Annotated in this window: 425 protein-coding genes, 9 tRNA genes, 1 other RNA gene, 9 pseudogenes and 1 riboswitch (2 of these 445 running past the window's edge); of the genes and pseudogenes, 232 read left to right on the top strand and 212 right to left on the bottom strand. The window is 70.7% G+C overall.

Annotated elements, in window-relative coordinates:
• The 4 genes from ACFYZZ_RS22230 to ffs form a co-directional block, all read right to left on the bottom strand.
• Positions 1-1,692: the 5' portion of a hypothetical protein gene (locus ACFYZZ_RS22230; RefSeq protein ID WP_389178551.1), read on the bottom strand. It extends 153 nt beyond the left edge of the window; only the first 1,692 of its 1,845 coding nucleotides appear in the window; the start codon lies at positions 1,690-1,692; its stop codon lies off the left edge, out of view.
• Between the two features lie 276 nt (positions 1,693-1,968).
• Positions 1,969-3,255, bottom strand: a complete 1,287-nt coding sequence (gene purD / locus ACFYZZ_RS22235; protein WP_389178554.1) for a phosphoribosylamine--glycine ligase — start codon at positions 3,253-3,255, stop codon at positions 1,969-1,971.
• A 129-nt stretch (positions 3,256-3,384) separates the two neighbouring features.
• Positions 3,385-5,703, bottom strand: coding sequence for a DNA polymerase III subunit gamma and tau (locus tag ACFYZZ_RS22240; RefSeq protein ID WP_389178557.1), 2,319 nt, complete (start codon positions 5,701-5,703; stop codon positions 3,385-3,387).
• Between the two features lie 63 nt (positions 5,704-5,766).
• An RNA gene (gene ffs, locus ACFYZZ_RS22245) (signal recognition particle sRNA small type) lies at positions 5,767-5,861 on the bottom strand.
• Between the two features lie 98 nt (positions 5,862-5,959).
• Here ffs and ACFYZZ_RS22250 point away from each other — a divergent pair.
• Positions 5,960-6,047, top strand: a tRNA-Ser gene (locus ACFYZZ_RS22250).
• Positions 6,048-6,118: 71 nt separating this feature from the next.
• On the opposite strand, the gene ACFYZZ_RS22255 is transcribed toward ACFYZZ_RS22250, so the two are convergent.
• The 5 genes from ACFYZZ_RS22255 to ACFYZZ_RS22275 form a co-directional block, all read right to left on the bottom strand.
• Entirely contained in the window at positions 6,119-7,156 is a 1,038-nt protein-coding gene (locus ACFYZZ_RS22255) for an endonuclease/exonuclease/phosphatase family protein (RefSeq protein WP_389178560.1), read from the bottom strand.
• Positions 7,157-7,301: 145 nt separating this feature from the next.
• On the bottom strand, positions 7,302-7,685 hold the full coding sequence (gene gcvH / locus ACFYZZ_RS22260) for a glycine cleavage system protein GcvH (RefSeq protein WP_386580374.1): 384 nt from the start codon (positions 7,683-7,685) through the stop codon (positions 7,302-7,304).
• 108 nt (positions 7,686-7,793) lie between these two features.
• Positions 7,794-8,102 (bottom strand): sulfurtransferase TusA family protein, encoded by a 309-nt coding sequence (locus ACFYZZ_RS22265; RefSeq protein ID WP_389178563.1) that lies wholly within the window; start codon positions 8,100-8,102, stop codon positions 7,794-7,796.
• Positions 8,099-9,358 (bottom strand): MFS transporter, encoded by a 1,260-nt coding sequence (locus ACFYZZ_RS22270; protein WP_389178566.1) that lies wholly within the window; start codon positions 9,356-9,358, stop codon positions 8,099-8,101. The genes ACFYZZ_RS22265 and ACFYZZ_RS22270 overlap by 4 nt, the downstream gene beginning before the upstream one ends.
• Before the next feature lie 287 nt (positions 9,359-9,645).
• Positions 9,646-10,320 (bottom strand): ArsR/SmtB family transcription factor, encoded by a 675-nt coding sequence (locus tag ACFYZZ_RS22275; protein ID WP_389178569.1) that lies wholly within the window; start codon positions 10,318-10,320, stop codon positions 9,646-9,648.
• Positions 10,321-10,464: 144 nt separating this feature from the next.
• On the opposite strand from ACFYZZ_RS22275, the gene ACFYZZ_RS22280 reads away from it, so the two are divergent.
• Together ACFYZZ_RS22280 and ACFYZZ_RS22285 are read left to right on the top strand one after the other, a co-directional pair.
• Positions 10,465-11,835, top strand: a complete 1,371-nt coding sequence (locus ACFYZZ_RS22280; protein WP_389178571.1) for a rhodanese-like domain-containing protein — start codon at positions 10,465-10,467, stop codon at positions 11,833-11,835.
• Positions 11,832-13,130: an MFS transporter gene (locus tag ACFYZZ_RS22285; RefSeq protein ID WP_389178574.1), complete on the top strand. Its 1,299-nt coding sequence runs from the start codon at positions 11,832-11,834 to the stop codon at positions 13,128-13,130. The genes ACFYZZ_RS22280 and ACFYZZ_RS22285 overlap by 4 nt, the downstream gene beginning before the upstream one ends.
• On the opposite strand, the gene ACFYZZ_RS22290 is transcribed toward ACFYZZ_RS22285, so the two are convergent.
• Genes ACFYZZ_RS22290 through ACFYZZ_RS22315 form a run of 6 tightly spaced genes read right to left on the bottom strand, consistent with a single transcriptional unit; the run spans position 13,069 to position 19,695 of the window.
• A complete protein-coding gene (locus ACFYZZ_RS22290) occupies positions 13,069-13,686 on the bottom strand; it encodes a poly-gamma-glutamate hydrolase family protein (protein ID WP_389178577.1) in 618 nt (205 codons plus the stop codon). The two genes, ACFYZZ_RS22285 and ACFYZZ_RS22290, sit on opposite strands and share 62 nt — an antisense overlap.
• Before the next feature lie 5 nt (positions 13,687-13,691).
• Positions 13,692-15,500 (bottom strand): copper resistance CopC/CopD family protein, encoded by a 1,809-nt coding sequence (locus ACFYZZ_RS22295; RefSeq protein WP_389178580.1) that lies wholly within the window; start codon positions 15,498-15,500, stop codon positions 13,692-13,694.
• A 57-nt stretch (positions 15,501-15,557) separates the two neighbouring features.
• Positions 15,558-16,319, bottom strand: coding sequence for an SDR family NAD(P)-dependent oxidoreductase (locus tag ACFYZZ_RS22300; RefSeq protein WP_389178583.1), 762 nt, complete (start codon positions 16,317-16,319; stop codon positions 15,558-15,560).
• The gene (locus ACFYZZ_RS22305) at positions 16,316-16,792 is read right to left on the bottom strand and encodes a cupin domain-containing protein (protein WP_389178586.1); all 477 of its coding nucleotides are present in this window, start codon (positions 16,790-16,792) and stop codon (positions 16,316-16,318) included. Before ACFYZZ_RS22305 ends, ACFYZZ_RS22300 begins: the two co-directional genes overlap by 4 nt.
• Entirely contained in the window at positions 16,779-17,393 is a 615-nt protein-coding gene (locus ACFYZZ_RS22310; RefSeq protein WP_389178589.1) for a GNAT family N-acetyltransferase, read from the bottom strand. The genes ACFYZZ_RS22305 and ACFYZZ_RS22310 overlap by 14 nt, the downstream gene beginning before the upstream one ends.
• Complete coding sequence (locus ACFYZZ_RS22315) at positions 17,386-19,695, bottom strand: penicillin acylase family protein (protein WP_389178592.1); 2,310 nt, start codon at positions 19,693-19,695, stop codon at positions 17,386-17,388. The genes ACFYZZ_RS22310 and ACFYZZ_RS22315 overlap by 8 nt, the downstream gene beginning before the upstream one ends.
• Positions 19,696-19,778: 83 nt before the next feature.
• Between ACFYZZ_RS22315 and ACFYZZ_RS22320 the strand changes: the two genes are divergently transcribed.
• The 7 genes from ACFYZZ_RS22320 to ACFYZZ_RS22350 all read left to right on the top strand — a co-directional run bounded on the left by ACFYZZ_RS22320 (position 19,779) and on the right by ACFYZZ_RS22350 (position 23,761).
• Positions 19,779-20,501 (top strand): siderophore-interacting protein, encoded by a 723-nt coding sequence (locus ACFYZZ_RS22320; RefSeq protein WP_389178595.1) that lies wholly within the window; start codon positions 19,779-19,781, stop codon positions 20,499-20,501.
• Positions 20,502-20,525: 24 nt separating this feature from the next.
• Positions 20,526-21,119 carry an HhH-GPD-type base excision DNA repair protein gene (locus tag ACFYZZ_RS22325; RefSeq protein WP_389178598.1) on the top strand — a complete coding sequence of 198 codons (594 nt, stop codon included), beginning with the start codon at positions 20,526-20,528 and terminating at the stop codon, positions 21,117-21,119.
• Between the two features lie 90 nt (positions 21,120-21,209).
• On the top strand, positions 21,210-21,878 hold the full coding sequence (locus ACFYZZ_RS22330) for an HdeD family acid-resistance protein (protein ID WP_389178601.1): 669 nt from the start codon (positions 21,210-21,212) through the stop codon (positions 21,876-21,878).
• Positions 21,879-21,979: 101 nt separating this feature from the next.
• Positions 21,980-22,303 carry a hypothetical protein gene (locus tag ACFYZZ_RS22335; RefSeq protein ID WP_389178604.1) on the top strand — a complete coding sequence of 108 codons (324 nt, stop codon included), beginning with the start codon at positions 21,980-21,982 and terminating at the stop codon, positions 22,301-22,303.
• Positions 22,304-22,349: 46 nt separating this feature from the next.
• Positions 22,350-22,478: a hypothetical protein gene (locus tag ACFYZZ_RS22340; RefSeq protein WP_386580347.1), complete on the top strand. Its 129-nt coding sequence runs from the start codon at positions 22,350-22,352 to the stop codon at positions 22,476-22,478.
• Between the two features lie 249 nt (positions 22,479-22,727).
• A complete protein-coding gene (locus ACFYZZ_RS22345; protein WP_003999914.1) occupies positions 22,728-23,024 on the top strand; it encodes a type II toxin-antitoxin system VapB family antitoxin in 297 nt (98 codons plus the stop codon).
• A gap of 98 nt (positions 23,025-23,122) precedes the next feature.
• Positions 23,123-23,761, top strand: coding sequence for a LytR C-terminal domain-containing protein (locus ACFYZZ_RS22350; protein WP_389178607.1), 639 nt, complete (start codon positions 23,123-23,125; stop codon positions 23,759-23,761).
• A 36-nt stretch (positions 23,762-23,797) separates the two neighbouring features.
• Here ACFYZZ_RS22350 and upp read toward each other — a convergent pair whose 3' ends face one another.
• Positions 23,798-24,433, bottom strand: a complete 636-nt coding sequence (upp, locus tag ACFYZZ_RS22355) for a uracil phosphoribosyltransferase (protein WP_386580343.1) — start codon at positions 24,431-24,433, stop codon at positions 23,798-23,800.
• Between the two features lie 105 nt (positions 24,434-24,538).
• Here upp and ACFYZZ_RS22360 point away from each other — a divergent pair, with 105 nt between their 5' ends.
• From ACFYZZ_RS22360 to ACFYZZ_RS22400, 9 genes are all read left to right on the top strand, one after another.
• On the top strand, positions 24,539-24,739 hold the full coding sequence (locus ACFYZZ_RS22360) for a hypothetical protein (protein ID WP_389179737.1): 201 nt from the start codon (positions 24,539-24,541) through the stop codon (positions 24,737-24,739).
• Between the two features lie 333 nt (positions 24,740-25,072).
• The gene (locus tag ACFYZZ_RS22365) at positions 25,073-25,609 is read left to right on the top strand and encodes a hypothetical protein (protein WP_389179740.1); all 537 of its coding nucleotides are present in this window, start codon (positions 25,073-25,075) and stop codon (positions 25,607-25,609) included.
• A 56-nt stretch (positions 25,610-25,665) separates the two neighbouring features.
• On the top strand, positions 25,666-26,097 hold the full coding sequence (gene tadA / locus ACFYZZ_RS22370; protein ID WP_389178610.1) for a tRNA adenosine(34) deaminase TadA: 432 nt from the start codon (positions 25,666-25,668) through the stop codon (positions 26,095-26,097).
• 45 nt (positions 26,098-26,142) lie between these two features.
• A tRNA-Ser gene (locus ACFYZZ_RS22375) sits at positions 26,143-26,227 on the top strand.
• A 166-nt stretch (positions 26,228-26,393) separates the two neighbouring features.
• Positions 26,394-26,573, top strand: coding sequence for a hypothetical protein (locus ACFYZZ_RS22380; protein ID WP_386580340.1), 180 nt, complete (start codon positions 26,394-26,396; stop codon positions 26,571-26,573).
• A 31-nt stretch (positions 26,574-26,604) separates the two neighbouring features.
• Positions 26,605-26,898, top strand: a complete 294-nt coding sequence (locus ACFYZZ_RS22385; protein ID WP_386580338.1) for a Dabb family protein — start codon at positions 26,605-26,607, stop codon at positions 26,896-26,898.
• A 181-nt stretch (positions 26,899-27,079) separates the two neighbouring features.
• Positions 27,080-27,964 (top strand): RNA polymerase sigma factor SigF, encoded by an 885-nt coding sequence (locus ACFYZZ_RS22390; RefSeq protein ID WP_389178614.1) that lies wholly within the window; start codon positions 27,080-27,082, stop codon positions 27,962-27,964.
• A 312-nt stretch (positions 27,965-28,276) separates the two neighbouring features.
• Complete coding sequence (locus ACFYZZ_RS22395; protein ID WP_386580337.1) at positions 28,277-29,203, top strand: RNA polymerase sigma factor SigF; 927 nt, start codon at positions 28,277-28,279, stop codon at positions 29,201-29,203.
• A 266-nt stretch (positions 29,204-29,469) separates the two neighbouring features.
• Positions 29,470-30,006: a hypothetical protein gene (locus ACFYZZ_RS22400; protein WP_389178617.1), complete on the top strand. Its 537-nt coding sequence runs from the start codon at positions 29,470-29,472 to the stop codon at positions 30,004-30,006.
• A gap of 21 nt (positions 30,007-30,027) precedes the next feature.
• Here ACFYZZ_RS22400 and ACFYZZ_RS22405 read toward each other — a convergent pair whose 3' ends face one another.
• Positions 30,028-30,225, bottom strand: coding sequence for a hypothetical protein (locus ACFYZZ_RS22405; RefSeq protein WP_386580333.1), 198 nt, complete (start codon positions 30,223-30,225; stop codon positions 30,028-30,030).
• A 204-nt stretch (positions 30,226-30,429) separates the two neighbouring features.
• On the opposite strand from ACFYZZ_RS22405, the gene ACFYZZ_RS22410 reads away from it, so the two are divergent.
• The 4 genes from ACFYZZ_RS22410 to ACFYZZ_RS22425 all read left to right on the top strand — a co-directional run bounded on the left by ACFYZZ_RS22410 (position 30,430) and on the right by ACFYZZ_RS22425 (position 34,932).
• Entirely contained in the window at positions 30,430-30,924 is a 495-nt protein-coding gene (locus tag ACFYZZ_RS22410; RefSeq protein ID WP_389178620.1) for a MarR family winged helix-turn-helix transcriptional regulator, read from the top strand.
• A 13-nt stretch (positions 30,925-30,937) separates the two neighbouring features.
• The gene (locus ACFYZZ_RS22415; RefSeq protein ID WP_389178623.1) at positions 30,938-33,472 is read left to right on the top strand and encodes an MFS transporter; all 2,535 of its coding nucleotides are present in this window, start codon (positions 30,938-30,940) and stop codon (positions 33,470-33,472) included.
• Positions 33,473-33,574: 102 nt separating this feature from the next.
• Positions 33,575-34,396: a YceI family protein gene (locus ACFYZZ_RS22420; RefSeq protein ID WP_389178626.1), complete on the top strand. Its 822-nt coding sequence runs from the start codon at positions 33,575-33,577 to the stop codon at positions 34,394-34,396.
• 68 nt (positions 34,397-34,464) lie between these two features.
• Positions 34,465-34,932 carry a PPOX class F420-dependent oxidoreductase gene (locus ACFYZZ_RS22425; protein ID WP_389178629.1) on the top strand — a complete coding sequence of 156 codons (468 nt, stop codon included), beginning with the start codon at positions 34,465-34,467 and terminating at the stop codon, positions 34,930-34,932.
• Here the strand turns inward: ACFYZZ_RS22425 and ACFYZZ_RS22430 are convergent, their stop codons facing one another.
• The 9 genes from ACFYZZ_RS22430 to ACFYZZ_RS22470 all read right to left on the bottom strand — a co-directional run bounded on the left by ACFYZZ_RS22430 (position 34,933) and on the right by ACFYZZ_RS22470 (position 44,918).
• Positions 34,933-35,688, bottom strand: a complete 756-nt coding sequence (locus ACFYZZ_RS22430) for a TetR/AcrR family transcriptional regulator (RefSeq protein ID WP_389178632.1) — start codon at positions 35,686-35,688, stop codon at positions 34,933-34,935.
• 122 nt (positions 35,689-35,810) lie between these two features.
• The gene (locus ACFYZZ_RS22435) at positions 35,811-38,048 is read right to left on the bottom strand and encodes an ArnT family glycosyltransferase (RefSeq protein WP_389178635.1); all 2,238 of its coding nucleotides are present in this window, start codon (positions 38,046-38,048) and stop codon (positions 35,811-35,813) included.
• Positions 38,045-39,523, bottom strand: a complete 1,479-nt coding sequence (locus ACFYZZ_RS22440; RefSeq protein ID WP_389178637.1) for a glycosyltransferase — start codon at positions 39,521-39,523, stop codon at positions 38,045-38,047. Before ACFYZZ_RS22440 ends, ACFYZZ_RS22435 begins: the two co-directional genes overlap by 4 nt.
• Positions 39,524-39,537: 14 nt before the next feature.
• Positions 39,538-41,178, bottom strand: a complete 1,641-nt coding sequence (locus ACFYZZ_RS22445; protein WP_389178640.1) for an ATP-binding protein — start codon at positions 41,176-41,178, stop codon at positions 39,538-39,540.
• On the bottom strand, positions 41,175-41,915 hold the full coding sequence (locus ACFYZZ_RS22450; RefSeq protein WP_389178643.1) for a response regulator transcription factor: 741 nt from the start codon (positions 41,913-41,915) through the stop codon (positions 41,175-41,177). Before ACFYZZ_RS22450 ends, ACFYZZ_RS22445 begins: the two co-directional genes overlap by 4 nt.
• A gap of 100 nt (positions 41,916-42,015) precedes the next feature.
• Complete coding sequence (locus tag ACFYZZ_RS22455; protein ID WP_389178646.1) at positions 42,016-42,384, bottom strand: antibiotic biosynthesis monooxygenase family protein; 369 nt, start codon at positions 42,382-42,384, stop codon at positions 42,016-42,018.
• A gap of 94 nt (positions 42,385-42,478) precedes the next feature.
• Positions 42,479-43,351, bottom strand: a complete 873-nt coding sequence (locus tag ACFYZZ_RS22460) for a DUF2797 domain-containing protein (protein ID WP_389178649.1) — start codon at positions 43,349-43,351, stop codon at positions 42,479-42,481.
• 136 nt (positions 43,352-43,487) lie between these two features.
• The gene (locus ACFYZZ_RS22465; RefSeq protein ID WP_389178652.1) at positions 43,488-44,486 is read right to left on the bottom strand and encodes a BRO family protein; all 999 of its coding nucleotides are present in this window, start codon (positions 44,484-44,486) and stop codon (positions 43,488-43,490) included.
• A 66-nt stretch (positions 44,487-44,552) separates the two neighbouring features.
• A complete protein-coding gene (locus ACFYZZ_RS22470; RefSeq protein ID WP_389178654.1) occupies positions 44,553-44,918 on the bottom strand; it encodes an HGxxPAAW family protein in 366 nt (121 codons plus the stop codon).
• 81 nt (positions 44,919-44,999) lie between these two features.
• Here ACFYZZ_RS22470 and ACFYZZ_RS22475 point away from each other — a divergent pair, with 81 nt between their 5' ends.
• The 3 genes from ACFYZZ_RS22475 to ACFYZZ_RS22485 all read left to right on the top strand — a co-directional run bounded on the left by ACFYZZ_RS22475 (position 45,000) and on the right by ACFYZZ_RS22485 (position 47,538).
• Complete coding sequence (locus tag ACFYZZ_RS22475) at positions 45,000-45,491, top strand: MarR family transcriptional regulator (protein WP_389178657.1); 492 nt, start codon at positions 45,000-45,002, stop codon at positions 45,489-45,491.
• Between the two features lie 93 nt (positions 45,492-45,584).
• Complete coding sequence (locus ACFYZZ_RS22480; RefSeq protein ID WP_389178660.1) at positions 45,585-46,166, top strand: hypothetical protein; 582 nt, start codon at positions 45,585-45,587, stop codon at positions 46,164-46,166.
• Between the two features lie 361 nt (positions 46,167-46,527).
• Positions 46,528-47,538, top strand: coding sequence for a helix-turn-helix domain-containing protein (locus tag ACFYZZ_RS22485; protein ID WP_389178662.1), 1,011 nt, complete (start codon positions 46,528-46,530; stop codon positions 47,536-47,538).
• Between the two features lie 423 nt (positions 47,539-47,961).
• Here the strand turns inward: ACFYZZ_RS22485 and ACFYZZ_RS22490 are convergent, their stop codons facing one another.
• The 7 genes from ACFYZZ_RS22490 to ACFYZZ_RS22520 form a co-directional block, all read right to left on the bottom strand.
• Positions 47,962-49,737 carry an IS481 family transposase gene (locus ACFYZZ_RS22490; protein ID WP_389179743.1) on the bottom strand — a complete coding sequence of 592 codons (1,776 nt, stop codon included), beginning with the start codon at positions 49,735-49,737 and terminating at the stop codon, positions 47,962-47,964.
• Between the two features lie 481 nt (positions 49,738-50,218).
• Positions 50,219-50,824: a GNAT family N-acetyltransferase gene (locus tag ACFYZZ_RS22495; protein ID WP_389178665.1), complete on the bottom strand. Its 606-nt coding sequence runs from the start codon at positions 50,822-50,824 to the stop codon at positions 50,219-50,221.
• A gap of 56 nt (positions 50,825-50,880) precedes the next feature.
• Entirely contained in the window at positions 50,881-51,303 is a 423-nt protein-coding gene (locus tag ACFYZZ_RS22500) for an STAS domain-containing protein (RefSeq protein WP_389178668.1), read from the bottom strand.
• Positions 51,304-51,563: 260 nt separating this feature from the next.
• A complete protein-coding gene (locus tag ACFYZZ_RS22505) occupies positions 51,564-51,725 on the bottom strand; it encodes a hypothetical protein (RefSeq protein WP_389178670.1) in 162 nt (53 codons plus the stop codon).
• Between the two features lie 5 nt (positions 51,726-51,730).
• Positions 51,731-52,333, bottom strand: a complete 603-nt coding sequence (locus ACFYZZ_RS22510) for a DUF5994 family protein (protein ID WP_389178673.1) — start codon at positions 52,331-52,333, stop codon at positions 51,731-51,733.
• Between the two features lie 190 nt (positions 52,334-52,523).
• Positions 52,524-52,691, bottom strand: a complete 168-nt coding sequence (locus ACFYZZ_RS22515; RefSeq protein ID WP_389178676.1) for a hypothetical protein — start codon at positions 52,689-52,691, stop codon at positions 52,524-52,526.
• Positions 52,692-52,726: 35 nt separating this feature from the next.
• Positions 52,727-53,083, bottom strand: a complete 357-nt coding sequence (locus ACFYZZ_RS22520) for a PRC-barrel domain-containing protein (RefSeq protein ID WP_389178679.1) — start codon at positions 53,081-53,083, stop codon at positions 52,727-52,729.
• An 890-nt stretch (positions 53,084-53,973) separates the two neighbouring features.
• On the opposite strand from ACFYZZ_RS22520, the gene ACFYZZ_RS22525 reads away from it, so the two are divergent.
• The 3 genes from ACFYZZ_RS22525 (at position 53,974) to ACFYZZ_RS22535 (ending at position 57,238) form a co-directional block, all read left to right on the top strand.
• Positions 53,974-55,203, top strand: a complete 1,230-nt coding sequence (locus ACFYZZ_RS22525) for an ice-binding family protein (protein WP_389178682.1) — start codon at positions 53,974-53,976, stop codon at positions 55,201-55,203.
• Between the two features lie 348 nt (positions 55,204-55,551).
• Positions 55,552-56,103 (top strand): DUF5819 family protein, encoded by a 552-nt coding sequence (locus ACFYZZ_RS22530; RefSeq protein WP_389178685.1) that lies wholly within the window; start codon positions 55,552-55,554, stop codon positions 56,101-56,103.
• Between the two features lie 79 nt (positions 56,104-56,182).
• Entirely contained in the window at positions 56,183-57,238 is a 1,056-nt protein-coding gene (locus ACFYZZ_RS22535; RefSeq protein WP_389179746.1) for an HTTM domain-containing protein, read from the top strand.
• Between the two features lie 498 nt (positions 57,239-57,736).
• Here ACFYZZ_RS22535 and ACFYZZ_RS22540 read toward each other — a convergent pair whose 3' ends face one another.
• Both ACFYZZ_RS22540 and ACFYZZ_RS22545 read right to left on the bottom strand, forming a co-directional pair.
• Complete coding sequence (locus ACFYZZ_RS22540; RefSeq protein WP_389179749.1) at positions 57,737-58,207, bottom strand: NUDIX domain-containing protein; 471 nt, start codon at positions 58,205-58,207, stop codon at positions 57,737-57,739.
• A 2-nt stretch (positions 58,208-58,209) separates the two neighbouring features.
• Positions 58,210-58,953, bottom strand: coding sequence for an XRE family transcriptional regulator (locus ACFYZZ_RS22545; protein ID WP_389178688.1), 744 nt, complete (start codon positions 58,951-58,953; stop codon positions 58,210-58,212).
• Positions 58,954-59,072: 119 nt separating this feature from the next.
• On the opposite strand from ACFYZZ_RS22545, the gene ACFYZZ_RS22550 reads away from it, so the two are divergent.
• The 5 genes from ACFYZZ_RS22550 to ACFYZZ_RS22570 all read left to right on the top strand — a co-directional run bounded on the left by ACFYZZ_RS22550 (position 59,073) and on the right by ACFYZZ_RS22570 (position 62,670).
• Positions 59,073-59,303: a hypothetical protein gene (locus ACFYZZ_RS22550; RefSeq protein WP_389178691.1), complete on the top strand. Its 231-nt coding sequence runs from the start codon at positions 59,073-59,075 to the stop codon at positions 59,301-59,303.
• A gap of 247 nt (positions 59,304-59,550) precedes the next feature.
• Complete coding sequence (locus ACFYZZ_RS22555; protein WP_389178694.1) at positions 59,551-59,994, top strand: glycine-rich domain-containing protein; 444 nt, start codon at positions 59,551-59,553, stop codon at positions 59,992-59,994.
• Positions 59,995-60,064: 70 nt separating this feature from the next.
• A complete protein-coding gene (locus tag ACFYZZ_RS22560) occupies positions 60,065-60,901 on the top strand; it encodes a protein kinase (RefSeq protein WP_389178697.1) in 837 nt (278 codons plus the stop codon).
• A gap of 175 nt (positions 60,902-61,076) precedes the next feature.
• A complete protein-coding gene (locus tag ACFYZZ_RS22565; RefSeq protein WP_389179752.1) occupies positions 61,077-61,550 on the top strand; it encodes a tyrosine-type recombinase/integrase in 474 nt (157 codons plus the stop codon).
• Between the two features lie 631 nt (positions 61,551-62,181).
• A complete protein-coding gene (locus ACFYZZ_RS22570; RefSeq protein ID WP_389178700.1) occupies positions 62,182-62,670 on the top strand; it encodes a hypothetical protein in 489 nt (162 codons plus the stop codon).
• Positions 62,671-63,045: 375 nt separating this feature from the next.
• Here the strand turns inward: ACFYZZ_RS22570 and ACFYZZ_RS22575 are convergent, their stop codons facing one another.
• The gene (locus ACFYZZ_RS22575; RefSeq protein WP_389178703.1) at positions 63,046-63,783 is read right to left on the bottom strand and encodes a GntR family transcriptional regulator; all 738 of its coding nucleotides are present in this window, start codon (positions 63,781-63,783) and stop codon (positions 63,046-63,048) included.
• 186 nt (positions 63,784-63,969) lie between these two features.
• Here ACFYZZ_RS22575 and ACFYZZ_RS22580 point away from each other — a divergent pair, with 186 nt between their 5' ends.
• The 7 genes and pseudogenes from ACFYZZ_RS22580 to ACFYZZ_RS22610 all read left to right on the top strand — a co-directional run bounded on the left by ACFYZZ_RS22580 (position 63,970) and on the right by ACFYZZ_RS22610 (position 68,741).
• Positions 63,970-64,479, top strand: a complete 510-nt coding sequence (locus tag ACFYZZ_RS22580) for a hypothetical protein (protein WP_389178706.1) — start codon at positions 63,970-63,972, stop codon at positions 64,477-64,479.
• Complete coding sequence (locus ACFYZZ_RS22585) at positions 64,476-64,691, top strand: hypothetical protein (protein ID WP_389178709.1); 216 nt, start codon at positions 64,476-64,478, stop codon at positions 64,689-64,691. Before ACFYZZ_RS22580 ends, ACFYZZ_RS22585 begins: the two co-directional genes overlap by 4 nt.
• Before the next feature lie 26 nt (positions 64,692-64,717).
• Positions 64,718-66,106: a replication initiator protein RepSA gene (gene repSA / locus ACFYZZ_RS22590; RefSeq protein ID WP_389179754.1), complete on the top strand. Its 1,389-nt coding sequence runs from the start codon at positions 64,718-64,720 to the stop codon at positions 66,104-66,106.
• Positions 66,103-66,309, top strand: coding sequence for an excisionase family DNA-binding protein (locus ACFYZZ_RS22595; RefSeq protein WP_389178712.1), 207 nt, complete (start codon positions 66,103-66,105; stop codon positions 66,307-66,309). The genes repSA and ACFYZZ_RS22595 overlap by 4 nt, the downstream gene beginning before the upstream one ends.
• Positions 66,306-66,617: pseudogene (locus ACFYZZ_RS22600) on the top strand (site-specific integrase); the annotation flags it as partial. The gene ACFYZZ_RS22595 and the pseudogene ACFYZZ_RS22600, both read left to right, overlap by 4 nt.
• 216 nt (positions 66,618-66,833) lie before the next feature.
• Positions 66,834-67,532, top strand: a complete 699-nt coding sequence (locus ACFYZZ_RS22605; protein WP_389179757.1) for a site-specific integrase — start codon at positions 66,834-66,836, stop codon at positions 67,530-67,532.
• A gap of 645 nt (positions 67,533-68,177) precedes the next feature.
• Positions 68,178-68,741 carry a hypothetical protein gene (locus ACFYZZ_RS22610; RefSeq protein WP_389178715.1) on the top strand — a complete coding sequence of 188 codons (564 nt, stop codon included), beginning with the start codon at positions 68,178-68,180 and terminating at the stop codon, positions 68,739-68,741.
• A gap of 320 nt (positions 68,742-69,061) precedes the next feature.
• Here ACFYZZ_RS22610 and ACFYZZ_RS22615 read toward each other — a convergent pair whose 3' ends face one another.
• From ACFYZZ_RS22615 to ACFYZZ_RS22630, 4 genes are all read right to left on the bottom strand, one after another.
• Positions 69,062-70,294 carry an MrcB family domain-containing protein gene (locus ACFYZZ_RS22615; protein ID WP_389178719.1) on the bottom strand — a complete coding sequence of 411 codons (1,233 nt, stop codon included), beginning with the start codon at positions 70,292-70,294 and terminating at the stop codon, positions 69,062-69,064.
• Positions 70,295-70,515: 221 nt separating this feature from the next.
• A complete protein-coding gene (locus tag ACFYZZ_RS22620; RefSeq protein ID WP_389178722.1) occupies positions 70,516-71,832 on the bottom strand; it encodes a hypothetical protein in 1,317 nt (438 codons plus the stop codon).
• Between the two features lie 554 nt (positions 71,833-72,386).
• A complete protein-coding gene (locus ACFYZZ_RS22625; RefSeq protein WP_389178725.1) occupies positions 72,387-73,064 on the bottom strand; it encodes an AAA family ATPase in 678 nt (225 codons plus the stop codon).
• Complete coding sequence (locus ACFYZZ_RS22630) at positions 73,061-73,819, bottom strand: GntR family transcriptional regulator (protein WP_389178728.1); 759 nt, start codon at positions 73,817-73,819, stop codon at positions 73,061-73,063. The genes ACFYZZ_RS22625 and ACFYZZ_RS22630 overlap by 4 nt, the downstream gene beginning before the upstream one ends.
• Before the next feature lie 683 nt (positions 73,820-74,502).
• On the opposite strand from ACFYZZ_RS22630, the gene ACFYZZ_RS22635 reads away from it, so the two are divergent.
• The 14 genes from ACFYZZ_RS22635 (at position 74,503) to ACFYZZ_RS22700 (ending at position 84,922) form a co-directional block, all read left to right on the top strand.
• Positions 74,503-74,766, top strand: coding sequence for a DUF6284 family protein (locus ACFYZZ_RS22635; RefSeq protein WP_389178731.1), 264 nt, complete (start codon positions 74,503-74,505; stop codon positions 74,764-74,766).
• On the top strand, positions 74,763-74,933 hold the full coding sequence (locus ACFYZZ_RS22640) for a hypothetical protein (protein ID WP_389178734.1): 171 nt from the start codon (positions 74,763-74,765) through the stop codon (positions 74,931-74,933). Before ACFYZZ_RS22635 ends, ACFYZZ_RS22640 begins: the two co-directional genes overlap by 4 nt.
• On the top strand, positions 74,930-75,790 hold the full coding sequence (locus ACFYZZ_RS22645) for a protein spdB (RefSeq protein WP_389178737.1): 861 nt from the start codon (positions 74,930-74,932) through the stop codon (positions 75,788-75,790). The genes ACFYZZ_RS22640 and ACFYZZ_RS22645 overlap by 4 nt, the downstream gene beginning before the upstream one ends.
• Positions 75,787-76,149 carry an RRQRL motif-containing zinc-binding protein gene (locus tag ACFYZZ_RS22650; protein ID WP_389178740.1) on the top strand — a complete coding sequence of 121 codons (363 nt, stop codon included), beginning with the start codon at positions 75,787-75,789 and terminating at the stop codon, positions 76,147-76,149. Before ACFYZZ_RS22645 ends, ACFYZZ_RS22650 begins: the two co-directional genes overlap by 4 nt.
• A gap of 13 nt (positions 76,150-76,162) precedes the next feature.
• Entirely contained in the window at positions 76,163-76,480 is a 318-nt protein-coding gene (locus ACFYZZ_RS22655; RefSeq protein ID WP_389178743.1) for a hypothetical protein, read from the top strand.
• A gap of 2 nt (positions 76,481-76,482) precedes the next feature.
• Positions 76,483-76,782 (top strand): hypothetical protein, encoded by a 300-nt coding sequence (locus ACFYZZ_RS22660; RefSeq protein ID WP_389178746.1) that lies wholly within the window; start codon positions 76,483-76,485, stop codon positions 76,780-76,782.
• A gap of 98 nt (positions 76,783-76,880) precedes the next feature.
• Positions 76,881-78,995, top strand: coding sequence for an ATP-binding protein (locus tag ACFYZZ_RS22665; protein ID WP_389178749.1), 2,115 nt, complete (start codon positions 76,881-76,883; stop codon positions 78,993-78,995).
• A gap of 207 nt (positions 78,996-79,202) precedes the next feature.
• Positions 79,203-79,667 carry a hypothetical protein gene (locus ACFYZZ_RS22670; RefSeq protein ID WP_389178752.1) on the top strand — a complete coding sequence of 155 codons (465 nt, stop codon included), beginning with the start codon at positions 79,203-79,205 and terminating at the stop codon, positions 79,665-79,667.
• An 85-nt stretch (positions 79,668-79,752) separates the two neighbouring features.
• Positions 79,753-80,493, top strand: coding sequence for a DNA methylase (locus ACFYZZ_RS22675; RefSeq protein WP_389179760.1), 741 nt, complete (start codon positions 79,753-79,755; stop codon positions 80,491-80,493).
• Entirely contained in the window at positions 80,490-81,413 is a 924-nt protein-coding gene (locus tag ACFYZZ_RS22680) for a bifunctional DNA primase/polymerase (protein ID WP_389178755.1), read from the top strand. The genes ACFYZZ_RS22675 and ACFYZZ_RS22680 overlap by 4 nt, the downstream gene beginning before the upstream one ends.
• 80 nt (positions 81,414-81,493) lie before the next feature.
• Positions 81,494-81,835 (top strand): hypothetical protein, encoded by a 342-nt coding sequence (locus ACFYZZ_RS22685; RefSeq protein ID WP_389178758.1) that lies wholly within the window; start codon positions 81,494-81,496, stop codon positions 81,833-81,835.
• On the top strand, positions 81,832-83,202 hold the full coding sequence (locus tag ACFYZZ_RS22690; RefSeq protein WP_389178761.1) for a phage/plasmid primase, P4 family: 1,371 nt from the start codon (positions 81,832-81,834) through the stop codon (positions 83,200-83,202). The genes ACFYZZ_RS22685 and ACFYZZ_RS22690 overlap by 4 nt, the downstream gene beginning before the upstream one ends.
• A 239-nt stretch (positions 83,203-83,441) precedes the next feature.
• On the top strand, positions 83,442-83,639 hold the full coding sequence (locus tag ACFYZZ_RS22695; RefSeq protein ID WP_389178764.1) for a helix-turn-helix domain-containing protein: 198 nt from the start codon (positions 83,442-83,444) through the stop codon (positions 83,637-83,639).
• Entirely contained in the window at positions 83,639-84,922 is a 1,284-nt protein-coding gene (locus ACFYZZ_RS22700) for a tyrosine-type recombinase/integrase (RefSeq protein ID WP_389178766.1), read from the top strand. Before ACFYZZ_RS22695 ends, ACFYZZ_RS22700 begins: the two co-directional genes overlap by 1 nt.
• 83 nt (positions 84,923-85,005) lie before the next feature.
• Here the strand turns inward: ACFYZZ_RS22700 and ACFYZZ_RS22705 are convergent.
• A tRNA-Arg gene (locus tag ACFYZZ_RS22705) sits at positions 85,006-85,078 on the bottom strand.
• A 236-nt stretch (positions 85,079-85,314) separates the two neighbouring features.
• A tRNA-Ser gene (locus tag ACFYZZ_RS22710) sits at positions 85,315-85,405 on the bottom strand.
• A 183-nt stretch (positions 85,406-85,588) separates the two neighbouring features.
• Here ACFYZZ_RS22710 and ACFYZZ_RS22715 point away from each other — a divergent pair.
• A complete protein-coding gene (locus ACFYZZ_RS22715) occupies positions 85,589-86,158 on the top strand; it encodes an SSI family serine proteinase inhibitor (RefSeq protein ID WP_389178769.1) in 570 nt (189 codons plus the stop codon).
• Between the two features lie 264 nt (positions 86,159-86,422).
• Entirely contained in the window at positions 86,423-91,069 is a 4,647-nt protein-coding gene (locus ACFYZZ_RS22720) for a PAS domain-containing protein (protein WP_389178772.1), read from the top strand.
• Between the two features lie 22 nt (positions 91,070-91,091).
• Here the strand turns inward: ACFYZZ_RS22720 and ACFYZZ_RS22725 are convergent, their stop codons facing one another.
• On the bottom strand, positions 91,092-91,676 hold the full coding sequence (locus ACFYZZ_RS22725; protein ID WP_389178775.1) for a TetR family transcriptional regulator: 585 nt from the start codon (positions 91,674-91,676) through the stop codon (positions 91,092-91,094).
• Positions 91,677-91,802: 126 nt separating this feature from the next.
• Between ACFYZZ_RS22725 and ACFYZZ_RS22730 the strand changes: the two genes are divergently transcribed.
• Positions 91,803-93,011, top strand: a complete 1,209-nt coding sequence (locus tag ACFYZZ_RS22730) for an MFS transporter (RefSeq protein WP_389178781.1) — start codon at positions 91,803-91,805, stop codon at positions 93,009-93,011.
• 108 nt (positions 93,012-93,119) lie between these two features.
• Here the strand turns inward: ACFYZZ_RS22730 and ACFYZZ_RS22735 are convergent, their stop codons facing one another.
• The 8 genes from ACFYZZ_RS22735 to ACFYZZ_RS22770 form a co-directional block, all read right to left on the bottom strand.
• Positions 93,120-94,775: a long-chain fatty acid--CoA ligase gene (locus ACFYZZ_RS22735; RefSeq protein WP_389178785.1), complete on the bottom strand. Its 1,656-nt coding sequence runs from the start codon at positions 94,773-94,775 to the stop codon at positions 93,120-93,122.
• 115 nt (positions 94,776-94,890) lie between these two features.
• Positions 94,891-95,448, bottom strand: a complete 558-nt coding sequence (locus ACFYZZ_RS22740) for a SigE family RNA polymerase sigma factor (protein ID WP_389178788.1) — start codon at positions 95,446-95,448, stop codon at positions 94,891-94,893.
• Positions 95,449-95,597: 149 nt separating this feature from the next.
• Positions 95,598-96,764, bottom strand: a complete 1,167-nt coding sequence (locus ACFYZZ_RS22745; RefSeq protein ID WP_389178791.1) for a lipid-transfer protein — start codon at positions 96,762-96,764, stop codon at positions 95,598-95,600.
• Positions 96,761-97,204 (bottom strand): MaoC family dehydratase, encoded by a 444-nt coding sequence (locus tag ACFYZZ_RS22750; protein WP_389178794.1) that lies wholly within the window; start codon positions 97,202-97,204, stop codon positions 96,761-96,763. The genes ACFYZZ_RS22745 and ACFYZZ_RS22750 overlap by 4 nt, the downstream gene beginning before the upstream one ends.
• Positions 97,194-98,333 (bottom strand): acyl-CoA dehydrogenase family protein, encoded by a 1,140-nt coding sequence (locus ACFYZZ_RS22755; protein WP_389178797.1) that lies wholly within the window; start codon positions 98,331-98,333, stop codon positions 97,194-97,196. The genes ACFYZZ_RS22750 and ACFYZZ_RS22755 overlap by 11 nt, the downstream gene beginning before the upstream one ends.
• Position 98,334: 1 nt before the next feature.
• A complete protein-coding gene (locus ACFYZZ_RS22760; protein ID WP_389179762.1) occupies positions 98,335-99,255 on the bottom strand; it encodes a bifunctional MaoC family dehydratase N-terminal/OB-fold nucleic acid binding domain-containing protein in 921 nt (306 codons plus the stop codon).
• Between the two features lie 8 nt (positions 99,256-99,263).
• Complete coding sequence (locus ACFYZZ_RS22765) at positions 99,264-100,415, bottom strand: acyl-CoA dehydrogenase family protein (RefSeq protein WP_389178800.1); 1,152 nt, start codon at positions 100,413-100,415, stop codon at positions 99,264-99,266.
• Between the two features lie 203 nt (positions 100,416-100,618).
• Positions 100,619-100,930, bottom strand: coding sequence for a hypothetical protein (locus ACFYZZ_RS22770; protein WP_386572538.1), 312 nt, complete (start codon positions 100,928-100,930; stop codon positions 100,619-100,621).
• Between the two features lie 371 nt (positions 100,931-101,301).
• Between ACFYZZ_RS22770 and ACFYZZ_RS22775 the strand changes: the two genes are divergently transcribed.
• Positions 101,302-102,174, top strand: a complete 873-nt coding sequence (locus ACFYZZ_RS22775; RefSeq protein ID WP_389178804.1) for a bifunctional DNA primase/polymerase — start codon at positions 101,302-101,304, stop codon at positions 102,172-102,174.
• 31 nt (positions 102,175-102,205) lie between these two features.
• Here ACFYZZ_RS22775 and ACFYZZ_RS22780 read toward each other — a convergent pair whose 3' ends face one another.
• The 3 genes from ACFYZZ_RS22780 to ACFYZZ_RS22790 form a co-directional block, all read right to left on the bottom strand.
• Positions 102,206-102,901: a hypothetical protein gene (locus ACFYZZ_RS22780; protein WP_389178807.1), complete on the bottom strand. Its 696-nt coding sequence runs from the start codon at positions 102,899-102,901 to the stop codon at positions 102,206-102,208.
• A 233-nt stretch (positions 102,902-103,134) separates the two neighbouring features.
• Positions 103,135-103,221 (bottom strand) — tRNA-Ser (locus ACFYZZ_RS22785).
• Between the two features lie 154 nt (positions 103,222-103,375).
• Entirely contained in the window at positions 103,376-104,878 is a 1,503-nt protein-coding gene (locus ACFYZZ_RS22790) for a trypsin-like peptidase domain-containing protein (RefSeq protein ID WP_389178810.1), read from the bottom strand.
• A 295-nt stretch (positions 104,879-105,173) separates the two neighbouring features.
• On the opposite strand from ACFYZZ_RS22790, the gene ACFYZZ_RS22795 reads away from it, so the two are divergent.
• The 3 genes from ACFYZZ_RS22795 (at position 105,174) to ACFYZZ_RS22805 (ending at position 107,953) form a co-directional block, all read left to right on the top strand.
• Positions 105,174-106,001, top strand: coding sequence for a glycerophosphodiester phosphodiesterase (locus ACFYZZ_RS22795; protein WP_389178813.1), 828 nt, complete (start codon positions 105,174-105,176; stop codon positions 105,999-106,001).
• A gap of 172 nt (positions 106,002-106,173) precedes the next feature.
• Positions 106,174-106,815: an ATP-binding protein gene (locus ACFYZZ_RS22800; protein ID WP_389178816.1), complete on the top strand. Its 642-nt coding sequence runs from the start codon at positions 106,174-106,176 to the stop codon at positions 106,813-106,815.
• Positions 106,816-106,990: 175 nt separating this feature from the next.
• The gene (locus ACFYZZ_RS22805; RefSeq protein ID WP_386572545.1) at positions 106,991-107,953 is read left to right on the top strand and encodes a DUF5926 family protein; all 963 of its coding nucleotides are present in this window, start codon (positions 106,991-106,993) and stop codon (positions 107,951-107,953) included.
• A 245-nt stretch (positions 107,954-108,198) separates the two neighbouring features.
• Here the strand turns inward: ACFYZZ_RS22805 and ACFYZZ_RS22810 are convergent, their stop codons facing one another.
• Both ACFYZZ_RS22810 and ACFYZZ_RS22815 read right to left on the bottom strand, forming a co-directional pair.
• Positions 108,199-108,867, bottom strand: a complete 669-nt coding sequence (locus ACFYZZ_RS22810) for a hypothetical protein (RefSeq protein ID WP_389178819.1) — start codon at positions 108,865-108,867, stop codon at positions 108,199-108,201.
• Positions 108,868-108,923: 56 nt separating this feature from the next.
• Complete coding sequence (locus ACFYZZ_RS22815) at positions 108,924-109,589, bottom strand: bifunctional DNA primase/polymerase (RefSeq protein WP_389178822.1); 666 nt, start codon at positions 109,587-109,589, stop codon at positions 108,924-108,926.
• A 606-nt stretch (positions 109,590-110,195) separates the two neighbouring features.
• On the opposite strand from ACFYZZ_RS22815, the gene ACFYZZ_RS22820 reads away from it, so the two are divergent.
• From ACFYZZ_RS22820 to ACFYZZ_RS22830, 3 genes are all read left to right on the top strand, one after another.
• The gene (locus ACFYZZ_RS22820) at positions 110,196-111,632 is read left to right on the top strand and encodes a PP2C family protein-serine/threonine phosphatase (protein WP_389178825.1); all 1,437 of its coding nucleotides are present in this window, start codon (positions 110,196-110,198) and stop codon (positions 111,630-111,632) included.
• Between the two features lie 157 nt (positions 111,633-111,789).
• Positions 111,790-113,277: an aminopeptidase P family protein gene (locus tag ACFYZZ_RS22825; protein WP_389178828.1), complete on the top strand. Its 1,488-nt coding sequence runs from the start codon at positions 111,790-111,792 to the stop codon at positions 113,275-113,277.
• Between the two features lie 93 nt (positions 113,278-113,370).
• Positions 113,371-114,735 carry a PLP-dependent aminotransferase family protein gene (locus ACFYZZ_RS22830; protein ID WP_389178831.1) on the top strand — a complete coding sequence of 455 codons (1,365 nt, stop codon included), beginning with the start codon at positions 113,371-113,373 and terminating at the stop codon, positions 114,733-114,735.
• Between the two features lie 18 nt (positions 114,736-114,753).
• Here ACFYZZ_RS22830 and ACFYZZ_RS22835 read toward each other — a convergent pair whose 3' ends face one another.
• From ACFYZZ_RS22835 to ACFYZZ_RS22845, 3 genes are all read right to left on the bottom strand, one after another.
• On the bottom strand, positions 114,754-114,978 hold the full coding sequence (locus ACFYZZ_RS22835; RefSeq protein ID WP_389178834.1) for a hypothetical protein: 225 nt from the start codon (positions 114,976-114,978) through the stop codon (positions 114,754-114,756).
• 119 nt (positions 114,979-115,097) lie between these two features.
• Complete coding sequence (locus ACFYZZ_RS22840) at positions 115,098-115,661, bottom strand: GNAT family N-acetyltransferase (RefSeq protein ID WP_389179765.1); 564 nt, start codon at positions 115,659-115,661, stop codon at positions 115,098-115,100.
• A gap of 53 nt (positions 115,662-115,714) precedes the next feature.
• Positions 115,715-116,158, bottom strand: coding sequence for an ATP-binding protein (locus ACFYZZ_RS22845; RefSeq protein WP_386572556.1), 444 nt, complete (start codon positions 116,156-116,158; stop codon positions 115,715-115,717).
• 243 nt (positions 116,159-116,401) lie between these two features.
• Between ACFYZZ_RS22845 and ACFYZZ_RS22850 the strand changes: the two genes are divergently transcribed.
• The 9 genes from ACFYZZ_RS22850 (at position 116,402) to ACFYZZ_RS22890 (ending at position 126,266) form a co-directional block, all read left to right on the top strand.
• Positions 116,402-117,229 (top strand): hypothetical protein, encoded by an 828-nt coding sequence (locus tag ACFYZZ_RS22850; protein WP_389178837.1) that lies wholly within the window; start codon positions 116,402-116,404, stop codon positions 117,227-117,229.
• A gap of 176 nt (positions 117,230-117,405) precedes the next feature.
• Positions 117,406-118,149, top strand: coding sequence for a YcnI family protein (locus tag ACFYZZ_RS22855; protein WP_389178840.1), 744 nt, complete (start codon positions 117,406-117,408; stop codon positions 118,147-118,149).
• Between the two features lie 91 nt (positions 118,150-118,240).
• Positions 118,241-118,894 (top strand): SCO family protein, encoded by a 654-nt coding sequence (locus ACFYZZ_RS22860; RefSeq protein WP_389178843.1) that lies wholly within the window; start codon positions 118,241-118,243, stop codon positions 118,892-118,894.
• Positions 118,891-119,352, top strand: coding sequence for a copper chaperone PCu(A)C (locus tag ACFYZZ_RS22865; protein WP_389178846.1), 462 nt, complete (start codon positions 118,891-118,893; stop codon positions 119,350-119,352). The genes ACFYZZ_RS22860 and ACFYZZ_RS22865 overlap by 4 nt, the downstream gene beginning before the upstream one ends.
• 13 nt (positions 119,353-119,365) lie before the next feature.
• The gene (locus ACFYZZ_RS22870) at positions 119,366-121,351 is read left to right on the top strand and encodes a copper resistance CopC/CopD family protein (protein ID WP_389178849.1); all 1,986 of its coding nucleotides are present in this window, start codon (positions 119,366-119,368) and stop codon (positions 121,349-121,351) included.
• A gap of 8 nt (positions 121,352-121,359) precedes the next feature.
• Positions 121,360-122,643 carry an iron uptake transporter deferrochelatase/peroxidase subunit gene (efeB, locus tag ACFYZZ_RS22875; RefSeq protein WP_389178852.1) on the top strand — a complete coding sequence of 428 codons (1,284 nt, stop codon included), beginning with the start codon at positions 121,360-121,362 and terminating at the stop codon, positions 122,641-122,643.
• Positions 122,644-122,724: 81 nt separating this feature from the next.
• Entirely contained in the window at positions 122,725-123,657 is a 933-nt protein-coding gene (gene pheA / locus ACFYZZ_RS22880) for a prephenate dehydratase (protein ID WP_389178855.1), read from the top strand.
• A gap of 531 nt (positions 123,658-124,188) precedes the next feature.
• A complete protein-coding gene (gene serS, locus ACFYZZ_RS22885) occupies positions 124,189-125,466 on the top strand; it encodes a serine--tRNA ligase (protein WP_389178858.1) in 1,278 nt (425 codons plus the stop codon).
• Positions 125,463-126,266 (top strand): HAD family hydrolase, encoded by an 804-nt coding sequence (locus ACFYZZ_RS22890; protein WP_389178861.1) that lies wholly within the window; start codon positions 125,463-125,465, stop codon positions 126,264-126,266. Before serS ends, ACFYZZ_RS22890 begins: the two co-directional genes overlap by 4 nt.
• Positions 126,267-126,365: 99 nt before the next feature.
• Here the strand turns inward: ACFYZZ_RS22890 and ACFYZZ_RS22895 are convergent.
• The 6 genes from ACFYZZ_RS22895 to ACFYZZ_RS22920 all read right to left on the bottom strand — a co-directional run bounded on the left by ACFYZZ_RS22895 (position 126,366) and on the right by ACFYZZ_RS22920 (position 130,554).
• Positions 126,366-126,450 (bottom strand) — tRNA-Ser (locus ACFYZZ_RS22895).
• Positions 126,451-126,725: 275 nt separating this feature from the next.
• Entirely contained in the window at positions 126,726-126,968 is a 243-nt protein-coding gene (locus ACFYZZ_RS22900; protein WP_389178864.1) for a hypothetical protein, read from the bottom strand.
• A gap of 78 nt (positions 126,969-127,046) precedes the next feature.
• Positions 127,047-127,766 (bottom strand): ABC transporter permease subunit, encoded by a 720-nt coding sequence (locus ACFYZZ_RS22905; protein WP_389178867.1) that lies wholly within the window; start codon positions 127,764-127,766, stop codon positions 127,047-127,049.
• A gap of 10 nt (positions 127,767-127,776) precedes the next feature.
• On the bottom strand, positions 127,777-128,688 hold the full coding sequence (locus tag ACFYZZ_RS22910) for an ABC transporter ATP-binding protein (RefSeq protein ID WP_389178870.1): 912 nt from the start codon (positions 128,686-128,688) through the stop codon (positions 127,777-127,779).
• Entirely contained in the window at positions 128,685-129,602 is a 918-nt protein-coding gene (locus ACFYZZ_RS22915) for an ABC transporter permease (protein WP_389178873.1), read from the bottom strand. The genes ACFYZZ_RS22910 and ACFYZZ_RS22915 overlap by 4 nt, the downstream gene beginning before the upstream one ends.
• Positions 129,592-130,554 (bottom strand): ABC transporter ATP-binding protein, encoded by a 963-nt coding sequence (locus ACFYZZ_RS22920; RefSeq protein WP_389179768.1) that lies wholly within the window; start codon positions 130,552-130,554, stop codon positions 129,592-129,594. Before ACFYZZ_RS22920 ends, ACFYZZ_RS22915 begins: the two co-directional genes overlap by 11 nt.
• Positions 130,555-130,794: 240 nt before the next feature.
• Between ACFYZZ_RS22920 and ACFYZZ_RS22925 the strand changes: the two genes are divergently transcribed.
• The 6 genes from ACFYZZ_RS22925 to ACFYZZ_RS22950 all read left to right on the top strand — a co-directional run bounded on the left by ACFYZZ_RS22925 (position 130,795) and on the right by ACFYZZ_RS22950 (position 136,955).
• A complete protein-coding gene (locus ACFYZZ_RS22925; RefSeq protein ID WP_389178876.1) occupies positions 130,795-131,637 on the top strand; it encodes a M24 family metallopeptidase in 843 nt (280 codons plus the stop codon).
• Entirely contained in the window at positions 131,634-133,388 is a 1,755-nt protein-coding gene (locus ACFYZZ_RS22930) for an SDR family oxidoreductase (protein ID WP_389178879.1), read from the top strand. The genes ACFYZZ_RS22925 and ACFYZZ_RS22930 overlap by 4 nt, the downstream gene beginning before the upstream one ends.
• 31 nt (positions 133,389-133,419) lie before the next feature.
• Complete coding sequence (locus ACFYZZ_RS22935) at positions 133,420-134,367, top strand: MerR family transcriptional regulator (RefSeq protein ID WP_389178882.1); 948 nt, start codon at positions 133,420-133,422, stop codon at positions 134,365-134,367.
• 121 nt (positions 134,368-134,488) lie between these two features.
• Positions 134,489-135,028, top strand: a complete 540-nt coding sequence (locus ACFYZZ_RS22940) for an RNA 2'-phosphotransferase (protein ID WP_386572581.1) — start codon at positions 134,489-134,491, stop codon at positions 135,026-135,028.
• 43 nt (positions 135,029-135,071) lie between these two features.
• Positions 135,072-135,983, top strand: a complete 912-nt coding sequence (locus ACFYZZ_RS22945; protein WP_389178886.1) for an LLM class flavin-dependent oxidoreductase — start codon at positions 135,072-135,074, stop codon at positions 135,981-135,983.
• 84 nt (positions 135,984-136,067) lie between these two features.
• Complete coding sequence (locus tag ACFYZZ_RS22950; RefSeq protein ID WP_389178889.1) at positions 136,068-136,955, top strand: HAD hydrolase family protein; 888 nt, start codon at positions 136,068-136,070, stop codon at positions 136,953-136,955.
• Positions 136,956-137,015: 60 nt separating this feature from the next.
• On the opposite strand, the gene cydD is transcribed toward ACFYZZ_RS22950, so the two are convergent.
• The 3 genes from cydD to ACFYZZ_RS22965 are packed head-to-tail and all read right to left on the bottom strand — an operon-like array spanning position 137,016 to position 143,155.
• Positions 137,016-140,561: a thiol reductant ABC exporter subunit CydD gene (cydD, locus tag ACFYZZ_RS22955; RefSeq protein WP_389178892.1), complete on the bottom strand. Its 3,546-nt coding sequence runs from the start codon at positions 140,559-140,561 to the stop codon at positions 137,016-137,018.
• A 59-nt stretch (positions 140,562-140,620) separates the two neighbouring features.
• Entirely contained in the window at positions 140,621-141,631 is a 1,011-nt protein-coding gene (gene cydB, locus ACFYZZ_RS22960; protein ID WP_389178895.1) for a cytochrome d ubiquinol oxidase subunit II, read from the bottom strand.
• Positions 141,632-141,646: 15 nt separating this feature from the next.
• Positions 141,647-143,155, bottom strand: a complete 1,509-nt coding sequence (locus tag ACFYZZ_RS22965; RefSeq protein WP_389178898.1) for a cytochrome ubiquinol oxidase subunit I — start codon at positions 143,153-143,155, stop codon at positions 141,647-141,649.
• A gap of 209 nt (positions 143,156-143,364) precedes the next feature.
• On the opposite strand from ACFYZZ_RS22965, the gene ACFYZZ_RS22970 reads away from it, so the two are divergent.
• On the top strand, positions 143,365-143,739 hold the full coding sequence (locus tag ACFYZZ_RS22970; protein WP_389178901.1) for a cyclophilin-like fold protein: 375 nt from the start codon (positions 143,365-143,367) through the stop codon (positions 143,737-143,739).
• A 73-nt stretch (positions 143,740-143,812) separates the two neighbouring features.
• On the opposite strand, the gene hisC is transcribed toward ACFYZZ_RS22970, so the two are convergent.
• Positions 143,813-144,892, bottom strand: a complete 1,080-nt coding sequence (gene hisC / locus ACFYZZ_RS22975; protein WP_389178904.1) for a histidinol-phosphate transaminase — start codon at positions 144,890-144,892, stop codon at positions 143,813-143,815.
• A 431-nt stretch (positions 144,893-145,323) separates the two neighbouring features.
• On the opposite strand from hisC, the gene ACFYZZ_RS22980 reads away from it, so the two are divergent.
• From ACFYZZ_RS22980 to ACFYZZ_RS22990, 3 genes are all read left to right on the top strand, one after another.
• Positions 145,324-146,436 carry a LacI family DNA-binding transcriptional regulator gene (locus tag ACFYZZ_RS22980; protein ID WP_386572592.1) on the top strand — a complete coding sequence of 371 codons (1,113 nt, stop codon included), beginning with the start codon at positions 145,324-145,326 and terminating at the stop codon, positions 146,434-146,436.
• A 386-nt stretch (positions 146,437-146,822) separates the two neighbouring features.
• Positions 146,823-147,899 carry a metallophosphoesterase gene (locus ACFYZZ_RS22985; protein WP_389178907.1) on the top strand — a complete coding sequence of 359 codons (1,077 nt, stop codon included), beginning with the start codon at positions 146,823-146,825 and terminating at the stop codon, positions 147,897-147,899.
• A 182-nt stretch (positions 147,900-148,081) separates the two neighbouring features.
• Positions 148,082-148,945, top strand: a complete 864-nt coding sequence (locus ACFYZZ_RS22990) for a hypothetical protein (RefSeq protein WP_389178910.1) — start codon at positions 148,082-148,084, stop codon at positions 148,943-148,945.
• Positions 148,946-148,947: 2 nt separating this feature from the next.
• Here the strand turns inward: ACFYZZ_RS22990 and ACFYZZ_RS22995 are convergent, their stop codons facing one another.
• The 3 genes from ACFYZZ_RS22995 to thiC all read right to left on the bottom strand — a co-directional run bounded on the left by ACFYZZ_RS22995 (position 148,948) and on the right by thiC (position 152,985).
• Entirely contained in the window at positions 148,948-150,051 is a 1,104-nt protein-coding gene (locus ACFYZZ_RS22995) for a hypothetical protein (protein WP_389178913.1), read from the bottom strand.
• Between the two features lie 52 nt (positions 150,052-150,103).
• Positions 150,104-151,120 (bottom strand): hypothetical protein, encoded by a 1,017-nt coding sequence (locus ACFYZZ_RS23000; protein ID WP_389178916.1) that lies wholly within the window; start codon positions 151,118-151,120, stop codon positions 150,104-150,106.
• 80 nt (positions 151,121-151,200) lie between these two features.
• On the bottom strand, positions 151,201-152,985 hold the full coding sequence (thiC, locus tag ACFYZZ_RS23005; RefSeq protein ID WP_389178919.1) for a phosphomethylpyrimidine synthase ThiC: 1,785 nt from the start codon (positions 152,983-152,985) through the stop codon (positions 151,201-151,203).
• Positions 152,978-153,151, bottom strand: a riboswitch (TPP riboswitch). Its footprint overlaps the gene before it by 8 nt.
• A gap of 80 nt (positions 153,152-153,231) precedes the next feature.
• Between thiC and ACFYZZ_RS23010 the strand changes: the two genes are divergently transcribed.
• A complete protein-coding gene (locus ACFYZZ_RS23010) occupies positions 153,232-154,671 on the top strand; it encodes a YibE/F family protein (protein WP_389179771.1) in 1,440 nt (479 codons plus the stop codon).
• 107 nt (positions 154,672-154,778) lie between these two features.
• On the opposite strand, the gene ACFYZZ_RS23015 is transcribed toward ACFYZZ_RS23010, so the two are convergent.
• From ACFYZZ_RS23015 to ACFYZZ_RS23030, 4 genes are all read right to left on the bottom strand, one after another.
• A complete protein-coding gene (locus ACFYZZ_RS23015) occupies positions 154,779-155,216 on the bottom strand; it encodes an SsgA family sporulation/cell division regulator (protein ID WP_103813611.1) in 438 nt (145 codons plus the stop codon).
• A 98-nt stretch (positions 155,217-155,314) separates the two neighbouring features.
• A complete protein-coding gene (locus ACFYZZ_RS23020) occupies positions 155,315-156,229 on the bottom strand; it encodes an IclR family transcriptional regulator (protein WP_389178922.1) in 915 nt (304 codons plus the stop codon).
• Positions 156,230-156,432: 203 nt separating this feature from the next.
• Positions 156,433-156,645 carry a DUF5326 family protein gene (locus tag ACFYZZ_RS23025; RefSeq protein ID WP_389178925.1) on the bottom strand — a complete coding sequence of 71 codons (213 nt, stop codon included), beginning with the start codon at positions 156,643-156,645 and terminating at the stop codon, positions 156,433-156,435.
• A 166-nt stretch (positions 156,646-156,811) separates the two neighbouring features.
• Entirely contained in the window at positions 156,812-157,129 is a 318-nt protein-coding gene (locus tag ACFYZZ_RS23030) for a cupin domain-containing protein (protein WP_094218692.1), read from the bottom strand.
• 60 nt (positions 157,130-157,189) lie between these two features.
• Here ACFYZZ_RS23030 and ACFYZZ_RS23035 point away from each other — a divergent pair, with 60 nt between their 5' ends.
• From ACFYZZ_RS23035 to ACFYZZ_RS23055, 5 genes are all read left to right on the top strand, one after another.
• On the top strand, positions 157,190-157,567 hold the full coding sequence (locus ACFYZZ_RS23035; RefSeq protein WP_389178928.1) for a phage holin family protein: 378 nt from the start codon (positions 157,190-157,192) through the stop codon (positions 157,565-157,567).
• A gap of 7 nt (positions 157,568-157,574) precedes the next feature.
• Positions 157,575-158,066 (top strand): low molecular weight protein-tyrosine-phosphatase, encoded by a 492-nt coding sequence (locus ACFYZZ_RS23040; RefSeq protein ID WP_389178931.1) that lies wholly within the window; start codon positions 157,575-157,577, stop codon positions 158,064-158,066.
• A complete protein-coding gene (locus ACFYZZ_RS23045; protein ID WP_389178934.1) occupies positions 158,063-159,211 on the top strand; it encodes a cystathionine gamma-lyase in 1,149 nt (382 codons plus the stop codon). Before ACFYZZ_RS23040 ends, ACFYZZ_RS23045 begins: the two co-directional genes overlap by 4 nt.
• 217 nt (positions 159,212-159,428) lie before the next feature.
• Positions 159,429-160,334, top strand: a complete 906-nt coding sequence (locus ACFYZZ_RS23050) for a LysR family transcriptional regulator (protein WP_389178937.1) — start codon at positions 159,429-159,431, stop codon at positions 160,332-160,334.
• A gap of 87 nt (positions 160,335-160,421) precedes the next feature.
• Positions 160,422-160,904, top strand: a complete 483-nt coding sequence (locus ACFYZZ_RS23055; RefSeq protein WP_389178940.1) for an NUDIX domain-containing protein — start codon at positions 160,422-160,424, stop codon at positions 160,902-160,904.
• A 14-nt stretch (positions 160,905-160,918) separates the two neighbouring features.
• On the opposite strand, the gene ACFYZZ_RS23060 is transcribed toward ACFYZZ_RS23055, so the two are convergent.
• Both ACFYZZ_RS23060 and ACFYZZ_RS23065 read right to left on the bottom strand, forming a co-directional pair.
• Positions 160,919-162,400 carry a globin domain-containing protein gene (locus tag ACFYZZ_RS23060; RefSeq protein WP_389178943.1) on the bottom strand — a complete coding sequence of 494 codons (1,482 nt, stop codon included), beginning with the start codon at positions 162,398-162,400 and terminating at the stop codon, positions 160,919-160,921.
• Positions 162,401-162,715: 315 nt separating this feature from the next.
• Positions 162,716-163,351 carry an HAD family hydrolase gene (locus tag ACFYZZ_RS23065; RefSeq protein WP_389178946.1) on the bottom strand — a complete coding sequence of 212 codons (636 nt, stop codon included), beginning with the start codon at positions 163,349-163,351 and terminating at the stop codon, positions 162,716-162,718.
• A 163-nt stretch (positions 163,352-163,514) separates the two neighbouring features.
• Between ACFYZZ_RS23065 and ACFYZZ_RS23070 the strand changes: the two genes are divergently transcribed.
• Positions 163,515-164,381 carry a GNAT family N-acetyltransferase gene (locus ACFYZZ_RS23070; protein WP_389178949.1) on the top strand — a complete coding sequence of 289 codons (867 nt, stop codon included), beginning with the start codon at positions 163,515-163,517 and terminating at the stop codon, positions 164,379-164,381.
• A 77-nt stretch (positions 164,382-164,458) separates the two neighbouring features.
• Here ACFYZZ_RS23070 and ACFYZZ_RS23075 read toward each other — a convergent pair whose 3' ends face one another.
• Together ACFYZZ_RS23075 and ACFYZZ_RS23080 are read right to left on the bottom strand one after the other, a co-directional pair.
• A complete protein-coding gene (locus ACFYZZ_RS23075) occupies positions 164,459-164,878 on the bottom strand; it encodes a heme-binding protein (protein ID WP_389178952.1) in 420 nt (139 codons plus the stop codon).
• Positions 164,879-165,006: 128 nt separating this feature from the next.
• Positions 165,007-166,215, bottom strand: a complete 1,209-nt coding sequence (locus ACFYZZ_RS23080; RefSeq protein ID WP_389178955.1) for an MFS transporter — start codon at positions 166,213-166,215, stop codon at positions 165,007-165,009.
• 141 nt (positions 166,216-166,356) lie between these two features.
• Here ACFYZZ_RS23080 and ACFYZZ_RS23085 point away from each other — a divergent pair, with 141 nt between their 5' ends.
• A complete protein-coding gene (locus ACFYZZ_RS23085; protein WP_145878917.1) occupies positions 166,357-166,815 on the top strand; it encodes a MarR family winged helix-turn-helix transcriptional regulator in 459 nt (152 codons plus the stop codon).
• A 9-nt stretch (positions 166,816-166,824) separates the two neighbouring features.
• The gene (locus tag ACFYZZ_RS23090; RefSeq protein ID WP_389178958.1) at positions 166,825-167,277 is read left to right on the top strand and encodes a GNAT family N-acetyltransferase; all 453 of its coding nucleotides are present in this window, start codon (positions 166,825-166,827) and stop codon (positions 167,275-167,277) included.
• A 60-nt stretch (positions 167,278-167,337) separates the two neighbouring features.
• Here ACFYZZ_RS23090 and ACFYZZ_RS23095 read toward each other — a convergent pair whose 3' ends face one another.
• Entirely contained in the window at positions 167,338-168,726 is a 1,389-nt protein-coding gene (locus tag ACFYZZ_RS23095; protein ID WP_389178961.1) for a serine hydrolase domain-containing protein, read from the bottom strand.
• A 62-nt stretch (positions 168,727-168,788) separates the two neighbouring features.
• Positions 168,789-170,264 carry a replicative DNA helicase gene (gene dnaB / locus ACFYZZ_RS23100; protein WP_386572619.1) on the bottom strand — a complete coding sequence of 492 codons (1,476 nt, stop codon included), beginning with the start codon at positions 170,262-170,264 and terminating at the stop codon, positions 168,789-168,791.
• A gap of 458 nt (positions 170,265-170,722) precedes the next feature.
• Here dnaB and ACFYZZ_RS23105 point away from each other — a divergent pair, with 458 nt between their 5' ends.
• Positions 170,723-172,060 (top strand): MATE family efflux transporter, encoded by a 1,338-nt coding sequence (locus ACFYZZ_RS23105; protein WP_389178965.1) that lies wholly within the window; start codon positions 170,723-170,725, stop codon positions 172,058-172,060.
• A 113-nt stretch (positions 172,061-172,173) separates the two neighbouring features.
• Here ACFYZZ_RS23105 and rplI read toward each other — a convergent pair whose 3' ends face one another.
• From rplI to rpsF, 4 genes are all read right to left on the bottom strand, one after another.
• On the bottom strand, positions 172,174-172,620 hold the full coding sequence (rplI, locus tag ACFYZZ_RS23110; RefSeq protein WP_067000461.1) for a 50S ribosomal protein L9: 447 nt from the start codon (positions 172,618-172,620) through the stop codon (positions 172,174-172,176).
• 18 nt (positions 172,621-172,638) lie between these two features.
• Positions 172,639-172,875 carry a 30S ribosomal protein S18 gene (gene rpsR / locus ACFYZZ_RS23115; protein WP_003949403.1) on the bottom strand — a complete coding sequence of 79 codons (237 nt, stop codon included), beginning with the start codon at positions 172,873-172,875 and terminating at the stop codon, positions 172,639-172,641.
• Between the two features lie 40 nt (positions 172,876-172,915).
• Positions 172,916-173,497, bottom strand: coding sequence for a single-stranded DNA-binding protein (locus ACFYZZ_RS23120; protein WP_389178969.1), 582 nt, complete (start codon positions 173,495-173,497; stop codon positions 172,916-172,918).
• An 80-nt stretch (positions 173,498-173,577) separates the two neighbouring features.
• Entirely contained in the window at positions 173,578-173,868 is a 291-nt protein-coding gene (gene rpsF / locus ACFYZZ_RS23125) for a 30S ribosomal protein S6 (RefSeq protein WP_003956532.1), read from the bottom strand.
• A gap of 263 nt (positions 173,869-174,131) precedes the next feature.
• Between rpsF and ACFYZZ_RS23130 the strand changes: the two genes are divergently transcribed.
• The 3 genes from ACFYZZ_RS23130 to ACFYZZ_RS23140 all read left to right on the top strand — a co-directional run bounded on the left by ACFYZZ_RS23130 (position 174,132) and on the right by ACFYZZ_RS23140 (position 176,865).
• Complete coding sequence (locus ACFYZZ_RS23130) at positions 174,132-174,449, top strand: hypothetical protein (RefSeq protein WP_389178972.1); 318 nt, start codon at positions 174,132-174,134, stop codon at positions 174,447-174,449.
• Positions 174,450-174,628: 179 nt separating this feature from the next.
• The gene (gene femX, locus ACFYZZ_RS23135) at positions 174,629-175,750 is read left to right on the top strand and encodes a peptidoglycan bridge formation glycyltransferase FemX (RefSeq protein WP_386572623.1); all 1,122 of its coding nucleotides are present in this window, start codon (positions 174,629-174,631) and stop codon (positions 175,748-175,750) included.
• Positions 175,751-175,833: 83 nt separating this feature from the next.
• The gene (locus tag ACFYZZ_RS23140) at positions 175,834-176,865 is read left to right on the top strand and encodes an alanine racemase (protein ID WP_389178975.1); all 1,032 of its coding nucleotides are present in this window, start codon (positions 175,834-175,836) and stop codon (positions 176,863-176,865) included.
• 69 nt (positions 176,866-176,934) lie between these two features.
• On the opposite strand, the gene ACFYZZ_RS23145 is transcribed toward ACFYZZ_RS23140, so the two are convergent.
• Together ACFYZZ_RS23145 and ACFYZZ_RS23150 are read right to left on the bottom strand one after the other, a co-directional pair.
• Positions 176,935-178,464, bottom strand: coding sequence for a glycosyltransferase family 87 protein (locus tag ACFYZZ_RS23145; RefSeq protein WP_389178978.1), 1,530 nt, complete (start codon positions 178,462-178,464; stop codon positions 176,935-176,937).
• 129 nt (positions 178,465-178,593) lie between these two features.
• Positions 178,594-181,236 carry a transglycosylase domain-containing protein gene (locus ACFYZZ_RS23150; protein ID WP_389178981.1) on the bottom strand — a complete coding sequence of 881 codons (2,643 nt, stop codon included), beginning with the start codon at positions 181,234-181,236 and terminating at the stop codon, positions 178,594-178,596.
• Positions 181,237-181,599: 363 nt separating this feature from the next.
• Here ACFYZZ_RS23150 and ACFYZZ_RS23155 point away from each other — a divergent pair, with 363 nt between their 5' ends.
• The 3 genes from ACFYZZ_RS23155 to ACFYZZ_RS23165 all read left to right on the top strand — a co-directional run bounded on the left by ACFYZZ_RS23155 (position 181,600) and on the right by ACFYZZ_RS23165 (position 184,840).
• Positions 181,600-182,280 (top strand): PadR family transcriptional regulator, encoded by a 681-nt coding sequence (locus ACFYZZ_RS23155; protein ID WP_389178984.1) that lies wholly within the window; start codon positions 181,600-181,602, stop codon positions 182,278-182,280.
• Between the two features lie 43 nt (positions 182,281-182,323).
• On the top strand, positions 182,324-183,406 hold the full coding sequence (locus ACFYZZ_RS23160) for an inositol-3-phosphate synthase (RefSeq protein ID WP_389178987.1): 1,083 nt from the start codon (positions 182,324-182,326) through the stop codon (positions 183,404-183,406).
• A gap of 123 nt (positions 183,407-183,529) precedes the next feature.
• The gene (locus ACFYZZ_RS23165; RefSeq protein WP_389178990.1) at positions 183,530-184,840 is read left to right on the top strand and encodes an MFS transporter; all 1,311 of its coding nucleotides are present in this window, start codon (positions 183,530-183,532) and stop codon (positions 184,838-184,840) included.
• A 44-nt stretch (positions 184,841-184,884) separates the two neighbouring features.
• Here the strand turns inward: ACFYZZ_RS23165 and ACFYZZ_RS23170 are convergent, their stop codons facing one another.
• Positions 184,885-186,327, bottom strand: a complete 1,443-nt coding sequence (locus ACFYZZ_RS23170) for a CCA tRNA nucleotidyltransferase (protein ID WP_389178993.1) — start codon at positions 186,325-186,327, stop codon at positions 184,885-184,887.
• A gap of 257 nt (positions 186,328-186,584) precedes the next feature.
• Here ACFYZZ_RS23170 and ACFYZZ_RS23175 point away from each other — a divergent pair, with 257 nt between their 5' ends.
• The 7 genes from ACFYZZ_RS23175 (at position 186,585) to trxA (ending at position 196,367) form a co-directional block, all read left to right on the top strand.
• Positions 186,585-188,951 (top strand): DUF6049 family protein, encoded by a 2,367-nt coding sequence (locus tag ACFYZZ_RS23175; protein WP_389178996.1) that lies wholly within the window; start codon positions 186,585-186,587, stop codon positions 188,949-188,951.
• A 46-nt stretch (positions 188,952-188,997) separates the two neighbouring features.
• On the top strand, positions 188,998-191,364 hold the full coding sequence (gene murJ / locus ACFYZZ_RS23180) for a murein biosynthesis integral membrane protein MurJ (protein WP_389178999.1): 2,367 nt from the start codon (positions 188,998-189,000) through the stop codon (positions 191,362-191,364).
• A 118-nt stretch (positions 191,365-191,482) separates the two neighbouring features.
• Positions 191,483-193,180, top strand: coding sequence for a serine/threonine protein kinase (locus ACFYZZ_RS23185; protein WP_389179002.1), 1,698 nt, complete (start codon positions 191,483-191,485; stop codon positions 193,178-193,180).
• Between the two features lie 22 nt (positions 193,181-193,202).
• Complete coding sequence (gene sigM / locus ACFYZZ_RS23190) at positions 193,203-193,928, top strand: RNA polymerase sigma factor SigM (RefSeq protein ID WP_389179005.1); 726 nt, start codon at positions 193,203-193,205, stop codon at positions 193,926-193,928.
• Positions 193,925-194,860: an anti-sigma factor family protein gene (locus tag ACFYZZ_RS23195; RefSeq protein WP_389179008.1), complete on the top strand. Its 936-nt coding sequence runs from the start codon at positions 193,925-193,927 to the stop codon at positions 194,858-194,860. The genes sigM and ACFYZZ_RS23195 overlap by 4 nt, the downstream gene beginning before the upstream one ends.
• A 170-nt stretch (positions 194,861-195,030) precedes the next feature.
• Positions 195,031-195,996 (top strand): thioredoxin-disulfide reductase, encoded by a 966-nt coding sequence (gene trxB, locus ACFYZZ_RS23200; RefSeq protein ID WP_389179011.1) that lies wholly within the window; start codon positions 195,031-195,033, stop codon positions 195,994-195,996.
• A complete protein-coding gene (trxA, locus tag ACFYZZ_RS23205; RefSeq protein ID WP_386573115.1) occupies positions 195,993-196,367 on the top strand; it encodes a thioredoxin in 375 nt (124 codons plus the stop codon). The genes trxB and trxA overlap by 4 nt, the downstream gene beginning before the upstream one ends.
• Before the next feature lie 77 nt (positions 196,368-196,444).
• On the opposite strand, the gene ACFYZZ_RS23210 is transcribed toward trxA, so the two are convergent.
• From ACFYZZ_RS23210 to rpmH, 9 genes are all read right to left on the bottom strand, one after another.
• Positions 196,445-197,062, bottom strand: a complete 618-nt coding sequence (locus ACFYZZ_RS23210; RefSeq protein WP_389179014.1) for a GNAT family N-acetyltransferase — start codon at positions 197,060-197,062, stop codon at positions 196,445-196,447.
• Between the two features lie 318 nt (positions 197,063-197,380).
• Positions 197,381-198,481, bottom strand: a complete 1,101-nt coding sequence (locus ACFYZZ_RS23215) for a ParB/RepB/Spo0J family partition protein (RefSeq protein WP_389179017.1) — start codon at positions 198,479-198,481, stop codon at positions 197,381-197,383.
• Entirely contained in the window at positions 198,478-199,551 is a 1,074-nt protein-coding gene (locus ACFYZZ_RS23220) for a ParA family protein (protein WP_386573116.1), read from the bottom strand. Before ACFYZZ_RS23220 ends, ACFYZZ_RS23215 begins: the two co-directional genes overlap by 4 nt.
• 256 nt (positions 199,552-199,807) lie before the next feature.
• Positions 199,808-200,524 (bottom strand): 16S rRNA (guanine(527)-N(7))-methyltransferase RsmG, encoded by a 717-nt coding sequence (rsmG, locus tag ACFYZZ_RS23225; protein WP_386572643.1) that lies wholly within the window; start codon positions 200,522-200,524, stop codon positions 199,808-199,810.
• A gap of 117 nt (positions 200,525-200,641) precedes the next feature.
• Entirely contained in the window at positions 200,642-201,154 is a 513-nt protein-coding gene (locus tag ACFYZZ_RS23230; protein WP_386572644.1) for a protein jag, read from the bottom strand.
• A gap of 15 nt (positions 201,155-201,169) precedes the next feature.
• Positions 201,170-202,447, bottom strand: a complete 1,278-nt coding sequence (gene yidC / locus ACFYZZ_RS23235) for a membrane protein insertase YidC (RefSeq protein WP_389179021.1) — start codon at positions 202,445-202,447, stop codon at positions 201,170-201,172.
• A 3-nt stretch (positions 202,448-202,450) separates the two neighbouring features.
• Positions 202,451-202,816 carry a membrane protein insertion efficiency factor YidD gene (yidD, locus tag ACFYZZ_RS23240; RefSeq protein ID WP_381780634.1) on the bottom strand — a complete coding sequence of 122 codons (366 nt, stop codon included), beginning with the start codon at positions 202,814-202,816 and terminating at the stop codon, positions 202,451-202,453.
• The gene (gene rnpA, locus ACFYZZ_RS23245; RefSeq protein ID WP_389179025.1) at positions 202,813-203,184 is read right to left on the bottom strand and encodes a ribonuclease P protein component; all 372 of its coding nucleotides are present in this window, start codon (positions 203,182-203,184) and stop codon (positions 202,813-202,815) included. Before rnpA ends, yidD begins: the two co-directional genes overlap by 4 nt.
• 21 nt (positions 203,185-203,205) lie before the next feature.
• Complete coding sequence (gene rpmH / locus ACFYZZ_RS23250) at positions 203,206-203,343, bottom strand: 50S ribosomal protein L34 (RefSeq protein WP_015659252.1); 138 nt, start codon at positions 203,341-203,343, stop codon at positions 203,206-203,208.
• A 398-nt stretch (positions 203,344-203,741) separates the two neighbouring features.
• On the opposite strand from rpmH, the gene dnaA reads away from it, so the two are divergent.
• The 9 genes from dnaA (at position 203,742) to ACFYZZ_RS23295 (ending at position 216,814) form a co-directional block, all read left to right on the top strand.
• Complete coding sequence (gene dnaA / locus ACFYZZ_RS23255; RefSeq protein ID WP_389179028.1) at positions 203,742-205,724, top strand: chromosomal replication initiator protein DnaA; 1,983 nt, start codon at positions 203,742-203,744, stop codon at positions 205,722-205,724.
• 1,210 nt (positions 205,725-206,934) lie between these two features.
• On the top strand, positions 206,935-208,065 hold the full coding sequence (gene dnaN, locus ACFYZZ_RS23260; protein WP_389179031.1) for a DNA polymerase III subunit beta: 1,131 nt from the start codon (positions 206,935-206,937) through the stop codon (positions 208,063-208,065).
• Between the two features lie 154 nt (positions 208,066-208,219).
• Positions 208,220-209,095: a phosphogluconate dehydrogenase (NAD(+)-dependent, decarboxylating) gene (gene gnd, locus ACFYZZ_RS23265; RefSeq protein ID WP_386572650.1), complete on the top strand. Its 876-nt coding sequence runs from the start codon at positions 208,220-208,222 to the stop codon at positions 209,093-209,095.
• 53 nt (positions 209,096-209,148) lie between these two features.
• Positions 209,149-210,270, top strand: coding sequence for a DNA replication/repair protein RecF (recF, locus tag ACFYZZ_RS23270; protein WP_389179034.1), 1,122 nt, complete (start codon positions 209,149-209,151; stop codon positions 210,268-210,270).
• Entirely contained in the window at positions 210,267-210,812 is a 546-nt protein-coding gene (locus ACFYZZ_RS23275; RefSeq protein WP_389179037.1) for a DUF721 domain-containing protein, read from the top strand. The genes recF and ACFYZZ_RS23275 overlap by 4 nt, the downstream gene beginning before the upstream one ends.
• A gap of 364 nt (positions 210,813-211,176) precedes the next feature.
• Entirely contained in the window at positions 211,177-213,246 is a 2,070-nt protein-coding gene (gyrB, locus tag ACFYZZ_RS23280; protein WP_389179040.1) for a DNA topoisomerase (ATP-hydrolyzing) subunit B, read from the top strand.
• Between the two features lie 42 nt (positions 213,247-213,288).
• The gene (gyrA, locus tag ACFYZZ_RS23285) at positions 213,289-215,883 is read left to right on the top strand and encodes a DNA gyrase subunit A (RefSeq protein WP_389179042.1); all 2,595 of its coding nucleotides are present in this window, start codon (positions 213,289-213,291) and stop codon (positions 215,881-215,883) included.
• Between the two features lie 19 nt (positions 215,884-215,902).
• A complete protein-coding gene (locus ACFYZZ_RS23290) occupies positions 215,903-216,628 on the top strand; it encodes a DUF3566 domain-containing protein (RefSeq protein ID WP_389179044.1) in 726 nt (241 codons plus the stop codon).
• A gap of 112 nt (positions 216,629-216,740) precedes the next feature.
• Positions 216,741-216,814 (top strand) — tRNA-Ile (locus ACFYZZ_RS23295).
• 219 nt (positions 216,815-217,033) lie between these two features.
• Here ACFYZZ_RS23295 and ACFYZZ_RS23300 read toward each other — a convergent pair.
• Both ACFYZZ_RS23300 and ACFYZZ_RS23305 read right to left on the bottom strand, forming a co-directional pair.
• A complete protein-coding gene (locus ACFYZZ_RS23300) occupies positions 217,034-221,158 on the bottom strand; it encodes an AAA family ATPase (RefSeq protein ID WP_389179047.1) in 4,125 nt (1,374 codons plus the stop codon).
• Positions 221,159-221,572: 414 nt separating this feature from the next.
• Positions 221,573-222,049, bottom strand: coding sequence for a hypothetical protein (locus ACFYZZ_RS23305; RefSeq protein ID WP_389179050.1), 477 nt, complete (start codon positions 222,047-222,049; stop codon positions 221,573-221,575).
• 169 nt (positions 222,050-222,218) lie between these two features.
• Here ACFYZZ_RS23305 and ACFYZZ_RS23310 point away from each other — a divergent pair, with 169 nt between their 5' ends.
• Both ACFYZZ_RS23310 and ACFYZZ_RS23315 read left to right on the top strand, forming a co-directional pair.
• Positions 222,219-222,689, top strand: coding sequence for a hypothetical protein (locus tag ACFYZZ_RS23310; RefSeq protein ID WP_389179052.1), 471 nt, complete (start codon positions 222,219-222,221; stop codon positions 222,687-222,689).
• A gap of 223 nt (positions 222,690-222,912) precedes the next feature.
• On the top strand, positions 222,913-223,137 hold the full coding sequence (locus ACFYZZ_RS23315) for a ferredoxin (protein ID WP_389179055.1): 225 nt from the start codon (positions 222,913-222,915) through the stop codon (positions 223,135-223,137).
• Here ACFYZZ_RS23315 and ACFYZZ_RS23320 read toward each other — a convergent pair.
• From ACFYZZ_RS23320 to ACFYZZ_RS23330, 3 genes are all read right to left on the bottom strand, one after another.
• Positions 223,119-223,877 carry a glycosyltransferase family 2 protein gene (locus tag ACFYZZ_RS23320; RefSeq protein WP_389179058.1) on the bottom strand — a complete coding sequence of 253 codons (759 nt, stop codon included), beginning with the start codon at positions 223,875-223,877 and terminating at the stop codon, positions 223,119-223,121. The two genes, ACFYZZ_RS23315 and ACFYZZ_RS23320, sit on opposite strands and share 19 nt — an antisense overlap.
• A gap of 8 nt (positions 223,878-223,885) precedes the next feature.
• Positions 223,886-224,533, bottom strand: coding sequence for a UTRA domain-containing protein (locus tag ACFYZZ_RS23325; RefSeq protein ID WP_389179061.1), 648 nt, complete (start codon positions 224,531-224,533; stop codon positions 223,886-223,888).
• 171 nt (positions 224,534-224,704) lie between these two features.
• The gene (locus ACFYZZ_RS23330; RefSeq protein ID WP_389179064.1) at positions 224,705-225,043 is read right to left on the bottom strand and encodes a DUF6344 domain-containing protein; all 339 of its coding nucleotides are present in this window, start codon (positions 225,041-225,043) and stop codon (positions 224,705-224,707) included.
• 349 nt (positions 225,044-225,392) lie between these two features.
• On the opposite strand from ACFYZZ_RS23330, the gene ACFYZZ_RS23335 reads away from it, so the two are divergent.
• Together ACFYZZ_RS23335 and ACFYZZ_RS23340 are read left to right on the top strand one after the other, a co-directional pair.
• Entirely contained in the window at positions 225,393-225,521 is a 129-nt protein-coding gene (locus ACFYZZ_RS23335) for a DLW-39 family protein (RefSeq protein WP_003999697.1), read from the top strand.
• A 298-nt stretch (positions 225,522-225,819) separates the two neighbouring features.
• Positions 225,820-227,082 carry a hypothetical protein gene (locus ACFYZZ_RS23340; protein WP_389179067.1) on the top strand — a complete coding sequence of 421 codons (1,263 nt, stop codon included), beginning with the start codon at positions 225,820-225,822 and terminating at the stop codon, positions 227,080-227,082.
• Here ACFYZZ_RS23340 and ACFYZZ_RS23345 read toward each other — a convergent pair.
• Both ACFYZZ_RS23345 and ACFYZZ_RS23350 read right to left on the bottom strand, forming a co-directional pair.
• On the bottom strand, positions 227,046-228,401 hold the full coding sequence (locus ACFYZZ_RS23345) for a serine/threonine-protein kinase (RefSeq protein ID WP_389179069.1): 1,356 nt from the start codon (positions 228,399-228,401) through the stop codon (positions 227,046-227,048). The genes ACFYZZ_RS23340 and ACFYZZ_RS23345 overlap by 37 nt on opposite strands.
• Before the next feature lie 139 nt (positions 228,402-228,540).
• Positions 228,541-229,089 (bottom strand): helix-turn-helix domain-containing protein, encoded by a 549-nt coding sequence (locus ACFYZZ_RS23350; RefSeq protein WP_389179072.1) that lies wholly within the window; start codon positions 229,087-229,089, stop codon positions 228,541-228,543.
• Positions 229,090-229,272: 183 nt separating this feature from the next.
• Between ACFYZZ_RS23350 and ACFYZZ_RS23355 the strand changes: the two genes are divergently transcribed.
• From ACFYZZ_RS23355 to ACFYZZ_RS23365, 3 genes and pseudogenes are all read left to right on the top strand, one after another.
• Positions 229,273-229,345 (top strand) — tRNA-Ala (locus ACFYZZ_RS23355).
• A pseudogene (locus ACFYZZ_RS23360) lies at positions 229,309-229,716 on the top strand (hypothetical protein); the annotation flags it as partial. The gene ACFYZZ_RS23355 and the pseudogene ACFYZZ_RS23360, both read left to right, overlap by 37 nt.
• Before the next feature lie 70 nt (positions 229,717-229,786).
• The gene (locus ACFYZZ_RS23365; protein WP_389179075.1) at positions 229,787-230,026 is read left to right on the top strand and encodes a hypothetical protein; all 240 of its coding nucleotides are present in this window, start codon (positions 229,787-229,789) and stop codon (positions 230,024-230,026) included.
• A gap of 77 nt (positions 230,027-230,103) precedes the next feature.
• Here the strand turns inward: ACFYZZ_RS23365 and ACFYZZ_RS23370 are convergent, their stop codons facing one another.
• From ACFYZZ_RS23370 to ACFYZZ_RS23380, 3 genes are all read right to left on the bottom strand, one after another.
• Positions 230,104-230,454: an ArsR/SmtB family transcription factor gene (locus tag ACFYZZ_RS23370; protein WP_386572670.1), complete on the bottom strand. Its 351-nt coding sequence runs from the start codon at positions 230,452-230,454 to the stop codon at positions 230,104-230,106.
• Positions 230,455-230,613: 159 nt separating this feature from the next.
• Positions 230,614-230,898, bottom strand: a complete 285-nt coding sequence (locus ACFYZZ_RS23375) for a zinc ribbon domain-containing protein YjdM (protein ID WP_389179775.1) — start codon at positions 230,896-230,898, stop codon at positions 230,614-230,616.
• Positions 230,834-231,322, bottom strand: coding sequence for a hypothetical protein (locus tag ACFYZZ_RS23380; RefSeq protein ID WP_389179078.1), 489 nt, complete (start codon positions 231,320-231,322; stop codon positions 230,834-230,836). The genes ACFYZZ_RS23375 and ACFYZZ_RS23380 overlap by 65 nt, the downstream gene beginning before the upstream one ends.
• Before the next feature lie 51 nt (positions 231,323-231,373).
• Here ACFYZZ_RS23380 and ACFYZZ_RS23385 point away from each other — a divergent pair, with 51 nt between their 5' ends.
• The gene (locus ACFYZZ_RS23385) at positions 231,374-232,147 is read left to right on the top strand and encodes a methyltransferase domain-containing protein (protein ID WP_389179081.1); all 774 of its coding nucleotides are present in this window, start codon (positions 231,374-231,376) and stop codon (positions 232,145-232,147) included.
• Between the two features lie 142 nt (positions 232,148-232,289).
• Entirely contained in the window at positions 232,290-232,643 is a 354-nt protein-coding gene (locus tag ACFYZZ_RS23390) for a hypothetical protein (protein ID WP_389179084.1), read from the top strand.
• Between the two features lie 28 nt (positions 232,644-232,671).
• On the opposite strand, the gene ACFYZZ_RS23395 is transcribed toward ACFYZZ_RS23390, so the two are convergent.
• Entirely contained in the window at positions 232,672-233,955 is a 1,284-nt protein-coding gene (locus tag ACFYZZ_RS23395) for a beta-ketoacyl-[acyl-carrier-protein] synthase family protein (RefSeq protein WP_389179087.1), read from the bottom strand.
• 247 nt (positions 233,956-234,202) lie between these two features.
• Here ACFYZZ_RS23395 and ACFYZZ_RS23400 point away from each other — a divergent pair, with 247 nt between their 5' ends.
• Together ACFYZZ_RS23400 and ACFYZZ_RS23405 are read left to right on the top strand one after the other, a co-directional pair.
• A complete protein-coding gene (locus tag ACFYZZ_RS23400; protein WP_389179090.1) occupies positions 234,203-234,988 on the top strand; it encodes a helix-turn-helix domain-containing protein in 786 nt (261 codons plus the stop codon).
• 233 nt (positions 234,989-235,221) lie between these two features.
• Positions 235,222-235,899, top strand: a complete 678-nt coding sequence (locus tag ACFYZZ_RS23405; RefSeq protein WP_389179093.1) for a LuxR C-terminal-related transcriptional regulator — start codon at positions 235,222-235,224, stop codon at positions 235,897-235,899.
• A 49-nt stretch (positions 235,900-235,948) separates the two neighbouring features.
• Here ACFYZZ_RS23405 and ACFYZZ_RS23410 read toward each other — a convergent pair whose 3' ends face one another.
• Positions 235,949-236,926 (bottom strand): aldo/keto reductase, encoded by a 978-nt coding sequence (locus ACFYZZ_RS23410; protein ID WP_389179095.1) that lies wholly within the window; start codon positions 236,924-236,926, stop codon positions 235,949-235,951.
• 87 nt (positions 236,927-237,013) lie between these two features.
• Between ACFYZZ_RS23410 and ACFYZZ_RS23415 the strand changes: the two genes are divergently transcribed.
• The 10 genes from ACFYZZ_RS23415 (at position 237,014) to ACFYZZ_RS23460 (ending at position 245,092) form a co-directional block, all read left to right on the top strand.
• Complete coding sequence (locus tag ACFYZZ_RS23415) at positions 237,014-237,601, top strand: hotdog fold thioesterase (RefSeq protein WP_389179098.1); 588 nt, start codon at positions 237,014-237,016, stop codon at positions 237,599-237,601.
• Positions 237,598-238,614, top strand: coding sequence for an AvrD family protein (locus ACFYZZ_RS23420; protein WP_389179101.1), 1,017 nt, complete (start codon positions 237,598-237,600; stop codon positions 238,612-238,614). Before ACFYZZ_RS23415 ends, ACFYZZ_RS23420 begins: the two co-directional genes overlap by 4 nt.
• Entirely contained in the window at positions 238,611-239,612 is a 1,002-nt protein-coding gene (locus ACFYZZ_RS23425) for a beta-ketoacyl-ACP synthase III (protein WP_389179104.1), read from the top strand. Before ACFYZZ_RS23420 ends, ACFYZZ_RS23425 begins: the two co-directional genes overlap by 4 nt.
• Positions 239,613-239,702: 90 nt before the next feature.
• On the top strand, positions 239,703-239,966 hold the full coding sequence (locus tag ACFYZZ_RS23430; RefSeq protein ID WP_389179107.1) for a phosphopantetheine-binding protein: 264 nt from the start codon (positions 239,703-239,705) through the stop codon (positions 239,964-239,966).
• A 4-nt stretch (positions 239,967-239,970) separates the two neighbouring features.
• A complete protein-coding gene (locus ACFYZZ_RS23435; RefSeq protein WP_389179110.1) occupies positions 239,971-240,663 on the top strand; it encodes a histidine phosphatase family protein in 693 nt (230 codons plus the stop codon).
• Positions 240,660-240,953, top strand: a complete 294-nt coding sequence (locus ACFYZZ_RS23440; RefSeq protein ID WP_386572684.1) for a putative quinol monooxygenase — start codon at positions 240,660-240,662, stop codon at positions 240,951-240,953. The genes ACFYZZ_RS23435 and ACFYZZ_RS23440 overlap by 4 nt, the downstream gene beginning before the upstream one ends.
• 15 nt (positions 240,954-240,968) lie before the next feature.
• Complete coding sequence (locus ACFYZZ_RS23445; RefSeq protein WP_389179113.1) at positions 240,969-242,522, top strand: FAD-dependent oxidoreductase; 1,554 nt, start codon at positions 240,969-240,971, stop codon at positions 242,520-242,522.
• Positions 242,523-242,555: 33 nt separating this feature from the next.
• Positions 242,556-243,110, top strand: a complete 555-nt coding sequence (locus tag ACFYZZ_RS23450) for a carboxymuconolactone decarboxylase family protein (protein WP_389179116.1) — start codon at positions 242,556-242,558, stop codon at positions 243,108-243,110.
• A gap of 35 nt (positions 243,111-243,145) precedes the next feature.
• The gene (locus tag ACFYZZ_RS23455) at positions 243,146-244,126 is read left to right on the top strand and encodes an aldo/keto reductase (RefSeq protein WP_389179119.1); all 981 of its coding nucleotides are present in this window, start codon (positions 243,146-243,148) and stop codon (positions 244,124-244,126) included.
• 18 nt (positions 244,127-244,144) lie between these two features.
• A complete protein-coding gene (locus ACFYZZ_RS23460; RefSeq protein ID WP_389179122.1) occupies positions 244,145-245,092 on the top strand; it encodes a 3-oxoacyl-ACP synthase III family protein in 948 nt (315 codons plus the stop codon).
• A 62-nt stretch (positions 245,093-245,154) separates the two neighbouring features.
• Here ACFYZZ_RS23460 and ACFYZZ_RS23465 read toward each other — a convergent pair whose 3' ends face one another.
• From ACFYZZ_RS23465 to ACFYZZ_RS23485, 5 genes are all read right to left on the bottom strand, one after another.
• A complete protein-coding gene (locus ACFYZZ_RS23465) occupies positions 245,155-246,015 on the bottom strand; it encodes a helix-turn-helix transcriptional regulator (protein WP_389179125.1) in 861 nt (286 codons plus the stop codon).
• Positions 246,016-246,137: 122 nt separating this feature from the next.
• The gene (locus tag ACFYZZ_RS23470) at positions 246,138-247,574 is read right to left on the bottom strand and encodes an MFS transporter (RefSeq protein ID WP_389179128.1); all 1,437 of its coding nucleotides are present in this window, start codon (positions 247,572-247,574) and stop codon (positions 246,138-246,140) included.
• 96 nt (positions 247,575-247,670) lie between these two features.
• Positions 247,671-247,991 (bottom strand): YqcI/YcgG family protein, encoded by a 321-nt coding sequence (locus ACFYZZ_RS23475; protein ID WP_389179131.1) that lies wholly within the window; start codon positions 247,989-247,991, stop codon positions 247,671-247,673.
• Positions 247,992-248,001: 10 nt separating this feature from the next.
• Positions 248,002-248,826: an SDR family oxidoreductase gene (locus tag ACFYZZ_RS23480; protein WP_389179133.1), complete on the bottom strand. Its 825-nt coding sequence runs from the start codon at positions 248,824-248,826 to the stop codon at positions 248,002-248,004.
• Between the two features lie 207 nt (positions 248,827-249,033).
• Positions 249,034-249,735 carry a DUF5324 family protein gene (locus tag ACFYZZ_RS23485; RefSeq protein ID WP_389179136.1) on the bottom strand — a complete coding sequence of 234 codons (702 nt, stop codon included), beginning with the start codon at positions 249,733-249,735 and terminating at the stop codon, positions 249,034-249,036.
• Positions 249,736-249,978: 243 nt separating this feature from the next.
• Between ACFYZZ_RS23485 and ACFYZZ_RS23490 the strand changes: the two genes are divergently transcribed.
• Together ACFYZZ_RS23490 and ACFYZZ_RS23495 are read left to right on the top strand one after the other, a co-directional pair.
• Entirely contained in the window at positions 249,979-250,512 is a 534-nt protein-coding gene (locus tag ACFYZZ_RS23490) for a peptidylprolyl isomerase (protein WP_389179778.1), read from the top strand.
• A gap of 123 nt (positions 250,513-250,635) precedes the next feature.
• Positions 250,636-251,520: a rhomboid family intramembrane serine protease gene (locus ACFYZZ_RS23495; protein ID WP_389179138.1), complete on the top strand. Its 885-nt coding sequence runs from the start codon at positions 250,636-250,638 to the stop codon at positions 251,518-251,520.
• A gap of 260 nt (positions 251,521-251,780) precedes the next feature.
• Here ACFYZZ_RS23495 and crgA read toward each other — a convergent pair whose 3' ends face one another.
• Positions 251,781-252,035 (bottom strand): cell division protein CrgA, encoded by a 255-nt coding sequence (gene crgA, locus ACFYZZ_RS23500; RefSeq protein WP_067299185.1) that lies wholly within the window; start codon positions 252,033-252,035, stop codon positions 251,781-251,783.
• 140 nt (positions 252,036-252,175) lie between these two features.
• Here crgA and ACFYZZ_RS23505 point away from each other — a divergent pair, with 140 nt between their 5' ends.
• The 6 genes from ACFYZZ_RS23505 to ACFYZZ_RS23530 are packed head-to-tail and all read left to right on the top strand — an operon-like array spanning position 252,176 to position 256,464.
• Complete coding sequence (locus tag ACFYZZ_RS23505) at positions 252,176-252,964, top strand: DUF881 domain-containing protein (RefSeq protein ID WP_386572717.1); 789 nt, start codon at positions 252,176-252,178, stop codon at positions 252,962-252,964.
• A gap of 22 nt (positions 252,965-252,986) precedes the next feature.
• Positions 252,987-253,676, top strand: coding sequence for a class E sortase (locus tag ACFYZZ_RS23510; protein WP_389179143.1), 690 nt, complete (start codon positions 252,987-252,989; stop codon positions 253,674-253,676).
• Between the two features lie 16 nt (positions 253,677-253,692).
• A complete protein-coding gene (locus ACFYZZ_RS23515) occupies positions 253,693-253,890 on the top strand; it encodes a hypothetical protein (RefSeq protein ID WP_186581498.1) in 198 nt (65 codons plus the stop codon).
• Positions 253,887-254,525 carry an aminodeoxychorismate/anthranilate synthase component II gene (locus tag ACFYZZ_RS23520; protein ID WP_093500774.1) on the top strand — a complete coding sequence of 213 codons (639 nt, stop codon included), beginning with the start codon at positions 253,887-253,889 and terminating at the stop codon, positions 254,523-254,525. The genes ACFYZZ_RS23515 and ACFYZZ_RS23520 overlap by 4 nt, the downstream gene beginning before the upstream one ends.
• Positions 254,522-255,697 (top strand): class E sortase, encoded by a 1,176-nt coding sequence (locus ACFYZZ_RS23525; RefSeq protein ID WP_389179146.1) that lies wholly within the window; start codon positions 254,522-254,524, stop codon positions 255,695-255,697. The genes ACFYZZ_RS23520 and ACFYZZ_RS23525 overlap by 4 nt, the downstream gene beginning before the upstream one ends.
• A gap of 14 nt (positions 255,698-255,711) precedes the next feature.
• On the top strand, positions 255,712-256,464 hold the full coding sequence (locus tag ACFYZZ_RS23530) for a class E sortase (protein WP_389179149.1): 753 nt from the start codon (positions 255,712-255,714) through the stop codon (positions 256,462-256,464).
• 110 nt (positions 256,465-256,574) lie between these two features.
• Here ACFYZZ_RS23530 and ACFYZZ_RS23535 read toward each other — a convergent pair whose 3' ends face one another.
• The 7 genes from ACFYZZ_RS23535 to ACFYZZ_RS23565 all read right to left on the bottom strand — a co-directional run bounded on the left by ACFYZZ_RS23535 (position 256,575) and on the right by ACFYZZ_RS23565 (position 265,588).
• On the bottom strand, positions 256,575-257,231 hold the full coding sequence (locus tag ACFYZZ_RS23535) for a restriction endonuclease (protein WP_389179151.1): 657 nt from the start codon (positions 257,229-257,231) through the stop codon (positions 256,575-256,577).
• Positions 257,232-257,428: 197 nt separating this feature from the next.
• Entirely contained in the window at positions 257,429-259,408 is a 1,980-nt protein-coding gene (gene pknB, locus ACFYZZ_RS23540) for a Stk1 family PASTA domain-containing Ser/Thr kinase (RefSeq protein WP_389179154.1), read from the bottom strand.
• A 172-nt stretch (positions 259,409-259,580) separates the two neighbouring features.
• Complete coding sequence (locus tag ACFYZZ_RS23545; protein ID WP_389179156.1) at positions 259,581-261,062, bottom strand: penicillin-binding transpeptidase domain-containing protein; 1,482 nt, start codon at positions 261,060-261,062, stop codon at positions 259,581-259,583.
• Positions 261,059-262,504, bottom strand: coding sequence for an FtsW/RodA/SpoVE family cell cycle protein (locus tag ACFYZZ_RS23550; RefSeq protein WP_389179158.1), 1,446 nt, complete (start codon positions 262,502-262,504; stop codon positions 261,059-261,061). The genes ACFYZZ_RS23545 and ACFYZZ_RS23550 overlap by 4 nt, the downstream gene beginning before the upstream one ends.
• Positions 262,505-262,528: 24 nt before the next feature.
• A complete protein-coding gene (locus ACFYZZ_RS23555) occupies positions 262,529-264,070 on the bottom strand; it encodes a Stp1/IreP family PP2C-type Ser/Thr phosphatase (RefSeq protein ID WP_389179161.1) in 1,542 nt (513 codons plus the stop codon).
• 140 nt (positions 264,071-264,210) lie between these two features.
• Positions 264,211-264,729, bottom strand: a complete 519-nt coding sequence (locus ACFYZZ_RS23560) for an FHA domain-containing protein (protein WP_386572729.1) — start codon at positions 264,727-264,729, stop codon at positions 264,211-264,213.
• A gap of 10 nt (positions 264,730-264,739) precedes the next feature.
• The gene (locus ACFYZZ_RS23565) at positions 264,740-265,588 is read right to left on the bottom strand and encodes an FhaA domain-containing protein (RefSeq protein ID WP_386572730.1); all 849 of its coding nucleotides are present in this window, start codon (positions 265,586-265,588) and stop codon (positions 264,740-264,742) included.
• A gap of 387 nt (positions 265,589-265,975) precedes the next feature.
• Between ACFYZZ_RS23565 and ACFYZZ_RS23570 the strand changes: the two genes are divergently transcribed.
• From ACFYZZ_RS23570 to ACFYZZ_RS23610, 9 genes and pseudogenes are all read left to right on the top strand, one after another.
• A tRNA-Leu gene (locus ACFYZZ_RS23570) sits at positions 265,976-266,059 on the top strand.
• 416 nt (positions 266,060-266,475) lie between these two features.
• Complete coding sequence (locus ACFYZZ_RS23575; RefSeq protein WP_389179164.1) at positions 266,476-266,712, top strand: hypothetical protein; 237 nt, start codon at positions 266,476-266,478, stop codon at positions 266,710-266,712.
• A pseudogene (locus ACFYZZ_RS23580) lies at positions 266,655-267,469 on the top strand (glycosyltransferase); the annotation flags it as partial. The gene ACFYZZ_RS23575 and the pseudogene ACFYZZ_RS23580, both read left to right, overlap by 58 nt.
• Positions 267,445-267,708: pseudogene (locus ACFYZZ_RS23585) on the top strand (undecaprenyl-diphosphate phosphatase); the annotation flags it as partial. The pseudogenes ACFYZZ_RS23580 and ACFYZZ_RS23585, both read left to right, overlap by 25 nt.
• A gap of 100 nt (positions 267,709-267,808) precedes the next feature.
• Positions 267,809-267,937: pseudogene (locus ACFYZZ_RS23590) on the top strand (DNA-binding response regulator); the annotation flags it as partial.
• Between the two features lie 236 nt (positions 267,938-268,173).
• The gene (locus ACFYZZ_RS23595) at positions 268,174-269,607 is read left to right on the top strand and encodes a DUF2252 domain-containing protein (protein WP_389179167.1); all 1,434 of its coding nucleotides are present in this window, start codon (positions 268,174-268,176) and stop codon (positions 269,605-269,607) included.
• Positions 269,608-269,647: 40 nt separating this feature from the next.
• Positions 269,648-270,124 (top strand): hypothetical protein, encoded by a 477-nt coding sequence (locus tag ACFYZZ_RS23600; RefSeq protein ID WP_389179170.1) that lies wholly within the window; start codon positions 269,648-269,650, stop codon positions 270,122-270,124.
• A gap of 49 nt (positions 270,125-270,173) precedes the next feature.
• Positions 270,174-270,986 (top strand): hypothetical protein, encoded by an 813-nt coding sequence (locus tag ACFYZZ_RS23605; RefSeq protein ID WP_389179173.1) that lies wholly within the window; start codon positions 270,174-270,176, stop codon positions 270,984-270,986.
• A gap of 49 nt (positions 270,987-271,035) precedes the next feature.
• Positions 271,036-271,365: a rhodanese-like domain-containing protein gene (locus tag ACFYZZ_RS23610; RefSeq protein WP_389179781.1), complete on the top strand. Its 330-nt coding sequence runs from the start codon at positions 271,036-271,038 to the stop codon at positions 271,363-271,365.
• 18 nt (positions 271,366-271,383) lie between these two features.
• On the opposite strand, the gene ACFYZZ_RS23615 is transcribed toward ACFYZZ_RS23610, so the two are convergent.
• The 6 genes from ACFYZZ_RS23615 to paaA form a co-directional block, all read right to left on the bottom strand.
• On the bottom strand, positions 271,384-272,517 hold the full coding sequence (locus ACFYZZ_RS23615) for an acyl-CoA dehydrogenase family protein (protein ID WP_389179176.1): 1,134 nt from the start codon (positions 272,515-272,517) through the stop codon (positions 271,384-271,386).
• 131 nt (positions 272,518-272,648) lie between these two features.
• Positions 272,649-273,713 (bottom strand): 2Fe-2S iron-sulfur cluster-binding protein, encoded by a 1,065-nt coding sequence (locus ACFYZZ_RS23620; protein ID WP_389179179.1) that lies wholly within the window; start codon positions 273,711-273,713, stop codon positions 272,649-272,651.
• Positions 273,713-274,240, bottom strand: coding sequence for a 1,2-phenylacetyl-CoA epoxidase subunit PaaD (gene paaD / locus ACFYZZ_RS23625; RefSeq protein WP_389179182.1), 528 nt, complete (start codon positions 274,238-274,240; stop codon positions 273,713-273,715). Before paaD ends, ACFYZZ_RS23620 begins: the two co-directional genes overlap by 1 nt.
• A complete protein-coding gene (gene paaC, locus ACFYZZ_RS23630; protein ID WP_389179185.1) occupies positions 274,234-274,953 on the bottom strand; it encodes a 1,2-phenylacetyl-CoA epoxidase subunit PaaC in 720 nt (239 codons plus the stop codon). Before paaC ends, paaD begins: the two co-directional genes overlap by 7 nt.
• Positions 274,950-275,237 carry a 1,2-phenylacetyl-CoA epoxidase subunit PaaB gene (paaB, locus tag ACFYZZ_RS23635; protein WP_094218582.1) on the bottom strand — a complete coding sequence of 96 codons (288 nt, stop codon included), beginning with the start codon at positions 275,235-275,237 and terminating at the stop codon, positions 274,950-274,952. Before paaB ends, paaC begins: the two co-directional genes overlap by 4 nt.
• A complete protein-coding gene (gene paaA, locus ACFYZZ_RS23640; RefSeq protein WP_389179189.1) occupies positions 275,234-276,235 on the bottom strand; it encodes a 1,2-phenylacetyl-CoA epoxidase subunit PaaA in 1,002 nt (333 codons plus the stop codon). The genes paaB and paaA overlap by 4 nt, the downstream gene beginning before the upstream one ends.
• Positions 276,236-276,544: 309 nt before the next feature.
• On the opposite strand from paaA, the gene ACFYZZ_RS23645 reads away from it, so the two are divergent.
• The 3 genes from ACFYZZ_RS23645 to ACFYZZ_RS23655 are packed head-to-tail and all read left to right on the top strand — an operon-like array spanning position 276,545 to position 279,329.
• Positions 276,545-277,351 (top strand): DUF5819 family protein, encoded by an 807-nt coding sequence (locus tag ACFYZZ_RS23645; protein ID WP_389179192.1) that lies wholly within the window; start codon positions 276,545-276,547, stop codon positions 277,349-277,351.
• Positions 277,348-278,577 (top strand): HTTM domain-containing protein, encoded by a 1,230-nt coding sequence (locus tag ACFYZZ_RS23650; protein WP_389179195.1) that lies wholly within the window; start codon positions 277,348-277,350, stop codon positions 278,575-278,577. Before ACFYZZ_RS23645 ends, ACFYZZ_RS23650 begins: the two co-directional genes overlap by 4 nt.
• Positions 278,574-279,329: a TrmH family RNA methyltransferase gene (locus ACFYZZ_RS23655; protein WP_389179198.1), complete on the top strand. Its 756-nt coding sequence runs from the start codon at positions 278,574-278,576 to the stop codon at positions 279,327-279,329. The genes ACFYZZ_RS23650 and ACFYZZ_RS23655 overlap by 4 nt, the downstream gene beginning before the upstream one ends.
• Here the strand turns inward: ACFYZZ_RS23655 and paaN are convergent.
• Positions 279,326-281,020 (bottom strand): phenylacetic acid degradation protein PaaN, encoded by a 1,695-nt coding sequence (gene paaN / locus ACFYZZ_RS23660; protein WP_389179201.1) that lies wholly within the window; start codon positions 281,018-281,020, stop codon positions 279,326-279,328. The genes ACFYZZ_RS23655 and paaN overlap by 4 nt on opposite strands.
• 160 nt (positions 281,021-281,180) lie before the next feature.
• On the opposite strand from paaN, the gene ACFYZZ_RS23665 reads away from it, so the two are divergent.
• Both ACFYZZ_RS23665 and ACFYZZ_RS23670 read left to right on the top strand, forming a co-directional pair.
• Positions 281,181-282,698 (top strand): 3-hydroxyacyl-CoA dehydrogenase, encoded by a 1,518-nt coding sequence (locus tag ACFYZZ_RS23665; RefSeq protein WP_389179204.1) that lies wholly within the window; start codon positions 281,181-281,183, stop codon positions 282,696-282,698.
• Positions 282,695-283,282 carry a TetR/AcrR family transcriptional regulator gene (locus ACFYZZ_RS23670; protein ID WP_389179207.1) on the top strand — a complete coding sequence of 196 codons (588 nt, stop codon included), beginning with the start codon at positions 282,695-282,697 and terminating at the stop codon, positions 283,280-283,282. Before ACFYZZ_RS23665 ends, ACFYZZ_RS23670 begins: the two co-directional genes overlap by 4 nt.
• Before the next feature lie 2 nt (positions 283,283-283,284).
• Here ACFYZZ_RS23670 and ACFYZZ_RS23675 read toward each other — a convergent pair whose 3' ends face one another.
• Complete coding sequence (locus tag ACFYZZ_RS23675; protein ID WP_386572751.1) at positions 283,285-283,779, bottom strand: Lrp/AsnC family transcriptional regulator; 495 nt, start codon at positions 283,777-283,779, stop codon at positions 283,285-283,287.
• 175 nt (positions 283,780-283,954) lie between these two features.
• Here ACFYZZ_RS23675 and pdhA (ACFYZZ_RS23680) point away from each other — a divergent pair, with 175 nt between their 5' ends.
• Genes pdhA (ACFYZZ_RS23680) through ACFYZZ_RS23700 form a run of 5 tightly spaced genes read left to right on the top strand, consistent with a single transcriptional unit; the run spans position 283,955 to position 289,685 of the window.
• Positions 283,955-285,100, top strand: a complete 1,146-nt coding sequence (gene pdhA / locus ACFYZZ_RS23680) for a pyruvate dehydrogenase (acetyl-transferring) E1 component subunit alpha (protein ID WP_389179211.1) — start codon at positions 283,955-283,957, stop codon at positions 285,098-285,100.
• Positions 285,097-286,101 (top strand): alpha-ketoacid dehydrogenase subunit beta, encoded by a 1,005-nt coding sequence (locus ACFYZZ_RS23685; RefSeq protein ID WP_389179214.1) that lies wholly within the window; start codon positions 285,097-285,099, stop codon positions 286,099-286,101. Before pdhA (ACFYZZ_RS23680) ends, ACFYZZ_RS23685 begins: the two co-directional genes overlap by 4 nt.
• Positions 286,101-287,402, top strand: coding sequence for a dihydrolipoamide acetyltransferase family protein (locus ACFYZZ_RS23690; RefSeq protein ID WP_389179217.1), 1,302 nt, complete (start codon positions 286,101-286,103; stop codon positions 287,400-287,402). The genes ACFYZZ_RS23685 and ACFYZZ_RS23690 overlap by 1 nt, the downstream gene beginning before the upstream one ends.
• Before the next feature lie 43 nt (positions 287,403-287,445).
• Positions 287,446-288,336: an NTP transferase domain-containing protein gene (locus ACFYZZ_RS23695; RefSeq protein ID WP_389179220.1), complete on the top strand. Its 891-nt coding sequence runs from the start codon at positions 287,446-287,448 to the stop codon at positions 288,334-288,336.
• The gene (locus tag ACFYZZ_RS23700) at positions 288,333-289,685 is read left to right on the top strand and encodes a molybdopterin molybdotransferase MoeA (protein ID WP_389179223.1); all 1,353 of its coding nucleotides are present in this window, start codon (positions 288,333-288,335) and stop codon (positions 289,683-289,685) included. The genes ACFYZZ_RS23695 and ACFYZZ_RS23700 overlap by 4 nt, the downstream gene beginning before the upstream one ends.
• Positions 289,686-289,761: 76 nt before the next feature.
• On the opposite strand, the gene ACFYZZ_RS23705 is transcribed toward ACFYZZ_RS23700, so the two are convergent.
• Positions 289,762-290,004, bottom strand: coding sequence for an SCO4226 family nickel-binding protein (locus ACFYZZ_RS23705; RefSeq protein WP_389179226.1), 243 nt, complete (start codon positions 290,002-290,004; stop codon positions 289,762-289,764).
• 151 nt (positions 290,005-290,155) lie between these two features.
• On the opposite strand from ACFYZZ_RS23705, the gene ACFYZZ_RS23710 reads away from it, so the two are divergent.
• Positions 290,156-291,136 (top strand): NAD(P)H-quinone oxidoreductase, encoded by a 981-nt coding sequence (locus ACFYZZ_RS23710; RefSeq protein ID WP_389179229.1) that lies wholly within the window; start codon positions 290,156-290,158, stop codon positions 291,134-291,136.
• 13 nt (positions 291,137-291,149) lie between these two features.
• Here ACFYZZ_RS23710 and ACFYZZ_RS23715 read toward each other — a convergent pair whose 3' ends face one another.
• Positions 291,150-291,779, bottom strand: coding sequence for a hypothetical protein (locus ACFYZZ_RS23715; RefSeq protein ID WP_389179232.1), 630 nt, complete (start codon positions 291,777-291,779; stop codon positions 291,150-291,152).
• Positions 291,780-291,943: 164 nt separating this feature from the next.
• Here ACFYZZ_RS23715 and ACFYZZ_RS23720 point away from each other — a divergent pair, with 164 nt between their 5' ends.
• Positions 291,944-292,480 (top strand): bacterial proteasome activator family protein, encoded by a 537-nt coding sequence (locus ACFYZZ_RS23720; RefSeq protein WP_389179235.1) that lies wholly within the window; start codon positions 291,944-291,946, stop codon positions 292,478-292,480.
• Positions 292,481-292,620: 140 nt separating this feature from the next.
• On the opposite strand, the gene ACFYZZ_RS23725 is transcribed toward ACFYZZ_RS23720, so the two are convergent.
• The gene (locus ACFYZZ_RS23725) at positions 292,621-294,261 is read right to left on the bottom strand and encodes a protein kinase (RefSeq protein ID WP_389179238.1); all 1,641 of its coding nucleotides are present in this window, start codon (positions 294,259-294,261) and stop codon (positions 292,621-292,623) included.
• A 343-nt stretch (positions 294,262-294,604) separates the two neighbouring features.
• Between ACFYZZ_RS23725 and ACFYZZ_RS23730 the strand changes: the two genes are divergently transcribed.
• The gene (locus tag ACFYZZ_RS23730; RefSeq protein ID WP_389179241.1) at positions 294,605-296,227 is read left to right on the top strand and encodes a protein kinase; all 1,623 of its coding nucleotides are present in this window, start codon (positions 294,605-294,607) and stop codon (positions 296,225-296,227) included.
• Positions 296,228-296,278: 51 nt separating this feature from the next.
• Here the strand turns inward: ACFYZZ_RS23730 and ACFYZZ_RS23735 are convergent, their stop codons facing one another.
• Positions 296,279-297,322 (bottom strand): phosphotransferase, encoded by a 1,044-nt coding sequence (locus ACFYZZ_RS23735; RefSeq protein WP_389179244.1) that lies wholly within the window; start codon positions 297,320-297,322, stop codon positions 296,279-296,281.
• A gap of 765 nt (positions 297,323-298,087) precedes the next feature.
• Here ACFYZZ_RS23735 and pdhA (ACFYZZ_RS23740) point away from each other — a divergent pair.
• From pdhA (ACFYZZ_RS23740) to ACFYZZ_RS23750, 3 genes are read left to right on the top strand one after another with little or no spacing between them, the layout of a single operon-like run.
• Positions 298,088-299,299, top strand: coding sequence for a pyruvate dehydrogenase (acetyl-transferring) E1 component subunit alpha (gene pdhA, locus ACFYZZ_RS23740; RefSeq protein WP_386572762.1), 1,212 nt, complete (start codon positions 298,088-298,090; stop codon positions 299,297-299,299).
• 2 nt (positions 299,300-299,301) lie between these two features.
• Positions 299,302-300,288: an alpha-ketoacid dehydrogenase subunit beta gene (locus ACFYZZ_RS23745; RefSeq protein ID WP_145879113.1), complete on the top strand. Its 987-nt coding sequence runs from the start codon at positions 299,302-299,304 to the stop codon at positions 300,286-300,288.
• Positions 300,289-300,299: 11 nt separating this feature from the next.
• A complete protein-coding gene (locus ACFYZZ_RS23750) occupies positions 300,300-301,724 on the top strand; it encodes a dihydrolipoamide acetyltransferase family protein (protein ID WP_389179249.1) in 1,425 nt (474 codons plus the stop codon).
• A gap of 72 nt (positions 301,725-301,796) precedes the next feature.
• Here ACFYZZ_RS23750 and ACFYZZ_RS23755 read toward each other — a convergent pair whose 3' ends face one another.
• Positions 301,797-302,762, bottom strand: a complete 966-nt coding sequence (locus tag ACFYZZ_RS23755; RefSeq protein ID WP_389179252.1) for a Bro-N domain-containing protein — start codon at positions 302,760-302,762, stop codon at positions 301,797-301,799.
• A gap of 217 nt (positions 302,763-302,979) precedes the next feature.
• Here ACFYZZ_RS23755 and ACFYZZ_RS23760 point away from each other — a divergent pair, with 217 nt between their 5' ends.
• Both ACFYZZ_RS23760 and ACFYZZ_RS23765 read left to right on the top strand, forming a co-directional pair.
• Complete coding sequence (locus tag ACFYZZ_RS23760; RefSeq protein ID WP_389179255.1) at positions 302,980-303,729, top strand: hypothetical protein; 750 nt, start codon at positions 302,980-302,982, stop codon at positions 303,727-303,729.
• Positions 303,730-303,842: 113 nt separating this feature from the next.
• Entirely contained in the window at positions 303,843-304,742 is a 900-nt protein-coding gene (locus ACFYZZ_RS23765; RefSeq protein WP_389179258.1) for an alpha/beta fold hydrolase, read from the top strand.
• Here the strand turns inward: ACFYZZ_RS23765 and ACFYZZ_RS23770 are convergent.
• The 3 genes from ACFYZZ_RS23770 to ACFYZZ_RS23780 form a co-directional block, all read right to left on the bottom strand.
• Positions 304,739-305,197 carry a hypothetical protein gene (locus ACFYZZ_RS23770; RefSeq protein ID WP_389179261.1) on the bottom strand — a complete coding sequence of 153 codons (459 nt, stop codon included), beginning with the start codon at positions 305,195-305,197 and terminating at the stop codon, positions 304,739-304,741. The two genes, ACFYZZ_RS23765 and ACFYZZ_RS23770, sit on opposite strands and share 4 nt — an antisense overlap.
• A complete protein-coding gene (locus ACFYZZ_RS23775; RefSeq protein WP_389179264.1) occupies positions 305,194-305,736 on the bottom strand; it encodes an RNA polymerase sigma factor in 543 nt (180 codons plus the stop codon). Before ACFYZZ_RS23775 ends, ACFYZZ_RS23770 begins: the two co-directional genes overlap by 4 nt.
• 66 nt (positions 305,737-305,802) lie before the next feature.
• On the bottom strand, positions 305,803-306,708 hold the full coding sequence (locus ACFYZZ_RS23780) for a D-alanyl-D-alanine carboxypeptidase family protein (RefSeq protein WP_389179267.1): 906 nt from the start codon (positions 306,706-306,708) through the stop codon (positions 305,803-305,805).
• Between the two features lie 188 nt (positions 306,709-306,896).
• Here ACFYZZ_RS23780 and ACFYZZ_RS23785 point away from each other — a divergent pair, with 188 nt between their 5' ends.
• A complete protein-coding gene (locus tag ACFYZZ_RS23785; RefSeq protein ID WP_389179270.1) occupies positions 306,897-307,547 on the top strand; it encodes a GntR family transcriptional regulator in 651 nt (216 codons plus the stop codon).
• Complete coding sequence (locus tag ACFYZZ_RS23790; protein ID WP_389179273.1) at positions 307,544-308,839, top strand: nitrate/nitrite transporter; 1,296 nt, start codon at positions 307,544-307,546, stop codon at positions 308,837-308,839. The genes ACFYZZ_RS23785 and ACFYZZ_RS23790 overlap by 4 nt, the downstream gene beginning before the upstream one ends.
• A gap of 547 nt (positions 308,840-309,386) precedes the next feature.
• On the opposite strand, the gene ACFYZZ_RS23795 is transcribed toward ACFYZZ_RS23790, so the two are convergent.
• Complete coding sequence (locus ACFYZZ_RS23795) at positions 309,387-310,211, bottom strand: maleylpyruvate isomerase family mycothiol-dependent enzyme (protein WP_389179275.1); 825 nt, start codon at positions 310,209-310,211, stop codon at positions 309,387-309,389.
• 181 nt (positions 310,212-310,392) lie between these two features.
• Between ACFYZZ_RS23795 and ACFYZZ_RS23800 the strand changes: the two genes are divergently transcribed.
• On the top strand, positions 310,393-311,187 hold the full coding sequence (locus ACFYZZ_RS23800) for a carbon-nitrogen family hydrolase (RefSeq protein ID WP_389179278.1): 795 nt from the start codon (positions 310,393-310,395) through the stop codon (positions 311,185-311,187).
• 15 nt (positions 311,188-311,202) lie between these two features.
• On the opposite strand, the gene ACFYZZ_RS23805 is transcribed toward ACFYZZ_RS23800, so the two are convergent.
• Together ACFYZZ_RS23805 and ACFYZZ_RS23810 are read right to left on the bottom strand one after the other, a co-directional pair.
• Complete coding sequence (locus ACFYZZ_RS23805; protein ID WP_389179281.1) at positions 311,203-311,697, bottom strand: LURP-one-related/scramblase family protein; 495 nt, start codon at positions 311,695-311,697, stop codon at positions 311,203-311,205.
• A complete protein-coding gene (locus tag ACFYZZ_RS23810; RefSeq protein ID WP_389179283.1) occupies positions 311,694-312,734 on the bottom strand; it encodes a GlxA family transcriptional regulator in 1,041 nt (346 codons plus the stop codon). The genes ACFYZZ_RS23805 and ACFYZZ_RS23810 overlap by 4 nt, the downstream gene beginning before the upstream one ends.
• Before the next feature lie 51 nt (positions 312,735-312,785).
• Here ACFYZZ_RS23810 and ACFYZZ_RS23815 point away from each other — a divergent pair, with 51 nt between their 5' ends.
• The 3 genes from ACFYZZ_RS23815 to ACFYZZ_RS23825 all read left to right on the top strand — a co-directional run bounded on the left by ACFYZZ_RS23815 (position 312,786) and on the right by ACFYZZ_RS23825 (position 316,064).
• Positions 312,786-313,172 (top strand): cupin domain-containing protein, encoded by a 387-nt coding sequence (locus ACFYZZ_RS23815; RefSeq protein ID WP_386572779.1) that lies wholly within the window; start codon positions 312,786-312,788, stop codon positions 313,170-313,172.
• Positions 313,173-313,320: 148 nt separating this feature from the next.
• Positions 313,321-314,172: a calcium-binding protein gene (locus ACFYZZ_RS23820; RefSeq protein ID WP_389179287.1), complete on the top strand. Its 852-nt coding sequence runs from the start codon at positions 313,321-313,323 to the stop codon at positions 314,170-314,172.
• Positions 314,173-314,237: 65 nt separating this feature from the next.
• Entirely contained in the window at positions 314,238-316,064 is a 1,827-nt protein-coding gene (locus ACFYZZ_RS23825; RefSeq protein ID WP_389179290.1) for an NHL domain-containing thioredoxin family protein, read from the top strand.
• Positions 316,065-316,085: 21 nt separating this feature from the next.
• Here the strand turns inward: ACFYZZ_RS23825 and ACFYZZ_RS23830 are convergent, their stop codons facing one another.
• The 4 genes from ACFYZZ_RS23830 to ACFYZZ_RS23845 form a co-directional block, all read right to left on the bottom strand.
• Positions 316,086-316,340, bottom strand: coding sequence for a DUF6458 family protein (locus ACFYZZ_RS23830; protein ID WP_389179293.1), 255 nt, complete (start codon positions 316,338-316,340; stop codon positions 316,086-316,088).
• A 101-nt stretch (positions 316,341-316,441) separates the two neighbouring features.
• Positions 316,442-316,912, bottom strand: a complete 471-nt coding sequence (locus ACFYZZ_RS23835) for a hypothetical protein (protein WP_389179296.1) — start codon at positions 316,910-316,912, stop codon at positions 316,442-316,444.
• 218 nt (positions 316,913-317,130) lie between these two features.
• Positions 317,131-318,429, bottom strand: a complete 1,299-nt coding sequence (locus ACFYZZ_RS23840; protein WP_389179299.1) for a M18 family aminopeptidase — start codon at positions 318,427-318,429, stop codon at positions 317,131-317,133.
• Between the two features lie 93 nt (positions 318,430-318,522).
• Positions 318,523-320,349 carry an acyl-CoA dehydrogenase gene (locus ACFYZZ_RS23845; protein ID WP_389179302.1) on the bottom strand — a complete coding sequence of 609 codons (1,827 nt, stop codon included), beginning with the start codon at positions 320,347-320,349 and terminating at the stop codon, positions 318,523-318,525.
• A gap of 141 nt (positions 320,350-320,490) precedes the next feature.
• On the opposite strand from ACFYZZ_RS23845, the gene ACFYZZ_RS23850 reads away from it, so the two are divergent.
• The 4 genes from ACFYZZ_RS23850 (at position 320,491) to ACFYZZ_RS23865 (ending at position 325,398) form a co-directional block, all read left to right on the top strand.
• Entirely contained in the window at positions 320,491-320,964 is a 474-nt protein-coding gene (locus ACFYZZ_RS23850; protein WP_386572788.1) for an SseB family protein, read from the top strand.
• A gap of 213 nt (positions 320,965-321,177) precedes the next feature.
• On the top strand, positions 321,178-323,118 hold the full coding sequence (locus ACFYZZ_RS23855; RefSeq protein WP_389179306.1) for an Ig-like domain repeat protein: 1,941 nt from the start codon (positions 321,178-321,180) through the stop codon (positions 323,116-323,118).
• A gap of 111 nt (positions 323,119-323,229) precedes the next feature.
• Positions 323,230-324,207 carry a pirin family protein gene (locus ACFYZZ_RS23860; protein WP_386572790.1) on the top strand — a complete coding sequence of 326 codons (978 nt, stop codon included), beginning with the start codon at positions 323,230-323,232 and terminating at the stop codon, positions 324,205-324,207.
• Positions 324,208-324,351: 144 nt separating this feature from the next.
• Entirely contained in the window at positions 324,352-325,398 is a 1,047-nt protein-coding gene (locus ACFYZZ_RS23865; protein ID WP_389179310.1) for an AI-2E family transporter, read from the top strand.
• Here ACFYZZ_RS23865 and ACFYZZ_RS23870 read toward each other — a convergent pair.
• Positions 325,368-326,044, bottom strand: a pseudogene (locus tag ACFYZZ_RS23870) (SpoIIE family protein phosphatase); the annotation flags it as partial. The gene ACFYZZ_RS23865 and the pseudogene ACFYZZ_RS23870 overlap by 31 nt on opposite strands.
• Before the next feature lie 76 nt (positions 326,045-326,120).
• Here ACFYZZ_RS23870 and aspS point away from each other — a divergent pair.
• Both aspS and ACFYZZ_RS23880 read left to right on the top strand, forming a co-directional pair.
• Positions 326,121-327,884 carry an aspartate--tRNA ligase gene (aspS, locus tag ACFYZZ_RS23875; RefSeq protein WP_389179313.1) on the top strand — a complete coding sequence of 588 codons (1,764 nt, stop codon included), beginning with the start codon at positions 326,121-326,123 and terminating at the stop codon, positions 327,882-327,884.
• A gap of 122 nt (positions 327,885-328,006) precedes the next feature.
• On the top strand, positions 328,007-328,876 hold the full coding sequence (locus tag ACFYZZ_RS23880) for an intradiol ring-cleavage dioxygenase (protein ID WP_389179315.1): 870 nt from the start codon (positions 328,007-328,009) through the stop codon (positions 328,874-328,876).
• A gap of 8 nt (positions 328,877-328,884) precedes the next feature.
• On the opposite strand, the gene ACFYZZ_RS23885 is transcribed toward ACFYZZ_RS23880, so the two are convergent.
• Positions 328,885-329,592, bottom strand: coding sequence for a nucleotidyl transferase AbiEii/AbiGii toxin family protein (locus ACFYZZ_RS23885; protein WP_389179318.1), 708 nt, complete (start codon positions 329,590-329,592; stop codon positions 328,885-328,887).
• Positions 329,593-329,684: 92 nt separating this feature from the next.
• On the opposite strand from ACFYZZ_RS23885, the gene ACFYZZ_RS23890 reads away from it, so the two are divergent.
• Positions 329,685-330,035 carry a DoxX family protein gene (locus ACFYZZ_RS23890; protein WP_389179321.1) on the top strand — a complete coding sequence of 117 codons (351 nt, stop codon included), beginning with the start codon at positions 329,685-329,687 and terminating at the stop codon, positions 330,033-330,035.
• 76 nt (positions 330,036-330,111) lie between these two features.
• Here ACFYZZ_RS23890 and ACFYZZ_RS23895 read toward each other — a convergent pair whose 3' ends face one another.
• From ACFYZZ_RS23895 to ACFYZZ_RS23920, 6 genes are all read right to left on the bottom strand, one after another.
• The gene (locus ACFYZZ_RS23895) at positions 330,112-330,849 is read right to left on the bottom strand and encodes a hypothetical protein (RefSeq protein ID WP_389179324.1); all 738 of its coding nucleotides are present in this window, start codon (positions 330,847-330,849) and stop codon (positions 330,112-330,114) included.
• Between the two features lie 318 nt (positions 330,850-331,167).
• Positions 331,168-332,883, bottom strand: a complete 1,716-nt coding sequence (gene metG / locus ACFYZZ_RS23900; RefSeq protein WP_389179327.1) for a methionine--tRNA ligase — start codon at positions 332,881-332,883, stop codon at positions 331,168-331,170.
• A 170-nt stretch (positions 332,884-333,053) separates the two neighbouring features.
• Positions 333,054-334,736 carry a VWA domain-containing protein gene (locus ACFYZZ_RS23905; protein WP_389179330.1) on the bottom strand — a complete coding sequence of 561 codons (1,683 nt, stop codon included), beginning with the start codon at positions 334,734-334,736 and terminating at the stop codon, positions 333,054-333,056.
• 122 nt (positions 334,737-334,858) lie between these two features.
• The gene (locus tag ACFYZZ_RS23910) at positions 334,859-336,799 is read right to left on the bottom strand and encodes an FUSC family protein (protein ID WP_389179333.1); all 1,941 of its coding nucleotides are present in this window, start codon (positions 336,797-336,799) and stop codon (positions 334,859-334,861) included.
• 38 nt (positions 336,800-336,837) lie between these two features.
• Positions 336,838-337,797 carry an endonuclease/exonuclease/phosphatase family protein gene (locus tag ACFYZZ_RS23915; protein ID WP_389179335.1) on the bottom strand — a complete coding sequence of 320 codons (960 nt, stop codon included), beginning with the start codon at positions 337,795-337,797 and terminating at the stop codon, positions 336,838-336,840.
• 9 nt (positions 337,798-337,806) lie between these two features.
• The gene (locus ACFYZZ_RS23920; RefSeq protein WP_389179338.1) at positions 337,807-338,595 is read right to left on the bottom strand and encodes an alpha/beta fold hydrolase; all 789 of its coding nucleotides are present in this window, start codon (positions 338,593-338,595) and stop codon (positions 337,807-337,809) included.
• 127 nt (positions 338,596-338,722) lie between these two features.
• On the opposite strand from ACFYZZ_RS23920, the gene ACFYZZ_RS23925 reads away from it, so the two are divergent.
• Entirely contained in the window at positions 338,723-340,048 is a 1,326-nt protein-coding gene (locus ACFYZZ_RS23925) for a PLP-dependent aminotransferase family protein (protein WP_389179784.1), read from the top strand.
• Positions 340,049-340,198: 150 nt separating this feature from the next.
• Here ACFYZZ_RS23925 and ACFYZZ_RS23930 read toward each other — a convergent pair whose 3' ends face one another.
• Both ACFYZZ_RS23930 and ACFYZZ_RS23935 read right to left on the bottom strand, forming a co-directional pair.
• A complete protein-coding gene (locus tag ACFYZZ_RS23930; RefSeq protein WP_389179341.1) occupies positions 340,199-341,143 on the bottom strand; it encodes a hypothetical protein in 945 nt (314 codons plus the stop codon).
• 255 nt (positions 341,144-341,398) lie between these two features.
• Positions 341,399-341,842, bottom strand: coding sequence for a hypothetical protein (locus tag ACFYZZ_RS23935; RefSeq protein ID WP_389179344.1), 444 nt, complete (start codon positions 341,840-341,842; stop codon positions 341,399-341,401).
• A gap of 164 nt (positions 341,843-342,006) precedes the next feature.
• Here ACFYZZ_RS23935 and ACFYZZ_RS23940 point away from each other — a divergent pair, with 164 nt between their 5' ends.
• Together ACFYZZ_RS23940 and ACFYZZ_RS23945 are read left to right on the top strand one after the other, a co-directional pair.
• Positions 342,007-343,149, top strand: coding sequence for a PP2C family protein-serine/threonine phosphatase (locus ACFYZZ_RS23940; protein ID WP_389179787.1), 1,143 nt, complete (start codon positions 342,007-342,009; stop codon positions 343,147-343,149).
• Positions 343,150-343,212: 63 nt separating this feature from the next.
• Positions 343,213-344,271, top strand: a complete 1,059-nt coding sequence (locus tag ACFYZZ_RS23945) for a hypothetical protein (protein ID WP_389179347.1) — start codon at positions 343,213-343,215, stop codon at positions 344,269-344,271.
• 5 nt (positions 344,272-344,276) lie between these two features.
• Here ACFYZZ_RS23945 and ACFYZZ_RS23950 read toward each other — a convergent pair whose 3' ends face one another.
• The 3 genes from ACFYZZ_RS23950 to ACFYZZ_RS23960 form a co-directional block, all read right to left on the bottom strand.
• The gene (locus ACFYZZ_RS23950; RefSeq protein ID WP_389179350.1) at positions 344,277-346,274 is read right to left on the bottom strand and encodes an Ig-like domain repeat protein; all 1,998 of its coding nucleotides are present in this window, start codon (positions 346,272-346,274) and stop codon (positions 344,277-344,279) included.
• A 119-nt stretch (positions 346,275-346,393) separates the two neighbouring features.
• Complete coding sequence (locus ACFYZZ_RS23955) at positions 346,394-347,635, bottom strand: amidohydrolase (protein WP_389179353.1); 1,242 nt, start codon at positions 347,633-347,635, stop codon at positions 346,394-346,396.
• A 46-nt stretch (positions 347,636-347,681) separates the two neighbouring features.
• Complete coding sequence (locus ACFYZZ_RS23960) at positions 347,682-349,247, bottom strand: LCP family protein (protein ID WP_389179356.1); 1,566 nt, start codon at positions 349,245-349,247, stop codon at positions 347,682-347,684.
• 213 nt (positions 349,248-349,460) lie between these two features.
• Here ACFYZZ_RS23960 and ACFYZZ_RS23965 point away from each other — a divergent pair, with 213 nt between their 5' ends.
• The 4 genes from ACFYZZ_RS23965 (at position 349,461) to ACFYZZ_RS23980 (ending at position 353,008) form a co-directional block, all read left to right on the top strand.
• Entirely contained in the window at positions 349,461-350,309 is an 849-nt protein-coding gene (locus ACFYZZ_RS23965; protein ID WP_389179359.1) for a Scr1 family TA system antitoxin-like transcriptional regulator, read from the top strand.
• Positions 350,269-350,529 carry a DUF397 domain-containing protein gene (locus ACFYZZ_RS23970; RefSeq protein ID WP_389179362.1) on the top strand — a complete coding sequence of 87 codons (261 nt, stop codon included), beginning with the start codon at positions 350,269-350,271 and terminating at the stop codon, positions 350,527-350,529. The genes ACFYZZ_RS23965 and ACFYZZ_RS23970 overlap by 41 nt, the downstream gene beginning before the upstream one ends.
• A 457-nt stretch (positions 350,530-350,986) precedes the next feature.
• Positions 350,987-352,330, top strand: coding sequence for a tetratricopeptide repeat protein (locus ACFYZZ_RS23975; protein ID WP_389179790.1), 1,344 nt, complete (start codon positions 350,987-350,989; stop codon positions 352,328-352,330).
• Between the two features lie 168 nt (positions 352,331-352,498).
• On the top strand, positions 352,499-353,008 hold the full coding sequence (locus ACFYZZ_RS23980) for a hypothetical protein (protein ID WP_389179365.1): 510 nt from the start codon (positions 352,499-352,501) through the stop codon (positions 353,006-353,008).
• Here the strand turns inward: ACFYZZ_RS23980 and ACFYZZ_RS23985 are convergent.
• From ACFYZZ_RS23985 to ACFYZZ_RS23995, 3 genes are read right to left on the bottom strand one after another with little or no spacing between them, the layout of a single operon-like run.
• Positions 352,986-354,596: a transglycosylase domain-containing protein gene (locus ACFYZZ_RS23985; RefSeq protein WP_389179368.1), complete on the bottom strand. Its 1,611-nt coding sequence runs from the start codon at positions 354,594-354,596 to the stop codon at positions 352,986-352,988. The genes ACFYZZ_RS23980 and ACFYZZ_RS23985 overlap by 23 nt on opposite strands.
• Entirely contained in the window at positions 354,593-355,264 is a 672-nt protein-coding gene (locus tag ACFYZZ_RS23990; RefSeq protein ID WP_389179371.1) for a hypothetical protein, read from the bottom strand. The genes ACFYZZ_RS23985 and ACFYZZ_RS23990 overlap by 4 nt, the downstream gene beginning before the upstream one ends.
• A complete protein-coding gene (locus tag ACFYZZ_RS23995) occupies positions 355,261-355,827 on the bottom strand; it encodes a sigma factor-like helix-turn-helix DNA-binding protein (protein WP_389179375.1) in 567 nt (188 codons plus the stop codon). The genes ACFYZZ_RS23990 and ACFYZZ_RS23995 overlap by 4 nt, the downstream gene beginning before the upstream one ends.
• A 115-nt stretch (positions 355,828-355,942) precedes the next feature.
• On the opposite strand from ACFYZZ_RS23995, the gene ACFYZZ_RS24000 reads away from it, so the two are divergent.
• Positions 355,943-356,446 carry a SigE family RNA polymerase sigma factor gene (locus tag ACFYZZ_RS24000; protein ID WP_386572827.1) on the top strand — a complete coding sequence of 168 codons (504 nt, stop codon included), beginning with the start codon at positions 355,943-355,945 and terminating at the stop codon, positions 356,444-356,446.
• Positions 356,436-357,191: a L,D-transpeptidase gene (locus tag ACFYZZ_RS24005; RefSeq protein WP_389179378.1), complete on the top strand. Its 756-nt coding sequence runs from the start codon at positions 356,436-356,438 to the stop codon at positions 357,189-357,191. The genes ACFYZZ_RS24000 and ACFYZZ_RS24005 overlap by 11 nt, the downstream gene beginning before the upstream one ends.
• Before the next feature lie 14 nt (positions 357,192-357,205).
• Here the strand turns inward: ACFYZZ_RS24005 and ACFYZZ_RS24010 are convergent, their stop codons facing one another.
• Positions 357,206-357,988 (bottom strand): hypothetical protein, encoded by a 783-nt coding sequence (locus tag ACFYZZ_RS24010; RefSeq protein WP_389179380.1) that lies wholly within the window; start codon positions 357,986-357,988, stop codon positions 357,206-357,208.
• A gap of 363 nt (positions 357,989-358,351) precedes the next feature.
• On the opposite strand from ACFYZZ_RS24010, the gene thrS reads away from it, so the two are divergent.
• From thrS to ACFYZZ_RS24025, 3 genes are all read left to right on the top strand, one after another.
• Entirely contained in the window at positions 358,352-359,626 is a 1,275-nt protein-coding gene (gene thrS, locus ACFYZZ_RS24015) for a threonine--tRNA ligase (RefSeq protein ID WP_389179383.1), read from the top strand.
• Positions 359,627-359,666: 40 nt separating this feature from the next.
• Positions 359,667-360,632, top strand: a complete 966-nt coding sequence (locus ACFYZZ_RS24020; RefSeq protein WP_389179386.1) for a nucleoside hydrolase — start codon at positions 359,667-359,669, stop codon at positions 360,630-360,632.
• A gap of 112 nt (positions 360,633-360,744) precedes the next feature.
• Positions 360,745-362,391 carry a glycoside hydrolase family 13 protein gene (locus tag ACFYZZ_RS24025; RefSeq protein WP_389179389.1) on the top strand — a complete coding sequence of 549 codons (1,647 nt, stop codon included), beginning with the start codon at positions 360,745-360,747 and terminating at the stop codon, positions 362,389-362,391.
• Here the strand turns inward: ACFYZZ_RS24025 and ACFYZZ_RS24030 are convergent.
• Positions 362,388-363,140 carry a DUF4142 domain-containing protein gene (locus tag ACFYZZ_RS24030; protein WP_389179792.1) on the bottom strand — a complete coding sequence of 251 codons (753 nt, stop codon included), beginning with the start codon at positions 363,138-363,140 and terminating at the stop codon, positions 362,388-362,390. The genes ACFYZZ_RS24025 and ACFYZZ_RS24030 overlap by 4 nt on opposite strands.
• Before the next feature lie 252 nt (positions 363,141-363,392).
• On the opposite strand from ACFYZZ_RS24030, the gene ACFYZZ_RS24035 reads away from it, so the two are divergent.
• From ACFYZZ_RS24035 to ACFYZZ_RS24050, 4 genes are all read left to right on the top strand, one after another.
• Entirely contained in the window at positions 363,393-364,079 is a 687-nt protein-coding gene (locus ACFYZZ_RS24035; RefSeq protein WP_389179391.1) for a DUF6445 family protein, read from the top strand.
• A 120-nt stretch (positions 364,080-364,199) separates the two neighbouring features.
• Complete coding sequence (locus ACFYZZ_RS24040) at positions 364,200-364,616, top strand: hypothetical protein (protein ID WP_389179394.1); 417 nt, start codon at positions 364,200-364,202, stop codon at positions 364,614-364,616.
• Positions 364,617-364,739: 123 nt separating this feature from the next.
• Positions 364,740-366,014 carry an NAD(P)/FAD-dependent oxidoreductase gene (locus ACFYZZ_RS24045; RefSeq protein WP_389179397.1) on the top strand — a complete coding sequence of 425 codons (1,275 nt, stop codon included), beginning with the start codon at positions 364,740-364,742 and terminating at the stop codon, positions 366,012-366,014.
• Positions 366,015-366,018: 4 nt separating this feature from the next.
• Positions 366,019-366,912 carry an RNA polymerase sigma-70 factor gene (locus tag ACFYZZ_RS24050; RefSeq protein WP_389179399.1) on the top strand — a complete coding sequence of 298 codons (894 nt, stop codon included), beginning with the start codon at positions 366,019-366,021 and terminating at the stop codon, positions 366,910-366,912.
• Here the strand turns inward: ACFYZZ_RS24050 and ACFYZZ_RS24055 are convergent.
• Complete coding sequence (locus tag ACFYZZ_RS24055) at positions 366,848-367,336, bottom strand: DUF2871 domain-containing protein (RefSeq protein WP_389179401.1); 489 nt, start codon at positions 367,334-367,336, stop codon at positions 366,848-366,850. The genes ACFYZZ_RS24050 and ACFYZZ_RS24055 overlap by 65 nt on opposite strands.
• 124 nt (positions 367,337-367,460) lie before the next feature.
• On the opposite strand from ACFYZZ_RS24055, the gene ACFYZZ_RS24060 reads away from it, so the two are divergent.
• Positions 367,461-368,387 carry a LysR family transcriptional regulator gene (locus ACFYZZ_RS24060; RefSeq protein ID WP_389179404.1) on the top strand — a complete coding sequence of 309 codons (927 nt, stop codon included), beginning with the start codon at positions 367,461-367,463 and terminating at the stop codon, positions 368,385-368,387.
• 138 nt (positions 368,388-368,525) lie between these two features.
• A complete protein-coding gene (locus ACFYZZ_RS24065) occupies positions 368,526-371,093 on the top strand; it encodes a hypothetical protein (protein WP_389179407.1) in 2,568 nt (855 codons plus the stop codon).
• A gap of 28 nt (positions 371,094-371,121) precedes the next feature.
• Here the strand turns inward: ACFYZZ_RS24065 and ACFYZZ_RS24070 are convergent, their stop codons facing one another.
• From ACFYZZ_RS24070 to ACFYZZ_RS24080, 3 genes are all read right to left on the bottom strand, one after another.
• A complete protein-coding gene (locus tag ACFYZZ_RS24070; RefSeq protein WP_389179410.1) occupies positions 371,122-371,616 on the bottom strand; it encodes a cupin domain-containing protein in 495 nt (164 codons plus the stop codon).
• Between the two features lie 68 nt (positions 371,617-371,684).
• Positions 371,685-372,116: a VOC family protein gene (locus ACFYZZ_RS24075; RefSeq protein ID WP_389179413.1), complete on the bottom strand. Its 432-nt coding sequence runs from the start codon at positions 372,114-372,116 to the stop codon at positions 371,685-371,687.
• Positions 372,117-372,125: 9 nt separating this feature from the next.
• Positions 372,126-372,635 carry a nuclear transport factor 2 family protein gene (locus tag ACFYZZ_RS24080; protein ID WP_389179416.1) on the bottom strand — a complete coding sequence of 170 codons (510 nt, stop codon included), beginning with the start codon at positions 372,633-372,635 and terminating at the stop codon, positions 372,126-372,128.
• Positions 372,636-372,753: 118 nt separating this feature from the next.
• Between ACFYZZ_RS24080 and ACFYZZ_RS24085 the strand changes: the two genes are divergently transcribed.
• Together ACFYZZ_RS24085 and ACFYZZ_RS24090 are read left to right on the top strand one after the other, a co-directional pair.
• Complete coding sequence (locus tag ACFYZZ_RS24085) at positions 372,754-373,617, top strand: LysR family transcriptional regulator (protein WP_389179420.1); 864 nt, start codon at positions 372,754-372,756, stop codon at positions 373,615-373,617.
• 556 nt (positions 373,618-374,173) lie between these two features.
• Entirely contained in the window at positions 374,174-376,339 is a 2,166-nt protein-coding gene (locus ACFYZZ_RS24090) for a hypothetical protein (protein ID WP_389179423.1), read from the top strand.
• 104 nt (positions 376,340-376,443) lie between these two features.
• Here ACFYZZ_RS24090 and ACFYZZ_RS24095 read toward each other — a convergent pair whose 3' ends face one another.
• The gene (locus tag ACFYZZ_RS24095; RefSeq protein WP_389179426.1) at positions 376,444-377,307 is read right to left on the bottom strand and encodes a DUF4396 domain-containing protein; all 864 of its coding nucleotides are present in this window, start codon (positions 377,305-377,307) and stop codon (positions 376,444-376,446) included.
• A 339-nt stretch (positions 377,308-377,646) separates the two neighbouring features.
• Here ACFYZZ_RS24095 and ACFYZZ_RS24100 point away from each other — a divergent pair, with 339 nt between their 5' ends.
• The 4 genes from ACFYZZ_RS24100 (at position 377,647) to ACFYZZ_RS24115 (ending at position 380,755) form a co-directional block, all read left to right on the top strand.
• A complete protein-coding gene (locus ACFYZZ_RS24100; protein ID WP_389179429.1) occupies positions 377,647-378,180 on the top strand; it encodes an NUDIX hydrolase in 534 nt (177 codons plus the stop codon).
• A gap of 60 nt (positions 378,181-378,240) precedes the next feature.
• Positions 378,241-378,966 carry a DUF4328 domain-containing protein gene (locus ACFYZZ_RS24105; protein WP_389179431.1) on the top strand — a complete coding sequence of 242 codons (726 nt, stop codon included), beginning with the start codon at positions 378,241-378,243 and terminating at the stop codon, positions 378,964-378,966.
• Positions 378,967-379,037: 71 nt separating this feature from the next.
• Positions 379,038-379,703, top strand: a complete 666-nt coding sequence (locus ACFYZZ_RS24110; protein WP_389179434.1) for an SDR family NAD(P)-dependent oxidoreductase — start codon at positions 379,038-379,040, stop codon at positions 379,701-379,703.
• Between the two features lie 95 nt (positions 379,704-379,798).
• The gene (locus ACFYZZ_RS24115; protein ID WP_389179437.1) at positions 379,799-380,755 is read left to right on the top strand and encodes an MIP/aquaporin family protein; all 957 of its coding nucleotides are present in this window, start codon (positions 379,799-379,801) and stop codon (positions 380,753-380,755) included.
• A gap of 50 nt (positions 380,756-380,805) precedes the next feature.
• Here ACFYZZ_RS24115 and ACFYZZ_RS24120 read toward each other — a convergent pair whose 3' ends face one another.
• The 3 genes from ACFYZZ_RS24120 to ACFYZZ_RS24130 all read right to left on the bottom strand — a co-directional run bounded on the left by ACFYZZ_RS24120 (position 380,806) and on the right by ACFYZZ_RS24130 (position 383,112).
• Entirely contained in the window at positions 380,806-381,159 is a 354-nt protein-coding gene (locus tag ACFYZZ_RS24120; RefSeq protein WP_389179440.1) for a transcriptional regulator, read from the bottom strand.
• A complete protein-coding gene (locus tag ACFYZZ_RS24125) occupies positions 381,156-381,620 on the bottom strand; it encodes a hypothetical protein (RefSeq protein ID WP_389179443.1) in 465 nt (154 codons plus the stop codon). Before ACFYZZ_RS24125 ends, ACFYZZ_RS24120 begins: the two co-directional genes overlap by 4 nt.
• A gap of 124 nt (positions 381,621-381,744) precedes the next feature.
• Positions 381,745-383,112 carry a hypothetical protein gene (locus tag ACFYZZ_RS24130; protein ID WP_389179795.1) on the bottom strand — a complete coding sequence of 456 codons (1,368 nt, stop codon included), beginning with the start codon at positions 383,110-383,112 and terminating at the stop codon, positions 381,745-381,747.
• 134 nt (positions 383,113-383,246) lie between these two features.
• Between ACFYZZ_RS24130 and ACFYZZ_RS24135 the strand changes: the two genes are divergently transcribed.
• Complete coding sequence (locus ACFYZZ_RS24135) at positions 383,247-384,518, top strand: molybdopterin-dependent oxidoreductase (RefSeq protein WP_389179446.1); 1,272 nt, start codon at positions 383,247-383,249, stop codon at positions 384,516-384,518.
• A 364-nt stretch (positions 384,519-384,882) separates the two neighbouring features.
• Here the strand turns inward: ACFYZZ_RS24135 and ACFYZZ_RS24140 are convergent, their stop codons facing one another.
• The 3 genes from ACFYZZ_RS24140 to ACFYZZ_RS24150 form a co-directional block, all read right to left on the bottom strand.
• Positions 384,883-385,764, bottom strand: a complete 882-nt coding sequence (locus tag ACFYZZ_RS24140; RefSeq protein ID WP_389179448.1) for a class I SAM-dependent methyltransferase — start codon at positions 385,762-385,764, stop codon at positions 384,883-384,885.
• Entirely contained in the window at positions 385,761-386,378 is a 618-nt protein-coding gene (locus ACFYZZ_RS24145) for a DUF2064 domain-containing protein (protein WP_389179451.1), read from the bottom strand. The genes ACFYZZ_RS24140 and ACFYZZ_RS24145 overlap by 4 nt, the downstream gene beginning before the upstream one ends.
• 138 nt (positions 386,379-386,516) lie before the next feature.
• Positions 386,517-387,236: a glycosyltransferase family 2 protein gene (locus tag ACFYZZ_RS24150; RefSeq protein WP_389179453.1), complete on the bottom strand. Its 720-nt coding sequence runs from the start codon at positions 387,234-387,236 to the stop codon at positions 386,517-386,519.
• A 113-nt stretch (positions 387,237-387,349) separates the two neighbouring features.
• On the opposite strand from ACFYZZ_RS24150, the gene ACFYZZ_RS24155 reads away from it, so the two are divergent.
• Both ACFYZZ_RS24155 and ACFYZZ_RS24160 read left to right on the top strand, forming a co-directional pair.
• Positions 387,350-388,111, top strand: a complete 762-nt coding sequence (locus tag ACFYZZ_RS24155) for a response regulator transcription factor (protein ID WP_389179456.1) — start codon at positions 387,350-387,352, stop codon at positions 388,109-388,111.
• A gap of 1 nt (position 388,112) precedes the next feature.
• Positions 388,113-389,225 carry a sensor histidine kinase gene (locus ACFYZZ_RS24160; RefSeq protein ID WP_389179459.1) on the top strand — a complete coding sequence of 371 codons (1,113 nt, stop codon included), beginning with the start codon at positions 388,113-388,115 and terminating at the stop codon, positions 389,223-389,225.
• A gap of 7 nt (positions 389,226-389,232) precedes the next feature.
• Here ACFYZZ_RS24160 and ACFYZZ_RS24165 read toward each other — a convergent pair whose 3' ends face one another.
• Positions 389,233-390,702 carry an FG-GAP-like repeat-containing protein gene (locus tag ACFYZZ_RS24165; RefSeq protein ID WP_389179462.1) on the bottom strand — a complete coding sequence of 490 codons (1,470 nt, stop codon included), beginning with the start codon at positions 390,700-390,702 and terminating at the stop codon, positions 389,233-389,235.
• A 173-nt stretch (positions 390,703-390,875) separates the two neighbouring features.
• A pseudogene (locus ACFYZZ_RS24170) lies at positions 390,876-391,046 on the bottom strand (SAM-dependent methyltransferase); the annotation flags it as partial.
• On the opposite strand from ACFYZZ_RS24170, the pseudogene ACFYZZ_RS24175 reads away from it, so the two are divergent.
• A pseudogene (locus ACFYZZ_RS24175) lies at positions 391,039-391,176 on the top strand (nucleotidyltransferase family protein); the annotation flags it as partial. The pseudogenes ACFYZZ_RS24170 and ACFYZZ_RS24175 sit on opposite strands and share 8 nt — an antisense overlap.
• A 4-nt stretch (positions 391,177-391,180) precedes the next feature.
• Here the strand turns inward: ACFYZZ_RS24175 and ACFYZZ_RS24180 are convergent.
• Positions 391,181-392,170, bottom strand: coding sequence for an NAD-dependent epimerase/dehydratase family protein (locus ACFYZZ_RS24180; protein WP_389179465.1), 990 nt, complete (start codon positions 392,168-392,170; stop codon positions 391,181-391,183).
• An 88-nt stretch (positions 392,171-392,258) separates the two neighbouring features.
• The gene (locus tag ACFYZZ_RS24185; RefSeq protein ID WP_389179467.1) at positions 392,259-393,320 is read right to left on the bottom strand and encodes a PucR family transcriptional regulator; all 1,062 of its coding nucleotides are present in this window, start codon (positions 393,318-393,320) and stop codon (positions 392,259-392,261) included.
• A gap of 234 nt (positions 393,321-393,554) precedes the next feature.
• Here ACFYZZ_RS24185 and ACFYZZ_RS24190 point away from each other — a divergent pair, with 234 nt between their 5' ends.
• The gene (locus ACFYZZ_RS24190; RefSeq protein ID WP_389179810.1) at positions 393,555-393,740 is read left to right on the top strand and encodes a hypothetical protein; all 186 of its coding nucleotides are present in this window, start codon (positions 393,555-393,557) and stop codon (positions 393,738-393,740) included.
• 575 nt (positions 393,741-394,315) lie between these two features.
• On the opposite strand, the gene ACFYZZ_RS24195 is transcribed toward ACFYZZ_RS24190, so the two are convergent.
• The 4 genes from ACFYZZ_RS24195 to ACFYZZ_RS24210 form a co-directional block, all read right to left on the bottom strand.
• A complete protein-coding gene (locus ACFYZZ_RS24195) occupies positions 394,316-394,570 on the bottom strand; it encodes a PLD nuclease N-terminal domain-containing protein (protein ID WP_389179469.1) in 255 nt (84 codons plus the stop codon).
• A gap of 111 nt (positions 394,571-394,681) precedes the next feature.
• Positions 394,682-395,245, bottom strand: coding sequence for an HAAS signaling domain-containing protein (locus ACFYZZ_RS24200; protein WP_389179472.1), 564 nt, complete (start codon positions 395,243-395,245; stop codon positions 394,682-394,684).
• Positions 395,246-395,258: 13 nt separating this feature from the next.
• The gene (locus tag ACFYZZ_RS24205; RefSeq protein ID WP_389179474.1) at positions 395,259-395,612 is read right to left on the bottom strand and encodes a PadR family transcriptional regulator; all 354 of its coding nucleotides are present in this window, start codon (positions 395,610-395,612) and stop codon (positions 395,259-395,261) included.
• 119 nt (positions 395,613-395,731) lie between these two features.
• Positions 395,732-396,520 (bottom strand): amidohydrolase family protein, encoded by a 789-nt coding sequence (locus ACFYZZ_RS24210; RefSeq protein ID WP_389179477.1) that lies wholly within the window; start codon positions 396,518-396,520, stop codon positions 395,732-395,734.
• 99 nt (positions 396,521-396,619) lie between these two features.
• Between ACFYZZ_RS24210 and ACFYZZ_RS24215 the strand changes: the two genes are divergently transcribed.
• Positions 396,620-397,057, top strand: a complete 438-nt coding sequence (locus ACFYZZ_RS24215; protein WP_389179480.1) for a MerR family transcriptional regulator — start codon at positions 396,620-396,622, stop codon at positions 397,055-397,057.
• On the opposite strand, the gene ACFYZZ_RS24220 is transcribed toward ACFYZZ_RS24215, so the two are convergent.
• Positions 397,026-397,220 carry a hypothetical protein gene (locus ACFYZZ_RS24220; protein ID WP_389179483.1) on the bottom strand — a complete coding sequence of 65 codons (195 nt, stop codon included), beginning with the start codon at positions 397,218-397,220 and terminating at the stop codon, positions 397,026-397,028. The genes ACFYZZ_RS24215 and ACFYZZ_RS24220 overlap by 32 nt on opposite strands.
• A gap of 512 nt (positions 397,221-397,732) precedes the next feature.
• Here ACFYZZ_RS24220 and ACFYZZ_RS24225 point away from each other — a divergent pair.
• A complete protein-coding gene (locus ACFYZZ_RS24225; RefSeq protein WP_389179486.1) occupies positions 397,733-398,086 on the top strand; it encodes a hypothetical protein in 354 nt (117 codons plus the stop codon).
• 4 nt (positions 398,087-398,090) lie between these two features.
• Here the strand turns inward: ACFYZZ_RS24225 and ACFYZZ_RS24230 are convergent, their stop codons facing one another.
• Positions 398,091-398,864 carry a VOC family protein gene (locus ACFYZZ_RS24230; RefSeq protein WP_389179489.1) on the bottom strand — a complete coding sequence of 258 codons (774 nt, stop codon included), beginning with the start codon at positions 398,862-398,864 and terminating at the stop codon, positions 398,091-398,093.
• A 194-nt stretch (positions 398,865-399,058) separates the two neighbouring features.
• Positions 399,059-399,424, bottom strand: coding sequence for a winged helix-turn-helix transcriptional regulator (locus ACFYZZ_RS24235; RefSeq protein ID WP_389179492.1), 366 nt, complete (start codon positions 399,422-399,424; stop codon positions 399,059-399,061).
• A gap of 118 nt (positions 399,425-399,542) precedes the next feature.
• Between ACFYZZ_RS24235 and ACFYZZ_RS24240 the strand changes: the two genes are divergently transcribed.
• The 4 genes from ACFYZZ_RS24240 to ACFYZZ_RS24255 all read left to right on the top strand — a co-directional run bounded on the left by ACFYZZ_RS24240 (position 399,543) and on the right by ACFYZZ_RS24255 (position 405,239).
• Positions 399,543-400,193 (top strand): FMN-dependent NADH-azoreductase, encoded by a 651-nt coding sequence (locus tag ACFYZZ_RS24240; RefSeq protein WP_389179495.1) that lies wholly within the window; start codon positions 399,543-399,545, stop codon positions 400,191-400,193.
• A gap of 203 nt (positions 400,194-400,396) precedes the next feature.
• Positions 400,397-401,425, top strand: coding sequence for a tyrosinase family protein (locus ACFYZZ_RS24245; RefSeq protein WP_389179498.1), 1,029 nt, complete (start codon positions 400,397-400,399; stop codon positions 401,423-401,425).
• Between the two features lie 120 nt (positions 401,426-401,545).
• The gene (locus ACFYZZ_RS24250; protein WP_389179501.1) at positions 401,546-402,001 is read left to right on the top strand and encodes a hypothetical protein; all 456 of its coding nucleotides are present in this window, start codon (positions 401,546-401,548) and stop codon (positions 401,999-402,001) included.
• A gap of 175 nt (positions 402,002-402,176) precedes the next feature.
• On the top strand, positions 402,177-405,239 hold the full coding sequence (locus tag ACFYZZ_RS24255; RefSeq protein ID WP_389179504.1) for an FG-GAP-like repeat-containing protein: 3,063 nt from the start codon (positions 402,177-402,179) through the stop codon (positions 405,237-405,239).
• Between the two features lie 60 nt (positions 405,240-405,299).
• Here the strand turns inward: ACFYZZ_RS24255 and ACFYZZ_RS24260 are convergent, their stop codons facing one another.
• Positions 405,300-406,124, bottom strand: a complete 825-nt coding sequence (locus ACFYZZ_RS24260; RefSeq protein WP_389179507.1) for a hypothetical protein — start codon at positions 406,122-406,124, stop codon at positions 405,300-405,302.
• Positions 406,117-406,740: an RNA polymerase sigma factor gene (locus tag ACFYZZ_RS24265; protein ID WP_389179798.1), complete on the bottom strand. Its 624-nt coding sequence runs from the start codon at positions 406,738-406,740 to the stop codon at positions 406,117-406,119. Before ACFYZZ_RS24265 ends, ACFYZZ_RS24260 begins: the two co-directional genes overlap by 8 nt.
• Before the next feature lie 464 nt (positions 406,741-407,204).
• Here ACFYZZ_RS24265 and ACFYZZ_RS24270 point away from each other — a divergent pair, with 464 nt between their 5' ends.
• The 4 genes from ACFYZZ_RS24270 to ACFYZZ_RS24285 all read left to right on the top strand — a co-directional run bounded on the left by ACFYZZ_RS24270 (position 407,205) and on the right by ACFYZZ_RS24285 (position 414,123).
• Positions 407,205-407,822 (top strand): hypothetical protein, encoded by a 618-nt coding sequence (locus ACFYZZ_RS24270; RefSeq protein ID WP_389179510.1) that lies wholly within the window; start codon positions 407,205-407,207, stop codon positions 407,820-407,822.
• Positions 407,823-407,840: 18 nt separating this feature from the next.
• On the top strand, positions 407,841-410,282 hold the full coding sequence (locus ACFYZZ_RS24275) for a glycosyltransferase (RefSeq protein ID WP_389179513.1): 2,442 nt from the start codon (positions 407,841-407,843) through the stop codon (positions 410,280-410,282).
• Positions 410,283-410,303: 21 nt separating this feature from the next.
• The gene (locus ACFYZZ_RS24280; protein WP_389179516.1) at positions 410,304-412,616 is read left to right on the top strand and encodes a transglycosylase domain-containing protein; all 2,313 of its coding nucleotides are present in this window, start codon (positions 410,304-410,306) and stop codon (positions 412,614-412,616) included.
• A gap of 181 nt (positions 412,617-412,797) precedes the next feature.
• Positions 412,798-414,123, top strand: coding sequence for a M64 family metallopeptidase (locus ACFYZZ_RS24285; RefSeq protein ID WP_389179519.1), 1,326 nt, complete (start codon positions 412,798-412,800; stop codon positions 414,121-414,123).
• 18 nt (positions 414,124-414,141) lie between these two features.
• Here the strand turns inward: ACFYZZ_RS24285 and ACFYZZ_RS24290 are convergent, their stop codons facing one another.
• On the bottom strand, positions 414,142-414,576 hold the full coding sequence (locus tag ACFYZZ_RS24290) for a nuclear transport factor 2 family protein (protein WP_389179521.1): 435 nt from the start codon (positions 414,574-414,576) through the stop codon (positions 414,142-414,144).
• Between the two features lie 61 nt (positions 414,577-414,637).
• Positions 414,638-415,558, bottom strand: coding sequence for a zinc-binding dehydrogenase (locus ACFYZZ_RS24295; protein WP_389179523.1), 921 nt, complete (start codon positions 415,556-415,558; stop codon positions 414,638-414,640).
• A 140-nt stretch (positions 415,559-415,698) separates the two neighbouring features.
• On the opposite strand from ACFYZZ_RS24295, the gene ACFYZZ_RS24300 reads away from it, so the two are divergent.
• Positions 415,699-416,664 carry a LysR family transcriptional regulator gene (locus ACFYZZ_RS24300; protein WP_389179526.1) on the top strand — a complete coding sequence of 322 codons (966 nt, stop codon included), beginning with the start codon at positions 415,699-415,701 and terminating at the stop codon, positions 416,662-416,664.
• A 30-nt stretch (positions 416,665-416,694) separates the two neighbouring features.
• Here ACFYZZ_RS24300 and ACFYZZ_RS24305 read toward each other — a convergent pair.
• The 5 genes and pseudogenes from ACFYZZ_RS24305 to ACFYZZ_RS24325 form a co-directional block, all read right to left on the bottom strand.
• A pseudogene (locus ACFYZZ_RS24305) lies at positions 416,695-416,880 on the bottom strand (SDR family NAD(P)-dependent oxidoreductase); the annotation flags it as partial.
• 113 nt (positions 416,881-416,993) lie between these two features.
• Positions 416,994-418,091: a CU044_5270 family protein gene (locus tag ACFYZZ_RS24310; RefSeq protein WP_389179529.1), complete on the bottom strand. Its 1,098-nt coding sequence runs from the start codon at positions 418,089-418,091 to the stop codon at positions 416,994-416,996.
• The gene (locus ACFYZZ_RS24315; RefSeq protein WP_389179532.1) at positions 418,088-418,744 is read right to left on the bottom strand and encodes an RNA polymerase sigma factor; all 657 of its coding nucleotides are present in this window, start codon (positions 418,742-418,744) and stop codon (positions 418,088-418,090) included. The genes ACFYZZ_RS24310 and ACFYZZ_RS24315 overlap by 4 nt, the downstream gene beginning before the upstream one ends.
• Before the next feature lie 161 nt (positions 418,745-418,905).
• Complete coding sequence (locus ACFYZZ_RS24320; RefSeq protein WP_389179535.1) at positions 418,906-419,397, bottom strand: MarR family winged helix-turn-helix transcriptional regulator; 492 nt, start codon at positions 419,395-419,397, stop codon at positions 418,906-418,908.
• Between the two features lie 156 nt (positions 419,398-419,553).
• Positions 419,554-420,759, bottom strand: a complete 1,206-nt coding sequence (locus ACFYZZ_RS24325; protein ID WP_389179538.1) for a PP2C family protein-serine/threonine phosphatase — start codon at positions 420,757-420,759, stop codon at positions 419,554-419,556.
• Between the two features lie 77 nt (positions 420,760-420,836).
• Here ACFYZZ_RS24325 and ACFYZZ_RS24330 point away from each other — a divergent pair, with 77 nt between their 5' ends.
• The 3 genes from ACFYZZ_RS24330 (at position 420,837) to ACFYZZ_RS24340 (ending at position 422,026) form a co-directional block, all read left to right on the top strand.
• Entirely contained in the window at positions 420,837-420,911 is a 75-nt protein-coding gene (locus tag ACFYZZ_RS24330) for a 50S ribosomal protein bL37 (RefSeq protein ID WP_099895366.1), read from the top strand.
• A gap of 80 nt (positions 420,912-420,991) precedes the next feature.
• On the top strand, positions 420,992-421,279 hold the full coding sequence (locus ACFYZZ_RS24335; protein ID WP_389179541.1) for a hypothetical protein: 288 nt from the start codon (positions 420,992-420,994) through the stop codon (positions 421,277-421,279).
• Between the two features lie 222 nt (positions 421,280-421,501).
• Entirely contained in the window at positions 421,502-422,026 is a 525-nt protein-coding gene (locus tag ACFYZZ_RS24340) for a hypothetical protein (protein ID WP_389179544.1), read from the top strand.
• Between the two features lie 70 nt (positions 422,027-422,096).
• Here the strand turns inward: ACFYZZ_RS24340 and ACFYZZ_RS24345 are convergent, their stop codons facing one another.
• The 6 genes from ACFYZZ_RS24345 to ACFYZZ_RS24370 form a co-directional block, all read right to left on the bottom strand.
• Positions 422,097-422,447 (bottom strand): YciI family protein, encoded by a 351-nt coding sequence (locus tag ACFYZZ_RS24345; protein WP_389179547.1) that lies wholly within the window; start codon positions 422,445-422,447, stop codon positions 422,097-422,099.
• Positions 422,448-422,539: 92 nt separating this feature from the next.
• Positions 422,540-425,557: an NHLP bacteriocin export ABC transporter permease/ATPase subunit gene (locus tag ACFYZZ_RS24350; protein WP_389179550.1), complete on the bottom strand. Its 3,018-nt coding sequence runs from the start codon at positions 425,555-425,557 to the stop codon at positions 422,540-422,542.
• Positions 425,554-427,836 (bottom strand): NHLP family bacteriocin export ABC transporter peptidase/permease/ATPase subunit, encoded by a 2,283-nt coding sequence (locus ACFYZZ_RS24355; protein WP_389179553.1) that lies wholly within the window; start codon positions 427,834-427,836, stop codon positions 425,554-425,556. Before ACFYZZ_RS24355 ends, ACFYZZ_RS24350 begins: the two co-directional genes overlap by 4 nt.
• A gap of 12 nt (positions 427,837-427,848) precedes the next feature.
• Positions 427,849-428,661: an HlyD family efflux transporter periplasmic adaptor subunit gene (locus tag ACFYZZ_RS24360; protein ID WP_386572909.1), complete on the bottom strand. Its 813-nt coding sequence runs from the start codon at positions 428,659-428,661 to the stop codon at positions 427,849-427,851.
• 22 nt (positions 428,662-428,683) lie between these two features.
• Positions 428,684-430,393, bottom strand: coding sequence for a SagB family peptide dehydrogenase (locus ACFYZZ_RS24365; protein ID WP_389179556.1), 1,710 nt, complete (start codon positions 430,391-430,393; stop codon positions 428,684-428,686).
• A gap of 21 nt (positions 430,394-430,414) precedes the next feature.
• Positions 430,415-432,691, bottom strand: a complete 2,277-nt coding sequence (locus ACFYZZ_RS24370) for a TOMM precursor leader peptide-binding protein (protein WP_389179559.1) — start codon at positions 432,689-432,691, stop codon at positions 430,415-430,417.
• A 220-nt stretch (positions 432,692-432,911) separates the two neighbouring features.
• Here ACFYZZ_RS24370 and ACFYZZ_RS24375 point away from each other — a divergent pair, with 220 nt between their 5' ends.
• Positions 432,912-435,536, top strand: a complete 2,625-nt coding sequence (locus ACFYZZ_RS24375) for an ATP-binding protein (RefSeq protein WP_389179801.1) — start codon at positions 432,912-432,914, stop codon at positions 435,534-435,536.
• Here the strand turns inward: ACFYZZ_RS24375 and ACFYZZ_RS24380 are convergent.
• Genes ACFYZZ_RS24380 through ACFYZZ_RS24395 form a run of 4 tightly spaced genes read right to left on the bottom strand, consistent with a single transcriptional unit; the run spans position 435,523 to position 437,615 of the window.
• Positions 435,523-436,248: a VOC family protein gene (locus ACFYZZ_RS24380; protein WP_389179562.1), complete on the bottom strand. Its 726-nt coding sequence runs from the start codon at positions 436,246-436,248 to the stop codon at positions 435,523-435,525. The genes ACFYZZ_RS24375 and ACFYZZ_RS24380 overlap by 14 nt on opposite strands.
• Positions 436,182-437,123, bottom strand: a complete 942-nt coding sequence (locus ACFYZZ_RS24385) for a hypothetical protein (RefSeq protein ID WP_389179565.1) — start codon at positions 437,121-437,123, stop codon at positions 436,182-436,184. The genes ACFYZZ_RS24380 and ACFYZZ_RS24385 overlap by 67 nt, the downstream gene beginning before the upstream one ends.
• 3 nt (positions 437,124-437,126) lie before the next feature.
• A complete protein-coding gene (locus tag ACFYZZ_RS24390; RefSeq protein WP_389179568.1) occupies positions 437,127-437,393 on the bottom strand; it encodes a hypothetical protein in 267 nt (88 codons plus the stop codon).
• Positions 437,394-437,444: 51 nt separating this feature from the next.
• Positions 437,445-437,615 carry a hypothetical protein gene (locus ACFYZZ_RS24395; protein WP_389179571.1) on the bottom strand — a complete coding sequence of 57 codons (171 nt, stop codon included), beginning with the start codon at positions 437,613-437,615 and terminating at the stop codon, positions 437,445-437,447.
• 425 nt (positions 437,616-438,040) lie between these two features.
• Here ACFYZZ_RS24395 and ACFYZZ_RS24400 point away from each other — a divergent pair, with 425 nt between their 5' ends.
• The gene (locus ACFYZZ_RS24400; RefSeq protein ID WP_389179574.1) at positions 438,041-438,985 is read left to right on the top strand and encodes a LuxR C-terminal-related transcriptional regulator; all 945 of its coding nucleotides are present in this window, start codon (positions 438,041-438,043) and stop codon (positions 438,983-438,985) included.
• Positions 438,986-439,228: 243 nt separating this feature from the next.
• Positions 439,229-441,235, top strand: coding sequence for a carbamoyltransferase C-terminal domain-containing protein (locus tag ACFYZZ_RS24405; protein WP_389179577.1), 2,007 nt, complete (start codon positions 439,229-439,231; stop codon positions 441,233-441,235).
• Positions 441,236-441,300: 65 nt separating this feature from the next.
• Here ACFYZZ_RS24405 and ACFYZZ_RS24410 read toward each other — a convergent pair whose 3' ends face one another.
• From ACFYZZ_RS24410 to ACFYZZ_RS24440, 7 genes are all read right to left on the bottom strand, one after another.
• Complete coding sequence (locus ACFYZZ_RS24410) at positions 441,301-442,071, bottom strand: alpha/beta fold hydrolase (RefSeq protein ID WP_389179580.1); 771 nt, start codon at positions 442,069-442,071, stop codon at positions 441,301-441,303.
• A complete protein-coding gene (locus ACFYZZ_RS24415; RefSeq protein WP_389179583.1) occupies positions 442,068-443,042 on the bottom strand; it encodes a Rieske 2Fe-2S domain-containing protein in 975 nt (324 codons plus the stop codon). Before ACFYZZ_RS24415 ends, ACFYZZ_RS24410 begins: the two co-directional genes overlap by 4 nt.
• Positions 443,043-443,044: 2 nt before the next feature.
• A complete protein-coding gene (locus ACFYZZ_RS24420) occupies positions 443,045-444,292 on the bottom strand; it encodes a flavin monoamine oxidase family protein (RefSeq protein WP_389179586.1) in 1,248 nt (415 codons plus the stop codon).
• Positions 444,292-445,566, bottom strand: a complete 1,275-nt coding sequence (locus ACFYZZ_RS24425) for a cytochrome P450 (RefSeq protein WP_389179589.1) — start codon at positions 445,564-445,566, stop codon at positions 444,292-444,294. Before ACFYZZ_RS24425 ends, ACFYZZ_RS24420 begins: the two co-directional genes overlap by 1 nt.
• Positions 445,567-445,663: 97 nt before the next feature.
• Positions 445,664-446,542: an ABC transporter permease gene (locus tag ACFYZZ_RS24430; RefSeq protein ID WP_389179592.1), complete on the bottom strand. Its 879-nt coding sequence runs from the start codon at positions 446,540-446,542 to the stop codon at positions 445,664-445,666.
• Complete coding sequence (locus ACFYZZ_RS24435) at positions 446,539-447,564, bottom strand: ABC transporter ATP-binding protein (protein WP_389179595.1); 1,026 nt, start codon at positions 447,562-447,564, stop codon at positions 446,539-446,541. Before ACFYZZ_RS24435 ends, ACFYZZ_RS24430 begins: the two co-directional genes overlap by 4 nt.
• Before the next feature lie 40 nt (positions 447,565-447,604).
• A complete protein-coding gene (locus tag ACFYZZ_RS24440; protein WP_386572924.1) occupies positions 447,605-447,973 on the bottom strand; it encodes a hypothetical protein in 369 nt (122 codons plus the stop codon).
• Positions 447,974-448,262: 289 nt separating this feature from the next.
• Here ACFYZZ_RS24440 and ACFYZZ_RS24445 point away from each other — a divergent pair, with 289 nt between their 5' ends.
• A protein-coding gene (locus tag ACFYZZ_RS24445; RefSeq protein WP_389179598.1) for a cytochrome P450 crosses the window boundary here: on the top strand, positions 448,263-448,867 show its beginning. Its footprint extends 817 nt past the window's final position; the window shows 605 of its 1,422 coding nt (coding positions 1-605); it begins with the start codon at positions 448,263-448,265; its stop codon lies off the right edge, out of view.

Raw genomic sequence — 448,867 nt, forward strand, 5'->3', positions numbered from 1 at the left:
CCAGTCGAGACCGGGGGCCGCCCCGGCCGTGTCGACGGCGGCGCAGCACACCATCGCCGTGACGTGATCGGCGAGCAGGTCACGGGCGGTACGCGGGGGCTGCAGCGGGAACAGGGGGAGCGCGCCGTCGTCCCACAGGGCGCTGTCGGGGCCCTGGCCGGTGGCGGTCGCGCCTCTCGGCACGGCGGCCTCCTCGCGGGCCAGAGCGGCGGTCAGGACTGCGGCGAGGGCGGCGCTGCGTTCCGTGCCTGGGTCTTCTGCCGGGTCCGCCTCGGCTTCGCCTCCGGCAGGGATTTGGTTCCCACCCGCACCACCTGTGCGGGTTTCGTCGTCGGGTGCGGGTGGCCCCTGTGGGAGGTGCTCGCCGTCGGCGGCCTGCGGGGGGTTCTGTGCGGGGGGCTCGGTCAGGTGGTCCAGGACGCGGGCCAGCGTGGGGCCGGCGGGCTCGGGGGCCGTGGGGTCGGCGGTGGGGCGGACGCCCAGGGAGTCCAGGACGCGGTGCAGGCGGGCCGCGTCGGCGCGCCAGGTGCGGTCGACGACCTCCTCCGGGTACGCCTGCCAGTCCACCGGGGCCCAGTCCGGGCCGCACTCGGCCGGGCCGCCGTGGAAGAGGCGGGCGGCGAGCAGGGAGGCGGCCTCGTCCACCGCGCCGGGCTCCTCCAGGAGGTCGCAGGCGGGACGCTCGCCGAGGCGGGAGGCGAAGCCCTCGGCCAGCCGGTCGCGGCGGGACAGCTCGGTGAGCGCGGCCACGACGCCCGCGTCCAGCCGGGCGGGCCAGCGGCCCATGCGCCAGGCGGGCAGCGCCACCCGGGTCAGCAGCCGGTCCCAGCCCGCGTAGGCGAGGCCGACCTGCTCCTGGGCGACGATCCGCAGTCCGTAGTCCACGGCCTGCGCGCGCTCGGCCGCCGCCGCCGCGACCCCGCGCTCCATCAGGGCCGCGTGCTCGCGGCAGCCGCGCAGCATCAGCCGGGCGACCCAGCCGACGGCCGCGCACACGGCCCGGGTGAGCGGGCAGCGGCCGGGCGTCGAGGCCACGCCGACCGCCGCGTCCAGACCGCGCACGAAGCGGCGGGCGGCGGCTATGTCCGGGTGCGCGGAGGGGCCCGTACCGGCGACGACCGGGGCGAGGACCGCGCGCAGCTCGCCGACCCGCATCCACCACAGGAACGGGGAACCGATGACGAGGACCGGGGCGGTGACTGCCCGGCGGTGAGTGCCGAGACCGGGTCCCTGGCCGGGGCCCGCCAGCTCGTCGTGCACCGGTCGCGGGGGCGGGCCGTGGGCCGGGTGGGTGCGGTCCTCCAGCCAGCTGTCGCAGTCCGGGGTGAGCGCTATGGCCGAGGGGGCGGGGACTTCGAGCCGGTCGGCGAGGTCGCGCACCAGCCGGTACAGGTCCGGGGCGGAGTCCTCCGGGATCGGGACCGTGGGGGTCACGGCGGGGCGGGCGCGGGCCACGACCAGGGCGATACCGGCGGCGGCCAGCAGCACGGCCACGGCCAGCACGCCGACGACCCAGCGGGCGGCGGACCAGACCGGGCCCACGAGATGGCCGGTGGAACCGCCGGTCAGCAGGATCACCTCGGCAGCCGCCGGCAGCACGGCCACGGCCAGCGCCCGGCCACGGATGCGCAGCACGGCGAGGGCCCGCGAGCGCGCGGCCTGCGCACCCACCTCCACACCGATTCCGGTCACGAGCGGACCTCACCCCCTCCCTGCGGATCCGACGCTGTCCTGGCGTTGCTCACTCCCCCACTGTGGCACCCGGCACCGACATCGCAATGCCGGTGGGCCAAGTGCCGGAATGCTTGCGCCGCACCCTAGTTGGGGCCTCGGCCCCCGTCAGCCGGATGGACGATTGCTCACTCGATGGAATGGCTTTGGTCAGAGGTGGATGACAGACAGCAAAGATCAGGCCCCGGATTTTCGTCCGGGGCCTGAGTGGGTACGGAACGCACGCGACCGGCGGCTTTACGCCTCCGCCGACTCCCCGGCGGGCTCGGCTTGATTTGCGCCCGCAGCCTTCGCCGCGATGTCCGTGCGGTGCTGCGAACCGTCCAGGCGGACGCGGGCCACCGCCCGGTACGCCCGCTCGCGGGCCGCGGCGAGATCCTCGCCGGTCGCCGTGACGGACAGCACCCGGCCGCCCGCGCTGACGATCGCGTCGCCGTCCCGCTTCGTCCCGGCGTGCAGGACGTAGGCGTGCGGGGCGTCCTCGGCGGCCACCTCGTCCAGGCCGGTGATCGGGTCGCCGGTGCGCGGGGTGCCGGGGTAGTTGTGCGAGGCGATGACCACCGTGACGGCCGCGTCCTCGCTCCAGCGCAGGGGCTCCAGGTCGTCGAGGGTGCCCTTCGCCGCGGCCAGCAGGACGCCGGCCAGCGGGGTCTTCAGGCGGGCCAGCACGACCTGGGTCTCGGGGTCGCCGAAGCGGGCGTTGAACTCGATGACCCGGACGCCGCGCGAGGTGATCGCGAGCCCGGCGTAGAGCAGACCCGAGAAGGGCGTGCCACGGCGGCGCAACTCGTCCACCGTCGGCTGCAGCACCGTCTCCAGCACCTCTTCGACCAGCTTCGGGTCCGCCCACGGCAGCGGCGAGTACGCGCCCATGCCGCCGGTGTTCGGGCCCTGGTCGCCGTCCAGGGCGCGCTTGAAGTCCTGCGCGGGCTGGAGCGGCACGACGGTACGGCCGTCGGTGATGGCGAACAGGGACACCTCGGGCCCGTCGAGGAACTCCTCGATGACGACCCGCTCGCAGCCGGCGGCGTGAGCCTTGGCGGCCTCGAGGTCGTCCGTGACGACGACACCCTTGCCGGCGGCCAGCCCGTCGTCCTTGACGACGTAGGGGGCACCGAAGGCGTCGAGGGCCTCGGCGGCCTCCTCGGCCGTGGTGCAGACGTACGACCGGGCCGTGGGCACCCCGGCCTCCGCCATCACGTCCTTGGCGAAGGCCTTGGACCCCTCGAGCTGCGCGGCCTGCCCAGAGGGGCCGAACACCGGGATGCCCGCCTCGCGCACGGCGTCGGCGACACCGGCGACCAGCGGGGCCTCCGGGCCGACGACGACGAGGTCGGCTTCGAGCCGCCCGGCCAGCGCGGCCACGGCCTTGCCGTCGAGCGCGTCGACCTGGTGCAGCTCGGCGACCTCGGCGATGCCGGCGTTGCCGGGAGCGCAGTGGAGCGCGGTGACGTCGGGGTCGAGGGACAGGGAGCGGCACAGGGCGTGTTCGCGGGCGCCGGTACCGATGACGAGGACCTTCACGGGGGTCAGCCTAATGGCAAGGTTGCCGAAGGTCGGGTGGCGGGGAAGCTGTGCGTTCCTACGAACGGGGTGGTGCCGGTGCGGGCCGCGGCCCCTCGTGCAGCACGCGCCTACTCGTTCCCGCTCGTCCTACTCGTTCGAGAACTCCTCCACCACCGTCGCCCCCAGCTCCCGCACGATCAGTTCGTGACCGGACATGGCCGACTCGTTGAGGTCGGGGTCGTCGTCCTCGGGGATGTCGTCCTCGGGGGCGACAGGGGGCGGCTCGGAGGCCGAGACGGGCTGCGGGGCGGCGGGTGCCTGGTACTGCGGCTGGGCCGGGGCGGGTCCCTGGGGTGCGGCGGGCCCGGGGGCCGACGGCTGGGGTGCCGTGGGGCGAGGTGCGGCGGGGGCGCCGTAGCCACCACCGGCGGGCGCGCCGCCGTAGCCCGCACCGCCGCCACCGCCGCCGAAGCCCGAGGAGCCGCCGGACGCCGGGGGCGCCGAGCCGCCCGAGGGGTCGACGACCGCCTCGATCTTCCACTGCACGTTGAACTGCTCGGCCAGCGCCTGTCGCAGTACGTCCTCGCTGCCGCTGCTCGCGAAGTTGTCGCGGGCGCCGGCGTTGACGAAGCCGAGCTGGAGGGTGGTGCCGTCGAAGCCGGCCACATGGGCGTTCTGGCTGAGCAGGATCCAGGTGAAGCGGCGGCGGTTCTTGACGGCCTCCAGGATGTTCGGCCAGAGCATGCGGGGGTCGAGGCCGCCGGTGGGGGCGGCGCCCGGAGCCGGGGCCGGGGCCGGGGGTGCCGCTGAGGCAGCAGGTGCCTGGGGCTGGGGCTGGGCCGGCGCCGGGCTCTGCGGGGCGCCGCCCGCGGGAGCGGCCGTGGGCCAGCCACCGGGACGCCGGCCGCTGCCGGCCTGGGCGGCGGTGGGCCAGGCGCCGGGGGCGGGAGCGGCGGGAGCGGCGGGAGGAGCCGAGGCCGCCGTAGGGGCAGGGGTTGCCGGAGCAGGCGGTGCCGGGGCGGGGGCAGCCGGAGCAACCGCTGCCGGGGCGGGCGCAGGGGGTGCCGGAGTCGGTGCCGGGGCGGGCGCAGGGGCAGGCGCAGGGGCCGTGGGCGCCCCTGCAGCCGGACCACCGGAGCCGGCCGGGCCAACTGGTCCACCCTGCACACCCGAGGCCCGTACGGCCGCACGAGCGGCGGCGGGCCCACCGCCGGGCGGCACGGGCGCACCGCCCTGGGCCATGCCCGCGTGGGCCTCGGGTCCGGGAACGTACCCCATGGCGGGTGCGGCGCTCGCGCCCACGAAGTTGACGCCGCGCTCAAGGCGGTCGAGGCGGGCCATCACGGACCGCTCGTCCCCGTAGGCGGCGGGGAGCAGGACGCGGGCGCAGATGAGTTCGAGCTGGAGGCGGGGCGAGGTGGCGCCGCGCATCTCGGTGAGGCCCTCGTTGACGAGGTCGGCGGCGCGGCTCAGCTCGGCGGCGCCGAAGGTGCCGGCCTGGGCCTGCATGCGCTCCAGGACGTCGGCCGGGGCGTCGATGAGCCCCTTCTCCACCGCGTCCGGCACTGCGGCGAGGATCACCAGGTCCCGCAGCCGCTCCAGCAGGTCGGCGACGAAACGACGCGGGTCGTTGCCGCCCTCGATGACCCGGTCCACGACCTCGAAGGCGGCGGCGCCGTCACCGGTGGCGAAGGCCTCGACGACGGAGTCGAGGAGCGAGCCGTCGGTGTAGCCGAGGAGGGAGGTGGCCATGGCATACGTCACACCTTCTTCCCGCGCACCGGCGAGGAGCTGGTCCATGACGGACATGGAGTCACGCACGGAGCCTGCACCGGCCCGCACGACGAGCGGCAGCACGCCCTCCTCGACGGGGATGTCCTCCCGCCCGCACACCTCGGCGAGGTAGTCGCGCAGCGTCCCCGGCGGCACGAGCCGGAACGGGTAGTGGTGGGTCCGCGACCGAATGGTCCCGATGACCTTCTCGGGCTCGGTGGTCGCGAAGATGAACTTGAGGTGCTCCGGCGGCTCCTCGACGACCTTCAGCAGCGCGTTGAAGCCGGCCGACGTGACCATGTGGGCCTCGTCGATGATGTAGATCTTGTACCGGCTGGAGGCGGGCCCGAAGAAGGCCTTCTCGCGCAGTTCACGGGCGTCGTCCACACCACCGTGCGACGCTGCGTCGATCTCGATGACGTCGATGGACCCGGGCCCGTTCCTCGCCAGGTCCCGGCACGACTGGCACTCCCCGCACGGGGTCGGCGTGGGACCTTGCTCACAGTTCAGGCAGCGCGCCAGGATCCGTGCGCTGGTCGTCTTGCCACAGCCACGCGGCCCGCTGAACAGGTACGCGTGATTGACCCGGTTGTTCCGCAGCGCCTGCTGCAGCGGGTCGGTGACATGCTCCTGCCCGATGACCTCGGCAAAGGTCTCCGGGCGATAGCGGCGGTACAGCGCGAGAGACGACACGCATACGAGGTTATAGGCGCCCACTGACAACCAACCCCGCCGAAGGCTCCCGCCCCCGCAAACACAAGGGCCCCCCACGCACCCGCCAGAGCCAACCTACCCTTGCTGCCTTCCGGCCCTGGGGGAGTTCAGTCAGATAGCGCCGCGTGAGGGGCTGGGCCCCACAGTACCCGATCGCGGCCCGGGCCCTGCACCCGATGACGGCCTGCGGGAACGAGTTCGCGAGCACTCCCCTCGGTCATGTAATGTTTCCGGCGGAGGATTCGCCTAGAGGCCTAGGGCGCACGCTTGGAAAGCGTGTTGGGGGCAACCCCTCACGAGTTCGAATCTCGTATCCTCCGCCAGTGCCTCACCGGGCACGTTGTCGAAGGGCCCCACTGTTCGCAGTGGGGCCCTTCGACGTTGTCCGTCTCATTTATTTGAGGCGCAGCCCTACCGCCAGGCCGGCGTGATCGGACGGCCACAGGCCCGTGGGAGTCCGGTCCCTCACCTTGTCTCCGATCAGGTGGGCGGAGGCAGCCGAGAGGTGTGCGGGCTGGTAGAAGACGTAGTCGATGCGCGAGCTGAGTTTGGACGGCAGGTTGCGCAAGTCAGGGTCCTGAACGGCGGTGAATCCGTCCCCGGGGCCGTGGATGGTCCGCCAGGCGTCGTCGTAGCCACCGGTGGTGAAGGTGCCGTACGGACCGGGCGCCTCGGTGGGCAGGGCGTTGAAGTCGCCAAGAGCCGTGACGGGATACGGCGACTGTGCCAGCGCGGCGTACAGCTCCTGGGCCTGGGCGTTTCGAACGACCGGCACCCCTGGCTGCAGGTGTGTGGTGGCCACCCGCACCCGTGCCGGCTTGCCCTTGAGGACGACGTCCACCGCGGACCAGCCCCTACGGGCGGTGAAGGTGACTCCGAACGGGGTGGTGAAGACGGCCTTCGCGGCATAGAGGTGCGACTGCGCGTTCGTCACCGGGAGTCCGTCCTGTACCAGGATCGCATCCCGGTCCGTGAAACTCGCCTGTTCGGTGGTGCTGATCGGCAGGGTGGTGCTGCCGGTGGTGTCGACCGCGGCGGCCCGGTAGTGGAGACCGGCCCTGCGCAGCTCGCGGAGCAGGATGTCCAGGAAGTCGTACGTGGTGTGGAGGGAACCGCCCAGCGGGCCCTTCTTCCAAAGGGCCACCTCCTGCAGGCCGATGACCTCGGGGCGCTCCTGCCTGAGCAGGCGCGAGATGGCCCGGGCGCGGGAGGGGAAGTCGGTGGCGACCACCTGGTCGTAGGCGATCCCGGCTCGCGCGACGAGCTCCTGCGGAGTCTGTGCCAGGACCAGAGGCTCGAGGTCGGCGCCCAGATAGATGTTGTACGTGGCGACCTTGAGCTGCCGCGTTCCGGCCTGAGCCGGCGCGGCCAGGCCCAGTGCCGCGGCAACCAGCCCCACGGCGACCAGAAGTGCCGCCCATCTGCGAGCCATTCGCTTCTCCTTGTCCCGAACAATCCAATAACGTCCAGTAATCACATGATTACGCGGACGTGAGTGCGAGAGCCCATGGGTTGGACAGCGCCGCTCAACATCACTCGTTTTCGTGACAGCGACAGCAGCAACACCGCTGCGCGGGTCACTCGCCGATCGCGGTTTTGTAGCCGGCGGCGTCGAGGAGGCGGTCGAACTCCGACCGGTCGGACGGCTTGAGCTTGAAGATCCAGCTGTCGTAGGGCTCCTCGTTGAGCAGCTCAGGGCCGTCGGACAGGTCCTCGTTGACCGCGATCACCTCGCCGCCGACCGGCGCGTAGACCTCCGTCGCGGCCTTCACCGACTCCACGACACCGGCTGCCTCGCCCGCCTCGAAGACCTTGCCGACGTTGACCAGCTCCACGAACACGACGTCGCCGAGTGCCTTCTGGGCATGGTCGCTGATGCCCACCGTGATCGTGCCGTCCGATTCCTTGCGGGCCCACTCGTGCGTATCGGCGTACCGAAGCTCGGCCGGAATGTGCGACATACGTGCTCCCCTGAAGCCGTAGGTGATCAACACGGCCATCCATGCCCGGGACCGGACGGTGCGGGACGTGGTTTCCCCCGCATGGCTCACAAACCGCACGGCTCGGGCTCAGTCGCCCCTGTCGCCCCTGTCGGCCCGGTGCCATGGTGCGTCGGGGCGGGTGGACCGGGCGGCGGCGGTGAGGCGGAGGGCGTAGGTCGGCCGGGGGGCGGAGACCGGGCCGAGGTAGGTGTGGCCGGTCAGGTGGCACCAGGCCGGGAGGTCGAGCGGGGCTGCCGGGTCGGTGGCGATGACGTGGACCACGCTGCCCGGGTCGGCCCCGTCGATCGCCTTGCGGAGGCGGAGCAGCAGCGTGACGCAGAGGAGGCCGGTGCCGTCGACCGTGAGGGCCGGGGCGGGCGGCACGTCGGCCGTCATCGGCGGTACGCGGTCGCCGCGACGGCGGGCAGGATGGCCAGGGCCAGGACGCCGGCGGTGAGGGCCAGGGTGGGGTAGCCGGCCGCGGTGGCGATGACGCCGGAGCTGATACCGCCGGTGGCGCCGGCGATCGCTATGGAGACGTCCACCATGCCCTGGGTCCTGGCGCGGGTGGCGAGGGGCACCGTGTCGGTGATGATCGCCGTGCCCGACACCAGGCCGAAGTTCCAGCCGAGTCCCAGGAGGGCCAGGGCGAGCGCCAGCAGCGCGACGGAGTCGGCGGGGGCCAGGGCGGCGAGGATGCCGGCGGCCAGGAGGGTGAGGCCGGAGGTGGCGGCGATCTTCATGCGGCCGTAGCGGTCCACCAGGCGGCCCGTCAGCGGTGACGGCAGGTACATGGCGCCTATGTGGATGGCTATGACGAGGCCCGAGGCCGCTGTGCCGTGGCCGTGGTCGTGCATGTGGACGGGTGTCATCGTCATGATCGCCACCATGACGAGCTGGGTGAGCACCATGACGAGTGCGCCCAGGGCCACACCGCCGCGGCCCTCATGCGCCGAGGCCGCGGGTGCCTTCGCCCGGTCCGCCTGCTCGGTGGCGGCGAGGGCGCGGGCCGTGAGCAGCGGGTCGGGGCGCAGGCTGGTGGCCAGGACCACGGCCGCGAGAGCGTAGGCCGCTCCGGACAGCAGGAAGGGGCCGGCCAGGTTCGGGATGCCCAGGGTTTCGGCGAAGTCGCCGGTGGGCGCGGCGAGGTTGGGGCCGGCGACGCCGCCGAGGGTGGTGGCGACCAGGACCGTGGAGACGGCGCGGGCGCGGTGGGCGGGGTCGGCCAGGTCGGCTCCGGCGTAGCGGGCCTGGAGGTTGGTGGCGGTGCCGGCGCCGTAGACGAACAGGGCGAGGAACAGCAGGACGGGACTGTCGAGTACGGCGGCTGTGATCACGCCGGCGCTGCCGACGGCTCCGGTGAGGTAGCCGATGGCCAGTCCGGGGCGGCGGCCGCGGGCCTGGGAGATACGGCCCACGGCGACGGCCGTGAGCGCGGATCCGGCGGTGAACAGGGCGCTGGGCAGTCCGGCGAGGCTGGTGGTACCGAGCATGTCCTGGGCAAGCAGGGCGCCGACGGTGACACCGGCGGCGAGACCGGCACCGCTGAGGATCTGGGAGGCGACCAGGACACGCAGGATGCGGCGCTGTGCCCGGGCGGCGTCGGGTATGCCGGACAGGGAGGCAGGGGCGGCGGGTTCGGCTCGGGTCATGTCTCTCTTCCGGTGGCAGTGGATGGCGTGCGTCAGGGGGCCGTGGTGGCGCTGCAGCCCAGGTGGACCGGCCTGCCGGCCGGCCCCGGGTGTACGGCGGTCATGCCAGGTCTCCGGCGTCGGCAGGGGCGCGGGCAGACGGTGGCAGGTGCACGGCCGTCGCCATCCCCAAGTCCCCCGCGTCGGCAGGGCCGGTGACAGCCGGCGCCAGGTACACCACAGCCGTCATCCCACGTCCCCGGCATCAGCAGCGATGGAGGCAGCCTGCGCCGGGCACACAGCAGCCGTCACCCCAAGCCCCCCACATCCACCGGCAGTTCGGCCAGGCGCCACTCCAGCATCCCGTCGTCGAGGCGGATCGCGCGGCGGCCGCGGTCGGTCAGGAGCCGTACCGCGTCATAGGCGAGGACGCAGTACTCACCGCGGCAGTACACGACGATCTCCGTCTCCTCGGGCAACTCGTTGATCCGGTCGGCCAGTTCGTCGACCGGGATGGAGCGCGCGCCGGGGATGTGCCCGGCCTGGTACTCCTCCACCGGCCGTACGTCCAGCACCACCACGTCGCCCGCCGCCACGCGGGCGCGCAGCTCCTCGCGGCCGACCGGTGCCGCACCGTCCTCGCCGAGGTAGGCGTCGCGGGCCGCGGGGACGGCGGCCTGATGGGCCTCGGCGACCTTGCGCAGCAGTGCGAACAGCTGGGCCACGTCGTCGCCGGCGAGCCGGTAGTGGATGCGCACGCCTTCGCGGCGGGTGATGACGAAGCCGGCCTGTTTGAGGGTCTGCAGGTGCGCCGAGGCCGTCGTCAGGTTGAGCCCCGCCGCCTTGGCCAGGGCGTCGACGGTGCGCTCGCCCTGGGCGAGCAGGTCGAGCAGTTCCAGGCGCTTTCCGCTGGCCAGCGCCTTGCCGCTGGCTGCGAACGCGTCGTACAGCTGCGCCTTCGCACCGGCCGTCGTCTTTCCCATCGCACCCATCCCACCCGTCTGCCATCCTCCATAAATCCATGGAATAGTGTAGATGACGCCGGGAGTCGTGACCACAGGCACGACCACAGGCATGACCAAACGCGTGACCACACGTCCGCCGGCATCCGCACCCTGGAGGACCTGATGGGCTTCGCCGACGACCATCTGATACCCCTCGTCGACACCGGGCTCGGCAACAGCGCGTACCTCGTCGACCTCGGCGACGGCCGTGCCCTGGCCGTGGACGCGAGCCGCGACCTGCGTGCGCTGCGGGCGGCCGCCGAGCGGCGCGGCCTGGCCGTGGCGTACGCGGCGGACACGCACCTGCACGCGGACTTCCTGTCCGGCGCCGTCCAGCTCGGTCACGACGCCGGGGCCACCGTGCTGGCCTCCGCCGCCGGACACCGTGCGTTCGCGCACCGCGGCCTGGCCGACGGCGACGAGGTCGACCTGGGCGGCCTGACGCTGCGGGCCCTGGCCACCCCCGGCCACACGGACGAGCACCTGTCCTTCCTGCTCCGGGACGGCGACCGCGCGCTCGGCGTCTTCACCGGCGGATCGCTGATCGTGGACTCCGCCGCCCGCACCGACCTCCTCGGCGCCGACCGCACCGAGGAACTCGCCCGCGCCCAGTACCACTCGCTCAGGCGCCTCGCCGCGCTGCCGGACGAGGTCGCGGTCTGGCCCACGCACGGCGCCGGGTCCTTCTGCTCGGCCCCGCCCGGCGCCGAGCGCACCTCCACGATCGGCGCACAGAAGCGGACCAACCCGCTGCTGGCGGCCCCGGACGAGGACACCTTCGTACGACGCCTCGTGGCCGGCCTCGGCAGCTACCCGGCCTACTTCGCCCGGCTCGCCGAGGCCAACCGGCGCGGCCCCGCCGTCCTCGGCTCCGCCCCGCCGCTGCCCGCCCTCGACGCCGGACAGGTCAAATCCCTACTCTCGGAGGGCGGCCAGGTGGTCGACGTGCGCCCGGCCGCCGACTACGCGGCCGGCCACATCCCCGGCGCGCTGTCCATCCCGCTGCGCGGCCAGTTCGCCACCTGGCTGGGCTGGCTGCTGCCCGACACCGCCCCACTCGTCTTCGTCACGGGCGACGGCCAGGATCTGGACGAGATCGTCTGGCAGGCGGCCAAGATCGGTTACGAGCGCCTCGCCGGACGCCTCGCCGGCGGCATGCCCGCCTGGACGGCCGCCGGCAACCGGCAGGCCGGCACCGCGTTCGTCACCGCCGACCGCGCGGGCGACCGCCCCTACGTCGACGTACGGCAGGAAGCGGAGTTCGCCGCCGGGCATGTGCCCGGAGCCGTGCACATCGAGCTGGGCGGCCTCGCCGCGCACGCCGGGGACGCGCCCGAGGGGCCGGTGGTGGCCTGCGGCCACGGCGAGCGCGCCATGACCGCCGCAAGCCTGCTCGAACGCGCGGGCCGCACCGACATCACCGTCCTCGACGGCGGACCGGCCGAGTACGCGGCGGCCCACGGCCGGCAGCTCACCGAAGGCGGCACCAGGTGAGCGTCGCAACCGGGGCCGCGGCCCGGCCCGTCCGCCTGGGTCTGCGGGAGAACTGGCTGCAGTTCACCCTGCTGGTCGTCGTCAACGTCTGCGTCGGCGGCCTGGTGGGCCTGGAACGCACCACCGTCCCGCTCATCGGCAGCCACGTCTTCGGACTCACCAGCGACCTGGCCGTCTTCTCCTTCATCATCGCCTTCGGCGTCACGAAGGCGATGACCAACCTCGCAGCAGGCGCCCTGACCGCATGCTTCCGCCGCAAGCAACTCCTCGTCACCGGCTGGCTGATCGGCGTGCCCGTGCCCTTCGCGCTGGCCTGGGCGCCGTCCTGGGGCTGGATCGTCGCCGCGAACGTCCTGCTCGGTGTCAACCAGGGTCTGACCTGGTCGATGACCGTCAACATGAAGATCGACCTGGTCGGCCCCGCCCGCCGCGGCCTGGCCACCGGTCTGAACGAGGCCGCCGGTTACACCGCCGTCGGCGCCACCGCCCTGCTCACCGGCTACCTCGCCACCACCCACGGTCTGCGCCCCGTCCCCGAACTCATCGGGGTCGTCTTCGTCGCCGCCGGCCTCGCCCTGTCCCTCGTGGTCCACGACACCGCCGACCATGTCGCCCTCGAACTCGCCCAGCACCCCAGGCCGTTGCCCTCCGGCGAGGACACGACCCTGGCCGCCACCTTCGCCCGCACCTCCTGGCACGACCGCTCCCTGCGCGGCGCCAGCCAGGCCGGCCTGGTCAACAACCTCAACGACGGCCTGACCTGGGGCGTCTTCCCCCTGCTCTTCACCGACCACGGCCTCGGCCTGGCCGCCGTCGGCCTGATCAAGGGCCTCTACCCGATCCTGTGGGGCCTCGGCCAGATCCCCACCGGCCACCTCGCCGACCGCATCGGCCGCAAACCCCTCATCGTCCACGGCATGCTCGTCCAGTCCGCCGGCTTCGTCCTCGCCCTCGCCCTGCTCGACCGCCCGCTGCTGGCCGGGGTCCTCTCCGCGGTGTTCCTCGGTATCGGCACCGCCATGGTCTACCCGGCACTGATCGCCTCGGTCTCCGACCACGCCCACCCCGCCTGGCGGGTGGGCGCCCTCGGCGCCTACCGCTTCTGGCGCGACATCGGCTACGCCGCCGGCGCCCTGGTGGCCGGCATCCTCGCCGACGCCCTCGGCCTGAACGCCACGGTCGTCGCGGCCGCCGCACTCACCGCGGCCTCCGGACTGCTCGCGGCCCGCTGGATCACCGAACACCCCGCTGAGCACCGGCCGAAGTCTCCATCAGCCGCTGCACCCCGGCCGTGAGCGCCGCGGTCACCGTCGGCGGAGGCACGTCCGGGGCTCCGAGGGTTCTTCGGGGTCCCTGGGTCCGGGCGCTCAGGGGGAGTTCGAGCTGGACTCCGCCGGCCGGGGTCAGGTTCACCGGGTTGCGGGGGCCGAGGCCGCGCAGGCCGGGTGGGATGTGGTTCAGGTCGGTGACGGGCTCGAAGGCCGGGGCGAGGAGGGTGAGGCTGTGGGCCAGGGTGTCGGCCGCTGCGCGGTTGGCGCCGCCCAGGAAGATCGCGCGGGGGGTCTCGGGTCTCAGGTGGCCGTGCAGGGAGATCGTCAGGGTCACGTGGGACAGGAACTGCCGCAGGGCCCCACAGGTGGGGACGGACATGCGGTGCGAGGGGATGTGGACCGGGTCGCCGGTGGGCTGGGTGAAGACCAGACAGCTGGCGCCCGTGCGGGCCGCGACCTCGTGGGCCAGTTCCGCCGTGCCGCCCTCCCTGCTGCCGTGCAGGGCCAGCAGGCCGATGTCCGACCGGATGGTCAGGGCGGCGGCGAACTCCACGCCCTCGATCACGACGCGCTCGGTCACCACCGTCAGCGCACCACCCGCACGGTCTTCGACACCGTCACCTGGTCCACCTCCGACACCCGCACCGTCACTTTCATCGTCCATGTTCCCGGGATCGGCAGGTTGAAGGCGTCGGCGGCCCAGTAGCCGCCCCGGTCGGTGACCTTGGTGTCCAGGGGGCCGATCCGCTGGGCCGGGAGGGTGAAGGTGACGCGCAGTTCGGGGACCGCGGAGAGGCCGCCGTCGGGGCCGTAGACCACCGCCTGGACGGAGTTCGTGCCGACCCGGCCGGGGTCCAGGGTGATCTGCACCCTGCCGTGGCCGCCGGGGGTGCCGACGTCGAAGGGGATCGTGGTGACCGAGGCTGCCCGGATGCCGGCCGGAGCCGGTGCCGCCTGAGCCGCCTCGGCCGCCGCCCGGCCGGGCAGCGTGCTCGTCAGGAGGGTTGTCAGGACGAGGACGAGGGTGCCCACCGCCATCTCGGTCAGCACCCAGCGGCGGAGGTCGTGGGGGTGGTGCGGGGAGGGGGCGGGGGTGGCAGTGGCGGTGGGGGTGGGGTTCGGGTCCGGGGGGAGCGGGGGACCGCCGGCCGGTTGTGGGACACGGGTCCGTTCACGTGCCGCAGGCCGGGTCGCCAGGCGGGTCGTCCAGCGGCGGGAGCGGGACGCGGCCGCGAGCAGGAGGGTGACCGCTGCGAGCTTCGCCAGCAGGAGACGGCCGTACGTCGTGTCGGTGAGCGCCTGCCAGGAGCCGAGGCCCCGCCAGGACTGGTAGACACCGGTCGCCACCAGGACCGTCACGGAGGCGAAGGCCAGGCGGGAGAAGCGGGTGACGGCCTGGACCAGCGGTGCGGCCGGGCCCGGTGCGGGGCGGCGCAGCGTCAGCACCAGGGCCGTCAGGCCGCCCAGCCAGGCCGCCATCGCCAGCAGGTGGAGCGTGGCGGAGGTGATCGCCAGGGGGACCTGGAGGCCCGCCGAGGCGTGTTCCGAGGCCGCCCAGGTCAGGGCGAGGGCGACGGAGAGGGTCGCGGCGGTGGCGAGGGCGGCTCGGCGGGGGATCCGGCGGCGCCATCTGCGCAGGGCCAGTGCGCAGGCTCCGGCCAGGAGCAGCAGGGCCAGACGGGTGAGGAGGAGTTCGCCGGGGCGGGTCGAGGCCGTACGGGTGAGGGAGGAGAGGGCGAACGCCGTCGTCGGGGCGGTGCCCTCCTCGTACGGGGCTCTCAGGAGGAAGAGGGCGATCGTCGAGGCGAACAGGGTGCCCCAGGCCGCCGCCACCGGTGTGCGCAGGTGGGCCGGCCCCGGCGGGCGGCAGTACGCCACGAACGCCGCGGGGCCCAGCAGGAGCGCCACGGCGAGGTAGGCGAGGTAGCGCGCGATGTTGTAGAGGCTGGTCGTCGCCGGGTTCTCCGCACGGTCCGGGAGCACGCTCGTCGCCGTCGCCGTGCGCTTGCCGACCGAGAAGGTGAGCGCGCCGGACACCGGGTGGCTGTCGGCCGACACCACCCGCCAGGCCACCGTGTAGGTGCCGGGGCCCAGCTCGGCGGGCAGGGAGACCCGGACGGTGTCGGAGCGGCCGGCGGCGTGGTCGGCCTCGCCCGTGCGGACGCGTTGGTTCTCGGGGTCGTAGACGCGCAGGGAGTCGGTCAGCAGGCCGACCGACTCCGTGAAGGTGAGGGTGACCTCGCGGGGCGCCGACTTGAGGACCGTCCCGTCGGCGGGGTCCGTCCCGCGCAGGGCCGCATGGGCCGAGGCGGGGGCGGTCGCGCCGAGGAGGAGCAGGAGCAGGCCCGCGCCGAGGACGGTCAGCCGTCGCAGCCACCGGTGTTCGTCGCGCACCTCACCCCTCCGTCCCACTGCCCCTCCGTACAGGTACGCGAGGATCGGCCGCCGCGCTCACCACGTCGGCCGTGCCGACACCCCGCCGTCCACCACCAGATCGTGGCCGGTGATCCAGGAGGCGAGGGGCGAGGCGAGGAACACGCAGGCGTCGGCCACGTCCCGCGCACGGCCCAGGCGGCCGGTGGGGACGGCGTCGAGCCAGCGGCGTACGCCGTCCGGCCAGGCCTGGGCCAGGCCCTCCCGGTCGATGAGGCCGGGCGAGACCGAGTTGACGCGGATGCCGTGGGGACCGTACTCCAGGGCGGCCGCGCGGGCGTGCATGACGACGGCGGCCTTGGCGGCGCTGTAGTGGGCGTGGCCGGGGGCGGGCCGGCCGGCCTCGACGGAGGCGATGTGGGTGACGGTGCCGCCGCCGTGCTCGCCCATGTGGGCGGCGGCGGCCTGGGTGCAGGCGAAGACGCTGCCGAGGTTGGTGTCGACCACCGTGCGCCACTGCGCCGCCGTCATCCCGGCCAGCGGCTGGACGGGCTGGACGGCCGCGTTGTTGACGAGGGCCGTGAGGCGGCCGCCGGACCAGTCGGTCGTCTCGCGGACCAGCCGGTGGCATGCCGCCTCGTCCGTCAGGTCCGCCCGCAGGACGACCGCATCGCCGCCCAGCTCCCGGATGCGCGCGGCGACTTCACCGGCCGCCTGCACCGACGTACGGCAGTGCAGGGCCACCGCCGCGCCCTCCTCCGCGAAGCGCAGGGCGAGGGCGGAGCCGATGCCGCCGCCCGCGCCGGTCACCAGGGCGGTCTGTCCGTCGAGGAGGCTCATGGGCGGCACAGTTGCGCGATCCGGGCGGCCTCGGCCGGGTAACGCGCCGTGAGGACCTCCGGGTCGCCGTGTTCGTACCCCTCGTAGGTGAATCCGGGTGCCATCGTGCAGCCGAAGAAGGTCCAGGCACCGCCGGGGGCCACCCGGGCGCCCATCCAGGTGCCGGCGGGCACGGTGAGCTGGAGGTGCTGGCCGTCCCGCAGTCCGGGGCCCAGGACGGTGCTACGGGTCGTGCCGTCGGGGGCGAGCAGCAGCAGGTGGAGCGGGTCGCCCAGGTAGTGGTGCCAGACCTCGTCGCTGGGCAGGCGGTGCAGGGCGCAGAAGTCGTCCGCGGTGAGCAGGGCCACTATGGCGGAGCCCTCGGGGCGGCCGTCCGGGCGCTCGGGCCCGGCCCAGGTGCGCCGGAACAGGCCGCCCTCGCGGGGGATCGGCTCCAGGTCGTAGTGGGCGATCAGCTCGTCAGGCGTGGTCACCCGGGAAGGCTACCCCCCGCTCCAGAAAGGCCAGTTGGGCACGCTTCTCGGGCAGGTACACGTCCGGGATGTCGATCTCGGGGAGGACCACCTCGGGGCCGCGCCGGAATCCCTGGCGTTCGAAGCGGGCGATCGCCTTGGTGTTGCGCACGTCCGGGTCGACCACGACCCGGCGGCGGTCCAGGTCCAGCAGGACGTACGACGTCATCGCGGTCAGCAGGGCCGCGGTCCAGCCGGGTCGCGGGCCGCCCGCGGCTGCGGGCGCCAGGAGGAGGTGGACGCCGATGTCGCCGGGGCGGACCTCGTAGCACTCGCCGACCCGGTCCGCGTCGGGCTCGTAGGTCTGGAGCAGGGCGGCCGGTTCGCCGTCCTTGGAGACGAGGTGGGCGTGGTGGGTGTCGAGGCCCGCCATGTGGACGTAGATCTCGGCCACTTGGGCCCGGGTGAGGCCGGTCATGCCCCAGAACGCGGCGCGTTCGTCGCTCACCCAGGCGTGGACCACCTCCGCGTCGGCGGCCGGGTCGAGGGGGCGGATGCGGACGGTGCCGAAGCCGTCGATCACCTGTTCGTGGACGTGTTCACGGACGTGCGGGTCAGACATCGGTCTCCTTCTCCAGGCGGTCCCAGTCGGTGACGACGGGAACGAGCTGTCCCCCGAGCCACAGGGGGAGTTGGTCACGGTGGTGCGGTGAGCCGGGGACTCCGGACGCGCCGAAGGGCACCACCCACCGGCTGTCCTCACGGCGGGCCAGGTCCCAGACGAAGCGGGCCGCCGGGCCGCGGGCCGCGAGGTCGGTCAGACCGGGCACGGCGGAGGTGCACAGCACACAGTCGTGGTCGCCGGACAGGCCCGGTTCGTCGTACGACTCGTCGGGCAGTGCCCGCCAGGAGGCGAGGCGGTGGCCGGCGCCCCACGAGCCCGTCGGCGTCCCGGCGGCGACCTCCTCTACGGCGGCGCGCACGGCGGCGGGCCGGTCGATTCCGTACAACTCCTCGGCGCTCAGCAGGTGTTCGAGGGCGAAGCCGATGCGCGGGAGGAGGGCGAGCCAGGGGAGGAGGACCTCCGGGTAGGCGGGCACCTCGGTGAGCGCTTCGAACGCCGGGTGTGCGGCGAGCTGTCGTACGACCGCGCCGCGCACCGCCGAGTACGCCGCCGCGTCGGCGCTGTCCGCGTCCATGTGGCGGTTCCAGGCCAGGAGGCGGTCCCTGAGCCGGGCGGCCTCGGGGGTGAGGCCGTCGAGTTCGGCCAGGTGGTCCAGGAGGGGCGTGGCGGAGGCGAGGTGGGTGTCCATGTGGATCGCGGGCTGGTCGGCGGCGGACCAGGTGGGGCGCGCTTCGAGGAGGGTGCGGATGCGGGTGGCTCGGTGCGGTGGGGCGAACTCGGTGCCGAGGGGGGTGGCCGGGCCGCGCTGGTTGGCCATCACCGCGATGCCGTCGGTGAGGCCGGCTCGGGGCATCTCGTGCCAGCCGTGCCATTCGTGGCCGGGCTGCCAGGCGGGGACCAGGCGGGTGCGGTTGGCCTCCGAGCGGACGGGTACGCGGCCCGCGACTCGGTGCAGGGTGGCGCCCTCGGTGTCGGCTGCCTGTACGACGTTGACGGGCTCGGCCCAGGTGTCGAAGGCGGCGTCGATGTCGGCGACTCGGCGGGCTCGGAGGAGGGGGAGGAGGCTGCTGAAGCCGAGGTCTTCCGTGACGCGGGGTGGGTAGCGGAGGGCCAAGGCCGCGGTTGCCTCCGGGTGTGGCTGCGGGCCCGCCTCGGCTTCGCCATCGGCGGAGATCCGGTTCCCACCCGCACCCCCCGTGCAGCTTCCGTCGTCGGGTGCGGGTGGCCCCTGTGGGGCGTCCTCGTCGTCGGCGGCTCGCGGCTCGTCCTTCGCGGGCTTCGCCTCGGCTCCGCCGTCGACGGCTCGCGGACTGCCGTCTGCGGGCTCCACCTCGGATCTGCCGTCTGCGGCTCGCCGCGGTTCCGTGGTTTCCAAGCCCTCCGGGCCCCCGGCGATCACCGGGCCCCGGTTCGTCTCGATGATCTCGATCTCCAGGGGGGTCTCCCCCGCGATCTCCACGGTCTCCGTGTGGCGTTGGGCGCGGTGCCAGGTGCCGTCGGGGCCGAGGGCCTCGACGCCCGCACCGGTGCGGCGGAGGCGTTCGCGGTAGAGGTCCTGGTAGTCGGCCATGGCGTTGGTGATGGACCAGGCGACCGTGCCGGTGTGGCCGAAGTGGGCGATGCCCGGGACTCCGGGTACGGCCAGGCCGACGACGTCGAACTCGGGGCAGGAGAGGCGGATCTGCTGGTAGACGCCGGGGTCCTCGATGAAGCGGTGGGGGTCGCCGGCGAGGAGAGGCAGGCCGGTGACCGTGCGGTCGCCCGAGAGGAGCCAGCCGTTGCTGCCCGCCGTGCCGGGGCCGTCGGTGGCGAACAGGCCGACCGCTTCCGGGCCGAGGTGCCGTATCGCCTCCTCGCGCCACAGCTTGGCCGGGAAGCCCGCGAAGAGGATGTGCGTGCCGAGCCAGATGCCGAGGGGGGTCCAGGGGTGCCAGGGGGCGGGGGTGAGGCCGGTCCGGGTGAACTCGGGGGCTCGGCGGGCGCCTTCCGCCAGGCCCTCGTTGACGCCGTCCACGTACGCCCGGACCCAGTCCGCCGTCTCCGGGTCCCGGCTGTCCAGCGCGGCGAAGCAGCGCCTCGCGGTGTCGTCGAGGCGGGCGCGGCGGGCGAAGACGTCCCAGGGCAGGGCGGCCGCGCCGAGGAAGGCGGCCGAGGTGCCCTGGGAGCGGTGCCGTTCGACCTCCAGTTGCCAGGCGCGGTCCAGGGCGGTGACACGGCCCTGGGCGTGGGAGAGGGCACGGACGCCGGCAGCGCGTAGGTGGGGGATGCCCCAGGCGTCGCGGTAGGTCTCGGTGGTCACCCTGGGACACCCCTTCATTTTAGGTTAGCCTTGCCTAAGTATCCGTACTGGTGCGGGAATCGTACGCGAGGGGTGGAGACGCGATGGGGCAGGGGCGGGGCTGGGAGGGAGCGGTCCTACGACTGCTGCGCGCCAAGGACTTCGTGTGCACGGTCACCGAGGCCGAGGACGTCACCCCGCACTACCGGCGGCTGCGGCTGACCGACGGCGGGCTGCTCGCCGCGACCGGCGTCCACCCCACGATGTGGATACGTCTGTGGTTCTCCGACGCCGGCCGCCCGCACCAGCGGGCCTACACCCTGGTCGCCCCGGACCCCGCGACCGGCACCTTCGGCCTGGAGTTCGCCCTTCATGACGGGTGCGCCGCCGACTGGGCGCGGGCCGCGCGGCCCGGGGACACCATCGAGGCGACCGTCCAGGGCACCGGGTTCCAACATCCGGATCCCGCCCCCTCGCACGTCGTCGCCATCGGCGACCCGGCCTCGCTGCCCGCGATCAACTCCCTGCTCGGCGCTCTGTCTTCCGCCCCGGCGACGATCTGGTTCGAGGGCGTCCTGGACGGCCTCCTCTGCCACGCCGACCCGGCCCGCCACGAAATCCGCGAGGTGCCCCGCCGCGACGCGGGCGCCCACCTCGCCGAACGGGTCCGCGCCGAACTGCCCGTCGTACTCGACGGCACCCCCGACCCGTACGTCTGGATCGCCTGCGACACGGCCACCACCCGCACGCTGGCCGCGTACGTACGCAAGGAACTGGGCCTGCCGAAGACCCGGGTGCACGCCCTCGGGTACTGGCGCGCGTCCTGACGCCGCACGCGCGATCATCGACCCATGGACGTCACTCTGCACCTCGCCCAGGACCCCGAGGCCGACGCGCTGCTCGGGCGCAGTCCGCTCGCCGCGCTGACCGGCATGCTGCTCGACCAGCAGGTTCCGATGGAGTGGGCGTTCAAGGGGCCGGCGACCATCGCCCGCCGGATGGGCGCCGAGGACCTGGACGCGCACGAGATCGCCGTCATGGACCCGGAGGCGTTCGCCGCGCTGCTCTCCGAGAAGCCCGCCGTGCACCGCTACCCGGGCTCGATGGCCAAGCGGATCCAGCAGCTGTGCCAGTACCTCGTCGACCACTACGACGGAGACGCCGAGCTGGTCTGGAAGGGCGTCGCGGACGGGAAGGAGCTGCTGAAGCGGCTCCAGGACCTGCCCGGGTTCGGCAAGCAGAAGGCGCAGATCTTCCTCGCACTGCTCGGCAAGCAGCTGGGCGTCGCACCCACGGGGTGGCGGGAGGCAGCCGGGGCCTACGGCGAGGCGCAGTCCTTCCGGTCCGTCGCCGACATCACCGGGCCCGAGTCACTGGCCAAGGTGCGCGCCCACAAACAGGAGATGAAGGCGGCGGCCAAGGCCGCGAAGACCGCAGGGAAGTAAGGCTCGGCCGGGGGGCAGGAGCCGGGCGGCGGCTCAGCCACCTGGCCCACCCAGGTGGCCGGACGAGCCCGGGCGGTCCAAGCATGGAGCATGACCGAGGCACCCGGCGGTGACCCCTCCTGGGGTCGCGAGTACGACGACCGCAACATCCACGCGGGTGGGGCCCCGCAGGCGCACCACGAGCCCGAGCCGCCCTTCGAGGGCCCCCTGCACGCCCTGTCCCGGGCCGCCTGGCAGGTCGTCCTGCTCACCGGCATCGCCTCGCTGGTCCTGGGCATCCTGGTACTGATCTGGCCGGGCCCCTCCCTGGTCATCGTGGGTGTCCTGTTCGGCGTCTACCTCCTCGTCAGCGGCATCTTCCAGCTGGTCTCCGCCTTCGGCACCCACCGGACGACCTCGCTGCGCGTGCTCGCCTTCATCAGCGGCGCCCTGTCGATCGTGCTGGGCCTGTTCTGCTTCCGCGGGCCCATGCAGTCGATCCTGCTGCTCGCCCTGTGGATCGGCATCAGCTGGGTGATCCGCGGGATCACCCAGACCGTGGCCGCCGCCTCCGACAACCGCATGCCCGCCCGGGGCTGGCAGATCTTCCTCGGGATCGTCACCTTCATCGCCGGGATCGTGCTGATCGACTCGCCGTTCCGGTCGGTCGCCGTGCTGACCCTGGTCGGCGGCTGGTGGCTGGTGATCGTCGGCGTCGTGGAGATCGTCACCGCGTTCCGCGTCCGCGGCCGCGCCCGGCAGGTTCCGCACACGGTGTGATCCCCGTGGTACGGCACGGTGTGACCCCCTCGGTACGCCGAGCGGGCGAATCTCGCGGGCCGCGCGATGCGGTAAGGCTGCCGGGCGGGCACAGAACCGCCGTGAGCAGGACCCCGAGCCCCACCCGGAGCCGTACCTGGCTGCGGGTGTTCGTGCTGCTCCTCGCCCTGTGGGTGCCCGGCGCCCATCTGCAGGCCCAGGCGGCGCCCACCCCGGCCCTGTCCGCCGAGACCGCCGAGCACGACGTCCTCGACGCGCTGCTACGGCCGCCCGCGCGCGCCCTCCACCAGACCGACGCGCCCGAGCGCACCGCACCCCTGCCCGACCCGCCGGCGCCCGTCCGTCCGGCCCTGCGCCCGTGCCCCGCCGCACCCCGGCCGCCGTACGCCGTACCGCTGCTCCGGACGGTGGTCCTGCGCTGCTGACCGTGCCCTGCCCCCAGGACAGTCAGCTCGACGCAAGGAACCGACCATGCCCACAGACCCGTACGCGGTCCTGCGCGCCCTGCTGCGCGCGGAGGCCAGACGCAGCGCACCGCCCCAGCCGGAGCGCAAGAGCCCGCAACCACAGCAGCCGGCGGCGAAGGACGACGGCCGCTGAGCCCCCGGCGGGGGCGGCCACCGCCTCCGCCGGTACGCCGACTCGCGATCCACAGCCTGTGTACAACGTCCGTTCAGCCCACCCCTTTCGAGCGAATCAGGCGCACGGGCGGGCAGCGTTTCGCTGTCGCTCTTCTCCGGCCCCTGTTCCCGATAGACCCCGCTATGATCCGTTTCGACACGGCTTTTCCAGCGCCGCACTCCGTCGCCTTGGCTGCGCCCGGAACGTCTTGACCGGTAGGCTTTCCGTGTGATCTTCAAGCGCATCGGAAACGGCCGGCCGTACCCCGACCACGGCCGGGAAAGCACCCGGCAGTGGGCGGACGTCGCGCCGCGCCCGGTCCGCCTCGATCAGCTCGTGACGACCAAGGGGCAGCTCGACCTGGAGACCCTGCTGGCCGAGGACTCGACGTTCTACGGCGACCTCTTCGCGCATGTCGTGAAGTGGCAGGGCGACCTGTACCTGGAGGACGGCCTCCACCGCGCGGTCCGCGCAGCCCTCCAGCAGCGCCAGGTGCTGCACGCGCGCGTGCTCGAACTCGACTGACCGCGGCACGACACGGCGTTGACCCTTTCGGGTTCCGCTGAGCGGCGTCTACTGATCATCTAATAGGCATCGCCGCCCAGGCGCACTACGCTGCGCCCATGAGCATGCTGACTCCCCCCGGCATGGGCGGCCAGTACCGGATCACGGGGGACAAATACCCTCGGATGCGCCCTCCCCGGCGACGCGGCAGGCTCGTGTTCGCCGTAGTGGCGTCCGCCGCCGTGCTCGGCCTGATCGGCTGGGGCACGCTGCAGCTCATCGACGTCTTCACCGGCGGCGACAAGAAGACCTCGGCGTCCGGCACCAAGGCGCACTGCCGCACGAAGGCGACCACCACCACCGCCCAGGTGAAGGCGCTGCCCCAGCCCGGCGAGATCACCGTGAACGTCTACAACGCCACCGCGCGCACCGGGCTCGCCAAGAGCACCGCGGACGAGCTGAAGAAGCGCGGCTTCAAGATCGGCGACGTGGGCAACGCGTCCAAGGAGTTCGACAAGAAGGTCAAGGGCGCCGGGATACTCCTCGGCCCCGCCGCCGCGCTGAACACCTCACTGCCGGTGCTCGCCACCCAACTGCCCGCCGCCGAGCACCGCACCGACGCGGCCCGCAAGGGCACCGACCTCGACCTGATCATCGGTGACGGCTTCAAGACCCTCACCCAGCGAACGGCCGCCGACCAGGCCCTGGCCGTGCTGACCAACCCCGAGCCGGCGGCTTCGACGAAGCAGGGCTGCTGAGGGCCGGCCTCCCCTGCGGCGCCCCGCGGCGAGCGCCTACTCGGCCGCGCCGTACAGCCGGTCTCCCGCGTCCCCGAGCCCGGGCACGATGTACCCGTGCTCGTTGAGGTGGTCGTCGACGGCCGCCGTGACGACCGTCACCGGCGTCCCCGCCAGCTCGCGCTCCATGACCTCGACGCCCTCGGGCGCGGCGAGCAGGACCACCGCGGTCACGTCGTCGGCACCGCGCTTGATCAGCTCCTGGATGGCCGCGACCAGCGTGCCGCCGGTGGCCAGCATCGGGTCCAGCACGTACACCTGGCGGCCCGAGAGGTCCTCAGGCATGCGCGAGGCGTACGTGGAGGCCTGCAGCGTCTCCTCGTTGCGGATCATGCCCAGGAAGCCCACCTCGGCGGTCGGCAGCAGCCGGACCATGCCGTCCAGCATGCCGAGACCGGCGCGCAGGATCGGCACGACCAGCGGACGCGGGCGGGCGAGCTTGACGCCGGTGGTCTGCGCGACCGGCGTCCGGACGTCGACCTGCTCGGTGCGCACGTCCCGCGTGGCCTCGTAGGCGAGCAGGGTGACCAGTTCGTCGGCGAGCCGCCGGAAGGTCGCGGAGTCGGTGCGCTGGTCGCGCAGCGTGGTGAGCTTGTGGGCGACCAGGGGGTGGTCGACGACGTGGAGACGCATGCCCCTAACAGTAGCCGCGCTCGGCACCCCCTCGCTCTGGCGTCAAACCGCCCGTCCGAGGGAAAGTGGGAGGGACGGACCGGGGGTGGTGTGACTGTGCCTGACCTGCCTGACCGTAAGACCGACGCCGCCAAGAACGCCGTTGGGCCGGAACAGCCCGAGACCGACGCCGAGCGCCGGCGCCGCCGCGCCCAGTTCCTGCGCGACCTCGCCGAGGCCCGCGCGCTGCGTGAACGCGTTCAGCCCCGACGCGCCAAGGCCGCCCGACTGCGCCACGCCATGCGCATGCGGACCTTCCGCTGGTAGGCGAGGCCCGGTGAACGGGCGACGTCAAGGTGGGATCCGGGTGAGGAAGATCCGTGCCGGCTCCGGCGTTTGGGCGGTGGGCCGTGCGTGGGCGTTTGGAAAAGCCGCGTACGATCCGCAGGTGGCGGCAACGAGTGCGCTGGTGAGTCCTTTCCCCCGGGATGCGGACACACGATCAAAACAGCCAGACACAGGGAGCCGAAGACGTCCCCTGAACGCCTTGTTTCTGCCACGATTCCGAGTGGGTGGGGCTCGGAGCACAGCTCTCCCCGCCCAGAACCTCCGCCGGGGGGACCCCCAACCGGCACGCCTATGACCAGTGGGAGAGTCACGGTGTACTTCGCCGCACTGCTCGCGCGCACCGAAGACGGGTGGGAAGCGAGCGACACAGAGCTGGACGATGTGGAGACCCTGTCGGATCTGGCCGACCTGGCCCGGGAAGCCGCTCCCGACGAGGACACGGTGTTCGTCCTGATCGAACAGGAGGACTCCTGGTTCGGTCTCGTCCGCGTGGACGGCGAGGAGGACCCTCGCATCTTCGTCTCCGACGCGGCCGCCGCCGCCCGCAGTGCCTACGGCGAGCTGCTGCTCACCGACGAGCTGCTCGGCCGGGATCCCGGTGCCGACGACGGCACCGACGTGGACTCCCTGGACCTCGACGGCACCGAGGACGGCGAGTCCGAGGACGAGGACGACGACGAGGAGACCGCCGCCGCAGGCGCGGTGCCGCACGGCCCGGTGGGCGACGGCAGCATCCTCGACGACCTGGGCATCAGCGAGAAGGAACTGCGCGGCCTGGACCCGAACGAGGCGCTGGCCGAGATCGCCGAGGCCCTGGGCGCCTCGGAGGTGCTGGAGACCGTCCGCTGACCGCTTCGCACACGGAAGGCGCGCCGGACCCGGTACGCGACCGCTGGCGGGCCGCGATGCGGCTCGCCCTGGACGAGGCCGAGCTGGCCGTCCGGGGCGGGGACGTCCCCGTCGGCGCCGTCGTGCTGTCCCCGGACGGTACGACGGTGCTCGGGGCCGGGCACAACGAGCGCGAGGCCACCGGCGACCCCACCGCCCACGCGGAGGTCCTCGCGATCCGGCAGGCCGCGGCCAGGCTCGGCGAGTGGCGGCTGACCGGCTGCACGCTGGTGGTCACCCTGGAGCCCTGCACGATGTGCGCGGGCGCGCTCGTGCAGTCCCGCGTGGACCGGGTGGTCTACGGCGCCCGCGACGAGAAGGCGGGGGCGGCCGGCTCCCTCTGGGACGTCGTACGCGACCGGCGGCTCAATCACCGGCCCGAGGTGATCGAGGGCGTCCTGGCCGAGGACTGCGCCCGGATGCTCACGGAGTTTTTCCGGGGCCGCTGAATACCGATTTCAAACCATGCCCCACCTTGCTGTAAGGTCTCCCTCGGTAGCGTGTCCGAGCGGCCGAAGGAGCTCGCCTCGAAAGCGAGTGTGGCGCAAGTCACCGAGGGTTCAAATCCCTCCGCTACCGCTGCAGAAGGGCCCCGTCGCGAGACGGGGCCCTTCGTGCATGACCGGGCAGGGCCCGGCAAAGAACCTCGGCGGGCGGGCCGTTGGTCCCCACAGGGGGCGTGAAGGTTACACTCGCCGCCGGCAACAGGGGTCCCACGGGGCACACAGGCACAGGGGAGGCCGCGGTGACGGTGAACGCCAAGAAGATCGCCGTGTACGTGCTCGTGGTCTTCGCGCTGTACGTGATCATCACGGATCCGGCCAGGGCGGCCGACTACGTCCAGATAGCCTTCGAGGGCATATCGGACGCGGCCAAGGCCATAGGCGACTTCATGACCTGGCTCGCCAACGGAGCAAAGAGCTGAGCGGAAAGCCGAGAGAGCTGAGGTACGCCCCATGATCCGCCACCTGGTCCTCTTCAAGCTCAACGAGGGCGTCGAGCGCGACGATCCGCGGGTCGTCGAGGGCGTCGCCGCCTTCCGGGCGCTCGGCGGCCAGATCGAGGAGCTGCGCTTCTGGGAGTGCGCCTGGAACATCAGCGACCGGCCGATCGCCTACGACTTCGCGATCAACTCGGCGGTCGAGGACACGGACGCCCTCAAGCGCTACCTGGAGCACCCGGCCCATCAGGCGGGTGTCGCACTGTGGCGGGAGTTCGCCACGTGGGTGATCGCCGACTACGAGTTCTGAGCCCCTCGCTCCGGGAGCCCTCCGCCGGGAACGGCGGGGGGCTTTCGTGCGTCTTGAGACCCAACTTGGCGCTGTCTGACCACAACACGGTGTTATCCGGTGCTTGCACACAGTGCACATGTCTTGTGATGCTATGACCGCTTTTGACGGATGATTGACCGATGAAGAGGTGGCGTTGACCGTGTCGGCCAGTACTGCGCCGCCCCAGGACGAGGCGCCCGCCCCAGCCCCCGCCTCCGTTCCTCCCGGCCCCGCCACAGCTCCTCCCGGCCCCGCCACAGCCCCTGCCGCCCCCGAGAAGCGCCGCGGCGCCGACACCCGCGCCCTGACCCAGGTGCTCTTCGGCGAGCTGAAGGACCTCAGGCCGGGCACCCCAGAGCACAACCGCGTACGGGGAGCGCTCATCGAGGCCAACCTCCCGCTCGTGCGCTACGCGGCGGCCCGCTTCCGCTCGCGCAACGAGCCGATGGAGGACGTCATCCAGGTCGGCACCATCGGCCTGATCAACGCCATCGACCGTTTCGACCCCGACCGGGGAGTGCAGTTCCCGACCTTCGCGATGCCGACCGTCGTGGGCGAGATCAAGCGGTACTTCCGGGACAACGTCCGCACGGTCCACGTACCGCGCCGGCTGCACGAGCTGTGGGTGCAGGTCAACAGCGCCACCGAGGACCTCACGACGGCCTTCGGGCGCCAGCCGTCGACCGCCGAGATCGCCGAGCGCCTGCGGATCAGCGAGGACGAGGTGCTCTCCTGCATCGAGGCCGGGCGGTCGTACCACGCGACCTCCCTGGAGGCCGCACAGGAGGGCGACGGGCTGCCGGGCCTGCTGGACCGCATCGGCTACGAGGACCCCGCCCTGGACGGCGTGGAACACCGCGACCTGGTCCGCCATCTCCTCGTCCAACTCCCCGAACGCGAACAGAGAATCCTTCTTCTGCGCTACTACAGCAATCTCACTCAGTCTCAGATCAGCGCGGAACTCGGCGTGTCCCAGATGCACGTCTCCCGACTACTCGCACGTAGCTTCCAGCGGCTGCGTTCCGCGAATCGGATCGAGGCATAACCGGCGCACGGGGGCACAGCTCGGAACACACCAGCTCGCAGCGGTTCGCAAGCAGGATCGATCGGTAACCGGTGAGAGCGAATCGCCCACCAGGGCGGTTCCCGACAGTTGTGCGCCGAAAGACCGTCAGACCCCTTCTTTCCAGGGCCGATTCGTAACTCACGTGTCGACATGTCACTACAGCGTGTTGCCGACATGTGACATTCTGCGGGAAGCGCGTTTGCCGGGCCTCCGGCACCGGTATTCAGGTGAAGGCTGCGTTGCTCGAAAGGCATCGCCGCCGCGACCGTCCCGCGACCCAAAGGGGGTGGCATGTCCGCAGACCAGGGCAGCTCGAAGGTGCTCACGCCCACGAGCGAGGCAGCGCCCAAGCAGCTCGACGCCATCGACGTGCTCGACGACGTCACGTCACTCGAGACCGTGCCGGCCCCGCCCGTCCAGGCCCCCGATGCCGCACCGGCCGTCCCGGCCACGGCGGACATCGACACCCGCACCCTGTCCCGCTCCCTGTTCCTGCGGCTCGCCGCACTCGACGAGAACAGCCCCGAGCGCGCCTACGTCCGGGACACCCTGATCGAGCTGAACCTCCCGCTCGTGCGCTACGCAGCGGCTCGCTTTCGCTCGCGCAACGAGCCGATGGAGGACATCGTCCAGGTCGGCACCATCGGCCTGATCAAGGCGATCGACCGCTTCGACTGCGAACGGGGCGTGGAGTTCCCGACGTTCGCGATGCCGACGGTCGTGGGCGAGATCAAGCGCTTCTTCCGCGACACCTCGTGGTCGGTGCGGGTCCCGCGCCGGCTCCAGGAGCTGCGCCTGGCCCTCACCAAGGCCAGCGACGAGCTGTCCCAGAAGCTGGACCGCTCCCCGACGGTGACCGAACTTGCCGCGGTCCTCGGCGTCTCCGAGGAGGACGTGGTCGACGGCCTCGCGGTCGGCAACGCCTACACAGCCTCCTCGCTCGACTCCCCGGCCCCCGAGGACGACGGCGGCGAGGGCTCCCTGGCCGACCGGCTCGGCTACGAGGACACCGCGCTGGAGGGCGTGGAGTACCGCGAGTCCCTCAAGCCCCTGCTGGCCAAGCTGCCGCCCCGGGAGCGCCGGATCATCATGCTGCGCTTCTTCGCCAACATGACCCAGTCCCAGATCGGCGAGGAGGTCGGCATCTCCCAGATGCACGTCTCCCGCCTGCTGACCCGCACCCTGGCCCAGCTGCGCGAGGGGCTCATCTCGGACTGAGGCTTCCTATCTGACGAAGCGTCAGCCACCATGGCCGGATGCTTCGTACCCGGATGCCTGGTACCCGGACGATTCGTCCCCGGACGCTTCGCACGACGACATGGACACAGGGCCGCCGAGGCGCCGTCACGGCAGCGTCGGCGGCCGTCGTGTGTCTGGGCGTGGCCCTGGCCGCGTGCGGTGGCGGGGGCCGGGACGGATACGTGGCGGTGGGCGGTGTACCGAGCCCGGCAGGTTCGCCAGGGGCACCGACGGGAGCGGTACGGATGGTCCCGCTGGACGAGCCGACCGCGGCCACGGCCGCCAACTCACCGTCGAGCACCGCCCCTTCGGGTCGGCCCTCGGATGCGACCCCGCCAAGCACCCCGTCGACCGACGACAGCACCACACCAGATCCCGCGCACACCTCACCGAGCAGCACCGGCGAGGGCACGACGGCCCCGGGGCAGCCGCCGTCCCCCACCCCAACTCCCAGCCGCACCAGGCCTCCCGCACCCGCCGACCTCAGCTGGGGCGACCCCTTGCAGAAGGACACGGACGAGCGGTGGTGCGAGAAGGTGACCGTCGGCTTTCACAACTCCGGCGGTACGGCGGTGCGTTCGGGCACGGTGACGTTCGGGACGCACATCATCGGCGCGCTCGGCATCGACTGGGGGACGGTCGAGTCGACCGTGGACCTCCCGGTGCCGATCGGACCGAAGGCGCGCACGGACCACACCTGGACGGTGTGCGTCGACGCCTGGCGCGTCCCGCTGGGCATGCACATCGAGACGCGGGACGTGTCCGTCCAGTGGAGCGAGTGACCCCCGCCGGGGGTCGCGCCCTTACTTGATCGCCAGCCAGGCCACCGCGGCGACGACCGCCACGGCGACGACGACGCCGATGATCAGGCCGATGCGCGGGCCGGAGGAGGCGGCCGCCTGCTGTCGGCCTCCCTGGGGAGCCTCGTCGACGAACGCGCGGAACATCTGGGTGCTGCCGGCGGGGTCGTAGTTGCCCTGGGGGCCCTGGGTGTTAGCCATGGCCCGAGACACTAGCGAATCCAGGTGACCGGCCCAAGTGCGGGGCCACCGGTACAGAGGGGGGCAGGCCACCCGCCGCCACCTGCGCATTTACGGTTGCAATACTTGCCTTTGCCAAGTTTTTGCGCCAGCCCGCCCCGATTTGTTTGCCTGCAGCAACCAACTGGTCTATGGTTGCCCCAAGCAACGAATACGGGAGGTGTGATGGCCGGGCAGGCGCAGTACGAAGAGCTGGCGCGTCAGCTCAGTGCCTTCGGAGCCGTGAAACGGGACATGGGGCGGATCCTGCCGCCCGAGTGCCCGGCCGGCTCGGCCGCCGTGCTGACCCTGCTCGGTCGCCACGGCGACATGCGCATGAGCAAGCTCGCCGAGCTGCTCGCCGTGGACATGTCAGTCACCAGCCGGCATGTCGCGCACGTCGCCGCGCGCGGCTGGATCGAGCGGTCACCGGACCCCGCGGACAAGCGCTCGCGCATCCTGCGCCTGACGCCCACGGGCCTGGAGCAGCTCGACGAGCTGTCCCGGCGGACCACCCATCTGCTCGCCGACCGGCTGAGCGACTGGACCGACGAGGAGGTCGGCCAGCTCATCCGGCTGATGACGCGCCTGCGCGCCAGCTTCGGCGACTGCCGGTCCGCCCCACCACGGCTGCCCGCGCCCGTAGTCGAAGAGATCACCCGTACACCCGCAAGCACGTAAGAAAAGGAAGCCCATGGCAACGACCACACCAGCCGGTGTGCGGGCTCACGCCAAGCACGGGGGAGGCTCCCAAGGCGCCTCCGGGCACGCCCCGATGTCCCACCGGCAGATCATGGAGGCGCTCTCCGGGCTGCTGCTCGGCATGTTCGCCGCCATCCTGTCGTCCACCATCGTCTCCAACGCCCTGCCCGAGATCATCCAGGACCTCGGCGGCGGACAGAGCGCCTACACCTGGGTCGTCACGGCCGCGCTGCTGGCGATGACCGCCTCGACCCCGCTCTGGGGCAAGCTCGCCGACCTGGTCAGCAAGAAGGCGCTCGTCCAGATAGCCCTGGTCATCTACATCGCGGGCTCGGTCGTCGCCGGTCTGGCGCAGAACCCGGGCATGCTGATCGGCGCCCGGGTCATCCAGGGCCTCGGCGCCGGCGGTCTGACCGCGCTGGCCCAGATCATCATGGCCGCGATGATCTCCCCGCGTGAGCGCGGCCGGTACTCCGGCTACCTCGGCGCGACCTTCGCCGTCGCCACCGTCGGCGGCCCGCTCGTCGGCGGCGTCATCACCGACACCGACTGGCTCGGCTGGCGCTACTGCCTGTTCGTCGGTATCCCCTTCGCGCTGATCGCGCTGCTCGTGCTGCAGAAGACGCTGCACCTGCCGGAGACCAGGCGCGAGGTCAAGGTCGACTGGGCCGGCGCCTTCTTCATCACCGCCGCCGTCAGCCTGCTGCTGGTCTGGGTCACCTTCGCCGACGACAAGTACGACTGGCTGTCCTGGCAGACCTACACGATGGTCGGCGGCGCGCTCCTGCTCGCGCTGATCTTCCTCTTCGTGGAGACGAAGGCCGCCGAGCCGATCATCCCGCTGCGCCTCTTCAAGAACCGCACCATCGCGCTGGCCTCGGTCGCCTCCCTCTTCGTCGGCATCGCGATGTTCGCCGGCACGGTGTTCTTCAGCCAGTACTTCCAGCTGGCGCGCGACAAGTCCCCGACGATGTCCGGTGTCATGACGATCCCGATGATCGCCGGCCTGTTCGTCTCCTCCACCGTCTCCGGCCAGGTCATCACCAAGACCGGCAAGTGGAAGGCCTGGCTGGTCACCGGCGGTGTGCTGCTGACGGCCGGTCTGGGTCTGCTCGGCACCATGCGGTACGACACCGACTACTGGAAGATCGCGATCTTCATGGCGGTCATGGGCCTCGGCATCGGCATGATGATGCAGAACCTGGTCCTGTCCACCCAGAACCAGGTCGCCCCGCACGAACTCGGCGCCGCCAGCTCGGTCGTCACCTTCTTCCGCTCCCTCGGCGGCGCGGTGGGCGTCTCGGCGCTCGGCTCCGTGATGTCGACCCGGATCACCCACTACGCCAAGGACACGATCGGCCAGCTGAGCCCCAAGGAGCAGCTGGCGGCCGCCAAGGCCAGCGGCTCCGGTCAGCTGCCGGACATGGACCTGCTGCCCGCGCACATCCGCACCTGGCTGGAGGGCGCGTACGGGCACGGCATCGCCGACATCTTCCTGTACGTCGCGCCGATCGCCTTCCTCGCCTTCCTGGTCACCCTGTTCATCAAGGAGGTCCCGCTGCGCACGACCGGCGCCCTGGCCCAGGCCGCCGAGGCCGACAAGGCCGAGACCCCGGCCGTCGCCGTCGCGCAGACCGCCCCCGCCGAGGAGAAGGTGCCCAGCTGGGCCGCCCCGGTCGTGGACCCGCAGGACGGCACGGAGGCCACCCCCACCGATCAGTTCACCGCCGTCGCCACCCTGCCCGCCCCCGACGAGCCGGCCTCCGGCGGCACCCCGGTCCACGGCTTCGTGCGCGGCGCCGAGAGCGCCCCGGTCCCACAGACCGCGGTCACGCTGATCTCCCTCGGCGGCCGCCAGCTGGGCCGCGCGGTCGCCCAGGCCGACGGCTCCTACGGGCTGAGCGCACCGGGCACGGGCTCGTACGTGCTCATCGCCTCCGCCGACGGCTACCAGCCGCAGGCCTCCACGATCGTGGTGGGCGAGGAGCCGCTGTCGTACGACATCCTGCTCAGCGGCACCAGCGGGCTGAGCGGTGTGGTCCGGGCGGCCGGGAGCGCGCTGCCGGTCAAGGACGCGATGGTGATCGTCACCGATGTGCGCGGGGACCTGCTGGCCACCGCGGCCAGCGGTGAGCAGGGCGAGTTCGCCTTCACCGAGCTGGTGCCGGGCGTGGTGACCGTCGCGGTGAACGCGGCCGGGTTCCGTCCGCGCGCCCTGCCGGTCGAGATCGGCGCCACCGGCGTCACCCGGATCGAGCTGGACCTGGACGCCGGCGCCCAGCTGCAGGGTGTCGTACGGGCCCCGCACGGTCCGCTGGCCGACGCCCGGGTGACCCTCGTGGACGCGGCGGGCAACGTGGTCGGCACCGCCACCACCGGGACGGACGGGGCGTACGCCTTCGCCGACCTGGACAACGGCGAGTACACCGTCATCGCGACGGGCTACCCGCCGGCGGCCACCGCCCTGACCGTCTCCGGCACCGGAGTCGACGGCCACGACATCGAACTCGCCCACTCCGGCGAGTAGTTCGGCCCCGGCCCGTGGTGCGCGCACCGCCATGCGCGCACCACGGGCCGGTTTCATACGACCAATGTGTAAGCCTTTGTAATTCCTTGGGGAGAAAACGGGATGGGACTGACCGCGAGGATCCGCACCCGGGACGGATGGGCCGTGTCGCACGCGGTCGTCACGGTGACCGACATGACCGGTACGCAGGTGCTGCGGGCCGAGGCGGACGCCGAAGGTGCCGTACGGGACGCCACCGAGTTGGCGCCCGGGGCGTACACAGTGATCGTGACCGCCGTCGGATACGCGCCCGCCGCCTCCAGCGCGATCGTCACGGCGAGCGGGCGGGCCGAGGTCGGCACGGTGACCCTGGCCCGGCAGGGCGGCGCCGAACTGCCGCCGCCCGGCCCCTGGACCATCGACCCGGTGCACTCCTCCGTCGCCGCCGTCGCCCAGCACCTGGGCATCTCCAGCGTGCACGGCCGGTTCAAGGAGTTCGGCGGATCCATCGAGATCGCCCCCGACGACGTCACCAAGTCCCGCGTGGAAGCGGTGATCCGGGCGGCCTCCGTCGACACCGGCAACGGGATGCGCGACACGCACCTGCGGTCCGCCGACTTCCTCGACGTCGAGCGGCACCCGGAGATCACGTTCCACTCCACCGGCCTGGCCCAGGCCGGCCCGGACCGCTGGACGGTCCACGGCGAACTGGCGATGCACGGAGTCGTACGGCCGGCCGACCTGGACCTGGCCTACCTCGGCACCGGCGCCGACCCGTGGGGCGGCACCCGCGCCGCCTTCCGAGCCACCACCGAACTCCACCGCGAGGACTTCGCGATGAACTACAACCAGGTCCTCCAGGCGGGCATCGCCGCCATCGGCACGACCCTCAAGGTCGAGCTGGACATCCAGGCGGTCCAGGGCGAGGCACTGCCCGCCGCCTGAGGCACGCCGGTGAGCCTGAGCCCGGCAGGGTCAGGCTCACCGGGCCCTGCTCGTCCTAGGCTGCGCCCATGGCACCCAACATCGCGACGAACACCCGCGTCTCGTCGGCCGAACTGCTGGACTTCGTACGCCCCCGCCACCGCGCCATCCTGCTCACCCGCCGCACCGACGGCAGCCCCCAGGGCTCCCCGCTGACCTGCGGGGTGGACGACTCGGGCCGGATCGTGGTCTCCACCTACCCCGAGCGCGCCAAGACCCGCAACGCCAAGCGCGACCCTCGGGTCAGCCTGATCGTCCTGAGTGACGAGTGGAACGGCCCCTGGGTCCAGATCGACGGCACCGCCGAGGTCGTCGACGCCCCCGACTCGGTCGAGCCCCTGGTCGAGTACTACCGCAACATCGCCGGCGAGCACCCCGACTGGGACGAGTACAGGGAGGCGATGATCAAGCAGGGCAAGTCGATCATCCGGATCACACCGGAACGGTGGGGGCCGGTGGCGACCGGTGGCTTCCCGGCGCGGCTGGTCTCGGAGTAGTCAGCCGCGCTCGACCATCGCCTCGATCCCGGCCACCATCAGGTCCAGGGCGAAGGTGAAGTCACGGTCCAACATCTCGGCGACCGTGTCGCCGCCGCGGGCGTCCATGATCTCCTTGGTCTCCTGGAGGTAGTCCGCGGCCTCGGGATCCTGCCGGGCCGAGGTCATGGCCTGCCGGAAGTAGTCGTCCGGGGGCAGCCCGGAGTCCGCGATCCGGGACAGGAAGTGGCCCTCCAGCGTGCCGTAGCCGTACACGAACTGGAACACGGCCGAGATGGCGCTCGTCACCCGGTGCGCGGGCAGCCCGGCGCGCCGGATGACCCGCTGCACGCTGCGCGAGAAGGCGAGCGACGCGGGGCCGATGTTGAGGTACCGGCCGGCCAGCGGTGACATCCAGGGGTGGCGCACCAGCAGCGCCCGGTACTCGGCGGCCAGCGCCCGCAGCTGCTCCCGCCAGTCCGCGCTGTCTTCCGACACGGGTAGCCGCAGCTCGCCGTAGGCCGCGTCCAGGGCGAGTTCGAGCAGGTCGTCCTTGGTGTCGACGTACCAGTACAGGGACATCGCGGTGACGTTCAGCTCACCGGCGAGCCGCCGCATGGAGAACTTCGCCAGCCCCTCGGCGTCCAGCAGCCGCACGCTCACGGCGGTGATCCGCTCCCGGTCGAGCCCCGAGGGCTGCGCGCTGCGCCCGCCATGCCGCGTCTTCCCCTCCAACCACACACTGGCCCGCACCGACCGCGCATCGCCCTTCGCCATCGACGCACCTTTCTCGCACTACGGCCACTTTCAAGGATGCTAGATGTGCAAACGGACATGCTGTACACCGCATAGTCGTCGCCATGCGGTGTACAGCAGGTTTGCGTCCGCTGCCGGCCCGCTCAGTCACCGGCCTTCTGGGTGAGGTCGTAGAAGGTGGCCGAACCGACCGTCACCTTCTTGAAGTTGCTCTCGACCCACGAGGTGATCCGGGACGACGTACCGCTGTTGCTGCCGCCCATGCCACCGCCCATACCGCCGCCGGCGATGAAGTAGTGGATCTTTCCGTCCGCCACGTACTTCTTGAACTGGGCCGGCGTCGGGGACGGGTCGGTGCCGTTGAAGCCGCCGATCGCCATCACCGGGTCACCGGTGGCCAGCTGGTAGCTCGCGGCGTTCTGGGAGCCGATGGAGGCGGCGACCCAGGTGTAGTCGCCCGCGTCCTTCTCCAGCAGCTTCTTGGCCACGGAGCTGACGTTCGCGCCGTTCAGCAGGCCGCCGGCGCCACCGCCGCCGCCCATACGGCCGCCTTCGCCCAGCCGGCCGCCGCCCGGGAAGCCGTTGCCGTTCTGCTGGTTCTGGCCCTGCCCCTGGCCCTGGCCCTGGCTGTTGCCGTTCTGGCCGGGCATACCGCCACCGGGGAAGCCACCGCCGGGGAAGCCCTGGCCCTGGCCGCCGGGCATGTTCCCGTTGCCGTTCTGCTGGCCCTGCTGACCTTGCTGGTTCTGCTGGCCCTGCCGGCCCGGCACTCCGCCGCCGAAGCCGCCGCCCAATCCGCCAGGACGGCCGCCGCCGCCGAAGCCCATCATGCTCGCGCCCGCCGGACCGGCCGTCGGGATGGAGCCGGTGTGCGCGGAGTTCACCGTGCTGAGGGTGTACGCCGTCGGACCGGCGAGCGCGGCCACCAGGCCCACCGCCGCCGCTCCGAGGGCGAACCGGCGCGAGATGCGGCCCGCGAAGATCAGTCCGAACGCGGCCGCGAGCCCGCCGATCAGGACCAGCCACTTCAGCCAGGGCAGGTAACTGGAGGTGCGGTTGAGCAGGACGTAGCCCCAGGCGGCCGCGGCCACCACGGCCGCGGCGAGCGTGAGCGACGCCCAGGTCTCCTTCCGCTTCTCCCACAGCAGCCCGGCGCCCATGCCGGTGACGGCCGCGATGTAGGGGGCGAGGGCCACCGTGTAGTACTGGTGGAAGATGCCCGCCATGTAGCTGAAGACCACCATGGTGATCAGCAGCGAGCCGCCCCACACCAGGAACGAGGCGCGCGTGGCGGACGTACGCTGTGCCTTGCGGGTCGCCCACAGGCCCGCGACCAGCAGGATCAGCGCGGCCGGGAGCAGCCAGGAGATCTGGCTGCCGATCTCGGAGCTGAACATCCGATCCCAGCCGGTCGCGCCCCAGCGGCCGGAGCCGTTGCCGCCGCCACCGCCGCCGACGCTGCCGGTCTCGTCGCCGTTGATCCGGCCGAGGCCGTTGTAGCCGAAGGTCAGCTCCAGGAAGCTGTTGTTCTGCGAACCGCCGATGTAGGGGCGGGAGGCGGCCGGCCACAGCTCGACGATCGCGACCCACCAGCCGCCGGCCACGACGAGCGCGACGGTCGCCAGGCCCAGCTGCACCAGCCGCCTGCGCAGCCTCACCGGACCGCAGACCGCGTAGACGACGGCCAGCGGCGGCAGGATCAGGAAGGCCTGGAGGGTCTTGGCGAGGAACGCGAAGCCGATCGCGGCTCCCGCCCACACCAGCCACCCGGTCCGCCCGTCCTCGACGGCGCGGACGACGAAGTAGCAGGCCAGCGCCATCAGCAGGGCCAGCAGCGCGTCCGGGTTGTTGAACCGGAACATCAGCGCCGCGACGGGGGTGAGCGCGAGCACCGCGCCCGCGATCAGACCGGCCGCGGGGCTGAACCGGCGCCGTACACCCGCGTACACGACCGCCACCGTGCCGACGCCCATGAGGACCTCGGGGGTGAGGATCGCCCACGAGTTCAGGCCGAAGATCCGCACCGACAGCTCCATCGGCCACATGAAGGCCGAGGGCTTGTCGACGGTGATGGCGTTGCCCGCGTCCAGCGAGCCGAAGAAGAACGCCTTCCAGGACTTGCTGCCCGCCTGGACTGCCGCCGAGTAGAAGGAGTTGGCGTAGCCGGAGGCGCTCAGGTTGTACAGGTAGGTGACGAGGGTGAGGGCCAGCAGGCCGAGGAAGGCCGGGCGTGCCCAGCGCGGGTCCTCGGGGCGACCGCGCCACAGTCTCCGTACGAGGGGCTGCCGCACCTCACCGGCCTGCGGGGGAGCGGTCGGTGGCGGGCCCCAGGCGCCGGGGCTGTCCTGCTCGGTCGTCGGCTGATCGTGGTGGGTGGTCATCGGGGGTCCCCCGGGTCGGTGTCGTGAGGGCGCACCGGCTGCAGCCGCATGGTGGCGTCCCTCCAGCTGCCGTCCGCGGCTTCACCGGCGCGGACCTGGGTGGTCTGGTAGGGCTGCTGGTACGGCACCGGGCGCTGCGGGAGCGGTGCGTACGGAGCCGTCGTGCTGTAGGTGGGCGAGGACGGATGGTGCGCCGGCTGGTGTGCCGCGACCACCGTCGATTCCCGGCCGGACTCCCGGCGGTCCGGGAACACCCAGGCGCGGAAGAGCAGGAAGCGCAGGACGGTCGCCGCGAGGTTGGCGGCGACGAGCACCGCCAGCTCGGTGGAGTGCGCCGGGTCGCCGGTGGCCGCGTTCAGGGCGGCCAGGGAGCCACTGGTCAGGGCGAGTCCGATACCGAAGACGACCAGGCCCTGTGCCTGGTGCCGGACGGCGCCGCCCCGGCCGCGCACCCCGAAGGTCAGCCGGCGGTTGGCGGCCGTGTTGGCGATCGCCGAGACCAGCAGGGCGAGCGCGTTGGCGACCTGCGAGCCGGAGAACTGCCGGAAGACGCTGTAGAGCACGAGGTAGAAGAGGGTCGACAGGCCGCCGACCACACAGAACCCGACGAGCTGGCGGGCCAGCCCCCTGGGCACGTCCTGGATGTCGCGGTCGCGCGGGTCGTCGCCGAAGGGCCGGGTGAGCCGGTCCAGCGGCAGCGAACCGCCGGCCAGCGCCTTGCCGATGCGCCACACGCCCTTGAGGTCGTCGGTGGCCGTCTTGACGATGTGCACGGTCGAGTCGGGGTCGTCGACCCAGTCGACCGGCACCTCGTGGATCCTCAGCCCCGCCCGCTCGGCGAGCACCAGCATCTCGGTGTCGAAGAACCAGCCGGTGTCCTCCACCAGGGGCAGCAGCACTTGAGCCACATCACGCCGGATGGCCTTGAAGCCGCACTGCGCGTCCGAGAAGCGGGCCTGCAGCGAGCCGCGCAGGATCATGTTGTAGGCCCGGCTGATGAACTCACGCTTGGGGCCGCGCACGACCCGGGAGGTACGGGCGAGCCGGGAGCCGATCGCGAGGTCCGAGTGGCCCGAGATCAGCGGCGCCACCAGCGGCAGCAGGGCGTTGAGGTCGGTGGACAGGTCGACGTCCATGTAGGCGAGGATCGGCGCGTCGGACGCGGACCACACGGTCCTCAGGGCGCGTCCGCGGCCCTTCTGCTCCAGCCGGAAGCCCGCGACCTCGGGGACCTCCGCCGCCAGCCGCGCCGCCACCAGCGGGGTGCTGTCCGTGGACGCGTTGTCCGCGATCGTGATGCGGAAGGCGTACGGGAAGGTGCGCGTGAGGTGATCGTGCAGTCTGAGCACGCACGGCTGGAGGTCCTTCTCCTCGTTGTAGACGGGGATCACTACGTCCAGGACAGGCGTACCGGCGTTTCCGGCCGGGAGGTGCTCCCGCGCCGGCAGGGTGCCGGGAGAAGAGTCGGTTCGCATGGAACCGACTCTCGTCAGGCGCCCTGTTGCACCCATGTGGTGGCGCTGTGCCGTGCCTGTGAGTGCTGTTGCCGGCTCATTTCCGGCTGCGGCTGGGGCTGCGGGGCGAGCGCCGGCAGATGCACCGTGAACACGGTCCGTCCGGGCACGCTGTCCACGGTCACGGCACCGCCGTGCGCGGAAGCGACGGCCTGCACGATGGCGAGGCCGAGCCCCGTGGAGCCGGTGGCACGGGAGCGTGCGGAGTCCCCGCGCGCGAACCGCTCGAAGACGTGCGGGAGCAGTTCGGGCGGAATCCCCTGCCCGTTGTCCTCGACGTCGATGCACATCCAGGGCCCGCGCCGCTGCACGCGCGCGGTGACGGTCGTACCCGGCGGGGTGTGGTTGCGGGCGTTGCCCAGCAGATTGACCAGCACCTGTTGCAGCCGGGCCGCGTCCGCGGACACGAGCGCGGGCTCGTCGGGCAGGTCGAGCCGCCAGTTGTGGTCCATGCCGGCCGCGCGGGCGTCGCTGATGGTGTCCACGACGAGCGGGATGAGGTCGGTCTGCTCGAACTGCAGCGGCCGGCCGGCGTCCAGCCGGGCAAGGAGCAGCAGATCCTCCACGAGGAGGGTCATCCGCCCGGCCTCGGACTCGATCCGCCCCAGCGCGTGCCGGGTGTCGGGCCCGATCTGCTCCCGTCCGCGCCGGGTCAGTTCGGCATAGCCGCGGATGGAGGCGAGCGGAGTCCGCAGCTCGTGGCTGGCGTCGGCGACGAACTGCCGTACCCGCGTCTCGCTCTGCTGGCGGGAGCGCAGGGCGCCGTGCACATGGTCGAGCATCCGGTTGAGCGCGGCGCCGACCTGGCCGACCTCGGTGTGCGGATCGCACTCCGACTCGGGGACCCGCTCGCTCAGGTTCACCTCGCCGGTGTGCAGGGGGAGTTCGGAGACACGGGTGGCGGTGGCGGCGACCCTGCGCAGCGGGCGGGTGGCCACGCCGACGATGACGAAGCCGGCGAGGGAGGCGGCGAGCAGCCCCGCCACGGTGACGCAGACCTCGACGACGATCAGGGTGTCGATGTTGTCGTCGACGTCCTTGGTGGGCAGGGCGACGTAGTAGGCGTCGCCGCCGTCGGGACTCACCTTGTACTCGGCCTGGTAGTCCCCGAGCCCGGGCAGCTCCACCGTGTGCGCTTTGCCGTCCTTCGGCACCGTGGCCAGCGCTCGCTTCTGCGCGGCGGTGAGATCGACGGCGCTCATCTTGCGGAACCGGTTGTAACTGTCGTTCAGCTGCACGGCCTTGCCGGCGCTGGCGATCGAGCCGTTCTGTACGTACGCCGCGACGGTGTTGGGCTGCGTCGGGCCGAAGGTCAGGAGGTGCTCGATCCGATCGCTCGGCGTGGTGCTGGTCTCGGACGGTGAGGCGGGTGCCGTCGGGTCGCCCGGTTCCGTACCGCCCGGCAGCCGGCCGCCCGCCGCACGGCCGGCGATTTCGTCGACCTTGCCGTTCAGCTGGTCGTACAGATGGGTGCGCAGCGCGAGCGTGGTCACGGTGCCGATCACCGCGCAGACCACGGCGATCAGCACCACGGACGCGACGACGAGCCGCGTCCGCAGGGTGCGCGGTTGTCCCGCTCTTCTCTTCTGCGGACGCGGCCGTCGTCGCCCGCTCATGACACGGCGGGCTTGATCAGGTAACCGGCCCCACGCCGGGTGTGGATCATGGGGTCGCGCCCGGCGTCGATCTTCCGCCGCAGGTACGAGATGTACAGCTCGACCACGTTGGCCTGTCCGCCGAAGTCGTACGACCACACGCGGTCCAGGATCTGCGCCTTGCTGAGCACCCGCCGCGGATTGCGCATGAGGAAGCGGAGCAGCTCGAACTCGGTGGCGGTGAGGTGTATGGAGTCCCCTGCCCGCGAGACCTCGTGGCTGTCCTCGTCCAGGGTCAGGTCCCCCACGACGAGCACGGAGTCGGAGCGCCGGTCGGCGGCCCCGGACCGGCGGATGAGCCCCCGCAGCCGTGCCACGACCTCTTCCAGGCTGAAGGGCTTGGTGACGTAGTCGTCGCCGCCGGCGGTGAGGCCGGCGATACGGTCCTCGACGGCGTCCTTGGCGGTGAGGAAGAGGACGGGCACGTCGGGCAGTTCGCGGCGCAGCCGCCCGAGGACGGTCAGCCCGTCCATGTCCGGCAGCATCATGTCCAGCACGACGGCGTCGGGCCGGAACTCACGGGCCGTCTGGACGGCCCCCTGGCCGTCCCCCGCACTCCTGATCTGCCAGCCCTCGTATCGAAGGGCCATGCTCAGCAGTTCGGTGATCGACAGCTCGTCGTCCACCACAAGCACTCGGACGGGGCTCCCGTCCGGCCTCAGCAGTTCGGTGCGCCCCTGGGGCGAGGTCGTGGTCATGGTGGACACCATGTCGGGGTCCTCTGAGAACACGCTTTCACGAGTCTGTGATTTCCCTAAGAAACGCACAGGCGCCTCTCAGGGAATGCCTGGGAACCACTCACGCACGCGCGAACCCGTGACTGCTCTCGACCCGGGCGATGTGGATCACGTACCGCTCGTACCACCGCTCCCGCCCACGCCACTTGGCGTCCAGGTGCTCGGGGTGCCGACGCCACTCATCGATCCCGGCGAGATCCCGGAAGTAGGCGACGGAGATCGCGAGCCCGCCGGGGGTGTGGGCGAAGTCCTCACCGAGGAAGCCGGGAATGCTCCGGACAAGGTCGGAGAGGTGACGGGCGGTGTCGGTGTAGCCGTCGGGGTCGAGGTCGGTGCGGGTGGAGGTGAACACGACGGCGTAGTAAGGGGGTTCGACGGGAGGGGTAGTGCTGGGGACGGGGGTGACAGGGGCAAGGTGGTTTTCGCTCATGTCGGCCACGATGCCCGTGGGCGGTGGCGGGGGTCCATGGACCTTGCCCAAAGGGATCCGTACGGGATCCAAGTCTTGACCTTCGAGCCACGGGTCAGAAGAGCCCGTCCTGTTCCCTCCTGAACTCCCTTACAGGGACGGTGAAAGCGCTGCCCTCGCTCGGCAGCGGCATCAGCTCCCACCCGGTCATGAGCCGCGTGTCGAGGACGACGACCCCACGCCCGTCGACCGCCAGATGCAGATCGGGCCCGGCGGCAGCGACCAGCTCACCACTGACGGCCCCGCCCGGAACCAGCTCGACGACATCACCGACGGCGGTCTGAAGATGGGAGAGCCCGAAGTGGCCGACGTGATCGACGGGTTGACACGGCTCGCGAGTCAACGACTCGGGCCATCCGCTGAGTACGACAGCACGCGCATGCAACTCCCGTACCTCCTGAGCCCTCTCCTCCCCCGTCTCCTGCAGCACCGCCCGCACCGCACGCTTCTCGGCGTACGGAATCCGGTCCGGGACCTGAAGGGCGGCGCGCAGCAGCTCCTCGGCGCGCCGGGCCGCCATCAGCGGACCGCTGCCCAGCCAGCTGAAGCAGACGGCACCCTGTTCGAGCAGCCGCGCCGAACCGCGCTCGACGGCGGTGATGCCGACCTTGACCATGCCGGGCCCGAACCAGGCCAGATAGACGTGGTACGGCCGCGGATCATCGGCCATGGTGTCGGCGGCCACCGAGTGCGCCCGGTCCAGCCGCGCACACTCCTCGCACCGGGCCCCCGTGCTCCGCCCCGACACCACGGCCCCCACCGGACACACATGCCCCCGAGCCCCCACGCACCGCCGCGCCGAGCCCTCGGCGACACCGAACGCGACCCGCTTCCCCCACGGCAGCGCACTGCGCCGCCCGCCGTCCCACACCAGCACGGGGCCGTCCGGCGTCCAGCGCAGGCCGGAGCATTTCCACATGTGTGCCATCACTCTTGAGGGTAGAAGGGGGCACTGACAACGCCCCGCGGGCGGCTGGGAGGGGTACGGTGCAGGAAGGCCCGAAGCCGCAACCTCGCGATGCGACTTCGGGCCTGTCTTCGTGTTCCGGCTGTGTGCCTGCGTCCTAGGGCAGGACGTACACCAGCGTCCCGTCCGCAGCGCTCGCGGTCTGCCGCATGCAGCCCCGCTTGATCAGCATGCGTACACAGTCGTGCACGCGGTCGAGGGTCAGCCCGGTGCGCTCAGCGACCTCCTCCATCCGACAGTAGGCCGCACCGCGCACCAGCGTGGGAGCGAGGTAGGCAGCCACGGCGTGGACGTCGTCCGTGACGACGAGGTTCTTCGCCCGCCAGGCGGCGAGGAGCTGCTGGGGCGTGATGGTCGGGGGCGGGGCGGCGACCTGGGCGACGGGCGGCCGCAGCCGGTCGGCGATCAGGTCGAGGGTGTCGGCGATGCGACCGAGCACGTCGTGCACCCCACCGACGCGCTCACCGAGCACGCCCAGCTGGTCGTTGGTACGCGCCAGCCTGTCGCTGATACGGCGCATCTGCTCGAGCCGCTCCAGTTGCGCGACCGCCAGCGCCTCGTCCGCCCGGATGTTCCGCTCCTCCAGCCGGACGATCGCGTCGGCGACCTGCTGGGGCATGAGGTAGGCAGTGCCGCCGGCGGGGGCGGGTTGTACGGGGGCGGGGTCGAGGGTGTAGGAGCCGTCGCGCTGGATGGTTTCGATGACCTCGCAAACCCATGCCTTGAAGGGTGCGCACTCGGGCTTGGTGCAGCCGTTGACGAGCTGGATGAGGCCCCTGAGGTTGACCATCTTCATCGACCTCTGCAGCCTGTGAGCTGCGAGTTTGCTCAAGGCGTCGCCTGTAGCGACGCCTTGTGCAATCTCACCCAGGCTCCTCTGCAAACTGCTGTCAACGTGCAACCTGAGGGCGTGGCGCGTGTTGGAGTACCCCAGCTTGGCCGCCACGTCCGCCGCCGGAAACCAATGCTCCCCATCCGGCAGAGTCAGCCTCCGCACCCGCGCCCCCGTGGCCGCGAACACGAAGTCGTTGATGTCGATCGCGTCCTGCTTCCGCTCCGCCGACTGCTCCGGCGGTGTGTCCTTGTGCTCGTACATCGAGCATCACCTCCACCCCGGAAGCTAGGGGCGACGATCACCAACTGCAGTTCGCAGAAAGTACGTTCACTCGATAGGTGACAGAGGTATCGATTCGGCGCGAACCTCGCCCTGCGCCACGGGCACCGGCGCCGCGGTCCGCCCCCGCCCCGCCAGCCGACAGCTCACGCACCCGGCGTGCCCCTCGCGGGCTCGGGTGTCGCGGACCCGCATTCCCCACTGGTCCCGTGGCCGTACCCCCGGCGGTTTGCCCCAGCCGGACAGGTGGAGGAGCCAGGTGACCAGGGCGCTCACAGCCACGATCGCCAGTCCGACCACGACGGCCGGCACGGAGGCCGTGCACACCCCCACCCCCACCCCGCTGCCTCCGACGGCAGCGATACCGACACCGGTCCAACCGGCGATCGTGTGACCCTCGTCGTACAGACTCATGGAACCGCCTCCAGGGCAAGATCCCTCACGGGCTAAGACATTTACCCACCGAATATCTCACGAGCTAAGGGATTGCGAAAGATGGACGGCACACCCCGACCGCCCGCCACCCCGGCCCAGGCGCTGTCGGCGATGGACCACCTCATCGCCGCCCACCTGATCGGACAACAGGAACTGGCCCGGCGGCTGGGACTGAACGTCACCGACCTGACCTGCTTCGCCTTCGTCCTGGAGGCCGGCGAGGACCTGCTCACGGCCGGCGACCTCGCGGCCCGCGCCCACGTGACCACGGGCGCGGTGACCGGCATCCTCAACCGCCTCGAACGCGCCGGCTACGTCACCCGCCGCCCCGACCCCGCGGACCGCCGCCGGGTGCGCGTGGCCGCCGTACCGGCGGCCGTGACCCGCGTCGAGGCCGTGTACGCGGGCCACTACAAGCGCCTCACGACCCTGTTCGCCGACTACTCCCCCGAGGAGCTGGCGGTCATCACGGACTGGTTCACCCGGGCGACGGCGCTGGCCCACGAGTACCTGGGGAAGCTGAACCGGAACGACCCGGAAGAGGAGTGCTGAGACCCGCTCCCCCCCCGCATTCCAGCCTTGACTCAAAATCGTCTTTAGGTGAGCCTTACCTAAGTCAAGCTGTGAATGCCCAAGGAGTCGTCTGTGTCCGTGCTGCCCTCGGAGCCCTCCGTGTCCCCTCAGGCGGCGCCTCTGCGGCGACTGGGTCTGTACGACACCTGGTGGACGGTCGCGGCCGCCGCACTCGCAGCCTGCCTCGGCCTCGCGGCCTGCGCATGGATATCCGCGCACCTGCACGTGGACGCCGCCCTGCACACCATGGCGCTCTTCGCCCACCTGGCCTCGCTCGTCCTCGGCTTCGGAGCCGTCCTGGTGGCCGACTACTGGGCACTCCTGTGGCTGACCGGCCGGTGCACCCTGCACGACGCCCTCACCAGCACGGCCCGCCTCCACGTCCCGATCTGGACCGGCCTGGCGGGGCTCGTGGTCAGCGGCGTGATGCTCCAGCCGGACCTCGGCTCCGCCCCCACCCGGATCAAGCTGGGGCTGGTGCTCGCCCTCACCCTCAACGGCCTGCAGGCCGGACTCCTCAACAGACGCATGACGCAGCAAAGCACCACAGCGCTCACCCCGCGCCTCCTCGCCCGGGCAACCACGACGGCCCTGGTCTCCCAGGCCTGCTGGTGGGGCGCCGTGCTGATCGGCTTCCGCAACAGCCAACACTGACGAGTTGGCCCGCTGCAGCCAGGGGCCGGCCAGGAGTGGGGGACGAGCGGCCCGCGTCGCACGAACGCGGCGGGCGGGCAGCCCGGTCGAACGGCTGCACGGTGGCTCGCGGCCTCGAATGCCAGGTCAGCGGACGGGAGTTGCCCGGCCGCGAGCCGTCCCGAGACGGCCGACGCCGTCCCGCATACGGACGGGACATCCCTGAGACGGCCGGGTAGAGGGTGAGGAGGGACACGGGAAGAGGGGAGAGCCACGCCCGTGCGGCTGATCGTCCCCCTTCACCTACGCGCGATAATCTCCCCGCTCAACTGCACTGACAGTGACCGAAAGCTGATCGTGACCGAAACAGGGGGGACAACTGATGTCTGGTGATCAGGGGGGTGGCGGCGAGCCGTCCGGCAGAGAACGGCTCGCCGCCGAGATGCGGCGACTGAAGCAGGAGTCCGGGCTCAGCTTCGGGCGGTTGGCCGACCGGACCCACTACAGCCGTTCGTCCTGGGAACGCTTCCTGAACGGGAAGCAGTTGCCGACCTCGGTCGCCCTCCAGGAGTTCGCGGCCGTCATGGAGGCGGACGCGGAGTACCTGACGGGGCTGCTGGAACAAGCCACGGGAGCGGGAGACTTCGGCGCCGAGACCGCGGTGGACGAGAGTCCTCCCGAAGGGGCCCCGCCGGCCGGGACACCGCCGATCGCCGCCACCACCACGGACAACGAGACCTCGCCCGCCGGGACCTCCGCCGACAAGGCCCCGGTGGAGGACACCACGGCGGACGGTCCGCCACCAGAACCGACCTCCGAGCCCGAGCCCGAGCCCGCCGACCGGGACGGCGGCAAAGCCACCACCCGCACCTGGCGGGCCAACCTCCACCGGGTCGGGCTCGTCGCCACCGGGGCCCTCGCGGGCAGCCTGGTCACCATGGCCGTGTTCACCGGAGTGCAGGCCACCTCCCGCTCGGACGGCACGGACTCCGCCTCCAGCGGGGAGAACCTCGCCCAGCACAGCCCGAAGCCCCCGCGCGCCGGCTGTTCCCATGACACCTGCCTGCGACGCGACCCCCAGGCCATGGACTGCCAGTGGGACGCGACGACCGCCCGGGAGACCTGGCTGCGCGGCATGCACATAGAGCTGCGCTACAGCCGGGCCTGCGGTTCGGTCTGGGGGCGCATCGAGAACGGCGCGGTGGGCGACTCCGTCACCATCAAGGACAAGTACGACCTCCAGCAGTCCGCCACGATCCGCGTGGACCGCGACACGTACACGAGCATGCTCGCCGTGACCGACGAGGCGCCGCCCACCACGATCACCATCTGCGGCACGATCCCGAAGTACCACGCGATGGAGTGCTCGCCCGAGGGCTCGATCCAGCCCTGACCTCCACGACGGCGTCCTGGCGCGGCGAAGGGCCCGGAGTCTCCCCTCCGGCCCGTTCGCCGTCAGCGGTGGGTGTTTGACACCTGATGATCGACCAGGGCCGAATCGGTCGACGTCACACCAACGGGGAGGGCTCATGCCTCTCACCTGTGTGCACTCGGCAGGATTCGAACCTGCAACCTTCTGATCCGTAGGATCGGGCAGGCTACTGGGCGGGGGCTCCGCCTTCCTCCCGGCTGAGCGCTGATGGTCGTGACTAACAGCCTCTGTGTGCCGTCGTTGCCGTCAGGCCTGCCGTCAGCGCTGAACAGTGGCACCGGCTAGCGCCGACTCGCAGCGTGCGCAGGACTTCAGGCCCAGCCCAGCTGTCAAGTCTCAGTTGATGGTTGACGGGTTGGCGTCGGGTGATGCTTGACGTCTGCCCTAGACGATCTTCCGACGGTTGTGTTCGCCGGACTTGCGGACCACCACCTCCTTCCTGGTGACACGCGGGACAGTGGTGATCAGCTCCTGACCGTGGAAGACCCTGATTGTTTCCTCGTCCAGGTGGGCGGTGACGACCTGATGGGCATAGCCGCGGCCGAGCTGGATGCGCTGTCCGGCGACCATGAAGCCGCCGACACTGCTGACCGTCCGCTCGGCGATCTGCTCGGCGGGCGGGGGCAGCAGCGGTGGTGGACCGGCCGGACGGCCACCCTGCAGGCGTCCGCAGGCTGAGGGCGGCAGGGGGCTGGGCAGGGTGGCTTGCAGAACACGCTGCTCGTCCAGGACCTGCAGGACTTTGCCGTCGAGCCGGAGGGTGACCCGCTGTCCGGCGAACGGCCAGCCGATCAGGACCTTGTCGCCGCCCAGGCCGACGTAGCCGACCGCATTGACGGTCCGATCCACTTCCACCACGCCGTCAGCGGTCTGGGCTGGGCCGGGGTCGTCCGCCCATGGCGCGGCGGGACGGGCCCCTCCGCCTGTCAGCAGGGCTTTGAGGTCCCGCCCGGACAGCTTCGAGGGCAGCGTCTTGTGCCGCCCGCCGGCGATGAGGACGTGCAGCCGGTTCACGTCGATCCGCAAGGTCACCGTGATGCCGGCCAGGGCCGGGCCGAACCAGATCTGCTGCCCGCGCAGGCTCAGGTTCCCCGACGCGGGAACCACCCGCTCCAACTCGATCGCACCGACCTCGCCGTCGGCCATAGGCCAGGCCACGGCCACCGGCTCGGGCGCAGGCTCAGGGGCGTCCAGAGCGGGGACCGGGTCGAGGCGGGCGGGCAGGACCACCGGCAGTGCATCCTGCTCGGACCGCGGCCTGGGAACGAACCGGCTGGCCGGGACGGCCATGTCCAATGCCTGATGCGGCCGCATCCGGTTGTAGTCCTCCAGCCAGGCATCCACCACCGTCTGCGCGGTGGCCAGGTCGACGAACGGTGCATGCCCGTCGAGGAGTTCACGCCGCAGGGTCTGGTGGAAGCGTTCGATCTTCCCCGTGGTCGTCGGGGACTGCGGCTTCGTCAGCCGGTGAGCGATGCCGTTCTCCCGGCAGATCCGGTCGAACATCGTCTCGCCCGGCTTGCCGGGACTGAAGCGGGCGGTGAACTGCTTGCCGTTGTCCGTCAGCACCTCGCCAGGCACTCCGAACCGCACCAGTGCCTCGCCGAAGGCCAGACACACCGCCCGAGCCGTGGCCCGCTGCACCACCTTCGCGATCACCATGAACCGGGAGTGGTCGTCGATCCCGGTGACCATCTTGCACTCGCTGCCATCTGCCAGCAGGACCCCGCCGACAATGTCCATCTGCCACAGCTCCATCGCCGTCGACCGCTCCCACCTGCGGTAATCCGACCGGCGCCGCTTACGCACTCCCGGCTCGACCAGACCATTGCGGACCAGGACCCGGTAGACCGTCGCCCGGGACGGCACCGGCGTGATGCCTCTGCGTTCCAGCTCGTGCACCAGCCTGCGCGGACCCCAGCCTGGATGCCGGCGCCGTAACTCACACATCAGAGCCTCCACCTCCCCGGCGATCCGGTGCGGACACGAGGCCGGCCGGTGCGACCGGTCCGCCAGCCCCGGCAGACCCGACTGCTCGTACTTGCGCACCCAGGAGTGCACCGACTGCCTCGACACCCCATACCGGGCCGCGACTTGAGTGACCGGAACCCCCGCGGCGACCTCCATCACCGCGTGATACCGCTGCTCGACCACGCTCAACTCCACCAGCACGGCCCCGGCCCTCCCTGCACGCGGATCAGACGCGCACAGCCAAGCCGAGGCAAGCGGTGTCAAGCATCAGGTGAAGCCACAACGTCAAGCATCAACCGAGACAAGACACAGGCCCAGCCCAGCTGAGAGTTACAACTTTCTCTACAGGTTCAAGGCGGCTCGCTCCGCTCACCGCGCGCGGCCCGACCCCCGGCCGGGCCTGCGCTCCAGTCTCCGCCCCGCTCCAGCCCGGCCGGCGCCCGTGCCGCGCTCTAAGCGTTCGGCCGCCTGACGTCAGAGAAGGGGTACGTCGTGGCTGGGACGGTCGGCTCCACGGCTTTAGGCAGCCACGTTGGCGCGAGCCCGAAGCCGCTCCGCCGACCTCACCGTTATGGCCGACCTGCGACTCATGCCCTGCTCGCAGCAGATCGTCTTTCCTGGGAGCGGAGGCTGCTGCCGTGCGGCCCGGTTCGGGCCCCGCGCGTGGCGGCTATGCGGGCCGCTGCGTCCCCGCATTGTGCGCAAGGCCGTCCGGGTTGGTCGCTGCTCGCCTCCCGAGGGGAAGAACAAGCGTTCGTAACACCGCCGGGCCCGGGTCGAGCGGCCGGTGTACTTCTCCGATGACCTGCCATCCCCAGGACTGGAAGGCGGCACGGGCTGCATCGTCGGCCACGGGTACGAGGGTGGCGCCGAGCGAGGCATGGTGGTCGACGAGCAGCCGTTCCTGCAGGCGGCGGGCGAGGTCACGGTCCCTCTGGTGCGGGTGGACCACGATTCCGGTGACGGCGAAGACATGCCCGGATGCCGTGAGTTGCTCGATGTTCCGGGGGAGAGTCGCGTCGAATCCCTGCCACCAGGAACCGTCGCGACCTACGGGAGATCCGAAGGCGCACCCGACCAGCGTGGTGGTCTCCGCGACCAGCATCGCGAACCCCGGCCTCCGGACGTCGTCCGTGAGGCGTCGCAGGAAGTCCTGGCGATCGTGGTACCCCTCGCCGGCGGCCGTGTCGGAGGACTCGACATACAGATCGGCCAGGTCCTCTTTCAGGCTCTCGGTCTGCCAGCGGTTGAGTCGGCGCAGACGGACCGCGTCCATGGCGGACGGCTCATGGCCACTGGGTTTCTGCGGTTGCCCCGTCCTGCATCGCTCCCTCACCACACACGCTCCGGTAGGGCCGGCGCGGCAGAAGCGATCCGGTGCGGGGGCCCCGGATCAGACACATGCCGCAGGGCCGCCCGGCTCACGGGGAGGTCGCCCGGGAGGCCGAGGAGCAGGGTGCCACTGCCGGTGAGGGCGATGATTCGAGCCAGTACCTGTGGTGGGTGGTGCAACCGCAGGGATCCGCCGGCCACGGCGAACGCCCGCGCCGCATGCAGGAAGGCGTTGAGGCCGGTCACATCGCAGAAGGTGACGGTCGTCAGGTCGACGTCGAGGGTGCGGATGCCGTCCCGCAGGCATCGCCCCAACCCGTCGCGCACGAGGTGCTCTGTTGCCAGGTCGATCTCACCGGCCAGGGTGATCAACGCCCGGCTGTGCCTGTCGTGCCGGTAGAGGGTCAGCTGTGGGATGGACATGGCGCCTCGGTTCAGAAGACCGGCCGGGCAGCGCCGTACGGGCCGGATCCCCGGCTCTTCCTGCGCTCCGTACACGGTCGTGCTCTCGTGCAGAGAGGCGAACGGCCGGTCCAGCGGCCTGTGTTCCAGGCGCAGGGCCAACTGGTTCCCTCGGGGGATGCGCTGGGCGATCGGACGGAGTCCGCTACCGCAGGCAACGCGCATCGGAATCTGGGACTTCGACGTCTCTGCGCGGCACAGTCGCGATGGTGCAGGCAGGTTCACTTCTCTGTGCGGTGCCGCGTCCATAGCCGCCACCGCCGGGGACGGCCGGAGGGCAAGGTCGCCAGACGATCGTCGTGGCTCGCGGTGAACAGCTGAATCACGATCACGCCCAAGGCGATCATCGCGAGGAGCACACTCACCGTCACGAAGGTGTCCATGCCTCTCACACTCCTTCCGCCGGGGTCGGCACGTGACCGATGACCGATCCGTCAGGGTGTGAGTCCGGGTGGCGGGCGTCATGTCCGCCTTCGGAGTCCCAGAACGCCTCCCGGAACGAGTCCGAGTCGGCCGCTGCCTGTGCCGCGGCCCGGAAACGTTCGGCCTCATGGATCAGGCCGGTCGCCGTGAGGCTCCGCGACGGGTCGGTGGCCGTGGCCATGAGCCGGGCCGCGGTGGCCGGCTCTGTCTCCGGTGGGATCACCAGCAGGTCCCAGCGGCCGACGGTGTAGGAGAGCAACAGCAGCTTGTGCGGGTCTTGCTCGGCCTCAAACCAGCCGACGTGCACCACGTGCCCGTGAACGGGCACCTTTCGTGGGATGACCGGCCAGAACGCGGGGTTCACCGTTACCCGGGTGATCCGCCCCCACAGCGGGTCGAGGACCTCGATGAGCGCCGGAAGCTCCGCCGCCAGGTCTCGGGAGCGGGGCCACCAGGCACCGTCGATCAGGGCCGGAGCGGTGTCGGCGGGTGCCAGCACGAGTCGGGGCGGCGACGAAGAAGGAATCCGGTCTTCGACCGCGGGCGTCAACACAATGGTCGCAGTCATGATGCGGACCCAACCCCGGGCCGCTCACGGCCGGCCCGGTTGTCATGAATCGCCGAGAACGACCCGGCGTGGAAGCCGGTGTACGAGATGCTCTCGGTAATCACCAGGATACTCCTCGTCGAGGCCCGGCGGACCGATGCGGAGCGACGGGTTGAACGGAACACGAGGCCCTGGTCGTCCGCCGCCGGAGTCAGCGGAGATGCCGACGGGAGCGCCGGGACAACCGCACGGCGGCGAGGGCCAGGTCGGCCACGAGGAGCACGATGCCGATGACCAGCAGGTAGCTGAGCCCCGCCACTGTCGCCCCGACGAGTCCCAGCACGACAGCCACGAGGACGATCAACAGGAAGACCGCCATGAGTGGAACGCCTCCCTTGGGCTGGGCGCAGCTTGTCAGCGGCGCGCAAGTTGCCGTTCGCCGCCGGCCCCTGGCTGGTAGGCCATGCCGTAGTAGTGGAAGATCGCTTCCTCCTGGTCGGCGGGCAGTACGTCGTCCGTGCCGATCGAAGGGGACTTCCTCACCAGTGCCTTGGCGTAGGAGACCTTGGCGTAGCCCGGCCCGAGGACTGCCTCGTCGAGGGGGACGAAGACCAGGTGCTGGCGGGTGGGCAGGCCGGTCCGGACGGTGGCCATGGCCGGTTGGTCGGTGGTGGTGTCCACGTAGATCGCCTCGAGCACTCCGATCTTGTGGCCCTTCGGGTCGATAACGTCGTGGTTGCGCCACTCGCGGATGTCGGCTGCCTGGATCATGCCCTCTCCCTGCTGAGCGAGGTGCCGCTCGGCGCGAGCCGTTCCACGGAATGTGGCAGCGCAGCTGCTGGACCGGGAGCCCCGTACACGCCGAGGTCGCTCTTCCGGGCGGTTGCACGTGAGAGTGCATCTGCCCAAAGTCCATGATACTTCCGTATCTTCCGCTCGGACACGGCCTGAATATCGCGTCAGCCGTGCTCTTCCTCCTCGGCGCCTCCATGCGCCGCACGCCTTGGTGCGTCCGGGCGACCCTTGCCGGCGCCCCAGTCGACCTTGATCAGGCCCTCACCCGAAAGTTAAGTGCAGGCTGTGGTCAAATCCTCTTCGCATATCCCGGGATAGTGACGCGCAGAAGCCGGTCGCCTTCCCTGGCCTCACGCAAAGCCTTCATGACCTTCTGGCGGTACACCTTCCGCTCCGCCATTGATACGACTACTGCTCCGGAGAGAACCGCGGAGCTGCTTATGTACTCAACACGCCGGTGAGATGCCGGGTGTCGAATGGGGGCGGTATCGGCCCAGGGGCTACGGATGTATGCATTTCGTCGCCGCCTGGGCCGACCAGGCAAGTGACGTCACCGTGTCGCCCGCCTCAACTAAGCAGGAACGACCATTCAGCCCATTAATAATTTTCTGAGCATTTGCGATCAGCTCGTCAGGTTCGGCGAAATCACGCGCATGAATCGTAACCCGGCACTTGCTCCTGAGTAATATGCCAGCGACAGAAGCAGGCGATTCTGCGTGACTGAGAACCGCCAAATACGTCTCCATCCCCTCACAGGAGTTGGCCCTTCCATGACGCTCAATATCCCTGTGGCGCCTCTACGGCGCACTTTGTCGGTATGGACCGCGGCGGTACTTGCCGTGGTGATCTCCGCTGTCGTAGTCGCCGTGACGTCGACACAGGCAAGTGCCCTCGCCACGTTTGTGGATCTGGGTAGGGCGGACAGCTTCGCGGTTCTGGCCGGTTCGGCAACCACCAACACCGGCCCCTCGGTGATCACCGGAGATGTCGGAGTGTCTCCGGGAACGTCCATCAGCGGATACGGGCCGCCCGCCGTGGTGAACGGGACCCAGCACTCTGCGGACACCGAGGCTCAGGATGCCCAGACCGACCTGATCGCGGCGTACGACGATGCCGCCGGACAGGCATCCAACGGGGCGCTTCCCCCGGACGCCGGTGGCCTTACGCTGGCTCCGGGCGTCTACACCTCCTCCTCCACTCTCGGGCTCACCGGCACCCTCACCCTGGATGCCAAGGGGGACCCCAACGCCGTCTGGGTGTTCCAGATCGGTTCGGGTCTGACGACGGAGTCCGGCAGCAGCGTGTCCCTCATCAACGGCGCCTCGCCGTGCAATGTGTTCTGGCAGGTCGGCAGTTCAGCCACCCTCGGCACCAGTACCGCGTTCGTGGGCAACATCCTGGCCATGACCTCGATCACTGCCACCACGAGCGCGACCATCGAGGGACGGGCGCTGGCCCGTACCGGTGCCGTGACGCTGGACACCAACACGATCACACGGCCGGAGTGCGCGTCCGGCACTACCGGTGGAACTACGGGCACCACGACCGGCGGGACCACGACCGGCGGCACCACCGGCACCACAGGCACCACCACCGGCGGCACCACCACCGGTGGCACCACGACCGGCACCACGACCGGCGGCACCACCGGCACCACAGGCACCACCACCGGCGGCACCACGACCGGCGGCACCACCGGCACCACGACCGGCGGCACCACCGGCACCACGACCGGCGGCACCACCGGCACCACCACCGGTGGCACCACGACCGGCACCACGACCGGCGGCACCACCGGCACCACCACCGGCGGCACCACGACCGGCGGCACCACCGGCACCACGACCGGCGGCACCACCGGCACCACGACCGGCGGCACCACCGGCACCACCACCGGCGGGAACGGCCACGGCTGCAAGCCCGGGTTCGGCGACAAGCCCGGGTACGGCTGCAAGCCCGGGTACGGCTGCAAGCCCGGGTACGGCGACAAGCCCGGGTACGGCGACAAGCCCGGGTACGGCTGCAAGCCCGGGTACGGCTGCAAGCCCGGGTACGGCGACCAGCCCGGCGGTGGCTACGGCTGTGATCCTGCCTAGCGTGCACGGCCCGCTCCGGCGAGGTGAGTGCTCGGAGGCAGCCGCCCACATGCGCGAGTAGGACGGGCGGCGTGCGGCGCGAATCGTCGCCGATTCCGCCGCACGCCGTCGGCGAAAGCTCAGGAGAACCAGGTGAGAGAAGTCGGGGCAGAAAGACCGGATGGAGCCGTGCGGGGTGGCGTTGCATCAGCGGATGCCGACGAGTCGGACCAGGCCGGCGCTGGGCTGACCGCGCAGCAGGGGGGCGGGAGACCGCCTGCGTTCCCAGCATCTTCGGAGCCGCCCGTCGCCCTGAAGGCCGGCGTACAAGTCGCCGTGACCCTGTGTCTGGCGGCGGCCCTGGTACACGTGCTCCTGGTATTCCTGCAGGTGGCACCACCGAATCCCATCTCCCGGCAGTACAGCCGACAGGTCAACGCCTGGGTCTTCCCCTTGTTCGAACAGAACTGGCGGCTCTTCGCCCCGGACCCGGAGTCGGTCAACCGGCAGATTTCGGCAAGGACCATGCGCACCGCCCCGGACGGCACCGTCCAGGTCAGCGGCTGGTTCGACCTGACTGCCGTCGACACATCCGCAGTGAAACACAACCCCTTCCCGAGCCACACAGCACAGAACATGTTGCGCCGGGCCTGGACTTCCTACCTCGAAACGCACGGCGGCGACGACCATTCGCGCTCGCAGCGCGCCCTGATGATCCAGCAATACCTACGCAACATCGCGGCGGATCGCGTCGCCGCCCACCGCCACGGCAGATTCGAGTCCATCCAGCTGCGGGTGATCACCCTGCCCATCACCGCGCCGCCCGCTGCGGGTGGCCCCGGTCCCGGCGCGGCCGCACCAGGGCCCGTCGACACCCGCTATCTGCCCTGGTGGAAGGTGGCCCGCAATGCAACAGGCTGAGCAGACATCGGTCGCGGCGGCCACGCCGACGCGCCCCGGACACGGCACCGAGCGAGCGAGCGCACCCGCGCCGCAGCAGATGCCGGCCCGTATCGCCACGCTCCTCACCCTCCTGCTGGAGCAGCCGATCTCCCTGTACGCCGCGGCGGTTCTGCGCATCGGGTACGGGTTCCTCTACTTCACCTTCCTGCTGCGCGAGTTCCCCCACCGCGACGCGATCTGGGGTCCCGGCTCACCGTGGACTCCGGCACTGGCCAGGCAACTCTTCGACCAGACCGGGTGGGTCAGCATCCTCACCCTGTCCGACAGCCGGGCCTACTTCGAGGTCTGCTACGCGGCAGCCATCGTCACTTCCGCACTGTTCATGCTGGGCTGGCGGACCAGAGCGGTGTCCATGCTGTTCGCGGTCGTAGTGACGTCGTTCCACGCCAGGGCGATCTACATGGCGGACGGAGGGGACAACCTCATCCTGCTCATGGCCCTCTACCTCGTCGTCACCGCATGCGGCCGACGCTGGTCCCTCGACGCGCGCAGGACCCGGCTCCGAGCATCTGCCGGCATGACAGTCCGGCTTCCGCTGGACCAGGCATCCGGCGAGCTGCGACGCCACCTCCGCGACGCGCGCCTGACAGTGATCACCGTGCTGCACAACTGCGGCATGCTCGTCATCGCCGCCCAGGTCTGCTTCCTCTACGGATCCGCGGGCCTGTACAAGGTGCAGGGCGCCTCCTGGGGCAACGGCACCGCCCTCCATTACGCCCTGAATCTCGACCTGTTCCAGCCCTGGCCCGAGCTCTCCGCCATGGCGGACGAACACGACGTACTGATCGCCATCGCCTGCTACCTGACAGTGCTGTTGCAGGTGGCCTTCCCGTTTGTCCTGTTCGGCAGGCTCAAGTACCCCGTCCTGACGATGCTGCTGGGCATGCACGTGGGTATCGCGGTGTTCCTGGGCCTGCCGCTCTTCTCCGGCGCGATGATCGTCGCGGACGCCGTGTTCCTTCCCGACCGCTTCTACCGGTACCTGGGACAGCCGTGGCGGCGCGTTGTCCCGTGGGCCGATGTCGGGGAGGCGCGGACTCCGACCCCCACTGAGGCTGCACTGGTGCCTGCGCAGTCGGGACCGGTCGGCTGAGGCCGGCACCTGGTACCTCTGTACGGCGGCCGGAATTCCCTCCCCCCGGAGCAGGGTGACGATCCCATCGCGAACGGAGTGGGCGCCCTCGCCAGACCCCAGCGTTGTCGGTCGGACAGGCGTGGACTGGTGCCGCGACCGTGAATCTGCCCTGATGTCCAACCCACGGCTGATGGGCGTGTACCGCAGCCGCCTGCGCCATGGCTCCGCCTCGACGCAGAGGACGCGCCGGTCTCGTCTGAACGGCCGCGAACGGCACTGAATGAGACGGAATTTGAGACGGCCGGACTCGTTGGCATGCGTACCCACCTCGCCGATCAACCGGCTCATGGACCCAGGTGAACGCCCCCAACCGCACCCCTCACCGCCACCAACAGACTTGGAAAGCGTGTTGTGAGAAAGCTCTGCCTTTCTCCGAATGACCGATGATGGTCGTGATCAACGGCCTCTGCGTGCCGTCGTTGCGATCAGGGTTGGCGTCACCGCATTTTAAGGAGGTCAGCCGAGATAGGGCCGCTCACGGTGCTCCAGGAAGTGACGGATCCGGAGCCGCTGCGTGTGGTGCATCGGCAGTTGATCAATCTCCTCCGGCTGGACGAACCGCAGCTCCGTGGACTCGTCCGAGATCGCGAGTCGGCCGCCGACCACACGGGCGGTGAAGCAGACGTTGAACTGTCTGCGCACCTCGCCGTCCGAGTAGGCGATGATGTGGCGAGGGTCGGTGTACGTGCCCACGAGCCCGGTGATCTCTACGTCCAGACCCGTTTCCTCCTTCACCTCGCGGACGGCCGTTCCTGGGAGTGAGTCGGTCATCTCCATGCCGCCACCGGGGAGCGCCCAAAGATCGTTATCCCGCCGGCGCTGAAGGAGAATGCTCCCTTCGCCGTCGGTAACCACGGCGGACGCGGCGACAACCAAGCTGTTCGGCTCAGGTGCCGCTGGGTCGTCGTAGTACTCGGTCCGTGCCATGGTCAGCCTTCTCCTACCGGCGTCGCGGTCTCCCACACCGCGTCGAAGCTGCTGGCGTAGGTGTCGAACATGCCGCCCTCTCCGCTGCGCCGAAGATGCCACACGGGAGCACCGTAGGCGTTCACGCCCCAGACATGGGCATTGACCATCGCCTGGTCATCCGCACGATAGATCGAGTTGTAGAGCGTGGTGGCATGGGTCCGCACGTCGATGCCGGGTACCCCGGCAAGGGGGCGATAGTGCATGAGGGCGAGTCGGCAACGGGACTCGATCCCGTGGCCGAACCTCTCTTCCTGGCCGCGCTGTTGGACATTCGCGCTGTCCGGGTCGCCGATCGCGATACGGACCACACATCCGTCGGCAGCTCGCTCTCGCAACAAGTCGTTGAGCCGCGGGTACGCCTCGTGCAGGAAGACGGCCGCATACACCAACACGTCGATGTGCTCGCGGGCCTGGGTCAGCATGTCCACGAAGGTGGACACGGGGATGTCCGCGCGCTGGTCGTAGAGAGCCACAAGTTCCGGACTGACGGCGCGGGCGGGGCGTGCCTGCCGGAGCGCGGGCCATAGAGCGTGCACGTCTTCTCCTAGCGTTTCCGCTGCCAACATGGCGGTGGCACGGCGCGGCGTACGTCCCAGATTGACCCATCGTTCGATGGACTTGGGATCGACTTCGACTTTTTCCGCGAGGGCGGAGTACGTCCAGCCGCCGACCGCCATGGCAGCACGTAACCTCTCGTTCGGCATTCCAATCTCTCCTAACACCGGGGGACGGCACTAGGGACGTTCTACCCGACGCGGGACGTCCCGAAGTGGGGTTTGTCGGAGGTTCCGACGTCCTGTTGGACGGCAGGATGCTCGTGCCCATGGCGAGCAACCAGCAGACCAGACCAGGCATTGGTGAACTGGCGAAGGACACAGCCAGTGGACGTATCGGCGTCGTCATGGGTGAGGTCGGCGCCCGGGTGCAGATAAGGCCCATCGGTGGCGGCGTCGAGTGGGACGCCAAGCCGGGCAACGTGGTGGCGCCGGCTGCGCGGGAGGAACTGACTGCCCGCCTGGCCATCAAGAACGGCAACAGCCGGGACGGCCTGTGATGCGCGCCATCGGCTGGTACGCGGGGGTCCTGTTCATCATCATGATCAGCGGCTCGTGCGGCCTGGTGATCGGCATGGCCCTCGGTATCAGCCAGTAGACCGGCCGCCCCGAACGGGGTGCCACCTTCCTTGACTCCCCCTTCCCCGTTCGGGGCTGGCCTTCCATTCCCCGGTCGTCATAGGCGGTGCCTCGGCGACCGATGCGGGCGCAAGTGCCAGAGCACAGCGACACTCAAGGAGTATTCGCATGACAGCAACGGCCAACGACCAGAGGACCGGTCGCGCGGTGGCTGGTGAGGGGCTGTTCGACAGCCTCACCCACTTCGTGATCGTCCACAACGGGCAGTCCCGCGAGCGGGCCGAGCGGATCGCGGACCAGGCGGTGGCCTTCGTGGTCACCGCAGCGACTGCCACCGTCCCCATGGTCCCGTCGGACGACGTGGACCTCGGCCTGCACGCGCTGATCCTGCACACGAAGGAGTACGCCGCTCTGTGCGAGCGGTACGCGGGCCGCTTCCTGCACCACAACCCGATGCCGGGTGGAGGCGCCCGCGACCTGGAGAAGGTCGCCGCCTCGGCACACGCCATGAAGACGGCCGGGTTCATGGTCTTCGACGACCTCTGGACCGTGGACGGCACGAACCTCGCGCAGTGCGACTCGGACTGCGGCCGACCGTACGGTCAGGCGTAGCACAGGACAGCAGCGACGCGGCCGGCCTCGACTCGCGGCCGGCCGTGTTCGCCCGGAAGGAGAAGAGACGTTGTCCGGGTCACCCGCTGAACTGCCCATCGTGGTGCTCGACGCGCTCATGCCCACGGCTCAGCGCCTGGTCGTGAACCGTCGGGGTTCCATGGTCTGGGAGGTCGAAGGCAATCGGGGCCACTACGCCGTGAAGCTCGGCTACCCGATCGAAGCCACGGCCGACTGGCCGGCCCAACCCTGGACCGCGCTCGCGCCCGCGCGCGAGGGGACTGTCCTGCATCGCCTCGGGTTCGATGACTTCGCGTACGGCGAGTGGGAGCGCGGAACGTGGAACTTCCAGCCCTGGCATGAAGGGCCCGATCTATACCAATTGTGGGAGCCCTGCCGTGGGCGAGAGTCCACCGTCGAACCGCACACCAGTGTGGCGTTGGGCTGTGTGGAGGCGTTGGCCGAACTCCATTCCAAGGGCTGGGCACACGGCGACGTGCAGCCCGCCCACTTCATCATCGGGCCGGAACGGACGCACCTCATCGACCTGGCTCTTGCCCGAGGCGGGCACGTTCCCGAGAGCTATGACTTCCCGTTCCGCGGCTGCCTCGTCCACTACGAAGCGCCGGAGATCGCGCGCAGCGTGCTCGCAACCGGAGAAGCCGAAGCGACGCAGGAAGCCGACATCTATGCCCTTGGCGCTTCGCTGCTGATCTCCGCCACGGGCTGGCGGGCTGTCGAGTACGCGGACGACGCTCCTCGTCCCGTACAGAGGGAGGCTGTGGCGGCCGGAAGGCGTCGGCCGGTGAAGGTGCCTGGCGAGATGGGCGAACTGATCGACGCCATGCTCAGCCACGCTCCCAAGGACAGGCCCACGATCTACGAGGTGGGCAAGGCGCTGAGCTGATCCCGAGACGCCCCTTCATCCGGCGTCGCTCGGGCCGCCACGGCCGACAACGCCAAGACCGGACCACCCCTCAGCCTGGACAGCATTCCGGGTGGTCCGGTCGCGGAATCCCTGATCAGGACCCCGGTGCCGATGGTACCGGGGCAGTTGGCGTGCTTTCGGCGGCGAGCTGCTGATCGTCGCGCCGAAGACTCAGCGCTCGGCGCGGCGCGTAGCCCTGCCGGCCGAATGCGTGACCGCGCTCCGCGCTCAGCGCGCCCAGCAGACTGCTGACAGGAAGGCCGCGGGCAACAGCTGGAAGGGCACGGGTCAAGGCCTCGTCTTCACCACGAAGAACGGGACCCCCATCGAGCCGCGCAACCTGAACCGATCCTTCGAGGCGCTGTGCGCCCGCGCCGGAGTCCGTAAGGTCCGCTTCCACGACCTGCGCCACACCTGCGCCTCGCTTCTCCACGAACAGGGAGCCGACGCCCGCATGATCATGGAAGTCCTGGGCCACAGCTCGATCCGCGTGACCATGGACATCTACACCTTCGTACGGCTCGACTCCCAGCGCTCCGCCTTCGACCGCGTCGGGGACGCACTGAGGGGTGACGGCAGCAGGCGGGACGATGACGACGGCGCGGCCGGTGTCCCCGTAGGCGTCTGATCCGCCCTGCGCCCGCCTTCTGAGGCGGTTGCCGTCAGACACTGCCGTCAAGGCAAAAGCCGGAGGCCCTGTGGATCGCTCCACAGGGCCTCCGAACTGTTGTGCACTCGGCAGGATTCGAACCTGCAACCTTCTGATCCGTAGCTCTATGTGGATCGGTCGGTGAAGGTCATACCGGTCGCGCTACGGCCTTACGAGGTCGCCGCCGGACGGGGTCGGTTGCTGTGGTTGCTGTACTTCGCTGCTGTACTGCGACGGTCCAGGGCTGCAGGCTCAGTCTTTGCGTGTGATCGAGTGGAGGAGCGCCAAGACTCCTACGCCGACGAGAATGGCAGCGCCCCAGGTGGGCTTCACCGCTGCCATCCACGTGCACCCGCCTGCGATGACGAGCAGCAGTAGTGCCCGCGTGCTGAGCAGGTCGTCGGGCGGCTCCGATGAACCCCCCGAACGCTGTGGGCGGGATCGGCGTACAGTCATCTATGTGTCCTTCTGGCAGCTTGACGGACGTCGGAGGGTGTAGAGCGGCCTCTCGTTGCAGCGAGGGGCCGTTCGTCGTTGCAGCGACGAACCAAGGCTCTAGTGACTATGGTCCTCGGCTACATGTGAGGAAGCGTCAAGATAGCCTTGACACATGATGAGGCCTTGGAAGTGGCTGTCGATCACTCGCCCGTATTGGCACGAGGCGCTCAGGTCCAAGGCCGCACGTGGGGTGCGTCTCGCCATTGAAGAGGCAATCGACGATTACGAGACCATCGTCTACCCGGGGTGCGATAAGAGAGCGGCCTTGATCGAGGCGATCCGGGCGGTCGAAAGCTTGCGGGGTCAGCTCAATGAGGAGTTGCACCTACTCGTCGCCGAGGCTCGCCACGAAGGCGTGAGCTGGGGACAAATTGGCAAGCATCTGGGTTGTTCGCGTCAGGCGGCTCACCAGCGCTTCGGCGGCGGACTCAGCCCTGAGCGGCTCAAAGCCCTTGACGAGCAACTCGCCCATGCTCGGGATTGGGCTGAGTCGATGGACCTTCAGTACGGAGATGACGAGAGCTTCGACAGGGCCATCAACTTCTTGGAGCAGCAAGAGGAGCTGGATCAAGAGCCGCGTGCCCGCAAGCGCTCTTCGTAGGTCGGTGGAGCGGCTTTGGGCTGGAGCTGCTTTGGCGCGAGTGATCATGGCCCCGTAAGCTTCCGGCGCGTCGGGCAGTCTGTGGACCTGCCCGGTAAAGCACGACGTTGGGGCCATGATCTTCGAGGCTCGCGCCAAAGTGGCTGCCTAAAGCCGTGGAGCCGACCGCCCCAGCCACGACGTGTTCTGACTTCATGCACTGTGTGCCTGCCTCTTGGGCGGGCGCGGGCGGCCGGCGGTGCCGAGCGGGGCGGAGACATGAGCGCGGGCGCCGCCGGCCGCCCGCGCCCGCCCGGAGGAGCGACGCGACGACGGGTGCTTGATGAGGTAGAGAAACCTGTAACCGGCTCACAGCCGCGCGGCCCGTGGCTTGCGCTACTCCAGGTCGTAGTCGGCGGCAAGCTCTCGGTCTGGCCCCATGAAGTCGCGGGCGTACTCGGTGACCTGTCCGTACTGGTCCCAGTACGTGTTAGCCATGGTCAGCGCCAGGCTCCCCGGTTGAAGATCCAGGAGTAGAGCCACATCTTCTGGCACGGGTCGAATCGACACGACGTCGCGCCGCTTGACCGCCCGACGTCCTGTCCGGTCCTCGATCAGGCCGAAGGTCATCTTCGGCAACGGTCCCGTAGACGTAAGCTCTGGAGCGGCTTCCCCCAACTCCCCCGGCAGCCATGACGTGGAGAGCGCAACTACCCCGTCTTCGTCCAGGTAGCGTCGGCGCCGCTGGACTACCGAGCTCCCCTCGTCGACCCCGAGGGCATCGGCCACTTCCGTGTTCGCTGGCACTACTTCGGCACTCACGATCTCGACTCGCTCGCCTGGCCGGAAGCCGCTCCCCGTAGTCCGCTGGAGCTGGAGTCGATCTGGGCCGGTTGTGATCTTGCTGGGCATGCGCGCCACCGTTCCAATCCCCGGGATGGTCTCTGCATAGCCCTCTGCCCGCAGCACTGCTGCGACTCGGGTAGCCGTGGCGACCGATACCCCCTCATCGCGAACGATGTCTCGGACAGACGGGATGCGGTCGCCCGGACGAAGCTCGCCACGCTCGATCTGCCCTTTGATCTGCGCGGCAATGCGCTGGTAGGGCGGCAAGGCGGGCGCGGATCCGGGCATGTCTTCAGCTCCTGTTCTAAAGCACTTCAGAACACTCCTTGACGTAGGAGGTGCTCTAAAACACTATAGAGCTGTACCCGCTGCTCCAACAGGGCGGGAACCAGCACATGCCATTTGCCCGGGGGCGGCGCTCCTACCGCCAAGCAGATTCGCCGCCCCCTTCGTCCCGTGAAGGGAAGCTCCATCATGCCCGCAACGCTGGTTGCCCCGCAGGCCCCGACCACCGAGTTAGCCGAAGAACTGTCTGGCATGGAGCGCGCGGTTGCGCTGTATGCCTCGGACATGCCGAGTCGCTACCGCCTTCAGGGGCCGGTGGACACGACCTTGATCGGCTGGATCGCCCAGGGCGCTGCTCGGCTCGGCCGTGAGGAGATCCGACGGCGCGCGTCCTACCTGGCTGGCCACCGGAAGCTGTGGCTGCGTGACATGACGACCCCGGAGATCGACCGCCGTCACAAGGAGCGCTTCCCCTCCAAGCGGCGTCTCGGTGTCGCCGAATCCATGGCGTCGACTTCCCTCTTCTGGGCCCCAGTTACCCCGGCCGCGCGGGAGCTCCCGGCCGCGATCGACGGTCCGTGCCCGAAGTGCGACGACGCCGGAAAGCTCTGGGGCAACTGGGTCATCGATGACGCCTCCGACTGGTACGAGGAGGGCTACCGCCCCTGCTGGCTGTGCCAGAACGGCGGTGCCGCGTGAGCGTCTTCCCTTCCTGCCTGGACCTGCTTGAGCGGCCGACGACTTGCCCCGGGTGCCGCACGCGCGCCCCGCGCTGGGCCTGGGTGTCCGTCGACGGGCTGCGGGTGCTGACCCATGACGGTGACGTGATCTGCCCGGCGGATCCGACGTTCGGTGCCCCGGCCGTTCCCGAACCGACACCCGTGACCGAGTTCGCGGGGGTGGCTGCGTGACGGTCTTCCCCGTCGCCCCTGAGGCCGTGGCCAGTGCTGCGGCCTCCTTGGGCACCGACCCGATCACCCTCGCCGACCTGCTGCGCGTGGCGAACTCGCCCGGCTTCGACCGCTGGCAGGAACAGATCCGCCGCACTGGCGGCTGTGCTCACCCGATCCGGCTGCGGGGCGAGACCGTCACCCGTGACGCCAAGAGCGGTGACGTCCTTTACTCCTACAGCACCGAGCGGGAGCCGGGCGGCATGCTCCGGGTGGCCTGCGGCAACCGGCGGGCCTCCCGCTGCCCTGCCTGCGCCTGGACGTACGCCGGGGACACCTATCACCTGATCCGGGCCGGGATCACCGGCGACGAACGCAAGGACGTGCCCGCCACGGTTCGGGATCACCCCCGTGTCTTCGCCACCCTCACTGCCCCGTCGTTCGGTCCCGTGCACAACCGGCCCGACTCCGGCCGCTGCCGCTGCGGGAGCTCCCACTCTGACAACGACCCGGCGCTGGGCACGGCGCTCGCTCCCGGCCGGTACGACTACGCGGGCGCGGTGCTGTGGAACAACTTCGCCGGGGACCTGTGGCGCCGGTTCACGATCTACCTCCGCCGGGAGATCGCCGCCCGTGCGGGCCTGACCCAGTCAGACCTGAAAGAGGTGTGCCGGGTCTCCTTCGGCAAGGTCGCCGAATTCCAGAAGCGCGGTTCCGTGCACTTCCACGCGGTGGTGCGGCTGGATGGTCCGGACGGCCCGGACACCACCCCGCCGGCATGGGCCACGGTCGCGCTCCTGGACGACGCCATCAAGGCTGCCGCCGCTCGCGTCTCCGTACCCGTCCCAGCCTCCGGCGACCACCCGGCGCGCACCCTTCAGTGGGGGTCGCAGGTTGACGTGCAGCCCATCGGCGCCCTGGGGCAGGAGGAGCTGACCGAGCAGGCCGTGGCTTCCTACGTGGCCAAGTACGCCACCAAGGCAGCCGAGACCACCGGCACCGTGGACCGCCGGATCGGGGAGCTGGCCGAACTCGACAAGCTGCCGCTGCCCGCCCACACCCGGCGCCTGCTCGAAGCCTGCTGGGACCTCAACGACGCTTACCCGGAACGGCTGCTGGCCCGCTGGGCTCACATGCTCGGCTTCCGCGGCCACTTCTCCACCAAGTCCCGCCGCTACTCGACCACGCTCGGCGCCCTCCGCCAGGTCCGCGCCGACTACCGCGCCCGCCAGGAGCGCCGCGAACGCGGGCTCTCCGAAGACCTCGACGATTCGGAGGGTTCCACGCTCGTGCTCGCCCACTGGACCTATGCCGGACAGGGCCACACCCCCGGCGAATCCTGGCTCGCCGCCACGATCGCCCGAGACCTCCGGCTGAACCGAGAGACAGCACGCGAAGCACTGCAAGAACTCGAATGGGAGGAAGCCGCAGCATGACCACGCCCGTGATCCAACCCAAGTGGCACACGACGGCGGAGGTCGCGGCCATGCTCAAGTTCAGCCTGTCCAAGACCAAGATGTTGGTGCTGACTGGAGAGATCCGTTCGGTGAAGGTCGGCCGCAACCGCCGCATCCTGCCGGAGTGGGTTGATGAGTACGTCGCGCGTGTCACCTCTGGAACCGGGGCGGTGTCGGCATGAGTGGCAAGCGCGCCAACGGCGAAGGCTCGATCTACCCGTACAAGAACGGCTTCGCGGCCTACGTCTGGGTCGACACTCCGGAGGGCAAGCGCAAGCGGAAGTACGTCTACGGCAAGACTCGCGACGAGGTTCACGACAAGTGGATCGCCCTGCACGCCGAAGCGAAGAAGGGGCCGGTCGCCACTCGCCACCGCACCCTCGCGGTGTTCCTCGCCTACTGGCTAGAAGAGATCGTGAAGCCGAATCTCGCCCCGCTGACGTACGTCTCCTACGAGGGCTCCGTACGGCTCTACATCAACCCGCATCTTGGCTCGAAGCGACTCGACAAGCTCACCGTTCGCGACGTCCGGGAATGGATCAACAAGCTCACCCGCACCTGCCAGTGCTGCGCCCAGGGCAAGGATGCGAAGCGCGGTCCGGCACGACAGCGGTGCTGTGCGGTCGGTGAGTGCTGCGAGACGTACACCTCCCGCCGCGTCGTCCAGGCGGCCCGCGATGCCCTTCGTGCGGCCCTCACCCACGCCGTGGCCGAAGAGGAGATCGGCAAGAACGTGGCCTCCCTGGTGAAGGTCCCGAAGCCTCGACGTCGGAAGATCAAGCCTTGGTCGGTTGCCGAAGCGGGCCGGTTCCTCGCCGATTGCGCCGCCCGCGACGATCACCTCTTCGCGGCCTGGATGCTCGTGCTCTGCCTCGGCCTCCGGCGGGGTGAGGTGCTGGGGCTCACCTGGAAGTCAGTGGACTTCGAGACCGGCGAGATCTACGTGGATCACCAGATCCAGCGTGCCGGGCGGCAGATCTTGCACCGGGAGACCAAGACCGAGGAGTCCGACGACTTCCTTCCTCTGCCGGCGCTCTGTGTGAAGGCGCTCCGGATGCGCCGTGCACAGCAGAGCGGCGACCGGAAAGCCGCCGGGGAACTGTGGCAGGGCAGTCATGATCTGGTGTTCACGACCAAGTACGGCACCCCGATCGAGCCGGGCAACCTCACCCGCATGTTCGCCCTCCGGGTCCGCCGCGCTGGCCTCCGAGTGATCCCGCTGCGGAACACTCGGCACACGTGCAGCTCGCTCCTCGTCGCTCTCAAGGTGCACCCGAAGGTGGCACAGCGGATCCTCCGCCACTCGCAGATCGCCATGACGATGGAGGTCTACGCCGAAGCGAGCGAGGAGGAGGTGCGGGCCGCGCTCGGCAAGCTCTCCGATGCCATGGGCGGTACCGGCTAAGGCGGTTGCTGTACTTCGCTGCTGTACGCCCCCGAAACGCAAGAGGCCCCGGATCTCTCCGGGGCCTCTTACCTGTGTGCACTCGGCAGGATTCGAACCTGCAACCTTCTGATCCGTAGGCGCGTTCACCCCGGATTCATGCGGCGCCGACCAGCCGCGAAGCACCGTCAATCCAGGGCTGGGGGCCGATGCTGGTCCACTGTCGTGCGCCGGCGTACGTGGCTGTTGATGTCAGGCATTGATGTCAGAGTGCCATCCCATTCCCGCTGGTCAAGTCGCCGTTAGCGTCTACCTCTGGTTGCTGGTGCGGCACTTCGCGGAGCGTTGCCAACGGGGACGGCGATCCCGATCGACAGCTGGCGGTCGCGGATGTGGCTGGATACCTGGGTGTAGCTGGACAGATGCATCACCACGGACCGGCAAGCTGCTGTGCCGTCGTGGTCGTTGTTGGTTGGTCGCGGCCGTCGTCGGTCTCCCTCGGACGGCCCGGGGACGGCCCAGTTCATCGACGCTTCGTCTAGCGGTGCATCAACGCAGTGGTCCGGCCCGTCGCTCCAGAATGGCCCCATGCTCTGACTGCGGGGCGGCGAACTATAGGCCCCGGAGTCGTGGTCAGCGCCACGGCTGCGCTCAGAGAATGGATGCATGGATCAAGGGGCAGCAGCAGTGTTCGCTGGTGTGGCTGGGCTCATCGGAGCTGGAATCGGTGGACTGGCCACTGCGTACGGGGCGCGCATCGGAGCACAAAAATCTATAGAAGCTGTCGGACTGCAGGTTCAGCGGCAGTCCGCAGCAGAGCATGGCCACTGGGTCAGGGAGCAGCGCAGAGAGGTGTGTGTCTCCTTCATCGATGCTTTCGTGCGATACGCGAAGGGGCTGGTCGACTGCTCGAAATTCGTCAATACACGCACTGTTGTGCCCTCGGACACAGCAGCAGACCTATCCGACTCGCGGAACTCTCTCATCATCCTGCGGGGTCATCTACAGCTCTGGGGACCTCAGGCCGTAGTAGATGCAGCGTTCGCACTGACAGACGCTGTGAGGGCTACGTACGACTGGGTCGAAGAATGGTACGAAATACTTGAATCAGGAGATGAGTCGCATATCGACTCACACATAGCAAGAGACCAAGAGCTAACGACTTCCTTGGGGGCCGCTCGGCTGGCGTTCGTAGCCACCGCTAGAGACGTCCTCGGGACGCCGACCTGAGCAGCATCTGGATCACACACGGCCCAGAGACGGCCCACGACGCCTAGTCCGGCCCCGACCACAGACAAACGCCTGGTCGGGGCCCTAAGCGGCCGCACCGCGCAGACTTCATCTACTTCTGGCCGCTGTACACGGGCACGGCGATCCCGATCGACAGTTGGCGGTCGCGGATGTGGCTGGACACCTGGGTTTAGCTGTGTGGACCTTGCACGAGGGCGCGGCCGGCGGCCGTGCCCTCGTGGTCGATGCTGGTCGTCATTGGCTGTCGCTGGCCGCCCTCGGACGCCCCAGAGACGGCCCAGCGAGATGAGCCAGCAGATTTACAGCGGGCCCTGTCCACCATCGGTGACCTGCGGTTCTTTCTGTGCACGCCGCTGCTGGGGGACGCCTGGGGGAACCAGGGGCGAATTCCTAGTCGCCTCACCGGACTGTGGACTGCCGACCCGCGTCCGATACGCGTACGAGATCACCGTGAGATCTGCGTCTTCCACAACCCACGGTGAGGTGCAATGGAGAACGCCCCCAGATGTCGCCGGCTCCTCCCCCGTGCGGTCCAACTCGATCGAGTGCACGACGACCAAGGCGTTGTCTGGGTAGTACTTCCGCTGCTTCTCAACCTCTGCGCGCGTGAGAATCACCTCCAGCCCTGCGGAGGTCGTTCCCTTGACCTCGACGTGCAGCCGCCGTTCGCCCCTTGTGAGCAGAAGGTCGAAGGACTCCTTGTCACCGACGTCCTTGACCTTCCACCCTTGTGCCTCAAAGTGCTCAGCGGTCATGCGGACACTGTGGCGCTCGATGGCTCGCCGCTCGCCAGACGTGAGCAGAAAGCCCTGCCCCGACCTGCCCGGCCGTGAACCGCTGCGGGTGCGCCGGCCAGCGGTCTTCGCCGCGCTCTGCTCAGCCTCTACCACCTCCGGGGTCGGATCCCCCGGGACGTAGGGAGCCAGCCGCTCGGCCTTGTAAAGGGTGCCGAGCAGACCCGCCATGAAGCGCAGGTCTTCCAGCAGGGTCTCCTGTGGGGGCATCTGATCGCGCTCGTACCCGATGGCCAGCACGTTCCCGGGCTCGTAGCCCCTCCCGAGAGGGGTCCTGGCGTCCAATTCGATAGTCCCGCACAGGTCCGGACGCTCGGTCGTGGCTTCCGCCAGTTGAGGCAATGCCCAATCGACACGGGCCCGGAGGTCTTCGAGCCTGCGCGGCTTGAAGACACCTCCTGTCCAGATCGTCGTCCCTTGGTTTAGAGACAGGTAGACCCTCCGGCCGGAGGCACTGAACAGGTAGACCACATACCACCCGATGGTCGAGCTCGGAGACTCCTCACGCCCGAACACACGAACCCACGGGATCTCCGACTTGAGCCCCGTTCCGTCGCGACCCTCGACACCCAAGTCATCCAGGGAAATGCCGAGCGCAGTCGACAGACGGTCCCCATCCGCCCGTAATAGATCAGGCAACAGCTGCCGAACGATGACACCTCGTTCCTGCATCTTCTCCGTGTTCGCCGCCGTCCAAGACGGCTGAAGCTCAAGGACCTTACCCAGGAGATCATCCACGCTCGGCAGAGTAGTCCTGGGCACTGACAACGGACGGCGGGCCGTAGTTCCTGCTCAAGCGCTCTGATCAGGGCATGATCCCGACGCGCTCGGGGCGTCCTGAGTACTCGCACGTAGGACTCATACCTCTTACGTTGCATGTCGGGGGTTCGAGAGGTCAGATCACTGTCATTCCATGATTCAGCCCACATGACCCTCGGGACCCTCGGGTAGCTTCCGAGTTACGCCGGTAGCTTCAAGTCGGAATCTTGGTCAATGACTCTGTTCTCCTCTAGGAGGAGACGAACGACCTCGATTACCCGACGGCGAGATTCTGGGTTATGGGAGTTATAGAGAGCCCCTGCCAGGTCGCCGATGTCATGTACCGAAACCGGAGTTCCGTTCTCCAGAAGAAACAGCACCAACTCGCCATCAAGTTTAAGCTGCCAATCGTCATCTAGTGCATCGACTTCTTTCGCCATCTCCGTCCACGTGTGACGTACGAGATTTCCGTCAGAAATCAGCACCGCTCGGCGATTCACCAAGCGGACAATGAAGTCGATTACATTTGACCACGGAAATGGCTTTTCTGGATCATGAAGGAGCTCATTACTGCGAGTGTCTCGGGTGACGGAGGCAGCTTTGCATATCAAATCGTGGACACTGAATTCTCCGGGATGCTCCGTAACCTGCTTCTCCATCTCTTGGTAGACGGCGGTGCGCACTTCTTGAAATGGCCCGAAGTTTCCCTCGTGGCGCAGAATGTCAATGAATTGATCCGACTTCCGAATCCTACTTCCATGGGCGGGGGAGCCGCCTGAAGGCGTACGCGATAGGCCGACCCTTCCACCTCTTCCGCCAACCTGACGCGAGCCCGTGGCAGTGCCTTCCGGTAGCGCAGCTCTTCCGGTCGCGGTCAAGGCAATCAGCTGCCCAGGCTCCTCTCCTATTACCTCCACGAAGCCGCGCTTGCGCGCCAGGGATAGCAGTACAGAGACGAACCCCGCTTTTGACGTAAACTCGCTGTACCCCTTGTCAAAGCGCGGATCCCGTGCCGCAAGGCGAGGGCGAAGGCTCGTTTTGTGCATCGGGCTCGGCGCGTCAGCCAACGCAGATATAACCGCGTCTACCGCTTCCTCCTCTGGCATAAATGTCTCGTCCCACCTAAGAGGCTCACCAGGGAGTCCTCCCTGGGAGTATCGGTTCAGGGGTTCAAAATGGATCCTACCGGGATATTGTGTATTCATATAAAGAACCCTCTCCTTCACGTTCGCGTGAAATGAGAGGATCTTGACGGTCTCGCCGCGCGCAAGGATTTGCTCTACTTGCTGAGCCACAAAGTTCTCCACGCCGACGGCGTTAGTGAAATTCGGAACATTCGCCACGTCGGCTGCAGGTGTTGTGGGTGCCCCGCGCTGAACTGCTGGCAATTGGCGGAGGAGGCAGATGACCTTGAAAGTTCCGGGTGAAAGGCGGTTCTGATCCACTACGGCTGCCAGGACGTCCCCCTCGGTGCCCGCCCAAGCTCTAGTTAGGTCTATAACCCACTTCTGAGTCATGATTCTCACTCACCCTGTAGTCGATAGGTCAGCCCAGGGAATCCTGTGGCTGACCTATCATCGCCGCTACGTCTCTATCCGCGAGACAGAAGCCAAGCGATTACGCTCCACATATTCCTCCACACCTCATGGGCGAGCACTCCCAGAGTCACCTCAAAGGTGATGTCTGGGTAGTGCATGTACGCCACCAGTGCGGCAAGAACGAGGAATGCGCCGAATAGTCTGTACTCTTCCATGCACAGTCTCTTTCACCTCGTTTTTGAACAAGGGGCGACTGGGACTTCATGACTTGAGGACTTGACCTGATCGGCGTGTGACAAAGACAGGGTCTGACTGTTCTCGACTGAATGGCATTTAGACGTCGACTCAGCGACGGCTGGCGGGGAAAGGAGAACCCGCCGGCGGACTGCAGGCTCTCAAGCCCGCATTTATCAACGTATCGCCGTGCCGTGGCCCTGTCTACCGGAGACGTTGCGTGAACGCGCAGGCATGGCGAGGCGGTTGTATGAGCGGCTCGACCGCCCCCTAGGCAATGAACGGGGGCGGGCCAAGAGTCAGGAGCGGGCGGCTTCCAGTGCCCCGATCACGGCCTCAGGATCGCCGCTGTACCTGAAATGCGGTTCGTCCGACTCAGGCGGCACGAAGCGTGTGCGGTAGCGCTGAAGATCGCTCTCAGAGAAGTAGATCGCGTTGGGGTCGTGAGCGTGGGCTTCGTTGCGCTTGCTGATTCGCGACCAGAGTTCGCCGTGACTTGCTGCGAGATATACAAGCACCGGAGTTGCGCTGGCTTCGGTGGCGATGGCTCGCCACCGAGCACGGTCATCCGGGGTCCAGAAGCCATGGTCAACCACGACATCGTGTCCCGCCTTGAGCTGGTCGCGGAGCTCAACCGCCACATCCTCAAGGACCGGACGCTCAAGGGTCGGGAAGGTGCCCCGTGGGAAGTCCACCCCGTACACGCCGTGACGGCGGTACATCTCCTCGTCCGGGCACAGGCGCACGAATCCGCGAGCGGTCAGGGCCCGGGAAAGGGTGGTCTTGCCCGAGCCTGGAAGGCCGGCCATAAGGACACAGAACGGCGGACGTGAGGGCATCGGTCTCGTCAGGGTTTGGGAGATCGCAGACATCTCCGCTTCGGCTTCTGGAGTGAGCGGGCCAGCACGGTGAGCGGCAAGCAGAGCCTCCAGGCGATCTTCAAGCACGCTCATCAGCGTGTCGTCGAGGGTCGTCACTGGGAAACCTCCGATTCCGTCCGCCATGTGCGGCCGGGGCCCCCGAGGTCGACACCGTACTCCACGACGTTCCCCTCACTGTCGACGAACTTCGCTGTCATCACGACCACGGGTTCCGTCGGCGGGTTCTCAGGGTCCAGCTCCAGAAGCTGGGCGTCCTCCGCCGTCAACAAGCGCGCTGAGGCGGTGTCAATGCGATGACTGATCGGAAGACCAGTCACCTCGGCGATGAGCTGGAGCGAGGTTCCCCCGGCCAACCGCTCGCTCTTTGCCAACTGTGGGATCAGCCTCCCGTACTGAGCCGGGATCCAAGACGTACTGTGCGCCACGATGCCGTGCCGGTCCCTGTACACCCGACGCCGGCGGATCACGTCGGAGCGAGGCTCGATGCCCAGCGCCTGCGCCACCTCCGGGGGCGCGGAAACCACAGCGGCCTGGTGTGAGTCGGACCTTTCGCCTGATCCCCAACTTGATCCGGTACGGCGACCCCGGTCCTGACGCTGAGATCCCGAAGACATTGGAGCGGGCCGGTCCAGGACTTCCGTCCCAATGCCGTGAATCCCCCTGACCAGACCCTCATTGCGCAGCTTGCGCAACGCCTTCTCGGCCGTTGCGGTGCTCACGCTCCACTCCTCCGAGAGGTTCTTGATGCTCGGCAGGAGTGATCCCGGCGGTAGCTGGCCGGACTCGATCAGCTCCGCGTAGTGGGCGGCAATCTTCGCGTATGGCGCTCGATTGTCGGCCTGACCTGCCATCTCGTCAGCTCCCTCGTCTCCAGTTCCCTGCGGTTCCCTAGCCTACCGCTTGACACCACAGGGAACCCTAGGGAACCTTAGGGATGTGCCCGCCGGTCGGAGCATCGCCCGAGGGTCACCGTGCCCCGGTATGCCCGCATTGAAGGCGCGGGTACCGGCTCGGAGCAGCACCCACGCCCGGAGGAAAGCCCGCGAGGGTGAGTACGAAGGCAGCGGCAGTTGGTTGAGAATTCAACAGGGGTTCAAGTTCGACGGGGTGTGAGCCCCGTCCCCGGAACGGCCCGGGTGATGGCCGTCGGCGGCCACTTCGAGGCGGGTGCACCTGTCCCGCCCTGCGTGCCAGCTCTGGAAGACACCCGTGGGGATCATCCATTCATTTCTGGAGGTCAGCCCTCGGGTGCCACCTGGTACGCGCCGCCCTGCTGGCGTCAGAGCAGTGAGGATGACGCGCCCGATTCCCGGCTCGGGACTGGTGCTCCGTGGCAACGGCGCACCGGTGAAGCCCGGTCTCGCTTCTTCCTGGCTTCGCAGTGTCGATCGCTGCGGCTGGCTGCCTCCGCTGCTCGTCTCGCACGAGCAGCGCTGAGGGGAGCCGGATGTTCCGACTTCAACGGCGCGCACCCCCGGAGCGGCAACTCCGGGGGTGCTGTTCGGGCCGTTCCTGTGTGAGAGGAACCTGACCCATGGAGCACATCGGTGCTGCTCAGGCGGTTGTTACCGTCGACGACTTCGACCGCGAGCCGACGTTCGCGGAGCTGAACGCGATCGAGCTGGAGTCTCCGCTGATCCTGGCGGAGGTCGACCTCCTCGACGCGCAGATCATGACCCTTGACCGCACCCCGAACGAGGTGGACCAGCAGCGCATCCGCCGGGCTCGCAACCGGGTGTTGGCCGCCCGGTGCGCGCTGGCCAACCGCACCACCAATGCGACGGGGGGCGCGGCATGACACGCATCCGCAGGGCGCTTCTGCGCCTGCTCGACCGCCTCTTCCCTGTGCAGGACTACGACCCGCTCCCGGTCGTGCCGGACTACGGGGACGACGAGGAATGGTCCGGCGGCGGGTTCATCTGGGAGCCCGGCGACCTCGACGACGACGAGGGGGCCGGCCGATGAAGGCCAAGACCGTGCTGCCCGCCGTTGCGATGACGGCGGTGTCCATGGTCCTCACCCTGGCCGTGGTCGTGATGTGGCTGGGCACGGCCGTGCCGTGGCCCGTCGCGCTGGTCGTCGGTCTCGGGATCGACGGCGGATGGCTGGCCACCCTCGCCTACGAACGCCGCCTGGCCTCTCAGGGCGACCACAGCCACGTGGTGACCGGCGTCGGCTGGTGCTTCGGCATGCTGGCGGCTGGCGTCCTGGTGACGCACGCACTCACCGCCGGAAGCTCTGCCGGCGCATGGCTGGCCGTGGCGTGGCTGCCGATCGCAGCCAAGGCTCTGTGGCTGGTGCACGGGCTGTGGGAGCGGACCGCACTCACCCCGGCGGCACTGGACGCCATCCGGGGCATCCAACAGACGGCCCGCGACGAAGCGGCCGTCGCCCGTGCCCGGCTGCGGGCGGAAGCCTCCAGCGAGGAGACCCGCCTTGCGGCCGTGACGGGGGCCGGGGCCCGCGTCGCACGCGTCCAGGCCAAGACCGCACAGACCCTCGCGGGAGCGTGGTCGACGCTGGAGACGGCGCGGGCAGGCGAGGAGACCAGCAGGGCGCTGGCCAGCGTGACGGCCAGCGTCACGCCCGGTGTCACGCCCCGCTGGGAACTGCCGGTCTGGGGCCCTATGGAGCCGGTTGCCGCGCTCCCGCCCGGGGGACCGGCGCTCACCGATGAGGCGCTGGACGCGCTGGTCGACGAGATCCGCCACAGCGAAGAACCGGCCCTGTCCTACCGGGAGATGGCCGCGCGCTTCCGGGCGGCCGGCCACTCCGCATCCGAGGTCCGCCTGCGCGCCGCATGGAAGCGCGTGGTGGCGTGAGCGTCCGGTTCTGGGATCCGGACGGCGCCACGTACGGCATCCCCACCTACCCGCTCCACATGGCCCCGGACGGGATGGCCACGCGCCGACAGCTGCGGGCGCGGGGGCTTCGGCCGGGCGGTCAGCAGGTGGCGGCGCAGTTGATGTGGCGCTACCCGCGCGGCATCGCCGTCGCCTACCTCTACCGCCTCGACCTGGCCAAGCCCGTCCGCCCGATGACCCCCGGCCGGTGGCGGGCGCACGAAGCGATGATGCGCCCCCGCCGGATCTGCCCCGAGTGCGGCAAGGACGTGGGCTACGTCATCCGCACCTCCCTCGGTACCTGCGAACCCTGCGATCCCACCCGCACGGCCGCCTGACAGAAGGACTGACATGGGCAAGCCCGAGACCCGTCGCCTGGACAAGGCGATACAGCAGACCAACCGCAAGCTCGACGCCGTCAGGAACCGCGAGACGTGGCCACTGGACGGCCGGGAGCGGCGCGCGGTGCTGTCCGCGCTGGCCTCCGGCTCCTACCGCATCGTCCGGGGCAACAGCCCCGCCCGCGCGGAACGGAACCTGGACACCGCGTGGCAGTCGGCCGAGACCCGCCTGATCACGGAACTCGCCGCCCTGCGGGCCGAGCGGCAGCGCGTCGTGCGCGAGGCCGCCGCCGAGCGGGCCGCGAAGAAGTCCTCCGGCTGGTGGTGAGCATGGAGACCCGCTGTCCCGCCGCCCACCCGGACGACCCGACCCCCTGCACCGGCCCGATAGCCGTGACCGTGCTCGACACCATCAACGCCGGGGCCGACGGCTGTGAGCACCACGCCGCCCGGCTGCTGGCCTCCCTCGACGGCGGACGCGTCTACGCCCTGCCCGACGCCCCGCCTGGCGCCGCCCTGCGCGTGTTCACGGCCGCCGACGGCATCCGCCCGTTCTGCTGGCTCGACGGCCCGCGCATCGACCCGTCCCAGCTCAGCCACGCCGAGAATCGCGCCCGGCACAGCCGCTGAACCGCGCGAAACCCCGCCCGCGCTCGTGCCGGGCGGGGCCACCGACTTCCTCCTCAACATTCCGGCCCCTGCTCGGGCCAGTCAGGAGTCTTCCCGTCATGAGCGGCAATGTCGTTCACCTGCACAAGGACACCGACCCCCCGGCCGAAGCATCCGCCGTGACCACGCTGACCGTGGTCCCCGATCCGCCGACCGCGCCGACCGCGCCGCTGTGGGTGCGCTCCGGCCGCGCCATCAAGACCGCCATCACCCACGACACCACCAAGACGACCGCCCGCACGGTCGCCCGGCACTCCCTCTACGTCGCCGGCGGCGCCCGGATCGTGGGCCGCCGTGCCTGGGACGGCCGTACTGCCGCCCGCTACGAGCGCTACATGCGCACGGCGGAAACCGCGGGGAACTTCGAGGCGGCCGCCGAGTGGGAGGAGCGCGGGCAGCGCTACCGCGAGGCCCGCCACCGCCGCCGCATGGACCTGCTGCACTCCCCGGTCGACGCGGCCAAGGGCGCGCTGGTCACCACCGGTATGGGCATCGGCGGACTGGTCCTGCTCGGCATCGCCATGGCCGTTGCCACCAAGGACGCGACCGACGTCGTCACCCCGCTGATGGCGGTCATCAAGTTCATCAACCTGATGATCACCATCGTGCGCGTGGTTTGGGGACCGGCCATCACGATCGGCCCGTTCCTGGCCCTGCTCGCGCTGTGGGCGGTCGGCAGCAAGCAGCAGGCCGCGCCGCACTGGGCGCTTCCTGCCAACGTCCGCAACGGTGAGGGCGAACCCATCACCCCGTCGATCGTGGTCAAGGCCCTGCGCGACCTGGGGGTGCCCACGCTGCGCAAGGCCATCACGGAGATGGGCGACGCCGGCGCGTCGATGCTGTCCCCGATCGTCATCGCCGGATGCGGCGTCGAGGTCGACGTCACGCTCCCGTCGGGGGTGTCGACCAACGAGGTGCAGGGCAAGCGGCGCAAGCTCGCCGAGAACCTGTCCCGGCACGAGCACGAGGTGTTCATCACCATCCCGACCGCCGCCCGCACCGTCCGGCTGTGGGTCGCCGACTCCGGCGCCCTGGACGAGCCGATCGGCCCGTCCCCGCTGGTCACCGACGAGTCGATGACCGCCGACTACGCCAAGGGCCGCGCCCCCTGGGGTCAGGACCTGCGTGGCGATGCGGCGGCGCTGAGCGTGTATCAGCGGCACCTGCTCATTACGGGTCTGTCGAACCAGGGCAAGACGGCCGCGCTGCGGGCGATCGCTCTGTGGCTGGCGCTGGACCGGTCGGTGGAGTTCTGGCTGGGCGACCTCAAGGGCGCCGGCGACTGGAACATGTTCGACGGACTCGCCACCCGACTGATCCAGGGCCCCACCGACGAACACGTCATCCAGGTCACCGAGATGGCCGAAGATGCCGTCGAGGAGATGAACCGCCGCCTTCAGGCGCCGCCCGGTACCGAGTTCCCACCGCTGATCGTCATCGTGGACGAAGCACAGGTCGCGTTCATGTGCCCGGTCAAGGACGAGGACAAGCGCCCCTACGGCGGCTCCAGCTCCAACTCCCGGTACTTCATGGCCGCCCGCAAGATCCACAACCAGGGTCGTGCGGTCAACGTGCTGCTGTTCCAGGGCACGCAGGACCCCACCGACCAGAACCTTCCCAAGCTCGTGCGCGAGGGCGCCCACACCCGCGCCTCCCTCGCACTGGGCACGGAGTCGCAGGCCCGCATGGCCCTCGGAGACAAGGCCGTGGACGGCGGCGCGGCCCCGAACCTGCTGCGCCCGGGGCTGGACAAGGGAACCCTGGTCGTCGCCTCCGACGGGATCGAGATCCCGAAGGGGCAGTCGTCCATCACGGTGCGCACGCACTACATCAGCACCGACGACGCGAAGGTGATCGCACAGCGGGCCAAGGCACTGCGCGACGGCATCACCACCCTGCACGTCATCGAGCGGGGCGAGGACCGCGACCCGCTCGCCGACATCGCGAGCGTCCTCGGCGACGCGGCCCGGGTGCGGACCAAGGACGTCCTCAGCCGACTCGCCGCACTCAACACCGACGCCTACGGCGGCTGGTCCTTCCTCGACCTCACCCGCGTCCTGGACGGCACCGGAGCCGAGCCGTACAAGTCCGACGGCGTCATGGTCATCAGCCGCGACCGCCTCGCCCGCGCCCTCGCCAACCGCGACGACGACAGTTCCGCTTCCACCTCCTGAACCAGGGAGGAACACCCCGCGCGGGCCAGGGAGCCAGGGAGAACTCCCTGAACCCCTCCCTGGCCCGCCTCCCTGGCCATGACCTGCGCAGATGATCCATCAGGGAGTCAGGGAGGCGCGCAGGTCAGCACCCCTGAAACGCCCTCCACACGGCACCCTCAAGGGGGTGCCTCCGCCTCCCTGACCGAGCACCGGAAGGGATTCCGCATGCACCCTGAACCGACCCGCAACGGGCCCACCGGACGGGCCGTCGAGGTCCACCAGCCCACCCCGATCACCCCCGCCGCCGTCATGCGGGCCCCGGTCGTGCCGGTGCAGCCGGGCAGCGTCCCGGCGGTCGCGAGCATCGTGTTGCCCGACGGCCGCGTGGTCACCGGCTACGCCATCAGCCCCCTGCAGCCCGAACCGGTCGCGGTCAAGCCGCCCGTGTCCCGCGCGGCAGTGAATGTCGCCCTCGGGGGCGTCGGGTTCCTCGCGGTGTGCGGCGGGCTGCTCCTGCTCACCTCGTTCATCACCGCCCTGACCGCACTGATCACCCAGCTCATCGTCCTAGCCGCCGTCGTCTTCGGCGGCTGGATCGCCGTCCAGGTCTTCACCGCCAAGGGGCACCAGGGCGGGACCACGGTCAACATCCGCAAGGCCATCTTCAAGCGCAACCACTTCCACGGCTAGCTACGCCAAGGGCGGCCCCCTCACGCCAATGAATCGGGCCGCCCTGACCAACCAGCACCCCATCAAGGAACTGGAGACACCCAGCATGACCCAACCCACCGACAACGGGCGAGCGTTCACGCTGGACCGGCCGTTACGGATCCTGGACGCCTACTGCTGCATCGGCGGCGCCACCGAGGGCTACCGGCGCGCCTTCCCCGGCTGCCACATCACCGGCGTGGACATCGAACCGCAGCCGGACTACCCGGGCGACGCCTTCCACCAGGGCGACGCGGTGGAGTTCATCCGCGCCCACGGCCACGGGTTCGACTTCATCCACGCGTCCTGCCCGTGCCAGGGAGAGGGCGCTCCCACGAAGGGCACCAACAAGGCGCGCAACGCCGCGATCGGCCGCACCTACCCCCGGCTCATCGCGCCGACCCGGGCCGCGCTGGAGGCGACGGGCCGGCCGTACGCGATCGAGAACGTGGCCGGCAGTGAGGTCCGCAAGGACATCCGCCTGTGCGGCGAACAGTTCGGCCTCACCGTGCTCATGCACCGCTACTTCGAACTCGGCCGCTGGACGGCTGTACAGCCCCCGCACCCCAAGCACCGGGGCAGGGTCCGCGGGTGGCGGCACGGCGAGTACCACGACGGCCCCTACGTCGCCGCCTACGGCAAGGGCGGCGGCAAGGCCACCACGGAGGAGATCCGTGCCGCCAAGGGCATCGACTGGTCCACCGACCACTTCCGCCTGCGCGAGGCACTGCCCCCGGCCTACACCGAATGGATCGGCCGAGCCTTCCTCACCGACCGGCTCACGGTAGGCCTGGGGGTGGCGGCGTGAGCACCCTCGCAAGCACCGACCTCACGCGACTGGGTCTGCTGGCATGGGCGACACAGGCCACCCAGCGTGGTTGGCACGTCATCCCGCTCCGCCCCGGCGACAAGCGGCCAGCCGGTCACGCCGAGAAGTACTGCCCCGGCACCGGCCGCTGCACGGACGGGCACAAGACGCCGGAGCAGCGCGCCACCACCGACACCGAGTTGCTAATCGCCGCGTGGGCGCAGCAGCCCTACAACGTCGGCATCGCCTCCGGCCCGTCCGGGCTGCTGGTGGTGGACCTGGACACGCTCAAGCCCCAAGAGCGAGAAGGAACGCCTGACGGCGTCACCAACTTCAAGGCGCTCTGCGAGCGCGCCGGGCAGGAAGAACCCGACACCTACCGCGTGCGGACCGCGCGCGGTGGCCAGCATCTGTACTTCACACAGCCGCCCGGCGTCCGGCTGCACTCCACCGCCGGACGGCTCGCGAAGAAGATCGACACACGGGGCTGGGGCGGGTACGTCGTCGCCCCCGGCAGCACCACCCCCGACGGCACCTACAGCGTCCTGGACGACCGGGAACCAGCCCCACTGCCCGACTGGCTCCATGAGGCTCTGAAACCCCGCCAACGGCCCGCTCAGGGCGGCGTGGTGGCCATCACCACCCGCGCGAGCGGGTACGCCGCAGCAGCGCTGCGGAACGAGGCGAACAACGTGGCCACGGCCGCCGACGGAAACCGCAACGCCACCCTTCTCCGGGCCGCCCGCGCCCTGGGGCGGCTGATCACGTCCGGCGACCTCACCCGGTCCGAGGTCGAGGAGGCTCTTAGTAGGGCGGCGGCGGGCAACGCCACACAGTCCCAGCACTACTACGACGACGTGATCCGCCGTGGGCTCGACTGGTCCATCACCCACAACACCGCCTGCGGGAGGGCGGCATGAGGGATCCCGCCTCTTCTAAGAGCCTCCTGGACCCCACCGACCGCCCGCAGACCGCTCCACAGCCTGTGGACACGGCGGCCGTGGGCGGGCCGACGGTCGCCGCCCGTAAGGGCGTCCTTTCTGTTCTTCACTCTGACCGCTTCCGGTCCGACGAGGCACGCCACGGCACGGAAGCCCCGACGCCGGACCGGCCCGGTATCCGCATCTACGCGCCACCGGTCTACCGCCATCACTGGGACGGGGCCCGCTGGTCCAAGCGCTACGGCGACACCCCCAGCGCCGCCTACGCCTGCACCTGCGGGCAGGCCAGCGCTGCCACCGGACAGCACTCCGTGGCCGCCCTGGTCGCCGAGTACGAGGCGCACAAGCACTCCTGCACTGGGGCGCCCGCCCCGCACATCGAAGGGAGGAACGCCGCATGACCGGCATGGAAGGGCTGCCCGCACCCTCCAACCCGCTCGCAGTCGCCCGCCGCTTGCTGCCCGACTGGCAGACCGAGAACGGACAGCTCATGTGCCGGCGCTGGCGCGGTTCGTGGATGCGCTGGAACGGCACCTGCTGGCGCGAGATCGACGAAGCCCAGGTGCGCGCCCACATGTACGAGCGTCTTGAGCACGTGGTCTACCAGGCGCCCGGCAAGGACGGACAGACCGAGGAACGCGAGTGGGCCCCGACCAAGCAGAAGATCAGCAATCTCCTGGACGCGCTCGGGGCGATCACGCTCCTGCCCACCGACACCGACGCCCCCGCTTGGCTGGGTGGCGAGCAGGACGGTGGGCCGATCGTGGCGTGTGAGAACGGGCTGCTCAGGATCCGTGACAGGGCGCTGCTGCCGCACACGCCCGGTTTCTTCAACCTCGTGTCCGTCCCCTTCGCCTACGACCCCGCCGCCACGGCGCCGACCTGGGAGCGCTTCCTATCCCAGATCTGGCCCGACGACGCAGACGCGATCACCGCACTACAGGAGTGGTTCGGCTACGTCCTGTCCGGCCGCACCGACCTACAGAAAATCCTGCTGATCGTGGGTCCCTCCCGCTCCGGCAAGGGCACCATCGCGCGGGTACTGAAGGCACTGGTCGGCAAGGAGAACCTTGCCGGGCCCACGTTGGCTGGCCTGGGCACGAACTTCGGACTGGCCACCCTGATCGGCAAATCGCTGGCGGTCATCTCCGACGCCCGGTTGTCCGGCAACGACAACAGTCAGGTGGTGGAGCGGCTGTTGACCATCTCCGGTGACGACACGATCGACGTGGACCGCAAGTACCGCGAGCAGTGGACCGGCAAGCTGCCGTCCCGGCTAATGATCCTGTCCAACGAGCTGCCGCACTTCGGCGACTCCTCAGGCGTCATCGCGAACCGGTTCATCCTGCTCAGCATGCGGGTGTCGTGGCTGGGCAAGGAAGATCCCACCCTCACCGACCGCCTCACCGCCGAGATGCCCGGCATCCTCAACTGGGCCCTGGAAGGACTGGCGCGCCTGCAGCGCACCGGCCGGCTCACGGAGCCTGCCTCCAGCCGTGAGGCGGTCACGACGATACGGGACACCGCATCGCCCACCAGCGCGTTCGTCCGTGAGCGCTGCAGCACCGGGCCGACGTGCACCGTTGCCGTGGACGACCTGTGGGCGGTCTGGCGGGAGTGGGCCGAGGACAACGGCGTACGGGCCGGTACGAAACAGCTCTTCGGCCGCAACCTCTTGTCCGTGATCCCCCAGCTCAACCGCACTCGCCCTCGCGCCCCCTCGGGCGAGCGGATCGCCACCTATAACGGGATCGCCCTCACCGGTTGAGCCCACTATCCGCCGGGTCGCGGCCCATCGCGGCCCACCACGCCTGAGCTGCGGTTTTCCCGCCCTCCATCATCGGCCCATCGCGGCCCACCCCCTGATCGGGTTGGGCCGCGATGGGCCGCACACGACCGCCACAAAGATGCAGGTCACAGGCTTGGGCCGCGATGGGCCGCGACCCGCAGCACTGTGACGTCAACCGCACCCCGCCCGGTCCTCCCACCCCGAGGAGAGATCACCGCATGACCACCGCCCTGCCCCCGAGCCCCGAGGCGCTCAAGGTCCCCGAGGTCATGACCGCCCTGCGCCTCAGCCGCAGCAAGGTCTACGACCTTATCCGCTCGAAGCAGCTCGAAAGCTTCACGGCCGGCCGTGCACGACGCGTCCCGGTCGACGCCGTACGCCGTTACATGCAGAACCGCATCGAGGAGACCGACTGATGGCCAAGCGTCGTGCCAACGGCGAAGGAACGATCACCAAGCGGGCGGACGGCCGTTACCAGGCTGCTGCCTACGTCTACCGCCCTGACGGGACCCGCACCAGGAAGTTCGTCTACGGCAAGACACGGCAGGAAGTGGCCGAGAAGCTAACGCAGTTGCAGGAGAAGACCCGTCAAGGCATTCCGGCCGCCGAGTCCACCATGGCGTTCGGCGACTACCTCACCTACTGGCTCGCCACCATCGCGCCGCAGCGGCTCAAGCCGTCCACGCTGAACAGCTACGAGGGTCTGACCCGTCTGTACCTCCGGCCCGCTCTCGGCAAGAAGCGGCTCAACCGGTTGTCGCCGGCAGATGTGCGCCGGTTCCTCGCGGAGTTCAAGGACGCCTGCCTCTGCTGCCTGCGGGGCGCGGACGCTGAACGCCCGGAGGGCAAGCGCTCGTGCTGCGCCGTGGGCCGCTGCTGCGAGCGTCGCCCCTCCGCCCGAACCGTCCAGTACATCCATGCCGTCCTCCGGTCCTCGCTTCAGCAGGCGATCCGAGAGGAGCTGATCGCACGGAACGTCGCGCGGATCGTGGAGACCCCCACTGTTACCCGCAAGGAGGTGCGTCCGCTGGACGCCGCAGAGGCTCGCCTCATGCTCAAGACCGCCCGCTCCCACCGCCTCTACGCGCTGTGGCTGCTGCTCGTGTCCACAGGCCTGCGGCGGGGCGAGGCGCTCGCCCTCACCTGGGCGGATGTCGATCTCACGAACGGTCAGCTCCGTGTCCGCCGGAACGTCCAGCGCATCCGGCGTGAGCTGATCTTCGGCAGTCCCAAGACCATGCGCTCCATCCGTACGGTGTCCCTCCCGAAGCACTGCATGCGGGCACTCGTGCACCATCGAGCCCAGCAGGAGCGGGAACGCAAGGTGGCGGGGAAGAGGTGGCAGCCGACACCGGGGCAGCCGGACGGGCTGATCTTCACCACAACGACCGGTCGCGTCACGGACCCCCGCAGCCTGAACCGGATGCTGACCATCCTGTGTCGGGATGCCGGCGTACGACGGGTGCGGGTGCACGACCTCCGGCACACGTGCGCGTCGCTCCTACTGGCCCAGGGCGTGGACGCTCGCACGATCATGGAAACGCTCGGGCACAGCACGATCACGATGACGCTGGACACCTACGCGCACGTGATGAGTACGACGCTCAAGGCCGCCGCCGACCGGATGGACGACGCGCTCGGACTGGATGAGTCGAAAGAGGAAGCCGACGGCGAACAGGAGCCGCACGCCGAGGAGTGATCAGCGGCGCTTCGGGGCGCGTTGATGTCAGCCGTTGATGTCAAAAGCCCTCCGGGATGATCCCGAAGGGCTTTTGACCTGTGTGCACTCGGCAGGATTCGAACCTGCAACCTTCTGATCCGTAGTCAGATGCTCTATCCGTTAAGCTACGAGTGCTTGTTTTTCGTCTTCGCTCCCGGCCCTTTTGACCCGCTCGCGGCGACAGGAAGAACATTACATGACTGCCGCCGTCATGTGAAATCCGATTCGCATACCCGTTGTGACCTGCGGAAACGTGGATCAGGCGGGGATGGCGAGGATGGGGAAGATCCTCGGGTGGCTGGGGAGCAGCCGAGGAACACCCCGGGAACGCCGAAGCCCCGGTCCTGGGGACCGGGGCTTCGGGATCGGTGCGGAGGCGGAGGGATTTGAACCCTCGATGGGCTTTAAGGCCCAAACCGCATTAGCAGTGCGGCGCCATAGACCGGACTAGGCGACGCCTCCAGCACAACCACTCGCGCGAGCGCGCGATTGGTGCGTGCAGATGATGACACAGTCGAGCGGGGTGTCACCAATCGGCTCCCACGGTACTAGGCGCGGGGGCCGCAGGGCAAAGGGCTTCGCCCGGCGGGGCGGCAGGCCCGGGGCCTGGCGCAACGTCCGGGGCGCGTGAGCGTTGGGCAGGGCATGGTCTCTGTCCTGTCGGTCGTCCCGCGGGGCGCACTGGCGGTGCCCCGCACTGCCGCCGCCTCGGTCTCGCTCTCGGTCCTGTCACTGGTCGGATTGGTCGGCCTGGTCGGCCTGGCCGCCGTACCCGCCGCCGCTGCCGCGTCCACCACGCCCGCCACGCCCGCCCTGCCCCCGCCCGTGCGGCCCGAGGACCGGGGTGGTGATCACCTCACCGTCGTCGTGGAGCACGCCGGCGCGGGGCGGGACGGGACGTACGAGGTGTCCTGTCACCCCGGGGCCGGGAATCACCCGGACGTGGCGGGGGCCTGCCGGGTGCTCGACTCGAACACGCGCTGGGGGCGGGACACCTTCGCCCCGGTGGCCTCCGGCGGCAGCTGCACCATGCTCTACGGCGGCCCGGCCACCGCCCACGTCACCGGCACCTGGGCCGGACGCCCGGTCGACGCCTCGTACGACCGCAGCGACGGGTGCGAGATCGGGCGGTGGGACCGAATGGTGCCCCTGCTGCCGAGGGTCGGTTCGGCTTCGGGTTCCGCTTCGGGTCCGTCCTCGGATTCGCCTCAGTAGGGGCTTCGGTGCTTCTCATGTGTTTCTTGGCGGAATCACCGGCCTCGTAAAGGTCCCGCGAAGGTCCTGGGGAGCCGGGGCCGGAACCGGGGCGCCCGCCGGGCATACGGTCACATGTTCGCCGTCACTTCCCCGTGCGACCTCCCTCTCATCCGGCGTCGCGAGCGCAACCCGTGCCCTTAGACTCCCTCGCGTGACACGCTGCGGGCCGGTTGGCAAGATGGCCCGAGCGGTCGGAAAGCGGTAACAGGGAGGAAGCGTCTCGTGAGCAGCAGGCCATCCCGAGGCGCTGCTCGCCTCGCAGCCATACTCGACGCGCTGCCCGACGCGTTGGTGCTGGTCAACGCCAACGGAACCGTCGTCAACGCCAACACCATCGCCCTGGAGGCCTTCGAGGCCCCGGGCACCGCCCTCGTCGGGCGCGGGCTGCTCGATCTGCTGCCGCAGTTCGACTCCCGACTCATCCCCGGCTCCATGCGGCGCCCCGATCACATGGATCCGCACGGCCGGACCAAGCCCACGCGGATGATCGCGCGGCGGACCGACGGGTCCGAGTTCCCGGTCGAGGTCACGAGCGCGAACCTGGAGAACGGGCAGCAGGCGTACGACGGTTACGGCTACACCGGCGACGAGCTGCTCATGATCGTCGTCCGGGACCTGTCCGGGACCGTGGACACCGAGGCCGAGCTGGCCCGCTCGCAGCGGCAGACCGAGATGATCCTGCGGGCCGCGGCCGAGGGCGTCGTGGGCACGGACACCGACGGGCGGATCGTGCTCGTCAATCCGGCCGCCGCCCAGATACTGGGCTACCGGGCCGGTGAGCTGGGCGGCAAGGAGCTGCACACCCTCGTGCTGCACTCCCGCCCCGACGGCTCCCCCTTCCCGTACGAGGAGTCTCCGCTCGCCGACACCCTGCGCTCCGGGCGCAAGCACCGGGTGCGCGGGCAGGTGCTGTGGTCCAAGGGCGACAAGAAGGTCGCCGTCGACCTGACCACCGCCCCCGTGCGCGACGGCGACCAGCTCGTCGGCGCCGTCATGACCTTCACGGACCGACGGCCGTACGACGCCCTCGCCGAGGAGAAGGAGGCGCAGGAGAAGGCGCACGCCGAGAAGCTGGAGCAGCTTTCCGAGGAACACGCCTCCGACCTGACCGCGCTGCGCCAGAAGCACGTCACCGAGGTCGACGAACTGCGCGAACAGCACGAGGAGGCGCTGGCGGCCGGCGAGGAGCGGTACGCCGCGCTCGCCGAGCGGGAGAAGGACCGGTACGAGGCCCTCTCCGTGCGGTACGAGCAGCTGCTGACGCTGCTCGGGCAGTCCCTGCGCGGACCGCTGGACGAGCTGCGGCGCGAGCTGGCCGCCCTGGCCGCGGACGACGCCGGGCAGCTGTGGCCCGAGGCCAACCAGGTGCTGCACCACCTCTCGGCAGGCTACTCACGCATCACCACCCTCATCGACAACGTCCTCGGCTACCAGCGGCTGGACGCGGGCACCGAGGACATCACCCGTACGAAGGTGATGCTCGACGCCGTCGTCGCCGCCGGTGTGGACGGGGCCGTCGAGCTGATCGGGCCGGGCCGCGTCCAGTTCGCCGTGCACGCGCCGCCCATCGAGGCCGAGGTCGACCCGCAGCGGCTCGCCACCGCGCTCGCGCATCTCGTCGCGGACGTGGCGGGCGTCGACGCCACCGGCAACACGCCCGTGTCCGCGGGCGGTTACCTGGACAACACCGTGGTGGTCGCGGCCGCGCAGCGCGGTGAGGTCGCGCGTATCGAGGTGCGCGGGCCGTACGCCGGGGGAGACCCGGTGCACGAGCCGATGGTGCGCGGGATCGTCCGGGCGCACGGCGGTGTGCTGCAGACGCACGAGGTGCCGGGCATGAGCGGCAGCGCGTACGTCCTCGAAGTGCCGCTCGGCGGTGGCGCCGGTGCGGTCGCCGCGCAGGCCGCGGGCCCCGAGGACACCGCTGCCGACACTGCCGGAACCACCGAGCAGAGCACCGGCGGCGGGCGGCGGCGGGCCCGGCGGGCCTCCACGGACGCCTTCCTGGAGAGCGACACCCCCGCCGAGTCCGTTGAGTCCGCTGAGTCCGGTGGCGGCGATACGGAGGCGCGCGTGCCGACCGGGCGGCGCCGCAGGCGTGCGGCGGCCGCCGTCGAAGCGGCTCCTCCGGTCGCCGGCGAAGCTGCGGAGACCGCGTCCGGCGGGACCGGGCGGCGGCGCGGACGGCCCGCCGAAACGGACACCGGTACGGACTCCGGTACCGCACAGGACGGTGTGTCCGAGGGTGCTGTGGTGACCGCAGCCGAGCATGCCGCGGGCACCGCCGCCACGGGCAGCGGACTCGGCGGCACCGTGCCGCCGCAGGGCGTGCCCGCGCCCACGGGCCGCCGAGCCCGGCGGGACTCCGGCGCACCGCAGGCCGCCCTGCCGCCCGCGCTTCCCGCAGCCGGTGGCGAGCCCGCGCAGCCCGTTCCGGCCCAGGCGGCCGCGGACGGGCAGCCGACCGGGCGGCGCCGGCGTGCGCTGGCCGCCGCAGCGGAGCGGGCCGCCGCGCAGGAGGCGGGGGCCCGTACGGTCTTCGCGCTGCCCCCGGCCGAGGCCGATCGCTCACCCGAGTCCGCCGACGCGGCGGCCGGTGTGGGGGCGGCCGTGGCTCCGGGTGCGGATGCCCAGGTCCCGGGTCAGGTACGGGGAGCCGCGGAGGGAGTTCCCGGCGACGACGGCCGGCATGACGCCGTACCGCTCGACCAGGCCGAGGACCACACCCCGCCCCAGGCGCACCCCACGACCGCCCCGACGGGCCGCCGTCGACGGGCCGTGGCCCATCCGGGCGAGCCCACGGAGACGGCTGCCCCGGTGGCCGCTGCCGCTCCCGGCGCCCCTGGCCAGGCCGTTCCGGCGCTCCCGGCTCAGGCGACTGCCGTACCGGCGGCTCCCGGGCAGCTGGTGCAGCCGGTGCAGCCCGGCCAGGTTCCGCAGGCTGCTCAGGTCGCCGCGGGTCAGCCGACCCCGGGGCGCGGAATTCCGGCGCAGGGTACGGGCGCGCCGACGGGGGCTGCGGGTGGGTCCGGCGTCGCCGCTCCGACCGGTGTCGCGACGCCGGCTGGTGTCACGGCGCCACCTGGGGTCACGGCGCCACCTGGTGCCGTAGCTCAGCCCGGCATGGCAGCTCAGCCCGGCGTGGCAGTCCAGGCCGCCCCCGGGCAGCCGGTGGCCGTGCCCAACGCCGCCGTGCCCGCGCAGGGCACCGTCGGTCAGGGCGTACCGGTTCCGCCGGGACAGCCGGTTCCGGCGCAGACGGCGTCCGGCCGGCCCGTGCCCGCCCAGGTGGCACCCGGCCAGCCGGTTCCGGCACAGCTGGCACCCGCACAGCCGTTGCCTGCCCAGCCCGTGCCCGCTCAGTCGGCACCCGCTCAGCCCGTAGCGGCGCAGGCGCAGGCTCCCCAGGCCCAGCAGCCCTCCGCCGCCCCCGTCCCGACAGCACAGACCACCCCGCCCGCCGGTACCCCGGCCGCGCCCCAGCCCGGTCGACCGCTTCCGGCGGAGGCGGCTCCCGGTCAGGTGCCGGCAGGCCAGGGTACGCCGACGCCGGCCGCAGGCACCCCCGCGGCCGCCGTCCCCCAGCAGTGGCCCGGTGCCGACGACACCTCCGGTGCGGGTGTCCCGGCAGCGCAGACCGCCACCCCGGCACCCGGCACCCCGCTCCCGCCGGAGCACACCGGTGTCCAGCGAGCGGCGGCTCAGCCCCTGCCCGCCGAGGCCGCGGGGCCCGCGGTCGACCCCAACTCCACCCAGGGCCGGGCGATCAGTGTCCGCACGCTGGGGCAGGGCGTGCCGTTCGCGCGGCAGGCCCTGCAGGTGCAGCAGTCGACGGCGACGCCGCCCCCGCACGCGCCGGGCGGTTCCGGCCGCCGGCGGAAGCTGGGCACGCCGCCCGACCCGGCCGCGCGCCAGGAGCCGCAGCCGGAGCAGGCGGCCCGTCCGCATCCGCCGGCCGAACCGGTGCCCGCGCAGCCCTCGCTCGCGGGGCAGTCCCGGCTCGCCCCGGCCACCGAGGGTGCCGGTCGGTCGTACGCCATAGGCGCCCCGGACGCGAACGCGGCCGAGGGACCCGAGCCGCTGGACGGACCCGGTGGAGCGATCGAGGTCGCGGACATGCCGCGGCCGCAGCCGATGGACGACGAGCTGCCCCCGGAGCCGCTGGACAACCCGCGCCGGCTGCTGGTGTGGCCCGCGCCGGACGTGACGACCCAGCAGGCGCTGAGCGACCGTGGCTACCGGCCGGTCATCGTGCACTCCCGCGAGGAGGTCGACGCGCAGATCGCGGCTTTCCCGGCCGCGCTGTTCGTGGACCCGCTGACCGGGCCGATCACCCGTACCGCGCTGCAGTCGCTGCGCCAGGCGGCGGTCGCGGCCGAGGTGCCGGTGCTGGTCACGGCCGGGCTCGGGCAGGCGACGCGCGAGGCGGCGTACGGCGCCGATCCGGCCGTACTCCTGAAGGCGCTGGCGCCGCGGGACAGCGAGCAGCATCCGCCGCGGGTGCTGCTGATCGAGGAGCACGCGGAGATCGCGCTGGCGCTGACGTCGACGCTGGAGCGGCGTGGGATGCAGGTGGCGCGGGCCGCGAGCGACAACGACGCGGTGACGCTGGCGGGGCAGCTCAGGCCGAACCTCGTGGTGATGGACCTGATGCAGGTGCACCGGCGGCAGTCCGGGATCATCGACTGGCTGCGCGCGAACGGGCAGCTCAACCGCACCCCGCTGGTCGTCTACACCGCCGCCGTCGATCCGGCCGACCTGCCGCGGCTGGCCTCGGGCGAGACGGTGCTGTTCCTCGCGGAGCGGTCCACCAGCGACGAGGTGCAGAGCCGGATCGTGGACCTGCTGGCGCGGATCGGGGTCAACTAGCCCGACTCGTCGGGCGCCGGGGTCAGCGTGCGACCAGCCGACGGGCCGCCTCTCTGATCGAGGCGCGCAGGCGGTCCCGGTCGGTGTCCTCGGCGCCCACCACGATGCGGCGCATCTGGGGGACGACGGCGGCCCAGTTGGCCAGGGCGATGAGCAGGAAGAGCAGGTCGCGGGCCGGGATGGCGTCGGTGATCACGCCCCGTTCCTGGCCGTCCCGCAGCGCGTCGATCTTCGTGCGGTAGTGCTCCTGGCGCTCGCTCTCGTCGGGCAGTTCGGCGTTCGCGCCGTACTCCAGGCCCTCCCAGAAGAGCAGGCGCAGGACCTCGGGGTGGGCGGCGTGGTAGTCGATCACGCGGTCGACCCAGCCCTCGATGTCATCGGGGTCGACGGGGACGGCGACGGCGAGGTCGAGCATCGACTTCTCCAGGACCTGCGTGAACAGCTCCGCCTTGTTGCCGAAGTAGGCGTAGATCAGCTGCTTGTTGGCCTTGGCCGCAGCGGCGATGCGGTCGATGCGGGCGCCCGCGATGCCGTGCCGGGCGAACTCGGCGACCGCCGCCTCGAAGATACGGGCCCTGGTGGCCTCGGGGTCCCTGACTGCTGCCATGCGAGCAGGGTACCGCTCTTGTAACCAACCGTTTGGTTGACAGGGAATTCCGAGAAGGTGCACCCTGTTGAGGCATCCAACCAACCAGTTAGTTGTGAGAGTCGGCTCGAAGGAGTAGCTCCGCCCATGCCGTCAGCGACCAGCACCACCCACCGGGCACCCGAGGTCCGGGTCCCCGCCCCGGAAAAGCCCGCCTCCGGGCAGCTCTTCCTCCTGCTCATCGCCGTCTGCACCGCCGTCACGGCCGCCAACATCTACCTCGCGGCTCCGCTGTTCCCCCTGATCGCCCACGACTTCGGCACGGTCCCCTCGGCCGTCACCTGGATCGCCTCGGTCGCCCAGTTCGGCTACGCGGCCGGCCTGCTCTTCTTCGCCCCGCTCGGCGACCGCGTCAACCGGCGCCCGCTGGTCGCCCTGCTCTCGGTGGCCACGGCCGCCGCGCTGGGGCTCGGCGCGGCCGCGCCCGGCACCGCTGCCCTCGCGGTCGCCGTCTTCGTCGCCGCGGCGGCGACCGTCGTCCCGCAGCTGCTCGTCCCGCTGGTCGCCGAGCGGGCCCCCGCCCACCACCGTGCCCGCCATGTCGCGGCGGTCATCGCCGGACTGTTCACCGGCATCGTCGGCGCCCGGGTGGTCGGCGGACTCGCCGGGCAGGCCTTCGGCTGGCGCTGGGTGTTCGCCGGGTCCGGCGCGCTGACCCTCGTCCTGGGTCTGGCCACGGCGCTGGCGCTGCCGTCCGAGCGGCGCCCCCGCACGGGAGCGCTGTTCTCGGGCATCGCCGAGCTGCCCGGACTCGTCCGCCGCTCGCCCGACCTGTGGCGGGCGTGCATACGCCAGGCCGGGATGTTCGGCGCCTGGAGCGCCCTGTGGACCTCGCTCGCCCTGCTGCTGACCGGCCCGGCGTACGGCCTGTCCACCGCGACCGCCGGTCTGTTCGGCCTCTTCGGCCTCACGGCCACCGCGGTGGCCCCGCTCGCGGGCGGCCTGGTCGACCGCTTCGGCGCCGCGAAGGTCGTACGGTCCTCGTATCTGCTCGCGGCCGTCTCCGTGCCGCTGTTCTGGCTCGGCGGGCAGGTGCTGGCCGCGCTGTTCGTGGCCGCCGTCGCGATCCACGCCGCCCTGGTCGCCTCCCATGTCGCCAACCAGACGCTGGCTCTGACGACCACCTCCGCCCCGGCCACCGCCAACACCGCCTACGTCGTCGCCGGCTTCACCGGGGGCGCCCTCGCCTCGACCCTGGCGGGCCTGGCCTTCAGCCACTGGGGCTGGGGCGGGGTCAGCGCGGTGGCGGGGGTGTGGCTGGTGCTGGGGTGGGCGACCACGGCGGTACGGCGCTGAGGCCCGCGCCTGCCGTACGGCCGCCCACCACTGTTCCGGTCAGGAGCCGGTGACGTCCCTGGTCAGAGGCCGGTGACGTGCTCGGCCAGAGGCCGGTGACGTCCCCGGTCAGAGGCTGGTGACGTCCAGCTCTCCCTCCGCGTACCGCCGGCGCAGCACCTTCTTGTCGAACTTGCCCACGCTCGTCTTCGGCACCGCCTCGACGATCGTCCAGCGCTCGGGGAGCTGCCACCTGGCGATCTTCCCCTCCTCGGCGAGGAAGGTGCGGAGGGTCTCGAAGTCGACGGAGGAGCCCTCCTTGAGGACGACCGTGGCCAGCGGGCGCTCGCCCCACTTGTCGTCGGGTACGGCGACCACGGCGGCCTCGGCGACATCCGGGTGGGCCATCAGCGCGTTCTCCAGCTCGACCGAGGAGATCCACTCGCCGCCGGACTTGATGACGTCCTTGGCGCGGTCGGTGAGGGTGAGGAAACCGTCGGGGGAGATGGTGCCGACGTCGCCGGTCTTCAGCCAGCCGTCCTCGCTGAACTTGTCGGCGGGGCGCAGCGGTTCGGCGTCGGGGCCGTTGTAGTAGGCGCCCGCGATCCAGGGGCCGCGCACCTCCAGCTCGCCCGCCGACTCGCCGTCCCAGGGCAGGCGCTCGCCGCCGGGTCCGGTGAGGCGGCCCTCGACGCCGGCCGGGAAGCGGCCCTGGGTGAGGCGGTAGGCGAACTCCTCCTCCGTGCCGACCGCGTGGGCCGGCGGACGGGACACCGTGCCGAGCGGGGAGGTCTCCGTCATGCCCCAGGCGTGGCAGACCCGCATGCCGAGCTTGTCGAAGGCCGTCATCAGGGCGGGCGGACAGGCGGCGCCGCCGATGGTGACCTGGCCGAGGGAGGAGACGTCCCGGGGGCAGGCGGTGAGTTCGGCGAGCAGGCCCTGCCAGATGGTGGGGACGGCGGCCGCGTGCGTCGGCCGCTCCCGTTCGATCATCTCGGCGAGCGGGGCGGGCTGCAGGAAGCGGTCCGGCATCAGCAGGTTGACGCCGGTCATGAAGGTGGCGTGCGGCAGGCCCCAGGCGTTGACGTGGAACTGGGGAACCACGACCAGCGAGGTGTCCTGGTCGGTCAGGCCCATCGACTGGGTCATGTTCACCTGCATGGAGTGCAGGTAGATCGAACGGTGGCTGTACACCACGCCCTTGGGGTCGCCGGTCGTGCCGGACGTGTAGCACATCGCGGCGGCCCGGCGCTCGTCCAGCTCGGGCCAGTCGTAGCCGGTGGACCGGCCGGCGATCAGCTCCTCGTACTCGTGCACCCGCGCGGTGGCGCCCTGGAGCGGGGAACGGTCACCGGGTCCCGAGACGACGATGTGCTCCACCGTCGGCAGCTTGGCCAGCAGCGGTGCGACCAGCGGGATCAGCGAGCCGTTGACGATGATCACGCGGTCGGCGGCGTGGTTGACGATCCACACCAGCTGCTCGGCCGGGAGGCGGAGGTTGAGGGTGTGCAGGACCGCGCCCATGGAGGGAATCGCGAAGTAGGCCTCGACGTGCTCGGCGTTGTTCCACATCAGCGTCGCGACCCGGTCGTCGCCCTGGACGCCGAGCTCGTCCCGCAGGGCGTGCGCCAGCTGGGCCGCGCGGGCGCCGATCTCGGCGAAGGTACGGCGCTGCGGCTCGCCCTCGCCGGTCCAGGTGCTCACCCGCGACGATCCGTGGACCGTCGCCCCGTGGGTCAGGATCCTCGAGATCAGCAGCGGTACGTCCTGCATGGTGCTCAGCACGGCGTCCTCCATGGCGACATTGCCTACGCGGGAGTAGAGGTTGCGCTGATTCTGCGCACATACCGCTCGGTATGTCACTAGGGGGAGCGAAACTGAGGCCTGGAGAAACCGAGGCCTAGCGCACCAGTCCCAGCTCGGGATCCTCGCGCAGCTTGCCCAGGGCCCGGGAAACCGCCGACTTCACCGTGCCCACCGAGACCCCGAGCACCTCGGCCGTCTGGGCCTCACTGAGGTCCTCGTAATACCTGAGGACGACCATCGCCCGCTGCCGCGCGGGCAGCTTGGTGATCGCCCGCCACATGGCGTCGTGCAGCGCCTGCCGCTCGGCCGGGTCGTCCTCGCCGGGTACGGGCTCCGGCTCGGGCAGCTCGTCGCAGACGTACTCGTCCACTCTGCGCTTGCGCCACTGCGAGGTCCGCGTGTTCAGCAGGGCCCGGCGCACATAGCCGTCCAGCGCCCGGTGGTCCTCGATCCGCTCCCACGCCACGTAGGTCTTGGTGAGCGCGGTCTGCAGCAGGTCCTCGGCGTCGCTCGGGTTCGCGGTCAGCGAGCGCGCGGTACGCAGCAGGACCGGCTGGCGGGCCCGCACGTACGAGGAGAACGACGGGTAAGCGTGGGTCTGCCGCGCTGGTGCGGCGGCGGCCGAGGCGCTGGTGCAGACGGGTGTGGTCATGGCTCCACGCTAGGAGCGGACCGCACTCCGGCGGATCGGCCCCAGGTCCCGAAGCAGCGTCCCCCTCAGGTTGTAGGGGTGGGGCTGCCTACACCTCCTGAAGGTGGACTGCGGGGTGACCGTCTCTGCGGGTTCACCCCTGGGGACCCTCATCCGTCGGCCGCCAGGACCAGCCCCGACGTCGGCACCCCGGTGCCGGCCGTCACCAGGGTCCGGGCCGCCCCCGGTATCTGGTTCACCGCCGTGCCCCGCAGCTGGCGCACCGCTTCCGCCACGCCGTTCATCCCGTGCAGATAGGCCTCCCCGAGCTGGCCCCCGTGCGTGTTGATCGGCAGCCGCTCCTCGGCCACGAGACCAGGCGCCTCCCCCTTCCCGCAGAACCCGAACTCCTCCAGCTGCATCAGCACGAACGGTGTGAAGTGGTCGTACAGGATCCCCACGTCGATGTCGGCCGGGTCCAGTCCCGACGTCCGCCACAGCTGGCGGGCCACCACGCCCATCTCCGGCAGGCCGGTCAGGTCGTCCCGGTAGAAGCTCGTCATCTGCTCCTGCGCCCGGCCGGCGCCCTGGGCGGCCGCCGCGATCACGGCGGGCGGATGCGGCAGGTCCCGGGCCCGCTCCAGGGACGTCACCACCAGGGCCTGGCCGCCGTCGGTCTCCTGACAGCAGTCCAGCAGCCTGAGCGGCTCCACGATCCAGCGGGAGGCGGTGTGGTCGGCGAGGGTGATGGGGCGGCCGTGGAAGTAGGCCGCCGGGTTCGTCGCCGCGTACTTCCGGTCCACCACGGCCACGTGCCCGAACGCCTCGGGGGTCAGCCCGTAGGTGTGCAGATACCGCTGGGCCGCCATCGCCACCCAGGAGGCCGGGGTGAGCAGCCCGAACGGCAGCGCCCAGCCGAGTGCCACGCCCTCCGCCGACGGCTCCCGGTGCTGCACGCCCGCGCCGAATCTGCGGCCCGACCGCTCGTTGAAGGCCCGGTAGCAGACCACCACCTCGGCCACGCCGGTCGCCACCGCGAGCGCCGCCTGCTGGACGGTCGCGCAGGCCGCCCCGCCGCCGTAGTGGACACGGGAGAAGAAGGACAGCTCACCCATCCCGCAGGCCTGGGCCACGGTGATCTCCGGGCTGGTGTCCATCGTGAACGTCACCAGACCGTCCACGTCCGCCGGGCTGAGCCCCGCGTCGTCCAGCGCGGCCCCCACCGCCTCCACCGCCAGCCGCAGCTCACTGCGGCCGGAGTCCTTGGAGAACTCGGTGGCCCCGATGCCGACGATCGCCGCCCGGCCGCCGAGGGAGTCCCGGCTGCGCACGCTCATGACGCGGCCTGCCCGTCCGACGCGTCGGGCGGCGCCGGGACGCTGACCGTCACCGTGCCGGTCACATGCCGGCCGATGGCGTTGGCCCCGACCACGCGCACCGTCGCCGTGTCGCCGTCGACCTCCTCGACCCTGCCCGTCAGCACCATCGTGTCCCCCGGATAGTTGGGCGCCCCCAGCCTGATGGCGACCTTGCGGAGCACCGCCGAGGGGCCGAAGTGGTCCGTGATGTACCTGCCGACCAGCCCGTTCGTCGTCAGGATGTTCATGAAGACGTCGGGGGAGCCCTTCCGCCGGGCCAGCTCCGCGTCGTGGTGCACGTCCTGGTAGTCCCGGGAGGCGATCGCCCCGGCCACGATCAGCGTGCGGGTGATCGGAATCTCCAGCGGCGCCAGCTCCGCGCCCGCCACCGGCCACGGTGCCCGCGTCTCACTCCCCATGGGCGATCAACTCCCCTAGTTCCTGCAGCACTTCGGCCCCGCATCCCAGGTGGGCGTCCAGCTGCCGCCCCCACAGGAAGTGCCGGTGCACCGGATGGTCGAGGTCGGCTCCGGCCCCGCCGTGCAGATGCTGGCCGGTGTGGACGACCCGCTGCCCCGCCTCCGAGGCCCACCAGGCGGCGGTCAGCGCGTGCGTGGCGTACGGCAGCCCCGCGTCCCGCCGCCAGGCGGCCTCGTACGCCGTCACCCGTATCGCCTCGGTGTCCATGTGGGCGTCGGCGGCTCGGAGTTGGACGGCCTGCCGGGTGGCGAGCGGGCGCCCGAACTGCTCCCTGGTGTTCGTGTGCGCCACCGCCCGCGCCAGCGACCCGGCGCACACCCCGGCCTGAAGCCCGGCGAAGGCGGTGCGGGCGGTGGCGAGGACGTCGGCACAGGCGTCGGCGCCCGGGCCGCCCAGGGCCTGTCGCGAAGGTCCCGTCGTCCGCCCGAAGGGCGGGCCCGGCGGCGTCCGGTGCGTGCGTGCCGGGCGTCGCCGGGCAGGCGGGACTTTCGCGGCAGGCCCCAGGGGTTCCGCCGGGGCACGGTCGAGGGTGAGACGGGCCGCGGACCAGGGCGCCGTCAGCTCCACCGGCGTGATCCCGGTGCCCTCGCCGAGCGGGGCCAGCCACAGCTGCCGGTCGGCGTCGGCGACCAGGACGTGGGTGGCGTCCCTCAGCCAGGGGACGACGGGGACGGAGCCGGTCAGCTCGCCTCGCGCGGCGGCCCGCACACCTCCCTGTGCGGGAAGCGCGCCGGCGACCACCACCGAGCCGTCCTCGATGCCCGGCAGCAGCCGCTCCCGCTGCTCGGGCGTGCCGTGGGAGGCGACCGCCAGGAGGCCGTACACGCATGTCGCCGCGTAGGGCACCTGGGCCGTCGTACGCCCCTGTTCCTCCAGGAGCAGCACGAGCCCGAGCAGGCCCAGCTCGGTCACGGCGCCGACCAGGCCGGCCGTGCACAGGGCCTTGAACAGCTCGGGGTCGCTGCCGGTGCCGGCGGCCCTCAGCCGCTCGTGGGTGGCGAGGTCGCCGAAGATCCGTGCGGCCAGGTCACGGGCCTCGGCCTGGGCCTCGGTGGGCGTGAAGTCCATGTCACCCCTCGCCTTCGGCGACCCGGAAGACCGGCAGGACCAGTACGCCCTCCGCGGCGCCCTCGTCCTCGTAGGACATGAACTCCACCCGGACCGGCAGGCCGATGCGCACCTTGTCGTACGGCACCCCCACCACGTTGCTCACCATCCGCACGCCCTCGGCGAGTTCGATCAGGCCGACCGCGTAGGGAGGCTCGAAGGCCGGGAAGGGAGGGTGGTGCATCACCACGTACGAGTAGACCGTGCCCGCGCCGCTCGCCTCGACCGTGTCCCAGTCCGGGCAGCCGCAGGCGTTGCACCCGGGCAGCCAGGGGTGGCGCAGGGTGCCGCAGCCCGTGCAGCGCTGGATCAGGAGCCGGCGTTCGGCCACGCCCTCCCAGAAGCCGGCGTTGTCCCGGTTGACCACCGGGCGGGGGCGCCGGGGGCGCTCGGCCGGGGGTGTGCGCCGGGCCGGGGCGTACTTGAGGATGCGGAAGCGGTGGGTGCCGGCGAGTTCGCCGTCCACCCGTACGTCCATGCGGGTCGTGACGAAGTACCCCGTGCCCAGCTTCGTCGCCTTGCGGTCGGAGACCGACTCGATCACCGCGTCGAAGGTGACCTCGTCGCCCGGGCGCAGGGGCCGTAGGTACTCCTGCTCGCAGTCGGTGGCCACCACCGACGTACAGCCCGACTCGTCCAGCAGGGCGAGGAGTTCGTCGTAGGCACCGGTGCGGCCCTCGTGACCGGAGAGGCCGCCCATCGTCCACGCCTGGAGCATGGTGGGCGGGGCTATGGCGTCGGGTCCGCGGTACGCCGGGCTGGTGTCGCCCATCGCCTCGCACCAGTGCCGGATCATCGGCGCGTTCACCGGGTCCCTGCCCACCCCGGCGACGGCGGCCGGCCGGCCCTCGTACGCCTTGAGCCGCCTGCCCACCTCGTCCATCCGCTCGCTCACCTCCGCCCCCTCGTCATCCCGAGCCGCATCGTCGCGACGATCTCCCGCTGCACCTCGCTCACCCCGCCCCCGAACGTGTTGATCTGTGCCGCCCTGTTCAGCCGCTCCAGTTCGCCGCCCTCGAACGCCCCCGGCGATCCCGAGCGGACGAGTCCCGCATCGCCGACGATCTCCTGACACATGCGATACGTCGCGACAGCCGATTCCGTTCCCGCGACCTTCACCGCGCTGGCGTCGCCGGGGGCCAGTCGACCCGCCCCCACATCCCCCACCAAACGCCAGTTGAGCAGGCGCGATGCCGCCAGCCGGGCATGCACCTCGGCCAGTCGAAAACGCACCCACGGCTCGTCAATGCGGCGCCTGCCGGTCACCTGATCGGGGGTGCGGGCGGCGGCGAGCGCCGCCGTGTAGAACTCCTCGGCCTGCATGCCGATGGCGGCGAGGGCGACCCGTTCGTGGTTGAGCTGGCTGGTGATCAGTGACCAGCCCTCGTTCTCGGCGCCGACCAGGTTCCGGGCGGGGACGCGGACACCGTCGTAGTACGTGGCCGTCGTCGTCTGCCCGCCCACGGTCTCGATCGGCGTCCAGGAGAAGCCCGGGGCGTCCGTGGGGACGAGGAGGAGGGAGATGCCCCGGTGCCCCGGCGCGTCCGGGTCGGTGCGGCAGGCGAGCCAGATCCAGTCGGCGTGCTGGGCGCCCGAGGTGAAGATCTTCTGCCCGTCGATCCGCCAGCCGTCGCCCTCCCGTACGGCCCGGGTCCGCAGCGAGGCGAGGTCGGTGCCGGCGGAGGGCTCGGTGTAGCCGATCGCGAAGACCAGGTCACCGGCGAGGATCCGGGGCAGGAAGTGGTCCTTCTGGCGTTCGCTGCCGTACTTCATCAGCGTGGGCCCGACCGTGTTGAGCGTGACCATGGAGACGGGGGCGCCGGCCCGGTACGCCTCGTCGAAGAACACGAACTGCTCGTCCGCGCCCCGCCCCTGACCGCCGTACTCGACCGGCCAGCCGAGTCCCAGCCAGCCGTCGGCGCCGATGCGGCGCAACAGGGCGCGCCCGTCGACGGGTTCGCCGGTCTCGGGCATCAGGGTCCGGAAGTAGGCGCGGAGTTCGGCGCGCAGCTGCTGCTGCCGTTCGGTGGGGGCGAGGTGCACGGCGGGCCCTCCCGGCCTCGCTTGCCTGACGGGGAACGGTTTCTGACTGTCCGTCAGATACTGCTTCCTGTCAAGGTCGTCCACCCGGAACCGCGCACCGGAAAACGCCTGCGCGGCGGCACCGAAGCACCGCCGCGCAGACGCGTTACGACCCCGAAGCACACCCCACGAGGACCCTCAGCGAGAGGGGCCCCGCCCCCGGCTCACCACAGGTTGGTGAAGTGGACGGCGACGTTCTCGTTGCCCTGCTGGAGGGCCGTCCAGGCGGAGCCCCTGACCTGTGCGGTGTTGCTCTGGTTCGAGGCGCCGGAGCCGACCGCGTTCTGCTGGGTGGTGGACGAGTTTCCGTTGTTGTCGTGGCCGACACCGCTGCCGATGATGCTCGCCACGCCGGCGTTCGATCCGTTGTCCGCGAAGGCGCCGTTGTCCGCGGCAGCGACACCGGTGAAGAGGGCGGCTGCGAGCGGAAGAGCGGAGACGGCGGCGAGAACGCGGGCGGTACGGATGCTTGCCATGTTTGTTCCTCCAGAACAGAAACACTCTCGGCACCGAAGCCGAGGATGCGTCAACTAAGGCTTGCACCAAGGCAGTTGGCCGACCGCCTCGGGTTTTCGTGAACGACGTCGCGCATCCAGAGTTGCCCACCGAATCCCCGGCGAACCACCCCGGAAGACCCGATTCGCACGCAAGCGTGATGACAAGTCGATAAACCCCTATCGCCATCTTTGGTCATCTCACGTCACAACACGGCACAGACCAGACCTTCCCCCATCAAGGACCACAGGAGGTGAATCGTTTCTGCGCATTTCCGGCCAATCTCCTCGACCCCGGCGCGTCGGCGCAGCCCGCTCTTCCCTTTTTCGAACACGAGTACGAACATGGAGGTATGGCCACCACCGACCGGCAGGCCACGACGCTGGCCCTCGCACACGCCCTGTCAGCCGCCGAACGCGGACTGGCCGTCATCCCCCTGTCCCGGACGAAACTCCCGGCCCTGCGCTCCCCGCACCGCGACGCCCCGGAACCGGTGGGGCCGCCCTGTCACGGCGAGTGCGGCCGCTTCGGTCACGGCGTGTACGACGCCTCCACCGACCCGGTCCGCATCCGCGAGCTGTTCGCCGCCGCGCCCTGGGCCACCGGCTACGGCATCGCCTGCGGGCTGCCCCCGCACCACCTCATCGGCGTCGACCTCGACACCAAGTGCGGCACGGATGCTTCGGCCGCACTGCGCGAACTGGCCCTGCGACACTTGTTCACGATCCCCGAGACGGTCGTCGTCCTCACCCCGAGCGGCGGCCGCCACCTGTGGCTGACCGGCCCGCCGGACATCGTCGTCCCCAACTCGGCAAGCCGGCTGGCCCCCGGCATCGACATCCGGGGCGCCGGCGGCTACCTCGTGGGCCCCGGCTCCCGCACCGCCCACGGCGTGTACGCCGCCGCACCCGGCACCGCGCACCTGGCCCCCGCCGCCTGCCCGCCGGCCCTGCTCCGCCTGCTGCTGCCCCCGCCCCGGACCGCCCACCCGACGACCACGACCACCCCCGACCACGGCCGTGGCCTGGTCCAGTTCGTCCTGACCGCACACGCGGGCCAGCGCAACACCCGCCTGTTCTGGGCGGCCTGCCGCGCCTTCGAGAACGGGCTCGGTCCCGCCCTGCTCGACCCCCTGGTCGAGGCGGCCGTCCACACCGGCCTGTCCGAACGCGAGGCCCGCGCGACGATCGCGTCGGCGGCCCGGATGACGGGGCATCGGGCCTGAGGCCGAGGCACCAGGGCGGGGCCGGGGGTGCCTACGGCGTGTAGACCTGATCCAGCCGGTCGATGGAACCGTCGCCGCCGACCTCGTACTTGAACACCAGGCCGGAGTCGGGGTGCGCCTTGACCCAGTCCATCAGCTCCCCCACACCGATGCGCTCGTTCGTGCTGCTGCCGGTGATGGGGTTGGTGGCGGTGACATACGCGGCCTGGTCCATGGCCCAGCGGGCCTCCTCGCCGCTGACGACGAACGGCTTGCCGTCGCTGTCCTTGCCGGCGCATCCCCAGGCGCCGTGCTGGATGACGAGGTTCACCTTGCCGGTGCTGCCCGGGAGTTCCTCGATGCGGTACAGGGCGAACTCGTCGGGGTCGTAGTGGTCCGGGTCCGGCGCCTTGGTGACGCAGTCGGCGGCCGGTGCCGCGGTCTTGCCCGATCCGGTGCCCTTGCCGGCGGGCGTCGCGGCCGCGGTGGCACCCGAACCCGCCGTGCTCCCGCCGCTCTTGCCGGTACCGGTGCCGCTACCAGCGCCCTTGCCGCTTCCCGTGCCGGTGCCGCTGCCCTTGCCGGTGCCGCCTGCCGTGCCGGGCGTCGCCGAACCGGCCGTGGCCCCGGCCTTCGGCGCGTCGGAGGCCCCCGCGGCGGTGTCGTCCCCCTGGCATCCGGTGAGTACGGCGGCCAGCGCGACGGCCGTGAGCGCAACGACAACGGGTCTGAGGCGATGGGCATTCATCTGGGACGTCCCCCCTGTTCACGGGCGGCCCGACCGGCCGCTCCCGGATCGGGACCGTAATGCCCCGCCCCTGCTCACCGCACCACCTGAACGGCCGGTGTCACGAACCCGGGACAGTGCCGTCACCACGCACGGATCATGTGACGTGCACAGACCAGAACCGGAATGCCCGCACCTGGGGCAACGGCAACGGCCCCGGACCGGTTCGCCCGGTCCAGGGCCGTTCAATTACGCGGTGGGTGTGGGATTTGAACCCACGGTGACATCGCTGCCACGACGGTTTTCAAGACCGTTCCCTTAGGCCGCTCGGGCAACCCACCTCAGCCTCCACCCACCCGGGGGCGGAGCGGGTACAGCGTACCGGGAGCGGGACGGGCCGTGGGGCTCGGTCCGGTCAGGAGCCGCCGCCGGCCGATCTTGTGTCGGGCCGGCGGGGCTCTCCCGAGAGGCCGAGCCCCTGCGCGCGCGTGCGGGTCAGCTGTCGCCCGCCCTGGAGCCGAGGGTGAGGTCCACCGTGTGCTCCTGGCCGCCCCGTGTGTAGGTGATCGCCACCTTGTCGCCGGGCTTGTGGGTCCAGATCTCGCCGATCAGGGTCGGGCCGCTGTCGATCACGTTGTCGTCGAGCTTGGTGATGACGTCCCCGGGCTTGAGGCCGGCCTTGTCGGCCGGGCCGCCCGACTCGACCGCGGCGGCGCCCGCCGCGCCCTGGTCGGTGATCTTCGCGCCGTCGGTGGACTCCTCCAGGGAGACGGAGGCGCCGATCTTGGCGTACACCGGCTTGCCGGTCTTGATCAGCTGCTGGGCGACGTACTTGGCCTGGTTGATCGGGATCGCGAAGCCGAGGCCGATCGAACCGGACTGGCCGGAGCCGAATCCGCCGCTGCCGGTGGACTGGATCGCCGAGTTGATCCCGATGACCGAGCCGGAGGCGTTCAGCAGCGGGCCACCCGAGTTGCCGGGGTTGATCGACGCGTCGGTCTGCAGGGCGCTCATGTAGGACGCCTTGCTGGACGAGCTGCCGTCGCTGGAGGCCACGGGGCGGTTCTTGGCGCTGATGATGCCCGTGGTGACCGTGTTGGACAGCCCGAAGGGGGCGCCGATGGCGATCGTCTCGTCGCCGACGGCAACCTTGTCCGAGTCGCCGAGGGCGAGGGGATTGAGGTCGGAGGGGGCGTTCTTGAGCTTGATGACGGCGACGTCGTAGCCCTGCGCGTGGCCGACGATCTCCGCGTCGTACTTCTTGCCGTTCGGGAAGGTGGCCGTGAGCTTGCCGCCGTCCACCGCCTCCGCCACCACGTGGTTGTTGGTGACGATGTGACCCTGCTTGTCGAAGACGAACCCGGTGCCCGTGCCGCCCTCGCCGCTGGTGCTCTCCGCCTCGATGGTGACCGTGCTCGGCAGCGCCCTGGCTGCCACGTTGGCGATCGTGCCGGGCGCGCGCTTGACCTGAGAGGCGCTGCTGTCGGAGGCGGAGACGGTGGTGGAGCCGTTGTTGTCGTTGTCCTTGGCCAGGGTGTAGCCGAGGCCGCCGCCCAGACCACCCGCGACCAGCGCGGCCACCAGGACCGCGGCGACCAGCCCACCGCGCCCGCTGCGGGGCTTGGGGGCGGGCTGCTGGTACGACGCTCCCCAGACGGTGCCGGAGCCACCGGAGCCGGCGTCGCCGTAGGCGGGCGTGGCCGGAGGCGGCCAGGAGCCGTCGGGGGCGGGGCCCGGGTAGCCGGCGGGGGGCTGGTGTCCGTCGGGGGCCCGGCCGGGGTAGCCGGCAGGGGCCTGGTGTGCGTCGGTCGGATTCTCGTGGGCCGGTGCGGCCTGCGCCGGGCCCTGCTCGGGCGTGCCCGGGGGCACCGGCGGAAGCTGGGCCGTCGGCGCCCCGTCGGGCACGGGGCCCTGCGGGGAGGCTGCAGGAGATGCCACCGGCACGGGAGGTGCGGACGGCGCCGGGGGTACCGCGTTGCCCTCGTTCTCGGTGCTCACAGCTCTTCTCCTCGATCCACGGCTGTTGTCATAGGTCGCACTCGGTCACGCTCGTTCACGCTGTCGTCGGTCCGTTGCGAACAGCTGTGCATGGTCCTGCGTCGTGCTTGTATGCAGTCAGCTTTTCCCACGGGCCGTCAGAGCACCATAAGCGGTGGCTGTGGGTCCAGGGTCATCCTTTACATGGGACCTTTCTGGCAAAAGTTACATAAAAGGGCATGGCGGGTGCCTCCGTTCGCCGCACGGACGCACCCGCGCCGCCCCGCGTACCCCGCGCGGGTGGCACCATGACGCGGTGACCCACGCACCACAGCACCCCATCCAGGTCGTCGCCCACCGGGGGGCCTCCGAGGACGCGCCCGAGCACACCCTGGCCGCCTACAAGAAGGCGATCGAGGACGGCGCGGACGCCCTGGAGTGCGACGTACGGCTGACCGCCGACGGCCATCTGGTCTGCGTCCACGACCGGCGGGTGAACCGCACCTCCAACGGCCGCGGGGCCGTCTCCGCCCTGGAGCTGGCCGATCTCGCCGCCCTGGACTTCGGCTCCCGCAAGACGCGCGAGGCCTGGCGCGGACGCGACGAGGAGCCCGACTGGGAGCACCGTCCGGAGGACCCGGCGGACACCTCCGTACTCACCCTGGAGCGGCTGCTGGAGCTGGTCGCGGACGCCGGGCGGCGGGTGGAACTAGCCATCGAGACCAAGCACCCCACGCGCTGGGCCGGGCAGGTGGAGGAGCGGCTGCTGCTCCTGCTGAAGCGGTTCGGACTGGACGCGCCGGCCTCGGCCGCCGAGTCGCAGGTGCGGATCATGAGCTTCTCGGCGCGCTCGCTGCACCGTGTGCGGGCTGCGGCGCCGACGCTGCCGACGGTCTACCTGGTCCAGTTCCTCTCGCCCCGGCTGCGCGACGGACGGCTGCCGGCGGGCGTGCGGATCGCCGGCCCCTCGATCCGTATCGTGCGCAACCACCCGGGGTACGTGGAGCGGCTGCAGCGCGCCGGCCACCAGGTCCACGTCTGGACCGTGAACGAGCCCGAGGACGTCGATCTCTGTGTCGAGCTGGGCATCGACGCCATCATCACCAACCGCCCGCGCGCGGTGTTGCAGCGACTGGGCCGCTGAGCGGGGAAGCGGGCCTCAAGAGCCGGGTAAGGACCTGTGCACACCCCTTGACCCGGCCTGCCCGGCTCGACCATCCTCCGTTCTCGGCCAGACCACTGAATTCCAGCCACACGATGACAGGCCCGTCACAGGGAGTGCTCCGGCGCACTCGCTCCGTATGCGGTCGTTGCGAATGCGTCACCGGAAGAGGATTGGCCGGTTTCCGGTACAGGCCAATGGGGCATCCACACCGTGGCGTGGGGCAAAGGAGGTCTCGGGGGTGGCGTTGGTGGTGGCACAGGAGGTGCCCACGTCGTCGAGCATGGCCGTACCCCATGGCCCTGCGGGCGTGGGGAAGGCGAGACACCGGATGCGTGCGCAACTGCGCAACGGCGGGGTGTCGGAATCGGTCATCGACGATGCCGTACTGATCCTTTCGGAGCTGTTGAGCAACGCCTGCAAACACGGGCGGCCCCTGGGCGACGCTCCGCCCGGGGACGGTGACGTACGCGCCGCGTGGCGGGTGGACGGGCGCGGGCGGCTCACCGTGGAGGTGACGGACGGCGGCGGCCCGACCCGCCCGGCTCCGGCCACCCCGTCGGTCACCGCGCACGGCGGCCGCGGGCTGAACATCATCACGGCTCTGGCCGACGACTGGGGTGTCCGGGACGACATCCACGGCGAGGTGACGGTCTGGGTCGTGGTCAACGAGGACGTCCATGATCCGGATGCCGGGTGCCGCCCCGACGGTTTCGCTACGCGCGTCACCTCCCCCGTGGTTCCGGCCGCCCTGGCCGATCTGGACTTCGCGGACGCGTTCGACGACCTGGACTGAGCGCGGCGGGGACCCGCGGACCCGACCGCCCGAGCCGGGCGAGGCGCGGGAGTTGTCCACAGGTTCACCCCGTCGGCTCGCCCAAGTGTCCGTTGTCCACAGGTTCCCGTCGGCCGTGGCGCGAACGGCTAGGCTCCCGCCCGTACCAGACGCGCCGTAACCGGGAGACCCCACGATGGCCAAGAAGCGACCCCAGACGAAGGCCAAGCCACAGATCACGGACGGAGAGATCCCGGTTGTCGGCGCCCGAGAGCCCTGCCCCTGCGGCAGCGGCCGGCGCTACAAGGCGTGCCACGGCCGGGCCGCCGCGCACGCCGCGACCGAGCTGGTGCAGCGTCCGTTCGAGGGACTCCCGGGCGAGTGCGACTGGGTGGCGCTGCGCGAGCTGGTGCCGGCCGCCACGGTGGAGCTGACCCTCAGCAGCGGCCTGCCCGAGGACGTCCCGTCGGTCACGCTCGCCACGGTGCTGCCGATGGCCTGGCCCGCGCTGCGCCGCGACGACGGCTCGGTCCTGCTCGGCCTGCAGAACGACACACCCTCCGGCGACATCAGCCGCGACCTCGCCGACACGCTCCAGCGTGCGCTTCAGGCCGCGCCCGGCACGCCGGTGGAGGGCCGCCGCGCCCCCGCCGGGGGTCCGCGACTGCAGGACCTGCTCGACCCGGAAGGCGCGTTCGAGCCAGTTGTGCACAGCGGCTTCGAGTTCTGGGTGCCGGACGCGGAGAACGCCACCCCGGACGTGGCCGCCTCCCTGGAGCGGGCCAACGCCGCGGCCATCCCGACCGTGAAGCTGTCCGGCGTGGACGCCGCCTACTGGTGCGAGACCCCGGAGAAGAACCACCTGCGCTGGGTCATGCCGCACCCGGAGGAGCAGCTTCTGGACGCTCTCGCCCGGCTGCACGCGGCGGGCCGCTCCAGCCTCGGCGAGGGCACCCGGCTGGTGGGCTCCTTCCGTGCTCACGGCCTCACGGTGCCGGTGTGGGACCTGCCGAGCGGGGTCACGGCCGAGGACGTGGAGAAGCCGGCCGCCGAGTTCGCCGAGCGGCTCGCCGCCGCCCTCGCGGCCACCGAGCCGCTCACGGCCGACGAGCGCCGCGCGCGCGGCGGACTGACCAACCGGCAGGTCACGCTCAGCTGACCGTCCCCGCGGACACGTGTCACGGCTGAACGGTCGGTCAGCCGTGACAGCGGTGCCCGGAACAGGTGACTCCTGTCACAACTCCCCGTCGTGACAGATAAATCGGTGTCCGAATAGCCGAGATCGAATTTGCGAACCGCCGATCTCTTGTTACCGTTCCAGTAGCCCGGTTGCTGGTGCATCCCCCGTCGCCAGCAACCGGGCCTTTCCATGTCCGCGTCCGGTGTACAGCGCGTCGGTGAGCGTCAACTCCCGTCCGTCTCCTCGGAGTTGCTGCCCGAGTGCAGCAGCAGCGGCCCGTCGCCGCCGTGCGCGGCGAACTCGGCGACGGCGGTGTAGCCGTCCAGCGAACCCCGGGTGCGTTCGCGGGGTGTCTCACAGGTTGCGGGCTCGTCGTCGGTGTCCGTGGCGCAGTGCGTCTGCACGATCCGGCCGCCCGGCCCCATCAGGCTCAGCACGGCGTTCACGGCCTCGCCGGTGGTGTTGCGGTAGTAGGTGCGCGCCCAGGTCTCCTCGCCCTGGGTCAGCACACAGGTCTGCGCCTCGACGCCCTCGGGGGAGGACAGCTCCGGTCCGCAGCGGGCGGCGGTGGCCAGGCCCAGGCCGAGCAGCAGCGGGGAGCGCGTGGGATCGACGGAGGGGATCTTCGCGTCACCGTCCGAGGGCGAGTCCGTGGACGACTTGGTCGACTTCGACGACTTGGCCGACTTGGACGACGGCCCGTGTGCGCCGGACCGGCCGCCCGCCGCCACAGGTCCCGCGGCGTCGCCCACCTGCCCCGCGGACGCCACGGCCAGCGGCAGCACGACGGCGGCCACCACGACGCCCGCGAGGGCGAGCAGACGAAGCCTTCGGGGGTCCGGCCCGCCGCGGTGCGGCGAACGAGTGCCCTGACCCCCAGAAATGCGCAGCATGTAGCGGAAGATAACGAGCATGGGCGGACATCGGGCGACGCCCGCGCCCGACACCCCTACAACTCGGGCGCGCTCACACCCGTACGAGTGAGGGCGTCGACCACCGCGTCCACCACGGCCTCCACGTCGGGCACCCAGGGCGAGGCCGAGCCCGGCAGCGGCGCACGCTCCCAGCGGACGGCGCCGTGACCGGTCTCGGAGGGAGGCAGGGCGAGGTAGCCGCCCTCGCCGTGGAAGCGCAGCGAGCCGGGCACGAAGTCCTTGGCGTAGAGCAGCTCGCCGAGCTGCTCCATGGAGTACGGCTTGACGAGCACCGACCAGCGGGTCGGTGCGGCGATCACCGGGCCGAGGCGCATGCCCCGCCGGTCGAGCAGGTCGAGGGCGCGGGCCGCCGCGGGCGCCGGCAGGCTGACCGCGCAGGGCGCGTTGCCGCCGGTGGCGAGGATGATCGGCGCGCCCGGCCGGTTGGTCCACCACCAGCGCACCATGCGCGCGTCGGTGGTGGCGGCGAGCAGGCCTGGATCGAAGGGGTGCGCACCGGGGACCGTGCACTCCGGGTCGGGGCATCCGCAGCGGGCCCGTCCCTGCGGGTCCGGGGCCACGCCCGGGAGCACGGGCCACTGCCATTCCGTCGCGAAGGTCAGGGCCGCGCTGATCAGCTCAGGCCTCCCGTCTTTCCGCCTGGACAGGAGCCTGCGTCGCCTTCCGAGGATCTCGCGCATGAGCGCTCGTTCCTTTCCGTTGCACCGCTGGCAACACCGTGGACCACATCACACCATGTGTCGATCACTTCACTGTGCGTACCTGTTGGCGCATCACACCCCTGCACATGACAAGGGGAACCCCAAGGGGTCGAGCATCGGCCGCGTCCATAGTGCGTCTATCAAAAGCACGAGTGCGGCGTGGGGGTGGCGAAGTCTGGCGTTTTGCCGTCGCGCGTATTTCTCTCCGCCTCCGCCAGGGGAGGATGGGGCTCGGCCGTCGGTGGCTATGACGCCCGGGTCCGTCGCCAGGTTCCGGGTGGCCCCCAACCACCCCTGGCCTTCACCGAGTACGTACCCATCACGACCGCTGTGACGCTCAGTGGAGCAAGGCCAGTCGACCGCAATGGACCGATACCTGAGGCAGTTTTAAGCCAACTTGGCAGTAAGGCAAGGGTTTCGGAAGAAACCCACATCAGACCCATGGACACCAGGAATCCCTGCAGGACAATGCTGGACATCCCCTCACGAGTGCGTGTACATGTGGAGACACCGCTAGCGGCGCAGAATGACATGGGGGTTTGCGATGCTTCTGAGCACTACGCACCGGTCTGAAAGCCGGACGCCATGAGCGCCCCGCATCCTCCGAAAGTGGCTGGAATCGATTCAGCGGTTCCCCCACCCCCACACACTGTCGCGCCCACACCCGCCGCCCCGGGCACCGGCTCCTCCCCGGACACCGCACCTCCGGTCAAGAACACCCCCGCCCCCACCGGCCCCGCCCCCGGCACCCTGCTCCAGGACCGGCTGGCCGGCTGGGTCTCGGACCTCACGACCCTCCACGAACTCACCGAACGCCTGTCCCGCACGGACGCACTCGAGCCCGCCCTCGAGGAGCTGCTGCGCGCCGGATCCGCCCTCGTCGGCGCCCGCCGCGGCCTGGTCGTCCTGGAACCCGCCGACGGACTCGGCCCCCGCACCTCCCTCGGCCTCGGCCTCGGCCGCGCCGACCTCGGCCATCTGGAGACCGTGCCGCGCGGCTCGCAGCCCTACGGCCCCCTCCTCGACACCGGCGCCGGCGCCGGCGCCGGCGAGATCGTGCACGCCGACCTGTTCGCCGAGGACGGCCTCGACCCCCGCCACCGCGAGGTGGCCGCCCGCCTCGGCTACGCCGCCAGTTACGCCCTCCCCCTGACCGCCGGGTCCGCCGGCCGCCTCGGCGCCGCCGTGTGGCTGTACGACGAGCCCGCCGAGCCGGACGAGCACCACCGCCACCTGATCGGCCTCTACGTCCGGCACGCCGCCGAACACCTCGCCCTGCTGGTGGAAGTGGAGCGCACGCGCGCGCGTGCGGCGACCCTCGCCGAGGAACTGCTCCCTTCCCGGCTGCCGCGGGTGGCCGGCGTCCAGCTCGCCGCCCGGCACCGCACCGGCCGGCGCGGCGGCGGCGGCGACTGGTACGACGCGCTGCCGCTGCCCGACGCCGCCCTCGGCCTCTCCGTCGGCTCGGTCACCGGCTCCGGACCCAGCGCGGTGGCCGCCATGGGCCGGCTGCGCGCCTCCCTGCGGGCGTACGCCGTGATGGAGGGCGAGGACCCGGTCGCCGTCCTGTCCGACCTGGAGCTGCTGCTGCGCCTGACCGAGCCCGCCCGCTCGGCCACCGCCCTGTTCGCCTACTGCGAGCCGGCCCTGCGCAAGATCACCCTGGCCGGCGCCGGGCACAGCCCGCCCCTGCTGATCGGCGAGCGCCGCACCGAGTTCGCCGAGACCTCCGTCTCCGCACCGCTCGGCATGCTCGCCTGCTGGGAGGCGCCGAGCGTGGAGATCCAGGCCGAAGCAGGAGAAACCGTCCTGCTCTACACCGACGGGCTGCTGCACCGTACCGGCGACGCCATGGACCGCGCCTTCGCCCGGCTGCACGCGGCCGCCGCGAGCATCCCGCGCACCCTGCGCCGCGACCCGGGGGCGATCGCCGACCACGTGCTGCGCACCGTGCTGCCCGACGGCCTGGACACGGCGGACAGCGAGGAGGACGTGGTCCTGCTGGCGGCCCGCTTCGACTGAGAGCGCTCCCGCACCGCCTCGCATGGGCGGGCATAACAGGTCTTCCGGCCCTGGGTCGCTTTGTCTGCGACCGTACGATGATGGAGGTCCCCGCTCGGCCACAAGCACGAGCGTCGCGGGCCCGGGGGGAGATCACATGCGTACCGAGGAGGATCACGTGTCCGACGAGCTCAACCCGGCTGTGCCCGATGAAGCTGCTACCGCAGCGGGCCCGGAAGCTGAGTCCGAGGAGCCCATCAAGCAGCGGAAGAACGGCCTGTACCCGGGCGTCTCCGACGAGCTGGCCGAGAACATGAAGTCCGGGTGGGCCGACACCGAGCTGCACGACCTGCAGCCGATCCCGCAGGCCGCCGAGACCGCCCGTCGCCGTGCCGCGCTCTCCGCGCGCTTCCCGGGCGAGCGCCTCGTCATCCCCGCGGGCAACCTGAAGACCCGCTCGAACGACACCGAGTACGCCTTCCGCGCCTCGGTCGAGTACGCGTACCTCACCGGCAACCAGACCGAGGACGGCGTCCTGGTCCTGGAGCCCACTGCTGAGGGCCACAAGGAGACGATCTACCTCCTGCCCCGCTCCGACCGCGAGAACGGCGAGTTCTGGCTCTCCGGCCAGGGCGAGCTGTGGGTCGGCCGCCGCCACTCCCTGACCGAGTCCGAGGCGCTCTACGGCATCCCGGCCGCCGACGTGCGCGAGCTGGCCGACAAGCTGCGCGAGGCCACCGGCCCGGTGCGGGTCGTCCGCGGCCACGACGCCGGCATCGAGGCCGCCCTGACCGACAAGGTCACCGCCGAGCGCGACGAGGAGCTGCGGGTCTTCCTCTCCGAGGCCCGGCTGGTCAAGGACGAGTTCGAGATCGGCGAGCTGCAGAAGGCCGTCGACTCCACCGTGCGCGGCTTCGAGGACGTCGTGAAGGTCCTCGACAAGGCCGAGGCGACCAGCGAGCGCTACATCGAGGGCACGTTCTTCCTCCGCGCGCGCGTGGAGGGCAACGACGTCGGCTACGGCTCCATCTGCGCGGCCGGCCCGCACGCCTGCACGCTGCACTGGGTCCGCAACGACGGCCCGGTCCGCTCCGGCGACCTGCTCCTGCTGGACGCGGGCGTGGAGACGCACACGCTGTACACCGCCGACGTCACGCGCACGCTGCCGATCAACGGCACGTACAGCGAGATCCAGAAGAAGATCTACGACGCGGTGTACGAGTCCCAGGAGGCCGGTATCGCGGCCGTGAAGCCGGGCGCCAAGTACCGCGACTTCCACGACGCCTCCCAGCATGTGCTCGCCGAGAAGCTCGTCGAGTGGGGCCTGGTCGAGGGCCCGGTGGAGCGCGTCCTGGAGCTGGGCCTGCAGCGTCGCTGGACCCTCCACGGCACCGGCCACATGCTCGGCATGGACGTCCACGACTGCGCGGCCGCGCGGACCGAGACCTACGTCGACGGCACGCTGGAGCCGGGCATGGTACTCACTGTCGAGCCGGGCCTGTACTTCCAGGCCGACGACCTGACGGTGCCCGAGGAGTACCGGGGCATCGGCGTCCGCATCGAGGACGACATCCTCGTCACCGAGGACGGCAACCGGAACCTCTCGGACGGCCTGCCGCGCCGCTCCGACGAGGTGGAGGCCTGGATGGCGTCCCTCAAGGGCTGATAAGACACTGATGGCCGGGCACCCGGAAGGTGCCCGGCCATCGGCGTGTCCGTACGCGTGCGCGGGATTCACGTGCCTAGGGGGAGGGTTTTCGTGGAGAGCTTCTGGTCCGGTGTGGGCGTGGACCTGCATCTCGAACCCGACGCGGCCGACGGCCGCCGGGTCGGTCTGGAACGGGCGCTCAGGGACGCCGTACGCGACGGGCGGCTCGCACCCGGCACCCGGCTTCCGGCCACCCGGCGGCTCGCGACGGAACTCGGCATCTCGCGCGGCACCGCGAAGTCGGCGTACGACCAGCTCGTCGCCGAGGGCTATCTCACGGCCCGGCAGGGCTCCGGCACCCGGGTCGCCGAGCTGCCGGCCCTGCGGGAGGAGACGCCGGGAACGGCGCCACACGCGCGTGCGCCGCGTTTCGACCTCCGGCCGGGCAGTCCCGACGTGGGCGCCTTCCCGGCCGCGGCCTGGCTGCGCGCGCTGCGCCGGGCCATAGCGACGGCGCCCTCACTGGCGTACGACTACGGCGACCCGCGCGGCCGGATCGAACTGCGCACCGCGCTCTCGGGCTACCTGGGGCGGGCGCGCGGGGTGCTCGCGCCGCCGGAGCGGATCGTGATCACCTCCGGGTACGTCCAGGGCCTCGCGCTCCTTACACGCGCGCTGGACGGCGCCTCGATCGCCATGGAGGACCCGGGGCTGCCCTTCCACCGGGAGGTGGTGCGGCGCAACGGCGGGACCGTGCTGCCGGTGCGGGTGGACGAGCGCGGGGTGCGTCCCGCAGAACTGGGCGAGGCGGCCGCCGCGGTGGTCACCCCGGCCCACCAGTACCCGACCGGTGTGACCCTCCACCCCGAGCGGCGCCGCGCGCTCACCGACTGGGCACGCGCGCGCGGGGGGCTCATCGTCGAGGACGACTACGACGGCGAGTTCCGCTACGACCGCCAGCCGGTGGGCGCGCTGCAGGGCATGGCCCCGGGCCAGGTCGTCTACCTGGGCACCGCCTCCAAGACCCTCGGCCCCGCGCTGCGGCTCGGCTGGATGGTGCTGCCGCCGCAGCTGGTCGACGTGGTCGCCGACGCCAAGCTGCACAGCGACCACCACACCGAGACCATCGGGCAGCTGGCACTCGCCGAGCTGATCGACAGCCACGCCTACGACCGGCACGTGCGCGCATGCCGGCTGCGCTACCGGCGCCGCCGGGACCAGCTGCTGGACCGGCTGGGGGCGCGGCGGAACGTACGCGGCATCGCGGCCGGGCTGCACGCCCTGATCGACGTCCCCGACGAGGCCGAGGCGCTGGCCCGCGCCGAGGCGGAGGGACTCGCCGTCGGCCACCTGGGCAGCCACTGGCAGACCCCCGCCGAGGGCCGGCCCCAGGGTCTGGTCGTCGGCTACGGCACTCCCCGCGAGCGGGCGTATCCGGAGGCGCTGGAGGTGCTGGCGAAGGTCCTGGAGGCCTGAAGTGTGCCGAGCGGACGGTCACCGAGCCGGCACTCGTCCTCGCGGGTGTTCATCGCCCTCCCCCGAGCCGTCAGGAGGACGCCGAGGGGCCGAGGCCGTCACGCTCGCCTCGGCGTCCGTGGGCGTGTCGGCGAACGCCGACTGGTAGCCGGCGACCGCGAGGCCGCCGGCTGCCACCGTGCCGCCGGTGACGGCGAGGGCCCGGCGCCGGGTGATCGAGGTGTTTCTGTGATTTCCCGTCATGGCCGAGGAAGTTAGGAACGCCGCTTGTCAGTCCGATGGGCATGACCTGGGAAAGCGCTGTGAAGGAAGGGAAGTCCGAGAAGAAGGCCGAAAAGGCACCCTTGGGCGAGAACGCGCCCTTACGGGACCGGAGCGTGGTCGTGCAGCACGCGCTGGAAGAGCCGGCAGTCCCGCCATTCCCCGTTGATGTGCAGGTAGTCGGGCGCAAGTCCGATCGCTTCGAATCCGCATTTCGCCAGAACCCGCTGCGAACCGGTGTTGTCGGTCAGCGTGGACGCCTCGATCCGGTGCAGTCCGATCGTGTCCCGGGCGATACGGCAGACCTGCTGCACCGCGGAGCTGGCCAGCCCCTTGTTCTGCTGGTCGGCGGCCACCCAGTACCCGAGATAGGAACTGCAGAAAGGGCCGTGCGAAATACCGGACAAGGTGATTGCCCCGACGATCCGGCCGTCCGGAGCCTCGAACACCCAGGGCACCACGGCGCCCTCGGCGAACTGCCGCAGCAGCCCGTCGATGCGCTCCGCCTGGCCCTCGGTGGTGAAGAAGGATTCCGGCCTGACCGGCTCCCACGGCTCCAGGTGTTTACGGTTCTCCGTATAGGCGGAGGCGAGCGCGAAAGCGTCGGCCGCGGCGAGCGGACGCAGGATCACTCCGCCCGCTATTTTCTCGTGCTGCAATTCCATGTCTCTGCCATGCATGCGCGCACCATAGCGGCGCGGACTCAGGAGAGGGACCGTCATGCCGTAAGCAGGGAAGGATCTTTCTTCCACTTGAGCATCTTGTCGAAGCTCACCACCGTCCCGCCCCGGCCGGGCTTGGCGCCGATGTGCACGTGATCGGCGAGTTCCCGGATGAGACAGAGCCCGCGGCCGTGCTCGGCGTCCGCGCGGGCGGGTCTGATGTCCTGGGTCCGGGTGAACCCGGGCCCGGAATCGGCCACCTCGATCCGGCACTTCTCGCCGTCGAGGTAGGCAGTCACCCGGTAGGCCTCCGAGCAGCCGTCGCGCGATCCTCCGCCGTGCTCGACCGCGTTGGCGCAGGCCTCGCTGAGGGCGACGGACAGGTCGTAGGAGACATCCGGGTCGACGCCCGCCGTCTCCATCGTGCCGATCAGCAGCCGCCGGGCGAGCGGGACGCTCGCAGCCTCACGCCGCAGATGGAGTGACCACCAGATGCTCATGCTCCAGCCTCCTGGCCGCGGCTCGACATACCGTTACCTATTGCCGCCCGTGCACGGCCGTAAGCACACCGTTGACGTGACTCCGCCCATACGGTCGATGCGTCCCAGGAGGAATCGGTGTATGAGAGCAGGTCCCCGGGCGGAGGGTGATCTTCCATTCTTTGTGGTGATCTTTTTCGCCGAGGCCGGATCCCGTGCCCTGCCGCAGGAACGGGTCAAGGCCAGTGCGATGATGAGGCCGCCATGACTGCCCCCCACCCGCGCACGGCGCGCCCCGGAGCCGGGCTCCGGTTCCTGCGGGCCGCGGTGTTCGCCGCGGTCTGCGTCGCGCTGGCCGCGGCCGGGCACACACTGGCCTCCTGCGCGCGCGTGCCGTTGTGGACGCTCGGCGCGGGATTCCTGGGCTCCCTGCTGCTGGTGGCACCGCTCGCCGGACGGCAGCGCTCGCTGCCCGGCATCGCCGCGCTCCTCGCGCTCGGCCAGACCGTGCTGCACACGCTGTTCGGGCTGGGTCAGCACGGTACGACCGGCGCGATGTCGATGAGTCCGACGGAGGGGTCGCTGAGCAGCGCCGCGCTCGTCGAGCGGGCCGCCCGGCTCGTGTGCGGGTCCAGCCCCGCAGCGCTCACCCCCGGGCACGCCTACCGGCTCCTGCTCGACGCGCACCTCATCGACCCCTCGGGCCGGGCCGTGGGAGCCACGCCGGCCATGCACCACATGGCCGACGCCACCGGTTCCTCGGCGTCGCTGCTGCCCTCCCTGCCGATGCTTCTCGGCCACGTCCTTGCGGCCCTGGCCGCCGGATGGCTGCTGCGCCGAGGCGACCTGGCCGTGCTGCGGCTGATCGAGCTGTCGGCGCACGGAGTCACGGAGGGGGCGCTCGTACGATCCCTGCGCAGGGCGCTCGCGCTGGCGCACGCCCTGTGCGCCGGGCTGCTGCCCGCGGCCGAGCCCGGCCTGCGGGGCCGTCGTACCGACCGGGACGAGGAACCCGCCCCGCACACCACCGCACTCCACCACACGGTGATCCGGCGCGGCCCGCCCGCCGCCGCGTTCCTCCTCGCCGCCTGACGCGACGCGACCATCACTCCACCGGAGCCGGAAACGGAGAACCGGACAGGAGGGGCCGCCGTCGTGCGGCACGCGCGCGTGCGCACATCGGCATCCGGCACCACGAGTGGTACCGCCACGCGCACGCGTACTCCTGATCACCACCGGAACCCATTCGGAGTGGAGTGCTCCCCGCCATGAAGGCTTCTCGTATCGCCGCCGCCGCTGCCGTCGCCGGCACGGCCGTTCTCACGCTGTCCGCCCCCGCCTTCGCGCACGTCAGCGTGCAGCCCGAAGGCACCGCGGCCAAGGGCGGCTACGCGGTCGTCGACTTCAAGGTCCCCAACGAGCGGGACGACACCTCGACCACCAAGCTCGAGGTGACCTTCCCCGCCGACCACCCGCTGGCCTCCGTCATGCCCCAGCCCCTCGCCGGCTGGAACGTCAAGGTCACCAAGTCCAAGCTCGACAAGCCGCTGACCCTGCACGGCGAGAAGATCGACGAGGCCGTCACCAAGGTCACCTGGACCGCCGACGGCAAGGGCATCGAGCCCGGCTACTTCCAGAAGTTCCCGCTCTCCGTCGGCGCCCTGCCCGAGGACACCGACCAGCTCGTGTTCAAGGCGGTCCAGACGTACTCCGACAAGGAGGTCGTGCGCTGGATCGAGGTGCCGCAGGAGGGCCAGGCCGAGCCGGAGAACCCGGCCCCGGTGCTGGCGCTGTCCGCCGCCACCGGCGACCACCACGGCGCCTCGACCGCCGAGGACGCCTCCGACAAGTCCGAGGGCAAGGCCGACGGCAAGAACGAGACGACGGCCGCCGACGACGACGCGAAGGGCGGCAGCGACACCACTGCGCGCGTGCTCGGCGTGGTCGGCATCGTCATCGGTGTCGCGGGCGTGGCCTACGGCGTCCTCGCCGGCCGCCGCCGGACCGCCTGACCCACCGTTCCGCGGGCGCACCAAGGGGTCGTGCGAGGCTGTCGTACGACCCCGGTGCGCACCGGAGTTCTCACATCTGGGACATTTTTCTATGCGTAAGAAGACCTTCGCCGCGGCCGCGCTGCTCGCCGCCGCCACCCTGACCCTCTCCGCCTGCGGCAGCGGCGGCGACGGAAAGTCGCCCGTCGCCGTGGTCTCCGAGGAGACCGACTCGGGCAAGGCCGCGACCGTCCTCGACCAGCCGTTCGAGAAGCCCGACCTGGTCCTCACCGACACGCACGGCAAGAAGTACGACCTGCGTGCCGAGACCAAGGGCCACCCGACCCTGGTCTACTTCGGCTACACGCACTGCCCCGACATCTGCCCGACGACGATGAGCAACATCGCCGTCGCCAAGAAGGCGCTGCCCAAGGCCGAGCAGAACGACCTCAGGGTCGTCTTCGTCACCACCGACCCCGAGCGCGACACCCCCGCCGAACTGGGCAAGTGGCTCAAGGGCATCGACACCCAGTTCATCGGCCTGACCGGCGACTTCTCCACCATCCAGGCCGGCGCCCGCTCCCTCGGCATCTCCATCGAGCCGACGACGAAGGACAAGAAGGGCAAGGTCGTCTCGGTGCACGGCACCCAGGTCATCGCGTTCTCGCCGAAGACCGACGGCGGTTACGTCCTCTACGGCGAGGACGCCACGGTCGACGACTACACCAAGGACCTGCCGAAGCTCGTCGAGGGAGCCAAGCCGTGAGGCGTGCCGTCCTGACCGCGGCCGCGCTCGCGGGCGCCCTCGCACTCGTCGGCTGCGGCACCGGCTCCGACTCCGGCTCCGCCAAGGCCGAGCTGTCGGTGAGTGCGTCCTACATGCCCCAGCCGGTCTCCGCCGACATGGCCGCCGGGTTCCTGACGATCACCAACCAGGGTGGTACGAAGGACGAGCTGACCTCGGTCACCAGCAACGTCGCCGGCCAGGTAACCATGCACAGCACCGTCGGCGGGGCCATGGAGGAGAAGACCTCCTTCGCCGTCCCGGCGCATGGTCAACTCGTGTTCAAAAGCGGTGGCAACCACCTGATGTTCGAGAAGCTGAAGCGCAGGCCGGAGCAGGGTCAGAAGGTCTCCCTGAAGCTCACCTTCGCCAAGTCCGGGCCCCTCACCGTCGAGATGCCGGTGGAGTCCGCCACGTACAACCCGTCGACCGGCCACTGAGGGAGGGACCACCTTGACGCGGACCATCACCCCCCGCCTGCGGACCCTGGTGCTGCTGCTTCTCGCCGTCGCCGGCGCGCTGCTCGCGGGCGCCGCACCGGCCTCCGCGCATGCCGCGCTGACCGGCAGCGACCCCGCACAGGGGGTGGTGGTCGACAAGGCGCCCACCCAGGTGTCGCTCACCTTCTCCGAGAAGGTGGCGATGAACGACGACTCGCTGCAGGTACTCGACCCCAAGGGCAAGAACGCCGAGGTGGGTTCGCCCGCCAACGTGAGCGGGACGACGTACGCCGTGAAGCTGAAGAGCGGCCTGGCCAAGGGCACCTACACGGTCGCCTACCAGGTCGTCTCGGCCGACAGCCACCCCGTCTCCGGCGCCTTCACCTTCTCCATCGGGGCCCCCTCGCAGACCGTCGTCTCCGGGGTGGGAACCGCAGCGGGCGACACGGTCGTCGGCTGGCTCTACGCGTTCGGTCGGTACGTCTCGTACGCCGGCTTCATCGTGCTGGCGGGCGGCGCCGCCTTCGTGCTGGCCTGCTGGCAGCGCGGCTCGGGCGTACGGGCCCTGCAGCGACTCGTGGTCGGCGGCTGGCTCGCGCTCACCGCGGCCACCCTGTGGCTGCTGCTCCTGCGCGGCTCCTACACCTCCTCGGGGAAGTTCGGGGACGTCTTCGATCTCGACCTGCTCGGCCAGGTGCTGCAGACCAAGACCGGCGCCGCGCTGGTCTCCCGGCTGCTGCTGCTCGCCGCCGCCGCACTGTTCATCGCCGTCCTCTTCGGCGCCTACAACCGGCGAGAGGAGGGCGAGGAGAAGCGCGACCTGGCCTTCGGACTCGGCATCGGCGGAGTGGTCGTGGCCGCCGGGCTCGCGGCGAGCTGGGCCATGGCCGAGCACGCCTCCACCGGGCTCCAGCCGGGCATCGCCATGCCCGTCGACGTCCTCCACCTGATGGCCGTCGCCGCCTGGCTGGGCGGTCTGACCGCCCTCCTCGTCGCCCTGTACCGGGCACCCGCGGACACGCCGATCGAGACGGCCGCCGTCCACCGGTTCTCCCGCCTCGCGTTCGGCTCCGTCCTCGCCCTGGTCGCCACCGGCACCTACCAGTCCTGGCGCCAGCTCGGCTCCTGGTCCGCGTTCACCGAGACCCGGTACGGGCAGCTGCTGCTGGTCAAGATCGGGCTGGTGGCGCTGCTGGTGGGCATCGCGTGGATCTCGCGGCGCTGGACGGGACGCCTGGCGGACGTCACGGACGCGGTCGCTGCCGCCGTGAAGGCCCAGCAGCCCGAGAAGGAAAGCGAGACGGAACGCGACGAGGAGCGCGAGAAGGAGCACGTCTCCGCGTCGAAGGCCGCCGCCGGCAAGGGCAGCGAGAAGAACACCGGCAAGGGTGCCGTCTCCGGTGACGACAAGCGCGCCGCCCAGCTCGCCCGGCAGCGGGCCGCGGTGGACACCGCCCGCCAGAAGCGGCTCCGGGACGCCGACGCGAACCGCTTCGGTCTGCGCCGCTCGGCGCTCGCCGAGGCAGGCGTCGCGGTCGTGCTGCTCGCCGTCACCACCTGGCTCACCCAGACCGAGCCGGGCCGCACCGAGCTGGAGGCCCAGGCAGCCACGTCGTCCTCCTCGTCCTCGTCGTCCTCCTCCTCGTCGAATTCCTCCGGCACGCTGACCCTGGACATGCCCTTCGACACCGGCGGCACCGACGGCAAGGGCCTCGTGCGGGTCGACCTCGACCCCGCGCGCGTGGGCGGCAACGAGATGCACGTCTACGTCCAGCGGCCCAACGGGCGCGCCTTCGACGTCCCCGAGGTGAAGGTCGCCTTCACCCTCACGGCGAAGAAGATCGGGCCGCTTCCGGTGACCCCCGACCACATCACCACCGGCCACTGGTCGGCGAGCAGCGTGCAGATCCCCATGGCGGGCGACTGGAAGATCGCCGTGACCGTGCGGACCTCCGACATCGACCAGGTGACCGTCTCCAAGAATGCGCAGATCGGCTGAACCCCACCATGCCCGACCAGTCCCTTCCCCAGGCCCGTACGCCCGAGTCCGCGGTGCGGGAGCCCGCTGCCGACGGCGGCCGCGGCATCTCCCGGCGCGCGCTGATCGGTACCGCCGGGGCCACCGGGCTCGTGCTCGGCGCGGCCGGCGCAGCCGCGGGCTACGCGGCCGCGCCCGCCCAGGCCACGCCGCTGACCTCGGTGGGCTCCGACCGGGCGATGTTTCACGGGAAACATCAGCCCGGCATCACCGAGGGACTGCAGGCCCGCGGCCACCTCGTCGCCTTCGACCTGGCGGCGGGCGCGGGCCGCAAGGAGGCGGCGGCCCTGCTGCGCCGCTGGTCGGCGACGGCCGAGCGGCTCATGGCGGGCGAGGCGGCGCCGCACGACGACACCGATGTGGCCCGGGACGCGGGCCCGTCCGCGCTGACGATCACCTTCGGCTTCGGTCACAGCTTCTTCGGCAGGACCGGACTGGAGAAGCAGCGGCCGGGCGCCCTCGACCCGCTGCCCGACTTCTCCTCCGACCAGCTCGACAAGAGGCGCAGCGACGGCGACCTGTGGGTGCAGATCGGCGCCGACGACGCCCTGGTCGCCTTTCACGCACTGCGCGCGATCCAGAAGGACGCCGGCAGCGCGGCCCGGGTCCGCTGGCAGATGAACGGCTTCAACCGCACCCCCGGCGCCACGGCCCACCCCATGACGGCCCGCAACCTCATGGGCCAGCTCGACGGCACCCGCAACCCCAAGCCGACCGATGCCGACTTCGACAAGCGGATCTTCGTGCCCGCCTCGGGCGAGCCCGCGTGGATGGCGAACGGCTCCTACGCCGTCGTACGCCGTATCCGCATGCTCCTCGACGACTGGGAGAAGCTGTCGCAAACGGCCCAGGAGGCGGTCATAGGGCGCCGGAAGGCCGACGGGGCGCCGCTGTCCGGTGGCAGCGAGACGACCCCGATGGACCTGGAGAAGGCGGACGCCAAGGGCGAGTACGTCGTCCCGATCAACGCCCACGCCCGGATCACCCGGCCCGACCGGAACGGCGGCGCGGCCATGCTGCGGCGCCCGTTCTCCTACCACGACGGTATCGACACGGACGGGACGCCGGACGCCGGGCTGCTGTTCGTCTGCTGGCAGGCGGACCCGCTGCGCGGCTTCGTACCGGTGCAGCGCAAGCTCGACCGCGGGGACGCACTGTCCACGTACATCCGGCACGAGTCGAGCGGTCTGTTCGCGGTGCCCGGCGGTGCGGCCGAGGGAGAGTACGTGGGACAGCGGCTGCTGGAGGGGTGATTCCGGGTTTCAAACCACCCGGTCGAGTGGCGTCCGTGAGACACGAGGGCCGCGTTCGCCGGTGCCCATTAGGGTGAGGACATGCCAGCGAGCTATGCGTATCTCGGTCCCGAGGGCACCTTCACCGAAGTCGCCCTGCGCACGCTTCCGGAGGCGGCCACCCGCGAGCTGATCCCGTACGTGTCGGTGCAGTCCGCGCTGGACGCGGTGCGGGCCGGCGAGGCCGAGGCCGCGTTCGTGCCGATCGAGAACTCCGTCGAGGGCGGTATCACCACCACCCTGGACGAGCTGGTCGCGGGCGAGCCGCTGATGATCTACCGCGAGGTGCTGCTGTCGATCACCTTCGCGCTGCTGGTCCGCCCGGGCACCGAGCTGGCCGACATCAAGACGGTCTCCGCGCATCCGGCCGCCCAGCCGCAGGTCCGCAACTGGCTCAAGAAGAACCTCCCGGACGTGCACTGGGAGTCCGCGGCCTCGAACGCGGACGCCGCCCGGCTGGTCCAGGAGGGCCAGTACGACGCCGCCTTCGCGGGCGAGTTCGCCGCCGCCCGGTACGGCCTTGAGGCCCTGGAGACCGGGATCCACGACGCGGAGAACGCGCAGACCAGGTTTGTGCTGGTCGGCCGCCCGGCCCGGCCCGCCGCGCCGACCGGTGCCGACAAGACCTCGGTGGTGCTGTGGCAGCGGGACGACCACCCCGGCGCCCTGCGTGACCTGCTCGGCGAGTTCGCCACCCGCGGCATCAACCTCATGCTGCTGCAGTCCCGGCCGACCGGAGCCGGCATCGGCAACTACTGCTTCTGCATCGACGCCGAGGGCCATATCTCCGACCGGCGGGTGGCCGAGGCGCTGATGGGGCTGAAGCGGATCTGTCTGCAGGTTCGTTTCCTCGGTTCCTACCCACGTGCGGACATCAAGCCGGGCGAGGCCCGGGCCACCCTGCCGGGGACCTCGGACAAGGAGTTCGAGGCGGCCGGGGACTGGGTCGCGCGCTGCCAGGACGGCCGCTTCTAGCCAGTCGTACCTGCATATCTTCGTTATCCACAGAAGTTATCCACAGGTCCGCTTCTCGACCTGGGGACAAGTCGACACGACGGTGCCGTCCGGTCGACAAATCGCCCTGGAAGTCCCAGATGCGGCCACCGCCCGGCAGGTCACCCTTCGTCCACTCGTTTCCTTTGGTTCATCTTTTGGAGCGACCCCTTTCCACCCGAAAGTGGGTGTCACCCCTGTTTGAGCCGGGAATTCTTCAGTCCGGTCGGAACTTCCGGAGTGATCAATTCCGAAGTCCACAGACTTTCCGCACAGCCTGTGGATAACTCTTCCCGGCGTGTGGATTCCTGTGGACAACGGGCCCGCCAAGTCCCGCTCTCCACAAGGAAATCCCGGTCAACCGGGGGTCGGCCGACTGCCTCGTTCCAGGGAATGAGACGGCTTTTATTGACACGCCTCGACACTCTGCGCAATTGACCCATAACGGGACGTAAGGCGCGAGTCGCAATAGTGGGTCGTGGCCTGGGAGCTCGCACCGGTAGCCTTGGCCTCGTGATTGACCTTCGCCTGCTTCGTGAGGACCCCGACCGTGTGCGCGCGTCCCAGCGCGCCCGTGGAGAGGATGTCGCGCTCGTCGACTCCCTCCTGTCTGCCGACGAGCGGCGCAGGTCCTCCGGCGTCCGCTTCGACGAGCTGCGCGCCGAGCAGAGGCAGCTCGGCAAGCTGATCCCCAAGGCCGCCCCCGACGAGAAGGCCGAGCTGCTGGCGCGTGCCGAGCAGCTGAAGGCCGACGTCAAGGCCGCCGACGCCGAGCGCAACGCGGCCGACGCGGAGACCCAGCAGCTGCTGCTCCGGCTCGGCAACCTCGTCCACCCCGACGTGCCCGTCGGCGGCGAGGAGGACTTCGTCACGCTGGAGACGCACGGCACGATCCGCGACTTCGGTGCCGAGGGCTTCGAGCCCAAGGACCACCTGGAGCTGGGCCAGCTCCTTGGCGCGATCGACGTCGAGCGCGGCGCCAAGGTCTCCGGGTCCCGCTTCTACTTCCTCACCGGTGTCGGCGCCCTGCTGGAGCTGGCCCTGGTGAACGCGGCGATCGCGCAGGCCACCGAGGCCGGCTTCACGCCGATGCTCACCCCGGCGCTGGTGCGCCCGCAGTCCATGGCCGGCACCGGCTTCCTCGGCCAGGCGGCCCAGGACGTCTACCACCTCGACAAGGACGACCTGTACCTGGTCGGCACCTCCGAGGTCCCGCTGGCGGCGTACCACATGGACGAGATCATCGACGCCGACCGGCTGCCGATGCGCTACGCGGGCTTCTCCCCGTGCTTCCGCCGCGAGGCCGGCTCGCACGGCAAGGACACGCGAGGCATCTTCCGTGTGCACCAGTTCGACAAGGTCGAGATGTTCTCGTACGTCGCTCCTGAGGACTCGCAGGAGGAGCACAAGCGCCTGCTGGAGTGGGAGAAGCAGTGGCTGACCTCGCTGGAGCTGCCGTTCCGCGTCATCGACGTCGCCTCCGCCGACCTCGGCGCCTCGGCCTCCCGTAAGTACGACTGCGAGGCGTGGATCCCGACCCAGGGCAAGTACCGCGAGCTGACCTCGACCTCGGACTGCACCGAGTTCCAGTCCCGCCGGCTGCAGATCCGCGTCCGTGACGGCAAGCAGATCAAGCCACTGGCCACGCTCAACGGCACGCTGTGCGCCGTACCGCGCACGATCGTGGCGATCCTGGAGAACCACCAGCAGGCCGACGGCTCCGTGTACGTGCCCAAGGTGCTGCGTCCGTACCTCGGCGGCCGGGAGGTCCTGGAGCCGGTCGCCAAGTGAGCGCCGGATTCCCGTTCCGCCTCATCGCCACCGACCTCGACGGAACGCTCCTGCGCTCCGACCAGTCGGTTTCGCAGCGCACCCGTGAGGCGCTCGCCGCGGCCACCGCGGCGGGCGCGGCGCACATCGTCGTCACCGGCCGCGCGGTCCCCTGGACCCGGCACATCCTCGACGACCTCGGCTACGACGGCCTCGCCGTCTGCGGCCAGGGCGCGCAGGTGTACGACGCCGGGCAGCACCGCCTGCTGACGTCCGTGACCCTGGACCGGCAGCTGGCGGGCGTGGCCCTGGCGAAGATCGAGGCCGAGGTGGGCCCGCTGTACCTGGCGGCGAGCCGGGACGGCCTGGACGGCGAGGTGCTGGTGGGGCCGGGTTACGCGGTCACGGGCGCCCTTCCCGCCACCCCCTTCACGGACGCGTCCGACCTCTGGGCCGCCCCGCTGAACAAGATCTACATCCAGCATCCGACGCTGGGCGACGACGAGCTGGTGGAGGCGGCCCGCCGGGCGGCCGGCGGATTCGTCACGGTCGCCATGGCGGGCGAGGGCATCGTGGAACTGCTGCCCCTCGGCCTGTCCAAGGCCACGGGCCTGTCCCTGGCGGCCCGCCGCCTGGGCCTGAAGGCCGCCGACACCATCGCCTTCGGCGACATGCCCAACGACGTCCCGATGTTCGCCTGGTCGTCCCGGGGCGTGGCGATGGCCAACGCCCACGAGGAGCTGAGGGCAGTGGCGGACGAGGTCACGGCCTCCAACGAGGAGGACGGGATCGCGGTGGTGCTGGAGCGGTTGCTCGGCTGAGCCAGGGACGGACGGTGGCTGCGCAACCGCTGTGCCGGGTGCCTTTCTCACATACGCCCAGCCCTGAAAATTCGGCCAAGTCCCAGTGACAACGTCTCGCGGAGGATGCACGGATCGAACGTGCGCGGGGTCGCCCCCGACCACGGCTTAGCAAGCCGGTGCCTTACCACTCGGCCAATCCTCCGGGTGGGCGGCCCACGCGAGAGACACATCGCGTGCTCGAAGCGGCCGCCCCGGGCAGCTCCCATGAGCTCTACGGAGAGGTAGGGATCACTCCGGAGCCCGGCTCAGGCTGCCCTGAAGGGAGCTGGACGTACTGCCGTGCATGGACATCGCCCAACTCCTCTCCCAGAACGTGGCGCCGGGACACTCCCGGCGGATGGGGCACAACCACTGTGCCCCGCCACCGGGTTGGGCGCCACTGAATTAACCAGGGGCCGCCGCTACCGGGAGCCGCCGCTACCGGCGGCGCCACCTGCGCCAGCGCCCCCTGCTGAAGAACCAGCCCGCCGGCGGCTCGTCGGACCGCCACGGCTGCGGCTCCGGCTCCTCGGCGCGCCAGCGGGCGGCGAGCATCCGGGCCCGGGCGGACGGCTCGGAGGTCTCGGCGGCCCGCACGAAGTCCTCGTCCAGGACCAGCTCGTCCCGGACGTCACCGCCGGTCCGCCCTCGTCCCTCGTACCGCGGGATCTCCTCTGCCATCTGCGGCCTCCCAGCCGTACATCCGCTTCGCCCAGTGTGCCCGGACCGAGGTGAAGCCCCCGTCAGGACCGTGACCTGTCACTCCTCGCCGGCGAGCGTCAGCGAGCGCAACTTCTGGCCCGCGTACCAGGTGGCGAGCACGGTGACCACGACCAGCAGGACCGTCGCCGTGGGCAGTCCGACGTCCGAGGTCACCAGGTCCCCGCCGGCCACCTTGTGGGCGACGGCGAGCGACCACTGCTGGACGCTCAGGGTGCGGGCGCCGGACACCAGGGAGCCGAACAGGGCCTCCCAGACGAGGGCGTAGACGAGGCCGAACACCACCGCGTGCCGGGACACCGTGCCGAGCAGCAGGAACATCGCCGCGTAGGCGATCGACGCGACCAGGGCGGCCACGGTGTAGGCGACGGCGATCTGCTGGCTGTTGCCGTTGAGGATGAAGCCCGCGACGAGCGTCGGCAGGGCCGAGAACACCATCGTCACGGCGATCGCCACGATCAGCTTGGTGAAGATGATCGTCGGGCGCTTCACCGGCTTGGCCAGCAGGTAGACGACGGAGCCGTCGTCGATCTCCGGGCCGATCGCGCCCGTGCCCGCGATGACGCCGATGATCGGCACCATCGTGGCGAGCCCGAGCCCGCCCAGCAGGTTGGCGGCCGTCTGGTCGTCGGCGCCCGCGAGGCCGCGGACGACGACGGAGATCGCGATCAGCAGGAGCGGCAGGGCGCCCAGGATGAGGGCCCGGCGGCGGCCGAGCAGGGCCCGGTAGGTGAGCCGGGCGACTGTGGGGTCGTACATCTTCGGCCTCCTACGCCGCGACCAGGTACGAGAAGACGGACTCGAGGGACTCGTCGGACGGCGAGACCGTGAGCAGCCGGATGCCGTGGTCGCGGGCGACCTTGGGCAGCAGGGTGGTGAAGCGGCCGAAGTCGACGGCCTGGATGCGCAGGGCGCCCTCGGCGTGGTCGACCTCGATGCCGGACGTCGACGGGTCGGCGATCAGCGCGGCCGCGAGCGCGCGGTCGTCGCTGGAGCGCACCAGGTAGCAGTGCGGGCGGTCGGTCATCAGGCGGCGGATCTTGCGGAAGTCGCCGCTGGCCGCGTGCCGCCCGGCGACGACGACCTCGATGTGCCAGGCGAGCTGCTCGACCTCTTCGAGGATGTGGGACGAGAACAGCACCGTGCGGCCCTCGTCGCCCATGCGCCGCAGCAGCTCCATGAGCTGCATGCGCTGGCGCGGGTCCATGCCGTTGAAGGGCTCGTCCAGCAGGAGCAGCGACGGGTCGTGCACCAGGGCGCTCGCCATCTTCACGCGCTGGCGCATGCCCTTGGAGTACGTCGAGATCTTGCGGTCCTGCGCGTATTCCATCTGGACCGTGGCCAGCGCCCGCTGGGCGGCCTTGGCGCCCAGGCCGTGCAACTCGGCGTTGGCGACGACGAATTCGCGGCCGGTGAGGAAGTCGTACATCGCCTCGCGCTCGGGGACGATGCCGATGTGCTTGTAGATGGCCTCGTTGCGCCACACCGGCCGGCCGTCGAGGGTGACGGTGCCGGTGGAGGGGGCCAGGAAGCCGCCCATCATGTTGATCAGGGTGGACTTTCCGGCGCCGTTCGGGCCGAGCAGGCCGGTGACGCCGGGGCCGATGGTCATGGTGATGTCGTTGACGGCGACCACGTTGCCGAACCAGCGGGAGACGTGGTCGATGGAGAGTGTGGTCACAGTCCCACCTTCCGGTAGCGGCGCACGAGGAGGCCGTAGCTGGCGGCGATCAGGCCCAGGACGACGAGGACGTAGACCACGCCCTCCCCGTCGGTGGGTCCGACCGCTCCGGGGAACGACGAGCTCGCGCCGAGGAACGCGGACTGCACTCCGTCGATGAGCGTGACGGGCGAGAAGAGGCCGATCCAGGGGATGGCGCCCGTGCTGTTCTGCGCCTCGGCGATGGCCTGGAGCGTGGAGACCGCGCCGTAGGAGATCGTCATGACGGCGATGACGGCCGCGATGCCGAAGCCGCGCCGCGGGGTCACCGAGGCGATGACCAGGCCGATGCCGGCGAAGAGCAACGAGAGCAGTGCCACGGAGACGATTCCCTGAGCGAATCCCTTGGTCTGGTCGGCGAAGTCGAGCTTGGCCAGCAGCGCGCCGATGTAGAGCACGAGCAGCGGGGCCGCGGTGAGGACGAACAGCGCGGAGGCCAGCGCCGCGTACTTCGCGCGCACGTAGTCGGCGGTCTCGATCGGCCGTGAGAAGTACAGCGGCACGGTCTTGAAGCGCAGGTCGCGCGAGACGGACTGGGGCGCCTGCGAGGCGACGTACAGGCTGATGACGGCCTGCATGATGATCGCGTAGCGCGTGTAGTCGACGGGCAGGTCCTTCGCCTTCGTGGCGACCGCGACGGCGACCATGATGGCCGCGGGCACGCACATCACCACGAACAGCAGCATCGGCAGCACCTTGGACTTGACCGAGCGGCCGAGGCCGTACGCGCCGCGCAGGGACTGCGAGTAGAGCGAGCGGGTGGCGTAGGAGCGGCCGAGGCGTGGGCCGTCGTAGGTGCGGTAGCCGATGTTGTGGATGCGGGTCTGGTCACCCGACGGTGCGACGGATGTCGGCATGGGCTGCTCAACTGCCATGGACGGCCGCCTCCTTCCGCTGCTCTTCCTCGCTCGTGAAGACCTCCGAGATGTGGTGCCGACGCTGCTCCATGCGCACCAGCCCGAGGCCCAGGTCGGCGACGGTGTCGCGCACCAGGTCGTACGTCTCCTCACCCTGCGCGGTGAGCAGCAGGATGTGCCCGGCGCCGGGGAGGCCGCTGCTGTCGTCGGTGTCCACCCCGCGCGCGTGGAGCGCCTCACGGACCGCGCGGGTGCCGTCGGGGTGTTCGTCGCTGTCGGTGACCTCGATCGCGAGGGTCGTCGTGGTCTGGGTGAAGTCCGTGGTGGAGCTGGAGCGCAGCAGCTTGCCGCCGTCGATGACGACGACGTGGTCGCAGGTGCGCTCGAGCTCGCCCAGCAGGTGGGAGGTGACCAGGACCGAGATGCCGAAGTCGGTGTGGATGCGGCGGATCAGGCCGAGCATCTCGTCGCGACCGACCGGGTCGAGGCCGTTGGTCGGCTCGTCCAGGAAGACCAGCTGCGGGTCGTGCACCAGGGCCTGGGCGAGCTTCACGCGCTGCTTCATGCCGGTGGAGTAGCCGCCGATGGGGCGGTAGCGCTCCTCGTACAGGCCGACATGGCGCAGGGTGTCCGCGGTGCGCTCGCGCGCCGCGGTGGGCGGCAGGCCCGACATGCGGGCCATGTGGACGACGAACTCGGTGGCCGAGACGTCGGGCGGCAGGCAGTCGTGCTCCGGCATGTAGCCGACACGTTCGCGGATGGCGGCGCCCTTGGTGGCCACGTCGAGGCCGAGCACCTCGGCGCGGCCTTCCGTGGCGGGGGACAGACCCAGCAGGATCTTGATCAGGGTGGACTTGCCGGCGCCGTTGGCTCCGACGAGTCCGGTCACACCGGGTCCGATGTCCACGGACAGCCGGTCGAGCGCGGTCACCCGGGGGAACCGCTTGCTCAGGCTTTCGGTCGCGATCACAGTCACGTCATCGAAGGTAGTGATCCGGACCACGCCGGTCGTCAGACCTCAGAGCCGTCTTCGCGTCAGACTCGAGTATTACGGGCCCCTGAGGGATCCCCTGCCTGAGAGTTACCCGCAGCAGCTCACCGAGCGTTGTCCACAGCCTTGATCCCCGCCTATTGACGCCGCCTCTAACAACTGTCACATTCACCAGTGTCAAGTTACGGACGCGTACCGCAGTCGACGGGACGGGGCGGCATGGCGACGGCAGTGAACGGCGAACTCTCCGTGGAGTTGCAGGGGTTCAGGCGGGTGCAGCGCCTCGCCTACGAGTGCGCGGAGGCGGTCGCGGCACGCCTCGAACCGGGTGTGACCGAGCGCGAGGCGGCGCGGATGCAGCGCGAGTGGCTGCGCGAGCGGGGGGTGCGGGACTGGTTCCACCTGCCCTTCGCCTGGTTCGGCGACCGCACGGCGTTCGTGAACTTCCGCATCCCGCTGCAGTTCTTCCCGACCGACCGCGCCCTGGAACCCGGGATGCCGTTCATCCTGGACATGGCCCCGGTCCACGAGGGATACACGGCCGACATCGGCTACTCGGGCTCCCTCGGCGTCAACCCGGTGCAGGACCGGCTGATGGCCGACCTGGAGGCGCACCGCGAGCTGATCCTGCGCGAGGTGCGCGAGCGGCGGCCGCTGCGCGAGATCTACGAGGACGTGGACCGCCTCATGGTCCGCCAGGGCTACGCCAACCGGCACCGGGCGTACCCGTTCGGCGTGATCGCCCACAAGGTGGACCGGGTGAAGCAGCGCCGCTGGTCACCCCATCTGTTCGGGTTCGGCACGCAGTCCCTGAAGGGCCTGGCCGCCGACGCCCTGCACGGTCACCGCGAGGGCTGGTCGCCCCTGTGGTCGCCGTACCGCTTCTCCGACCACCCGCCGCAGCCGGGCCTGTGGGCGGTCGAACCCCACCTCGGCTTCCGGGGTACGGGCGCGAAGTTCGAGGAGATCCTGGTGGTCACCGACTCCCGGGACCCCGAGCAGAGCGCGTTCTGGCTGGACGACGATCTGCCGCACGTGCGGCGCTGGGCGGAGGCGAAGTGACGCTGAAGGGTGCGCGTGAGCGCCGGGTGCACACCGGCGGGGTCGAGCTGTGCGTGGCCGAGCTGGGTGACCCGGAGCAGCCGACGGTGGTGCTGGTGCACGGCTACCCGGACAGCAAGGAGGTCTGGTCCCAGGTCGCCGTCCGCCTCGCCGACCACTTCCACGTCGTCCTGTACGACGTCCGGGGCCACGGCCGCTCCACCGCACCGCAGCCCCTGCGCGGCGGCTTCACCCTGGCGAAGCTCACGGACGACTTCCTGGCGGTCGTGGACGCGGTGAGCCCGGACCGCCCGGTGCACCTCGTCGGGCACGACTGGGGCTCGGTCCAGTCCTGGGAGTTCGTCACCGTGGGCCGCACGGAGGGTCGTATCGCCTCCTTCACGTCGATGTCCGGTCCCTCCCTCGACCACTTCGGGCACTGGATCGACGCGCGCGTGAAGCGTCCCACGCCCCGCCGGGTGGGCCAGCTCCTCGGACAGGGCGCCAAGTCCTGGTACGTCTACATGCTGCACACCCCCGCCCTGCCGGAACTGGCCTGGCGCGGCCCGCTCGGCAAGCGCTGGCCGAAGATCCTCCAGCGGACCGAGAAGTTCCCCGCCGGCGACTACCCGACCCTCTCCCTCCCCTCCGACGCGGCGCACGGCGCCTGGCTGTACCGGGACAACGTCCGCGCCCGGCTGCTGCGGCCCCGCCCGGACGCGTTCGCGCACGCGCCCGTGCAGCTCATCACTCCCCAGGGGGACGCGTTCCTGTCGGAGCGCCTGTACGACGACCTGGAGCAGTGGGTGCCGCAGCTGACCCGGCGCACGCTCCCGGCGGGGCACTGGATCCCGCGCACGCGTCCCGACCAGGTGGCCGCCTGGATCGAGGAGTTCGTGACGAGCGTCGAGGGCGGCCGGCCGCAGCCCAGGGCCGCCGGCCGCCACGCGGACCGGTTCGGCGGGCAGTTGGTGCTGGTCACCGGAGCGGGCAGCGGTATCGGCCGGGCCACGGCGTTCGCCTTCGCGGAGGCGGGCGCGCGCGTGGTGGCCGTCGACCGCGACGCCGAGGCCGCCGCCCGCACCGCCGAGCTGTCCCGGCTGGTCGGCGCCCCCGAGGCGTGGGCGGAGACGGCGGACGTCTCCGACGAACAGGCCATGGAGAAGCTCGCCGAGAAGGTGCACCGCGAGTACGGCGTGCTGGACGTACTGGTCAACAACGCGGGGATCGGCCTGTCGGGCTCCTTCTTCACCACCACGACCGACGACTGGCGCAAGGTCCTGGACGTCAACCTCTGGGGCGTGATCCACGGCTGCCGCCTCTTCGGCGCGCGCATGGCCGAGCGCGGCCAGGGCGGCCACATCGTCAACATCGCGTCGGCGGCCGCCTACCAGCCTTCCCGCGCACTGCCCGCCTACAGCACCTCCAAGGCGGCGGTCCTGATGCTCTCCGAGTGCCTGCGCGCCGAACTGGCCGCACAGGACATCGGAGTCACGGCGATCTGCCCCGGCTTCGTCAACACCAACATCACCTCCACAGCCCGCTTCACCGGAGTCGACGAGGCCGAGCAACGCCGCCGCCAGAAGCACTCCGCCCGCCTCTACGGCCTGCGCAACTACCCACCGGAGAAGGTCGCCAAGGCCGTCCTGGACGCGGTGACCCACAACAAGGCGGTGGTACCGGTGACACCCGAGGCGCGGGGCGCGCATCTTCTGTCGCGGTTCATGCCCGGGGTGTTGAGGGGGATCGCACGGGTGGAGCCGAAGTTGTGAAGCCTCCGGTACCCCTCCGAGGAACCCCCACATGACCGACCCCCCGGCCCAGAAGACCTACCGCATCGAAGACCTCGCCCACCGCAGCCACACCACCGTCAGAACCATCCGCGCCTACCAGGACAAAGGCCTCCTCCCCCGCCCCGAGCGCCAGGGCCGCGCCAACCTCTACTCCGACATCCACCTCACCCGTCTCCACCAGATCACCCACCTCCTCGACCGCGGCTACACCCTCGCCTCGATCAAGGAACTCCTGGACGCCTGGGACACCGGCCGCGGCCTGGGCGGTGTCCTCGGCCTGGTCACCGAGGTGGAGGGCCCATGGACCGACGAGGAGGCGGCCCGCATCACCCGCGCCGAGCTGGACGCCCGCTTCGGCGGCGCCCCGGACGAGGACGCCGTGGCCGAAGCGGTCGAACTCGGCGTACTGGAACCAGTGGAAGGCGACCCCGACACCTTCCTGGTACCGAGCCCCCAAGAACTGTCCGTGGCAGCGGAGTTGCACGCCGCCGGAGTACCGCTCTCCGCGATCTCGGGCCACCTCAGGGAGTTGAGGGGCCAAGTGGAGCACATAGCCGCCCGTTTCCTGGAGTTCACCACCGAGTACGTCTTCGCCCGCTACCTCGACGACCCCACCCATCGCACGCACGCGCACGCGGCGGAAGCGGCCTCACTGGTACGCCGCCTCCGCCCTCTCGCCCAGCAGACCGTGGACGCCGAACTGGCCCGGGCCATGCGCCTGTTCGCGATCCAGCACCTGCGCACACGCCTCGGTGCCGAGGATCCGCCCGAGCAGCGTGGTCGGACGTGTTCCGTCGACCTGCCCACAGAGACGATCACCGCCGTGGAGCACCTCGTTGGCCGCGAGCACACGTCCACGTTCATCGCCCTGGCCGCCGAACGAGAGGTCAGGGCAAGGACCTTGGACAACCTGGCCTCACCGAAGCGCTCACACAGTGAACTTGGCGAAACACCCTAAAACACCTGCCAGTTGTCCACAATTTCTTCAATTACCCTGTGGATAACTCCACTTGCTTGTGGATCAAACCCGGGAGAGAAAACAACCTGCGTGATCCGCCTCTCTCCAGCACCCTGGAGGCATGGAAGAAAGACGCACCGTGAAGGTGTCGAAGTACCTCTCGAAACACCTCCGCCACCAGCCCGAGCGCATCGGCCTCACACTCGACCCGGGCGGCTGGGTCGAGATCGACACACTGATCGCCGCGGCCGCCGCGCACGGGTTCCGGTTCACCCGTGAGGAGCTCGACCACGTGGTGGCCGCCAACGACAAGCAGCGCTTCGCGATCGAGGGCACGAGAATCCGCGCCAGCCAGGGCCACAGCATCGAGATCGACCTCGGCCTGCCCCCGGCGACCCCGCCGCCGTACCTCTACCACGGCACCGTGGCCGGCAACCTGGACGCCATCCGCGCCGAGGGCCTGCGGCCCATGAACAGGCACGACGTCCACCTCTCGGCCGACCGCGAGACCGCGACCCGGGTCGGCGCCCGCCGCGGCCGCCCCGTCGTGCTGGCCGTGGACGCCGGCGCCATGCACCGCGACGGCCACGTCTTCCACGTCAGCGCGAACGGAGTGTGGCTCACCCAGGCGGTACCACCCCGCTACCTGCGGTTCTCTTGATCGATTTCGGCCCATGTCGGTGGGGCCCCGTACCCTCGGACGCATGAGTCTGCGTCTGAGCACCGTGATCCTGCCGTACCGCCGCTGGAGCGAGGGCGGTCGTTCGGCCTGGATGCGGGCCGAGCAGCTCGGCTTCCACACCGGGTACACCTACGACCACCTGTCCTGGCGCAGCTTCCGCGACGGCCCGTGGTTCGGCGCCGTACCGACGCTGACCGCCGCCGCGGCCGCCACCGACCGGCTCCGCCTCGGCACGCTGGTCACCTCGCCGAACTTCCGGCACCCGGTGACCCTCGCCAAGGAACTGATCTCCCTGGACGACATCTCCGGCGGCCGCATCACCCTCGGCATCGGCGCCGGCGGCACCGGCTTCGACGCGACGGCCCTGTCGAAGAGCAGTCAGGAGCCGTGGACGCCGCGCGAGCGCGCCGACCGGTTCGCCGAGTTCGTGCCGCTGCTCGACCGGCTGCTCACCGAGGACGCGGTGACGTACGAGGGCCGGTTCTACTCGGCGCACGAGGCGCGCAACATCCCCGGCTGTGTGCAGCGGCCCCGGCTGCCCTTCGCGGTGGCGGCCACCGGCCCGCGCGGACTCAGGCTCGCCGCACGGCACGGCCAGGCGTGGGTGACCACCGGCGACCCGAAGCTGTACGAGAACGGCACGCCGGAGCAGTCGGTCGAGGCGCTGCGCGGACAGCTGGAGAAGCTGTCCGAGACGTGCGCGTCGATCGGCCGGGACGTGACCGAGCTGGAGAAGGTCCTGCTCACCGGCTTCACCCCGGACCGCGGCCGGCCGCTCGAATCCCTGGACGCCTTCGTGGACTTCGCCGGCCGCCACCAGGAGCTGGGCTTCACCGAGATCGTGATCCACTGGCCCATCCCGGACTCGGACTTCGCCGCGGACGAGAAGGTCTTCGAGCGGATCGCCATGGAGGCACCCGCCCAGCTGGCGTGACCCAGTGACAGACGTCACCCGTCGGCCGTCTGCGATGTGTCTGTGGACTCATCTGTGCGGACTTCCGCACGGGCGTGCTGGCATATGCGCGAGAATGACCCGGTGACCTCAGCGACCAGACAGCCCGGGACCCCGGCCGCCGCTCTACCGCCGCGGCTGATCGCCACCGACCTCGACGGCACTCTCCTGCGCGACGACAAGTCGGTCTCCCCGAGGACGGTCGCCGCGTTGGCCGCCGCCGAGGCCGCGGGCATCGAGGTCTTCTTCGTCACCGGCCGCCCGGCCCGCTGGATGAACGTCGTCAGCGACCATGTCCACGGCCACGGCCTGGCGATCTGCGGCAACGGCGCCGCCGTGGTCGACCTGCACGGCGGCCCCGGCACCCACCGCTTCGTGAAGGTGCGCGAACTGGCCCGGGAGAACGCGCTGGACTCCGTAGGACTGCTGCGTGACGCGGTACCCGGCACGGTGTTCGCAGTCGAGCAGACGTACGGCTTCCACCAGGAACCGGCCTATCCCAAGCTGCACATGGAGATACCGGACAACCTCCTGCCCGCCGAGGACCTGCTCTCGGCCGACGGCCCGGACGCCGACCAGCCCGTGCTCAAGATCCTCGCCTACCACCCCGAACTCGATCCGGACGTCTTCCTCGGCCTCGCCCGTCTCGCGATCGGCGACCGCGCCAACGTCACCCGCTCCAGCCCCAGCGCGCTGCTGGAACTCAGCGGACCGGACGTCTCCAAGGCCAGCACGCTCGCCCTGTGCTGCGCCGAGCGCGGCATCACGCCCGAGGAGGTCGTCGCCTTCGGGGACATGCCCAACGACGTCGAGATGCTGACCTGGGCCGGCCAGTCGTACGCGATGGGCAACGCCCACCCGGACGTCATCGCCGCCGCCTCGGGCCGTACGGTCGCCAACAACGACGACGGCGTCGCGGTCGTGATCGAGCGGATGATCGCCGAGCGCGTCTGATGCCGCTACTCCGGCAGCCCGGTGGGGGTCTCCGGTAGGGGGACTCTCACCAGCGGCCCGTCACCGCGCCCCCACCAGCGACTCCGCCGCCGTCTCCCGCAGCACCATCTCCCGCAACGGCCCTTCCACAGCGGCCAGCTCCGCGTACCGCCCGCGCTGCACCACCCGGCCGGCGTCGAGCACGACCACCTCGTCGACCGCGTCGAGCCCGGCCAGCCGGTGAGTGATCAGCAGGGTCGTACGGCCCTCCGTGGCGGCGAGCAGATCCGCGGTGAGCGCGTCCGCCGTCGGCAGGTCCAGGTGCTCGGCAGGCTCGTCCAGGACGAGGACCGGGAAGTCGGCGAGGAGCGCGCGGGCCAGCGCGAGGCGCTGCCGCTGCCCGCCCGACAGCCGCGCTCCGTGCTCGCCGACGAGCGTGTCCAGCCCGTCCGGCAGCTCGTCCACCCAGTCCAGCAGCCGGGCCCGGGCCAACGCGTCGCGCAGGTCGGCCTCGGTGGCGTCCTTCCGGGCGAGCAGCAGGTTCTCGCGCACGCTGCTGTCGAAGAGGTGCGCGTCCTGGGCGCACAGTCCGACGAGCCGGCGCACGTCGTCGTCGGCCAGGGCGCAGGCGTCCACACCGGCGAGCGTGTACGAGCCCGCCTGCGGGTCGAGGAACCTGAGGAGCACCTGGGCGAGGGTCGTCTTGCCGGATCCGGAAGGACCGACCACGGCGATCCGGCGGCCCTGCTCCAGCGTGAGGTCGAGTCCGGCGAGTGCGTCCCGGTGCTGCCCCGCGTGCCGGGCGTCCAGGCCCCTGAGCACGACCGGGAAGGGCGAGGCGGGCGCCTGCCGGGGCCGCTCCGGCGCACGTACGGGCTCCGGGGCGTCCAGCACCTCGAACACGCGCTCCGCGCTCCGGCGCACCCGCTGCCGGTAGCGCACGGCGAGCGGCAGCCCCAGTACGGCCTCGAAGGAGGCCAGCGGGGTGAGGACCACCACGGCCATCGCCACGCCGCCGAGCCGGCCCGCGGCCACCGCCTGGGCGCCGAGCAGGGCGCCGACGGTGACGGTCAGGCCGGAGAGCAGCGCGGTGAGCCCGTCACCGAGCGCGGTGACGGCGGCGGAGCGCGACGCGATCCGGGTGAGCGTGCCGTCGGCCTGCCGGGCCGCGGCCGTACGGGCCGGCAGCGCGCCGGCGACGGTCAGCTCGGCGGTGCCGGTGAGCAGGTCGGTCACCCGGGTCGCGAGCTCTCCGCGAGCGGGCGCCAGCCGGCGCTCGGCCCGGCGGGCCGCGGCCGCGGTGACCAGGGGGACACCGACACCGGCCGCGAGGAGCCCGGCCGCGAGGGCGGCTCCGGCCTCGGGCAGCAGCCAGGCCGTGAAGGCGACGGAGGCGGTGGAGACGGCGACCGCGACGCCGGCGGGCAGCAGCCAGCGCAGCCAGTAGTCCTGGAGCGCGTCCACGTCGGCGACCAGCCGGGTGAGCAGATCGCCGCGGCGGGCCGTGCGCAGCCCTGCGGGCGCCAGCCGCTCCAGCCGCCGGTAGACGGCGACCCGGGTGTCGGCCAGCATCCGCAGCACGGCGTCGTGTGACACCAGCCGCTCGGCGTACCGGAAGACGGCGCGCCCGATCCCGAAGGCTCGCGTCGCCGTCACGGCCACCATCAGATACAGCACCGGCGGCTGCTGCGAGGCTCGCGAGATCAGCCAGCCGGAGGTGGCCATCAGCCCGACAGCACTGCCGAGCGCCAGACTCCCGAGCAGCAGCGCAAGGAGGAGCCGACCACGCCGGGGCCCGGCGAGCCCCCGAACCCGGGCGAGGGCACTCCGGAACCCTTGCAGGACCTGCGCTCCCGCCCCGGTCCTCAGCGGGCCGAGTCCAGCGCCGTCCGGTCCACCTTCCAACTGACCGAGTCGGGTGGCGGGTGGGCGAGGACGGGGGTCCAGGGGGCGGAGCCCCTTGGGCGGGCAACTGCCGGACCGGTGCGCCGACGACTCCGAGCCCTCAAGCCGCACCACCCGGTCCGCCGCTTCCAGCAGCGCCGGCCTATGCACGACGAGCAGCACCGTACGACCCGCCGCAAGCCTTCGTACCGCCGCCACGACGTCGGCCTCGGTCGCCCCGTCCAGCGCGGCCGTCGGCTCGTCCAGCAGCAGCACGGGCCGGTCCGCGAGGAAGGCCCGGGCGAGCGCGAGCCGCTGCCGCTGCCCCGCGGACAGCCCGGCCCCGTCCTCGCCGAGCACCGTGCCGGCCCCCTCGGGCAGCGCGTCCACGAACTCCAGCGCGCCCGCGTCCCGCAGCGCGCGGCGTACGGCGGTGTCGTCCGCGTCGGGCCGGGCCAGTCGGACGTTCTCCGCTATGGTCCCGGCGTACAGGTGCGGCCGCTGCGGCACCCACGCGATCCTCGACCGCCACTGCGTCAGGTCGACCTCCGCAAGATCGGCTCCCCCGACCCGGACCCTGCCCTCGGCGGGCTGTACGAACCCCATCAGCACGTTCAGCAGCGTCGACTTGCCCGCGCCGCTCGGCCCGACCAGCGCCACGGTCTCGCCCGGCTCGACGGTGAACGACACCTCGCTCACGGCGTCCGCCGACCGCCCCGGGTAGCGGACCGTCACCCCGTCGAAGGCCAGCGGGCCCTCGGGCACCACTGCGGTGCCGGACACCGGTGCCGGCGTCTCCAGTACGGCGAAGATCTCCTCCGCCGCGGCGAGCCCCTCCGCCGCCGCGTGGTACTGCGCGCCCACCTGGCGCAGTGGCAGATACGCCTCGGGCGCCAGCACCAGGATGACCAGGCCTGTGTACAGGTCCATGTCGCCGTGCACCAGACGCATGCCGATCGTCACGGCGACCAGCGCGACCGACAGGGTGGCCAGCAGCTCCAGGGCGAAGGAGGAGAGGAACGCGATCCGCAGGGTCCGCATGGTGGCCTGGCGGTACTCGCCGGTGATCCGGCGGATGGACTCGGCCTGCGCCTTGGCCCGGCCGAACACCTTCAGCGTGGGCAACCCGGCGGCCACGTCCAGGAAGTGGCCCGACAGCCGGGACAGCAGCCGCCACTGACGGTCCATCCGGGACTGGGTGGCCCAGCCGATCAACATCATGAACAGGGGGATCAGCGGCAGGGTGCCGACGATGATCGCCGCCGACACCCAGTCCTCGGTGACGATCCGTGCCAGCACGGCCACCGGGACGACGACCGCGAGGCCCAACTGCGGGAGATAGCGCGAGAAGTAGTCGTCGAGGGCATCGACTCCTCGGGTGGCCAGGGTGACCAGGGAGCCGGTCCGCTGTCCGCTCAACCACCCGGGGCCCAGTTGGGCCGCCCGCTCCAGCAGCCGCCCCCGAAGCTCCGACTTCACGGCCGCGCTCGCACGGTGTGCCGCGAGTTCGGTGAGCCACGCGACAATCGATCGCCCCACGGCGACGGCCGCCAACAGCACCAGGGGAGTGCGCAGTTCAGCGACCGACTGCCCGTGCTGGAAGGCGCCGACCACCACCTCGGCGATGAGCATGGCCTGGGCGATCACCAGCCCGGCCCCGAAGGCCCCCAGACCGACCACCGCCACCAGGAAGAGGCGGGTGGCGCGGGCGTAGTGCAGAAGGCGCGGATCGATTGGTTTCACGTGAAACATGCCCTTCGGTCCAGAGGGTGTGTTTCACGTGAAACACACCCTCGGCGGACTCAGTGTGCGACAGCGTCAGGAGCGATGTGCTGCGTGCCGATCCGCTTGCGGAACACCCAGTAGGTCCAGCTCTGGTAGAGCAGGACGAGCGGCGTGGCGATGGCCGCGCACCACGTCATGATCTTCAGGGTGTACGGGCTCGATGAGGCGTTGGTGACCGTCAGGCTCCAGTCCCCGTTGAGCGTGGACGGCATGACGTTCGGGAAGAGCGACAGGAAGAGCATCGCCACCGACGCCACGATGGTCACGCCGGACAGCGCGAACGACCATCCCTCGCGACCCATCTGATTGGCCACCAGAGCGGCCACCAGGGCGACGACCGCCACGATCAGGGCCACCAGGCTCTTGCCGTCACCGTTGTCGGCCTGCGTCCACAGCAGGAAGGCAAGCGCCAGGACGGCCGTCACGAGACCGACCCGCAGCGCCAGCTTCCGTGCCCGCAGCCGGATGTCCCCGACGGTCTTCAGCGCCGCGAAGACCGCCCCGTGGAAGGTGAACAGCGTGAGCGTCACCAGGCCGCCGAGCAGGGCGTAGGGGTTGAGCAGGTCCCCGACACCGCCGACGTACTCGAAGTGCTGGTCGATCTTCACCCCCCGCACGATGTTCCCGAAGGCCACGCCCCACAGGAACGCCGGGATGAGCGAGGTCCAGAAGATGGCCGTCTCCCAGTTGCGCTGCCAGTTCTCCTCGGGCCGCTTCGCCCGGTACTCGAAGGCCACACCCCGGACGATCAGACAGACCAGGATGACCAGCAGCGGCAGATAGAAGCCGGAGAAGAGGGTGGCGTACCACTCCGGGAAGGCGGCGAAGGTCGCGCCGCCCGCTGTGAGCAGCCACACCTCGTTGCCGTCCCAGACGGGCCCGATGGTGTTGATCAGCACCCGGCGCTCGGGCCGGTTCCGGGCGAGCAGCTTGGTGAGGATGCCGACCCCGAAGTCGAAGCCCTCGAGGAAGAAGTAGCCGGTCCACAGGACGGCGATGAGGACGAACCAGACGTCGTGAAGTTCCATGACTGTTCCCCCGGCCTAGTACGAGAAGGCCATCGGCTTGTCGGCGTCACGCGTGTCGCCGCCGATCTTCGTGGGCGGGTTGAGGTCGGCCGCGGTCAGCTCGGGCGGGCCGGCCTTGACGTACTTCACCAGCAGCTTGACCTCGACGACGGCGAGGATCGCGTAGAGCGCGGTGAAGACGATCATCGAGGTGAGGACCTCGCCCTGGGAGACACCGGGGGAGACCGCGTCCCGGGTCTGCAGGACGCCGTAGACGGCCCACGGCTGACGGCCCATCTCGGTGAAGATCCAGCCCCAGGAGTTGGCGATCAGCGGGAAGGCCAGGGTCCAGATCGCGATGCGCCAGTACCAGGTGGTCAGCTTCGGGCCGAGCGCCTTGTTCCGGAACAGCACCAGGTGCGGCACCTCGTCCTCGCCGACCCTCAGGTGTTGCGGCAGCATGAACTTCTTCCGGGTCAGCCACAGTCCGGCGAGGCCGATGGTGAAGGAGGCCATGCCGAAGCCGATCATCCAACGGAAGCCCCAGAAGGCCACCGGGATGTTGGGCCGGTAGTCGCCGGGCCCGAACTTCTGCTGCTCGGCCTTGTTGACGTCGTTGATGCCGGGGACGTTCGAGGTGAAGTCGTCGTTGGCGAGGAAGGACAGCAGGCCCGGGATCTCTATCGCGACGGTGTTGTGGCCTTTCTCGACGTCTCCGTAGGCGAAGATCGAGAACGGTGCCGGCTTCTGGCCGTCCCACAGCGCCTCGGCGGCGGCCATCTTCATGGGCTGCTGCTTGAACATGACCTTGCCGAGCACGTCACCGCTGACCGCGGTGAGCAGGCCCGCGATGACCACCGTGATCAGGCCGAGCCGCAGCGAGGTCTTCATCTCGCGGATGTGCCGCTTACGGGCCAGGTGGTAGGCGGAGATGCCGACCATGAAGGCGCCGCCGGTCAGGAAGGCCGCGGTGAGGGTGTGGAAGGCCTGGCTGAGCGCGGTGTTCTGGGTCAGGACATGCCAGAAGTCCGTGAGCTCGGCCCGGCCCTTGGCCTTGTTGATCCGGTAGCCGACGGGGTGCTGCATCCAGGAGTTGGCCGCCAGGATGAAGTACGCCGACAGGATCGTGCCGATCGAGACCATCCAGATGCAGGCCAGGTGGATCTTCTTGGGCAGCTTGTCCCAGCCGAAGATCCACAGCCCGATGAAGGTGGACTCGAAGAAGAACGCGATGAGGGCCTCGAAGGCGAGCGGGGCGCCGAAGATGTCACCGACGAAGCGCGAGTAGTCCGACCAGTTCATGCCGAACTGGAACTCCTGCACGATGCCGGTGACCACACCCATCGCGATGTTGATCAGGAAGAGCTTGCCCCAGAACTTCGTCGCCCTGAGGTACTTCTCCTTCTCCGTGCGCACCCAGGCCGTCTGGAGCCCGGCCGTGAGGGCGGCCAGGGAGATCGTCAGGGGGACGAACAGGAAGTGGTAGACGGTGGTGATGCCGAACTGCCAGCGCGCCAGTGTCTCCGGCGCCAAAGCCAGGTCCACGTCGTCACTCTCCTTACTACGCCGTGGTACTGCGGCGGTTTGCCCCTCTTGTCACGCACATAGAGGATCAAACGGGATGCGCTTGTGAACGCGTTCACATTCACAAGCCATTATGACCTACTGATTTTCGGCAACCAACGGGGGGTCCCCCCTCCGCCGTGCCGCCAAGGTCTTGGCAGCGACTTCAACATATTGTTGAATTGTGCGCCATGCAGATACGGATCTCCTGGCCCGCGGGCAACACCACCGCGACCCTCGACGACACGCCGACCACCCAGGCCCTCGGCAAGGCCCTGCCGCTCGCCTCCACCGCCCACACCTGGGGCGAGGAGGTGTATTTCGACACAGGTGTCTCCGTTTCACGTGAAACGGACGCCCGGCAGGTCGTGGAGCCGGGCACGGTGGCCTTCTGGACGGACGGCGACGCCCTCGCCCTCCCCTACGGGCCCACGCCCATCTCGCGAGGTGACGAGTGCCGGCTCGCGAGCCCGTGCAACGTCCTGGGCCGACTCGACGGGGACGCCTCAGTCCTGGCGACCGTGCGGGACGGCGACCCCGTACGCGTGGAACTGATCCACGCATAGGCGCTGACAGACGAGTAGGCCCCGCACAAGCGAGGCCCACCCGAACCGCTTCGGTGCTCCTGACGGAGCCCGCTCAGATCTCCTTGTGGAACGCTTCCGTCACCTTCAGGAAGATGTCGTTCGCCTCGGTCTCGCCGATCGTCACCCGCACACCCTCGCCCGGGAACGGCCGGACCACCACACCGTGCTCCTCACAGGCCGCCGCGAACGCGACCGTGCGCTCCCCCAGCCGCAGCCACACGAAGTTGGCCTGGGTCTCCGGGACCGTCCAGCCCTGGGCGCGCAGCGTGTCGACCACGCGCGTGCGCTCGCACACCAGCGAGCCGACCCGGCCCAGCAGCTCGTCCTCGGCCCGCAGTGAGGCGATCGCCGCCTCCTGCGCGAGCTGGCTGACACCGAAGGGCACCGCCGTCTTGCGCAGCGCCGCCGCCACCGGCTCGTGCGCGATCGCAAAACCGACGCGCAGCCCGGCGAGGCCGTAGGCCTTCGAGAACGTGCGCAGAACGCAGACGTTGGGCCGGTTCCGGTACAGCTCGACGCCGTCGGGCACCTCGGGGTCGCGGATGAACTCCCGGTAGGCCTCGTCCAGCACCACCAGCACATCGCCGGGCACTCGGTCGAGGAACCGCTCCAGCTCCGCGCGACGCACCACCGTGCCGGTCGGGTTGTTGGGGTTGCAGACGAAGATCAGACGCGTCCGGTCGGTGATCGCCTCCGCCATCGCGTCCAGGTCGTGCACATCGCCCGCAGTGAGCGGCACCTGCACCGACCGGGCGCCGCTGATCTGCGTGATGATCGGGTACGCCTCGAAGGACCGCCAGGCGTAGATCACCTCGTCGCCGGGGCCGCTGGTGGCCTGGATCAGCTGTTGGGCGACGCCCACCGAGCCGGTGCCGGTGGCCAGGTGGGAGAGCGGGACACCGAAGCGCTCCGACAGCTCGTTCATCAGGCCCGTGCAGGCCATGTCCGGGTAGCGGTTGAAGTTGGAGGCGGCCGCGGTCACGCTCTCCATCACACCGGGCAGCGGCGGATACGGGTTCTCGTTGGAGGACAGCTTGTAGGCGACCGGCCCGCCGGCCGCGGCGGGCTTGCCCGGCTTGTACGTGGGGATACCCGCCAGCTCGGCGCGCAGCTTCGGGCTCGTCTCGCTCACCGCAGTCCTCCTCGCGACCACCGGCGGCCCGTCGACGCCGCCGGCTTCCAATACTCCACACCTTATGAGGATTCGGCGCCCCTGCGAACAGCTGCGGGGCACCACAAGAGGCGAACCTCATCGATCCCACAGGCATCAGGGGCATCACCAGACGAAGGCGTACGTATCGGGGGGCGCGCCGCACATATATCTACGCGCCGGTGGCTCGCGCCGTGGCGCGCATCACCCGTGCAGGTGAGTTGAGACCTCTTCGAGACATCGAGCACTTGGCAGGCCCATGCGCGTCGACACGTCACGTCTTACCATGAGAGCACTCAACTTCCTTGCTTTCCAAGGAAGTTGAGCCGTAATGACCATGCAGAAACGTACCTGCCAATGGGTGCATATGCGTCCGCACTACCCCACCGCATGAGCCCTACTATCGGCTCGCCATGACAGCAGCAGGGAAGCACCAGGTGAGCCGCGCGGAAACCTCACGTCGAGGCAGTCGACCGGGCCGGGCGGGCATCAGAGACGTGGCCGCCGCCGCCGGGGTCTCCATCACAACCGTGTCCGACGCCCTCAACGGCAAGGGCCGGCTCCCGGATGCCACCCGGCGCCATGTCCGCGAGGTCGCCGACCGGCTGGGGTACCGCCCCTCGGCCGCCGCCCGCACCCTCCGTACCGGCAAGTCGGGACTGATCGGCCTGACCGTGACGACGTACGGGGATGAACCTTTCACCTTCACGGAGTTCGCGTACTTCGCCGAGATGGCCCGGGCCGCCACCTCGGCCGCGCTCGCCCGTGGCTACGCCCTGGTCATCCTGCCCGCGACCTCCCGCCACGACGTGTGGTCGAACGTGGCCCTGGACGGCACGGTCGTCATCGACCCCTCCGACCAGGACCCGGTGGTCAGCGAACTCGTCCGGCAGGGGCTGCCGGTCGTCTCCGACGGCCGCCCGGCCGGCTCGCTCCCGGTCACCGCCTGGGTCGACAACGACCACGAGGCCGCCGTCCTCGGCATCCTGGACCACCTCGCCGCCGCGGGCGCCCGCCGGATCGGCCTGCTCACGGGCACGACGACGGACACGTACACCCATCTGTCCACCACGGCCTACCTGCGCTGGTGCGAGCGCGTCGGCCAGGACCCGGTCTACGAGGCCTACCCGGCGCACGACCCGTGCGCGGGCGCCGTCGCCGCCGACCGGCTGCTCGCCCGCCCCGACCGCCCGGACGCCGTCTACGGTCTCTTCGACCCCAACGGCACCGACCTGCTCGCCGCCGCCCGCCGCTACGGCCTGCGCGTCCCGGACGACCTGCTGCTGGTGTGCTGCAGCGAATCCACGGTGTACGCCAACACCGAGCCGCCCATCACCACGCTCTCCCTGAAGCCGCGCCGGATCGGCACCGCGGTGGTCCAGCTCCTCATCGACGCCATCGAGGGCGTCGAGTCGGACCAGCCCGTCGAGCAGGTGATACCGACGGAGCTGATCGTGCGAACCTCGTCCCAGCGGCGTCCCCCGCGCACGACCGTCAGCCCACCGCGGACCCCGGAAAGGGGATAGCGGGGGGGGGGAGCGCAGGCGGGAGCCCGGCGGGTGGCGCGATCGGTTCACCCGCCGCGGCCGCGGCCGGGCGCGGGGGCCGAGGGGCCTCGGGGGGAGCCGAATCCGGCCACCACGGCTCTGCCGCCTCGCGGCACGCGGCTCCGCGGGCCCCAAACAGGTCGGTCGGCCGTCCAGCCGTGCGGCCGGCGCAGGACCGGCAGCCGGTCGAACCCCTGCCCAAACGGGGCGAAAGCCGCGGTGAACTGGAGTCTTGCTCTGATTCACCACCCCTGGGTCATCACACGGCGCGACGCGCATTCCTATGATGGGCCCACGACACCGCGGGCCGCTGCGACCAGGCAGTCCGAAGCGGTGCAGCTGCGGCGCGATGGTGGAGGGGTCTGATGACTCAGGGGGCCGGTCAGGGACCCGAGGTGGAGCGGACGGCGACGTTGCGCGACTTCCGGGTACCCGCGTACGTCCACGAGACCGGTCCGTACGTCCACGCCCAGTCCGGCGACGCCCTCCCGTCCGTGGACGGGGCCTACCCCGAGGGCTACACGCCCACCCAGCGCGACCTGCCCGTCATCAACCGCGGCGACACGCTCCAGGTCCCCGTCGAACCGGCCCCCGCAGCCCCCGCCGCAGAGCCCACGACCGGCCCCGGCGCGCTCTACGTCGTCGGTGACGTCCACGGCTACCTGGACGAGCTGGTGGCCGCCCTGCGGGAGAAGGGGCTGATCGACGCCTCCGGCCAGTGGTGCGCGGGCACCGCCCGGCTGTGGTTCCTCGGCGACTTCACCGACCGCGGCCCGGACGGCATCGGCGTGATCGACCTGGTGATGCGGCTGTCCGCCGAGGCGGCCGCGGCCGGCGGCTACTGCAAGGCCCTCATGGGCAACCACGAACTGCTGCTGCTCGGCGCCAAGCGGTTCGGCGACACCCCCGTCAACTCCGGCGCGGGCACCGCCACCTTCCAGGCGGCCTGGCTGCTCAACGGCGGCCAGAAGACCGACATGGACCGCCTCCAGGACCACCACCTGCAGTGGATGGCCCGCCTCGACGCCGTCGAGGAGGTCGACGGCTACCTGCTCGTGCACTCCGACACCACCGCCTACCTCGACTACGGCGACTCGATCGAGGCCGTCAACGACACGGTCCGCGAGACGCTCACGCGCAACGACGCGGACGAGTGCTGGGACCTGTTCCGGAAGTTCACCAAGCGCTTCTCCTTCCGCGACGAGGGCGGCGCCGACGCCGTACGGTCCCTGCTCGACACGTACGGCGGGACCCGCATCGTCCACGGCCACAGTCCCATTCCGTATCTCCTCGGCGAGGTCGGATCCGAGGACGACGAAGAGGGCAGCGGACCCGTCGTCGAGGGACCGCACGTCTATGCCGAGGGACTCGCCATCGCCATGGACGGCGGCGTGACCATGGCCGGAAAGCTGCTGGTCCAGCAACTTCCCCTGGATATCTGAGCGTTCGCGGGGCAGGTGCGCCCCATACCGGATGAACGCAGGTCGGCACGCAAATTCCGGCAACCCCCTGTCACCGCGTGCCGTCACGGCTCTACCATCGGCTTATCCGTAGCAGGCTCCCCTCCGTTTCTGCCCGACGGCTCGCCGGCGTGCGAGCCACCAGCCCTACGGAGCATCGGGGGATGCACATGAACAGCGTTCCGCAGCACCTGCTGAGCGAGGACCGCCAGGAATTCGAGCGGATCCTCGATGAGGCGCTGCGCTCCGCACCACACCGACCGGAACTGGCCGCTGTCGGACAGCGGCTGAACCCCGAACAACTGCGCACCATGGCCCTCGACGCCACCGCGCTGATCACGGCGGCCGCGGCAGCCGAGTACCAGAACTACGTGAAGGTCCGCGAGGAACTGCGCCACCCGGCGCCGTCCACCCCCTCGGCCGCCCGCGATTCCGGTTCCGCCGGACCGGGTGCGGACGCGATGGGACTCGCCACCGGCCTCGGCGAGGCCGCCGAGACGACCGGGGCGGGCGCCATCGCCGTGATCGCGGTGCTGGCCCCCGTCCTCGCCGGGACCGCCGCGGCGATCTTCCTGCTCGTCGGCTACATCCTGAGAATGCTGGCTCCCGGCCAGGCTTTCGCCCAGACCATGCTCACCGCGGGCTGGGTGTTCGGCGCCGTGGCCGCGGCCGCGATCCTCGTCGCCGCGGTCGGGCTGCTGCTCACCGCCCTGCGCAACAGCGCCGCGGCGGAAGCCGGGACCCACGACGCGGCGAGCGCGGAGGTGGCCAGGGCCAGAGAGGCCTGGCGGGAGGCCCTGCTGGAGCGCGGCATCCTGCCGTTCCTGCGGAACGCGCTCGCCCAGCCCGGCGCGGCCACCCTGCACCCCACAGCCCCGCCGGCTCCGACCGGCCGTATGCCGCGCCTGGGTTACGGCCGCCCCGGCTTCAGCAGCCCCGACGACGGCTCCGCCTCCGGCCGCCCGAGCTTCACCAGCCCGGACTACACGAGCCCCGACTTCGGCGGCCCGGAACACCAGCCGGAGTGAGGCTACAGCCGCCGGACGATCTGCGCCTCGACGCGTTCGACGGACGTGCGGCTGTAGGCGTGCACGAGAGCGAGGTGGAACAACGCGGGCGCCAGCGGCGCCCAGCGGTGGACACGGTCTTCCCGGAGCAGGTACTTGATGACGGGCGCCGGACGGAACGGCACATAGTCGATCGTCTGATGCTCCCAGCGGTCCGCCACACCCCTGCTCATCCGCGCCTGGAGGTCAGAACTTCTGAGTTCCTTGAGCCTGGCGAAGTAGTGGCCGCTCCAGTGGCGCTTGTCGACGTCCAGGACAAACGCCAGAAGGTCGAGTGTGTACTCGTGCGCCTCCAGGGCCAGTTCCTCACGCATTCCCCGACGGCACACCGCGTGCAGGTCCGGCGCGCTCCGTCCCGACGAGTCGATGTGCCGGGACAGCCCCTCGTTGACCGAGGAGTTCCACACGCCGGGCGCCATCCTGACCCGCTCGCTGCGACGGCTCACCACGAGCATGTCGTCGGCGGTGACCACGGCGACGTTGACGGCGAAGCTGCACTGGAGGAACGCGGGGGCGGCCAGGGGCTGCTCGGGATCCAGGTATCGCGACCGCGGGGTCGCACCGTCCGGCAGCCGACGGTCGAGCTGCTGAGCCGCCAGGAACGTGTAGTAGTCGGTCGGCCGCAGTCGCAGATGCACCTCCGGCGTCTCGTCCAGTGACGTGCGGGAGATGTCGAACGACTCGACCGCATAACGCGGCCCGTTCCACAGGGGGGTACGCCCCTCGGCGCGCAGGTGTTCGCTCTCGGCGGCTATCTCGTCCCGCCAAGGCTTCATGTCCGCCGGGAGCCGGACGTCTTCGTCGAGCACGTGTACGAAGATCGTCTCCGCCGGGATCGGAGTCTCCCCGTCTCCCTCCACGATCAGTGCCGAGGTCTGCAGGGGCCCGAGCGAGAACGTCCGCCACGCCGGTCCCGACTCCTCCCGGCCCCTCAGACCGCGCAGCGCACTCGCCGAGCGTCTGCGCATCCGGAACCACGCGTCCTGCAGGGGCTGTTGGAACAGCACCGCGAACACCATGCCGATGACCGCACCGACCACCCCGTTGGCAACATCGATCCCACCCACACGGAAGACCTTAGGGATCTTGTGAGCCCCGGGCGGCATCGTGTTCCTTCCGTTACGGTGCCTGTCCGTCGTCGGGATCCGGCAACTGGATCACCGCAATGCTTCCCGTCTGAGCAACCGCCAGGCGGGTGCCGTCGGGATGCAGCGCCGCGACCGGGGTCGGGACATGGGTGACCCCGTAGGCTCCTTCCCGGCGTGCCACATCCACCTCCGGCCATTCCGCCAGGACTGCGCCGGTGGTGATGTCGATCAGCCGGGGATGCCCGTGCAGTGAGACGACTCTGCTGCCCCCCCCCCCCCCCGCGAGCAGCGTGCCGACCTTGAAATCGACCTGGCTCCGGTGCATCCATCGACGCTCGGACAGGGACCAGACACCGAGCTCCCGAGGGCCCAGAGCAGGCACCTCTTCGTCATCGAGGAACTCCTCGCCGGTCGCAACCACCAGGCGATCACGGCCGAGCCAGCACGCTGACTCCACCTCGGCGTCGATGCCCGGCTCCATCGGCAGCACTCCGGGCCCGTCCAGTGCGGCCGGGTCCGTCAGCGCGGCCTGCAGATCGAAGACCTCGGCGATGCCGTACGGATGCCACACCCAGCCGGCCACGAGGAGATGCCTGCCGTCCTGACTCACCGACAGCCGGGAGTGGAAAACGTCCTTGTCTCCACGTGGGCCCGAAGTGAGGCGCTTGCCCGACTCCGCCTCCTCGATGTGGAGGACGTTGTACTCCTCCGGGCAGTGAACCAGGATCTCTCGCCCGTCCGGCAGAACTCCCAGCGCGACGGGGTAGTCGAAGTCGTCGGCGTGGTAAATGCTGCGCGTCAGCTCACGGACGACGCGCGATCCCCGGACCAGCAGAGCCCTGGTCCCGCGCTCGGCGTAGACGACGCTGTAGCGGCCGGAGGAGGAGACGACGCTTCGGTCGAACACCGGTCCGTATCCCGTGACCGTCCGATGCTCCACACCGGCGGCGCTCCAGGCACGGCCGCCCACCAGGTCGACCAGACTGTCGTCCTGCCAGACCAGCGACTGTGCCGGAGCCGTCGTCTCCAGCAACACCACGGGTCCCATCCCCAACCCCCTTCTCACCGACCGGCGCCGGCGCTGCTCTCCGGGCATCCGGCCCGAGGAGCAGCGCCCGCCCGCGTGGGTCAGTCCGCCAGCGGCAGGTACACGCGGTTGCCCGCGGCCGCGAACTCCTTCGACTTCTGGGCCATGCCCTCCTCGATCTCGGTCTTGGTACCGCCGTGTTCGCGGCGGATGTCCTGCGAGATCTTCATGCTGCAGAACTTCGGCCCGCACATGGAGCAGAAGTGGGCCGTCTTGGCGGGCTCGGCCGGCAGTGTCTCGTCGTGGAACTCCCGTGCCGTGTCCGGGTCCAGGGCGAGGTTGAACTGGTCCTCCCACCGGAACTCGAAGCGGGCGTCGGACAGCGCGTCGTCCCACTCCTGCGCACCGGGGTGTCCCTTGGCGAGGTCGGCCGCGTGGGCGGCGATCTTGTAAGTGATGACGCCGGTCTTGACGTCGTCACGGTTGGGCAGGCCCAGGTGCTCCTTGGGCGTGACGTAGCAGAGCATCGCCGTGCCCCACCAGGCGATCATCGCGGCACCGATGCCGGAGGTGATGTGGTCGTACGCGGGGGCGACGTCCGTGGTCAGCGGGCCGAGCGTATAGAACGGAGCCTCATCGCAGATCTCCTGCTGAAGGTCGATGTTCTCCTTGATCTTGTGCATCGGGACGTGTCCCGGGCCCTCGATCATGGTCTGTACGTTGAAACGCCTGGCGATCCGGTTGAGTTCCCCGAGCGTCCGCAGCTCCGCGAACTGTGCCTCGTCGTTGGCGTCCGCGATCGAGCCCGGCCGGAGGCCGTCGCCGAGCGAGTACGTGACGTCGTAGGCGGCGAGGATCTCGCAGAGTTCCTCGAAGTTCTCGTACAGGAACGACTCCTTGTGGTGCGCGAGGCACCACGCGGCCATGATCGAGCCGCCGCGCGAGACGATGCCGGTCTTGCGGTTGGCGGTGAGCGGCACATACGGCAGGCGCACGCCCGCGTGGACGGTCATGTAGTCCACGCCCTGCTCGGCCTGCTCGATGACCGTGTCCTTGTAGATTTCCCAGGTCAGTTCCTCGGCCCTGCCGTCGACCTTCTCCAGCGCCTGGTAGAGCGGCACCGTGCCGATGGGGACGGGGGAGTTGCGCAGCACCCACTCGCGGGTGGTGTGGATGTTGCGGCCGGTGGACAGGTCCATGACCGTGTCGGCGCCCCAACGGGTCGCCCAGGTCATCTTCTCGACCTCCTCCTCGATGGAGGAAGTGACCGCGGAGTTGCCGATGTTGGCGTTGACCTTCACCAGGAACCGCTTGCCGATGATCATCGGCTCGATCTCCGGGTGGTTGACGTTGGCCGGCAGCACCGCGCGGCCCGCCGCGATCTCCTCGCGGACCACCTCGGGATCAACGTTCTCGCGGAGGGCCACGAACTCCATCTCGGGCGTGATCTCGCCGCGGCGGGCGTACGCGAGCTGTGTGACCGCCGTGCCGTCACGGCCTCGGCGCGGCTGACGCGGACGTCCGGGGAAGACCGCGTCCAGGTTGCGCAGCCCGCCGCGCGGTGAGGTGTGCTTGATCCCGTCGTCCTCGGGGCGGACGGGACGGCCGGCGTACTCCTCGGTGTCGCCGCGGGCGATGATCCAGTTCTCCCGCAGCGGCGACAGACCCCTGCGGACGTCGGTGTCGACGAGTGGATCGGTGTACGGGCCTGATGTGTCGTACAGCGTGACCGACTGCCCGTTGGTGAGGTGCACCTGGCGGACCGGCACGCGCAGGTCGGGGCGGGTGCCCTCGACGTACGCCTTGTGCCAGCCGATGGACTTCCCGGCCTCCTGGGACTTCTCGTCCTGAACGGAGGCAGGCGTGCGTGCGTCCTTGTTGGTCATGAGACCTACTCCCTACGCCGGCATTACCCGGTAACAGGTTCGGCGGTCGACGCAGCGGTTTCCGTCTGCCGATGTTTCCCGTGAAACCACGTTCCACGTGAAACATCGCGAATACGGAGGTCAGCGTCCTCTCAGCCCGGTGCTCCGAGCTCCCGCGTGTGCAAAGGTGCCTCCACGCTAGCGTCAATTCGGGCGCGGTGAACAGAGGGCCCCTGGCGTTCTTGCGATGATCTGGCGGTGACCCCCATGGAGCAGTACCCGTACCCTTCCTCCGAACCGCCGCGCGGAGGCCGCTCCGGACAGGGCGGCGAACACGGCCATGACGGCCACGGGCACGGCCACGGGGATGGGGACAGGCACGGCCCGGGCACCGGACACGGCCACTCGCACGGGCACAGCCACAGCCATGGACCCGCCGCGCCCGTCTCCAAGCATCTGCGCAAGGTCATCGCGGCGATCCTGATCCCGTTCGCGGCCGCGGTCGTGGTCGGTCTGGTGGTGCTCTGGCCCGGGGGAGCCCCGCCGCACGAGCGCACGGGCGTCGGCTTCGACCGCCAGACACAGCAGGCCACGGTCACCAAGGTGGTCGAGGTGAGCTGCAAGTCGGTGAACGCCTCGGGGGGCACCGCGACCGGCGACACCTCCACCGCCGAGGGCAACTCGGCGCAGCAGCAGGCGAAAGGTACCTGCAGGAAGGCGACGATCCGCGTCGACACCGGCGACGACCAGGGCCGTACGTTCACCGAGATCGTGCAGCCGGACCAGACGCGGCAGTTGCAGGAGGGCGAGAAGGTCGTGGTCGCCTACGAGCCCTCGGCGCCGAAGAACCTGCAGTACTCCGTCACCGATGTGAACCGTAAGTTCCCGATGGCACTGCTCGCGGGGATCTTCGCGCTCGCCGTCGTGGTGGTGGGCCGGATGCGCGGTGTCATGGCGCTGGTCGCGCTGGCCGTGAGCTTCCTGGTGCTGACGCTCTTCATCCTGCCCGCGATCCTGCAGGGCTCGAATCCGCTGCTGGTGGCCGTCGTCGGGGCCAGCGCGATCATGCTCATCGCGCTCTACATGTGCCATGGACTGTCGGCCCGTACGTCGGTGGCGGTGCTCGGCACGCTGGCCTCCCTGCTGCTGATCGGCATCCTCGGCTCGGAGTTCATCGACTGGGCCGCGCTCACCGGCAACACGGACGACAACACCGGTCTGATCCACGGCCTGTACCCGTCGATCGACATGAGCGGTCTGCTGCTGGCCGGCGTCATCATCGGTTCGCTCGGTGTCCTGGACGATGTGACGGTGACCCAGACGTCGGCGGTCTGGGAACTGCACGAGGCCAATCCGGCGATGGGCTGGCGCGGGCTGTACCGGGCGGGCATCCGGATCGGCCGCGACCACATCGCCTCGGTGGTCAACACCCTCGTCCTCGCCTACGCCGGTGCCGCGCTGCCGCTGCTGCTGCTGTTCTCGATCGCCCAGAGCAGCGTGGGCACGGTCGCCAACAGCGAGCTGGTGGCCGAGGAGATCGTGCGCACGCTGGTGGGTTCGATCGGTCTGGTCGCCTCCGTCCCGGTCACCACCGCGCTGGCCGCCCTGGTGGTGTCGGCCGACCGGCCGGCACCGGACGCGGCGGCCCCCACCGGGGCACTGCCCGCTCCGGCACGCGGCGGCAGGGGCCGGCGCCGGAAGCGGTGAACGCTTCTTCAAGGGAGCCCGGCGGAGGCCGGAGCCCATTGAAGAAGCGTTCCTGCACAGCTGCACGCGGCATGGCGGAGCGCTGGGCGCCCCGTTGCCGCAACACCTCAGCCGGCGCTCTGTTCCTCGGCCAGGATGCGGTCCAGGGCCTCGTCGAGATGGGCGTCGAAGTCGGCCAGCGCGCCCTCCTGCCCGAGCGGTACGAGCTTGTCCGTGCGGTCGAGGAAGGCCACGAGCGGCGGAGCCGAGGAACGGAACAGGGCCTGGTCGCCGCCGACCTGAAGCCGGATCAGCACCTCGCCCAGCACCTCGGAGTCGACGGGTGCGATGTGCACGTCCCCCTCGCCGCACGGCCGTCCGACTCCGTCGATCAGCAGCTCGCGACCGAAGGCCCAGGTCACCGGGGCGTCACCCGGCAGATGGAAGGTCAGCCGCACGGCATAGGGATCACAGGTCTCGTAGCGCAACTCCACCGGAATGCGGAAGGAGAGCTCCTCCGACACGAGAAAGCTCATCATGACTTCTGCTTGTACGGATTCCCGCATCGCCTACCCCGTCACATGACATCGACTGGCCGGGATTGATCCCTCGACCGTAGTCAAATCTTGCTGAAAGTACACAACAGATCACAAGGAGTGAGTTTTCAGATACTGATAGAGGGCATCAGCGCGCCCAGATGGCGCCCGACCTCGGCCTGCAACCGCCGTGCGGCGGGCAGAAGACGGTCGGCCTGGTCAGCGGGGAGCGAGATGGCCATCGTGGCCGCCGTGGTTCCGACCGTGATCGGAATCGCCGCGCAGACCGTGCCCAGCGCGTACTCCTGACGCTCCACCACCGGGTCCATCCGCGGCATCCGGGCCAGCCGACGCAGCAGGGCGTCGTTGTCGCGCACGGTGTACGGGGTGATGGACTGCGCCGGATAGCGGCTCAGGTGGTCCCGGCGGGCCTCCTCGTCCAGCTGGGAGAGCAGGCACTGGCCGACCGCGTGCGCGTGCCCCGTCTCGCGGAAGTCGGCCCACTCCTCGACCGCCGGGGCCTCCCGCGAGTCGGCGACGCACATGACCTCGATCTCGCCGTCCCGGTACATCGCGTAGTACACCGGCACACCGATGGAATCGCGCCAGTGCGCCAGGGTGTCGGCCACCGTGCTGCGACGTTTCTGCTGCGCTCCGCTGCTGCTCAGCCGCTCGGCCGCGTCCCCGAGGAAGAACAGCCCCTTCTCGCGGCGCAGATAGCCCTCGTGCACCAGGGTGCGCAACAGGTGATAGGTCGTGGGCAGGGCGAGGCCGGTCTCGCGGGCGAGCTGCTTGGCGGGGGCGCCGTACTCGTGCGCTGCGACGGTCTCCAGCAGGCGCATCGCGCGCTGCACGGATCCGATGAGGGTCGCGGCGGACGGTTGAACCGGAACGTCCGGGGAGTGCGGGGGTCCGGGGAGGGACGCGGCGCGTGGCTGTCCCGGGACGCTCGCGGACGGTGGCCGCTGCATGGGGGGTGTGCAGGAGTGCGGTGGGGCGGGGGGTGCGTGGGGTTCTGCCGGTGCGGTGTCAACCGTGGCCAAGGGTCACTCCCGTAGCGCGAGGGTCGGGGCAGCCCGTGCGGAGGAAGCACGGGTGGTGGTGTACGCCGCCCGCGGGGCCCGGCCCCGCGTGGGGTTCCGGACTCTAACCGCCCGCCACCGCGTGCAGACGGCCTGCCGGGGAAACTTCCCTCGCCCGAGGGAACCGGTGATTTCCCGTTACCGGTCACCGGCTCCCGTGTCCCTCACCAGTCGCTGCGCGACGATGAGTTCGACGTGAACTTGCGCACGACGTAGATCAGTCCACCGACCAGGGCGACGAAGATCAGCGCCTTGAAAAGCAGGCCGATCACGAAGCCGACCACGGTCGCTATCAGGCTGCCGAAGACCACCAGGGCGATGACCGGCACCGCGACCCACTTCACCCACCACGGCAGCCCCGCGAAGATCTCTCGCATTGCCCTCGTCCTTTGCGTTCCGGTGCGTCCACGGCGTACTGCGCGCCGTCGTGGACGCAGTTCTCGATGTCTGCACTCGATGCTAGGGCCGCCAGAGGGTCCCGCGGGGGCCGCGCACCCCTTGTCCTCCCCTGACCCTTCCCCTAGGGAACCCCGAGGGCCGGGCTCAGGCCTCAGGTGGAGAGAAGACGACCAGAACCCGCAGATCCTCGCTGATGTGGTGGAACTTGTGGGCGACGCCGGCCGGCACGTACACCACGCTGCCCCGGGCCACCTGGGTGGTCTCCTCGCCGACCGTGATCGATGCGCGGCCGCTGACGACGAAGTAGACCTCGTCCTGGTTGTGCGGCCGCTGCGGGTCGTGTTCGCCCGCGTTGAGGGCGTACAGGCCGACCGACATGTGCCGTTCCCGCAGAAACTGCAGGTAGGCCCCTTCGTTGGCGGCGCGCTCCGCCTCCAGTTCGTCCAGCCGGAATGCCTTCATCGCCGTTTGCCGCCCTCGCCCCACTGCTCGCCGTCGATCTGGTCTGCCACGATCAGACACATGAAGAATTTCGTAGTCAAGACGATCGCGAACGCGGGCGCTCTGGCGGTCGCCGTGTGGCTGCTCGACAAGATCACCCTCACAGGTGACAGCACGGCCAAGAAGGCCGGCACCCTGATCGTGGTCGCGCTGATCTTCGGCCTGGTGAACTTCCTGGTCAAGCCGCTCGTGAAGGTGCTCACCTTCCCGCTGTTCCTCCTCACCCTCGGGCTGATCACCCTGGTCGTCAACGCGCTGATGCTGCTGCTGACCTCCTGGGTGTGCGGCAAGCTCGACCTGAGCTTCCACGTGGACGGGTTCTGGACGGCCGTACTCGGCGGCCTGATCATCTCCGTCGTCTCGTGGGCGCTGAACCTCGTCCTGCCCGACGAGGACTGAACCCGCCATGGCCTACCGCGTCTGTTTCGTGTGCACCGGCAACATCTGCCGCTCCCCGATGGCCGAGTCCGTCTTCCGCGCGCGCGTCGAAGAGGCCGGCCTCGCAGACCTGGTGGAGACCGACAGCGCCGGCACCGGCGGCTGGCACGAGGGGGATGCCGCCGACCCGCGCACCGTCTCGGTCCTCGACGAGCACGGCTACGGCACCGAGCACGTCGCACGGCAGTTCCAGCCCTCCTGGTTCGCCCGCCTCGACCTGGTGGTCGCCCTCGACACCGGCCATCTCAAGGCCCTGCGCCGCCTCGCACCCACCGAGGAGGACGCCCGCAAGGTGCGCCTGCTGCGCGCCTACGACCCCGCGGCCGGCGACGACCTCGACGTGCCGGACCCCTACTACGGGGGCCGGGACGGCTTCGAGGAGTGCCTGGCGATGGTGGAGGGGGCGAGCACCGGTCTGCTCGCCGCCGTACGGGAGCAGCTGGAGGGACGGGCCGCATGAGCGACACCGGCAAGGACGCGGACCGCGTCGGCGACGGCACGCGCGCGGTACGGGCCGGACTCCCCGAGCCCGTCAAGCACGAGCCGACGCTGCCCGGACCGGTGTTCGCCGCGCACTTCCACCTGCCGGGCGAGGTGACCGGACCGTACGCCTACGGCCGGGACGACAACCCCACCTGGACCCTGCTGGAGCGCGCCATCGGGGAGCTGGAGGCGCCGGAGCTGGGCGACGTCGAGACGCTGGTGTTCGCCTCCGGCATGGCCGCGATCTCCTCGGTGCTGTTCTCCCAGCTGCGCGCCGGGGACGCGGTCGTCCTGCCCTCCGACGGCTACCAGGCGCTGCCGCTGGTCCGCGCCCAGCTGGAGGCCTACGGCATCGAGGTGCGCACCGCGCCCACCGGCGGCGACGCCCAGCTCGACGTCATCGACGGCGCGCAGCTGCTGTGGATCGAGTCGCCGTCGAACCCGGGGCTCGACGTGTGCGACATCCGGCGGCTGGCCGGGGCGGCACACGCGCGGGGCGCCCTGGTGGCCGTCGACAACACCCTCGCCACCCCGCTCGGGCAGCGCCCGCTGGAGCTGGGCGCCGACTTCTCCGTGGCCAGCGGCACCAAGCAGCTGACCGGGCACGGTGACCTCCTGCTGGGCTACGTCACCGGTCGCGACGCCGAGGCGATGGCCGCCGTACGCCGCTGGCGCAAGATCGTCGGCGCGATCTCCGGACCCATGGAGGCCTGGCTCGCGCACCGCTCCATCGCCACGCTCCAGCTGCGCGTCGACCGGCAGACCGCGACGGCCCTCGCGGTCGCCGAGGCCCTGCGGCAGCGGCCCGAGGTCTCCGGGCTGCGCTATCCGGGGCTGCCCGACGACCCCGCGCACAAGGTCGCCGCCCAGCAGATGCGCCGCTACGGCTGCGTGGTCTCCTTCACGCTGCCCACGCGCGCGTGTGCCGAGCGTTTCCTCGATGCGCTGCACCTGGTCGAGGACGCGACGAGCTTCGGCGGTGTGCGCTCCACGGCCGAACGCCGCGGCCGCTGGGGCGGAGACCCCGTCCCGGAGGGCTTCATCCGCATGTCCGTCGGCGCCGAGGATCCCGAGGACCTGGTGGCGGATGTGCTGCGAGCCCTGGACGAGTCCGCCGAGTGACCGGATCAGGGGCCGTCCGACCCGTTCTGCGGCGGTCCGAGCCTCCCCCCTCGTGGCTCGGACCGCCTTCGGTTCCGCGCGCGAAGAACCGTGCGAACAAGGCTAGTTGACTCTCTGTCAGTGTCCAATCACGGTAGCGACAGAGACCTATCGACTTATTTATAGTTGGTGCCTGCCTCGGGGGCCGGAGGAGGGCAGGGAGAGGGAAGGGCGTGCCATGGATCTGGCCTTGCTGCGCACGTTCGTCACCGTGCACCGGGCCGGTTCCTTCACCCGCGCCGCCGCCCTGCTGGGCCTCTCCCAGCCAGCCGTCACCTCCCAGATCCGCACCCTTGAGCGGCAGTTGGGCCGCCCCCTGTTCCTGCGGCAGGCCCGCGGGGTGACGCCGACGACCATCGGCGACGAACTCGCCCACAAGGCCGCGCCGCACCTTGACGCCCTGGTGGAGATAGCGGAGATCGGCCTGGACGACGAGTCCTCGTTACGAACGCTGCATCTCGCCGGCCCGCCGGAGTTCACCGCCGAACGCGCGCTTCCCGTCCTGACGGAGATGACCGGCGACGACGGCCAGAGTTTCGCCCTGCGCGCCTCCTTCGGCACCGCGGAGGAAACCCTGGAGGGGCTGGCCGCCGGACACCATGACCTGGCCATCAGCACGGTCCGGCCGCGCGGCGCCCTGCTGACCGCCACCGCGCTCTGCGACGAGGAGCACATGCTGGTCGCCGCCCCGCGCTGGGCCGAGCGGATCGGCCCCGGAGCACTGCGCCTCAAGGGGGCGCCCGCCCTGGAGAACCTCCCGGTCGTCGAGGTCCACGAGTCGCTGCCGTTCGTCTCGCGCTACTGGGCCTCCGTCTTCGACTCGCGCCCGGCCGCCTCCGGCACGGTCATTGTCCCCGATCTGCGCGCGGTGCTCGCCTGTGCGACTGCGGGCGCCGGACTGGCGGTGCTGCCCCGCTATCTGTGCACCCCTGCTCTCGAGCGGGGGGAGATCGTGACGCTGCACGACCCCGCGGTGCCACCGCTGCGCACGTACTTCCTGGCGGTGCGCACGGGAACGCTCGCCATGCCGCATGTCGCGCGGGCGCACGAGTGGCTTCTGCGGGCGGCCGCGCGCTGGGGGTGAGCCTCTGCTCCGAGGTTTTACCCGGTGCGCTCGGGTGGTGGCGCTGCGGGATGTTTCACGTGGAACCAGCCGGGCCACATTTCTCCCATGACCGTCCGACCCGTGGTCAAGCGCACCGCCCGTGCCGTTCTTCTGGACGGTGACGACCTGATCCTGATCAAGCGCACCAAGCCCGGTGTCGATCCCTACTGGGTCACTCCCGGTGGCGGGGTCGAGGCCGCGGACCCGACCGTCGTCGACGCCCTGCACCGCGAGGTGTACGAGGAGCTCGGCGCCAAGATCACCGACGTCGTGCCCTGCTTCGTGGACACCGTGGAGCACATCGGCGAGGACGGCGGCGCGACCGGCGTGAAGGTCCAGCACTTCTTCGTGTGCCGGCTGGAGTCCATGGACCCGTCGCTGCGCCACGGCCCCGAAGTGGAGGAGCCGGCGGGTGAGTACGAGATCGTCCGTGTCCCGTTCACCCGGGTCGGCATCGCCTCCGTCCACCTCGTACCGCTGTCGCTGCGGCACTACCTGGACGGCAACATCGAGGGCGTCCGCGCGATGCACGCCCCCGACCTCGGATAGTCGGCCGGCGTCGGTCAGTTCCCGACGACGATCAGCTCCTCGACCGAGTCGTGCCGTATGCGGTTCGAGGGAATGCCGATGTCCCGCAGGGCGTGGACCCCGCTGCGGATCATGCCGGGCGGACCCGAGACATAGGCGTCGTACTCGTTCCAGGGGCCGTACTCCCGTATGGCGTCGGGCAGCTGGAGATGGGCCAGCTGGTCGATGATCGCCCGTACGGAGAGCCACGGGTGGCTCTGCTGGAGTCTGAGCATGGTGTCGATGTCGTACAGGTCGTGGTCGGTGCGGGCGCCGTAGAACACCTCGACCTGACGGCGCAGGCCGTGCTCGGCCACGTCCTCGACGAGGGCCTTGATGGGCGCTATGCCCGTGCCGCCGCCCAGGCAGAGCAGCCCGCTGTCGGTGGTGTGGTCGACGGTCATCGAGCCGGTCGGCGGGCCCAGGCGTATGACGTCTCCCGGCCGGGCGCGATGCACCAGTGCGTTGGAGACCCAGCCGGCCGGGACGGCCTTCACATGGAACGTGAGCAGGCCGTCCGAGCGGGGTGCCGAGGCGAAGGAGTAGTGCCGCCAGACCCGTGGCCACCAGGGCGTCTCCACGCTGGTGTACTGCCCGGCGAGGAAGGGGTAGGGCTGGTCCGGGCGGACGGTGACGACCGCGACATCGGGGGTCCGGAGGTCGTGCGAGACGATCTCGGCGTGCCACCAGGCCGGGGCGCGCAGTTCGTCCGCCGCCGCGGCGTCGATCATCACCTGAGAGATCGTGGTGTAGGCGCGCACCCAGGCGGCCTCGATCTCCGGGTTCCAGATATCGGACGCGTACTTGCTGAGTGCGCCGATGAGGCATTCGCCCACGGCCGGATAGTGCTCGGGGCGTGTGCCGTACTTCCGGTGTCCGCGGCCCAGGTTCTGCAGGTACTCGACGAGGACCGGCTTGTTGTCGATGTGCTCGGCCGCGGTGAGCAATGCTTTCAGCAGCCGGTCCCGCTGGGTGTCCATCGCCGGCGGGAACATCGGGCGCAGTTCGGGATGACGAACGAAGAGGAGCGCGTAGAAGTAGGAGGTGACCTTGTCGGCGACGGGGCCGATCTCGGCCATCGTGCCCCGGACGGCGAGGGCGTCCGGGGATGCCTCCTCGGCGATGGGCGGAGCGGAGCGCTGAGGAGGCACGCGCTCCGGCTCGGTCGACGCTGCGGTGGGGCGTGAAGGCTCGAAGGCCGCGGCGGGCTCGGGGATCGGTGGGCTGCTGGGCGGGGCCTGTGCGGGCTGCTCGACGGGAGCGGCAGGAGTGGGGCGGGTGGCAGGGGCGTCGGACGTGGGGCGGGCGGTGCCCTCCCGGGTCGGCCGGCCCACCGGGCGTACCACCGCGGGCCTGCGTCCCTCGGCCGTCTCCTGATCACCGCCCGGCGGCGGGGTCGGAGGCGCCTTGTGCGGCGTGAACCAGCCGCCTCCGCCCGCTATGCCGTTCTCCCCCGACGTGGTGGTCGGAGCGTCCATGGGTGCCCTCGCCTCGAACATCTCTCGGTCGGTCTGCGCACCTCCTCGGGAGGCGCATGCTTTCCCCCGGCGGGCGGCCAGCCGTAGCACTCTCCGCAGCATCCCATCCTGGCCGGATGCCATGGCTGTATACCCGGAAACACGGGTCTTCGATCTCTTCGTCCCGTTAGGCTGCCTGCCCTGCTCTCGGCCCGCACGGGATGCGCGTACTCCATCCCGGACGTGAACCGGAGTCGACCCTACCGGCCGTCGCCATGCACACAAGTCCCCCCTTGCTTCCCCATGGAACGAGCAAGGGGCGAACCATGAACTCCCTCAACTACCGGACGTGTACACCAATTCATAGGCTTCCCACAGATCACGGCCGGTGTAGGAGTATGTGGCGAGTCCGGCCAGGTGCCTGTCCGCATTGACCGCAACGGAAACCGGTACGACAGCAAATAGTTCCCTGTCCGACAGCGAATCGCCGTACGCGACGCAGTCTCCACGGGTCACACCGAATTCCTGGCAGAGCCGGTCCGCGATGGTCACCTTGGCCGCGGCGTTGAGCACTCCGTCCGGGTCGACGGGCTCGGTGAACGGCACGGCGGGAAAGCGCGATCCGTAGGTCGCGTGTGCACCCCAGCCCAGGAGACGTTCCACGAAGAAGGAAGGTGAGAGGGACACCACCGCGCAGTAGTCGCCCGCGGCCCTGATCTCCGCCCAGACCTCACGGATCCGGGCCAGCCAGGGAGCCGCTTCGAAGGCAGCACTCACCTGCGCCTCGGTCAGCTCCGCCCACAGGTCGTACACCCGGGTCGCATACTCCGGCGGACCTATCCGCCCCTCCGCAATCTCCCGGTCCAGCGCCACCGTCTCCGCTTCCCTGCCCAACTGGCGGGAAATCTCCACGGGGGCGGTGGTGCCATGCAGCAAAGTGCCATCGAGGTCGAAGAGGTGAAGTCTCGCCATGGGCTGAGGCTAATGGGAGGCGCCGCCGCGTCCCTTGATGTTTCACGTGAAACACGCACGCCCGTCGACGGCCTGTTCGAACGGCCACGACATGGCCAAAAGCACCTGCGTCTGCGTCGAAACAGGTGGACGTCGGGGGTGCCGGTCGGACAGCCTGACCTGCGTGCCGACTCCTTCCCCCGCTGCTCTGCCCATCCGCCGTCTGACGCTCCGCGATCTCACCGCCTGCGCCGACTTGTCCGAAGATCGGGGGTGGCCACGCGAGGAACACAAGTGGGGCTTCCTGCTCACGGCCGGCAAGGGCTACGGCATCGACGACCCCGACGGAGGGCTCGTCGCCGCCTGCGTCGTCACGGAGTACGGCTCTTGGGAGCGGTCGGACCTCGGCGCCATCGGCATGGTCCTGGTGTCCGAGCGCCACGCCCGCCGGGGTGTCGGGCGCCGCCTGATGCAGCATGTCGTCGCGGCCATGGGAACCACGCCGCTGACCCTGCACGCCACGCCCTACGGGCGCCCGCTCTACGAAGAACTGGGTTTCAAGGTCACGGGCCGGGCGGAGATGCTGAGGGGGCACTTCGTGCCCGGCGGCCCGGAACACGGGGTGGCGACCCGTGCTGCCACCGCGGAGGACCTGCCCTCGATCCTCCGTCTCGACGAGGAGGTGTTCGGCGTCGACCGCACTCCCCTCATCACCCGCCTGCCCGCCTTCGCCGATCAGCTGCGCGTGGCCGAGGACGGCGGCCGGATCATCGGCTACACGGCCGCGTGGCCCAACATGGACACGCATGTCGTCGGCCCGCTGATCGCCCGGGACACCGAGACGGCCAAGGCCCTCATCGCCTCGCTGGCGGCCCGTACGGACCGCCCGCTGCGCACCGACATCGACGTACGCCACGAGGAGCTGCTGGCCTGGGCCAGGGCGCGGGGGTTGGCGTCCGTGGCCTTCAACGCCGTCATGACCTATGGCATCACGGACCTGCCGGGGGACTGGACGCGCCGGTTCGCGCCGCTGACGGTGGCCGCGGGCTGAGCGGTCGCACGGCAGACGCCGGCCCTCACCGCTCCAGAGCAGTGAGGGCCGGCGTTGGCATGCCGCGAGGCGTGCGGTCAGGCGAGCGCCTGGACGGCCGCAGTGGCGAAGCCGTGGTCCTGGTCCGGGGCACCGCCGCCGACGCCGATCGCGCCGATCAGCCTGCCGTCCCGGTGGACGGGGAGACCGCCCGCGATGAAGAGCAGGGGCCGGTCGAGTGCCGTGGGGAGCGTGTGGAAGAGGCCGCCGGGCTGCACGGCGTCGACGAGGTCGGCGGTGGCCGCGTTCAGCTGGAGGGCGGTGTAGGCCTTGCGGGTGCTGGTCTCGCCGGAGATCAGCACGGCCCGGTCGTCCCGGCGGAAGGCGAGCAGGTGGCCGCCGGCGTCCAGGATGGTGACGCTGACGGTGACTCCCGCATCCTCGGCAGCGCGACGGGCCGTGGCGACGAGCAGCTCGGCGTCCTCGGTGGTGAGCGGGGCGACGGCGGTGGTGCGCATGGAGCTTTCTCCTTGGTGCGGTGTGTGCGTGAGGTGAGGGGATGCCGTACGGGCCGGGGGTGGCCTGCGTTCCAGCGGTCCGGGTGACGGTCAGGTACGGGTGGTGATGCCCTGCGGTCGGGGCGGGCTCAGTGGTGGACGGGGGTCCGCTGCCCGGCGGGGCTTCCGGAGGCCACCACGGCGCTTCGCTCGCTGTCCCGGCGCTCCAGGGCGGCCGAGAGGACGGCGAGGACCAGGGCGGCCGCGGCGAGGGCGGCGCCGACCCAGTTGGGGGCGGTGTAGCCGAAGCCGGCCGCGATCACCAAGCCGCCGAGCCAGGCGGAGAGGGCGTTGCCCAGGTTGAAGGCGCCGATGTTCACGGCCGAGGCGAGCGTCGGGGCGCCGTGGGCCTGGTCGAGGACGCGCTTCTGCAGCGGCGGGACGGTCGCGAAGCCGAGGGCGCCGATCAGGGCGATGGTCACGGCGGCAGCGATCTTGTTGTGCGCGGTGAGCGTGAACAGCGCGAGCACGGCGGCCAGGGCACCCAGGGAGACGTACAGCATCGGCATCAGCGCGCGGTCGGCGAACTTGCCGCCGATGAGGTTGCCGCCGACCATGCCGAGGCCGAACAGGACCAGCAGCCAGGTGACGGACCCGTCGGCGAAGCCGGCGATGTGGGTCATCATCGGCGCGATGTAGGTGATGGCCGCGAAGACACCGCCGAAGCCGAGCACGGTCATCGCCATGGCGAGCAGGACCTGGGCGTTCTTGAAGGCAGCCACTTCATGGCGCAGGTGCACGCCTTCGGGCCTGGGCATCTCGGGCACCAGCCTGGCGATGCCGGCCAGGCCGACGAGACCGAGGGCGGCGACGATGCCGAAGGTGACGCGCCATCCGACGTGCTGCCCGACGAGCGTGCCCAGCGGAACGCCGACGACGTTGGCGACGGTCAGGCCCGTGAACATCATCGCGATGGCGCCGGCCTTCTTGTCGGGCGCCACCAGCTCGGCCGCGACGACCGAGCCGATGCCGAAGAAGGCACCGTGGGCGAGCGAGGCGATCACCCGTCCGATCAGCATGATCGCGAAGGTGGGGGCCAGAGCGGAGACCAGGTTTCCGGCGATGAAGAGGCCCATCAGGAGCATCAGCATCCGCTTGCGCGAGACCTTGGTGCCGAGCACGGTCATCAGCGGGGCGCCGATCACCACGCCGAGGGCGTATCCGGTCACCAGCAGGCCCGCCGTGGGGATGGAAACCCCGAAGTCTCCGGCGACCTCGGGCAGCAGACCCATGATCACGAACTCGGTCGTTCCGATCCCGAAGGCCCCGATCGCGAGGGCCAGAAGCGCGAGAGGCATGGGGGTACACCTTCCCAGACGATTGCAGGAGCGCTTTGCGAGCGTCCACAATAGTTGCAGACGCGGGCTAAGTGCAACCGCCGACTATTGCGTGAGTGCTCTACTCTGGATCCAGCCGCTCCGGGACGGAGGAAAACGCCAATGACAGCGACGGACCCCGCGCTCACCGCCCTCGCCCAGGGCTGGTCCGCCCTCGCTCTCCTGCACGGGAGGATCGAGGCGCACATCGAGCGCGCCCTGCAGACCGGGCACGACCTGAGCGTGCGCGAGTACTCCCTGCTCGACGTGCTCAGCCGACAGCACGAGGGCGAGGGCGGCCATCTGCAGATGAAGCAGGTCGCCGACGCGGTCGTGCTCAGCCAGAGCGCCACCACGCGACTGGTGACCCGCCTGGAGGACCGCGGTCTGCTGGAGCGCTACCTGTGCCCCACCGACCGTCGCGGCATCTACACCAACGTCACCGAGGCGGGTCTGCGGCTGCTGGAGGAGGCGCGGCCCACCAATGACGCCGCCCTGCGCGAGGCCCTGGACGAGGCGGCCAGAAACCCCGAACTGGCCCCGCTGGTACGCGTCGTGGAGTCCCTGAACGTGCCCGCATAGAGTGCGGGTATGGGAGATCTTGAAATACGCCGTGCGACCGCGGACGATCTGCCGGCGATCGTCGCCATGCTCGCCGACGATGCACTGGGCGCCCAGCGCGAGTCACCCGACGACCTGACGCCCTACCTCACGGCGCTGGACCGGCTGAACACGGACCCGAACCAGCAGCTCGTCGTGGCGGTTCGGGAAGGCCGAGTCATCGGCACCCTCCAGCTGACACTCATCCATGGGCTCTCCCGCAAGGGAGCGACCCGGTCGATCATCGAGGCCGTCCGCATCCACGCCGACGAGCGCGGCAGCGGCCTGGGCACCCAGCTCATCGAGTGGGCTGTCGAGGAATCCCGGCGCCAGAACTGTCAGTTGGTGCAGCTGACCTCCGACAGGAGCCGCACGGACGCTCACCGCTTCTACGAACGCCTCGGCTTCGCCGCATCGCACGTGGGTTTCAAGCTCCAGCTCTGAATGAACGGCCGGGGGGTGGGTGTTTCACGTGAAACACCCACCCCCCGGCCGACGAGCCGCCTACTCCGCGATCCCGCGCCAGCCCTTCGGATCCACCCCACCGGGCACCTCAGCCCCCACCTCGTAGGGCTGCCGCGTGAACACGAACGACCCGAGGTCCAGATGGATCAGGGAACCGTCCGGGCGGCGTACGGGCCGGAGCAGCTCTCCGGCGTAGTAACCCTCCAGGCCCGTCCATGTCCCGTCTCCGTTCGAACGGAAGCGGGCGCGGCGGCCGCCACCGGTCAGCGGTGCCAGCGCAAGAAGCCCGTCGGCCATCACCCGCAGGGCGAAGGCGTGCGTCCCCCAGTACCACTGCCCCGCCAACTCCAGGACGTCCGGGTCGACTTCACGCATCGGACGCCACGGCTCGGGGATACGCGGCTCCGCCTCCGCAACGATACGGACGAGATCGGCGCCCACCGCTCCCAGCAGCGGGCCACTGGTGCAGTTGGCCAGCACCACCGCCGCCACGTCGTCCTCCACGCTGATGGTGAGGTTCGCGAGGAAGCCGGGGAGCGAGCCGGAGTGCCCGACGAGGAGCCTGCCGTCCCGCCGCTGGACCTGCATGCCGAGGCCATAGGTCGCCCCGTCCATCACGTCCGCGGCCTCGGCCGGCGCCGCGGGCGTCCGCATCTCGCGCACCGACTCCGCGCTCAGCACCTGGTCGTCTCCCCCGGCCAGAAAGGCAGCGAACCGCGCGAGGTCACCGGTGGTGGACCACAGCTGGCCGGCGGGAGCCATCCGGCCGAGATCCTCCAGCGGTTCGGGCAGCAGTGCGTCGGCCCAGGGATGCACCGCCCAACCGCCCGCATGCGGCGCCTGCGGCTGGGCGGTGGTGCGGTGGAGCCCGAGGGGTTCGAGCACCTCGCTGTGCAGCACCTCCTCCCAGGGGGCGCCCCGAAGCTCCTCCACCAGTGCGCCCAGCAGGGTGTAGCCGGGATTGGAGTAGTGGTGGCGCCGGCCGACGGGGTGCAGGAGGGGCTGCTCGCCGAGGACGTCGCTCAGCTCGGGGCGTAGTGAGCCCGGGGTCCGCTCCCACCAGGGCGCGGGTGACTCGGCGGCCAACCCGGCGGTGTGTGCGAGCAGTTCGGCGATCGTCGCCTCGCCGGCTCCGGTGCCCGGCAGATGCTTCTCCAGGGGATCACCGAGATCGAGCATGCCCTCGTCACGCAGTCGCAGCACCAGTACGGCGGTGAACGTCTTGGTGATCGACCCGATCCGGTACTGCACGTTCTCGTCCGGCCCGTGCCCGTCCACCGAAGTGCGCGACCCGTGCCAGACGGCCCGCCCGTCCCGTACGACAGCGGCGACCAGCGAGGGCGCCCGCCCTTCGGCCTGCGCGAGAGCGATCCGGTGCAGCAACGCCCGCCGGGTGCCGGGGAGCAGCTCTTCTTGCGATGTCGTCATGGGCCCAGTCCATCCGGTGCGGCGCCATGCGTCGAGTTCATTTCCCCGGCAGTCCGGCCGGGTCAGGTCTGGGCCATGTCCACGAAGCGGGAGTAGTGGCCCTGGAAGGCGACGGTGATCGTCGCCGTGGGGCCGTTACGGTGCTTGCCCACGATGATGTCCGCCTCGCCCGCTCGCGGTGACTCCTTCTCGTAGGCGTCCTCGCGGTGCAGCAGGATGACCATGTCGGCGTCCTGCTCGATGGAGCCGGACTCACGCAGGTCGGACACCATCGGTTTCTTGTCCGTGCGCTGCTCGGGACCACGGTTGAGCTGCGAGAGCGCGATCACCGGGACCTCCAGCTCCTTGGCCAGCAGCTTGAGGTTACGGGACATGTCCGACACCTCCTGCTGACGGCTCTCGGAGCGCTTGGAACCACCGGACTGCATCAGCTGCAGATAGTCGATGATCACGAGTTTGATGTCGTTGCGCTGCTTCAGCCGGCGGCACTTCGCGCGGATCTCCATCATCGACAGGTTCGGGGAGTCGTCGATGTAGAGCGGCGCGGAGGAGACCTCGGGCATACGGCGCGCCAGGCGGGTCCAGTCCTCGTCCGTCATGGTGCCCGAGCGCATGTGGTGCAGCGCCACGCGCGCCTCGGCCGAAAGCAGACGCATCGCGATCTCGTTGCGCCCCATTTCGAGGGAGAAGATGACGCTGGCCAGGTTGTGCTTGATCGACGCCGCGCGTGCGAAGTCCAGCGCGAGCGTGGACTTACCCATGGCGGGACGGGCCGCGATGACGATCATCTGGCCCGGGTGCAGGCCGTTGGTCAGCGAGTCCAGGTCCGTGAAGCCCGTGGGCACACCGGTCATCTCGCCGCTGCGCGAGCCGATCGCCTCGATCTCGTCGAGGGCGCCCTCCATGATGTCGCCGAGCGGCAGATAGTCCTCGCTGGTGCGCTGCTCGGTGACTGCGTAGATCTCGGCCTGGGCGCGGTTGACGATCTCGTCGACGTCGTCGTCGGCCGCGTATCCCATCTGCGTGATGCGGGTGCCTGCCTCGACCAGGCGGCGCAGGACCGCCCGCTCGTGGACGATCTCGGCGTAGTACTCGGCGTTCGCCGCCGTAGGCACCGTCTGGACGAGGGTGTGGAGGTACGACGCGCCGCCGACCTTGTTGATCTCGCCGCGCTTGGTGAGTTCGGCGGCGATGGTGATGGGGTCGGCCGGCTCGCCCTTGGCGTAGACGTCGAGGATCGCCTGGTAGATCGTCTCGTGCGCCGGCTTGTAGAAGTCGTGGCCCTTGAGGACCTCGACGACGTCGGCGATGGCGTCCTTGGACAGCAGCATGCCGCCCAGCACGGACTGCTCGGCGTCCAGGTCCTGCGGCGGCACCCGCTCGAAGGAGGTGCCGCCTTCCCAGTCGCCGTTCTCCCGGCCCCGGTCGTGCTGTTCGTCACGGCCCCGGCCGCCGTCGCTTCGGCGACGGGAGGCGGGCAGACGATCGCTGGGTCCGCTGTCGGCCCACGGATCGTCCAAGGGCTCGGAAATGCTCACCGAGCCACCTCCTCCCGTCCGCACGGCGGACCTCGCCGTGCCCTCTGTTGTACGGCACGACACTGACAGTTGAGAGGCCCAACTCCGCTTCTGGCGCGTCGGTTTTGTGACGTTTCCCCGGCCGAGGGAAGGAGCGGGCGCCGGACAACGGTAGGCCTGTCGGCACCGTCAGCCAATCTGGTTATCCACAGGCCATGTGGACGACGGCCCGGATGCTGTGGAGAACCTGCCGAAACCTGTGCACGACGCGGTGGACAGCCCTGTGAACAAGCCCTCGATCCCGCCGAGCGCAGCGCTTTGACCTGCACATTTACCGTCCACCGGCTGTGCAGAAGAAAAACTTCCCCAGTCGGATCAAGATCGCCTCGAACGGTGCGCTCATGTGCACGGTTCGAGACCGGAAGTAAGGGGCATTCAGTGATTGCATCTCTTACCTGTGGACGATTAGATTAGTGCTCATGACACAGGCTCCAACGATCTCCCAGGCCACCCGCCGCCGGCACGACCGAGAGATCGTCGCGCTGGCCGTCCCGGCCTTCGGCGCACTCGTCGCGGAGCCTCTGTTCGTCATGGCCGACAGCGCCATCGTCGGCCACCTCGGGACCGCTCAGCTCGCCGGTCTGGGCGTGGCCTCGGCCCTCCTCACCACCGCCGTGAGCGTCTTCGTCTTCCTCGCCTACGCCACCACGGCCGCCGTGGCCCGGCGCGTCGGCTCCGGTGATCTCCAGGCAGCCATCCGTCAGGGTATGGACGGCATCTGGCTCGCCCTGCTCCTCGGAGTGGCGGTCATCGCCCTCGTCCTCCCGTTGGCTCCGGGCATCGTGGACCTCTTCGGTGCCTCCGCCACCGCTGCCCCCTATGCCACGACGTATCTGCGTATCTCCGCACTCGGCATCCCGGCCATGCTGGTCCTCCTCGCCGCCACCGGTGTGCTGCGCGGCCTGCAGGACACCAGAACCCCGCTGTACGTCGCTGTCGCAGGCTTCGTCGCCAACGCCGCACTCAACGCGGGACTCGTCTACGGCGCCGGACTCGGCATCGCCGGATCCGCCTGGGGCACCGTCATCGCACAGTGCGGCATGGCGGCCGCCTATCTGGCCGTGGTCATGCGTGGGGCCCGCAAGCACGGGGCTTCCCTGCGCCCGGATGCCGCCGGCATCCGGGCCTCGGCTCAGGCCGGAGTTCCCCTGCTCGTCCGCACGCTGTCGCTGCGGGCGATTCTCATGATCGCCACGGCTGTCGCGGCCCGCCTCGGTGACGCCGACATCGCCGCCCACCAGATCATCCTGTCCCTGTGGAGCCTGCTGGCCTTCGCCCTGGACGCGATCGCGATCGCCGGGCAGGCCATCATCGGCCGCTACCTCGGCGCGAACGACGCCCACGGCACCCGCGCGGCCTGCCGCCGCATGGTCCAGTGGGGCATAGCCGCCGGTGTCGTACTGGGCCTCCTCGTGGTGGCCGCCCGGCCGCTGTTCCTCCCGCTGTTCACCAGCGACTCCGTGGTCAAGGACGCGGCACTTCCGGCACTGCTGATGGTGGCCCTCTCCCAGCCCGTCTGCGGAATCGTCTTCGTGCTGGACGGAGTCCTGATGGGCGCTGGGGACGGGCCGTATCTGGCCTGGGCGATGGTGGCGACCTTGGCGGTGTTCGCCCCGGTGGCGCTGCTCGTCCTGACGCTGGGCGGGGGCCTCACCGCGCTCTGGGCGGCCATGACACTCATGATGACGGTCAGGATGCTGACCCTCTGGCTCCGCGCCCGCTCGGGCCGCTGGATCGTGACGGGTGCGACCCGCTGACCGTTTCACGTGAAACACGCAGCGCCCGGCGCACAGCCACACTGAGACCGAACGCGAAGAGGGGCCGCCCCGTAGGAGGCGGCCCCTCTCAGCTGCTCAAGCCGAGCGCAGCGTCACGCCGCGACGACCTCGATGTTGACCTTGGCGGCAACCTCGGGGTGCAGACGCACGGACGTCTCGTGGGCGCCCAGGGTCTTGATCGGGGCGGACAGCTCGATGCGACGCTTGTCCACCTCGGGGCCACCGGAAGCCTTGATCGCGGAAGCGATGTCGGCCGGGGTGACGGAACCGAAGAGACGGCCGGCGTCGCCGGAGCGGACGGCCAGGCGGACCTTGACGCCCTCGAGCTGGGCCTTCACAGCGTTGGCCTGCTCGATGGTCTGGATCTCGTGGATCTTGCGGGCGCGGCGGATCTGCTCGACGTCCTTCTCGCCACCCTTGGTCCAGCGGATAGCGAACTTCCGCGGGATGAGGTAGTTGCGAGCGTAACCGTCCTTGACGTCGACGACGTCGCCAGCGGCACCGAGGCCGGAGACCTCGTGGGTGAGGATGATCTTCATTAGTCGGTCACCCTTCCCTTAGCGCGCGGTGGACGTGTAGGGCAGCAGCGCCATCTCACGGCTGTTCTTGACGGCCGTGGCGACGTCACGCTGGTGCTGCGTGCAGTTGCCGGTCACGCGGCGGGCACGGATCTTGCCGCGGTCGGAAATGAACTTCCGCAGCATGTTCGTGTCCTTGTAGTCCACGTACGTGACCTTGTCCTTGCAGAAAGCGCAGACCTTCTTCTTCGGCTTGCGCACAGGCGGCTTCGCCATGATGTTTCTCCTGTGTGATCAAGAAGTGGGGATGCGAGCCCTAGAAGGGGGGCTCGTCCGAGTAGCCGCCACCGCCGCCGGAGCCTCCGCCCCAGCCGCCGCCGCCCTGGTTGCCACCGGCGGGAGCGCCGGTCGCCCACGGGTCTTCGGCAGGAGCGCCGCCCTGCTGCTGACCGCCACCGGGGCCACCGCCCCAGCCGCCGCCCTGCTGGCCGCCACCGCCGCCGTAACCACCCTGGCCACCGCGAGCGCCACCGGCGGCGGTCTTGGTGACCTTGGCCGTGGCGTTGCGCAGGCTGGCGCCGACTTCCTCGACGTCCAGTTCGTAGACCGTGCGCTTGACGCCCTCACGGTCCTCGTAGGACCGCTGCTTCAGCCGGCCCTGCACGATGACGCGCATGCCTCGCTGGAGCGACTCGGCGACGTTCTCCGCCGCCTGACGCCAGACCGAGCACGTGAGGAAGAGGCTCTCGCCGTCCTTCCACTCGTTCGTCTGGCGGTCGAAGGTGCGGGGAGTGGACGCGACGCGGAACTTCGCGACCGCCGCACCGGACGGGGTGAAGCGCAGCTCGGGGTCATCGACAAGGTTGCCGACGACCGTGATGACGGTCTCGCCTGCCATGGGGGTACCTCTCGGCGGGTTTGCTGCTCTGGCTGCTTGTTACTGCTACTCGAATCCCGAGATCAGCTGAGCGGGAAAGCTCAGTGGGTCTCGGGGCGGAGGACCTTGGTCCGGAGGACCGACTCGTTCAGGTTCATCTGGCGGTCGAGCTCCTTCACGACCGCAGGCTCGGCCTGCAGGTCGATGACCGAGTAGATGCCCTCGGGCTTCTTCTTGATCTCGTACGCGAGACGACGACGGCCCCAGGTGTCGACCTTCTCCACCTTGCCGTTGCCCTCACGGACGACGGAGAGGAAGTTCTCGATCAGGGGGGCGACAGCGCGCTCCTCCAGATCGGGGTCGAGGATGACCATCACCTCGTAGTGACGCATGTGGAACCCACCTCCTTTGGACTCAGCGGCCACGGTCGTTCCGTGGCAGGAGGGTTGTGATGCGTACGCAACGGTATCCGCCACCACTGACAATCGGGGGCTCCTCGGGGGATCCCCGCAGCGGCCTGGGCAGACACCGGTGCAGCGGTACAGACTACCCGCACACGTGCTTCCGGTTGAAATCCGGCGGTGGGGGCCCTTCAATCTGTACACATCGGGTGTGTATGGCGCTACAGTGCGCCGCGATCCGCAGGAGGTGCCTCATGGCACAGCAGGCATTGCGACCCAACACCGCCGGATCCTTCTTCGCCACCGACGGCAGGCCTCATCCGCTCCAGGACACCCTGATGGTGGCGACGCTGGTCCTGGGCCTGATCGCCTTCATCACGTCCTTCTTCCACGGCCTTCACCTGCTCTCGTCCTGGGCCGGCCTGGTGGGGATCATCACCGGCCTGTACGGGCAGTGGGTCTCGGAGACCACGCGGGAGCGGACCGGGCTGATCCTGGGTCTCGGTGCCGCCGGAGTCGGCTTCATGCTCGGCATGTCGAACGGCGGACTGTTCGGCGGCCTCATCGGCTGACCCGTCCGGCCGTCGGTCCGGCACCTTCTCCGACACCGTGAAAACGCCTCGGCGGCCAGAAGCCGGGGCGAAGGTGCCGTACGCCCCAGTCGGGGTGCTCGCAAGGCGCAGTAGGCTTCGGCGCGAGAGCCGGAGCCCCTGAACCCATGGGGACACACCAGCCCGAGGAGCGCCCCGACATGAGCCTGACCCTGAGGACCATCAGCCGCGAGCAGCATCTGGCCTACATCCAGAGCCTGCCGGCGGCGAGCCACATGCAGGTCCCGGCCTGGGCCGATGTGAAGGCGGAGTGGCGCTCGGAGCACCTCGGCTGGTTCGACGAGCGCACCAGCGAGATGGTCGGCGCCGGCCTGGTCCTCTACCGTCAGCTGCCCAAGATCAAGCGCTACCTCGCCTATCTCCCCGAGGGCCCGGTCATCAACTGGTTCGCGCCGAATCTGGACGACTGGATCCAGCCGATGCTGGCGCACCTCAAGCAGCAGGGTGCCTTCTCCGTGAAGATGGGCCCGCCGGTGATCATCCGCCGCTGGGACGCGGAAACCATCAAGCGGGGCATCCAGAGCCCGGACGTGAAGCGCCTGCGCGACATGGAGGCCGACTTCATCGAGCCGCGCGCCTTCGAGGTGGCCGACAAGCTGCGCCGCATGGGCTGGCAGCAGGGCGAGGACGGCGGGGCCGGCTTCGGTGACGTGCAGCCCCGCTACGTCTTCCAGGTGCCGCTGGCGGGCCGCTCCCTGGAAGAGGTCCACAAGAACTTCAACCAGCTGTGGCGCCGCAACATCAAGAAGGCCGAGAAGGCCGGCGTCGAGGTCGTCCAGGGCGGCTACCAGGACCTCGCCGAATGGCAGCGGCTGTACGAGATCACGGCCGTGCGCGACCACTTCCGGCCCCGCCCGCTGTCGTACTTCCAGCGCATGTGGACGGCCCTCAACACCGAGGACCCCAACCGGATGCGGCTGTACTTCGCCCGCCACAACGGCGTGAACCTGTCCGCCGCGACCATGCTGATCGTCGGCGGCCACGTCTGGTACTCCTACGGCGCCTCCGACAACATCGGCCGTGAGGTCCGCCCCTCGAACGCGATGCAGTGGCGGATGCTGCGCGACGCCTACGCGCTCGGCGCCACCGTCTACGACCTGCGCGGTATCTCCGACTCGCTGGACGAGACGGATCACCTGTTCGGCCTGATCCAGTTCAAGGTCGGCACGGGCGGGCAGGCCGCCGAGTACCTGGGCGAATGGGACTTCCCGCTGAACAAGCTGCTCCACAAGGCGCTCGACATCTACATGTCGCGCCGCTGAGCCTCAGGCGTTTGATTCGATAGGCTTCACAGCTTTCGCACCTCTGATTCACCGCAGCCACGAGAAAGGTTCCGGGTCCGGCCATGGCGCTCACGCTCTACGTCGACACCGCGCGCTGGCGGGCGCACCACAAGCACGTGCAGGAGCAGTTCCCGGGCCTCGTCCCGGTCTGCAAGGGCAACGGCTACGGCTTCGGACACGAACGACTGGCCGAGGAGGCCAGGCGCCTGGGTGCGGACATCCTCGCCGTCGGCACCACGTACGAGGCCGCGCGCATCAAGGACTACTTCAGCGGTGACCTGCTGGTTCTGACGCCGTACCGGCGCGGTGAGGAGCCCGTCCCGCTGCCGGACCGGGTGGTCCGCTCGGTGTCGTCGATCGACGGCGTGTACGGCCTCGTGGGCGCCCGTGTCGTCATCGAGGTGATGTCCTCGATGAAGCGGCACGGCATCAGCGAGCAAGACCTGCCGCAGCTGCACTCCGCCATCGAGAACGTCCGGCTGGAGGGCTTCGCCATCCACCTGCCGCTGGACCGCACCGACGGCTCGGACGCCGTCGAGGAAGTCATCGGCTGGATGGACCGGCTGCGGGCGGCCCGACTGCCGCTGCACACCATGTTCGTCAGCCACCTCAAGGCCGAGGAACTCGCCCGGCTCCAGCAGCAGTTCCCGCAGACCCGGTTCCGCGCCCGCATCGGCACCCGGCTGTGGCTGGGGGACCACGAGGCCACCGAGTACCGCGGCGCCGTCCTGGACGTCACGCGCGTGGCCAAGGGCGACCGCTTCGGCTACCGGCAGCAGAAGGCGGCCTCTGACGGCTTCCTGGTGGTCGTGGCAGGCGGTACGTCGCACGGGGTGGGCCTGGAGGCCCCGAAGGCCCTGCACGGCGTCATGCCGCGCGCCAAGGGCGTCGCACGGGCCGGCCTCGCCACGGTGAACCGGAACCTTTCTCCGTTCGTCTGGGGCGGCAAGCAGCGCTGGTTCGCCGAGCCGCCGCACATGCAGGTGTCGATCCTCTTCGTCCCGTCGGACGCCCCCGAGCCGACGGTCGGGGACGAGCTGGTGGCCCATCTGCGGCACACCACCACACAGTTCGACCGGATCGTGGACCGCTAGTCCGGGCTGCCGAAGCGAAAGGCCGTACACGACGTTCGTGTACGGCCTTCTTCATGCGAGGGTGTTCGCTCAGAGCGAACGGTCCTGGTGCGGCGGCTCCGGCCTTCCCCAGTCCACCTGAGGAGCGTCGAAGTGGGCGGCGTGCCGCGGGGGATGGGCCGCCGCGCCGAGCACGAACACGTCCTCCGCGCCGTCGAGCACCCCGCCCGAGGGGTCGTCGTCGCCGGAGCGGCGCACCGCGTCCCGCTCGGGCATGAGGATGTCGCGTACGACGACGGCGCACAGGTACAGCGTGCCCAGCAGGTGCAACGCGATCGCCCAGTGGTAGCCCTGCGTCGGCAGACCCTTGTGGGCGTCTCCGCTGGTCGTGTAGGCGAGGTACATCCAGATGCCCAGGAAGTACGCGACCTCGCACGCCTGCCAGATCAGGAAGTCCCGCCACTTGGGCCGGGCGAGGACGGCCAGCGGCACCAGCCACAGGACGTACTGCGGGGAGTAGACCTTGTTGGTGAGGATGAAGGCCGCCACCATCAGGAACGCGAGCTGGGCGAAGCGCGGCCGGCGCGGAGCGGTGAGCGTGAGTGCCGCGATGCCGAGGAAGCACAGCACCACCAGCACGGTGGCGGAGGTGTTCACGAAGTCGGTGGTGGGCGGGTTGCTGGAGTTCTGCGCCCAGATCAGCCAGAAGGAGCCGAAGTCGACACCCCGGTCGTGGCTGAACGTGTAGAACTTCGACCAGCCCTGGAAGGCGAACAGCATCACCGGCAGGTTCACGACGAGCCAGGCGACGACGGCTCCGCCCACGGCCTGGAAGAACTCCCGCCACTTGCCGGCCCGCCAGCACAGCACCAGCAGCGGGCCGAGCAGGAAGACCGGATAGAGCTTGGCGGCCGTGGCGAGCCCCAGGAGGACTCCGAAGGCGACCGCGCGCCCCCGCGACCACATCAGCATCGCGGCGGCCGTCAGAGCCACCGCCAGCAGGTCCCAGTTGATGGTGGCGGTGAGGGCGAAGGCGGGCGCCAGAGCGACCAGCAGGCCGTCCCAGGGGCGCCGACGGTGGGTGCGGGCCACACAGACGGCGATGGCGGCCGCACAGGCCATCAGCATCCCGGCGTTGACGAACCAGTACCACTGCTCCTGGTGCTGGATGGTGCCGCTGCCGGGCGTGAGCCAGGCGGCCACCTCCATGAACACACCGGTCAGCACCGGGTATTCGAGGTAGTCCATGTCGCCCGGGAGCTTGTCGAAGTACGGCACCAGCCCGTCGGCGAAGCCGCGCCCCTGATAGAGGTGCGGGATGTCCGAGTAGCAGGCGTGCGTGTACTGCGAGCTGGCGCCGAAGAACCAGGCGCTGTGATAGCAGGGCGCCTTCTGGACGAGGCCGAGCGCGAACATGCCGATCGCGACGAGCGCGACGACCCGTACGGGGGTCCACCAGGTCGTCCCGAGCAGGGCGAGCCGCCCGATGGGGCCACCGATCAGCTCACTCCCGGCCGCGGCGACCTCGTCCTCCCTGGTCGGCCGCACCGGCTCCGCACCGGCAGGCCGCACGGGCTCGGGCTCGTGCACGCTTGCGGGCGTCATCTCTGCACTGGGCATGGGCCACATCCTGCCGTACCTGTCTAGGAATACGCCGAGGGCCGCCGCACCTCGTGGATGCCGCGGCCCTCGTTTCACGTGAAACACCCTTGGCGGTCCATATGGCCGCCAATCGGTCAGACTGCCTGGCTAGCCATTCTGACCTGCGAAGATGCCTCCGTTTCCGTTGCCTCTGGTGGTGCCTGTCGTATCCGTGGGAGTCGGACTGGAGGTGACACCCCCGTCCGTCGTACCGCCATCCGTGCCGGTGGGGACGCACTTCCAGTTGTTGCAGGGCTGGCTCACCGTGGGCGACGGCGAGGTGGTCGTCTCGCTGGGCGTGGGACTCGGCGTCTCGCTGGGAGTCTCACTCGGTGTGATGGTGACCGACGGAGTCGGCGAAGGCGCGCCCACCTCGTCCTGGACCTTGCCGATCTCGGTGGCTTCCGGGAAGCCCGGGTCGTTGCTCCCCTTCAGTGCAACCTTCATGTACTCGGTCCACACCGACGTCGGGATGTCACCACCATGGATCGACGGCACGCCGGCCGTGCCGTTCATGGAGAGCAGCTCGTGGTCCTTCGGGTTCTCACGGAACATCGCCACCGAGGTGGACAGCTGCTGGGTGTAGCCCACGAACCAGGCCGACTTGTTGCTGTCCGTGGTACCGGTCTTGCCCGCCGCCGTACGGCCCAGGGCCTTGGCGTTCTGACCCGTACCGTTCTGGATGACGTTCTGCAGGACGTCCGTGACGTTGTTGGCGATGTTCGAGTCCATCGGCTGCCTGACATTGGGCTTCTTGAAGCCGGGCAGGTCCACGCCGTCCTTCTTGAGGCGGGTCACCGAGTACGGATCCGCCTGCTTGCCGGACGCCGCGAAGGTCGCGTAGGCGTCGGCCATGCGGATCGCGCTGGGAGTGGACGTACCGATCGCGAACGACGGGTTGAGGTCCTTCGACATGCTCTGGTCGAGGATGCCGGCCGAGCGGGCCACGTCCCGGACCTTCGACATCCCCACGTCCATGCCGAGCTGGACGAACGGCGTGTTGATGGACTGCTCCATCGCCTTGCGCAGGGTGATGTAGCCCCAGCGGTGGTCACTCTCGTTGCGCTGGTAGAAGGGCGAGCCGTCCTTCTTCAGGACGGTGGAACCGTCCTGGTTCAGGACCTTGAGCTTGTCGTTGCCGTTGTACTTGCTCAGCGGCGAGAGGCCCTCGGGTTGGGTCTTGTACGTCCCGTACTCCATGGCCGCGGCCAGCACGAACGGCTTCCACGTCGAACCGACGGGGACACCCGAGGTATCCGCGTTGTTGGTGAAGTGACCGTTCTCGTAACCGTCACCGCCGTAGAGGGCAACGATCGCGCCGTCGTTGGGCACCACCGACGCCGCACCGAACTGGACGTACTTGTCCAGGTCACGGTGCTTCGGGTCGAGGCGCGACTTCTGGATCTTCTTCACGGCCGCGGTCAGGGCGGTGACCTTCTTCTTCTGGAAGGTCGTGTAGATCTGGTAACCGCCCCGGTCGAAATCCGCCTCCGAGATGTTGGAGTGGTTCAGGACGTACTTCTTCGCTGTGTCGGCCAGGTAGCTGATCTGGCCGGTCATGCCCTTGGTCGCCTTGCGGCCCTGGGGCGTGGGGTACTTCTTGAGGGCCTTCTGGTACTGGTAGTCGGTGAGGTGCTTGTCCTTGTGCATCTCGCCGAGGATCCAGCGCCAGCGATCCTCGGAGCGCTTGGTGTTGGCCTTCTGCGTCGCCGACTTGTCGAGGTCCGGGTTGCCCGCCGGGTCGTAGTACGTCGGGCCCTTCAGCAGCGCCGCGAGGACGGCGCACTGGCTCGGCGTGAGCTTTTCCGCGTCCACGCCGTAGTAGGTCTGGGCCGCGGCCTGGATGCCGTAGGCGCCGCGGCCGTAGTACGAGGTGTTCAGATAGCCCTGGAGGATCTGCGGCTTCGAGAGCTTGGCACCCACCTTTATGGAGATGAACATCTCGCGGAACTTGCGGGTGACGGTCTGGTCCTGGCTCAGGTAGGTGTTCTTGACGAACTGCTGGGTGATGGTCGAACCGCCCTGCGTCTGACCGCCTCGCGCCATGTTGGCCAGGGCTCGGGCGATACCCATGGGGTCGACACCCGAGTCCTTGTAGAAACTCTTGTTCTCGGCCGAGATCACCGCGTACTGCATGGCCCGGGGGATCTTGTCGATGGTGACGTTCTGGCGGTTGACGCCGGTGCCGGTGGCCACCATCTGACTCTTGTCGGCCCAGTAGTACACGTTGTTCTGCGACTGGGCGGCGATGTTCTCGCTGGGGATCTGCACCATCGCGAAGCCGATGCCGACCGCGGCGACGAGACTGCCGACGAAGCCGATGAACAGGCCCGAGACGAGCTTCCAGGACGGCACCCAGCGGTGCCAGCCGTACTTGCCCGCCCGCGGGTAGTCGATGAATCGCTTCTTGCCGGGCGGTGCCGCCGCACGGCCTCTGCCGCGTCCGGGCCCGGTCGGTCCGCCCGGACCGCCGCGCCGGCCGCCCGGACCTGCGTTGTCGGCGGTACGGCGCCTGCCGCCGCCTCTCTGCGCCGCCCGGCGGGCCTCGGCGCGGCTGCCGTAGGGGCGCTCCTCACCCCCCGAGCCGTAGGAGTCCGACCCATGGGAACTGGAACCATAGGAGTCGGCAGAAGACCCGGTGGCGCCTCGCGGTGCCGCACGGCGGCCGGAGGACGGGCCGGGCTGGCCGCGTCGGGCCGCGGCACGTCCGCCTCCCTGCGGCGGCGGCGGTTTGCGACGGTGCTCGCTCATCGAACGATTACTCCTCGGGCAGGCGCACCCGTGCGCGCCTGGAACGGCGGCTGGTTTCCGGTCCCCCCGAAGTACGGATGTGGTCGGTTCCGCATTCACCCGTACTACACCGGGGACCACGACGCCCCCCAGGCGTCACTTGGTTCCCGGTGGTCTGCATGCCGCACAGACTACGCACCGCCAAAACCTGCCGAGCCCCGAGGTTCACCCCAAAACAGACAACTCGCTTCCTACGAATCGGTGATGTGATCCCGTTCACCGTCCTCCCTCTTGTCGCATGCGGAAGGCCGTTCTATCGTCGGGATGTATCGAGTCGATACATCAGCGCGAGATAAAGACGCTGCGGACCGAGAGGAGGCGATCATGAGCCGGCGTTCCGGCATCCTTGAGTTCGCCGTACTCGGGCTGCTGCGCGAGTCCCCGATGCACGGCTACGAGCTGCGCAAACGACTCAACACGTCGCTGGGTGTGTTCCGGGCGTTCAGCTACGGGACCCTCTACCCCTGCCTCAAGACGCTGGTCGCCAACGGCTGGTTGATCGAGGAAGGCAGCGCCCATGACGACGCCCTCGCCGCTCCCCTCGCCGGACGCCGCGCGAAGATCGTGTACCGGTTGACGGCAGAAGGTAAGGAGCACTTCGAGGAGCTTCTTTCACAAACCGGTCCTGACGCGTACGAGGACGAGCACTTCGCCGCACGGTTCGCCTTCTTCGGGCAGACGTCGCGTGATGTGCGCATGCGCGTGCTGGAGGGCCGGCGCAGCCGCCTGGAGGAGCGCCTGGAGAAGATGCGCGCCTCCCTGGCGCGCACCCGGGAGCGCCTCGACGACTACACGCTTGAGCTCCAGCGCCACGGGATGGAGTCCGTGGAGCGCGAAGTGCGCTGGCTGAACGAGCTCATCGAGAGCGAGCGGGCCGGTCGGGACCTGAAGGGTTCCGCATCCGGGGGGTCCGCTCAGCAGGACACCACAACTGGAGCGACGGGCGGCCTGCCCCGTCCCGGGGAAACCCCCCGGACGGATACGCCCGGCGACACCGCCACGTGAGACCCACTCAGGGCCTCACTCGTACACACAGGGAGCAACCGGAATGGGTTCGGTTCGCGTAGCCATCGTCGGCGTGGGCAACTGCGCCGCGTCGCTGGTGCAGGGAGTCGAGTACTACAAGGACGCCGACCCGGCGTCGAAGGTCCCCGGCCTGATGCACGTGCAGTTCGGCGACTACCACGTCGGTGACGTCGAGTTCGTCGCCGCCTTCGACGTGGACGCCAAGAAGGTCGGCCTCGACCTCGCGGACGCGATCGGCGCCTCCGAGAACAACACCATCAAGATCGCCGACGTTCCGAACACCGGCGTCACGGTCCAGCGCGGCCACACCCTCGACGGCCTCGGCAAGTACTACCGCCTGACCATCGAGGAGTCCGCCGAGGAGCCGGTCGACGTCGTCCAGGTCCTCAAGGACAAGCAGGTCGATGTGCTCGTCTGCTACCTGCCCGTTGGATCCGAGGACGCGGCGAAGTTCTACGCCCAGTGCGCCATCGACGCCAAGGTCGCCTTCGTCAACGCCCTTCCGGTCTTCATCGCCGGCACCAAGGAGTGGGCGGACAAGTTCACCGAGGCGGGCGTCCCGATCGTCGGTGACGACATCAAGTCCCAGGTCGGCGCCACCATCACGCACCGCGTCATGGCGAAGCTGTTCGAGGACCGTGGTGTGCGCCTCGAGCGCACGATGCAGCTGAACGTCGGCGGCAACATGGACTTCAAGAACATGCTCGAGCGTGACCGCCTGGAGTCCAAGAAGATCTCCAAGACGCAGGCCGTCACCTCCCAGATCCCCGACCGGGACCTCGGCGAGAAGAACGTCCACATCGGCCCGTCCGACTACGTGGCCTGGCTGGACGACCGCAAGTGGGCGTACGTCCGCCTCGAGGGCCGCGCCTTCGGCGAGGTCCCGCTGAACCTGGAGTACAAGCTCGAGGTCTGGGACTCCCCGAACTCCGCCGGCATCATCATCGACGCCCTGCGCGCCGCGAAGATCGCCAAGGACCGCGGCATCGGCGGCCCGATCCTGTCGGCGTCGAGCTACTTCATGAAGTCCCCGCCGGTCCAGTACTTCGACGACGAGGCCCGCGAGAACGTCGAGAAGTTCATCCGCGGTGACGTCGAGCGCTAGTCGGCACCACGCGGTGCGCTAGCTCGACAGCCAGGCGCACCGCACAGAACGCTCCTGCCAGGGCTGTGAGGGTCCCCGGGTTTCCTGACCCGGGGACCCTCGGCATATGTGAGGCTTTGCTCCATGCCCGTCGTCCGTGACCTGCGCGTCCTGCTGCGTCTGCGGGACTTCCGACGCCTGCTGTCCGTACGCCTCCTCTCGCAGGGCGCCGACGGCGTCTATCAGGTCGCGCTCGCCGCGTACGTCGTCTTCTCCCCGGAGAAACAGACCTCGGCCATGGCGATCGCCTCGGCGATGGCGGTCCTGCTGCTCCCTTACTCGCTGGTCGGTCCCTTCGCGGGCGTCCTGCTGGACCGCTGGCGCCGCCGCCAGGTCCTCGTGTACGGCAACCTGCTGCGCGCGCTGCTGGCGGCGGCCACCGCCGTGCTGATGGTCAGCTCGGTGCCGGACTGGCTGTTCTATGTCTCCGCGCTGTGCGTCACGGCCGTCAACCGCTTCGTCCTCGCCGGGCTGTCGGCCGCCCTGCCGCGCGTGGTCGACGCCGAGCGCCTGGTGATCGCCAACTCCCTGTCCCCGACGGCCGGAACACTCGCCGCGACCGCGGGCGGCGGCCTCGCCTTCCTCGTACGGCTCGTGGCGTCGGGCTCCGATGCCGCGGTGATCCTGCTCGGCGCCTTCCTCTATCTCTGTGCCGCGCTGACCTCACTGAGGATGGCTCCCGCGCTGCTGGGCCCCGACCGGCTGCCGACGCAGCCCCGCCTGCCGACCGCGGTCGCCGACACCGCACGCGATCTGCTCGCGGCCGTGCGGCACCTGGCCGAGCCCCGGCGCCGGGAAGCGGCCTGGGCGCTGGCCTCGATGACGCTGATGCGCTTCTGCTACGGCGCGCTCTTCGTCCTGCTCCTCATGCTGTGCCGGTACACCCTCGCCGCGACCCCGGACGAAGGACTCCGGCTGCTCGGACTCGCCGTGGCGGTGTCCGGCGCGGGCTTCTTCACGGCCGCCGTGGTGACACCGTGGGCGGTGGGACGGCTCGGCCCCGGCCGCTGGATCGTGGTCTGCTCCGGTGTGGCCGCGGTTCTGGAGCCTGCGCTGGGTCTGCCGTTCGCCACCGGCCCCCTGATGGTCGCGACCTTCGTCCTGGGGTTGATCACTCAGGGAGCCAAGATCTCTACGGACACGATCGTCCAGTCCTCGGTCGAGGACGGTTTCCGGGGCCGGATCTTCTCCGTGTACGACGTCCTCTTCAACGTCGCCTTCGTGTGCGCTGCCGGAGTGGCCGCCCTGATGCTCCCGCCGGACGGCCGGTCAGCGGTGCTGGTGGTGTTCGTCGCCCTGATCTATGGCGGGGTCGCGGTGGGCATGGCCCGCTTCGAAGCGCGCCGAGACAGCAGTGGGGGCGATGTTTCACGTGAAACATCGCCCCCTCGCTAGGCCCCTCGGTCATGTTTCACGTGAAACATGACCCGTCCACGGCCTCAGCTCTGCTCGGCCCACCACTCCTTGAGGGCCGCCACCGCCGCATCGTGCTCCATCGGACCGTTCTCCAGGCGCAGCTCCAGCATGTGCTTGTACGCCTTGCCGATGACGGGGCCGGGACCGACGCCCAGGATCTCCATGATCTGGTTGCCGTCCAGGTCCGGGCGGATCGAGTCCAGCTCCTCCTTCTCCTGGAGCTGCCCGATGCGCTCCTCCAGGCCGTCGTAGGCCCGCGACAGCGCGGCCGCCTTCCGCTTGTTCCGCGTGGTGCAGTCGGAGCGGGTCAGCTTGTGCAGGCGGTCCAGGAGCGGGCCCGCGTCACGGACGTAGCGGCGCACCGCCGAATCCGTCCACTCACCGGTGCCGTAGCCGTGGAAGCGCAGGTGGAGTTCGACCAGACGCGAGACGTCCTTCACCAGGTCGTTGGAGTACTTCAGGGCCGTCATGCGCTTCTTGGTCATTTTCGCGCCCACCATCTCGTGGTGGTGGAACGAGACCCGGCCGTCCTTCTCGAAGCGGCGGGTGCGCGGCTTGCCGATGTCATGCAGCAGCGCGGCCAGGCGCAGCGTGAGGTCGGGGCCGTCCTCCTCCAGCGCCATCGCCTGCTCCAGCACGATCAGCGTGTGGTCGTAGACGTCCTTGTGCCGGTGGTGCTCGTCACGCTCCAGGTGCAGGGCCGGCAGCTCGGGCAGGACGTGGTCGGCGAGCCCGGTGTCGACCAGAAGACTCAGACCCTTGCGCGGGTTCGCGGAGAGGATCAGCTTGTTCAGCTCGTCCCGCACCCGCTCGGCCGAGACGATCTCGATCCGCCCGGCCATGTCCGTCATCGCCGTCACGACCTCGGAAGCCACTTGGAAGTCCAGCTGGGCGGCGAACCGGGCAGCCCGCATCATCCGCAGCGGATCGTCCGAGAACGACTCCTCGGGCGTACCAGGGGTGCGCAGCACCCGGGCCGCGAGGTCCTCCAGGCCGCCGTGCGGGTCGATGAACTCCTTCTCCGGCAGCGCCACGGCCATCGCGTTCACCGTGAAGTCCCGACGGACCAGATCCTGCTCGATGGAGTCGCCGTACGACACCTCGGGCTTGCGCGAGGTGCGGTCGTACGCCTCGGACCGGTAGGTGGTCACCTCGATCAGGTAGCCGTCCTTCTGCGCCCCGACCGTGCCGAAGGCGATCCCGACCTCCCAGACGGCGTCCGCCCAGGGCCGCACGATCTTCAGTACGTCCTCGGGGCGCGCGTCGGTGGTGAAATCCAGGTCGTTGCCGAGCCGGCCGAGCAACGCGTCGCGGACCGAGCCGCCCACCAGGGCGAGCGAGAACCCGGCCTCCTGGAAACGGCGGGCGAGATCGTCGGCCACGGGGGCCACCCGTAGCAGCTCGCTCACAGCGCGTTGCTGCGCCTGGCTCAGGGCAGAGGGATTGTCATCGATGGGGTTCGGCACAACAGAAGAGGGTACGTGGCCCCGGCGCCCCGGGGCGCCTCGATTGAACGGGCACGGATGCCTCCTGCCATAAGCGCACAAGGGCTGCGCTTACGGCGTACATCCGCTCTCCCCTCGATACTGGATATAGAGGACGGGTCGCTACTGCCCCACGATCTTGCGGAGCAGACCGCGGCACTTCACCTCAGCGCGCCTCGTTACCATGCGTGGACGCACATTCCGACGACCACTGACGACGACGAGGGACGGGCGAGCGCGTGGCCGAGGCGGCTGACTTCCAGGGGACCAGTGCCTCACCGGTGCGCCGGTGGCTGCGGCGCACCGGAGGACTGTTCGCCGGTGTGCCCCTGCTGGCCGGGCTCCTCCAGCTGCCCGCCGCAGGGCCGGCACAGGCCGCTTCCTCGGACGCCGTGTCCGTCTCGGTGGACTCACTCAGCCCCAGCGCCCCCACGGACGGCGACACGCTGACCGTGTCCGGCACGGTGACCAACAACGGCAAGCAGGCCGTCACCGGCGCCCACGTGGGCCTGCGGGTGAGTCGCATGCTGAACACGCGCTCGGCGATCGACGGGGTCGCCCAGCGCTCCGACGACCTCCAGAGCACCACCGGCACCGAGGTCGGTGGAAAGTACGAGGAGAAGTTCGCCAAGCTGGCCCCGGGCATCGCCGAGCACTTCAGCATCTCGGTCCCGGTGGACAAGCTGGAGCTCGGCGACGACGGCGTCTACGAGTTCGGCGTCGCCCTGTCCGGCCAGACCGCCGCGCAGCCCTGGGAGCAGGTGCTCGGCGTCCAGCAGACGTTCCTGCCGTGGCAGCCCTCCGAGGCCGACACGAAGACGAAGACGACGTTCCTGTGGCCGCTGATCTCCACGGTCCACATGACGGCCCGGACAGGTGCCGGCGAGCTGCAGACGCCGGTGTTCCTCAACGACGACCTGGCCAAGGAGCTCGCCCCGGGCGGCCGGCTGGCGCAGATGCTGGAGCTGGGCAAGGACCTCGACGTCACCTGGGTGATCGACCCGGACCTGCTGGCGTCGGTGGATGCGATGGCGGGCAACTACCGCGTCCAGGGCGAGGGCAACACCACCACGGCCGGCACCCACCAGGCGGTCGCCAAGCAGTGGCTGGCCGGCCTGCAGAAGGCCGTGGCGGGCAAGGAGGTCGTCGCCCTGCCCTTCGCCGACCCGGACCTGGCCTCCCTCGCGCACAACGGCACCAGCGTCACCGGCTCGCTCAGCCACCTCAAGGAAGCCACCGACGTCGCCGCCACCACCGTGCAGACCGTGCTTCATGTCACACCGACCACGGACTTCGCCTGGCCGGTGGAAGGCGCCGTGGACCCGTCGATCATGAAGGTCGCCACCTCGGCCGGTGCCGACCGGGTGATCGCCCGCAGCGACAGCCTCCAGGAGACCGCCGGGCTGTCGTACACGCCCTCCGCAGCCCGCCCCGTCGGCGGCGGTACGACGGCGGTGGTGGCCGACGCACGGCTGTCCACGGCCTTCGCGGGCGATCTGACCAAGGCGGACAGGGCCACGCTCGCCGTGCAGGAGTTCCTGGCGCAGAGCCTGGAGGTGAACGCGCAGACGGACGAGCAGCGCAGCATCGTCGTCGCTCCGCAGCGCATGCCGTCGGCGAGCCAGGCCCAGGCGATGGCGACGGCGCTGAAGGCGCTCCAGGACGGCACCTGGTCGCAGTCGCAGACCCTCACCGCGGCCGCCAAGGCCAAGCCCGACCCGGACGCCACCACACGCATCCCGTCCACGTCCGCCTACCCCTCCTCGCTGCGCAAGCAGGAGCTGCCCAGGACGGCCTTCGAGCAGATCGCGCGCACCCAGGAGAAGCTCGACAACTTCAAGGTGATCCTCAGCGACCAGTCCCGTGTGGTCACCCCGTTCGGCAGGGCCATAAACCGTGAGATGTCCACGTCGTGGCGAGGCCGCGGCACGCAGGCGGACTCCTTCCGGGGCGACGTGGAGAACTGGCTCGACGAACTGGCCAATCAGGTCAAGCTGATCGACAAGTCCGAGACCAAGCTCTCCGGGCGCAGCGCCACCATCCCGGTGACCGTCCAGAACAACCTGGTCCAGCCCGTGAACCACCTCGTGCTCCGGCTCACCTCGACGAACCCGACCCGCCTGAAGATCCGCGGCAGGGCCTACTACGAGCAGCGCGTCGAGGTCTCCGGCGGCCACAGCCAGTCCGTGAAGTTCACCACCTCGGCCAACGCCAACGGCCGGGTCTCGGTCTTCGCCCAGCTGTACACCGAGGACGGCCAGGCATACGGCGACCAAGTCCAGTTCGATGTGAAGGTCACCGAGGTCACGCCCACGGTCATGCTGGTCATCGGCGGCGGCGTGCTCCTCCTCGTCCTGGCCGGCTTCCGGATGTACACCCAGCGCAAGCGCGCGGCCGCCCGTCAGGCCGAGGACGACGGCCCCGACGCCACGGGGGAGGACACCGGTGAGAAGCCCGGGAACCCCGGGGCCCCCGGGGACCGTCTCCCGGAGGAGTCCGACGCCTCCTCCGGGGCAGACGACCCGGAGCAGCCGAGTGACCCTGCACCGGACACCGCACCGGAAAGCGCCGACCCGTCCGGGACGGGTGAGAGAGTGGACCGTTGAGCGATGTCGTGGCCGGTGTGGCCCGGGACGATGAGGTGGGGTAACCATGAACGCGCCGTACGACGGTGACCGCGCTCCGGGCGCAGCCGGCTCCGGCTACCCCGAGCCGACGCCCGAGCCCGGGCAGGTGCCGCCGCAGCACGCTGCGGACATGTACCTCCAGGACGCCTACGACCAGGACCCCTACCGAGACCACGATCTCGCCGCCCAGGACCCGGTCGCCGAAGCGCTCTACGACCGTGCCGCGCACCCCCCGCCGCCCCCGGGCACGTACGAGCAGCAGCAGCCGCTGTACGGCCGGCCGGCCCAGTCGCCGTACGCCCCCGACCCGCGCGTGTGGGCCCAGACCCCGGCGCCGGAGCCGGAGGGCGCGGCCCAGTACCTGCCGTACGGTGACGACCCGCGTACGACCCAGTTCGTGGGCGTGGACGACCTGGTGACGCACTCCGGCGAGGAGTACCACCAGCCCGACGCCTTCGCGCACCTCTTCCGGGACCAGCAGCAGGGCGGTACGCCCGCGCCGATGGATCCCCCGGCCGTTCCCGGCCCGGCTGCCGTGCCGGGTCCCGGGCAGGGCCCAGCGGCTCCGTACCCGGCGCCGCCGCAGGCCCAGAGCCCGCAGTACGCGAACCAGTACGCCGAGACGCCGTACCAGGGCGGTCCGCCCGCCCCCGGGCAGCCGGTCCAGCCGCCGGTGCCGGCCCCGGCCGCGGCTCCCGAGCCCGCCGGTCCGTCCGCTGCCGCGGAGGCCTCCGCACCCGCGGCTCCCGCCACGAAGAAGGGCGGGAAGGCCGCCGGGCTGCTCAAGTCCAGCGCGGTCATGGCGGCGGGCACCATGGTGTCCCGGCTCACCGGTTTCATCCGCTCCGCGCTGATCGCGGCCGCGCTGGGCCTCGGCTTCCTCGCCGACTCCTTCCAGGTGGCCTATCAGCTGCCGACGATGATCTACATCCTTACGGTCGGCGGCGGTCTCAACTCCGTCTTCGTGCCCCAGCTGGTGCGCTCGATGAAGGAGGACGAGGACGGTGGCGAGGCCTTCGCCAACCGGCTGCTGACCCTCGTGATGGTGGCGCTGGCCGCGCTGACCGCTCTCGCGATGCTCGCGGCGCCGCTGCTGGTGCGGGCACTGTCTCCCACCATCGCCGACAACCCTGCGGCCAACGACGTCGCGGTCACCTTCACCCGCTACTTCCTGCCCTCGATCTTCTTCATGGGCATCCACGTGGTGATGGGTCAGATCCTGAACGCGCGCGGGAAGTTCGGCGCGATGATGTGGACGCCGGTCCTGAACAACATCGTCATCATCCTCTCGCTCGGCGCGTTCATCTGGGTCTACGGCACCGCCGCCAACTCCCACCTGGCCGTCACCAACATTCCGCCGCAGGGTCAGCGACTGCTCGGTGTCGGTGTGCTGCTCGGCCTGGTCGTCCAGGCCCTCGCGATGATCCCCTACCTGCGCGAGACCGGATTCCGGATCCGGCTGCGCTTCGACTGGAAGGGCCACGGCCTGGGCAAGGCCGCGATGCTCGCCAAGTGGACGATCCTGTTCGTTCTCGCCAACCAGGTGGGCGCCATGGTCGTGACGCAGCTCTCCACCGCTGCCGGCGACGCCTCCGGTGTCAAGGGCACCGGCTTCGCCGCCTACGCCAACGCCCAGCTGATCTGGGGCCTGCCGCAGGCCATCATCACGGTGTCCCTCATGGCCGCGCTACTGCCGCGCATCTCCCGCTCGGCCTCCGAAGGTGACGGCGGCGCCGTCCGCGACGACATCTCCCAGGGCCTGCGCACCACCGCGGTCGCCATCGTGCCCATCGCCTTCGGTTTCCTCGCGCTCGGCATCCCGATGTGCACGCTGATCTTCGGCTCCGCGGGCACCAGCTCAGCCGTCAACATGGGTTACATGCTGATGGCCTTCGCCCTCGGCCTGATCCCGTACTCCGTGCAGTACGTGGTCCTGCGCGCCTTCTACGCCTACGAGGACACCCGGACGCCCTTCTACAACACCGTCATCGTGGCGGCGGTCAATGCGGGCGCCTCCGCGCTCTGCTACTTCCTGCTGCCGGCCCGCTGGGCGGTCGCGGGCATGGCCGCCGCGTACGGCCTCGCCTACGCGATCGGTGTGGGCGTCGCCTGGCGCAGGCTGCGCAAGCGGCTCGGCGGTGACCTGGATGGCGCACGGGTGCTGCGGACGTACGCGCGGCTCGGCATCGCCTCGGTACCGGCGGCCCTGCTCAGCGGTGCGGCCTGCTACGGCATCGGACACACCCTCGGTCAGGGCGTCATCGGATCCTTCGCGGCGCTGGTCGTCGGCGGTGCGGTCCTGCTCGGCGTCTTCTTCGTGGCCGCCCGCCGGATGCGGATCGACGAACTCAACTCGCTCGTGGGCATGGTGCGCGGGCGTCTGGGTCGCTGAGGCGGGGGTAGGCGCACAACCATCGTCCGCAGCTGTGTGTCGTGCATAGCGGCGGACTGTGGGCACAATTGGATTCGGCGTCGGACAGCGTGCAACGGATGGGGAGGCAGGGACGACGGTGGCGGAACGGAGTACGGCTGCCGTCGACGTGGCAGACAACAGCGGCGAGCAGCCGCTGACCGCCAAGGCGGACCAGTCCACGGCCGACGGGGTGGCCCAGAACCCGGAGCGGGACACGGACAGCGAGGGGCAGGGGAGCGGCGGGACGGACGGTCACGGAAAGAAGGCCTCACCGCCAGAACTGCACAGCGGTCACAAACTCGCCAGACGCTACCGTCTCGAGGAGTGCGTCACCCGTCTGGACGGATTCAGCAGCTGGCGTGCGGTCGACGAGAAACTCCGTCGCGCCGTCGGCGTCCACATCCTTCCCGCGGACCATGCGCGGGCCCGGTCGGTACTGGCCGCCGCCCGTTCCTCGGCGCTGCTCGGCGATCCACGCTTCGTCCAGGTCCTGGACGCCGTCGAAGAGAACGACCTCGTCTACGTCGTGCACGAGTGGCTGCCCGACGCCACCGAACTGACCGCGCTGCTGGCGGCCGGCCCGCTGGAGCCGCACGACGCCTACCAGATGGTCAGTCAGGTCGCCTCCGCCATGGCCGCCGCACACCGCGAGGGCCTCGCCCATCTGCGGCTGAACCCGAACGCCGTCCTGCGCGCCTCCACCGGTCAGTGGCGCATCCGCGGCCTCGCCGTGAACGCGGCGCTGCGCGGCATCAGTTCCGACACCCCGCAGCGCACCGACACCGAGTCGATCGGCGCCCTGCTGTACGCGGCGCTGACCCAGCGCTGGCCGTACGAGAACGACGCCTACGGCCTGTCCGGCCTGCCCAAGGACATCGGCCTGATCGCCCCGGACCAGGTGCGCGCCGGGGTCCACCGCGGCCTGTCCGAACTCGCCATGCGCGCCCTCGTCAACGACGGGGCCACCGCGTCCCGGCACGAGGCTCCATGCACGACGCCGGAGGAGCTGGTCAAGGCGATCGGTGAGATGCCCCGCATCCGCCCGCCGGAGCCGGCGTTCACGGCCCCGCCGGAGTACCAGCGCACGACGTACCAGCAGGGCACGTACGGCCGCCCCGCAGCGCGCCCCGGCACCACGCAGCCGATCGTGGCCCCGCCGCCCCCGCTGCAGAGCCGCACCGGCAAGGCCCTGAAGTGGGCTGTCTCGGCCCTCCTCATCGCCGCCTTGGGCCTGGGCAGCTGGCAGCTGGCAGACGCCCTGATGGGCCAGGGCGACAAGTCGGACGACACCAACAAGACGCAGGTTCAGGACGGCGGGGACAAGGGCCCGAAGAAGCCGACGTCCGGCACTCCCGTCCCCATCAAGGGCGGCCGCGACTTCGACCCGTTCAGCGACGACCGCTCTGAAAACCCTGATGACATAACGAAGGCCTTCGACAACAGTCCGTCCACCAACTGGGAGACGAGCTTCTACCTGAGCCCGGAGTTCGGCAATCTGAAGCCGGGCGTCGGGATGGTCCTCGACCTCGGCAAGGTCCAGCAGGTCGGAAAGGTGACGGTCACCTTCGTCGGGCAGACTTCGGTCGAGCTCCGTGCCGCCGGCGCGGACGCGGGGTCGGAACCGACATCGCTTGACGCCTATACCAAGGCTGCCAGCGGATCGGGCACGACGGTGGTACTCAAGCCTGGCAGGTCCCTCAAGACGCAGTACCTCCTGGTGTGGCTGACCAAGCTGCCCTCAGACGGGGGAGACCACTGGCGGGGCAGAGTGGCAGACATCAAGGTGACCAGCTGAGGTCTCCGCTCGGGAGGGGCAGATGGCAGAGGGCGCCGGATACGACGGAGTGAGCGACCAGGACCTGCTCGCCCGCCATGTGGAAGGCGACCCCGATGCCTTCGGTGAGATCGTGCGGCGGCATCGGGACCGGCTCTGGGCGGTGGCGCTGCGGACGCTGGGGGACCGGGAGGAGGCCGCCGACGCCGTCCAGGATGCGCTGGTGTCGGCCTACCGGGCCGCGCACACCTTCCGAGGGCAGTCGGCCGTCACGACCTGGCTGCATCGCATCACCGTGAACGCCTGCCTGGACCGGGCCCGCAAGGCCGCCTCCAGGAAGACCGCTCCGGTCGACGACACCGAGCGGCTGGAGCAACTGCTGGAGCCGCACGAGTCGGCCTCCGCTCCTGCCGAGCGGAACGATGTGCACCGCCAGCTCCTCGAAGCGCTCGGCACGCTTCCGTATGAGCAGCGTGCGGCTCTGGTCCTCGTGGACATGCAGGGCTACCCCGTGGCCGAGGCCGCCCGGATCCTTGATGTGCCGACGGGGACGGTGAAGAGCCGGTGCGCCCGGGGCCGGGCCAGACTTGTTCCGCTGCTCACCCATTTGCGGCCCGGAAGCACCGGTGACGAAAAAGATCCCGAGCCGGGACGGAACCGGGTGGAAGGGAAATCCGTCCCACCTGCGGCAGGTCCTCATGACAAGGGTCCGGGACGTACGGGTCCGAGCGATTCAACCGCAGTGAAGGGCGGAGGTGGGCGAGCGTGACTTCCTCGACAGACACGGCCGGGCACCCGGATGTCGCCGAGATCTCCGACCTCACCGAAGGCCTCCTCCCACCGGACCGGAGTGCGGAACTACGGCGCCACCTGGAAGGGTGCGAGCTGTGCGCGGACGTGCATGCCTCGCTGGAGGAGATCCGGGGGCTGCTTGGCACCATGCCGGGCCCGACGCGCATGCCCGCGGGCGTCGCCGGGCGTATCGATGCCGCCCTCGCCGCCGAAGCGCTGCTTGCCTCCACCGCACCTGAAGCTCTGGACGCACCCCTCCTCGTTTCCGGATCCGAAGAGCCGACGCGCACGGGCGGTCATGTTTCACGTGAAACATCGGTCCCGTCGGACCGCCCCCTCGGGCGCCCCAGCGGATCTACCGGCCCGGGACGGAAGGGACGCGAGCGCGGCCGGCGCCGCAGGACCGTCGCCCTGGGTGCCGTTCTCACCGCCGCCGTCCTGGGGGCCGGGTCCCTCGTCCTCCAGTCACTCGTCAGCGGTGGCTCCGACACAACGGCTCACGGTCGGCCGACACCGGCCGCCAGCGCGTTCTCCGGGGACAGCGTGCAGAGCCAGGTGAAGGACCTGCTCGCCACGAAGAAGGGCACGGAGCGGGGCTCCGAGAGCCAGCGGCCGCGCTCGGGCATCGACTCCCAGCAGAACAGCCCCGGGTCCACGCAGAGCGCGAACACCCTCATCCAGACCCAGCCCTCGGTTCCCGACTGCGTCCGGAAGGCGATCAACAGCAGCGACGACGCCCTCGGCGCCAAGACCGGTACCTATGCCGGCAGGAGTGCCTATCTCGTCGTGATGCCCGACGCCGGCGACAACACCCGGGTCACGGCCTATGTCGTCGACGCGGACTGCGTCCACCAGGACCCCTCGTCTGCCGGCAAGGTCCTGCTCAAGCAGTCCCTCCCTCGAACCTGAGTCCGGAGAGCATTCGTCTCCGTCTGTGCGGTCATCCGAACCGTGTGCGATCCCCGTGTGCCCGGACACACCGGGAATGCGCGCCCCTTAGGATCCGTTGGGTGGGGTGAGAGTTCCGAAAGGGGCTCTCACCGGTCGACTGACGCAGACCAGAGACGAGGAACCAAGCCGTGAGCGACGTCCGTAACGTGATCATCATCGGCTCCGGGCCGGCAGGCTACACGGCGGCGCTCTACACCGCGCGCGCTTCGCTGAAGCCTCTGGTGTTCGAGGGGGCCGTCACCGCCGGTGGCGCACTGATGAACACGACCGAAGTGGAGAACTTCCCGGGCTTCCGCGACGGCATCATGGGGCCTGAGCTGATGGACAACATGCGGGCGCAGGCCGAGCGCTTCGGCGCCGAGCTGATCCCGGACGACATCGTCTCCGTCGACCTGGCCGGTGAGATCAAGACCGTCACCGACACCGCGGGCACGGTCCACCGGGCGAAGGCTGTCATCGTCACCACCGGCTCCCAGCACCGCAAGCTCGGCCTCCCGAACGAGGACGCGCTCTCCGGCCGGGGTGTCTCCTGGTGCGCCACCTGTGACGGGTTCTTCTTCAAGGACCAGGACATCGCCGTGATCGGCGGAGGCGACACCGCGATGGAGGAGGCCACCTTCCTCTCGCGGTTCGCCAAGTCCGTGACCATCGTCCACCGCCGTGACAGCCTGCGCGCCTCCAAGGCGATGCAGGAGCGTGCCTTCGGCGACCCGAAGATCAAGTTCGTCTGGGACAGCGAGGTTGCCGAGGTTCAGGGCGACCAGAAGCTCTCCGGTCTGAAGCTGCGGAACGTCAAGACCGGCGAGCTCTCCGACCTGCCGGTGACGGGCCTGTTCATCGCGATCGGCCACGACCCGCGCACCGAGCTGTTCAAGGGCCAGCTGGACCTGGACGAAGAGGGCTACCTGAAGGTCGCCGCCCCGTCCACCCGCACCAACCTGACCGGTGTCTTCGCCGCCGGTGACGTGGTCGACCACACCTACCGGCAGGCGATCACCGCGGCCGGCACCGGCTGCTCCGCCGCCCTCGACGCCGAGCGCTTCCTCGCCGCGCTCGCGGACGAGGACAAGGCCGAGGCTGCCGCCACCGTCTGACCTTCCCCCTCCCTCGCCCCACCGCAGAAGATAAGGAGCCCACCGTGGCCCTGAAGAGCACGACCGACGCGTCCTTCGACGAGGACGTCCTCAAGAACGACAAGCCCGTCCTGGTGGACTTCTGGGCCGAGTGGTGCGGCCCGTGCCGCCAGATCGCTCCGTCCCTCGAGGCGATTGCCGCCGAGCACGGCGACAAGATCGAGATCGTCAAGCTGAACATCGACGAGAACCCGGGCACGGCCGCCAAGTACGGCGTCATGTCCATCCCGACCCTCAACGTCTACCAGGGCGGCGAGGTCGTCAAGACGATCGTCGGTGCCAAGCCGAAGGCTGCGCTCGTGCGCGACCTCGACGAGTTCATCGCCGAGTGACGTTTCACGTGAAACACGAATGGGCCAACCCCTCTGGGTTGGCCCATTTGCATGAGGCCCTCGGCTGACGCCGGCCTCTACAGCGGCCGCAGCGCCGGTTCCTTCTGTACGGCTCCCAGCAGCCGGTCGAGCGCCATCTCCACGTCTTCCTTCCAGGAGAGCGTCGAGCGCAGCTCCAGCCGCAGACGGGGGTGCGTGGGATGCTGCCGGACCGTCTTGAAGCCCACGGCCAGGAGATGGTCGGCGGGCAGCAGACAGGCGGGCTCTCTCCAGCGGGCGTCACCGAACGCCTCGATCGCCTTGAAGCCCCGGCGCAACAGGTCCTTGGCCACCGTCTGGACCATCACCCGGCCCAGCCCCTGCCCCTGGTAGCCGGGCATGATGAACGCCGTCATCAGCTGGACGGCATCCGGTGAGACCGGACTCGTCGGGAACGCCGTGGAGCGCGGGACGTAGGCCGGCGGCGCGTAGAGAACGAAGCCCACGGGAACGTCGTCGACGTAGACCACCCGGCCGCACGATCCCCAGTCCAGCAGGACGGCGGAGATCCAGGACTCCTTCTCCAGCGCGGAGGTACCCGCCTTTACCGCGGCTTCGCCGCTGACGGGGTCGAGCTCCCAGAAGACGCACGAGCGACAGCGCTTGGGAAGGTCCTGAAGGTTGTCCAGCGTGAGCGGTACGAGCCGACGCCCCATGAAGGCTGTTCCTCGCTTCCTTCGCCCGCTGCGTCGCGAGCGGCTGTCAGAGCGCTGCGTTCCCTGAGCAGGCTGCCGACGAATCCGCCGACGGCCCCAAGGCCCAAGGCAGCGCTCACCAGTCCGGTGCGGCTCATCGATCGCATGGCCCCTGTCTCCCCACTCAGAGATCCGCCAGGTGGATGCGCCATACCCATCCGCATCGTATCCACGAAGCGATTCCCCCGATACCTGCCTCAAAGCAAAGAGCGGACCGCGTTCCGGTAGACACCGGATGCGATCCGCTCTCCTGCACCCTCGGCGGGACCGCCGGAGGTTTCAGGCGTCCTGCTCCTCGGAGTCGCCGTCGTGGAGACCCTTCTGCAGAACCGGCCCCTCGCCCGGGGCGAGCGAGCCGAGGATCCGCTCAAGGTCCTCCATGGAGGCGAACTCGACGGTGATCTTGCCCTTCTTCTGCCCGAGGTCGACCTTCACCCGGGTCTCGAAGCGGTCGGACAGCCGGGTGGCCAGCTCGCTCAGCGCCGGGGAGACCCGGGCACCGGCCCGCGGGCCCTTGGAGCGCTGGGTCGTCTGGGGCCGCGAACCCATCAGGGTCACGATCTCCTCGACGGCCCGCACCGAGAGGCCCTCGGCCACGATGCGATGCGCCAGCCGGTCCTGCTCGTCCGAGTCCTCGACGGACAGCAGCGCCCGGGCGTGCCCGGCGGAGAGGACCCCGGCGGCGACCCTGCGCTGGACGGCCGGCGACAGCTTCAGCAGCCGCAGGGTGTTGGAGACCTGCGGACGGGAACGCCCGATGCGGTCCGCCAGCTGGTCGTGCGTGCAGTTGAAGTCCTTCAGCAGCTGGTCGTAGGCGGCCGCCTCTTCCAGCGGGTTCAGCTGCGCCCGGTGCAGGTTCTCCAGCAGCGCGTCCAGGAGGAGCTTCTCGTCATCGGTGGCCCGGACGATCGCAGGGATGGCCTCGAGGCCGGCCTCACGGCAGGCCCGCCAGCGGCGCTCGCCCATGATCAGCTCATAGCGGCCGGGACCCAGCTGTCGAACGACGACGGGCTGGAGGAGACCGACCTCCTGGATGGAGGTGACCAGCTCCTGCAGCGCGTCCTCATCGAAGACCTCACGCGGCTGGCGCGGGTTCGGCGTGATGGCGTCGAGGGACAGCTCGGCGAAGTGGGCGCCCACCGGAGGCGCCGGAGCCTCTGTGGCAGGGCTCACCGAGGGCTCCTCGGTTTCATGTGAAACAGGCGGCAGCATGGCCACCTTCGCCGCGGCCACCCCGCGGTCGGTCGTCAGCACCGGGACCGCTGCCGGGGACGTGGACGTCCCACTCCCCATCGCGGCAGGAGCCGGGTTCTTCTCGGTCGGGGCAGCAGGGATCAGCGCGCCGAGTCCACGGCCCAGCCCCCTCCGTCGCTCGCTCACTGGATCCCCTCCACCATGCTCTGGTCGTTCTGGGCGCCGATGTGGGCCTGGCTGGCGTCATAGCTGATGCCGATGCCCCTCAGCGCGATTTCTCGGGCCGCCTCAAGATAGGAGAGGGCACCGCTCGATCCAGGATCGTAAGTCAGCACCGTCTGCCCATAGCTCGGCGCCTCGGAGATACGGACCGAGCGGGGAATGCTCGTCCGCAGCACCTCGTCACCGAAGTGGGTGCGCACCTCTTCCGCGACCTGCGAGGCGAGACGCGTCCGGCCGTCGTACATGGTGAGCAGGATGGTCGACACATGCAGGGTGGGGTTGAGGTGCCCCCGCACCAGGTCGACGTTGCGGAGCAGCTGCCCCAGTCCCTCCAGCGCGTAGTACTCGCACTGGATGGGGATGAGGACCTCCTGGCCCGCGACGAGCGCGTTGACCGTCAACAGGCCCAGCGAGGGCGGGCAGTCGATGAGGATGTAGTCCAACGGCTGCTCGTACGCCTGGATCGCGCGCTGCAGCCGGCTCTCACGGGCCACCAGAGACACCAGCTCGATCTCCGCACCGGCGAGATCGATGGTGGCAGGGGCGCAGAAGAGGCCTTCGACATCGGGGACGGGCTGGACGACCTCGGCCAGCGGCCTGCTCTCCACCAACACGTCATAGATGGACGGCACTTCCGCGTGATGATCGATACCCAACGCCGTGGACGCATTGCCCTGCGGGTCGAGGTCGATCACCAGAACGCGGCCGCCGTGCAGAGCCAGCGAAGCGGCAAGGTTGACGGTCGTCGTGGTCTTGCCCACGCCGCCCTTCTGGTTGGCGACCACGATGACTCGGGTCTGCTCGGGACGCGGCAGGCCTTCGCCGGCGCGGCCCAGAGCCTCCACCGCCAGTTGGGCAGCGCGACCGATGGGAGTGTCGTCCATCGGAGGCGGTGTTTCACGTGAAACATCCGCCCCCATCGACTCGGTACGGGGACCGGGGACCGGATCGGTCATCGGTCCCGCGATGTTGGCGTCGGACCGCACGGATTCACTCTCCTCGACTTCAGGCTCGCAATGAACAGAGCCTCCCATGTCTTCGGGGTCGTGAACCAGTGAGGCCTGGTGTTCTGTGGAGAAATCCACCTCTGTGGACAACTCCGGTGCCTCTCCGAGTGAACCGAGAGGCCTCCGGTCGCGAGGTTCGGCCGCGGCGCGGCCGCGACTGATGATGCCGTGCAGCAGTGAGCGACGTTTCACGTGAAACACGATGCACAGCGGCGGCGGCCGGACCTTCGCGACACTCCGGCTTGCGTACGTTTGGCAGCTTGTGTGGAGTACGTCTCACGTATCAGCGACGTCGCCGCGCCCGCCCCGTCCGGGCCGCCTTGGCCCGCTTGGCCGCGAAACGCACACCGCCCGGGCTCTCTCCCACCTCGACCCGCACGACCGTGGACGGGGGATCCACCACGCCCTCGCCCACATGCAGGATGGAGGTCGACACCGCACCGAGCTTGCTGAGCGCGGTGGCCGCCGCCTTCAGCTCCTCCTCGGCGGTGTCCCCCTTGAGCGCGAGCATCTCGCCGTACGGGCGCAGCAGCGGGATGCCCCAGGTGGCCAGACGGTCCAGCGGGGCCACGGCGCGGGCCGTCACCACATGGACCGGCGGCAGCTTACCCATGACCTCCTCGGCCCGGCCGCGCATCACGGTGACGTGATCCAGGCCCAGCAGCTCGACGACCTCGGTGAGGAAGGTGGTGCGCCGCAGCAGGGGCTCCAGCAGGGTGATGTTCAGGTCGTCCCGGACCAGGGCCAGCGGAATGCCCGGCAGGCCGGCGCCCGAGCCGACGTCGCACACCGTCACCCCCTCGGGGACTGCTTCTGAGAGCACCGCGCAGTTCAGCAGGTGCCGCTCCCACAGGCGGGGCACTTCGCGTGGGCCGATCAGGCCACGCTGCACGCCCGCCTCGGCGAGCAGCTCCGCATAGCGGACCGCATCGGCGAAGCGATCACCAAACACTTCCCGCGCCTGCTCGGGCGCGGGGGGAAGCTCCGCTGCCTCCGTCACGGGGACCGTCCTTCCGTACAGCGCCGGCGCTTCGCGCACCGGCCACCAGAACTACCAGGCTGACAAAGTTCGGCCCCGTCTGCGGGCAGACGGGGCCGGTGAAACGTGAGGGACCGATCAGGCGGGCAGCACGACGACGAACCGCTGCGGTTCCTCGCCCTCCGACTCGCTGCGCAGCCCGGCGGCCTTGACCGCGTCGTGCACGACCTTGCGCTCGAACGGGGTCATCGGCTTGAGCTTCACGGGCTCGCCGGTGTTCTTGACATCGGCGGCGGCCTTGGCGCCCAGCTCGGACAGCTCGGTGCGCTTCTTGGCGCGGTAGCCCGCGATGTCCAGCATCAGACGGCTGCGGTCACCGGTCTCCCGGTGCACGGCCAGGCGCGTCAGCTCCTGCAGTGCCTCCAGCACCTCGCCGTCGCGGCCGACCAGCTTCTGCAGGTCGCGGCTGCCGGTGTCGCTGATGATCGACACGGAGGCGCGGTCGGCCTCGACGTCCATGTCGATGTCGCCGTCGAGGTCGGCGATGTCCAGCAGACCCTCCAGGTAGTCCGCCGCGATCTCGCCCTCCTGCTCCAGGCGGGTGAGGGTGTCTGCACCCTCGGCAGCAGCGGAGGTGGTGCCTTCCGTCACGGGATGGGCTCCTTCTTACTTCTTGGACGGGGACTTGGGCCGCTGCGGGCCACCCTTGCGCTGGCCGGACTGGGCCTTGCTGCGGGTGCCGGAGCCGGGCTTCTGAGGCTGCTTGGCAGCGGCGGGCTTGGCGTCCTGCGGCTCGTCGGCGTCGGACTTCTCCAGCGAGGTGGTCGACGTCTCGTCGCCCGCCTGCTTCCCGCCGGACTGGCGCTGGGCCTTGGTCTGACGCTTGGGCTGCTGGCGCCGGGCGGCGGCGGTGGTCACCGTCGTACCGTCCTCGGTCTGCGCCACGGCCTGGCTCTCGCTCTTCACCACGGTGCCGTCGGCCTGGGCCGCGAGGCCCGCCTTGCTCAGGCCATTGATGAACTTGCGCTCGAACTCGTTGCGGTCGCGGCCCTTGGCGACGATCGCCTTGACGATGGTCTTCTCGCTGCGGCGACGGATCTTGCCGTGGTGCGTGACGTGCTTGGTGAGGCGCTCCAGGTAGGCGGCCTGGGCCTTGGAACCCGGGGTCGGGTTGTTGTGGATGACGTACATCTGCTGGCCCATGGTCCACACGTTGGTGGTCAGCCAGTAGACCAGGACACCGACCGGGAAGTTGATACCGAAGACGGCGAACATGATGGGGAAGACGTACATCAGCATCTTCTGCTGCTGCATGAACGGCGTCTTCACCGTGGTGTCGACGTTCTTCGTCATCAGCTGGCGCTGCGTGTAGAACTGCGACGCCGACATCAGGACGATCATGAGCGCGGTGACGACCCGCACATCGGTGACCGTGGCGCCCAGGGCCTCGACGGTGGAGGCGCTGTCCTTGAACTTCGCGGCGAGCGGGGCCCCGAAGATGTGCGCCTTACGGGCGCTCTCCAGCAGCGACTGGTTGATGACGCCGATGGTCTCCCCGGACGCGATGCCGTTGAGCACGTGGTACAGGGCGAAGAAGAACGGAGACTGCGCCAGGATGGGAAGGCACGAGGAGAGCGGGTTGGTGCCCGACTCCTTGTACAGCTTCATCATCTCTTCGGACTGACGCTGCTTGTCGTTCTTGTAGCGCTCCTGGATCTTCTTCATCTCGGGCTGGAGCGTCTGCATGGCCCGGGTCGCCTTGATCTGCTTCACGAAGAGCGGGATCAGGCAGATACGGATCAGGATCACGAGGGACACGATCGACAGGCCCCAGGCCCACCCGGTGTCGGGGCCAAAGATGGCGCCGTACACCGTGTGGAACTGGACGATGACCCAGGAGACAGGTGTCGTGATGAAGCTGAAGAGGCTGGCAATCGTGTCCACTAATCATGCTCCTTGGGCATGGGACGAGGTCTCTGCGGCCGGGCTCGAGGGAAGCTCGGAGTGAGGCTTCTCCTCGGTGGCCGGTTCGGCGGCGGAGGTCCCGCCCTTGCGTGCGCGCCAAGCGTTGCGCAGCATTTCGTGCCACCGCGGGCGCTTGCGCGGCGGAACATGGTCCACACCGCCGAGCGACCACGGATTGCACCGGAGGATGCGCCAGGCGGTGAGTGCCGTTCCCTTGATCGCACCGTGCCGGTCGATGGCCGTGTAGCCGTAGTGGGAGCACGACGGGTAGTACTTGCACACCGGCCCCAGCAGGGGACTGATCGTCCACTGGTACAGCTTGATCAGAGCCAGTAGCGGGTACTTCATCGCGCGCCCCCTCCCAGCAGCCGCTCGAGGGCGGCATCCAGGTCTCGGGCCAGCTGTGCATGGTCTGCGTCGCCCGCTCCGGGCAGCGCTCGTACGACTACCAGGCTACCGGGGGCAAACAGGACGACTCGGTCACGCATCAGGTGGCGCAGTCTGCGCTTCACTTTGTTGCGCACGACCGCTCCACCCACAGCCTTGCTCACGACGAAACCCGCACGCGTCGGGGGAGCGCTCTCCCCTGGCGCGTGCGGGTCCGTGGCACCGCTACGAAGGTGGACGACAAGGGTCGGGCGGCCTGCCCGACGACCCCGTCGTACCGCGGTCGCGAAGTCCTCGCGCCGCCTCAGCCGGTTCTCGGTGGGCAGCACGACGTCATGACCTGATCGGGATCAGGCGGACAGGCTGGCGCGACCCTTGGCACGACGGTTCGCGAGAATCGCGCGGCCCGCACGGGTGCGCATCCGCAGGCGGAAGCCGTGGGTCTTCGCGCGACGACGGTTGTTCGGCTGGAAGGTGCGCTTGCTCACTCGGGGGCTCCAGAAATCAAATCGGTGGTGGCGGGTGCCGTCTTGGCTGTCACCGTGCGCCCACGAGTAGCTCGCTTCACGCCCGAGTGCACCGCTTCCCGATCACCTGACGTGACCTGTGCCCTTCGGAGGCAGGCGGCAGCAGCCATCGACAACTCGACCTGGTTACGGTACGCGGGGCTACGCCATCCGGTCAAACCGGGGGTCACCGAGAGACACTATCCACAGGCTGGGGACAACAACTTGAACCGTAGCCGCCGCGCTGACTACCGTGGCTGGACTCCGATTCGTTCCCTTATCCCAGCCCGAGCGGGATTGCCCCCGCCCACCCATCCCGGATTTCATCCCGACCCGTCCCACAACCACACGTTCGTGGGACCTGTGAGAGAGCGTGCCCTGTGGCTGACGTACCTGCCGATCTTGCCGCAGTGTGGCCACGAGTACTCGAGCAGCTCCTCGGTGAGGGCCGCGGACAGGGTGTCGAGGCGAAGGACGAGCACTGGATCCGGCGCTGCCAGCCGCTCGCGCTGGTCGCGGACACCGCTCTGCTCGCCGTACCGAACGAATTCGCGAAGAACGTACTGGAGGGGCGTCTCGCACCGATCGTCAGCGAGACGCTGAGCCGCGAGTGCGGCCGCCCCATCCGCATCGCGATCACCGTGGACGACTCCGCGGGCGAGCCGCCGGCCCCGCAGGCGCCCCCCGCCCAGCCGCAGCGGCAGCCGCGCTACGAGGAGCCGGAGCTGCCCTCCGGACCGTACGAGGGCTACGGCAGGCACCGTGCCGCCGAACCGCTCCCGGGCAGCGAGCCTGCCTCCCGCGGGGACCAGCTGCCGACCGCCCGGCCCGCGTATCCCTCCGAGTACCAGCGGCCCGAGCCCGGCGCCTGGCCGCGCACCGGACAGGACGAGTACGGCTGGCAGCAGCCGCGCCTCGGCTTCCCCGAGCGCGACCCGTACGCCTCGCCGCCGCAGGACTCCTACGGCTCCTCGGGGCAGGACACCTACGGCTCGCCGTCCCAGGACTACCGCCCGAAGGGCATGGAGCGCCCGTCGTACGACCAGCAGCGCGGCGACTACGACGCCCCGCGCCCGGAGTACGACCGTCCGGACTACGACCGCTCGGAGTACGAGCGCCCGGACTACGACTCCCGCCCGGACTACGACTCTCCGCGCGCGGAGTACGACCAGCGCGACCCCGTCCGCCGTGAGCTGCCCGACCAGTCGGCCGGCGCCGGCCCGGTGCACCGCGGCGGCCCCGGCCGCCCGGACCTGCCGCCGCCCGGCGGGAGCGGTGCGCCCGGTCCGCTGGCCGCGAAGCCCGCGCCGGCGAGCGGTCCCGGTGAGCCGACCGCGCGACTGAACCCGAAGTACCTCTTCGACACATTCGTCATCGGCGCCTCCAACCGGTTCGCTCACGCGGCCGCGGTGGCCGTCGCCGAGGCGCCCGCGAAGGCGTACAACCCCCTCTTCATCTATGGGGAGTCGGGGCTCGGCAAGACGCACCTGCTGCACGCGATCGGGCACTACGCGCGCAGCCTCTACCCGGGCACGCGCGTGCGGTACGTCAGCTCCGAGGAGTTCACCAACGAGTTCATCAACTCCATCCGCGACGGCAAGGGCGACAGCTTCCGCAAGCGCTACCGCGAGATGGACATCCTGCTCGTCGACGACATCCAGTTCCTCGCGGACAAGGAGTCGACGCAGGAGGAGTTCTTCCACACCTTCAACACGCTCCACAACGCGAACAAGCAGATCGTGCTCTCCAGCGACCGGCCGCCCAAGCAGCTGGTGACGCTGGAGGACCGGCTGCGGAACCGTTTCGAGTGGGGTCTGATCACCGACGTCCAGCCGCCCGAGCTGGAGACGCGCATCGCGATCCTGCGCAAGAAGGCGGTGCAGGAGCAGCTCAACGCCCCTCCGGAGGTACTGGAGTTCATCGCCTCCCGGATCTCGCGGAACATCCGTGAGCTGGAGGGCGCGCTGATCCGGGTGACGGCGTTCGCCTCGCTCAACCGGCAGCCGGTGGACCTGGGCCTCACCGAGATCGTCCTCAAGGACCTGATCCCCGGGGGCGAGGACTCGACTCCCGAGATCACCGCGTCGGCCATCATGGCGTCGACTGCCGACTACTTCGGCCTCACGGTCGACGACCTGTGCGGCACCTCGCGCGGCCGCCAGCTGGTCACGGCCCGTCAGATCGCCATGTACCTGTGCCGTGAGCTGACGGACCTGTCCCTGCCGAAGATCGGCGCGCACTTCGGCGGCCGCGACCACACGACCGTCATGCACGCGGACCGGAAGATCCGCGCGCTGATGGCCGAGCGGCGCTCGATCTACAACCAGGTGACCGAGCTGACGAACCGCATCAAGAACGGCTGACGGCAGCCACAGGCCGACACTGAGGGCGCCCTCGGGAGGACATCCCGGGGGCGCCTTTTCGCATCCGGGGCAGCCGATCTCGCATCCCCCGGTCGACCGATCTCACGCCCCCCGGCCGGCCGTTTTCGCGGCTCTGGCGGCCGCCCTTCGGGTCCTCTGGCAGCGGCCGGCACCCCTCATCGCGTCTCCGGCGGCTCACCTTCGCGACCCTCGCCGCCGACCTTCGCGCCCCTCACCGACGTCCTTCACATCCCCGGCCGCCGTTCGTCGCAACGACCCTGGCGGCCGTCCCCCGCTTCCCCCGGCCGCCGCCCTCCGCATCCCCTGGCGGCCGCTCTCCGCATCCCCAGCCGACCGTCCTCCGCGCCCCAGGCCGCCGCCGGCACCCCTCATCGCTTCCTGCCGACGGCTCGTCGCCGCGCCGTGGGCGTCCCTCCCCGGCCACCGGGTGTTCGATTAAGTGCCTGGTTACGGCCACTCTCCACAGATTCGGTGAGTTTCTTCCGTCCACATCCTGGGGACCGTGGAGTTGTCCCGAACTGCATCCACAGGGAGCCTGGGGAAGCGGCGTCCGCCCAGCTCAGCTGCCTGTGGAATCGTGGACGAACGATCTCCACAGACTGTGGACGAAGCGGAGATCCACAGACTGTGGACGAAGTTTTCCACGGGAAGCCCACAGGCTGAGGCCGGTTGTCCCCAGCGAATCCTGGCTTCTCCACATGGCTGTCCACTGTTCGGCAACGTGACGCACCCTCTCACCGCGTCGAGTGAAAGCCGTCACACGAAGCTGCCGGGTTGGGGTGTGGGAAACGTGGGTAAACCTGGGGACACAGCTGGGGAGAACTGCCCTCTAGCTGTGGGCGGTGTGTGCAGAACTTTCTGTTCTCCACAGAGACCCCGAGTTGTCCACCGCCTCCACCCACAGGGTCAGTGGACAAAATTCCCGCTCTGAGCTGGGCAAACGTGGTTATCCACGGTATCCACAGGCCCTACTACTACTCCCAACTAGAGAGAGCTAGGAATCCGTTTCGAAGCGGGGCCTGTGCACAACTCGCGCTCTCGAGCCCGGCTGCCCCTCGGAGCGACTTGACCCCGACAGGCACCTACTGTCAGTGCGGTGCGTCAGACTGGTCCCCGGTGTCCTTCCCTTCGCAGTGGGCGGCGACACCGAGTCGGAGGACTCAGTAGCAACAGCAGGAGGCGGCTTACGGTGAAGATCCGGGTGGAACGCGACGTACTCGCGGAGGCAGTGGCGTGGGCTGCACGCAGCCTCCCGGCCCGTCCGCCGGCGCCTGTCCTCGCCGGCCTCCTGCTGAAGGCCGAGGACGGCCAGCTGAGCCTTTCGAGCTTCGACTACGAGGTCTCCGCTCGGGTGAGCGTCGAGGCCGAGGTCGAGGAGGAGGGCACGGTCCTCGTCTCCGGCCGCCTGCTCGCCGACATCTCCCGCGCTCTCCCCAACCGCCCGGTGGAGATTTCCACAGACGGTGTACGGGCGACCGTGGTCTGCGGCTCCTCGCGGTTCACACTCCACACCCTGCCTGTGGAGGAGTACCCGGCGCTGCCGCAGATGCCGACCGCGACGGGCACCGTCCCCGGCGAGGTCTTCGCCGCCGCCGTGTCCCAGGTGGCCATCGCCGCCGGTCGTGACGACACGCTGCCCGTCCTCACCGGTGTGCGCATCGAGATCGAGGGCGACACGGTCACCCTGGCCTCCACCGACCGCTACCGCTTCGCGGTCCGCGAGTTCCTGTGGAAGCCGGAGAACCCGGACGCCTCCGCGGTCGCCCTGGTCCCGGCCAAGACGCTCCTGGACACCGCCAAGTCGCTCGGCGCGGGCGACAGCGTCACGCTGGCGCTGTCCGGCTCGGGCGCGGGCGAGGGCCTGATCGGTTTCGAGGGTGCGGGCCGTCGTACGACCACGCGTCTGCTCGAGGGCGATCTGCCGAAGTACCGCACGCTGTTCCCGACCGAGTTCAACTCCGTCGCCGTGATCGAGACCGCCCCCTTCGTGGAGGCCGTCAAGCGTGTGGCTCTGGTCGCCGAGCGGAACACCCCGGTGCGGCTGAGCTTCGAGCAGGGCGTGCTGATCCTGGAGGCCGGCTCCAGCGACGATGCACAGGCTGTGGAAAGGGTTGACGCGCAGCTGGAGGGCGACGACATCTCGATCGCCTTCAACCCGACGTTCCTGCTGGACGGTCTGAGCGCCATCGACTCCCCGGTGGCCCAGCTGTCGTTCACGACGTCCACCAAGCCCGCGCTGCTCAGCGGCAAGCCGGCGCTGGACGCCGAGGCGGACGAGGCCTACAAGTACCTGATCATGCCGGTGCGGCTCAGCGGCTGAGTCGTAGCCGCCGGTATCCGCAGGACAAAGCCCCAGGTGAGGGCATACGTATGAGCGCGTATGCCCACAGCTGTGCGGGAGGGTCCGGGACTAGGCTCGGACCCGGGTACGCAGGTGCCCGACACGCCACACAGCAACCTAAGGAACACAACTGATGGAGCTCGGTCTCGTCGGCCTCGGCAAGATGGGCGGCAACATGCGCGAGCGGATCCGCCGCGCGGGCCACACCGTCATCGGATACGACCGCAACGCCGACCTCGCGGACGTCCACAGCCTGGAAGAGCTTGTGGGCAAGCTCAGCGGGCCCCGCGTGGTCTGGGTGATGGTCCCGGCCGGCGAGGCCACGCAGTCCACGATCGACCAGCTCGGCGAGCTGCTGGAGCCCGGTGACGTGGTGGTGGACGGCGGCAACTCCCGCTGGACGGACGACGAGAGGCACGCCGAGGAGCTGGCGGCCAAGGGCATAGGCTTCGTCGACTGCGGTGTCTCCGGCGGCGTCTGGGGCCTGGAGAACGGGTACGCGCTGATGTACGGCGGCGACGCCGAGAACGTCGCCAAGGTGCAGCCGGTCTTCGACGCGCTCAAGCCGGAGGGTGACCTCGGCTCGGTGCACGCCGGCAAGGTCGGCGCGGGCCACTTCGCGAAGATGGTCCACAACGGCATCGAGTACGCGATGATGCAGGCTTACGCCGAGGGCTGGGAGCTGCTGGAGAAGGTCGACTCCGTGGAGAACGTCCGCGAGGTCTTCCGCTCGTGGCAGGAGGGCACGGTCATCCGTTCCTGGCTGCTGGACCTCGCGGTGAACGCGCTGGACGAGGACGAGCACCTCGGACAGCTGCGCGGTTATGCACAGGACTCCGGTGAGGGACGCTGGACTGTGGAAGCCGCCATCGACAACGCGGTGCCGCTTCCCGCGATCACCGCGTCGCTGTTCGCGCGGTTCGCCTCGCGGCAGGAGGACTCGCCGCAGATGAAGATGATCGCCGCGCTGCGCAACCAGTTCGGCGGCCACGCCGTAGAGAAGAAGTAATCCACAGGGTCGCCTCCGCGATCCACAACCCTGGGGGAGGTCGGCGGACGACCATGCACGTCACGCATCTTTCGCTGGCCGACTTCCGCTCGTACGCCCGGGTCGAGGTCCCGCTCGACCCGGGCGTCACCGCCTTCGTCGGCCCCAACGGGCAGGGCAAGACCAATCTGGTCGAGGCGGTCGGTTATCTCGCCACCCTCGGCAGTCACCGTGTCTCCTCCGACGCTCCCCTGGTCCGCATGGGCGCCGAGCGGGCCGTCATCCGGGCTCAGGTCCGACAGGGCGAGCGGCAGCAGCTGGTCGAGCTGGAGCTGAACCCCGGCCGGGCCAACCGTGCTCGCATCAACCGGTCCTCGCAGGTCAGGCCGAGGGACGTGCTGGGGATCGTACGGACCGTGCTGTTCGCTCCGGAGGACCTCGCGCTGGTCAAGGGTGATCCCGGTGAGCGGCGCCGGTTCCTGGACGAGTTGATCACCGCGCGCTCGCCGCGCATGGCGGGTGTGCGCTCGGACTACGAGCGGGTGCTCAAGCAGCGCAACACGCTCCTCAAGACCGCGGCGCTGGCGCGCAGGCACGGCGGCCGCTCGATGGACCTGTCCACGCTGGACGTGTGGGACCAGCATCTCGCGCGCGCGGGCGCCGAGCTGCTCGCCCAGCGGCTGGACCTGGTCGCCGCGTTGCAGCCGCTGGCCGACAAGGCGTACGAGCAGCTGGCCCCGGGCGGGGGTCCGGTCGCGCTGGAGTACAAGCCGTCCGCGCCCGGAGAGGCGCACAGCCGCGAGGATCTGTACGGCCAGCTGATGGCGGCGCTCACGGAGGCGCGCAAGCAGGAGATCGAGCGGGGCGTCACCCTTGTGGGCCCGCACCGGGACGATTTGATTCTCAAACTCGGTCAGCTGCCCGCGAAGGGCTATGCCTCCCACGGCGAGTCGTGGTCCTACGCTCTCGCCCTGCGCCTGGCCTCGTACGATCTGCTGCGCGCGGAGGGCAACGAGCCGGTGCTGATTCTCGACGACGTGTTCGCCGAGCTGGACGCCCGCCGTCGTGAGCGGCTGGCCGAGCTGGTCGCGCCCGGCGAGCAGGTGCTGGTCACCGCCGCTGTGGACGACGACGTACCGCATGCACTGGCCGGCGCCCGTTTTGCGGTGGCCGACGGGACGGTGGAGCGCGTATGAGCACCGAAGAACCCACCCCGAAGGACACCGGGAAGTCTGCGGAGCCCTCCGGTGTCGACCTCGCGCGCGTGGCATTGCGCGCCGCGAAGGAGCAGGCACGCGCGCGTGGCGACGCGGCGCGGCAGAAGAAGCAGGCGCGGCGCGGTGGCGGTCTGCGCTCGGGCGCGCGCGCCGACGGACGTGACCCGATGGCGCTCGGTGCCGCGATCAACCGGCTGCTCAACGAGCGCGGCTGGGAGACGCCGGCCGCGGTGGGCGGTGTCATGGGCCGCTGGCCGCAGATCGTCGGTGAGGATCTGGCGAAGCACTGTGTGCCGCAGCGGTACGACGAGGACGAGCGGGTGCTGTCCGTGCAGTGCGACTCGACGGCGTGGGCGACTCAGCTGCGGCTGCTCGCCCCGACCCTGGTCGCCCGGCTCAACGAGGACCTCGGCCACGGCACGGTCCGTCTGCTCAAGGTCAACGGTCCCGGCGGTCCCGCCCGGCGTTACGGCCCGCTGCGGGCTCCGGGGAGTACGGGCCCGGGCGATACCTACGGGTGACGTACCTCACGTCGCGCGGTCGGCGCGTGGCGCCGTCGTACCCCTTGTCGCGGCCCTGTGCGCAGGTCTGGATCGCGAGCTGACCCCCCAGTAGCCAAGGGTTGACGGCCCGAAGCGCTGAGTGGCGCTGTGAGCCCCTTGGAGCCCCCATCCGTATATCGGGACCCGGCGGAGACCGGTTGAGGGCGGCACATGAGGACTCAGGTACCGGCAAACCCCCATCACTGTCGGCGCTACCGGTAGACTGGAAGCCAATCCCGCCCCAATCGTGGGGACCGCCCGGGAAAAGCTGAGCAACGCTGATCAAGGCTTACCAACGCAACATGCCGCAGCCGCTCCGGCAACCCGCCGACGAGCCCGGCTCGTGCTGTGCCAGAAAGGGCGCTTCGTGGCCGATTCCGGCAACCCCAACGAGAACATCCCGTCCACCGACGCCGGCGTGACTGCCGAGGCCACCGCCTCTGCGTCCTACGACGCCAGCGCCATCACCGTGCTCGAAGGGCTGGACGCGGTCCGCAAGCGGCCCGGTATGTACATCGGCTCCACGGGCGAGCGCGGTCTGCACCACCTGGTGTACGAGGTCGTCGACAACTCGGTCGACGAGGCGCTGGCGGGCTACGCGGACACCATCGACGTGACGATCCTCGCCGACGGCGGCGTGCGTGTCGTCGACAACGGCCGTGGCATCCCGGTGGGCATCGTGCCCTCCGAGGGCAAGCCGGCCGTCGAGGTCGTGCTGACCGTGCTGCATGCGGGCGGCAAGTTCGGCGGCGGCGGTTACGCCGTCTCCGGCGGTCTGCACGGTGTGGGTGTGTCCGTCGTGAACGCGCTGTCCACGAAGGTCGCCGTCGAGATCAGGACGGACGGTCACCGCTGGACGCAGGACTACAAGCTCGGCGTCCCGACGGCCCCGCTCGACCAGCACGAGGCGACGGACGAGACCGGCACCTCGGTCACCTTCTGGGCCGACCCCGACATCTTCGAGACCACCGAGTACTCCTTCGAGACGCTGTCGCGGCGCTTCCAGGAGATGGCCTTCCTCAACAAGGGCCTGACCATCCGGCTCACCGACGAGCGTGAGTCGGCGAAGGCGACCAGTGGTGCGGACGAGGCTGGCGCGGACGAGAAGGCCGAGGTCAAGACCGTCACGTACCACTACGAGGGCGGCATCGTCGACTTCGTGAAGTACCTGAACTCCCGCAAGGGAGACGCGGTCCACCCCACCGTGATCGACCTGGAGGCCGAGGACAGGGACAAGAGCCTGTCCCTCGAGGTCGCCATGCAGTGGAACAGCGGCTACAGCGAGGGCGTGTACTCCTTCGCGAACATCATCCACACCCACGAGGGCGGTACGCACGAGGAGGGCTTCCGTGCGGCCCTCACGAGCCTGATCAACAAGTACGCGCGCGACAAGAAGCTGCTGCGCGAGAAGGACGACAACCTCACCGGTGACGACATCCGTGAGGGTCTGACCGCGATCATCTCGGTCAAGCTGAGCGAGCCGCAGTTCGAGGGCCAGACGAAGACCAAGCTGGGCAACACGGAGGCCAAGACCTTCGTGCAGAAGGCGGTCTACGAGCACCTCAACGACTGGCTGGACCGCAACCCGGTCGAGGCCGCGGACATCATCCGCAAGGGCATCCAGGCGGCCACCGCGCGCGTGGCGGCCCGCAAGGCCCGTGACCTGACCCGGCGCAAGGGCCTGCTGGAGTCGGCGTCCCTGCCGGGCAAGCTCTCCGACTGCCAGTCGAACGATCCCACCAAGTGCGAGATCTTCATCGTCGAGGGTGACTCCGCCGGCGGCTCGGCCAAGTCCGGCCGCAACCCGCAGTACCAGGCGATCCTCCCGATCCGCGGCAAGATCCTGAACGTGGAGAAGGCCAGGATCGACAAGATCCTGCAGAACCAGGAGATCCAGGCGCTGATCTCCGCGTTCGGCACGGGTGTGCACGAGGACTTCGACATCGAGAAGCTCCGCTATCACAAGATCATCCTGATGGCGGACGCCGACGTCGACGGCCAGCACATCAGCACCCTGCTGCTGACCTTCCTGTTCCGCTTCATGCGGCCGCTGGTCGAGGCCGGGCACGTGTATCTCTCCCGTCCGCCGCTCTACAAGCTCAAGTGGGGCCGGGACGACATCGAGTACGCGTACTCCGACCGCGAGCGCGACGCGCTGATCGAGATGGGCCGGCAGCGCGGCAAGCGCGTCCGCGAGGACTCGATCCAGCGCTTCAAGGGCCTCGGCGAGATGAACGCCGAGGAGCTGCGGGTGACCACCATGGACCAGGAGCACCGGGTCCTCGGACAGGTCACGCTCGACGACGCCGCCCAGGCCGACGACCTGTTCTCGGTCCTGATGGGCGAGGACGTCGAGGCCCGACGCGCGTTCATCCAGCGCAACGCCAAGGACGTCCGGTTCCTCGACATCTGAGTCGGTCTCAGCTGACCGCACCAGGAAGGATCTTCACCAGCAATGGCCGACGAGAACACCCCTGTCACCCCTGAAGAGGGCGGCGAACTCGCGATGCGTGTCGAGCCCGTCGGGCTCGAGACGGAGATGCAGCGCTCGTACCTGGACTACGCGATGTCCGTCATCGTGTCCCGTGCGCTGCCCGACGTCCGTGACGGTCTCAAGCCCGTCCACCGCCGTGTGCTGTACGCGATGTACGACGGCGGCTACCGCCCCGAGCGCGGCTTCTACAAGTGTGCCCGCGTCGTCGGCGACGTCATGGGCAACTACCACCCGCACGGCGACTCCTCGATCTACGACGCGCTGGTGCGCCTCGCCCAGCCGTGGTCGATGCGGATGCCGCTGGTGGACTCCAACGGCAACTTCGGCTCCCCGGGCAACGACCCGGCGGCGGCGATGCGGTACACCGAGTGCAAGCTCGCGCCGCTGTCGATGGAGATGGTCCGGGACATCGACGAGGAGACCGTCGACTTCACGGACAACTACGACGGCCGCTCCCAGGAGCCGACCGTCCTGCCGGCCCGCTTCCCGAACCTGCTGATCAACGGCTCGGCCGGTATCGCGGTCGGTATGGCGACCAACATCCCGCCGCACAACCTGCGCGAGGTCGCGGCCGGCGCCCAGTGGTACCTGGAGAACCCCGAGGCCTCGCACGAGGAGCTGCTGGACGCGCTCATGGAGCGCATCAAGGGCCCGGACTTCCCGACCGGCGCACTGGTCGTGGGCCGCAAGGGCATCGAGGAGGCGTACCGCACCGGCCGCGGCTCCATCACGATGCGCGCGGTGGTCGAGGTCGAGGAGATCCAGGGCCGCCAGTGCCTGGTCGTCACCGAGCTGCCGTACCAGGTCAACCCGGACAACCTGGCGCAGAAGATCGCCGACCTGGTGAAGGACGGCAAGATCGGCGGCATCGCCGACGTCCGCGACGAGACCTCGTCCCGTACGGGCCAGCGCCTGGTGATCGTCCTCAAGCGGGACGCGGTCGCCAAGGTCGTCCTGAACAACCTGTACAAGCACACCGACCTGCAGACGAACTTCGGCGCGAACATGCTGGCGCTGGTCGACGGCGTGCCGCGCACTCTCTCCCTGGACGCGTTCATCCGCCACTGGGTGACGCACCAGATCGAGGTCATCGTCCGCCGGACGCGCTTCAGGCTGCGCAAGGCCGAGGAGCGCGCCCACATCCTGCGCGGTCTGCTGAAGGCCCTGGACGCCATCGACGAGGTCATCGCGCTGATCCGGCGCAGTGAGACCGTCGACGTCGCGCGCACCGGCCTGATGGGCCTCCTGGAGATCGACGAGATCCAGGCCAACGCCATCCTCGAGATGCAGCTGCGCCGGCTGGCCGCCCTGGAGCGCCAGAAGATCGTCCAGGAGCACGACGAACTCCAGGCGAAGATCAACGAGTACAACGAGATCCTCGCCTCCCCGGTCCGTCAGCGCGGGATCGTCAGCGAGGAGCTGGCCGCGATCGTCGAGAAGTACGGCGACGACCGCGCGACCAAGCTGATCCCGTACGAGGGCGACATGTCCATCGAGGACCTGATCGCCGAGGAGGACATCGTCGTCACCGTCACGCGCGGTGGCTACGTCAAGCGCACGAAGACGGACGACTACCGGGCGCAGAAGCGCGGCGGCAAGGGTGTGCGGGGCACGAAGCTGAAGGAAGACGACATCGTCGACCACTTCTTCGTCTCCACCACGCACCACTGGCTGCTGTTCTTCACGAACAAGGGCCGGGTGTACCGGGCGAAGGCGTACGAGCTGCCCGAGGCCGGCCGGGACGCGCGCGGTCAGCACGTGGCGAACCTGCTCGCCTTCCAGCCGGACGAGGCGATCGCCGAGATCCTCGCGATCCGTGACTACGAGGCGGTGCCGTACCTGGTCCTGGCCACCAAGTCGGGCCTGGTCAAGAAGACGCCTCTGAAGGATTACGATTCACCCCGCTCCGGCGGTGTGATCGCGATCAACCTGCGCGAGCGCGAGGACGGCTCGGACGACGAGCTGATCGGTGCCGAGCTGGTCTCGGCCGACGACGATCTGCTTCTGATCAGCAAGAAGGCACAGTCGATCAGGTTCACCGCCTCGGACGACACCCTGCGCCCGATGGGCCGCGCCACCTCCGGCGTCAAGGGGATGAGTTTCCGTGAGGGCGATGAACTTCTGTCGATGAATGTTGTTCGACCCGGTACGTTCGTGTTCACTGCCACGGACGGCGGGTACGCGAAGCGGACCGCTGTCGACGAGTACCGCGTCCAGGGTCGCGGTGGCCTCGGCATCAAGGCCGCCAAGATCGTGGAGGACCGCGGTTCTCTCGTCGGCGCGCTGGTTGTCGAGGAGAACGACGAGATCCTCGCGATCACCCTGTCCGGCGGTGTGATTCGTACGCGAGTCAGCGGGGTCAGGGAGACGGGTCGTGACACCATGGGCGTCCAACTGATCAACCTGGGCAAGCGCGATGCCGTGGTCGGTATCGCACGTAACGCCGAGGCGGGGCGCGAGGCGGAGGAGGTCGACGGCGAGGATGCCGTCGACGAGACCGCCGAGGGTGTCGCGACCACCGGCACGGACGAGGGTGAGGCGCCCTCGGCCGAGTAGGCACGAGGAGTGAGTCATCGTGAGCGGAGCCACGGGCGCGGGATCGGCCGGTACCTCTGTGGGTACGGAAACGGGCGGCGGCCGTGGCTCCGCCGCGCGTGCGGGGGACCCGCACACGACCCAACTGCGCAAGATCGAGGCAGGCACGGCCGACTCGCCCTCGCCCGACACTCATGGATCCCAGGGGGGAACTGTGACGGACACCCGCGGCCCGCAGACCGAGCCCGGCCCCGCCGAGCGGCAGCAGGCGTCCCCGCTGCCCGGTGAGCGGCGCCCCGAGTCCGCTGAGCCCTACCACCCGCCGCAGGCCTATCCGGCGCAGGCTCCCGCCGGGGCCGTACGCCGGCCGCGCACCGGTGCGAAGACGGCGCCGCGCACCCGCAAGGCCCGGCTGCGGGTCGCCAAGGCCGACCCGTGGTCGGTGATGAAGGTCAGCTTCCTGCTCTCCATCGCGCTGGGCATCTGCACGATCGTCGCCTCGGCGGTGCTGTGGATGGTCATGGACGCGATGGGCGTGTTCTCCACGGTCGGCGGCACGATCTCGGAGGCCACCGGTTCCAACGAGGCGAACGGCTTCGACCTGCAGGCCTTCCTCTCGCTCCCGCACGTCCTGACGTTCACGTCGATCATCGCGGTGATCGACGTGGTCCTCGCGACGGCGCTGGCCACCCTCGGCGCGTTCATCTACAACCTCTCCGCGGGCTTCGTGGGCGGCATCGAACTGACGCTGGCCGAGGACGAGTGACCCCACCTGCCGGGCTCTCCTGACAGTCCCCCGACAACCGATTTTGGGACTGCCGCCCTCGTGCGCTAATCTTCAGGAGTCAGCGCGCGGGACACATACCGCAGAGCGCGGCGGGGCTATAGCTCAGTTGGTTAGAGCGCATCCCTGATAAGGATGAGGCCACAGGTTCAAATCCTGTTAGCCCCACAGAAAGAAGACCCCCGGTCCACTTGGGCCGGGGGTCTTCTGCATGTCCGGAACCCCCTCGCGGAACGCACGGCTTTCGCTTCACGGTACGAAAAAAGGCCCGACCGCTGGCGACGGGGGATGCACCAGCGATCGGGCTATGGCCAAGGGTAACAAGGTTGAGTCCCTTGCGGGAGATAACGGGCCTGTTGGTTGGGGTAGTTGGCTGATCTTGATCGGTCAGTCGGCGCACGGAGGGTCGTACGAGAGACGCGGGAGGTACTCGTGCCACCTCTGCGGGGTCAGAACGTCCCTGGTCACCGTGCAGATGTGTGCGATGGCCGCGTCGGCGTCCAGGCGCCACAGGCGGATCGTGTCGGCGCCGCTGGACACCCCGAGGACATGGCTGTCGGGGCTGAAGGACAGCCAGTTGCCCGTCTTGGCGTAGGGGCTCATCGACTGGCCGATGGGTGTGGCCGACGAAGGACGGGTGACGTTCCACAGCCGGACCGTGTTGTCGTCGCCGCCGCTCGCCAGGGTCCGGCCGTCCGCGCTGAACGTCAGCGAGGTGACCGCCTCGGTGTGGCCGGTGAGGGGGGAGCCGAGCGCGGTCGCCGCCCGGGGGTCGGTGACGTTCCACAGCCGTACGGTGTCGTCGTCGCTGCCGCTGACGAGGGTGCGACCGTCGGGGCTGTAGGCGAGAGCGTTGACGGGGCCGGAGTGCCCGGTGAGCGGATGCCCGATCTGGGTGACATGGCCGGGGTCGGTCACGTTCCACAGCCGGATGGTGAGGTCCGCGCTGCCGCTGGCGAGGGTGTGCCCGTCCTGGCTGAAGGCGAGGGCGTTGACGTAACCGCGGTGGCCGGTGAGCGGCTTGCCGAGCGGGACGGTACGGGAGGGGTCGGTGACGTTCCACAGCTGGATGGTGCGGTCCTGGTAGGCGGTGGCCAGGGTGTGGCCGTCCGGGCTGTATGCCACCGTGTGGAAGCCCGCGAAGCGGGTGCGCAGGGCGATGGGCTGCCCGGCGGGGACCGGACGGGCCGGGTCGGTGACGTTCCACAGGTACAGCGTCCCCGTCCCGTTCAGTACGGCGAGGGTGCGGCCGTCGGGGGAGAACATCATCGAACGGTGGCCGCCGTCCGCGCCCATGAACGGCTTGCCCAGCGCCACCGGCCGGTCGGGCGCCGCCACGTTCCACAGCCGGACCCTGCCGTCGCGCGCGGCCGTGGCCAGCACCTTGCCGTCCGGGCGGAACGCCCCGCTGCGGCCGGTCATGTCCCGTGTCGGTACCGACCACAGGCGGACCTTGCTGTCACCGCTGCCGGTGGCCAGGGTGCGCCCGTCGGGGCTGAACCCCAGCGCGAACATCTCGCCGCTGCTGCCCACGAGCGACGCGCCGACCTGCGAGGGGGAGGCCGGATCGCCGACGTTCCACAGGCTCGCCGTGCTGTCCGCGCTGGCCGCGGCGAGCCGGCCGCCGTCGGGGCTGAAGGCCACCGACCAGATGGGGCCGGTGTGCCCGGTGAGCGGTGAGCCGATCGGTGCCGCGTGCGCGGGGTCGGACACGTTCCACAGCCGGATGGTGTCGTCCGCGCTGCCACTGGCGAGGGTGCGCCCGTCGGGGCTGAAGGCCACCGAGTGGACGATGTCCGTGTGGCCGCTCAGCACCTTGGGCAGGGCCTTGGGGTGCCCCGGATCGGCGGTGTTCCACAGCCGGATCGTGTCGTCGTCGCCGCCCGCCGCGAGGGTGCGCCCGTCGGGGCTGAACGCCACGCAGCGCACCGCAGCCGTGTGGCCGCCCAGCGTGCGCAGTTGCCTGGGCCGGCTCGGGTCGGCCACGTTCCACAGGCGGACGGTGCGGTCCTCGCTCGCGGAGGCCAGCGTGTGTCCGTCGGGGCTGAAGGCGACCAGGTAGATCGTGCCCGTGTGGCCGGTCAGGGGCCGGCCCAGCGGTACCGGGTGGGCGGGGTCGCGCACGTCCCACAGCCGGATGGTGCCGTCGTCGCCGGCGCTGGCCAGGGTGTGTCCGTCCGGGCTGAAGACCGCGCTGCTCACCCAGCTGGTGTGTCCGGTGAGGGGCTTGCCGAGCGGCTTGGGGCGGCTGCGGTCGGCGACGTTCCACAGGCGGACGGTCCGGTCGTAGCTCGCCGTGGCCAGTGTCTTGCCGTCGGGGCTGAAGGAGGTGAGGTAGACGGCGCCGGTGTGGCCGAGCAGGGGGGTGGCCAGGGGCGCGTTCACGATCGAGATCAGGCGGCTGTACGTCCCCTCGTCGCCCGGCCGCAGGCGGTGGGCCACCAGGTCGAGCTGGGCGGCCAGCGAGGGGTCCGTGTGCTGGACCCGGTCCGCCTCTGCGAGCACCTGTTCGAACACGGCGTCGTCCCGCTGCTGCCACGCCACCACCGCCGAACCGGCGGCCAGCACGGCGAGGACGACCAGCGCCGCCACGGCCCCGCGGCTGATCAGGACCGTCCGCCTGCGCAGCCGGACCGAGGCGGCCAGGAACTGCACCGCGCTGCGGGTCAGATAGGTGTCCCCGGCGGACTTCGCCCAGCCGCGGGCCTGCTCCAGGCGTGAGCCGCGGTAGAGCAGCGAGCTGTCCCGGCCCGAGTCCTCCCAGGTGTGGCCGTCCTCCTCCAGCCGCTGGCGCACCAGATGGTCGCTGCGGTCCTCGTCGATCCAGTGGCGCAGCCGTGGCCAGGCGTGCAGCAGCGCCTCGTGGGTGATCTCCACGGTCTCCGCGTCGAGCGTCACCAGCCGGGCGCGGACCAGGGCTTCGAGCGACTCCTCGGTCTTGCCGGGGTCCGCCGCCTCCTGTGCCAGCTGGCGCCGTGTGCCGCGCCTGCGCGTGGCCTGGGTGTCCTCGCCCAGCCGGACGAGCCGCAGCAGGAGCAGCCGGGCGGCCGTGCGGGCGGCGGGGTCGAGGCCGGACCAGGCGCGCTCGGCGGTCGCCGCGACCGCGCCCTGGATGCCGCCGGCCGCGCGGTAGCCGGCCAGGGTCAGCCGCCCCGACTTGCGGCGCTGCCAGGTGGCGAGCAGGGCGTGGGAGAGGAGCGGGAGCACTCCGGCGTCGTGTGCGCCGCGCGGGCCGTCGGCGCTCACCTCCCGCACGATCAGCTCGGCCAGCCCCGGCTCCAGCTCCAGTCCCACGGCCTTGGCGGGTCCGGTCACCGCCTCACGCAGCTCGGCCGTGGTCAGCGGCCCGAGCACCATGTGCCGGTGCTGTAGCGCGTCGGCCAGCTCCGGATAGACCAGGCACTGCTCGTAGAAGTCGGCGCGGATACCGAGGACCACGACGACGGGCGCGGGGCCGGGCGAGTCCGCGGGCGGGGTGCAGGCCGCGTGCAGGAACTGGAGGAAGGTGCGGCGGTCGGGTTCGTCGGGGCAGAGGGTGAAGGTCTCTTCGAACTGGTCGACGATGATGACCGGGCGGGTGGCGGGGGGCGCGTCCCCAGGGGGCGTCGGGGAGGCGTCGCCGGACGTGGACTCGTCCGAGGCGACCGACGCGTTCGAGGCATCCGAGGTGACCGACGCTGTCTCCCGGTGCGCCCACGCCGTGACCGCCTCGCGTACCGCCTCGGCGAAGTGCGGGGCGTCGGATCCCGGTGCCGCCGGGTTCTTGGCGGCGTCCTCCTCGGCCTGCCGCGCCTTCGCGGCGAGGGGGGCGAGTTCCGGGATGCGGCGGGTCAGCTCGCCGAGCGGATCGGCGCCCGGCACGAACTGGAGCACGGCGCTCGGCCGGCCGCCGCCGTCCCCGAGCGCGCCGCTCTCCACCGCGGGCACCAGGCCGGCGTTCAGCAGAGACGACTTCCCGGCCCCCGAGGCGCCGACGAGCATGATCAGGCCGCCCGACCGCTCCGCGGCGCGCAGCTGGGCCACGAGGGCTTTTGTGCTCCGCTCCCGCCCGAAGAACCAGCGGGCGTCCTCCTGGCGGTAGGGGGCCAGTCCCCGGTAGGGGCACACACCGCCGGCGACGGGCGGGGCCTCGGCCGGTGCCTGCCGGTTCTCCTCCGGGGGCACCGCGGGGCGCTCGCCGGCCGGGTCGGCCAGCGCGCGCTCCCAGAGGCGCTGCCACTGCGCGAGGTCGTACAGGCCGCTGGAGACGGGAACGGGCCGGGCGCGCCGGGCCTCCGGGATCAGGATCTGCAGGACGGCCGCGAGGGCGGCGAACTGGGCCGGTACGTTCTTGGCCCGCCTCCAGTCGCTGATGCGCTGGGCGGACACCCGCACGGGGCGTCCGCGCTCGTCCACGCGCTGCAGTCGTACGACCGAATCGGACACGCTCTTGAGGGGAGGGTTGCCCGCCTCCTTGTAGAGCAGCGCGAGACGCTCGGCGAAGGCCACGCGTGCCCCTGAGTCGGAACCCAAGGTCCCACCCCTTACTCCCCCCGTGTCTGGACGTCCGGACCGGAAAACTCACCCTATACGGCTGACCTGCGGTTACGTCGGGGTCCGGAGACCGGAACCTCCTCGTCGTGGACGACAAATGGCAGGATCACGACGCGGTGTCCGCCGCATCACACACGGTCCGGACAGGCCACCGGCTCGGCGCTCGGAAAGACACCCGGGGCGCCGAACGTTCTCGGTCAACTTTCCCGAGAGCGCCGGCGATATCGATGACATCCAGTGGCGTCACGGACACGCACTTCGGTCCGCGCCGACGCGCCGACGCGGCACGGATCGACGACACCCGCTCCGTTCGGCACCGGCCTCCACGTGGGGAGGGGCCGGTGCCGGACGGGCCGGGTACCGCTACCTCCCGGACGATTGCCTGATCGCCTCCTAGACGATCCACCCCGCCGTGCGGGCGGCGGCGACGGCATGGTGTTCGGCCTCGTCGGCCGTGGCGTTCAGTGCCGCGTTCCGGCCGGGTGCCGGGCCGCCCGCGGCGGTTGCCGCCGCCTGGGAGGCGGTCAGGGCGGCGCGCAGGGCCGAGGCGGCGCCGGCGGTGTCGCGCGAGGCGGCCACCTGGGCCGCCAGGGCGGCCGCCGCGGCGGCGTTCCGGGCGCAGCGGGCGTCCGCCGCGGGATCGGGCGCACTCGCCGCCAGCGCGTCGAGCGATCCGGCCGACAGCCGCAGCGCGGCCGCGGCCCTGCCGACGGGGCTCGTCGGCACGAGCTGGGTGGCCTCCTGGGTGACGCCGGCGTGGCGGCAGGTGGCGACGGCACGGTCGTACGCGCTGCGGGCGCGGTCGGCGTGGATCTTTCTCAGCGCCGCCGACGCCGCGGTTGCGGGCACTGCCTCTTCGAGTCCGCTCATCTTCGGTCTCCCTCTGCCGAGACGGCTCCGTGTGCTGTCGGGGACGGGGCGCGGGCAGGGTGCCATGCCGGCCGTGAAGAGGCCAGAAGCGTGCCGCGGATCGCCCTGGAAACCTGACGGCCCGTCAGTTAAGGTCGGCCCGCCTGCCGTTCCCGAAGGGGTGAGTGTCATGGTGAATCGTCCTGACTGCCCGCAACCTCCCGGTATCCCGCGCTGGGTCGCGATGTTCTACCAGCCCTCCCAGGCCTCCTGGCGGCTGGGCGCGGAGTCCCCCGACCGAACCCCCGTGCTGTACGCCGTGGGAGACATGGCCCAGACCGTACGCGCGCGCGGAGACGACGTGACGGTCGCGGTGTGGGGCCCGCAGGACGGCGCCTGGCACCGGTTCGACACCCCGGCCGCCAGGCCGTCCGCGCCCGAGGCGACCCCGGCAGGCCCCGAGGAGCCGGCCAAGCTGGCCGAGCGCATGTCGGACCGCCGCCACCAGGTGCTCATGGCAGGCCTGAGCAAGGCGGGCCTGTACGACCTCTCCCCCGAGGACGCCGAGGCGGTGCGGGCGCTGGTCGACCGGCTCGACGAACCGACGGTCCGCCGGGTCGCCCACTGGCTCGCCGCCGCGGGCGCGCCGCAGCGTGGCTAGTGCCCCGGCAGGCAACGTTTGCCCGTCAAGGAGCGCCCGCCGCGGAGCGGCTGTGTCACCGCGGTGCGTGCTCTGGGGGTACCCCCTGCTCGAAGAGCTTGGGGGAGCGTGCCGGGCGTCGCGACGGGGCGAACGTTGCCTGTCGGGGCACTGGGCTCCACCGGTTCACCGGGCGGCCCACAGGGCAGTGACGTCCTGGAAGTCACTCGAGGCTGGAGGACGTATGAAGGTCTGCGTCGAGCGCTCCGTGTGCTACGGCTCCGCCGAGTGCTCGCACCGGGCCCCGTCCGTGTTCGCGTTCGAGGACGAGTACGGCGTGGTCCGGCCCGGCCGGGAAGAGTCCGGGGACGATCCACAGGTGCGCGAGGCGGCCGAGAAATGCCCCTCGCAGGCCAACGTGCTCACCGGACGAGACGGAGCGGGCCCCGGTCAGCCACCGGCGGGGTAGGTCCACCCGAAGTCCGCCAGCGCCCGCGCCCTGGCCTCCGCCACGGCCATGCGCGCCGCCCGCTCGGCCGGGTCGACATGCGAGGCCTGCCCGGTCGCCTGCCCCTCCCACTTCCGGTACAGCAGCCCCACCTCGGCCGAGAACCAGCCGCGGCTGACCGCGTTGAGTGCCAGCAGCAGGCCCGTGTCCTCGGAGGCGGGCAGGGCCATCCAGCCGCCCAGGGCCGTCAGCAGGTCCCGGCGGACGAAGAGCGTCGCCGGATGCACCTGGGCCCGGAACCCGTTCTCCTTCCAGAAGCGCAGGACGGCCCCGCGCTCGACCGGGCCGTCGTCCGGGTCGCCGGGGAAGCCGGCCGTGGTGCCGTCGGGCAGCAGGTCCAGGACCCGGGAGGTGGTCCAGCCGATCGTGCGGTCCGCGTCCAGCACGGCCAGGTCGCGGGCGAGGGCGCCGGGCGGGAGCTGGTCGTCGGCGTCCAGGACCTTCACGTACTCCCCGTCGGCGTGCGCCAGCGCGATCGTGCGGGCGACACCGGGCCCGCCCGGCCGGCCCTGACGGAAGCTCACCCGCTCGTCGTCCGGGACGTAGGGGCGGACCGCGTCCGTCGTGCCGTCCTCCTGGATCACCCAGTCCCACTCCCAGCCGTCCGGAAGCCACTGCTCGCACAGGGACTTGTAGGCCTCCGGCAGGAAGCGGGCGGACGGGGCGTGGACAGCGGTGACTACGGTGATGCGCCGGGGCACGGCGGCATTCACCACCTTTCCAGACGAGTAGTGAAGAGCAGTTCCGTACGGTCGCCGGGCAGCACGACGTCGGAGACGTCCACGACGCGGCCGCGGGTGTCGTACGAGGTCTTCCGGACCAGGATCACCGCCGTGCCGGCCGGCAGCTCCAGCTCCCGGGTCTCCTCCGGGGTCGGCGGACGCGCGGTGAAACGTTCCTCGATGCGGTCGATCTCCACGCCCACGGTGGCGAGTTGGTGGTGGGTGCCGCCGGGCCAGGGCTCCTTGGACACGTCCAGGAGGTCGGGGTTGGCCGCCGCCACGGCATGCAGGAGATAAGAGGTGACGAGGCTGAAGGGGGCCGTCTCCGCCGCGACCCGGGTGCGGTAGCTGCGTTCGAGGAGCGCCGTGCCCTCCGGCACGCCGAAGACCTCGGCCAGCGGGCCGGGTGCCTCGATCGTGCGGTAGCGCGCGAGGAAGACGAGATCGGCCGGCACCAGACCGGTGTCGTGCTCCGTGGCGCCGGTCGCGGCCCGGGTGGTCCGGGGCTGCCGGGCCCGGTCCTTCTCCCACTGGTGGCGGCTGCCGTCGCGCAGCATCCGGGTGCGAGGACGCCGTACGAACGTGTCGCGCCCGTGCGGCCCGTCGTCCGCGATCTCCTCGTAGGCCCTGGGCACGCGTCCAGGCTACGACTGCTGAAGAGGACCTGACGACTTGGCGGTCGTGGTCCCGTGAAACGCGCAAGACCCCCGGCCGGGCCCCGGCCGGGGGTCTGTCCGTGTCGACTGGTGGGTACGCAAGTCGCCGTCATGTCGAAACGTCTGCGGTCCTGCGTGCTGCCGTGCGGCTCAGGACGTGAGGGGTTGCGTGGACTGGGTCGCCGGGTCCGTCTGCGCTTCCGTCTCGTCGAGGGGGCGGTGCCGGCAGCCGGGGGCCTTTCCGTGGGCCTCGGCCCCGATCCGCTGCTTCATCGTGGGGGGCAGGGACTTGCCATGGGACCAGAACCAGTGGTGCATCGCCGGGATCGTCGGGACCGTCCGCCCCGCGGTGGTGGCCTGCGGGCTCTCGGTCCGGGGCGCGGCCGTCGCGGTGGTGGCGGTGGTGGTGGCGAGTCCGAGCGCCGTGCACAGCGCGAGGAAGGCGGTGACGATGGCGGTCCACAGCTTCATGACCTTGTTCTGGGTCATGGCCCCTCACTTTCAGGTTGGGCGATTTGCGTACTTTCCTCATGATGTGTATGAGGTTCGCGAAGTGGTGGACCTCCGCCCGTGGCGCGTCGATGTTCTGATGAACACCACTCGGATGGACGCAAGAGGGTCGGAAAACCGCCAAAACCAGGTGAGCGAGTGCGAAGGGGGAGCAAAAGTCACGGTCCGTGGGGGTGTGATCACCCTCCGATCGGAGCGGCGCCGACCTGGTCTATTGCGCTTCCGGGGGCGGGAGTTGGGGGTCGACGCAGGTCACCGATCGATATCGGTCGGTGTGTATAGTCGGGCGCCAGAGGTCCCCTACGTCAAGGAAAGACGAGGTCGCGCGGTGAAGAAGCTGCTCCTGGTCGCACTGGCCGCCATCGGCGGGCTCCTCGTGTACCGCCAGATCCAGGCGGATCGCGCCGAGCAGGATCTGTGGACGGAGGCGACTGACTCCGTGCCCACGGGTTCGTGAGTACCGATCCAGAATCTGATCAGACCCCGGCCGCCTGCGCGGTCGGGGTTTTGTGTTGTCCGGGCGGGTCCCCCGGCACGGCTCGTGTTGCGGGTCCTCGACGGGTGGTGTACGCGTTCCTGCGGGGCGCTCGGACACGGGGATGGACGGGGCGGGTGTTTCGGACGGCCGTACGGATTCCACGGATGGCGCAGGGGCGCCCGGGGAAGGATGGGCCACGGTCGGGTACGCGGCGACAGAGGGGTGGCACGTGCGGGGGCGAGGGCGTACGACGTGGTGGTGGGGCGGCCGGGCGGTCGTGACCGCTGTCCTGTGCGCCGTGGCCGCGCTGCCGGGCGGGATCGCGGCAGCCGGCGAGCCGGGGACGTACGCCTTCGCTCCGGATGCCCAGATGGTCACCGGCGCGGCGAGCCCCGCCGGCGCCCCACGGCTGGAGCCCGGCCGGACCTACCGCAGCTCCCTGCCCAGGAACGGCAGGCGCTTCTACCGCCTCGACCTCGCCACCGCGACCACCACCGCGTACGTCCCCGTCACCGCCGTACCCCCCGCCGACGCCACGGTCACGGCCACCGACGGCATCCGTGTCTCGGTCCAGGACGCCTCGGGCGGCTCCTGCGCCAACGCCTCCGCCCGCTTCGGCGCCGTACAGAGCCCCCGTCCGGTCACGGCCCTGGCCGAGCGCGAGCCCGGCCGGACGCTGTGCCCTGGCGCGGGGACGTACTACGTGCTCGTGGAACGCGTCGACTCCGGTACGGCGGACCAGGCGCAGCCGTGGGAGCTGGAGATCAAGCCGGTCACGGAACCCCGCCTGGCGAAGGCCGGGCCCACCACCGCGCCCCGGGCCTGGGACTCCGCCTCCCCCGAGCCCCTCGCCGGTGATCCCCGTGACCGGACCGGCGGCACCGGCTTCACCACCGCCCGCCTGCTGGGCGAAGGGGGCTGGCGGACCCGCCTCACCCCGGGGCGGACCCTCTTCTACAAGGTGCCGGTCGACTGGGGACGCCGGGTGCACGCCGTCGCCGAACTGGACGGCTCCACGAGCGGCCACGGCTATGTCGGCGGCGCCCTGAACCTGTCGCTCCACAACCCGGTCCGCGGGCTCGTCGACGACGCCTCCCTCGGCTACACCGGCACCCGCAAGCTCGTCGCCCTCGCACCGCTGCCGCCGGTCGAGTACGCCAACCGGTACGCCGTGCTCACCGGGGAGAACGCGATGCGCTTCGCCGGTGACTACTACCTGGTCGTGCACCTCAGCAAGCAGATGGCCGACACCTTCGGGCAGGGCCCGTTCGACGTGACGCTGCGGGTACGGCTCGACGGGCAGGCGCAGAGCGGGCCCCGGTACGCCGGGCGACCCGTGCCGGACGACGTCTTCACGCTCACGGCGCAGGACCGGGCGGCGGCGGCGACCGGGAGCACGGGCGGCGGTGACACCGCGATGCGGGCGCTCGCCGTCGGCGGGATCGGTACCGGGACCGCGCTGCTGCTGGGGCTGGGCGTGTGGACCGTCGTGGCCCGGCGGGCTCAGACGCGGGTCAGTGCCCAGAAGCCCACGGCGTAGCAGGCCAGCGCCAGAAGCAGGATCGGGATCGCCGCCTTGGCCGGGGGGCCGGGGCGGCGGGCGGCGCGGCGGGCCCGGCGGCCGTGCGCGCGGGGTGTTCCTGTCGGCTGCGCGCGAGGCGGAATCCGCGGGTCCTGCGCGGTGTACGCAGCGGTGGAGGTGTCGACGCGCGGCTGCGCCTGCGGGACCGGGGGCACAGGGGCTGCCGGGGCAGGTGGCAGGCCGGGCTGGGCGCCTCGGTGTGCCTGCTGGGCGTACGGCTGGGGGCTCGGGGTCGGCTGCGGGGGCGGGAGGTGGAAGCTGCCGGTGTCCGACATCGGGGGAAGCGCGGAGTGCTGCGAGTCGCTGTCGCTCAGGCGGGGGTCGGCTGCCGGTCTCTCGGTGCTGTCGGTGTCCGTGGCCGAATATGCTTCCCGTACCCGGACTCCGGACGCGCGCTTGAGCGGGCCGTCGGGGCCGAACCCGGAGGGCAGCGGCCCGAGTTGGTCGAATATCTCGATCAACTCGTCGTCGGGGCCGGGCTCCGGCAGGAGTTCGGCGGCGGAGGCGAGCGCCTTGCGTGCTCCCGTGGCGGTGCGGAAACGGGCCGTCGGATCGGGCTGGAGCAGGGTGGCGACGACCTGCCACAGCGGCTCGGGAACTCCCTTGGGCGGGCCGGGAGTTCCGTGCTCCATGAAGTACTGCACCAGCGCCTTGGCGTCGGGCTTGGCACCTTCGAGCAGATACAGGGCGACCAGGCCCACCGCGAACAGGTCGGCGGGGAAGTCCGGGTCGGCGCCCAGCATCTGCTCGGGCGCCAGGTAACCGGGCGTCCCCACCACGAGGTTGGTCTCCGTCAGCCGTGGTTCACCGAACCGCATGGCGATGCCGAAGTCAGACAGCCTGAGCCGCGGCCGGCCGGTGCCGGTGGCTTCGAGCAGCAGGTTGGCGGGCTTGATGTCCCGGTGGACGACCCCTTCCGCGTGCACCGCGGCGAGCCCCGACAGGAGCTGGTCGAGCAGGAGGCACACGTAGGCCGGCGGCAGTGGTCCGTAGTCGCCGACGAGGTGGACCAGCGAGCCGCCCCCGACCAGGTCCATGGTGAACAGGACCTTGTCGTCGTCGGCGGCCCAGCTGGCCGGGGCGAGGACATGGGGGTGGTCGATGCGCAGCGCCTGTTCCCGTACGAAGCGCAGCAGCGAGTGGGCGTCACGCTGCTGGAGCACCTTGGCGGCCACATAGCGCCGGCGCCGGTGGTCCCAGGCACGCCACACCGCGCCCGCGCCGCCACGCCCGATCGGGTCGGCCAGCTCGTACCGGCCGGCGAAGACCTCACCCATGACAGTCCGCCGCTCCTCCCCCTAGCCTCGCGTTCCCCGTCTACCCCCTTACCCCCTCTACCCCCTGTGCCCCCTGCATCCCCCCTCTTACGACCCTTGGGACCGGCCCCGGACCCCCTCCGAGGAACCGGGCCCGGGGTCAGTTCTGGTGGGACTGGTAGTGCGCGACCGCGTCCGAGGTGCGGCCGGCGCCGTAGACCCGGAGGAACTCTGCCAGTTCGGGGTGGCTCGGGGCGAGGGTGTCGGCGGCCTCGATGATGTCGCCGGCGGCGGCCACCGAGCGCAGCAGCGACTGGATCTCGCGCACCACGCGCTTGACCGTCGGCGCCCCCGAACCGCTCGTGGTGTGCGTGGTGTTGCTGAGCACGGATCCCCCCTGGGACTTCTTGATCTCGTCCATCCGGTCGGTCGCCTCGGCCGCGCTGACGCTGCCGTCCGCGGCCTGTGCCGCCAGCTCCTGCAGCAGCTGCACCCGCTGGACCACCGCGGGATTGCCGATCTTGGCGCGCTGGCCGCTCATCAGCTGCGACAGCATCGGGGCCGACAGGCCCAGAACCGCCGCGAGACGGGCCTGGTTGAGCCCGAGATCGTCGATGAGCTTACGGAAGAGCGCCCCCAACGGCTCCCCGTACCAGTTCCGCTGCAGCTCCCGCGCTCTCGCGGTCGCTTCCTGCTGTGCGGCGTCCATTGCGTCTCCCCATCGCTTCCCCAAAAAATCCGTGGTTCGCTGTAGCGAACCACGACGAGCATCTTACGGAGAGTGGTCATCCGCGGGGACCCCCCAATCTTTTTGCGGGATACGGGGGGTGACCCGGTACTCTGGTCTGCGGCGCCCGCCGGAACGCAAGATCCGGCTGACGCTTCCCTTCCCGGGGCCTTAGCTCAGTTGGTAGAGCGCCGTCTTTGCATGGCGGATGTCAGGGGTTCGACTCCCCTAGGCTCCACAACATATGACCCCTCTGACCTGCGGAAACGCGGTCAGGGGGGTTCTTTTGTGCCGCTTTTCCGTGCGTGCGTGTCCGGTCCGGTTCTCAGCCCGATACGGCCTCGCGCCGGGCCAGGATCGCGGCTCGACGCTCCTCGAACCGGGCGGCCTGTGTGTCCAGGCTCTCCAGACTGGAACGGCGTGGTCTGCGCGCACGAGCGGCGTCGCCCCGACCTCGCCGTCCTCCGCGTCCGCACGTCCGAGCCCTACCCCTACCGGGCCGGGCAGTACGCCGCCCTGGAGTCACCGCTGCTCTCGCAGACCTGGCGGCACTACTCCCTGGCCTGCGCGCCCCGGCCCGACACGGAGCTGGAGTTCCACGTGCGGTGCACCGCCCGGGGCGGGCTCAGCGAGGCGCTGGTGGAGCACACCCGCGGAGCGGCGGTGTCCTTGGCTGCGCGTGATCCCCGTGATCACCCGGGGCCCGGGGACCGGTCAGGACGCGACGGTGGCCGAGGCCGTGGCCCGCCACGGCGACTGGTCCCGGCACGTGGCGTGCCTGGCGGGCCCGCCCGCCATGGTCGGTGCCGTGGCAGACGTCCTGGCCGCCATGGGCATGCCCGCCGAGCACATCCGCCACGACCCCGTCACAGACCTCGTCGCGGACGCCGGCGCAGAGCGTGAAGGAGCGGACTCATGAACGGCACGGACACCGCGAGCGGCGCCCATGCCGTCGTCATCGGCGGCGGGATCGCGGGGACGGACATGGTCTCGGCGCTACGACGGCTGCTTCCCCTCCGACTGGGCCGCCTGCAGGTCGGCGAGCAGTTCCGCCTGGCCCGCCAGTACGCCCGACAGGATCGTGCGCGCCACCCGCAGCAGTTCCGCCACTTCCGGGCTGGTCAGCGAGTAGTACACGTTCGAGCCCTCCTTGCGGGTCCGCACCAGGTTGGCCCGCCGCAGCACGGCCAGCTGCTGGGACAGGTGCGCGGGCTCGATCCCCACCTCGGGCAGCATCTCCGCGACCGCGTGCTCGCGCCGGCTCAGCAGCTCCAGGACGCGAATGCGGGCCGGGTGGCCGAGCGTTTTGAAGAACTCGGCCTTCATCTGGTAGAGCGGCGTACTCACCGTGCCGTCCCCTCCCCGGCGCAGCACGGCCCCACCGGCCGGACCACTCGCCATCGCATCCACGCACTCGTCACGAACATGCGACCCATCCTCGCGCGCGGCAGCGGCAGAACCGAACCCGCGCCGAGGAGGCGGTCGCCACAGGCGCGGTGAGCCGGTTCAGACCTTCTTGACCACGCTGGACTTCAGCTGCATGGCGCCGAACCCGTCGACCTTGCAGTCGATGTCGTGGCCGTCCACGCCGTCGACGAGCCGGATGTTGCGCACCTTGGTGCCCGCCTTGATGCCGGTCGGGCTGCCCTTGACCTTGAGCGTCTTCACCACGGTCACGGTGTCGCCGTCGGCGAGCACGTTGCCGACCGCATCCTTGATCACCCGGTCACCGCCCGCGTCGGCCGGTCCCTCGGACGTCGACCGATAGGCATTCGGTGAGTCGATTGGGATGTCCGACCGGGATGTCCGGGCAGTCACCGGCCGGGACCAGGGACCCTTCGGCGGGGATGGCGGCCAGCTCCAGGCTCCGGCCGGCATCGGCGAGGCGGCGGGCGGCCTTGGTGATGGCCAGCTGGCCTTCGGCGGACCAGCTGCGCAGCTCGGTCAGGTCCAGGACGACCGGTCCGGTGCCGCGGGCGACGACCCAGCCGACGGCGCCGCCGAAACGGCGTACCGCCTCCGGGCCCAGGTCGCTTCTATCCGGCAGGCGTGCGGCGCAGGAAGCCGAGCCGAAGCGGGGTGCGGGCCGTCGCGGAGACCAGTGCTTTCCACTCCGGTTTCTTCTGCTCCCTTCTGCCTTCCTTCTGCTTCCGCTGCCGAAGTGGCAGCAAGCTGTCAGTCCGGCGACGGCACTTAACGCGGCCGTCGGCGACATGTTTGGCTACTGAAAGTTCCGTGGAGGCCGGCGTTTTCGGGAAGGCGCGCAATGGAGAAATACGGCGACGCCCTGTTCGCGCTCGACCGGGCGGAGGAAATTCGGCTGCGGTTGCTCGCCGAGGTGTTCGACCCTCTGTGCACGCGCACGCTGGAGATGCTCGGCGTGGCGCCCGACGCACGCTGCCTGGAGGTCGGGGCGGGCTCCGGTTCCGTCGCGCAGTGGCTGTGCGGGCAGGCCGGAGACGGCGAGGTGGTCGCCACCGACCTGGATCCGAGGCTGCTGGAGAGCGTGCCGGAGCCGCGGCTGCGCCGGCTGGTGCACGACGTCACCACCGACCCGTTCCCGGACGACTCCTTCGACGTCATCCACGCCCGGCTGTTGCTCAGCCATCTCCCGCAGCGCGACGAGGTCATGCGCCGCATGCTCCGGTGGCTGCGGCCGGGTGGATTCGTGCTGATCGAGTCGTTCTGCTGGTTCCCCGTAGACAGTTCACCCCATCCCACGTACCGCAAGGTCATGCAGCGCTGGAGCAAACTCATCTGCGGGACGCTCGGCACCGACAGCTGGTGGTCCCGCACCCAGCCGGGTTCGCTCCTCGACCACGGCTACCGCGACGTGGGCGCGCACACGGTCACCCAGAACCTGCGGGGCGGGACCCGGCTGGCCGACTTCTGGCGGCTGACCGTCGACATGTCGCGCGAGCAGCTCCTCGGGGGCGGATACGTGACCCCGTACGAACTCGATGAGTTCTACGCCCTGTTGTGTGACGACACCTTCTGGGACCTGGCGCCCGCGCTCGTGCAGTCCTGGGGATACAAGTAGCCGCCCATGCCGTCCACTGAACTCACCGAACTCTCCGAACTCGGCGAAACCCGTCGGGCCGGTGCCGCCGGGCGGCCGCCCCGGGTCGGTCTCCTGTCGTTCCTCAACTGCCGTCCGATCCTTTGGGGACTGCGACGTTCCGGTGTCCTGTCCGGCCACGACCTGGTGTCCCTCAACGACGCCCACCGAAGCGGCACCCCACCCGTCCTTCGGGCTGGGCACGCACTACTGCCTCGGCGCACCGCTCGGCCGGCTGGAGGCGGAGCTGGCGCTCACTCGCTTCGCCCAGCGGGTTGTCGGACCGGAGCGGGACGGGGAGCCGTCCCGCTACCGGCCGCACGTCGTCCTGCGCGGCCCGGTGTCCCTGCCGTTGCGGACCGCGGGCATCCTCGACCGCACCACCCCCTGGGACGCCGCCCCGGACCCTCCCGAAACCCTCGCCGCTCACGGAACGACCGGTCGTACAACGCCCGGTCGTATACGGAGACATGGATGAGTACGGCCACCTGCCTGCGTCGCCGGGGTCATCGGCGGCGCAGCGCCAGGACCGCGTTGTGGCCGCCGAAGCCGAACGAGTTGCTCAGGGCGAGGTCACCGCGGGCGGGCAGGGGGCGCGCGGAGCCCCTGACCAGGTCGAGCGGCACCGCGTCGTCGAGGTCGTCACAGGCGACCGTGGGCGGGATGATCCCGTGGTGCAGGGTCAGGGCCGTCGCCACGGCCTCCACGCCGCCGGCCGCTCCCTGGAGGTGCCCCAGGTGCCCCTTGAGCGCGGTGACCGGTGGGGCGACGGTCCCGTCCGCGTCCCCGAAGACGGTGCTCAGGGCGGCCGCCTCCGCACGGTCGCCCTCGACGGTCGCGGTGGCGTGCGCGTTGATGTGCAGCACGTCGCGGCTGTCGGCGCCGGCGTCCGCGATGGCGCGCCGCAGCGCGGCCGCGATGCCGCGGCCGGTCGGGTCCGGCGCGGCCATGTGGTGCGCGTCGGCCGACAGGCCCCACCCGGCGGCTTCGCAGTAGATGCGGGCGCCGCGCGCCAGCGCGTGCTCCTCCGACTCCAGCACCAGCAGTCCGGCCCCCTCGCTGTTCACGAAGCCGTCCCGGTCCTTGGCGAACGGGCGGGACGCGGCCTCGGGTTCGTCGTTGCGGGCGGACAGCGCACGCATCGCGGTGAACGCGGCCATGACCTCGGGCGTCACGGCGGCCTCCGCTCCGCCGGCGAGCACGACGTCCAGCCGGCCGTACCGTATGCGGTCGATGGCCTGCCCGACGGCCTCGGTGCCGGAGGCGCAGGCGCTGACGACGGTCCGGGCCTCCCCGGTGACGTGCAGAGCGAGTGAGATCTGCGAGGCCGCCTGGGAGGGCACCGTCATGGGCGCGGTGAGTGGCGGAACGGCCCGCATGCCCCGCTTGCGCAGCGTGCGGTCGCCGTCGACGAGTACGGGGGCACCGCCGATGATGGTGCCGATACTCACGCCGACCCGCTCCGGATCCAGACCGCTGTCGCGAGTGCCGCCCTCGGCGAACCCGGCGTCCTGCCACGCCTCGTGTGCCGCGAGCACCGCGAACCGGGCGGCCCGGTTCATGCGCCGTGCCTGCGGCCTGGGCAGCAGTTCGGCGGGATCGACGGGCACGGTGCCCGCGATGCGCACCGGAAGGTCGGCGAACTCGGGTGCGTTCAGCGGGCGGATGCCCGAGCGGCCGGCCAGCAGGCCTTCCCACAGTGTGCCGGTGCCCACGCCCAGCGGGGTGATCGCGCCGAGTCCGGTCACCACCACGCGCCGTGTTCCGGCTGTTGCCCGCCTGTTCGTCATGGCCCCCATGGCAAACGCTTTCCCTTCGGTTCCGTGAGATTTCCGTGTCTTCTTCTTGCGGTGGTTGAACACCGTTCGGAGGGCAAGGCTTCAGGGGCGGTCGCACCCGCGGGAGCCGATGACGCCTCCGGTTAGAGTTGCTCAGTCGATGTGCTGCAGTACGAACGGGGGCAGGCATGACGGAATCGAGCGAAGCAGGCATACCTGAGCCGAATGGCGCCGGACCGGGTGGAGCAGAATCCGGCCGATGGGAATCGGAGGAATCAGAACCGGCCGCCAACTGGAATTCGCCGATCTGCCGGCACTTCTGCGTGCCTGGCGTGCAGAGGCGGGTGAGAAACTCGGCCGCGACAAGGCGCTGCCCCAGAAGGAGGTCGCCCGTCGGATGGGCGTCAGTGAGCGCTGGTACCGCGCGCTGGAGAGCGGGGCCCAGGTCGCGCTCACCCTGGACACGCTGACCCGCCTCGCCGACGCGCTGGACCTCGGACCGGACGAACGTACGGCGCTGTACTGGTACCGGTTGAGTGAGGTCTCGGACGAGCGGCCGCCGCGCAGCGGCGACAGCAGGTTCGCCCGGCTCAGGGAGTTCGTCGACGCGCAGACAACGTTTCCCACCTACCTCATCGACCACGCGTGGAACGTCATCGCCTACAACGATCTGATGGCCCGGTGGTTTCCCTGGGTCCGGGCGTCGCAGGCCAATCTCATGCGCTGGGTCCTGGCGAACCCGGAGTCGCGGGTCTGGATAGTGGACTGGAAACGACAGGCATCCCTGTACCTCGCCCAGTTGAGATTCGCTCTGGTCCGGACGCCGGACGACCCGACGCTCACGGATTTACTGACGACCGTGCTGCGCGATCCTGTGTGCCGAGAGCTGTGGGATGCCGGACCACGCATCATCGCGTTTCGGCAGGGCGGATGTTTCCGCCTGTCACTTCCCCACGTTTCGCAGACCGAGTTGGCTGTCACCGCCCAGGTCCTCCTCCCCGCTTACCGTCCAGGCGTCCGTCTCGTGGCGCTGATGCCGACGTGATGACGCCCTCCCCGGATTCACTGTACACACATTCAAGCCGCTGCAAAGCGGCAAATATTTGCCGCTTGACAGGCTCTGGGGATGCCTGCAATCTCGGTCCAGCGGGCCTCGATGGCCCAGCGGTTGCGGTCGGTCGCTGTACTCGGTGACGGTGACCCACGCGGAGAGTTGACTCATACGATGCGCGGCGTCCGCGCTAAATCCGCGCACATTTTTCGCTGCGGAATGGTGACATGGAAAACGAATTACTCATCGGATGTGACACCGCCCGGACAGCACTCCAACCCCTGACCGACTCCGATTCCCTCGTGGCCCTGCTGGACACCCTGCGCCGGCGCACGGTGCGCGAGCTGCGCCTCGCTCTCCCCCGGCGCCCCTACGACCGCCGGGTGCGGGAGCGGGCCGCACTGCTGAGCGCCGAACTCGTGGGCCGCGGGGCGCAGGTGCGCGTCCTGCATCTGGCGGACGTGGCCCACGATCCCACCTATGCCCTCGACACCCGGCGGATCGCCGCGTCGGGCGCCCGGATGCGGGCCCTGCCGCACCTGCCGGTGTGGATGGCCGTCGCCGACCGGGACCTGGCGATCGTCCCGTCGGACCCCGCCCTGACCGACGCCCCGGCCGCAGTGCTGCGCGGGCGGGCCCTGGTGGGGGTCTATCAGGCGCTGTTCGACCACGTGTGGGGGCACACCGCCGCCTCCTTCGGCGCCGGGGAGACCGACACTCCGGACGAACGGGAGCGGGAGGCCCTGGCACTCCTCGCCGAGGGGCTGACCGACGAGGGCATCTCCCGCCGGACCGGGCTGTCCGTCCGCACGGTCCGGCGGACCATAGCGGGCGTGATGTCCAGGATGGGGACCCAGAGCCGCTTCCAGGCGGGGGCGGAAGCGGCCCGACGGCAGTGGATCTGAACGGCTTCGCGGCCCCGCCTTCCGGGGCGGGGCTCGGCTGTGGCGGGGCCTACAGCCCCGTGCGGGCCAGGTCCTGGTCGGCGTAGCGCTCGCCGGTGGGCGGGGTGAGGGTGTCGAGGCGGGAGAGCTGTTCGGGGGTGAGGGTGACGGTGTCGGCGGCGGCGTTCTCCTCGACGCGGGCCACGCGCCGGGTGCCGGGGATCGGGACGATGTCGTCGCTCCGGGCGAGCAGCCAGGCCAGGGCCACCTGGGCGGGCGTGGCGCCGGCGTCGGCGGCCACGGACTCCACCTCGTCGACGATCCTGAGGTTCCGCTCGAAGTTGCCCTCGGCGAACCGGGGCGTGGTCAGCCGGAAGTCGTCCGGGTCGAGCTGTCCCTTCGAGCGGATCGCGCCGGTCAGGAACCCCCGGCCGAGCGGCGAGTAGGCGACGAGCCCGATACCCAGCTCGCGAAGGAGCGGCAGCAGCGACTCGGCGGGCTGACGGGACCACAGCGAGTACTCGGTCTGCACCGCCGTCACGGGGTGCACCGCGTGCGCACGGCGGATGGTGTCCGCCCCGGCCTCCGACAGCCCGACGTGGCGGACCTTCCCCTCCCGCACCAGCTCGGCCAGCGCGCCCATCGTCTCCTCGATCGGGGTGCCGGGGTCGACGCGGTGCTGGTAGCAGAGGTCGATACGGTCCGTGCCCAGCCGCCTGAGCGAGCCCTCGACCGCCGTGCGTACGTTGGCCGGTGAGCTGTCGAGCACATTGGGGCCCGCGCCCGCGTGCGAGACCAGACCGAACTTGGTGGCGATCACGACGTCGTCGCGCCGGCCGGCGACGGCCCGCCCGACCAGCTCCTCGTTGGTGAACGGACCGTAGATCTCCGCGGTGTCGACGAGTTCGACGCCGAGGTCCAGCGCCCGCCGGACGGCACGGACGGCCTCCGCCTCGTCGCTGCCCGCCCCCGTGTAGTAGTCGGACATCGACATGGCGCCCAGTCCGATGCGTGAGACATCGAGCCCGCCGAGCGAAACGCGCTGCACTGAGACCGCGCTCCTTCCATTCCCAGGTTTCGGGCGGGTTACCGCCCATGAACAAGTCTCCCGGTAATCGGCGGAGGCATCACCGGTATGGCAGCAACAGGCCATGAACCTTTCAGGGGGCCCGGCTCCGTGTTTGACTCGCAATTGCCCGCCGACGCGGGCCGCGAAAAAAACGGGGGCGTTATGCCGAACATGATGCTGGGTCCCATACGGGTCGACAGCGCATACGAAGGCGAGCAACTCACCCGGCGCATGGGCATTGAAATCATCACCTGTGAGCCGGGACTTGTCGTGGGCAGCATGCCCGTCTCGGGCAATCGGCAGCCTGTGGGAATTCTGCACGGCGGTGCGAACGCCGTGTTCGCCGAAACGCTGGGTTCCGTCGCCGCTTTCCTGTACGCGGGGCCCGGCGGGAACGCCGTGGGCGTCGACCTGTCCTGCACGCACCATCGCTGGGTGTCCTCGGGGACCGTGACCGGCGTCTGCCGGCCCCTGGACGAGCGGCAGGCCATGGCCTCGTACGAGATCGTCATCACCGACGACTCCGGAAACCGGACCTGCACGGCGCGGCTCACCTGTGCCGTCCGGCGCGGCGGCGGCCGCAGACCGGGCCCGCGCACGGCAGCCTCCCGGCACACATCGCGGGACCTTCCCCGACGAACGGAGCACCGATGACCTCGACTTCAGCGCAGACCGTGTCGGCTTCCGTCGACGACCACCTCGGCCCGGCCGAGCAGCGGTTCTTCGGCCGCGGCTTCCGCAGGGTCGCCTACGACATCGGCGAGGTGTCCCTCGCCCGCACGGCGGACGGCTCGCCCCGGGCGCGTACCTCGGTGGGTGTGCACTACCCGTCCGACTGGTCGAAGAAGGCCGCGGGCACCGATCTGCGTCCGCACTTCAGCACCGTCGACGGGATCGTCGTCGCCGCCCAGCTGGCAGAGGCGTGCCTGCGCGGGCCCGGCACGGATCTGCGCGACGCCTGGCTGCGCTCGGTGCGGATGGCGGCCGGCAGCAGCCCGCAGGAGCAGCTCGACGCGCTGCCGGCGGAGGCGACGCTGCGCCGTACCGAACCGGTCGCGGGCGATTCCGCGCGCGTGGTGTCGGTGGTGGACTGTGCCGTGGGCACCATGCGGGTGCGGTGCGAGATCGAGCACGGGCGGGTGCCGGTCCGGTCCGGGCAGGAGGCTTCCGGGTACTCCGGTCTCGACGCGCTCCTCGGCCCGGACGGGGATCGTTACTTCGGCACCGGGTTCACCGCCCGGCGCCAGCTCGTCCGTGACGTGCGGGTGGACCACCGGGCGCTGCGGGCCGAGGCCGCGCTGGCCGTCGTCCAGGAGGACGGGGTGCCCGTGCCCACGGCCGGACTCGAAGGCGCCTACCAGCCGTCGGTGTCGGTGATCGACGCCTTCGTGACGGCCCTTCAGCTCGCCCAGATCATGCTGTACGACCTCGACGGCATCCGCCGTCAGGACAGCAACACCCTGTGGATGCGGCAGACCACGCTGACCACCTCGCGCCCGGACCGCCCCGCGGAGGCGATCCCGGTGACGACCCGGCTGGACGACCCCGGCCTGCTGCACCGGTCGGACGGCACCTGGCGCACGCTGACCGTGGTGGGCGAACTCGCCGGCGTCCATGTGCGCTCCGCGGTGACGCACCGGCTCCCGGAAGGGCGCGTGGCGGCATGACCCGAGCGGCAGTGATCGCCGGCGTGGGCGGCTACGTGCCTCCCCGGGTGGTGACCAACGACGAACTCGCCCAGCGCCTGGACACCTCCGACAGCTGGATCCGCACCCGCACCGGCATCGCCCGACGCCATGTCGTCGAGGCCGGCACGACCACCAGCGACCTCGCCGTCGAGGCCGGCCTGCGCGCGCTGAAGAACGCCGGTGCGGACGGCGCCGACCTGGTGATCGTCGCCACCACCACACCGGACCGTCCCTGTCCGGCCACGGCCCCGACCGTCGCCGCCCGGATGGGCCTGACCGACGTACCGGCGTACGACGTGGCGGCCGTGTGCTCCGGCTTCCTCTACGCCCTCCAGGCCGGCACGGCCTCCGTGACCTCCGGGTTCGCCGAACGGGTGCTGGTCGTCGGGGCCGAGTCGTTCAGCACCATCCTGGATCCCGCGGACCGCACCACCTCCGTCATCTTCGGAGACGGGGCCGGAGCCATCCTGCTGCGGGCGGGCACGCCCGGGGAGCCGGGTGCCGTCCTGGACGTGCACCTCGGCAGCGACGGCTCGATGGCCGACCTGATCACGGTCCGGGGCGGCGGCGCCGAGGAGCGCTCCCGGGGTGGGGAACCACGCCCGGAGGACCGGTACTTCCGCATGGACGGCAAGGCCGTCTTCTTCGCCGCGGTGCGCCGTATGGCCCAGTCCTCGCGCACGGTGCTGGAGCGCACCGGCTGGGAGGTCGCCGATGTCGACCGGCTCGTGGGCCACCAGGCCAACACGCGCATCATCCACGCCGTGGCCGAACAGCTCGGACTGCCGCCGGAGCGCGCCGTGCTGAACATCGACCGCGTCGGCAACACGTCCGCCGCCTCCATACCGCTCGCCCTCGCCGACGGCCTCGCCGACGGCACGCTGAGGGCCGGACACCGGGTGCTGCTGACGGCCTTCGGCGGCGGCGCCACCTGGGGCTCGGCCACCCTGACCTGGCCCGCGCTGCCGGTCGGCTGAGACCCGCACCGCTGCTCCGGTTCCCCTGCTCCGGTTCCCCTGCATCGACGACCGCAACAACGACCGTAATCACGACCAGTTGAGGTGACCATGACCGGCTCCGTGTCCACGATGATCATCGAGATTCTCACCGGCAAGTTCGACATACCCGCCGAGGACGTCTCCCGGACCACCGTCTTCGACGACCTGGCGGTGGACTCCCTGGCCCTGCTGGAGATGTCGCTGCTGCTGGAGAAGCGGCTCGGCGTGTCCATCGCGGAGGGCGTGCTGACCTCCCAGCAGAGCATCGACGAGGCCGCGCACGCGGTCGAGGCGCTCGGCGCGCCGGCGGCCGCCGGTCCGGCCGCGGCCTGAGCCCGTGCGCGTCGTCCTGCTCCGGCACGGGGAGACCGACCGCAACGCCGCCGACCGCTTCCAGGCCCAGGCCGACATCCCCCTGAGCGACGAGGGGACGCGGCAGGCGCAGCTGGCCGCGCGTTCGCTGCCGGCGACCGGCTGGGCCGCGGTGTACTCCTCGCCCCTGTCCCGGGCCGCCCAGACCGCCGCCTATGCCGCCGGCCGGCTCGACGTGCCCCACCACCGCGTCGAGGGCCTGCGCGAACGCCATCTCGGCACGCTCGACGGGCTGCACCGCGCCGAGTTCGCCCGGCGTCACCCGGACACGATGCGGCGGCTGCTGACCGACCCCGCCTACGCTCCGCCGGGCGGTGAGAGCGGCCATGCCGCCCTGGCCCGCTTCGGCACCGCGCTGCACGAGGTCGTCACCCCCGAGCCCGCGGCCGCGCTCGTGCTGGTGGTGGCGCACGGCGGCGTGCTGAACCTGCTGACCCGGGCCCTGGCCGCCGGCCGTGCCGACCTGCCCGACGTCCTGGTCGGCACCTGCCGCGCGGTCTGCCTGGACACCGAGTGGACCCCCGAGGGCCGCCCGCGCATCGCGCTGCGCCGGTGGGACGTCGCCCCGCAGGAGTGCGCCGAGCCGAGGCACACCCCCGACCCCCTGCCCTTCGTCGACCTCGACGACCTCACCGTCAAGGAAGTGACCCGTACATGAGCATCGAGATCACCGTCGTCTTCGACGTCGTGCCCGACCGCATGGAGCCGGTCGTGGCCGCCTTCGGGAAGCTGTGCGCCGCCACGCGGCAGGAGGAAGGCGCGCTGCGGTTCGACGCGTTCCGGTCCGAGGAGCACGCGAACACGGTCGTGCTGGTCGAGGAGTGGGCCGACCAGGAGGCCATCGACCTGCACATGAAGGAGGCGTACGTCGCCGGCTTCCTCGCCGAGGTCGACGGTGCCTTCGCCCGTCCCGCCCAGGTCCACCGCCTGCGTCCCCTCGGCGGCTGACCGGTGGCGAGCGACATGCAGCGACCACGCGTCCTGATCGTGGGTGCCGGTCCCGTCGGGATGGTGCTCGCCAGTGAGCTGCTGGCGTACGGGGTCCGGGCCGACGTCATCTCCAAGCTGCGCAGGCAGAGCCCGCACTCCCGCGCCACCATCCTGTGGCCCCGGGTCCTGGAGCTGCTGGACCGCGTGGGCGTGGGCCGCAAGCTGGTCGAGAGCGGTCACTACTTCGACCAGATGAACTACTACTCCAATAAGAAAATGATCGGCCTGGTCCGGTTCGACCGGCTGCGGGGGGTCGGTTATCCGTTCGCCATCACCATCCCGCAGTGGCGCACCGAGGCGATCCTCGAGGACCACCTGACCGAACTCGGCGGCACCATCGACTACGACACCACGTTCGTCGACGGTGACCAGGACGAGGACGGCGTCACCTGCCGGCTGCGGCTGCCCGACGGACAGACGCAGGAGCGCCGGTACGACTACGTCGTCGGCGTCGACGGATACGGCAGCACCGTCCGCGAGGTCTTCGGCTTCCGCTTCGCGGGCCGGACCCTGCGCACCCGGCTGGCCATCACCGATGCCGAGATCCTCGGCGAGACCACCAGCAGCGAGGCGGCGTACTACCTGACCCGGACCGGCAACATGGTGCTCGCGCCGCTGGGCGACGGGATCTTCCGGGTCGGCGCCAGCGTGCCCGACGACTACCGGGACGACGCCCCCGACCGCGCGTTCTTCGAGAAGCTGCTGGCCGAACGCGTCCCGGGCGCGCGTCGGCTCGGCGACATGCGGTTCAGCGGCATCTTCACCGCACACGTCCGCTCCGCGAGCACCTACAGCCGCGGACGTGTCTTCCTCGCCGGGGACTCGGCGCACGCGATGAGCCCCTCCGGAGCACAGGGTGTGAACACCGGCATCCAGGACGCGGTCAACCTCGGCTGGAAGCTCGCCGGGGTGGTACGCGGCGACTACCGGCCAAACCTGCTGGACAGTTACGACACCGAACGCCGGCCCGCGGTCGACGAAGTGGCGGGCCTGTCCACCCGGCTCGCCCGGATCGGTCTGTACAGCACCCGGCACCAGACCCTCGCCCGCGACGTCGTGTACCGGCTCGGCACGGCGACCGGGGCCCTCGGGAAGGTCCTGGCGCCGAAGCTCGCCCAGATCGACACCCACTACGGGCCACGCCCCCGCCGGCACACCCTGGTACCGGGCGAGCGGCTGCCGCTGGGCTGGCGCACGACCAGCACCGAGCCGGTCCTCGCCGTCGACCGCTACACGGTGCTGCTCTGGCCGGGCCTGGAGTACCGCTACGAGCGCTGGACGAGGACCGTGGACGCCCTGCGCGCCAAGGTGAGCGGCGCCGAACTCACCGACCTGGGCGGCCGCCCGCCCGGCCTGCTTCTCGCCAAGCTCGGCCCGTCCGCCCAGGCCCTGCTGGTCCGCCCCGACGGCCATCTCGACGCCGTCGAACCCCTCGACGACGACCCCGAGTCGGCCGTGCACACGGTGACCAGGGCACTCGCCCGCCACCTTCAGGACACGGCGCCCCGCACCGCCGTACCCGCCTGACCCACGAACCCCGCACAGCACAAGGAGATCCCCATGGCCCCCCGTGTCACCCTCACCGACGTCGCCGACATGACGCCCGAACAGCGCGCGGTGTACGAGAAGTTCCAGTCCAATTTGACCCGTGCGCTGCTGCTGACCAAGAACTCGGCCGCCGCCCACCTCGCGCTCGGCGCCACCTTCACCGTCGGGCTGCTGACCCTGCGGGACCGCGAGGTGATCGTGCTGCGCGTGGCCCGGCTGCGCGACAGCGAGTTCGAGCGCATGCTGCACTACCCGCTCGCCCGGCAGGCCGGCCTGGACGACACCGAGATCAAGGCGATCGAGGAGGGCCGCTACGACGAGATGCCCGCCGACCGCGCGGCGCTCGTCCGCTACGTCACCGACTGCATGGTCGACCACAAGGCGAGCGAGGAGGCGTTCCGTGCCCTCAGCGCCTTCTACTCGCAGAACGAGATCGCGGAGATCACCCACCTCGCCGGGCACAGCGCCATGACCGCCATGTACCTGGCCAGCCTGGACATCCCGCTCGACGAGGGCATCGCCTCCTGGGGCCGGCTGACCGAGGTGCAGGACCAGGTCGGCAGCTGAGGACACGCACGCGGAACGACCCGAGAGGAAGAACGTTGCAGTACGTGCGGCTGGGCTCGTCCGGCCTCAAGGTGTCCCGGCTGGCGCTGGGCTGCATGAGCTACGGCGAACCCGGGCTCGGCACCCACCCGTGGTCACTGCCCGAGGACGACAGCCTCCCCTTCGTCGCCCAGGCCCTCGACCTCGGCATCAACTTCTTCGACACCGCCAATGTCTACTCCCTCGGCACCAGCGAGGAGTTCCTGGGCCGCGCGGTGCGGAAGCTGACCCGGCGCGAGGACGTGGTCATCGCCACCAAGGTGTACGAGAAGCTCACCGACAACCCCCTGTCCGGAGGCCTGTCGCGGTCGGCGATCATGCGCGAGGCCGACGCGAGCCTGCGCCGGCTGGGCACCGACTACATCGATCTCTACATCGTCCACCGCTGGGACCACGACACCCCCGTCGAGGAGACGATGCAGGCCCTGCACGACCTGGTCCGCATGGGCAAGGTCCGCTACCTCGGCGCCTCCTCGATGCACACCTGGCAGTTCGTCAAGGCGCAGTACACCGCCGACCTGCACGGCTGGACCCGGTTCGTGAGCATGCAGAACCACTACAACCTCATCAACCGCGAGGAGGAACGGGAGATGCTCCCGTACTGCCGCGCGGAGGGTGTCGGCGTCACACCGTGGAGCCCGCTGGCCCGTGGCCGGCTGGCCCGCCCCTGGGACACGGAGTCGGCGCGCACCGCAGGCGACCCGGTCCAGGAGCGGTTCTACGGGCCGACCGAGCAGGCCGACCGGGCGGTCGCGCGGGTGGTCGCGGACATCGCGGCCGAACGTGGCATCCCCATGGCGCAGGTGGCCCTCGCCTGGCTGCTGCGGCAGCCGGCGGTCACCGCCCCCGTCGTCGGCGCGACCCGGCCGCACCACCTGAGGGACGCGGTCGCGGCCCTGGACGTGGCGCTCGACGACACCGAACTGACCCGGCTCGAGGCGCCCTATGTGCCGCACGCCGTCGTGGAATACGTCTGACCGGCAGGTGGAGGAACCATGGGAATAACCGACTACGCGCTGGCGATGCCGAGCGGGAAGCGGAGCGTCGACGAGGTCAGCCGGGAGTCCGGGTACGGCCTCGACAAGCTCGGCAAGATCCTGCCGTCGGGGAAGTTCTCGGTGCTGGCCGAGGGCGAGACCGTCTGGAGCCTGGGCCGGGACGCCGCCGCCCGGATCCTGGAGCGGAACGCGGTGCCGCTCGACGAGATCGGTCTCGTCCTCTACGCGGGCTCCAGTGAGTGGGGCACCCCCTTCTGGTCGCCCGCGGCCAAGATCGCCCATGAACTGGGCATCGCACAGGCGCACTGCTACGAGGTCTCCAACTTCTGCAACGCGGGCATGGTCGCCGTCAAACTGGCGGACGACCAGGTGCGGGCGGGCACGCACAAGTACGCGCTGGTGATCATCGCGGACCGGCTCAGCGAACTCGTCGAGTACGGCACCGGCTACATCGAGCTGTTCAACTTCGCGGACGGCGCCGCCGCCGTTCTGGTCTCCGCGGACGCCAAGTACGAGGTCCTCGGCGCGGCGCACCACACCGACCCGCAGTGGGTGGACTCGTACTACGGGGAGATCAAGGACGGCGAGATCAAGGTCGAGCGGGGCGACAAGCTCGACGGGCTCGGCGACGCGTTCCTCGACAACTTCACCACGCTGACGCACCGGGTCCTCGCCGACCTCGGGCGGGAGGTCGCCGATGTGGCGTACTTCCTGGTCACGCACGGCAACCAGGACACCCACCGCGCCTACTTGGCGGCACTCGGCGTGGACCCCTCCCGCAGTGTCTTCCAGTACCGGCTGGACGGCCACCTCGGAGGGGCCGACCCGCTGCTGGCCCTGGAGGAGCTGGAGCGGGAGGACCGGATCACCTCCGGCGACCTGGTGATCGTGGCCACGGCCGGGTCGGGCTTCACCTGGGGAGTGACCGCCGTCCAGCGGACGTGACGCGTCGCCTCAGCCGACGACACCCCAGTCCGTGAGGGCTGGGGTGCCGTCGTTTTCGCAGGTCAGTGATGGTGGACCGAGTCCAGGTCCACCATCAGCAGCTGCAGCGCCGCCTCGTGCGGGGAGTCCGGTTCCGCGTGGTAGAACTTCAGGATGTTGCCGTCCTGAAGATCCGCCGACTGGTACATCAACTCCAGCTCACCGACGACCGGATGGTCGAAGAGCTTGCTTCCCTCGATGCAGTTGGACACCCGCTGCCGGCACCACAGGGCGGCGAACTCCTCGCTCTGGATGGTCAGTTCACCGATCAGCTCGGCCAGCTGCGGATCGTGCCGGTGGTCTCCGGAGATGAACCGCAGATACGTGACGTTCGACTCCGACTCCGTGGCCCAGTCGGCGTACAGCGACCGGACGTTGTCGTCGAGGAAGTTCATCTTGATGACATTCGGCCGCTGTTCGGGGCGCTCCGGAGCGTCGAAACCGAGGTGCGGCGCGAACAGCCGGTGGTAGAGGGAGTTCCAGCCGAGGATGTCGCAGCGGTAGTTCAGCACGGCGGCCGCCACGTTGTCGAGCGATCCCAGCAGCATCCTCGTGGACGGGCTCACCTGGTCCTCGTGCGGCGCCGGCTGCTGGGGGTTCTGCACCGGCGTACCGATCTTGAGCAGGTAGTCCCGCTCGTCGGCGCTCAGTTGCAGGGCGCGGGCGATGGAGAGCAGGACCTGGGGTGAGGCGTGTGCCGTCTGCGCCTGTTCGAGCCGGGTGTAGTACGTCTGACTGACACCCGCCAGCGCGGCCACTTCCTCGCGGCGCAGCCCCGGCACCCGACGCGAGCCGCGGGCCTGCAGTCCCATCTGTTCGGGACGGACGCGCTCACGCATCTGCCGCAGATAGCTGCCGAGGTCCGTGTTCACGATCTCTTCCACCCTTCTCATTATGAAGTCCCCTGCGGGGGAGGCAATGCGGCCACGGCCGGGAGCGCGGGACGGGGGATGGGCCGCGCTCCCGGCCGTGAGTCTTGGGGGAAACCGGGTTTCCTCGTGCCGCGTTACCGCTGTGCGGCCTTGCGGCGCAGCACCAGCCACAGGAGCAGGCCGACGGCGATCTGACAGCCGGCGTCCACGCCGATCGCCGTGTGGATGCCGCTGAGTTCCTCGGCGGCACTCACCGTGCCGTGGCCGATGGTGGCGGCGAACACCGCGCTCACCAGCGGGATGCCGATCGCGATGCCGACCTGCTGGCTCTGGGTGGCCATGCCGGTGGCCATGCCCTGCATGTCGGAGTCGACGGAGGAGGTGGCGATGACCATGAAGGACAGCGCCGCCGTCATGGAGAAGAAGGCGTTCACGAACTGTGTGGCGATCAGCGGGATCAGCCAGTTCCGGTCCGAGGTGGCCCACAGCGCCGGGAGCATGAACGCGCCCTGGAGGGCCAGGGAGACACCGAGCATGGTGCGCGGCGAGACCCGCTGCAGGATCCGCGGACCGACCGTGCCGGCGATGATCTGCCCGACGCCGATACCGAGCAGCACCAGGCCGGCGACCATGGACGACAGACCGAGGACGCTCTGCACGTACAGGCCGGTGAAGAAGATCAGCGCGGTCTCGCCGCCGAAGATGAACAGGGCGGCCAGGTTGCCCAGGGCGATGTCGGGCTTCTTCAGCACCCGCACCGGGACCAGGGCGTCGGACGTACGGCTCTCCACGACCCAGAAGACACCCAGCAGGACGGCGGCGGCGACCAGCGCGGCCACGGCCGGGAGGTCGAGTCCGCTCTCGCCGGCGCGGGTGACGCCGTAGATCCCGGCGAACAGGCCGAGGGTGATCAGTGCGGCGCCGGGCAGATCGATACGGCTGCGCTGCTCGGCCCTGCTCTCGTCGACGACGAGCGGCACGACGAGGATCGCGGCCACGGCCACGGGGATGTTGATGAAGAACGCCCAGCGCCAGGAGAACACGTCCGTGAGAACACCGCCGAGGATCGCGCCGACGCTGAACCCGGAGCTCATCATCACGCTGTTCAGGCCGAGCGCCCGGGTGCGCAGGGAGGGCTCGGTGAAGGCGGTGGTGAGCAGCGCGAGCGCGGCCGGAGTGACGGCCGCGGTGGCCAGGCCCTGGAGCGTGCGGGCGATCAGCAGCATCGTCGGCGAGTCGGCGAGACCGCCCACGAGGGAGGAGACGGACAGGACGACCATTCCGGCGGTGAAGATGCGCCTGCGCCCCACGTAGTCGCCGACGCGGCCGAAGACCAGGGTGCAGCCGGCGGCGCACAGGGCGAACGTCGTGGTGATCCACTGCAGGCTTCCGGTGGCGAACCCGAGGGCCGTACCGACCTCGGGCAGCGCGACGTTCAGGACGGAGAAGTCGGCGGCCATCATGAACTGCGAGGCCAGGAGCACCACAAGGGCGGCGACCTGACGTCCGGTCATCCGGACCGGCGTCGACTGCGCGGCCGCAGTGGTCGTGGCGGTGTCAGCGGTTGTCATGCATCCCAGGCTCCGGTGTACGGCCGCGGCCAGCCAGATCCCCCTTGACGGCAGTCCTGCGGAGACTGTCACTGCCAGTGCCACCTTCGCGGTGCGTCAGCCTCCGGTGCGGGCCGTGAAGGGGCAGGTCCGAGTCTGCTCCGTCATACGGCCGCTGTAGTGGCGGGCCTCGTCGCGGTACGTCAGCAGGCTGGGGTTGGCCGTGCCGTACAGGGCGTCGTCGCGCTCCCTGATCTTCTTGCGCATCTTGAAGAAGGTGCGGCCCAGGGCGTTGAACTGCAGATGCGAGTCGAACACCAGGGCGGGCAGGGCGAAGCGGCGGCTGGGGCGGGAGGCGCCGGGGTGCCCTGCACGACGAGGACAGCCGCAGCGGCCGCAGGCCCACGCCGGACCAGGATCAGCCGAAGCGCACGTCACGGACGCCGCCTCACCCTTTCTTCAGGCGCAGAGCGGTGCGGACGACGAAATCGCTGACGGCCGCGGGCGCGAGACGCAGCAGCGGCGCCGCCACCGCCCCCGGACCCACGCGGTAACGGCGGTGCGGCTTCTGCGCGAGAAGAGCCCGGCGCACGGTACGGGCCACGGTCTCCGGGCCGGGCGGCGACCACGAGGCGACGAGCCGGCGGACAGCCATATAGCCGTTCGCATACCGCGAGTCGGCCGGAAAGTCCGCCAGCACCCTGGAGAGCATGGGCGTGTTGACGAAGCCGGGCTCGATCAGACAGGCGTGGACGCCACTGCCGGCGATCTCCATACGCAGGCTGTCGGTCAGAGCCTCCAGCGCGTACTTGCTCGCGCAGTACCAGCCGGTGAACGGGACGGAGACCAGCCCCCCGAGCGAACTCACCTGGACGATCCGCCCCTCCCCCCGGCGCCGCATACCCGGCAGCACCAGCCGGGTCATCCGGGCCGCGCCCAGCAGGTTGACCTCCAGGGCGTCCCGGGCGTCCTCCTCGGACACGTCCTCGAAGGCGCCGACCGGTGCGACCCCCGCGCTGTTGACCAGGGCCCAGGGTCCCCCCTCCGTCAGCTCGTCGATCTCCATGACGGCGTCCTGGCAGGAACGCGGGTCCGTCACGTCGAGGAGGACTGTGCGCACGGTGAGGCCGACTTCGGCCGCGGCGGCCGCGAGCTTCTCGGCCTTGTCGGGGGTGCGGGCGGTGCCGATGACGTGGAACCGACGGGCGGCCAGGTCGAGCGCGGTGGCCTTGCCGATGCCGCTGGTGGCTCCGGTGACGACGACGGTCTTCAAGGGGCGGTCCTTGTGAGGAGGGTGGGGCGGGCCGAGCCGCCTCTCCGGATTTGATCACTTTATGCACAACTATGTCGCATATCGACGTCAATATCCGGCAACCAGGACGAGCCGTGGGGTGGACGACCCACACGTCGTCCACCCCACGGCCCGGCCGGCACCCGAGCCGACACCCCGGAAGGTGCCGGCCAGCCTCAGTCCTTGTCGTCAGTCCTTGTCGTCGCGGTCGGCCGCGTCCTCCTCGGCCTGCTTCGCCTGGACCTCCGGGTCCAGCGACGAGGAGCCGGTGCCGTCCACCGAACTCAGCCGGCCCGACTCGGGCACCTCCGTCGCGGCAGGCGGCTCCACCAGCCAGTCCGGGTTGGCCTGCTTGTCCCACCACTTCCAGGCGACGAACGCACCCCCCGCCACCAGCCCGAACAGCGCCAGCACCTTCAGGGCACGGCCCCTGCGGGAGCGCCGCTCGTTCCTGCGAGCCAACTTCTGGATCTCCTGCGCCGAAACCTGACCGCGCAGCGCGACCAGCGCGGCGGCACCCCGCGCGGCGGCCTCGTCCGCCACCGGAGCGGCAGCGGCCATCGCATGCTCGATCTTCGGACGGGAGTACTCGGCCGCCTGCCGGGCGGCCTTCCGGGTCAGGTCAGCGGCCTCCTGCGCGGCCAGGTCCACCTTCGGCGGCACATGCGCGAGAGCCTGCTCCAGCCGCGGGGCGAGCCGGGCGTCGTACTGCACACGGGCCTGTTCGGCGGCCTGGGACACCACGGGCGCCAGCCGTACGCGTGCCTCCTGCGCGTAATACGCGGCACGCTCCTTGGCCGTGTCGGCGTAGGGCGCCACCACTTCCGCGGCGTGCAGCACGCTGTCCTTCGCCGAGCCGGTCGCGGCGCGCACGCTGTCGATGCGGGTCACGGGTTTCCTCCTCCTCGGTGGCGTACGGTAATTCGCCTTTCCACCCTTTTAAGGATCATGCCTGCCAACAGCCCGCGCGTCATGCGAGGGCGGGCATATGGGTGCAACAAGGGCTTCCTGTCGACCCTGCCACGAATCCCCGCCGGGCGCTCCCCACGCGGCGGAACTCACCGCGGCCGGGCGTCGCCGACCCCACACCGTGCGAGGATCGTGGAGTCACACGAGGACAACGGAAGGCATGCCGTGGCCGAGCAGCTCTACGCCACCCTGAAGACCAACCACGGCGACATCGTGGTCAAGCTGTTCCCGAACCACGCGCCCGCGACCGTCAGAAACTTCGTCGAGCTCGCTCAGGGCGAGCGGGAGTGGACACACCCGGGCACCGGCGCGGTGACCCACGACAAGCTCTACGACGGCACGATCTTCCACCGCATCATCGGCGGCTTCATGATCCAGGGCGGCGACCCGCTGGGCAACGGCATCGGCGGCCCCGGCTACGAGTTCGCCGACGAGTTCCACCCGGACCTGCGCTTCGACCGGCCCTACCTGCTCGCCATGGCCAACGCGGGCCCGGGCACCAACGGCTCCCAGTTCTTCATCACGGTCAGCCCCGCCGTGCACCTGAACCGCAAGCACACGATCTTCGGCGAGGTCGCCGACACGGCCGGCCAGAAGGTCGTGGACGCGATCGCCGCCGTACCGACCTCCCTCCCGAACAACCGGCCCGTCAACGACGTCGTCATCGAGACGGTCGTCGTGGAGAAGCGCCAGGGCTGAACCCGGGCGCACCCCGGCATCCGCCCCAGGGAAGCACAGGGAACCAAACGTCCCGCTCGTCCGTAGGGAAGAGCGGGGCGGGGTATGGGCCGGGGGACAAGCCACGACCAGCAAGGGGATCTCATGGAACAGGCCGAAGGCAGCACGCAGGACGCCCGGAGCCTGCCCGGGTGCTACCGGCACCCGGACCGCGAGACCGGCGTGCGCTGCACCCGCTGCGAGCGCCCCATCTGCCCCGAGTGCATGGTCAGCGCCTCGGTCGGCTTCCAGTGCCCCGAATGCGTCCGCAGCGGATCCGGCACGGGACACGCCCCGGCCGCGTCCCAGCCGCGCACGGTGGCGGGCGGCACGGTCACGGCCGACCCGCGACTGGTCACCAAGATCCTCATCGGGATCAACATCGCCGTGTTCATCGCGGTGCAGGCCAAGAGCTCGCTGCTGAACGACCTGGTCCTGATCGGCCAGTGGCCCCCGAAGCCCTACCAGCCGACCATGGGCGTCGTCGAGGGCGAGTGGTACCGCTTCGTGACGTCGATGTTCACGCACGAGGCGCCCTGGCACATCGGCTTCAACATGCTCAGCCTGTGGTGGATCGGCGGCCCGCTGGAAGCGGCCCTCGGCCGGGCCCGCTATCTGGCGCTGTACTTCGTCTCCGGGCTGGCCGGCGGCGCGCTGACCTATCTGCTCGCAGGCCCGTCCGAGGCCTCGCTCGGGGCTTCCGGAGCGATCTTCGGCCTGTTCGGCGCGACCGCGGTCCTGATGCGTCGGATGAACTACGACATGCGGCCGATCATCGCCCTGCTGGTGATCAACCTGATCTTCACCTTCAGCGTCCACAACATCGCCTGGCAGGCCCACATCGGCGGCCTGGTCGCAGGCGTCGTCACCGGCTACGCCATGGTCCACGCCCCGCGCGAGAAGCGGGCGCTGGTCCAGTACGGCACCTGTGCGCTCGTCCTGGCCGTGGTGGCGGGCATGGTGCTGCTCAGGACCGCTCAGCTCACCTGATACCGAACCGTTGTCCACAGTGCGTGCCGAATCTTGTGCACGCTGTGCGGGAACAGCTGTGCCCCCTGCCGCTCGGATGTGTTTCCGCAGGTCGGGCAGGGGGCGAACGGATGTATGGGGGCCAGTAGGGCAGTCACACCGGCGTCAACGTCCGATGGGTTATCCACAGATCGTAGTGTTTTCCCCAGGTGGGTGTGGACGACGCATCGAAGCTGTGGATAACTCAGTGAACAGCCCTGGGCAGAGCTAGCGCGGACCCGCTACTTCCACTGCGTGGAGACACCGAACCCGGCGGCGATGAAGCCGAAACCGACCACGATGTTCCAGTTGTCCAGGCTGTCGATCGGCAGCGAGCCGTTGCTCACATAAAAGACGACGATCCAGGCCAGGCCGATGAGGAACATGGCCAGCATGACCGGCGCGACCCAGGCGCGGTTGGTGAGCTTGATGGCCTGCGCCTGCTTCGCGGGCGGCGGCGTGTAATCGGCCTTCTTGCGGATACGTGACTTCGGCACGAGGGTCTCTCCTGTCGATGCGCTGCGTGGCCGCGCAGGTAACTGGGTCGGTCCGGGGCAGCGTACAAGGGGACACTTAGTGCTCCCCCGGGCGTCCGTTAGCGTAGTGCTTCCACGGCGCCGAAGGAGATAAGGGTACGTTGAGCAATTCTGCCGACTCCCCCGGGACGGGATCAACGGGTTCCGGCCCGTCTCGTGGACTTCGTTTCCGCCCGGTGCGGCTCCTCACCATCGCCGTCTTCGCGCTGGCCGGCCTCATCTTCTTCACCAGCTTCAACACGGCCAAGGGCACCGACATCCGCCAGGACGGCTCTCTGCTGAAGCTGTCCGACCTGATCCAGGAGCGCAGCCGCAAGAACAAGGGGCTGGACGAGTCCAACGCCACGCTGCGTGACAGTGTGGACGCGCTCGCCGAGAGCGACGACGGGAGCACCAAGGCCCAGGACGAGAAGCTCCGGGGCCTGGAGGACACCGCGGGCACCCAGAAGCTCACCGGCAAGGCGATCAGCGTCACCCTCAACGACGCTCCGCCGAACGCGACCGCCAAGCTTCCGGGCTACCCCGAGCCGCAGCCCGATTACCTGGTCATCCACCAGCAGGACCTCCAGGCCGTGGTCAACGCCCTGTGGCAGGGCGGGGCCAAAGGCATCAAGGTCATGGACCAGCGGCTGATCTCCACCAGCGCGGTGCGCTGCGTCGGAAACACCCTGATCCTCCAGGGTCGCGTCTACTCACCGCCGTACAAGATCACCGCTATCGGGGACCCCGGGAAGCTGCAGCAGGCGCTCGCCGCGAGCAAGGCGATCCAGACCTACATGGTGTACGTCAACGTCTACGGCCTCGGCTGGAAAGTCACCGAGGACGGGACGGTGACTCTGCCGGGCTACTCGGGCACAGTGGATCTGCACTACGCGAAGCCAGTGGAGTAGGTCCCCCCGTCAGGAGCCGCCGGTGCGCGTGATCGTCCGGACCGTCAGCGAACTGTGCATCACCGTCGGCACCCTGATCGTGCTCTTCGTCGTCTACGTGCTGTTCTGGACCGGCGTCCAGGCCGACGGCGTCATGAACGACCAGATCGACCAGCTGCACCAGCAGTGGTCGAAGGGGAGGGTCCAGCCCGCCGGGGGGAGCAGCGGGGCCGCATCGAGCGCGGCGGAGCCGGCGGCGTACCACTACGGCAGTCCGTTCGCGATCATGTACATTCCGCGGCTCGGTTCCACGTGGAACAAGCCGGTGCTGGAGGGCACGGGCGCCGACGTGCTGAAGAAGGGTCTCGCCCACTACACCGGGACCGCCCGGCTCGGTCAGGAGGGCAACTTCGCGGTCGCGGGCCACCGGCGTACCTACGGCGACCCCTTCAAGGACTTCCCGCGGCTGCGGCCGGGTGACGCGGTGGTGCTCACGGACGGAACCACCTGGTTCACGTATCGGATCGACAAAGGGCCCTACAAAACCGTGCCGGCGGACGTTGAGGTGATCGACCCTGTGCCACGTAAGTCGGGGTACACCCGTCCGGGCCGGTATCTGACGCTCACCACGTGCGATCCGGAATGGGGGCACAGCCACCGGCTGATCGTGTGGGCGCACCTTGACTCCACCCAGGCCGTGGAGTCAGGCGAACCGAAGGCGCTGCGCCGTTAGTCTGGTGCAGTACGGCGTGAGTCAGGTGCCGTGGTGGAACGGAAGGGACGGCATGTACGGCTGGATCTGGCGGCATCTGCCGGGGAACGCGTGGGTGAGGGCGCTGATCTCACTTGTACTGGTCCTGGCCGTGATCTATGTCCTGTTCCAGTACGTCTTTCCCTGGGCCGAACCGCTGCTGCCCTTCAACGATGTGACGGTGGACAACCAGTGAGTGCGCGGATTCTCGTCGTCGACAACTACGACAGCTTCGTCTTCAACCTGGTCCAGTACCTGTACCAGCTGGGTGCCGAGTGCGAGGTGCTGCGCAACGACGAGGTGTCGACGGCGCACGCCCAGGACGGCTTCGACGGTGTGCTGCTCTCGCCCGGGCCCGGTACGCCGGAGGAGGCGGGGGTGTGCGTGGACATGGTCCGCCACTGCGCCGCGACCGGTGTCCCCGTCTTCGGTGTCTGTCTCGGTATGCAGTCGATGCAGGTGGCGTACGGCGGTGTGGTGGACCGGGCGCCGGAGCTGCTGCACGGCAAGACCTCCTTGGTGGAGCACGGGGGCAAGGGCGTCTTCGCCGGGCTGCCCTCGCCCTTCACGGCGACCCGCTATCACTCGCTGGCCGCCGAGCCGGCCACCGTCCCGGCGGAGCTGGAGGTCACGGCCCGTACGCACGACGGCATCATCATGGGCCTGCGCCACCGCGAACTGCCGGTCGAGGGTGTGCAGTTCCACCCCGAGTCGGTGCTGACCGAGCACGGGCACCGGATGCTGGCCAACTGGCTGGTGGAGTGCGGCGACCAGGGTGCGGTGGCGAGGTCTGCGGGGCTCGCCCCGGTGGTGGGCAGGGCCACGGCGTGACCGCGCTGCGCCCGGAGCGCGAGGACTTGTACGGGGAGACACCGTACGAGTCCTACGGCTCTGCGCCGTACGCGGCCGCGGGCGACGCCCCTACGGCGCCGATGCCTCCGATGGCTTCGGCGCCTCAAGCACATCAGGTGCCTCAAGCACATCAGGGGCAGACATACAGGGCGCCCGGGATGCCTCCGACGGCTTCGGTGGACGAGCAGGCGACCACGCTGCTGCCGCCGCTCGACGACGAGACGGTGGCGCTGCGGATCCCCGGTCCGCCGCCGGGCCCGCAGAACGGGTCCCTGCGCGCCTCTGCAGCCTCCTCGGCCTCATCCACCACGGGAACCACACCGGGCGGCCGTGCGGCCCGCAGAAAGGCCGCCAAGCGGCGCGGTGGCCGCCACGGCGGGAGCCGAGGGCCGGCGGGCGGGCCGGACACCTCCTCGCAGTCCGCGTCGCAGCGGCCGCTCTCGCGTGTCGAGGCCCGGCGTCAGGCGCGGCTGCGCAAGCCGAGCCCGGCCGTCGTCGCGAGCCGGGCGATCGGCGAGGTGTTCATCACCACCGGCGTGCTGATGCTGCTGTTCGTCACCTACCAGCTGTGGTGGACGAACGTCCGCGCCCATGCGCAGGCGGGCAGCGAGGCACACCAGCTGCAGGACGACTGGGCCAGCGGCAAGCGGGCCCCCGGGGTGTTCGAGCCGGGGCAGGGCTTCGCCATCCTGGACATCCCGAAGCTGGACGTGGTGGCGCCGATCGCGGAGGGCGTCAGCAACAAGAAGGTGCTCGACAAGGGGATGGTCGGGCACTACGGCGAGGGCGCGCTGAAGACGGCGATGCCGGACGCGAAGACCGGCAACTTCGGACTGGCCGCGCATCGCAACACCCATGGTGAGCCGTTCCGGTACATCAACAGGCTCGTGGCCGGCGACGCGATCGTGGTCGAAACGCAGGACACGTACTTCGTGTACAAGGTGACGTCGACACTCCCGGTGACGCCGCCGTCCAACACCAGCGTGCTGAACCCGATCCCGCGGGGCTCCGGATTCACCGAGCCGGGCCGCTACATCACCCTCACCACCTGTACGCCGGAGTTCACCAGCAAGTACCGGTTGATCGTCTGGGGCAAGATGGTCGAGGAACGCCCGCGCAGCAAGGGCAAGCCGGACGCGCTCATCGAGTAAGGCAGAGGGAACAAGTGGCAGCGACCGCCGACGAGACCGAAGAGCACACCGACGCGTCCGACGAGGCCCCGGCCCCGCGCCGCCGCCCCGGCCGGATCGCGCTGGCGGTCAGCGTCTTCGGCGAACTCCTCATCACGGCGGGCTTGTTGCTGGGCCTGTTCGTCGTCTACTCGCTCTGGTGGACGAACGTGATAGCGGACCGCAAGGCGGACCGTGAGGCCGACAGGGTCCGTGACCACTGGGCCCACGCCACCGACTCGGGACCCGGCGCGCTGGACACCAAGGACGGCATCGGCTTCCTGCACGTGCCGGCGATGCGCAACGGCGAGGTCCTGGTCGAGAAGGGCACGGGCACGGACGTCCTCAACGACGGCGTGGCCGGCTACTACACGGACCCCGGCAAGGCCACGCTCCCCATGACCGGCAAGAAGGGCAACTTCACCCTCGCCGCGCACCGGGACGGCCACGGCGCGAAGTTCCACAACATCGACAAGGTGGAGAAGGGCGACCCGATCGTCTTCGAGACGAAGGACGACTGGTACGTCTACAAGGTGTACTCGATCCTCCCCGAGACCTCGAAGTACAACGTCAAGGTCCTCTCCCAGATCCCCAAGGAGTCCGGCAAGAAGAAGCCGGGCCACTACATCACCCTGACGACGTGCACCCCGGTCTACACGTCCGAGTACCGCTACGTGGTGTGGGGCGAGCTGGTCCGGGTGGAGAAGGTGGACAGCAAACGGACCCTGCCGGCGGAGCTGCGCGGTTGACAGAGGTTCTTTGAGTAACTCAGTCGTCTAGCATGACGAAGGCCCGAAGCCGCAACTTCCTCTTGCGGCTTCGGGCCTCTTTGCGTCAGGCCGTACCTACTCCAGGACCTTCAGCGGTTCGCCGGCGCTCCACTCCTCCAGCGCCCCACCGCTTCGAGCCGCTGCAGCCGGGCGTGGTGCTGGTGGAGCCGCCGCTCGATGCGCTGGACTCCCGCGCGAAGAGCGACCAGCTCCTTGCGGTGCTCTCCCGACGTTTCGATCAGGGCGTTGAACATCGGCACGACCGTCTTGCCGAGGATGTGGGTGATGCGTTGGTCGATGCGGTCGTCGAGGAAGGCGACCACGCTGTGGACGGAGTTATCCACAGGCTGCGTACGTGCCAGGTACTCCATGTCCAGGAGGTATACACGCACCTGACGTGCGACTTCGCTGTCCCGGAGCAGCATGGCGACGTTGAGGACGGCGCGGCGGGAGAAGAGAGCCAGGGACCCGGTGCGGGATGGAATGCGACTGAGTTGCTTGAAGTCACTCAGTTCTGTACCTGTCAGAACTCGGTAGCCGCTCGCTTCCAGCTCTGCTCGATGATCGTGTACGAGGGCTCGGATGGCTTCCACAGTGACGCCGAAGTACGCCGCCACCATCGCCGTCGTCACATGCATCCCGTCCGGCAGCAGCGACAGTGCCTTGACCCTGTCGAGCACGTCCGTGCGGTCCAGCACGCTGTCGCGCAGGGATTTCGACTCCAGCAGCGCCGATTCGTTGATCACGTTCTGCCCCTTCGGCTTGTGTCGTGGCCGTACGGCCAGGGCAGAGACTCGATTCCCCACCCCGCCCGGTCAACGAGTCATGACATATGAAGACACGAGCGGCGAAGGAACTGCCGTGCGATCGCAGTCCTTGCTGCACACATGGATGGGCCCCTGCCGGGAAGTCCCGGCAGGGGCCCATCCGTGTGTGCGGGGCGTCAGCCGTTGGTGCCGCCGAAGAGCGTCCCGCCCTGGTTGCCGTTGCCGCCCTGGTCCACCGTGAACAGGGTGACCGTGTCGCCCTGGTTGACCGTGGTGCCCGGGGCCGGGGTGGAGGTGACGACGACGGCGTTGTCGTCCTGGGAGCCCTGGACGGCGACCTGAAGACCCGCCTGCTCGAGCATCTTCCGGGCGTCCTTGAGCTTCTGGTTCTGGACCTGCGGGACCTGCGTCTGCTGCGGGCCCTGCACCTTGCCGACGTTGATCACCACGTTGGTGTTCTTGGAGACCTCCTCGCCCGCCTGCGGGTTGGTCGAGAGGACCTTGCCGTTGTCGTCGGGGTTGTCGGTCGGGGTGTCGTTGCAGGTCGGCACCAGGCCCAGGTTCTGCAGCTCGGTCTTGGCGTCGTCGCAGGACTTGCCGACGAGGTCGCTGGGGATCGTGATCTTCTCCTCGGCCTTGGCGACCGTGAGCGTGATCGTGGTGCCCTTCTCCTTCTTCGTGCCGCCCAGGGGGTCCTGCTTGGTGACGACACCCGGGGTCTGCGTGGAGACCTCGATCTTCTTGTCGACCGTGAAGCCCTTGGCCTTCAGCTGGGACTCGGCATCGTCGAACTGGATGCCGCGGACGTCCGGCACGGTGACCTTGGGGGCGCCCGTCGACACCACCAGCTTGATCGTGTCGCCCTTCTTGACGTCCGTACCCGGCTCGGGGTCCTGGTCGCAGACGTTGCCCTTCGGCTGGTCGTCGCAGGGCTTGTAGGTGGGCTTTGCCAGTTTCAGGTCGCGGTTGACGGCCATCTTCTGGGCGGTGGTGTAGCTGTTGCCGACGAAGTGCGGGGCTCCGAACGTCTCGTCCGTGTTCTTCTGGCTGAAGACATACTTCCCGATCAGGATCGCGCCGATCAGGACCAGCACGGCCGCGACCACGAGGAGGATCGTGGAGGTGTTGTTGTTCTTTTTCTGCTGGCGGCGGCGGTCGGGGCGGTCGTCGTAGCCGTAGCCGCCGTCGTCCGGGTTCATCGGGGGCAGCATCGACGTGGCGCCGGCCCCCGCATCCGGACGCAGTGCCGTCGTCGGCTGGTCGTCGGGGTAGCCGCCGTAGCCGACCGCGCCCATCGCGGCCGTCGCCGCGACCGGCTGGCCGTCGAGGCAGGCCTCGATGTCGGCGCGCATCTCGTCGGCCGACTGGTAGCGGTAGTTCGGGTCCTTGACCAGCGCCTTCAGGACGATGGCGTCCATCTCGGGGGTGATCTCGGGGTCGAAGACGCTCGGGGCCTGCGGTTCCTCGCGGACGTGCTGGTAGGCCACGGCCACCGGGGAGTCGCCCACGAAGGGCGGCCGTACCGTCAGCAGCTCGTAGAGGAGACAGCCGGTCGAGTAGAGGTCCGACCGGGCGTCGACCTGCTCGCCCTTGGCCTGCTCCGGGGAGAGGTACTGCGCCGTGCCGATGACCGCGGCGGTCTGGGTCATGGTCATGCCGGAGTCGCCCATGGCCCGGGCGATGCCGAAGTCCATCACCTTGACCTGGCCGTTGCGCGTCAGCATGACGTTCGCCGGCTTGATGTCACGGTGGACGATGCCGTTGCGGTGGGCGTACTCCAGGCCCTGGAGGATGCCGATGGTCATCTCCATCGCGCGCTCGGGCAGGAGCTTGCGGCCGGAGTGCAGCAGCTCACGGAGCGTCGAGCCGTCGACGTACTCCATCACGATGTACGGGATCGAGACCCCGTCGATGTAGTCCTCGCCCGTGTCGTAGACCGCCACGATCGCGGGATGGTTGAGCGAGGCGGCCGACTGGGCCTCCCGGCGGAAGCGGGCCTGGAAGGAAGGGTCGCGTGCCAGGTCGGCGCGCAGGGTCTTCACTGCCACGGTGCGGCCGAGCCGGGTGTCATGCGCGAGGTAGACCTCCGCCATGCCACCACGGCCGAGCACCTGGCCCAGCTCGTACCGGCCGCCGAGGCGACGCGGCTCTTCCATAGCTACCTACCAGCCCTCTCCGTCGGTCTCGGCCGCGCACGTCCGTGTGCGGCCGAAGGCTGCCGTCCGGGCCTACCGTACCCGGCTCGCGTTGTGTGACCTGGCCAAGCCCGTAACCCGATACAGGACCGGTATCGCAACGTGCAACGATGTGAAGGGGACGTGTGCAGGGTCACTTCTTGGTGCTGATGACCGCCTCCATGACGTTCTTCGCGATCGGGGCGGCCAGGCCGCCACCGGAGATGTCGTCGCGGTTGGCGTTCTCGTCCTCGACCACCACGGCCACGGCGACCGGCGAGCTGCCGTCGCTGAGCTTGGCGTACGAGATGAACCACGCGTACGGGTTGGCGCTGTTCGCCACACCGTGCTGGGCGGTACCCGTCTTGCCACCGACGGTGACGCCGCCGCCGATCTGCGCCTTCTGGCCCGTGCCGCTCTTGACGACGGTCTCCATCATCGACTGCAGGATCTGCGCGTTCGTCGGCGACAGCGGGCGGCTCAGCTCCTTCGGCTCGGTCTTGGCGACCGGGTCGACGTTGGAGGACTGCAGCTCGTCGACCATGTACGGCTTCATCAGCTTGCCGTCGTTGGCGACGGCCGAGGCGACCATGGCCATCTGCAGCGGGGTGGCCGCGGTGTTGTACTGGCCGATGGAGGACAGGGCGGTCTGCGACGAGTTCATGTGCTCGGAGAACACCGAGGCGTTCGCGCGGACCGGGGTGAACTGCTCGGAGTCGAAGCCGAACTTCTTCGCCTCGGCCAGCATCTTGTCGTTGCCGAGGTCGGCGCCGATCTTGCCGAAGACCGTGTTGCAGGACACGCGCAGCGCCTCACGCATGTTCGCGTTCTTGCAGGGGATGTTCCCCTCGTTCTTCAGCTCGGTGGTGGTGCCCTTCATGATGTAGGGCAGCGGGGAGTCGGTGTTCTCGTCCGCCGACTTGTACAGCTCGTTCTCCAGCGCGGCCGCGGCCGTGACCACCTTGAAGGTGGAGCCCGGCGGGTAGGTCTCGCGCAGCGCCCGGTTCAGCATCGGGTCGGCCGGGTTGTTCTTCTTCTGGAGCTTGGTCCAGTTCTTGGAGTCCACGTCGGTGGAGTTGCCCGCGAAGGACGAGGGGTCGTACGACGGGTACGAGGCCAGCGCGAGGATCTTGCCGGTGGACGGGTCGAGGGCGACCACGGCGCCCTTGCCGCCCCGGCTCTTGAGGCCCTCGTACGCCGCCTTCTGCGCGGCCGCGTTGAGCGTGGTGACGACGTTGCCGCCCTGCCTCTGCTTGCCCGTGATCATGTCGAGGGTGTTGCGGAAGAAGAGCCGGTCGTCGTTGCCGGTGAGGATGCCGTCGTTGATCTTCTCCAGCTGGCTGCTGTCGAAGGCCTGCGAGGAGTAGCCGGTGACCGGGGCCCACATGGGCCCGTTCTTGTACGTGCGCTTGTACTTGAAGTCGCCGCTCTTGGACTCGACGGATCCGGTTATGGGCTCGCCGTCCACGATGATGTCGCCCCGCGGGTTCGCGTACCGCTCGATGGCGACCCGGCGGTTGTCCTTGTCGGTGCGCAGTTGGTCGGACTTCACGTACTGGAGCCAGTTGTCGCGGATCAGCAGGGCCAGTACGAGGAGTCCGCAGAAGATCGCGATCCGGCGCAGGGGCTTGTTCATGACGGGCGGACCACCTGGGTCATCTCGGCGTCGGGGTTGGCTGCGGGCGTGGGCGCCGGCCGGCGGGCGGTGTCGCTGATGCGGATCAGGATGCCGATCAGGGCCCAGTTGGCGATCACGGAGGAGCCGCCGTAGGCGAGGAACGGCATCGTCATACCGGTCAGCGGGATGAGGCCCATCACACCGCCGGAGACGACGAAGACCTGGAGGGCGAAGGCGCCGGACAGGCCGATGGCGAGCAGCTTGCCGAACGGGTCGCGGGCGGCGAGGGCGGTGCGCACACCGCGCTCCACGATCAGGCCGTAGATCAGCAGGATCGCCATGAGGCCGGCCAGACCCAGCTCCTCGCCGAAGGTGGCGAGGATGAAGTCGGAGTTGGCGGCGAACCGGATCAGCTCGGAGTGGCCCTGGCCCCAGCCGGTGCCGAGGGTGCCGCCGGAGCCGAACGCCCACAGGGCCTGCTGCAGCTGGTCGGAGTGGACTCCCTGGACGCCCGGGGTGCGGCTGAGTACGTACTCGTGCATCGGGTCGAGCCACGCCTGGACACGCACCTGGATGTGCGGCTCGAAGCTCGCCACGCCGACGGCGCCGGCCGCGGACATCAGCAGACCGAAGACGATCCAGCTGGTCCGCTCGGTGGCGACGTACAGCATGATGACGAACATTCCGAAGAACAGCAGCGACGTGCCGAGGTCGGTCTCGAAGACCAGGATGAGGATCGAGATCGCCCAGACGACGAGGATCGGGCCGAGGTCGCGGCCGCGCGGCAGGTACAGGCCCATGAAGCGGCGGCTGGCCAGGGCCAGCGCGTCGCGCTTCACCATCAGGTAGCCGGCGAAGAAGACGGCCAGCACGATCTTGGCGAACTCGCCGGGCTGGATGGTGAAGCTGCCGACCTGGATCCAGATCTTGGCGCCGTAGACGTCGGCGCCGAGGCCCGGGACCAGCGGGAGCAGCAGCAGGAACAGCGAGGCCGCCATGGAGATGTACGTGTAGCGCTGCAGCGTGCGGTGGTCCTTGAGGAAGAACAGCACGGCGACGAAGAGCGCGATGCCCATCGCGGTGTAGATCAGCTGGTTGGTCGCCTTGCCGCCGGCCACGCCGATGCCCTGGAGCAGCTTGGACTGGTCGAGCCGCCAGATGGCGACCAGGCCGAGACCGTTGAGCAGGGTGGCCAGGGGCAGCAGCAGCGGGTCGGCGTACGGGGCGAACTTCCGTACGACGAAGTGGGCGATGCCGGCCAGCAGGCCGAGGCCCAGGCCGTAGGCCAGCAGGCCCGCGGGCACCTGGTCGTCGAGGGCCAGGCCCACGTTGGCGTAGGCGAACACCGGGATGGCCACGGCGAAGATCAGCAGGGCCAGCTCGGTGTTGCGGCGGCTCGGTGCGCCGATCGCGCCGATCGTGGACGTGTGGTGGGTCGATGAATTCGAAGTACTGCTCATCGTGTGACAGGGCCTCTCACGGCTTTACTGCTTGCCGCACTGATCGACGACCTTCTGCTCATCCTCGGAGAGGCTCGGGCCGGGGTTGGGCGTGGCGGTCGCGGTCGGGGTCGGGGACTTGGACGAGGGAGACGTCGTGGAGGCCGACGGGTTCGGCGTCGGTGATGCCTTGGACGTGAGGGAGGTACGGGTGGTTCCCGTGGTGCCTCCGGCCTCGCCCTGGCCCGTCTTGGCGTTCTTCTCGGTCTCCGCGGCCGTGCGTTCCGACTGCTTCTTGCAGGCGGAGGCCTGCAAGGCCAGTGCCTCGATCTTCGTCTGGGCCTGCTGCAGACCACCTGCGGCGATCGTGTTCTTGACCTGCTTCTGCTGGTAGGGCGGCAGGTACTTGAGTTCGATCTCGGGGTGGTCCTTCTCCACCTTCGAGAGCGACACCCAGGCCAGGTCCTGGCTGATGCCGCGGTACAGCGCCACGTGCTCGCCGCTGGTGCCGACGTAGTACTGCGTCTGCGTCCAGCGGTATCCGCTGTACAGGCCGCCGCCGATGACCGCGAGGGCCAGGCCGCCGTAGAGGGATCGCTTCAGCCACTTGCGGCCCTTGCGGGGCTTGATGAAGTCCTCGTCGGTGTAGTCGCCGAAGCTGCCGCTCGGGATGTAGCCGGTGTCGCCGGAGCCGGGCGGGCCGAACTCGCCGCCGCCCTGTCCGTGGCCCTGGCGGCCGAGGTGGGAGGCGCGGCCGGCCGGGGTCTGCATGATGCCGTTGTCGTGCAGGTGGTGCTGGTTCTCGGCGACGGCGCCGACCACGACCGGGGTGTCGGACAGCTGCCCGGCGAGGGTGTCACCGGTGTCCAGGTCGAGGACGTCGGCGACGATGACGGTGATGTTGTCGGGGCCGCCGCCGCGCAGCGCGAGCTGGATCAGCTCCTGCACGGTCTCCTGCGGGCCCTGGTAGCTGGCGAGGGTCTCCTCCATCGTCTGGTGGGAGACGACGCCGGACAGGCCGTCGGAGCAGATCAGGTAGCGGTCGCCGGCCCGGACCTCGCGGATGGACAGGTCGGGTTCGACGTGGTCGCCGCTGCCGAGGGCGCGCATCAGCAGGGAGCGCTGCGGGTGGGTGGTGGCCTCTTCCTCGGTGATCCGGCCCTCGTCGACGAGCCGCTGCACCCAGGTGTGGTCCTGGGTGATCTGGGTCAGCACCCCGTCGCGCAGCAGGTACGCCCGCGAGTCGCCCACGTGGACGAGGCCGAGCCGCTGCCCGGTCCACAGCAGGGCGGTGAGGGTGGTGCCCATGCCCTCGAGCTGGGGGTCCTCCTCGACCATGGCGCGCAGCTGGTCGTTGGCGCGCTGCACGGCGGTGCCGAGGGAGGTGAGGATGTCGGAGCCGGGCACGTCGTCGTCGAGCGTGACCAGGGTGGAGATGACCTCGGAGGAGGCGACCTCGCCGGCCGCCTGGCCGCCCATGCCGTCGGCGATGGCGAGCAGACGCGGACCGGCGTAACCGGAGTCCTCGTTGCCCTCCCGGATCATGCCCTTGTGCGATCCGGCGGCGAAACGCAGTGACAGACTCATGCGCACCTCGCCAGTCGGCTCCGGGTACAGCCGGTCGTGTCGAGCCACACTGCCCACCCTCCGGTCGGGAGCGCGCCGCAGACCGGGGTGCGGCCTGCCGCTGCGTGCTCGCTCCGCTCGCGCTCACTCATGACGTAGCACTACTTCCGCAGCTCGATGACGGTTTTGCCGATGCGGATCGGCGCGCCCAGCGGGATCGGTGTGGGGGTCGTCAGCCGGGACCGGTCCAGATAGGTGCCGTTGGTGGAGCCGAGGTCCTCGACGATCCACTGGCCGTCGCGGTCCGGGTAGATCCTGGCATGGCGGCTGGAGGCGTAGTCGTCGTCCAGCACGATCGTGGAGTCGTGTGCCCGGCCCAGGCTGATGGTCTGGCCCTGCAGCGCGACGGTGGTGCCGGTCAGTGTGCCTTCGGTCACCACCAGCTTGGTGGGGGCGTTGCGGCCGCGTCGGCCGCCGCCGCCCTGCTGGGCGCGCTGCTGCGGGGGCGCGGACTGCTGCCGGGCCGCCTGCTGCGGGCGTGCGGCCTCTCTGCGCGACCCGCGCTGGGTGACACGCGTACCGAACAGGTCGCTCCGGATGACCTGCACGGCCACGATCACGAACAGCCACAGTACGGCCAGGAAACCCAGCCGCATGACCGTGAGGGTCAGCTCTGACATTGCCCCCGCTTCACCCTTCGGCTTGCCGGTAAATGATGGTGGTGCTGCCCACGACGATCCGCGAGCCGTCGCGGAGCGTAGCGCGGGTGGTGTGCTGCCCGTCCACCACGATGCCGTTGGTGGAGCCGAGATCCTGGATCGTCGAGGGCGTTCCGGTCCGGATCTCGCAGTGCCGGCGGGAGACGCCGGGGTCGTCGATCCGCACGTCGGCGTCGGTGCTGCGGCCCAGCACCAGCGTCGCGCGGGAGATCTGGTGGCGGTTGCCGTTGATCTCGATCCAGTAGCGGGTGCGCCCGCCGCTCGCGGGGGCGGCCGAGGGCCGCTGCGCGGCGGGCTGGGGGTAGCCGTAGCCGCCGGGCCGTGCGCCGGGCGGCGGCGCGGACGGCATCGGGGGCGCTCCGGCGGGAGCGGCGGGCGGGTGGCCGTAGCCGCCCTGGCCGGGGCGGCCGGCCGGAGCCGAGGGGGCCGCGCCCTGCTGGCTGGCGGAGGAGGCGAGGGTGCGCGAGCGCACCCGGTACAGGCCGGTGTCGAGGTCGTTCGCCTTCTCCAGGTTGACCTTGATCGGGCCCATGAAGGTGTAGCGCTGCTGCTTGGCGTAGTCGCGCACCATGCCGGCCAGCTCGTCGCCGAGCTGCCCGGAGTAGGGGCTGAGGCGCTCGAAGTCCGGCGCGCTCAGCTCCACGATGAAGTCGTTGGGGACCACGGTGCGGTCCCGGTTCCAGATGGTGGCGTTGTTGTCGCACTCCCGCTGGAGCGCGCCGGCGATCTCCACCGGCTGGACCTCGGACTTGAAGACCTTGGCGAAGGTGCCGTTGACCAGACCTTCGAGACGCTGCTCGAACTTCTTCAGGACTCCCATGGGGCACCTCCTCCGTCGCTGACGCTGCTTCCTTGCCCTGCTCTGTGCCGCTGTCCTGCCCGGTACTGCTTACTGATCGTATCTACGCGTCCGGCAATCAGCCGGTTCCCCGAGCGGCTCCCCTTCGAACCCCTCCAGACAAGGATCGTAGAGGCGGACACTGACCAGTGTCCCGCACCCTGCTGTGGTCCCGGTCCGCCTCCTGGGGAGATGCCCTGGACCGGTACGAGGTTGATACGTGACCAGGGACTCCCTGAAACGTGGCCGGGTACGGGGTGGGGACCGGGGGCCGGGAAGGGATGTGAACCCACCCCGTACGGCGTGCTAATGTTCTGCATGTCGGAAGGGGCCAGCCCGAAAGGGACGGAGCCGGAAGACACACCCAATGCGCGGGTGGCGGAATAGGCAGACGCGCTGGATTCAGGTTCCAGTGCCCGCAAGGGCGTGGGGGTTCAACTCCCCCCTCGCGCACAGAGAGAACCGATGAAACGGGTCTCTGCCGGTGACGGAAGTCACGGCGGGGGCCCGTTTCTCGTTGTGTCCGGGTTTGTGAGGGATCGCACAGTCTGGAGATCGACGCAGTTGGCCCCGCCGGTGAGCTATTTCACGGGCGGGGCCAAGGTTTTTGCTGCGGGTGATGCCGTGTTGTTACCGGGGCAAGGCGATCAGGCCTGTCAGCCGGCCGGTGTGCCGAGCAGGAACGCGAGTGCAGTCAGGGTGACCGCGCCGACGGCGAACGCGGCGCCGAGGTCTCCAGGACCCGGCGGGAGCGGAGGCTGCGGCTGCGGGCAGAGCGCCTGCACTGAACGGCCGCCGCGGCACCCCATGCGCCGGCGCTGGTCCGCTCGGAGCGCCAGGCCGAGTCGCTGTTGGCCCATCAGGGGCGCTTGGCCGAGGACTTGGATGCGCTTCGCAAGGACGGCGCGTTCGACGACGTCGATGACGCTCTGTCAAAGATCGATGGAGTCCTGCACACGCAGGCCGAGACCATGCAGCGGCTGTCGGAACCTGATGACGACACACCGTCTCCGGCGCCGCCGAAGGAGGCCACGCAGCCGTCGTCGTCAACCGGCTTCATCGCGCGCGAGCCGAGCAGTACCTGCGAGCCTGCGACGCGGACGTGATCATCGGCACCCGGCCGGGCGTCAACGTGTACCTGGCCCGCTTCGCCCCGCCCCAGGCCCTGCGCATCGCCCAGGAGCACCTCACCCACGACACCCACACGAAGAAGCTGCGCGCCCAGCTCGCCCGCCACTACCGCGACCTGGACGCCCTGGTGACCCCACCGAGGGGGACGCCGCCGTCCACCGGGCGAAGATGCGCCTGCCAGGGGTCAGGATCATCGCCATTCCCAACGGTGTACCCGACCCCGGCCTGCCGCCCGCCGACGCCAAGGTCATTGCCGCAGCCGGGCGGCTGGCCCGCGGCAAACGGTTCGACCTGCTCATCGACGCCTTCGCCGAGGTCGCCGCCAAGCAACCCGACTGGACGCTGCGGATCTACGGCTCGGGCGCCGAGAAGGACCGCCTGCAGCAGCTGATCGACGAGCACGACCTGGGCGGTCGGGCGGTACGCATGGGCGTGGTCTCACCGATCGTGGCCGAGTTCGCCAAGGCGTCCATCGTTGCCTCCGCGTCCGAGGCCGAATCCTTCGGCATGACCCTCGTCGAGGCGATGCGCTGCGGAGTCCCGGTGGTTTCCACCGACTGCCCGCTCGGTCCCGCGGAGATCATCCACGACGGTGTCGACGGCCGGCTGGTGCCCATGGGCGACCGGCAGGCCCTGGCCGACGCGCTGCTCGGCCTCATCGCCGACGAGCCCGCCCGCCGCCGCATGGGCCACGCCGGCCGCCAGGCCGCGTCGGCGCCGCCCGCCTCTCCTTCTTCCTCGGCATCCCGGCCCTGACCGGCGCCGGCATCTACGAGCTGAAGGACGCCCTCGGCGCGGGCGTCGGCGCCACCCCGCTGGTCATCGGCACCGCGGTCTCCTTCGTCGTCGCCTACGCCTCCATCGCCTGGCTCCTGAAGTTCGTCGCCAAGCACTCCTTCAACGCCTTCGTCATCTACCGCACCATCGTCGGCGTGGCGCTGCTCGGCCTGCTCGCCACCGGAGTGCTCTCAGGCCGACCACCTGGGCGCTGGGCCGGACTGCCCGGCGGATGCCTGACGCCGGCGCCGATCTTGGCCGCCTGCTGGGTACGCCTCGTCCGGTGCCTGCTGAAAACGGCGGCAGGGCGGCACGGTCGTCGCCGAGGGCAGGTCCAACGCGGCGATCGCCCGCCGCCTGGTGGTCTGCGAGGCGGCCGTCGGCCGGCGGGTGCCGGCGGTGCTGGCGTTCCTGCGGGCTTGAGGGCGGACGCTGCCGGTCGTATGCGGGCGTGACGGCGGCCGCAGCGGGCGTAGGGCGCGCTGTGAGGGCGACGGCGGGTGCCGGGGTGCCGGAGGGTTGCGGGGTTCTCCACAGGCGCCCAGTTGTCCACAGGGTGTGACGCGTTTCGGCCACCGGTTGTACCGTCTGGACGAGTTGATGTTCGAGCTGATCCGCGTGCGGGCACGCGTGTGGTGTCTTCGGGGGAGGCGGTCGCGGTGACCGAGAGCGGTGTGGGAGCGGCGGAATCGGCCGGGCAGGCGGCGGCACCCCGGCTGCCCCGGATGCGCGGGTTCGCCGCATGGCCGCCCCAGGGCTCGCCCAAGGAGGAGGGCAAGGCACTGCGGGCGAGCGTGCCGCGCAGTGCACACCGCACCCTCGACCTGGACGGCGCCCGCCCGGACGCGGTCACCGCGGTCGAGGAGTCCAACGCCGGCCGCATCCCCGAGCTGACCCCGATACGGGTGGGCCGGATGGCGGCCACGCCGTTCGCCTTCCTGCGCGGCTCGGCCGGACTCATGGCCCACGACCTGGCGCGCGCCCCCATGACCAGGATCGGCGCCCAGATATGCGGCGACGCGCACGCGGCCAACTTCGGCCTGTACGGCGACGCCCGCGGCGGCCTGGTCATCGACCTTAACGACTTCGACGAGACCGTGCACGGCCCCTGGGAATGGGACCTGAAGCGGCTCGCCGCCTCGCTGGTGCTGGCCGGCCGCGAGGCGGGTGCCGACGAGGACACCTGCCGCAAGGCGGCAGGCGACGCGGCCGGCGCCTACCGGCGCACCATGCGGCTGCTGGCCAAGCTGTCGGTGCTGGACGCCTGGAACGCCATCGCGGACGAGGAACTGGTCTCCCACACCGACGCCCACGACCTGCTCGGCACCCTGGAGCGGGTTTCCGAGAAGGCACGGGCCAACACCAGCGGCCGGTTCGCGGCGAAGTCGACCGAGGAAGTGGCCGACGGCGGACGCCGCTTCGTCGACGCGCCCCCGGTGCTGCGCCGGATCCCGGACGCCGAGGCGGCCGCGGTGGCCGCGGCCCTGGAGCCGTACGTGGCGACGCTCTCCGAGGACCGGCTGCCCCTGCTGGCCCGGCACGCGGTGCACGACGTCGCCTTCCGGGTCGTCGGCACCGGCAGCGTGGGCACCCGGTCCTACGTGGTGCTCCTGCTGGACCACCGCGGGCAGCCGCTGGTGCTCCAGGTGAAGGAGGCCCGCCCGTCCGCGCTGGTCCCGCACCTGGCCACGGCAGGCTTCGCGGCGGCGCCGGTGGAGCACGAGGGACGCCGGGTGGTCCTCGGCCAGAAGAGGATGCAGGTGGTCAGCGACATCCTGCTCGGCTGGACGACGGTCGACGGGCGGCCCTACCAGGTGCGCCAGTTCCGCAACCGCAAGGGCAGTGTCGACCCGGCCGCGCTCGCCGCCGACCATGTCGACGACTACGGCCGGATGACCGGCGCCCTGCTGGCCCGCGCCCACGCCCACAGCGCCGACCCGCGCCTGATCGCCGGCTACTGCGGCAAGAACGAGGAACTGGACGAGGCGATGGCCGACTTCGCCGTCGCCTACGCCGACCGCACCGAGGCGGACCACGCCGAACTGGTGGCGGCGGTGCGGTCCGGGCGGATCGCGGCCGAGATGGGCGTGTGACGGCGGGGACGGGGAAGACGAGGGCCGAGGTGGTGGTGAGGTGAGGTACGTCGAGCTGACCGACGGCGAGGACGGGTACCCGGGGTTCATCGACCCCCGGCCCTACCTCGACCGGCTGCCCGCCCTCGCGGCCGAACTGCCGCCGGGCGCCCGCGCGTTCGCCATCGACCCCGGGCACTACGACTTCGGCGGCAAGCGCTGTGTGAAGGACCTCCGGCCCGAGCGGGTGCGCCGCAGCGGCGACGGGGACGTCGAGATCCGCTTCCGGCACAACTGCTTCAAGCACGACGAGGACCTCCTCGTCCGCTACCAAGGCGTCTCCCGCTTCCAGTCGGACGTCCTGGGCGTCTGCGACCCCGCCTCCCTCGGCGACGTGATCCTCGACGAGATCCTGCCGCACCCCGGCGGCTGCACCCACGAGCTGGCCTGCCGGCCCGGCACGCTCGTGGTCGCCTGCCGGGACCTGGAGGCCGAGTGGGTACCGGCCGACTGCCCGGACGCGCCACCGGCCGGCTGAGCCAGGGCGTCTTGGGCGACGGGTTTCGGCCGTGGCCTACGCTGGTCGGGTGACGACCCCGGAAGCTGAGCAGTCCCAGGCACCGCGGCCCGAGGAACGGCTGGAACAGGCCGTGCGGGCTGCCGAGCAGGCGTTGATCGAGTACGAGATCGCCGTGGAGACGTTCCGCGTCGAGGTCGAGAACTTCTCCCGGCTGCACGAACAGCGCCTCGGCCCGCTCTACACCCGCATCGAGGAACTGGACGCGCTGATCGCCGAGGCGAAGGCCGCCCGCACCGGCGACCCCGAGGACATCCGCCGGGCCGAGGAGGCCCGCGCACATGTGCTGCCCATCCCCGGCGTCGAGGAACTGCTGAACGGCTGGATGGACGGCAACGGCCTGTTCCCGGAGGCCGCCGCCATGCTCACCGATCAGGCGGTACGGCCCCCCGAGCGGGTACGGCCCAGCGAGGAGGCCCGCAAGCTCTACCGCGACCTCGCCCGCAAGGCCCACCCCGACCTCGCCCAGGAGGAGGCGGAGCGGCAGCGGCGCGAGGAGTTCATCACCCGCGTCAACGCCGCCTACGCCCGCGGCGACGAGACCCTCCTCGCCGAACTGGCCGCGGAGTGGGCGGCGGGCCCGGTACCGCCCGAGCGGCGCCCCAGCCCCGCCGAGGAGCTGTACGCCCGCCTGGAATGGCTCACCCAGCGCAAGGAACTGCTCACGCTGATCGCCCGCGAACTCGAGGACGGCGCGATCGCCGGCATGCTGCGCCTGGCCCCCGACGACCCCGACGCCCTCCTCGAAGAGATCGCCGCCCGCCTGCGCGCCGACATCGAACAGCGGGAGACCACGCTCGCGGGCTTGCAGGGGCAGGGATGAACACCGGCGTCGGTCGGGTAGCGTCGGGGACATGAGTTTCGGAGCTGTTGTGCCCACGGTCGAGGTCGCGGACCTCAAGGACGACGACTTCCTGCTGGACGTCCGCGAGGACGAGGAGTGGGAGGCGGGTCACGCCGCGGGGGCGCTGCACATCCCCATGAGCGAGTTCGTCGCCCGGTACGGCGAGCTGACCGAGGCCGCCCCGCAGGACGGCCGCGTCCACGTGATCTGCCGCTCCGGCGGCCGTTCCGCACAGGTCGCGATGTACCTGGGCCGGCAGGGCGTCGACGCTGTGAACGTGGCCGGCGGGATGCAGGTCTGGGAGGCCATGGGCCGCCCGGTGGTCACCGACGCCGGGGTACCCGGCGCGGTCGTCTGACCTTCTTGCCAGGCGGGGTCAGCTGAGCGGGTGGGCCGCCAGCAGGTCCCCGAGCGTCTCCTCGTACGCCGCCGCCGGGCCCAGCGCCAGCTCCAGCTGCTTGGCCCAGGCGTGGTACCGGTGCAGCGGGTAGTCGGTGTCCGCGCCGAACCCGCCGTGCAGGTGCTGCGCCGTCTGCACCACGCGGCGCACGCCCTCCGCCGCCCAGATCTTCGCCACGGCGACGTCTCCGGCGGCGGGCAGCGCCCCCGGTGCGCCCGAGGCGATCCGCCAGGCCGCCTGCCACAGGGTGGCCTCCATGGCACGCAGATCGATGTACCGGTCGGCGGCCTGGACGGCGACTGCCTGGAAGGTCGCGATCGGGTGGCCGAACTGTTCCCGCTTGCCGGTGTACTCCCCGGTCATCCTCAGCACGCGCTCGCCCAGACCGAGGGCCAGCGCACAGGTGCCGGTGGCCAGCAGCGCGTGCAGCCACTCCCAGGCACCGTCGGCCTCGATCACGTCGCCCGCCCCGATCCGCACGGACCGCAGCCGCAGCTCGGCCAGCCGCTCCCCGCTGGTGGAGAACTGCTCCGCGAGCACCAGCCCGTCCTGCGCGCACGGCACCACCGCGAGCACCGTCCGGTCGGCGTCGGTGTGCGCCGGCACGAGGACGAGGTCCGCGTCGTACGCCCACGGCACCGCCGTCTGCACCCCATCGAGCACCCAGGCCGGCCCGTCCCGCCGCGCGGTGACGGCGAGCCCCGCCGGGTCGTGTCCGGTACGGCCGTGCGCGGCGACGGTCAGCACCAGCTCACCGCGCCCCGCCCGGGTCAGCAGCCGCTCTCCCAGCTCCTTCGCGCCGTAGGCCTGTACGGCCGCGGCCGCCGCGCTGTGTTCCAGCAGCGGCACCCGGGCGAGCACCCCGGCGGACTCGCGCAGCACCAGGCACAGCGCGATCGCGTCGAGCCCTGCCCCGCCGTACCGCTCGTCCAGCAGCAGGCCGGTCAGGTCCGCGCCGGCCAGCCGGGACCACAGCGCCCGGTCGAAGCCCTCGGCCACGGCACCGGTGGTGAGCGCCGGACTGGGCACCGCGTCCGGCGCCACCCCGGCGAACACCCCCCGCGCTGCCTCGGCCGCCGCCAACTGCTCCTCACTGAAGGTGAAGTCCACGGCCTGTCCTCCCGGCGGGTCGGGTCATCTGACGGTTCGTCCGACGCATTCGGCATTCGCCTGACGGGCCGTCAAGATAGAACAGGTTCTAGAAGAAGGGAACGGGGAGGGAGCCGTCTTCGAGGCACGCCTCAGCGGTCGAAGTCCAGCTCCACCTTCTCCGTGAGCGGATGCGACTGGCAGGCCAGCACATAGCCGGCGTCCGTCTCCTCAGCCTCCAGCGCGAAGTTGCGGTCCATGCGCACCTCGCCCGAGACCAGGAAGGCCCGGCAGGTTCCGCACACGCCGCCCTTGCAGGCGTAGGGCGCGTCGGGGCGGTTGCGCAGCACCGTCTCCAGCAGGGACTCGCCGTCCTGGACCGGCCAGGTGCCGCCGCGTCCGTCGAGCCGGGCGGTGACGGTGCTGTGCGCCGGTACCGGCACGCCGGCCGCCGGGGTCGCGCCCGCGTCCACGTGGAAGATCTCCTGGTGGATGCGGGCCCGGTCCACGCCCAGCTCGCGCAGTGCCTTCTCCGCGCCCTCGACCAGCCCGTACGGCCCGCACAGGAACCATCCCGCCACCTGGTCCACCGGCAGCAGCGCCGGCAGCAGCCCCGTGAGCCGCTCCCGGTCGAGCCGGCCGGAGGGCAGGCCCGCCTGCTGCTCCTCGCGGGAGAGCACGGTCACCAGCTGCAGCCGCTCCGGGTAGCGGTCCTTCAGGTCGGCGGCCTCCTCCAGGAACATCGTCGACGCGGCCGTACGGTCGCTGCGTATCAGGCAGAACCGGGCCTCGGGCTCACGCGCCAGCAGTGTGGAGACGATCGACAGCACGGGGGTGATGCCACTGCCGCCGACGATCGCCGCGTACAGGCCCGGTGCCGGCTCGAGGGTGAAGCGGCCGGCCGGGGTCATGACCTCCAGCTCGTCGCCGACGTTCACCTCCTTCAGCGCGTACGAAGAGAACGCGCCGCCCTCGACCAGCCGCACCCCCACCCGCAGGGTGTCCGGGCCCTCGCCGGCGGGGTCGGGGGCCGGGGAGCAGATCGAGTACGTCCGCCGTAGCTCGACGCCGTCCTCGCGCCGCCGCAGGGCGAGGTGCTGGCCGGGTGCGTGCCGGTACTCCTCGCGCAGCTCGGGCGGGACGGTGAGGGTGAGCGCGACGGAGTCGTCGGTGAGCCGGTCGACCGCGGCCACCGGGAGCGGGTGGAAGCGTGCCATCACAGCTCCTTGAAGTGGTCGAACGGTTCACGGCAGGACAGGCAACGGCGCAGCGCCTTGCAAGCGGTGGAGGAGAACCGGCTCAGCAGCTCGGTCTCCGCGGATCCGCAGTGCGGGCAGCACACCGGGTCGGTGTCCTCGGTGAGGGTGCGGGTCGCGCCCAGGGTCAGCGCCACCGGTCCGGAGTCGTGGCGCACACGCGGGGGAGCGATGCCGAACTCCTGGAGTTTGCGGCGGCCTTCGGGCGTGATGTCGTCGGTCGACCAGGCGGGGGTGAGTACCGTGCGGACGTTGACCTTGAGCACGCCGTGGGCGTGCAGCACCCGCTCGATGTCCACGCTCATCGCCTCGACGGCGGGGCAGCCGGTGTAGGTCGGGGTCAGGTCGACCTCGACCGCGTCCGGTCCACTGATGTGCACCGCGCGCACCACGCCCAGCTCGTGGAGCGTGAGCACGGGCAGTTCGGGGTCGGGCACCGAGCCGGCCAGCTCCAGCAGCTCCGCCTCCAGGGCGGTGGCGATCACCATGACGCCCCCGGGTGGCTGCGGTGCAGGTGCTGCATCTCGGCGAGCATCCGCCCGAACGGCTCGGTGTGCAGGCCCTGGCGGCCGGCGCCCGCCGACCATGCGCCGGTGCGCGGCCCCTCGGGGACGGTCAGGGTGGCCCGGCCGAGGACGTCCGTCACGGACCGGAGCCACTGGGCCTCCATGCCCGCCCAGTCGGCGTCCAGGCCCTCCACCGGCTGGAACATCTCTCCGGTGAACCGCCACAGCGCCTCGCAGGCCCGCTGCATCCGCTCCCGGCTCGACTCGGTGCCGTCGCCGAGCCGCAGTGTCCACAGCTCGGCGTGGTCGCGGTGGTAGGCGACCTCCTTGACGGCCTTCGCGGCCAGCGGTGCGAAGGGGCCGTCGGCCCCGGCCAGTTCGGTGTAGAGCAGCTGCTGGTAGGTGGAGAAGTACAGCTGGCGGGCGATGGTGTGCGCGAAGTCGCCGCCCGGCTGCTCGACGAGCTGGAGGTTGCGGAAGGAACGCTCCTCGCGCAGGTAGGCCAGCTCGTCCTCGTCGCCGGCCATCGAGAGCAGTACGCGGGCCTGGCCGAGCAGGTCGAGGGCGATGTTGGCGAGGGCGACCTCCTCCTCCAGGACGGGGGCGTGCCCGGCCCACTCCCCCAGGCGGTGGGAGAGCACCAGGGCGTCGTCGCCGAGGGCGAGGGCGGCGGTCGTGGTGACGGTCGCGGTCACAGGTGCTTCACCCCTTCCGGGATCTCGTAGAAGGTCGGGTGCCGGTAGGGCTTGTCGGCGGCCGGCTCGAAGAACGGGTCCTTCTCGTCGGGCGAGGACGCGGTGATGGCGGCGGCCGGGACGACCCAGATCGAGACGCCCTCGCCGCGCCGGGTGTACAGGTCGCGGGCGTTGCGCAGGGCCAGCTCCGCGTCCGGTGCGTGCAGGCTGCCGGCGTGGGTGTGGGAGAGGCCGCGCCTGGAGCGCACGAAGACCTCCCACAGGGGCCAGTCGGTGTTGGTCATGCCTGCTTCGCTCCCGTCTCACCGGTGTGCTTGGCCGCGTAGGCCGCGGCTGCTTCCCTTACCCATGCGCCCTCGTCGTGGGCGTTTCTGCGCTGGGTGATCCGCTGCTCGTTGCAGGGGCCGTTGCCCTTGAGGACCTCCCAGAACTCCGTCCAGTCGATCGCGCCGAAGTCGTGGTGCCCCCGCTCCTCGTTCCACCGCAGGTCCGGGTCGGGGAGGGTCAGGCCCAGGGATTCGGCCTGGGGGACACAGATGTCGACGAAGCGCTGGCGCAGCTCGTCGTTCGAGTGGCGCTTGATCTTCCACTCCATGGACTGCGCGGAGTGCTGCGACTCGTCGTCGGGCGGGCCGAACATCATCAGCGAGGGCCACCACCAGCGGTCCACCGCGTCCTGCGCCATCGCGTGCTGCTCCTCGGTGCCCTTGCTCAGGGCCAGTAGCAGCTCGTACCCCTGGCGCTGGTGGAAGGACTCCTCCTTGCAGATCCGCACCATGGCGCGCGCGTACGGGCCGTAGGAGCAGCGGCACAGGGGGACCTGGTTGGTGATCGCGGCGCCGTCCACCAGCCAGCCGATCGCGCCGACGTCGGCCCAGGTCAGGGTGGGGTAGTTGAAGATCGAGGAGTACTTCTGGCGGCCGCTGTGCAGCTTGTCGAGCAGCTCCTCACGGCTGGTGCCGAGGGTCTCGGCCGCGCTGTACAGGTACAGGCCGTGGCCGGCCTCGTCCTGGACCTTGGCCATCAGGATCGCCTTGCGGCGCAGGCTGGGCGCGCGGGTGATCCAGTTGGCCTCCGGCTGCATGCCGATGATCTCGGAGTGCGCGTGCTGGGCGATCTGCCGGACCAGGGTCGCGCGGTAGGCCTCGGGCATCCAGTCGCGGGGCTCGATGCGTTCGTCGGCGGCCACGGCCGCGTCGAAGGCGCGCTCGTACTCCGCCGTGTCGCCGGCGGTGGTCCGTGCGCCGTCCGCGTCCGTGCGGTGCGCGGCTGCTGTGGCCATGCGTTCCCCCTGACCTCGGGCTTTCCTGGAACATGTCCCGACCGATCGTTCGGTCCGTGCGTAATCAATGGTGTGCCGGGCCGCTGCGGGTGTCAACCGCTGTGGAAAACCTCCCGCGCCACCTGTGGACAACGGTGGGCGGGCGGCACGGCGTGGCGAGAGCCACTGGAGCCGGCTCGTACCCGGGGCTGCGCCGAACGGCCGGTGCTGAGTACCGTTCCGTGCGAGTGCTACGGAGTGGCGCTCGGGAAGAGCCCGGCGCCTGTGTTGGTGCCGGGACGGCCGAACGGAAGCGGGGGACGGGGCGGAATGGACGCGTACGACGAGGACTCGCAGGCCCTGCGCGGGCCCGACGGGTCGACCGGGGCGCGTCGCCCACCGGACCCCGAACACCAGGAGGATCCCGCCCTGGAGGCTTCCGGCGACCCCGACGGCTCCCCGGCTCCCGGTTCTCTGCCCCCGGCACCCCGCACCGGCGTCGCCGCCCTCTCCCCCCGCTACCAGGTCGGCGCGGCGGTGGCGCTCGCGATCGTGGCCGTCGCCGCCTGTGTGCATCTGGGCATGGTGTTCCTGAGCCTCGCGCCGGCGAACACGGTGACCAAGCAGCACGGCAAGGCGATAGAGGAGTGGGTGTACCCGGAGTTCGAGCAGAACTGGAAGCTGTTCGCCCCGAACCCGCTGCAGCAGAACATCGCCGTCCAGGTGCGTGCCGAGGTGCGGATGAAGGACGGCAGCCTGCGCACCACCGGCTGGACCGACCTCTCCGCCCAGGACGGCGCCGCCATCGACGGCAGCCTGGTGCCCAGCCACACCGAGCAGAACGAGCTGCGCCGCGGCTGGGACTTCTTCGTCGCCACGCACGGCACCGACAACCAGCCCGTGGGCATGCGCGGCGCGCTCTCCCAGCAGTACGTGCGCCGGATCGTGGTCATGCGCATGCACCGGACCGACCCGATCAGCAGGGAGGGCGTCATCCAGCGCGTGCAGGTCCGCTCCAGCACCACCAATGTGCAGCCGCCGAAGTGGAGCCGCGAGAAGATCTCCGACAAGCCCGTGTACCGGCTGCTGCCCTGGTGGACGGTGCCCTCCGACGAGGCCGCCGGAGGTGTGCGGTGAACGGTCTGTCCCTGACGCTCTCGCGGTGCATCGCCCGCGTCACCGAGTCGGCGCTCGGCCCGTACCAGAGCGCCGTCATCCGCATCGGCTTCGCCGCGACCTGGCTGCTGTTCCTGCTGCGCGAGTTCCCCCACCGCCAGGAGCTGTACGGTCCCGACGGCCCCTGGGGCTGGGACCTCGCCCAGCAGCTGATCTCCGACAACCACGCCTTCACGGCCCTGATGTGGTCCGACGGACAGGCCTGGTTCGAGACCTTCTACCTGCTGACCATCCTCGCCAGTGCGGCCCTGCTGCTGGGCTGGCGCACCCGGACCGCCTCCGTGCTGTTCATGGTCGGTGTGCTGTCGCTGCAGAACCGCAGCGTCTTCGTCGGTGACGGCGGCGACAACGTCCTGCACCTGATGTCCATCTACCTGGTGTTCACGCGCTGCGGCCAGGTGTGGTCGCTGGACGCGCGCCGGGCGGCCCGCAACGAGGCGGCACGCGCCCGTGGGGAGCAGCCCCGCCCCGACCGCGTGGGAGCCGTGCTGTGGGCGGTCCTCGGGCTCGCGCTCGGCGGTGCGACGCTGGCCGGCCGGTTCGACAGCGGCTGGCTGGTGCCCGCGCTGCTGTGGACGGCCTGGGCGGGCCTCGGTCTGTGGTGGGCGACACAGCGCTGGGCGAGGTCGCAGGAGCCGCGGATCCTGCTGGACGTGATCGCCAACATCCTGCACAACGGTGCCCTGGTCGTGATCATGGCGGAGGCCTGCCTGATCTACGCCACCGCCGGCTGGTACAAGATCCAGGGCTCGCGCTGGCAGGACGGCACCGCCGTCTACTACCCGCTCCACCTGGACTACTTCTCGCCCTGGCCGGGTCTTGCCGACCTGATGTCCTCCAGCGGCACGATCATGATGATCGTGGCCTACGGGACGGTCATGGTGCAGGTCGCCTTCCCGTTCACGCTGTTCAACCGGCGGGTCAAGAACGTCCTGCTGGTGGCGATGATGACCGAGCACGCCGTGATCGCGGTCGTCCTCGGCCTGCCGTTCTTCTCGCTGGCGATGATCACCGCGGACGCGGTCTTCCTGCCGACCTCCTTCCTGCTGCTCCTCGGCGGCTGGGCGGCACGCGCATGGGGACGGCTGGGACGCCGCGGCGACGGCGGCGAGGGCGGTGAGCCTACGCTGCCGGCGCAGCGCACCTCGCAGGACGGCACGCCGGGACGCGTAGGGTTCACGGCATGACCGACCCGGTGACCCGGTGGCGCGAGCGCGCCGGCGGCGCCGTGCTGCTCGACGGCTTCCACGCTCTCAAGCACGCGCTGCGCTTCGGCGCGGAGGTGCCCGTCGCGGTCACCACCGACCGGCGGGCGGCGCTCGCTCTCGCCGGGGAACTGGCCGGGGACGTCAGGGACGCGCTGGACGCGCTCCTGACGGAGGTGCCCCAGGAGACGTACGCCTCGCTCGTGCCGCGGCCCCATCCGACGGGCGTGGCCGCCCTGGCCGTACGGCCGCCCCGCGAGGCCAATCTGCGGGCGCTCGCCCACATGCCCCGCACCGCGCCGATCGTGGTCCTCGACAACCCGCGCAACCTCGGCAACGCCGGGGCCGTGATCCGGCTGGCCGCCGGTTTCGGTGCGACCGGGGTGGTCACCACGGGCACCCTCGACCCCTGGCACCCCACCGTGGTGCGCGGTGGAGCGGGGCTGCACTTCGCGACCGCCGTGGAGCGGCTCGAGGTCGAGGAGCTGCCCGCGGGGCCGCTGTTCGCCCTCGACCCCGAGGGCGACGACATCCGGGGCACCAAGCTGCCGGACGACGCCGTGCTCGCCTTCGGGTCGGAGCGCAGCGGTTTGTCGGCCGAGCTGCGCGCGCGTGCCGACCACCTGCTGGCGCTGCCGATGCGCCCCCAGGTCTCCAGTTACAACCTGGCCACCAGCGTGGCCATGACGCTGTACCACTGGAGTGCCGCCGGGGGCGCACCCACGGCTTCCTAGGCCTCCCGCCGGACCTCCACCACCCGGAAGCGGTTGGCCACGAACGCGCCGTCGGTGAGGGCCGCGTTCGCCGCCGGGTTGCCGCCCGAGCCGTGGAAGTCGGAGAAGGCGGCCGTCTGGTTCACGTACACCCCGCCGATCAGGTTGAGGGACAGCTGGGCGGCCTCCTCCAGGCAGACCTCCTCGACGGCCTGCGTGACGTCCTGGTCGGTGGTGTAGGCGCCGACGGTCATGGCGCCCTTGTCGCGGACCGTGCGGCGCAGCAGCTCGACCGCGTCGGCCGCCGAGTCGACCGCGACGGCGAAGGAGACGGGGCCGAAGCACTCGCTCATGTAGGCGGCCTCGTCGTCCGGCTTGGCGCCGTCCAGCTTGACGATCACCGGGGTGCGGACGACGGCGCCCGGGAACTCCGGGTTGCTGATCTCGCGCGAGGCCAGGGCGACCTCACCGAGGCCGGCCGCCGCCTCCAGACGGGCCTTGACGTCCGGGTTGACGATCGCGCCCAGCAGGGCGTTCGCGCGGGCGTCGTCGCCGAGCAGGCCGTCGACCGCGCGGGCGAGGTCGCTGGTCACCTCGTCGAAGGTCTTGGGGCCCTCGTCGGTGCGGATGCCGTCGCGCGGGATGAGCAGGTTCTGCGGGGTGGTGCACATCTGGCCGCTGTACAGGGACAGCGAGAAGGCCAGGTTGGACAGCATGCCCTTGTAGTTGTCGGTCGACTCCACGACGACCGTGTTGACGCCGGCCTTCTCCGTGTAGACCTGCGCCTGGCGGGCGTTGTCCTCCAGCCAGTCGCCGAAGGACGTCGAGCCGGTGTAGTCGATGATCCGGATCTCGGGGCGGGTGGCCAGCGTCTTGGCGATGCCCTCGCCGGGGTGCTCGGCGGCGAGCGCGACCAGGTTCGGGTCGAAGCCCGCCTCGGTGAGCACCTGCCGGGCGACCTGCACGGTCAGCGCGAGCGGCAGCACCGCGCGCGGGTGGGGCTTGACCAGGACCGCGTTGCCGGTCGCCAGGGAGGCGAACAGGCCCGGGTAGCCGTTCCAGGTCGGGAAGGTGTTGCAGCCGATGACCAGGCCGATGCCGCGCGGGACCGGCGTGAACTGCTTGGTCAGCGCCAGCGGGTCGCGCTTGCCCTGCGGCTTGGTCCACTCGGCCGTCTCGGGCGTGCGGACCTGCTCCACGTACGCGTACGCCACCGCTTCCAGGCCGCGGTCCTGGGCGTGCGGGCCGCCCGCCTGGAACGCCATCATGAAGGCCTGTCCGCTGGTGTGCATGACCGCGTGCGCGAACTCGTGCGTCCGGTCGCTGATCCGCTTCAGGATCTCCAGACAGACCACCGCCCGGGTCTCCGCGCCCGCGTCCCGCCAGGCACGCTGTCCGGCCTTCATGGCGGGCAGGAGCACGTCGACGTCCACGTGCGGGTAGGTCACGCCCAGCTCGATGCCGTACGGGGAGATCTCGCCGCCCACCCAGTCGTCGATGCCGGGCTGGTCCGCGAGGTCGAGGCGGTTGCCCAGCAGGGCCTCGAAGGCGGCCTTGCCCGAGTCCGCGTCCAGGCTGCCGTTCTCGCCGTAAGCCTTCGGATGCTCGGGATGCGGGGACCAGTACGCGCGCGTGCGGATCGCTTCCAGGGCCTGGTCGAGAGTGGGCCGGTGCTTCACGATCAACTCGTGCGCGGTCAGTTCGGCGGCCATGCGGGACCAACTCCTCGTCTGGAGAACTCATCGTCGAGTTCATGACCTGGGGTGAAACAGAGGCGGGAAAAGGCGGTCAGAGCTAGAGTAACCGAACGATCGGTCGGTACAAGGGGGCCTGCCGCATCTGTGGACAACGTCGTGCGGGAGGATCGCGCACATGACAGCACTCGACCTCAGCAGGCCCGTGGCCGTCGTCGGCGCCGGCACCATGGGTCAGGGAATCGCCCAGGTCGCGCTGGCCGCCGGCCACCCGGTGAAGCTCTACGACGCCGTGCCCGGGCGGACCCAGGGGGCGGCCGAAGCGATCGGCGCCCGGCTCGACCGGCTCGTGGCGAAGGACCGGCTCACCGCCGCCGAGCGGGACGCGGCCCGCGCCCGGCTCACGCCCGCGGACAGCCTTGCCGAGCTGTCCGACTGCACACTGGTCGTCGAGGCCGTCCTGGAGCGGCTGAACATCAAGCAGAAGCTCCTGCGCGAGCTGGAGGACGTCGTCGCCGACGACTGTCTGCTCGCCACCAACACCTCGTCCCTGTCGGTGACGGCCATCGGCGGCGCGCTCGTCAACCCCGGCCGCTTCGTGGGCCTGCACTTCTTCAACCCGGCCCCGCTGCTGCCGCTGGTCGAGGTCGTCTCCGGGTTCGCCACCGACGTCACGTCGGCCACGCGCGCGTACGAGACCGCCCGCGCCTGGGGCAAGACCCCGGTGGCCTGCGCGGACACCCCCGGCTTCATCGTCAACCGGATCGCCCGGCCCTTCTACGCCGAGGCCTTCGCCGTGTACGAGGCCCAGGGCGCCGACCCGGCCACCATCGACGCGGTCCTGCGCGAGTCGGGCGGCTTCCGGATGGGCGCGTTCGAGCTGACCGACCTGATCGGGCAGGACGTCAACGAGTCCGTCACCCAGTCGGTGTGGCAGTCCTTCTTCCAGGACGTCCGCTTCACGCCCTCGCTGGCCCAGCGCCGGCTGGTCGAGTCCGGGCGGCTCGGCCGCAAGAGCGGGCACGGCTGGTACGACTACGCCGAGGACGCCGAGCGTCCCGAGCCGCACACGGCCGACAAGGAGCGGCCGCCCGCGTACGTCGTCGCCGAGGGCGGCCTGGGCCCGGCGGCCGAACTCCTCACGCTGGTCCGTGAGGCGGGCATCGAGGTCCGCGAGGAGGCCGAGGACAACGGCACCCGCCTGGTGCTGCCGAGCGGCGGCCAGCTGGCCCTCGCCGACGGCCAGACCTCCGTGGAGTTCCGCGACGTCGTCTACTTCGACCTCGCCCTCGACTACCGCAAGGCCACCCGCATCGCCCTGTCCTCCTCCCAGGACACCGCGCCGCAGACCCTCGCCGAGGCGATCGGCCTCTTCCAGGCGCTCGGCAAGGAGGTGAGCGTCATCGGCGACGTCCCCGGCATGATCGTCGCCCGCACCGTCGCCCGGATCGTGGACCTCGCGCACGACGCCGTCGCCAAGGGCGTCGCCACCGAGGAGGACATCGACACCGCGATGCGCCTCGGCGTCAACTACCCGCTCGGCCCCTTCGAGTGGAGCCGCCGGCTCGGCCGCGGCTGGGCCTACGACCTGCTGGACGACCTGCACCTGCGCGACCCCTCCGGCCGGTACGCGCCGTCCCTCGCGCTCTACCGACACGCGTACGCCACCGACAAGCGGGAGGGCAGCACCTCATGACCACCGCCAAGCGCGACACGTACACCCCCGAGACGCTGCTCTCCGTCGCCGTCCAGGTCTTCAACGAGCGCGGCTACGACGGCACCTCCATGGAGCACCTGTCCAAGGCGGCCGGTATCTCCAAGTCGTCCATCTACCACCACGTCAGCGGCAAGGAGGAGCTGCTGCGCCGGGCCGTCAGCCGGGCTCTGGAGGGCCTGTTCGGGATCCTCGAGGAGGAGCACGCGCGCGTGGGGCGCCCCGTGGAGCGTCTGGAGCACGTCGTGCGGCGCATGGTCGAGGTGCTGATATCCGAGCTGCCCTACGTCACGCTGCTGCTGCGCGTGCGCGGCAACACCGAGACCGAACGCTGGGCGCTGGAGCGGCGCCGCGACTTCGACCACCGGGTCGCCGAGCTGTTGAAGGCCGCCGCCGCCGACGGTGACGTACGCGGCGACGTGGAGGTGCGGCTGGCCACCCGGCTGGTCTTCGGAATGATCAACTCCGTCGTGGAGTGGTACCGGCCCGACACCCGCGACGCCAGCGGCCGCGAGGTGGCCGACGCGGTGGTCCTGCTGGTCTTCTCGGGCCTGCGGCAGAACTGATCTCAGGTCGGCTCCAGGTCCTCCTCCTCGAACACCAGCAGGGTGCGGGTGCTGAGCACCTCGGGGATCGCCTGGAGCCGGGTGAGCACCAGCTCGCGCAGCGCCCTGTTGTCGGGCGTGTGCACCAGGAGCAGGACGTCGAAGTCACCGCCCACCAGAGCGATGTGGGAGGCGCCGGGCAGCTGCCTGAGCTGCTCGCGGACCGTGCGCCAGGTGTTCTGGACGATCTTCAGCGTCACGTACGCCGATGTGCCGTGCCCTGCCCGCTCGTGGTCGACGCGGGCGCTGAACCCTCTGATCACGCCGTCCTCGACGAGACGGTTGATGCGCGCGTAGGCGTTGGCGCGGGAGACGTGTACACGCTCGGCGACGGACCGTATCGAGGCGCGGCCGTCCGACTGCAGGATCTTCAGGATGTCCTGGTCTATGGCGTCCAGCGGACGCGGTGACGGCAGGACGCCGTCCTGCGGTCCATCGGCCATTTGTTCAGCTGCCATGTCCCCCCGCTTCATCGCTGTGGACGTCCTGCATTCATTGCAGGTTGTGGAGAACCGTTTGTCCACAGCCTGACGGGGCCTGTAGCCAAAATGTGCCGTCGACCGAACAATCGGTAGGTGAGGCGGGTCACAGCCGACACGCCTCCCGTAGCCGCTCCCACGAGGAGGTGCCGTCATGACGGTCATGGAGCAGCGAGGCGCGTACCGGCCTTCGCCGCCGCCCGCCTGGCAGCCCCGTATGGACCCCGCGCCGCTGCTGCCCGACGCCGAGCCCTACCGCGTCCTCGGCACCGAGGCAGCGGCCAAGGCCGACCCGGACCTGCTGCGCCGGCTGTACGCACAGCTGGTGCGCGGCCGCCGGTACAACGCCCAGGCCACCGCGCTCACCAAGCAGGGCCGTCTCGCCGTCTATCCGTCCAGCACCGGCCAGGAGGCCTGCGAGGTCGCCGCCGCCCTGGCTCTCGAGGAGCGCGACTGGCTGTTTCCCAGCTACCGCGACACCCTCGCCGCCATCGCCCGCGGTGTGGACCCCGTAGAGGCCCTCACCCTGCTGCGCGGCGACTGGCACACCGGCTACGACCCGTACGCGCACCGTGTGGCGCCGCTCAGCACTCCGCTCGCCACCCAGCTCCCGCACGCCGTCGGCCTCGCCCACGCCGCCCGCCTCAAGGGCGACGACGTGGTCGCGCTCGCCATGGTCGGCGACGGCGGCACCAGCGAGGGCGACTTCCACGAGGCGCTGAACTTCGCCGCCGTCTGGCAGGCACCGGTGGTCTTCCTGGTGCAGAACAACGGCTTCGCTATCTCCGTCCCGCTCGCCAAGCAGACCGCCGCGCCCTCCATCGCCCACAAGGCCGTCGGCTACGGCATGCCGGGCCGGCTGGTCGACGGCAACGACGCGGCCGCCGTGCACGAGGTCCTCAGCGACGCCGTACGGCACGCCCGCGCGGGCGGCGGCCCGACCCTGGTCGAGGCGGTGACGTACCGCATCGAGGCCCACACCAACGCCGACGACGCCACCCGCTACCGCGGCGACTCCGAGGTCGAGGCCTGGCGCGCACACGACCCGATCCAGCTGCTGGAACACGAGCTGACCGAGCGCGGCCTGCTCGACGACGCCGGCCGCGAGGCCGCCCGGCAGGACGCCGAGGAGATGGCAGCGGACCTGCGTGAACGCATGAACCAGGACCCCGAACTCAACCCCATGGACCTCTTCGACCACGTCTACGCCGAGACCACCGCGCAACTGCGCGAGCAGCGCGCCCTGTTGCGCGCCGAGCTGGAGGCGGAGCAGAACGACCAGGAAGGCGACCACCGATGACCACCGTCGCCGTCAAGCCCGCCACCATGGCGCAGGCCCTCACGCGCGCGATGCGCGACGCGATGGCCGCCGACCCCACCGTGCACGTCATGGGCGAGGACGTCGGCACCCTCGGCGGTGTCTTCCGGGTCACCGACGGGCTCGCCAAGGAGTTCGGCGAGGACCGCTGCACCGACACCCCGCTCGCCGAGGCGGGCATCCTCGGCACCGCCGTCGGCATGGCCATGTACGGGCTGCGCCCGGTCGTGGAGATGCAGTTCGACGCCTTCGCCTACCCGGCGTTCGAGCAGCTGATCAGCCATGTCTCCCGGATGCGCAACCGCACCCGCGGCAGGATGCCCCTGCCGATCACCGTCCGCGTCCCCTACGGCGGCGGCATCGGCGGCGTCGAGCACCACAGCGACTCCTCCGAGGCCTACTACATGGCCACCCCGGGCCTGCACGTCGTCACGCCCGCGACCGTCGCCGACGCCTACGGGCTGCTGCGCCAGGCCATCGCCTCCGACGACCCGGTCGTCTTCCTGGAGCCCAAGCGGCTGTACTGGTCGAAGGACTCCTGGAACCCCGAGCACCCCACGGACGTCGAGCCCATCGGGCGCGCGGTGGTACGCCGCCCGGGCAGCAGCGCCACGCTCATCACCTACGGCCCGTCCGTGCCGGTCTGCCTGGAGGCTGCCGAGGCCGCCCAGGCGGAGGGCTGGGACCTGGAAGTGGTCGACCTGCGCTCCCTGGTGCCGTTCGACGACGAGACGGTCTGCGCGGCCGTCCGCCGCACCGGGCGCGCGGTGGTCGTGCACGAGTCGACCGGGTTCGGCGGCCCGGGCGGCGAGATCGCGGCCCGCATCACCGAGCGCTGCTTCCACCACCTGGAGGCGCCGGTGCTGCGCGTGGCCGGCTTCGACATCCCCTACCCGCCGCCGATGCTGGAGCGGCACCACCTGCCCGGCGTCGACCGCATCCTGGACGCCGTGGCGCGCCTGCAGTGGGAGGCCGAGGGCTGATGGCACAGGTGCTGGAGTTCAAGCTTCCCGACCTCGGCGAGGGCCTCACCGAGGCGGAGATCGTCCGCTGGCTGGTTCAGGTCGGTGACGTCGTCGCCGTCGACCAGCCGGTCGTGGAGGTCGAGACGGCCAAGGCGATGGTCGAGGTCCCCTGCCCCTACGGCGGCGTGGTCACCGCCCGCTTCGGCGAGGAGGGCACGGAACTGCCCGTCGGCGCCCCGCTGCTGACGGTGGCGGTCGGCCCCCAGACTTCCCAGGCCACCGGCGGGGACACCGAGGGATCGGGCAACGTCCTGGTCGGCTACGGCACCTCCGAGGCGCCGGCGCGGCGCCGGAGGGTACGAGCGACGTCGCCTGCCAACGGGACGGCGAAGGAGCCCGCCCTCGCACCCGCGGCGGCACCCGTGCACGCCGAGGGCCCCGTCCCCGTGATCTCCCCGCTGGTGCGCCGGCTCGCCCGGGACAACGACATCGACCTGCGGCAGCTGTCCGGCTCGGGCCCCGACGGGCTGATCCTGCGGGCCGACGTCGAGGGCGCCCTGCGGGCCAGGGCCACCCCCGCCCCCGCCTCCGCGGCGGCGGAACCGGCCGCCCCCCTGTCCCCCATCCGCAACGGCATCCGCATCCCCCTCAAGGGCGTCCGCGGTGCCGTCGCCGACAAGCTGTCCCGCAGCCGCCGGGAGATTCCCGACGCGACCTGCTGGGTCGACGCCGACGCGACGGAACTCATGCGCGCGCGGGCCGCGATGAACGCGGCCGGAGGACCGAAGATCTCCCTCCTCGCACTGCTCGCCCGCATCACCACCGCCGCCCTCGCCCGCTTCCCCGAGCTGAACTCCTACGTCGACACCGGCGCCCGCGAGGTCGTCCAGCTCGACCAGGTGCACCTCGGGTTCGCCGCGCAGACAGAGCGGGGGCTGGTCGTGCCGGTCGTCCGGGACGCCCACGCACGCGACGCCGAGTCGCTGACCGCGGAGTTCGCCCGGCTCACCGAGTCCGCCCGGGCCGGGAAACTGACCCCGGGGGAACTCACCGGCGGGACCTTCACGTTGAACAACTACGGGGTCTTCGGCGTCGACGGCTCCACCCCGATCATCAACCACCCCGAGGCCGCCATGCTCGGCGTCGGCCGCATCATCCCCAAGCCCTGGGTGCACGAGGGCGAGCTGGCAGTGCGCCAGGTCGTCCAGCTCTCGCTCACCTTCGACCACCGGGTGTGCGACGGCGGCACGGCAGGCGGTTTCCTGCGGTACGTGGCGGACTGCGTGGAACACCCGGCGGTGCTGCTGCGCACGCTGTGACGCAGGCGAAGGCCTGAAGGAGGAGGCAGGACATACTCGGGGGGTGACCGACAACGCTCCCGCCGCCCCCGGGACCGCCCCGCCGTACGACGCCGTCGTGCTGGCCGGCGGCGCCGCCCGGCGGCTCGGCGGGGCCGACAAGCCCGGACTGCGGGTCGGCGGGCGCGCCCTGCTCGACCGGGTGCTCGCGGCCTGCGCCGGCGCGGCCACGACCGTCGTCGTCGCCGCCCCCCGGCCCACCGCCCGCCCGGTGCGCTGGGCGCGCGAGGACCCGCCCGGCGCCGGACCGGTCGCCGCGCTGGAGGCCGGCCTGCGGCTCAGCACCGCCGAGCACGCCGTCGTCCTCTCCGCCGATCTGCCCTTCCTCGAAGCGGCCACGCTGGAGCGGCTGTTGACCGCCCTGCGGGACACGGGCGCCGACGGCGCGCTGCTCACCGACGCCGACGGCCGCGACCAGCCGCTCGTGGCCGCCTACCGCACCGTCGCCCTGCGCCGCGAACTGGACGCCCTCGCGGCCGGCCACGACGGCCTGACCGGCCTGCCCCTGCGCCGGCTGACCGGCGCCCTCGAACTCACCCGTGTCCCGGACCCGCTCGCGTCCTTCGACTGCGACACCTGGGACGACCTCGTCAACGCCAGGGCACGCATCAGGGAGCATGGGCACGTGTTGGATGAATGGATTTCCGCAGTCAAGGACGAGCTGGGCATCGACCTGGACGTCGACACCGGCGTCCTGCTCGACCTGGCCCGTGACGCCGCTCACGGTGTGGCCCGGCCCGCCGCGCCCCTGACCACCTTCCTCGTCGGCTATGCAGCCGCCCTGGGCGGCGGCGGCCCCGAAGCCGTCACCGAGGCCGCCCGCAAGGCCGTCGCCCTGGCGCTGCGCTGGGAGGAAGAGAACAGTGGGGGCGCGTCCGCCCCGGACGCCGGATGACCGCCCCCGGCATCCGGGCCCAAGCGCCCGCCGAGGACAGCGACGACCTCGACGTCGAGGAGGCACTGGCCCTCGTGAGGGAACCCAAGGACGACAGCAGCGGGCCCGCGCCCTCTTCCACCGGAGGCCGGCACCGGCACGAGCGGCACAAGGCCACCCCCTGGCCCCGCGCCCGCGAGATCGCCGCCCGCGCCGCCCGCTCGGGCGGCCGCCGCACCCCCGTCTCCGTCTCCCTCGCCGATGCCCTCGGCCTGGTCCTCGCCGCGCCCCTCGACGCGCTCACCGACCTGCCCTCGTTCGACACCTCGGCGATGGACGGCTGGGCGGTCGCCGGACCCGGCCCCTGGGAGATCCGGGACGAGGGCGTGCTCGCCGGGCACGCACAGCCCGAGCCGCTGACCGACGGCGAGGCGGTCCGCATCGCGACCGGCGCCCGTATCCCGGCCGACACCACCGCCGTCCTGCGCACCGAACACGGCCGCACCGACGCCCAGGGCCGCCTCCACGGCACCCGGGAGGTCAGCCACGGCCAGGACATCCGCCCGCGCGGCCAGGAGTGCCGCAGCGGTGACCAGTTGCTTCCCATCGGCACCCTCGTCACCCCGGCCGTGCTGGGCCTTGCGGCGGCCGCCGGGTACGACACCGTCACCGCCGTCCCCCGCCCTCGTGTCGAAGTTCTCGTCCTCGGCGACGAGTTGCTCACCGAAGGACTTCCGCAGGACGGGCTGATCCGGGACGCGCTCGGCCCCATGCTGCCGCCCTGGCTGCGTGCGATGGGCGCCGAGGTGACCGCCGTACGCCGGCTGGGCGATGACGCCAAGGTCCTCCACAAGGCGCTCACCGCCTCCGGCGCCGACCTGATCGTCACCACCGGCGGCACCGCGGCGGGACCCGTCGACCATGTCCACCCCAGCCTGGAACGCATCGGCGCCGAATTCCTCGTCGACGGCGTCAAGGTGCGCCCCGGCCACCCCATGCTGCTGGCCCGCACCAAGGAGAACCAGCACCTGGTCGGCCTGCCCGGCAACCCCCTCGCGGCCGTCTCCGGCCTGCTCACGCTCGCCGAGCCCCTGCTGCGCACTCTCGGCGCCCGCCCCGCCCCGGAGCCGTACACGCTGTCGCTCAGCGAGGCGGTGCAGGGACATCCGCACGACACCCGGCTCGTCCCCGTGGTGCTGCGCGGCGACCGTGCCGTACCGCTGCACTACAACGGCCCGGCCATGCTGCGCGGGATCGCCGCCGCAGACGCGCTGGCCGTCGTACCGCCGGGCGGGGCCCGGCAGGGCGAGGAGGCGGAGCTGCTGGACCTGCCGTGGGCGGCGGCCGGAATCGGGGTGTGTTTCACGTGAAACGTCCGGGCTGGCAAGCCCCCCGCCTACGGTCTCTCCGCGAGGTGGGGGGCATGTTCGTGACTCGGACGGTGACTCACATGGTCAGCGGCACCGCGTGGATCTCGTCGGGCTTGCTGGCGCCGCCGCGTTCGTGGGCGCGCTGGACCGCTTCGGCCGAGGGGCCCTCGGTGAGGCAGTAGACCGTGCCGGACTCGGGGTCCGCCCAGGCGTGCTCGACGTGCACCCCTTCTTCCTTCTCGACCGCCAGTGCGCCCTCGCGCAGCTGGTCGGCTGTGATGCCCTGCATCCCGTGGTGGACATCCATGAACCGCGTCATGTCCACCGCACCTCCTTCCGCTCCTCGGAGTGCCGCTCGCGGCTCTCCTTCCATGCTGCGCTCGCGAGGCCTCCGCGACCACAGATGACGCCGGCGGCGACTGAGCGGGCCTGCCCCGAAGAGGACACCGGCGGGGAGTAGCGTCGCGCGCATGCATGCGATCACGATTCCCGAACCTGGTGGTCCCGAGGCGCTGGTGTGGGACGAGGTGCCCGATCCGGTGCCTGGCGTGGGGGAGGTGCTGGTCGAGGTGGTGGCCAGCGCCGTCAACCGTGCCGACATCCTGCAGCGGCAGGGCTTCTACAACCCGCCGCCCGGCGCGTCCCTCTATCCCGGCCTGGAGTGCTCCGGCAGGATCGCCGCGCTCGGCCCCGGGGTCTCCGGCTGGGCTGTCGGCGACGAGGTGTGCGCGCTGCTCTCGGGCGGCGGCTACGCCGAGAAGGTCGTCGTCCCGGCCGGGCAGCTGCTGCCCGTGCCCCGCGGCGTGGACCTGAAGCGGGCGGCCGCGCTGCCCGAGGTGGCCTGCACCGTCTGGTCCAACGTCTTCATGATCGCCCATCTGCACCCGGGCGAGACCCTGCTGGTGCACGGCGGCTCCAGCGGTATCGGCACGATGGCGATCCAGCTGGCCAAGGCCGTCGGCGCCAAGGTCGCGGTGACCGCGGGGACGAAGGAGAAGCTGGAGCACTGCGCCGAGCTGGGCGCGGACGTGCTGATCAACTACCGCGAGCAGGACTTCGTCGCCGAGATCGGGCAGGCCACGGACGGTGCGGGCGCCGATGTCATCCTCGACAACATGGGCGCGAAGTACCTGGACCGCAACGTCCAGGCCCTCGCCGTCAACGGGCGGCTCGCGATCATCGGCATGCAGGGCGGGATCAAGGGTGAGCTGAACATCGCCGCCCTGCTGAACAAGCGGGCCGCCATCAGCGCGACTTCGCTGCGGGCCCGGCCGCTGAGCGAGAAGACCGCCATCGTGGCCGCCGTACGCGAGCATGTGTGGCCCCTGCTCGACGCGGGCCAGATCCGCCCGGTCGTCGACCGCGAGCTGCCGATGCCGGAGGCGGCCGAGGCACACCGGGTGGTGGAAGCGAGCGGGCACGTCGGCAAGGTGCTGCTGGTGGCGCCGTAGCCGGCCGTCCGGATCAGCCGCGCCGTACCCGCAGGCCCACGAACGCCAGGCCCAGGCCCAGGCCGATGAGGACCAGACCGGTGCCCAGCGGCAGGATCTGCAGGGTCGGTTCGGCGGAGGCCTGGCCCTGGTGGACGGCGTTCTGGGCCGCGGGCTGCTGTGGGGGCTGGGCGGGGTTCAGTCCGGCCTCCGCGGGCGATTCCGAGGCTGCCGGTGCCTGGTCCGGGGTGACCGCGGTCTCCGCCTCTTCCGGGTAGCCGTCCTCGGGATCGGTGTCGGGGGCCCCGGTGACCGTGCCGGTGTCGTCGTCGCCCTCTTCCTCGGCGGCCGGTCCGTCCGGCCGGCCCGGCCGCAGCCGGCCCTCACCGGCACGGCTCCCGGCCCGGGACGGCTCGGCGGGAGCGGAGGGCGAGGCGGAGTCGGAATCGGAGTCGGAATCTGAGTCGGAGTCGGGGTCGGTGAACCGTGCCGCCGGCGAGGCCGAGGCCCGCAGGGCGGGGGACGGGGACGCCGAGGGCGCGGGGGAGTCCGGTGGGGCGGCCTCCGCGCCGTACGCGGTGGCTGTGCCACACACTGGTGCGGCCGCCGCGAGGACGAGCAGCAGCCGCAGAAGGCGGAGCGTCAGTCGCAGCCATGGAGTCACGGCGGTGACCTCCCAGAGCCAAGTCGTCGGACTTCGACGAAAGCCAGCCTCACATTTCATGGCAGACAGGGCATTCCGGATTGGGCCGACAGGTCTAAACGGTGGATCAGCCCCATAAGGGGGCACCACGGTGATGAGGTGTAGGCGTGCGAGAGAATGGCGGCATGGAGATGCCGAGGAACGAACGGTCGCCGGAGAATCCCCAGATCCTGGTCGTGGGCCAGGACGGCTTGGCGATTGGCGGCGGCGCAGACGAGGACTCCCGCGAGACCCCGGTGACGGAGCAGGTCGAGCAGCCGGCCAAGGTCATGCGGATCGGCAGCATGATCAAGCAGCTCCTGGAGGAGGTGCGTGCGGCTCCCCTGGACGACGCGAGCCGGGCCCGGCTCAAGGAGATCCACCGCAGCTCGGTCAAGGAGCTGGAGGACGGGCTGGCGCCGGAGCTGGTCGAGGAGCTGGAGCGGCTCTCCCTGCCGTTCACCGACGACGGAACCCCGAGCGATGCGGAACTGCGTATCGCGCAGGCCCAGTTGGTCGGCTGGCTGGAGGGCCTGTTCCACGGGATCCAGACGACGCTGTTCGCCCAGCAGATGGCCGCGCGGGCCCAGCTGGAGCAGATGCGCCGCGCGCTGCCGCCGGGCATGGGCCACGACGGCGAGGATCACCACACGGGCGGCCGCTCGGGCGGACCGTACCTGTAACCCCCGGCTGAACCTGTAACCCCTGGCTGACCTCAGCTGACCTCAGCGCGAAGGGCCCGGCGCAAGTCCGCCGGGCCCTTCCTCATGTCTGCATGTCTGCCGTTCTACGGCCGTGCCGGCCGTGGTGCGGCCGCCGGCCGCTAGGGGTTGCCCGTTGACACGTTCAGCTGGATCTCGACGTGCTTGGGGTCGACGTCCGTGCCCTGCTTGGGGAACTGGTCGATGATCGCGCCCTCGCCGTACGTGTTCTCGTCGACCTCCTTGGTCGTGATGCGCCAGCCCGCGGCGGCCGCGCAGTCCTTGACCGACTTGATGTACTTGAACCGGAAGTCCGGCAGCGTGATCTTCTTCGGGTCGTTGTACGACTCCTGCGGCTCCGTGCAGTCGGTCTTCTCGACCGTCTTGGTCGTGTCCGGACCCCGGTAGCCGTCCGCGTGGGCCGACGCGGAGGGGCTGGCGCCGCCGCCTCCCTTGTCCTCCTCGCCGCCGCCGCTCAGCGTCAGCGCGACGACCAGGCCGACGACCGCGACGAGGGACACCACGATCGAGCCGATGATCACCGGCTTGTTGCTCTTGCCGCCGCCTGCGCCGGAGGACTGCACCGCGGTCTGGGGCGTGAGGTTGTACGGCGGAGGGGTAGCGGGGGCCTGCTGTCCGTACCCCACTGGCGGGGTCTGGTAGCCGGCCTGCTGCGGGTAGCCGTACGCCGGCGCGGGGGCCGGGGCCGGGGTCGGCGCCGGGGTGCCGTACGGGCCCGGAGCCGGGGTCGGCTGGTACGGCGTCTGGACCGGGCCGGTGGGCGCCGGGGTCGCCTGGTCGACCGGCGGGAACACCGCGGAACCGACACCCGCGCCGCTCTGCGTCGGGCCGGAGCCCGGCACGATGCTCGGCGCCGCGGCCTGGAGGGAGGCGGCGACGCGCAGGCACTCGTCGCGCATGGACTCGGCGGTCGGGAAGCGCTCGTTCGGGTTCTTCTTCAGCGCGCGGGCGATCAGCGCGTCCACCGCGGGCGGAAGGGAACGGTTGATCGAGGAGGCGGCGACCGGCTCCTCCTGGACGTGCGCGTACGCGATCGCCAGCGGGGAGTCCGCGTCGAACGGCAGCCGCCCGGTGACCAGCTGGAACAGCATGATGCCGACCGAGTACAGATCGGAGCGGGCGTCGACGCCGCGGCCCAGGGCCTGCTCCGGGGAGAGGTACTGCGGGGTGCCGACGACCATGCCGGTCTGGGTCATGGAGGTGACGCCGGACTGCATGGCGCGGGCGATGCCGAAGTCCATGACCTTGACGACGCCGCGCTTGGTCATCATCACGTTGCCCGGTTTGATGTCGCGGTGGACCAGCCCCATCTCGTGGCTGATCTCCAGCGCGGCCAGCACGTCCGCGGTGACCTTCAGGGCCTTGTCGGCGGGCATCGCGCCGTACTGCCGTACGTCGGCGTCGAGCACCGAGCCGAGCGGGCGGCCCTCGATGTACTCCATGACGATGTACGGCATCGTCGCGCCGTCAAGATCGTCCTCGCCGGTGTCGAAGACCGAGACGATGTTGGTGTGCGTGAGCTTGGCCACTGCCTGGGCCTCGCGGCGGAAGCGCTCGCGGAAGGCCTGCTCCCGGCCCAGCTCGGTGTGGAGCGTCTTGATCGCGACCTGGCGGTCCAGCACGGCGTCGTACGCCAGGTGAACCGAGGCCATGCCGCCTTCACCGAGCAAGTCACGCAGCTGGTAGCGACCGCCGGCCAGCGACCTTCCCGCGTACCGGCCCTGTGCGCCGTCCTGGCTCATCTCTCCGCGTCCCCCACTGGCCGTCCGGCGCCGTCATTGAGCGAACAAGCCTTGATCGAATGTGTCATTCCCGGCCAAGTCTGCCCGAGGGCACTGACACGTCAAGCTCGGTGCCCGTTCCGTGACCGTACGCGAAAGAAGCGTCGCGGAAGCGTTACAGCGGCCGTACGACCAGTACACAGAATTTGCACGAGAGCGCGTGCTAGAGGTTTCATGACCGGTCAGTCTCGGGCCGGTCCCGGCACCGGATCCGGACCGGCGGCCCCCACGAAGGCTGTAGCGTGGCCGACGGAGACCGTAACAACACCGCGCGCACCGCGGGCAGAAACGACGGCGAGGACCGATGGCACAGACGCACAGCGCCCAGGGCCCGTCCGACCCCGAGGCGACTGGCGGCGGCATGTCAGACACGCCGGAGATGTGGGGCAACGGCGGGCTCGTCGGCGACGGCCGGTACCGCCTGACCCACCGGCTGGGCCGGGGCGGCATGGCCGAGGTGTTCGCCGCCGAGGACGTCCGTCTGGGCCGCACGGTCGCGGTCAAGCTGCTCCGTGCCGACCTGGCCGAGGACCCGACGTCCAAGGCCCGCTTCACGCGCGAGGCCCAGTCGGTGGCCGGTCTCAACCACCACGCGATCGTCGCCGTGTACGACTCCGGCGAGGACTACGTGGGCGGCCAGTCCGTGCCGTACATCGTGATGGAGCTGGTCGAGGGCCGCACCATCCGCGACCTGTTGCTGAACGCCGAGGCGCCGGGCCCCGAGCAGGCCCTGATCATCGTCTCCGGCGTGCTGGAGGCGCTCGCCTACTCGCACCAGCACGGCATCGTGCACCGCGACATCAAGCCGGCCAACGTCATCATCACCAACAACGGTGCCGTCAAGGTGATGGACTTCGGCATCGCCCGCGCCCTGCACGGCGCTTCGACAACGATGACGCAGACCGGCATGGTCATGGGCACCCCGCAGTACCTGTCGCCCGAACAGGCGCTCGGCAAGGCCGTCGACTACCGCTCCGACCTCTACGCGACCGGCTGCCTGCTGTACGAACTTCTCGCGCTCAGGCCTCCGTTCACCGGTGAGACGCCGCTGTCGGTGGTCTACCAGCACGTACAGGACATCCCGACCCCGCCGTCCCAGTTCGCCGACGCCTGCCCGCCGGAGCTGGACGGCCTGGTGATGCGCTCGCTGGCCAAGGAGCCCGACGACCGGTTCCAGACGGCCGAAGAGATGCGCGGCATGGTCCAGTACGGCCTGCAGATGCTGTACGACCAGGGCGGCCACACCGGTACCTGGAACACGGGCCCGGTGATGACGCACGAGGGCCGGCACACCCCGGCGGGCGGCTTCGCGGGGACGACCGCGATGCAGCACCCCGGCGAGTTCGGCGCCGGCACCACGCAGATCCCGCAGCCGATCCTGCCCGGCGGGTACGGCAACGGCGACGACGGCGGCTTCGAGGGGCACGGCAACAAGGGCAGCGGACGCGGCAAGCTGTGGATCCTCGCGGTCCTCGCGGTGATCGCGATCGCGGCCGGTGTCGCGATCGCGCTGCAGAACACGGGAAGCGGCAAGGACGCGGGCACCGATCCGACGCCGAGCCACTCGCAGACCACCAAGGACGACAAGGCCTCCAAGACGCCGTCCGACGAGGACACCGAGCAGCCCACGGACACGTCCACGGACGACAGTTCGAACACGGACGGCGGCTCGGGCTGGACGCCGTCGTACACACCGTCGACGGCGCCGTCCGACACGGCCACCTCCGACCCGACCACCGAGCCGACCACGCCGGAGCCGACGGATCCGGCGACCACTCCGACGGACGGCGGTACGGACACGGGCACCACGGACGGTGGCACGGACACCGGTACCACGGACGGTGGCACGGACACCGGTACCACGGTCGGCGGCACGGACGCGGGCAGCACGGCCGGCGCCACGGTCGGCAACGGCACCACCACTTGAAGGCCGCCGACGCCGTCCGCCCCTCCGACGCCCTGAAGAAGCACGGCTAGTTCACTCGACGAAGGCGTCGCACACCGCGTCGTACTCCCGGGTCCACCACACCGCGAGCGCCGAGGCGGCCGGGAACTGGCAGTCCGCGCGTGTGTCGCCGCGTTCGTAGTGCCAGCGCAGCATCCAGAAGTCGTTCAGGCGCTCCCACCACACCCGGTGGACGGCCGCCGCCAGCTCCGAGGGAGTGGCGCCGGCCGCACGTCGGTACGCGCGCGCGTACGCCCGCACCTTGGGCAGGTCCAGCGTCCCCGCGGGCCGTACGAAGAAGATCGCGGCGGCGCGTACGGCCTCCTCGGCGCGGGGCTGCACGCCGAGCCGGTCCCAGTCGACGATGGCGGCCGGGGCGTCCCCTTTGTAGAGCAGGTTGAAGGGGTGGAAGTCGCCGTGCACCCAGCCCACCGAGCCGCCGCGCGGGGGGCGCCGGTCGACGTGCTGCTCCAGGAGGGCGCGGCGTTCCAGGAGGCGGTGGCGGGCCAGTTCGTCGAAGGCGTCCGCGGGGCGGTGGCGGCGGACGTGGGCGAGCAGGTCGTCGATGAGGGCGAAGGTGTCCGCCGGGTCGGCGCTCTCCACGGGATGCGGGCTCGTGGCCGGGCGCGTGCGCCCCTTGGGGGGCATCACACGCTCCAGGCAGGCGTGCACGGCGCCCAGGAGCGCCCCCAGGCGTGCGCTCTCTTCACGGGTCAGCTGGCCGCCGTGGCGGTGCCTGCCGTCGATCCAGGGGTGCAGGGCGTAGGCGTGGCCGCCGACGACGGCGACCGTACGGCCCTCGCGGTGCGCGAGTGGCTGGGCGACCGGGACGCCGAGGTCGGCCAGGCGCTGGGTGGCCCGGTGCCGGCGTTCGATGGCGGCCGGGTCGGCGGTGTCCGGGTCGAAGTGGTGCTTGAGGAAGTAGCGGCCGCGGGTGGTGCACAGCCGGTAGCCGCGGTTGAGCAGGCCCTGGTCGACGGGTTCGCAGGTGAGGGCGGTACCGGCGGCGTACAGGCGCAGCAGGGCGCCCAGAGGGGGCGCGTGGGGTACGGGGGGTGGTACACATGAGCGCGGCACGCGCCAGATGTTAGGGCACGAAAAGCGGCCGTGAGCTGGGGCTTATCACAGGCAGTCGCCGCTGGTCGCTTTCGGTCACGCTGTGCACCGTGACGAACGCGGACCCTTGAAAGGGCCGGTGAAAGGCCGCTTTTCGGGTAAAGGCCCGGCAAAATCTGACCGGTTCTCAATGGCTTCCGTGCTTTTCCGCCTGCATACGCGGAGTTCGGCAAGCACGCCGGAAACGTAGTTCTTGATCGTTTTGGCAGAGGCCTGCCCGGCGACCGGCCGAACACCGCGGCGTCGGGCCGGGTGGCCGGAATCCGCACCGGCGCGCCGGCCACCGTACCGGCCTCGCCGGCCATCTCCATGCCCCCTTCGACGGGGAGCGTTTCGGAGACGCGCGGCGCACGACCTCGTGGTCGCCGAGCGGGAATACCCGGATTTTTCAGTCTTCGCGTACGAGGGCAGTGTCACACATTGACTCTTCCCGTGCCCGGGGTGGCCGGGATAACGTGCCGTTGCTCCGGCCTCCTGCAAGGCTGTGACCAGCGGCCTTCCAGCCTCAGCGGATTTACTTGGAAATCCAAGCAAAAACGCAGGTCAGGAGGGGTTTCACAGAAATGTGGAGCACTGGGTAACGTGAAAGTTGCAGGGCGCTCGCCGGGGCACCTGTCACGCCTGTTCCCGGCCGAGTGGCACCCACCCCGTGCCCGGTGGTCGAGAACAGGTGAGCCGCACTGGCCTACCGGCAACCCCGGGGGCCGGACCGACGGAGGAGCACACGTGACCGTGGACAGCAGTGCCGCGCGCAAGCCGCGACGCAGCGCCGCAGGCAAGGCCGGCACCACCGGCAGCAGTACCGGGACCACCGGCACCAAGCGCACCACCCGCACCACCAAGAAGAGCACCGACCCGGAACTCGTGCAGCTCCTGACGCCCGAGGGCAAGCGGGTCAAGAACGCCGAGTACGACGCCTACGTCGCCGGGATCACCCCCGAAGAGCTGCGCGGCCTGTACCGCGACATGGTGCTCACCCGCCGGTTCGACGCCGAGGCCACCTCCCTGCAGCGCCAGGGCGAGCTGGGCCTGTGGGCCTCGCTGCTCGGCCAGGAGGCCGCCCAGATCGGCTCCGGCCGGGCCCTGCGCGACGACGACTACGTCTTCCCGACCTACCGTGAGCACGGCGTCGCCTGGTGCCGCGGGGTCGACCCGGCCAACCTGCTCGGGATGTTCCGCGGCGTGAACAACGGCGGCTGGGACCCGAACAGCAACAACTTCCACCTGTACACGATCGTCATCGGCTCCCAGACGCTGCACGCCACCGGCTACGCGATGGGCGTGGCCAAGGACGGCGCGGACTCGGCCGTCATCGCCTACTTCGGTGACGGCGCCTCCAGCCAGGGCGACGTGGCCGAGTCGTTCACCTTCTCCGCGGTCTACAACGCGCCGGTGGTCTTCTTCTGCCAGAACAACCAGTGGGCCATCTCCGAGCCCACCGAGAAGCAGACCCGTGTGCCGCTCTACCAGCGCGCCCAGGGCTTCGGCTTCCCGGGCGTGCGCGTGGACGGCAACGACGTGCTGGCCTGCCTCGCGGTCACCAAGTGGGCGCTGGAGCGCGCCCGCAACGGCGAGGGCCCGACCCTGGTCGAGGCGTACACCTACCGCATGGGTGCCCACACCACCTCCGACGACCCGACCCGCTACCGGGGCGACGAGGAGCGGCAGTCCTGGGAGGCGAAGGACCCGATCCTGCGCCTTCGCCGGTTCCTGGAGGCCTCAAACCACGCGGACGAGGGATTCTTCGCGGAACTCGAGGCCGAGTCCGAGGCGTTGGGCAGGCGAGTGCGCGAAGCGGTCCGCTCCATGCCGGACCCGGACCACTTCGCCATCTTCGAGAACGTGTACGCGGACGGGCACGCGCTCGTCGACGAGGAGCGAGCCCAGTTCGCCGCCTACCAGGCGTCGTTCGCGGACGTAGAGGCAGAGGGGGTCTGATCATGGCAGCCGAGACCAAGACCATGGCGCTGGCCAAGGCGATCAACGAGTCGCTGCGCCGCGCACTGGAGACGGACCCCAAGGTCCTCGTCATGGGCGAGGACGTCGGCAAGCTGGGCGGTGTCTTCCGGGTCACCGACGGCCTGCAGAAGGACTTCGGCGAGAGCCGCGTCATCGACACCCCGCTCGCCGAGTCGGGCATCGTCGGCACCGCGATCGGCCTGGCCCTGCGCGGCTACCGCCCGGTGGTGGAGATCCAGTTCGACGGCTTCGTCTTCCCGGCCTACGACCAGATCGTCACGCAGCTGGCGAAGATGCACGCCCGCGCGCTGGGCAAGGTCAAGATGCCGGTCGTCATCCGCATCCCCTACGGCGGTGGCATCGGCGCGGTCGAGCACCACTCAGAGTCCCCCGAGGCCCTGTTCGCGCACGTGGCGGGCCTGAAGGTGGTCAGCCCCTCCAACGCGTCCGACGCGTACTGGATGATGCAGCAGGCCATCCAGAGCGACGACCCGGTGATCTACTTCGAGCCCAAGCGCCGCTACTGGGACAAGGGCGAGGTCAGCACCGAGGCGATCCCCGGCCCCCTGCACAAGGCGCAGGTCGTCCGTGAGGGCACGGACCTGACCCTGGCCGCCTACGGGCCGATGGTGAAGCTGTGCCAGGAGGTCGCCGCCGCGGCCGCCGAGGAGGGCAAGTCCCTGGAGGTGCTGGACCTGCGCTCGGTCAGCCCCCTCGACTTCGACTCCATCCAGGCCTCGGTCGAGAAGACCCGCCGCCTCGTCGTCGTGCACGAGGCCCCGGTGTTCTTCGGCTCCGGTGCGGAGATCGCCGCCCGGATCACGGAGCGCTGCTTCTACCACCTGGAGGCCCCGGTGCTCCGGGTCGGTGGCTACCACGCCCCGTACCCGCCGGCGCGCCTGGAGGAGGAGTACCTGCCGGGTCTGGACCGGGTGCTCGACGCCGTCGACCGTGCCCTGGCGTACTGAGGAGAGGGTTCGTGACGACGATGACGGAAGCTTCCGTACGCGAGTTCAAGATGCCCGACGTGGGCGAGGGACTCACCGAGGCCGAGATCCTCAAGTGGTACGTCCAGCCGGGTGACACGGTCACCGACGGCCAGGCGGTGTGCGAGGTCGAGACCGCCAAGGCGGCCGTCGAACTCCCCATCCCCTACGACGGCGTGGTCCGCGCGCTGCACTTCCCCGAGGGCGCCACGGTGGACGTGGGCACGGCCATCATCGCGGTGGACGTGGCCGGCGGCGCACCGGCGGAGTCTCCCGCCGAGCAGCCGAAGGCGGAGCCCGAGGAGGCGCCCAAGGCGGAGGAGCCCAAGCCGGAGGGCCGCCAGCCGGTCCTGGTCGGCTACGGCGTGGCGACCACCTCCACCAAGCGCCGCCCGCGCAAGGGCCCGGAGGTCACGGTGCCGCCCGCGGCCCAGGCCATCCAGACCGAGCTGAACGGGCACGGCGCCGCCGTCCCCGCCCAGCCCCGCCCGCTGGCCAAGCCGCCGGTGCGCAAGCTGGCGAAGGACCTCGGCGTCGACCTCGCCACGATCACCCCGTCCGGCCCGGACGGCGTGATCACCCGCGAGGACGTCCACGCGGCGGCGATCCCCAAGGCCGCCGAGCCGGCCGTGGCAGCCACGGTCACCGCCCCTGCTGTGGCCGCTCCCGCCGTGACGGCTCCTGCCGTGACTGCTCCCGCAGCGGTGTACGACGGCGCCCGCGAGACCCGCATCCCGGTCAAGGGCGTCCGCAAGGCGACCGCGCAGGCGATGATCGGCTCCGCGTTCACGGCGCCGCACGTCACGGAGTTCGTGACGGTGGACGTGACGCGCACGATGAAGCTGGTCGAGGAGCTCAAGCAGGACAAGGAGTTCCAGGGTCTGCGGGTGAACCCGCTGCTCCTGATCGCCAAGGCCCTGCTGGTCGCCATCAAGCGCAACCCGGACATCAACGCGTCCTGGGACGAGCCCAACCAGGAGATCGTGCTCAAGCACTACGTGAACCTGGGCATCGCGGCGGCCACCCCCCGCGGTCTGATCGTCCCGAACATCAAGGACGCCCACGCCAAGACGCTCCCGCAGCTGGCCGAGTCCCTGGGCGAGCTGGTGGCCACGGCCCGCGAGGGCAAGACGTCCCCCGCGGCCATGCAGGGCGGCACGGTGACCATCACCAACGTCGGCGTCTTCGGCGTCGACACCGGCACACCGATCCTCAACCCCGGCGAGTCCGCGATCCTCGCGGTCGGCGCGATCAAGCTCCAGCCGTGGGTCCACAAGGGCAAGGTCAAGCCGCGCCAGGTCACCACCCTGGCCCTCAGCTTCGACCACCGCCTGGTCGACGGCGAACTCGGCTCCAGGGTGCTCGCCGACGTGGCGGCCATCCTGGAGCAGCCGAAGCGGTTGATCACCTGGGCCTGAGGATCCTCGGCCCTGTAGCCTCTGAGGCCTGAAGGGGGCGGCCGCAACTTCGTCTTGCGACCGCCCCCTCTCTCAGGGCTGGTTCAGCACATACACCGGCGCGCCGTCCTCAGCCGCGCCCCGCGAACGGATGCAGGCGTGCTTGCGCAGCAGGCGGAGGCATTCGTTGACGCGCCGCACCGACAGACCCGTACGGGCCGCGATCGATTCGAGCGGCTCGCGCAGCTCACCGTTCTCGACGAGAACAGGGGCGATCACCACAGCAACCGTCCACACGTCCTCCGTCACGGACAGCCGTTGCCGCCAGTTGGCCAGCACGGTCTCCGTGGTGGGGTGACCGGTGGGGGCGGCGCGGGGGAGGGTCAGGGCGTCGAACCGGTCCGCGATGCGTTCCATCGCCCGGACCATGGCCTGTTGCACGGCGAGTGTGGCCTTCTGCGTCGCCAGCGTCTCCCGCTGGATGGCCAGCATCTCCTTCTGCAGCTCGATCGATTCGCGCTGCCCGTTCGCAAGCTCCTCGTCCAGCTGAAGGTTGTGCGCCTCAAGCCGGACGATGGCCTCCGCCACCTGATCCGGCATGGCGTACGCGATGGGCGCGCCCGGGTCCGTGGGCTGCACCTCGGCCTCTTCGAGAGTGTAGGAACCCTCCCGCTGCACGGTCTCGATGACCTCGGCGACCCACTGCTTGAAAGGGGCGCAGGCGGGCTTCGTGCAGGACTGGACGAGGAGGATCAGGCCCTGGAGATCGATGAGATTCATGTCTCGACGCCACTCCCGACCTGCGGGAATGCTGAGACCGTAACCTCCAGTTACTGTCTCAAGAATCTCTCGGTGCTCTTCCGGGACATGGTCGGCGAGAGCCTTCCTCGAGTTGGTGTGTCCGAGTTCCCTACAGACATCCACAGCCGGAAACCAGTGCGTCCCGTCCGGCATGGTCAGCCGTCGTACCCGGGCTCCGGTGGCCGCGTACACGAAGTCGCTGATGTCGATCGCTTCGTGCCGGCCGGCGGGCTTCGCTTGCTTGCTGGGTTCGTTCATGTGAACCACCTCCGCTGCGGAAGGTAGAGCGGAGGAATTCGAATATGCCAACTGCAACCTGAATGTTCACTATTGAGAGCGAAGATCACCGATTCCACTGGCGCAGACCGCTGTTGAGCGTAAGTGAAGGACCCTGACAGGGCATCAGGGGCGGCTCCGGGTCGTGCCGGGGTTGTCACGGATGGTGGTCGCGTGGCGGTGGCGGCACGCTGGATGCATGACGAAATCCGCTGCTTCTCGCCCGACTTCCGCCGCTGCCCGCCGTGTTGCCGCTGTCGCGGGCGCCGCCGTCCTCGCCGGCACCGCAGCGGTGTGTGCGCCGGGTGTCGCCTACTCCGCGCCTCGTTCCGGCACCCCGTCCGCGACCGACTTCAGCGACTGTCCCCCTCTGCCCGATGGTGTCGACCCGGTCCGCTGGAGATGCGAAGTGCACACCGCCGCCCCGCGGTTGACCATCGGCAAGATCACGGTGAACCTCGCCCCGATCACCATGACGCACGCCGAGGGTCCCCTGCCGGACGGCAGCAAAGGGCAGGTGTGGGGAGCGATGCACAGCGCGCCGACCGCCGTGCCGGGTGGGCTGACCGGCACCCCCGCGGGTGATCACACGCCGGCCCTGGGGATGGCGATACAGCCGGAGTACGGTGGCCGGTCCGACTTCTACACCGGCCGGTTCAGCCTTCGCTTCCGGCTCATAGGCCCGCTGCTGCCGCACGACTGCACCATCGGCGCGAGCGCACCCGTCGATTTCCAGCTGAAGCGCTCGGGCCCGTCCAAGTGGGTCTCCCAGGATCCGCCGGTGATCGAGTTCTCGGCATACGACGACACCTTCACCGCTCCGGCAGCCGAGCACTGCGGGCCGCTCACCCCGCCCCTCAACCGACGGCTCGGTCTTCCGGCGGCCGACCACAACCTGATGTCCTACGACGCCTCCTACACCTTCAAGACCTACGACCAGCTCCCGTGAGAGAGCCCGAGAGACAGGAAAAGAAAGGAGGGAACCTTTCGTACCTGCCCCTACTCCTGACCCGGCGACGCGGACCCGACGGGGGACCGCACCGGCCCTAGAGGGGGCAATGGATGGCACCGCACACCGTGGTCGTGTCCGACCGGCCGATGCCGGAGGACATACGCGCCGAGCACCATCGGCTGGAGGTCCGGCGCACCCGGCTGCACCTCGCCGAGTACGGCGACACCGGCACTCCGCTGCTGATGCTGCACGGCTTCCCGCAGCACTGGTACGCCTGGCACAAGGTCGCCGCCCTGCTTCCGGACGGGTACCGGCTGATCTGCCCGGACCTGCGCGGCTTCGGCTGGTCCGAACCCACCCCGCGCGGCTATGACATGGACGCCCTGGCCGAGGACGCCCTCGCGCTGCTGGACGCGCTCGGGCTGGAGCGGGTCGGGCTGGTCGGTCACGACTGGGGCGCGCACCTGGGGTTCCGGCTGTGTCTGCGGGCGCCGGAGCGGTTCACCGGGTACCTGGCGCTGAACATGCCCCACCCCTGGCCCCGGCACCGGGCGATCCTGCCCAACCTGTGGCGGATGTGGTACACCGCGTTCGTCGAGTACCCGGTGCTCGGGCGGGCTGTCCTGCGGCACTGGCCCGGCTTCACCCGCTTCCTCCTGCGTCACCAGGCGGCCGACCCGGCGGTGTGGACGGACGCCGATCTCGCCGAGTACGCGGCCGCGACCTCCGTGAGCGCGCTCGCCGCGCAGTCCCTGTTCTGGCAGTACGTGCTGCACGACATCCCCGCGCTGGTCCGCGGCACCTGGCGCCGGCACCGGCTGACCGTGCCCACGCTGCTGCTGGGCGGGGAGCGGGACGTCGTGGTCCCGCCGTCGCTGCTCGCGGGGTCGGAGCCGTACGCCGACGAGTTGACCGTGCGGCTGGTGCCGGGGGCCGGGCACTTTCTGCCGCAGGAACGGCCGGAGGCGGTCGCCGAGGGGATCGGGGAACTGTTCGCCGAGTCGCGCTAGCGCAGTGCCGCCCGCTCGGTGAGCCGGTGGACGAACGCCCGCCCGCGCGGCTCGCCGAGCGTTTGGCCGTAGAGCCACTGGACCGGGCGCAGGGCGGTGGGGCGGGTGGCTCCGAGGACCGCGAAGCGTGTTCCGGAGCCCTCCGGTACGGCCGCCATGCCGCCCACGATCAGGCGGGACTGCATCAGGCACCAGCCGGGGGCGAGGCGTACCTCGAAGGCCTCGCGCAGGCCCGAGCGGCCCACGGCCAGCGCCGGCTTGCGGTCCGCGTCGCCCGGTGGGACGCGGAACTCTCGTAGGAAGGGGACCAGATGGGGCAGTTCGGCCGAGAGGTCGGAGGCGACCGCCCAGACCTGCTCGTACGGCAGCGGGAGGTGCTCCTCGGTGTACAGGCCGGCGTGCAGGCCGGCCGCCAGTACCCGCAGGCGTCGTACGGGATCGGGGTCGTTGCTCATCGCGACCATGCCTTCCGGAACGCGGAACGGGCCCGGTGCAGCCGGGACTTGACGGTGCCCGTGGGGACCCCGAGCAGTTCGGCCACGGCGGCCTCGTCCAGGCCCTCCAGCTCGCGCAGGACCAGGACCGCGCGGTGCCGTACCGGCAGCCGGGCGAGCACGTCCCGGACGTCGGCGGGCAGCTCGCCGTCGGTGCCGGTGCGCAGTCCGCCGAGCCGGGACAGGTCGACGGGGTCGGCCGGTTCCTCGACCGCGGTGCGCCGGGCGACCCGGACCGCCTCGCGGACGGAGACCGTGCGCACCCAGCCGTAGAAGGCGAGCGGGTCGCGCAGGCCGCGCAGGCCCTTGAAGACTGCGACCAGCGACTCCTGTACGGCGTCGGGTACGTGGTGAGGCGCGATCGGGCGGCACAGCCGGGTCACGTACGGCGTCACCAGCGTCAGCAGCTCGTCCATGGCCAGGGCGTCCCCGCCCTGCGCGGCCCGCACGAGCGCGGCGGCCGTCTCCCACGGCTCGGCGGTGTCCCCCTGTGTGTCCATGACGGGGGCACCCTACGCGACGGGCCCGCCGCGATCCGCGACGGGCCCGGTTGCCTCAAGCGGGCGTCAGCCGAGCTTGGCGAAGCCGTAGTTGAGGAGCTTCTTCGCGTCCGCCTCGCGCTGGGAGATGGAGGTGGAGGCGAGGACGGTGCCGATGACCGTCTTGCTGTTGCGGGTGGCGGCGAAGACCAGGCAGTACTTGGCCTCGGGGCCGGAGCCGGTCTTCACGCCGATGGTGCCGCTGTAGCTGCTGAGGAGCCCGTTGGTGTTGGTCCACGGGTTCATCGTGCGGGTGCTGCCGGTCTTGGTGATCGTCTTCGCCGTGTACGACTTCGTCTTGACGACCGTGCGGAACGTGGAGCTCTTCATCGCGCTGCTGGCGATCTTCGTCAGGTCGCGCGGAGTCGAGTAGTTGTTGCCGTTGCCGATGCCGTCGAACGAGTCGAAGTGCGTGTGCGTCAGGCCGAGGTTCTTGGCGGCGGTGTTCATCTTGCCGATGAAGTTCGACACGCGCTTGGCCATGGTGTCGCCGCTGCCGTACTTGTCGGCGAGCGCGTAGGCGGCGTCGCAGCCGGACGGCAGCATCAAGCCGTAGAGCAGCTGGCGGACGGTGACCCTGTCGCCGACGATCAGGTGCGCCTGGGAGGCGTTGTTCCTGACGACGTAGTCGCTGTACTCCTTCTTGATCGTCACCTTGGAGTCGAGGTTGAGGTTCGACTGGGCGAGCACGACCTTGGCGGTCATGATCTTCGTGGTGGAGCCGGTGGGGAGCTGCGTGTCCGCTGCCTTCTTGAACAACGTCGTGCTGTTCGCGTTGTTCATGAGGTAGCCGCCCTTGGCCACGATCGAGGGCGTCGTGAGGGCCTGCGCGGGCGCCGCGGTGAAGGCACCGGTGGCGAGCAGCGCGCCGGTGGTGACGGCGACAGCGGTTGCTCTGCGGATACGGCGGGTGCCCTTAATGCCGGTAATCAAAGTGATATACCCCGATTGTCTTGAATGCCCCTACTGTGCGGCCAAGTTGAGGTGGCAAGGGAGCAGGGCCGCACGTGTGTGACACGTAAGTAGCACAGAAGGTTGTGCAGTCGCCGGGCGAGATCTGTGTCACGTCCGCATGATGGACGGGCCTGCCCATGCGTACGTGTTGTATCTATCCTGTGGGCATGGCCACGCCCACGAAGCAACCACCCGCCGCCGACCGTGTCTACAGCCATGTGAAGCAGGGCGTCCTCGACCGCCGCTACGAGGGCGGGACGCTGCTCACCGAGGGGGAACTGGCCGAGGCCGTGGGGGTCTCGCGCACACCTGTTCGGGAGGCGCTGCTCAGGCTTGAGGTGGAGGGCCTGATCAGGCTGTATCCGAAGAAGGGCGCCCTGGTCCTGCCGGTCTCCGCGCAGGAGATCGCCGATGTGGTGGAGACCCGGCTGCTGGTGGAGGAGTACGCGGCCCGCAAGGCCGTACCCGCCCCGCCGGCGCTGCTGGAACGGCTGGCGGAGCTGCTGGAGCAGCAGAAGACGCAGGCCGCGGCCGGTGACCTGGCCGGCGCCGCGAAGACCGACCGCTGCTTCCACGCCGAGATCGTGCGCAGCGGCGGCAACGAGATCCTGTCCCGGCTCTACGACCAGCTGCGCGACCGGCAACTCAGGATGGGTGTCGCGGTCATGCACTCGCACCCCGACCGGATCGCCAAGACGCTCGCCGAGCACCAGGAGATCCTCGAAGCGCTGCGCTCCGGGGACGCGGAGGCGGCCGTCGGGGTCGTGCACCGGCATGTGAGCTGGTTCTCGCACCTCGCCCGGGGTGAGGTCCGATGAGCGACGCCACTCTGCCGGGTGACCCCCGGGGTGGCCGTCGCGCCGTCGCGGTGTGGTCCATCGGTGTCTCGGTCTACTTCGTCGCCGTCATCTTCCGTACGTCGCTGGGCGTGGCCGGGCTGGACGCGGCCGACCGCTTCCACGTGGGCGCCTCCGCCCTCTCGACCTTCTCGATCCTCCAGCTGCTGGTCTACGCCGGCATGCAGATACCGGTGGGCCTGCTCGTCGACCGGCTCGGCACCAAGAAGGTGCTCGGCATCGGCACGGTGCTGTTCACGGCGGGCCAGCTCGGCTTCGCCTTCTCGCCCTCCTACGGCACGGCGCTCGCCTCGCGCGCGCTGCTCGGGTGCGGTGATGCGATGACCTTCATCAGCGTGCTGCGGCTCGGCACCCGCTGGTTCCCGGCCCGGCGCGGGCCGCTGGTCGCGCAGCTCGCGGGCCTGGTCGGCATGGCGGGCAACCTGGTCTCGACGCTGGTCCTGGCCCGGCTGCTGCACGGCCTCGGCTGGACCCCGGCGTTCGCGGGCAGCGCGCTGGCCGGTGTGGTCGTGCTCGTCCTGACGCTGCTGTTCCTGAAGGACCACCCCGAGGGGCACGAGCCGGAGCCGGTCCCGCACCAGGGTGTGGCCTACGTCCGTCGGCAGATCGCGGCGGCCTGGAGGGAGCCCGGGACCCGGCTGGGTCTGTGGGTCCACTTCACGACCCAGTTCCCGGCGATGGTGTTCCTGCTGCTGTGGGGGCTGCCGTTCCTGGTCCAGGCGCAGGGGCTGTCCCGGGCCACGGCCGGTGAGCTGCTGACGCTCGTCGTCCTGTGCAACATGGCGATCGGGCTGGTCTACGGCCAGATCGTCGCCCGGCACCATGCGGCTCGGCTGCCGCTGGCGCTGGGCACGGTCGGGGCGACGGCGGTGCTGTGGGCGCTGACCATTCTCTGGCCGGGTGAGCGTGCGCCCATGTGGCTCTTGGTGGTGCTCTGTGCGGTGCTCGGTGCGTGTGGGCCGGCGTCGATGCTGGGGTTCGACTTCGCGCGGCCGGCCAACCCGCCCGAACGGCAGGGGACGGCGTCGGGGATCACCAACATGGGTGGGTTCGTCGCCTCCATGACGACGTTGTTCGCGGTCGGGGTGCTGTTGGACGCGACCGGGGACGACTACTCGGTGGCCTTCTCCGTGGTGTTCGTGCTGCAGGCGGTGGGAGTGAGTCAGATTCTGCGGCTGCGGGGGCGGGCTGCTCGGCGGGAGCGGGAGCGGTTGGTGGCGAGCCGGGTGGAGACGGTGCACGTGCCCGCGTGAGTTTTTTCTCCCACCCGCGCACCACCCGTTTCCAGTCGGCAGAGAGGCTGAGCAACCTGTGGGGGTGCTCGCCGTCGGCGGCCTTCCGTCGTGCGGTCGGTCGGGAAACCTTCGCCGCCGGCGGACTCCGTGCGGTCCGGTAAGCCCCGAGCAGTCCGAGAGGCCTGGCGCCGTCCGATGGGCCCCGCACGGTCCGATGGGCCCCGCGCTGTCGGACGGCCCCGCGCGGTCCGAGAGGCTTTGCGCGGTCCGAGAGGCCTGGCGCCGTCCGATGGGCCCCGCGCTGTCGGACGGGCCCCGTGCCATCCGACGGGCCCCGCACGGCCCGATGGGCCCCGCGCTGTCGGACGGGCCCAGCGCCGTTCGAGGGCCCCGCGCCATCCGGCGGGCCCCGCGCGGTCCGAGAGGCCCTGGGCTGTGGAGTTTCGCCGGCCCCTCCCTACGTGCTCGGTGTCGGTGGTGAGGTCGAGTCGGCGGGTGGCCGGTGCGGCTCGGAGTAGGTGGAGTGTCAGCCCGCCCCGGCCGCGGCAGCCGGTCGCCGGTAGGCCTACGGCGTCACCGTGAAGTTGCGCAGGATCGCCGCCGTCAGGTCCGGGTCGCCCTCCGTCTTCAACCGGTCCGCTACCGCCTCCGGGGTCACGCGGCCGCAGGCCAGGCGGACGTACGTCTCCCAGTCGAGGCTGAGCGTCGCGGCGGGGCCCAGGGCGGGGGCGGTCTCCAGGGTGCCGCGGCCCTGGATGTCCACCCGGATGGTGCGCAGGAACTCGATCGGGCCGTGCACGTCGAAGACGATGGCCGAACTGCGCGGAGCGTCAGCGTCCTTGGCGACCACCTTGGGAAGCGCGGACAGCAGGACGTCGCGGGTGATGTGCGCGCCCGGCGAGTCGAGGTTGCCGGGGCGGCCGAGGGCCGTGCGCAGGTCCTGCTCGTGCACCCACACGTCGAAGGCGCGGGTGCGCATCGCCTGTTCGAGGGTGACCTCGGTGCCCAGCGGGCCGCGCACCTTGGTGCCGGGTTCGCGGTTCTCGTTGCGCAGCTGGCGGTTGCGGCGGATGACCGTGTACTCCAGCTCGGCCGTCATCTCCGGCGACGTGTGGTGGCGGCGGACGTCGACCTGCATCTCCATGTAGCGCTGGTGCTCGTTGGTGACGTGGTAGATGTCACGGGGGAGGGTGTGGATGGGACGCGGGTCGCCGAGCATCTCGCAGTCCAGACCGATGACGTGCGAGACCACGTCACGGACCGACCAGCCCGGGCAGGGCGTCCGCCGGTTCCACTCGCCCTCCGGGAGCGTGCCGACCAACTCGGATATCGCGTCGATGGAGTGGGTCCAGGCGTCGGCGTAGGGCTGGAGGGTGGGATGCAGACTCACGGAACGGGACCCCTCGGCGGTTGGTACACGGGCGGTTGTGGCGGCGTTGCCAGTGGGAGGTGGCTGCACTCGGCGGGTGTCTTGAGACGCTAAGTTACGCTGCTACGAGGCACCCCGGCAGTGCTTTCGTGTGACGATCGTAGGCCCGTGTGGACGACTCGAATGCCAGGGCGGTGGTAGTGTGCGCGCCTCGCTGATCCAGATTGCCGTAGAAGAGGGCGAATCGGTTGCCGATCGGCGGCAGCGGGTGGCCTCGCTCGTCCGGGAACAGGCCGGGGCCGACCTGGTCGTTCTGCCCGAGTTGTGGACCACCGGCGCCTTCGCCTACGCGGAGTTCGGCCTGGAGGCCGAGCCGCTCGAAGGGCCGACGTACGAGGTGATGGCCAAGGCGGCGAGCGACGCGGGCGTGTGGCTGCACGCGGGCTCCATCCCCGAGCGAGACCCGGACGGTCCCCTCTACAACACCTCTCTCGTCTTCTCCCCCTCCGGCGAGCTGGCCGCGGCCTACCGAAAGATCCATCGCTTCGGTTTCGACAAGGGCGAGGCCGTACTGATGAGCGCCGGGCGGGACCTGGTGACGGTCCGGCTGCCCGGGACCACCCTCGGCATGGCCACCTGCTACGACCTCCGTTTCCCCGAACTCTTCCGCTCCCTCGTCGACGCCGGCGCCGAGACGCTGGTGATCCCGGCGGGCTGGCCCGAGCGGCGACGCGCGCACTGGACGCTGCTGGCCCAGGCGCGGGCGGTGGAGAACCAGGCGTTCGTGCTCGCGTGTGGAACGGCCGGGACGCATGCCGGAGTTCCCCAGGCCGGTCACTCGATCGTGGTGGATCCCTGGGGCGAGGTGCTCGCCGAGGCAGGCGCCGGCGAGGAGATCCTCACGGTCGACTTCGACCCGGCGAAGGTGACGGCGACCCGCGAACAGTTCCCGGCCCTGAAGGACCGGATGCTGGGCCTGGAACCGCCGCGCCGCTGAACACCCGGGGCGGCCCTAGTCGTCCTCCCGCTCCCGCTGTGCCAGATGGATCACGCACACCGCCACCGCGATCAGCAGCGCCGGGTCCGCGTCGTCGCGCACGATGTCGACGCCGTACGTGTCCCTGAGGTGCAGCCGGCGGCGGGAGATCACCGCGAGGAGTTCGCCGTCGTACTCGATGGCGAACTCGTGGTCGAGGATCTTGCCGCTGACGTCCAGCTCGGTGCCGTCCGCGAGCGCGACCCGGTAGTGGTTGCGCAGCAGGGACAGCCGTTTGCGCTTGATGGTGGCCAGGCCTTCGCCGTCCCGTTCGATCACCATGGTGTCGCGCAGGGCGAACATCTTCTGGTGGATGTCGATCAGGACGCGCCCGTGGGCGTCCTTCAGCTCGAAGGTGTCCCGCAGCCGCATGGCCTTGCCGTCGACGAGGAAGACCTTCCGGCCGTGCTCGTCCTCGATCCAGTAGTCGTCACCGATGCCGAGGAGCCGGTCGCGTACGAGGAGTCTCATGCGGGTACCGTTCCCCGGCCCGGCGGGATCATCACCGAGCCGGGCGCAGGGGCGGGCTCCGGTCCGAACCGCCTGCGGTAGTCCGACGGGCTCAGCCCCGTCTCGCGGCGCAGCCGCGCCCGCAGGTTGGCCGCCGTGCCCAGGCCGCTGCGGGCCGCCACGACGTCCAGGCGCTCCTCACCCCGCTCGATCAGCCGGCAGGCGAGCGCCACCCGCTCCCCGGTGAGCCAGGCCAGCGGGGTCGTACCCAACTGGGCGCGGAAGCGGCGGTGCAGGGTGGCGGGGGAGACGGCCGCGCGGGCGGCCAGGTCCGCCACCGTCAGCGGCTCGCCCAGCCGTTCCTGCGCCCAGGCCAGCAGCGGGCCGAGCGACTCGTCGGGGACCGGGGGCAGCGGGCGTTCCACGAACTGCCGTTGGCCGCCGTCCCGGTGGGCGGCGAAGACCAGGCGGCGGGAGACCGTGTTGGCGATCTCCGCGCCGTGGTCCCGGCGCCAGATGTGCAGCCCCAGGTCGAGCGCGGCGGCGCTGCCGGCGGAGGTCAGGATGTCGCCCTCGTCCACGAACAGCACGTCCGGCTCCAGCCGAACCCTCGGGTGCAGCTTCCGGAAGGTGTCGGCCCACAGCCAATGGGTGGTGGCCCGTCTGCCGTCGAGCAGCCCCGCCTCGGCGAGCGCGAAGCTGCCGGTGCAGAAGCTCACGACCCGGGCGCCACGCGCGTGCGTGCGCCGGATCGCGTCCAGGACGTCGGGCCCGCGCGGTACGACGTTGTCCGGGCGGCCGGGCACGACCAGGGTGTCCGCCTCGTCCACCGCCTCCAGGCCGGGCACCGCGGCCAGCGTGAAGAAGCCGTGGTTCATCCGCACCTCGGGCGTGGGCGTGCACAGCGTCACCGCGTACAGGGGTCGGGGCAGGCCCAGTTCGGGGCGCGGCAGCCCGAACAGTTCGGTCGCGACACCGACTTCGAACGGGTTCGTGCCCCCGTCGACGATCACGGCGACCCGGTGGGGCCGCACCGGCTGAGAGGATTCTTGCGGCATGTGCGATTTCTAGCACTCGTCCGCCGTCCCTGTGCCCCGGACGATGAACGCATGGAACCGATCTCCCTGGAGGCGGCCCTCGCCTCCTTCTCCGAGCAGTGGAGCCCGCGCATCGTCACCGCGGTCAACGACTACGACGTCCGCGTCGCCAAGGTCGAGGGTGAGCACGTCTGGCACGTGCACGACGACACCGACGAGTTCTTCCTGGTCCTCGACGGCGAGTTGCACATCTCCCTCAGGGAGCCGGCAGGCGAGCGCACGGCCGTCCTCCCCAAGGGCTCGGTGTTCACCGTCCCGCGCGGCACCTGGCACAAGCCGTACGCGCCCGTGCCCAGCGAGATACTGGTCTTCGAGCCCACCGGCACCTTCACGGTGGGCGACCGGCACGACGAGGTGCCGGACCACGTGGACGCGACCACCGGCCACGCGCTCACCTGACCCGGCACCGGAATCCGGCGGGACGAGAGGTGTCGCGCAGGTGAACTTCCAGTTCGCGTAAGGAAGTTGCCCAACCAAGCGGATGGGCGCCGAGTCGGACGTTGCACAAGTCGCACAGGCTCCGCACGTTCCTTCCGGAGGTCCGCCCATGTCCTCTCGTCCCGCCCGTCGCCGGGTCGTACGAGCCGTCACCCTGGCCCTCGGCACGGCCCTGGCCGTACCGCTCACCCTGGCCGGTACCGCCGGTGCTGCCACGCAGCCGGCCACCGCCTCGGTCAACCAGTACGACTGGCAGCTCACCTATGAGGCCGCCGCCGGCCAGACCAACAAGGCCACCGTCACCGCGTCGCTCACCGCGGACCGCACGGGCATCACCTACGTGATAGACGACGTCGTCCCGATCAGGGCGGGCCACGACTGCGCCTACCCCGACAGCGCGGACCGTACGAAGGTCTCCTGCACGGTCACCAACGTGGACAGTCAGGACCCGTACGCCGCCCTGATCATGAACTTCGGCGACCGCAACGACACGGTCGCCTACGACAACACCACCGACCAGATCTACTACTACGCCGAGATCTCCCTCGGCGCCGGCAACGACAAGCTGACCGACAGCGGCCGCCTCGACGGCGCCTACGCCTCGGGCGACGCAGGCGACGACACCCTCACGGTGGGCGCGGAGGGTCTGGCCTGGGGCGGCGACGGCAACGACACGATCTACGCGAGCGGCGGCGACAACATAGTGCAGGGCGGCAAGGGCGACGACGTGCTGCACGGCGGCGTCGGGAGCCAGTACCTGTCCGGCGACGACGGCAACGACCGGATCTACGGCGGTTCCGCGGCTGACACGCTGTACGGCGGCAAGGGCAACGACGTCCTGTACGGCAACAGCGGCAACGACAAGCTGTACGGCAACAGCGGGAACGACAAGCTGTACGGCGGCCCCGGCCGCGACACGCTCTCCGGCGGCCCCGGCAGGGACGTGATCCGCCAGGACTGAGGGTCTGCGGGCCCGCGGGCAGGCGGCAAAGGCCGTTGTCGGTGCCGGGTGGCACCCTTGGGATCATGACCGACTCCGCACCCCGCCGCCGCGCCCGCGTCCGCGCCCCCGAGCTGATCGGCAAGGGTGGCTGGCTGAACACGGGGGACCACCAGTACACCCTGGCCGACCTGCGCGGACGCATCGTCGTCCTGGACTTCTGGACCTTCTGCTGCATCAACTGCCTGCACGTCCTGGACGAGCTGCGCGCGCTGGAGGAGAAGCACCGGGACACGGTGGTGGTCATCGGCGTGCACTCGCCGAAGTTCGTGCACGAGGCCGAGCACGGTGCGGTCGTGGACGCGGTGGAGCGGTACGGCGTGGAGCACCCGGTGCTGGACGACCCCGAGCTGGCCACCTGGAAGCAGTACGCGGTCCGGGCCTGGCCGACCCTCGTCGTCATCGACCCCGAGGGCTACGTGGTCGCCCAGCACGCCGGTGAGGGCCATGTGCACGCCATCGAGCGGCTGGTCGGGGAGCTGGAGGCCGAGCACGAGGCGAAGGGCACCCTGCGCCGTGGCGATGGGCCGTACGTGCCGCCGGAGCCCGAGCCGACGGTGCTGCGCTTCCCCGGCAAGGCGCTGCTGCTGCCCGGCGGGACGTTCCTGGTCAGCGACACCACCCGGCACCAGCTGGTGGAGCTGGCCGAGGACGCCGAGACCGTCGTACGGCGGATCGGCAGCGGCACGCGCGGGTTCGCCGACGGCGGCCCCCGGGAGGCCTCCTTCAACGAGCCGCAGGGCCTCGCACTGCTCGACGACGGCGCGTCCGTGATCGTCGCGGACACCGTCAACCACGCCCTGCGCCGCCTGGACCTCGCCACCGGCGAGGTGACCACCCTGGCCGGCACCGGCCGCCAGTGGTGGCAGGGGTCCCCGACCTCAGGACCGGCCTGCGAGATCGACCTCTCCTCCCCCTGGGACGTGGCGGTCTTCGGCGAGAAGGTGTGGATCGCCATGGCCGGCGTCCACCAGCTGTGGACGTACGACCCGGCCACGCGGACCGTCGCCGTGGGGGCCGGCACCACCAACGAGGGCCTGGTCGACGGCCCCGGCGCCGAAGCCTGGTTCGCACAGCCCTCCGGCCTCGCGGCCACCGCCGACCGGCTCTGGCTCGCCGACTCCGAGACCTCCGCGCTGCGCTGGGTGGACCCGGACGGACACGTCCACACCGCCGTCGGCGAGGGCCTGTTCGACTTCGGCCACCGCGACGGCGCCGCCGACCAGGCCCTGCTCCAGCACCCGTTGGGCGTCACCGCCCTCCCGGACGGCTCGGTGGCGGTCGCCGACACCTACAACCACGCCCTGCGCCGCTACGACCCCGCGACCGGCGAGGTCAGCACCCTCGCCACCGATCTGCGCGAGCCCAGCGACGCCGTCGTCGTCGGCGCGGACATCGTGGTCGTGGAGTCGGCCCGGCACCGCCTGACCCGGCTGCGGCTGCCGGAGGAGGCGGTCCGCGTGGAGGCGGTCGCCCATCGCACCCAGCGAGCGGCCACCGAAATAGCCCCCGGCCGACTCCAGTTGGACGTCATCTTCCAGGCCCCCGCAGGTCAGAAGCTCGACACGCGCTACGGCCCCTCGACCCGTCTCCTGGTCTCCTCGACCCCGCCCGAACTGCTGCTCAAGGGCGAGGGAGCGGACACGGACCTCATACGCGAGCTGGAGCTGAACCCGGCCGTCAGGGAAGGCGTCCTGCACGTCTCCGCGATAGCCGCCTCCTGCGACGACGATCCGTCCGTCGAGTACCCGGCCTGCCACGTCCACCAGCAGGACTGGGGCGTGCCGGTCCGCCTCACCGAGGGCGGGGCGGACCGGCTGCCGCTCGTCCTGGCCGGGATGGACGAGCAGTAGCCGAGCGGTGGCCGGGGAACCTCAGACGCCGTACCCGTCGCTGTAGCCGTCACCGCGCTGATGGTGGCGGTGGGGTTCCTCCTCGACCACCGGCGTCGGCGGCACCACGATCCGTCGGCGTCGTGCGATGCCGCTGAACGTGGCGGTGCCGATGAGCCCGACGGCCATCAGGATGACGCCGACGATGTCGAGGTTGACTCCTTGCATGTGCCAGTCGGTCGCGAACGTGAGGATGGCTCCCACGGCGATGAGGATGATGCATCCGCCGAGGCCCATGAGTCGTCGCCTCCCCTTCCGGTCCCGGAATCTGCGGAGCAGTCCGGGTACCCGGCGCCGCCCGGGGCATGCCTCGGGCGGCTGTTGACGGGTGCTCGGACTCAGATCACGTCCACGTAGTCCTCGCGCCCGGAGCTCACCAGGTGTGTGCTGTTCGGGTACAGCAGCACCGCGACCCACGTGCCGTCCTTCGACGCCGTGGAGCCCCTGCTGAACGTGCCGTCGGAGCGGGTGGTGGCGTTGCCCATGTCGTACCAGCTGGAGGAGCCCTTGGGGCGGAAGAGGATCTTCACCTTCTGGCCGCCGTAGGCCTTCCAGGCGCCGGAGCTGTAGTACTGCAGCTTGCCCTTGTAGGTGAGGGTGCGGCCCTTGTGGACCGGCTCGGGCGAGGCGTTGCCGCCGGTGATCCGGGTCGGGGTGCGCTCGGCGTACACGACCGCGCTGTACGACTCCTGCCAGTTGCGGCTGCCCTTGAAGTGCGCCCGGTAGTAGCCCTTGTAGGGCGCGTCGAAGGTGCCCTTGAACGGTGTGCCGGACTCGGGGTCGGAGTTGCCGGGGACGACGGTCTTCATCGTCTTCCAGCCGGCCTTCCCGTCGGCCGAGCGGGCAGAGCAGCAGGCCGGCAGCGACGGAGGCGCAGGCCGGCGCCAGGGATCTCTTTCGCACGTGTAGTCCCCCCACGAGACCGGATACGCAGATCGTTGAAGAGTGAAGCGCATCGTACGTTGCGGCAACCATGTTTGAACGGGTTCAAAAATAACGGTTTCGCAGGGGGAACGGGCGGTGGGACTCAGTCCTCCAGGAACGCCGTCAGCGCGTTCGCCAGCAGGAACGGGTCGTCGGCGCCGCACAGTTCGCGCACGCTGTGCATCGACAGGATCGCCACGCCGATGTCGACGGTGCGGATGCCGTGCCGGGCCGCGGTGATCGGGCCGATCGTGGTGCCGCAGGGCATCGAGTTGTTGGAGACGAAGGTCTGCAGCGGCACGCCCGCCTTCTCGCAGGCCACGGCGAACACCGCCCGGCCCGAACCGTCCGTGGCGTAGCGGTTGTTGACGTTGACCTTGAGGATCGGGCCGCCGTTGACCCGGGGGTGGTGCGTCGGGTCGTGCCGCTCCGCGTAGTTGGGGTGGACGGCGTGGCCCGTGTCGGAGGACAGACAGACCGTGCCGGCGAAGGAGCGGGCCCGGTCCTCGTACGAGCCGCCGCGCGCGAACACCGAGCGCTCCAGCACGGTGCCGAGCAGCGGGCCGTCCGCGCCGGTGTCCGACTGCGAGCCGTTCTCCTCGTGGTCGAAGGCGGCCAGCACGGGGATGTGGGTGAGCGGGGCGCCGGAGGTCGCGGCGGAGGTCAGGGCGGCCGCGCCCGCGTGCACCGACAGCAGGTTGTCCATCCGGGGACCGGCGACCAGCTCGCGGTCCCGGCCGAGGTAGGCGGGAGGCTCCACCGAGTGCGTCATCAGGTCCCAGCCGGCCACCGAGCCCGCCGTGAGACCCGCCTCCGCCTCCAGGAAGGCGATCAGCTCGCCGTCGCGCAGGTCGTCGCCGAGCCCCCACACCGGCTGCAGATGGCGCTGCTTGTCCAGCTTGAGGCCCTCCGAGGACACCGAACGGTCCAGGTGGATGGCGAGTTGGGGCACCCGCAGCAGCGGCCGGTCCACGTTGACCAGGACCGTGCTGCCGTCGCGCAGGGTCAGCCGCCCGGCCAGGCCCAGGTCACGGTCGAGCCAGGAGTTCAGCAGCGGGCCGCCGTAGATCTCCACCGCGACCTGGCGCCAGCCGTGCGCCCCGGTGTCCGGCTGCGGCTTGACCCTGAGGTTGGGCGAGTCGGTGTGCGCGCCGATGATCCGGAACGGCGTGTGCGGCTGGGCACCCTCGGGGACGTACCAGGCGACGATCGCCCCGCCGCGCAGCACGTACCTGCCGCCGCTCGACCCGTCCCAGGCGTCCGTCTCGGCGACCTGCCTGAAGCCCGCCTTCTCCAGCCGCTCGGCGGTGTTCGCCACGGCGTGGTACGGCGATGGGCTCGCCGCCAGGAAGGACATCAGGTCGTCGGTGTGGCCGCGGTCGAAGCGGGCTGGTGCGCTCATGGGCTTACCTTAACGACGTGCGTGGGCCCGCCCCCGGTACGGGAGCGGGCCCACGCAGGCGATCAGTGGGTGCGGAGCGGGTGCTTCGCCAGGTTAGAACGCGTCCTCGTCCAGCTCCATCAGGTCCAGGTCGACCTTCTCCGAGATCTTGCGGGCCAGGGTGACGCCCGGCAGGACGTTGGCCGCGAAGAACTTCGCCGCCGCGATCTTGCCCGTGTAGAACGCCTTGTCCTTCGAGGAGGCCGTCTGGAGCTTCTCGGCGGCGATCGCGGCGCCCTTGAGCAGCAGGTAGCCGACGATCACGTCACCGGAGGCCAGCAGCAGGCGGGTGGTGTTCAGGCCCACCTTGTAGATGTTCTTGACGTCCTGCTCGGTGGCCGCGAGGTCGGTCAGCATCAGGCCGACGATCGCCTCCAGCTCCACGGCCGCCTTCGCGAGGTGCTCGCGGGCGCCCGCCAGCTCCTCGCCGCCGGTGCCGAGCGCCAGGAACTTCTTGATGTCCTCGGCGAGCGAGTTCAGGGCCGCGCCCTGGTTGCGGACGATCTTCCGGAAGAAGAAGTCCTGGCCCTGGATCGCCGTGGTGCCCTCGTACAGGGTGTCGATCTTGGCGTCGCGGATGTACTGCTCGATCGGGTACTCCTGCAGGAAGCCGGAGCCGCCGAAGGTCTGCAGCGACTGGGCGAGCTGCTCGTAGCCCTTCTCGGAGCCGTAGCCCTTCACGATCGGCAGGAGCAGGTCGTTGAGCGCGTGCTCGGACTTCGCGTCCTCGCCGTTCGCCTCCTTGATCGCGATCGTGTCCTGGACCGAGGCGGTGTAGAGGACGAGGGCGCGCATGCCCTCCGCGTACGCCTTCTGCGTCATCAGCGAGCGGCGCACGTCCGGGTGGTGCGTGATGGTGACCTTGGGCGCGGCCTTGTCCATGAACTGCGCGAGGTCGGGACCCTGGACGCGCTCCTTGGCGTACTCCAGCGCGTTCAGGTAGCCCGTGGACAGCGTGGAGATCGCCTTCGTGCCGACCATCATGCGGGCGAACTCGATGATGCGGAACATCTGGCGGATGCCGTCGTGCTTGTCGCCGATCAGCCAGCCCTTGGCGGGGTGCTGGTCGCCGAAGGTCATCTCGCAGGTGTTGGAGGCCTTCAGGCCCATCTTGTGCTCGACGTTGGTGGCGTAGACGCCGTTGCGCTCGCCCAGCTCGCCGGTCTCGAAGTCGAAGAGGTACTTCGGGACGAGGAAGAGGGACAGGCCCTTGGTGCCCGGGCCGGCGCCCTCGGGACGCGCCAGCACGTAGTGGAGGATGTTCTCCTCCATGTCGTGCTCACCGGAGGTGATGAAGCGCTTCACGCCCTCGATGTGCCAGGAGCCGTCCTCCTGCTGGATCGCCTTGGTACGGCCGGCGCCGACGTCCGAGCCCGCGTCGGGCTCGGTGAGCACCATGGTGGAGCCCCAGGTCCGCTCGACGGCGATCTGGGCGATCTTCTTCTGGACCTCGTTGCCCTCGTCGAAGAGGATGCCGGCGAACGCCGGGCCGGAGGAGTACATCCACACGGCCGGGTTCGAGCCGAGGATCAGCTCCGCGTAGGCCCAGATCAGGGACGGGGGAGCCGTCGTGCCGCCGATCCCCTCGGGCAGGCCCAGACGCCAGTACTCGGAGTCCATGAAGGCCTTGTAGCTCTTCTTGAAGGACGCCGGGACCGGCGCGGTGTTCGTCTCGGGGTCGAAGACCGGCGGGTTGCGGTCGGCGTCCGCGAAGGACTCGGCCAGCTCGTTCTCGGCGAGGCGGGTCAGCTCCTCGAGCACGCTCTTGGCGGTCTCGGTGTCCATCTCCTCGAAGGGACCGGTGCCGTACAGCTTGTCGCGGCCGAGTACTTCGAAGAGGTTGAACTCGATGTCGCGGAGATTGGACTTGTAGTGCCCCATGGTGACGGCTCCGTATAGGACTCGGCGAGGCACTGACTCCTCGCATCGTTCACGTACCAACAAGTAGCTACGATGATGCTACCCGTCGGTAATAAGAAGCAACCCCGAACCGGTCATCTGTGACTCAGTACGCTTTGGCCTATGTACGGCTACGACCAGAACCTGGGTGCCCAGCAGGGGTACGCCCAGCCGCAGCAGCAGATGCCGGGCGGTGTCGGCGGCTACGGCCAGCAGCCGCCGCTGTACCCCGAGCCTTCCCCGCCCTCGCTCGCGGACGCGGTGCGCGCGTTCACCACCGGGCAGGTGTCCGCAGAGGACTTCCAGCAGGTCTTCGCCACGTCGAAGGTGTACTGCCCGCGCGGTGACACCCCCGGCTTCCTGGCCCTGCACAACACCCAGCAGCCGGTGATCCCGATGTTCACCTCGCTCAAGGAGCTGCGCCGGTACGCGGGCAAGGAGTCCAAGTACTTCGTGATCACGGGCGCCGAGGTGATCGACCTGCTGCCGACCGGGTACGGCTTCGTCCTGGACATGGAGGGCGAGCACCGGATGGTGTTCGACGCCAAGGCCGTGGAGCAGATGGTCGACTTCGCGATGCGGCGCATGTACGGCTAGAGGCCACTGCTTCGCAGGCGGCTGACCGCCGGTCCGGCGGTCCGGCGGTCCGGCGGAAATACGCTCCCTCGTTTGTCACAGTCATGCCATAGGGTGCCCTCAGGCAGCCGCGCCCCGCGCGCAACCGCTCTCCGCGGTCGCGTCCGGGCGTCGCGCGGCGCTCTCGTCTCCCGGTGATCCCGGGTTCTTTCGTGGGGGTTCATCACTGTGCGCATGCGCAGCACTTCGGCCGCGACGGCGCTCGCGGTCCTCTTCGGCTCGGTCGCGCTGAGCGTTGCCGCGGCGGGCTCCGCCTCGGCCCAGTCGGCAGTCGTCACCCAGCCCGTCGGGCTCGTCACGGACGGCGCGCTCCAGCGTGTCTTCGTCGCCGACCAGGACAACGGACGGATCCTGGCCACCGACTACAGCGGAACCCTGGTCGGCGTGAACGTCGGCTTCGGCCGCCCCAGTGACCTCGCGCTCTCCGGCGACGGCCTCACCCTGTACGCGGCCCTGCCCACCAGCCACGAGATCGTGGCCCTCGACGCGGCCACCCTGCAGGTCAGGACCCGCTATGACATCGGCGCCGGCGCCGATGTGCGCGAGGTCGCCTTCGCGGGCGGACGGCTCTGGTTCTCGTACCGGACGACGGACGAGCACGGCTCCTTCCACGGCAACCTGGGTTCCATCGACCCCGCCGCCACCGACGCGGCCGCCGCGGTGGCTCTCGGACAGCTCCCGGACACGGTCGCCCCGTACTACAACGCGGGGATCCTCGACGCCGACCCGTCCGTGCCCGGTCTGCTGTCCTTCGCCGACAGCGGCGACAGCCCGGGCGCGCTGAACGTGCTCGACGTCTCCGGAGCCACCCCGCAGCTGGTCGCCAAGAACGACGGCGGGAACTACTCCGCCGACGTCGACCTCGTACCCGGCGGCTCCCAGGTGCTGTTCAACGGCTCGCAGAAGCTTTCGTACGCCAACGGGACCTTCACGGAGGCCGGGCGCCTGACGGAGATGGGCTGGTCCGCCGACGTCTCGCCGAGCGGTCTGGTCGCCCAGGCCTTCGACCGTCATGTGAATGTCTACAAGCAGGGTGCCGACACGCCTGTGCGTCGCTTCGACACGGGGACGTCCACCATCGGCGAGGTGGCGTGGGCCCCCGACTCCTCGCGGCTGTTCGCCCTGTCCGGCACGAACGGCACCTACACCCTCAAGGCGTTCACCGGCCCGACGCTCAGCGTGCCGGCCCTCACGGTCGACGCGCCCGCCTCCGCGACCCGAGCCAAGCAGCTCACGGTCAAGGGCAGGATCACGGCGAACGTGCCGCTCCCGACGGGCGCGAAGCTCGCGGTCACCCGCACCGACCTGGACAGCCCGAGCGGCAAGGCGCTGCCCGCCGTCACGGTGAAGGCGGACGGCACCTACTCCTTCACGGACACCCCGCCGGCCGGCGGCACGGTCACCTACAAGGTCACGTACGCGGGCGACGCCGAGCACACGTCGGCCACCGCCTCCGACAAGGTCGCGGTCTCCCGCGCCGCGACGACGCTGACCTTGAACAACAACGGCAAGCTGTACAACTACGGCACCGACGTCAAGTTCACGGCGCACCTCGGGACGACCTACAAGAACCGTACGGTCGAGATCTGGGCGGACCCCTTCGGCGGCGACAAGCCGAAGAAGCTGATCACGAAGGGGGCGGTCAACTCCAGCGGCAACATCAGTGCGACGGTGCACATGACCCGCGACACCACCGTCACCGCGGTCTTCTCGGGCGACTCCCGCTACAAGCCGAAGACCGCGAAGGTCACGGCGTACGCCCGGGTCAAGATCTCCACCGCCGTCTCCAGGCACTACAAGACGGCCAAGATCGGCTCGACGAAGTACTACTGGTTCCACAAGAGCACCGACCCCCTGCTCACCACGACGATGAGCTACTACCCGGGCCGCAACCAGCGCTTCGACCTCCAGGTCTACTACCAGGGCGCGTGGCACCCGGGGGACTCGCAGTACTTCCCGCTCGGTACGAACGGGAAGTCGGCCGTCCAGCTCGGGGCGCCCGGCCAGTCGGGCATCCGGGCCCGGATGCGCTCGGTGTACGTCAACGGCTCGTCCGGTGACTCCGTGAACTCCACGACGTACGGCTCGTGGAAGTACCTGTACTTCAGCAACTAGCCCCCTGGGGGCGATGCGAAGGCCCGGAGGGAATGCCCTCCGGGCCTTCGCTGTTGTGGGTGGCAGAAAGTTCAACGCTCAACTAAAGTGGGCGCACAAGGAGGTACCGACATGCCTGCAGTAACCGTCGAGAACCCGCTGACGCTGCCCCGCGTGAGCGCGCCGGCCGACGCCGTGGCACGCCCCGTGCTGGCCGTCACGACCGCGCCGAGCGGGTTCGAGGGCGAGGGTTTCCCGGTGCGCCGGGCGTTCGCCGGGATCAACTACCGCCACCTCGACCCGTTCATCATGATGGACCAGATGGGCGAGGTGGAGTACGCGCCGGGCGAGCCCAAGGGAACCCCGTGGCACCCCCACCGCGGCTTCGAAACCGTCACCTACATCATCGACGGGGTCTTCGACCACCAGGACTCCAACGGCGGTGGCGGCACGATCACCAACGGCGACACGCAGTGGATGACCGCGGGCTCGGGCCTCCTGCACATCGAGGCCCCGCCGGAGTCGCTGGTCATGTCCGGCGGTCTCTTCCACGGTCTGCAGCTGTGGGTGAACCTCCCGGCCAAGGACAAGATGATGGCCCCGCGCTACCAGGACATCCGCGGCGGCAACGTCCAGCTGCTGACGTCCCCCGACGGCGGCGCGCTGCTGCGCGTCATCGCGGGCGAGCTGGACGGCCACCAGGGCCCCGGCATCACCCACACCCCGATCACGATGATCCACGCGACCCTCGCCCCGGGCGCCGAGATCACCCTGCCCTGGCGCGAGGACTTCAACGGCCTCGCGTACGTCATGGCGGGCCGTGGCTCGGTCGGCGCCGACCGCCGCCCGGTCCACCTGGGCCAGACCGCGGTGTTCGGCACCGGCTCCTCGCTGACCGTCCGCGCGGACGAGAAGCAGGACTCGCACACCCCGGACCTCGAGGTCGTCCTCCTCGGCGGCCGGCCGATCCGTGAGCCCATGGCTCACTACGGTCCGTTCGTCATGAACACCAAGGACGAGCTGATGCAGGCCTTCGAGGACTTCCAGAAGGGCCGCCTGGGCACGATCCCGGCCGTCCACGGCATGTCGGAGACCGGCCCGCAGGGCTGACCCGCCAGGGGCCATGCCCCGGGGGTCCAGGAGGCTCAGGCCCCTGGACCCCCGGCCCATGTCTGCCGCGGCTCTCCCGGCCGGCCTCACCCGCCCGGAGTCCCGCGGCAGGACAGCAATGGCCGCCCATGATCCGCTGGATGCGTGTCGTTGCTGCCCGAGCCCGTTCGCCGGCTCGCCGCCTGGTGCGTCGTGCTGCTGCTCGTCGCCGGCGTCGGGTGGGTCGGGGTGCGGCTGTGCGGGGAGTTCAGGACCGCGGTGACCCCGGTGCTGCTCGCCCTGCTCGGGTCCGCCCTGCTCGGGCCTCTGCACCGCAGACTCGTGGCCGCGGGGGTGCAGCGGTCGCTCGCGGCCGGGGTGACCTGCGTGGCCGTCGTGGCCGTCGTCGGTGGCGCCGTCTACATCGTCGTCGCCGCGCTCATCGACACCGGCGACCAGATCATCGCCTCCCTCCGCCAGGCCGCCAGGTCCGTGGCGCAGCACTTCGGAGCCGCGGGGACCGGGCTCGACGACCTCGCCACCAACTCGCGCAAGCTGCTCAGCAAGTTCGGCGGGACGGCGGCCTCCAACGTCATCAGTGGGGTCAGCGTCGTCGGCGAGAGCCTCGCCATGGCCGTTCTCGCGCTGCTGCTCGTCTTCTTCTTCCTGCGCGACTCCCACCGTGTCGTCGACAACCTGCGGGCGGTCGCGCCCGGGAACACCGCCGACACCCTGGAGGCCATGGCGCGCCGGGCCTACGAGGCCGTCGAGGGGTTCATGCGCGGCACCACCGTCATCGCCCTCATCGACGCGACCCTCATCGGTATCGGCCTGCTGATCCTGCGCGTGCCCGGCGCGGTCGGCCTCGCCGCTCTCGTCTTCGTCACCGCCTACATCCCCTACCTGGGCGCCTTCCTCTCGGGTGCCATCTCCGTGCTGGTCGCCCTCGCCGACCGCGGCTTCGTCATCGCGCTGTGGGCGCTCGGAGTCGTGGTCGCGGTGCAGGTGCTGGAGGGGCATGTGCTCCAGCCGGTGATCCAGAGCCGGACCGTGCAGATGCATCCCGCGGTGGTGATGCTGGCGATCACCGCCGGCGCGTCCGTCGCGGGCATCCTCGGCATGCTCCTCGCGGTGCCTCTGACCGCCGCCGCCTTCGCCGTCGTCCACGAACTGCGCACGCGTTACGGAGCGCCCGCGCCGTCGGACTCGTAGAGCTCGAACCAGATGCTCTTGCCCTCCCCCCGAGGGTCCACTCCCCACGCGTGGGCGAGCAGTTCGATCAGGAGCAGGCCGCGGCCGGAGGAGGCCAGCTCGCCCGGGTGGCGCCGGTGCGGGAGGTCGTCGCCGGCGTCCGTGACCTCCACCCGCAGCCGGCGCCCGCCCGGCTCCCCGGTGACCTCGGCGAGCAGCAGCGAGTCGGCGTCGGTGTGGACGAGGACGTTGGTGACCATCTCGGAGACCAGCAGCACCGCGGAGTCCACCTGCTCGCCCGAGGCCCAGTCGTGCACGCTGCTGTCAGTGGCGCAGTGGTGTGGTGCGAGGACGGCCCGTGCACGCCCTGCACCAGCGCGTCGGCCAGCGACTCCATGTCGCCGCGGTGGTCCTCCAGGATCGCGCGGATGCGCCGCCAGCCGCTGTCCATGTCGTGCCCGCCGGTCTCGATCAGCCCGTCGGTGCAGATCATCATGGTCTCGCCGGGCTGCAGCGTGAACCGGGTCGTCGGGTAGTGCCACTGTAGGAAGATCCGATGGGGCAGCGGCGCTGTTGGAGGTGTCGCCGAGGGCCTGGAGTCGATGCCGGGCCTGCGCGGGAAATGGTGGGGAGCCGATCTTGGCCTGGCCGGTACCCTTGATGGGTCCGGGCCCCGTGTCCGGCTACCGCCGGAGCGGCAGCCCCGGCACTCATCACCCCACCACGAAGGACGATGAACGACGATGCATCGGTACAGGTCCCACACCTGCGGCCAGCTCCGCGCCTCTGACGTCGGCACCGACGTCCGGCTGAGTGGCTGGCTGCACAATCGGCGCGACCTGGGCGGCATCCTCTTCATCGATCTGCGCGACCACCACGGCATCACGCAGCTGGTGGCCCGTCCCGGCACGCCCGCCTACGAGGCGCTGGACAAGCTCTCCAAGGAGACGGTCGTCCGCGTCGACGGTGCCGTTGTTTCACGTGGAACCGAGAACGTGAACTCCGACCTGCCCACCGGCGAGATCGAGGTCGAGGTCACCGAGGTCGAGGTCCTGGGCGCGGCCGCCCCGCTGCCCTTCACGATCAACGCCGAGGACGGGGTCAACGAGGAGCGGCGCCTGGAGTACCGCTTCCTGGACCTGCGGCGCGAGCGCATGCACCGCAACATCATGCTGCGTACGGCCGTCATCTCCGCGATGCGGCACAAGATGGCCGCGATGGGCTTCAACGAGATGGCGACGCCGATCCTGTCCGCCACCTCCCCCGAGGGCGCCCGCGACTACGTGGTCCCCTCCCGTGTGCACCCGGGCAGGTTCTACGCGCTGCCGCAGGCCCCGCAGCAGTTCAAGCAGCTGCTGATGATCTCCGGCTTCGACCGCTACTTCCAGATCGCGCCCTGCTTCCGCGACGAGGACGCCCGCGCCGACCGCTCGCCGGGCGAGTTCTACCAGCTCGACATCGAGATGTCCTTCGTCGAGCAGGAGGACATCTTCCAGCCGGTCGAGAAGCTGATGACGGAACTCTTCGAGGAGTTCGGAGGCGGCCGTCACGTCACCTCTCCCTTCCCGCGCATCCCGTTCCGCGAGGCGATGCTGAAGTACGGCTCCGACAAGCCGGACCTGCGCGCCAAGCTGGAACTGGTGGACATCACCGACGTCTTCGAGGGCTCGGAGTTCAAGGCGTTCGCGGGCAAGCACGTGCGTGCGCTGCCGGTGCCGGACGTCTCCGCCCAGCCCCGCAAGTTCTTCGACCAGCTCGGTGAGTACGCGGTCGAGCAGGGCGCCAAGGGTCTGGCCTGGGTGCGTGTGGCCGAGGACGGCTCGCTGTCCGGCCCGATCGCGAAGTTCCTGACCGAGGGCAACGTCGCGGAGCTGACCAAGCGTCTGTCGCTGGCCCCCGGCCACGCGGTCTTCTTCGGCGCGGGCGAGTTCGACGAGGTCTCCAAGATCATGGGCGCGGTCCGCGTCGAGGCGGCCCGGCGCGCCGGCCACTTCGAGGAGGGCGTCTTCCGCTTCTGCTGGATCGTCGACTTCCCGATGTACGAGAAGGACGACGAGACCGGCGGGATCGACTTCTCCCACAACCCCTTCTCGATGCCGCAGGGTGGCCTGGAGGCCCTGGAGACCCAGGACCCGCTGGACATCCTGGGCTGGCAGTACGACATCGTCTGCAACGGCGTCGAGCTGTCCTCCGGCGCGATCCGGAACCACGAGCCGGAGATCATGCTCAAGGCCTTCGAGATCGCGGGCTACGACCGGGACACCGTCGAGGAGAAGTTCGCGGGCATGCTCCGCGCCTTCCGCTTCGGCGCCCCGCCGCACGGTGGCATCGCGCCGGGCGTCGACCGCATTGTGATGTTGTTGGCCGACGAGCCCAACATTCGCGAGACGATCGCCTTCCCGCTCAACGGCAACGCCCAGGACCTGATGATGGGCGCCCCGACCGAGCTGGACGAGACCCGCCTGCGGGAGCTGCACCTGAACATCAGGAAGCCGCAGCCGAAGTAAGGCACAAGCAGGGCGGAAAGGGCTCGAGACCGGCATCGGTTTCGAGCCCTTTCCCCTGCGCACCTCGATTCACAGCTCTCTCCGATGTTCCCGCGCGGCCCCCGGCTTCTACGGTCCTGGCCATGACGGAGACTCAGGAATCCCAGGACAAACGACAGTTGACGCGCCGTGCGGTGCTGGCGGCCGGCGGCGTGGCCGTGACGGCGGTGGGGGTCGGCGGCGCCTTCGCCGCGGGCGCCTCCGCGCAGGAGGAGGCCGCGGAGGACACGTGCTACACGCTGACCTCCGAGCTGGTCGAGGGCCCGTACTACATCGACGCCGACAAGATCCGGCAGGACGTCACCGAGGACGAGGAGGGCATCCCCCTCGCGCTCACGCTCAAGGTGATCGACGCGGAGACCTGCAAGCCGCTGCGGGACGCGGCGGTCGACATCTGGCACTGCAACGCCCTGGGCATCTACTCCGGGTACGAGGCGATGGGCAGCGGTGGCGGGGGCGGCGGCCCGGCGCCGACGGGCACCCCGACCGGTACGCCTACGGGTGCGCCTCCCTCGGGCGGTCCCGGGGGCGGCGGACACCAGGAGCCCACCGACGACGAGCGCTACCTGCGCGGCACCTGGCGCACGGACAAGCACGGCCACGTCACCTTCCGGACGGTCTTCCCCGGCTGGTACCAGGGCCGCTGCGTGCACATCCACGTCAAGGTGCACGTCGACGGGACGTGGACCGACGCCGGCTACGAGGGCGGCCGCACCTGCCACACCGGCCAGCTGTTCTTCGCCGAGAAGGCGGTGCTGCTGACGGAGGACGTGGAGCCGTACTCCACCAACACCACGACCCGCACCACCCTCGACGACGACACGATCTACCCGGGCAACGGCCACGCGGGCGGCCTGCTGTATCTGAAGTACGACAAGAAGCACATCGCGCGGGGCGTGCGCGGCCAGCTCACCCTGGGTGTGGCGCCGGACGGGACGAACAACGGCAGCTGACGCCCACGTCAGCCGTCACCGCCCTGCTCATCCTCCATGCCGTTCTCCGTGTCGGGTGAGGCGCCGTCCTCCAGCAGCCGCTCGGCGATGTCGTCCGACCAGTGCTGGGCCCAGGCGCGCAGGGCGGTGACGGCCCCTTCGTCCAAGCCGTACCTCATGAAGTCAGCGGTGGAGTAGAAGTCCGTGCCGGTGAGGCGGGACTGGAGGGTGGGCAGGTCGAAGGGGTCGAGGGCGTGCCGGCGGCCCAGTTCCTCCAGGTCGGGGAGGGAGAAGCGGGTCGCCGCGGCCTGCGCGTCGATCAGGTCGACGGCCGCACCCCGGTCGTACAGGGCACGGATCTTCGTACCGACGGCGTCCTCCAGGGAGAGGGCCGGGCCGTACTCGGTCAGCTCAGGGGGCTGCCAGCAGACCTCCTTGTGCAGCACGAGCACGCACGGCTCACCGGTCGGCGGGTCCGTGACGGTCAGCTGCGCGGTGAGCGCGGTGGCGGCCCCGGCCCGCACCTGCCGCCCCCGCGCCTCCAGCGCCGCGCCGACGGCACCGGCGATCCGGTCCATGGCCTCGGCGCTCTCGGTGGCGAAGTCGAGGTTGGCATGCGGCCGCTCCAGCAGTCCGTGCGCCTGAAGGGCGTAACCGCCGGCGAGCACGAGAACGTGGGGGCTGCCGACGGAGACGACGTCCGCGAGGAGCCGGTGGTGGGGTTCGGGAATGTTCACGGGAAGATTTTTCTGGCTTCCTGTCACACACGCGCGACGACGCGGGTCAGAGGGGTGTCCATCACTCAGTGATCGCTCGTTGGGAGCCTCTCATGCGTACCGCCCACATCGTCGTCACCCTGCTCGCCGCGCTGATGGCCGGGTTCTCCGGGACCGTGCTGCTCCTGCGGGCGCCGTGGATCGTGCAGGCGCTCACCGACTACCGGGTGCCGCGGGGGTGGTGGACCCTGCTGGGGGTGGCCAAGGCCGCCGGCGCCGTGGGACTGGTGGTGGGGCTGTTCGTGCCGTTCGTCGGGGTGCTGGCCGGGATCGGGCTGGTGGTGTACTTCCTCGGCGCCGCCCTGACCGTGGCCCGGGCCGTTGGAAGTTCACACGAGAGCGGGGAGCGCCCGGTGGTCGGCATGCCAGTCGGGCAGGGGTGGCATCGTGTCCCGGCGTGCTGAAGGCCCCGCCGGAGCGGGGCCTCGCTACGCGGTTGGGCGCGGCGACCGAGACGCTGGTTGAGGGCGCCCAGGAGACTTAGTTCACGTCTACATAGTCACCAGAGGAGTTGCTGGCGCCGGTCGTGGTGTTGCCGCTGTAGCGCCAGCGCCATGTGCCGTCCTGGGAAGCGGTCACCGTGGTCTTCAGATAGCCGGTACTACTGGCGGTTACCGACTTGACCGTGGTGTAGGTGCTGGAACCGGCGGGCTTGAACTGCAGCTTCACCAGTCGGCCGCCGTAGTTGTCGTAGCGGTGCAGACTCCAGTTGGCCCGCTGCACGGTGCCGGTGACGGTGATCGGCTTGCCCTTGGTGACGGGCTTCGGGGAGGCGTTCATGTTCCGGATGCGCGAGGCACGCTGGAGGCGGACCGTGGCGGAGAGCAGGTCGGTGTCGTAACCGCCGCCCTTCTTGATGGCCGTGCCGAGGGAATTCCAGTCGGTGGCGTCACTGTTGACGAGTTTGTTGCCATTGCCGCCCGGCATGTTGTCGGGGTCGATGGTCATCGTCTCGTCGCAGTCGCGGAAGGTGTAGCCGCCCGCGGAGGATTGGCCACAGCTCCACCGGGTCGTGGAGTTGTCAAGCATGTACCTGGTGGTCCCGTTGGTGCGGTACGCCTCAACCCACCAGCTGTCGAGCGACACGTTGCTCTTCACCGTGTACGTCAACGGAGCCTCGACCTCATCGCTGATGCCGACGACGATGGGCTTGCCGTTGTTGAATACAACGTTCGAGAACGAGATGTCACTGTCGGCCGCGTGCGCTGTCGGCGCCATGAGTGCAACGCCCACCAGGCTCATGGCCCCAGCCGCCGCCGCGGCGGCCGTGCGCCGCGCAGCCGAGTGTCTGTGCCGCTGCGGAGCAGCTGCTGGTATTGAAGTGATCAATCCCCACCCCTGAGTCATGTGTCTGCGCGAGGTCAACTGCCCGCCGCAGGAACTGTAGATCATCCGGGGTGGCGCCTGGCGCCACTAGGCACCCGTCGATCGCGCACGGTGCCCGAGCGCCCTTCTCGCTGACGGCCGTGCTCGCCGTGCCAGCGGTGCCGGCGGGCGAGCACGTCCTCTGCCGCGGTGGTGCAGGCGTGGCCGGGATCAGGCCTCCTGACCGCCGAAGCGCTCCTTGTACGTCTCCAGGTCCTCGTCCGTCAGCTTGGCGAACAGGACCGGCGGGACCGTGAAGGGGGTGCCGGCCGGGACGGAGGTGAGGGACTTCGCCGACTCCGGGGTGACCCAGGCCACGGTGTCGTCCGCCAGGGAGAACGCCTCGCGCATGGTCTTCGCCGTCGCCGGGATGAAGGGCTCGGAGACCACCGAGTAGAGGTGGATGAGGTTCATCGCCGTGCGCAGGGTGAGGGCCGCGCCGTCCTTGTCGGTCTTGATCTCCAGCCAGGGGGCCTTCTCCTCCAGGTAGGAGTTGCCGGCCGACCACAGGGCGCGCAGCGCGGCGGCCGCCTTGCGGAACTGGAGGGCCTCCATGTGCTCCTCGTACTCCGCGAGCAGGCGCGCGATCTCCTCGCCGAGCCGCGTCTCCGCCTCGCCCGGCTCGCCGCCCGCGGGGACGTCGTCGCCGAAGCGCTTGCGGGAGAAGGACAGGACGCGGTTGACGAAGTTGCCGAGGGTGTCGGCCAGGTCCTTGTTCACCGTGGCCGTGAAGTGCTCCCAGGTGAAGGACGAGTCGTCGGACTCGGGCGCGTTGGCGATCAGGAAGTAGCGCCAGTAGTCGGCGGGGAGGATCTCCAGGGCCTGGTCGGTGAAGACGCCCCGCTTCTGCGAGGTGGAGAACTTGCCGCCGTAGTACGTCAGCCAGTTGAAGGCCTTGACGAAGTCGACCTTCTTCCAGGGCTCGCGCACGCCCAGCTCGGTGGCCGGGAACATCACCGTGTGGAACGGGACGTTGTCCTTGGCCATGAACTGCGTGTAGCGGACGTCGGTGTCGACGTCGTACCACCAGGACTTCCAGTCGCGGTTCTCCGGGTCCTGGTCGGCCCACTCCTTGGTCGCGCCCAGGTACTCGATCGGGGCGTCGAACCAGACGTAGAAGACCTTGCCCTCGGCCGCCAGCTCCGGCCAGGTGTCCGCCGGGACCGGGACGCCCCAGTCCAGGTCACGGGTGATCGCGCGGTCGTGCAGGCCCTCGGTCAGCCACTTGTGGGCGATGGAGGAGGCCAGCTGCGGCCAGTCCTTGTCGTGCCGGGCGACCCACTCGCGGACCTCGTTCTCCAGCTTGGACTGGAGGAGGAAGAGGTGCTTGGTCTCGCGGACCTCCAGGTCCGTGGAGCCCGAGATCGCCGAGCGCGGGTTGATCAGGTCCGTCGGGTCCAGGACGCGGGTGCAGTTCTCGCACTGGTCGCCGCGGGCCTTGTCGTAGCCGCAGTGGGGGCAGGTGCCCTCGACGTAGCGGTCCGGGAGGAAGCGGCCGTCGGTGGGCGAGTACACCTGGCGGATCGCGCGCTCTTCGATGAAGCCGTTCTCGTTCAGCTTGCGGGCGAAGTGCTGCGTGATGTCGCGGTTCTCGGCGCTGGAGCTGCGGCCGAAGTAGTCGAAGGCCAGCGCGAAGCCGTCGTAGACCGCCTTCTGCGCGTCGTGCGCCTGGGCGCAGAACGCGTCGACCGGGAGGCCCTGCTCCTTGGCGGCCAGCTCGGCGGGGGTGCCGTGCTCGTCGGTCGCGCAGATGTACAGGACGTCGTGGCCGCGCTGGCGGAGGTACCGGGAGTACACGTCCGCCGGGAGCATGGACCCCACCATGTTGCCCAGGTGCTTGATCCCGTTGATGTAGGGAAGGGCGCTGGTGATGAGGTGTCGAGCCATCGTGGCTGCTCCCAGGTCGCTGTCGCTGCTGTTTCTGCGGGTTCGAACCTTGAAATCGTAGCCGACGTGTGTATGCCGCCCGCTTCCCGTTTTACGGGGTGAGAAGCGGGCGGCATGGGGGTGCGGAGAGTTATGGGTTGTTACGGCCTGTTATGACCTGTTGTGGGTGGCTACGGGCGCCAGTTCGCCAGTACGCCCTCGTACAGCTCCGTGTCCGTCAGCTCGCGCGGGGTCGGGCCCGCGTGGAAGAAGGACGTGTTGTCGGTCTTCAGTTTGCGGAGGTAGTCGAAGGCCTTGTTGTCGTGCTCGCCGAAGGCGACGAAGGAGAAGAACACGGAGGGGTGGTTCTTCGCGGCCTCGGTGAGGGACTGAGTGGCGGGGGTCTTCGCGTCAGGGGCGCCGTCCGTCTGGAAGATCACCAAGGCGGGGGTGGTGTCCGCGGACTTCTCGTGGTGGGTGAGTACGGCTTCCACGGCGGCGTGGTAGCTGGTACGGCCCATGCGGCCGAGGGTGGCGTGGACGTCGTCGATCTTGGTCTCGTGGTCCGGGGTGAGGGTGAGGTCGGTGGTGCCGTCGACCTCCGTGGAGAAGAAGACGACGTGGACCGTGGCCTCGGGGTCGAGGTGGGCCGCGAGGGCGAGGGTCTGGTCGGCGAGGGCCTGGGCGGAGCCGTCCTTGTAGTACGGGCGCATGCTCGCGGAGCGGTCGAGCACGAGGTAGAGCTTCGCTCGGGTGCCGGTGAGGCCGGTCTTCTCGAGGGTGGTGCTGGCTGCCTTGTAGGCGGTGGTGAGGGAGGGGGTGCTGGACTTGACTCGGGTGAGGGTTGCCTCCGGCTGGGGCTGCGGTTCCGCCTCGGCTTCGCCTTCGGCGGTCTCGTTCCCACCCGCACCACCCGTGCGGGTTTCGTTGTCGACTGCGGGTGGCCCCTGCGGGGTGTCCTCGCCGTCGGCGGCCTGCGGTTCGTCGTTCGCGGCCTTCGCCTCGGCTTCGCCTTCGGCTGCCAGCGGCTCCGGCTCCGGAGAGACCTCTGCCACCGGCTCGGGCTCCGCAACCGGCGCGGGCTCGGCCTCGGCGACGGGCTCCGCTGCCGGCTCGGGCTCGGCGACAGGTTCCGTCACTGGCTCGGCCTCGGCCACCGGCTCAGCCGCCGACTCGGTCTCGATCTCAGCCGCCGGCTCGGGCTCCGTCACCGGTTCTGCCTCTGCGACCGGCTCCACCACAGGCTCGACGTCGGCCACCGGCTCCACCACAGGCTCGGCCTCGGCGGCGGGCTCCGTCACCGGCTCGGTCCCGACCTCGGCGGCCGGCTCTGCCTCGGCTACCGGCTCCGCAACCGTCTCGACCTCGGCGACCGGCTCAGCCACAGCCTCGGCCTCGGGCTCCGGCTCCGGCTCCGGAGAGACCTCTGCCACCGGCTCGGGCTCCGCAACCGGCGCGGGCTCGGCCTCGGCGACGGGCTCCGCTACCAGCTCGGGCTCGACGTCGGCCACCGGCTCCACCACCGGCTCAGCCTCGGCGACCGGCTCAGTCGCAGGCTCGGTCTCGATCTCGGCCACCGGTTCCGTCACCGGCTCGGCCTCGGCCACCGGCTCAGCCACCGGCTCCGACGGCTGGGGGACCGATACGTGGTCGAAGGCTGCCGATACCAGGTCGTGCTCGTCCGGTGAGGCGGAGCGGGGCTCGGGGATCTCGGGGGTCGGGGTGGGGGTCGGCTCGGTTGCCGGGGACGGGATTGGTGCCGGCTCCTGGTGCTGTTCCTGCGAAGGAACCTGTTCCGCACCACCCTCTGCTTCGGCGGCACGCGCTTTGCGTGACCGGCCGAATGCGTTCCGCAGGAGAGTGAGAATGCCCATGTGCGCAACCCTTCGCGTGAGTTGATGCCCGTCAATCCCTGGCCAGGACGGACACGTAAGGTTAGCGGCCTGGGATTGCAATCTTGGGGAGGGGCGAGTCTCAGCCGAGTCTCGACCACGTGTCAGTGTGGCGACGCGATCGCCCTCGCCGCAGCCACTTCCTGACGGAGGGGTTCCAGGACGCTCCCCGGCGGGCCCGTGAGGTCCGTGCGGACGGCCACCAGGGTTTCCGCTTCTCGTACTCCGTCGGACAATTCCCTCAGCTGTAGGACAACTTGGGAGATCTCCCCCGTGGATGGCGGTCGCGCTCCGTGTTTTACCCGGACTCGGGCCGCTGTCGTCGCGTCGACGATGCGTTCGACCGCGACCACCAAGGGCCACCAGGCGGCCGCGCGGCGGCCGGTCGGCGGGGGTTCCGTCAGGGCCCGCTGGAACTCCGTGCGGATGGTCGAGAGGTCGCGGTAGAGGCGGCGGCGCATGCGGGCGCGGGCGGCAGGGTCGGTCTCCGCGCCGAACGCCGCGTCGACGTAGACCGCCGTGTTCGCGACGGCGTCCGCCAGGCGGTCGCCGACCCGGGTGTGCCAGCTCTCCGGCCACAGGAGGTACCCGGCGATCAGGGCGATCGCGCAGCCCATGAGGGAGTCCAGGAGGCGGGGGAGCAGGAGGGCCGTGCCCTTGTGGTTCAGGATGTTCGAGAGGAGGAGGATGACCGGGGTGATTACTGCTGTTTGGTAGCCGTAGCCGCGGGGGGTGAGGGCGGGGATGAGAGGGGCGAGGACGAGCATGACGGGGACGTCCCACCAGCCGGGGGGTACCTCCGCCAGTACCGCCGCCGCGATCACCAGGCCCGCCACCGTGCCCAGCGCCCGCAGCAGGGCCCGTGAGAACACCGAGCCGAAGTCGGGCTTGAGGACGAAGGTGATCGTCAGGGCCACCCAGTAGGAGCGCGGGACGGGGATGAGGGAGACCAGGGCCTGCGCGATGCCGATGCACAGCGCGAGGCGCAGGCCGTAGCGCCAGGAGTTCGCGGAGAGGACCACGTTGCGGGCCGCGCGGGCCGTGCGGATGCTCAGGGTGGCGGGGCGGCCCAGGCGGTCGTCGATTCCCCGGGGGTCCACGTCGGGGGTCGTGACGACCTCGGCCGTGTGCCGCAGGGCGTGGTCGACGGCCCGGGCCGTCTCCGTGGTGGGGGTGGGGAGGTGCGGCAGGGCTATCGGGCCGGTGTAGCCGGTCTCGATGGCCTCGGCCAGGTGACGGACCGCCTCCGGGACCTCCGGCGGGAGCGGGCGGCCGGCCAGGTGGACGGCGGGGGCCGCCTCGACCACGGGCGTGATCGCGTTCAACTGGGCCAGGAGGCGGGTGAGTTCGCGGCCGCGGCCGTGGTGGCGGGCGCGGTGGGCGAGGATGAGGTCGTAGGCCTGGTTGAGGGACTGGGTGACCTCGACGCGGATGGTGGTGTAGCGGTCCGGGTCGGCGCAGGCTGCCAGCAGGTCGGCCACCTTGCGGTACGCGGCCCCCACCGACTCGCGCTCCGGCACTCCGGCCCGCAGTGGCCAGGCGAGCAGCGCCAGGGCGAGGACGAGCAGGCCGCCGCCGGCCATCAGGGCCGCGGGCAGCCACCAGGGGCCCGGGAGCGGAAGTCCGGCGCCGATCACGGTGTTCAGGAGCAGCAGCAGTCCCGACACGGAGGACACCGCGCCGATCGTCGAGATCATTCCGGACAGCAGGGCGATGCCGGTGACGGCGGCCACCGCGTACCACCCGTGGCCGTACACCAGGGAGCCCACGGTGACGCCCACCGCGCCGAAGAGCTGGGGGACCGCGATGTTGAGGATGCGCATGCGGTAGGCGTCGGCGGTGTCGCTGATGACGCCGGACAGGGCGCCCATGGAGGCGAGCGCGCCGTACGTCGGCTGTCCGGCCGCGAGTCCGATCGCCAGGGGGAGTGACATCGCGAGTGCGGCCCGGGCCATCGCGGACCGGTTGAGGGGTGCCGGGTGGGGTTGGAGGTTCCGGACCAGCCAGTCGGGAGGGGTGAGGCCGATGGGGAACTCGCGGGACATGCGCCCATTATGACCGCTTCAATCCGGCCCGTCCGGGGTCATCTGCGCTGGTGGAGCGTGATGTCGACGACGAGTGCGCGGTGGTCGGTGCCGGTCAGGCGCAGGAAGCGGGCGTCGGTCGCGGAGAAGTCCGGGGTGGACAGCAGGACGTGGTCGATCTGGGCGCCGATGACGGAGGACGTGCGGGCGGGCCAGCTGGGGGTGCGGTCGTGGCCGGCGAGGCGGGCGGCGTCGGTCAGGCCGGCGTCCAGGACGCGACGGAAGGCCGCGTGGTCCTGGGAGGCGTTGAAGTCGCCCGCGAGGATCGTGGGCGTGTGCGGGTCGGCGGCCGCGAAGGCGCGCAGCCGGCCCAGTTCCCGCTGCCAGAGGCCCACCTGGCGGGCGAGCGGGGGCATGGGGTGGGCGAGCTGCACGCGGACGGCGTGGCCGCGTACGTCGGCCACGGCGCCGGGCATGCCCATCGTGCCGCGGACGCCGGCCGTGCCCTTCAGCGGGAAGCGGCTGAGGATGAGCGAGCCGTGCGAGCCGCCCGCGGCCACGGCTTGCCGGTGCGGGTAGGCGCGGGCGAAGTCCCGTTCCAGCGTGGCCTGGCAGGTGTACTCGCACTCCTCGACGAAGACCAGGTCGGGGCGGAGGCGGCGGATCTGCGGGACCAGGGCGGGGGTGGCGCGCCCGAACTCGACGTTCGAGGTCAGCACGCGCAGGGCGGCGAGGGGCGGGCCGGCGGGTTGCGTGGTCTTCCCGTACGGCTCCAGGTACCAGGCCAGCAGCCCCAGTACGACGACTCCCCACACCAGCCCCGGCCACCAGCGGGCGAGCAGCGCACACAGCAGGGCGACGCCGGTCGGCACGAGCAGCCAGGGCAGGAAGGCGAGCAGCTGCGGCACGGGCGTGATGCCGTCGGTGCCGGCCACGCGACAGCCGACGACCACGCTGACCCCGGCGAGGAGCAGCCCGGCCGACCAGGAACCGAGTCCGCGCCCAGAACCTTGTGTCACTCCCCGAGACTACGAGCGCGAGTCGACCTCGGTCAGGAATTTCTCCAACACCTCGTTGAACTCCTCGGCCCGTTCCAGGTTCGGCATGTGGGCCGCGCCCGCGACGACGTGCAGTACGGAGTCGGGCAGTGCCGTGTGCATCGCCTCCGCGTCCGCCACCGGGGTGTACGTGTCGTCGGCGCCCACGACGACCAGCGCGGGCACGGTCACCCTGGTCAACAGGGGCCGGTAGTCGGGGCGTTCGGCGCGGCCGCGCAGGGAGGCGGCGGCGCCCTCGGGGGCGGTGGCCGTCATCATGCGGTGGACGTGGGCCTTGACCTCGGGGGCGGCGTACGGGGCGACCATCTTCTCCAGGACCTCGTCGGCGTAGCCGCCCATGCCCTCGGCGAGCAGCCGGTCGGCCATGGCTCTGCGGCCCCGCCTGCCCTCGGGCGTCTCGGGGTCGGGGAAGGTGTCGGCGAGGACCAGGCCCCGGACGCGGTCGCCGAGGCGGTCGTAGCACTCCATGGCGATCTGGCCGCCCATGGACAGCCCGGCGAGCACGAAGGAGTCCACTCCCAGGAAGTCCAGCAGTTCCTCGATGTCCTGGGCGTGGCGGGCGAGCGGGACGGTGCCGGGGGGCACGGGGGAGGAGCCGTAGCCGCGCAGGTCGGGGGCGATCACCCGGCGGCCGGCGGAGAACGCGGCCAGCTGCGGGGTCCACATGGTGCGGTCGAAGGGGTGGCCGTGGACGAGGACGAGGGGGACCCGGGAGGAGACTCCGGGGTTTTTGTCCTCGTATGAGAGGAAGGGTGGCATGTGATCGACCCTAGGTCCCCCCAACTCCTCGGTGCAATAAAATCTTTGCCCTCGGTGCAATGTGATGTGCCGGTGCGGCAAGGGGACTTGTGGCGGCGGGGGGCCCATGACGGCAGGGGGGGGACTTGTGGACGACTACCGGCGTATTGCCGACCGGATCGCGGGCGACATCGGCGGCGGCCGGCTCCGGCCGGGGCAGCGGCTGCCGCCGCAGCGGGCGTTCGCCCGGCGGCACGGGATCGCCGCGTCGACGGCCGGGCGGGTGTACGCCGAGCTGGTCCGCCGTGGGCTGGTGGTGGGCGAGGTCGGGCGCGGTACGTTCGTCCGGGCCACGGCGCCGGACGCGCAGCCGGGGCGCGCGCTGACCGAGGCGGCGGGGGGCGCGCCCGTGAACCTGGAGCTCAACTACCCCTCCGCGCCCGGCCAGGCGGAGTTGCTGGCCCCCGCGCTCGCGTCCCTGTTGCGGCCGGACGCGCTGGCCGAGGCGATGCGGCCCGCCCCGGCCGCCGGTACCGCGGCGGCGCGGGAGGCGGTGGCGGGGTTGCTGGCCGGTGGTGGTCTACGGCCCGACCCCGACGGGATCCTCTTCACCGGCAACGCCCGGCAGGCCATCGCCGCGACACTCGCCTCGCTGGTGCGGCCGGGTGGGCGGGTCGGTGTCGAACCGTTGACGTATCCGCTGGTCAAGGAGATCGCGGGGCGGCTCGGTGTCACTCTGGTCCCGCTTGCGGCGGATGCGGAGGGGCTGCTGGCGGAGTCCGTCGCGGCGGTTCATCGCGCCGCGCCGCTGTCCGCGCTCTACCTTCAGCCGACGTTGCACAATCCGACCTCGCTGACCCTGAGTGCGGAGCGGCGGGTGCGGCTGGCCGAGGTCGTCCACAGCCTGGGGATACCGGTCGTGGAGGACCGGATCTGGTCCTTTCTGCACCCTGGCGGCGAACCCGCGCTCGCGGATCTTGCGCCGGGGCTCGTGCACGTCGTCGACGGGCTGTCCAAGCGGGTGGCGCCGGGGCTCACGGTCGGGTTCGTCGTCGTACCGGGCGGGCGGGTGGAGGCGGTGGCGCGGGCCGTTCGGTCCGGGGGGTGGAGTGCGGGGTGCTTCGCGCTGGAGGCGGCTGTGCGGTGGATCGGGGACGGAAGTGTGGCGCGGTTGGTCGAGGCGAAGCGGGGGGATGCGGGGCGGCGGCAGCGGGTGGTTGCGGAGGAGTTGTCGGGGTTTGCCGTGCGGGCTGATCCGGCGGGGTACTTCGCGTGGTGGGAGTTGCCCGGGGGGTGGCGGGCGGACACGTTCACGGCGGCTGCGCGGGCGCGGGGGATCGCGGTGACTCCGGGTACGGCGTTCTCCGTGGATCCGAGTCGTACGCCGGACGCTGTGCGGATCGGGCTGGCGTCGGTGCCGGAGGGGGAGCTGGTGTGGGCGTTGCGGGTGCTTGCGGGGGTTGCGCGGGGGTAGCCGCGGTTGCCTCCGGCTGGAGCTGCGGTTCCGCCTCGGCTTCGCCTTCGGCGGGGATTGGGTTCCCACCCGCACCGCCCCTGCTGGTTTCGTTGTCGGGTGCGGGTGGCCCCCGTAGGGCTTCCTCGCCGTCGGCGGCTTGCGGTGGGCTCAGGCTCTGGCTCGGGTTGGGGTCGGGGGCTGGGTCGGGGTGGGGGGTGTGGGGTCCTCGTGGGGGTGGTGGGAGGGGCGGGGGAGGTGTAGGCGGCGGGTCAGCCAGGCGGTGAGGGCCACTGTGAGGCCCAGGATCAGTAGGAGCCAGGACGTGGTGCGCAGGGTGGCGGTCAGGGCGTCGTAGATCGCGGCCGCTGCGGGGTGGGGGACGTCGGCGGGGAGGCCGGCGAGGGTGAGGGTGCGGCCGATGGTGAGGGCGAGGATGAGGAGGGCGCCGCCCAGGGCCGTGCCCAGCGCCGTCGCCGCGACGGCGCGGCGGCGGTGGACGGCCAGGGCGATCCCGGCGACGGCGAAGACGACGGCCGCGACAGGGAGCCAGAAACCGGCGACTTCGAGCACGTGGAATCCCTTCCTGAGCCGGCCCACCTCGCCCGCCTGGAGCACGGGGACCGCGGTGTGCTCCACGGGGATGCGGGCGGCGAGCGGAATGTGGTCGTCGGTGAGCTGCTGCTTGACCTGGGCGGTGACGGGGGCGAGGTCCACGGTGACCGGGCGCTCGCCCGCCTCCTCGGCCGGGTCCTCCGCGCGCAGGGCGCGCAGGATCGCGTCGTGCGTGACCCGGTTGCCGGTGTCCCAGGCCAGCCGGAAGGCGCGGGTCTGGGTGAAGGATCGCACCGCGTCGTGTACGAACGGGGCGACCGAGCCGCGCACCCCGCGCACGTCCATCCGCTGGTCCACCTCGCGCAGGATCCCGTCCCCGACCGTCTTGGCCACGGCTTCCCGCACGTCCGGGTCGGCGGCGAGCGGGGCCATCGTGGAGACGTACCGGCCCGTGTCGGCGAGCCCGTACGACGCCCAGGCCGCCAGCGCGCCGAACGGCACGAGGAGGCAGGACAGGGCGATCAGTACGGCCGACAGGGCACTCCTGAGGCGTGGCGGCACGCTTCCAGGCAAGGCCCGCGGGGCCCGGCGGGCGAGCGGTACGACTGCATTCGGGGGAAATGTCAAGCCCAACAGCCGCGCCACCTGGCGGAGCAGGGCACTCCGCCCTCCATTCCGCTCTCCGGTGGAGGGTTCCTCCGAACGGGTGTTTCCTGGTGCTGGTGAGGAGGGAGTTACAGGGGAGTGCGTGGGCCCCGGCCGGTCTCCGGCCGGGGCCCACGCGCGTCCCGTGTACTCGGCTGCGTACTCGGCTGCTCAGCGGATGCGGTTTCCCTCCGCGTCCTCGTGCGTGTAGTAGCGGTAGAACAGCACGCCGCCCACGACCACGGCGAACGCCAGGCCCAGGCCCGCCGACGACAGGACGGAGTGACCGCGGCCGCTCAGGCTGTACAGGAAGCCGACCGCGATGCCGGTGAAGGCGCCCCACAGCGTCGCATGCAGCTCGCGCGGCAGCCGCGGGGTCAGGGCCGCAAGGCCCATCCAGACGGCCGCGAACACGATCGCCGTCACGAAGCCGAACAGCAGGTTCCAGCCGGTGATGGGCCCGCCGTAGCGGGTGTTGGCCGCGGCCCAGTACCCGTAGATGAGCCCGAGCACGACGGGCACGGCGACCTTCGCCACCGCGTGCGTGCGCTCGCTGAAGATGTCGGGAGTACGACCGCCCCGGATCACGCCGGGTGCCGGTGCCGCTTGAGCCATGAGAGCACTCCTCTCTCTCCTCGCCCCCGCCTACCAGAGCACACCTGGGGGGACGCCCTGGCAAGTCGGCCGACAGGGTGAACAGTGCCCGGATGCGGCGCCCATGTTCCCGTGTTTCGCTGAGTTCCTCCGAGGACATGAAGGGCTGCCCGGCCGTGACGGACATGGAGTACCGGCTCCGGCGGCAGTTGCTGCGGATCCGTGGCCGGAGCATCGCCTGGGTACCGCCCCTGCTGCTGCTCGTCGGCATCGTGCTGCTGGACATCAACACCAGCGAGCAGTTCCGGATCGTCTCCTGGATCGTCCTGGTCCCCGGCATCGCCGCCGCGCTCTGCGGGCCGTGGGGGACGGCCGCCTTCGCCGTGCTGTCGCTGGTGACGTACTTCGTCGTGGACAACTCCTGGCCGGACGCGTACCGCGCCGGAGCCGGCGACTTCGTCCTGGTCGCCCTCGGCGGTGCCCTCGGTGTGCTGGCCTCCGCCGTGCGGATGCGCAGGGAACAGCAGATGCTGCACATCCGGGACATCGCCGAGACCACCCGGCGTACCGTGCTGCGCCCGCTGCCGCCCATCTGGGCGGGCCTGGAGCAGGCGGGCGTCTACCTGGCCGCCGACGTCGAGGCCCAGGTCGGCGGGGACTTCTACGACATCCAGCCGGGCCCGCACGGCACCCGCGTCCTCGTCGGGGACGTGCAGGGCAAGGGCCTGGGCGCGGTGGAGACGGCGGCCGCGCTGCTCGGCACCTTCCGGGAGGCCGGCTACCACGAGGCGGACCTGGCGACCGTCGCCGAGCGGCTGGAGGTGCGCATGGTCCGGCACCGACGGCACACCACCGCCCTCGGCCGGGACGACGGCGACCGCTTCGCCACCGCCGTCCTGCTCTGCTTCCCCGCAGGCTCCCGGGACACGATCGAGCTGATCAACTTCGGGCACGAGCCCCCGCTCGCCGTCGGACCGCACGGGGTGCGCATCCTGCCCGGCGGCGACGGCCTGCCGCTCGGGTTCGGCGACCTCGGGCTCGGGCGCCCGCCGCTGCACCGGATGCCGTTCGAGCCCGAGGAGACCCTGCTCATCGTGACCGACGGGGTCACCGAGGCGCGGGACGCTACCGGGGAGTTCTACCCGCTGGCCCGGGAAGTGGCCCGGGCGGTCGAGGCCGACCCGGGGCGGGCCGAGCCACGGCGCCTGGTCCGCCGGGTCCGTGACGGCGTGCTGCTGCACAGCGGCGGCCGCCTGGAGGACGACACCACGGTCTTCGCCGTGCGACGGGCGGGCGAAGACCCCGTACGGGGACGTTTGCAGTCCTGAGAAGCGCCTTGCAGCAACAGCAGTTACGGTGCTGGCAGTAGGGCGATCAACAGGGGAGGGACGATGCCCGGAACCGTGCTGCTGCTCGCGGCCTCGCCGCTGGGCCGGGGGCGCCTGGTGGACGCGGCCGGAGTGCTGCCCGTGCTGGCCGCGGTCGCCCCTGCCGTGCTGTCCGGCACCGACACCGCCAACGTGGTCGAACTCGCCGACCCGCTGGAGCCGCAGGCCGTCCTCACCCGGCTGCGCGCCGCCGCGGCCGCGCCCGGACCGCTCACCGTGTACATCGCCGGACAACTCCACCTGGACCGCCGCCAGCACCAGCCCCACCTGGCGCTGGCCCGCACCACCCCGGCCACCGTCCGCTACACGGCACTGCCGTGGCACTGGATCAGGGAGGAACTGCGGCTGCGCTCCGCGGGGTCCACGGCGCTCTTCGTCGACCTGCACGCCGACACCGAGACCTGGCAGCACCTCGGCCGGCGGCCGCTCGACTCGGGCCGCACCAGCGCGGTGTACGGCCGCATCGCACCCCCCTCCGGGCGGCGGGGCATGGCCGAGCCGTCGTACATGAAAGCGGTGGCGACGCTGTTGCGCAGTGGACACCGCCCGCCGTTGGACCAGTTGCACCAACAGGCCCTGGCGCGGATCGCCGACGAGGCACCGACGAACATCCTGCTCACCGCTCGGCCCCGGCCGGCCGGTGATCCCCACGCCGCCATCAGCGCCGCCGTCCAGGCCGGGCGGCACGCCGACGCCGACGCGCTCGCCGCTCAGCACGAGCAGGGCGCCGTGCGCGCCTGTGGGCTCGCCTCCGACGAGGCGCTGCACTGGGCCGAAGTCCGGGCCGATCTGGCGATGTTCGCGGGCGACTCGGTGCGCAGTTGCCGGGCCTGGCTGCGGGTGGCCGGGGTGCGGCTCGCCGCCGGGCAGGCGGTGGACGCGCCCGCCGTGGAGGCGGCCGCGGACCGGGCCCACCATCAGTGGGGGAGCATCAAGGACGCGGCGCGGGCCCGTGAACTCGGACCCGCGCTCGCGGAGTTGAGGCTCCGGGTGCCAGGCCGCCGGCAGGGCGCGCTGGAGAACGTCCAGCGGCACCTGCGGCAGCTCCAGTCAGCCGGGTAGCGGCCTCAGTTGGTGAAGGTGAGGTACTTCCAGGCGCCGTGCGTCGTGGAGTTCACGTTGTCACCGGAGGTGACGTTGTAGTACGAGGAGCGCAGCCGGAAGCGCCAGCCGACGTCCTGGCTGTGGTCACCGGTCATCCGCACCTTGGACACGCCGTCGGAGCCCAGCGGGAAGTACATCGGGTCGCCGTCGTACCACCTGCCCTGGTAGTACACCTGGAACTCCAGGCGCTGCTGGCGGCCCGGGTAGTACGTCATCTTCGTCGTGGTCAGCGGGTCCTTGGACTTGTGGAAGAAGGCGTACGTGTGACCCCACGTGTACACCGACTTGTAGTTGTTGCTGAGCGACGTCGACACGCTCACCCGGGCACCGACGGTGCTGGAGGCCGACCGGGGCTGGTAGCGGGCGTCGCCCGAGAACTTCGCGGTGACCTTGGTGTCCCGCTTCAGGTCCAGCCAGACCGACAGGTTGCCGTCCGAGTTGACCCTGCCGGACTTCACCAGCTTCTTCGGCTTGTCGGAGCCGAACGGGTCGGCCCAGATCTCCACCGTGCGGTTCTTGTAGGTGGTCCCCAGGTGGGCCGTGAACTTCACGTCCTTGCCGTAGGAGTACACCTTGCCGTTGTTGTTGATCGTCAGCGTGGGCTTGGCGCGGGAGACGCCCACGGTGTCGGAGGCCTTCGCGGAGGTGTGCTGGGCGTCGCCCGCGTACGTCACCGTGTACGTGACCTTGCCACCGGCCGGCGGGGTGTCGGTGAAGGAGAACTTGCCGCCGGTGCCGAGGGACTTGGTGCCGAGCGACTTGCCGTTCGGCGACTCCAGATCGGTGCGGGTGACCTGCAGGGGGGTGCCGGCAGGCAGCGGCAGCGTCGCGGTGAGCGTGCCCTTGACGGTGAGCGACTTGGCGCGGGTTGCGGTGGCGGGGGCGTCGACCGTCAGGACGGGCTTGGACTTGGTGGAGTCCGTCAGGACGCGGAGCGTGTACACGCTGTTGTAGTTGTGGGTCAGCGCGAAAAGCCGGCCCGCGCCCGTGCCGGGCTCCCAGGCCAGGTTGGCGTTCCCCAGCTCGTCGTATCCGCTGATGTTGTCGGTGTCGGGCCAGGTGTACTCGCGGACCGGGGTCGTGGTGCCCGGGTTGAACATGTACAGCGACGGGTCGTACGGGGCGTCGGTGCCCGCGGCGACCGTGCCGTCGTCGGCGATCGCGACGGAGCTCGGGTGGTACTCGGTGGTGTAGCCGCTCAGTGGAGTGAGGTCCGAGGTCTTCCACACGTGGTGCTGGTTGCCGGGGTTGGCCGTGATCAGACGGCTTCCGTCGGGCGTGAGGGCGAGGTCGGACGTGGAGCCGAGGCCGCCGGTGGAGCCGCCGTAGCGGGCGGTGCGGGTGGCGGTACCCGTGGCGACGTCGTACACGCCGAGCCAGGAGTTGTAGTACTCCGGAGCCGCGGCGGCCAGGGTGTTCGGGGCACCGGGCGTGGCGGCGAGCAGCGGGGCGCCGGGGTAGTCGGTGTCGGGGTCCTGGTCCAGGGTCACCACCGGGTCGGTGCCCGACAGGTCCAGCGAACCGATGTGGCCGTGCTCGGCGGTGCCGTAGCCGAACCACAGCTTGCCGCCGGCCAGGGCGAGGTGGGCCGGGTCCGTGCCGTCGCCGGTCGCGTACCGGGTGGACTCCGTCACCGTCGTCGTGTCGATGGCCACGATCGCGTCCGCGCCCGGCGAGGCCGCGTACACCGTGCCCGAGTCGGCGGACAGCTGCAGGCCGGTGACGCCCGGCAGGGAGGTCACCGAGCCGACGACGGAGCCGCTGTAGTCCGTGGCGACGACCTTGCCCTGGTACGGGTCACTGACGAAGACCCGCTGGTGGACGCCGTCCACCACGATGTCACCCGCCGACTTGACCGGCAGGATCTTGGCGGAGTCGGCGGCTGCCGGAGTGGCGGCCAGGGCCGCCGAGCTGAAGAGGACGGCCAGGGTGGTGGCAGTCGTGAGGGTGCGCATACGCACGCTGATTCGAACCCCCCGGAACGAATGAGTGAGGTGAGCGCCACGCGGCACGGCTGATGTGTAAGCCCCCTGTGTGCCGTGCGTGGCGGATGAGTGAAGGCTAGGTCGCGAAGACTAAGTCATGCCACTGACAAAAATGCGAGCGCCCCCGAGACCAGGGTCCGCACACCCGGGACGATCGTGGACAGATCGGGCGCGAAGCGGGGGCTGTGGTTGCTCGGCACCGCCGAGAACTTCTCCGGGAACGTCGCGCCCGGGGCCTTCTCCCACACCTCGGCCGGAGTGGTCGTCACGAACCAGTACGAGTACGGGATCGAGCCCTGCGCCAGCTCCGGGAAGTCCTCGCTGCCCATCGCCGGGCCCGGGTCGAACACCGTGCCCTCGCCGAAGACCTCGCGGTGCACGGCGGCCACCGCGGTGTCGGTGCCGACGTCGTTGACCGTCTCCGGGAAGCTGTTGCCGAAGGTGATCTCGGGCTCGCGCGGGCAGCCGGCGGCCAGGCACTCGCCCTGCGCGATCCGGCGGATCGCGGCCAGCATCCGCTCCCGCACCTCCTCCGACTGGGTGCGCAGGTTCAGCTCGATGCGCGCCTCGGACGGGATGATGTTGTGCCGGGTGCCCGCCTCGATCCGGCCCACGGTCAGCACCGCGGCCTCGCGCGCGGCCAGTTCCCGGGAGACGACCGTCTGCAGCCGGGTGACCAGGTAGGCGGCGGTCACCACCGGGTCCACGGTCGACTCGGGCCGCGAACCGTGGCCGCCCCGGCCGTGCACCACGATGTCCACGTCCGTCGACGCCGACATGATCAGGCCCGGCGCGTGCGGGTACAGGCCCGTCGGGCCCGGGACCGCGTGCTGCCCGAGCAGCACGTCCGGGCGCCCGAAGCGCTCGTACAGCCCGTCCGCGACCATCCGGGCCGCGCCCTGCCCGGTCTCCTCGGCGGGCTGGCCCACGACCAGCAGGGTGCCGTTCCAGGTCTCCCGCCCGGCCGCCAGCGCCTCGGCCGCGCCCGCCAGCCAGGTGACGTGCAGGTCATGCCCGCAGGCGTGCATCACCCCGTCCGTCCGTGAGGCGTACGGCAGCCCGGTCTCCTCCTGCACCGGCAGCGCGTCCAGGTCGGCGCGCAGCAGCACCGTCGGCCCGTCGCCGCTGCGCAGCACCCCCGCGACCCCGGTGCCGCCGATCCCCTCCGCCGTCTCGAACCCGGCCTCCTTGAGCCGCCCGGCGAGCTTCCCGGCGGTGCGGTGCTCGCTCAGCGACAGCTCGGGGTGACGGTGCAGGTCGCGGTAGAAGTCCTCCAGGTCCGGGACCGGGAGTCCGGCGGTGAGATCCAGAGCGGTGCGCGCCGCGGGAGAGGTCACGGGGAGAAGGGTAGGCCCCCGGCGGGACACGCGGGGAGAGCCCTGCTCACCAGGTGAAGCCCTTCTGCACCTCCATGCACGCGTCCTCCTTGTCGCCGGGCAGCACGGCCGCCGTCGAGGGCGCCTTGTCCGCGCTCTTGCTCTTCGGGTAGGCGTCGCCGGTGCGCCAGTCCGCGCCCACGACCAGGGTGACGCCCGAGACGTCGGTCGACCGGTGCACCTGGCCCAGCGGGACGCCGAGCGCCTTGGCCACGGCCTGGGCGTCGCCCTCCAGGTCGGCACTGGGGTACAGGAGAACGGTCTTGGCCTCGGCGGCCGCGGTGACGTCCGCCTCGGCCCGGGTGAACCCCTTGCCCCGCAGGACCTGGGTGACCGCGCTCGCCCGCTGGAGCGTCGGGGCCTCGGTGGTCGTCCCGGTGCCGTTGCGGACCTGGACCGCGAGGGTGCCGACAGGGGTCGAGGGAGCCTTCACCTTCTGCTCCGCCTTGTGCTTGGCGCCGCGGCCGTCCAGCGGGCGGTCGTCGCGGACCATGGAGAGGAGCTGGTCGGCGTCCTCGGGGTCCGGCACCAGACGGTTGTGGTTCTGCGACCACTGCACGGTCGGCAGCGTCGTCATCGTGATCCGCTTGGTGGGGACCTTCTGCAGTTCCCCGGCCAGGTCGTACAGCTTCTTGACCGTGCCGAGGCCCTCGTCGACCGTGAGCGCCTTCGTCGCGGCCTCCGCGAGCCTGCGCATCTCGGTGGGGTTGCCCAGCGTCGCGTTCGCGCGCAACTGACGGACCATCGAGTTCATGTACATGTGCTGGGCGTGGGTGCGGCCGATGTCGGTGCCGTCCTCGAAGCCGTAGCGGGTACGCAGCCACTGCAGGGCCTGTTCGCCCTTGACCGGGTGGGTGCCCGCCTCCAGTTTCAGCCCCGAGCCATGGCCGTCGGAGGTGTGCGAGTAGACGTTCTGCTTGACGCACACCGGGACGCCGCCGATGGCGTCCGCCATGTCCACCACGCCGGAGAAGTCGACCATCATGAAGTGGTCGATGTGGATGCGGGTGAGCTTCTGCCAGGTGGCGACCGTGCAGCCCGGGCCGCCGCGGCCCAGCGACTCGTTCGCCATGGCCAGCGAGAGAGCCTCGTACTTCTTGTCGGCGGTGGTGCACCTGGGGATCGGGATCATCGTGTCGCGCGGGAGGCTCACCACGGACATGTTGCTGCGGTCGGCCGAGACGTGCAGCAGCATCTGCACGTCGGCGAGCGGCGGGCGCCCCACGTCGGCCTTGGACCCACCGAGCTTCAGGTCCTTCGCGGTGTTCCGGCTGTCCGAGCCGATCATCAGGATGTTCAGCGGCGTCTGGCCGGCGGCGTTCGGGGTGGCCTCCGGTACGTCGGAGTCGCCCAGGTTCCGCTCGGCCTTCTTGATGTTGGCGTTGAGGTGCTCGTAGTAGAGGTAACCCGCGCCCGCGGTGCCGAGTATGAGGACGGCCAGGGTGGCCGCCGACCAGCGCAGTATCCGGCGCTTGGGGCGCGGGGCGTCGGGTTCGGTGCCGCCGCCTCCGCGGCCTCCGCCACCGCCGTGCCGCCCCCGGTCCTTCGGCCGCGCCTGCGCTTCCAGCGTCATTCCCCTGCCCTTCCCGCCCTGACGAAGCGCACGTCGACCTCGTCGCGGCTGCACCGGATCGCACACACTAACGGCGAGTCAGCTATGCGGGGGCGCGTGGTGAGATATGCCACTCGTGTACAACCTTCTCCGGGGTTGACGAACTGCCGTGATGCCGACTCGCAATCCTCGATTCGCCCCACCTGAGCGGAGTCGGTTGATTACGCTCAGCGCATGGCGAACATTCGCGAACTCGACCCCGCCGCTTCCCCATTGGACTACTTCGGCTCCGAACTGCGGAGAAAGCGGGAAGCGGCGGGGCTGACCCAGAAGGAACTGGGCGCGATCGTCTTCTGCACGGGCTCACTGATCGGCCAGGTCGAGACCACGCTGAAGGTGCCGACGCGGGAGTTTGCCGAGCGGGTGGATGCGGCGCTGATGACGGACGGGTTCTTCTCGCGGCTGTTGGGGCTGGTGTTGCGGAGCCAGTTGCCGAGTTGGTTTCAGCCGTATGCGGAGATGGAGGCGAAGGCGGCGTACATCTCGACGTATCAGGCGCAGGTCGTGTACGGGCTGCTGCAGACGGAGAAGTACGCGCGCGCGGTTCTCGGCGCGCCGGAGCCCAGGAACCTCGACGAGCTGGTCGCGGCTCGGCTGGAGCGGCAGCGTCTCCTTCGGAAGGAGCAACCGCCGTTGGTGTGGGTGGTCCTGGACGAGGCGGTGCTGTACCGGCCGATGGGGAGTCGGGAGGTGATGCGGGAACAACTCGCGCACCTGTTGAGCTTCCGTGATCAACGCCTGGTCAAGATCCAAGTCTTGCCGTACTCGGCGGGTGAACACCCGGGGCTGCCGGGCGCCTTCAATCTCCTGCGCTTCAACGACCATCCGGACATCGTCTACACGGAGGACTTCATCCAGGGCCATATGACGGCCAATCCGGACGGGGTCAGCAACGGCTGGCTCTATTACGATCAGCTACAGGCTGCCGCACTCTCGGTGCGAGATTCGGCAGAGCTGATCGCCCACGTGATGGAGGAGCGCTATGGAGACCAGCCGACAGCTGAAAAGCGCGACGTGGCGTAAGTCCAGCTACAGCAGCAGCAGCGGCGGCGACTGCGTCGAGTGCGCCCCGCTCGGCGCTACCGAGTGGCGTAAGTCCTCGTACAGCGGCAACACCGGAGGTGATTGCGTCGAGGTCGCCGACCTCCCCGCCCTCATCGCCGTCCGTGACTCCAAGAACCCCGAAGCGGCGCACCTCGCTGTAGCCCCCCACACGTGGGCTGCCTTCGTCCACGCCCTCTAGCGGGACAGCGGCGTGCCCGACTACGCCAAGGCCCCCAAGTACAAGCTCGGCCAGACCGTCCCTCTCCCCGCTCCCCTCGGTTTCGACCTGGACACGTCCGAGTTCTGAGCGTCCGCCCCCCGGGCGGTCTGTGATGCCCTAACCCCGATGCGCGTGATGGGTCGCGTGGGACGCCGGTCTCTCCTCGGCCGCTCGGGCCGGGACCGCGTTCGCCGCCGTGATCAGTGCCGCGATCGCTAGTGCGGCCGCTGCCACGCCCCGGGCGGCCGGGGTGCGCCTGCTCGGGCGGAGCCGGGAGATGGGCAGTGTGGTGGGGAGTCCGTAGGGTGCGGATGTACGTCCGTGCACGGCGACCTCGCAACAACAGCGGCCTGTTAAACATGCTTAATTCGCCGTTTAACCTAGGGGCGCGGAACCCGAACGGCAAGAGGTGCCAGGAGAGTTGGGGGAGCAGGAAATGCGGGAGCGGGACGATCCTGAGGTCGTCGGCCGGCGCGTGCAGCAACTGCGCACCGAACAGGGCCTGACCCAACGCCAGTTGGCGGAACCGGCGTACACCCCCGCCTACATCTCCACCCTGGAGGCGGGCCGGGTCCGCGCCTCCGACGAGGCGCTCAGGCACATCGCGGACCGCCTCGGCGTCGCCTTCGAGGAGCTGGCCGTCGGCCGGCCCGCCCACCTCGCCACCGCCCTCCGGCTGCGGCTCACCGAGGCCCAGCGCACCCTCGCCGACGGCAAGGCGGAGGAGGCGGCCGGCCAGTACACCGCGCTGCTCGCCGAGGCGGACACGCACGGCCTGGTCGCCGAGCAGGCCACCGCGCTCCTGGGGCTGGGCGAATGCGCCCTGGAGACGGGCGAACTGTCCCGGGCCCGCGACCACTTCGAGCGGGCCGAGCACCGCCTCGCGCAGGAGACCCTCCCCAGCCGCGTCCCGGCCGTCCGCGGCCGCGCGATCGCCCACTACCTCGCCGGCGAACTCCGCTACGCCGTCTACCTCCTGGAATCCACCCTCGACGAACTCAACCGGGGCGGCCTGCACGACCCCGACGCCCTGCTGCTCCTCTACGCCAGCGCCATCGGCCCCTACATGGACATGGGCGCCCACGCCCGCGCCGCCAAGGCCGCCGAGTTCGCCCTGGCCCTGGCCCCGCAGGCCGCCGACCCGGCACTCATCGCCCGTATGCACCGCTCGGTCGCCCGCACCCTGCTCGCCGAGGGCCGGGTCGCCGAGGCCGACGCCTCCCTCGCCAAGGCGGCCGAGCTGTACCGCCAGCTCCAGCTGCGCACCGAACTCGCCAACTGCCACTGGATGCGCGGCTACGTCTGCGCCCAGAACGGCGACCTGGACCGGGCCGAGGCCGAGCTGCGCCAGGCCCTCACCATGCTCGCCCAGACCCGGGCCGCCCTCTACCGCAGCCAGGCTGCCGTGGAACTCGCCGACGTCCTGCACCGGCGCGGCAAGTCGGCCGAGGCCGCCGAACTCCTCAACGGCGTCCTCGGCGACCTCTCCTCCGAACGCGGCGCCGTGCACGCCGCCGCCGCGCACCGCCTCCTCGGCATCATCGCCGAGGACTCCCGCGACACCGAGGCCGCCGAGGAGCACTACGTCCGCGCCCTCAGCCTCCTGGAACGGGCCGGCGCGGCCGGCGACCTGGCCGACCTGTGCCGCCTCCTCGGCGACCTGCTGCGCCGTACCGGCCGCGTCGAGGCGGCCCTGGACGCCTACCGCACGGGCCTCGGCCACCGCACGGCGCCGGGCACCACGACCCTGGGGCCGGCGCCGGCGCAGCCGCCGCTGTAGATCGCGATCTTCGTAGTGCGCGGCAGGCCGGGCCGTCTCTCGTCCCGGGTTGGTCCGACTGGTCGGATCTGACGGTGGGTCGCGCCGGGACGTTCCGGGCGGCGGCAGGGCCGAGGTTATGAATGCGGCACCTGACCATCCATGAACATCGACCTCAGGAGCCACACGATGCGCCCCATCAGGGCAGCCTGTCTCGGCACGGCCACTGCGCTGGTCACCCTTCTCGCCTGCGCCCCTGTCGCGGCCGCCGCGACGGACGACGAGTTCGCCGACGCCAAGGGCACAGACCGAGTCATCACACTCATCGGCCATCTCGCGCAGCAGACGCGCTTCCCCGTCAACCCCGGCGGCAGCCCCGCCGCCCAGGGCGATCGGACGGTCTTCCGCTCGGTCCTGTTCGACCTGTACGGCAACGAGGTCGGCGACACCGGCGGCACCTGCACCACCACCCGGGTCGACAACGGCGGAGCGGAGGAGTGCGTCGTGAACTACAACCTCCCGGGCGGTCAACTCACCGTGCAGGGGATGGTCTTCGGCAATCTCAACCCGGGCCCTCCCCCTTCGTTCGACAACGCGGTCACCGGCGGCACCGGGGCGTTCGACCGGGCTCGTGGCTCGGTCCACGCCGACACGATCGGTACGGGCACGAGGCGCTTCACGATCGACCTCGACCGCTGACCGACCCTGCCCCCGCGGGCGTCACCGCCTTGGACGTGAACACGTCCGACTGGACCCCGGTGGCCAGCTCCCCGGCCGAGGACGGGAGGTGGGCCGGTCGCGCCGGGTGCCCCTTCGTGGCCGGATGCTCGGCGAACAGGGCGGTCGTGAGGGCGAGCCGGGGGGTGTACGCCGACTGCCACAGCGTCCGGGTGCCGGGGCCCGTGCCCGCGCCGCCGCTGTACGTCGGCAGCTCGCCCGTGTCCGCGTACTTCGCCGCCGCCGCGGCCATGACGGAGCCCATGACCCGGTGCCGGTCCGGGTGGGCCTTGTACACGGTGTCGCCGCCCCGGGTGATCCGCTCCACCATGTACGGCGTCGCGTAGGTGCCGTCCGCCGCCGCGGTCGCGTACGCCGAGGCCACCGTCAGCGGGGTCGGTGCCGAGGTGCTCGCCAGCTTGGACAGCGGCGCGCCGAGCGGCAGGCCACTGAAGGGGCGCAGTGCCGTACCGGCCTCCACCGCGCCCGACAGGGCGTCGTTGAAGGGCTGGTGGGCGTAGTCCGTACCGCCGTACAGGACACGGACCGCGCCGTTGCCGGGGACCATGGCGATCACCGCCGCGTGCAGCTTCGTGCCCTTGGGCAGGCCCGCGGACTGCTGCCGCACGCGCTCCGACACCGCGTACTGCGTGCTCAGGTCGAAGGTCGTACGGACCGTGTAGCCGCCGCGCGCCAGCTGGTCCTGTGTGATGCCGAGACGGCGGGCGGCCTCGGCAGCGGCCGCGTCGATCAGGTACTGGCGCTGGCCGTCCGTGTCGCCGGGCGGATAGAACCGGAAGGCCGGGAAGGCGGCCGAGGAGCGCTGCCCGGCCGTGATGCTGCCCGAGGAGCGCATCGCGTCCAGCACCCAGCGCCAGCGCTTCTGCAGCGTCGCGGTGACCTTCGCGTCCGAGCCCGCCCGCTCGTAGAACGTCGGCCGGTTGATGATGGCCGCGAGCGCCGCCCCCTGCGACACCGTGAGGTCCTTCGCGTCCACGCCGAAGTAGTTCCGCGCCGCCGACTCGATGCCCGCCGCGCCCCGGCCGAAGTACACGGTGTTGAGGTAGCCCTCCAGGATCGAGTCCTTGGAGCGGGTGCGGTCCAGCTTGACGGCGATCAGCGCCTCACGGGCCTTGCGGGTCAGGGACTGCTCGGGGCTCAGCAGGGCGTTCTTCACATACTGCTGGGTGATCGTCGAACCGCCCTGGCGCTCCCCGCCGGACAGCGTGGCCACGGCCGCGCGCACGATCGCGCTGGGCGAGACGCCCGAGTCCGTGCGGAAGGAACGGTTCTCGGCGGCGATCACCGCGTCCTGGACGTGCCGCGGCACCTGCGCCAGGGACACGTCCTGCCGGTCCACAGGACCGCGCCGGCCCAGGTACTCCCCCTCTGCGTCCAGGAAGACCGTGCTCTGGCTGACCGTCTCCGGATGCGGGTCCGGGACGGCTGTGAGCAGGTACGCCACCCACACCGTCCCGACCAGCGCGAGGCACAGCGCGAGCAGCGTCCCGAGGATGCGCCGGACCCAGCGGGCCCGGCGGCGGCGCAGATGCTTGAGGAGACGCTTCACCGGCCCACCCCGCCCCGCGCCAGGACCTTGCCGCCGGCGTCGTAGACCGTGACCCGGGTGTGCATCAACTCCTGCTTGTCCGCCGGGAGTCGGAGGGTTGCGTACCAGACGTCCCAGCCCGGGTTCCCTGCGAGGGTGAGCACGGTTCCGGTGGTCCTGCCCGAGGGCAGCTGCACCTCGACGCGGGCGGCCGGTCCGCCGCCGCGGTGGACGCCGGACAGCAGCAGCCCGCCCCGGCCGGTCACCTCCAGTCGGAGCGTGACGGTCGGGGGCTCCGCGGAGAGCCCCGAGACCGGCAGGGACTCGCCCCCGCCCTGGGGCGACGACCAGTGCGCGCCGTCCTTCGTCAGCCACAACTCCTCGCCGGACAGCGGCCGTACGTGCTCACCGGCCGCCACCACGCGCACGGTCCCGGCGGCCACCGACCGTCCGGGCGTCACGGGCCCGCCCCCGGACACGCCCGCCAGCCGCCAGACCGCGTAGCCGAGCGGGCCCAGCACCAGCAGGCAGCAGGTCAGCAGCACGGTGATCCGACGCCGCCGGCGCCGCGCCCGGCCCTCCCGCTCGATGGCGGCGAGCGGGACGGGCGTGCGGGGCGCCTCGTCGCGGGCGGCGGCGAAGACCTCGCCCAACTCGCCGCTCAGGGAATTCAGTTGCTTGTGCCTCATGTCGCCCCCAGGGCCTTCAGCCCCCGTCGTTCGTACGACTTCACCGCGCCCACCGACCAGCCGAGCATCTCGGCGACCTCCAGCCGCCCCAGGTCCTCGCCCAGCCGCAGGACCAGCACCACCCGCTGACGCGCGGGCAGGGCGGCGAGGGCACGGGCGAGCGGGGCTTGCGGGGCCTGCGGGGCCTGCGGGGCCTGCGGCGCGGGTCCCGTGCGGCGCGGCCGGCGGCCGTGGTGAGGGCCGATGTGGCGGCCGAGATGACGGCTGAGGCGGCGGCCGAGAAGACGGCCGAGGTGGCTGCCGAGGTGGCTGCCGAGGTGGTGGCGCACCAGCAGCCGTCGTACGTAGAAGTCGGTGTCGTCGCCCGGGATGCGCCGCCAGTGGGCGTACGCGTCGGACAGGGCGGTGCGCGTCAGGGCGTCGGCCTCGGCCGGGTCGCCGGTCAGCAGATGGGCCGTGTGCAGCAGACGCGGCCAGGCCACGGCGGCGTAGCCGCCGAACTCGGTCCGGCGGCCGGAGCGACCGGCGCGATGACGGGTTCGGCGGTCGGCTCTGGTCGTCATCGGGTTCCCCCTGCGATGTGTTTCGATGTGCGGCGTACGGGACCTGTACGCACCGCGACGCGGTCCGGGTTGCACGGCGGTACGGGGAAGTTGGGGCACGAGTGGCAGGGGAGGCATGACCGAGGACGAGTTCGACGCGTTCTACGCCGCCGCGTTCCCCCGGCTGACCGGCCAGCTCTACGCCTTCACCGGGGATCACGGCGAGGCGCAGGACGTCGTGCAGGAGGCGTTCGTACGGGCCTGGGACCGACGGCGCGACTTCCTCGCGGACGGGGCGCCCGAGGCATGGGTCAGGACCGTCGCGATGCGGCTCGCCGTCAGCCGGTGGCGGCGCGCCCGGCGCTGGCTGGAACTGGTGCGGCGCACCCCGCCGCCGGAGTCCGTACCCGGGCCCGACCCCGAGCACGCCGCGCTCGTCTCCGCGCTGCGCACCCTGCCCGAGGCCCAGCGGATGGCCGTCGTCCTGCACCATCTGTGCGACCTGAGCGTGGAGCAAGTAGCCTCGGAAACCGGTGCCCCGGTGGGGACGGTCAAGGCCCGTCTGTCCCGTGGCCGCGCGGCACTGGCCCGGGTGCTGGCCCCGGGCGAGGGGGAGAGGGAGGGCGACCGTGTCCGATGACCGCGACTACGACGCCGACCTCCACCCCGACCTTCACCGCGACCTTCACCCCGAACTCCACCCTGAACTCTCCGGCGCGCTGCGGACGTTGGCCGAGGGTCACCAGTCCCCGCCGCCTGTCGCCGGTGCCGAGGTCCGCCGTCTGGCCGTACGGCGTGGCCGTCGCCGTCGTACGACCGTCGTGGTCGGCGGGGTGGCCGCCGCCGCGGCCCTCGCCGTCACGATGACCGTCGGCCTCACCCACGGCCACGACTCCGACTCCGGCCGCCGCACCACTCCGGCCGCCAGTCCCCGGCTGCGGACCAGCCCGGCGCCCACCCCGACTCCGGCCGCCGCCGACGCCGTCGTCGACCTCACCAAGATGACGATGACCGTCGACGGGCGGATGATGCCCATCTCCTCCGGCGTTGCCGAACTGCCCACGCCCACCGGCCGGTTCACCGTCGTCGCCAAGTCCCCGAAGGCGGAGATGGAGTTCGGGAGCGGCGGTGGCAGTGGCAGCGGCGCGTCCATGCCGAGCGTTCCGTGGGTGATCGAACTGCGCTCCGCGGACCGGAAGAGGAGCACCGCCGTCGTCGCCCTCACCTACAACCTGAAGGCCCCTGGCAACTACGCGTCCACCGGCGGCTGGATCGGCCTGCCCGAGGCCGACGCGAAGTGGGTGTACACGCGGCTGGACAAGGGCGCGGTGGTGCTGGTGACGGGGAGAACGCCGTCGCTGCGGCCCTCCGCGACGCCGTCCTAGCGGAAAGGCGCAGGTCAGACCTGGGCCCGGCCCTGCTTGCGTACGTCCGCCAGGCGGAGTGCGCCGAGCTGGACGGCCAGCTGTGTCGCGTCGTTCGGTACGTCGCCCAGGCCGGCGTTGGTGAGGGCGAAGGCGTCCTCGCCGACGCGGACGGCGGCCAGGTCCATCGTCAGGAAGACATCCTGGTCGTCGGAGGTCGTGGTGGCGACGGTGACGTGCAGACCCTGGCGCACGTCCCCGACCTCCGGCAGCGGGGCGTCCTGGACCTGGACGTCCTCGACCAGGCCGTTCTCCGAGGTGGCCGTGAAGCGGGCGCACTGGACCGGCATGGTCTGCAGCCACTCCAGCGCGGCGTCGACGTCCGACGGGCGGCGGGCGGCGATCTGGTAGCGGATCTGGGCTTCGGTGTCGTCGTCGTCGAGGCCCACGGCGACCCGGGCGGGGGCGCCGAGGAGTTCGTCGGAGTAGAGCGCGTCGAGCAGGCGCTGGCACTCCCCGGCCGTGGTGGTCGCCTTCAGCAGGGCGTCCCGCCAGGTGGCCGCCCCGCGCGTCGCGGTCCAGGGGGCGCCGAGGTCGGTCTCCGTGATGAGCGCGGCCCGGGCCTGGTCGTCGGTGAGCGTGGATCCGTCGGCCCGGGCCGAGGGCTTCGCCGAGGGGGAGGGCTTGTCGACGGTGGGCAGGGGCTGCTGCGCGGACGGCGGGCGTTCCAGGCCGAGGGCCGCGCAGCCGGTGAGGGTGAGGAGGCCGGTGGCGAGGGCGGCGAGAGGGAGGGCGCGGGGGCGTATGGCGGCGGTCATCTGGGGTGCCTCCCTGGCGGGGCAGGTGGGGGTGGAGGTGCCTCCTCTCACGGCACCACCGCCGCGACCCGCCCACCAGCGCTCCGGGCCGTCCGGGTGAGGGCGGGAAAACCCGTCCGGGTGAGCGGTGGGGGAGGCGTCCGGGTGAGCGGCGGGGAAGGCCCGGGGAAAACCGATGGCGCTACGACAGGGGCCGCCGTTACGGTCGCCTCATGAAGCGCGCCCAGCCGTGTCCGCAGAGCACGACGACGCCGGAGACCGTCCCGGCGCGCTGACTCCTGACCCAGTCCGAAGCCCCGGGGCGCACGCCCCGGGGTTTCGTCATGCACCGGGGTGTTCGCCTCCCGCACCGAGGAGACCCCGATGACCGACCCGATCAGCGACGTCAGCGCCATCAGTGACGTCAGCGCCATCAGCGACCGCGTCCCCGACCACCGCCGCCTCGGCCGTGAACTCGGCCTGTTCGACACCGACCCGCTGATGGGCGCGGGCCTGCCCTACTGGCTCCCGGACGGGGCCGTCGTACGGCACACCCTGGAGGAGTACATCCGGGAGGCGGAACGCGCCGCCGGCTACCGGCACGTGTACTCGCCCGCGCTCGGCAAGCGCGAGCTGTACGAGACCTCCGGACACTGGGACCACTACAGCGAGGACATGTACCCGCCGATGAACCTGGGCGCGGAGGAGGTCGTCCTGCGCCCGAGCCTGTGCCCCCACCACGCCCTGATCTACCGCTCCCGCTCCCACAGCTACCGCGAACTGCCGTTGCGTATCGCCGAGCTGGGCACCATGTACCGCGCCGAACGCTCCGGCGTCCTCGGCGGCCTGACCCGGGTGCGCGCCATCCAGCTCAACGACGCCCACATCTTCTGCACCCTGGAGCAGGCCGTCGACGAGGCCCGCGCCGCGCTGGAGCTGATCGCCCGCGCCTACGCCGACCTCGGCATCGAGGCCGTACGCCACCGTCTCTCACTGCCCGGCGAGGGCGGCAAGTACGTCGCCGACCCGGAGCTGTGGCAGCGGGCCACCGCGCTGCTGAAGGAGGTGCTGGCCGAGTCCGGCGTGGCGTACGAGGAGGCGGAGGGCGAGGCCGCCTTCTACGGCCCCAAGATCGACGTACAGATCGCGGACCCGGCCGGCCGCGAGTCCACCCTGTCCACCGTGCAGATCGACTTCCACCAGCCGGCCCGCTTCGACCTGCACTACATCGGCGCCGACGGCGCCAAGCACCGCCCGGTGATGGTGCACCGCAGCATCATCGGCAGCGTGGAGCGGGCCGTCGCCCACCTCATCGAGGCGCACGGCGGAGCATTCCCGGCCTGGCTCGCTCCCGTACAGCTGGCCGTGCTGCCGGTCGCGGACGAGCAGGTGGAGCGGGCGGCCGCCGTGGTCCGGGAAGCGTCCGCGCTGGGCCTGCGCGCCGAACTCGCCGCCCCGGAGCAGGGCACCCTCGGCGCCCGCATCCGCGCGGCCCGCCTGGTCCCGTACCAGGCGGTGATCGGCGACCGGGAGGCCGGCGCGGGCCTCGCGGCCCTGCGCCTGCGGGACGGCCGCCGCCCCGGCGCGCTCCCCGTGCCCGAGCTGCTGCGACGCGTCGCCGACCGCGTGGCGGCGAAGGGCACCGCACTGTGGTCCTGAGGGCACTGATCTAGTGTCGGTACGACGGAAGGAGTCCGACGTGACCGGTCAGCCCATCCCCGTGATCATCGACTGCGACACCGGCGTCGACGACGCCCTGGCCCTGCTGTTCGCCGTACGCCACCCGGGCCTGGACCTCCGGGCGGTGACCTGTGTGGCCGGGAACACCGATGTCGACGGGGTGGTCCGCAACACCCTGACCGTGCTGGAGGAGGCGGGCGCCCCCGACGTCCCGGTGGCGCGCGGCGCCGAGCGCCCGCTGATCGAGCCGGCCCGCTCGGCCCGGCACGTGCACGGCGCGGACGGCATGGGCGACCTCGGCCTGCCCGCGCCCAGACGCGGCCGCGCCGCCGTGGACGCCGTGACCCTCCTGTACCGCGAGATCCTGGGCTCCCCGACCCCGGTCACCCTGATCCCGACCGCACCGCTCACCAACATCGCGCTCCTGCTGCGCACCCACCCGGAGGTGACCCGGAACATCGAGCGGATCGTGTTCATGGGCGGCGCCGTCGCCACCGGGAACGCCACGCCGGTCGCCGAGTTCAACGTCTGGCACGACCCGGAGGCGGCGGCGATCCTGCTCACCGCCGGGGTGCCGATCACCATGTACGGGCTCGACGTGTTCACCCAGGTCGTCGTACCGGGCTTGGACGTACGGCGGCTGCGGGAGAGCAGGGAACCGGGCGCCCGGCTGGCCGGCGAGCTGCTGGCCCACCGCCCGTCCGCACCCGAACCCGACGGCGACGACCCGGCCGGCGGCCTCGGTGACGCGGGCGCGGTGTGCGCGGTCGCGGACCCGGCCGGCATCACCACCCGCCCGCTGCCCGTCGAGGTCGCCCTGGCCCCCGGCCCGACCCGCGGCCAGACGATCGTCGACCGCCGCCCTCGCCCCGGCGAGTCCGAGATCCACGGCGGCACCCGCGAACAGGCCCTGGTGGACGTGGCGTTGGCGGTGGACGTGGAGCGCTACGTGAAGCTGTACCTGGAGACGGTGGAACGCCGCTAGGGCAGGTCCTGGTGCAGGTCCGGCGGGGCGGACGTCGGACCGGCCGACGGGACGTCCGGCGGCGGCGCCCACCGGGGGTTCCGTTCCCTGGCAAGGTGGACAGAGTCCGGGTATGCCAGACCTCTCCTCCAGGAATCCCGACTGGTGGCGCCAGGCCGTCATCTACCAGGTCTATCCGCGCAGTTTCGCCGACGCCGACGGTGACGGCCTCGGCGATCTCAGGGGCGTCACCGAGCGCCTGAACCACCTCGCCACGCTCGGCGTGGACGCCCTGTGGCTCAGCCCCTTCTACCCCTCCGAACTCGCCGACGGCGGCTACGACGTCGCCGACCACCGGGACGTCGACCCGCGCCTCGGCACCCTGGACGACTTCGACGCGCTGGCCGCCGAGGCCCACCGGCTCGGTCTGAAGGTCGTCGTGGACATCGTCCCGAACCACACCTCGCACCTGCACCCCTGGTTCCAGGAGGCCCTGCGGGCCGGACCCGGATCCGCGGCCCGGGAACGCTACGTCTTCCGCCCCGGCCGCGGTGCCGACGGCGAACTCCCGCCCACCGACTGGCAGTCGGTGTTCGGCGGCAGCGCCTGGCGGCGTGTGGCCGACGGCGACTGGTACCTGCACCTGTTCGCGCCCGAACAGCCCGACCTGAACTGGGAGAACGAGGAGGTCCGCGCCGACTTCCGCACCACCCTGCGCTTCTGGTCCGACCGGGGCGTCGACGGCTTCCGCATCGACGTCGCCCACGGCCTGGCCAAGGACCTGGCCGACCCGCTGCGGGACGTGGGCGGCCTGGGCGCCACGGGCGAGGAGGCCCTGCAGCGGGTGGAGCCCGGCACCCACCCCTACTGGGACCGTGACGAGGTCCATGAGATCTACCGCGACTGGCGCAAGATCCTCGACGCCTACAGCCCGCCCCGCACCGCGGTCGCCGAGGCCTGGGTCCCGGACGCCCGCCGCGCGCTGTACGCCCGCCCGGACGAACTCGGCCAGGCCTTCAACTTCGAGTATCTGCAGGCAGGGTGGGACGCGGAGGAACTCCGCCAGGTCATCGCCGGCTCGCTCGGCGCGGCCCGTGCCGCCGGAGCCTCCGCCACCTGGGTGCTCTCCAACCACGACGTCGTCCGCCACGCCTCGCGCCTCGTGCTCCCGCGCGGCACCGACGAGAACGCCTGGCTGCTGTCAGGCGGCACGGCCCCGCCGACCGACCGGAAGGCGGGCCTGCGCCGGGCCCGGGCCGCGACCCTGCTGATGCTGGCGCTGCCCGGATCGTCGTACGTCTACCAGGGCGAGGAACTCGGCCTGCCCGAGGTCGCCGACCTGCCCGCCGAGGTGCTGCGGGATCCGATCTGGGAGCAGACGGGCCATGCCCGCAAGGGCCGCGACGGCTGCCGGGTGCCGCTGCCGTGGACGACCACCGGACCGTCGTACGGCTTCGGGCCCGGGGCCGCCTGGCTGCCGCAGCCGGCGTCCTTCGCGTCGTACGCCGTCGAGGCCCAGGCGGGTGCCGAGGGCTCCACCCTGGAGCTGTACCGCACCGCGCTCAGGCTGCGCCGCAAGCTGCTGGAGGGCGAGAGGCTGACCTGGACGCCCGGCGCCCCGGCCGGGGTGCTGGACTTCGCCCGCACCGAGACCTGGCGCTGCGTCACCAACCTCACCGCGGAGCCGGTACGACTGCCCCCGGGCGAGGTGCTGCTCGCCAGCACCCCGCTCCCGGAGCCGGACGTCCTCCCGCCGGACACCACGGTCTGGCTGGGCTAGCCCACGGTCGGGCTCGGGCTGGCGGCGGCGGGCGAGGCGCCGCCGGCGCCGCCGCCGGTGAGGCCGTTGATGTCCACCGGTGTGGACGTGGCGTTCGGCGGCGGCGTGAGTACCACCTGCGGCTGGCCCGCCGGCGGGGGCGGCGGGGTCAGGTCGGAGTCGGGCAGCTTCGGCGGGGTGGTCTGCTGGAAGAGGGTCTGGTCGAAGTCGACCAGACCGGTCTTCTCCATCACCGTGATGTGGTCCAGCACGGTGTCGTTGGCCTGGTCGGCCAGGGCCCGCACCAGCGAGTTCTTGGTCGTGGACCGGATCTTCGCCACCGTGTTGAAGATCGAGCCGTGCGTCATCCGCAGGATATTGGCGAAGTCGGTGTCGAACTTCTTGCCGCTCTCGGACTTCAGCGTGTTGACGAAGCCCACCTGCTGGGGGCTCGCCACGTTGGGCAGCGTGATGTTCAGCATCGGCGCGATCTTGCGGCACGTGGTGTCCAGCGCGGAATGCCCGTCGACCAGGTGCTTGCTGGCCTCGATGACCCCCTTGCTGGTGCCCTTCTGCAGCCCGATCTGCCCCACCGGGTACTCCCACAGGCCGGCCGCCCGCACCTTCACCACGAAGTCCCGGTCGGCCTCGGTGAGCGGACCCCACTGGGTGTTGGCGATGACTCGGTCCGGGGCGCTCGAGACGGTGCTCACACCGAGCATGCTCGGGTAGGCGAGCGCGCCGAGGGTCAGGGCCATTGCACCGCCCACGAAGAGAGTTCCCGTCGCGTTCCGCGAAAAGCGCACCGTGCCTCCTGCCCGGCCGTGGATCCGCCCATAGGCGGTTCGGACGCACAGCAGTACGGATGCGGAGGTCATTTGTGTCGGTGGTTTCGGGTAAAGATTCGTCCCGGTCCCGCGGGAGGGGCCGAGGACCGCAGTTGGTCAAAAATTGACCTTCCCGCAGGAGAGTTGACTCTTTCTCGGGAGAAGCGAGGGGAAACGCAGGCCTAGATTCGCCGCATGCCCCCACAGCCACCCCCCAGGGTGCCCGCTGCGCTGCCCGTCCTGCCCTACCGCAAGCCCACCAAGGGCCGCGACTACTGGGTCCTGGACGACGTCCTGCCGGACGTCGACGCCGTACGCGAGCGGTGTCTGGCCAAGGACGACTGGGTCAAGGGCTACCCGTACACCTCGGAGACCTGGCCCGGACTGCGCGCGATGCCCGGCCTGGAGCCCGGTGAACTCGCCCGCATCGAGCGGCTGGTGAAGCAGGCGACCGGGGCCAAGGAGCTGTGGGTGCAGCAGGCGCCCGGCGGCGGCACCCTCAACCACAACTGCGTGCAGGTGGTCGGCGAGGGCGAGAGCGAACCGCGCCCGCACACCGACTCGCGCGCGCTGTGCCGGTACGCGGCCGTGCTGTACCTCAACCCGCACGTGCCCAAGGACTGCGGCACCAGCTTCTTCCGCCAGTCCCTGCCCGGCGGCCGGCTCGGCGGCAACGTCGTGCAGGCCCCGCACAACAACCTCGTCGAGGCCCTCGGCACCCGCTTCGTCGCCCCGGACGCCTTCGAGGAGGACGTCCGGGTCCCGCACCGGTACAACCGCCTCCTGCTCTACAACGCCAACCTGGTGCACAGCGCGACCGGTTACTTCGGCAAGGAGCTGACGGAGAAGCGGATGACCGCCGTCTTCTTCTGGATGGCCTGAGCCGTTCCGCCCTGGCCCGCCGGCTCACCCGTACGGAGCAACCCCCGTGGTCTCCCGGCCGGGTGGGCCGGATCGTCGTACGTACGACCGACTCGGGACGACGACGGCGGAGGTACGGCCATGACGCAGCAGACCCGACCGGCACGGGCGGGGGCCACCGACTGGGCCGAGGGAGGGCTCGTCTTCGCGGGGGTGATGCTCCTGGTGGAGGGTGTTCTCGCCGTCCTCCAGGGCATATCCGCGCTCGCGGCCGACGACGTGTACACCCGTATCGGCGCCTACGTGTACAAGATCAACCTCACCGGCTGGGGCTGGATCCTGCTCATCCTGGGTGTCGTGGCCGCCGTCACCGGCGCGTTCATCCTCAGACGCGCCGAGTGGGCCCGGGCGGTCGGCATCGGTCTCGCCTCCCTGAGCGTGATCGCCCAGTTCCTGTTCCTGCCGTACTCGCCGGTCTGGGCGCTCATCATGATCGCCATCGACTTCTTCGTGATCTGGGCGCTCGCCACCTACCAGCCGGGGCACCCCGCCGACTGACTTATTTGTGTGGCGCAGGTCACATAAGCGGCCTGTCACGCCCGGCGGGGCTCGCCAGTCCCATGGTCGTCACCGGCACCGGACGAGGCCGATGTGCCCGGTGACCCGACCCCGGGAGTGGACATGTCGAAGCAGCCGAAGACCGGACGACCGGCGCAGGACGGCCACCGGGTCGTGGTGCTGGGTGCCGGCTACACCGGCATGCTGGCCGCGATCCGTCTCGCCCACCGCACGCGCCGCACCGGCGTCCAGGTGACCCTGGTCAACCCCTCCGCCCGCTTCACCGAGCGCCTGCGCATGCACCAGGCGGCGACGGGCCAGGAACTCGCCGAGCACCCCATCCCCGACCTGCTGGCGGGCACGGGCGTCACGTTCGTCCAGGGGTACGCGACCGCCCTGGACCCGGGGGCGCGCACGGTATCGGTGGACGCGGGTGACGCGGGTGACGCGTGCTCCTCGGCTCCGGGGACGGTCGTGCTGCCGTACGACTCCTTGGTCTACGCCCTGGGGAGCCGGGCCGACACCGGCACGGTGCCCGGAGCCGAGGAGCACGCGTACACCCTGGACGGGCACGGACCGGCGGGCCGGCTCGCGGCGCGGCTGGCCGAGGCGGCGCAGACGGCGGGCACGGTGACGGTGTGCGGCGGCGGGCTGACCGGTGTGGAGGCCGCGGCGGAGATCGCGGAGTCGTACCCGGACCTGTCGGTGACCCTGCTCTGCACGCAGGAGCCGGGCGCGATGATGGGCAAGAAGACGCGGTCGTACCTGCGCGCCGCCCTGACCCGCCTGGGCGTCACCGTCCGCACCGGCGCACGGGTGGCCAAGGTGCTGCCGGACGCGGTGGAGCTGGCGTCGGGCGAGGTGCTCCGGTCGGCGGTGTGCGTGTGGACGACGGGCGTACGGGTCTCGCCGCTGGCGGCGCGGGCGGGCGTGGCGGTGGACGAGCGTGGCCTGCTGCTCGTGGACGAGACCCTGCGCTCGGTCTCCCACCCCGAGATCCACGCGATCGGGGACGCGGCGGCGATCCGGATGCCCTGGGGCACGCTGCACGGCACCTGCCAGAGCGGGATGCCGACGGCGGCGTACACGGCGGACACGATCTCCCGCCTGCTGCGCGGCCGCCCGGTCCGCCCCTTCCGCTTCGGCTACTTCCACCAGCCGGTGAGCCTCGGCCGCAGGGACGCGGTCATCCAGTTCACGCACCCGGACGACACCCCGCGGCGGGCATACCTGACGGGCCGGGCGGCGGTCCGGTACAAGGAGCTGGTGAGCGGGAGCCCGCTGCCGTTCTACCGGCTGAGCAGGCACATGAACATGAGCGCGGCGATCTCGAAGGCGGGCCGGGCGAGGAAGCAGGTCGCCGCCGGCGACACGAGCAGGGTCGTTCTGGCAGGTTGATCCCATGGAGATCATGCAGGCGCAGCCTGGTGGGGGCCCGGACCCGTACCTCGAACACAGGCGGCTGCTGTTCGCGACGGCGTACCGGATGCTCGGCAGTGTGGCGGACGCCGAGGACGTCCTCCAGGACGCCTGGCTCAACTGGAACGCGGCGGACCGCTCGGCGGTCCGCAACCCGCGCGCCTACCTGGTCCGCACGGTCACGAACCTCACCCTGACCCGCCTGACCTCGGCCCGCGCGGTCCGCGAGCAGTACGTGGGCCCCTGGCTCCCCGAGCCCCTGCTCACCTCTCCCGATGCCGCCGAGGAAACGGAGCTGGCGGACAGTGTGTCGACGGCCATGCTGGTGATCCTGGAGACGCTGACCCCGGTGGAGCGGGCGGTGTTCGTCCTGCGCGAGGTCTTCGGCTACTCCCATGCGGAGATCGCCGACATCCTGGACCGCCCGGAACCCACCGTCCGCCAGATCGCCCACCGGGCCCGCAACCACGTCCAGTCCCGCCGCCCCCGCTACGACACGGACCCGGACCGGCGGGCCCGGATCACCACCCAGTTCATCGAGGCGTGCGGGGGCGGCGACCTGAACGCGGTGATGGAACTTCTGGCGCCGGATGTGACCTGCTGGTCGGACGGCGGCGGCAAGGTCACCGCGGCCCGCCGCCCGCTGTACGGCCCCGACCATGTGGCGCGCTGGATCCTCGGCGTCCTGGCGAAGCCGCAGTCGGCCGGCATCACCCTCCGACAGGCCGTCGTCAACGGCGAGTTGGGCATCCTGTTCACCCTGGGCGAGATGCCGGTGGCGGCTCTCACCTACGACCTCTCCGAGGACGGCATCAGGAATCTGCGGCTGCAGGTGAACCCGGAGAAGCTGACGGGGCTGCGTCCTTCGCGCGAGTGACTCCGGCGTCCTCCGCTCGGGAGGCGCCGGGCAGGCACTTGCCCACTGTGATGAAGAAGAGCACCAGACCCACCGTCAGCAGGACATGGCCCAGACCGGCGATCCCGGCGATCGCCTCCGAGCCGGAGTGGCCGAGGACCGTCAGCGTTCCGTGCAGGGTCATCATGCCGACGGTCACCGCCAGACCGGCGTTGTAGGTCCAGAAGAACCAGTTGAACAGCCGGTGGGAGGTCAGCGCGAACTGCTTCTCCAGCGGCAGGACGACAAGGAAGAACAGCATGCCGAGCGCCAGTACATGGGTGTGCACGACGGAGAGCTGGGTGTCGCCCTCGAAGTCCTTGGCCTTGGTCAGCTCGCGGTAGTACAGGCCGCTGACGAGCCCGATGATCATGTAGATGTGAGCGGTGTTGAGGATCTTCCTCATCTGCGTCTTCCCCCGTGAATCCGCGTCGGTGTCGGCCCCCACCTTGCGCCGGGCCCGTTCGGGCATCAACGATGAACCTGATAACGAGTCATAATCGTCGGCTAATGAGTCCGAAGGGGCGCGAGTGGAGCTCCGCGACATCGAGATCTTCCTGACCCTCGCCGAGGAACTGCACTTCAGCCGCACGGCACACCGCCTGCACGTCACCCAGGCCCGGGTCAGCCAGTCGATCAAGAAGCAGGAGCGGCAGATCGGCGGCCTCCTGTTCGAACGCACCAGCCGCGCGGTACGGCTCACTCCGCTCGGCGAGCAGCTGCAACGCGAACTCGGCGCCGGTTACCGGCAGATCATGGACGGTGTCGCCGCGGCCAAGGCCGCCGCCCGCGGGACGGACACCCTGACGGTCGGCACCGTCGGCCCCCACTCCTGGATGCTGTCCGACGCCGTGGCCCTCCTGGAGACCCGCTCCCCGGAGGTCCAGGTGCGCTTCCGCGAGATCCAGCCCTCCGCCCCGCTGGACCTGCTCCGCTCCGGGGACGTCGACATCGCCGTGCTCTGGCTGCCGGTCGAGGAACCCGACCTCACCGTGGGCCCGGTCATCTACGCCTCACCGACCCTGCTCATGACCGGAGCCTCCCACCCGTACGCCCGCCGCGACGCCATCCGCCTGGAGGACCTCGCCGACTGCGCGTTCGTGGCCGGCCGCTCCCTGCCGGCCTACATGGAAGAGGCCCTGCACCCCTTCCACACCCCCTCCGGGCGCCCCATCCCGCGCGGTCCGCAGGTCTCGACGTGGCAGGAGGCCCTCACCGCCGTGGCCACCGGTCAGGCCGTCGCCTCGGTGTCGGGCGACATCGCGGACTTCTATCCGTGGCCCAACCTGGCCTTCATCCCCATCCTCGACGCCCCGCCGTCCCGTTGGGCCCCGGTCTGGCGCAGGGCCGCGGAGAGCCCGCTCATCCGCTCCTTCACCGAGGCGCTGTCCGACGCGCCGCCGACGGTGGGCGAGGACTGCTGGTGCGCGTTGCCGGCGCAGAACACGGAGGCGTGAGGCCTTAGGCCTGAGGTCTGAGGCCTCAGGCCTGCAGACCGGAAGACCCCCCTCCGGTCACGGCCTCGTCATGCACGCGAGTTATTGTCCGGCTGGTTATTTCCGGCTGGCTTGTTTTCACCTCTTCCCAGGAGCTTCATGCGCCTCAAGCAGGTCTCCCTCACGACGGCGATATCGGTCGTCGCCGGGCTGACCACCGCCACCGTCGGCCTCACCGGCTCCGCCGCCTGGGCCGACAGCACGGCGGCGCTGCCGCTGTCGCACTACTCCCACATGCTGGTCGACACCGCTCACCAGCACATCTTCTTCAGCCAGGGCACCGGCTCGACCGGCATCGTGGTGACCGACCTGTCCGGCACCCCCGTCACCACCCTCGCGGACGAGCAGGGCGCCACCGGCCTGGCCCTGTCCCCCGACGGCGGCACGCTCTACGCGGCCCTGACGGACGGCGACGCGGTCGCGGCCGTCGACACGGCGACGCTGACCGAGTCCGCCCGCTGGTCGACGGGGACGGGCAGTGCCCCGGTCTCCGTCGCGGCGGCGGGCGGGAAGGTCTGGTACGGCTACACGTCCGACGGCAAGGGCGCCATAGGCTCCGTCGGCTCCGTCGACCCCTCCGGTTCCGCGGCGACGCCCGAGCCCTCGATGTCGCACTGGTCGGTCGCCCCGCTGCTGGCGACGGGCGGCGGTGTGCTCGCGGCCGAGGAGCCGCAGCAGAACCTGAGCCACGTGGCCACGTTCGACGTCTCCTCCGGGACGCCGACGGCCAAGGCGGACACCTTGGTCTACGGCGGCACGGCGAGCGGGCTCCAGGTCACCGGTGACGGCACGAAGGTGCTGCTCACGGCACCGCAGCAGCCCGCCGTCGAGGCCTACCGCACCTCGGACCTCGCCTTCGCCAGCCCGTCCGGCTACTACGTCGGCGGCATGAACTCCGGCCCGAACTCGCTGGCGATCGACGCCGACGGGACGATCGCGGCCGGCAGCACGTCGGGCGCGAACGCGGGTGCCTACCTCTACGCAGGCTCCAACCTGGCCGAGAACCATGTGACCTTCCCGAACGGGACGCTGGCCCCGGACGGCCTGGCCTGGGGCTCGGACAATGCGACCCTGTACGCGGTCACCAAGGACTCCGCAGGCGACGCCTACACCCTCAACGTGCTGAGCACCGCGAAGCTCAGTGACACCCAACTCGCCCTGGACCCCCCGCAGTACGCGGTCCCCACCCAACCCTTCACGCTGACCGGGTCCCTGAGCACAAAGGGCTTCGTACCCGCCGGTGCGAGCCTGAAGGTCACCCGCGACGGCACCGAACTGCCCGACGCCCCGGTGGTCGCCAAGGACGGCTCGTTCTCCATCAGCGACACCCGCCAGGCCGAGGGCCCGTACACCTACGAGGTGACGTACGCCGGTGACGCGACGCACCGCCCCGCGACGGCCCGGCTGACCGTCCACGTTGCACGCCTGTCGACCACGATCCCCTACCCGGAGATCACCTCGGCGAAGCCGCACGCGGTGACCTTCACCGGCTCGCTCTCGACCCAGCTGAACCTGGGCAGCCTCCCGCAGGGCACGACGGTCGAGGTCTCGAGGACGAACGAGGACACCCAGCAGACGACACAGCTCCCGGCGGTCGCCGTAGACCCGGCCACGACCGAATTCACGGTGAAGGACGCCCCCGACAGCGCAGCCACGTTCACCTACCACCTCTCCTACGCGGGCGACGCCACCCACCAGCCGACGGCCTCCGACGCATTGCTGCAGGTCTCCCCGTACACCCCGGCCCTGACCCTGAAGGCCCCAGGTACGGCCACCCGCGCCACGGCCCTCTCCTTCACCGGCACCCTGACCGACGTCCCCTACACCGGCGGCGAGACGGCCACCGTGTCCCGCACGGACGCGGCGCACACGACGACGCCGGTGAAGTGGACGGCGCCGGTGGGAACGGACGGCACGATCCAGATCAAGGACACGCCGACGATCGGCGGAGCCAACACCTACACGGTCGACTACCCGGGCGACGCCTCCCACCAGCCGGCGAAGGCGTCATCAATCGTCCAGGTGTCCCGTGTCGCAACCACCCTCTCCCTCACCACCAACGCGTCCACGTACGCGTACGGCGCCACGGCCACCGCCACAGCCCACCTCGGCACGACCTACAACGGCCGCACGGTCTCGCTCTACGCCCAGCCGGCCGACGGCAAGAAGACGCTGCTGAATACCGGCACGGTGGACAGCAAGGGCAACCTGTCGGCCACGTACAAGCTCGCCCACAACACGACCTTCACGGCGTCCTTCGCGGGCGACTACCGCTACGCCCCGAAGACGGCGACCCGCACGGTCAACGCCTACGTGAAGATCGCGCAGTCGCTGGGCGGTTACTTCACGACCACGACGTACAGCGGCACCACGTACCGCGTCTACCACCGCACCACGAAGCCTCAGGTGGCAGCCACGGTCACGCCCAACAAATCCGGCCAGTGCCAGCGCTTCCAGGCCCAGCAGTACTACAGCGGCGCCTGGCACACCCTCACCACGTCGGACTGCTTCTCCCTGGACCCCAACAGCACCGCCGTGACCCACCTGGCCCTCACCAACGCCCTGAACCAGCGCTTCCGCGTCCGCTCGGAGTACGTCCACAGCAAGACGGACAACACCAACCTGAGCACGTGGGGCGGCTGGCTGTATCTGACGGTCAGGACCTGAGCAGCCTCGATGCCTCGGCGTCGCGCGCTCAGGCGGTCTGCAGTGCGTCACGCCACGCGGGGCTGTCGAGGTAGTGGTTGTCGTAGCGCTCCGAGGAGTCGCGGATGTCCTGCATCGTGGCCTCGCCCTTGGCGACTCGTTCCAGCAGCCGGTAGTAGTCGAATCTGGCCAGGCCCGGAGTGAACAGCACCAGGACGTCGGCGTCCCGTCCCGAGGCGGGCGCAAAGGCGTGCGGCAGGCGCGGCGGGACCAGGAGGAAGTCACCCGCGCCCAGGGTGTGCACCTGTTCTCCGGCCAGGGCCCGCAGCGAGCCGCCGAGTACGAACAGCAGTTCGCTGGCGCGGGTGTGGAAGTGGGCGGGAGTTCCCGGTGAACCCGACCGGAGCGTCGCGCGGTTCGCGGTCAGCGCGCCGCGCGTGGCGTCGGCGTCGGCCAGGAGGGTGATCAGGCTCGTGGGCCCGTCGGCGACGGTCTCGGCCTCTGTGGCACGGACCAGCAGGGCCGAAGGAGCGTGAGAGGACATGTCGGTTCTCCTCGATCGAGGGGTCGGATGGCTGGCGGTGTGGTGTCGCGCGCGTCTGCGCTTGTCCGTCAGCCCTGGTCAGGGCTCCACGCGCGGGTGCACAGGACGAGGCGATAGCCGTCGGGGTCCGTGACGGTGACGCCGTACTCGTCCCAGTAGGGGTTGTGCGCTGCCACCCGGGCGCCCCCGGCGGTGAGCAGGCGGTCCACCAGACCGTCCACGTCGGGCGTGTCCAGGTAGAGGACGAAGAGGTCGTCGACGGTGGGGGTCGGGTCGAGGGGTCGCAGCGGGTCGTGGGTGAACTCGAAGTGCCAGGTGGCGCGGGCCGGGCCGACCATGAGCAGGTCGTGTTCGCCGGGAACGTGCCCGGCGGTACGCCACAGCACCTTCAGGCCGAGCCCCTGCACGTAGAAGCGCTCGACGTCGGCGAGGCCGCGGGACGGCCGGGCGATGCGGATGCGGGTCTCCGCACCGACTGCGGGGAGGGCTCTCAGCGTCATGTCCGGCTCTCATCCTTCGAAGACGGCGGCGGGGCCGCCGGTGTACCACGCGTTGTCGATGCGGACGCGGCGCATGACCCAGCGTCGGCCGTCACGCACCAGGTCCACGTCGTAGAGGTTCTTCAGCAGGGCGTGAGTGCCGTGGCCGGCGGTGAGAAGGTGCTGGGCCTCCACCAGCGCGGTGAGGCGGGCGGCGTCGCCGTCGACGGCGATGCGGGCGTTCGTGACCTGATGGGTTGTGTCGACCCGCTCGGTGAACAGGTCGAGGATCGTGGTGACGATCGCGTCCCTGCCGGTCATCAGGGGCGGTACGGCACCCCACTTGGCGGCCGCAGGCCGGAAGTCCAGTTCGGCGTCGGGCGCGAAGGACGAGGCGAACAGCTCCTTGTCCTTCAGGTCCTGGCCGAGGGCGAACCGGTGGAGCGCGTCGGCGATCTCGACTCGGTCGCGCAGCTCTTGGATCACGGTGTCGGTGTCGGCGGCCGGTGCGGCAAGGGCGTGGTCCTGCGTGACGTACATGCGGTTCCTCCCGTGCGGTGGGGGGGCTGGTGCTCTCCACCCTCCTGTGGACCACGGGGCCGATCAACGCGGACGTGTGCAACGATCGTGAAGCCAGACTCAATGATCAGGGGGCGTCATGCTGGAGCGGCACGAGTTGGAGACGTTCCTGACGCTCGCGGAGGAGCTGCACTTCGGCCGCACCGGCGAGCGGATGCGCGTATCGACCTCCCGGGTCAGCCAGACGATCGCGAAACTCGAGCGGCGTGTCGGTGCGCCGCTGTTCCGGCGCACGAGTCGCCGGGTGGAGCTGACCGCCATCGGGCGTCGGCTGTACGACGACGTCCGCCCCGCTTGGGACCGGATCGGGGTCGCCTTCCAACGGGCGGTCGACTCCGGGCGCGGCGTCACCGGCACGCTGTGCGCCGGTTTCGTGAACGCGGCCGGCAGCCAACTCCTGGCAGAAACAGCAGAGTTGTTTCAGCGTCGGCATCCCGAATGCGAGGTCCGTATCCGCGAGGTGCCGCCGGTCGACGGCGTGCCGTGGCTGCGCGGTGGGGAGGTGGAGACACTGCTGGCCGCCCTTCCGGTACAGGAGCCTGACCTGGTCACGGGGCCCGCCCTGGTGAGCGAGCGTCAGATGCTCGCCGTCCCGGCCGGCCACCGACTGGCACGCCGGGATTCCGTGGCCGTGGAGGACCTCGCCGGGGCTCCCTTGGTCCGGCTGCCGGGCACCATTGCCGGACCCCCGCCGGCCGTCGACGTACGCGGCTCATCGGTCGCCACGTTCCACGAGGCCCTGGCGCTCGTGGGCGCCGGGCGGGCCGTGCTCCTCTTCGGTGCCCACGCCAGGCGCTACCACCCGCGCCCCGACGTCGTGTATCTCCCTGTCGAGAACGCCCCGGTCGTGACCTGGGGACTGGTCTGGCGCGCCGACGGCGCCACCGCACGCGTCCGCGCCTTTGTCCAGGCCGCTCACGACTTGGTCCGCACCACCGCCTGACGGCAGCGGTCATCACGCGGTCGAGCGCCTCGCCGCCCTTCTCGGGCAGTACGGCAAGTGCGGCCCCTCAGGGCGAGAGCGCTTCCCTTTACAGTGTGCTGATCAATTCCTTGGCGGAAGAGCCGGGAGTGGTTCCCAAGGGGAAGGGAATGGGGGGCAATCGGTGACCGATTTCTGGGGCGGGCTTGAGCGAAGATCCGCCGGAGCGGGGCTGTGCGGGGTGGTGCTGGCCGCCTCTGTGCTGCTCGCGCCCGTCGCGACCGCGTCGGACGGTGGGCCGGCGACCGTAGGCACGGTTTCCACCGCGAAGGGCGCGGAGCACCGTGCCGCGTCGAGTGCCGAGCTGGCAGACGGCAGTCGGGTCGAGCTCGTCAACGGTCGCGACGTCCGCATCGGGCGGGCCGGCGCAGGCTCCGGGAGGAACGCAGCCCGGTATGGCTTCGACGCTGTGACGGGGATTCTGTCCATTCGGCCGGTCGCACAGTCCACGACCACGCCGGCCGCGAAGCTTCCGCTTGCGGCAGGCACCCGGGCTGTGAAGAGTGCTGCCGCGCCCTTGAGCGCCGCCGCGTCGACGTACGCCGTGAAACTGAGCATCACCCACGCCGACGTCCGGTCCAAGCTCTTCTACGTGTGGGACCGCACGACCTGGGCCTACTACGCCGTCAACAGCGACGGCTCCGGCGGCTCGGCGACCGTGAAGCTGCCACCGGGTGACTACTTCTCGGTGGCGCTGCACAGCGACTGGGGAGAGCCGAGCTACCTCATGGGCCGCACCTTCAAGGTCGGTTCGGCCTCCACCACCGTCACTTTCGACCAGAGCGCGGCCAAGGAGACCGCGATCCGGACCGACGACACCACCGCCACCCGGAACTCCTCCGCCGTGTGGATCAACACCCCCGGCGGTCTCGCCGGCTACGCCGGTTCGGGCGCGGACAAGGTGTACGTCACCCCGTTCTCGGTGAAGGGCGTCACGCTGCGCGTCCATGAGGTGCTCGGGAAGAAGGGCGCCTCGGCGAGCGCGCCGAGCCCCTACCGGTACGACCTGACGCACAGCTTCTCGAACACCGTGCCCACCTCACCCGTCGTGACCGTCCCCACGTCCACGCTGGCGAAAACCGTCACGCACGTCCGTGCGCCGGGCACCCGGACGACCGCGTCGCTGCAGAGCGCCCCCGTTCTCCCTGACGAGTCGGGCGTCCTCATCGGCTCCGCGGCACCGGCGGGCGGGTCCGTCACCGAGTACGTCACGCCCGGTATCACCTACAGCAGACAGCTGAACTACGGCACCGGCGACTACACGCTGAACCTGCCCGACCGCACCCTGCCCGCCGGAGCCAGCACCGGCCAGACCCTCGGCGCGGCCCCACTGCAGCCAGTCCGCCGGGAATCGGGCGGCTCGGAACGCTCGGCAGGCAAGATGTGGCTGTACGAACCCCACGCCTTCGGCGACAGCGCCGGGTACGCGGGTATCGACGGCCGCGCGACGACGTCGTACAAGCTCGCTTCCGAGGGCGTCACCTATGCCCAGGCCACGGGCCTCGACCCGTACCAACCCCTGGTCTCGTCGAGCCTGCCGTCGGCCACGCGGACGTACACCCTGGACCAGACCGTCACCCGCCGGGTCCCGTACTCCCGGTTGTCCACCGAGGTGCGCAACGAGTGGACGTTCCGCTCGGCCTACGCAGGGAGGGAGGAACTCCCGCTGATCGACGCCCGCGTGAAGGTCTCCGGCCTCGACGCGTCCAACCGCGCCGGCGCCGGAGCGGTCCGGATCGACGCGACCGCCACCACGCGCAACACGGAGGCTGCACAGGCGAACACCAGGGTCACCTCTCTCGCGTACTCCACGGACGACGGGGCCTCCTGGACCGACCTGCCCGTCACGGACGGCGCGGCGACGCTCGACGTGCCCGCCACCGCGTCCTTCGTCTCGCTGCGTGTCACCGCCGTCGACGACCAGGGCGGCAGCCTCCGCCGAACCCTTGAGCGGGCGTTCGCGGGTCCGGCCGCGCAGGATGACGAGACGGTGGGCGCCACCCGCATCTCCAACATCGTGGTGAACGGCGGCAAGCCGGTCGAGCTGACCGACGCACCGCTGCAGGAATTCAAGGCGAAGTTCACCGCCACCGACCCGTCGGGGATCGCGAGCGGCGACATGTACCTCTACCGCGGCTCGTACGACGCCCCGGACGCCGTGCTCTACGACAGCTTCCCGGCGACCTGCACCAAGGTGAACGCGACCACATCCACTTGCAAGGCGACATTCGCCTACATCGAGCCGCGCTGGACCCTGGGACGCAACTCCCTTGCCGGCACGTGGAAGGTGGCCGCCTGGGCCGAGGCCGCGAACGGCGCGGGACACACCGATCTGCATGCCGCCAAGTCGGCCGCTGTGCTGCGTGACGCCTCCGTGACGGTCAACGCGTCTCCCGAGCCGGTCACCAAGGGCAAAACGCTCACCGTCACCGGAAAGCTCTCTCGCGCCGACTGGGAGACGCTCGGCGGCTATCACGGGTACGCCGGTCAGAAGGTGCTGCTCCAGTTCCGCAAGAAGGGGGCATCTGCGTACGCGACCGTGAAGACGGTGACAACGGACGGTTCCGGCAACCTGAAGACCACCGTGAAGGCATCCGTGGACGGCGACTGGCGCTACAGGTTCGCGGGCACGCCGACCACCGCGTCCGCCGTCGCGGGCGGCGACTTCGTCGACGTCCGCTGACCTCGCGCCCGCCACGGCCATGCCGTGATTGCGGGCCGGAAGTCTCCCGAACTCTCGGAGGAAGGTCGCGAAGGCTCGTGTGCCGCGGTCCAGTCGCGTCGGCGTCAGCCGAGGCGTCCGAAGATCGCGGCCAAGAGCACACCAGAGGCAAGGAAGACGACGGTCAGTGTCGCCATGGCGGCCTTCTGCTCTCGGGTCACCTCGGTTTGCGGCATGGCCATTCCGGTACCGGCCGAGGTTGTCGCCGCCGTCGCCATGTGGACCGCTTCGCCGCCCTCTCCCAGTACCCGTACCGTCCCCATTCCGTGTTTCAAGTGGTTGGCCACCAGCCAGACGTTCACGGGATAGGCGAAAGCGAGACCGGCCAGGACGGCGAGGGAGAACGTGGCCCAGAAGCGGACACCGGCAGCGTCGTCGGTGCCCGGCACGTGACTCCGGATGATGACGAGCACGGCCACCATGGCGCCCATCACGCAGTTCATCGACAGCCACTCCGCGAACACCGTGGAACGCACGGCTCGGAGGTAGTTTCCGCCGAGCATGTCGCGCATGAACAAGGCCTGGAAAACGAGCAGCCCGAAGCCGAAACCCACGACGTATTCGATCAGGCTGTCGCCCCAGGGCGGAAGACCGATCACCGACGCGATCACCGCCGCGATCATGATCCCGGTGGCATCACCGGCCACACAGTGGATGGTGGATCCGACAGCCTGCTTCCACAGCGGTGCCACGAACCGCTCGTGGGCTCCCGGCCGGGGTTCCTTGCACGAGAGCACATAGATCGCGGCGCCGACGGGGCCGAGATAGAGGGTCACCAGGACCCAGCCCCACTTCATCACGGTGAGTTCGGGGTTCTTCGTGAACGCGTCGAACGCGACGTACACAACGGACAGGGCGACCAGGAAGAACCAGAAGTACATCAGTGCGTCAGCCGTGGTCCCGCTGATGCCGCTGTCGGCCGCATACATGTACGCTCCGTACCTTGACTATCCGCTCCATGGCCGAGATGTCGTGTCTCGCAGGGAGTCATGGTGCTCCAGGGGCACTTCTCGGGGCGGCCCGACGCACCTCGCCGCTGCTTCTGGGAGGTCGCTCTCACTCCAGCGGCCCCGTAGGTTCATCGGCGTCGCCGTACAAGTCCCTGTGCAGGCGTTCCTTGGCCGCCGGCTACAAAGGCGGACACCGTACCCATCGGGTTCGTACCGGTACTGCCGATCTGCGCTGTTTCATCCGCACGGGATGTGGAAGGGCGTGTCCTCGTGGCCCTCTCTGCGAGGCTGCAGGCAGCCGGCGGAAAGGGTGTGTCGATGGAGTGGAAGACCTTTGGGGAGCGGCGGATCTACTCGAATCCGTGGGTGAATCTGTGCCTGGTGGACGTGCAGCAGCCTGATGGGCTGCGGTGGGAGTACCACGTGGTGCGGCTGCGGCACCTGGCGGTGGGGGCCGTCGTCAACGAGCGGCGCGAGATCCTCATGATGTGGCGGCACCGGTTCATCACGGACTCGTGGGCCTGGGAACTCCCCATGGGTCTGATCGAGGAGGGGGAGACGCCGGAGGAGACGGCGGCGCGTGAGGTGCTGGAGGAGACCGGCTGGCGTCCCGGGCCGCTGAAGCCTCTCCTCTACGCCGAGCCGGCGAATGGGATCACCGACTCTCGGCATCATGTGTTTCGTGCGGAGGGGGCTTCGTACGTCGGGCCGCCCGTCGAGAAGAACGAGTCGGATCGGATCGAGTGGGTTCCGCTCGGTGAGGTGCGGGCGATGATCGACCGGCGGGAGATCGTGAGCAGTGGGTCGCTCGTCGGGCTGCTCTACGTGCTCATGGACGAGGGCATTCGCTGATCGTCCGCGCGGCTGGCGTGTCCCTGGCAAGTCTGTGTCGGCGTGGGTCAGGATGATGCGGTGAACGAACAGATAGTGGAGCCTGCCGAGCGCTCCCGCTCCCTCGGCCTGAGGCCCATCAAGGTGTCCGGGCAACTGACGGCCGGGGCCTTGCTGCTCGCGGGGCTCGCGTGGGTCGTGCGGGCCGTGTGGGAAGTGCGGCTGGCCATGGCCGGGGAGCCTGCCTCGGGGCCGCCGGACCAGGGGAACGGGGTGCACCGGGCGCTCAACGGGCTGGAGGACTCCTACCACCTCGTCACCAGCCTCGGGGGCGGCGCCGCCTTCCTCTGCGCGCTCCTCTTCCTCTCCTGGATGTGGCGGGTGCGGGACAACGCGCGTGCCCTCACGGGGCAGGCGCCGAAGTACGCCGGGATCTGGGTCTACTTGGGGTGGATCGTGCCCGTCGTCAATCTGTGGTTCCCGCGTGGGATCGTCGCCGACGCCTTTCGGACCACCGCTCCGGGGCGGAAGCTGCCCGTCTCCGTGAATGTGTGGTGGGGGCTCTGGCTGGTCGGGATGCTCGGCGGGGCGGGCATCGTCTACCGCGATTCCACCGACGAGATCATCGCGCGGGCTTACAGCGAGGTGTGGCCGCTGCTCGTGTCCGACGCCGCCGTCATCGGGGCCGCCGTGGCCGGTGCGTTCGCCGTGCGGGCCGTCACCGCCGTGCAGGTGGAGCGGGTCCGGCAGGGGCAGCAGCAGGGCGGGGTGGTGGAGTCCGCCGCCGCTGGTACCGCCGAGGGCTGAGGCGACCGGGTCACCGGCCTCCTGCCCGGGCGCGGGTGGTGGTGTGCCGTCGTAAGGGCAAGGATTTGCCCATGAGCACCATTGCCATCGTCGGCGCCGGACCCGGGCTGGGCGCCGCCGTCGCGCGTCGGTTCGGGCGGGAGGGGTACGACGTCGCCCTGGTCGCACGGGACCGGGAGCGGCTGCAGGTCTTGGTGGGCGAGCTTGCCGACGAGGGTGTCGCCGCGCGTGGGTTCCCTGCCGATGTGCGCCGGCCGGAGCAGTTGGTGGCGGCCCTGAAGGACGCCGCCGCTGTGCTCGGGACCGTCGAGGTGTTGCAGTACAGCCCGGTCCCGCACCGGGACTTCATGCGGCCCGTGCTGGAGACCCGGCACCGGGATCTGCTCGGGCCGATCGAGTTCTCGGTGTACGGGCCGGTCGCCGCCGTGCAGCAGGTGCTGCCGGGTATGCGGGCGCTCGGGCGGGGGACCATCCTGTTCGTGAACGGGGGGACGGCCGCCGTGCCGCATCCCGAGCGGGCGGGCACGTCGATCGCGTTCGCCGCGGAGAGCGCGTACGGGCATCTGCTGCACGACCGGCTCGCCCCTGAGGGGATCCATGTCGCCCAGCTGGTGATCCCCGGGGCCATCACGCCCGGGCATGTGCGCAAGGATCCGGCCGTGCTCGCGGAGACCCTCTGGACCATGCATCGGGAGCGGCACGGGTTCCGGCACTACGCCGACGATCTCGACAGCTGACCCCGCGGCCCGGAGATCGCGTCGCCCTGCGTGAAGAGCATTTGTGGGCCAATATGGTCGTGTCGGGCCGTATCGCTCTCTTCGAGGGGGCCTCAATGGCTGTCGAAATCCCCCCGCTCATCAAGACCTCCCGGCTCAGTCGCCGGGGTGGCCTGCTGGGCGAGTGCATGGCGGAATTCCTCGGGACCTTCGTCCTCATCTCCTTCGGCTGCGGCGTGGTCGCGATGGCGGTGGCCGCACTGCCCGGTTCGGGCCGTGCGGCGACCCCCACGACGATCTTCCTCGCGGCCGGCGACTGGCTGCTGATCACGTTCGGCTGGGCGTTCGCCGTTGTCTTCGGTGTCTACGTCGCCGGAGGTGTCAGCGGTGCCCACCTGAACCCGGCGGTGACGCTGGCGATGGCCGTGCGCCGCGGGTTCTCCTGGGCCAAGGTCCTGCCGTTCTGGTTCTCGCAGCTGACCGGCGCGTTCGCGGGGGCGGCGCTGGTGTACCTCGTCTACCACAACGCGATCACCGCCTTCGACAACGCCGTCACGGATCCGAAGGTGGAGAAGATCGACGGGCATACCAACATCACGTTCTCCATCTTCGCGACCTTCCCGGCGGCGTACTTCCACGGCGGCATCTGGGGGCCGTTGATCGACCAGATCGTCGGTACGGCCTTCCTGCTCATGCTGATCGCCGCCATCGTCGACCTGCGCAATCAGGCCGTGAAGGCCAACCTCGGGCCGCTGATCGTGGGCTTCGTCGTCGCCGCCATCGGCATGTCCTTCGGCGCCAACGCGGGGTACGCCATCAACCCGGCCCGTGACTTCGGACCGCGGCTGCTCACCTATGCGGCGGGGTGGCAGAGCTTCGCCTTCCCGGGCAGCGTGACCGGCGCGTACAGCGACTACTGGTGGATCCCGATCGTCGGGCCGCTGATCGGCGGGACCATCGGCATCCTGATCTACGACCTCTTCATCGGCGACGTCCTGCTCGTGCGTTCCGAACTGCACGAGCTGCCCGAGCCGGGCCGGACCCGGGGGACGGAGGAGGTCGACGAGGAGTAGGAGGAGGGGCAGGAGGCCGACGAGGAGTAGGAGGAGGCCGACGAGGAGTACTAGTCCTCTTCGGGCTCCGACCGGTCCCCCTCGGACCCCGCTCCCGCCCTGCGGGCCGCCGACGCGATCTCCTCGAGCGCCGTCAGGTGGCCCGCCAGCGCGCGCCGGCCGGTGAACGTGAGGGCGGCCCAGGTGCGCGGGCGCTTGCCCAGGTAGCCCTTGCGGATGCTGACGTAGCCCGTCTTCTCCAGGGCGGAGAGCGTTTTGCTCAGCGTCGAGTCGGACACCTGGCAGTAGTCCCGCAGCACGGCGAACTCCGCCTCCCCGCACGCGGAGAGGTAGGCGGCGAGGGCCAGCCGGGTGGGGTGGTGGAGTTCCCGGTCAAGGGCGGGGGGCTGAGAAGCGCCCGTCATGCCGTACCCACCCCGGAGGCCCGCAGCAGGTGTTCCAGGCCGCCCGCGAGACCGAAGGCCACCAGCGAGCCCGTCGTGCCGTACGGGATGGCGGCCAGCAGGCTTACGGCGATGGCGGCGAGGGGAAGCAGCAAGGTCCGCCAGGCGGGCCGTCCGGGCTCGCGGCGCCGGTCGAACCAGCGCGTGACTCCGCCGTGGTGCGCGCCGAGCCACACCAGGACGAAGAACGCGGCCAGGCTCACCAGCCCGCCGGCCAGCAGCCACGCCGCCCACCCCGACCGGCCGGCGGAGAGGCCCAGTGCCGTGAAGCCGGCCGCGAACGTCAGGGCCTGGCCGACGGCGTAACCGCGGGGCCTGGTCCGCCGGTCACTGGCGGTGCGTGCGGCGGCCTGGGCGGCGCGAGCGCTGTCGAGTGCGGCCTCCGCCTGTCGTGCGTCCATGGGGTCCCCCGTCGTGTCCATGTGTGTTCCTCTGCTGTCGGAAGGGGTGGCTGGTCGGGCCGCCTCTGACTGTTATCAGCATGGACAGTACTTTCCATCAATGCAAGTACTTTCCGGACGGGTCATCGGCCGTCCGCCGGCAGACTCACCAACCCGTCAGCAGCAGGTGGTTGAGGAGCAGCGCGAGCACCACCTGTGCGGTGAGCCAGGCCCGGGGGTGGGGGAGGTACGCGCACGCCGGCAGCAGCCACATCGCGAACGGCAGCCAGATGCGTTCGGTCTCGGCCTTGCTCATCCCGGACAGGTCGGCGACGAGGAGGGCGAGGAAGGCGGTGGAGACGAGGAGCGCCAGGCGGACGGCGGCGGGGTCGGTGCGGTGGGTGAGGGTCGTGGCCGTGCGGCGCAGGCCCGCCGCCGTCGCCAGGCCCGTGATCAAGGCCGTGCAGGCCAGGTTGGCCCACACCCAGTAGCCGTAGGGGCGCTTGCCGCCGACGCCCTGGTAGTAGCGGGTCACCAACAGGTGGTACGCGGTCCACCAGTTGAAGCCCGCGAGTGTGAACGCCAGCGGTACGACGGCGAGTCCGGCGAGGAGGGCCAGGAGGAGCGCCGGGCGCTCGCGCACCCCGTTCCGGCCCAGCAGCAGGGCCGCCGCCGCGACGAGGGCGAAGAGCGTGAGGCCGTACGACAGGTAGCAGGTCAGGCCGAGGAGCAGGCCGGAGGCCGCAGCCCAGGGCAGGGAGCGGTGCGTGACCGCGAGGGCGAGCAGGGCCACGGACCAGGCGGCGACCGCCGCGAAGTAGGCGTCGGCGGAGGTGCCCAGCCAGACCGCCGCCGGGGCCAGGACCAGGAAGGGGGCCGCCCGTCGGGCCAGGGTCTCGTCCGCCAGGGCGCGCACGGCGACCAGGACCGCCACGCAGGCCGTCGAGCCGAGGGTCACGCACCACATCCCGGCCCAGCCGCCGCCCCGCAGCCCGATCCGGTCGAGGAGGACGAAGGTGAGCGTCGCGCCCGGCGGGTGACCGGCGACATGGGCCGGCCAGGGGGCGGGGGTGCCGCTGACGATGTGGTGGGTGAAGTCCCGCAGGGTGGCCGGGATGTCGTGGAAGCGGCCGATGACCCGGAGGTACTCCTCGCGGGTGGTGAGGCGGACCGCGATGCCCTGGTGCCAGCCGTCGACCAGGGCGAGGGAGACGATCCAGGCCATGGCCGACCCCCAGGCCGTCACCAGCAGGGCACGCCACGGCAGACGGGCGGCCAGGGACGGGCCGTAGGCCACGCCGGCCGCGGCGAGGAGGACGGCGGCCGGGGTGCCGGGGCCCACGTGCGGGTCCCACTCGGCCAGTACGGGCGGCCAGTGCACGAACAGGATGCGGTAGGTGTCCTGGAGGTGGCGGCCGACCAGGACGGCCGCCGTCACGAGCAGGGCGGCGGCCCCGGCGGCGTACAGATCACGGCGGAGGGAGCGGCGCGCGTCGGGACGGGAGCAGGGCGCACCGGAACGGGAACGCGGCACGTCGGGGCGGGAGCGGGTCACGTCGGCACGTTAGGCCGCACGGCCCTGCACGGGTCGTCGTACGGGCCGGACGTCAGCGTTTCGTCATGGGTCGCGCCCCCTTTCCCGGGCGTTTCGCGGCTTACGGTCGGGGCATGCGCGACCTTCCCCGACTTCCCACTGCCCCCGGTTTCTGGCGCAGCCCGCTGCGCGGCCGCTGGTTCACCTCGGTGCTCGGTCTCGTGCTGCTCGTCGGCATCACCGTGCTGTTCGTGACCGGCCTGGTGTCGTACGCGGCCTACAACCCGGACCTGCACCCGGTGAACGACACGACCCCGGACAAGGGGATCCTCGGCTTCTACCTCTTCGCATGGCCGACCGGCCCGGTGTGGCTGTACCGGTTCACCCAGGGCCTCCACGTCACCCTCGGCATCACCCTGATCCCGGTCCTGCTGGCCAAGCTGTGGTCGGTGGTGCCGAAGCTGTTCACGCTGCCGCCGGCCCGCTCCGTGGCACACGCGCTGGAGCGGATCTCGCTGCTCCTGCTGGTCGGCGGCGGGCTGTTCGAGTTCACGACCGGTATGTTCAACGTCCAGCTGAACTACGTCTTCCCCGGCTCCTTCTATCCGCTGCACTTCTACGGGGCGTGGGTGTTCTTCGCCGCGTTCGTCGCGCACGCGGTGCTGAAGATGCCGGCCGCGGTGCGGACCGTGCGGGGGCGGCTGCACGGGGAACTGCGGGGAGAGCCGCGGGAGGGGGACGAGAAGGACACGGACGACCTGGTCGCGCCGGACCCCGACCCGCCCACCGTGTCCCGGCGCGGGGCGCTGTGGCTGGTCGGCGGTGGCTCGCTGCTGCTGTTCCTGACCACGGTCGGGCAGAGCCTGGGCGGACCCTTCCGGCGTACGGCCCTGCTCGCGCCGCACGGCGGGGCCGACCCGGCCGGCGGCCCGAACGGCTTCCAGATCAACAAGACGGCCGCGTACGCCGGGATCGACGCGACGGAGACCAGCGAGGAGGCGTGGCGGCTCGTCGTCACCGGCCGCACCGGAACCGTGCGCCTCAGCCGCGCCCAGCTGCTCCAACTGCCCCTGCACAGCTCGTCGTTGCCGATCGCCTGTGTGGAGGGCTGGTCCACCGCCGACCAGTGGTGGCGCGGGGTGCGGCTGCGGGACCTCGCGGCGCTCGTCGGGTACGAGGGCGACCCGCCGGACGTGTTCGTGGAGTCCCTGCAGCGGCACGGCGCCTTCCGCCGCGCGGCCCTGCGCGCCAACCAGGTGGCCGACCCACGCTCCCTGCTCGCCCTGTACGTCAACGGCGAGGAACTGTCCCCCGACCACGGCCACCCGGCGCGTGTCATCGTGCCCGCCGCACCAGGCGTGCTCAACACCAAGTGGGTGGCCCGGCTGACCTTCGGAGACCTGTGATGCGCCGCCTGTCCGTGATGCGCCGCCTGCCTGTGATGCGCCCCCTGCCCGTGGGCAGTCCGCTGCAGATCCTGCTGCTCTGCTGCTCGTTCGCGCTTGCCGCGTACGCCGGTGTACGGCTGCTCGCCGGTGACTGGTTCGGAGTGGCGCTGTGGGTCGTGGGGGCTGCCCTGCTGCACGACCTCGTGCTGGTGCCGCTGTACTCGATGGCGGACCGGGCGGTCGTGCACGGTCTCGACGCGGTCGGGCGGCGGGGGTGGGTGATGTATGTGCGGGTGCCGGCCGCGCTGTCGGGGTTGCTGCTGCTCGTGTGGTTCCCGCTGATCTTCAACCTGGTGGACCGGCGTTACCGCCTGGCCACCGGTCAGTCCGCGGACGTCTTCCTCGGCCGCTGGCTGCTGATCACCGCTCTGCTCTTCGGCGGCTCGGCGCTGCTGCTCGCAGTGCGGGTGCGCAGGGCGACGAAGCGGCGGTCGCCGGCCGTCCACTGAGCCTCCGGGCGCCACTCGGCGGCTCGGTCGGCGAGTTGGAGCAGGGCCGGGGTGCCGATCCGCGCCCACGGGAACGGGTCGCCCATGAGTGCCCGCCCCTGGGCGACGTCGACGACCTGCACCCGGGCGCGCTCGTCCAGGTCCAGTTGCGCCGTCTCTGCGATCAACAGGCCTCCGGGGGCGAGGAGTTGGCTCATCCGGTGCAGCAGGGCGCGCGGGTCGCCGCCGATGCCGATGTTGCCGTCCATGAGCAGGACGGTGCCCCAGCGGCCCTCGCCGGGCAGCGGATCGAACACCGAGCGGCGCAGGGCCTGGCCTCCGACCGTGATGGTGCGGGTGACGGCCGCCTCGCTGACGTCGACGCCGAGGACGGTACGGCCCCGGGCTGCCAACTCGGCCACCAGCCGGCCCGGGCCGCAGCCGACGTCCAGGACGGCGCCCTCGCAGCGGTCCAGCACCGCAGAGTCCACCGTGTCCGCGTCGGCGCACCAGCGCTCCACCTCCAGCGGCAGGAGCCAGCCGTCTGTACGGCGCAGGTACAGCGGGCCTCGGCCGGTGCGGAGGGCTGTGGTGTACGGGTCCGAGGCCGCCCATACCGCCTCGGCTGCGCCGTCGGCGGTGATTTCGTTCCCACCCGCACCACCCGTGCGGCTTTCGTCGTCGGGTGCGGGTGGCCCCAGTGGGGCGCGTTCGCCGTCGGCGGCTGCGGGGCGCCGTGCGTACATGGCCGGCATCGGGCCGGATGCGGGGGTCATCGGGCACCGGCCGCCGTGCAGTCCGCCAGCCGGGCGGCGAAGGTGCCGTGCGGGGCGAGGGCGGCGACGGCGCGGGCGTCGGCGGCGGTGTCGACGTCCCGCAGCCGGGGCAGGTCCCGTACCCGCAGCCCGGCGGCGACCAGCCGCTCCCGCTGCACGGCCCCGGTCTCCGGCGTGGACATCGGCACGCCCCGCAGCAGCGCGGGCTCCGGGCGGGCCAGGCCCAGCGCCCAGAACCCGCCGTCCTCGGCCGGGCCGAAGTACGCGTCGCAGCCCGCGAAGTCCACGGTGAGCAGCTCCGGGGTGACCTGCGGGGTGTCCATGCCGATCAGCAGGGCGGGGCCGGCGCAGTGGGCGAAGGCGTCGGCGAGGCGGGCGTCGAGTCCGCCGGTGCACTGGGGGACGACGTCGAAGCCTGGGGGCAGCCACGGGCCTGGCCGGCCGTCGAGCACGAGCACTCTGCGCGTGGCCGGGGTTTCGGCCACGGCCCGCAGGGTGTCGGAGAGCGAGGCTTCGGCGAGGATGGCGGCCTGCTCGGGGGAGAAGGGGGGAGTGAGCCGCGTCTTGACCCGGCCGGGCAGCGGCTCCTTGGCGATGACGAGGAGGGTGATCATGTGGGCCTTCCTTGGCTGCTGACCGGGGTGGGGGCTGGGCGGGGGTGGGACGCGCGGCCCGGCGCTGGCGGGGTGCCGCTGCGCCCACCCGTGCCGCCCCAAGCGGCACGACTGCCCGCAGCTACGGACAACGAGCGTCTAGGCGCGGACAACGGGCGGCTCGTTCAGGACCTTGCTCATGTCCCGTACCGCCTGCCACGTCCCCCGCCAGGTCCCCGTGACCTTCGAGGCGCCGGTGCGCGGGAGGTACGGGACGTCGTGTTCGGTGATGTGCCAGCCCGCGTCGGCCGCGCGGACCACCATCTGCAGGGGATAGCCGCTGCGGCGGTCGGTCAGGGCCAAGGCGAGAAGCTGGTCGCGGCGGGCCGCGCGCAGGGGCCCGAGGTCGTGCAGGCGCAGGCCCGTGCGGCGGCGCAGGAGGTGAGCCACCGCGAGGTTGCCCACGCGGGCGTGGGCCGGCCAGGCACCCCGGGTCTGCGGGCGGCGCCGGCCGAGCACCAGATCGGCCTCGCCGGCCCGGACCTCGCGGACGAACGGGACCAGCTGCGCGGGGTCGAGGGAGGCGTCGCAGTCGCAGAAGCACACCACGTCGGCGGTGGCGGCCAGCAGTCCGGCGTGGCAGGCGGCGCCGAAGCCGCGCCGCTCCTCGCGCACGACGGTCGCGCCGAGGCCACGGGCCAGGTCCGCGGAGCCGTCGGTGGAGCCGTTGTCGACGACGAGGGCGCGCCAGCCGGCCGGGACGCGGGCGAGGACCCACGGCAGTGCCTCGGCCTCGTTCAGGCAGGGCAGCACGACATCCACGTCGTAAGGGGGAGGCTCGTACGGGGGGTCGTGAGGGGGAGGGTAGGTGCTCGTCACGGCGTTCACCCTACGAAGCCGAACCGGGGCAAAGGGGGCATCACCTCCTTACGAAACGCGGACGTCGGAGCCGCGGCCGAGCCTCCCGGGCGGCTCGGTGCCAGGGTGGAGACATGCAGCAGCCGTACGCATCACCGGACGCCGGGCCGCGACCCGGTTCCCTGGGTCGGATCCTCGTCGTGGACGACGACCCGACAGTCGCCGAAGTCGTCGCCGGATACCTGGACCGGGCCGGATACGCCGTCGACCGAGCCGCCGACGGCCCGGCCGCCCTAGCCCGGGCCGCCGCGCACCGGCCGGACCTCGTGGTGCTGGACCTGATGCTGCCCGGGATGGACGGCCTGGAGGTGTGCCGGCGGCTGCGCGAGCACGGTCCGGTGCCGGTCGTCATGCTCACCGCACGCGGCGACGAGGACGACCGCATCCTCGGCCTGGAGGTCGGCGCCGACGACTACGTGACCAAGCCGTTCAGCCCGCGCGAGCTGGTGCTGCGGGTGGAGTCGGTGCTGCGCCGCGCCCGGCCCGCCGTGCCGCGCGGCCCGCTGGGCGCGGCCGGTCTGACCGTGGACCCGGCCGCCCGCCGCGCCACCAAGAACGGCACCGATCTGGCCCTCACCCTCCGGGAATTCGATCTGCTCGCCTTCTTCCTGCGGCATCCGGGGCGGGCGTTCGGCCGGGAGGAGCTGATGCGGGAGGTGTGGGGCTGGGACTTCGGTGACCTGTCGACCGTCACGGTCCATGTCCGCCGGCTGCGCGGCAAGGTCGAGGACGACCCCGCCCGCCCCCGCCTCATCCAGACGGTGTGGGGCGTGGGGTACCGCTTCGACCCCACCGGAGCCGGAACCGGACCCGGAGCCGGAACGGAGGGCGAGTGACATGCGTGACGCCCTGCTCATCGCCCTCTACGCCTTCCTCGGCGCCGCCGCCACCGGCCTCGTCGGAGCGGCCGTGCTGCGGCTGATCCGCCGGCGTTCCCTCACCACCTCGCTCGCCGTGGTGGCCGCCGTCGGGGTGGTCGCCATGCTCGCCGGGACGATGGCGGTGGCCCAGGCGATGTTCCTGTCCTCGCACGACCTGCGGGTCGTCACCACGGTCGTGGCCATGGCGGCCGTGGTCTCCCTGGTCACCGCACTGCTGCTGGGCCGCTGGGTCGTCGCCCGCAGCCGCGAACTCGCCGACGCCGCACGGAACTTCGGTGACGGCGGCGCCTTCGCCGCGCCCGAGGTCCCGGCCACCGCCGAACTGGACGCGCTCAGCCGCGAGTTGGCCGCCACCAGCGCCCGGCTCGCCGCGTCCCGGGAACGCGAGCGGGCCCTGGAGACCTCCCGGCGGGAACTCGTCGCGTGGATCTCGCACGATCTGCGCACCCCGCTCGCCGGGCTGCGCGCCATGTCGGAGGCCCTGGAGGACGGGGTGGCCGCCGACCCCGACCGCTATCTCAAGCAGATCCGCACCGAGGTGGAACGCCTCAACGACATGGTCGGCGACCTCTTCGAACTCTCCCGCATCCACGCCGGCACGCTGCCCCTGAGCCCGGCCCGGATCTCGCTGTACGACCTGGTCGGCGACGCCCTCGCGGGGGTCGGCCCGCTCGCCCGCGAGTACGGCGTACGGCTCGTGGGCGACGGGGTGGAGCCGCTGCCGGTGGAGGTGGACGGCAAGGAGATGAGCCGGGTCCTCGCCAACCTGCTGGTGAACGCCATCCGCCGCACCCCTGCCGACGGCACGGTCGCGATCGCCGCCGAGCGTGCCCCCGACGGCGTGGTGCTGTCGGTGACGGACGGCTGCGGCGGCATCCCCGAGGAGGACCTGCCCCGCGTCTTCGACACCGGCTGGCGCGGCACGGACGCGCGCACACCGCCGGCGGGAGCGGGGCTCGGCCTGGCGATCGTCCGGGGCATCGTCGAGGCGCACCAGGGGCGCACGACCGTCCGCAACATCCCGGGCGGCTGCCGCTTCGAGGTGACGTTGCCGGCGGCGAAGGCGTAGACGACACCTAGCCTGCGAAGTCGGCCCCGAAGTCGGTGTACGTGCGGGCCGGCATGTCCAGCGCGGTCGGACCGAAGGTCGTGGACGCGGTCGTCGAGTAGAGCGTGGACGAGGCACCGGGCAGGAACCAGACCGCGCCCTCGGGGTCGTTCTCGCCGACGGCGGCGGCCGTCAGGTCGGCGTGGCCGTCACGGTTCACGTCGGAGGCGAGGAGGGTGTCGCCGAAGTTGTCGCCCGCCTCCAGCGTGCCCGGCACACCGGGGCTGTCCTGCGTGAGGAACACCGGGCGGGTCGTGCTGAGGCCGGAGGCCGAGCCCCGGAGCAGGGTGATCGCTCCGGCGGAGGAGCGGTAGTCGGAGTCGTCCCCGAAGGTCTCGCCCGGCGCGCCGACCGCCAGGTCCCCGTAGCCGTCCTTGTCGAAGTCGCCGATCGCCAGCGCCTGGCCGAAGCGGTCGACCTCTTCCGAGGAGTCCGGGACGCCCGAGGTGTTCTGCGTGAGCGAGACCCGGCGGGTGGCGCTCGGGCCGGACGAGGTGCCGTAGATGACGTGGATCTTGCCGCCGGTGGAGGCCGAGGGGTCGGTGGCCGGGTCCTCCGGGTTGCCGAGGACGATGTCGCCGAAGCCGTCCTTGTTCAGGTCGCCGATCGCGGCCGTCTCGGCGGTGCGCAGGCTCGCCGCCTTGCTGATGCCGTCGGCGGTGCCCTTGTAGTAGACGGCCGTGGCGAGGTGGTCGCCGTTCGGCTTCTGCCCGGTGACGACCAGGTCGGCCTTGGTGTCGCCGCTCACCCGGCCGGCGGTGAGGGCCGGCCTGTCGATGCCAGGGGAGTAGGAGGAGACCCGGCCCGCCGAGCCGGACTTGGTGAACGGGCCCCGGATCAGCCGGACCCGCCAGCTGCTGGGGTTCTGGGTGTCGCTCTGCGCGGAGATCGCCAGGTCGGGCTTGCCGTCGCCGGTGAAGTCGGCCGCCGCGATGCTCAGCCCGAAGTAACTGCCGTACAGAGTCTGCGGGTTCTTCACCGTCGTACCGCCGGACAGGCCGCTCCTGGAGCCCCAGACGATGACGACCGTGCCCGCTTCCTGGGCGCTGCCGGCATTCTCGTGCTGTGCCCCGACGACGAGGTCGCTGTAGCCATCGCGGTTGAGGTCGGCGGTGGCGATCTGGTCGCCGAACTGGTCGTACTTCTCCGCGTCGCCGGGAATGCCGGCGGTGTTCTGGCTGATCAGCTGGTGCTTGGCCGGGTTCAGCCCGCTCGCCGTGCCGTAGACCACGGCGACCTGGCCGGCCTGGGCCTTGCCGCCGACGGCGGCGAACGGGGCGGCGACGGCCGTGTCCCGGTAGCCGTCCCCGTTGAAGTCGCCCTGGAGCCCGGAGGGGGCGGCCGAGGCGGGGGCGGCCAGGGCCACCGGGGTCAGGCCGGAGGCGAGCAGGGTGGCGGTCAGCAGGCAGGTGCGCTTGCGCAAGGTGTTGTCTCCCACGGTCGGGGCGGATCCCGGGCGCCCGGCGGCGCGATGGGGAGACCGTCAGCGAAAGGCCAGGGTTGTACGGGAGTTCGGTTAATTCTTGGGGTTGTTGGGGCGGTTGACTCACTTGCTGCCGACCGGGTGGTGACCCGGGCTCCCCGTCCACAGGCTGTGGACGTCGACGGGAGTCACCCCGGTCGGCGGCCGATCGCCAGCAGATGCGAACTCGCCGCGAGCAGTTCGGGGTAGGGCTCGGCCATGCGTGCCGCGGTCAGTGCCGACTCGAACAAGGGTGAGCCGATGAGTGACTCGCCGGTGTGCCGTTCGGTCGCGGCCAGGAGCGACCAGGCCGGGCTCTCCGACGTGTTCAACCTTGTTGTACGGCCCAATCCGGTGCTCGCTCCGCGGGACATCTACAAGAGCAAGTCGGCCCGCTGGCGGCAGCAGTGGCCTGAGCTGACCGTTCTGGACTGGCCGACCGTGCCGTGACGGCTCACCGCGCCCGCGCGAACTCCCGCATCCCCTCCTCGAAGGTCACCTCCGGCTTCCAGCCCAGTTCCGCTCGCAGGCGGGACGAGTCCGCCGTGATGTGGCGTACGTCGCCCAGCCGGTACTCGCCGGTGATCAGGGGGTCGGGGCCGGCGCAGGCGGTGGACAGGGCGTGGGCCAGGTCGCCGACCGTGTGGGGGGCGCCGCTGCCGGTGTTGTACGCGGTGAGTGTTCCGGGGCGCGGCTCGGACTCCAGTGCGGTGACGTTGGCGGCGGCCACGTCCCGGACGTGCACGAAGTCCCGGCGCTGGCGGCCGTCCTCGAACACGCGCGGGGGCTCGCCGCGTTCCAGGGCCGAGCGGAAGAAGGAGGCGACCCCGGCGTACGGGGTGTTCCGGGGCATGCGGGGGCCGTAGACGTTGTGGTAGCGGAGGGAGATCGCCGTGCCGTCCGTGCAGCGGGCCCAGGCGGCGGACAGGTGTTCCTGGGCGAGCTTGGTGGCCGCGTACACGTTGCGCGGGTCGGGTGGGGCGTCCTCGGTGACCAGGCCGGGGGACAGCTGCGCGCCGCAGTGGGGGCAGGGCGGGTCGAAGCGGCCCGCGGTCAGGTCGGCGGCGGTGCGGGGGCCGGGGCGTACGACACCGTGCACGGGGCAGTCGTAGCGGCCCTCGCCGTAGACCACCATCGACCCGGCCAGGACGAGTCGACGTACGCCCGCCTCGGCCATCGCGGCGAGCAGGACGGCGGTGCCCAGGTCGTTGCGGGAGACGTACTCGGCCGCGTCCGCGACGCCGTTGCCGAGGCCCACCATGGCCGCCTGGTGGCAGACCGCGTCCACGCCGGACAGGGCGCGGGCGACGGCCGCAGGGTTGCGCACGTCGGCGGCCGGATCGTCCCGGACGTCGTAGACGACCGGCTCGTGCCCGCGCGCCCGCAGCGCGTCGACGACATGGGACCCGATGAACCCGGCACCGCCGGTGACCAGTACACGCATACGGTCACGCTAGGTCCGCGACCCGCCCGCGACCGGGTGCGACGGGCGGTACGTCACTCCTTCGTAAGGACTGCTCTGCAAGGACTGCTCAGAGCGGCTTCGCGGGCCAGTCCAGCAGGCGGGCGCCGATCACCGCCGTCTGCAGCGGGTAGCGGTGGGCCGGGTCGGCCGGGTCGGTGCCGGTCAGCTTGTGGATGCGCTCCAGGCGGTAGGTCAGGGCGCGCACGCTGAGCGACAGCCGGCGGGCGGCCTCGGCGGCCACGCAGCCGGAGTCGAAGTACGCGGTGAGTGTGTCCAGCAGGGGCTGTGGCCCGCCGCGGGCCGCCGTGAGCGGACCGAGGGTGTGCGAGACCAGGTCGGCCATCGCCTGCCGGTCGCGGGCGAGCACCGGGTACACCAGCAGGTCGGCGGCGCGCAGCAGCGGTTCGTTCAGGTCGAGCCGCCCGGCCATCTCCAGTGTGGCGAGGGCCTCTTCGTACGACTGCACGACCCCGCCGGGACCGTGCTGCGCGCGGCCGACCGCGACCCGGCAGCCCTCGGCCGCCGCGTACACCTGCTTGGCGAAGTGGGTGAGGACGTCGTCCTCGTCGCCGGGCGCGACGCACAGCAGCCGGCCGTTCTTGGTGGTGAGCAGGATGCTGCGGGCGTCGAAGCGGGTCAGGACCGCCCGTTCCACCTGCCGGGTCACCGGATCGCCCTCGGCGTACGGCACCGGGCCCTCGGCGACGGCGACCGCGTGGGCGCGGGACATCCGCAGGCCGAACCGTTCGGCGCGCTCGGCGAGGCGGCCCAGGTCGCTGCGGCCGTAGAGCAGGTCGTCGATGAACTCCCGGCGCGCGGCCTCCTCGCGGCGCACGGCGAGCCGCTGGGCGCGTTCGTAGCCCTCGGCGAAGGCGTCGACCGCCTGCTGCACGGCGGCCAGCGTGCTGTCGGCCGAGCCGGGCGTGCGGGGCCAGGCGGCGCGGGCGGCGGCCAGGTGGGCGACGACCAGGGCGCGCAGCCCGTGGCCGGACTCGGCGGCCTGCTCGCCCAGGGCGCGGCGCGCGGCCAGTTCCTCCCGGGTCAGCCGGCGGCCGGTGGCCGCGACCTCGGCCAGCGTGCCGGCGTAGCCGTCCAGATAGTGCTCGGGTATCGAATGCTGCTCCGTCACGCCGTCCCGTCCCCCGTTGTCTTGACGTGCCGGTGACGGTTCCTTAGCGCCTCTCCGGCATCGAGACATTATGGAACGCTGCCGGGAACCGGCAATGCGCGGGCGCGCGCCCCTCGTGCACCATCACGGCACGGGGGAGCACTATGGATGGTTCGGTGCCGGACACCGGCAGGTGTCCGGCACCGAACCAGGGGCTCGTCCGTCTTTCATCGTCTGACGCACAAGGACGTAGCCGTGGAAGCCCTCGGCTCGCTCGGCACGGCGGACGTGCAGAACCTGACGGTGTCGGCGCTGCTGATGAAGCGGATGAAGTCCGGTGGGCCGGAGGCGGGACAGTTCCGGCAACTGCTCGACCGGGTCGGTGAGCTGGGCCTCGCGGACACCCCGCTGACGGCGCTGAACGGCGCCGCCCGGAACTGAAGACCGGTGGCCGGGCCGCCGTACGGGGGTCTGCGGCCCGGCCGCCTCCCGCTTCCTCGCACTACTGCCCCGCCGGGGTGGCTCGGAGGGGCCGAGGGCTGCGAAGTGGCGGGTGCGGGCTGGGCCCGGGGTGTGCCGGTGAGCCGGTCGCCTAGGGTCGACAAGAGGGCGTACGTCTTTCGCGGCGCCGTGACCGTCGCATCCGTTCGCCTCTGGCTGTGCACATGACCGGCCCGCCAGAACTCAGCCCCTCTTCTGTTTGTACAGTTCGAGGTCCCTGTTCACGAACAGATGCACATAGCCGCAGTTCCAGCAGATCAGGCCGGTTGCCGACTCGTTCGCCCAACCCAAGCTCATGAATTCCATTCCGGAGCTGTTGAGCTTTACCTCACGGTCCCTGAACAGGTCACCCTGACAGAAATTGCACTTGATCCACACGCCCCCGAGAGCCGCGCGAACAGGTTTGGCCATGCCTCCGCCTTTCCTATGAGCCGCTTGAGTGGTGCACCCGTCTCGCACACGAACTGCACGGCGGGCATGCGTAATCAGGCCACCGAACGGGGCCTTTCTTGGAATCAGGCGATGCCTGGCCGGTGCTGGGCATCGCGGCGGCCGACGAGGAACCAGAGCAGACACCCGAGGAAGGGGGTCATCAGGGCGAAGACGACCCAGACCAGCTTCATCCCACCGGTGAGGTCGGACCTGACGATGCTGAGCAGAGCGCCGAAGTACAGCGCGAGAACGCCGACGACCGCGGCAGCTCCTGCGCAGCCGATCACGATGGTGCCCGTGGGGGCAAGGGCTATCTGGTGTGCGAGCTGTGCCTGCATCGTCTGTTCCTCTTGCTGGTGGGGGGATTCCTCGAGCGCCCGGTCGGGCGGCCTCGGTTGATGGCGGTCCGGCTGTTTCAGGATGCCGACTGCGTCATCGGCGAGCGCCTGTCATGTCGGGCGCTGTGCGGACCGCAGCAGGTGGACGCCGGCGGCAGCCGGGAGGGCCAGGACGGCCAGGGTGAACGGGACGAACAACGCTCCGAGGCCGAGGCCCAGCGCGCCCGCGGGAATCACCCACTGCGCCACCAGGAACAGCAGCGGCACGAGGGCGGCCGCCGTCCCGATCGCCTTGTCGTGGTTACGCCACTGAGGCGTGGTCCACAGCCACCAGATCGCACCGATCAAGGCGATGCCCAGCGGGGGTGCGAAGGCCGTCAGGGGGCCGGTCACCGCCAGCAGTCCAACGACGGCGAGGCTACGCCCCTGGCTCGCCTGCGGAGCGGGGAGCTCCTCTCCGAGCGCGGTCGCCGCGATCGTGCGCGGGTCGCCGAGGCGCGCGAGCACGGCGCGGATCTCGTCGTCACCGGTCGCGGGCTCTTCCGCGAGCGCCACGGCGATGTGCTCCTCCAGGTCGGCCAGCAGTTCGTTTTGGCGTTCCGGGCTGAGCCCGGCCGTCTCCCGCCCCACGGCGGACAGGTAGCTGCGCACCAGCGGATGCCTGGTGATCGTCATGGTGGTCTCCCCGTCAGTCGGTGATGAAGTGGTCGACCGCGTCACGGAAGTGCGGCCAGATGGCGGTGAACTCCTTCAGCGCCGTTTGCCCCGATGGCGTCAGCTCGTAATAGCGCCGGGGCGGCCCGCTGGGGGACTCCTGCCATCGGGTCTCCACCAGTCCCTCACGGCGCAGCCGGGACAGCAGGGGGTAGATGGTCCCCTGGCTGGTGACCATGACGTTCACCGCGCCGAGGGATTCGAGCAGCTCCACGCCGTAACGCGGGCGGTCCCGCAGGAGAGCCAGCACGCAGTACTCCAGCACCCCCTTGCGGAGCTGGCTCTCCGCCTTGCCCGCGGTGGGCTTACCTGCGACGTCAGGTTCCATGCATTGCACAGTACCTGGTTGTCTCTACAAGTCCAAAGGCGATGTCGGTGCACCTCAGTTGGCGAATTCCCCAACTGAAGCGTCCAATCCGTCGGGCACCGGGGGAGGTTGGGCCTGCCTCAGCCGAGCCCGACCAACTCGGCGATCGTCCCGCCGAGCACCCGGTCGCGTACCTCTCCAGGGCTGGTGACCCGCTCCACCATCGCCCGAGTGAGGACCGGGTCGCCGTACGGCGCGTCCGATCCGAACAGGGTCCGGTCCGGAATCTCCTTGATGGCCAGCCGGACCGCGAAGACGATGTTGGCCGTGGACAGCTCCAGGTACATGCTCGGGGTGTCCCTCACCAACTCGACGGCCTGCATCCAGTTCAGCCCGCCGAGCTGGCTGACCACCAACGGAACCGTCGGATACCTGACGGCTAGCGCCGACATCTTCGTCAGGTCGTCCGCCGTGGTCGGAGCGAATCCGTGTACGACCACGGGCAGTCCCCCGTGATCGGCCGCCGCTCGGAGCACCGGTTCGATCACCTCTGCCCGTCCCGGCGGCGGTGTCAGCTCGCCGATTCCGCGCAGCCCACGCCCGACGACCTCGCGTTCCACGATCGCGGCGGTCTGCTCCGGCTCCAGGTCCAGCGGCACGGACAGGAAACCGATGAACCGCTGCGGGTGTGCGGCGAGCGCGGCGTCCAGCTCCGCCCACGCTCCGCGGTACCCCTCGACGGTGCCGGAGCGACCCCCGATGGCCTCGTCCAGGATCGCCATCTCCCGGCGCAGCGAGGCGAGGTCATCGGCCCGCTCGGGGTGTGGGCGGGTGGCGAAGAGTACGGCGCGGTCCACGCCGGCCTCGTCCAGCAGTCCGACGTGTGCCTCGACGGGGTCGTGGACGTGGCTGTGCGCATCGATGATCAATGACTTACTCCCTCCTTGGTGATCGGCCCGGAATGTGGCCGACCAGCGCACTGTTGCTCCCTGACACTGTGGGAAGGTCAAGTCGGAGGGAACCGACCGGTGTTGATCGGGGAGCTGTCGCGTCGTGCCGGAGTCAGTGAGCGCCGGCTGCGCTACTACGAGCGCATGGAGCTGATCAGCTCGGAGCGCCGCGCCAACGGCTATCGCGAGTACGACGAACGGACGGTGGAGACAGTGCGGCGCATTCGCGCGCTGCTGGCCGTCGGCTTGCCCACCCGCATCATCCGCCAGGTCCTGCCCTGCACCTTCGACGACGCGACCCTGCGCCCCTGTCCCGGCGTCCTCACCACCCTCCGCACCCAGCTGGACGTCCTCGACCAGCGCGCCGCCGATCTGGACACCGCGCGACGCCTTCTGCGCCGGACGATCGCCGCCACCGAGAACGCGGCAGGCCAAGACGTGGTGTCGGGAGCCGAAGTCCCGTACTCGGGTGGGGAAAGCCGGCTCAGAAGTCGAAGCTCGCCTTCTGGAAGCTGACGCACAGCCAGTCGACGGTGGCGGCCCATGTCACCAGGGTGCCGAGGAGGGTGCCGGTCGCTGCCCAGACGCCGGACCGGCGGCCGAGGAGCGCTCCCGCGAAGCCGGTGAGGGCGGCGGCCCCGCCCAAGGGGGCGCCGAAGGGGACCAGGGCCGCGTTCACGAGCGCCACTTTCTCGTCGTGGTTCCCGAGGCAGCCCGTCGGGCTCGTGCACTCCATGACGTCGTGGCCCAGCCAGTACAGCCGTGTACCAGGGTGCCAGGCGGAGATCGCCGACTCGCCCAGCAGGCGAGCAGGGGCCGCTGTGATGTTTGGACCTGTATGTGCGCCTGGTGTACCAGGGGTCCAGGGGTCCAGGGGTCCAGGAGGTATCCGTGGGACGGCTGTGACCCCTGTGTGTTCTGGCAGCAGGAGAGCTTCCCGTACCCGATCAAGTTCGTCACCCGTTCCTGACGTTCCGACAGGTGAGGAACGGTGGGCCGGGCGCAATCTCCCGAGCGGTGTCAGCCGTATAGACGGCAGAGGGATCAATCTGACGAAACACTGCGAAATGAACAGCTGGAGTCATGATGACCTCCAATGCCACCGAAGTCACTCTGAGGGGGCTGGGAGCGTGTTGTGCTGTCGGAAACGCGGTGCTGCACACTCTGCTCATTCCTGATCACCTTGAGGAAATGTTCTACATAGGCGTCCTCTTCGCCGTGGGCAGCGCCGTCATGCTGGTCGTGGCGGTCGCGCTCGTCACGGTGCGGCGCCCCGTGGTCGCCTGGGTGACCGGGGCGCTCGTCAGCTTCGGCATGATCGTCGGTTTCCTGTTGTCGCGCACCGTCGGCCTGCCGAACGGCTACTACGAAGCCGGTTGGGAGGCCCCCTACGGCCCGCTCTCTCTGCTCGTCGAGGGAGTCTTCTTCCTCGCCTTCCTCACCTGGCTGGGAGTCCGGACAGAAGAGGGTGCGGAGCCCGAGCCGCCGTACCGGGCGGCCCGCGAACGGATCGCACCGGGCAGAAGCGCGTCGAAAGGCTGGTGAGAACTCAGTTCTGGCGAGGGTTCGGCTTCAGTACGGCGAACACGGCCTGGTCCGGGTCCGCGAGCCAGGCGATGCGCCCGACGTCCGGCACGTCAGCAGCCGGCATGAGCACCGCCCCGCCGTTCCCCTGCACGGCCGTGACGACGACATCCGCGTCGGCCACGGCGAAGTACGGCATCCAGCGCGCCGTCTCCTGCTCCCCCTGGAGCGGAGCCACGCCGCCGAAGGATCCCTCCTGTTGGTCGCCTTCCGCGATGCTCAGGACCCGGTAGGTCATGCCGGGCGCCCGCATCTCCTGGGAGCGCCAGCCGAACAGCCCCTGGTAGAAGCGGATGGCCGCTTCCGGGTCGGGGACGTGCAGCTCCACCCACACCAGTGTGTTGTCACCCGACGTCCGTTCCAGGCCCATCGCTGACTCCAGGACGGCGAACCGCGCGCCCTGCGGGTCGGTGAACTGGGCCAGCCGGCCCTCGCCCACGTTGATGGGCGGAACGCGCACACCGCCGCCGCCGGCGGTCACGGCACCGGCGGTGGTCTTGATGTCGTCGCTGCGGAAGTACGTCGTCCAGGCCGACGGGGTGCCCTCCTCGGTCAGCGGCCCGAGAGCGGCGACCGTTCTGCCGTCCTGCTGGAAGAACCCGTACCCGCCCGCCTCGGGCCCCAGCGACAGGTGCTGCCAGCCGAAGACGGCGCCGTAGAAGGCGGCGGCCGCGTCCGTGTCGGGGCTGCCGAGATCGATCCAGACGGGCGACCCGGCGCGGAAGTCGGTGCCGAGCATGCGGGTCCTCCTGCGGGTCCGGAACTGAGAGGAACTGAGAGGAACTGAGACGCCGTCACTATGCCGCCCACGAGGACGGCACCGAGCCCGGCGGCCCGGAACTCCCGGCCGTTTCACCCGGGCTGGGGAACCCGGTGGGCCCGCTCTGTGCCCGTTCGTCAGCCGTTGCCCGTTCGCCGGCCGTTGCTCGCTCGCTAGGCGTTCTCCGTGCAGGGCGGAGCATCCGGCAGGTGCTTCATGGCCCACGCGCCGAGTTCCCTGAGCGCGGGTTCCAGTGCGGCGCCCGCCTCGGTCAGCCGGTAGGAGACTCGCAGCGGGGGTCCCTCGTCGACCTCGCGGATCACGAGGCCCGCCCCGCCGAGTTCGGCGAGCCGGTCGGAGAGCATGCGCTCGCTGATGCCGGGGATGGCCCGGCGCAGGTCGGCGAAGTGCGTCTGCCGCCCTTGCAGGACGGACAGGATCGGGCCGTTCCAGCGCTTTCCGAGCACCTGGAAGACGCGGGTGATGCCGTCGTCCACCCGCCTGCACTGTGCCGCGCCATGCGTCTGCTCCGCCGCCATGGGGCCAGGGTACTACCCGACCGTTTGGGGATGAAAAAAAGTAAGTACCTGTGTTAGACATAGCTGCGTATGAAACCTCAGGCCCGCTTGCCGCGGGCTCGTCCCCTTTGGAGACCCCATGGCCACGCTGCTTCACATCGACTCCTCCCTCTTCCCGGGCGAGGCATCCGCCTCCCGTGCCGTGACCGACGCCTTCCGCAGGACCTGGGAGGAGCAGCACCCGGGCGGCACGGTGGTCTACCGGGACCTGGCCGTGAACCCCGTCCCGCACATCGACGCCCACGCCCACACCGCCGGCTTCGTCGACGCCGCCGCCCACACCCCCGAGCAGGCGGCCGCCTTCGCCGACCGCGTGAAGCTGATCGAGGAGCTGGAGCAGGCGGACGCGGTGCTGATCGGCGCGCCGATGTACAACTACTCGATCCCCTCGACCCTCAAGGCCTGGCTGGACAACGTGATCCTGTTCGGCCGCACCGCGGGCGAGGCTCCCTCCGCCAAGGGCACGCCCGTCACCGTCGTGGCCAGCCGCGGCGGCTCCTACGCGCCGGGCACCCCGCGCGAGCCGTACGAGTACGTCCAGAACTACCTGACGGCGGTCCTCGGCGACGCGCTCGGGCTGGAGCTCGACTTCATCGTCCCTGAGCTGACCATGGCCCCGCAGAACCCGGCGATGTCCGAGCTGATCCCGCTCTTCGAGGCCTCCCGTGACCGCGCCCTCCAGGACGCGGCCGTCAAGGCGAAGGCCCTCGCGGAGCGCTTCGCCGCGTAGGCGGGCGCCGGCCTCCCTGCCCCTGCCCGCCGGGGAAGGGGCAGGCTCCTCGGACCGGATCTCCCGCCCGGATCTCCCGCCCTGATCTCCCGCTCATCCGTTCGGACCGTCGCGGTCGCCGCCCGGAGCGGCTCCTCCCAGAGTGGGTGGCGTGGCCCGGCCGGAAGGGGTGTGGGCGGACAGGAATGAGGAGTGAGCCGCGTATGAGTCCCAGGAAGACAGCAGCGAAGACGGCGACCAAGGGGTTCCCCACCGCCGAGGACGCCCTGGAGATCGCCTCGGAGTGGGCGCCCGCCCAGCTCATCGACAGCGAGGAGATCGGCCTGCGGCTGAACCGGATGATGGCGGACGGGCACGCCCAGCCGGGCATGGCGGCGCCCGGCCCGGTCGCGGCCGCCTCCGCCGCTCACCTCGCCGGGGCCGGTCTCGGCGAAGCCGCGTGGCACATGCCCACCGGGACCGCCGCGCCGATGACCGCACCGATGGAGGCGGAGCAGCTGCGCTCCCTGGTGACCAGACTCGTACGGGCCTCGCAGCGGGTGCGCAAGGACCACCGGCAGCTGAGCACCGCCGAGCGGGACCGGTACAACGAGGTGCTGCGTCAGCTCGCGACCACGCCGGCGTACAAGCAGCTCGTGGCCGACCACCAGGACATGAGCCACCGGCACCACACCATGCAGGGGATGGGACCGGAGGCCACCCAGCGCTTCCTGCCCTGGCACCGCGCGTACTGCCTCAAGTTCGAGGAGCTGCTCCGCACGGTCGATCCCGCGCTCACGATCCCCTACTGGGACTACACCAACGACCACGCCCGCCCCGACTGGGTGTGGAAGCCCAGCGGTGTCACCCGGCCGACTCCCGCCACGAGCGGTCTGCCGACCCAGGCGACCATCGACGGGCTGCTGACCCGCCCCACGTTCACGGCCTTCACGTTCGGCAGGGTGATGACGGGCGTCCAGCCCAACGGCCTGGAAGTGGCCGCCCACAACAACGTGCACAACTGGTGCCGCGGCACGCTCAGTCAGCCCATGACCGCGTCGAACGACCCGATCTTCTTCCTGCTGCACGCCAACGTGGACCGCATCTGGGACCAGTGGCAGCTGACGCACACCGGCGGCCCCAACGTGACCGGCGCGGACGCGGGCCTTGACCCCTGGTGGACCCAGGCCGCCGGCGGCCTCACCACCGACTCCGTCAAGGACATCACGGTGCTCGGTTACTCCTACCAGTAGCAACCCGCTGCTGCCGGGATCCCGACCTGCTCGCGCTCTTCCTCACGACTCCGCCGCGCCTTCCAACTCCCCATGAAAAACTGGGGGTTGGAAGGCGCACCGGTGGAGCAGCGTATGGGGATGGAATGGATCAGCCTCGCGAGTACGGCACTGGGTGCGCTGGTCGGTCTGGCGGCGACGTTCGTCCTGGACCGGGAGCGCTGGAGACGGGAGAGCGACCAGCGCAGGAGAGGCGACCGACGCGCGGTGTACACGTCGTTTCTCGCCGCCACCGCGGAAGCGAGCGAGACCCTCATCAACATCGCGCGCGGCCATGACACCGATGCGTCGGCGTCGACCCGCGCAGGGACCGTCCTGCGGGACAGCAGGGTGCTGTCCCGGCGGCTGGAACTCTCCCTCATCGCGGAACCGGCCGTCATGGAACAGGCGAACGTCCTCGTGGACCGCCTGCGCGACTACCACCACGCCGTCGGTCAGGGCCTGGCCGACCACACGCAGGCCGTGGACCAGGCGCGCCTCGCCTTCAACGAGCAGCGGGACCAGCTCATCGAGGTGATGCGCAAGACGCTGACCTGAAGCCCGCCCGGAGCACGCCTTCTCCCTTGGGGCACCCTCGCCCTTTCCTTTGCCAGGCCTTTGCTACGATCCGGCCACTTGTGCGAGTTGTTCGTGCCTCAACGACTTGTCGGCCCCTGCCGTATCGGTCCGTCGCCCGACGTTCCTCGCTCCCCGTCTCCTGTGGAGGAACCGAGTGGGCAGACGTGCCCTCATACGTGGCGGCATCGCCGCCGCCACCTCGCTCGCGCTGGCCATGGGTCTTGGGCCGCTGGCCTTCGACGCGCACGCGACCGACGCCGCGGAGGTGGTCGTACCGGCCGAGACGTCCCTGCTGCCCAGGACCGCCCTGCTGAGCGCGGGCACGTCGGGGTTCCTGCGGTACGAACCCGGACGCGGCCATCTGTGGACCACCTACACCGGTGAGGACACGGTGGTGGACGCCTCGGCCACCGAGGTGTGGGGAATGCCGGACTTCGGCGCCGGTTCGGACGTCGTCGCCCGCTACGACGACGGCACGCGGACCGTGTCACTGCGGGACATGGGGGCCGGCGGGACGACCGTGCCGCTCCCGTTGCCGACGGGTCACACCTACGTGGGGACGCTCGGGCGGACCGTCGTGACGACCGCCTGGTCGGGCGACGACCTGGGGTGGCACCTCCTCGACGTGCAGGACGACGGCACGGTGCGCGACCGCACCGTGGCGGGAGTCCCGGCCGGCATCACCCTGCTGAACGGCGGTAATTCGCCCGTCGCCGATGCCCACGGCATGCTGGTCCATTACCGGGACAGCACGACGGTCACGCGAGCCTGGCTCGACGCCGACGAGGGCCGGCTGGTCGAAATGCCGTTCAACCCGAACGTCAGCAGCAACGCTCAGGTGGTCCTCACCGCCACCCACCTGCTGTCGTGGGACGGCTCCGACACCGTTTCCGTGTACTCCCGGGACGACCTGACCACCGTCGTCCGCACCGTGCGCCTGGTCAACGACCCGAGCACGCACCTGCTGGGCATGGTCGGCGACAAGCTCCTGGTCTCACGCTACGACTCCTCCCTGGGCGCCATGGACGGCAGCCTGCCCGTCTGGCGGGTCGACGCGGTCGCCTTCGACGGCTCAACGACGGGGACCGTGCTGGCCCGGTCGGAGAGCCTGGAACTCGCCGTCCCCACCCCCGACGGCGGGATCCTGGTACCCGGCAGCGGGCCCGACACCGCCGACTGGGGAGTGAACCTGGTCCGGGCGGGCGCCGACGGCACCCCCGTGGTCCAGCGGGTCGCCGCCGCGGAACTGAAGCCCACGACCGACCCCGTGCAGGACCTCACCCTCATGGGCGGCCGGCTGACCATGCTGCAGAAGGACCTGGAGCAGGGCCGTACGTACCTGTACAGCCGACCGGTCGACGCGACCGGTGACGGCCTCACGCTCGGCTCCCGCACCTCCCACGGCGCCGTCACCGGCACCGTCGACCCCAACCTGGTGAGCACCGGGGACGGCCGTACGGTGGTCTGGAACCTGTGGTCCTCGGGCGGCGACACCGTTCCCCGGGTCGTGCAGCCGACGGGCTCGCTGCCCGGCACGCCCGTCGACGCGAAGCACAACTACGTCCGCGTGTTCGACGCCAAGGGCCGCCACGTCGTCATGCCCACCGAGTCCACCGACGAAGCCGCGTCGGAGACGCGGGTGGTCGACCTCGACACGGGCGGCACGGTGCTGATCGCGGGCGGCAGAACGATGTGGGGCACCACCCTGTGGGTGCGCGACGGCAACGACGGCGTCGTGCCGGTCGACGTCCGCACCGGCGAGCGGGGCGACCCGGTGTGGTTCGGATCCGGCTGCCTGCTGGAGAACCTGCAGGCCGTGGGGCGCTGGCTGCTGTGGTCGTGCGTGGGCAGGGCCGAGGGACAGGGCGTCTACGACACCGTCACGAAGACCAAGTTGACCCTCACCCAGGGAGAGTGGGGGAAGGCGGAACTCGGTGACGGATTCGTCGTCACCAACACGGACGGCACCCTGAAGGTGACCGACGTCCGCACCGGCACCGCCGTCTCGCACACGGTGGGGTCCGCCGAGTCCTGGAAGCCCTGGGACGTGGACCCGTACACCGGCCTGATCGCCTACGTCGACGCCAAGGGCGACACCCACGTCGTGTCCAGCGGCGTTCCCGTCTCCTCGCTCACCCAGCTCGACTCGGCCGTCGCCGGGTCGGCCGACGTGAAGGGCGGCGCCGCGCCGTGGAGCCCCAGGTGGTGGCTCTCGAAGCCGGCCGCCTGGCAGCTCGTGATCAGGAACAAGGCCACCGGCACGACCGCGCGCACCCTGTCCGGCGGTACGGCCCGGGGCCTGGTCCAGGCGTCGTGGAACGGCAAGGACGCGGCCGGCAAGCTCGTCCCCAACGGCGCCTACACCTGGACCCTGACGGCCACCCCGGCCGACGGCCAGGGCCCGGCGCTGACGAAGACCGGCACGGTCAAGGTCACCGGCGCCGCCGCGGTCCGGCGGGACTTCGTCGGCTCGGACGGCTTCGGCGAACTGCTGACGCTGGGCGGCTCGGGCGGGCTGACGTACCAGTACGGCTCCGGCACCGGCACCTTCACCGGCAAGCGGACCGGTTCCGGGTGGCCGACGACGGTGAAGGCGGTGCCCTTCGGCGACCTGAACGGAGACCGGTGCAACGACGTGCTCGTGCGCCTCAGCAGCGGCACGCTGCGCGCCTACCGGCCCGCCTGCGGCTCGGCCCCGACCCCGTCGACCGCGTACACGTCGCTGGGCACGGACTGGAACCAGTACGACGTGCTGACCTCACCGGGAGACATCAGCGGTGACGGCCGCGCGGACCTCGTCGCCCGCCAGTCCTCCACCGGGAACGTCTACCTCTTCAAGGCGACGAGCACGGGCAAGCTCTCGGCGCGGGTGAAGATCGCGTCCGCGTGGACGGGCTACAAGAAGATCGTGGGCGCCGGCGACCTGAACGGCGACGGCCACGGCGATCTGCTGGCGCAGGACAAGTCGAACGAACTGTGGCGCTACGACGGCACCGGCACGGGCGCGTTCAAGAGCCGCGTGAAGGTCTTCAACGACTGGGGCTCGTCGTACAACGCCCTCGTGGGCGTGGGCGACATCACCGGTGACGGCAGGGCCGACCTCGTGGCCCGCGACAGCTCCGGCACCGTGTGGCGCAGCAACGGCAACGGCAAGGGCTCCTTCGGCAGCCGCACGAAGATCGCGACCGGCTGGCAGAGCTACAAGGGCCTGTTCTGACGCGGACCTCGGCATCACCCGGCGGGCCCGGACGACTTGTTCGTCCGGGCCCGTTCGCCGCTACTTGTGCTTCCCGCCGCCCGTGCTGCCGGTGCCGCCCGTGCTGCCGGTGCCGCCGGGGGTGCTGCCGGACGTGCCGTTGCCGGAAGCGTCGGTCTTACCTGCCGTGCCGTTGCCGTTGCCGTTGCCGTTGCCGGTGTCCGCGGTGCCCGCGGTGCCCGCGCCTGGTTTGCCCCTGCCCGCCGGTTTGCTCGGCGTGGCCGACGCCCGCGCCAGCTGCTCGGAGCAGTACGCGGTGACCTTGTCCTTCCCGCCGGCGGCCGCGACGAGCCGCTGCCAGGACCGCGCGTCGAGCGCCTTGCCGTGGTCCTTGACCTGCTCGTAGGCCTTGCAGTGGGCTTCGGTGTCCTGGCCTCGGCCCTCTGCCGGCCGGTGCCTGCCGGAGGGGGAGCCCGACGAGGTCTCCCCGCCCGGCCGGTCCGGGGCGTCCGCCGACGGGTGCACGGTCCCTCGGCCGGCGCCGGCTCCGTCAGCGGACGAGCCGGCCGAACCGATGGCCGCGACCGCGACACCACCCAGGGTGAGACTGGCGAACACCACGCCGAACGTCACCTTCACAGAGCGCCTGGCACGCCGCTCCGCGGCCGGCCGCCAGTCGTCCCGGCGCCGGGTGCGCGCCCGGTGCGCGGCCGTGCCGTGGGCGGCCCGGAAGGCGGCCACGGCCCGCTGCTCGGCCTCGGGGTCGAGATCGCCCGCGCACAGGGCGGCGGCCAGCATCGTCTCCAGCGCGGCGGAGTCACGCACGTCCTGCGGACCCGACGCGGCGCCGCCAGGGTGCACATGCCGACGGCCCGGAACCGCGCCGCCGCTCATCCGTTCACCCATGTCTGCTTCCGTTCCTGTCCGACGGGTTCGATTCGTTCTCGCCGCCGACGCCCAACTGGCAGGCGAGGCGTTTCAGGCCCCGGTGGGCGGCGGTCCGCACCGCTCCCGGCCGCTTGCCCAGGACGCGTGCGGCGGCGGGGCCGTCCAGGCCGACCACGACCCGCAGGAGCACGGCCTCGGCCTGGTCGCCCGGCAGCGAGCGGACCAGTTCCAGGGCCCGCTCGGTGGAGAGGGACTCCAGGGCCAGGTCGGGGGTGCTGTGCGGGGCGGGCAGGTCCAGTACGTCCTGTTCGGTCCCGCCCGCCCGGGGCCGTACGCGCAGGCGGCGCAGATGGTCCAGTGCCCGGTGCCGGGCGATGGTCGCCGTCCAGCCGCGGAACCCGGCCCCGTCCCCCTTGAAACGCCCGAGGTCACGGGTGATCTCCAGCCAGGCGTCGGACGCCACGTCCTCCGCGTCGTCGCCGACGAGCCCGCGCAGATAGCCGAGGAGGCTCGGCTGCACGATCCGGTAGACGACCGCGAAAGCGGTTTCGTCACCGTCCTGGGCCCGCGCGACTGCCGCTCCCAGTTCCGCGTCGTACGTCTGCACGCGCCGGGGGTGCCGTACCTGGCCCAAAACTGTCCTCGTTCGCACGGGGTTCATGGCATTCGTCATCCGCCGTGCTCCGGTCGCGTCGACGGTCCCCCATAGAGACCAGCGTCAGCTCTCACAGAAGTGTCACAGGGCCCCAGGCGCGTCTTCACGTCGCCACCGTCCCGGCCGGGTGACGTTTCGCGTCGTGCCTGCGCTGCATGGCGTGGGTACCGGGTCCGCGCGAGCGGCCCGGGGCGATCGCCCGGCCGGAAGCCGGCACTCGATCCGCCAGTCCCCGGACGCCTCTGCGTGGCGCTGCTGACTCCCCCCGGTCGCGGCACGCAGAGGACGGGGCGGCCGGAACCTCACCCACTGCACGGGGTTCCGGCCGCCCCCACCTGCCTCCGTGACGAGGCGGCTGCCGGCCCAGGTGTAACACTTCCGGCCGAGTCCGCTCTGTCCATGTGGACGACCTCGTCGGTCGGCCAGGACAGGGGACACGACTCGTGCAGTGGACGAACGACAGCGGCGGAGGGTACGGCCAGGATCCGTACGGCGGCGTCGGGTACACGTATGCCCACGGCCACGTATATCCCCACGGTCACGTGTACGGCGGCAGCGCCACTCCTCATGGTGACGTCCTCACCGTGCCGTCTCCTCAGTCGGTGCGCTCCGAGTCGGTGCCCCCCGAGCCGGCGCGGCCCGTCTTCGTCGATTCCTCGGGGCGCCGCCAACGCCTCGTGCTCCGCGCCGCCCGGCTGCTGGTGATCCCCGCCGGCGGCTACGTCGCCCTGCTGATCAGCACGATGCTGGGCGGCCCGAGCATCAGCTCCCCGTTCGTGCCGCAGTCGGACGCCTCGCATCCGGCCGTGCCCCGCGCGACCGCACCCGACTCCCCGCCCGGCACGGGCCGTACCGCGGGGAGCGGGGGCTCCGCCGCGGCGCGGCAGAAGTCCGGCCCCGCGGCGCAGAAGACCTCCAGTCCCACCGACCGGCCGACAGCGGCGACCGCTCCAGCGGCCACGGCCCGGTCCACCACGATCACGTCGCCGACCACCACCCCCGCTCCCGCCCACACCTCCAAGGGCCGCGCCAACGGCTCGTCCCACAACCCCGTGAAGTGATCCAAGGCCCGCCCCGACGTGACCGATCGCCGACGCCGCGAGGCTCCTCCCCGCGGCCACACCCCTACCCGCGAGGTCGCACCCCGCACCCACTGGCTGCTGCTGAGCGTGCTGGCGGTGACCCTGTCGACGGCCCTCCTGCTGCAGGGCTACACCCACCACATGTTCGGCATCACGTCGGACGCCGTGACCGGCGCCCGGGGCCGCAGCGACACGGTGCCCGCCCAGGTGGTGCACGGTGGCCCCGTGATCGCGAACGCCGCCACCTCCGCGCACACCGCCAAGGCGCAGGCCCGCACCGTCGCGCTCACCTTCGACGACGGCCCCGACCCCGTTTGGACCCCGCGCATCCTGGACGTGCTGCGCCGCAACCATGTGCACGCGACGTTCTTCGTCGTCGGAACCCAGGTCGTGGCCCACCCGGAGCTGCTCCGCCGGATCGTCGCCGACGGTCACCAGATCGGCATCCACACCTTCACCCATCCCGACCTGGCCCGCCTCGCCCCATGGCAGCGCTCCCTGGAACTGCGGGAGACGCAGCTGGCGGTGGCCGGCGCCGCCGGGGTCACCACCGCACTGCTGAGGCCGCCGTACTCCTCGAAGAACGACGCGCTGGACGACGCCGAGTGGTCCGTCCTCCGGCAGGCCGACGCTGCGGGCTATGTCACGGTGCTCTCCACCCAGGACGCGGAGGACTGGCAGCGTCCCGGTGCGGACCGCATCCTCGCGAACGCGACACCGCACGGCCACGCCGGGCAGATCCTGCTGATGCACGACGGCGGCGGTGACCGGTCCCAGACCGTCGCCGCGCTCGGCTCCCTGATCCCACGGCTCAAGGCACACGGTTTCCGGTTCGCCACGGTCGGCGCCGCGGTCGGCATGGCCGGACCCGTCCAGCCCGCCGGGCTCGGCGACCGTCTGCAGGGGATGGCCTTCATCAAGGTGCTGCAGGGCGGCGACCTGGCCGTGTGGCTGCTGGGCGTGCTGATGAGCGCGGCCGGAGCGATCAGCGTGCTGCGCGCGGCGGTCGTGCTGGTCGCGGCCCGCCGGCACCGGCGTTTGCGCTCCCGGGGCCGGTCCTGGGGGCCTCCGGTGACCGAGCCGGTCAGCGTCATCGTCCCCGCGTACAACGAGAGCGCCGGGATCGAGGCGGCCGTGCGCTCACTGCTCGCCTCGGACCATCCGGGCGAGATCATCGTGGTGGACGACGGCTCGACCGACGGCACCGCCGACCTGGTGGAGTCGCTGCGCCTGCCGGTACGGGTGATCCGCCAGCAGAACGCGGGCAAGCCCGCCGCGCTCAACACCGGACTCGCCGCCGCCACCTACGACCTGGTGGTCATGGTCGACGGCGACACGGTCTTCGAACCCGACACCGTCCGCACGCTCGTGCAGCCCTTCGCCGACCCCCGCGTGGGCGCCGTCTCGGGCAACGCCAAGGTCGCCAACCGTGGTGGTCTGCTGGGCCGCTGGCAGCACATCGAGTACGTGGTCGGCTTCAACCTCGACCGCCGGCTGTTCGACCTCGCCGAGTGCATGCCGACGGTGCCCGGAGCGGTCGGCGCGTTCCGCCGCCGTGCACTGCTCGAACTCGGCGGGGTCAGCGACGTCACCCTCGCCGAGGACACCGACCTCACCATGGCGCTGTGCCGCGCCGGCTGGCGCGTGGTGTACGAGGAGGGCGCGCGGGCCTGGACCGAGGCCCCCGCGTCGCTGAACGCCCTGTGGCGTCAGCGCTACCGCTGGTGCTACGGCACCCTGCAGGCGATGTGGAAGCACCGCGGCGCGCTCGTGCAACGTGGCGCGGCCGGAAAACTCGGCCGCCGGGGCCTGGTCCATCTGCTGCTCTTCCAGGTGCTGCTGCCGCTGCTCGCGCCCGCCGTGGACATCTTCGCCGTGTACGGCCTGCTCTTCCTCGATCCGGTCCGGATCGTCGGGCTGTGGCTGGCCTTCCTCCTGCTGCAGCTCTTGATGGGCCTGTACGCGTTCCGTCTGGACGGAGAGCGACCGGGCCCGCTGTGGAGCCTGCCGTTGCAGCAGTTCGTCTACCGGCAGCTGATGTACCTGGTGGTGATCCAGTCCGTCTTCACCGCCGTGTCGGGCTCCCGGCTGAGATGGCAGCGCATGGAGCGCTACGGCAGCCTGCAGACCCCGGCGGGGGCGCAGGCGCCCGGCGACACCGTCCCTCCGCAGGGCCCCGTCGGTCCGCAGCGGCCGCCGTATCACAGCGGTCCGCAGCCGGCGCCGTACGCCCCTGTCCAGCAGCGGCCGCCGTACGCCCCCGTTCAGCAGCCTGCGCCGTATGCCCCCGTCCAGCAGCCGATGCCGTACGCCCCGGTCCAGCAGCCTGCGCCGTATGCCCCCGTTCAGCAGCCTCCGCCGTACGGCGGACTTCCCCAGCCCCCGCCGCACCCGGGTTTCCGGCAGCCCGGACCGTACGAGACACAGCAGTTCTACTGAGGGAAAGAGTGAGCAGAGCCCATGAGCGGACACCGGCGCCGGCCGCCGCAGCGCTTCAACAGCGGCACGCGTGGCGGGGGTGACCGCGGCACGGGCCGCCGGGCCGCGCGTCGTGACCAGGCCCCGCGAGAGGCACTGCCGGGCCGCGCCAGGAGAAGGGCGCCGCAGCAGAAACGTTGGATCGACTACCCGCGCCGGGGCCGGACGGGCCTGCGCCGCTGGCTGCCGTCAGTGCTCCAGGTGCTGTCGCTCTTCCTGTGCGTCCTCGGCGGCACGGCAGCGGTCGTCGGCTACGCCTACGCCACGGTCACCATCCCCGGCCCCAATCCCAGGACCCTGCTGCAGAACAACGTCTACTACTGGTCGGACGGCACCGTCCTGGCCACCGACGGCAGCGTCAACCGGCAGAACGTCACCCTCGAGCAGGTGCCGGAGGACGTGCGGTGGGACTTCATCGCGGCGGAGAACTCGTCCTTCTACACCGACCCGGGCATCGACCCGCAGGGCATCGCCCGCGCCGTCCTGCACATGGCCGAGGGCGACTCCGTGCAGTCCGGATCGACGATCACCCAGCAGTTCGTCAAGAACACGTACCTGGACCAGTCGCAGACGCTCTCGCGCAAGTTCAAGGAACTGCTGATCTCGTCCAAGATCGGCGCCAGCATGTCGAAGCAGCAGATCCTCCAGGGATACCTGAACACCTGCTACTTCGGCCGCCAGGCCAACGGCATCCAGGCCGCCGCCCGCATGTACTACAACCTCCCGGTGGAGAAGCTCGACGCGAGCCAGGGAGCCTTTCTCGCCGCGGCGGTCAACGAGCCGAGCCTCTTCCAGTACGCGGACTCCGACCGCACGGCCAGGGCGAAGGCCGAGGCCCGCTGGTCCTGGGTGCTCGACCGGATGGTGGAGACCGGCAGGCTGACGTCGCAGCAGCGGGCCCGGTACGCCGCCGAGGGTTTCCCGACGCCCAGGAAGTGGGCCCCCGGTTCGGGATTCACCGGCCAGACCGGCTACCTGGTCCAACTGGCCCGCTCGTACGTCCAGGCGCACGACCCGGCCGTCACCGACAACAGCCTGAGCCGGGGCGGCTACCAGATCCACACCACCTTCGCCAGGAAGAAGACGGCGGAGCTGTCCCGGGCCGTCGCGAACGTGCGCAAGGAACGTCTCGACCCCGCCCACCGGTCGGTCGACCGGGACGTGCAGGTCGGAGCCGCCTCGGTGGACCCCGGAACCGGCAGGATCCTGGCCGTCTACGGCGGCGCCGGCTTCGACCGGGCCCACTACTCGGACAACGCCGACACCTCCGGCGTCCCGGTGGGATCGACCTTCAAACCCATCGTCCTCGCCTCCGCGCTCCAGCACGGAGCCGTCCTGCGACCCGGCAAGCCTGCCGAGTCGATCACCCCGGCCAGCAAGTTCAACGGTGACGACGGCATCAAGATCAAGGACCAGGAGGGCAACTACGTCACCGACGACAAGGACCCCACCGGCCTCCTCCACCAGCGCAACGACACCACGCACCGCTGGGGCTACATCTCGCTGCGCACGGCCATGGAGCAGTCGGTCAACACGCCGTACGTGCAACTGGGAGAGGACGTCGGCTACGACAACGTCGCGAAGACGGCCGAGGCCCTCGGCCTGCGCTCCGGCAGCCTCGCCGATTCCAGCGCCGGCTTCTACATCGGCACCTCGACACCGAGCGCCATCCGGATGGCGGGCGCCTACGCGACCTTCGCCGCCTCCGGAACGCAGGCCACCCCGTACTCGGTGACCAAGGTGACCCACGACGGCACGGCGCTGCCCGGCTTCACCGCCCCCGTCCCCGTACGGGCCCTGCCGTCGGCCGTCGCCGACCACGTGACCGACGTGCTCCGGGGCGTCATAGCCCGGGGCACCGGAACCAAGGCCCAGGCCCTCGGCAGGACGGCCGCGGGCAAGACGGGAACCACCGACGACTACCGCTCGGCCTGGTTCGTCGGCTACACCCGCCAACTCGCCACCTCCGTGGTCCTCTTCAGAGAGGACCCGAAACACCCCGAGCTGCAGTCCCTGGCAGGCGTCGGCGGCCTCCAGAAGGTGTTCGGCGGCGACATCCCCACCGAGATCTGGACCCAGTACATGCGCGGCGCCCTCACCGGCCTCCCCGACGTCCCCTTCCCCACCCCCACGCCCCTGGGGCACGGCGCCGACGAACCGGGCGCCTCTCCCTCGCCCTCCGAACACCGGGACAAGCGGGACGGCAAGGACGGCAGGAAGACGTCCCCCACCGCCGCTCCCACGCCGGGCGGCGCGGGACCACGCCACAAATGCCATGGGCCCAGGTGCCGTTGAGCGCAGTTCGACGACTGCCCGCCCAACGCGGGCCTCTGAGACGAACGACTCGCCCGACGCTCTGCGCCAGAGATGCCTGAGGGAACATCAACTCATCGGCAGGTCTTGCCGGTTCATGCCCGAGCCTCTAGGTTAAGCGCGCCCTTAAGTCTGTTTAACTGCGTACTTAAGCGAGGTCTCCGTGTCGCACCGCGCAAGACCACGTACGTGCCGGACCGTTGCCGCCGCAGCCGCCCTGACCGCCGCGGTGGCGTTGGTCGTCGGAGCGCACCCGGCACCGGCCGAGGCGGCCGGCGCCGACCCCGCTCGCACCCAGCGCGTCGAGTACTTCCCCGGTCCCGGCGCAGAGCCCCGCGAGGTGACCGTCCCGGCGGACACCCCCGCCCGGACGGCCCGCCGCACGCCCGCCCCGGTGGACGCCGCCGCGACGGTCAGGGCACTCCAGCGGACCGGACCTGTGGCCGGGCGGCTCGACCTGGTGGTGATGGGCGACGGCTACACCGCGGACGAACAGGGCGAGTTCGCCACGGACGCCGAGGAGAAGCTGGACGAGATCTTCGACATCGAGCCGTACCGGAGCTACCGCGGCCTGTTCAACATCTGGCTGGTCGGCGCCGTCTCCCACGACTCCGGAGTCTCCGGCGACCCGACGGCCGACGTCGCCAAGGACACCGCGCTGGGCGCCCACTTCTTCTGCGACGACCTCGAACGCCTGCTGTGCGTCGACACGGACAAGGTCGCGGACCACGCCGCTCTGGCCCCGGACGCCGACATCGTCTTCGTCATCGCCAACTCCGCCAAGTACGGCGGCGCGGGCTACTCCGCCGTCGACCTGCCGGCGGGCTCGCCCTTCCACGGGGTGGCGACGATGTCGTCCGACAACGACCGGTCGTACCTCATAGGCGCCCATGAACTGGGCCACTCCATAGGCCACTTGGCCGACGAGTACCAGTACGCGGGCTACGGCCCCTACCCGTACCCCGACGAACCGGCCGAGGCCAACCTCACGCTCAGCCGCGACCCGGGCGGGTCGAAGTGGTACCGCTGGCTCGGGGCCGACGACCCGACAGGTTCGGTCGTGGGCACGTACGAGGGCGGCGGGTACTACGAGACGGGCATCTACCGGCCGACCGAGACGTCCCTCATGCGCTCCCTGGCCTCGACCGAGTTCAACGTCGTCGGCCGCGAGGCGATGATCGCCGGCTTCTACGCCGACGCGGACGCGCTGACCTCCTCCGTCCCCACGTCCCGGCCGGTCGGGAAGGGGCGGCGGATCACCGTGCGCCTCGCCCCCCTGACCGGCCTCGCCGACCTCGAACTGACCTGGTCCGTCGACGGCAGACAGGTCCCGTGGGCCACGGGCGACCTGTCGGTGACCCCGCACAAACTGGGCGTCCACGGCCGCGGCCACGAGATCACGGCGACCGTGACCGACCGCACGACGGCCGTACGGGACCCCGCGGTCCGGGCACAGACGTCCGACTCGCTGACCTGGACGGTGCGGTGACGCGGTAGCCGCCGCGGCTCACTCGGTACCGGTGGGCCGACGGGCGTCGTCGTCCGGGAAGAGGGCCGCGGCCACGTGCCTGGTGTCGGCGTACTCCACGACGGAGGCGATCTGGCCGTCGCGGACCGTGTAGATGCCGATGCAGCGGTTGTCGTAGGTGCCGCCGTAGACGGTGGTGGCCTTGGAGGTCCACTCGGCCACCACGCGGTCGCCCTCGGCGATCGTGCTGACCAGTTCGATCTCCACGGTGCCGGGGACGAAGACCGTTCCCATATTGCCGAGGAACTCGCCGACGATCTCGTCGCGTCCTCGCCACACCTTGGAGACGGGCAGGTCGCCCGGGTAGTGCCAGGTCGCGTCCTCGCGGAAGCTGTCGTGGATGACAGCGGCGTCGCCGTCGCGGACGGCCTCGACGTAGCGGATGACGACGGCCCTGGGGTCGTTGGTGGTCATGGGCGTGCTCCTTCGGTGGTTCCCGCGTCCGGTCGTCCGGGCGCCGGTCAGGACAGCAGGGTCAGGACAGGGTGAGGACGGCCTTGCCGCGGATGCGGCGGTCGCGCAGGTCGGTCAGGGTGGTCGCGGTGTCGGCCCAGTCCGTGACGCGGCCGATCTCGGGGTGCAGGCGGCCTTCGGCGGTCAGCCGGACCAGCGTCGCCAGGTCGTCGTCGAGGCGGGTGTCCGCGTCGAGGTAGTGGAAGTGGCGGATGACAGCCGATTCGGGGCCGGCGAAGAAGTCGAAGAAGTCGAGCGTCGCCGGGGTGCGGCTCGCCTGCCCGAACCAGATCAGCGTCCCGCGCCTGGCGAGCCGCGCGAGCGCGAGGGGGAGGGCCTGTCCGCCGGTCGACTCCAGCACGATGTCGTAAGGGCCACGGGCGTCGGCGACGTCGTGGACGATCTCGGCGGCGCCGAGTTCGGCGAGCCGGGCGCCGCGGTCGGCGTCCCTGGTCACGGCGGTGACCTGGGCCCCGGCGGCGGCCGCGAGTTCGGTGACGAAGTGGCCCACGCCTCCGGAGGCCCCGGTCAGCAGGACGCGTCGTCCCAGCACCGGTCCGGCGGCGCGCAGCAGCCGCAGCGCGGTGAGCCCGGCCAGCGGCAGCGTCGCGCCCTGGAGCGCCGAGACGTCGTCCGGCAGCTCGGCGAGCGCGTCGGTCGGCACCGCCACGTACTCCGCCCAGCCGCCCTCCATGGGGTGGCCGACGACCCGCGTGATCCCGGACGGTCCGCTGCCGTCGGCGGCCGGCTGCACCACCAGCCCCGCGACGTCCTTGCCGGGGCGGTCGCCGGGGCCGGGCTTCTCCAGCCGGAAGGTCTCACCCCGGTTGACCGAGAACGCCTCGACCTTCACCAGCGCCTCGTCGGGGCGTGGCGCCGGCTCCGCGACGTCGGCGAGCACGACCGGCTCGGCGGGGTCTCCGGTCGGTACGAAGGCTTTCATCGTGGTCGTCCCTTCGGTGGCCGCCCGGGGCCATCTCTCGGTGCTGTCTGTTGGCACCATCCGACCGGGTGCGGCGGCGGCTCGGCCAACAACGAAGCGCCCGGACCGACAACGCGGGGTTGTCGCATAGGGTCAGGGGCATGGACCTCGACCTCGCCCTGGTCCGCGCTTTCGTCGCGACGGCCCGGACACTGCACTTCGGGCGGGCCGCGGAGGAGCTGAACACCAGCCAGCAGGCGCTGTCCAAGCGCATCGCGCGGCTGGAGGAGCTGCTGGCCGTGCGGCTGTTCGAGCGTCAGGGCGGGGTCCGGCTGAGCGAGGCGGGGGAGCGGTTCCTGCCGGCCGCGCGTGAGGCGCTGGTGGCGGGCGAGCGGGCGGTCGCGGCGGTGACGGGCGCCGGACCGGTCGTACGGATCGACACGTGGGGTCATCTGTACGCGCCGATGCGCACGGTCGCCGACGCGGTGGAGGCGCTCGGTCCGGTGCGGTGCGAGCCGGGTCCGGGACGTGACTGGCCGTCGGTCGCGCAGGCGTTGCTGCGCGGCGACACGGACCTGGGATTCGGCCGGGTGCACCCGCTGCCCGACGGCCGGGACGCGGGACTCACCCAGCGGCTGGTGCGGCTGGAACCCGTCGACGCCGTGGTCAGCCCGTCCCACCCGCTGGCCGACGCCCCCGCCCTGCGCCCGGCCGACCTGCGCGACAGCGTCCTGTGGTCCCCGGCCGAACTGAGCCGCCTGGACTTCCTGCGCCGCTTCGCCGACGCGTTCCACATCACGCGCCGGCACGACGGTCCCAACCTGGGCCTGGACCACCTCGCACAGCACATCCGCACCGAGCCCGAGGGCTTCACCCTCTTCCCCGCCGACGCGCCACTGCCGGACCACATGGGCCTGCGCTGCATCCCGCTCGTCGAGCCGACGCCGTTGTACGCGTGGTCGCTGGCCTGGCGCGAGTCCTCCCGTCATCCCCTGCTCGACACCTTGCTGCGCGGCTTCACCGAAGTCGGCCGTGCCCGGCGCTGGTTGGAGTACTCACCGCAGCGTGACTGGCTCCCCGACACCGACCACTCGAAACTCGCAGGTCACAGCACGCCGACCGGGTAGCGGATCGGCGCGTGCCGTCAACCTCACTGCTCAGGCGGGCTGTTCGAAGGTGAAGGAGCGGATGAAGCAGTCCCGCGGCTGGGACACGGCGAACAGCACACACTCCACGAGCGAGTGCGCGGTCAGCGGGTCGCCGGTCCCGCGCGGAGTCTTCTCCCAGTCCTCGGACAGCGGGTCGGGGTTCACGAAGTCCGGCGGGTACAGGGACAACGGACGCCTGGAGAACCCGCTTCCCCTGCCCACCCGCACCCTGCCGGAGCTGTTCGCACATGGCCGGGCGCTGGTGGAGAGCGGAAAGGGGCCTTCGCCATGACGGCCGGGCGGCCGGCTCAGCCGGCCTGCGACGGGGGCTGCTTCATGGCGTCGACGATGGCCCGGTTCATGATGGCGCTGGTGTAGAGCACCGTGCCGGGGGTGATCAGGTGGTCCGTTCCGCCGTTCCCGTACACCTGGACGGTGCGCTTGCCGAGGAAGACGTGGGTCTTCTTGTCGAAGATCCATTCCTCGCGCTCACCGCTGGGCTTGTCGAGCCGGGCCACCGCCACCCCGTGCCGGCCCGCCGCGTCCACCGCGTCCTCGACCACGACGACACCGGGGATCTTCGCGGCGGCCTTGAACAGCGCCGAGTAGAGCTCCGCCGGGGGGTAGCTCTCGCCGAGCAGGTCCCCGATGGTGGTGAACGCCTCCTGGTCGGGGGAGTTGCCCTGGCCCTTGGTCTCCCTGTAGATCTTGGCCAGCAGTTCGTCGGGGTCGGTCGTGAGCTTGGCCAGGTAGTCGTACGACGGACCGTTCAGGTTCGCCTTCGGGGTGTTGCCCTGCTCGTCGGGCAGGCTCAGGGTCTCGCCCTCGGGACTGTCGTCGACCGCGGGGTCGATGAGCCAGCCCTTGGTGCCGTCCGGGGACATCCACACCTGACGCCGGTGCAGCGCGTGGCTGGCGAGGCTGGATTTGTCGCCGACGGTCTTCACGAACGTGTCGGCCGCCTTGGACTCGATGTAGATGTACTGCCCCGGCTTGACGTCCGGGTGGGAGGTGTCGGCCGCCGCCAGCGAGAGCTGGTCGAGCAACTGGGGCACGCCCTTGCTGGTCGCCGCGCCGATCTGCGTGGTCAGCGCCGGTCCGGTGGCGACGCCTGCGTCCTTGACCCCGCCACCGCCGGACATCGACACTCCGGCGACGACAGCTGCCGCCACGGCGGCCGCCAGGGCGGGCAGCGCGATCGCCGGACGCGGGAGTCGCGAACGCCGCGTCTTCACCGGGACCACCGTCGCCGTGCGCTCTTCCTGCTGCATGTCGTGGATCTGGGCCATCAGACGCTCCTTGTGGAACTGGTGGCGGCCCGTCGGCAGGTCACGCGCCGTCCGGGAGAAGAGCTGTGCGCTCTCGTCCCACTCGGCCGGGTTCTGCCGGGACGTGTTCGCGTTCATCGGTTTCCTTCCTGTGCGGGCCGGATCACGTTCGTGCGATCACCTCTTGTCTGTCGGGCGGGACGGCCGACTTCCCGATTTCCGCGGACTTTCTCGGACGGTGCCCCGGCCGCGAGGCGGACCGGTTCGTCCTGGGCGTAGGCGCGCAGCTTCTTGCGGGCCCGGGAGAGCCGGGAGGCGACGGTTCCGACGGGAATCCCGAGGGCCCCCGCCGCGGCCTCGTAGTCCAGGCCCTCTCCCAGGCAGAGCGTGACGACCTCACGCTCCGGCCGGCGCAGCCTGGCGAGGGCGGTGAGGGCCGTGGTGAGGCGGCGCCGGTCGTCGACCCGCTCGGCCACCTCGTCCGCGTGGTCGGGCACCGACAGCTCGGCTGCCGCGGCGGCGCTCGCGGCAGCCCGGTAGCGCCGGTTGCTCCGGTACTGGTTGCGCGCCGTGTTGGTGGCGATGCCCAGCAACCAGGGCCGCAGGGAGCCGCCTTCGGGATCGACCCTGTCGCGCAGCCGCCACGCCTCCAGGAACGTCGCGGCCATCACGTCCTCGGCCACCGCCCAGTCGGCGGTCAGCCGGAAGGCATGGTTGTAGACCGCGCGGGCGTAGCTGTCGAAGAGCTCCGCGAACGCGCTCGATTCCCCGGCCCGTACCCGGGTTCGCATATCAGTGCTCACCTCAATGAGCTGTCCGGCACCCTGCGCCCACTTCCCGTGACCTGTGTCACATGTGCTGGGGTCATGGGCGGCGTCCCGCCGTCATGTCGGGGGCGCCGTGCTCGGCACCACGGTCGGTCTGACGACGGCCGCCTCTTACGACCGGCCCCTCACCCGGCCTCGTCGCGAAGGGCCTTGTCGATGTCGCCCAGTGCGCTGGTCAGCCGTGCGTAGTCGTCGGCTGCCAGCGGCCTGACGAAGTACTCCTCCACCACGCGGGCGTGAACGGCCGCGGCGCGCAGGAACGCCGCGCGTCCCTCGGCGGTCGGCTCCACCAGGGCCACCCTGCGGTCCTCGGGGGAGGGGGTGCGGCGGACCAGGCCGGCCTCCTCCATGCGGTCGATCAGGCGAGTGGTGCCGCTGCTGGTGAGGGCGAGGTCGTCGGCCAGCTGCCGCTGGGAGACCTCCTCGCCGGGGCGGCGGCAGAGCCGTATCAGCACCTCCAGCATGGTGTGGCTGATCCCGCACTCCCGTCGTAGCGCGCTGTCGATGCGCTGTTCCAGGCGGGTGGCGGACTTGATCAGCAGACCGAAGTCCCGGACGAGCCCGCTGTTGGCGGCGCGGGCGACGGCTTCGTCGTCGTGCTGGGGAGTGGCGTTCATCGCCGCCGAGTTTACTGTCGACTCATCTACTGCTACCTCAGTCACTGCTGTCTCAATTATTGAGTAGTCAATTGCTGATCAGTCAATGAATGAAGCACCTGCACAGCCGGGTCGAGAGACTGGCCCAGGCCGGCTGACCCGATGACGTCCCCTGCGTCAGGGCTCATCGGGCGGCAGAACACCGTGCTGCTGACCGAAGCCGTCGACATGGAGGCCCGGCCCGTGTCGATGTGTCCGGTGGGTGCTCTGCGCGTGGCACAGCGCGATGAGCGCGGCGTCGTCGTCGAGGCATCCGCCGACGTGGTCGAGCAGATCACGGCGGATGTGGTGCAGCAGCTCCTCGGGGCTGCTGCCGGCCCACTGGGCGGCCCGGTCCGCCAGTGGGTAGAAGGCGCGGCCGGCGTCCCGGGCCTCGATGACGCCGTCGGTGTAGAGCAGAAGGGTGTCCCCGGGCTCGAAGGCGAACACGTCTACGGTGTAGTCGCCGGCCGTCGGCCCGTGGATCCCCAGCGGGGGTGCGGGGTGCACGGGGACCGTGACAGCGCTGCCGGGACCGAGCAGCAGGGGCGGGGGGTGGCCGCAGCTCAGTACCCGCGTGACGTGACCCTCGTCGGGGATCTCCACCAGCATCACGGTGGCGAACCGCTCGCCCACGTGTTCGTCGGGCCCGAGGTCCGGCAGGTTGCGGGCCACGCTCTTTTCCAGGGAGGTGGCCAGCTCGGGCAGGGAGGTGTGGTGGTGGGCGGCTTCGCGGAACGCCCCGATGAGGAGCGCGGCCTCGCCGATGGCGGACAGCCCCTTCCCGCGAACGTCGCCGATCATGACCCGTACGCCGTTGTCGGTGGGCGTCGCAGCGTACAGATCACCTCCGATCTGGGCTTCGGCCTCGGCCGCCATGTACAGACAGGCGATCCTCATCGAGCCGATCTGCTCCGGCAGCGGCCACAGCAGAACGTGCTGCGCCGCCTCGGCGACCATGCGCACCTGGGCCAGCTGGCGAACGCGGCGGTCGCGCATCACGCAGAAGAACACGGTCATGGCCGACAGCACGGTCAGGGCGAGGATCTGCACCAGCACGTTCCGGCTGAACAGCACGCCGAAGTGCCAGCCGATGTACGCCTGCGCTCCCACGGCCAGGAAACCGATCAACCCGGTCAGCCAGGCATCGGCGAACGAGGCGGTGATCGCGGGGGCGATGACCAGCAGCGGACCGAGATGGACGTCGGCCGGGACCAGCTGGTCCACCACCGTGATCACCACGATGAGCACGATCGGGATCACCAGCAGCGCATGGCTCGACTGCCACGGCTGCCGCACACCGGCCGTGTATCGCCGGATGTCCACGTCTCCACAGTGCACCATCCAGCTGGTGCGGACACTCCGGGCCGAACCTAGACTGGCGACGGCGTAGAAAGTCCCGGATGAGGGAGATATGCATCATGGCCAAGCGAGGGAACAAGAAGCGCGCTCGCAAGAAGAAGAAGGCCAATCACGGCAAGCGTCCCAACGCCTGAGCCAGCGGACACCCCCGGGTCCACGACCTGGGGGTTTCCTGCTTCCCGTACGACGTACCGAGAGCGTGTAACTTCGCGCCATGTCCATTGCTTACGGTGTCCTCGGCGCTCTTGCGGCTCTGCTGGCTGTGATCAACGGTTTTCAGGTCTTCCTCGGCCGTCAGCTCGTCAGGCCTTCGGCGAGCAGGCGTTCGGGCCGACAGCTTCGGGCCGAGTCGGCCGCTGCCGCCGCAGCCATGCTCGGTGCGTCCCTGGCAGCTTTCGGCGTTCTGGCAGGTGGCCAGTGGCCTGCGGTCGGCGGGCTCGTGATGCTGGCCGGATGGACCACCCTCATAGTCGTGCGCAGGCGGTTCGCCGCCCGGGCCTGATCGAAGAGCCGGTCCGGTGCCCTTCACACGGCCCGCTCGGGCTCCGACGGTCCCCTCCCGATCCCGCTGGTAGCTTGCTGCTTCTGCCAGTTCACTCCATGGGGGACCCGAATGAGCCAGCCGCCGTTCTCATCGCCACCGCCGCCTTCACAGCCACCGCAGGGCCCTTACAACCCGTACAACCAGCCCGCCCCGCCCCCGCAGCCACAGGGGTTCGCGCCGATGCACCCGGCACCGCCGTTCCAGGCTCCGCCCTTCGGACAGCGGCCGAACGCGGCCGGCAACCCGGTCGGCGCGGTCTTCCTCGGGTTCGTCGTCTCGGTCGTCGTCTCACTGCTCTACAGCGGCATCATCCTGGCCACGTACAAGGAGCAGTCGCTCACCACGGCCAACATCCTCTACCTGGCCCACGCGCTGATCAACGGAGCGCTGGTCGGCTCCTTGGTCGGTCTGGTGGGCCACCGCAGCAACGGCGCACACATCGCTGCGGCCGTCATCGCCGCGCTCGGTGCCTTCTTCGGCTTCACCAACTCCCTCCCGCTCATCATCGCCGAAAGCGAAACGCCCCGGGCTGCCGGGGACTTGCTGCAGCACGATCCCTTCTGGCCGGCCAAGGCATGGTGGAACAGCGAAACCGGCGGCGGAGTCGACTGGTTCTCCCCGCTCGGCCTCGTGATCGCCGCGGCCGCGGCTTGGGGTCTCGCCCGTGTCATCGGCAATAGGTCCGGAGGCGGCGACCGTTCCTAGCCGTTCGCCCCATGAGGACGCGGCGAGGGGGTGCCCGAAACCAGGCACCCCCTCGGCCGGTCCGGGCCGGTCAGGCGGGGAGCCGGGCCGGTTCGCGGTTTCGCGGTGGGCCGTCGCAGCGGCGGACCTGCACCTGCCCCGAATCGCTGAGCGGCATCCGCTCCGCCCAGCGCAGTGCCTCCTCCTCGGAGGGGACATCGATGATCCAGAGCCCGCCGACCTCCAGGACCCCTTCGCCGGCGCGCTCCTCCTGTTCGGCGGCGACCGGGCGGGCGAGCCGTGCTCCGTAGACGATCCGGACGCCGGCCTCGGTCATCGCGCGGCCGTACGCGCGGTTGGCGGTGAAGCGCTCCTCGCGCTCCTGCGGGGTCATCCGGTCCCAGTCCGTCTCCTGCCCGAAGACCAGCAGCGCGAATTCCATGGTCGTCCCCTCTCCCGACGGTTCACCGGTTTTCCGGCGGCTTTTCGGTCGGCGCCGTCTCGACGGCTCCATCTGGCGGCTACATCCGACGGCTACATCTGACGGCTCGCCAGGCGGGCGAAGAGCCCGTCGCGGTCGGCGAGCAGTTCCTCGTATCGGCCCTGCTGGACGACTCGGCCCTGGTCCATGACGATGATCCGGTCGGCTTCGGCGACCGTGGAGAGCCGGTGCGCGATCACCACCCGGGTGGCGTTCAGGCGCCGGGTGCTCTCGGTGACCAGGCGCTGTGTCGGGTTGTCCAGTGCGCTGGTGGCCTCGTCGAAGAAGACGATGCGGGGCCGGGAGACCAGCGCGCGGGCGATCATGAGGCGTTGGCGCTGGCCGCCGCTGAGCGTGCTGGTGCCCTCGGAGAGCACGGTGTTCATGCCCATCGGCAGGGCCGCGATGTCCTTGTCGATTCCGGCCATCTCGGCCGCCGCCCAGGCGTCGTCCAGGGTGTGGTTGGTGCTGCCGACGATGTTGGCCTTGATGTCCCCGGCCAGCAGCGCCCCGTGCTGCAGCACCACGCCGCACTGCCGGCGTACCGCCGAGACCTCCAGCTCGCCCAGGTCCTGTCCGTCGTAGAGCACCGTCCCGCTCTCCGGCCGCTCGAAGCCGAGCAGCAGCCGCAGCACCGTCGACTTGCCGCTGCCGGACGGTCCGACGATCGCCACGAACTCCCCGGGCTCGATGGCCAGCGTGACGTCCTGCAGGGCGGCCGGGCCGTCCTGGCCGTAGCGGAAGGTGACATGGCTCAGGCCCAGCCGGCCGGACAGGTCTCCCGGGTCCGCCTTGGTGTCGTCCACCTCCGGCTTGCTTTCCAGGATCGGCCGCAACCGCTCCAGCATCGGCACCACGCCCAGGGCGGTGACCGCCGCCGAGGTGAACTGCAGGCTCGACGCGATCAGCAGATTGAACGCGGTGAAGAAGGAGAGGAAGACCGGGACCGGGACGTCGTCGTGCAGCGGGCCGGCGATCACTCCGAAGACGACCACCGAACACACCAGGGGGAAACCGGCGTTGAAGGTGGTGACGGCATTCTGGATCCGGCGTGCGGAGGCGGCCAGACCGCGCCCCTTGCCGAACTCCGCCGCCCACACCCCGAACACCCGGTCCTCGGCGGCGGCCACCCGCAACTTCGGTACGGCGGTGAGCAGTTGGAAGACGCGCGCGGACATCGCCTGCTCGTGCGTGTAGAGCCGCCGCTGCCAGCGGACCTCCAGCCGTCCGGCGAGAAGCCCGAAGCCGATGCCGAACAGCACCAGCGCGGTCGCCAGGCCCGCCAGCCGCAGATCGTAGAAGTAGACCAGTACCAGGTTGGCCAGGCCGGTGAGCAACCCGAGGGTCGCCGTGGTCATCATCCCCGACAGCGTCTCCTGTGCCGCGCTGACACCCAGCACGGTCGTCCCCAGCTCCCCGGTGGAGTAGCCGGAGAAGAACGACGCGGGCAGCGAGAGCAGCCGGGTCCAGACTCCCACCTGCATGGCGGCGGTCGAACGGCTCTCGATGCGCAGCACGGCGATGTTCTGCACTACCGAGAGCGCGGCGACGGCCATCGCGGAACCGATCACCACCACCGCTCCCTCGGTGATCAGGCTGCGCTGGGCGTGTGCCACGAAGGTGCCGAGCACCGCACCCGTCATCACCGGGACCAGCAGCCCGATCACCGCGACCATCGTGGCCATCCCCGCGAACATCCACAGATCGCGCCGGTTGTTGCGCATCCCGAAGCGCAGCAGCCCGCCGACCGTGCGGACGGTGAGCGGCAGCGGCCGGTAGAGCACCGTCGCCTTGTTCTGCAGCTCGCCGGCGAGTTCGGGGGTGAGCGGGGTGACCGTGCCGTTCTCGGCCAGGACATAGCGGCCGCTCACCGGGAGCAGCGCGACCGCGTCGCCGCCGACCTTGCGGTAGCCGACCATGGGGCCGAGGTCCCCCCGCCACCAGCGGCCGTCCAGCCGGACGGTACGGGTGCGTACGCCCGAGGCGAGGGCGATGGACTGCAGCCGGTCCAGATTCCGGTCGTGGCCGTTGCCCGCCACCGGCGCCTTGACCGTGAAGCCCTGGTGACCGGCGACCAGCCGGGCCGCCGCGAGGGTCGGCGGGTCGCCGGCGGCGTCACCGATCCGGACCCGTGAAGACGTGTCGTGCAGGATGGACTCGAAGCCGCGTGCGGAGTGCGCCAGGGTGCCGCCGTCGCGCTCCCGCCGGGCGGCGAGCAGGTCGGTCTCGGCCGCGCGCCGGGTCTCGACCCGTCGGTCCACGGTGTAGAGCAGCCGACCGCAGTGCGTCTCCAGCCGCTCGAACAGCTCGCCCCCGTCGAGCAGTTCAGGAAGCGAACGGGCGCGGACGGTGGCGGCGCTGCTCGCGACGAGCCAGTCCCGCTCGGTGAGGCACACGTCCGCTCCCGCGGTCAGCTCGCCGTCCGCCCCCTCGGGCAGCTCGACGGTGCCGTCCTCGATCCGCACCCACTGCACCCCGTCCACGGAGCGGAGCGCCTGTCCCTTCTTGAGCGCGGTGGGCTCGGTGGTGGACAGCGGAGTGAAATCGCGCGGCGGCAGGGTGTCGCGCAGGGCACCGGCGAGCGCCGTGATGCCCTGGGCGAGTCCGCCCAGGAACTGGTCCACGGCCTGCTGCCGTTCGGCTGCGGGCAGGGCCCGGACGGCGGACCCGGCCTCCGTGTCGCACGCGCGTCCCAGTGCCGCGAGTCCCTCGGTCCAGGCGGTGGCCAGGAAGGAGACCTCGGCGCCGAGCACCGGGCGGGCCACGATGCCGTGCAGCGGGCCGGCGGGTGCGCCGGGCAGCAGGGTGCCGGCCTCGACCCGGCACAGGAAGTGCCAACGGCCACCGGGTTCCCGGTCGCAGAGCCGGACCGCGAACAGATCGACGGCTCCGGTCAGCACGAGCAGCATCCGGCTCGGGTCGTCCAGGACCAGGTAGCGGTCCGCCTGCTGGTCCACCGGGTCGGCCGCCTCGGTGAAGAACGCGGCGAAGGCGCTGCCGGTGGCGGGGGCTGTGCCGGTGACCGTGGCCTTGACGGTGACCTGGGCCTTGTCCGTGACGGCGGTACTCACAGCTCGTCCTCCTCCTCGCGCCGCGAGGACTCGATGAGGGCGGTGTAGTGGCCGCCCAGCGCCAGCAGCTCTTCGTGGGTGCCTCGTTCGACGATCCGGCCCTGCTGCAGTACGACGATCTCGTCGGCGTCGCGGACCGTGGAGAGCCGATGGGCGATGATCAGGCAGGCGCAGCCTCGTCGGCGCAGGTTGTCCATGATGGTGCGCTCGGTCTCCGGGTCGAGCGCGCTGGTCGCCTCGTCCAGCACCAGCAAGGTGGGCTCCGCGGCGAGTGCCCTGGCCAGCTCCAGGCGCTGGCGCTGCCCGCCGCTGAAGTTGCGGCCGCTCTCCAGGACCGGGCTGTGGACTCCGCCGGGCCGGGTCATCACGGTGTCGAAGACGGCCGCGTCGCGCAGCGCGGCGGTGACCGCCTCGTCGGGCACGTCGTCGTTCCACAGCGTCAGGTTGTCGCGGACGGTGCCCTCGAAGAGCGAGATGTCCTGGTCGACATAGGCGAGCGAGGCGGCCAGCACGGTGCGCGAGATCTCCTCGCGGGGTCTGCCGTCGAGCAGGATCCGTCCCTCGCCGGGAGTGTAGAGCCCGGTCAGCAACCGGCCCAGGGTGGACTTTCCGCTGCCCGAGCCGCCGACCACGGCGACCCGGCGGCCCGGCACCACCGTCAGGCTCAGGTCTTTGATCACCGGTTCCGACAGCGGGCTGTAGCTGAAACTGACGTTCTCGAATTCCAGCGTGCCGTCGAGTTTGGCGGTGGCCGGGGGGTCCGCGGTGGCGAAGCAGGCGGCCACCGGGTAGCGCTCGACGTCGTAGAGCCGCTTGATGTCGGCCGTGACGTCCTGCAACCGGGCTCCCAGATTTGTCAGTTGGGTGACCGGGCGGCTGAGCGCCGACAGCAGTGTCTGGAACGAGACCAGCAGGCCCACGCTCATCGCTCCGTCCACCACCCGCTGCCCGCCCACCAGCAGGATGAGACCGCTGTTGAGGGCGGCCAGCATCGGGGGCACCACGGTGAGCACCGCGCTGGGGATGCCGAGCTTCTGCTTGGCGGAGACCACCTTGGCCAGGAAGCCGGCCCAGCGGCTGAAGGCCTCCGGCTCGGCGCCGGTCGCCTTGACCGTCTCGATCAGCGACAGGGTGGTGAAGCTGGTCGCCGTCAGGTTGCCGCGGTCCGTGCGCAGGGCGGCCACCGCGTCCGTCCGGGCGCGTGACACGGCGTGCAGCACGACGACGTTGAGCAGCGCCATGCCCACCCCGATCACCCCGAGCAGGACGTCGTATTGGATCAGGATCGCCGCGTAGAAGAGCACCAGAGCCAGGTTGATCACGGTCAGCACGAGGTCCCGGGAGAGGATCTCGGCGACCGTGTCGTTGCCGGCCACCCGCTTGGCCACCTCGGCGGGGCGCCGTTGCAGGAAGAAGTCCACGGGCAGCCGCAGCAGATGGCGGAAGAACCGGGCCGAACTCACCAGTCCCATCCGGATCTCCAGCCGCAGCAGGTAGTGCCGCTGCACGGAGGTGAGGATGAAGACCGCTACCGAGGTCAGGGTCATGGCGGCCAGCAGCGGGAAGAGATAACCGCCCCCGCTGCCGGCCAGCACCCGGTCGATGAAGACCCGGGTGTACGCGGGGATCGCGATGCCCGGGACGACCAGCAGCAGACTGGCCATCAGCACCAGCGGCATCGCCCGGCCGGTCGGCAGCCGCCGCTCCAGCAGGGCGCGCCCGACTCCGCCCTTGCTGCCTCCGGGCCTGAAGTCCGGGCCCTTCTCGAAGGACAGCACGATCCCGGTGAAGCCGGAGTCGAACTCGTCCCACTCCATCAGCCGCGGCCCGCTCGCCGGATCGTTGACCGCGACGACGGTCCGGCCGTACCGGGTACGGATCCCCTCGACCACCATGAAGTGCTGGAAGGCCCAGAAGATGATCACCGGGCCGGTCAGGTCCCGCAGCTGGTCGGCCTCCGTCTGGTAGCCGCGGGCCGTCAGGCCGAAGGTGCGGGCGGCGGAGAGCAGCGTGGAGGCGCGGGCGCCGTCCCGGGACACCCCGCAGACGCCGCGCAGATCCTCCAGCGGAACATGGCGGCCGTGGTAGGCGAGGATCATGGCGAGGCTGGCCGCGCCGCACTCCACCGATTCCATCTGCAGGACGGTGGGAACGGCGTGCCGCCAGCGACGGGGCCGCCGTGCCCAGCGGTTCTTGGACCGGCGCCCGCCGCGCCCGCGGGTGTCTCCGGGGCCCGTACCCGGCGCGTCCCGCCGGGTCTCAGGCATCGTGGATGTCATCGCAGCGCCCCCTCAGCGGCCGAGAATCAGATCGAACGGCGTCTGCCGGCCCACGTTGATCGTCGCTGTGACCGAGACCTGGGTGTTCAGCGGCATCGGCGGACCGCTCTGTGACGTCCAGGCGAAGCCGGTCCGGGTCGACGCGTCGGGAATCAGATCCACCACCACCAGCCGCGGCGGTGTCCCGTTCAGATAGGGCCGGGCCGCCAGGTCCCCGCCGACCAGGCCGGACACGGCCTCCTTGGTCAGCCCGTACGGGCTGACAGAGCTGACCCTTCCGCGCAGCAGGCCGAAGGCGCCGGCCGGCGCGGTGGACACCGAGAGGTCCACGGAATCGCCCCGGCTGAGTCCGGCCGCGCGGGTGGCCGGGACGAAGACCATCGCGACCATCCGGTCCCGCGCGTGGTCGGTGCGCTCGACGGAGACGACCGGCGAACCCGGTGCGACGACCTGCCCGTCGGTGACGGACAGCCCGACCACCCGCCCGCCGAAGGGGCTCGTGATCGCCTGCAGACGGCCCCGGGCGTCCTCCACCTTGATCACCGTCTGTCCCGGCCGGACACTGTCGGCAGGCCGGGTCAGAACGCTGCGCACCATCCCGCCGTACGGGCTCTGGATCAACGCGGTGCCGCTGGGACGGGTGAGCAGGCCGGGCGCGTCCACGGTGATCGGGATCCGGCCGGCGAAGGTCCACAGCAGCGCCGCGCTCATGGTGATCAGCACGACGAACAGCGCGATCCAGCCGCGTGGTGCGGCCAGCAGGGTCGGCGAGTCGAGCTCGTCCGGCTCCCGCATCCGCTGCAGAGCCTTGAAACGGAACTTCATCGCCGGACGCCTCCTCGGAATGTCATCTCTTGGGCTCTCTTCGTGGCACGCCGACATCCTGACGGAGCGTCATGGGCCTGCTCCCGACGACCAGTTCCCCGACCGTGCCCTCGGTGAAGAAGTCCAGACCGCTGGCCGCGGCGAAGTCGGCCGCATCGCCTCCGCCGAGGCCGCAGACCGCGAGGTCCATCGCGGTGCCGACCAGATAGAAGGTCTGGTAGAGCACGCCGACGTGCTTGAGGATCAGCGGATAGGCGACCGTCTCGTACTTCCACATCACCCGGCCGAAACGGGCGGTGACCAGCAGCACCACCTGGGGATCGGTCGTCATCAGGGCGGACTCGCGGGCACTGGAGACCAGCGCCGCGGTGGCCGGACCCGGCTCGGCGACCAACTCCAGTTCATGCCGGTCGGTCGCGTAGTGCCACAGCCCCGGCTTCAGGCCCGCGCACTGCGTCACCAGCGGATAGACCTCCAGCTCGTGCACCGCGCCGCCGCTCGGGTAGGGACGGTCGGCATGCTCCTGGCGGTCGCCGCCGGTGAAGGTCTGCCGCCGGCGCATGGTGCGGTAGAGCAGCTCACCGAGCCGGTCCACGGTCAGCGGCGACTGCTCGTCGTGGTCGCGGACCGAACGGCGCTGTTCCAGCACCTCGGTGAGCGGCTTGTCCGTACGGGCGAGCGCGGCGAGATCCGGAACGGCCAGCGCGACCTTCTCACCGGCAAAAGGCGGGGGAGAAGCGGGCTCGGGCGCGAAACGGTCGCCGAACCGATACGTGCCGCCGTACCCGGCCACCGTCGAAGGCCGCCTGGTGCGGGAGTGGAACATCAGGTCGAGAGCCGACCACTGGGCGAACCGCCGCTCGGTCGCCTCCGGTTCCTCCCCGGCCGAGCCGTACGCCAGCAGCCCGGCCACGTCGAACAGCCGGAGGATCTGGCGGACGGCGTCGAGGGTGAGCCCGCTCGGCAGCTGCGCGAGCGCGGCGGGGCTGGTCCACCCGGCGAGCGCGGGAAGCAGCCCCGCAGCCCTGGTGCCCAGCTCCACGGCCAGCGCACTGCCCGGCGCGCGGACCACCAGCGCGCCGTCCTCGGCCCCGGCGGTGGCGAAGCGGGAGAGCTTCACCTGACGGGTGGGGTCGGGGACGGGGCCCGGCAGGGCGGCGCCCCGGCCGATCGGACGCAGCCGGGCCAGTGGCTCGTCGGCGGCTCCAGCCACCGCATGGACGGAACTCTCCAGCATTCCGGCCATACCGAGCCGGCGGAGGGTCAGCTGCCAGCGCAGCAGTCCCGTCTCGCCGTCCCGGGCGGCCACCAGGGCGCCGAGGTCGTCCTCGGTGTGTTCTCCGAAGGCCAGCGCGGCCACCGCCTCGCGGGCTCCTGCGGACAGGTCCGGCAGGTTCAACGAGCCGACGGGGGCGGTGAGCCGGACCGCGCGGCCGGCGGCCGGCGCCGGCTCGCAGACGGCGTCGCGGCGCAGCCGGACACGGCGGACCACCCGGGCGGTGCCGGTCCCGGCCGCCGCGGGGGCGGGGAGGCCGGCGGTCATCGATGCGGCGGTCGTCTGCACACCGGTCCGGACAACGGCCGACTGCGCGTCGGTCGTCGGCGCGTCGGTCCCGGCAGCAGCCGCCTGCGCGTCGGTCCGGTCGGTGGCCGTTTGTGCGCCGGTCCTGGCGGCAGCCGTCTGTGCCGCAGTTCGCGCGGCTGTTGTCTCTGCTGTCGTCTCTGCGGTCATCTCTGGGTTTCCCGGCCCGTTCTAGAAGAAGACGTTCTTCGGGTTGAGCTGCTCCTCGGCGTGCGCCGTGGGCAGCCAGCCCTGGTCGACCGGCACGTCGTAGAGCCGCCCGGGAGCCAGTCGGCGCCAGAAGTGCCGCATGCCGGGGGCGATCACCTTGACCACGCTGAGGTCGAGGTCGGGCCGGCTCTGGTCGAGCACGATGATCTCGATGCCGCGTGCCCGCGCCCGCTCCACGCAGTCCCGCACATGGTCGGCCAGGTCGTCGCCGGCGGGCGGAGCGAAGTCGGTGACGACGGTGGGCGTCAGTTCCCGGGCCGGGAGCAGCCAGGGCTCCTGGGCGACGGTGGCCGTCCGGCACCATTCCAGGGTCTCCAGGTCGTCCGTCCGGTACAGGGTGGCGCCGTTCTCGTCGCGGCGGTCCACGAACGGAAGGAACTGGTTGACCTCGGTGAGTGCGCGGATCGCGGCGATCCTCGGGTCCGGGTGCGCTCCGAAACCGACCATGATGTCCTCGACCTCGTGCCTGCGCCGGGAGATGGCCGCGAAGGTGGGCACGCCCAGGTCGGAGGTGATGTCCAGGACCCACAGCTCACGGTCGACCGAGGCGTAGAAGTCGCGCATGGTCTGCACGTACGGGTCGTTCAGCGAGTCCAGGTCGAACTCGGGCCGCGGCAGCCGGTTGTACCACCACAGCGCCACCGCGTCCCGCTCGACGACCTCGCAGAACCCCTGAAGGATCGCCTCCTCCAAGGTGTTGCCGCTGGCGCAGCCGTTGGAGTCGCCGACGCAGTAGAAGTGCCGTGCCAGGTCGGGGTGGCCGTACCAGGCGTAGCCGGAGGGGATCAGCCGCTCGGCGTCGTGGGTGAGCGACCAGGCGCGCGACCAGTCGAGTTCGGCCTCGGTCGGGAAGGGGTCGGGCACCAGGTGCAGCCGGTGGGTCGGCTGCGCGTTCCATTCGGCGCGGCCGTCGAACTGGGCCTGGGAGAACAGCAGCAGGCGGTCCATGTGGACGGCGGTGTCCGGGTCGAGATCCCGGTAGGCGGCGCGCACCACGGGCTCCTCGCCGCGCCAGACCGCCGAGTAGCGCTCGATCGCCTCGCAGACGGCGCTGACCTTGGCCTGGATCTCCGAACGGCCCTTGCCCCCGCTCTGACCGCGCATGTTGCGGCGCAGCAGGTCCATGTTGTCGTTGACCATCGCGAAGTTGTGGCCGGCCGTGAAGCTGTAGGTGATGCCGTTGCCGGTGTCGTCATGCGCGCCGAGGCGGGTGATGGCACCCAGGTGCGGGCTGATGTGGTGCTTCAGCCGGTCGTAGGTGAACTGGGGCGCCTGTACGCGGTATCCGCCGTCGGTCGTGTGCCCGGCCGGGCTCGGCGACAGCACCACCTTGGGACTGCGCTCGGCGATCAGGCCGGGGTCGCCGCAGCTCGGGCACTGCGGCTGGCGGACCAGGGTGTGCTCGGTGGTCTGCAGGGTGGCCAGGTCCCAGGTGACCATCTGCCCTTCCAGCGCGGCGGAGGAGCCGCTCGCCAGGAACTTCGCCGTCTCCGCGGCCAGCAGCTGCCCGAGCATGGCCGGACCGGCCGGGATGGCCGCGCGGGTCGGGTGGGCCGGGACGGCCTCGCCGCGCTTGCCGGCCAGGTAGCGCTCGACCTGTCGGTTGCCGCTGATCCGCTGCGCGATGCACGTCCAGCAGCCGGTGACGCCCGGGCGCAGCAGCGGGCCGAGCCAGACGCTGGTACCGGTCGGCTTGGCGAGCAGCCAGGGGCGGTCATCGGCCAGCCGGGCGGTGTTGAGCCGTTCCAGCGCCGGGTCGAGGTAGTCGTCGGCCAGCGCGATGACCAGGGTGTCCGCACCGGCGGCCAGTGCCCCGGGCTCGTCCACCGCGCGGGCCCGCAGACCGGTCGAGTGCAGCGCCTCGACCACCGGCGTGGCCGAGGTGTCCCCGAGGGCCAGGACCAGCAGCTCGGTGCGGTCCATGGCGGTCTGTACGGCAGCCGGGTCGACGCCCTGGGCGTCCCAGAAGGCCAGCACTTCCTCGGGCAGGTCGGGGCGGCCTTCGGCGAGGTGCCCGGCGGCCTCGTATCGCCGCAGCGCGGTCAGCACCTGGCCGAGCGGCACACTGCCGCCGAGCTCCTGCAGGATCTCGGCGACGGTGCGCCGGCCGTCCAGATACGGCAGGAGGCGCACGGCGGCGGCTCCCGGGACCAGATAGTCCTGCCCCTCCCCGAGCAGGAAGACCTTTCCGTCCACCACTTCGCTCAGGAAATGGGCCTTGAGCCGCGGCCGTTCCATGCGTCATCCCCCTGTGTTCTCGAGTACGGCTGTATCCGCCGTTTGAGAGGTGAAAAGCTCTCGGGGCATTCGAACACGTGTCAAAACCTGTGTACATACTGCAAATTCGGCGCGCGGCAATGCCTACGTATCGACGTTCATTACGTATTCGGCGACGCCAATACGTAGGCGAATACGTATCCTGGTGCGCGTTGACAGTGCGGTCGTGTGCGCGATACTGGTGTGCCGGCGGGCCTTTGACGGCCCAGGCGCGGACGGGGCCGCGACCGCGCCGACGCGCCAACGGGGGGTCGCATTGCCGGCAGGCAGTTTGTTGCATCGTGAGCGGGAACTCGATGAGTTGGCCCGCGCACTCGACGAGGCCGGAGCCGGACGGCCCGCCGTGGTTCTGATCCAGGGCCCGCGGGGAATCGGGAAGACGGCGCTGCTGCGCGCCGCGTTGGGCCGGACACCCGGCAACGCGGTGGTGCTGCGGGCACGGTGCCACGACAACGAACGTGACTTTCCTTACGGCGTCGTCCGTCAGCTTTTCGACCCCTTCATGAACGGGCCCGGCCGGCCGAACCGGTCGGACCGGTCGCAGCAGTCGGAATTTCCCGAGGAATCGCCCGGTGGTTACCTCGCTCAGGCGCTCCCGGGCGTCGAACCGACCGCCTCCGGCGCGGAGGCCGGAAACGGCCGTCATCAGGTGCTGAACAACCTCTTCCACGCCGCCCGTTCGCTCACCACCAGCACCCCGGTGGTGATGGCGATCGACGATCTGCACCTGGCGGACGACGCGTCCCGGCAGTGGTTCTCCTACCTCGCCCGCCGGCTCGACGGCCTTCCGGTGGCGCTCCTCGCCACCACCGCCGACGAGGCCGCCGACCCGCTCACCGCCGACCTCGGCGCACTCGGTCACACCCGCACCATCACCCCGGGGCCGCTCTGCGACAGCTGCGTGACCGAGCGGGTCAGCTCGACGTTCGGTGCGCCGGTCGACCCGGACCTGGCCTCCGTCTGCCACGACCTGTCGCGGGGGAACCCACTGGTCCTCCAGGAGCTGACGGACCGGCTGCTGGCCGCTCGTACGTCGCCCGGCGCGCCCGATCTGGACGCGGTGCTGCGGATCGGCGCCGCGACCCTCGCCGACACCACGCTCAGCTGGCTGCGGCGCAGCCATCCACGGGCGATGGAGCTGCTCACGTCCCTCGCCGTGCTCGGCCCCGGCGCGGATCTGGCCACCGCGGCGCTGCTGGCCGGCCAGGGAGACCTGCTGGCCGACGAGGCCCGCGAGGCGCTGCGGCGCACCGACCTGATCGACCCCGGCCCGCCCGAGACCTTCCGCCATGAGCTGGTCCGTACGGCCGTGCTGGCCCGCACCGATCCGGGCGTCCTGGTCGCGCTGCACGAGCGGGCCGCAGCCCTGCTGGTCCGGCTCGGCGCACCCGCGGGCCGGGTCGCCGAGCATCTGATGTCGTCCGGCACCACCGGCCTGGACTGGGCGCTGCCGGTGCTGCGGGCGGCCGCCAGGGAAGCGGCCGCCGACGGCCGCCCGGACGACGCGGCCTGCTACCTGCAGCGCGCGCTCGCCGAGGCGACGGACCCCGCGCTGATCCAGTCGCTCACCGTGCAGCTCGGCACCGTAGAGCTGCACCGCGACCCGGCCGCCTGCGCCCGGTACGCCGCCGGTCTCGCGACGGCCGCCGACCCGGTCGAACGGGCCGGGCTGCTGGTGCCCTTCGCCCATCCGGTGCTGGCGCTCACCGCCGCCGGAGCCGCGGTGCCGTTCGCCGAGGCGGCGGGCGCACTGGCCGCCACCGAGGACCCGGCGGGTGAGTTGCTGCTGCCGCTCGCCGCACAGGCGGTCCTCGCCGGACAGCGCACCGCCGTCCGGCGCGCGGTCGCGTCGCTGCGTGCGACCGAGGACGAGTCCGCCGTTTCGGGCTTCCTGGGCGCGCTGGCCGCCATGGCCGCGGCCGGCGGGCGCTCACCCCGGCGGGCGGTCCGGCTGGCGGCCCGGTGTGTGAGCGGTGCTTCACCCGCCGAGGCGGGTATCGGGGTGCTCGGCGCGGCGATGGCCTTCGCCTGGAGCGGCCGACTGGACGAGGCAGCCGCCTGGGCCGGCCGGGTGGTCCGCTCCGCCCAGCGCCTGAACCACCCGGGCGAGCTGGCGCTGGCGCTGCTGGCCCGCTCCGACATCGCCTACCGGCAGGGGCACCTGGACACCGCGCTGTCCGACGCCGACCGGGCGGCCCGGCTGGCCGCACAGATTCATGCCGATGAGCTGGTCACGGCGGCGACCGCACTGCGGATCCGGGTCCTGCTGCGGCGCGGCCAGGTCCCGGACGAGTCGCCGCTCACCCGGGCCGCGCTGCCCGCCGACACCCATCCGCTGATCCGGGCGGTGGTGCTGGAGGCCCGCGGGCTGGTCGCAGCGGCGCGCGGCGACCACAAGGAAGCGCTCCGGCTCTTCCTGGAGTGCGGCCACCAGCTGGCCGTGCGGGGCATCGCCAACCCCGCCTGCGTCCCGTGGCGCACCCACGCCGCCCAGGCGTACCAGACGCTGGGCGAGTTCGCCGCGGCCCGGACCATCACCGCCGACCCGCTGCCCGGTGCGGACACCCGTCCCCGCCCGGCACCGGATCGCGGCCCGGTGATCGGTACGCGCGACGCGGGCCCGGTCCGGCTCACCCCGAGCGAGCGCAGGGTCACCGAGCTCGTCCTGCAGGGGCTGAGCAATCTGGAGGTGGCCGAGCGGCTCTGCCTGAGCAAACGTACGGTCGACACCCACCTGGGCCGGATCTACCGCAAGCTCGCCATCAAGGGGCGTTCCGAACTCGGCGCGGCCGTCAAGGCGTTGTGACGGCGGTCAACCCGAACTCGGCACCCCACGGGTCACGCAGCACGGTGGGCTCTCCCGGGCCGGAGCGGACCACCGTCGCCCCCAGAGCGAGCGCCCGGCGCACGCCGTCCGCCGGGTCGGCCGCGCCGAAGTACGGCAGCCACAGGGGCCGGCCCTGGTCGCTCTCGACCACGCGGGCCTCGGCGGACCCGTTCAAGTCCAGCTCCAGTCGCTCGTCCTGCGATACGAGCCGGTAGCCGAAGAGTTCGCCGTAGAAGCGGGCGGCCCGTACGGCGTCCGGCACCCGCAGCTCGTGCCCGGACACCGCCCCGGGCTCGTCCGCGAGCACCACTCCCTCGTCGTGGTGGCCCTCCCAGAAGCCGACGACCACGCCCGAGGGGTCGACCGCGAGGAAGAGCCGCCCGTCGTCACCTGCCGGCACCGGGTCCATCACCACCCGTCCACCCAGCGTCCCGACCTGCCCGCAGGTGTGGTCGGCGTCCTTGGTGGCCAGATACACGTTCCAGGTGGCGTTCGGTGGCAGTCCGGCCGGGCTGCCACCGAAACCGGCGACGATCCGCCCGCCGAGCGTGGCCAGGTGGTAGCCGGCCCTCTCCGAGGTGAACTCCCAGCCCAGAAGCGCCGCGTAGAACGCCTGGCTCGCGGTCAGATCCGGAGTGATGCAGTCAACCCAGCACGGTGTGCCGGCAGCGTATCGGGTACGTAAAGGCATGATTCGCTCTCCTCGTGAGGCACTTTCTGGTCGATCAACCCGGCCGCCTCCTCCGCCCCGCTGACGCCGGGCAGTTCCAGACGGTAGGTGGGCATTTCGTCGAACAGCCCGGCAGAACCGTCCGGCCATGCCTGCACGGTGTACTCGCAAGGCGTCAACCGGACGCGTTCGTCGGCACTTCGGCACAGCTGGATCAGCGTAGGCCGACCCAGCCTCGCCCGGACGGGTGCCACCGGACCGAGACACTCCGGCCGCACCAGCAGCACCTCGGCGCCGGCCGGCGAGGTGACCGCGCGGCACAGCTCGTTCGGCAGCCCCGCGCCCCGCAGCCAGGCGGCGGCCCGGCCGCGCACCTGCAGGGGAACGAGATACGGCAGAACGTCGCCGGTGCCGCGGTCCAGCACCAGCAGCCGACCGGAGACGAACTCCCAGGAACGGTGTGCCAGCGCCGTCCCGATGTTCGCCTGCTCCGCGTACGGTCCGCCGATCAGTGCGACCGTGGCGCCTTCCTTGGCGAGCACGACGGCCGGCACCAGGCAGAACCGGTCCTGCAACGCGGCGAAGGGCGGCAGGGCCCCAGGCACGTTCCCCCAGCCCCTGAAGGCCCGGCGCAGCAGGGGCGTGCCGTCACCGCGCCGCACCAGGAACTCGCCCGGAGCGGAACCGGTCGACGGGGAGAATTCCACGCGCAGTTGATCGGGACATCCGGAGTTCTTCACCATGTGCGGACCGAAGTGGAACGCCACTTCGTCCCGGTCGGCCGCGATGACACCGACTTCGATGCCGAAGAAGTTCAGCACGATCGGATCCATTGCCGTCACAGCGTCTCCTGACGGGTCATTGCACAATCCTTGAGCTTTGCCCGGGGTGAACACGCCCTAGCGCGGGCCCGGACGCAGGCGCCAGCCGTCGAGCTGAGTGGCCGCCCACAGCGCCCGGCGGCACAGATCCGCGCCGGCCGCTTCCGCCGCGCAGGGGCTGGCGCCGGTGTAGAAGAGCACCACGTCGGTCCGCCCCGGACGGGCGGCCACGGTGACGTGCTCAAGGCCGCTGCGCTCCTCGGCCACGGCCCACAGCAGCGAGCCCAGCAAAGTCCCGTCCAGGACGTGGTCGGCGGTCGGTCCGACCAGCGTCGCGGTGGCCATGTGCACGGTTGTTCAGCCCTTTTGGATCAGCGGTGCGGATGGGGCCCGGCCTCAGTCCCAGTGGATGTCGTCGTCAGCGACGAGCTGCCCTTCGTGGACGGCGGTCTGCACGGCGACGGAGACGGCGGCGGTCGTGGCCGTCGGCAGAGTGCCGTCCTCCGCCGCGTGCGCCGACCCGGCCAGAGCGCCCAGCGAAACGCACAGCGCGAGCAGAGCGGGCACAGAGAGCTTGGCACAAGAAAGCATGATTCCCCCAGGAAATTGTTTACTCCTATACCGTCGCAGGTCAATTCCAGATGTCCGGCCATCACCGGGTGACGGCGAATCATCATCGGCGGACGGTTCGGAACGGCAAGGCCCCCGTGGCCTTCCGACAGGGAAGAGTCTGCTGGAGCCATCCACGCATCGGAAGACTTTCAGTGCGGCATGAAAAGCGCTTTGGCACTTTGGTGCCACGCGAATGCCGTGGCGGTGGAGGGCTGCGGCCGGGATCACCTCGTGGTCGGTTGTCGGCCCACTCGACGGCGTGGGATGATCAGCCGGTGGTACGCCCGGACGGGGACCGGGGGACAAGTGGCGTGCGTGCAGGGGGTGATACGCCGGCCATGCAAGGAATCGACAGCGCGACGCAGGCGGTTTACCGTCTGATGTTGACTGATCATCAGCTGGGGGTCGAGGAGCTCTCCTGCCGGCTGGGCATGAGCGAGTCCGAGGTACGGGCTGCGCTCGACCAGCTCGCCGACCTCCGGCTGCTCCGGCCCTCCGACGAGGTGCCCGGCGAGGCCCCCGGCGGACTGCTGCCCGTCGATCCGCGGGTCGGACTGGCGGCCCTGCTGCAGCACAACGAGTCGCAACGGCAGCGCCGCGAGCAGGAGTTCGAAGAGAGCCAGGCCGCGATCACCCGGCTGCTGGCCGAGTACCGCGACGAGTCGGCGAGCGAGCACAACCACCGGATCGAGCGGTTGATCGGGATGGCGACCGTGCAGGCCCGGCTGGAGGAGCTGACCCGTTCGATCTCCACCGAGTGCCTCGCGTTCAGCCCCGGCGGCGCCCGCTCCGCCGCCTCCTTGGAGGCGAGCCGTCCGCTCAACATGGACGCCCTCACCCGGGGCGTCCGCATGCGCACCGTCTTCCTGGACAGTGTCCGCAAGGACCGTGCGACCGCCAAGCACGCCGAGTGGCTGACCGAACTGGGCGGCCAGGTACGGACGGTACCGGCGCTGCCCCTGCGGATGGTCATCTTCGACCGGGAGGTCGCCCTGGTCCCCATCGACCCGGCCGACACCCGCAAGGGAGCGGTCCAGATCACCTCGGTGGGCGTGATCACCGCCCTGGTCTCGCTCTTCGAGCAGGTCTGGGCCGACGCGACACCGCTCGGCACCCCGCAGGAACGCGATGAGCAGGGACTGACGGGCCAGGAGCGGGAGTTGCTCCGGCTGCTCGGCCAGGGCTACACCGACGAGGCCGCCGGCAAGCACCTCGGACTGTCGCTGCGTACCGTCCGCCGGATGATGGCGGACCTGATGGAACGGCTCGGTGCGCGCAGCCGTTTCGAGGCCGGACTCCACGCGGGTCGCCGCGGCTGGCTCTGACCTCACGAGGGCCGTCCGGCGCGAGCACACCCGGAATGCGGAATTCGGTTACTGCGCATACGTACACCGGAAATAGGGCTCATACGTACCTCGGGTTTTCGGTATGTACGGGCTCCGGTGGCCGTGTTTGAATGACCGCGTTGTCGCCGAAGCCGGGGAAGGCGGCTGGTCTTTGGCGGGGATGACTTCCCCTCGCGGTGGACCGGAAATACCTCGTCCTGGCAGCGAGAGGAAAGAGGAATCGTGACCGAGTATTTCCTGTCCGCCTATCTCACTCCGCCCGGACCGGGCGCGGTGTTCTCCGTGCGTCATGACCAGAACGTCGCCCTCTGGCGGAGTGCCGGATCGGAACTGACCCTGGTCCGCGTCTGGGAGCTGGAACGGGTCAGCGGGCAGAAGCACCACTTCTGGCCCCTCTACACCGAGCCGCGCGCCACCGAGTTCCTGGAGGGTCTGCTGGCCGAGGAGGGCCTGACCCTCGCCGACATCAGCGCCTGCTGGGGCACTCCGGGTCTGCCGAACGACCGGCCCGTGCCGAAGCCGGCGGGTGCCGAGGACTTCCCCGTCCACAGCCTGGCCCACCTCTTCAGCGGTGTCATGCGCGACACCAGGCTCTTCCGCGAGGAACAGATCATCGGTCTGGCCATTGACGCGCTCCCCGACTACGCGCAGGAGAACCAGCCCAATCGCTACTGGTACGCGGGCTGCGTGTCCAAGGCCGGGCAGCTCACGTTCGCGCCGGTCGAGTCACCCGGACCTCTCTACACGGCGGCCGAGACCGTCTTCGGCCTGGAACCGGGCTCACTGATGGCGCTGGCCTCGGCTTCAGAGACCAGCATCGAATTCGACACCGATGCCGCGATCGCGGATGTGACGTTCTTCGGCGGATCGGCGACGCAGCCTTGGAAGCAGGCACATGATCTGGTGCGCGACATCGTCGCCGAGGCCGAACGTCAGCTGGAGGGAATGACGCTCGACCCCGCGCTCAGCCCCGAGGACAACCTGCGCAGCGCCGTGATGAAGGTCGTCCAGCGCTGCTGCGAGTCGATCGCTGTCCGCAATGTCGAGCGACTGCTCACGACGGGCGGAATCCGGGCCGAGGACACCTATCTGTCGACCAGCGGTGGCTACGCGCTCAACTGCCCCACCAACACCCTGCTGATGGACCGATTCGGCTTCAAGGGGCTGATCACCCCGCCGTGCGCCAACGACTCCGGCCAGGGCATCGGCCTGGGTCTGCTCGGCCTGTACGGCGCGGGCGCGCTGGAGACGGCCGATCTCCGCATCGACTCCGCCTACTTCGGCCGTGACGTCACGGACACCGAGGAGGCCCTCGCCGAGTTCGCCCCATGGATCGCCTCGGTCTCCGACTTCTCGGCGGACCGGTTCGTCGCCGATGTCAGCGACGGCGTCATCGCCTGGGTCGACGGCCGGGCGGAGCTGGGGCCGCGCGCGCTGGGCCACCGCAGCCTGCTCGGCGACCCGCGGTCGGCCAAGGTCAAGGACATGCTGAACGACATCAAGCGCCGCCAGTGGTGGAGGCCGGTCGCGCCCGTCGTGATGGCGCAGTACGCACCGCAGTGGTTCGCCTCGGACCGCGAGTCGCCGTACATGCTGGAAGCGGTCCAGGTGCGGCCCGAAGTGCGCGATCTGGTGCCCGCGATCGTTCATCTGGACGGTTCGGCCCGGCATCAGACCGTCACCGAGCGGACCAACCCGGCACTGCACAGGGCGCTGGACGCCTTCCGGGCCGCGACCGGCGTGCCGATCCTGTGCAACACCTCGCTCAACGACAAGGGCGAGGCCATCGTGGACACGGCGGCGGAGGCGCTCAACCTCTGCGTCCGCAAGGGCATCGGCGTGCTGTACCTGTGCGGTCGGCGGGTGGAGCTGCGCACGGACCCCGTGCCGACGGCCCCGGCGCCCGAGGGCCCGCGCCCGCGCGCCCTGGAGTACTTCGCCGGCCAGGAGGCGGACCGCGACGCGCTGTGGCAGGGCTGGCTGGACCGCGGCTACACGGTCGAGGGCATGTACCACCTGTCCCGCAGCCATGAGCTGCGCGCGGAGCAGGAGATCTCGACTCCGGAGCGGGTCAACATGCTCGCCGCCTACCGTGCCAAGGTCGACCCGTCCTTCGCCGGACTCGTCGAGAACTTCCGGCGCACCCACGGTCCCGGTGGCTCCTTCGTCGACCCCTCGACGCTGACCGGCGCCTTCGGTGTCATCAACCCGCTGCGGCGGAGCCGCTGACCCGACGGCCGCACAGGCCGATGGGGGGCAGGGCGCGATGCCCTGCCCCCCATTCGTATGCCGGTTCAGTTCAGATGCGAGGCGATCAGTGAGGCCACCGCTCCGGGACGCTCCAGGAGCGGCAGATGCCCGGAGTCGAGCAGGGTCAGCAGTCGGCAGTCCGGGACCGTGGCCTGCAGCAGTTCGCCGTTGCGGACGAACGCGGGCATGTCGTCGTCGCCGACGATCACCAGGGTGCGCGCGGTGATGGCGCGCAGATCGTCCTCGGTGTGACGGCAGGCGGTCAGGCCGTCCATCGCGCGGTTGCCCAGCTCCGCCCAGCTGTGCCGGGCGACCACGGCCCGCAGCGCGGCCCGTACCTCCGGGTGCCGCTCGGTGCCCTTGAAGATGTCGGGCGGTGACTGCATCCACAGGTCGGCCAGCTGCTCCCCGGGGCCGGTCATCCGGTACAGCAACGCCAGCTGGCGGTAACGCACCTTCGCCGCCGCATCGTTCGGCGTACCGGCCAGGGTGGGTGCCGCCACGACCAGGCGCTCGACCAGCTGCGGCTGCTGTACGGCGAGTTGTACCGCGGCCATCGATCCGAAGGACAGCGCGACGACCCGGCGGGCCCCGGTGTCCTCGGCGATCTCGGCGAGCTGCTCCGCCAGTTCGGTGAGCGTCAACCCGGCCGGGATCGGGGCGGAACCGCCGTGGCCGGGCAGGTCCACGCCGATGTGGGTCCAGCCGGGCAGCCGGTCCCACATCGGTCGCCACACGGTGGAATCCATGGTGTAGCCATGCAGCCAGAGCACGGCCGGTCCGCTGCCGGAGCGGTACAGATGCAGCTCGCTCATCGTTCCGGCCCCGTCTCGCCCGCCTCGTCCGTCAGGTCACCGAAGTCGGCGCAGAACGCGCGGAAGGCACGCACCGGCGCATCGCGCGCGTCGTACTCGACGGGCGCACGGGGGTCCAGATGCTCCCAGACCACCTTGTCCTCACCGAGCGCCTTCTCACTGCCTTCGATCAGTGCCGGCAGCGCGGCCCGCTGATCGCTGCGCACACCGATCGCGACCCGTGCGACGCAACCACCCTCCGCCGTCGGCACTGAGCCGGTGACGATGACATGAACCTCGTCCGGCGGCCCGAATTCGGTGACCACCACGGACGGGCTGAACGCGCGGGCCAGGAAACGGGGCTTGTAGTCCCACCGCACTGTCCCGGTGCGTAGAGCCTCCCAGCGCACTTCCTCCAGCCGGCGGGCGTCCTGCCAGGGCGAGGTCTGCATCAGGAACTCGCCCTCGATCACGAGTTCCCCGCTGCCGCCCGTCCGTGTCGCCATCCCGCGAGTGCCGGGCACTCCGTGGACGGCCTTGAAGTGGTCGGGGTCGAAGGCGTTCTCCACGACGTACTCGGACGCCACTGCGACCGGCAGGGTGATGGCCTTGACCAGCGGGTACGTGGTCTCCCACGCCTTCACGGCCTGCTCGAAGCCGCGGTCGCCGGCCGGGTCGCCGGTGAGCCGGACGAAGAGCGCCTCGCCCCAGGCGAGCACCGGGTGTTCGGCCACCGACCAGCGCTTGGCGGCGTCCCCGAGGGCGATCCGCTTCCCGTGGAAGGGGCAGACCACGCAGTCACCCTGGCGCTTGCCGCCGTACCCGAGATGGGCGCCGCGATGCGGGCATGCGGCATCGAACACCCGGATCCGGTCGTCCTCCCGCACGGCGATCAGGTGGCTGCGTCCGACCGCCAGCGGGGTGATCTCCTCGGTCAGTTCGGATCGGAAGGCCAGCAGATACCAGCCGTTGTGCACAGTCGTGGATTCCATGATCATCGATTCGCCAATACCTTGAGCAGTTCCTCTGCCGCCCGCTCGCCGCTCGCCAGGGCTCCTTGCACCCAGGGCAGCCGGCTGCCGGTGACGGTCGCCTCGCCGGCGAAGAAGAGGGTGTCGTCCACCGGCGCGGCCCATTGCCGTACCGCGTCCTCGTAGCCGGTGCGCGGGGCCGTGAACGCGCCGGCGGTCCACGGATCCCGTCCCCAGTCCGCGGCGGTGACGTCGGCCACCCGGGCACCCGCGGTCCAGGGCATGACGGTCTCCAGCAGTGCCGACAGCGCCGGTGCGCTGCGCACGGTGGCGCGCAGGGCGTCGGCCGCCTTGGCCTTCGCCACGAACAGCACCTCCGGCCGGCCCGCGGAGCAGCGGACGAAGCCGCCCCTGCCGTCGACGTCGAAGGTGACGGCGGTGTCGGGCGCTCGGCGGGTCAGGGTCACCACCGCGCAGTATCCGTCGCCGAGCGGCATCCGGCCGGCGGCCGCGATCTTCGCGTCGAGTACGGCGGGATCGGGCCCGGCGAGGCGCAGCCGGCCCTGCGCCACCACGGGGGGCGGCACGGTGATCACGGCGGCACAGGCGCTGGTCGTACCCCGTACGGTGGTTGCCTCGACCCGTCCGGGGAGGCAGCGGATCTCCTGTACGGGATCGCCGAGGCTGATCCGCAGGTCCTGTGCGAGCAGCAGCGGAAGCCGGTCGAATCCGCCCCGCACGGTGAACTCGCCCTCGCCGACGCCGGTGTCGCCCCGGTGGGCGCGCGACACACCCCGGGCGCTCAGCTCGTCCGGTTCGGCGGCCCAGTTCTGCCGGAACCACTCCTGCGCCGCCCGGCCTTCCGGATGCGCGCTGCCGCGGGCGCGTAGCCAGGCACCGACCGACCGGTCCTCCTGGCCCGGGTCCCGGTGCAGCCCGGTTTCCAGCAGCCAGGGGGGACGACGGCCATGGCTCAGGACGCCCATGTCCTGATGGGCGCCGTCCTCGACGACGCGGGCGGTGAAGCGGCGCGACATGGTGATCATCCGGTCGGCGCCGACCAGCGCGTGCACCGGATTGTGCGCGCCGTGCACCACCTGGGCGCCGAGCTCCAGCGGAGGTCCGCCGTCGGTGGGGTGGAAGGTGTGGATCCGGCCGCCCACCCGGTCCCGGGCCTCGTGGACGACCACGGTCAGCCCCTCCCGGTTCAGGCGCCGGGCACAGGCCAGGCCGGAGGCACCGGCGCCCACCACGATGACATCGGCCCGCATCAGCCGTGGTCCTCCTCAGCCGTGCCGGGGTCCTCGGAGTCCGGGCCCGAGGCGCCCAGATCCACGGGGAAGACGCGCAGGCGTCGCGGCACCAGGCACCGGTCCCAGTCGGGCATGCCGTGCGGGCCCCGCATCTCGGGGAACCGTCGCAGCAGCGCCGGCAGCAGCAGGCCGCCCGCCTGCCGGACCAGCTGGGCGGCCAGACAGAAGTGCGGTCCCCCGCCGAAGGCGAGGTGTGGGTTGGGGTGCCGGTCGATGCGCAGCTGGTCGGGGTCGGCGAAGACGGCCGGGTCGCGGTTGGCGGCGGAGATCACCGCAAGGACGCGGGCGCCGGGCGGGAGGGTGCCGCCGGCCAGTTCCACCGTGTCGGTGGTGACCCGGGCGGTGAAGGGGATGGGCGCCTCCAGACGGAGCAGCTCGTCCACGGCGCGGCGGGCCGCTTCTCCGCCCGCGTCGCCCGCTTCCGCGTCCGTGTCGTCCCCGGCGGCGAGCCGACGCACCGCGGCGCGGTCGGGCAGGAGGGAGCAGAGCGCGTTGCCGACCAGCTCGGCGAGCGGCTGCCAGCCGCCCACCACCGCCAGGTTGAGGACGCCGAGCATCTCCGACCTGGTGAGCCGGTCATCGGCCGCGAACGCGGCGAGCGGCGCGGCGCAGCCGTCCGGCGCCAAGGCGGCGCTGTGCGCGTCCAGATAGCGGGTGAGCGCGGCAGCCGCGGTCCGGCCGAGGGCGGCACGGGCCGGCGGGACCATCGGGTCGAGATTGATCGAGGCGGCCCGGGCCAAGGTCTCGAAGCGGGCGTACTCGGCTGTCGCGAGCCCGAAGAGACGCCCGAAGACGGCGGTGGCCAGCGGCCGTCCGATGTCGGCGACCGCGTCCGGGCGTTCGGCCGCCGGGCGGCGGCCGAGCCGGTCGAGCAGCTCGTCGACGTCGCGGGCCAGATCACCGGCGATGGACCGGACGGCGGACGGCCCCAGGAGCAGCGCCCCTGGGGCCCGCAGCCGGTGATGGTCCGGCGGGTCCGTGGTGAGCATCGACGGCGGCAGCGCGTCGTCACGGGCACGCTCCCGCTGCCCCTTGGCCGCCGAGAACCGCGGGTCCCGGAGCACCGTCTGGCAGTCGGCGTGACCGGTGACCAGCCAGAGCCGGGAGGCGGCGTCGTAGTGCACCGGATCGTTCGTCCGCAGCCACCGGTACGCCGGATGGGGGTTGATCCGCCCCGCGGGGGAGAAGGGGTGGTCGAGGTGCTCCGGCAGGCGCACCGGCGCCGTGGTCATGGTCCTGCTCCTGGGATCGTCGGCGGACCGGTGGTCGGTAGACGCGTGGCCCTTGGTCGGCGGTGGCCCTTGGTTTCGGAGGATCGTCGAGCGTCCGTCAGCGGACCCGCGGCCCGCGCCAGCGGAAGGTCAGGGCGGTGGTCACCAGGCCGCCCAGCGCCCACAGCGCGAGCACCAGCGCGATGCGTCCCAGCTCCCAGCTGTGGGCCGGCTCCGCGACGGTGAAGGAGTCCGGCAGGAAGACCGAACGGAAGCCCTGCGCCATCCACTTGACGGGGAAGAACGCGGCAACCGTCTGCATCCAGTGCGGCAGCTGGCCGAAGGGGAAGAAGACGCCCGAGATGAACTGCAGCACCATGAAGACCGGCGTCACGATCGCCGCCGCGGAACGGCTGTTGGGGATCAGCGCCGAATACGCCGCACCGGCCATGGCGCACGCGATGGTCCCGAGAGCGAGGTCCCAGCCCAGGGTCATCCAGCGTTCGCCCGTGCTCGGCAGCGGAAGGCCGAACAGCGTCAGCGCGATGCCCAGCAGCAGTGCCGTCTCCAGCGCGGTGGTGACGATCACGCGCACCAGTTTGCCGATGAAGTAGGCGGACTTCGGCATCGGCGTCATGGCGAGCCGGCGCACCGTACCGGTGTCCCGTTCGATCGCGATGCTGATCGCGAGCCCGGAGAAGGCGGTGCTCATCACGCCGGCCGCGACGATGCCCGCCATGAAGACCTGCTTGAGATCGGTCTGGGTGCCCGCGACCTTGCCGGAGAAGATCGAGCCGAAGACGACCAGCAGGATCACCGGGAACATCAGGGTGAAGACCAGTGACTGCTTGTTGCGGAAGAAGGCCCTGAGCTCGACCTTGGAACGGGCCGCGGAGGCTCGCCAGACGCCGGGCATTCGAGGGGAGTCGGCCATCGCACGCTCCGCTGTCGGCACGGTCCGGTCGGTGCGGCCCGTAGAGGGTTCGGTGAGGGTCATCGGATGCCCGCCTCGCTGGTGCGGTCGCCGGTAAGGTCGTCGGAGCCGTCGTCGAGACCGAGGGCGCCGGTGCCGCGGTCGGTGCCGCTGACGTTCTCCCTGATCAGATCGAGGTAGATGTCCTCGAGCGTGGGGCGGTGCACGCGCAGCTCGGGGAGTTCCGCGACGCCTGCCTCGTGCGCCCAGGGGGCCAGTACGGACAGCAGCGCGGTGGGAGTGTGTGTGGCGATGCGCAGCACGCCGTCCTTGGCGTCCGCGAGCGTCTGCGCCCCCGGCGGCAGAACAGGCAGCGCGCGTTCCGCGAGTTCCGGCGGAATCCGGAAGGAGACGGTGGTCGGAGTGTCCGCGTGAGCGCCGAACTCGGCCAGGGTTCCGGACCGGACGACCTTGCCGGCGACGATCACCGCGGCGCGCTGTGCGAGCGCCTCGGCCTCGTCGAGGTAGTGGGTGGTGAGCACGGTGGTGGTACCGCGCTCGGAGAAGTAGCGGACCAGGTCCCAGGCCTCCCGGCGGGCCACCGGGTCAAGACCGGTGGTGGGCTCGTCGAGGAAGAGCAGGTCCGGGTCGCCGACGATGCCCACCGCGACGTCGAGGCGCCGGGCCTGTCCTCCGGACAGGTCCGTGCTCTGCTTCTTCTCGTGCTTGCCCAGGCCGACCATGTCGATGACCTGGCCGACCGGGAGCGGCGCCGGATAGAACGCCGCGAAATGCTCGACGACCTCGCGTACGGTCAGGTCCGCGTAGGCGCCGGAGTTCTGGGGCACCACGCCGATGCGTGCGCGCCACCCGCGCCGGTCCTCGGCTGGGTCACAGCCGAGGACCCGCACGTCACCGCCGGTTCGCTGGCGGACGCCTTCCAGGATCTCGATGGTCGTCGACTTTCCCGCGCCATTGGGCCCGAGAAGCGCGAAGACTTCTCCCGGATGGATGTCCAAATCCAGTCCCCGCACCGCGTGCCAGTCGCCATAGCTCTTGCGAAGACCACGGACCGAGACGGGGTTCTCCCCGACGGCAGTTGCCACTTGGATCGCTCCTGGGTGGATATCAGATTGATCGGGTGGATCAGGTGCAGCAGCAGCACGGGCAGCAGCAGGAGTTGCCGCCGGCCGCGATGTCCGACAGGTCGCCCTCGCTCAGCTCGGCGGTGTCGATCTGCGGCGTCTGAGGGATGTGGAACTCGTAACGGCCGGTCGCCAGACCGATCTCGTACAGCTCCACCTGCACCTCGAGGTTGCCCTCCTGCTCGCCCTGGGCGGCGGTGGAGACGATGACGATCTCCGCGTCGGCCGGGAGCTCCAGGCCGGCCTCGGCGAGCGCGGCACGCGCGTCCGACTGGAGCCGGGCCGCGTACTCCTCGCTCGACCAGGCGCTGATCAGAGCGCGGGTGTAGCCGTTGACGAACTCGGCCCGCTTCCGCTGGTCCAAAGCCATAAGACTTTTCCTTTTCTCGGTTCCGGTTTGCCGGCGGCGCCTTCTTGTCGCTGCCGGCGAATGAAGAATTGCACGCCGTCTGGAAGGCTGCCAAGACGTCAGTTCCGGCCCCACGGGTAAGTATTGAGCACGTTCGGCGGGTGCGGTAGATTCCGAGTCGGATGAAGCCGTGAATACGTATTGGATTACGCATCGGAATACGTATCCGAATGCGTATCGCCGATGGAGGCGTACGTATTCGGGAATTCCGAGTACGTATGGTCCGCGGAATACGTACGGCGCACATGACATGAGAGGAATCACGGAGGTGGTCCGCACCGTGCCTACGCACACGACGACGCCGCGCGTCCCGCGGTCAGGCCCCCGGGGCGAGGCCCTTCCACCGGGCCCGCCGGGGGACATCGACATGGCGGTGATGCGGGAGTCGCCGCTCGCCTTCATCACCGAACTGGCCCGCACCTACGGCGACATCACCCGTCACCGGGCCGACGGCGAGACCGTCTACCTGCTCAACACCCCTGAATACGCCCGCCATGTACTCAAGGACAACGGCGCCAACTACACCAAGGAAGGCACCCCGGACGACGCGATGCTGCGTCCGCTGCTCGGGAACGGGCTGCTGACCAGCAACGGCGACGACTGGGCCCGCCAGCGCCAGCTGACCGCCCCGGCCTTCCGGCCCAGCTCGGTCAGGACCTTCGACGGCATCGTCACCGAAGCCACCTCGGGCATGCTGGAGCGCTGGCGCCCGGCGATCGAGACCGGCACCCCGCTCGCGGTGGACGATCACCTCACCGCGCTCACTCTGGGCATCCTCACCCGAGCCATCCTCGGCGCCGACCTCGACGGCATCGGTGAGGGCTTCGGGCGTGCGGTGGACGCGGTCAACCGGTG

Source organism: Streptomyces sp. NPDC001816 (assembly GCF_042892235.1).
GTDB lineage: Bacteria > Actinomycetota > Actinomycetes > Streptomycetales > Streptomycetaceae > Streptomyces.

Excerpts from the sequence above, each read along its gene's own strand:
- ACFYZZ_RS22815 (WP_389178822.1), bottom strand. The coding sequence starts at position 109,589 with ATGCGCGAGATCCTCGGAAGGCGACGCAGGCTCCTGTCCAGGCGGAAA.
- ACFYZZ_RS22405 (WP_386580333.1), bottom strand. The coding sequence starts at position 30,225 with ATGGCTAACACCCAGGGCCCCCAGGGCAACTACGACCCCGCCGGCAGC.
- ACFYZZ_RS23080 (WP_389178955.1), bottom strand. The coding sequence starts at position 166,215 with ATGCCTCTCGCGCTTCTGGCCCTCGCGATCGGGGCCTTCGGGATCGGA.
- ACFYZZ_RS22905 (WP_389178867.1), bottom strand. The coding sequence starts at position 127,766 with ATGTACGACCCCACAGTCGCCCGGCTCACCTACCGGGCCCTGCTCGGC.
- ACFYZZ_RS24355 (WP_389179553.1), bottom strand. The coding sequence starts at position 427,836 with ATGACATCCACGATGCCTGAGACCCGGCGGGACGCGCCGGGTACGGGC.
- ACFYZZ_RS23720 (WP_389179235.1), top strand. The coding sequence starts at position 291,944 with ATGGAGATGCCGAGGAACGAACGGTCGCCGGAGAATCCCCAGATCCTG.
- ACFYZZ_RS23000 (WP_389178916.1), bottom strand. The coding sequence starts at position 151,120 with ATGGGACCCGTGGTGTTGCTGGAGACGACGGCTCCGGCACAGTCGCTG.
- ACFYZZ_RS23395 (WP_389179087.1), bottom strand. The coding sequence starts at position 233,955 with ATGACGAACAGGCGGGCAACAGCCGGAACACGGCGCGTGGTGGTGACC.
- ACFYZZ_RS22555 (WP_389178694.1), top strand. The coding sequence starts at position 59,551 with ATGACAGCAACGGCCAACGACCAGAGGACCGGTCGCGCGGTGGCTGGT.
- ACFYZZ_RS23905 (WP_389179330.1), bottom strand. The coding sequence starts at position 334,736 with ATGGGCATTCTCACTCTCCTGCGGAACGCATTCGGCCGGTCACGCAAA.
- ACFYZZ_RS23440 (WP_386572684.1), top strand. The coding sequence starts at position 240,660 with ATGAGCATCGAGATCACCGTCGTCTTCGACGTCGTGCCCGACCGCATG.
- ACFYZZ_RS24320 (WP_389179535.1), bottom strand. The coding sequence starts at position 419,397 with ATGAACGCCACTCCCCAGCACGACGACGAAGCCGTCGCCCGCGCCGCC.
- ACFYZZ_RS23755 (WP_389179252.1), bottom strand. The coding sequence starts at position 302,762 with ATGAACGAACCCAGCAAGCAAGCGAAGCCCGCCGGCCGGCACGAAGCG.
- metG (WP_389179327.1), bottom strand. The coding sequence starts at position 332,883 with ATGGCTCGACACCTCATCACCAGCGCCCTTCCCTACATCAACGGGATC.
- ACFYZZ_RS22805 (WP_386572545.1), top strand. The coding sequence starts at position 106,991 with ATGGCCAAGAAGCGACCCCAGACGAAGGCCAAGCCACAGATCACGGAC.
- ACFYZZ_RS22515 (WP_389178676.1), bottom strand. The coding sequence starts at position 52,691 with ATGGCGGTCTTCCTGTTGATCGTCCTCGTGGCTGTCGTGCTGGGACTC.
- ACFYZZ_RS23120 (WP_389178969.1), bottom strand. The coding sequence starts at position 173,497 with ATGGCAGGCGAGACCGTCATCACGGTCGTCGGCAACCTTGTCGATGAC.
- ACFYZZ_RS23400 (WP_389179090.1), top strand. The coding sequence starts at position 234,203 with ATGGGAATCGGAGGAATCAGAACCGGCCGCCAACTGGAATTCGCCGAT.
- ACFYZZ_RS23850 (WP_386572788.1), top strand. The coding sequence starts at position 320,491 with ATGTACGGCTACGACCAGAACCTGGGTGCCCAGCAGGGGTACGCCCAG.
- ACFYZZ_RS22845 (WP_386572556.1), bottom strand. The coding sequence starts at position 116,158 with ATGAGCATCTGGTGGTCACTCCATCTGCGGCGTGAGGCTGCGAGCGTC.
- pdhA (WP_389179211.1), top strand. The coding sequence starts at position 283,955 with ATGACGGTCATGGAGCAGCGAGGCGCGTACCGGCCTTCGCCGCCGCCC.
- ACFYZZ_RS22950 (WP_389178889.1), top strand. The coding sequence starts at position 136,068 with ATGCGCGAGAATGACCCGGTGACCTCAGCGACCAGACAGCCCGGGACC.
- ACFYZZ_RS24315 (WP_389179532.1), bottom strand. The coding sequence starts at position 418,744 with ATGCGAACCCGGGTACGGGCCGGGGAATCGAGCGCGTTCGCGGAGCTC.
- ACFYZZ_RS23545 (WP_389179156.1), bottom strand. The coding sequence starts at position 261,062 with ATGAACAAGCCCCTGCGCCGGATCGCGATCTTCTGCGGACTCCTCGTA.
- ACFYZZ_RS23760 (WP_389179255.1), top strand. The coding sequence starts at position 302,980 with ATGACGAAATCCGCTGCTTCTCGCCCGACTTCCGCCGCTGCCCGCCGT.
- ACFYZZ_RS22580 (WP_389178706.1), top strand. The coding sequence starts at position 63,970 with ATGCCCGCAACGCTGGTTGCCCCGCAGGCCCCGACCACCGAGTTAGCC.
- ACFYZZ_RS23685 (WP_389179214.1), top strand. The coding sequence starts at position 285,097 with ATGACCACCGTCGCCGTCAAGCCCGCCACCATGGCGCAGGCCCTCACG.
- ACFYZZ_RS22770 (WP_386572538.1), bottom strand. The coding sequence starts at position 100,930 with ATGGCAAGCATCCGTACCGCCCGCGTTCTCGCCGCCGTCTCCGCTCTT.
- ACFYZZ_RS23855 (WP_389179306.1), top strand. The coding sequence starts at position 321,178 with ATGCGCAGCACTTCGGCCGCGACGGCGCTCGCGGTCCTCTTCGGCTCG.
- ACFYZZ_RS24360 (WP_386572909.1), bottom strand. The coding sequence starts at position 428,661 with ATGAAGTTCCGTTTCAAGGCTCTGCAGCGGATGCGGGAGCCGGACGAG.
- ACFYZZ_RS23350 (WP_389179072.1), bottom strand. The coding sequence starts at position 229,089 with ATGGACGCCGCACAGCAGGAAGCGACCGCGAGAGCGCGGGAGCTGCAG.
- ACFYZZ_RS24115 (WP_389179437.1), top strand. The coding sequence starts at position 379,799 with ATGGCTGTCGAAATCCCCCCGCTCATCAAGACCTCCCGGCTCAGTCGC.
- ACFYZZ_RS23960 (WP_389179356.1), bottom strand. The coding sequence starts at position 349,247 with ATGACGCTGGAAGCGCAGGCGCGGCCGAAGGACCGGGGGCGGCACGGC.
- ACFYZZ_RS24235 (WP_389179492.1), bottom strand. The coding sequence starts at position 399,424 with ATGGCGGCGGAGCAGACGCATGGCGCGGCACAGTGCAGGCGGGTGGAC.
- ACFYZZ_RS22630 (WP_389178728.1), bottom strand. The coding sequence starts at position 73,819 with ATGGCAGGTCAGGCCGACAATCGAGCGCCATACGCGAAGATTGCCGCC.
- ACFYZZ_RS23835 (WP_389179296.1), bottom strand. The coding sequence starts at position 316,912 with ATGAAGACCGTCGTCCCCGGCAACTCCGACCCCGAGTCCGGCACACCG.
- ACFYZZ_RS23675 (WP_386572751.1), bottom strand. The coding sequence starts at position 283,779 with ATGGCAGCTGAACAAATGGCCGATGGACCGCAGGACGGCGTCCTGCCG.
- sigM (WP_389179005.1), top strand. The coding sequence starts at position 193,203 with ATGGCAGAGGGCGCCGGATACGACGGAGTGAGCGACCAGGACCTGCTC.
- ACFYZZ_RS23035 (WP_389178928.1), top strand. The coding sequence starts at position 157,190 with ATGAAGAATTTCGTAGTCAAGACGATCGCGAACGCGGGCGCTCTGGCG.
- ACFYZZ_RS23305 (WP_389179050.1), bottom strand. The coding sequence starts at position 222,049 with ATGAGCGGACTCGAAGAGGCAGTGCCCGCAACCGCGGCGTCGGCGGCG.
- ACFYZZ_RS24365 (WP_389179556.1), bottom strand. The coding sequence starts at position 430,393 with ATGACCGCAGAGACGACAGCAGAGACAACAGCCGCGCGAACTGCGGCA.
- ACFYZZ_RS24160 (WP_389179459.1), top strand. The coding sequence starts at position 388,113 with ATGCGTGACGCCCTGCTCATCGCCCTCTACGCCTTCCTCGGCGCCGCC.
- ACFYZZ_RS24025 (WP_389179389.1), top strand. The coding sequence starts at position 360,745 with ATGCCAGACCTCTCCTCCAGGAATCCCGACTGGTGGCGCCAGGCCGTC.
- ACFYZZ_RS24040 (WP_389179394.1), top strand. The coding sequence starts at position 364,200 with ATGACGCAGCAGACCCGACCGGCACGGGCGGGGGCCACCGACTGGGCC.
- ACFYZZ_RS24180 (WP_389179465.1), bottom strand. The coding sequence starts at position 392,170 with ATGCGTGTACTGGTCACCGGCGGTGCCGGGTTCATCGGGTCCCATGTC.
- ACFYZZ_RS22455 (WP_389178646.1), bottom strand. The coding sequence starts at position 42,384 with ATGAGCGAAAACCACCTTGCCCCTGTCACCCCCGTCCCCAGCACTACC.
- ACFYZZ_RS24075 (WP_389179413.1), bottom strand. The coding sequence starts at position 372,116 with ATGACGCTGAGAGCCCTCCCCGCAGTCGGTGCGGAGACCCGCATCCGC.
- ACFYZZ_RS22450 (WP_389178643.1), bottom strand. The coding sequence starts at position 41,915 with ATGACCACGACCTCGCCCCAGGGGCGCACCGAACTGCTGAGGCCGGAC.
- ACFYZZ_RS23805 (WP_389179281.1), bottom strand. The coding sequence starts at position 311,697 with ATGAGACTCCTCGTACGCGACCGGCTCCTCGGCATCGGTGACGACTAC.
- ACFYZZ_RS22760 (WP_389179762.1), bottom strand. The coding sequence starts at position 99,255 with ATGGACGAGGTGGGCAGGCGGCTCAAGGCGTACGAGGGCCGGCCGGCC.
- ACFYZZ_RS22505 (WP_389178670.1), bottom strand. The coding sequence starts at position 51,725 with ATGGACACCTTCGTGACGGTGAGTGTGCTCCTCGCGATGATCGCCTTG.
- ACFYZZ_RS24195 (WP_389179469.1), bottom strand. The coding sequence starts at position 394,570 with ATGCAGGCACAGCTCGCACACCAGATAGCCCTTGCCCCCACGGGCACC.
- ACFYZZ_RS22575 (WP_389178703.1), bottom strand. The coding sequence starts at position 63,783 with ATGCCCGGATCCGCGCCCGCCTTGCCGCCCTACCAGCGCATTGCCGCG.
- ACFYZZ_RS22385 (WP_386580338.1), top strand. The coding sequence starts at position 26,605 with ATGATCCGCCACCTGGTCCTCTTCAAGCTCAACGAGGGCGTCGAGCGC.
- ACFYZZ_RS23150 (WP_389178981.1), bottom strand. The coding sequence starts at position 181,236 with ATGAGCGAGCACCGTCGCAAACCGCCGCCGCCGCAGGGAGGCGGACGT.
- ACFYZZ_RS22255 (WP_389178560.1), bottom strand. The coding sequence starts at position 7,156 with ATGGCTCGCAGATGGGCGGCACTTCTGGTCGCCGTGGGGCTGGTTGCC.
- ACFYZZ_RS23025 (WP_389178925.1), bottom strand. The coding sequence starts at position 156,645 with ATGCGAGAGATCTTCGCGGGGCTGCCGTGGTGGGTGAAGTGGGTCGCG.
- ACFYZZ_RS23555 (WP_389179161.1), bottom strand. The coding sequence starts at position 264,070 with ATGAGTCTGTCACTGCGTTTCGCCGCCGGATCGCACAAGGGCATGATC.
- upp (WP_386580343.1), bottom strand. The coding sequence starts at position 24,433 with ATGCGTCTCCACGTCGTCGACCACCCCCTGGTCGCCCACAAGCTCACC.
- ACFYZZ_RS22570 (WP_389178700.1), top strand. The coding sequence starts at position 62,182 with ATGATGAGGCCTTGGAAGTGGCTGTCGATCACTCGCCCGTATTGGCAC.
- ACFYZZ_RS23045 (WP_389178934.1), top strand. The coding sequence starts at position 158,063 with ATGAGCGACACCGGCAAGGACGCGGACCGCGTCGGCGACGGCACGCGC.
- ACFYZZ_RS22800 (WP_389178816.1), top strand. The coding sequence starts at position 106,174 with ATGCGTCACCGGAAGAGGATTGGCCGGTTTCCGGTACAGGCCAATGGG.
- ACFYZZ_RS23665 (WP_389179204.1), top strand. The coding sequence starts at position 281,181 with ATGACAGCACTCGACCTCAGCAGGCCCGTGGCCGTCGTCGGCGCCGGC.
- ACFYZZ_RS22740 (WP_389178788.1), bottom strand. The coding sequence starts at position 95,448 with ATGACCACACCCGTCTGCACCAGCGCCTCGGCCGCCGCCGCACCAGCG.
- ACFYZZ_RS24380 (WP_389179562.1), bottom strand. The coding sequence starts at position 436,248 with ATGCCTTTACGTACCCGATACGCTGCCGGCACACCGTGCTGGGTTGAC.
- ACFYZZ_RS22320 (WP_389178595.1), top strand. The coding sequence starts at position 19,779 with ATGGGGCAGGGGCGGGGCTGGGAGGGAGCGGTCCTACGACTGCTGCGC.
- ACFYZZ_RS23965 (WP_389179359.1), top strand. The coding sequence starts at position 349,461 with ATGGCGAACATTCGCGAACTCGACCCCGCCGCTTCCCCATTGGACTAC.
- ACFYZZ_RS24310 (WP_389179529.1), bottom strand. The coding sequence starts at position 418,091 with ATGAACGCGAACACGTCCCGGCAGAACCCGGCCGAGTGGGACGAGAGC.
- ACFYZZ_RS22595 (WP_389178712.1), top strand. The coding sequence starts at position 66,103 with ATGACCACGCCCGTGATCCAACCCAAGTGGCACACGACGGCGGAGGTC.
- ACFYZZ_RS22855 (WP_389178840.1), top strand. The coding sequence starts at position 117,406 with ATGAAGGCTTCTCGTATCGCCGCCGCCGCTGCCGTCGCCGGCACGGCC.
- ACFYZZ_RS23380 (WP_389179078.1), bottom strand. The coding sequence starts at position 231,322 with ATGTCGCCGACGGCCGCGTTAAGTGCCGTCGCCGGACTGACAGCTTGC.
- gnd (WP_386572650.1), top strand. The coding sequence starts at position 208,220 with ATGGAGCTCGGTCTCGTCGGCCTCGGCAAGATGGGCGGCAACATGCGC.
- ACFYZZ_RS22430 (WP_389178632.1), bottom strand. The coding sequence starts at position 35,688 with ATGGCGAAGGGCGATGCGCGGTCGGTGCGGGCCAGTGTGTGGTTGGAG.
- ACFYZZ_RS22665 (WP_389178749.1), top strand. The coding sequence starts at position 76,881 with ATGAGCGGCAATGTCGTTCACCTGCACAAGGACACCGACCCCCCGGCC.
- ACFYZZ_RS22935 (WP_389178882.1), top strand. The coding sequence starts at position 133,420 with ATGACCGACCCCCCGGCCCAGAAGACCTACCGCATCGAAGACCTCGCC.
- ACFYZZ_RS24035 (WP_389179391.1), top strand. The coding sequence starts at position 363,393 with ATGCCCCCACAGCCACCCCCCAGGGTGCCCGCTGCGCTGCCCGTCCTG.
- ACFYZZ_RS23450 (WP_389179116.1), top strand. The coding sequence starts at position 242,556 with ATGGCCCCCCGTGTCACCCTCACCGACGTCGCCGACATGACGCCCGAA.
- ACFYZZ_RS23470 (WP_389179128.1), bottom strand. The coding sequence starts at position 247,574 with ATGACAACCGCTGACACCGCCACGACCACTGCGGCCGCGCAGTCGACG.
- ACFYZZ_RS23815 (WP_386572779.1), top strand. The coding sequence starts at position 312,786 with ATGGAACCGATCTCCCTGGAGGCGGCCCTCGCCTCCTTCTCCGAGCAG.
- tadA (WP_389178610.1), top strand. The coding sequence starts at position 25,666 with ATGCGGCTCGCCCTGGACGAGGCCGAGCTGGCCGTCCGGGGCGGGGAC.
- thrS (WP_389179383.1), top strand. The coding sequence starts at position 358,352 with ATGACCGACCCGATCAGCGACGTCAGCGCCATCAGTGACGTCAGCGCC.
- ACFYZZ_RS22670 (WP_389178752.1), top strand. The coding sequence starts at position 79,203 with ATGCACCCTGAACCGACCCGCAACGGGCCCACCGGACGGGCCGTCGAG.
- ACFYZZ_RS24230 (WP_389179489.1), bottom strand. The coding sequence starts at position 398,864 with ATGCTCGGCACCGACTTCCGCGCCGGGTCGCCCGTCTGGATCGATCTC.
- ACFYZZ_RS22620 (WP_389178722.1), bottom strand. The coding sequence starts at position 71,832 with ATGACTCAGAAGTGGGTTATAGACCTAACTAGAGCTTGGGCGGGCACC.
- ACFYZZ_RS22495 (WP_389178665.1), bottom strand. The coding sequence starts at position 50,824 with ATGGACGCGGTCCGTCTGCGCCGACTCAACCGCTGGCAGACCGAGAGC.
- ACFYZZ_RS23425 (WP_389179104.1), top strand. The coding sequence starts at position 238,611 with ATGACCCGAGCGGCAGTGATCGCCGGCGTGGGCGGCTACGTGCCTCCC.
- ACFYZZ_RS24415 (WP_389179583.1), bottom strand. The coding sequence starts at position 443,042 with ATGGAATCCACGACTGTGCACAACGGCTGGTATCTGCTGGCCTTCCGA.
- ACFYZZ_RS24205 (WP_389179474.1), bottom strand. The coding sequence starts at position 395,612 with ATGGAACCTGACGTCGCAGGTAAGCCCACCGCGGGCAAGGCGGAGAGC.
- ACFYZZ_RS22690 (WP_389178761.1), top strand. The coding sequence starts at position 81,832 with ATGACCGGCATGGAAGGGCTGCCCGCACCCTCCAACCCGCTCGCAGTC.
- ACFYZZ_RS23770 (WP_389179261.1), bottom strand. The coding sequence starts at position 305,197 with ATGAGCAACGACCCCGATCCCGTACGACGCCTGCGGGTACTGGCGGCC.
- ACFYZZ_RS23940 (WP_389179787.1), top strand. The coding sequence starts at position 342,007 with ATGGAGTACCGGCTCCGGCGGCAGTTGCTGCGGATCCGTGGCCGGAGC.
- ACFYZZ_RS23050 (WP_389178937.1), top strand. The coding sequence starts at position 159,429 with ATGGATCTGGCCTTGCTGCGCACGTTCGTCACCGTGCACCGGGCCGGT.
- ACFYZZ_RS23155 (WP_389178984.1), top strand. The coding sequence starts at position 181,600 with ATGAGCCGGCGTTCCGGCATCCTTGAGTTCGCCGTACTCGGGCTGCTG.
- recF (WP_389179034.1), top strand. The coding sequence starts at position 209,149 with ATGCACGTCACGCATCTTTCGCTGGCCGACTTCCGCTCGTACGCCCGG.
- ACFYZZ_RS23460 (WP_389179122.1), top strand. The coding sequence starts at position 244,145 with ATGGGAATAACCGACTACGCGCTGGCGATGCCGAGCGGGAAGCGGAGC.
- efeB (WP_389178852.1), top strand. The coding sequence starts at position 121,360 with ATGCCCGACCAGTCCCTTCCCCAGGCCCGTACGCCCGAGTCCGCGGTG.
- ACFYZZ_RS23890 (WP_389179321.1), top strand. The coding sequence starts at position 329,685 with ATGCGTACCGCCCACATCGTCGTCACCCTGCTCGCCGCGCTGATGGCC.
- ACFYZZ_RS23040 (WP_389178931.1), top strand. The coding sequence starts at position 157,575 with ATGGCCTACCGCGTCTGTTTCGTGTGCACCGGCAACATCTGCCGCTCC.
- ACFYZZ_RS24345 (WP_389179547.1), bottom strand. The coding sequence starts at position 422,447 with ATGGAATTCGCGCTGCTGGTCTTCGGGCAGGAGACGGACTGGGACCGG.
- ACFYZZ_RS22915 (WP_389178873.1), bottom strand. The coding sequence starts at position 129,602 with ATGGCAGTTGAGCAGCCCATGCCGACATCCGTCGCACCGTCGGGTGAC.
- ACFYZZ_RS24110 (WP_389179434.1), top strand. The coding sequence starts at position 379,038 with ATGAGCACCATTGCCATCGTCGGCGCCGGACCCGGGCTGGGCGCCGCC.
- ACFYZZ_RS24070 (WP_389179410.1), bottom strand. The coding sequence starts at position 371,616 with ATGTCCTCTCACGCTCCTTCGGCCCTGCTGGTCCGTGCCACAGAGGCC.
- ACFYZZ_RS23105 (WP_389178965.1), top strand. The coding sequence starts at position 170,723 with ATGACACAGGCTCCAACGATCTCCCAGGCCACCCGCCGCCGGCACGAC.
- ACFYZZ_RS23140 (WP_389178975.1), top strand. The coding sequence starts at position 175,834 with ATGGCGCTCACGCTCTACGTCGACACCGCGCGCTGGCGGGCGCACCAC.
- ACFYZZ_RS22655 (WP_389178743.1), top strand. The coding sequence starts at position 76,163 with ATGGGCAAGCCCGAGACCCGTCGCCTGGACAAGGCGATACAGCAGACC.
- rplI (WP_067000461.1), bottom strand. The coding sequence starts at position 172,620 with ATGAAGATCATCCTCACCCACGAGGTCTCCGGCCTCGGTGCCGCTGGC.
- ACFYZZ_RS22300 (WP_389178583.1), bottom strand. The coding sequence starts at position 16,319 with ATGAGCCTCCTCGACGGACAGACCGCCCTGGTGACCGGCGCGGGCGGC.
- ACFYZZ_RS24250 (WP_389179501.1), top strand. The coding sequence starts at position 401,546 with ATGGAATGGATCAGCCTCGCGAGTACGGCACTGGGTGCGCTGGTCGGT.
- ACFYZZ_RS22270 (WP_389178566.1), bottom strand. The coding sequence starts at position 9,358 with ATGACCCGAGCCGAACCCGCCGCCCCTGCCTCCCTGTCCGGCATACCC.
- ACFYZZ_RS23160 (WP_389178987.1), top strand. The coding sequence starts at position 182,324 with ATGGGTTCGGTTCGCGTAGCCATCGTCGGCGTGGGCAACTGCGCCGCG.
- ACFYZZ_RS22535 (WP_389179746.1), top strand. The coding sequence starts at position 56,183 with ATGCCGGCCCGTATCGCCACGCTCCTCACCCTCCTGCTGGAGCAGCCG.
- ACFYZZ_RS23700 (WP_389179223.1), top strand. The coding sequence starts at position 288,333 with ATGACCGCCCCCGGCATCCGGGCCCAAGCGCCCGCCGAGGACAGCGAC.
- ACFYZZ_RS22700 (WP_389178766.1), top strand. The coding sequence starts at position 83,639 with ATGGCCAAGCGTCGTGCCAACGGCGAAGGAACGATCACCAAGCGGGCG.
- ACFYZZ_RS23550 (WP_389179158.1), bottom strand. The coding sequence starts at position 262,504 with ATGAGCAGTACTTCGAATTCATCGACCCACCACACGTCCACGATCGGC.
- ACFYZZ_RS23495 (WP_389179138.1), top strand. The coding sequence starts at position 250,636 with ATGGAACAGGCCGAAGGCAGCACGCAGGACGCCCGGAGCCTGCCCGGG.
- ACFYZZ_RS24410 (WP_389179580.1), bottom strand. The coding sequence starts at position 442,071 with ATGAGCGAGCTGCATCTGTACCGCTCCGGCAGCGGACCGGCCGTGCTC.
- ACFYZZ_RS22325 (WP_389178598.1), top strand. The coding sequence starts at position 20,526 with ATGGACGTCACTCTGCACCTCGCCCAGGACCCCGAGGCCGACGCGCTG.
- ACFYZZ_RS23315 (WP_389179055.1), top strand. The coding sequence starts at position 222,913 with ATGAAGGTCTGCGTCGAGCGCTCCGTGTGCTACGGCTCCGCCGAGTGC.
- paaA (WP_389179189.1), bottom strand. The coding sequence starts at position 276,235 with ATGGCCACAGCAGCCGCGCACCGCACGGACGCGGACGGCGCACGGACC.
- ACFYZZ_RS22460 (WP_389178649.1), bottom strand. The coding sequence starts at position 43,351 with ATGGCACACATGTGGAAATGCTCCGGCCTGCGCTGGACGCCGGACGGC.
- ACFYZZ_RS22810 (WP_389178819.1), bottom strand. The coding sequence starts at position 108,867 with ATGCTGCGCATTTCTGGGGGTCAGGGCACTCGTTCGCCGCACCGCGGC.
- ACFYZZ_RS24325 (WP_389179538.1), bottom strand. The coding sequence starts at position 420,759 with ATGGTGCACTGTGGAGACGTGGACATCCGGCGATACACGGCCGGTGTG.
- ACFYZZ_RS23970 (WP_389179362.1), top strand. The coding sequence starts at position 350,269 with ATGGAGACCAGCCGACAGCTGAAAAGCGCGACGTGGCGTAAGTCCAGC.
- ACFYZZ_RS23765 (WP_389179258.1), top strand. The coding sequence starts at position 303,843 with ATGGCACCGCACACCGTGGTCGTGTCCGACCGGCCGATGCCGGAGGAC.
- ACFYZZ_RS22265 (WP_389178563.1), bottom strand. The coding sequence starts at position 8,102 with ATGACGGCCGACGTGCCGCCCGCCCCGGCCCTCACGGTCGACGGCACC.
- ACFYZZ_RS22730 (WP_389178781.1), top strand. The coding sequence starts at position 91,803 with ATGCCGTCAGCGACCAGCACCACCCACCGGGCACCCGAGGTCCGGGTC.
- ACFYZZ_RS23065 (WP_389178946.1), bottom strand. The coding sequence starts at position 163,351 with ATGGCGAGACTTCACCTCTTCGACCTCGATGGCACTTTGCTGCATGGC.
- ACFYZZ_RS24140 (WP_389179448.1), bottom strand. The coding sequence starts at position 385,764 with ATGACCCCCGCATCCGGCCCGATGCCGGCCATGTACGCACGGCGCCCC.
- ACFYZZ_RS23030 (WP_094218692.1), bottom strand. The coding sequence starts at position 157,129 with ATGAAGGCATTCCGGCTGGACGAACTGGAGGCGGAGCGCGCCGCCAAC.
- ACFYZZ_RS22970 (WP_389178901.1), top strand. The coding sequence starts at position 143,365 with ATGCAGATACGGATCTCCTGGCCCGCGGGCAACACCACCGCGACCCTC.
- ACFYZZ_RS22940 (WP_386572581.1), top strand. The coding sequence starts at position 134,489 with ATGGAAGAAAGACGCACCGTGAAGGTGTCGAAGTACCTCTCGAAACAC.
- ACFYZZ_RS23920 (WP_389179338.1), bottom strand. The coding sequence starts at position 338,595 with ATGCCACCCTTCCTCTCATACGAGGACAAAAACCCCGGAGTCTCCTCC.
- ACFYZZ_RS23990 (WP_389179371.1), bottom strand. The coding sequence starts at position 355,264 with ATGAGGCACAAGCAACTGAATTCCCTGAGCGGCGAGTTGGGCGAGGTC.
- ACFYZZ_RS22465 (WP_389178652.1), bottom strand. The coding sequence starts at position 44,486 with ATGTACGAGCACAAGGACACACCGCCGGAGCAGTCGGCGGAGCGGAAG.
- ACFYZZ_RS23385 (WP_389179081.1), top strand. The coding sequence starts at position 231,374 with ATGGAGAAATACGGCGACGCCCTGTTCGCGCTCGACCGGGCGGAGGAA.
- ACFYZZ_RS23705 (WP_389179226.1), bottom strand. The coding sequence starts at position 290,004 with ATGACGCGGTTCATGGATGTCCACCACGGGATGCAGGGCATCACAGCC.
- ACFYZZ_RS23330 (WP_389179064.1), bottom strand. The coding sequence starts at position 225,043 with ATGACCCAGAACAAGGTCATGAAGCTGTGGACCGCCATCGTCACCGCC.
- ACFYZZ_RS22645 (WP_389178737.1), top strand. The coding sequence starts at position 74,930 with ATGAAGGCCAAGACCGTGCTGCCCGCCGTTGCGATGACGGCGGTGTCC.
- pheA (WP_389178855.1), top strand. The coding sequence starts at position 122,725 with ATGCCAGCGAGCTATGCGTATCTCGGTCCCGAGGGCACCTTCACCGAA.
- ACFYZZ_RS22280 (WP_389178571.1), top strand. The coding sequence starts at position 10,465 with ATGGGCTTCGCCGACGACCATCTGATACCCCTCGTCGACACCGGGCTC.
- ACFYZZ_RS22445 (WP_389178640.1), bottom strand. The coding sequence starts at position 41,178 with ATGAGCGGGCGACGACGGCCGCGTCCGCAGAAGAGAAGAGCGGGACAA.
- pknB (WP_389179154.1), bottom strand. The coding sequence starts at position 259,408 with ATGGAAGAGCCGCGTCGCCTCGGCGGCCGGTACGAGCTGGGCCAGGTG.
- ACFYZZ_RS24280 (WP_389179516.1), top strand. The coding sequence starts at position 410,304 with ATGAGCGGACACCGGCGCCGGCCGCCGCAGCGCTTCAACAGCGGCACG.
- ACFYZZ_RS24055 (WP_389179401.1), bottom strand. The coding sequence starts at position 367,336 with ATGAGGAAGATCCTCAACACCGCTCACATCTACATGATCATCGGGCTC.
- ACFYZZ_RS24100 (WP_389179429.1), top strand. The coding sequence starts at position 377,647 with ATGGAGTGGAAGACCTTTGGGGAGCGGCGGATCTACTCGAATCCGTGG.
- ACFYZZ_RS23220 (WP_386573116.1), bottom strand. The coding sequence starts at position 199,551 with ATGGGAGGCTCTGTTCATTGCGAGCCTGAAGTCGAGGAGAGTGAATCC.
- ACFYZZ_RS22980 (WP_386572592.1), top strand. The coding sequence starts at position 145,324 with ATGACAGCAGCAGGGAAGCACCAGGTGAGCCGCGCGGAAACCTCACGT.
- ACFYZZ_RS23075 (WP_389178952.1), bottom strand. The coding sequence starts at position 164,878 with ATGCGCACCACCGCCGTCGCCCCGCTCACCACCGAGGACGCCGAGCTG.
- ACFYZZ_RS22715 (WP_389178769.1), top strand. The coding sequence starts at position 85,589 with ATGGTCTCTGTCCTGTCGGTCGTCCCGCGGGGCGCACTGGCGGTGCCC.
- ACFYZZ_RS24135 (WP_389179446.1), top strand. The coding sequence starts at position 383,247 with ATGCGCGACCTTCCCCGACTTCCCACTGCCCCCGGTTTCTGGCGCAGC.
- ACFYZZ_RS24300 (WP_389179526.1), top strand. The coding sequence starts at position 415,699 with ATGGACCTCGACCTCGCCCTGGTCCGCGCTTTCGTCGCGACGGCCCGG.
- ACFYZZ_RS23975 (WP_389179790.1), top strand. The coding sequence starts at position 350,987 with ATGCGGGAGCGGGACGATCCTGAGGTCGTCGGCCGGCGCGTGCAGCAA.
- murJ (WP_389178999.1), top strand. The coding sequence starts at position 188,998 with ATGAACGCGCCGTACGACGGTGACCGCGCTCCGGGCGCAGCCGGCTCC.
- gyrA (WP_389179042.1), top strand. The coding sequence starts at position 213,289 with ATGGCCGACGAGAACACCCCTGTCACCCCTGAAGAGGGCGGCGAACTC.
- ACFYZZ_RS22415 (WP_389178623.1), top strand. The coding sequence starts at position 30,938 with ATGGCAACGACCACACCAGCCGGTGTGCGGGCTCACGCCAAGCACGGG.
- rpsF (WP_003956532.1), bottom strand. The coding sequence starts at position 173,868 with ATGCGTCACTACGAGGTGATGGTCATCCTCGACCCCGATCTGGAGGAG.
- ACFYZZ_RS23825 (WP_389179290.1), top strand. The coding sequence starts at position 314,238 with ATGACCGACTCCGCACCCCGCCGCCGCGCCCGCGTCCGCGCCCCCGAG.
- ACFYZZ_RS22475 (WP_389178657.1), top strand. The coding sequence starts at position 45,000 with ATGGACGGCACACCCCGACCGCCCGCCACCCCGGCCCAGGCGCTGTCG.
- ACFYZZ_RS23010 (WP_389179771.1), top strand. The coding sequence starts at position 153,232 with ATGGAGCAGTACCCGTACCCTTCCTCCGAACCGCCGCGCGGAGGCCGC.
- ACFYZZ_RS22310 (WP_389178589.1), bottom strand. The coding sequence starts at position 17,393 with ATGTCTGACCCGCACGTCCGTGAACACGTCCACGAACAGGTGATCGAC.
- ACFYZZ_RS23445 (WP_389179113.1), top strand. The coding sequence starts at position 240,969 with ATGCAGCGACCACGCGTCCTGATCGTGGGTGCCGGTCCCGTCGGGATG.
- ACFYZZ_RS24420 (WP_389179586.1), bottom strand. The coding sequence starts at position 444,292 with ATGCGGGCCGATGTCATCGTGGTGGGCGCCGGTGCCTCCGGCCTGGCC.
- ACFYZZ_RS23810 (WP_389179283.1), bottom strand. The coding sequence starts at position 312,734 with ATGCCGCAAGAATCCTCTCAGCCGGTGCGGCCCCACCGGGTCGCCGTG.
- rpsR (WP_003949403.1), bottom strand. The coding sequence starts at position 172,875 with ATGGCGAAGCCGCCTGTGCGCAAGCCGAAGAAGAAGGTCTGCGCTTTC.
- ACFYZZ_RS23165 (WP_389178990.1), top strand. The coding sequence starts at position 183,530 with ATGCCCGTCGTCCGTGACCTGCGCGTCCTGCTGCGTCTGCGGGACTTC.
- ACFYZZ_RS23560 (WP_386572729.1), bottom strand. The coding sequence starts at position 264,729 with ATGTCAGAGCTGACCCTCACGGTCATGCGGCTGGGTTTCCTGGCCGTA.
- femX (WP_386572623.1), top strand. The coding sequence starts at position 174,629 with ATGAGCCTGACCCTGAGGACCATCAGCCGCGAGCAGCATCTGGCCTAC.
- ACFYZZ_RS24085 (WP_389179420.1), top strand. The coding sequence starts at position 372,754 with ATGCTGGAGCGGCACGAGTTGGAGACGTTCCTGACGCTCGCGGAGGAG.
- ACFYZZ_RS22675 (WP_389179760.1), top strand. The coding sequence starts at position 79,753 with ATGACCCAACCCACCGACAACGGGCGAGCGTTCACGCTGGACCGGCCG.
- ACFYZZ_RS23995 (WP_389179375.1), bottom strand. The coding sequence starts at position 355,827 with ATGACGACCAGAGCCGACCGCCGAACCCGTCATCGCGCCGGTCGCTCC.
- ACFYZZ_RS22540 (WP_389179749.1), bottom strand. The coding sequence starts at position 58,207 with ATGGCACGGACCGAGTACTACGACGACCCAGCGGCACCTGAGCCGAAC.
- ACFYZZ_RS22840 (WP_389179765.1), bottom strand. The coding sequence starts at position 115,661 with ATGGAATTGCAGCACGAGAAAATAGCGGGCGGAGTGATCCTGCGTCCG.
- ACFYZZ_RS22695 (WP_389178764.1), top strand. The coding sequence starts at position 83,442 with ATGACCACCGCCCTGCCCCCGAGCCCCGAGGCGCTCAAGGTCCCCGAG.
- ACFYZZ_RS23420 (WP_389179101.1), top strand. The coding sequence starts at position 237,598 with ATGACCTCGACTTCAGCGCAGACCGTGTCGGCTTCCGTCGACGACCAC.
- ACFYZZ_RS24440 (WP_386572924.1), bottom strand. The coding sequence starts at position 447,973 with ATGGCTTTGGACCAGCGGAAGCGGGCCGAGTTCGTCAACGGCTACACC.
- ACFYZZ_RS22985 (WP_389178907.1), top strand. The coding sequence starts at position 146,823 with ATGACTCAGGGGGCCGGTCAGGGACCCGAGGTGGAGCGGACGGCGACG.
- ACFYZZ_RS23210 (WP_389179014.1), bottom strand. The coding sequence starts at position 197,062 with ATGGGGCGTCGGCTCGTACCGCTCACGCTGGACAACCTTCAGGACCTT.
- ACFYZZ_RS22660 (WP_389178746.1), top strand. The coding sequence starts at position 76,483 with ATGGAGACCCGCTGTCCCGCCGCCCACCCGGACGACCCGACCCCCTGC.
- ACFYZZ_RS22425 (WP_389178629.1), top strand. The coding sequence starts at position 34,465 with ATGGCACCCAACATCGCGACGAACACCCGCGTCTCGTCGGCCGAACTG.
- ACFYZZ_RS24000 (WP_386572827.1), top strand. The coding sequence starts at position 355,943 with ATGACCGAGGACGAGTTCGACGCGTTCTACGCCGCCGCGTTCCCCCGG.
- ACFYZZ_RS22520 (WP_389178679.1), bottom strand. The coding sequence starts at position 53,083 with ATGATCCAGGCAGCCGACATCCGCGAGTGGCGCAACCACGACGTTATC.
- ACFYZZ_RS23830 (WP_389179293.1), bottom strand. The coding sequence starts at position 316,340 with ATGGGCCTCGGCGGATGCATCATCCTCATCGCCGTGGGAGCCATCCTC.
- ACFYZZ_RS24335 (WP_389179541.1), top strand. The coding sequence starts at position 420,992 with ATGTCCATTGCTTACGGTGTCCTCGGCGCTCTTGCGGCTCTGCTGGCT.
- ACFYZZ_RS23690 (WP_389179217.1), top strand. The coding sequence starts at position 286,101 with ATGGCACAGGTGCTGGAGTTCAAGCTTCCCGACCTCGGCGAGGGCCTC.
- ACFYZZ_RS22835 (WP_389178834.1), bottom strand. The coding sequence starts at position 114,978 with ATGACGGGAAATCACAGAAACACCTCGATCACCCGGCGCCGGGCCCTC.
- ACFYZZ_RS22395 (WP_386580337.1), top strand. The coding sequence starts at position 28,277 with ATGTCCGCAGACCAGGGCAGCTCGAAGGTGCTCACGCCCACGAGCGAG.
- ACFYZZ_RS24295 (WP_389179523.1), bottom strand. The coding sequence starts at position 415,558 with ATGAAAGCCTTCGTACCGACCGGAGACCCCGCCGAGCCGGTCGTGCTC.
- cydB (WP_389178895.1), bottom strand. The coding sequence starts at position 141,631 with ATGGAACTTCACGACGTCTGGTTCGTCCTCATCGCCGTCCTGTGGACC.
- ACFYZZ_RS23745 (WP_145879113.1), top strand. The coding sequence starts at position 299,302 with ATGGCAGCCGAGACCAAGACCATGGCGCTGGCCAAGGCGATCAACGAG.
- ACFYZZ_RS23145 (WP_389178978.1), bottom strand. The coding sequence starts at position 178,464 with ATGCCCAGTGCAGAGATGACGCCCGCAAGCGTGCACGAGCCCGAGCCC.
- ACFYZZ_RS24095 (WP_389179426.1), bottom strand. The coding sequence starts at position 377,307 with ATGTATGCGGCCGACAGCGGCATCAGCGGGACCACGGCTGACGCACTG.
- yidD (WP_381780634.1), bottom strand. The coding sequence starts at position 202,816 with ATGAAGTACCCGCTACTGGCTCTGATCAAGCTGTACCAGTGGACGATC.
- ACFYZZ_RS24080 (WP_389179416.1), bottom strand. The coding sequence starts at position 372,635 with ATGTACGTCACGCAGGACCACGCCCTTGCCGCACCGGCCGCCGACACC.
- ACFYZZ_RS22420 (WP_389178626.1), top strand. The coding sequence starts at position 33,575 with ATGGGACTGACCGCGAGGATCCGCACCCGGGACGGATGGGCCGTGTCG.
- ACFYZZ_RS22510 (WP_389178673.1), bottom strand. The coding sequence starts at position 52,333 with ATGACTGCGACCATTGTGTTGACGCCCGCGGTCGAAGACCGGATTCCT.
- ACFYZZ_RS22775 (WP_389178804.1), top strand. The coding sequence starts at position 101,302 with ATGGCCACCACCGACCGGCAGGCCACGACGCTGGCCCTCGCACACGCC.
- ACFYZZ_RS22945 (WP_389178886.1), top strand. The coding sequence starts at position 135,072 with ATGAGTCTGCGTCTGAGCACCGTGATCCTGCCGTACCGCCGCTGGAGC.
- ACFYZZ_RS23310 (WP_389179052.1), top strand. The coding sequence starts at position 222,219 with ATGGTGAATCGTCCTGACTGCCCGCAACCTCCCGGTATCCCGCGCTGG.
- ACFYZZ_RS23935 (WP_389179344.1), bottom strand. The coding sequence starts at position 341,842 with ATGGCTCAAGCGGCACCGGCACCCGGCGTGATCCGGGGCGGTCGTACT.
- ACFYZZ_RS22750 (WP_389178794.1), bottom strand. The coding sequence starts at position 97,204 with ATGGGGAGTGAGACGCGGGCACCGTGGCCGGTGGCGGGCGCGGAGCTG.
- ACFYZZ_RS24370 (WP_389179559.1), bottom strand. The coding sequence starts at position 432,691 with ATGGAACGGCCGCGGCTCAAGGCCCATTTCCTGAGCGAAGTGGTGGAC.
- ACFYZZ_RS23095 (WP_389178961.1), bottom strand. The coding sequence starts at position 168,726 with ATGACGACATCGCAAGAAGAGCTGCTCCCCGGCACCCGGCGGGCGTTG.
- ACFYZZ_RS24400 (WP_389179574.1), top strand. The coding sequence starts at position 438,041 with ATGTTGACTGATCATCAGCTGGGGGTCGAGGAGCTCTCCTGCCGGCTG.
- ACFYZZ_RS22340 (WP_386580347.1), top strand. The coding sequence starts at position 22,350 with ATGCCCACAGACCCGTACGCGGTCCTGCGCGCCCTGCTGCGCGCGGAG.
- ACFYZZ_RS23085 (WP_145878917.1), top strand. The coding sequence starts at position 166,357 with ATGACAGCGACGGACCCCGCGCTCACCGCCCTCGCCCAGGGCTGGTCC.
- ACFYZZ_RS24430 (WP_389179592.1), bottom strand. The coding sequence starts at position 446,542 with ATGACCCTCACCGAACCCTCTACGGGCCGCACCGACCGGACCGTGCCG.
- ACFYZZ_RS24290 (WP_389179521.1), bottom strand. The coding sequence starts at position 414,576 with ATGACCACCAACGACCCCAGGGCCGTCGTCATCCGCTACGTCGAGGCC.
- ACFYZZ_RS24125 (WP_389179443.1), bottom strand. The coding sequence starts at position 381,620 with ATGGACACGACGGGGGACCCCATGGACGCACGACAGGCGGAGGCCGCA.
- ACFYZZ_RS24010 (WP_389179380.1), bottom strand. The coding sequence starts at position 357,988 with ATGACCGCCGCCATACGCCCCCGCGCCCTCCCTCTCGCCGCCCTCGCC.
- ACFYZZ_RS24155 (WP_389179456.1), top strand. The coding sequence starts at position 387,350 with ATGCAGCAGCCGTACGCATCACCGGACGCCGGGCCGCGACCCGGTTCC.
- ACFYZZ_RS22755 (WP_389178797.1), bottom strand. The coding sequence starts at position 98,333 with ATGGACTTCACGCCCACCGAGGCCCAGGCCGAGGCCCGTGACCTGGCC.
- ACFYZZ_RS23895 (WP_389179324.1), bottom strand. The coding sequence starts at position 330,849 with ATGGCGCCGACAGCGCACGCGGCCGACAGTGACATCTCGTTCTCGAAC.
- ACFYZZ_RS23055 (WP_389178940.1), top strand. The coding sequence starts at position 160,422 with ATGACCGTCCGACCCGTGGTCAAGCGCACCGCCCGTGCCGTTCTTCTG.
- ACFYZZ_RS22725 (WP_389178775.1), bottom strand. The coding sequence starts at position 91,676 with ATGGCAGCAGTCAGGGACCCCGAGGCCACCAGGGCCCGTATCTTCGAG.
- paaB (WP_094218582.1), bottom strand. The coding sequence starts at position 275,237 with ATGACCAACACCGACTGGCCCCTGTGGGAGGTCTTCGTGCGCTCCAGG.
- ACFYZZ_RS23910 (WP_389179333.1), bottom strand. The coding sequence starts at position 336,799 with ATGTCCCGCGAGTTCCCCATCGGCCTCACCCCTCCCGACTGGCTGGTC.
- ACFYZZ_RS23880 (WP_389179315.1), top strand. The coding sequence starts at position 328,007 with ATGACGGAGACTCAGGAATCCCAGGACAAACGACAGTTGACGCGCCGT.
- ACFYZZ_RS23840 (WP_389179299.1), bottom strand. The coding sequence starts at position 318,429 with ATGAGCGCACCAGCCCGCTTCGACCGCGGCCACACCGACGACCTGATG.
- ACFYZZ_RS23670 (WP_389179207.1), top strand. The coding sequence starts at position 282,695 with ATGACCACCGCCAAGCGCGACACGTACACCCCCGAGACGCTGCTCTCC.
- ACFYZZ_RS24245 (WP_389179498.1), top strand. The coding sequence starts at position 400,397 with ATGAGTCCCAGGAAGACAGCAGCGAAGACGGCGACCAAGGGGTTCCCC.
- ACFYZZ_RS24340 (WP_389179544.1), top strand. The coding sequence starts at position 421,502 with ATGCACCCGGCACCGCCGTTCCAGGCTCCGCCCTTCGGACAGCGGCCG.
- ACFYZZ_RS22860 (WP_389178843.1), top strand. The coding sequence starts at position 118,241 with ATGCGTAAGAAGACCTTCGCCGCGGCCGCGCTGCTCGCCGCCGCCACC.
- ACFYZZ_RS22500 (WP_389178668.1), bottom strand. The coding sequence starts at position 51,303 with ATGTCCATCCCACAGCTGACCCTCTACCGGCACGACAGGCACAGCCGG.
- ACFYZZ_RS22990 (WP_389178910.1), top strand. The coding sequence starts at position 148,082 with ATGCACATGAACAGCGTTCCGCAGCACCTGCTGAGCGAGGACCGCCAG.
- ACFYZZ_RS22275 (WP_389178569.1), bottom strand. The coding sequence starts at position 10,320 with ATGGGAAAGACGACGGCCGGTGCGAAGGCGCAGCTGTACGACGCGTTC.
- ACFYZZ_RS22470 (WP_389178654.1), bottom strand. The coding sequence starts at position 44,918 with ATGAGTCTGTACGACGAGGGTCACACGATCGCCGGTTGGACCGGTGTC.
- ACFYZZ_RS23820 (WP_389179287.1), top strand. The coding sequence starts at position 313,321 with ATGTCCTCTCGTCCCGCCCGTCGCCGGGTCGTACGAGCCGTCACCCTG.
- gcvH (WP_386580374.1), bottom strand. The coding sequence starts at position 7,685 with ATGTCGCACATTCCGGCCGAGCTTCGGTACGCCGATACGCACGAGTGG.
- ACFYZZ_RS23725 (WP_389179238.1), bottom strand. The coding sequence starts at position 294,261 with ATGAGCCAGGACGGCGCACAGGGCCGGTACGCGGGAAGGTCGCTGGCC.
- ACFYZZ_RS22640 (WP_389178734.1), top strand. The coding sequence starts at position 74,763 with ATGACACGCATCCGCAGGGCGCTTCTGCGCCTGCTCGACCGCCTCTTC.
- ACFYZZ_RS23645 (WP_389179192.1), top strand. The coding sequence starts at position 276,545 with ATGGACGCGTACGACGAGGACTCGCAGGCCCTGCGCGGGCCCGACGGG.
- ACFYZZ_RS24120 (WP_389179440.1), bottom strand. The coding sequence starts at position 381,159 with ATGACGGGCGCTTCTCAGCCCCCCGCCCTTGACCGGGAACTCCACCAC.
- ACFYZZ_RS24260 (WP_389179507.1), bottom strand. The coding sequence starts at position 406,124 with ATGGGTGAACGGATGAGCGGCGGCGCGGTTCCGGGCCGTCGGCATGTG.
- ACFYZZ_RS24145 (WP_389179451.1), bottom strand. The coding sequence starts at position 386,378 with ATGATCACCCTCCTCGTCATCGCCAAGGAGCCGCTGCCCGGCCGGGTC.
- ACFYZZ_RS23980 (WP_389179365.1), top strand. The coding sequence starts at position 352,499 with ATGCGCCCCATCAGGGCAGCCTGTCTCGGCACGGCCACTGCGCTGGTC.
- ACFYZZ_RS23275 (WP_389179037.1), top strand. The coding sequence starts at position 210,267 with ATGAGCACCGAAGAACCCACCCCGAAGGACACCGGGAAGTCTGCGGAG.
- ACFYZZ_RS22400 (WP_389178617.1), top strand. The coding sequence starts at position 29,470 with ATGGTCCCGCTGGACGAGCCGACCGCGGCCACGGCCGCCAACTCACCG.
- ACFYZZ_RS24065 (WP_389179407.1), top strand. The coding sequence starts at position 368,526 with ATGCGCCTCAAGCAGGTCTCCCTCACGACGGCGATATCGGTCGTCGCC.
- ACFYZZ_RS23130 (WP_389178972.1), top strand. The coding sequence starts at position 174,132 with ATGGCACAGCAGGCATTGCGACCCAACACCGCCGGATCCTTCTTCGCC.
- ACFYZZ_RS24390 (WP_389179568.1), bottom strand. The coding sequence starts at position 437,393 with ATGGCCACCGCGACGCTGGTCGGACCGACCGCCGACCACGTCCTGGAC.
- ACFYZZ_RS23655 (WP_389179198.1), top strand. The coding sequence starts at position 278,574 with ATGACCGACCCGGTGACCCGGTGGCGCGAGCGCGCCGGCGGCGCCGTG.
- ACFYZZ_RS22610 (WP_389178715.1), top strand. The coding sequence starts at position 68,178 with ATGGATCAAGGGGCAGCAGCAGTGTTCGCTGGTGTGGCTGGGCTCATC.
- ACFYZZ_RS22820 (WP_389178825.1), top strand. The coding sequence starts at position 110,196 with ATGAGCGCCCCGCATCCTCCGAAAGTGGCTGGAATCGATTCAGCGGTT.
- ACFYZZ_RS22440 (WP_389178637.1), bottom strand. The coding sequence starts at position 39,523 with ATGCGAACCGACTCTTCTCCCGGCACCCTGCCGGCGCGGGAGCACCTC.
- ACFYZZ_RS23565 (WP_386572730.1), bottom strand. The coding sequence starts at position 265,588 with ATGGGAGTCCTGAAGAAGTTCGAGCAGCGTCTCGAAGGTCTGGTCAAC.
- ACFYZZ_RS24225 (WP_389179486.1), top strand. The coding sequence starts at position 397,733 with ATGTTCTACATAGGCGTCCTCTTCGCCGTGGGCAGCGCCGTCATGCTG.
- ACFYZZ_RS22900 (WP_389178864.1), bottom strand. The coding sequence starts at position 126,968 with ATGGCAGAGGAGATCCCGCGGTACGAGGGACGAGGGCGGACCGGCGGT.
- ACFYZZ_RS22485 (WP_389178662.1), top strand. The coding sequence starts at position 46,528 with ATGTCTGGTGATCAGGGGGGTGGCGGCGAGCCGTCCGGCAGAGAACGG.
- ACFYZZ_RS23405 (WP_389179093.1), top strand. The coding sequence starts at position 235,222 with ATGGAAAACGAATTACTCATCGGATGTGACACCGCCCGGACAGCACTC.
- ACFYZZ_RS24200 (WP_389179472.1), bottom strand. The coding sequence starts at position 395,245 with ATGACGATCACCAGGCATCCGCTGGTGCGCAGCTACCTGTCCGCCGTG.
- ACFYZZ_RS23785 (WP_389179270.1), top strand. The coding sequence starts at position 306,897 with ATGGCCACGCCCACGAAGCAACCACCCGCCGCCGACCGTGTCTACAGC.
- ACFYZZ_RS23090 (WP_389178958.1), top strand. The coding sequence starts at position 166,825 with ATGGGAGATCTTGAAATACGCCGTGCGACCGCGGACGATCTGCCGGCG.
- ACFYZZ_RS22330 (WP_389178601.1), top strand. The coding sequence starts at position 21,210 with ATGACCGAGGCACCCGGCGGTGACCCCTCCTGGGGTCGCGAGTACGAC.
- ACFYZZ_RS23730 (WP_389179241.1), top strand. The coding sequence starts at position 294,605 with ATGGCACAGACGCACAGCGCCCAGGGCCCGTCCGACCCCGAGGCGACT.
- ACFYZZ_RS23345 (WP_389179069.1), bottom strand. The coding sequence starts at position 228,401 with ATGGGTGAGGTCTTCGCCGGCCGGTACGAGCTGGCCGACCCGATCGGG.
- ACFYZZ_RS24425 (WP_389179589.1), bottom strand. The coding sequence starts at position 445,566 with ATGACCACGGCGCCGGTGCGCCTGCCGGAGCACCTCGACCACCCCTTC.
- ACFYZZ_RS22550 (WP_389178691.1), top strand. The coding sequence starts at position 59,073 with ATGGCGAGCAACCAGCAGACCAGACCAGGCATTGGTGAACTGGCGAAG.
- ACFYZZ_RS23860 (WP_386572790.1), top strand. The coding sequence starts at position 323,230 with ATGCCTGCAGTAACCGTCGAGAACCCGCTGACGCTGCCCCGCGTGAGC.
- ACFYZZ_RS22545 (WP_389178688.1), bottom strand. The coding sequence starts at position 58,953 with ATGCCGAACGAGAGGTTACGTGCTGCCATGGCGGTCGGCGGCTGGACG.
- ACFYZZ_RS24045 (WP_389179397.1), top strand. The coding sequence starts at position 364,740 with ATGTCGAAGCAGCCGAAGACCGGACGACCGGCGCAGGACGGCCACCGG.
- ACFYZZ_RS22410 (WP_389178620.1), top strand. The coding sequence starts at position 30,430 with ATGGCCGGGCAGGCGCAGTACGAAGAGCTGGCGCGTCAGCTCAGTGCC.
- ACFYZZ_RS22925 (WP_389178876.1), top strand. The coding sequence starts at position 130,795 with ATGGCGACGGCAGTGAACGGCGAACTCTCCGTGGAGTTGCAGGGGTTC.
- ACFYZZ_RS23430 (WP_389179107.1), top strand. The coding sequence starts at position 239,703 with ATGACCGGCTCCGTGTCCACGATGATCATCGAGATTCTCACCGGCAAG.
- ACFYZZ_RS22350 (WP_389178607.1), top strand. The coding sequence starts at position 23,123 with ATGAGCATGCTGACTCCCCCCGGCATGGGCGGCCAGTACCGGATCACG.
- aspS (WP_389179313.1), top strand. The coding sequence starts at position 326,121 with ATGCATCGGTACAGGTCCCACACCTGCGGCCAGCTCCGCGCCTCTGAC.
- ACFYZZ_RS24050 (WP_389179399.1), top strand. The coding sequence starts at position 366,019 with ATGGAGATCATGCAGGCGCAGCCTGGTGGGGGCCCGGACCCGTACCTC.
- paaD (WP_389179182.1), bottom strand. The coding sequence starts at position 274,240 with ATGGTGATCGCCACCGCCCTGGAGGCGGAGCTGCTGGAGCTGGCCGGC.
- ACFYZZ_RS23790 (WP_389179273.1), top strand. The coding sequence starts at position 307,544 with ATGAGCGACGCCACTCTGCCGGGTGACCCCCGGGGTGGCCGTCGCGCC.
- ACFYZZ_RS23015 (WP_103813611.1), bottom strand. The coding sequence starts at position 155,216 with ATGCGGGAATCCGTACAAGCAGAAGTCATGATGAGCTTTCTCGTGTCG.
- paaN (WP_389179201.1), bottom strand. The coding sequence starts at position 281,020 with ATGGCCGCCGAACTGACCGCGCACGAGTTGATCGTGAAGCACCGGCCC.
- ACFYZZ_RS23415 (WP_389179098.1), top strand. The coding sequence starts at position 237,014 with ATGGCAGCAACAGGCCATGAACCTTTCAGGGGGCCCGGCTCCGTGTTT.
- ACFYZZ_RS22435 (WP_389178635.1), bottom strand. The coding sequence starts at position 38,048 with ATGACCACCCACCACGATCAGCCGACGACCGAGCAGGACAGCCCCGGC.
- ACFYZZ_RS22850 (WP_389178837.1), top strand. The coding sequence starts at position 116,402 with ATGACTGCCCCCCACCCGCGCACGGCGCGCCCCGGAGCCGGGCTCCGG.
- ACFYZZ_RS23945 (WP_389179347.1), top strand. The coding sequence starts at position 343,213 with ATGCCCGGAACCGTGCTGCTGCTCGCGGCCTCGCCGCTGGGCCGGGGG.
- ACFYZZ_RS23775 (WP_389179264.1), bottom strand. The coding sequence starts at position 305,736 with ATGGACACACAGGGGGACACCGCCGAGCCGTGGGAGACGGCCGCCGCG.
- ACFYZZ_RS23060 (WP_389178943.1), bottom strand. The coding sequence starts at position 162,400 with ATGGACGCTCCGACCACCACGTCGGGGGAGAACGGCATAGCGGGCGGA.
- thiC (WP_389178919.1), bottom strand. The coding sequence starts at position 152,985 with ATGACCAACAAGGACGCACGCACGCCTGCCTCCGTTCAGGACGAGAAG.
- ACFYZZ_RS24240 (WP_389179495.1), top strand. The coding sequence starts at position 399,543 with ATGGCCACGCTGCTTCACATCGACTCCTCCCTCTTCCCGGGCGAGGCA.
- ACFYZZ_RS23620 (WP_389179179.1), bottom strand. The coding sequence starts at position 273,713 with ATGGCACGCTTCCACCCGCTCCCGGTGGCCGCGGTCGACCGGCTCACC.
- ACFYZZ_RS23845 (WP_389179302.1), bottom strand. The coding sequence starts at position 320,349 with ATGGGGCACTACAAGTCCAATCTCCGCGACATCGAGTTCAACCTCTTC.
- ACFYZZ_RS22635 (WP_389178731.1), top strand. The coding sequence starts at position 74,503 with ATGGAGCACATCGGTGCTGCTCAGGCGGTTGTTACCGTCGACGACTTC.
- ACFYZZ_RS22745 (WP_389178791.1), bottom strand. The coding sequence starts at position 96,764 with ATGAGCGTGCGCAGCCGGGACTCCCTCGGCGGCCGGGCGGCGATCGTC.
- ACFYZZ_RS23710 (WP_389179229.1), top strand. The coding sequence starts at position 290,156 with ATGCATGCGATCACGATTCCCGAACCTGGTGGTCCCGAGGCGCTGGTG.
- ACFYZZ_RS22780 (WP_389178807.1), bottom strand. The coding sequence starts at position 102,901 with ATGAATGCCCATCGCCTCAGACCCGTTGTCGTTGCGCTCACGGCCGTC.